This window comes from Erwinia amylovora (assembly GCF_017161565.1).
Taxonomy (GTDB): domain Bacteria; phylum Pseudomonadota; class Gammaproteobacteria; order Enterobacterales; family Enterobacteriaceae; genus Erwinia; species Erwinia amylovora.
In genome coordinates this window covers 515,342-976,714 of record NZ_CP066796.1, presented here as the reverse complement: position 1 = coordinate 976,714, position 461,373 = coordinate 515,342, and the positions used below count along the sequence as shown (strand labels likewise).

The window sequence follows — 461,373 nt, the reverse complement described above, 5'->3', positions numbered from 1 at the left end:
AAGTGACAGCGAGAGGGGATAAACACCAGACGATGATGGCTATTGGCTTACGGTTAATTCGACATGGCTTATCCGCCCATGCGGCAGATAATCCGGGTAGCAGCAAGCCAGCCCGGATCCATTAAGCTTGTCAGGCGGTCAGCTTCACCGGCTGGTCAGCGAAATCCGTTGCCGGTATCAACTCCAGATCCATTTCCGCCAGCAGCGCTTTTAATCGCTCATGGAAGTTACGTAACGTCTCTTCAAGACGGGCATTATTATCCTTACCCTTTACAGCTGTTGGCTTCCAGTTGCCTTCTTTGTCAAACAGGCCAAAGCAGTACTGATAAGTGAAATGATCGGCGTGGGCTTCAAGCTCCATCCACCATCCCCAGAATTCACGCAGCTCCGGTTGCGGTTTCACATTTACGCAAACTGCCAGGCAGTCGAAGAAGAAACGATCGCCTTCGCATTTACTTTCACGGATATAAGGACCTAAAGAGTGAAAGCGCTTAATTATTCGACTCTTAGGATGTCCACTCGGTAACGTCATCGTTTAACCTCCTTGGTTGAGCCTTTAGTTGTAGCAAAAACGTGGGTTTTAGCAACTTATCGCGATAAATTGGCAAACAGCCAGTCACAAATGTCGCGCAAAGCCTTATCAAAATGCGTAACCGCCGGGGACGGGTTGATTTTTAACAGCCGACCGGCGACGGAGGAGTTAACAATCAGCCGCGATTCCTCTTCCGGGCTGAAAGGATCATGCGGCCAGAAAGCTGACAACATCGGAGTGGGTGAGCGACGGCCCAGCAGCCCCTGCATTTTCAGCGAAAAGCGGCACAGTTCCGCGCGCATTGTGCTGTCTGAAGTACCGGACATTCCCAGCCTGCTGGCCAGCATATCCCTGTGCATGTCCGGCACGTTGTGCTGGAGATCCCTGTCTGTCAACAGACGGTGTACCAACGGGCCGATGCAGGCCACCGCACGCAGCCGCTGAGTCTCAAGGCAGCCAAGTCTTACCGCCACATTAGCACCAAAGCGGAAGCCAAAGGCCGCTACGCGGGTATGATCAATCCAGGCGACGTTTTCCAGCTGGCGTAACACCTGCTGGTGCAGGAAGCTGGTATCCTGCGTTAGCTTCCATTTGGCGGAAAAACCCACCGACGGCATATCTAAGGTCAGCAAAGCGATACCGCGTGGCGCAAGGTAGTCATGGAACAGCCGGTAATGATCGCTTTGCAACGAATCGAGACTACCGCACATCAGCACCGTGGGATAAGGAGGCTGTGCGTCAGGGGGCATATGCAGGGATGCGCTCAACGGGCTGCCGTCAGCAATGGCAAACTCCAGCTCTTTTAATTCACCGGGCAAAAGCAGAGCGCTCTGCTGGTAGGCGCGGCTGGCCAGCAATTGTGCCTGCCCGGCCAGCTTATCCTCTTTCAGGTGCGGATAACTCGCCACGCTAAATAGGTTAGCGGCTTGCAGCCAACAGTGGCCAGCCTGCTGGTCATTGCTGCACTGGCTGGCCTTCTGTTGCCATCGGGCAGCCTGTTTTGACCACTCATAAATCCAGTTACCGCCACGGTAACCTATCACCGTATCCAGCAACCGCTCGTCGGTACGCTTGCTGGTACTGACCGCAATACGCGCCAGCACCTCAATAATCTCCTGCGGCGACAGGCCACGCCAGGCCCATAGCAGGCGATCGATCATGCGATACCAGCCGACAGGGATCGCACCGTCCGGCGCAGAATGAATTGTGAACGGATGATGATGCACACGGCGCATCAGCGATGACGTCTCAGGATGTTTGAAACGCGGTTTAAACAACTCTTCGCTGAGATTTTTCGGCGACATAACAGGAAGGCCCTCCGGCGTGCGATCGGACATTGAGTCTATCGTAGCCAACGAATTCACGCGAAGGGTAAAACAGACGCGCCCGGCTTAACCGGGCGCGTTTTGATCGAGATCAATCAGCTTTTAACCAACGGAGGAAGGTAGGCAATACCCATATCCCACGGCTGTTCAATCCAGGTATTTTGTGGAATATCAATGATGTAATCATCTACCAGTGGACGGCCAGCAGGTTTGGCAAAGATGGTGACAAAATGCGCTTTTGGGTACATATCGCGGATGGCCTGCGCGGTTCCGCCGGTATCAACCAAATCGTCGATCACAATAAATCCTTCGCCATCGCCTTCTGCACGTTTAAGCACGCACATTTCGCGTTGATTATCATGGTCGTAGCTGGAAATGCAAACGGTGTCCACATGACGAATGCACAGCTCACGCGCCAGCAGCGCAGCCGGCACCAGGCCACCGCGACTGACGGCGATAATGCCTTTCCACTGTTCAGCAGGCAGCAGGCGCGCGGCCAGTTTACGGGCATGGATTTGCAGCATGTCCCAGGTGACAACGTATTTTTCACTCATAAAAAAAATTCCCGACCAAGAAAATTGGCTCAAAATATGTGCAGTGGCAGCGATTGCGCGAAATTATAGTGATCTGGGCCGTTAAAAACCAGCCCGCTGCACCCCGGGGGGCTTTTTTTCCTCAGGCGACAGGAGCATGCGCCAACAATCAATGATATTCTTTTGCCACTGCGTCAGATTTTCTGGCGTGAATTTTCTAACCGCTATCCATGCACGCCCCTGCCTTTCAGACAGGTTGGTGATGCCGACACAGGAGAGTTAACGTGTCTGAATTGTCTCAGTTATCCCCGCAGCCGCTGTGGGATACTTTTGCCACGATCTGCTCCATTCCCCACCCTTCATACCATGAAGAACAGCTGGCAGCCCATATTACCACCTGGGCTTCGCAGCAGGGCTTATGGAACGAGCGTGACCAGGTGGGCAACATCCTGATCCGCAAACCAGCAACGCCAGGCTATGAAAACCGTAAACCGGTGGCGTTGCAGGCGCATCTGGATATGGTGCCGCAGAAAAACAACGACACGGTGCACGACTTTACTAAAGATCCCATTCAACCCTGGGTTGATGGCGAATGGGTTAAGGCACGCGGCACCACGCTGGGCGCAGATAACGGCATTGGTATGGCTTCGGCACTGGCGGTGCTGGCAGATAACAGCCTGCAACATGGCCCGCTGGAAGTGCTGCTCACCATGACGGAAGAGACCGGTATGACCGGCGCATTCGGTCTACAGCCCGGCTGGCTGCAGGCGGATATTCTGATCAATACCGACTCGGAAGAGGAAGGTGAGATCTATATGGGCTGTGCCGGTGGCGTTGACTTCACCAGCACCCTGGCGCTGACTTATGAAGCGGTTCCGTCTGATTACCAGACGGTTAAAATGACGCTGAAAGGTTTGAAAGGCGGTCACTCAGGCTGTGATATTCATCTTGGTCTGGGCAACGCCAACAAGCTGCTGGCACGTTTTCTGTTTGCCCATGCGCAACAGCTGGATCTGCGTCTGATTGACTTCAACGGCGGTACGCTGCGCAATGCCATCCCGCGTGAAGCTTATGTGGCGCTGGCCGTGTCCACGCAGCACGTTGACAGGCTGAAGTCTCTGGCGACAGGTTATCTGCTGACGCTGCAAAATGAGCTGGGTCTGATTGAGAAAAACATCGCCCTGATAGTGGAAGATGTCGCCCATGCGCCTCAGGCGATGGATGCAACCAGTCGTGATGCATTCATTGCGCTGCTGAACAGCATGCCAAACGGGGTGATACGCAATTCTGACGTAATGAAAGGCGTGGTGGAAACCTCGCTGAACGTGGGCGTGGTGAAGATTGAAGGTAGCGAGGCGAAAATTAACTGCCTGATCCGCTCACTGATCGACAGCGGTAAACATTACGTGGTTGACATGCTCACCGCGCTTGGCCAGCTGGCTGGCGCGCATACTCTCGCCAGGGGCAGCTATCCGGGCTGGCAGCCAGACGGCAGTTCGCCGGTGATGGCGCTGGTGCGTGAGACCTATGAACAGCTGTTCAACAAAACCCCAAGCATCCAGGTGATCCATGCCGGTCTGGAGTGCGGGCTGTTCAGGGAACCTTATCCGCAGATGGATATGGTTTCTATCGGACCGACCATCACCGGAGCACATTCCCCGGATGAGCAGGTACACATCGCCAGCGTGGGCCTGTATTGGCAATTGCTGACCGCGCTGCTGAAGGCGATCCCGGTGAAGTAAACCATCGCGGGTGGACCGGAAAAGCCCGGTTCGCCCTTATAATCCCAGCAACAGCTGCCGTTCCAGCTGCGGATCCAACAAGGTAACGTGCAGCCCCACCAGCCTGACTCCGCGCCCTGCCCGCCGCTCATCCCAGCTTTTGCGTGCCACCGCAATCAAATCCTCTTTATCCAGTTCCGGCCAGACATGTTCCTGAGTGGTTTGCTGAAAATCGGTGAACTTCAGCTTGATGCCCTGGCGAGCAATCAGCCTGTCCGGTTTGATTTTACTCAACCGCCGCTCCAGCTCGTCGTACAACAGGTCAATAATTTCCAGGCAGGCTTCCCAGCTATGAATATCCTGTGACAGCGTGCGTTCGACGCCGAGGGACTTGCGTTCGCGCTCGACGATCACCTCGCGATCGTCAATGCCATTGCAGCGCTCCCACAACACGCGGCCAAACTTGCCAAAGCGCTTTAATAACAGCGCCAGATCGCTCTTCTGTACGTCAGCACAGGTATTCAGCCCAAGTTCCTCAAGCTTACGTGCGGTAACCCTTCCCACGCCGGGAATTTTCGCCAGCGGCAGGCGCTGCAGGAAGTCGGGCACTTGCTCTGGGGTAATGACAAACTGACCGTTGGGTTTATTGATATCCGAAGCAATTTTTGCCAGGAACTTAATCGGTGCCACGCCGGCAGAAGCCGTCAGGTTCAGTTCCTGGCAGATGGTGTCGCGGATCTGACGCGCGATCAGCGTAGCAGAACCCTGGCAATGCGGACTGTCAGTCACGTCGAGATAGGCTTCATCCAGCGACAGCGGCTCAATCAATGCGGTATAGCGGGAGAAGATATCGCGAATTTGCCCACTGGCTTCTTTATAGGCTTCATAGCGGCCACGGATCACCGTCAAATGAGGACAGAGTTTCAGCGCCATCGCCGTCGACATCGCGCTGCGGACGCCATATTCGCGTGCCGGATAGTTGGCGGTACTGATCACCCCGCGCTGCATCTCACTGCCGCCAATGGCGATGGGGATATCGCGCAAGCTGGGATTATCACGCATTTCCACCGCAGCAAAAAAGCAGTCCATATCCACATGAATAATTTTGCGCATATACTCCCCCCAACAATACTGGATAAGTATACAGTCTACTTAACAGAGTTCAACAATGGCGAGAGTAAGCGACATAATCAGATTTTTACGCTTACGATCTTGATAAAAAAACAGACAATGCTAATGTGACGCGGCACCACCAGAACTTTCCGATATTGTCATTTAACAAGCGCTTTCAGGCGCTGATTTCCACCCCTACTTTCAAGAGAAACAGAATGGGCAAAATCGCACTGCTATTTGCGATGATTTTTCTGCCAGCCGTGGTTTTCGCCAGCGTAAACGAAACGATCACCCCTCTGGCACCGGTAAGCAAAGAGTTAAGAAAACAATTGATTGGCATTCCCGTGTATCTGCAAATCTTCAAAGAAGAGCGTACGCTGGAGCTGTACGGCAAAATTGGCAACGAATACCGTTTACTTAACAGTTTCCCCATCTGCAAGTTTTCCGGCGGGCTTGGCCCCAAGCGCGTGCAGGGTGATTTCAAAAGCCCGGAAGGTTTTTACAGCGTAAGTTTGTCCCAGCTTAAGCCGGACAGTCGCTACTATCGGGCGATAAACGTTGGTTTCCCCAATGAGTACGATCGCCAGCAGGGCTATCAGGGTAAATATCTGATGATCCACGGCAACTGTGTATCAATTGGCTGCTACGCCATGACCGATGCCTATATGGACGAGATTTATCGCTATGTGGAAGCCGCGCTGCGCAACGGGCAGCCGCGTATAGAGGTGAGTATTTATCCGTTCCGTATGACCGCGAGCAACATGCAACGCCACCGCTACTCGACCTATATTAACTTCTGGAAGCAGCTTCAGCCGGGCTATGCGCAATTTGAGCAGACTAAGCAACCTCCCGCCGTTGCCGTCAGCGCCGGTAAATATGTTCTGAGCCGCCCGCTAATTAACGGATCGACGGCTCCGGCATCATCTCTCGCGTTCTCCCAGGTAAAATAGCGCCCATTCGCCTGGCGCAATCTTGTGCCAGGTTTCATTTGCCGTCAGCGGCTGAGTGGCCACCACGGTGACCACGTCGTTCGGCGTGGTCTGCTGCTGAAAATCAATTTCCACGTCCTGATCCAGCAGCTTGGCTTTACCGAAGGGCGCTCGCCGGGTTATCCAGAACAGGTTGGTTGCGCAGAAGGCCATTAAATAGCGACCGTCCGACAACAGCATGTTAAACACCCCTTTTTCACGCATTTCCTGCGCCAGTTCGGCAATATAACGGAATACCGCCGGCCAGTTACCCGGCGTACGTGGGTAGCGCGTGGTCAGCTTATGCAGCAGCCAGCAAAATGCCAGCTCGCTGTCGGTTTCCCCCACCGGGCGGTACGGGCCGGTAGCGAGATTTTTATAGCCGCGCAGCTGGCCATTATGCGCGTAGGTCCAGTTGCGGCCCCACAGCTCGCGGGTAAACGGATGGGTATTCTCCAGCGACACTTCACCGCGGTTAGCCTGGCGGATATGAGCCACCACCGAGCGCGATTTAATCGGGTAATCCTGTACCAAGCGGGCAATGGGCGACTGAAAACTGGGTTGTGGATCTTTGAACGTGCGGCAGCCTTTCCCTTCGTAGAAAGTAATACCCCAGCCATCCTTATGCGGACCGGTTCCGCCACCGCGCTGCACCAGCCCGGTAAAGCTAAAACAGATGTCCGTCGGGACATTGGCGCTCATCCCGAGCAGTTCGCACATAGGAATACCTCATAACCAATACGGTAATAGCGTTTGAAAAGGGACTTTTACGGCTGTCATTGCATGACGTAAGGCGGCAACTGCCGATCGTATCCACCAGCTTACCTTAATCAGCGTAACGGTTAACAATAAATTTGCGGAGCAAATTTTAACGCTGTTAGCAGCAGCCGTTCAGCCCACGGATGAGTGGTATCAGGACGCCCATCCGTCGGTAACCATCAGCGATGGTGAGGATTATTTTACCATCTCTTTTTCTATCAGCAGCATCAGGATATGAATCACTTTAATGTGGATTTCCTGAATACGGTCGGCATAGCCGAAGTGTGGCACGCGAATTTCCACGTCCGCCATCCCCTCCATTTTACCGCCGTCTTTACCGGTAAGAGTAATGACCTTCATGCCCTGAGCGCGCGCCGCTTCAACCGCCTTGATGATGTTCGCTGAATTACCGGACGTTGACAGCCCCAGCAGAACATCTCCGGCTTTGCCCACGGCTTCGATATAGCGTGAGAAAACGTATTCATAGCCAAAGTCATTACTGACGCAAGAGAGATGACTGACGTCAGAGATAGCAATCGCCGGGTAGCCGGGACGGTTTTCACGGTAACGTCCGGTCAATTCTTCTGCGAAGTGCATGGCGTCACAGTGAGAACCACCATTGCCACAGGAGAGGACTTTGCCACCCGCTTTGAATGAATCAGCCAGCAACACCGCCGCGCGCTGAATTGCCGCGATATTTGCCTCATCACTGAGAAATTTATTCAGCGTATCTGCCGCTTCATTCAGTTCGCTACGGATAATGTCCTGATACATAGGGGGATGTCCTCTTAGGAAAAATTCTCGCCAGAGTTTATCAAGTTGCCGCAGAAGCGGGAAGCGATAAGCCTGACGGACGCGGGGATCTCATCGCTTTGTGAGCCAGGTTGTAATTATCAGGTAAACAGATTGCAGCCAGCAAGATGGTCATCTAAACCTGTAGCTAACAGGTCCGACCACTTACTACTTACGGAGCACTGGTTATGATGGTTATCAGCATTATGGCGACGATTATCGCGCTCGGCGTCCTGTTTTATCACCGCGTAAACCTTCAGGCTGCCAGCGCAATCCTGCTGGTCTGGAGCGCTGCTCTCGGCTTCGCCGGGCTGTGGACATTATGGCTGCTGCTGCCGCTGGCTGCCGTTCTGCTGGCGCTGAATCTGCCGTCGATACGCCGCCCTCTGCTGGCAAAACCAGCGCTGGCGGCCTTCCGCAAAGTGATGCCGCCGATGTCACGCACCGAAAAAGAAGCCATCGATGCCGGAACCACCTGGTGGGAAGGCGATCTGTTTCGCGGTAAGCCGGACTGGGAAAAGCTGCATAACTATCCCCAGCCGCGTCTGACCGCTGAAGAACAGGCATTTATCGACGGCCCGGTGGAAGAAGCCTGCCGCATGGCGAATGATTTCCAGATAAGCCATGAAATGGCGGATCTGCCGCCAGAACTGTGGGCGTATCTGAAACAGCAGCGCTTTTTCGCGATGATTATCAAGAAACAGTATGGCGGGCTGGATTTCTCCGCCTGTGCCCAGGCGCGGGTGCTGCAAAAACTGGCGGGCGTTTCCGGCATTCTGGCGATCACCGTCGGCGTACCTAACTCCTTAGGCCCGGGGGAACTGTTACAGCACTATGGCACTGAGGAACAGAAGGATCGCTATCTGCCACGCCTGGCGCGCGGTGAAGAGATCCCCTGCTTTGCATTAACCAGCCCGGAAGCCGGTTCTGATGCCGGTGCCATCCCGGATAGCGGCGTGGTATGCATGGGCGAATGGCAGGGCCAGCAGGTACTGGGCATGCGCCTGACCTGGAACAAGCGCTATATCACGCTGGCGCCGATTGCCACGGTGCTCGGCCTGGCATTTAAACTGTCCGATCCGCAACATTTGTTAGGGGAAACGGAAGATCTGGGGATTACCTGTGCGCTGATCCCCACGCAAACCCCCGGCGTGGAGATTGGCAAACGCCACTTCCCGCTCAACGTACCGTTCCAGAACGGTCCGACGCGCGGCAAGGATATATTTGTGCCGATCGACTTTATTATCGGTGGCCCGGCGATGGCCGGCCAGGGCTGGCGCATGCTGGTCGAATGCCTGTCCGTCGGGCGTGGCATCACGCTGCCGTCTAACTCCACCGGCAGTGTGAAAAGTATTGCGCTGGCAACCGGAGCCTATGCCCATATTCGCCGCCAGTTCCGCGTATCAATTGGCAAAATGGAGGGCATTGAGGAACCGCTGGCACGCATTGCCGGCAACGCCTACGTCATGGATGCTGCGGCTTCGCTGATCACCAGCGGCATTATGCTGGGTGAGAAACCCGCCGTGCTGTCGGCCATCGTGAAATACCATTGCACCCATCGCGGCCAGCGGGCAATTATTGATGCGATGGATATCGCCGGAGGGAAAGGCATTATGCTGGGTAACAGCAATTTCCTCGCCCGCGCCTATCAGGGCGCGCCGATTGCCATTACCGTGGAGGGAGCCAATATTCTCACCCGTAGTATGATTATTTTCGGTCAGGGGGCGATCCGCTGCCATCCCTACGTGCTGGAGGAGATGGCGGCCGCGCAGAATAACGACGTGGCAGCGTTCGATAACGCGCTGTTCAGCCATATCGGCCATATCGGCTGCAATAAGGTGCGCAGCCTGTGGCTGGGACTGACCGGCGGGCGCACCAGCGCCGCACCAACCCGCGATGCCACCCGCCGCTATTATCAGCATCTGAACCGCATCAGCGCCAACCTTGCGCTGCTCTCGGATCTGTCGATGACGATTTTAGGCGGCAGCCTGAAGCGGCGTGAGCGCATATCAGCACGGCTGGGGGATGTACTGAGCCAGCTGTATCTGGCATCGGCAACGCTGAAACGCTATGAGGATGAGGGGCGCAACGAAGCGGATCTGCCGCTGCTGCACTGGGGCGTGCAGGACGCCATGCACAAGGCAGAAACGGCTATGGTTGATCTGCTGCGCAACTTTCCCTACCGCCTGCTGGCAGGGTTGATGCGCGTGCTGATTTTCCCCACCGGGCTGCACTGCCCTGCACCGTCCGACCGCCTCGATCACCAGCTGGCGCAGATCCTGCAAGTTCCCTCGGCGACCCGCACCCGTCTGGGGCGCGGCCAGTATCTGACGCCGGACGAACATAATCCGGCAGGGCTGCTGGAAGCGGCGTTAAAGGATGTCATCGCGGCGGAAGCAATCCACGACCGCCTGTGTCAACAGCGGAAAAAAACTCTGCCGTTTACCCGTCTTGATGAGTTAGCCGCAGAAGGGTTGCAGGCGCAGTGGATAACCCGGCAAGAGGCCGACATATTGATTCAGGCAGAGTCCAGCCGTCTGCGTTCCATCAACGTGGATGAATTTGAGCCGGATGCGCTGGCCGCCCGGCCGCAAAAAGCCCCCCCGGCAGCGGCGAAAATTGCCGCAGCATAAAAACCAGTCGGGGGGCCAAATGGCTCCCCGACTGGTTTAGCCGTTCTGGCGAATACGCGCAATCAGCGCTTCGACATCGGCAACGTGGTCAGCCAGCAGGATCAGGCTGCGGCCCAGCGTCATCGCCTGGCGTACGCACTCAACGCGCATCGCTTCATCTTTGATGCTGTTGATATCCGCCACCTGCGACATGCCCACGGTACGACGGATCAGCTCGGTACCACAGTAGCCGATGGTATCGCGCCATATCTTAGCCAGGAAGGTGCTGGCATAGCCTGCTACGGCCAGCGCACGGTCGCGGCTCTTCTCTGCCGCCAGCGCGAGAAAACCTGCTGCAAAACTTTGCCACAGCTGGCGTACATCATTCAGGCGCGTTTCACGCGCGTCGGCCGCCTCACGCGGGGGCAGCAGCCCCGGCGCGGCACAGTAGCTAATCAGCAAATTGCCCAGCGCGCTGCCAATATCAAAACCCATCGGGCCGTAAAAGCCAAACTCGGCATCGATCACCTTCAGCCTGCCCTCTGCAACAAAGATCGATCCGCTGTGCACATCGCCGTGCAGCAGCGCTTCAGCATGGCTGTAAAAACGGTGTTTTAAGCCGGCCACGGCCACGCGCAGCTCGCCGTCTTCACGCAGCGCTTCCGCCAGCGGCTCCAGCGCACGCGGGTAGGCATTACGCGCATGGACTTCATAAGGTTCATTAAAGAACAGCTCTTCGGTAATGTCGCACAGTTCCGGGTTGGTGAAGCGAATAACGTCTGCTTTTTTCTGATGAGGGTGCTGGAAGAAATCGGAGGTATGGAACAGCGTCTGCGCCAGATAGTCCCCCAGCTGCCGTGCCGCCTGTGGCCAGTCGACGCCTTTGACCAGCTCGGTGCGCCAGATGGCATGATCGGAGAGATCCTCCATCACCGTCACCGCCAGCAGCGGGTCATAATGCAGGATTTTTACCGTGTGCTGCGGGCAAAACTTGCCATGCTCAATCAGCACTTCGGCTTCCAGCCGGGCGCGATCGAGGGTCAGTGGCCAGGATTCCCCCACGCAGCGTACCCAGGGCAGCGCCTGCTTGACCACCACCCGACTAACGCCCGTGGTATCGAAAATTCTGAATACCAGATTCAGGTTACCATCGCCCACTTCCAGCGCGTCGACCAGACTGTTGGGATTATCCACGCCGCCAAACTGGCGAGCATACTCCACGGCATCTGCTGCGGTAAACGTACGGTATTGCGACATAACCTGTCCCTCAAAAATAAGCGATAGTTTCGTTATAATAAGCCGTTCAGACGTCTATACATCCGTTGGCCATGTTGGCACAATAACCCGCAGTAAATCAACCGGGATTTGATCAATGCAAACACTCAGCACCACCAGCTTACAGATACGTGATAATCAGCTCTGGATCCTCGATCAGCAGGCGCTGCCCCAGCAGAAAATCTGGTGCCCGACGGCCGATGTCAATGCGCTGGTCGGCCATATCAAGGCGCTGCGCGTGCGCGGTGCGCCATTGATCGGCCTGTCCGCCAGCCTGCTGCTGGCGCTGCTGGCGGAAAACGGCATGGCACAAGCCGCGCTGGCCGAAGCGCTGGACGTGCTGCGCGCCGCGCGCCCAACGGCGGTTAACCTGATGAACAACCTTGACCGCATGAAGCAGGCGCTGGCGCGGAACGACTTTGTCAGCGCGATGGGCGCAGAGGCGCTGCGCCTGATCGACGAAGACAAAGCGCAGTGCGAGCGCATCGCCAGCGCCGGCAGCGCGCTGATCGTCCCCGGCAGCCGCCTGCTGACCCACTGCAATACCGGAGGGCTGGCCACTGCGGGCGTGGGCACGGCCTCAGGCGTGATCGCCCGCGGCTGGCAGCAAGGCAAGGTCGACAGCGTATGGGTGGATGAAACCCGGCCGCTGTTGCAGGGCGGACGCCTGACGGCCTGGGAGCTGGGTGAACTGGGGATCCCCTACCGCCTGATCTGCGACTCGATGGCCGCCAGCCTGATGGCGCGCGGAGAGGTCGACGCGGTATGGGTCGGCGCGGACCGTATCGCGGCGAACGGCGACGTGGCGAATAAAATCGGCACCTACAGCCTGGCGGTGCTGGCTAACTACCACAACATACCATTCTATGTTGCCGCGCCGCATACCACGCTGGATCGCGCCTGCCCGAACGGTGGCGCGATCCCCATTGAGCAGCGGGCAGCCAGCGAAGTGACCGGAGTCAGCGGCAGTTTTGGCAACGTGCAGTGGGCGCCGGAAGACACGGCGGTGTATAACCCGGCGTTTGACGTCACTCCCGCCTCGCTGATTAGCGGCTGGGTGCTGGACAGCGGCGTGGTGACGCCTGAGCAGGTCAAAGCCGGTGAATTTTCTCCGCATCACCAGGGGTAACGAACAGCAGCAACCGTGCATGCGTCACGGTTGCTCCGCCTTTTTTCCGTTAAGGCAGGCGCGGGTAGCCGTCCGCAATCGGATCGCCGGTAAATTTGGCGATCCAGCCTTCCTGATTGTCGAAGATGCGGATGGCGGTGAAATGCGGTGACGATCCCATATCAAACCAGTGCGGCGTCCCGGCCGGAACCGAGATCAGATCGTTTTTTTCGCACAGGATCTGAAAAATATGCCCGTCAAGATGCAGGCAGAACAGCCCCGCCCCTTCGACAAAGAAGCGTACTTCATCTTCACCGTGGGTATGTTCAGAGAGAAACTTGCTGCGCAGCGCCTCCTTTTGCGGGTTATCGGCACGCATGCTGATCACGTCCCAGCTTTGATAGCCTTTCTCCGCCACCAGCCGGTCGATGGCATGCTGATAAGCGCCGATCACCGTTTCGGGATCGGGATTATCTCCGAGGTCACGGTCGGCATGCCAGCGTTCAAAGCGCACGCCTTTACTGCGCAGCTTATCAGCGATCTCAGCCGCATCGATGCTGTACCACACCGGGGTGGTTGCTTCGCTTTCGGTAAAAATAGTCAGTGCACTCATGGGTTCAGCAGCTCCTGGTTAATCTGATCAAAATCAGTGACCTGACGATGGCGGCTTTCATTATCCGCATCGCCGCGTATTAACTGTACGGTATGCCAGCCCGCATCCCGTGCGGCGTCCAGCTCCTGATGGATATCGGATAAAAACATCAGCTGCCGGGCGGGCAGGCCAATCTGGCTGGCGATGTTTTGATAAGCGCCAACTTCACGTTTGGCCCCCACATGGGTATCAAAGTAACCGCTAAACAGCCCGGTAATATCACCGGCATCGCTGTAGCCAAACAGCAATTTCTGCGCCGCTACCGAACCGGACGAATAGACATACAGCCCCAGCCCCTGCTGCTGCCAGCGCTGTAAGGCGGGTAACACATCAGGATAGAGATGGCCGGTAAAGCAGCCGTTGAGATAACCGTCACGCCAGACCATGCCCTGTAACGCTTTCAGCGCGGTGGATTTACGATCCTCATCCATAAAACCAAACAGCACCCCGATAAGCTCCTGCACCGTGGCCTGAGGGCGGTCGATTTCCGCACGCAGCTGGTCTAGCACCAGCGCCACCGCCGGCTGCTGCGGGTTACCGGTGATAAAGGACGGCAGGTTTTGGCGGGCGTAAGGGAACAGGACGTTATGCACAAAGCGAATATCGCTGGTGGTGCCTTCAATGTCGGTGACGATAGCGCGGATCATGGTCTCTCCAGTAAGCGGCGTTGTAATTCACACTGGAACAGAAACTCCAGCCCTTCCAGATGGCGACGCGCTTCATTCACGTCTTTGCCCCAGCAGGTCAGCCCGTGGCCGCGCAGCAGAAAACCGTAGCGCAGCGGCTGCACGGCGGCAAACCGTTCAATACGCTGTGCCAGCGCGTCGATATCCTGATCGTTATCGAACAGGGCTATCGCCACGCAGTCAAGATGCGAATGCTGCCCGGCGAGCGTCTTCTGCATTTCATAACCCTGCAACGCCAGCGCCGCCCCCTGCTCCACCCGTGACAGCACGGTCGAGTTCACCGTGTGCGTATGCAGCACCGCCCCGGCGTCAGGAAACAGACGGTAAATCAGGGTATGCAGGGCGGTTTCCGCCGAGGGTTTACGACCGGACGGCACGCGGTTAGTGGCAATCTCCACCTGAATAAAGTCAGCGGGCGTCAGGCTGCCTTTATCTTTGCCGGAGGCGCTCAGCAGGCAAGTTTGCTCATCCTGGCGCAGCGACATATTGCCGCCGGTCGCCGGAGACCAGCCGCGCGCGCCAATCCAGTGACAGGCGGCAACCAATTGATCTAACTGTGAGCTTTGCGTCATCCCATTCCCTTAAATCAGGCTGAAGAGTTCACGCCGGCAGCGCGAAACCCGGCGAATTTAGACGTCTAAGCGTCTTGATTGCCAAATCCTATCATTCTGTTGTCGTGAAATGAAGGGGGATTTATTGAGCTATAGTGAGAGATAACAGGAGAAAAAAAGCTGGCGCGAATGAATGCTTTGTCCCGGGTGATAACCTGGCTCAGAAAGCAAAAGATCACCGGGTGACGGGTCAGACGTTTTGTAACCTGAATTTTTTTGCCTGCTCTGCCCAGTCTGAAACTTGACCTTTATCTTCAATCAGCGCGTGAGCTGCATCTCGACAGTAGTCAATGATATAGAAGTGATGATCCTTGTCGCGGTCAATAAAGTAGGAATAAACCACGTAGCTGTCGCTGGTTGAAGCCCATTGAACCTTGAGTCCATGTCCATCTTGCCAGCAACAACCTTCCTGCCAGATATGTACATGGTGCAAATCCTCCACTCTGGCAGTCGAGGGGCGCTCCATAAGCTTGTCGCGACCTATGGTGTCAATGTGAGCAGGGTGCTGCAACTGGATATGGATAGGAGGGGCGGGAATGTCATGATAATCAATGCATTCCCGTTTGTACTGCTCAAATTCTTCAATTGGGAGTGCTGTAACAGGGAACTGACTGATAACTTCTGCCAGCGCTTGCGATCTGCTTATTTTGAATCCCATAGTTGCCGCTTCTCTTCCATTTTGGCTGCAAGGATGGCTGAAGCTGTGCTTAGTTGTGCTTTGTGGTCAGCAGTGCGGCGCACTGTCTGGCGAGGCTTTTCACCTGTTCCAGCTTCATGCTTCTGTGTCATACGTTGCTCCCTTATCACACATCGTGGTTCATTTGGTCAGTATATAACCACAGTGATATCCGTTCAACATCATGTTGATATCATCCTGCCCTCTTGACCGTACTCCGCGCCTGCTTAGCAAAAAAATCATCAGCCACGCCGGAAGACTCATACAAAATCCTAACGTACTGTGTTAGTCATACCCGACAAGGTTAAATTCAGTAATATCCTTATACTTCATTTGTTTAAGTCAGTTCACCATCACCATGTTATATTGGCATCAACACCGAATCCCCCTCATTTTACTGCGTTGCAAAAGGGTTATTACAGATGAGCCAGACGTCGTTCACCTCAGAGAGCAAACTGCCCGCGCTGGGAACCACCATTTTCACTCAGATGAGCGCGCTCGCACAGCAGCACAACGCCATTAACCTGTCGCAAGGCTTTCCGGACTTTGACGGCCCGCACTATTTGCAGCAGCGCCTGGCGCATCATGTCAGCCGGGGGGCTAATCAGTACGCACCGATGATCGGCGTGCAAACTCTGCGTGAGGCGATAGCAAAAAAAACCGCCGAACTGTATGGCTACGCGCCCGATGCCGACAGCGAGATCACCGTCACCGCGGGGGCGACGGAAGCCCTGTACGCGGCGATCACTGCGCTGGTGCGTGCAGGCGACGAGGTGATCTGCTTTGACCCGAGCTACGACAGCTACGCGCCAGCCGTGGCGCTGGCAGGCGGCATATTAAAACGCATCGCGTTACAGCCACCGGCGTTCCGCGTTGACTGGTCGGCGTTTAAGGCGCTGCTGTCACCGCGCACCCGGCTGGTTATCCTCAACACGCCGCACAACCCTTCCGCCACCGTCTGGCAGCAGAGTGATTTCAACGCGTTATGGCAGATGATTGCCGACCGGCAGATCTACGTGCTTAGCGACGAAGTGTATGAACATATCTGCTTTGACGCCAACGGCCATGCCAGCGTGCTGGCGCATGAAAAGCTGCGTCAACGTGCGATTGCCGTCTCCTCTTTTGGCAAAACCTTTCATATGACCGGCTGGAAAGTGGGTTACTGCGTGGCGTCTGCCGCCTTAAGCAGTGAAGTGCGTAAGGTGCACCAGTACCTGACCTTTTCGGTGAATACGCCGGCACAGCTGGCGATTGCCGATATGCTGGTACAGCAGCCGGCGCACTACCGCGAGCTGCCGGACTTTTATCGCGCGCGCCGTGACCGCTTTGTGCAGGCGCTGGCGCACAGTCGTTTTAAACTGCTGCCCTGTGAAGGCACCTATTTCCTGCTGGCAGACTACAGCGCCATCTCCGATCTGGACGATGTGGCGTTCTGCCAGTGGCTGACGAAGGAAGTTGGCGTGGCGGCCATTCCGCTGTCGGTATTCTGCGCCGACGCCTTCCCGCATAAACTGATCCGCCTGTGCTTCGCCAAACAGGAAGCCACGCTGGATGCTGCCGCGGAGCGCCTGTGTCAACTTTAAAACTTAGCGTATTACAGCAGCCGCTGGTATGGATGGACGGCGCGGCGAATCTGCGTTTCTTCGACCAGCTGCTGGCGAATATCCCCCGGCGCGATCTGATCGTGCTGCCGGAGATGTTTACCAGCGGATTCGCGATGGAAGCCGCAGAACGTTCGTTGCCACAGGCCGACGTGATTGCCTGGCTGCGGGAAAAGGCGCATGTCGCTGATGCAATGGTGGCGGGCAGCGCGGCGATTCGCACGGAAAAAGGCGCGGTTAACCGGTTCTTTCTGGTGGAGCCGACTGGCGCGGTACATCACTACGATAAGCGCCACCTGTTCCGTATGGCAGACGAACATCAGCACTATCTGGCGGGCAGCCGCCGTGAAATCGTCATATGGCGCGGCTGGCGCATTTTGCCGCAGGTGTGTTACGACCTGCGCTTCCCGGTGTTTTCACGTAACCAGGATGATTACGATTTGGCACTTTATGTTGCCAACTGGCCGGCAGCGCGTGCGCTGCACTGGCAGGTACTGCTCCAGGCGCGGGCGATTGAAAACCAGGCGTATATTGCCGGGTGCAACCGCGTTGGTAGTGACGGCAGCGGGCATCTGTACAGCGGCGACAGCCGCATCATCAGCCCGCAAGGCGAGATACTGGCGGCCGCAGAAGCCCACCAGCCGGCGCGTCTTGACGCCGACCTGTCGCTGGACGCGTTACGTGACTACCGCACGCAGTTTCCGGCATGGCGCGATGCCGACCGCTTCAGCCTTTAGGATCCATCGCTTTTTCTGAGCGCGCATCCTGTACCCGGTTAAATATCAAATTCAGCGTGACCGAAACCAGACAGGCCGCGCTGATGCCGGAGTGGAAGATGGTGCGAACCCAGCCGGGGAACTGATCGTAGAATGATGGCATCACAATCGGGAACATGCCGAAAGCAATCGAGGTGGCGACAATCACCAGGTTCATATTGTCCTGGTAATCAACCTTCGCCAGGATGCGGATGCCGCTGGCCGCCACGGTGCCAAACAGCACCACGCCAGCCCCGCCGAGCACCGGCATCGGAATTGAGGCCACCACGCGCCCGAGGAGCGGTAAAAAGCCGAGCAGCAGCAGGATCACGCCCCCGGCCGCGACGACAAAACGGCTTTTCACCCCGGTCATCGCCACCAGCCCGATATTCTGCGCGAAGGCACTTTGCGGGAAGGAGTTAAACAGCGGCGCCATCGCGCTGGTCAGCATATCGGCGCGTAGCCCCCGACTGATGCGCTTGCCGTCAACCTCACTGCCGATAATATCGCCGATGGCGAGCAGGCCAGCGGTAGTTTCCGCCAGCAGCACCAGCACGATCAACGTCATCGACACAATCGCCGCCACGTCAAACACCGGCCTACCAAAATTGAACATGCCCGGCAGCGCCAGCCATTGTCCCTGAACCACCGCGCTAAAGTCAGCCTGGCCGGTGAGCAGCGCAATCACCGTCCCTGCCACGATTGCCAGCAGCACCGCCAGCCGTTTAATCGCCGCGTTGCCCACCCGGTTCAACAACAGCACCAGCATCAGCGTGGCCGCCGCCAGGCCGATATGGTGGGGCGATCCCCAGCCGGGCATCTGCGGGGTGCCCCCCATCGCCCAGCGCGCCGCCACCGGCATCAGCGACAGACCGATCACCGCGATCACCGTGCCGGTCACCAGCGGCGGGAAGAAGCGGATAATATGGGCAAACAGCGGCGCGATCAGCAGACCGATCAGCGACGAGGCGATCACCGCGCCGAACACTACTGGCAGTCCGCCGCCGCCGTTGACCAGCGTCACCATCGTTGCCACACCGGCAAATGAGACCCCCTGCACCAGCGGCAGGCGCGCACCCAATCCTGGCAACCCCAGCGCCTGTAGCAGCGTGGCGCCGCCGCTGACAAACAGCGCGGCGGTCACCAGCACCCCCAGCTGACTGGCATCCAACCCGGCGGCGGCACCAATAATCAACGGCGGGGCAATAATGCCGCCATACATCGTCAGTACATGTTGCAAACCCCAGGCAAAAGCTCTGCCTGCCGGATAACGCGTATCTTCTGGCCTGACGCTCATCGTTTGCTGCCTTCTGTTGGTTTATCGCCCGATCAGCTGCCGCGGTAGGTTGACCAGGACCAGGGAGAGATCAAGAAAGGTAAGTGGTAGTGGCTACCGGGTGCCGCGATAGCGAAATCAATCTGCGCGCTGATATACAGCGCCTCGCGCCCGGCGGCGGCAAAGTAATCGCCGATAGCTGCCGTCAGACGGTAGCTTCCGGCCGCCAGCGGTTGCGGCGTCAGATCGCCGAAACGACCGTCGGCGTTGGTCACGCCTTGCGCCAGCGGCCGCCAGCCGTCAGCGCTTTGCTGCTCCAGCACAATGACCACCCCGGCGGCCGGTTTTCCCAGCGCGGTATCAAGAATATGCGTACTGATGGTGCTCACCAGAAACTCTCCTTTAGCCGTAGTAAGGTAATTTCGCGCAGCTGGTCGATGGCTTCCCGCTGCTCCTGCTGCTCATCGTTTTGCAGGCGGCGTTGCAGTTCAGCCATTATCTGTGCGCCGCTGCGCCCTTTAGCACGGATCAAAAACACCCGGCCAAATCGCTGTTCGTAGGCGGCATTGCCCGCCGCCAGCGCCTGTGACAGTTCCATGTCCGCCACATTTACCGCTGCCTGTTCCTGGCGTGACAGCCGCGCCTCTTTGCCTGCTCCCGCCGCACTTTCACCAATGCGCGGATGCGCAGACAGCGCCCGGGCAAGGGCAACACCGTCCCATCCGTTGGTCAGTCCGGCAGCGACATTAAGTAGCGCATCCAGCGAGGGATAAGGACGGGCGGCCACCAGCGAGGCGGCCCAGCCCGGCAAAGCCACGCAGTGAGCAACAGCCCGCTGCGCATCGGCGGCGCTGGCCTGATTAAATCCGCTCAGATTCATTTTCCCGCTACCTCGCTCACCACCTGCACCCAGGCCTGTAACGCCTTTGCCACATCGGCCACCGCCACCGACTCTGCCGGATGATGGCTGATTCCGCGATCGCAGCGCACAAACAGCATGCCAACCGGCCAGCGCTCGGCAATGGCAATCGCATCGTGGCCTGCGCCGCTCGGCAGCGACAGGCTGCGCCCCTGCACCGTGGTTACCGCACGCGTCAGGGCATTTTGCAGCGCCTCGTCACAGCGCGTGGCCGCGATCTGGTAGTACTCTTGCGCGCTGAAACTGAGACCGCGCCGCCGGGCAATCGCCTCTCCCTGGCGCAACAGATCGGAGAGCAGTTCAGCCAGCGCCCGATCCTGTGGGCCGCGCACATCAAGAGTCAGGGCAACCTCTGCGGGGATGACGTTGACCGCGCCGGGCTGGCATTGCAGAGTGCCGACGGTCGCCACCAGCTGCGGGCCATGCTGCGCGGTGCGCTGTTCGATAAATACCATCCATTCGGCGGCGGCGGCCAGTGCATCCTTACGATGGCTCATCGGCACCGTACCGGCGTGGCCTGCTTCCCCGACAAAGCGGCAGCTGAGACGCCGGGCGCCGTTAATCGCCGTCACCACGCCCAGCGCCAGCTGCTCCTGCTCCAGCACCGGCCCCTGCTCGATATGCAGTTCGAGGTAGGCAACAAAATCTTCCACGTCACGCGCCGCCTGCCAGATGCGCCCGGCATTCAACCCGCAATTCTTCATCGCCTGCGCCACGGTAATGCTGTTGCCGTCGGGGTGCGTGACCCAGCTCTCCGGCCAGGTGCCGGTCAGACCACGGCTGCCAAGCAGGGTGATGCCAAAGCGCGTGCCCTCTTCGTCGGCAAAGCCGATAACCTCAATGGCCAGCGGCAGCCGTTCACCGCGATCGTGCAGAAACTGCACGGCTTCAATCGCCGCCAGAACCCCGAGCATGCCATCGTAGCGCCCGGCGTTGCGCACGGTATCAAGGTGGGAGCCAAGCAGCAGCGCCTTCGCTTCCGGCCGCTGCCCTTCATAACGGCCACAAATATTGCCGACACCGTCCTGCCACACCTGCATGCCTGCCGCCTGCATCCACTTAGCGACCAGCGCATTGGCGCGCAGATGCTCCGGCGACAGATAAACGCGGGTCAGGTCGTGCGGGGATTCACTGATTTCTGCCAGCGCATCACAGCGGGCCATTACGCGCCCGGCGGCGGCGGCGGCCAGCGTGGCATTCATCAGACGGTCGCTCATCAACAGCTCCCGCGGTAATGGTCCCAGGCCGCCTGAAGCGCAGCTCCCTGAGTGGTACGGAACCCAAGATGGGTAAGTACCGATTCCAGCGCGCTGAGCGTCAGCATCACGCAGTCCTTACGCGCGTTGTAGCCCATGGTGCCAATGCGCCAGACCTTGCCGATCAGCGGACCGAACGAGGTGCCGATCTCAATGGCGAAATCCTCCAGCATCAGCTTACGCACCTGCTCGCCATCAATGCCGGCCGGGATCATCACGCCAAGCACGTTATTCATTTTGTGCTTCAGATCGCCGAAGGTTTCCAGCCCCATGCCCTGGATGCCTTTAAGCAGCGCGTCGCCGTGCAGCTTATGGCGGGCAATGCCGTTATCCAGCCCCTCTTCGAGAATAATTCGGGCGCATTCGCGCGCGCCAAACAGCGCGCTGGTGGCTTCAGTGTGGTGGTTAAGACGCTCCGGGCCCCAGTAATCCATGATCATGCCGAGATCGAAATAGTTGGAGTAGATCATCTCATCCTCACCGTCCTGGTGAGCCGCAGTGCGGATCCCGGCCTCGACGCATTTGCGCTGGCGGATGACGGCTTCCATTGCCGGACTGAGCGTAATGGGAGAGGTGCCGGACGGGCCGCCGAGGCATTTCTGCATCCCGACCGAAACCGCATCCAGCCCCCAGGCATCGGTCTCCAGCACGTTACCGGCCAGCGAGGCGGTAGCATCGGTATAGAACAGCACGCCGTATCGGCGGCAGACAGCGCCCAGCTCTTCCAGCGGTTGCAGCATGGTGGTTGACGTGTCGCCCTGCACCGTCAACAGCAGGCGCGGCTTCACCCGTTTGATGGCGTCTTCGATACGATCCGGGGTGAACACCTCGCCCCACGGCACTTCAATGGTGTGCACCTCGGCGCGACAGCGGCGGGCGATCTCGCACAGCAGGTGGCCAAAACGGCCAAACACCGGTACCAGCACCTTATCGCCAGGTCGGATGGCAGACACCAGGATAGATTCAATCCCGGCGCGTGAGGTGCCGTCAACCAGCAGCGTCCAGCGGTTTTCCGTACGGAATATGGCGCGATACAGCGCCATCACCTCATTCATATACTGCGTCATCGCCGGATCGTACTGGCCTAGCAGCTGGCTCGACATGGCACGCAGCATACGCGGATCGGCATTGATCGGCCCCGGCCCCATCAGCAGGCGCTGCGGCGGATTGATTGGCGAATATTTCGTTAAGTCCATGCGTTCAGTCCTTCTTGTCAGTCACGGCGCGCTTAGTTGAGACCGCGCACTGAGGAGATAAATTGTTTCAGTTCTGTGGTTTGTGGCGCAGCAAACAGCGTCTGGCTGTCGCCCTGCTCCCATACCCGCCCCTGGTGCATAAATACCACGCGGTCGCCGACTTCGCGGGCGAAATTCATTTCGTGGGTCACGAGGATCAGCGTCATCCCTTCCTGCGCCAGCTGTTCCAGCACCTTCAGCACCTCACCAACCAGCTCCGGGTCAAGGGCTGAGGTAATTTCATCACACAGCAGCACCTTAGGCGACATTGCCAGCGCACGGGCAATCGCCACGCGCTGCTGCTGACCGCCCGACAGGCTGGCCGGATAGTAGTCGATGCGCTCGCCGAGGCCGACTTTTTCCAACATGGCGGTGGCCAGCTCGCGACATTCGGCCTCGCGCTTTTTCAGTACCCGACGCGGTGCCAGCATCACGTTTTCCAGCGCGGTCATGTGCGGGAACAGATTGAAGTTCTGGAACACCATTCCTACCGAGCGGCTGATTTCCCGTGCCTGGCTGTCACGGTCGGTGATCGTCATACCGCCAAGCTTGATGCTGCCGTCCTGGTAGCTTTCCAGCCCGTTGATGCAGCGCAGCAGCGTGCTCTTGCCCGAACCGCTGCGGCCGATAATGGAGATCACTTCACCCATGTCGATATCAAGATCCACGCCTTTCAGTACGTGGTTGTCGCCATAGTATTTCTGTAGCTGATTAATGGTGATGAGCGGCATTGAATTTCTTCTCCAGATACTGGCTGTAGCGCGACAGCGGATAACACATCAGGAAGTAGCCGAGGGCAACCAAGCCGAAAACTTTGAACGGCTGATAAGTCACATTGTTGAGGATGGTGCCCGCTTTGGTTAACTCGATAAAGCCAATAATCGAAGCCAGCGCCGTGCCCTTCACCACCTGTACGGCAAAGCCTACGGTCGGGGCAATGCCAATCCGCAGCGCCTGTGGCAGCACCACGCGAAACAGCGTCTGACCGATGCCAAGACCCAGACAGCGACAGGCTTCCCACTGCCCTTTCGGCAACGCCTTGATGCTGCCGTACCAGATATCCAGCAGAAAAGCGCTGGTGTAGCAAGTCAGCGCCAGCGCGGCGGCAGCCCAGGGCGACAGGTCAAGGCCAAACAGCGCCACGCCAAAAAAGGCAAGAAACAGCTGCATCAGCAGCGGGGTGCCCTGGAACAGCTCGGCGTAAGCGCGGATAAGACGGTTCGGCCAGCGATGGCCCGCCAGGCGCAGTCTCACCAGCGGTAATGCCACCAGCGTGCCGCCAATAAATGCCGTTACGGACAGTGCCATCGTCCAGCGCGCCGCCAGCAGCAGGTTGCGCAGAATGTCCCAGTCGGTGAAGGTGTTCATCAGGGCTGATCTCCAAACCATTTACGGCCTGCCGCCAGCAGCAGCTGGCGCATGGCAATCGACAGCGCCAGATACAGCAGCGTGGTCACCAGATAAACTTCGAAACTCAAAAAGGTGCGTGACTGGATCAGGTTGGCGGCAAAGGTCAACTCTTCAAAGGATACCTGAGACACCACCGACGAACCCAACATCACGATAATGCACTGACTGACCAGCGCCGGGTAAATGCGTTTCATCGCCGGTGGCAGCACCACGCGTATAAAGGTTTGTTGGCGCGTCAGCCCGAGCACCCTTGCCGCTTCCCACTGGCCTTTCGGCGTGACCCGGATCCCGGCGCGGATAATTTCGGTGCTGTAAGCGCCAAGGTTAATCAGCATCGCCAGCAGCGCCGCCTCCCCCGCCGTTAGCTTCAGCCCCAGATTGGGCAAACCGAACACAATAAAGAACAGCTGCACAACAAATGGCGTGTTGCGGATCAGCTCGACGTAGACGCCCCAAAGGCGGCTGGCCAACGTGGGTTTGCCGCTGCGCAACGCTGCGCCAACCATCCCCAACGCCACGCCGCCCACCGTTGCCATTACCGTCAGCTGGATGGTGGCCCACAGGCCGGAAATCAGTTGCGGCCAGAAGGGCCACAGCGCCGGAAAATTCAGTTGCCCGATCATTACGTTCGCCCTTACGCGCCGAGATCGGCCGGCAGCGGTGCTTTCAGCCACCGTTCGGCAAGGCGGTTCAGGGTTTTGTCTTTCAGCGCCTGTTCAATCAGCGCATCCACTTTCGCTTTCAACGCCGGTTCGCCTTTCTTCATGCCGATAAAGCACGGCGAGTCTTTTAGCATAAATTGCGCCACCGGCGCTTTATCGGCCTGCTGGCGCGCTATTGCTGCCACCACCAGGTTGCCGGTCGCTACGTACTGCACCTGACCGGAAAGGTAAGCGGAAAGCGTGGTGTTGTTATCTTCGTAACGTTTTACCTGTGCATCTTTCGGCGCCACGCTGGTCAGCACCATATCTTCCACCGCGCCGCGCGTTACCCCGACCGATTTACCGCTCAGTCCGGCGGCGTCCTTCAGCGCCCCCGGCTTTGCGCCGAAGACGCCGAGGAAGAACGGTGCGTAGGCGCGGCTGAAATCAATCACTTTCTCGCGTTCCGGGTTCTTGCCCAGGCTGGAAATCACCAGATCGACCTTACCGGTTTGCAGATAAGGCACGCGGTTAGCGCTGGTCACCGGCACCAGCTGCAATTTAAGTTTCATCTGCTTAGCCAGATACGTCGCCATATCAATGTCATAACCCTGCGGCTGTAAATCGGTGCCGACAGAACCAAACGGCGGGAAGTCCTGCGGCACGGCAACGCGCAGAACGCCACGTTTTTCAACGTCCTGTAGCTGGTCAGCCTGTACCACGCTTATCTGAGAAAACAGCAGCGCAGCGGCCAGTAAAGTCGATAAGCCTTTTTTCATCTTCACTTCCCCGGTTGATAAAGCATGAAACGAAAGATTCCAAAAGAATTAATTTGCAACTAATGTGCCAGAACGATAGGCGCTCCGACATTTTCACCATCCGGTGCGGAATTGTGCAGAGAGTGGCTGATTAACTCATAAAATGGTGAGGTAAAACCGCTGGCATGCGCTCCGACCATACCAGAACACGCGGAATAACAGGGGCAAAGTCATGCCCCGAAATAGGGCAAAGCACCAGACTGGCGCCCCATCAACGTTGTTCCAGTTCGCCAAGCTGACTGTAAAGATCGGCAATACGATGAATGCGCTGACGCCCGCCGCTCAACAGATGATGCAACAGGGCATTGGCAAGCAGATTGATCAGGCTGTTGGCGGCGGCATAACTGTCAAAAGCGGATACGCTGTCAAGCGGCGCGCACAGCTGCCAGCGCGCCAGCTCAATCACCGATCGCGCCTGGGGTTCACACAGCGCCAGCGTGGGGATGCCCTGCTGCTGCAGCTGTTGCAGCAGCGGGCGAATAATGCGCGGACGGCGGCGGAAGGCCATCACTATCACCATATCTTGCGGCGTCAAATCCACCAGCTCTTCGGACAGCGTCTGCCCCGGCTGCGGTAACACCTGCACCTGCTGGCGCGCCTGTAACAGCTGCTGGCGCAGATGCAGTGCCAGCGGATAGGCATTACGCATACCGATAATCAACAGGCGTTTGCTGTCTGCCAGCGCCTGTACCACTTGTGCAAACTGGCCGCTGTCAAGGCCATTCACCCACTGCGTCAGGTTAGCCATCTCCTGTTTGTAGTGACGCGCCAGCAGGGTATTGCCCTGTACCGCATCACGGTTGTCGGTGAGTGGCATGCCGCTCTGGCGCAGAGTGCGTAGCTCGTCGCGCATATCCCTATATTTTTCATAGCCTAAGCGTTTGAACAGGCGACTGACCGTTGCTTTAGAAACCCCGCTCAGGCGCGCCAGCTCGGCGCTGTTATAGCCGATCAAATCATCAAAATGATCGAAGACAAAATCGGCAACGCGCTGTTCCTGCGGTGAAAGCAGTGGGTAATGGCCGCGCAGACGTTCATCAAGCAGCTTCATCAGGTTGTCCTGTCACGTTTGGTTCATCATGCGGATGATATACAAGTTACGTGCCTGTCTGTAGCGGGCGGTGTGGAAATCGGAATTTTGTTCCGCTAAGCCTGTTTTGGGGCTTTACCGCTTTAGCCGAAGCCACAGGGCTAAACAAAGCGGATGCAGGCGAACGGTGACTTTGCCAGATATCATCGGCATTCGCTGAGATCTCTACGACTTTAAGCGCAATATTACACAGCAGTAGCTACCACCGTTTGCCGGCATGGCTGGAAAAGCGGCTGAACCCGACCTTTTATTTGGCGTTTTTTGACAAAAAAAGCCAAATATCCAGTCTAGAATAGGCGTTTTTGACCAGAGGTATCAGGATGACTATAAATCTCAGTATTAAAAACTTCGCTATGGCTCAAATCAGAAAACTTACGGGCGGTAATATTTCAACTGCAGAATTCGATGGACTTCTTGGAAAAATTTCAGATGCAAAAAATTTATCAGCCAATATGCTACGAGCCGTGAATAAGAAAGCTGAAAAGCATCTTATTTTAAAAACAAAGGTCGCAGTTGCCTACTACAGCAAAGCCGTAAAATTATACGGAGACGGAATAGAAGGTCAGGGAAAAATATTAGAAGCACAACAATCTGTTTGCAATGAGTTTGAAAAAAATGAGAGAGCAATTTCAAAAAACATCCTCAAGAATAGCGATCCCTGGTTCAGATTGAAAGTCAGCTCCACATTACAAGATGTAGGCATGGACTTTTTAAGCATTTCCAAAGCATATGGGAAATTATACAACGCCGAGCACGATTTAAATGCAGCAAAGGAATCCCACCACGAATTAACCACGAAAATTCAGAGAGAGATTGAAAAACTCAGAAAACCTGGTAGATATTCAGAACAGGATATCGCATCCAACATTTCAAGGCGATTTGGAGAAAGTGAAAAAAAAGTTCTCAACACAATAGAAAATAAGACAACAGAAGTGGAAAAATGCTGGAATGAATATTTAGAATCCAAAAAAATACAAACTAAAGCCATTATCGATGCAGCTGAAGAAAATCCGCAGCTCTTATCAGAATACATGGAACCCTTTATTCAGAAATACAAAATCCTGGTGAGCGAGTATAATTCAGCACCAAATACAATGGCATGCATAGAAAAAAATATAAAAATACTCAAAATAAAACAAAAGGAAGTTACATCACAAAAAGATGAGCTTAAGAAATTTATTAGGTTAATGACCGCACATGAAGTTTTAAAATATGCAAATACACTGCTGGAAGAAAAGCATAATAAGAATAAAGAACCCAGTGAAGAAATTAGCAATACATTAAAAAAAGAGATCCAAACAGGTAATGAGATAAACCATGCAATAGCAAAAAGCAATAAAGTGATAAAGAACATTCCCGCAGTGAAAGATGCGGTTATTCAATTGCCAGATGCACCCACCCATACACCAACGTTAACCCAACCCATCAGGGAAAAGTATTCACCCGTTGCGGGATAGAAACATTCCGAAGCGAATTTTTTTCATGCCGTAACCTTCAGAGCTGCGCCTGATCAAACTGCCCGATGCCCGCTCCCTGCTGTCATTAAATTTGCGGGCATTCATCACCCTGGCTGCTGGTGGTTGGACAAATATAACCCTGAGAGGGCTTCTTGCAGCGATATCAGGCGCGGCTAACCTCACGACCGGTTTGGCGACCGCTGTCTTTGTCACCATGTTAATTGCCGGCGGTCAGTTTTTGGCAATATGCCACGGCGATGTGCGTCAGGGACGGCGGCACATGCCAAATTCATCGCATCCGCCTGGCATTCATATAAAGGTTGATCTTATTTTCATCCGGCCGGTGATCCTTAAACGCGAAACTTCCTGTTCTCCAGCCTCTCTGTAACGGCTTGTCATTCGACGTGTTTTATCAAAACGACTGCTGACAGACAGATAAATGCCTGTTGTCAGCTCACAGAGCAAGAAACTGGAACAACTCTTGCTTCTATAAGCTCATCCGTTTTCCGATTGACGAGAAAAGCATGAATCAAAGCAATATGGCCCCACTGGGGATGGCCGTCACGCCTCACCACCTCGCCAGCGAAACGGCGCTGGGCGTTTTACGCGAAGGCGGTAATGCCATTGAAGCGATGGTCGCCGCGGCGGCCAGCATCGCCGTGGTCTATCCGCATATGAACGGACTGGGCGGGGATGGCTTCTGGCTGATTTTGCCGCCGGGCGCAGATCCGCTAGCCATTGATGCCAGCGGCGCGGCGGGTTCACTGGCAACCGCCGAATTCTACCAGGGCAGCAAAACCATTCCTCATCGCGGTCCACGGGCGGCGCTGACCGTTCCCGGCACGGTGAGCGGCTGGTCGCTGGCGCTGGAGATCTCGCGTGAGCTAGGCGGACAACAGCGCCCGCTGGCGCGCCTGCTGGCCGACGCGATCCGCTATGCCGCCGACGGCATCCCGGTCACCGCATCGCAGTCTGCCGCCACCGCCAGCAAATATGCCGAGCTGTGCCAGCAACCCGGTTTTGCCGCTACCTTCCTGCCGGATGGCAGCGTCCCGCGCCCTGGCAGCCGCTTCACCCAACCCGAACTGGCTGATACTTTGATGCATCTGGCGGAAGCCGGTCTGGACAGTTTTTATCGCGGCCCCCTTGCAGACCAGCTGGCGAAAGAAATATACCGGCTGGGAATGCCGCTGACGCTGCAAGATCTCAACGCGCAGCGGGCGAAGCGCGTCAGGCCGCTGCGCATTCGCCATCAGCATGGTGACATTTACAATATGACGCCGCCGACCCAGGGCCTGGTGTCGCTGGCGATCCTCGGCATTACCGATCGGCTGAACATGGCTGAAGCCGGTGAGGCGCAAACCGTGCATCGCATCGTCGAAGCCACCAAGCTGGCCTTTGGCCTGCGCGACCGTTACATCACCGATCCACGCCATATGCGCGAAGACATGCAGGATCTGCTCGACGGCGATCGTCTGGCACAATTGGCATCGCGGATTGACCTGAACCAGGCTGCCCCGTGGGGCAGCGGCAAGGGACCGGGGGATACGGTATGGATGGGGGTAATGGACAGCAGCGGCCTGGCGGTTTCCTTTATTCAGAGCATCTATCACGAATTCGGCAGCGGCGTGGTGATCCCCGGCACCGGCATCACCTGGCAGAATCGCGGCGCAGCGTTCAGCCTCGACCCCGCTAGCCTGCTGGCGCTGGCTCCGGGCAAACAGCCCTTCCACACCCTTAATCCGGCGGCGGCGCGCCTCAACGATGGCCGCACGATGGTTTACGGCTCGATGGGCGGTGACGGCCAGCCGCAAACTCAGGCCGCACTGTTTACCCGTCACGTTGTGCAGGGCATGCCGTTGCAGCAGGCGATCAGCGCCCCGCGCTGGCTGCTTGGGCGAACCTGGGGCCAGGCCTCCGACTCGCTGAAGCTGGAGGGGCGGTTTTCACCCCAAACCGTCGCCGCCCTGCACGCGCTGGGACACGAAACGGAGATGCTGCCCGACTTCAGCGAAGCGGTTGGCCATGCCGGGGCCATCGTACGCCATAAAAACGGTATGCTGGAAGGCGCTTTCGATCCGCGCAGCAACGGCAGCGCGGCCGGTTTTTAACGGGAGAAGATTATGAAGCAAACAACGCCCGCCTGGGCAGACTACGTGGCACAGATGGAACATATCCTGGCGCTGGAGCTGGATGAAACGCGCCGCGCCGAACTGCTGATTCAGTTCAGTCGTATCGCCGCGCTGGCCGAACCGCTGATGGCCTTCCCGCTGGACGAGCGGCTGGAAGTGGCAGGAGTGTATAAAGCATGAATCTGGCTTCATTATCGATTAGCGAGCTAAAGCGCGCACTGGCGGCGGGCGAACTGAGCGCACGCGAGGTCGCCAGCCAGACGCTGGCCGCCATTGAACGGGCTAACCCACAGCTTAACGCCTGGACCGCCATCACTGAGGATCGCATGCTGCGCGAGGCCGACAGGCTGGACGGCCTGCAACGGAATGGCCAGCCGCTGCCTGCGCTGGCGGCAGTACCTTACGCGGTGAAAAATCTGTTTGACGTTGCCGGGCATACCACGCTGGCCGGGGCCAGTCTGCTGAGCGATCGTCCGCCGGCATCGCATGATGCCTGGGCGGTAGCTAAGCTGGCCGCCAGCGGTGGCCTGCTGTCCGGCATGCTGAATATGGATGCCTACGCTTACGGTTTTACCACCGAAAACAGCCATTATGGCGCAACCCGCAACCCGCACGATGCGGCGCGTATTGCCGGCGGTTCATCCGGCGGTTCAGCCGCCGCCGTGGCCGCCGGGCTGGTGCACTTCTCACTGGGATCGGATACCAACGGCTCGATTCGCGTTCCGGCCTCGCTGTGCGGTATTTTCGGCCTGAAGCCGACCTTTGGTCGCCTGTCGCGCTCCGGCACGCATCCGTTTGTCGCCAGCCTCGATCATATCGGCCCGTTTGCCCGCCGCGTTGACGACCTTGCTCAGGTCTATGATATTTTGCAGGGGCGCGATGCCAGCGACGGCTTCCAGGCCAACAAGCCGGTGCAGCCGGTAACGCCGCTGCCGGATGCCGGGCTGGAGGGATTACGCTGTGGCGTGCTCGGCGGCTGGTTCCTGCAGTGGTGCGATGACGATGCGCGCGCGGCGGTAGCCAGCGCAGCGCGGGCGCTGGACGCCTGCGAAGAGGTGCTGCTGCCAGAAGCCGGGCTGGCACGCTCCGCCGCCTTTATTATCACCGCGTCAGAAGGGGGCAACCACTATCTGCCGGCGCTGCGCCATATGCCAGAACGCTTTGAACCGCTGTCGCGCGAGCGCCTGCTGGCCGGAGCGATGATCCCCGCCGCCTGGTACGTGCAGGCGCAGCGCTTCCGCCGCCATTTCCAGCAGCAGGTGCTGCCATTGTTTCAGCATGTCGATGTGCTGATTGCCCCGGCAACCCCCACCAGCGCTACGCTGATTGGTCAGGAAACCCTGCACATTAACGGCTGCGACCTGCCGGTTCGCGCCAGCATGGGCATGCTGACGCAGCCGATTTCCTTTCTCGGCCTGCCGGTTACCACCGTTCCTCTGCGCACCGCTGGTGGCATGCCCATCGGCTTACAGCTGATCGCCGCGCCATTTAAAGAACAAGCCTGCCTGCGGGCGGCACGCGTGCTGGAACAGCTGGGCATTGCACAGGCTGCGCCTGCAACAGGAGAGAATAAAGGATGAAAAACGAAGCCATTAATCAGCCGACAATCGTGGCCGAAGTCAGCGTGGCGTTTTATCGCTATGAGCAGGCGCTGGTTAGCAACGATATTGCCGTGCTGGATGAACTGTTCTGGCACGATGAGCGCACCGTGCGCCTGGGAGCCGGAGAAAACCTGTACGGCATTGAGGCGATACGCGCCTTTCGCGCCGCGCGCCCGTCGGTCAGGTTGCATCGCCGGCTACAGAACACGGTTATCACCACCTTCGGCGATGATTTCGCCGTCTGTAGCACCGAGTTCACCCGCAAGGGCAGCGAGAAGATCGGCCGCCAGCAGCAAACCTGGGTCAAACTGCCCGTTGGCTGGCGCATCGTGGCGGCACAGGTGAGTTTGCTGGGTTGAGGTTGCGCCCGGCCAAAACGCCCGTCGGTTGCCCTTTAGCTAAAGGGCAACGTTTATGGGGCTAACAATTATGCGGGTAGATAGGTTCTTTTCAACGGAACCAGCAATTTAGTTTCGATATCAATCTGTTCATAGTTTTCCAGCAGGGCACGCACCAGATCGTCCAGCGTCCACAGCGTTAGCGGGATCGTTGATCGATCGGCTTCATAACGCGCATCTTTGGTAAAACCGCCAGTACTGACATATAACCCACGATCGTCTTTATGTCGGCCGCCTATAAAGCTGCGGATCTGCTGGCTGCCTGTTTGATCACGGCGATGCTTGACTTCAACAATAATACGGGGATTTTCAAAACCGAATCCGTCCGGGGAAGCGATGATGTCCTTGCCACGATCGGCTCCTGCTGGAGAGACCTGGGTTTTGTAGCCCATGCTGCGCAAAACGCCCGCCACCAGGTGCTGCATTTCATCCCAGTCCAGGCGATTAATACGATCCTTAATCCCTTCAAAGGCGACCATCTCCATATCACGTAAAGGATCGGAAAGCGCATCGTCATCTTCAATAACGTCAGGTATCTGCGGTATTGTCACCGCAGTGGCCCGATCTTCATATAACAGTTCATTGACGGCATAGTCAGGGAGCTGAAAGACCGTTAGCGTGGAGCCAAGCGGATTTTTCGTCGCATCACTCAAGTTATCGCGCTTAATCTCTTCAGCGTTCCATTTCACCCGGCGGGCGATGCCCATCCCCTCTTCAAGCCATTCCGGGTGATACTCAAAATCTGAAATGACTCTGCCTAATAAGTAGGTCCGGTTGGCTCGCGAGTAGGTAATAACCCAGTCACCCTGCCGGATCTCATTGACAAAACGCCAGATTTGCGACCTGCCGGAACGCGCCGTGCCCAGTTTTACCTGCGGTTCAAGCTCCAGGTAAATGGCCAGCAGCTGGTCGCGGGAAAGTCCGGGTTTCACCCGCGGCGCCAGCTGTGACCAGCCAATAGCGACAACGTTTTTCTCACGAAAATTATCATAGAGCCTGCCTGCATCACCCCGCACCATCCAAACTTTGCTTTCCATAGAGTCCGTCATCTCATTAATTATAGTGATGTGTTCCTGTGTTTTTTCGTGAGGCGGATTGCCCTTCTCCTTGCCTGCCTGCAATGGGCTAAGCCCGGATAATCAGCAGGCCGCAGCCTGAAAAAAATCAGCTTTTAAGGTATCATGTTAGCCAAGTTTAACCGAAGGACAAAACACCACTATGCCGTTTTTGGATTGGGTCAATAAAAACTAGGCTAAGGCTGTCAGTACAGCCGTGCCTTACCATCTGTTGCAAAAAGAAGCAGAGTTCGGTACGCCGGCAAAAGACAATATGATTATACAAGGGGATAACCTGCTGGCGCTGCGCGCCTTAATGCCGCTTTATGCCGGCCAGGTTAAATGTATTTTTATTGATCCCCCCTACAATACCCAATCCGCTTTTGAGCACTATGACGACAAGCTGGAACACAGCCAGTGGTTATCCATGATGTACCCTCGCCTGGTGCTGCTTCGCGATCTGTTGGCGGAAGACGGGAGTATTTGGGTGACTATTGACGATAATGAAGCTCATTATATGAAAGTTATGATGGATGAAGTGTTTGGTCGAGAAAATTTTATCGCCAACTCTTTATGGCAAAAGGTTTTCGCTACAAAAAATAGTGCTAAACATTTATCAGTTGATCACGATCATATTCTTATCTACGGGAAGCAAGCTAATGGCTGGGTTCCAAATCTTATGCCAAGAACTGCAAAACAGGACTCAATTTATAAAAATCCTGATAATGACCCTCGGGGCATTTGGACATCAGACAATTTAACAGCAAGAAATTCTTATAGTTTAGGGATATATCCTGTAACTAATCCAGCAGGGCGCGTGATTCCCGGACCACCGCCGGGAACGTATTGGAGAGTTTCTAAAGATAAACTCGATGCTCTAGACGCTGATAAAAGAATATGGTGGGGTAAAACAGGTGATGGCGTGCCTCGTTTAAAACGCTTTTTATCAGAAGTACAGCAAGGAATAATCCCTCGTACCTTTTGGCCATATGATGAAGTTGGTCACACTCAAGAAGCAAAAAAAGAAGCTGTCGCATTATTCTCCAGTGATGTATTCAGTACTCCTAAACCAGAACGCCTAATTCAGCGAATTTTACATATTGCATCCAATCCTGGCGACCTCATTCTCGACTCCTTCCTCGGCTCCGGCACCACCGCCGCCGTTGCCCATAAAATGAACCGTCGCTATATCGGGATTGAAATGGGCGAACATGCCAGAACGCACTGCATCCCTCGCCTGCAAAAAGTGATTGCAGGCGAGCAGGGCGGCATCTCGCAGAGTGTTGAATGGCAGGGCGGCGGCGGGTGTAGTTTTTATACCTTAAACCCGGAACCGGTATTCCAGCCAAATGGCAGAATTTGTCCCGATATTAAGTTTGCCCCTCTGGCGGCCTATATCTGGCATCACGAAACCGGCACCGGCGCGCAGCAAACGATGGATAAACCCTGCCTCGGTGTTCATAACGGTACGGCCTGGTATTTACTGTATAACGGCATACTGGGCGATCGTCGCCCAAACGGCGGTAATGTTCTGACGCGCACACTGCTGGCCTGGCTGCTGGACACCTTCCCTCATAACGGCCCTAAAATTATTTACGGCGAAACCAGCCGCATCGGCCCTGAACGTCTGGCACAGGCCAACGTGACATTCAAACAAATTCCTTATGATATTGTCTTGCGCTAACGAGGTGCCCAGTGAGCTTTAATCTTAAACATTATCAGGCCCGTGCGCTTGCTACCCTGGCTCAATTTTTCAGTCAGTTAAGTACCCAGGGCGATCTGCACAGAGTATGGCGTGAGCAACCGTTGCAGCAACAATACAAGGTCAGGGGGGAGCCATTGCTCCCCTATCAGGATACGGCATTTGGTGATGTGCCTTGCGTATGTCTGCGACTGCCAACCGGGGGCGGGAAAACGCTGCTTGCGGCGCATGTGATTGGTGAAATCGACCAGCATTACACCTTTACTGACGCCCCGGTGGCCTTATGGCTGGTTCCCTCTGATGCCATTCGTGAGCAAACGCTAAAAGCGTTGATGAATAAGCGCCATCCTTATCGCCAGTCTCTGGATCAGCGCTTTAACGATAAGGTGCGGATATGTGACCTGGGAAGTTTAGCCACCGTGGGTCCACACGAAGTGGGTACTCATGCGATTGTTATCGTCGCCACAATACAGGCCTTTCGGGTCGCTGATACCACTCAGCGTAACGTATATTCTTTCGATGAATCGCTGGTACATCATTTTAATGGCGTCACCACGGCTCAATTTCCGGCACTGGATGTGGTAAAAGCATCCGACCTGGCGGCACAACCTTTCCTTACGGAAGCGGATCTGGGGAAAATTAAAGCCTCGCTGGCGAACTGGCTACATTTGCACAATCCGATGATCATCGTTGATGAAGCGCATAACAGCCGCACACAAAACAGCTTTGAAACGCTTAAGCGCTTTAATCCTTCGGCTATCGTTGAGCTAACGGCCACGCCGGTGAAAGGCTCCAACGTGCTCTACCACGTCAGTGCGCAAGAGCTAAAAAATGAAGAGATGATCAAGCTGCCGATTATGCTGATGGAGCATATTACCGGGTGGCAAGATGCGGTGCGCGATGCCATTCTGACGCAACAAAAGCTAGAATTACTCGCGCAAAAAGAACCCGATTATTTACGCCCTATGGTGTTGTTCCAGGCGGAACCTAAAGGCAAACAGGTCACCGTTGAAGTGCTGGCCGCGCATCTTGAACACGTGGAAAAAATTCCTAAAGAACAGATTGCGATTGCAACCGGCACGCAAAAAGAGCTGGACGGGGTGAATTTGTTCGATCCGGCGTGTCCGGTGCGCTACGTGGTGACCGTTGAAGCGCTTAAAGAAGGGTGGGATTGCTCTTTTGCTTACGTGTTGTGCAGTATGCAGGAGTCGCGCAGTGCCAAAGATGTAGAACAGTTACTTGGCCGTGTTTTACGCATGCCGTATGCCCGATCCCGTCAGAACCCCGAGTTAAACCAGGCTTATGCCCATATCACCGCCCACAGCTTCGGTGAAGCACTGCACCGTATTCAGGATAATCTGGTCAATAATATGGGCTTTGATCCCCTTGAAGCTGCAATGGTGTTGCAGTCTCGAACGCCAGTTGTCCCCGGACTGTTCAACCAGCAGCAGGCCGGAAGCGCGGCTCCTCGCGCTGATATGCCGACCAGCAGCGTTCCGCTGCCGGCCATGCCGGAAACGCCAGTGCCCGCTTCACTCCAGCAAAAAATAGTCATTCGTCCAACCCAGGCCGGGGCAACCATTTTAGTAAATGGCCTTATCACTCAGGAAGTTGAAGATTTTATCCTGACGGGCGTAGCCAAAAAACACCAGAAATCGGTTAAACAAAAAATCGACCAGGAAAAAGCGCGCGTTGATGCTGAAACCAGTCCAGGTGCGCGAGGTGTCCCGTTTGGCCAGTTACCGCTCTTATGCTGGCGAGAGCATGAAGATACCTGTATTGTCGATACGGCACTGATGGAAGAAATGAGCCAATTCAGCCTGTTAACCGATGCTATCGCGCTGCCCTCTTTTTCAATTAATGAAAAAGCGAGATCGTGGCAACTCGATATGGAAAAAGGAAGGCTGGCATCAGCTTTTGTATCTGCTTCTCAAATGGCGCTGGATGGGGTTGATTCAAAAATAACAGAAGATGATTTGATTGTTTGGTTAGATTCGCAGTTGCGCCTGCCCAATATATTCCAGCGGGAGATGCAGGCATATTTATCTAAAATGCTGGATTATCTGATGCACCATTCAAAGATCTCCCTCACCGCGCTGATTCGGGGTAAGTATCAGCTGGTTGATGCGTTGTATAATGATATTGCTGCGCGCAAAAAACGAGCGGGAGAAACAGGTTTCCAGCAGCTTTTACCTGATATGGTGACAGCGGAATTACAAGACGGCATGGATTATTTCTTCACGTTCAAACCTAATTACTATGCCGGACGCCCTCCCTACTATCAGGGAACCTATCGCTTCCAGAAGCACTATTATGGCAGTGCTCAAATCCATGATTTACGTGAAAAAACGGCCGCGGGTAAACTGACGGAAGAATTTGTTTGCGCAAGAAATATTGATATGCATCCCAAAGTCAAACACTGGGTACGCAATGTAGAAAAAGAGCCTCGTTTGTCTTTCAAACTACCTGTTGCAGGCGGTTACTTCTATCCAGACTTTGTCTGCGAGCTGGAAGATGGCCGGCTGCTTGTGGTGGAGTATAAAGGCCAGCATTTACAAGACAGCGCGGATTCCAGAGAAAAAGCGGCTGTCGGAGCCCAATGGGAGCGAACCAGCAACGGCCGATGCCTGTTCCTGATGGCAACACGTGATGACAATGGCGCTGATGTCTCGGCGCAGATAAACCGCAAAATACAATAATTACACAATGCCTACTGATGAATCAGCAGGCATTGTTGTTGTAACAGATGTCTGCCAGCGTCCGGGTTTTCTGATAACCACCGTCTGGTTACGGAAGCCATTGAGTGCATCCGGCTCTTGCAAAAAACATCACAATTTTCATCTTCAAAACCGCACATCTGAAGAATACTCATCCTCTGTGTCATGGTGCTTGCCTGTCACACTTCAGGCGGATGCGTTTTTATCCAGTGGTCGGCTATTTCCTGACGGGTACAGATCCATACCCGGTCATGCTGCTGGATATGATCAAGGAAACGTTGCAGCGCACGAAAACGCCCTGGGCGGCCCAGCAGGCGGCAGTGCATGCCTATTGACAGCATCTTCGGCGCGCTTTCCCCCTCCTCATACAGCAGGTCAAAACTGTCTTTCAGATAGTTATAGAACTGCCCGGCGGTGCTGAACCCCTGCGCCGTGGCAAAGCGCATATCGTTGGTTTCGAGCGTATAGGGGATGATCAAATGCGGCTTTACCGTACCATCCTGACAGGTGACCCGCGTCCAGAACGGCAGGTCGTCGCCGTAGTAGTCGCTGTCATAGGTTAAGCCGCCCTGCTCCACCACCAGCCTGCGGGTATTGGGGCTGTCGCGCCCGGTGTACCAGCCGGTTGGGGTTTTGCCAAACAGCTCGGTGAGGGTATCCAACGCCAGCTGCATATGCTGACGCTCGGTTTTCGCATCCATGCCCTGATAGCTGATCCAGCGCCAGCCGTGGCTGACCACATCGTAATCCGCTTCTTTGATCGCCGCGACAATCTCCGGGTGACGCGCCAGCGCCATCGCCACGGCAAACACCGTGAGCGGCAGACCGCGCCGCTGGAATTCATGATGAATCCGCCAGAACCCGGCACGCGAGCCGTATTCATACAGCGACTCCATCGACATATGTCGCGCGGGGTAGCTGGCAGCAGCGATAATATCGGAGAGGAACTGCTCGGAACCGGCATCGCCATGCAGCACGTTGTTCTCTGCACCCTCTTCGTAGTTCAGGACAAACTGTACCGCGATTTTCGCTTTAGCAGGCCAGGCCGCGTGCGGTGGTTGACCCGCATAGCCGCGCAGATCGCGCGGGTAGTTATTGTTGAAGCTGTACTCTCTCTTTTCCGGGGGATTACTCATGATATCAGTCCTTAGCGGCGGAAAAACAAACGGGTACGGACTGTCAGTTCAGAGACGCAAACTGGCCCGACAGTTTTTTTCTTAACGGAAAGTCGAGATCGCCATGCTTACTGGTGTCGAGGCCTAACGCCACCAGCGACTCAACCATTTTGACCGCAGCGGTTACGCCATCGATCACCGGCAGGCCCAGTTCACGCGTCAGCTCCTGCGCCAGATCGGCCATGCCGCCACAGCCGAGGACAATCGCTCCGCTGCCATCTTCACGTTTCGCCTGTATACAACGTTGCCGCACTTTTTCCTGCGCCAGCCCGCTGCCATCCTCCAGCGCCAGCACCGGCAGATCGATGGCGTGCAGCGCCGCGCAGTGGTGCTCAAAACCGTACTGGCGCAGTAAATGCCGGGCAACGATCAGCGTGCGCGGCAGCGTGGTAACAATAGAAAATCGCGTTGCGACAAGGGTCGCCATATGCATCGCGGCTTCGGCAATGCCCACCACCGGGCCTTGTGCCAGCTCACGCGCCGCCAGCAGGCCCGGATCGCCGAAACAGGCAATCACATGCCCACAAACCCCCAGCGCACGCCCGGCTTTGACCTGTTCCAGCACGCCGATCGCGGCTATCGCTTCGTCAAAATGCCCTTCGATGGAGGGCACGCCCTGGCTCGGGCATACTGCCAAAATCTCAGTATCTGGCGCAGCCACCGCCCGCGCCGCCGCGCCGATGGTTTCGGTCATCGCCAGACTGGTGTTCGGGTTGATGACCTGGATGACCCGCGTGCTATTCATCATCGTACTCCTTTTGCCGCAAACAGCCGGGCAAAGTCCGGCAGCGTTTCGCCACTGCGTTCAAAGCGCAGACTGGCAATAATTTGTTCGAAATGTTGCCGCAATACGTCAGTCAGTTTAGCCAGGGATTTGTCCCGCAGCAGCGCCACCAGGCGATGGTGATCGTTACAGCGGCAGCCCTGCTGCCAGGGCGCGCCGTAAGCCGCCACTACCAGCGAAGATCGGCGGGTCAGGCGTGTGACGATGTCGGCCAACACCTGATTACCGGCGATCGCCTGTAGCTGAATATGGAAAGCGGCCGACAGACGAATAGCCGCTGCGCCATCATGATGGTCATGCGCCTGCTGTTCCCGTTGGATAAGCGTTTCCAGCGCCGCCAGATGCGGGCGTTGACAGTGAGCCAGCACCTGCGGCAAATTTGCACACTCAATCAGGCTACGCGTGTGGAAAATATCCTGCGCCTCTTCGACCGTCGGCGTGGCGACCTGCGCACCACGTTTGGGCGTCAGGGTCACCATTTGCACCGCCGCAAGGCGCTGCAGTACCTTACGAATGCCGGTACGACTGACGCCAAACACTTCACTTAGCGCCTCTTCCGGCAGTTTGCTGCCTGGAGGAAGCTGGTGCTCAACGATCGCCGTCATCAGTGCCTGATAGATAGGTTCATCCTTGTCACTCAGGTCCGAGGCCGTTTTCAGCCCGCTCTCACTTGTCATTCACTCCCCCACTCAACTTCATTTTCTGCCAGAATCGTACACATAATAAATCGTTATTGTATACATGTAACCTCAATCTGGCCTGGATCCTGCAATGTCTCTGTTAAGCCAGTTATCAATCGCTCAATCAGAGGAGCAGGTTTTATGCCAAACAGTCGACGTTCTTCCACGCCAGCGGCGCCTGGCACCCCTGCAGGCTACAGCCCGCGCTTATGTAATGAGGATCTGGCACCTACCCGTGACCAGAACTGGAGCTGGTACAACATTTTCTCGTTCTGGATGTCTGACGTACACAGCATGGGTGGCTATGTGGTTGCCGCCAGCTTCTTTACGCTCGGCCTTGCCAGCTGGCAGGTGCTGCTGTGCCTGCTGGGCGGTATCTGTATTGTGCAGCTGTGCGCTAACCTGGTGGCTAAGCCCAGTCAGATGGCCGGGGTGCCTTATGCGGTTATCTGCCGTCAGGCATTCGGCGTGTTTGGCGCGAATATCCCGGCGGTGATCCGCGGCCTGATCGCCTTTGCCTGGTACGGTATTCAGACATGGCTGGCGTCTAATGCGCTGATGCTGGTATCCCTGAAGTTCTGGCCGGGGCTGGCCGCACTGACGCATACGTCGTGGATTGGGTTATCAACGCTTGGCTGGATCTGCTTCTCAATGATGTGGCTGTTACAGGCGATAGTGTTCTGGCACGGAATGAACGCGATTAAACGCTTTATTGATGTGGCTGGCCCGGCGGTGTACGTGGTGATGGGGGCGCTGGCTGGCTGGATTGTATACAAAACCGGTTTTGACGGCATTTCATTTACGCTGGCCAGCAAGGGACTGTCCGGTAGCCAGCAGGTATGGCAGATGATTACCGCCACCGCACTGGTGGTTTCATACTTCTCCGGCCCGCTGCTGAACTTTGGTGACTTTTCGCGTTATGCGAAAAACATGGGTGAGATCCGCCGGGGCAACCGCTGGGGGCTGCCATTCAACTTCCTGCTTTTCGCCATCGTGACCGTGGTTATCGTCTCTGGTACGCAATCGCTGTTTGGCCGCATGATCACCGATCCGATTGAAACTGCCAGCATGGTCGGCAACGATCTGGCGGTAGCGCTTGGTCTGCTAACGATGATCACCGCCACCGTCGGCATTAATATCGTCGCCAACTTTGTCTCTCCGGCGTTTGACTTCTCCAACTGTTCGCCACAGAAAATCAGCTTCCGCACCGGCGGCATGATCGCTGCGGTCGGTTCTGTGCTGCTGACGCCGTGGAATTTGTTCCAGTCGCCTGAGCTGATCCATTACACGCTGGATGTGCTGGGAGCCTGCATCGGGCCGCTGTTCGGCATCCTGCTGGCTGACTTCTACCTGGTTAAACGCAGCCAGATTTCCGTCGACGATCTGTTCAACGATACGCCACAGGGCAAGTACTGGTATCGCGGCGGCTTTAATCCAAAAGCTATTGCGGCTCTGCTGCCGTCGGTGGCGCTGGGCCTGCTGATTAGCTTCACTCCCTCACTGCACACGGTGGCTAACTTCAGCTGGTTTATCGGCGTGGCGCTGGGGGGCGGGATTTATCGCTGGGTAGCGCGGGACGAGGTGGTAAGAAGCGCAACTCAGGGTTATGTCCGTCATGTCGCGTTGCAGGAAGAATAAAACGACGAAAGGCCGATTCTTTCGAATCGGCCTTCCTGTATATCTGGCGGAACGGACGGGGCTCGAACCCGCGACCCCCTGCGTGACAGGCAGGTATTCTAACCAACTGAACTACCGCTCCGCGCTGTGTTCCCCGTCGGGAACGAGGCGGATATTACGGGGCTGTATCAACTTCGTCAACGCTTTTTCAGTAGAATAAGCTTAACTGCGTTTTTTTTCAGCGCAACGCGCGGTTCAGCCATCAATTTCTTGTGGACGCCACAGGCAGCTGCCACCTTTTTTCTCAACCAGATCGAGACGTGCTTCGTGCGCCATCAGTTCCTGTTCGCTGGCGCGCACCACGCGCAAGCCAGAAGCGGGCCGCGCTATGCGCTGGATGGTCTCACCGTCCTGCTGCTTTTCACGCTCCCCTTCCATCGAGAATGCCAGCGAGGTCTGCCCGCCGGTCATGGTCAGGAACACCTCCGCCAGAATTTCGGAGTCAAGCAGTGCGCCGTGCAGTGTACGCTTGCTGTTATCTATCTCGTAGCGTGAGCACAGCGCATCAAGGCTGTTGCGCTTGCCGGGGAACAGCTTACGCGCCATCGCCAGACTATCGGTGATTTTGCAGAAGGTTTCCGTTTTCGCTATGCCGCGCTGCAGTTTGGCAAACTCATAATCCATAAAGCCGATGTCGAACGAGGCGTTATGGATCACCAGCTCGGCACCGTTTATGTAGGCCAGGAAGTCGTCAGCGATCTGTGCAAAGGTCGGTTTGTCCAGCAGGAATTCATCGGCAATACCGTGCACGCCGAACGCTTCCGGGTCGATCAACCGATCGGGCTTGAGATAAACATGGAAGTTATTGCCGGTCAGACGGCGGTTGATCACCTCAACAGCACCGATTTCAATAATACGGTGCCCCTCATAGTGGACACCGATCATGTTCATACCGGTGGTTTCGGTATCGAGTACGATCTGACGCGTTGTATTTACTGTGCTCATAGGACCCGTTTATGTCAGACTTGGCGTTTTTTCTACGGGGAGTCTACCAGAGATGCTTAAGCAGGTAGAAATTTTCACCGACGGTTCGTGCCTGGGTAACCCAGGCCCCGGCGGTTACGGCGCCATTATGCGTTACGGTAAACATGAGAAGACCTTTAGCGCCGGTTTCCATCTGACCACCAACAACCGCATGGAAATGATGGCGGCAATTGTGGCACTGGAAGCCTTGACCCAGCCCTGTGCAGTGGTGCTCAGCACCGACAGCCAGTATGTTCGCCAGGGGATCACCAGCTGGATCCATAACTGGAAAAAACGCGGCTGGAAAACTGCCGACAAAAAACCAGTGAAAAATGTCGATCTGTGGAAACGGCTGGACGCGGCGCTCAGCCATCACGACATTCACTGGAAGTGGGTTAAGGGACATGCTGGTCACGTCGAAAACGAACGCTGCGACGAGCTGGCGCGGACCGCAGCAGGAAATCCCACCCTGGACGATGTCGGCTATCAGTCTGAAGCCTGATGTTCAGCGCGAAGGGGCCTTACCATTTTGCGCATCGACTCGCACATCAGCCCCGCTACGCTATTGACTGGTCACGCCCACGGCGTGCAGACGCCGTTTTCCCGCACTTTTTTTCGCCGGATTCTTAGTTAACGGGAAGGTACGTTTGCGGGCTACTATCAGGTTCATACAGCCCAGCGCGGGGAGATGAGTGCTGATCATTTCCCCCCCCTGACAGTTCCACGGCAATACCTGAAAACATGTGCGCCGTATCACTTCGTAGTTCAGCAGGCTCAGCCAGTCAAGCAGACGCATCTGGCTGTACATGCTGCTATTCCAGGGGATGCGGCGGTGGAGGCCTGGTATCAGTTTGCCTATCCCTAACAGGCTGAAAAGATTAAAGCCACTGATGATTATCCAGCCATCATCGATCAGTATGCGATCTACTTCACGCAGAAGGCAATGCGGGTCACTGCTCCACGCCAGGGTATGTGCTAACAGGCAGGCATCCACCGATTTTGACTCAAACGGCAAACTTAGCGGGTCGGCACGTACCTGCATCAGATCCCCGCTGAAACCCACATTAACCTGATGGGTTATTGCACAGCTTTCCGTATCAATTTCAGCACTGAGCCTGCCAATCTTCAGCAGGTGGTAACCAAAAATTTTACCCAGGCTTGGGCGGAGCTGATGCACCAGCGCATCGCGGTAATATTCGCCGCAGGGTATTTGCGACCAGGATTCAGGCACAAGGCGGATTTGACGTGTTTTAGCAGGCTTCATGCTTTACCATCTTCTTTTCCATCGTGCGCATCTAAAGAGGTGAATATGAATCTTACCAGCATTCCTGCCTTGCAGGATAACTACATCTGGACCTTAAATGATGATAGCGGCCGCTGTCTGATTGTCGATCCCGGAGAAGCGGGCCCGGTACTGCGTGCGATAAAGCAAAATCATTGGCAGCCGCAGGCGATTTTGCTTACCCATCATCATTATGATCACGTGGGCGGGGTGGAAGAATTGTTAGTACATCACCCCGATTTGATCGTTTATGGCCCACAAGAAACATGCGATAAAGGCGCCAACAACCTCATCGGCGACGGTGACCATATCGAAGTTTTGGGGTTAGATTTCACGATTATTGCCACGCCGGGTCACACTTTAGGACATATCTCATATTTCAGCAAACCTTATCTTTTTTGCGGGGACACCTTATTTTCAGCAGGCTGCGGCCGGCTTTTCGAAGGGACTGCAAAACAGATGTTTGATTCATTTCAGAAACTTAACGAACTACCGGATGATACGCTGATTTGTTGCGCGCATGAATATACTTTATCAAACCTTACCTTTTCTCATCACATTTACCCGCAAGAGGCAGAAATAACGCGCTATTACCATGAAATTAAAGAGTTACGCGCAAAAAATGGCATAACTTTGCCAACAAAACTGGCTCATGAACGTATAATAAATGTTTTTTTACGCACCAAAGATGTTGAATTACAAAGATTAATAAGCCAAGACACTGCACAACTTACTGAATGTCAAACTTTTGCGATTCTACGCGAGAAGAAAGACAGTTTTTGAGATTTAAGGTTGTGTTGTGGTGATCGACCACGTATTATTGCTCGTCTTTTAAGCGAACTATTGACACATACATGAAGGCTAAAGCGATCATACTCGCCTCAGTCTTGCTGGCCGGGTGCCAGGCATCAGGGCACGATGCCAATATCCCGGAACAGCATGCACAGAGTTTGTCTTCGGCAAGTGAAAATGGACAGTACACAGATAATATGTTGTCGCCGCGCTGGCAGGATGATGGAACGTCCCTTGCGCAAGACAAAGATTTGTGGAATTTCATAAGCGACGAGCTGAAGATGAAGGTTCCGGATAATTACCGGATACGCGAACAAAAACAGAAATACCTGAGTAATAAGAGCTATCTCCACGATGTAACATTACGGGCAGAGCCGTATATGTACTGGATAGTCGAGCAGATTAAGCAACGTAAAATGCCGATGGAACTGGTACTACTACCCATAGTGGAGAGCGCTTTTAACCCGCATGCCACATCATCTGCAAACGCCGCTGGCATTTGGCAGATTGTGCCGCAAACGGGACGAAATTATGGCCTGAAGCAGACTCAGTGGTACGACGGACGACGCGATATCGTCGCCTCTACCAAGGTCGCTCTGGATATGATGCAGCGTCTTAACGACATGTTCGACGGTGACTGGTTACTGACCGTTGCCGCCTATAACAGTGGTGAAGGCCGCGTGCTCAAAGCGATGAAAACCAACAAGGCTAAAGGGCGACCCACGGACTTCTGGTCACTGGCGCTGCCAAGAGAAACGACTGTTTACGTACCGAAAATGCTGGCGCTGGGGCAAATCCTCAAGAACAGCAAGCGCTATGGGGTCAGTCTGCCAACACCGAACAAAACGCGCGCTCTGGCACGCGTTGAAGTCGGTCAACAGATTGAGCTGACACAGGCTGCAGAAATGGCAGGTATGTCGTTAAGCAAGCTGGAAAGCTTTAATACCGGCTATCGGCGTGGCACCACGGCACCTAATGGTCCTCATTACATTATGGTTCCAAAGTCCAACGTGGCTAAACTGCGTGACTCCCTGGCAACCGGCGATATCGCGGCAGTTCAGTCGACGTCTCTGGCTAAGAACAGCGTTCCTCCGGTATCTTATAAGGTACGTAGCGGTGATACCCTTTCCGGCATTGCTAAACGTCTTGGGATCCCGGTAAAACATCTGCAGCGTACTAATAATTTGCTGGGTAGCAGCATCAAACCAGGCCAGACTCTGACCTTGGGTAGCAATATCGGTAAGCAGCAGCTGGCAGATAATGGCGACAGCATCACCTATCAGGTGCGTAAGGGTGATTCTCTGGCTAGTATTGCAAAACGTCATGGCGTTAACATCAAAGATGTTATGCGCTGGAATAGCGGGTCCACAAGTGCCAGAAACATCCGGCCTGGTGATAAACTGACGTTGTTCGTAGCTGACAACGCCACGCCTGACAGCTAGTCATTGCTACCTTGCATGCATTTTCTGTTAAAAAGCCCGGTAAACCGGGCTTTTTTTATGGCTTGATGGCCTCAATGAAAAAGGTATCCGTGCTAAAACTTCCGTCCGGCTGCAAAGCATAATAGCGATGTACGTCATCAGGCGCCGAGCGCTGATAGGCACGAATCGCCTGCACCATGATCTCCGGCGTACGCATCCGTTCTGTCCGACTGCTCTAACGCCAGTCCGAGTTTTTCCTGTGATGCACACTGGTCGCTCAGCCCCGGCTCAGTTATCAGGGTTAACCATTTACCCGGGCTGTAATCCTGTACAGTTGAAGTGTCCCGCAGTGCCTCCACCGTTTGCAACCAGATATCTGACACAGGGTTACCCGGCGTACTTCGCGCAGCGCGCCAGTCACATCATGCCAGCGGTGCGCCGAATAGCGACTTATAACCATATCAAATTCCGCGTCACTAAAAGGCAGATTCTTCGCATACCCTTGTTGGGTAGTAAGATGATGATAGCCATGTGCATCTGCCGTTTCACCAGCGGTCACCGGCATCCTTTCAGACAGATCGTATGCGACGACTTCCTTAACATACTGCGCCGCAACAAAACTGGCGTGGCCTGCCCCACAACCTATATCCAGTACTCGTGCTTGAGGCGTCTCACTCAGCCGGTCTCCCAGCCGTAGCAGATCCGCTCCACTGGCATGCACCGCGCTGGTAAGAGATGCGTTGGCCTGTTCGCCAAATTGCTTATCAATGTTGTCATGATGATTATTGCCATGGCAAAAAACGCTTTAATTCGTACCAGCCGGAGAGTCAAAATTAAACTCAACCAATAGTGGGTTATGATCGGATGCGCGCGTTACCAGTACTGATGCTTCAGTCACGTCCATCCCACGATAGAAAATAAAATCCAATGGCCGACCGAAAGCTTTACGACGATGATCGTCGGTAAAACGTACCTCACGTAGTCCCATTTCCCTGGCAAAGCGATAGAGCGCATTAATCCTCTGACGGCTCCATGCATTGAAATCACCGGCCATAATCACCGGCCCCTGATGGTGAATAATTTGCTCACCGATCGGTCCGAGCTGTTTGCTGTATACATCAATACCCAGACTAAAATTTACCGCATGAATGTTAACTACCATCAGCACCTGGTCGTTTGGCAGAGGATAGGCTGTAACAAGCGCGGATTTAGACAATCGTAATAGCGGTTCGCGCTCGCGCAGAGGGCAGCAGTAGATGGCATGTGCTGATGCCAGCGTCATCACCCCTGAAGGGTGTTGCGGGAGTACAAAGGCAGGGACCTGATCGGCGACCAGGTAATTATTGGTGGCAAAACGCACCAGTTCCGGGGTGGTTTGCGCTTCCTGTAACAGGACGAGATGGGCATTTTTACCAAAATCCTGCAACACTGAAAGCCAGTCGGCACGCTGCTGCTTAAATATATTCCAAACCAGAACTTTAAGACGGGTTCCGTCGGTTAAAGGCACTCCGGGCGGTAATGCCTGCCCAAGATGCAGCATTGCCACGGGAGGAAATATGCGCTCCGCTGGCTGACCTGCTACATATCTCATGGCATATGTTTTTTTCCGCACTTTACCGCCTGCATTGTTGCAACTGAATGGGCTAACTATCCCTCAGTTATAGGGGCTTTATGGTCTGGTTTCAATCGGTGACCGCTGAATGAAATAGGTTAGTGCTTAAGAAGACGCAAAACCTGATTTTAAATACAAAAAAACCCTGACTCATAAGAGTCAGGGTTTCCTGTTTTAGTGGCGGAACGGACGGGGCTCGAACCCGCGACCCCCTGCGTGACAGGCAGGTATTCTAACCAACTGAACTACCGCTCCACCGATTCTGTACTGATATCAGAAAACGTCTGATTTCAGGTGTATCACCTTTACCTTGTCAGGGGTAAAGTCGCGACCAGATGACTGGTCTGTATTTGATGCCTGGCAGTTCCCTACTCTCGCATGGGGAGACCCCACACTACCATCGGCGCTACGGCGTTTCACTTCTGAGTTCGGCATGGGGTCAGGTGGGACCACCGCGCTAAAGCCGCCAGGCAAATTCTTTGTGCACGAAACGGATCTTTTTCACTGGTGCCGCACTGGCCGCGCCTGTAAACTCAGTCACATACCTCAGTATGCGCTTTCCTTCACTGCACCTGCCGCCTTGCTTCAGCACAAAATCTTTCGTTTCCTGCAAATCTGTTTTCCGGTGAACAAGCTGAATATCGTTTTTCGTCTCTCAACACAACCCAGAACGCTTCTGGCGTTGTAAGGTTAAGCCTCACGGGTCATTAGTACCGGTTAGCTCAACGCATCGCTGCGCTTACACACCCGGCCTATCAACGTCGTCGTCTTCAACGTCCCTTCAGGACTCTCAAGGAGTCAGGGAAGATTCATCTCGAGGCAAGTTTCGCGCTTAGATGCTTTCAGCGCTTATCTTTTCCGCACTTAGCTACCGGGCAATGCCATTGGCATGACAACCCGAACACCAGCGGTGCGTTCACTCCGGTCCTCTCGTACTAGGAGCAACCCCTCTCAATCTTCCAGCGCCCACGGCAGATAGGGACCGAACTGTCTCACGACGTTCTAAACCCAGCTCGCGTACCACTTTAAACGGCGAACAGCCGTACCCTTGGGACCTACTTCAGCCCCAGGATGTGATGAGCCGACATCGAGGTGCCAAACACCGCCGTCGATATGAACTCTTGGGCGGTATCAGCCTGTTATCCCCGGAGTACCTTTTATCCGTTGAGCGATGGCCCTTCCATTCAGAACCACCGGATCACTATGACCTGCTTTCGCACCTGCTCGAGCCGTCACTCTCGCAGTCAAGCCAGCTTATGCCATTGCACTAACCTCACGATGTCCGACCGTGATTAGCTGACCTTCGTGCTCCTCCGTTACTCTTTGGGAGGAGACCGCCCCAGTCAAACTACCCACCAGACACTGTCCCCACGCCGGATTACGGCGCCAGGTTAGAACATCAAACGTTAAAGGGTGGTATTTCAAGGTTGGCTCCACGCAGACTGGCGTCCACGCTTCAAAGCCTCCCACCTATCCTACACATCAAGGCTCAATGTTCAGTGTCAAGCTGTAGTAAAGGTTCACGGGGTCTTTCCGTCTTGCCGCGGGTACACTGCATCTTCACAGCGAGTTCAATTTCACTGAGTCTCGGGTGGAGACAGCCTGGCCATCATTACGCCATTCGTGCAGGTCGGAACTTACCCGACAAGGAATTTCGCTACCTTAGGACCGTTATAGTTACGGCCGCCGTTTACCGGGGCTTCGATCAAGAGCTTCTCCTTACGGATAACCCCATCAATTAACCTTCCGGCACCGGGCAGGCGTCACACCGTATACGTCCACTTTCGTGTTTGCACAGTGCTGTGTTTTTAATAAACAGTTGCAGCCAGCTGGTATCTTCGACTGGCTTCAGCTCCACGAGCAAGTCGCTTCACCTACGCGCCAGCGTGCCTTCTCCCGAAGTTACGGCACCATTTTGCCTAGTTCCTTCACCCGAGTTCTCTCAAGCGCCTTGGTATTCTCTACCTGACCACCTGTGTCGGTTTGGGGTACGATTGGATGTTACCTGATGCTTAGAGGCTTTTCCTGGAAGCAGGGCATTTGTTACTTCAGCACCGTGGTGCCTCGTCATCACGCCTCAGCCTTAAAGAGTTCCGGATTTGCCTGGAACTCAAGCCTGCACGCTTAAACCGGGACAACCGTCGCCCGGCTAACATAGCCTTCTCCGTCCCCCCTTCGCAGTAACACCCAGTACGGGAATATTAACCCGTTTCCCATCGACTACGCCTTTCGGCCTCGCCTTAGGGGTCGACTCACCCTGCCCCGATTAACGTTGGACAGGAACCCTTGGTCTTCCGGCGAGCGGGCTTTTCACCCGCTTTATCGTTACTTATGTCAGCATTCGCACTTCTGATACCTCCAGCATGCCTCACAGCACACCTTCGACGGCTTACAGAACGCTCCCCTACCCAACGGACGTATCCCGAAGTCGACTCGACTTTGATGGCGCATTGACGTCGCTGCGCTCCGTCAATCGTTATCCACTTCAGTGAATCTGCTTGGGTGATACGTCCGCTGCCGCAGCTTCGGTGCATGGTTTAGCCCCGTTACATCTTCCGCGCAGGCCGACTCGACCAGTGAGCTATTACGCTTTCTTTAAATGATGGCTGCTTCTAAGCCAACATCCTGGCTGTCTGTGCCTTCCCACATCGTTTCCCACTTAACCATGACTTTGGGACCTTAGCTGGCGGTCTGGGTTGTTTCCCTCTTCACGACGGACGTTAGCACCCGCCGTGTGTCTCCCGTGATAACATTCTCCGGTATTCGCAGTTTGCATCGGGTTGGTAAGCCGGGATGGCCCCTAGCCGAAACAGTGCTCTACCCCCGGAGATGAATTCACGAGGCGCTACCTAAATAGCTTTCGGGGAGAACCAGCTATCTCCCGGTTTGATTGGCCTTTCACCCCCAGCCACAGGTCATCCGCTAATTTTTCAACATTAGTCGGTTCGGTCCTCCAGTTAGTGTTACCCAACCTTCAACCTGCCCATGGCTAGATCACCGGGTTTCGGGTCTATACCCTGCAACTTAACGCCCAGTTAAGACTCGGTTTCCCTGCGGCTCCCCTATACGGTTAACCTTGCTACAGAATATAAGTCGCTGACCCATTATACAAAAGGTACGCAGTCACACCACGAAGGTGCTCCCACTGCTTGTACGTACACGGTTTCAGGTTCTGTTTCACTCCCCTCGCCGGGGTTCTTTTCGCCTTTCCCTCACGGTACTGGTTCACTATCGGTCAGTCAGGAGTATTTAGCCTTGGAGGATGGTCCCCCCATATTCAGACAGGATGTCACGTGTCCCGCCCTACTCATCGAACTCACAGCAAGTGCCTTTTTGTGTACGGGGCTGTCACCCTTTACTGCGCGACTTTCCAGACGCTTCCACTAAGGCACAAACTGATTCAGGTTCTGGGCTGTTCCCCGTTCGCTCGCCGCTACTGGGGGAATCTCGGTTGATTTCTTTTCCTCGGGGTACTTAGATGTTTCAGTTCCCCCGGTTCGCCTCATGCCACTATGTATTCATGACATGATAGTGCAACGGATTGCACTGGGTTTCCCCATTCGGGTATCGTCGGTTGTTGCGGTTCATATCACCTTACCGACGCTTATCGCAGATTAGCACGCCCTTCATCGCCTCTGACTGCCTGGGCATCCACCGTGTACGCTTAGTCGCTTAACCTCACAACCCACAAGCGTCCCTCTCCGGTTCACGTAATGGCTGCGCGTCGTGACGGCGGCGTTATGCAGTGCTCGCAATGCTCATGGACTCAAGTCCACTCCGCGTTGCTGCGCGCTGACGCCTTGCCTTCACTTAGCTCGCTCATTACTCAACCTGAGTAAGAGACCCTTTCGGGTGCAAGTATTTGAGAGACTCGAACATATCGTGGCTTCATTCTGATTACGGAGAATGAACACGACATGTCGTTTCAATTTTCAGCTTGTTCCGGATTGTTAAAGAGCATAATACTTCGCAGCATACTGTTAAACAGTACGCTCTGAAGTATTGAATGAAGAAAAACCATATGGTGGAGCTAAGCGGGATCGAACCGCTGACCTCCTGCGTGCAAGGCAGGCGCTCTCCCAGCTGAGCTATAGCCCCATACGGTCTTACAGAAACCTTTGTCTACCACTCGGAAGGAGTCACATTATTCTTCTTTAAGAAATAATGTAATTTCTTTTCAGGCAAGGCATGCGGGAGGGAAGTTTACTACAGTAAACGACCGAGTGCATATCGCAGCATGAGAAGAAATTTGGTAGGCCTGAGTGGACTTGAACCACCGACCTCACCCTTATCAGGGGTGCGCTCTAACCACCTGAGCTACAAGCCTGTAGAGGTTTTTCTGCTCGTTACTTTTTATCAGACAATCTGTGTGGACACTGCGCCGGAAGGTATCTTCAGGTAAGGAGGTGATCCAACCGCAGGTTCCCCTACGGTTACCTTGTTACGACTTCACCCCAGTCATGAATCACAAAGTGGTAAGCGCCCTCCCGAAGGTTAAGCTACCTACTTCTTTTGCAACCCACTCCCATGGTGTGACGGGCGGTGTGTACAAGGCCCGGGAACGTATTCACCGTAGCATTCTGATCTACGATTACTAGCGATTCCGACTTCACGGAGTCGAGTTGCAGACTCCGATCCGGACTACGACGCACTTTATGAGGTCCGCTTGCTCTCGCGAGGTCGCTTCTCTTTGTATGCGCCATTGTAGCACGTGTGTAGCCCTGGCCGTAAGGGCCATGATGACTTGACGTCATCCCCACCTTCCTCCGGTTTATCACCGGCAGTCTCCTTTGAGTTCCCGACCGAATCGCTGGCAACAAAGGATAAGGGTTGCGCTCGTTGCGGGACTTAACCCAACATTTCACAACACGAGCTGACGACAGCCATGCAGCACCTGTCTCACGGTTCCCGAAGGCACTTCCGCATCTCTGCAGAATTCCGTGGATGTCAAGGCCAGGTAAGGTTCTTCGCGTTGCATCGAATTAAACCACATGCTCCACCGCTTGTGCGGGCCCCCGTCAATTCATTTGAGTTTTAACCTTGCGGCCGTACTCCCCAGGCGGTCGACTTAACGCGTTAGCTCCGGAAGCCACTCCTCAGGGGAACAGCCTCCAAGTCGACATCGTTTACGGCGTGGACTACCAGGGTATCTAATCCTGTTTGCTCCCCACGCTTTCGCACCTGAGCGTCAGTCTTCGTCCAGGGGGCCGCCTTCGCCACCGGTATTCCTCCAGATCTCTACGCATTTCACCGCTACACCTGGAATTCTACCCCCCTCTACGAGACTCTAGCCTGCCAGTTTCGAATGCAGTTCCCAGGTTAAGCCCGGGGATTTCACATCCGACTTGACAGACCGCCTGCGTGCGCTTTACGCCCAGTAATTCCGATTAACGCTTGCACCCTCCGTATTACCGCGGCTGCTGGCACGGAGTTAGCCGGTGCTTCTTCTGCGGGTAACGTCAATGCAGGAGGTTATTAACCTCTCACCCTTCCTCCCCGCTGAAAGTACTTTACAACCCGAAGGCCTTCTTCATACACGCGGCATGGCTGCATCAGGCTTGCGCCCATTGTGCAATATTCCCCACTGCTGCCTCCCGTAGGAGTCTGGACCGTGTCTCAGTTCCAGTGTGGCTGGTCATCCTCTCAGACCAGCTAGGGATCGTCGCCTAGGTGAGCCATTACCTCACCTACCAGCTAATCCCATCTGGGCACATCCGATGGTGTGAGGCCCGAAGGTCCCCCACTTTGGTCCGTAGACGTTATGCGGTATTAGCTACCGTTTCCAGTAGTTATCCCCCTCCATCGGGCAGTTTCCCAGACATTACTCACCCGTCCGCCACTCGTCACCCAAGAGCAAGCTCTCTGTGCTACCGTTCGACTTGCATGTGTTAGGCCTGCCGCCAGCGTTCAATCTGAGCCATGATCAAACTCTTCAATTAAAAGTTCGATTTGCTGAAACCAGTCCAGCGATGCTCAATCGTAAAACGTCATAATGAATTTCATTATGTGTTCACTCTTAAGACTTGATATTTTTTTGACGCCCGGAGGCGTCTGATATCAATCCTGCGAGTGCCCACACAGATTGTCTGATAAATTGTTAAAGAGCGGTGCGCACAGTGCCTTGGCATCCTGTCGCGAGGTGGCGTATATTACGCTTTCCTCCTCCGGAGTCAACCTCTTTTACAGAAGTTTTTCCGGCGGTTCAGAACTTCCTGAACCTCTCCACACGCCGGCCGGTAAGCCGTTGTTCCGTGTCAGTGGAGGCGCATTATAGGGAGTTTCTCACGGCTGACAAGGGCTATTGATAAAAAACTTTTCAACCGTTCAATTTTCAGGCAAAAAGCCGTATTCAGGTGCTTTTTTGCCGGTTTAACAAACAAAAATGGGCATATTGCCCATTTTTGTTACTTGTCGTGATTACTGATGGGCAACGATAACGCCGGCATCAACATCCATCTCGATGGTTTTACCGGGTATCAACGCTCCCGACAGGATCTGCTGAGCCAGCGGGTTTTCAATCTGCTGCTGGATAGCTCGTTTCAAAGGCCTTGCACCATATACCGGGTCATAGCCATTTTCACCCAACTGCTGAAGTGCCGCGTCTGAAACATGCAGCGTAAAGCCACGTTCTTCCAGGCGCTGATAAAGGCGTTGCAGCTGTATACGCGCGATAGAAGCAATGTGCTCTTCACCCAGCGGGTGGAATACCACCAGCTCATCGATACGGTTAATGAACTCCGGCCGGAAATTTTGGCTGACCACCGACATCACCAGCTCTTTCATTTCGCCATAGTTCAACGCACCAAAACGTTCCTGAATCAGATCGGAACCCAGGTTAGAAGTCATGATCACCACCGTATTGCGGAAGTCGACCGTTCTGCCCTGCCCGTCCGTCAGGCGTCCGTCATCCAGTACCTGCAACAGAATGTTGAATACATCGGGGTGTGCCTTCTCAACTTCATCCAACAAAATGACTGAATAAGGACGGCGGCGTACCGCTTCGGTCAGATAGCCCCCCTCTTCATAGCCAACGTATCCGGGAGGCGCCCCGACCAGACGCGATACCGAATGTTTTTCCATAAATTCGGACATATCAATACGCACCATGGCATCGTCGCTGTCGAACATAAAGTTAGCCAGCGCTTTACACAGCTCGGTTTTACCCACCCCAGTGGGGCCGAGAAACAGGAACGAGCCAATCGGGCGGTTCGGATCCGCCAGCCCGGCGCGGCTGCGACGAATAGCGTTCGATACGGCTTCCACCGCTTCTTGCTGTCCAATCACCCGGGTATGCAGTTCCTGCTCCATACGCAGCAGCTTATCGCGTTCACCTTCCATCATGCGCGCCACCGGAATACCGGTCCAGCGCGCCAGTACATCGGCGATCTCAACGTCAGTTACGCGATTTCGCAGCAGGCGCATGGTTTTCCCTTCGGACTGAGTTGCCGCCGCCAGCTGTTTTTCCAGATCGGGAATTTTGCCGTACTGCAGTTCAGACATTTGACCAAGATCGCCCTGACGGCGTGCCTGTTCCATGTTCAGTTTCGCCTGTTCCAGCTCGGCTTTGATATGCTGAGTGCCTGAGAGCGACGCCTTTTCTGCTTTCCACTCTTCTTCCAGCTCAGAGTACTCACTTTCTTTCTGGCCCAGTTCACCTTCAAGCATCTCAAGGCGCTTAATACTGGCGTCGTCAGATTCTTTCTTTAACGCCTGCTGTTCCAGCTTAAGCTGAATAATACGCCGCTCTAGCCGGTCCAGTGATTCTGGCTTTGAGTCGATTTGCATACGAATACTTGATGCGGCTTCATCGATCAGGTCAATGGCTTTATCGGGTAACTGCCTGTCGGCGATATAGCGATGCGACAGCGTAGCCGCAGCGACAATAGCTGGATCGGTAATCTGCACATGGTGATGCAACTCATAGCGTTCTTTGAGTCCGCGCAAAATAGCGATGGTGTCTTCGACACTCGGTTCAGCGACAAAGACTTTCTGGAAACGGCGTTCAAGCGCGGCATCTTTTTCAATATACTGCCGATACTCATCCAGCGTGGTTGCCCCTACGCAGTGGAGTTCACCGCGCGCCAACGCGGGTTTCAACATATTGCCAGCATCCATCGCACCATCAGCTTTACCGGCACCCACCATGGTGTGCAGCTCGTCGATGAACAGAATGACGTTACCTTCCTGCTTTGACAGGTCATTGAGCACGCCTTTCAAGCGTTCTTCAAATTCACCCCGGTATTTTGCCCCGGCCACCAGCGCGCCCATATCCAGCGCCAGCACCCGGCGGCCTTTCAACCCTTCCGGGACTTCACCGTTAATAATCCGCTGGGCAAGGCCTTCAACAATGGCCGTTTTACCAACGCCGGGTTCGCCAATCAGCACAGGATTGTTTTTGGTACGGCGCTGCAACACCTGAATGGTACGGCGGATCTCTTCATCGCGGCCAATCACCGGGTCCAGCTTGCCCTGTTCGGCACGCTCGGTAAGATCTACCGTATATTTTTTCAAGGCCTGCCGTTGATCTTCTGAACCCTGATCGTTCACGTTTTCGCCTCCGCGCATCTGGTCAATGGATTTAGCGAGTTTCTCGCTGGTCGCACCGTGGGATTTTAACAAATCCGCCAGTGAGCCACGCGATTCAAGCGCTGCCAGGATAAAGAGTTCTGATGAGATAAAGTTATCTTTACGCTTCTGCGCCAGTTTGTCGCACAGGTTGAGTACCCTGACCAGGTCGGCAGAGGGCTGGACGTCACCATCAGTTCCTTCCACCTGTGGCAACCGGCTGATGGCCTGTTCGATAGCGCTGCGCAATGAAGGGACATCAATGCCTGCAGAAGTCAGCAGAGGACTAACGGATCCTCCTTCCTGTGTGAGAAGTGCGCTCATCAGGTGCAGAGGTTCAATGAATTGGTTATCGCGGCCCAAAGCCAGGGACTGGGCATCGGCGAGGGCAAGTTGGAATTTGTTAGTAAGACGATCCAGACGCATAATTTCCCCCTATCAGGTCAAATTGCTACTGGAGATTAAATGAGGTCATCCCTCAAATTTTCAAGTTAAATGACCGGATATTTTGGAGAAAAAAACACCATTCCAGACCGTCTTATGGCGCTAGGTTATATCAGCCAGATCAAAGTTGCCATACGTCCGGTAACGCCATCACGTCGGTAGGAGAAAAATTGCTCACTTCGGGTCATGGTACATTGGTGACAGTCCCAGATTTGGCGCACCCCGCTGGCTTGCAAACGCTGTTGGGCGATTAGCCCGAGGTCAGCATAAAACTTTCCCTCTGCCGGACGAAAAGCAGCTGAAGCGGCCTGATTTTTCCTCAGAAATGCCTCGCGCACTTCTGGCCCGACCTCAAATGCCTCCGGACCAATTGCAGGCCCCAACCAGGCACATATTTGCGATGGCGGAGCAGAAAACTCATTGATTGTCGCTTCCAGAATCCCATCACAGAGGCCGCGCCAGCCGGCATGAGCCGCTGCCACTTCGCGACCATCCTGTGAACAGAATAGTACCGGCAAACAGTCTGCCGTCATTACCGCACAGACCACGCCGGGCGTTCGGGTATAAGCCGCATCCGCACGTAGTGAGGACGGGGCCTTCCAGTCCAGCCTTAATACTCCAGTCCCGTGTACCTGCTCAAGCCACTGTGGCATTGAGGGCAGATCGGCCATTTCCAGCAGGCGCTGACGGTTAGTCAGCACATGCTGCAACTCATCGCCAACATGTGTGCCAAGGTTCAGGCTATCCCAGGGAGCCTGACTGACGCCGCCCTGCCGCGTACTGTTCACCGCTCGCACGTTAGCAGGAACTGACCACTGCGGTACGATCAGCGCCATTACCAGTCCAGCTGCTCTTTAAAGGCTTCGGTATCCGCTTTCAGTGCGTCGATCAGTTCGACCATATCCTGCGGTAGCGGTGCATGCCATTCCATTTCAATTCCGGAAATCGGATGATAAAGACGCAGCATGGTTGCGTGAAGCGCCTGACGGTCAAAAGCACGCAGTGTGGCAATAAAGGCTTCTGACGCCCCTTTCGGTGGGCGTGGACGACCGCCGTACAGCGGGTCACCCACCAGCGGATGGCTGATATGTGACATATGAACGCGGATTTGGTGGGTACGACCGGTTTCCAGACGCAAGCGCAGCCGCGTGTGGGCACGAAAGTGTTCCATGATGCGATAGTGCGTGGTGGCTGGTTTACCCATTGGGTGCACTGCCATATGGGTACGCTTGGTAGAGTGACGGCTGATCGGTTCATTAACCGTGCCGCCCGCGGTCATCCGCCCAATCGCCACCGCTTCATACTCACGGGTAATTTCACGGCGCTGCAGGGCATCGACCAGGTGAGTTTGTGAAGGGACGGTTTTGGCTACCACCATTAAACCGGTCGTGTCTTTGTCCAGGCGGTGCACGATCCCCGCGCGCGGAACGTCGGCAATGGCCGGAAAATGATGGAGTAGTGCGTTAAGAACGGTACCATCAGGGTTGCCGGCACCCGGGTGTACCACCAAATCACGCGGTTTATTGATCACCAGAATATCGTCGTCTTCGTAAACGATGTCCAGCGGGATATCCTGGGCTTCCCAGCGGGCTTCTTCTTCAATTTCCGCATCGATGCTAATTTGCTCACCGCCCAGCACCTTTTCTTTCGGTTTGTCGATGGTTGTGCCGTTGACGGTGATGCGCCGGTTGAGGATCCACTCTTTTATGCGAGAACGTGAATAATCAGGGAACAATTCGGCCAGAGCCTGATCTAAGCGTTGTCCGAGTTGCGATTCGGCTACCGTTGCATTGAGTTTTACTTGTTGTGCCATAAATAAGCAGCTTCTTTGTTAACGTTGGGTTTTCACGGCGATGCCGTTTAATGTAATGTGCTATCGTACCTGGTCACTATCGGAAGCTTAACGGACAGCTTCCTGAATAACACTCTGAGGATAAGCAAATCGTCATGACGCGTATGAAATATCTGGTGGCTGCAGCCACGTTGAGCCTGGCACTGGCTGGATGTTCCGGCTCCAGAGATGGGGTTCCTGACAGCCCACCTTCCGAGATCTATGCCACTGCCCAGCAAAAACTGCAGGACGGTAACTTTAAAGGAGCAATAACGCAACTGGAAGCGCTCGATAACCGCTATCCATTCGGCCCATACTCCCAGCAAGTTCAGCTTGACCTGATCTACGCATACTATAAAAATGCCGATTTGCCACTGGCACAGGCCGCTATTGACCGCTTTATGCGCCTGAATCCAACCCATCCGAACATTGATTACGTCATCTATATGCGTGGTTTGACGGATATGGCGCTGGATGACAGTGCACTGCAGGGCTTTTTTGGTATCGACCGTTCAGACCGGGATCCCACCCATGCGCGTGATGCGTTTAAAGACTTCTCACAGCTGCTGCGTGGTTATCCAAACAGTCAGTACGCCACTGATGCGCGCAAACGCCTGGTGTTCCTGAAGGAGCGCCTGGCGAAGCATGAGCTATCCGTGACTGAATTCTACACTAAACGCGGAGCTTATGTTGCAGTGGTTAATCGCGTTGAGCAAATGCTGAAAGATTACCCGGACACCCGGGCAACCCGCAAGGCTCTGCCGCTGATGGAAAATGCTTACCGCCAGCTGCAGCTAAATGCGCAAGCCGAGCGCGTGGCAAAAATTATTGCGGCCAATCAGGCCTGAGCCTGAAGACATCACCCACAGTGCTGGTGACATGACGCGAGTTTGACATCGCCTGTTTCCATCACAATGATGCAAAAGGGTTCATGTTTATCATGAACCCTTTTTTAAGGTTTTTTCACTCGCCCGCCGGAACAGTGGCGACAAAATCAGCTGTTGAATGAATACTCAACCCGCTTAACCTGTCAAACATGCCATTGAAAATGTCCCCCGACAACCCTTGCGGGCACTTTTATTGGCTGACATCACCATTTTCTTCCAACTGACAAAAAGCGACAAAAAAATGTGATTTCAATCACGATTTTTAAGTTTTTTCACGCTATGCTTAAATCACCAAGACGGAAATGACAGAGAGGTAAGTACTATGGTTCTGAACATTACCAGCAAGCAAATGGATATTACTGCGGCTATTCGCCAGCATGTCGAAGACCGTCTGGCCAAGCTTGAAAAGTGGCAAACCCACCTGATTAACCCGCACATTGTTCTGTCAAAAGAGCCGAAAGAATTCGTCGCTGATGCCAATATCAACACGCCTAACGGCCCGCTAGTCGCCAGCGCCAAGCATGAAGATATGTATACGGCCATTAACGATTTGATCAACAAACTTGAGCGCCAGCTGAACAAAGTTCAGCATAAGGGAGAAGCGCGCCGCGCCTCCGCCAGCGTGAAAGATCTCAGCGTGGTCGAAGCTGAAGAAGAGTGAGTTCACATCCGTCGACAACGCGCCTGCGGGCGCGTTTTTTATTGACAAAATGAAATTGCAGCGGTTACTTTAAGGTCATGTTAATGATGAATATCTCAATGAAACGCGTACCGTTTATCTTCGCATTATTTTTTACCTTCCCCTGAACAGGGAGGCAATTCGTCGTGTAAGAAGTCATGCGAAGACGAACAATAAAGCCTCCCACCGGGAGGTTTTTTTTTAGCCACACTGACAGGTAGCAAATATGAATCCCGAAAACCCGTTGCTGGCTCTGCGCGGAAAAATCAGCGCACTGGATGAACAACTGCTGACGCTGCTGGCACAGCGTCGTGCGCTGGCCGTAGACGTTGCCAAAGCCAAAATGGACACCCATCGTCCGGTACGCGATATTGACCGTGAACGCGATCTGCTGGAACATCTGATCGCACTGGGGAAAAGCCACAAGCTGGATGCCCACTATATAACACGCCTGTTCCAACAAATTATTGAAGACTCGGTACTGACTCAGCAGGCGTTACTGCAAAAACACCTGAACAATACCAGCGCCCATTCGGCACGTATCGCATTTCTTGGCCCGAAAGGCTCCTACTCGCATCTGGCTTCACGCCACTATGCGGCCCGTCACTTTGATAGCTTTATTGAGAGTGGCTGCCTGAAATTCCACGATATATTCAACCAGGTAGAAACCGGCCAGGCTGATTACGCTGTATTGCCCATTGAAAATACCACCTCCGGCTCGATTAATGATGTGTATGACCTGCTCCAGCAAACCAGCCTGTCGATCGTTGGGGAGATCACCATTCCTGTCGATCACTGTGTGCTGGTATCGGGCAGTACCGACCTGCAGCAGGTTGAAACGGTCTACAGCCATCCGCAACCCTTCCAACAGTGCAGCCAGTTTGTTAACCGCTACCCACACTGGAACATTGAGTACACCGAAAGTACCGCAGCCGCAATGGAAAAAGTTGCCGCTATGAACTCGCCAAAAGTTGCCGCGCTGGGCAGTGAGGCCGGCGGTGCACTGTACGGCTTGCAGGTACTGGAACGTCATCTTGCTAATCAACGTCAGAACATTACCCGCTTTATCGTGTTGGCGCGTAAGCCGGTTGAGGTGTCACTGCAGGTGCCGGCGAAAACCACGCTGATTATGGCGACCGGACAGCAGGCTGGTGCCCTGGTTGAAGCGCTGTTAGTGCTGCGTAAACATCATCTGACCATGAGTAAACTGGAGTCTCGTCCCATTACCGGCAACCCGTGGCAGGAGATGTTTTACATCGATTTCCAGGGGAATCTGCGTAGCGAAGAAGTTCAGCAGGCGCTGAGTGAACTGACACAGCTCACCCGTTCGCTGAAGGTGCTGGGCTGCTACCCGAGTGAAAATATTGTCGCGGTCGACCCACAGTAATCGCGGATATTGCGCCAGCTGGTTGTGCGGCTGGCGTGTGCTACGCACGCCTGGTAACGAAATTAATCAGCGTCCTGGAGCTGGGCAGCCTGACTGACGTCGATGCCGAAGAGGGGGCGTTTTGCATCCACAGGTGGTCTTTGTAATCCACTACGCACCACCGGAGACGACTCACCCGTCCGGGAAGAACGGTAGTCGCTATTTCGCCACGCGTGAACAGCGGCTCTATCCACGGTGAGCTGTCGAGATGGCGCCGGATAAGTTAAGGATGGCGAAAAAAGTTATCCGGCGAAATTTGTCGATATTGATATGCAGCAGCAGGCCGACAGCCGCTATCGGCGTTTCTATCACGCTGTCGATGAATGAAACCATTGCCAGCGCGAAAGAAACAAAGACCCGGCCACTCAGGGGCCTCACACAGCGGCCAGCTTACGCCCGGCTGTCGTTCGCCTGGCGTAACAGCGTGCGGCTTTCCGCCTGGAAGCGTTGCGCGTAGTCGCCAAACCATTGCTCAACCTGACGGAAACTGGCGATAAACGCCTGCTTGTCGCCATGTTCTAACAGCTTAATCGCCTCGCCAAAACGCTGATAGTACCGCTTAATCAGCGCCAGGTTGTTCTCAGAGGACATAATGATATCCGCATAGAGCTGCGGATCCTGGGCGAACAGCCGCCCAACCATCGCCAGCTCCAGACGGTAAATGGGTGATGAGAGCGCCAGCAGCTGCTCCAGCTGGACATTCTCTTCAGCCAAATGCAGGCCATAAGCAAAGGTGGCAAAGTGTCGCAGCGCCTGAATAAACGCCATGTTCTGGTCGTGTTCCTCCGCGCCAATGCGATGCAGGCGAGCCCCCCAAACCTGGATCTGTTCCAGGAACCACTGCCAGGCTTCTGGCTGGCGACCCTCGCACCATACCACCAGCTGTTTAGCCAGGCTTCCGCTGTCCGGGCCAAACATCGGGTGTAAACCCAATACCGGGCCAGAATGCGCAGCCAGCATCGCCTGTAACGGTTTTTGCTTCACTGAAGCCAGGTCGACCAAAATACAGTCCCGGGCCAGCGGTGGCAGCTCGCTAATCACCTTTTCGGTAAGATGAATAGGCACGCTGACGATCACCATACCGGCGTTGGCCAGCAGGCTTTCAGCATTGACCCAGTCTTCTTTATCCAGAATTTTTACCTGATAGCCAGACAGGGTCAGCATCTTTTCAAACAGCCGCCCCATCTGGCCATTGCCGCCAACGATCACCACCGGACGCAGCTCAGGACATAACGTTTTGTAGCCTTTATCGTTTTCGCTGGTGTACGACTCGCGCATTACCCGGCGCAGCACGTCTTCGATCAGATCCGGCGGCACCCCCAGCATTTCAGCTTCTTTGCGGCGCGAGGCCAACATGGCCGCTTCTCGTTCAGGAACGTAAATCGGCAATCCGTAGCGGCTTTTGACTGCGCCCACTTCCTCAACCAGCGCCATCCTGTTGGCCAGCAGGTCCAGCAGCGCTTTATCCACTGCATCAATTTGATCGCGTAATGCGCTCAGTTCAGCCACCATAACTCGTTATTCCTCTTGCGACAGACGCGCCGCCAGTGCTCCATCCAGATCCTGATACATTTCACGCAGCAAATTTTCGGTCGTTTCCCAGTTGATACAGGCATCCGTCACGGAAACGCCATAGCGCATTTCGCTGCGCGGCTGCTCGGAAGACTGATTGCCTTCGTGAATGTTGCTTTCCAGCATCAGGCCGATAATAGAGCGGTTGCCATCTTTGATCTGCGCGACCGCAGACTCGGCAACGCCCGACTGGCGGCGGAAATCTTTATTAGAATTGCCATGACTGCAATCTATCATCAAGGAAGGACGGAGTCCCGCCTGCAGCATCTCTTTTTCGCACTGAGCAACATCTTGCGGGCCGTAGTTGGGCTGTTTACCGCCGCGCAGAATGACATGCCCGTCCGGGTTGCCCTGAGTTTGTAGCAGGCACACCTGCCCCGCCTGATTGATACCCACAAAACGGTGCGGCTGCGCCGCAGCACGCATGGCATTAATCGCCGTAGCGAGGCTGCCGTCGGTCCCATTTTTGAATCCAACCGGCATCGACAAGCCAGAAGCCATTTCGCGGTGCGTCTGCGACTCGGTAGTACGCGCACCAATGGCAGACCAGCTGAACAGATCGCCCAGATACTGCGGGCTGTTAGGATCCAGCGCTTCGGTTGCCAGAGGCAGGCCGATCTCTACCAGGTTCAGCAGCAGCTTACGGGCAATGTGCAACCCCGCTTCCATATCGAAGGTGTTATCCATGTGCGGATCGTTGATCAATCCTTTCCAGCCTACGGTGGTGCGCGGCTTTTCGAAGTAGACACGCATCACAATGTAAAGCCTGTCGCCAACCCGATCGGCCAGCTTTTTCAGATCGCGTGCGTAGGCCAGCGCAGCTTCAGGATCGTGAATGGAGCACGGGCCGCACACCACCAGTAAACGATGATCTTTACCGCTGATAATGTCAGAGATCACCCGGCGTGAAGCGGTGATCTGGCCTTCCAGCACATTGTCCAGCGGGTACTGCTTTTTCAGCTCTTCCGGGGTTATCAGAACCTGTTCATCAGCGATATGGACATTATTGAGCGCATCTTTTTGCATGATCGTTATCCTGGAAATTCGTTTTAATGGGATCCTTAAAAGGTTAGATGCAACTGTACCATAATGAGTACATAAAACAACGCGTGGTGTACACATTAATTACCAGAGTAAAAAAATTCGGCAGATTAATTAATAAATCCCTTTTTAATCATGAAATTAAATTAAATAACCATTAAATATTTGCGTAAATAAAAGATTACAGCAACCAGTGAAAATCCAAAGCATCGGTGGTTTTTTCAGTATATTCAAACCACTACTTCTAATCTGAGACAGGGGTTTGTAACTGGTGCCCTTCGCCTCTGTGCGCCACTTTTGCAGACCCGTTGAATTTAGCGTTACGCCCTTTTTGAAAAATCGTTAAGCAGCCGGGATGATTACCACCCGTTTCGGCCCGATGGTGTTAGCCTGCAGGTCGGGTAACATCGCTGTTTAACCGCGTATTGAGCGCATCAACATGCTTAATAGGGCACGCTGCTGCCCGGGCTGTTCCCTATTTTCCGCCAACAGCCAGTAGCGCAAGACGTTAATCAGCGCGGGCCATTCACCGTCAATGATTGAGAACCCGTCAGAGTCACGCGGTCGATTTTTGCGTACCATCAGCTAACGGAAGCTACCTTCACAGGTGAAGCCCTTACGCCGCGTTGCGCTATGGGGTATTCAGCGCGTCTCACTTCCACTCACAGCGGCGATAGCCCGGCGCAAAGGTGTTAGCTATCATCACCCACAGGGCTTCGGTGCCGATCACTGTACGCTTTATCAGCGGTGACCAGACTACGCCGCCGATCTCCGGCGCACCGTTAGCCTGGTCAATACGCAAATAAGACAGCAGACCGACCGGGTTATGTCGCTGCGCGCAAACAACGGTAAAGGTCACAAAGCCTTTTACCGCCGCCAGCTGACTGAGCCAGAGGTGCAATGCCGCCAGTGAAGCAGGACGATTTTCCTTCAGATAAGTCCTGTTACTGTTATCGGGCGCGCAGGCAAAAGCCGCATACAGATCGTCCGCGTGCTGCCCACTGTCCAGCGGCTCCAGCCGCCAGTATCGTCCGCTCCTCACTTTGGCTGCTGGCAGGGGAACAGACTGCCAGTGCGGTAATGCCGCTCCGACAGGCTGACCAGATTCGTTAATACGCTGCATCAGGTTCCTCTTCTGGTAAAGGGCATATCACAGGACCTGGACGGCTTGCCAGCTTCGTACACCTGCTTTAGGATGCTTTTTTGACCTGGATGGATTTTGACCTGGATGGAACACGCAAATGCCCTCTGTTCGTTTAGCTCTGGTTGGTGACTACCGTGCCGATGCCGTCGCGCATCAGGCTATCCCGCTGGCAATAACCCTTGCCGCACAATCCCTTCATCTTGACGTCAGTCCACAATGGTTGCCGACTGCCAGCATCACCGATCGTAGCCAGCTACGTGATTATGATGCCATCTGGCTGGTGCCCGGCAGCCCCTATATCAATGATGACGGTGCTTTTCTGGCTATCAGCTATGCGCGCGAAAACAACGTGCCGTTCCTCGGTTCTGCGGCGGGTTCCAGTACGCTATCGTGGAATATGCAAGCCATGTCATGGGCTGGGGCGATGCCGGACATGCCGAAACTGACAGCGGTGGGCGGCTGGTGATTGCGCCATTAAGCTGTTCTCTGGTGGAAAAAAGCGGGGATATATTGATTGAGCCGGGCACGCTGCTGGCACAGGCATATGGCAAGACGGAGAGCACCGAAGGCTATCACTGCAACTTTGGCGTTAATCCTGATTTTGTCGCCGACCTGAAATCATTTCCGCTGCGCCTGAGCGCCCACGATCGCGACGGCGATGTACGGGCGATGGAGCTAGCGGGCTACCGCTTTTACGCTGCCACGCTGTTCCAGTCTGAGCGTGCCGCGCTGCGTAACGCGCTGTCACCGCTGGTGGTAGAACTGCTGCGCGCCGCAAGCGTGGCAATAGCAGCCCGGAATAGCAAACATCCTGTATTGTAATAAATGTAGGTGCCATTGAGTTTAATTGAGGTATGCGACCGGCTGCGGCGGCAAAGGTCAACTCTGCTGGCAGCTTGTACAGTCCGGTTAGCTTACCTGACGAGGGGAACTCACCGGATAATGGCAATGATTTTAGTTTTCAGGCTGACAAAATGCGCTATCAAATCTCATCTACATTTGCCAGCTTGTTAAGAGGGAATGCCTTTGTACTAACCTTAAACGGCAGGTGAATATGCAGGATTTTGTTTTCGCCAGGTGTCCAGGGCGTATATAAGGTAGTTATGCAGTTCTGATCGAGGTACTTTGAATAGGGGATCCCTAACCTCAACGGATGCTTCCCTTAGCACCCACTGCGCCCTATCAATCTGCCCGGTAGCCCCACAAGTTTTCAGTAGCGATTGGCAGACGTCGCTGTCCGGGCCGCATTCAGCTTCCTTAGCTCTTTTCATCGCGCGTTCCGCCCCGGGCCAATCACTCGCCACAATATAAGCTTTTATTAACATCCCGTAGGATTGAACATTAGGTTTTAAGTTGGCACCCTTTATTCTGGCCAAAACCTGCTCTGCCTTTTCAGGCGCTTTGGCTTGGGCACAGACTTTCATCAACCGATTATATGGGGTTATATCATTAATGGCGGGCTTTTCAAATATGGACTTTGCTTCGGCTATATTACCCGTGTAGCCATAACCTTTCAGCATAATGTCGAGGCTTTTTTGATCAGAGGTGAGTCCATACTGGTTTATTTTGAAAAATACCCGTTCCGCCCCTTTGATATCACCTGTTTCGACATGATCGTTCATTTCTTTATGCATCGCAGCAAGCTTAGGTGTGCATTTTAACTGATGCAGTTGTTTTGATACATGCATTTCCCCGGCATGATTACCCGCCTTTCTATATACTTCTAATAGTTTATCCAAAATACCTTCATCCGGTTTAATACCGGCTTTCTGCATTTTGGTCATTACCCACTCTGCCCTTTCTGCGTTAACAGTCCTCGTATAGTACTTAATAAGAGATTTAAACACCCACAAATCAACAGGAAGATTTTTGTCTTCCATAGATTTAAAAACTTGTTCTGCATCACCACATTTATGTTTTGAAAAACACCCTTCCATCAAGGCAGTTAAAACCCACACGTGCGGATCTGACATTGCATTGACTAATTTCTCTGCCTCCCCGATCTTACCCTGTTTGCATAATTTTTTTATTTCTCTTCCAATTTCTGCATTTTTTAAATCATCCTTTTTATTTTCATGATTATATTTTATTGCTTCACCTCCTGTAACTAAACCCGGAGTGTTTACCTGATCATTATTTTTTTCAGAGAATGGCGTTATATTTCCATTATATGTAGACCCTGCATCACTTTTATGATCGCTTTGTCTTTGAGCTGCCAAATTTTCACCAGTGTTAGTGACTTCTTTCATACGGGTTATAACGTTGCCATCATATGCAGTTGCAGTACTACCGGAGGTGTTATTGATGTATATTGGATTTATTTTCGATGATGAAAAAATAGCAGATTGAGGCATTTAGTTTGCTTCCCTGTAATTGCAAAAATTAAGGGTAAAACAAAATAAAAAGCCTTGGTATCAAAAAACAGTGATGTGAGATTAATGTAATACCAGACAACGATGAAATAAATAATAATCAGAGATGTGCCCCTGCTAATTAACATCAACCCTTATTTGACAGTGTGCAGACAGCGTAGAACTCATGCAGATAGTTGCTTATAAGACAAAAAAGGGGCCAACCTCGCGGTCAGCCCCTTGTTTGCTATTAACTAGTCGATGTCGCGTTAGCGATACCTTAGCCCAGACGCTCTTTGATACGCGCAGACTTACCAGTACGCTCACGCAGGTAGTACAGTTTGGCTTTACGCACGGCACCACGACGTTTAACAGTAATGCTGTCGATTACCGGGGAGTGAGTCTGGAAGACACGCTCAACACCTTCGCCGTTGGAAATTTTGCGAACAGTGAATGCAGAGTGCAGACCGCGGTTACGAATAGCGATAACCACGCCCTCGAATGCCTGCAGACGCTTTTTAGCACCTTCAACGACCCATACTTTCACTTCCACGGAATCACCCGGACGGAATGAAGGTACGTCCTGTTTCAGCTGTTCTTGTTCAATCTGCTTAATAATGTTGCTCATAATAAAATCTCTTATCCTGGGTAAACTGATAGTTAAGGCGGATTAATTCAGCCATATCATCGTTTTATTGCCTGGGTGTGTTCCCGTTGGAACTCAACCAGCAACTTTGCTTGCTCTTCAGTCAGAGCCAGGTTTTCCAGAAGTTCAGGTCTTCTAAGCCAGGTACGGCCCAGCGACTGTTTCAGACGCCAGCGGCGAATATCAGCATGGTTGCCCGACAGCAGAACCGGCGGAACCTCCATCCCTTCTAACACTTCAGGGCGGGTATAGTGTGGGCAATCCAGCAAACCGTCAGAAAAAGAGTCTTCCTCGGCCGATGCCTGTTTTCCCAGTACCCCCGGTATAAACCGGGAAACCGAGTCAATCAGCGTCATTGCTGGCAGCTCGCCACCACTGAGTACATAATCGCCAATCGACCACTCTTCGTCGATTTCGGTTTTGATTACGCGCTCATCAATCCCTTCATAGCGACCACAAACCAGAATCAACTTCTGATGGGTCGCCAGTTCGCAAACCCCGTCTTGATCGAGTTTGCGCCCCTGAGGTGAAAGATAAATCACCTTAGCGCCTTCCCCTGCCGCCGCTTTTGCTGCGTGGATGGCGTCCCGTAAGGGTTGCACCATCATTAGCATTCCCGGTCCTCCGCCGTAAGGACGTTCATCTACGGTACGGTGGCGGTCGTGAGTGAAGTCACGCGGACTCCAGCTCTGAATGCTGAGCAGGCCATTTTTTACTGCCCGGCCAGTTACTCCGTAATCGGTAATTGCGCGAAACATTTCAGGAAACAGGCTGATTATGCCAATCCACATACTTTGCGCCGGAGTATTACCGTTTTGTTCGGAGCTCAAAAACCAGGATCCCAATCTACTTTGATGGTGCGGGTAGTGAGATCGACATTCTTGATAACCTGTTCATCGAGGAACGGAATCAACCGCTCCTGTACACCAAATGCATCCTTCAGGTTAGCCTTAACAACGAGAACGTCGTTTGAACCGGTTTCCATCATATCGATGACTTTGCCCAGCTCATAGCCTTCAACGGTAACCACCTGGCAGCCCATCAGGTCTTTCCAGTAATAGTCGCCGTTATCCAGCTGCGGCAGTTGCTCTGAATCTACGACAATTTCGCAATTGGTTAGCAGACCCGCAGCGTCACGATCGTCAATGCCTTTGACCTTGATGATCATGTCCTGATTGTGGCGCTTCCAGCCTTCCAGCTCGACAAGCTGCCATTGACCTGCACGCTGAATAAACCACGGCTGATAGTCAAAAATGCTTTCGGCGTCTTCGGTGGAGGAAAACACTTTGAGCCAACCACGAATACCATAGGCAGAGCCCATCTTCCCCAGAATTAACGGGTTAGCGGGAGGCTGCGCGGTGAGTTGCTTGCTCATGTTGACCACCGTGACAGATTAAGCTGCTTTTTTAGCTTGCTTGATCAGCGCGTTAACGCGATCGGACAGCGTAGCACCCTGGCCAACCCAGTGCTCAATGCGGTCCAGATCCAGACGCAGTGGCTCAGCCTGACCAGAAGCGATCGGGTTGAAGAAGCCAACGCGCTCGATGAAGCGACCGTTGCGAGCATTGCGGCTGTCGGTGACGACGACCTGATAGAACGGACGCTTTTTAGCGCCGTGACGTGCCAAACGAATTGTTACCATAACATCCTCTTTAGTTAATAAAACAACCGGGCCCCATTGAGGGAACGGGGCCCGGGTGCAATATAAAAAGCCCGAAAATTTTACTCATTTTGGCGCAAAAAGCAATCTAATTCGCCAGAGCCATTTTCCGGCCTGCTTAACGGCCTGGGAAACCCGGCGGCATCATACCTTTCATGCCGCGCATCATTTTCGCCATACCGCCTTTTTCATCTTTTTCATCATGCGCTGCATGTCGTCGAACTGCTTCAGCAAGCGGTTAACGTCCTGCACCTGCATACCCGAACCGGCTGCAATGCGGCGCTTGCGCGATCCTTTGATAATCTCCGGCTTTTGGCGCTCTTTACGCGTCATGGAATTGATCATCGCTTCCATGCGCACCAGCACTTTATCGTCCATCTGCGACTTAACGTTATCCGGCAGCTGTCCCATGCCCGGCAGTTTACCCATCAGGCTGGCCATACCGCCCATATTGCGCATCTGCTTAAGCTGGTCGAGGAAGTCATTCAGGTCGAAGCCGTCACCCTTCTTCAGTTTGCTGGCCAGCTTCTCCGCCTGAGCGCGGTCTACCTTACTTTCAATGTCTTCGATCAGCGACAGCATATCGCCCATGCCAAGAATACGCGAGGCAATACGGTCCGGGTAGAACGGTTCCAGCGCCTCGGTTTTCTCACCGACCCCCATAAACTTAATCGGTTTACCGGTAATATGACGAATTGACAGCGCCGCACCGCCCCGGGCATCACCATCCACTTTCGTCAGTACCACCCCAGTCAACGGCAGCGCTTCGTTAAATGCCTTGGCGGTATTGGCCGCATCCTGACCGGTCATGGCATCAACGACAAACAGCGTTTCTACCGGGTTGATCGCGGCATGAACCTGTTTGATCTCGTCCATCATCGCTTCATCAACGTGAAGCCGGCCGGCGGTATCCACCAGCAGCACATCGTAGAATTTCAGCTTCGCCTGCTGTAATGCATTTTTGACGATATCGACCGGCTGCTGAGTCAGATCAGAAGGACAAAAATCTACCCCGACCTGCTCCGCCAGGGTTTCAAGCTGTTTGATTGCCGCCGGGCGATAAACGTCGGCAGAAACCACCAGCACTTTTTTCTTGTGCTTTTCACGCAAGAATTTACCGAGTTTACCAACGCTGGTGGTTTTACCCGCCCCCTGCAGGCCCGCCATCAAAATCACCGCCGGAGGCTGTGCCGCCAGGTTCAGAGTGTTATTCTCCTCACCCATTGCCGCCACCAGTTCGTTTTTCACAATTTTGACGAACTCCTGACCCGGCGTCAGGCTTTTGTTCACTTCCTGACCAACGGCGCGCTCTTTTACACGACCGATAAAGTCACGCACTACCGGCAGCGCAACGTCTGCTTCCAGTAGCGCCATGCGCACTTCGCGCAGCGTGTCTTTAATGTTGTCTTCTGTCAGCCGTCCACGGCCGCTGATATTGCGCAGGGTTTGCGATAGTCTATCGGTTAAATTATCAAACATCGTCTCTCGCTCAACGTAATGAGAGGCCGCCGTGGCGACACAATTGAAGCGATTATAACATGATCCCGCTGGGATCTCAGCCATATGCGATGAGATCGTTTGGAGCCAGCCGTTGCTGACGCTATACTGATTTTTTCCCTATCCGGTCGGTATCTGACGAAAGCTATGTCCGTAATTGCGATTCTGGCGCTATTTGCCTACTCATTCAGCCTTGCCCTGATCATTCCCAGCCTGCTGCGCAAAAACAGCACATGGCGGCGTCTGGCGGTGCTCTCCGCCGTCGTTGCCCTGGTGTGCCATGCCGTGGCGTTGGAACAGCGTATTTTTGTTCTGAATGGCGGACAAAACCTTAGCCTGCTGAATATTGCTTCACTGGTGAGCCTGCTTATCTGTTTTATAATGACCATTGTCGCCTCTCGTAACCGTGGCTGGATCCTGCTGCCAGTAGTGTACAGCTTTGCGCTGATCAACCTGGCGTTCGCCACCTTTGTTCCCAATGCCTTCATTACCCATCTGGAAACCACACCGGGGATGATGGTGCATATTGGCCTGGCGCTGTTTGCTTATGCCACCTTAATTATTGCCGCGCTGTACGCGTTACAGCTCGCCTGGATTGACTGGTTGCTGAAAAATAAGAAGCTGGCATTTAATACCGATATTCCTCCACTGATGACTATCGAACGCAAGATGTTCCACATTACTCAGATTGGCGTTGTGCTGCTTACGCTGGTGCTGTGCACCGGATTATTCTTTATGCACGACCTGTTCAGCCGCGAAAATATTGATAAAGCGGTGCTGTCAATCGCTGCATGGTTCCTTTATATCCTGCTGCTTTGGGGCCACTACCATGAGGGCTGGCGCGGCAGGCGCGTGGTGTGGTTCAACTGCGGCGGCGCATTTTTACTCACTATGTCCTACTTCGGTAGCCGCCTGCTACAGCACCTTTTGACCTCCTGATTTAGCCACAAGGACCCCTCTTGGAACATGTTTCAACCACTGCCCTGATTATTACGTTGGTCGTTATGATTCTGGTATCAGCGTACTTTTCCGGCTCCGAAACCGGCATGATGACGCTTAACCGTTACAAGCTGCGTCATCAGGCTAAGAACGGCAACCGCGCCGCACGCCGCGTTGAGAAACTTCTGCGCCGTCCTGACCGTCTTATCAGCCTGGTATTGATTGGCAATAATCTGGTGAACATTCTGGCTTCGGCGCTGGCGACGATTGTCGGTATGCGCCTGTACGGTGATGCCGGCGTGGCAATTGCTACTGGCGTATTAACTTTTCTGGTGCTGATTTTCTCTGAAGTACTGCCGAAAACCGTTGCGGCGCTGTATCCGGAAAAGGTCGCCTTTCCCAGTAGCATCCTGCTGGGGCCGCTTCAGGTGGTGATGATGCCGCTGGTATGGCTGCTGAATACGATTACACGCCTGCTGATGCGCATGGTGGGGATCAGCAGTGAGGGTGCTATCAGCGGCGCTTTGAGCAAGGAAGAACTGCGCACCATTGTCTATGAATCACGTTCGTTAATGTCGCGCCGCAACCAGGATATGCTGCTGTCGGTACTGGATCTGGAGAAGGTCAATGTCGATGACATCATGGTACCGCGCAATGAGATCGTCGGTATCAATATTAACGATGACTGGAAATCCATTGTGCGCCAGCTGACTCACTCGCCGCATGGCCGCATCGTGCTGTATCGCGACTCGCTCGACGACACCATCAGTATGCTGCGCGTGCGCGAGGCCTATCGCCTGATGACGGAGAAAAAGAGTTCACCAAAGAGGTGATGCTGCGCGCAGCGGATGAGATCTACTACGTGCCGGAGGGCACCCCGCTGAACGTACAACTGGTGAAGTTCCAGCGCAATAAAGAAAAGGTCGGACTGGTAGTCGATGAATATGGCGACGTAAAAGGCCTGGTCACCATTGAAGATATCCTCGAAGAGATTGTGGGTGATTTCACCACTTCGATGTCGCCCACGCTGGCAGAAGAAGTGATGCCGCAAAACGACGGTTCGGTACTTATCGAAGGCAGCGCCAACATTCGCGAACTGAATAAGGTGTTTAACTGGACACTGCCGGAAGCGGATGCCCGCACCATTAACGGTATGATCCTGGAGGAAATTCAGGATATTCCGTTAGCGGGGGTCACCGTTCATATTTCTCATTACGCGGTAGATATTCTTGATGTTCAGGAGAACATGATTAAGCAGGTGCGCATTACGCCACAAAAACCGCTGAAAGAGTCTATCGGTTCATAGCCCGATTTGCCCCGGTAAAAAAGGCGACCACATTATGGCCGCCTTTTCTCTTCTGGCAACTGACTAAATATGCAGTTCTTTCAGCTTCTCTTTTGGCAGTGCCAGCTCATCGTTGCGGTTAACGCGAATATCCTTTTCGATGATATGACGGGCGATATCCTGCGCTTCATCCAGCGAGTGCATTTCATAAGTACCACACTGATACTCATTCAGCTCGGGGATCTGACGCTGGTCGGCAACTTTCAACACATCACCCATCGCCGCCTTCCACGCCTGGGCCACACGCTGCTCGTCCGGCACGCCAATCAGACTCATGTAAAAACCGGTACGGCATCCCATGGGAGAAATATCGATGATTTCCACACCGTTGCCGTTCAGGTGATCGCGCATAAAGCCAGCAAACAGATGTTCCAGCGTGTGAATGCCGCGCTCAGGCAACACTTCTTTGTTGGGACGACAGAAACGCAAGTCGAAAACCGTGATGGTGTCGCCATGAGGAGTCTGCATAGTCTTGGCTACGCGCACGGCAGGAGCAGCCATGATGGTGTGATCGACGGTAAAGCTATCCAGCAATGGCATATGGTTACCTCAAAAAATTGATTTATTTTTGATGCGATGAAACTTTCTCGATCGCCAGACGTCTCAGTATATGAAAGACGCGTATTTGTTATCATCATCTCATCCCTGACAACAGAGATGTTAATTTAGGCCACAGTGACGTGGCCTTTTTCTTTTGGCGCTAGCTTTTGCTTTGTAAAAAGGCTTCGAAGCTAAGCGTATCACTTTCTTCTGTTTCTTGCTGACTGAACCGCGAACGTTGCGCTTCATCGCTAAAGCGCTGCCCGGTCAACACCTCCAGTGGTTCTGCGCACAGCTGGGCGCGGTATTGCCCGGCCAGTGCCAGCCCGGTCGCTTCGATGCCGTTCTCTTTAAGCATTTGCAGAAAACGCGCGGAACAGGTCAAATCCGGGTCATCAAAGGATGCAATCAGACGGTCACACACTTGCTGATAAAGTTGATTGTCGCCCTGGCTATCCAGCGTTTCCGCAATGCGACGCAGATCGTTAAACAGCATTTTCCCCAAATCAACCAGCGCATACTGTGTTTCACTACAGCCCATAACGAGAGTGAGTCCGGGCTTGCGCCCTTCAGTAATAACCAGATCCCAGTTCTTGCGCGTACAGGCAAGCTCGGCGCTGTTCATCTCCGGCGCATCTGCCAGCGTACACCAGATAAGGAACAGGTCGAGGAAACGCACCTGATCGGCGTCCACACCTGTCGGTGAGAACGGATTGATATCCAGTGAACGCACCTCGATATATTCAATGCCACCGCGTTGTAGCGCGTCGGAGGGCGCTTCTCCCGATCGCGTAACTCGCTTAGGACGGACGGGCGCATACAACTCATTTTCTATCTGGAGCACGTTCGTGTTCAGCTGCAGCCAGTCGCCAGCGCTGTTCTTTACCCCCATCGCGGCAAATTCCTCTGACGGGGTTTTAATCGCCGCTTTCAGACCTGCAATATAGTCTGGCAGGTGGTTGAAAGTCATCTCCAGACTGCTTTGCGACTTATTGGTGTAGCCAAGATCGCTGAGGCGCAGCGAGGTTGCAAACGGCAGTGACAGCAGGCCTTTATCGCTGCGCTCGAACGGCAATGTGCTCTCTTTACCCTGCAGGAAGGATGAACAGACAGCCGGAGAAGCACCGAACAGGTAAGGGATCACCCAACCAAAACGATAGTAATTACGTATCAGTTGCAGATAACCCGCGGAGATCGCCTCTTTACCACTTTCCGCATCTTTTACGCCAGCCCACGCCTGCCAGAAAGAGAGCGGTAGGGAGAAGTTGTAGTGCACGCCGGAGATGATCTGCATCAGCGCGCCATAGCGATTCTTCAGCCCCTGGCGATAAAGCGTTTTCATCTGACCGATGTTTGAAGAGCCATATTGCGCCAGTTCTATATCCTGCTCGGGGTCTACCCTGCACGGCATGCTCATTGGCCACATACGCTCTTCGCCAAGCTCACGGGCGACATGACGGTGGATATCACGTAAAAATGCCAGCAGATGATCGATATCCCGATCGACCGGCGTAATGAATTCCAACAACGCTTCCGCGAAGTCTGTGGTTATCCACTTATGCGTTAAGGCCGAACCAAGGGAAGCCGGGTGAGCGGTGGTTGCCAGGAATCCATCGGGACTGACGCGCAGCGTTTCACGCTCGATACCGCGACCGATGCCTTTCAGTGCGTCAGGATGAGCTTCCAACCATAAAAGGGCCTGAGATAAATCCGGGATCAAATTGACCTCCCGCTGTGAGAAAACTTATTATTGTTAAGCATAATCTTAATCGTAGCGCCGCCTGAAAGCGAATCAATGCCACCATTCCATGCCCTGAAGTGTTGCGGCCGCCAGCAAGATGTAGCGTAAGGTCTTACCGATGGCGAGAAAAATCACCATCGGCAGCCAGGGAAAACGTAGCCATCCGGCAACAACGCATAGCAGATCACCTATAACAGGTAACCAACTGAAAAGCAGTGCAGCCGGCCCCAGACGCCTTAGCCATAGCACGGCTGTACCGTGCCATCGCCCCTGATTTTTTTGCGGTATAAAACGGCCAATAACAATGTTGGTTAAACCTCCCAGGGTATTACCCAGTGCAGCAGTTATCACCAGCGCGCTGACAGAAATCTTGTCTGCCAGCATCAGTCCGACCAGCACTGCTTCCGAACTGCCGGGCAATAACGTGGCGCTGAAGAAACTACTGGTCAACATCGAAACATAAGACAACCACTCACTCACAGTTGTCTGACATCCACCGCATCCATTCCTGCAGCGCGTGCCGCCTGTAAGCCAAAGTCTGCATCCTCGAACACCACACAGCGCGCAGCAGGGACGCCAATTAATTCGGCGCAGCGCAGAAATGTATCAGGTTCGGGCTTATGACGTTTAACATCGTCTGCTCCGACGATAGCATCGAAATAATTGTGCAAACTCAGGTGCTGCAACAGCGCAACTGCCATCGCGTTCTCACTACCGGTCCCTACCGCCATTGGTCGACGTCCCTTGTAAGCTTTCACCACTTCAATAAGTGGCAGTGGCTGTACGGTGTCAAACAGCATGGTTTTCAATAGTCGCGTTTTTTCAGCAGCCAGCTGATGAGGATCGAGATCGCTTTGATTATGGATGAGGATCGCCTGTGCGATCCGCCAGGCCGGAGAGCCACTCAGGCCGACAAGAGCCTTTTCTTCAAAGTCCAGCCCGTATTGCACCAGAACCTGACGCCAGGCGAGGAGGTGAGTTGGCTCAGTGTTGAGAATGGTGCCATCCATATCGAAGATCAAGCCATCGTAGTCATCGTACATTCTTGTGTCCATCATGATAGCGGAGTGATTACTTTAGCTTAAAAGCAGCGTGATTGTCGCTTTGTGAGTGCAGCAGCAACATTTTGATAGTCGTGAAGACGTCAAATCCGATCGGTGCTAAAGAAGAAGTCTGGCAGGGGAATTGATACTCATCACGGGGAGTTACGGGCGCTGCCGTAGAAAAACCATCGGTTTACAACAAGTAAGGCCAGGCATCCTGAAGGATTATTTGGCTACGCATTAACCTGCGGGTGGTTGTAAAAGCAGCGTAATGCCGCAAGGGGCGACCGTGGCGACTTCTGCCTCGTGCCAACGCAAGGATGTCTGTAATGTGACAGAATATGGTGCATCCAGGAGGATTCGAACCTCCGACCGCTCGGTTCGTAGCCGAGTACTCTATCCAGCTGAGCTATGGATGCATTTAAATTTATTGTGAGGGGTAAAGCGCAAAACTGAGGGAGAGACCCAAGAATGGTGCATCCAGGAGGATTCGAACCTCCGACCGCTCGGTTCGTAGCCGAGTACTCTATCCAGCTGAGCTATGGATGCATTTTTAATTCTCGTACAACACAGTGTGCTGCTAACTTACTTTGGTGCGGAAAGTTAATTCCGCATTAATACGACTCAAAGCTGAACAAGCTATAATCAGCTTTAGCAATACGGTGCATCCGGGAGGATGATTCGGCTTTGCCTGTCCCTTTAGGGCTGTTGCTAAAGCAACGTTATCCTCCCTGGCGCTGGCCGTGACGACTTCTCAAGCATGCCAACCCAAGGTTGCTTCCGGTACTGCAAAATATGGTGCATCCAGGAGGATTCGAACCTCCGACCGCTCGGTTCGTAGCCGAGTACTCTATCCAGCTGAGCTATGGATGCAAAATGGCGGTGAGGCGGGGATTCGAACCCCGGATGCAGCTTTTGACCGCATACTCCCTTAGCAGGGGAGCGCCTTCAGCCTCTCGGCCACCTCACCACTAGCACTCTTTCGAGTTGTGCTTCTTAGCGTTCTGACTGCTCATCGGCACTGCGTGGCGCACATATTACTTCCTGGGCGTTGTAAGTCAAACAATTTCTCCCGCTTTTTTTGCCAGTGGTGTTTGATTGCACAAATGCCACGCAATGTGACCATTTTGACGACAAAAAGAGTGATTAATCAACAAAGAATGCCGAAGAGCTACCAACGGCGAGGCTGTGCCTAAACCAGCTTAATGGAAAAACCTGACGGAAAAATGGAAGAATGGGCCAGCTGGAAGAGGAAAGCAGGCAGAGGTGGAGAAGATAAAGCCAGGAACGATAGCGCCTCGCTACAAAGAGCGAGGCGCAGGATGCGTTAGTAACTCGTTTGCTGCGTCTTTTCGGCCTGTATACGCTGATAGATCTCTTCGCGATGCACCGAGACTTCTTTAGGGGCATTCACACCAATACGTACCTGGTTACCTTTGACTCCCAGCACAGTTACAGTCACCTCATCACCGATCATGAGGGTTTCACCAACTCGACGAGTTAGAATAAGCATTCTTTGCTCCTTGAAAGATTAAAAGAGTCGGGTTCACTGCGTCCCGGCATTATCCATCATATAACGCTAAACGCTGGATAAGGCAAATACACTCGTCGTGCACCTGGCTACCAATACATTCCGCTAATATTTAGTTTAGCCGAAAACCACGTCATCAACCCGACTTTATGATTACAGGGGCGCATTGTCGGTAATAAGCACCAGAGCTTTTCCCTCGTTACACCTCTTTGCGATACGTGTTTTTACCACATTATTTGACGCTGCAGGCATCCCGACTGCGTTAAACGCCCCATCACAGGGCCTGGCCACTCTGCCCGGGGCCTGAATCTGCTCCGGGCAGGGTTGAGTTAACCTGAAACACAGTAAGCCATAAGTTCATCGGGCTTAACGACTTTGCCATCTTTCTGTAGCTCAAATTGTTGTGAGAAACTAGGACAGTTTCGCCGCAACCCATGACTCAACGCCGGCCAATGCAGCCGGCAAAGCCATTGCATCCGTACCGCCCGCCTGAGCCATATCAGGGCGGCCACCGCCTTTACCGCCTACTTTTTGAGCAAGTTCACCTACCAGCTCACCCGCTTTGATACGGTCGGTCAGATCCTTCGTTACACCGGTAATCAGAGAGACTTTGCCGTCGGCAACGGTTGCCAGTACAATAATCGCCGAACCAAGCTGATTTTTCAGATCGTCTACCATCGTACGCAGCATTTTCGGCTCTACATCACTCAGTTCGCTAACCAGCAGCTTGGTGCCTTTTACCGCAATGGCTTTACTACTAAGGGATGCACTTTCTTGCGCAGCCTGCTGATCTTTCAACTGCTGTAACTGCTTTTCAAGCGCGCGCGCGTGGTCAATCAGCGCACGAACTTTTTCATTCAGATTGCTGTGATTGGCTTTCACCAGCTGAGCAATATCCACCAGCTGTTCATTCTGGCTATACAGTAACGCCAGCGCACCTTCACCTGTTACCGCTTCGATGCGACGCACACCCGCCGCAGTCCCAGATTCAGAGGTGATACGGAACAGGCCAATATCACCGGTACGGCTGGCATGCGTGCCGCCGCACAGCTCAGTCGAAAAGTCGCCCATGCTCAGAACGCGCACATGGTCATCATACTTCTCGCCAAACAGCGCCATGGCACCGTGAGCTTTAGCCGCTTCCAACTCCATAATATTGGTTTCAATCGGCAAGTTACGGCGGATCTGAGCATTGACGATCTCTTCTACCTGACGCATTTCCTGCGGCGTCATGGCTTCGAACTGCGAGAAATCAAAACGCAGATATGTATCATTGACTAACGAACCTTTCTGCGACACATGTTGGCCCAGCACCTGGCGTAAAGCCGCATGCAGCAGATGGGTTGCCGAGTGGTTGAGACGGATCCGCGCACGACGCGCCTCGTCAACCTGTGCCGCCACGCAATCGCCGACACGCAGCTCGCCAATAGCCAGCTTACCGCTATGACCAATCGCCTGTGCGTATTTCTGAGTGTTGCTGACGATAAAGCTGGCGCTGTTGCCTTGTAGCTTACCGGTGTCACCAACCTGGCCACCTGATTCAGCATAGAACGGCGTGGCATCAAGCACGATAACCCCTTCCTGACCGGCGCTAATCGTGTTAGCAGCCTGCCCGTCAACGAAGATGGCACTAATCGCGGCATTAAGTTGCAACTGCTGGTAACCTTTGAATTCTGATGCCTGATCGATGCGGATCACATTGTTGTAATCGGAGCCAAAACCACTGGCATCACGCGCACGCTGACGCTGTTGCTCCATCGCACGCTCGAATCCTGCTTCATCAATTTTCAGGTTACGCTCACGGCAAACATCTGCGGTCAAGTCGACCGGGAAACCGAAGGTGTCATATAAACGGAATACGGTTTCACCATCCAGCATATCGCCCTGCAGGTTTTCAAGCTCTTCATCAAGCAGTGCCAGACCGCGCTCCAGCGTTTTTGCAAATTGCTCTTCTTCAGTTCTAAGCACCTGTTCAACCTGTGATTGCTGGCTTTTCAGGTCATCACCGGCTGCGCCCATAACGGCAATCAGCGGAGCCACCAGTTTGTAGAAGAAGGTTCCTTCCGCGCCCAGCATGTTGCCATGACGCACCGCACGGCGAATAATACGACGCAATACATAGCCGCGGTTTTCATTGGATGGGATCACACCATCCGCAATAAGGAAAGCGCATGAACGGATGTGGTCGGCAATAACGCGCAGTGATTTGTTACTGAGGTCCGTTGCACCGGTTACCTGTGCCACTGATTGAATCAGCTGGGCGAACAGGTCGATTTCATAGTTGGAATTGACATGCTGCAGCACGGCTGTAATGCGCTCAAGGCCCATCCCGGTATCGACAGAAGGCTTGGGCAGCGGCAACATAGTACCGTCAGCCTGACGGTTAAACTGCATAAAGACGATGTTCCAGATCTCAATGTAACGGTCACCGTCTTCTTCCGGGCTGCCTGGCGGGCCGCCCCAGATATGGTCGCCGTGGTCGAAGAAGATCTCAGAGCATGGGCCGCATGGACCGGTATCGCCCATTTGCCAGAAGTTATCAGAAGCGTAAGCGCTGCCTTTATTGTCGCCGATGCGAATGATGCGTTCACGCGGCACGCCGATCTCTTTTTCCCAGATATTAAAGGCTTCGTCATCGGTCTCGTAAACGGTAACCCATAATTTTTCTTTCGGCAGGCCAAACCATTGGGAACTGGTCAGCAGTTCCCAGGCAAAAGCAATGGCTTCATGCTTGAAGTAATCACCAAAGCTGAAGTTGCCAAGCATCTCGAAGAAGGTGTGATGGCGAGCGGTATAACCTACATTTTCCAGATCGTTGTGTTTACCACCTGCGCGTACGCAACGCTGCGAACTGGCAGCGCGTGTATAGTTGCGCTTATCCTGACCAAGGAATACGTCTTTAAACTGGTTCATCCCGGCATTGGTAAACAGCAGCGTCGGGTCATTGTGAGGAACGAGGGAGCTACTGGCTACAACCTGATGTCCCTTGCTCTGGAAAAAGTCGAGAAACGCTTGACGAATCTCCGCAGTGCTCTTGCTCATATTTGTCCTGAATAACGCTAACGAATATTTCGTGGGTCTTACTACGCCGCTGTTGCTTCGCCTGCAACGACACACGAACAATAAGTGAGGGATAAGATAAATTTTCTTCAGGGGGAAGTAAAATCGGATCGATGGTCAATCATCAAAATTCTCGAAAATTGCCCGAATATCTTCCATAAAGAAGCCTTTAGTCATCAAATAGCGTTGCACTTTAGCTCTTTGCTTCCACTCCACTGGAAAGGGGTGCCCGAATTTGCGTTCGGCCAGCGCAAACGCCTGACTCTGCCAGTCAATTTCGGCGTTGAATAATGCTTCATCAATCAAGCTTTTGACAACGCCCTTCTGCCCCAGCTCCAAACGGATGCGCTGCGGCCCGTAGCCCTTGCAACTTCGCCCTGCGACATAGCGTTCAGCGAAACGCGCATCATCCAGCCAGCCATGCTGAAAGCACCAGCCAACAACCCGATCGAGCTGTTCCGCGCCCGGTGGTTCAGGCTGATTTTCACTTTTGTTGAATCGGGCTGCGCGCTCACAGGATTGGACCAACTTACGGCGGAACTCCGCTTCGCTATGATCGCGCATCGCGAGAATACGCATTGCACGTTCCAGCAGTTTCGCATACTGGGTTCGCTCAGTGGTATCTGACATGGCGGCGTCCACAAATTTAATAAATCAAACAGGAAATTAAGGGTAGCGTTTGGTGTCGATGCATGCGAGTAAAATCGCATAAAAAAGGGAAGGATAAGCTGATGTATCGCTTGTTCGGAGCGGTGAGTTCTTAAATGACGGAAGGAGGCAATCCGGCTGCCTCCTTTCAACAAGCATCATCATGTTATGACGGCAGCATTGAGCGCCCAAAAAAGAGAGACGCTCAAAGGCATCAAAGGATTTCGTTAGCTTCGCTTTCTGCGTCCACTTCGTGCGCAGCCGGGACAAAATCAGGCTTGTCGTCCTGGTTACCCAACAGCATTGCGCGTAGTTTAGCATCGATTTCATTGGCAATAGCTGGGTTTTCCTTCAAGAAGTTGCCCGCGTTAGCTTTACCTTGACCAATTTTGTCGCCGTTATAACTGTACCATGCGCCTGCTTTTTCAATCAGCTTGTGCTTAACGCCCAGGTCGACCAGTTCACCGAAGATGTTAATACCCTCACCGTACAGAATCTGGAATTCAGCCTGCTTGAACGGCGCTGCAACCTTGTTTTTCACCACTTTAACGCGAGTTTCGCTGCCCACCACTTCGTCGCCCTCTTTAATGGCGCCGATACGGCGAATATCCAGACGGACAGAGGCGTAAAACTTCAGCGCATTACCGCCGGTGGTGGTTTCCGGGTTACCGAACATCACACCAATTTTCATACGGATCTGGTTGATAAAGATCAGCAGCGTCCCGGAGTTTTTCAGGTTACCGGCCAGCTTACGCATTGCCTGGCTCATCATACGCGCCGCAAGGCCCATGTGAGAGTCGCCGATTTCCCCCTCGATTTCTGCTTTTGGCGTCAACGCCGCAACGGAGTCAACAATGATCACATCAACAGCGCCAGAACGCGCCAGCGCATCACAGATCTCCAGCGCTTGCTCGCCGGTATCTGGCTGAGAGCACAGTAAATTATCGATGTCCACGCCCAGTTTTTTGGCATAAACCGGGTCCAGCGCGTGCTCGGCATCGATAAACGCACAGGTCTTACCTTTACGCTGTGCGGCGGCAATAACCTGCAAAGTCAGGGTGGTTTTACCTGAAGACTCCGGGCCGTAAATTTCAACGATGCGCCCCATCGGCAGGCCACCTGCACCCAGCGCGATATCCAGCGACAAAGAGCCGGTAGAGATGGTCTCCACGTCCATGGTGCGGTCTTCACCCAGGCGCATGATGGAGCCCTTACCAAACTGCTTTTCAATCTGGCCCAGCGCTGCAGCCAGTGCTTTTTGCTTGTTGTCATCGATAGCCATTTCTACTCCTAATCATGCGGGTAAAGCACACGCGAACGTTGCTTTTTCGGTAAAATATGCACTGATTATACTGTATAATCATACAGTATCAAGCTTAATTTTTGAGAAAATGGTCATGCAACGTTTGCAATGCCCAGCCCGTTGCCTGCCGGCGAACCGCTTCACGGTCGCCGTTAAAACAGCGCACCAGCGTTAACACTTCACCACTGGCTGAGGCGAAACCAAACCACACCGTGCCCACCGGTTTTTCTACGCTGCCGCCGTCCGGTCCGGCAATGCCACTGACCGATATGGCATACTGCACACTGGCTTCTCGCAGTGCTCCCCGGGCCATTTCACTGACCACCTGTTCGCTTACGGCACCGAAATGCGCCAGCGACTGTTCCGTCACGCCAGTCATCTGCTGCTTGGCTTCGTTACTGTAAGTAACGAAACCTCGTTGGAACCAGGCAGAGCTTCCGGCAACATCCGTCAGAACTTTGGCAATCCACCCCCCGGTGCAGGATTCCGCGGTGGCCACGCTCGCGCCACGCGCCAGCAATAGCTGGCCAATTCGCAAGCTCAACTGAGTGAGTTCGTTATCCGTCATGCCACTCTCCTCTTCCCGATTCATTCAGAACGAAAGAGTAGCACTTTTTCGCGCAACAAGGCGCTGACACGGGTGTTTTTGCGGCGTGGCTTCAAGACTTCCAGTCAAACTTTTTTACGCCGTATCAATTTAACAATGGTCACAATGCCGCCAGGGCTTAGCGTGAATCACGCACTGCCAGGCCCAGTTGCCATACTGCCATCGCATAGTGGTTGCTGTGGTTATAGCGAGTGATGGCATAGAAGTTCGGCAGGCCGTACCAGTATTGGTAACGAGTACCCATATCAAATTTAAGCAGACTGACCTGTTGATTCTGCTCCAGATGAATATGAGGAGAAAGTCCGGCAGCAGCCAGCGAAGCGACGGTATAGCGAGTTTTGAAGCCGCTTGCAAGGCCGGGCGCCTGGCCATTGGCTTCTACCGCCACGGTGCCGTTAGTGAGCCACCCGTGCGCCTGGAAGTAGTGCGCCACGCTGCCTATGGCATCGACCGGATCCCACAGGTTGATATGTCCGTCACCGTTAAAGTCAACAGCGTACTGCTTAAACGCCGATGGCATAAACTGACCGTAACCCATCGCCCCGGCGAAGGAACCTCGCAGATCAAGCGGGTCGTCATCCTCTTCACGCGCCATCAGCAGGAAGGTTTCCAGCTCGCCGCTGAAATACCGGGCGCGTCGTGGATAGTTAAAGGAGAGCGTGGCCAGCGCGTCGAGGATGCGCGTTTTACCCATTACGCGTCCCCAGCGGGTCTCTACACCGATAATGCCAACGATAATTTCCGGGGGGACACCATATTTCTGCCGGGCGCGTTGTAATGCATCCTGATATTGATTCCAGAATGCCACACCGTTTTGAACGTTTGCCGGAGTGATGAATTTGTTGCGATAGCGGATCCAGGCGCCATTTGGCCCGCCCGGCCCCTTAGCCGTAACAGGTGCCTGACGATCCATCAGGCGAACTACCCAATCGAGATTTTTGGCTTGCGCAAGTACGTTATGCAATTGCTCGCGATCAAAACCGTGCTTACGCACCATCTCATCAACAAATGCATTAGCTGCCTGATTATTAGCAAAGTCCCCGCCCGGTAACGTACCGCTGTGTGAGGGTTTCAGCAAAAAAGTACTATGGCCTTTAAACGGATTGCCTTGCGGTGTGGCCGGTACTCCTTTTGGCTGACTGCTACAGGCAGCCAGTAAAGCAAATACGGGGATTAGCGCTGCCAGATAACGCATAGGATGTCCATTTATCGTTCAGAGAAAATGATGAACAGATGGTAGAACATTGTCGGCGATAAGTTAAAGCGGATTTACGCATAGCGACGCTTAATCTCGCAATATCCAAATAATTGATATTTTATTAGCACATTGGCGCGCATCCAGGCACAACCATGACGCATTTCACTATCTAACATCAGCAGAAAACCAGAAACAATATGCATAACACTGTAAACAGCGAATTGATTACTCCGGGCAACATTGCGATACCCCCTGCCGAGTGGCGCCTTCAGTGCCCCCCGGGATCAGGATGATGTTCAGCCATCAGTGCTTATAATAGATCTCGCCCGATTTGGCCTGGAGGATCTTGCCATCGGCATTGGTGATCATCACGTAAGTTCCCCCCATGTAGGTCCAGTGATCGTCCGCCTCTGGTGCAGGCAAGTGTCTGACATTCCACTGAGTAACCTCATATTTCTTAGTGCGATACAGTTCTGGCACTGCATCGCCAATGGCAAAGCGCTTAAAATCCGCGAAGAAAGTTTGCACATCATAAGGATCTGTCTGATTACCCTTAATCTGCGGGGCTTGCTCACCCGTAGCCTGCGACAGTGAGTTCTGACTTTCAGGAGTTTGCACAGCAGGAGTCTGCAATTCAGGTGCGGGTGCCTCAACGGTCCGATCCCCTTCCGCACAGGCGGTGGAAACTGTGGTTAATGCCGCAGAGAACAGAGCACAACAGAGTATCTCTTTCAAATTACGCATATTTTCTCCAAAATTTAAGCCGTTCGGCATTGTTCAGCCGCGCAATCAACGTAGTAATGACGTTGCCAATCAACAAAACCGGTACCTTCAGCGCCCAACAAACCTTAGTAAGTAAAATGGGATGAGGGTTCCAGCTTAACTGTACAAGATAATATGCGTTATCAGCGAGATAGTCAGGAGTTATTGTCAGGAAAATGTTGGCAGGGGTAACCGGTTTGCCTCACACCGCCGTGGCGCATTGTGAATGCCAGGACAGATGTCAGGCATGAGGCTTCGCATTAATTGTGTGTATTACCTAACGAGTTAAGGTTGTTTCTCTAGTAAAAACCGAATGATACCAGCAAATTCTTTAGCATAATCATCCGCGCTGGTGCTGGTAATGGCGGCATTATTGACCCGGTATTTGCCAGAAACGTAAAAGGATGGCGTGGAAGTGACATTCAACGTTTCGACTGCATCATCCTGTTTCTTAACCAAAGCCTGAACAGGCAGGCTACGACGGGTGTTTTCATATTGACCGGCCTCAACACCAACGGAGCTGAATACCTTCATAATATCAGCAACGCTGTTGACAGAGCGTTCCTGCTGAATTTTTTCAAAAAGCAATTTTTCGACTTTATGTTCGATACCCAGCACCATAGCCACTGACCACGCTTCAGTCAGTTCATGCCCCAACGGCCCCATAAGACCGACATGATATTTGGTTAATCTGGTGCCGGAAGGCAGATTTTCACTAATTACATCAGTCACTTTATAAATATGGGAAAACTGAAAACAGGGTCCGCAGTAGAAAGAAAAGAATTCCACAACATCAGGTACGGTCGTCGCTGATTTTTGCTGGACGAAATATTGATCGTTCTCTTTGTAAGGAGCCGCATTGGCCGGGGAGATAAACACGGCAGAAACACAGAAAAGACACAATGAAAGGTAACGATTTACTTGAGTAAACATAGGGCCTCTAAATAAAAACAGATTGTAAAAGGGGTATTCAACTATCAGGGCACTATGCGGCAGCCAATTTTTTGCCGTGAGTTATCAACCACAGGGCGGAGATTTTACACAATAATTCACCCACCACTCATGTTTTACAGTTCTTTTCTCTCACTTACAATAAATGAAAATACAAACTGAAATGCATCAGCATTCACTCAATACTTAGAAAAATTCTCGACAGGAGTGCCCCAATTATGATTGATTAGTTTTTTAACACAAAGACGAACGCAATTCTAAATATTTATACTTAAATTTCTTATTTTCCTTAGCGCGGTTTTTTATTGTTCATTTTTATTGATAGTTTCCACCTGTTTTTTAATGCGAGAATGACCGGAGACTCATATGTGTGAACCTGTAAAAGTACCCTTTTTAGTTCCATGCATTTTAGGTTCAGCGCGTAATTGCAGCAACCGACATTCTTCTGGCGTACGGTTATTAAGGAACTCATGCGGGCGTTTACAGTGATATTCCCGCAGCTATTTCCCTGTGATTCCCCGCACCTCATTCATTATCCTGAACAGTAAAGTCCACCACGTTGAAAGACTGAAAACATCGTCCCAATTTAAGCGTGATGCGTAAAATCTATAGGCCCATTTCATTGAATGCTTCCGGGACAGTGAGCGAAGCAGGAATACAAGCCTGCAGACACTGCTTCACTTTATGTCTCTCAGGCACAGTTCTCAAAGCTTAAATCCGACAGCATAAGCTTCACGCGGCCAGGATTATGGCCCGGGCGGATATCTTCAATTACATTAAAGCCCTGCACTGTCGGCCCCGGCGGCACAGTATCATCGACGGCGTTAGCGTTAGCCCAGCCGTAGGGGCAAAATATGACTAACTTTGCAAGGACCGTCTGCGCACCGATAAACTTATAGTCTTAAGGAATATAGTTGGCAAAAGCCTGCTGCCGCTGGAGCGTCTGTCGGGCTGTAATGACAGAGGCTATCTTCTGACAAATGTAGTCCTTGGTCTTGATGCCTGAGATTTCGGAATGGTTTTTATACACGAAAGTAAAATCCTTACCATCTTTAGTCAGTGGTTTGGAGATTAACCTATATCCCAATTTTGGTATCGTCTGGATCTTGTTTCTGCCAGAATCACCCAATATTTCTCGTAATGCATGGATGATTTGTGTGATGCATGGCCTCGAAACATAAGAATGTGGCCAAATCTTTGCTGATAAGTCAGTGTATGTTACAGCATCCGGGTATGTAGAACATAGCAAAAACAAAACCTCAGACTCTTTTTTTCTGAGTGTTTTTATATCCTTCTCTAATTTGACACGACGTATATAGGGGTTAAATTCAACCCCGTCGATAATAATATCTTTCTCTAAATCCATATAACACTCTCCCTGAGAACTAAATAGCGGATAAGAAAACATGAACATAACGCTAACTTTTCGAGTCCCCCTGTAAGAGACCCGCTGGTAGATACCCGACGTTCAGATGCCTGCTACAGATCCAGTTAACAGAAAGATACTGTTGGCTGACAAACTTGTTTATATCTGGATAAGTATTTATTTTACACCAAAAAGTTAAATCGTCAAAAAGAACTCTTGCCCATATACTGATAGTTAATACCTATTGATTTCTTGCTCTCCTCAATACAATAAGAATGATGGTCTGCATCAATGCAGGATCAATGTTCTGTTGCGTTAGTTCACTGCATGAAAATGCAGAAACCACTCATCGTAGCAAACACATTGACCCGGATTCCTTTTCTGTCTGCTGCAGGGCAAAACGATCTGTTCTTCGTTATAGCCCGTTGATTCATGCCAGATGAACTCTTGTTTTAAGAAGAGGAGGGGCCAAAATTTTTTGCATTACTGCTAACGGTTTACAGGAATGAGATCGGTTACAGGTGATCGATCAAACTGACAATGACAGGGAGAAGCTCCTTTGAGCATGGCCGTCAGTCCGTTTTTTCATTGCAATGATTGGACAAAGCCCCGGCCTTATCGCCAGGGCTTTGCCTCCAATCCAGGGCACAGGAGTCCTCTTATGCGTATATACAAGAAAGAAAACCCTTGTCAAAATCTGCAAGTGTTGATGATTGAATATGACGAATCACTTCGGTTGCATCGGAGGCACCTGCCTGTACGCGTTCAGTATGGCTTTTAACGCCTGCTCGGCGTTGTTCACGTTATCGCCCACTTTCGTATTCAAATTGCTTACATCTAAGCCTTCCATTGTATCGAAAAAGTTTGGAGACAAACAGGTTAATAGGGTCTTTTCATTATAAGGTGTAACATGATTGGTTTCCTCTTCAATACAGATATCACGGTAGGCGTTAAATACTGAAAATAAAGCCACTGCCTTACGTTCATCTTCGCTCCCGGTCGTGTTTTCGGGATTCAATTTTTCCTTTATATCGTTTTTAATGACATTATATTGATACTGGTCATTACAATTTATTAAATCTCGTGCTTCACCCATGGTATACATACGGCCAGACATAAGTTCTTTACACCAACCTTTCATCATGGCGCCAACTTGGATTAAACTGACATCACCACTACCGATCTCATTAATGAATTTCACCTCATTTCTTGACTTGCTCATTAGCATTCTGTTATTAGACTCTAAAGTTGAAGCACGAAACATGCCAGGTATCGTTTCTTTATTCATCTTATCTATAGTAGCTTTGCAAATACTCTCCACAGTTTCCGCTGAGATTTTATTAATACCTGATGATTTAACTGAACTATTTGACTTAGATGACTTTTCCAAGCCTACATTCTTTTCATTAGAGTGAAAATAACCAGAAATAATTAATTTCATTTTTTCACAAGTATTTGAAATTTTGCAGACTAAAGACAAAAAACTTTTTTTACCCGTCTGCACCAGATCATTCATACCAGCTGATATTTTTTTCCCCGTAGTGTGGCAAATATCTCCGAGTAATTCCATAGTTTTCGCCGATGGCATGTCACAGTTGAATGCTAAACTCATTTTTCGCTCCTGATATAATAAAATTTTCTTTCTTTAAAAGAGCGCCATAGTCGAACCTGAAGCGCTAAGTAATGTTTTAATTTTTTAACATTCCGGCAATTTCACCCACCGTAAGCTCAGCGGATATTTGCGAATCTTTAATTACAATACCGCATTCTTCAAGCCTCACCAGAAAATCAACCAGCTCAACAGAATCCATACCAAGGTCTGTTATCAAACTGTACTGGGGACGGATACAATGCGGAAGCATACCATTGACCTGGAAGACGAGATCATAAACAATTTGCAAAGCGTTTTCATCTATTTCTGAAAAACTCACGCATTACCGCCTGAGTTATTTACAGGGTCTTTTGCAATATTATTTCCGGCATTGTGTGGTTTATCCTTGCTCCCGGCATAAATATCGTGGTTAAACTGTTGCACAAAACTTCTCGAGGGAGAAGAAAGGTTGTTGAAAGGGTCGATTGTGCGCACAGTTGTATGGATACGTGGTGAAAATTTTACGGTAAATTTTTGTTTTATTTTGCTGTTATCCTGATTTTGAGATTGACTTCCTGCAGCATCTTTGACGCCTGCTCCGCTATTATTTACGGAGGCGCTGCCACCAGTGTTAAAACGGATATTTTTACCGTTGGAGTCAGGTTGAATGAACTTTTGTTCAGAATTTTGAGCCATCTTACGAGCGCTCGCTGCTGGCAGTTCGTACACCACTGGGTTAACGCTATTGCTGCCACTTGCATAGGTGCCACTATTATTGCCGCCAGCAATGGAAGGTGAGTTGGCTACATTTTCCCTAATTATATCAGATCGTACTTTGATGACTTCAGGCTTATTAGCCTGTGAAGGCAAAGGTTGCTGAATTTTTTTTACAGATCCCGGCACTTCGGATAGCGCATCTATCACTCCACGCACGGCATCATTTACTCCACGCGCGGCATCATACAAATTCATTGGCTGATGTGCCAAATTATTAATTCCATCACCCGCACGATTGTAATCAGCAGATGAATTGGCTACCTGCAAAGCCTGTGGGGTCTCGACGGATGCTTTATGGATTTTCGTTACTAAGGGTGCAAAGGTTGCGTCTATGGCCTGGCGATTTTCCCCCTTGCGAGCTGCATTGCTTTTTAAATCCAGTCGCTCAGTTTTCAGATTGATGCTTGAATCAATTTCAGTTGGATCACTTATAACTGGATCAGTTCCCGACGTATCTTTTCCCTGCCCGCTATTAATCAGCGGTGTAATTGATATTTCACCCTCAGTTGGAGGATTGTGCGGTGTAGCATAATTCAGTTCTTGTAGATCAGCAACAGCAGTGGCAGCCGGTGGTTTTTGAGTTATTTCTTGCAGATTTTGAAGAAAACCGTCTCCCCTGTTATTTTTTACAGACTCTTTTACTAAGTTAAGAATCGTCTTGAGCATTTCTACTTTATGTTCTTTCAGCTCTGGGGACGAATCACCAAGCAGCTTCATCCCAAGACTTATAAGATCCTGTTCAAGCGTTTTTTGTGTTGGTAATGAATCACCATTCACTACCGTAGTGGCCTTTGATCCTTCTACGTGAATATTTATAGCTCCCTGGCCATGCATTGGGGGGGAAGAGAGCGTGGGGTCTGCCGGTTTTGCGTTATTCGGCTCAGGCATGTGTGTTTTTTCTTCAGAGTCTGGAGTCTCTTGATGTAATAAGGTATGCGTGATCGCACTACATCCATTAGAGAAAAAATTGCCGTATTGAGCTAACGAGTGAATATCTGCTCCAGAGTGCAGTAAGCCCTCTAAAGTTTTTTCAATAACGTTTTCACAAGCCTCAAGACTCTCTGAAAAAATCAAACTATCATTAATAGACTCGCCAGTATCGCTGGAAATTTTATGGTATTCTTTCCACGCATCGCGACACATTTCTTTAAACTCTGCGACATGTCCCTTCAGGGAGTCTTTGCCATATTTAACCAGCAGTTCCTTTAGCCCCGCCTCGATTTTACTCTCTTTTTTTGCATCACCATTAGCTGCAATCAGCTGACTGTAAATTATTTGCAGGGTTTTGTTATCTTTCTTATTATTAATGTTACCTGCCATCATGCCCAGCAGGTTTTTTATGGATTCACGCCCTTCACTCATCTTAGCGTTGGCAACTTCTGACGGCAGATTTTTGTTGTACAACTCTTTAAACAGACGAGCTTTGCTAGAATTCTGAGATGGTGCCTTTATGAATTCATAATACGCCTCGGCGAGTTTAGAAGCAGGAACCATATCCGAATCGGAGCCAGGCGACTGCCTGAGTATTTCAGTGGGGGAATTAGCATTAGTTATATTAATAACGGAATTGGCAGTTTGACTTTTGCTATTTATACTAGCCATGGCATACTGATGCTGCATATCATCAATATGACTTTTGTTAGCTGGTGAGATATTACTAATCATTATATCTACTATCCTCTTTAAAAGATGTTATCTGATCTTAAACAAAAAAAATTCACTCATCCTTGTTTAATTCTGGATTTTAGCGTCGTGTTTCCTGCATCAGGATTAATCAGGTAATTATTTTTGACCAAGGTTACCGTCTGCACGCCAGAAGGAGGTCGGCTTGCGAATCCCCACAACGATCCCGCAGTATTACAGCCAGGTTATTTCGTGAGTTTATATTCACCAGGGAAGTGGCGATAATACCATCAGATACAGGGCTGCCCCGCCTCGACTGAAAAATGTCGGAAAAGGCTTACGCTTTTTGGCGATGATAAAGCGATGGCCCCGTATATTGAGCTGGCTGGTATTCTCATTGTCTCCCTGGGAAAACGAGGATGCGGTAACGGCTGGGGCATCCTGGCGAAGCAATATATTTTCAATACAACGCAGATCCAGCTTCAATCAAGATAGTGCTTTCAGCACGTCTTTTGCGCTTTCTCCCAGCGTGCTTATTACGCTACTTAACACTTTATTGAGATTATCAAACGTGTTGTTTGCCTGAGTATAACGCTGGGCAAATGACTGCATATTACTCTGGAGAGCACTTCCTGCTGCGTTAAACGTGGCGAGCCATGCCTGATAACTGACGGTCGAAACTTCACCTCCACTTCCATCAGGATATACATTATGCGTAGTTTTATATTGTTCAAGGTTAAAAGAAATTGCTCCATGCGTATCGACATTGAAGGCTGGACTGAGGGTAATAACCATACTTTGTTTTTCCTCTTGCGACATTTCGTCCCAATTCTTTACACTGCCTAAATCGATACTTTCAACTTCTTCCTCAAATTTTTTATAGCCTTCCTTCATCTTATGTGCATTGAAATCAACGGTATTAGCCTCAGAACCGACGTGAACAGCATCAGAAGATGCTTTTTGCACATTTTCATTAAAAGACTGATACATATCCGTATATTTTTTCATCAGGTCGGCATAAAAGTCGACATAGTCTTCCTGGATAATTGTTATTGCTGTACTAATTCTTGCCCATAATTCCGCATAACTTGTCCCGGTACTAATTTCTTCCCGATTGCTCGATACGCTAGCGTACGTGGCGAATGTTTTGCTAAGCGAACTTTTAGTATTAAGACAAATATTACTAATTTCATTACGAATATAATCAAAAGCCTTATCGACCTCCTCTTCCAGCCGTTGTTTTTCAGTTATGCTTGGAGAAAATCTTTCATGCGGAATAAGGTTTTTTTCATTCAGAAAAATTTTTGTATTATTAACACAAGATTCTAAATATTGCAAAGACTTGCACATTTTGCTGCTTTCAAAAACAAACGTACTATTATTCTGCTGAAGCTCCATGAAAAGCCTGATGATTTCGGAAGGCGTTTTTTGAGCGGGTGATAATATTTTAACAATGAACGAGTACATAGGTACATCAATTTGTTGAACTATATCACCGCTGGAAGACGGATGGGCATGGGGCTCCGTCAGAGGGTCATGCCACTGAGCTGATTTTTCAATCTGCAAACAGTTAACATTAGTTTGTGGCTGAGCATAAGTAATACCGCACATTATGTTTTCCTGGAAGATCGAAAGGCGGGGATGATCTCCGCCCCTCTTAATTAGTTGATCAGCGCATACGCTCGGCGATGGCAGATGCCGCACTATTATTATTGTTCAAGGTATTTTCAAGCGCCTGATTTAACGCTGCCTTCGTTTCGGCGGATTTTTTAGCCGTTTGCTGGTGGGTACTGGAAAGCTCATTGTTGACATTCTGGTCGGCGCGTGCAAGGTCCGCCTGCTTCGACTCTTTAGACGCTTCAACGTTGAATGTTCCTTCAACGACTCCCTGGCCTGAGCGGTTGACCTGGTTGGCAAACTCTGAAATCGTACGTACTTTCTGGGTGTTGTTCTGGACGACACTGTGATTGTCGCGAAGCTCTGAGGATTTCGCTAAATCAGCACCATGCGATTGTGACATGGCTGCTTTAGCCCCGGGATCCAGCCTTTTGCCATTGCTCACCATGTTGTCTCCACTGCGCGCGATAGAGTTCTCATTGCTGTGCACGTTCGTTTGAAGCTTTGTTGCCACTCTAAGATTGTTATCGATAGATTTAGACTCGTTATGCAAAGCATTCGTTGTTTTCAGCGTAGTTCCCGCCTGAACGGCAGTGCCCAGCACGCCGCCGGTGATTACCCCGTTTAATGTCAACTTCGCTGCTGCAATAGCTTTATCGCCGCTTCGGTTTGCCGCCTCAACGGCATACCTCTGCGCTTTAGCTGCACTTTTGTTAAATTGCGCCTCTGATTTATATAATGAAACAGACAGGCTGTTGTCTGTCTCAAGCATGTCAGTGTTGCCTACCATGTTTACATAATTAGGGCCAAAAGCGCCGACAGCAGTGATATCCGTGCCCCCACCTACGGCCGCCTGAGATCGAGCAGGGTTAGTTGAAGCGCTGGTCTGGATTGCTGATTCTGCGGATGTTTTGTGACTTTCCACGGTTCTGTTGTTGAACTGGGTGTTGCTCAAATCAGATGTCAAGGCCGTCGATGCTGATGCGGCTAACTGTTCCAGCGTATTGGCATCTGGAGCACGCACATTTTCAGCCATTTTTATAACTTCACTCTGTTGTTCCGCGCTAATATTTGCTGCCCCCTCAGACGGTGCGGATAAAGTCGGAACTGTAGTGTGGTCAGCTCTCAGGCTTTGACCACTGAGAATATCTTGCAGAGGAATAGAGCTCGCCAGCCCGACAAATTCTTGTGCCGCGCCCTTACCCCAATCGATGCAGGAAATTTCGCCGCCTGAGGGTGTTTTTGTAGTTCTAGGTTCTGGTTTATTGATATACGCACTCGCCTGGATATTTATTGAAGATGTCATAATGTTTAAAACTCCTGTATTTAAAAAAAATGAAAATATATTCAACCAGCAACGGAGCTCATCTGCCTGGTTATATACTTCCCGGCCTGCGCCTGATTTTCAGCCACAGCCGACATACTTTTAATCATGGAATTCACTGTTTCCATGCGGTGCGTGAAGGTTTCAATGGCCCGGCTCATTATGTCGTTAAGCAGATTTTGCATTACTGCATCGTTCATCATATGGGCTTTTGACTTGGCAGCCTCAACCATCATGTCAGCAGTAATGACACTGCCAACAGTCTGAATAGTTGTGTTGCCCATAGAGGCGGCAGTTGAGGCCATCTGCATGCGTGTGGAAGCTTGTGCCATTTTGATTTCATCCGTACCAAATGTACGGCCAAGCCCCTGGCTAATACGTTTGAAGGCCTGGCCCAAAGTGCTGTTCATTAATTTCTGCATGTTCGTCTGGAGTACTTTCCTGGCAGTTTGTGCGGAAACTTCTTCGGCAACTTCCTTCACGACACCACTCACCACGCTTTGCGTTATGTCTTTTGCAACCTCTTTTTCCACCTGAATTGCCATATTCTTACTGACTTCCTCAGTGACTTCAGCGCCAATTTTCTGCATAACTGAGCCAAAAACTTTACTCATGGCGCTACCCGCAACCATTACTCCGGCAATCATGACCGCAGCAGAAGCAATCGCACCCATAATCTGCCCAATCATCTCTGCACTTTCTTTATCAACACCGAACCCTTGCAGAATCTCGGCAAATATATTGGCCATGAACTCCATCATAGGTTTAACAATGTTATCCATCATTGGTTCCATGGCCTTGGCCATAAAGGAGAAGCCATTGACGGCTTGGTTAATCTCGTCACCAATTGTCAATGCAACGCCAACTGCCGCCAGCGCCAGTGATGCGCCGCCGGTGAATGCTGCCGCGGCAAAGCTGACTGCAGTAATAGCCCAGCCCAAAGCCTTGCCTACACAGCCCATGGTTTTCTGCATCTCTTCGGCTTTGCGAACCTGGTCCTCATATTCCTGGGCTTGTTTCTCGGCGTCTTTTGCTGCCGCTTCAGATAATTTCTGCTTCAGCTCGGCCGCAGCTTTGAGATCCTCACTCGAACTTTGGTTGATCAACTGCGACAGCAGGGCCATCAGGAATGTTAAACTTTTAGCCTGAGGATCTTCCTGCTTAGCTTTAATCTCTATCGCCTTAAATTGTTGAGGCGGAAGAGCATTCACCAAATCCTGAGCTTTCTGTTGCGTGCTGGCCAACGCAGCTTTGGAGTCACTTTCCGCTTTAATCGCCGGATTTAGCGTTGCACTAACATAGTGGTTGTGGGTTGATGTGGCCGTTGTCACATTGGCCTGTGCTGCTACAACCGCTGTTTTTGCCTCATCGATCTGCTTTTGCAGCTGCGGTGATAGCGGATCTTGCTGTGCGGCTGCCGCCTCCAGTCCGGTTAAATGACTCTGCGCGTTGTTCAAGGCATCCTGTGCTGAACTGACATTTTGCTGCAACGCATTAGCCTGTTCCTGAACAGCTTTTAATGCATCAAAATCGCTTGCCCATTGGGTTGCCTCTTTTTCAAGTGCGGCGGACAGCTCAAGATACGTTAATCCCTGACCGTGGAACAGTGCGTTGAAAAAACTGATGTTGGACAGAATATTTAGCTGCGAAGATTGTGAGCACAACTGCATGATTTTACCCAGCAGCTCGGTAGCCCTGGCGGTACCGCTCAGATCGCTCTCAGATTTGTTAACAGAGCCTTTAACGGATGCCTCTGTACTTGCACTGCGTGGTAGCGCCAGCTGAGGCGTGTCCTGCTCAATGGTCGTTGTTCCACCCTTTCCATGCAACGCGCTGCCTGCATGTTGCAATACTTTTAGTAGCTGCTCTGGCTGGATAATCTTAAGTGCACTTCTGATATTACCCAGCTGAGGATGTTCTTTTAAGGCTGAATTACCTAAGCGTTGTGCCTGGTTTCGCTGTTTTTTTAATTCTAAATCGCTTGCTTCATGTCCACCCGTGAGATGTTCTAAAGCACCATAGCTATCTACCTGTATATTCATTATGAATTCCTATTAACACATCTAACAGAATCATCCGATTCACTATTATCAACTTCATCTAGCGCGGACAGATAACTCTGTGATCTTGCAATTAATTGCGTATCGCTGCATTTGCTAACGACAGTTTCAAAACATTTCCTCGCCTGGACAGCACGACGTAGCATTAAGTTGCACTGTCCGGCATAAAACATCGGCCGATAATCATCTTTTGCCAAAGAGTAAGCCAGAGCGTATAAGTCTATCGCTTTGGTATAATTTTTCTTCAGCTGATTCACAGCTGCTAAACCCATCGCATACTCAGGATTGTAAAAATCATAGATGCACAAGAAGCGAAAAAGTGATTCGGCATCTTTCAACTTACCGTTTATATAGAACTCATAAGCCAGCTTATAAACATCATCCATGACTTCATCAGAAACATTATGCACATCTTTTAATGTCGCACCGTTTTGGATCGCATCAAGCAGCGCGCTCGACTGTTCATCCAGTTCGCTGTCGCTTTTCATCGCATCGTCATCATGGAGCAAATCAATTACGCTTTTCATATCTACTCTACCTATTACATCATTAACTAAAAAATGTATTAACGTTGTTTTAAACCAATTGCAGACAGCAGATAAGATGGGTGCATCATACTGTTCAGCCCCGGCACTAAAAACAATAAAACCGTATAAACCGGTTAAAGCGGCTTGTCCTGCATCTCATCGCCGCTCCCTGGTGCATCTTCATCCTTTTTTACCCCTGAGCTGGCGGGCAGCTCCATGCCAGCTGTTTCAACCTGTCGCAGCCAAATAAGGATATCCATGACTTCCATCAGTGAATCATCATGAAGTGAGATGAAGCTGTGCTGACTGTAAGTGTGATATAGCCGACGGGTTAGCGGAATATATCGTACTACGGGAATGCCTATTTTTTCTGCATAAGCAATCGCCGCTTTCGCCTTCATATTAGTACTGCGCAAGGCGATGAAAGGTAATGAAGCGACTTCAGGATTGAAGTAAATGGCTATTGCGATATGGGTCGGGTTTGCCATAACAACTTCAGAGTTTCTTATCGCTGCCATGTCCTCTCCGGAGAGAATTTCATGATGTGCACGACGCCTGGCACCTTTTATTTCAGGATTGCCATCACTCTCTTTATGCTCTTGCTTCACCTCATGCTTATCCATTTTCATATCTTTGAAATGTAAAAAATACTCGACAAAGAAATCAATAATAAGCACAAAAGCTGACCAACCAATAAAGACCATCACCGCTTTAATCGTTAGCGTTATCCAAACGGAAATGAGTTCTTCGATACTGCCATTATATATAGAGACAGCCCGTATTAAGTCGCCATGAATCAAGTTGTAGCAGGTACAGATGAAAACAACGAGGTAGAAAATTGACTTCACTAACTCTTTTATCGTACGCATGCTGAATATTTTCTTTAAACCTTTAACAGGATCCAGTGCCTCAAAATTAAGTTTTATGGCTTCTGTTGCGATTGAAAAACGAGTTTGTAGTAACGTCATTACAGCACCAGCGACGGTACAAACTGCAATAAACGGCAGTGATAAATTCAAGAACACCCGCATTAATTCAGTAAGAAAGTCATTTAAGCTTATTTTATCCCCTTCACGCAAAACTAATGAATAGAATGAGGTAAAACTACGGAAGTCCATAACATACGCCAGATAGCCCCCCCCGTAAGCAATGTCACAGTAGTAATGAGATCTTTACTTTTGAAGGTCTGACCTTTTTTGGCTGAATCCCTACGCCGCTTGTCCGTGGGCTTTTCTGTTTTTTCTGCCATGCCGCCCCCCGGTCAAAGAAAAAATTGCTGAAAAAAAGCAATAGAGAAAAGGTGCAAAGGTTTTTGCGAGATAGCCTGAAAACCGTAAAAAAGGAAAACAGTAAACGCAATGAAACTTTTTATTGCTAAGGAAAGAGAAAAGGGGTTTAACTGCGGACAAAAACGTGCGAAAACACCCAGTAATATTTCCGCCACCATCATGACTATCATTACCGGAGCGGAAAGCATGATGCTCCCCTTAGCAAGCACCATTAATAACCCCCCCACCGCTTGCCAATGGAAATCGACTAAATTACTGCCCCTTGGAAAAACGTGATAGCTCTGTACCAATAATTCTATGAGTGAACTCATGCCGCCACTGGCAAAAAAAATGGCGCCAAAAGCAAAGTTTAGAAAACCAGATAATGTAGAGCTTTGCACCCCATTAACTGGGTCAATACTATCACTAATGGTTGCACCACGTTGGTTATCAAGTATTTCGCCAAGACTAATGACAATCCAAAAAGGAACACATAACGTCATAGCCAGTATTAATCCTATGACGCACTCCTTTAACAGCAAGATAAGCCAGCCCTGCTCCGGATTCAGTGCTTCAGCGTAGCAGGGCCACAAACCGATGATGATCAGTGCAATAATCGTGTTCTTAATAATTAAATTAGACAGCACCCGTTCTCCCAGCACCGGCAGCAAATAAAATACGATTGCCAACCTTGCATAAGCCATCGTAAAGATCAGCACGCCGTGCTGGAAATTCAAGTAAAGCGCAACAGACAGCATAAATTTACCGAGTCACCGAAAGGCCATGTAGAAAGCCTGGATCGCGAAATTCATCATTTCAGCAGAAAACCATTCAATCAGCATAAAGATGCTGGCAAACACTGCCAGCATCTTTAGACCAAATGGTAACGTTTGTTCCTGAATTTGCATTACCGTTTGAAAAAGACCGACAAAAATGCCCACAACTGTGGCCAATGCAATAGGGACTGCCGTTAACTTCAGCACGATAATCAGTGCGGAGTTGCCAATAAATAAAACATTATTCATGACGTCATCAGATCGGTATATTGAGCGATCATTCCTTTAGTGAGTAAGCTCCAGCCATTCATGGCAACAAACAGAATCAATTTAATCGGAATTGAGATCGTCACCGGGCTCATCATCATCATTCCCAACGCCAGTAATATACTGGACACGACCAAATCAATGACCACAAATGGAACGTACAGGTAAAAAGCAATTTTAAAGGCGCTTTGAATTTCGCTAAGCGCATATGCGGGCATCAAGGTCATTAGAGAGAGAGAGCTTAATTGATGCTCCTCAACTTCCGGCGCTGACTCTCCTGCCTGCTGCTGCTGTATTTTGTTGAAATAGCGAATCAATTCATGATCGGAATATCGCACGAGGTAATCCCGATAGCCTCCTAATCCCTGATCCATCAACTGAGTAACAGAGGCGCTATTGTTAAAATCTATATGGTTAGTTTCGACATAGCTGGAGATTTTCTGACATATTGGCATCATCACAAAAGCGGTCATAATGAGTGCAATGCCATTAAGAGTTAACGTCGAAGGGACCTGCTGGATCCCCAAAGCATTGCGTACCATCACCATAACGATGGAAAACTTAATGAAACAGGTTCCACCGGCAATAATAAAAGGCAGTAATGTGAAAAAGGAGAGTAGCGCAATTAAAGAAATATCATTGCTTAGCATCGGAATAACCCGTTTCAACCACTGAACCAGGGGTGACCTGATTGATTTCTACGGCAAATGAACCGTCTTCCATAGCGACCAGTTCACCACAAGCGAACAGTTTTCGGTTGAGGTAAATTTTTATCTTCTTTTCTGCCCCAGGATTAATCGGTAAAGCAACACCGGGCCTGATCTCTTCCAGTTCTGACAAAGTGACGGTATTTTTATCGAGGACAAACTCTATATTGACAGGCAACTTAGTCCAATCGAGCAGCGCTTCTTCCTCTTCAAGATACATCTCATTATTGTTTTCCAACTGATTTTCCACTATAACCTCACTTTCTTCATGGTAATTTAAGCTAAATACTCTGCGTTGGCCGACGGTCAAATGCGGGGCAAAATTCCTGATGCGTAAAAGGTCTCCCACAGCCACATCAACAAGGGAGGAGAGCGGCAGCTGACTCTGCCCCAGCACATAATTTAAGGTAAATGGGAGGTGGGATAACGTCATCCCCGATTGCACGTGGTTTGGAGCACTTTCGGGCCAGTCAAGACATAGCAGCGGGCAAGGCTCGGAAGCAAGCGACAGCCATTTTTCTGGCAGAGCCTTGCCAGGCAAACTAATGCGCTGACTGTGCCAAATAACGTCCTCAACCATGAAGCTGAGCTGCTTGCTGTTCAACCAGCGAACCAGATAGATCAGTGGGACCTGCTGCCATGGAATACCCGGCAGATGATCATCAATTTCTTGTAGCCAGATATCGATATTTATAAATGCTTCTGCTTCTACCCCCTGATTATCACTGAAGAGCACTTGCAGGTAGCGTGCTTCTGGTAATGAATCTACTACCTTACTCCCCGGATGCCGGCTGTGCAGAAAGCCCAGCTCCGTATCATCATGATCTCGCAGGCGTAGGTGGCTGCGTAAGCTCATTCTTGTTCCTCTTCCTGAGTATCACGATGCTGCTTTTGCTGCTCATGCTCCTCCCTGCCGTGCCGGGGCTGAACAATTTCAGGCGTATATCCCGCCAGGTTCTCTGACTGCCTGGTCAGCGCATCCGCTGCTCGTGCATCGGAGGGATGCAGGATGATATTTCCCCCGCGGCTGACTTCAGTACAGACAGAAACTTTTACCGAATGCTCGCCAGGCCAGCTTTTGAACTGGTATTTAAGATCCATTGACCGGCTTGCTGCGTCAGCCTTACTGGCTGAAAGCATTGATGTCCTTTCTGACATGTGCTTTTGCAATGTTTCGCGGGCCATTTGTGCATTTTCTCCACGCGCAGATGTCTCGCTGCGCTGTGAAGTGGCGACATCTACAGGTATCACGTCAGCCTGTTTAGCATCAGCCGAATCGGAATAGGTTTTAACCGGCTGGCGGAGCTGCTGTCCAGATTGCTGCGCGAGTAGCGAATTACCCACCAGGGCGGATTCGCCATCTGCAAGATGCATTTTTGCCTGACTGAAGAGATCAATATCAAGACCGCTGAACTGTTTCTCGAGAGCAGCCTTATTAATCCCAGATAATGCCAGTTTATTAATATCAGATGGCTTATCATTTGCTCTCTTTTCGGCGCCCGCAGGCTGTTTCAGCTCGCGATGCGTGGGTAAGCCGGTACCGGCAGGAGCTAAAATTGATTTCCGGCGCAGCTGTTCGTTGAATACCGCTTGATGAGTGTCAAGATTATGTTGACACTTTTTTAAAACTGAGGCTTTTATGCGTTCATTATCAGTTGTCGCTGTTCCGCCGCCATATATGGAACTGGTGCTAAATTGATGTAGCATATGACGTAAAGATGCTGTTGCACTCTCTATTTCAGATTGATAATCTTCTTCTTTCCTTTTAGATACTCGATCTGAGAAGTCTTCTTTCACTGGTGATATATCAACATCAGCGACAGAATTTACCAACGCTTCAGAAATTTCTTTTACCATAGCCAACTATCTCCTGAATCTCATTTTCGGCATTAATATCTTTACGGCGCGATCGCTCACGACGCAGCTGCTGTAAATAAAATGTGAGTTTGCAATGCCTCTTATCCAGCATATTCTTTGCAAAACGAAAACCCTCCAGCTCCTGCTCATGAGAGAATTGCTCATGCTCAAGCTGGGTTATTTTCTGAATAACCATTTGCAGGTGGGTCAATAAAGCACCCTGCTTTCTTATCCCTCTGTATATATCATCCCTTTTAAGCACTCCAGAGGGAGTCAATAATTTTATTTGTTGATTGATTAAGGCGTTTTCATGTTGAAACTCTATAATTCGCGCTCTGATTTGAGTTAGCTGACTCTCTGTACGGGCAATATTGCCCTGGAGAATATCCTGACTACGCTCAAGCATGCGTACAAACTCATTCCCCTTACGCCAGGCATCCATCCAAACTTTCCAGGCAAGTCTTGATATCAGTTTGTTCAGCCATCCTCTGTTTCAGAAAAGCCTCCATCGCACTCTTCTTGTCGAATGCAGCATCGTTATCCTCGTTTTCACCACGCTTGTACTCACCCAGATCGATAAAGAGCTGCATATCATTTTGTCGAACCAGATAGTCACGAAAGTGTGTAGCCAGCTGCTGGTGCTCCGGTTGTGTGACCTGCTGAAAAACGCGGCTAATACTTTGCAGTACATCTATCGCCGGATAATGCCCTTTAGCAGCGAGTTTTTTGCTCAGATAAATATGGCCATCCAAGATGGAACGGACTTCATCGCCGATAACATCTGATTCTTCCTCATTTTCAATCAATACGGTATAAAAAGCGCTGATCGATCCGGTAAGAAACCGCCCCGGGCGCTCTAAAAGCTTCGGCAAAGCTTCAAAAACCGAAGCGGGATAGCCGCGCCGTGCAGGGAGTTCACCCATACTTAATGCAACGTCACGTAAAGCACGGGCATAACGGGTAACAGAGTCGATAAACAGCAATACATTTTTGCCTTGCTCGCAGAAATACTCGGCAACAGTAGACGCAACTTGAGCCGCATTACATCGCTCAACGCATGACCTGTCTGAAGTTGCGTAAACCAATACGACCTTTGAACGCCGTGAAGAGCGCCTTAGCTCTTCAACAAATTCCGTAACTTCGCGGCCACGCTCACCTATCAGGCCAATGACGTATATATCCGCTTCTGAGTGCTCAATAATCATGCTCATCAGAGATGTTTTACCGCAGCCTGCAGCCGCAAATATGCCCATGCGCTGCCCTTGTCCACAAGTCAATAGCCCATCGATTGCCCGGACCCCGGTCGCCAATGGTACGGCTATGGGTTTGCGCTGGGTGAAGTCACGCGGTACGCCACCCGTTTCAAGATTTTCACCGCCGGTGGGTGCAGCAACAGGGCCGCCGTCCAACCGGCCTTGAATGGTCCCGGTAGCATCAAGGATAGCCCCGAGCGTCCTTTCACTCACAGCAACGCGAAACGGCTTACCGGTTGGTAACAGCACGTTATCGCGTGAAAAACCGTTATTATCATTGAGCAAACTTAATAGAGTATGTTCTTTATTAAAGCCGATGACCTGAGCAAATCCCACCACTTCGGGTTCAAGGAGAGATTTCTCAATTTCACAAATCTCCCCGATGCGCGTTCCGGGCAAGTGAGCCTCAATAACGTTGCCCTGAATGCGCAATGGATGAGCGAGGTGAACAAAACATTGCGCGACCATTTGATGACATCCTTAATTAAGCCAGAACTGTGCGATATTCCTGTAAGATAGTCAGGTAATGATCCAGCACCGTCAAAAAGGCTCCAGATGATTCCAAGTTTCTTTCTCTTATTTGTGCGCGCAACTCAAGATTTCCATCAACAGGATATAAGCAAGGTTGACCAGCGTAGAAGATATCTTCGTTATAATTAAGCATCACGGGAAACAGATTGACGCTACAGTAACTCAATGCTGAGAGATTGTAGTCACAGAGTTTCGCCCATACCCATACCTCATCATTTTCATTTTTGATATGAATAGGAGGGATCTCGTCTTTCATATTCAGAGTAATAGTAGAGTGGTTACTCAAATCCTGTTCCATAACCTCTGAAATTCCAGCATCATTGAGAATACTTGATAATAAATTGACCAAATCATATTTCATTTTACACCTGATTATTTTCTAAAGAGCCTATAACATCCACTTCTACACCGGTAGAAATCTCACCGTAAGAAAGCACTTCCATCTCAGGGTTATTTCCCTCGGTAATTTTCTTAACGAAACGCCTGATATCCATTGACACCATCAAGATGATATCCCGAGCATTAACACCATTGAGTTGAAGAACTTCTTCCAGACATTTATTTACACTTTCAATTTGCGGTGGTGGTAAATTTATAAAAGTACCCGATGAGGTTTGCCTTAGCGCACCGCGAATCATATTTTCCATATCATGTGACATAACCAACGTTCTTATACGTCCACGAAAAGCAAAGCGGTTAGAGATGTACCGGGCCAAAACCCCTCTGACGTGCTCGACTAACATAATCGGATCTTTCTCTTTTGGAGCCCATTGCACCAACGCTTCCAGAATTAGTCGCATATTTCTGATTGAGATACGTTCCTGAAGGAGCCTCTGAAAGACTTCCGTAATACGTTGGACGGTGTTATTACGGTAGCATTCCTTAAGAAGATCGGGATATTTCTTTTCAAGGTCATCAAGCAGCGTTTTGGTCTCCTGAATACCAAAAAATTCTGAGATATTATGAACAAGCAAAGTAGAAACACATGCGTAAAACTCATCTATCGCGTTTCTTGTATGATACCCCAGCTGGATGGCTTTCTCATTCCGTTCCTCAGGTAGCCAATAGACGTTTCCCTGTGGGGATGCAATCGTCTGAACGCTGGCATCAATCACCTGAAGTTCCTCACCCTGCATTAATACCTTACACATGCCCGGAAATATATTGTAAGATGCCACCTGTATTTCATTAATGGCTACCGTCAGAATGCCGCGCGGGGCGCTCTCTTCATAATTCATTAAAACTTCCGGCAGGCGAACACCATATTCTACGAAGAAATTACGTTTAAATAACGATGTAAAATTATGTTCCTGGAAATATTGTTCATATCCTTTCCAGGCGGTGATGATAAGCGGGATAGTTTCTGGAATGTACTCACCATCAATAATAACTGGCTTGCTCTTCAGCACCGGCTGATCATCATCTTGAAGATTTTCTTCTCCCGCTTTAACAATTTTATTCTTCTCATCAAATTTGTGTTTTACGAACATTCCCAAAAGGGGGATTGCCAATAAGATGAATACGGGCAAAGGAAAACCAGGCAGCAGCCCTAGTGCAATAGCGAGAAAAGCTGTGATTAGCAGAATAGACTTGTTAGAAAGCATATCCTGCAGGATTTTTGATCCCAGATTATTGTTATCACTGTTATTCACACGGGTAACAATCAGGCCGCCACTGATTGAGATCAGTAATGCCGGTATCTGAGCTACCAGAGCATCACCGATGGTTAGCAACGTAAAGACCGACATAGCATGAGATACATCCATGCCTTGCTGGAAAACCCCGACTGAGATCCCACCCAGAAAGTTGACGAAGATGATAATTATCCCAGCGATGGCATCACCTTTGATAAACTTCATCGCACCATCCAGCGCACCGTAAAGCTGGCTTTCGGCTTCCAGGTCACTTCGACGCCGCTTCACTTCTTTTTCATTAATCACGCCGGCTTTAAGATCAGCATCAATACTCATCTGCTTACCGGGCATAGCATCCAGAGAGAAACGAGCGGCAACTTCTGCAATACGTTCAGATCCTTTGGTAATCACGATAAACTGAACAACCGTGACGATGAAGAAAATAACGAAGCCCACAACCATATTATCAGCGATAACGAACTCACCAAAGCTGGTAATAATTTCTCCGGCATCGGCATCAGTAAGTACCAGTCTGCTGGTGCTGATAGAAATGGCCAGTCTGAAAATCGTACTAATCAGGAGAATTGACGGAAACGTCGAATAATCAAGAACGCGATTAATATAAAATGAGCCAAGGAAAATCAATAACGCCATGGTCAAATTAAGACCAATCAGAAAATCGACAATATAGGTCGGCAACGGAATAATAAGCATGACTACTATCATGATCATTATCACCAGGATAATTAATTCAGGCCTGGATCGAATTTGTGAAATGAAATTTGTTAGCATTTTATCAACACATTTAAACTAATGAATTCTAATGGCATCATCTGCCGCTATTTATAATATTCTTTCCAGATCCCGGACTTTTTCTCTTTCTCATGAATTGAGAGCAAGGTTGAAGACATAAAATCCAGCACGATATTTCGATAATTAGCATCAGCATATAAGAAGACTGGTGTCTCGTTAAACATATTTCTTAATACCTGAAGCACCTCTGCGCGCTGCCTTATAAGTAAGTTTGACATAAAGTCATCACTAAAAGCCTGCAAAACAGTTTTAAAGTTATCGAAATCAATCAGGGCGGTCATATATAGCTTTATAATACGTTCTTCATCGAGTATCAGTTGTTGCTTTTTCATCTGTTCTTTGAATGAAAATTCGGCAAATTTTTCCAGCAGTGACTGGTCAAGGGTGTTCAGGACGCGCGCATCAGATAACTTGTCACTCAGAGGCCCGAACTCGGCAACATGTATACCTGGCTCATTCGCTTTCATATCCGCAACTAAAGCTGCCATTGTAAATGCCAACAAACGTGTACGATTGTCACAGCCATACTCATCAATCCAGTCCTGATAAATAAAACCTGTAGGAATGTCTTGTTCAAGAAAGCGTAAATAGCTATTACGAAAATTCTTAGCCGAAAGTTTTTTATCACTCTTACTTTGTCTAAATCTCTTTGCAAGGCGTCCAATATTCATCCCCGACTGCATCTTCTGACGATCGGCAAACTTTTCTAAATCGGCGATAGCTTCTTTAATTTTCTTTTTCTGCAACTCAGTAAGCCGACGACCGAGTAATTCTCTTAGTGCAAGCATCAAGTCACTGTCATCGGGAAAGAGACTACGAGCAAAACTCAGTAGATTAGAAAGATCGCGCAGCTTTCCCACCTGCTTGACCAGCGTATTTAATTTCTCATCTGCCTGATCTTCGAGTATAGAAGAAGCAAAGTCATTATCTGCACTGTCATTCTTACGGCCCGTTCTGCTAAATCGACCAAAGGCACTAAGAATATCGGCCATTTCTTCAGCCGCATTACTTAGCTCTTCTTGCAAATCGACATGGTGAATATCTTCAGCGACATCTCCATCCCTGTGAGGGGCACGACTTTCCGTCCTCGCGTAATCAAAGCGACTAACATTAACTGAACCTATTTGACCTGAAGCCATGGCATTCTCTGCTCTTATTGTTTCATCGTTTCACGCAACATATGCACGGTCGATTTCAACGTAACTTCATCACCATCTAAAGTGCGCCCAAGAACCGGGTTGTTATCATTATGACCTGACCACGTTTCTCCATTTACCATTAGTCGGGGCTGAATAAGAAATAACCGAACCATCTTTTTATGACTGACATAACTGTAGTCGAACAATCTCCCCATATAAGGAATATCGCGTAAAAGAGGAATGCCTAAACTGTGTTGCTCATCCTGGTTCCGGCTATAACCACCCACTAACAAGCTATAGCCAACCGGTACTCTTGCTTCAGTACTGATTTGCGTATTACTTACCACCGGTAGACTATCAACAGTTTCTGTCGCGCCGTTTAGATTAAGGGGCAATCCACCATCCTGAATATTCAGGATCATCTCAATCTCATGCTGATACTGGTCGAGACGTGGAAGCACGCTAATCATGGTACCGTAAGTGATCTTTTCCAATGAACTGGTGCGTTCTCCAATCATTTTAGCGTAAAAACTACTATTATTATCGAACAGCGCCGGAACATTTTCTTGCGTAAGAATTTCTGGACGAGAAACGACATGGGCATTACCCTTCTGAGCAAGTGCCGATACATCAGCCAGGAAGTGAATACTATTTGCCTGAGTAAGCGAGCTGGTGTTAAAAGTGATGCCGCCATTGCCAACTTTTGCGCTCCCCTGCCAGCGTACGCCAAGCTCATTAATATCATCTTTAGAAACATCGATTATCCATAACGAGAGTTGAATCTGTTGTTTAGGAATATCGATGGCACTCACCAAATCTTCAACAAAGCTGACCTGACGTGCCGATCCTTGAACCAGCAGGCTATTGGTATCAGTATAGGCTACGATGTTGACAGAATTCTGCTCAATGGCTGCAATATCATTATTACCTCCAGACTCGGCCTGTGAAGTTGCGGCAAAAATGGGTAAAGGGCGAAAATTCCCATCCTGATTAGCTGATGCTGCTTGGAGTGCCTGTTGGGTACTGTTATCAACCGTTATCTGTGCTGCAGTGGTATTCCTGCCAGAATTAGCCTGCTTATTGTTTAATAACTGGTTAAGCACCGTGGCGACACCGGGTATGGTGACAGGAGCATCGCGCTGTAAATAAGTACGATCGTTGACAAAACTGTTTTTTAGTTTAATCACACGGATGGTACTTTCGCCAGTCCCCGGTTTGGCATAAGTTGCATCAATATATTTTGCTGCCGCGCTAATTAATTCTACATATACCGGCGGACCGGAAATATAAAAGGCGCCCGCACTACCATCAGAACGCAGTGGAAAACGCGGATCATAAAGCCCCGAAGACTTTAAATATGCAAGCAGACGGTCAAACGGAGCATAGGAAAGTCTGACCATGCTGCTTTTTATTTCGCTGGCATCATAGATGTAAATTGAACTACCGTCATCGTACCAGATAAGCCCTGTGCGCGTGGCTAACGTCGACAATAACTCTTGTGGTTTACTCAGATCGAAATTACCCGAAACTCGCTTTTTCGCTGCTTCGCCGCTGACGATAACAGGCTTGTTTATTGCCCCGCCGAGAACATAGAAGAGTTGCTGCACACTATTGTTGCTTGCAACGTAGGTATTCTCTGTATCGTCAGCGTTATCAGCACGTTGGTAAGCACCGCCTCGAACAACATTATCGCTGAGCATTGCCGCTGAACTGCTGATACAAAAAAGCGTACCAAGCAGAGCCACCAGGCTGAAACTAATTTTTACCACTACGTGCCTCTTCATCAAGAAAACCTTCTATTTTTTTAAATTCCCGTGGAGTAATACCAAAGAGTGATTTCAGTTCACTTGCAAAATGAGAAGAAGAAGCATAGCCGTTCATATCGGCTACTACTGCAATCGGCTTATCGTTCTCTATTAACTGTAAAGCACTGTGCGCGGCCCGCCACATGCAAAGTTGTTTTTTAGGACCGCGGGAAAATACATGATGGCAAAGCTTCCTGAACTGGGATTCAGACACGCCATATGCCTTGCAAACGTTGTAAACATTAAGATTATTATCTTCAGACCTGCCACTCATAGCCTGAGACAACAGAAAGTACGCTAACCAATAGCTTTCGAGTTTACGGATAAACGGAGCGATGCTTTCAAGATTTTGTTCACGCCGATTTAATACTGCACTGGTAAGAACATTCATGAATCTTTTATGACATCCTTCAGTCAGTGATATATTCAAGAAGTTGTTATCGAATAACGTCAGGGAGTCTTCGTTGACAGACTCCTTCTTGAAGAAATAATCAGCACTTCCGAAGTGATAATCCATAAAAGACAAAAGAGTAGCCACCTTTTGAATAGGTAATATTTCGATATCCCATGGACCGACAACATCTAATTTTAAAATTTTTAGTGATGCGATCAGTACGGATTGTTTTAGAACGGGTAGATCATAAATATTACCGTCAGCTACCTGAAACCTCAGCATGGAATCCTTTGCAAGAGGATTGGCAAATACCAGATTGTGATTAATCTCAAGCATGTCGTCTATAACAACTGTGTCCTTACTTGAAAGACTATCGGCATCAACTTTCAAGCCAGGCCGATAGTGTGCTATACGGCTATCTAACACCCACTTCATAATAAATTAGCACCCGCAGCTCTGAAAAAAAGTTAAGTCGATTATGTAACACTGCAAACTCGTATATTACACCATTAAATATACCAGAAAAATTTTGATGATCAATAGAAACAACAACCTCATTTAATAGAAAAAAAACAATAAAAATATAATAAAAAAATAATAAAAAAATAATAAAAATATAATAAATTTTCGTAGCTTCGCTGACCGAAAAAAAATATAATTTTCTCCACAAAATAAACCCTTTATTATGATGTTATTAATCAAAACAATACCAACCAATGACATGCTTATATATGTAAGTAGGACTGAATGCACTCTTATCCAAGTAGAATTATTTAATATACGCTGTGAGTTTTTTGTGGGATTCGGGTGTTCGCAATGGTCATATACAGTCACCGTATAACTCAATCAACAGTTCCGTTTACTGGTTTACATGCCAATGGTCCTTTTTTATGAACACCAAGCTTGAAGAAATGTCGTCTACTGCTATAACTGATAGCAGGCAGCCAAATTACACATTAAAAATACTGTTTGGTCCAATGTTTGGCTGCGAGCTGCACCTGCCTGCTGACGATTATTTTCTTATCATCAATCCGGCGTATGCACTTCACGATAAAACAGCACCGTTAGAATCTTCTCATGAGCATGCAGCTCATTACACGCGGAACACTCTTTATGTTCCAGGCGATGCGGAATCTCCTAATGTCACCTTATTCCTGTCTGGCTATGCAGATAACGACGGGGTGAGTGGCTTTCGTACTGAGATAAACGACGAGTCAGGAAGTTATGAATCGACGATTTATGAGAATCAAGTGTTCACTCTTGGACCTGTCCGCTTCGCCTTAAAGCGCTGTGCGGACGAATGGTCAGATGAAATAAGGCAATTCAATCAATCTACCGCTTCAAACATTGAACACACTGATAAACAGTTCGCTGGTTCTGACAAGAAAAAGAAGATTCTGACTATTTTTTTAACAACTACTTTGTTGCTAGTACTGTTGGTACTTGCATCGCTGATTGGGTTAAACAAATTTGAGTCAAAGCAACGAGTGTTAACGCTCAGTGAAGCTCTCGCCGGATCACCCTCTCCTCTCTATATTGTCAAAGCCCGGGATAACCAGAATATCTATGTCCTGGCGCATCATTTTCAGGAGATGGAATGGGCGAAAGAAGCACTCTTAAAGCTGAAAGAAAATCCGGATGTCATTCCTCTTTGGCTGAAAGAGCAGAAACTCACTGTTGTGACCCAGTTGCAACATTCAGGTTATCCGGTATTGCAGATTGATTACGGCTCCCCTCAACATCCTGTGCTTGCGGTATACCGTCAGCTAACAACAGCTGAGGTTGCAGGTTTAAAGGCGGCAGCATTACGGCATATCCCGTTTGCACTGGACGTCAGTGTGAAAGTCAGAACTAAGAACCAACTGCTTCAGGAAGCCCGCCAGGGACTCGATCGGCTGCATATTCCATATCGGCAAATTGCCACTTCTACCGGCTATGGACTAATTACTCGGGATGCACTCAACGACAGTGCACTTAGCAACCTGAAATATTTTATTCAAGAATTCAATCATCAATGGGGTAACAGTATCATTAGTTTTTCAATCAACCTCGATGACAACTGGTTACAAGATAAGTCTTATGTAGATTCATCTGACGGCTACCTGTTTATGAATCCACGTCACTGGTATTTTCCAATCAAAAAAGGAAGTTTATAATTATGGCTAACATTGAAAATAAAACCACTGCCTTATCTGATAACGGCTACTTTTTAGACGAAGTTTCACAGAAATTTGAGGCTGGCGCTGCAAATATGATAACAGAGCTAACTAAAGCTGAAGAGGCTCTTGAAAAAGATCCCTCTAACCCGGCAGTGCTGGCTAGCTATCAAGCGAAATTACAAGAATACACGCTGTTTCGAAACGCTCAAACCAGTACGGTTAAAGCCTACAAAGATATTGGTGCTGCTATTATCCAAAACTTCCGCTAACTTTATGGTACGGGACTCCGTACCTTTTAAACCAGGATCAATAATTTATGGGTCATACTATAGAAGCGCTGTCAACCTTCACCAAATTGTCACCTGATGACTCAGGGCCTGATGATAATGCTTCGCTAACCGTACAGGACCAGACTTTTAATAATCTGGTATCCAATACCTTCAATAAAATTAGTGAAACCGATCTTGAATTTAAGAATATGATTAACACATTGAGTCAGTCTCCAGAGTTTACCAGCGACCCGCAGAAATTATTAATGCTACAAAATTATATTGGTGAATACAGTAATTATGTATCCCTTGTCAGTACTCTGGCACGCAAAGGAATCGGTACAATAGAAACTCTGGTTAAATCACAATAATGATAAAATACTCTTTTCGGTCTATTGTTATTCTACTGACTGCCGCCCTGACCTCTGGCTGCAATGATGAAAAATTACTTGATAACCTGACTCAGTCACAAGCTAATCATGTCGTTGCCATCTTGCAGCAGCATAATATTTCCGCACATAAAAATGGCAATCTGAAAGCCGGCTATGTAATAACCGTTGGGCAGTCCGAAAATACAGCTGCACTTTCCATTATCAATCAGTACCAGCTGCCTTGGTCTGCGGATGTTCAAATCGGCGAAGCTTTCCCAAGTGGGTCTTTGGTCGCCTCACCGAATGCGGAACAGGCCAGGGTACTTTCGTTACAGGAACAAAGACTGGAACAATCACTAAGGATCATTGCTCAGGTCGTGAATGCTCGTGTACATTTAAGCTATCCTTCCTTCAACAATGACATCAGCGCAAAAAAATCCGTAGGTCATGTCGGTGTACTTATCTCATATAAGGGAGAAATCGATGAGACCATGTTTATACCTCAGATTAAATCACTCATAAAAAACAGTCTGGATGATGTGCTTTATGAAAATATTTCTGTTGTACTTTTCCCGGCCCCCATTATCCAGTATTCAACCCCGTTGAAGGCTCCCACCAACATTGCCAGTAAATGGTTAATTATGCTTGCGCTAACCTTATTCTTAGCGGTAGCAACGGGAGGATATTTGTTTTATCAGTACATTTCTCGTCCGGTTAAACAAAAATCACCTTCCCCCAAAAAAGAAGAGGGGTTAAATGAAGCATGATGCTGAACATGTAATGCAGATAATGTATTACCCCTCAGACTATACCGATCCCAGCCATTTACCCGACAGTTTAGCGCAGGGTGAAGTGTTTAATGATGTACTGATAAATTACTGGTTACTTTCGCATTTTCAACTTGATAATGAAAATAAATATTGGCAGCCAACTGACATCAACTCTTCGCTGATCGTTGCACATTGGCACCAGTTGCCTCGCATCGCTCATCTGCTTGGTGGTTATTTATTACGTAACCGGTTACCGGGTTATGGGGCAGCACTTATTTGCGACCCACAACTGCTGGCTTTTATTTCCCTACCGCTTATTCATCATGTCACTATCGATGAAGCGGAGCGAAGAGTTGATACTCTGGCCTGGGGAGCCGCCTTTATACTTAGTATGGCGTCTTCTTTGCTCCCCGCTTTGAAGCAACGCATTTTATTAGGCTTCCCTGCCGGAATTGATTTGCCCGAACTCCACGTTAAAGCGACACCTAATCATATTAATTTATTCAAAATGGCAATCACTTATGCGAATAATTACCAGTGACGAATTACCCAGGGATTTTAACAAACAAACCTTGATAAAATCTAACGAACGCAACCGCCATCGTAGTATGGCCACTGCCCTTGAGAAAACGTTGAATCGTTGCAGCGAAATTTATAGTGAATATGAGTTACATACCGTTGAGCTCAGAGAAAACTGCGCAAAAGAAGGCTTTACAACAGGATTTAAACTTTTTTTTTCTCAATTAACGGCGATGCTCGACAACTATGAAAGACTTCAGGAAGCCCGAATCCAGTCGTTTCGTGATAATTTGCATAATGCGCTCAAATCGTCACTGCAGGACACGGTAATCGTCGAGCGAATTATTCACCATCTTCAGGGTGAATGTGGCCACCAGAAACCACTTAAGATCATTATACCCAAATCAGTACAACTGCAAGACAACACGGATACTTCTAATTATCTGTTCTGTGAGGATAACCATATTACCGTACAGAATGACGTAGATTCGATACGCTTTCCCAGTGATTCATTATGTCAACAATGGCTGTCTGCTGCCGAAGATCAAATCGTGTCATCTAATAAGGAAATAGAAAGTTTAATTCCAGATCTACTTAGTGATATCATCATACAGCTAACAGAGTTAAGCGAGAAAAAAGTTAGTATATAAAATACACTTATTAAGGAAACGGTAAATGACCAGTTTTTTGAAAAACCTCTCTGCATACCAATGTGATATCAATAGCCATAATGCAACGAGTGAATTAAGCTTCGACGATCGGGTTCTGCAGTTCATCCGCGATACTAAACCGGAAGGGACACTTGCTGAACTTATCAATAAAATCCAGTCACTCGATACCGATCATAAATATTCATCACAACAGTTAATTAATGCCTTGCTTTACACTGACAGCACACTGCGAGGCGATCCAAACTTTCAGGATTACACGACAGAAACACTCGACAGAAATACCAGTCAAATGCTCGGGGTTAATATGCTGATCAACAACATGATGAATCGTGCTTTTTTATCTCCAGATGATAAAGAAAGTGATTACTCTTGAACCACAGCCCCCTTTATTTATCTCCCGTAAATTCCCTGTCCCGGATGCAAACCGGTAACTACTCTTATGTTCACGAAAATGAATGTTGTTTTTATTTCCATCCTGTTGACCCTGTTCTCTCCATTCGCATCATCTCAGCAGGGAGACTGCATTGATGAGGCAGCGTTATGCTTTCAAATAAATCCCCTGTTGATTAAAGCTATCATCTGGCAAGAATCAAAAATCAACAAAACGCTATCACCAGGAATAAAAACAACACGGTTGACGTTGGTGTTATGCAGGTCAATAGTATCCATTTCAACACTCTGAAAGGGATGGGGATCACCGAGCAGGCGCTACGTGAAAACAGTTGCGCAAATGTTTTTTCAGGAACGTGGATACTCCGCCAGGTTATCGATCGTCATGGCTATACCTGGGATGGTATAGGAAGGTATCACTCAAGCACCCCCGTTTATCATGATAAATACGTCAAAAATATCGTATCTATTATTGCCTACAAGTCTCATAAAATTGAAAAGCTGATAATCGCCCGTCAGAATGGTATTCGTGATAAATTCTCATGCAAATAAAATGAATCATTATTCTGCTGGTAAAAGACGTATTCTTCTTATTCGCTAATCGTACGCCAGTCATCTCACTGCTTTTGGTCTTTTAAAGGGTCACTGCTGGTAAAATTTATTCGTAAAGAATAAAAGAGAAAAATTAAACAGCGGGGGCAGTTTTGTCGCCCGTGCTTAAATATTTCAAGCCCTTTAATCGCTAAAAAACACCATGAACTGATGATCAGAACAGCTGGCTGGATAAGTAAAGATTATTAAACATCACTTTAACGCGTGATGACCTGAGCGTCTTTCGCCTAATCAGCCACATATATATGTATTATGTCACTGTAGTGGCATAGTGAATTTGGCCACCTGAGCAGAAGGTAATCACAGCCAAGACGGTTGAAGCTTCTCTTGTTATGTAATGCTGTTAAAAATCGGCCAAGAGTATCTTTTGGAGAAAGTGGATTTCTAACACCTTTTGCACGATAACTATCCTCAAGCTCTGATCGAGTCCTGAACTTTTTTTGCACTTTTAGGATGTTAAAAGGATTGTAAGACAGAGTAGGTGGCCTTTGTTGGGTTTGAGCATTCCCAGCTTCGATTTCGATTGCATGTTTCACTGCCACATTTATCCATCGAAACGTCTGTTCTGCTGCTGTCCTGGCTCTGCTGGCAATTTCATCGAACTTACGAAGGATTTCATTACCAGTGAGATCCTTTACTCGTAAAGCTTCCCACTCTTTCAGGCGATTTTCTGCTTTGTCCAACACTGACAGTGTGTTTGGTTTGGCTGGTTTAGACCTGCCAAGAAGATGTTGACGATATTGAGCAAACACTTCACTGATAGTGAGTTCAGAAGCCTCTGTTTCTCGTTTAATCCTATTCGGATTTCTTTTGGTGACGATCATGGTCTGAACCAATTGCCTAGCAGCTTCACGAGCTTGATCGATACTCGGAAAATCAGAAACATTCCCTACTTTCACTTTTAAGACCGAACTCGGTTTCTTACCTTCTTTCACACCACGAGTACCAGAAGACACTCTTCTCTGGATTACATAGGTTTTTTTCGTCAAACTTACCTTTACACCAAAACCTACCGGCGAATCACGGTGATCGTCAAAAACGATGTATGGTTTCTGTTGTGGGTTAGGTTCGAAAACAACTTTCCCAGAGCTATTGAGTTCTGGCTTAACATGGATACTTAACTTGTTGATAATGAAAGACTGGCTGAGAGTTGTTTTCAAAGTATCACCACTGTTTGTAGCCCGAGAATGATTAGAAGGTAACCTATTACGTTTTAGGCTACAAGTGAGCTACAAATTTATGGGTTTATGTGCGTTTAAAGGGATTTACCTGGGGCCACATGAGCACTCGAAAGACTTAAAAAACGAGTAAAATCAATATGAATGAGTCTATTGACAAGGATCTATCAGTCCACACACCGATGATGCAGCAGTATCTACGCCTCAAGGCGGAACATCCCGAAATCCTGCTATTTTACCGCATGGGTGACTTCTACGAGCTGTTTTATGATGATGCTAAACGCGCCTCACAGCTGCTGGAAATCTCCTTAACCAGGCGTGGATCATCGGCCGGGGACCCGATTCCGATGGCGGGAGTACCCTATCATGCGGTGGAGAACTACCTGGCAAAGCTGGTGCAGCTCGGTGAATCGGTCGCTATCTGTGAACAGATTGGTGACCCGGCTGCAAGTAAAGGTCCGGTCGAGCGCAAAGTGGTACGTATCGTGACCCCTGGCACCATCAGCGATGAAGCATTACTCAATGAACGTCAGGATAACCTGTTGGCTGCCATCTGGCACAGCCCGCGCGGCTTTGGCTATGCCACGCTGGATATCAGCTCCGGCCGTTTCCGCCTGGCTGAGCCAGCTGACCTGGAAACGATGGCTGCCGAACTGCAGCGCACCAACCCGGCCGAACTGCTGTACCCGGAAGACTTTGCCGCCATGGCGCTGATTGAGAACCGTCGTGGTCTGCGCCGCCGTCCACTGTGGGAATATGAGCTTGATACCGCACGTCAGCAGCTCAACCTTCAGTTCGCCACGCGCGACCTCGGTGGCTTCGGTGTTGAGCAGGCGCATCTTGCCCTGCGTGCCGCCGGCTGCCTGCTACAGTACGTTAAAGATACCCAGCGCACCTCGCTACCGCATATCCGATCGCTGACCATGGAGCGCCAGCAGGACGGCATCATTATGGATGCCGCGACCCGTCGCAATCTTGAGATCACGCAAAACCTCGCCGGAGGAAGCGAAAATACCCTGGCTTCGGTGCTGGACAAAACCGTGACGGCAATGGGCAGCCGTATGCTTAAGCGCTGGCTGAATATGCCGTTACGCAATACGCAGACGATTACCCTGCGCCAGCAAAGCATCCGCGCCCTGCAGGATTTAAGTGATAACCTGTCCCCCCTTTTGCGCCAGGTCGGCGATCTTGAGCGCATCCTGGCACGTCTGGCGTTACGCACTGCGCGTCCGCGCGATCTGGCTCGTATGCGCCATGCCTTCCAGCAGCTTCCGCTGCTGAATAGCGAGCTGCTCAACAGTGATATTGCGCACCTGCAAACTCTGCGTAGTCAGATGGGGGAGTTCACCGAGCTGCGCGAACTGCTGGATCGCGCCATCGTTGAAACGCCGCCGGTGCTGGTTCGTGACGGTGGGGTGATCGCCCCGGGCTATAACCAGGAGCTGGACGAATGGCGGGCGCTGGCCGACGGAGCTACCGACTATCTTGAGCGTCTGGAGATCCGCGAACGGGAAAAGCTGGGGCTGGATACGCTGAAAGTTGGCTTTAACGGGGTACACGGCTATTACATTCAGGTCAGCCGGGCGCAGAGCAATCTGGTGCCGATCCACTACGTGCGCCGCCAGACGCTGAAAAACGCCGAACGCTATATCATCCCTGAGCTAAAAGAATATGAAGACAAGGTACTGACTTCAAAAGGCAAAGCGCTTTCGCTGGAAAAAGCCCTCTATGATCAGCTGTTTGATATGCTGCTACCGCATCTTGAAGCGTTACAGGACAGCGCCTCTGCCCTGGCAGAGCTGGACGTATTGAGTAATCTCGCCGAGCGCGCCTTGACGCTGAATTACCACTGTCCCACGTTGAGCGACACCCCCGGCATTCAGCTTACCGGTGGCCGTCATCCGGTGGTCGAGCAGGTGTTGAAAGAACCCTTTATCGCCAATCCTCTTTCGCTTTCGCCACAGCGCCGTATGCTGGTGGTCACCGGCCCGAATATGGGCGGAAAAAGTACCTATATGCGTCAGGCCGCTCTGATTACCCTGATGGCTTATATTGGTAGCTTCGTCCCCGCAGATCAGGCGGTCATTGGCCCGATCGATCGTATTTTTACCCGCGTAGGCGCAGCGGACGATCTTGCTTCCGGCCGTTCCACTTTTATGGTGGAAATGACCGAAACCGCCAATATCCTGCATAACGCCAGCGAGTACAGCCTGGTGCTGATGGATGAAATTGGTCGAGGTACCTCAACCTATGACGGACTGTCACTGGCGTGGGCCTGCGCCGAAAGCCTTGCCAACCGCATCAAAGCCTTGACGCTGTTTGCCACACACTATTTTGAACTGACCACCCTGCCAGAACAAATCGATGGTGTGGCGAATGTGCATCTGGATGCGGTCGAGCATGGCGATACTATCGCCTTTATGCACAGCGTGCAGGAGGGGGCTGCCAGTAAGAGTTATGGCCTGGCCGTAGCCGCACTGGCCGGGGTTCCCAAAGACGTTATCAAGCGGGCTCGCCAGAAGCTGAAGCAGCTGGAAGCACTGTCCGGTAGTGCTGCCAGTACCAAAGCCAATGGATCTCAACTGCCGCTGCTGGTTGAGGAAACATCACCAGCGTTAGAGGCGTTAGAAGCGCTTGATCCGGACTCTTTGTCACCGCGTCAGGCGCTGGAATGGATTTACCGATTGAAGTCGCTGGTTTAAATCATACGATTCGGTTAAGCAACGGGCGACCGAAAAGGTTGCCTGCTGAACTGCCTGTGATGACAGGCCGGTAGCGGATAAGCGACTTCGCCGTGTCACATCGGGTTATTCCCACTGCGAATGAACACAGTTGGCAAAAAGCACGCTGTCGCTACCGACAAAAGGCAATAAAAAAAGCGGTGACGTTTTGAAGCGTCACCGCCTTAAGCATTACTGAAAATCAGACTGTTATTCTTTCACACTGTTCTTCGCGCTATCATTCACGGAAGAGTGCTTCAATACTCAATCCCTGCCCCTGCAGTATTTCACGCAGACGACGCAGTCCTTCAACCTGAATCTGACGAACACGCTCACGGGTCAAACCAATTTCACGGCCTACATCTTCCAGCGTGGCCGCTTCATAGCCTAACAGGCCAAAACGGCGAGCCAGTACTTCACGCTGCTTGGCGTTGAGTTCAAACAGCCACTTAACGATGCTTTGTTTCATATCATCGTCTTGGGTGGTATCTTCCGGGCCGTTGTCTTTTTCATCGGCCAGAATATCCAGCAACGCTTTTTCAGAATCCCCGCCCAGTGGCGTATCAACTGAGGTAATGCGTTCGTTGAGGCGCAGCATCCGGCTCACGTCATCAACAGGCTTATCTAACTTTTCCGCAATCTCTTCCGCACTTGGCTCATGATCGAGCTTATGTGAGAGTTCTCGCGCGGTGCGCAGATAAACATTCAGTTCTTTCACAATGTGGATCGGCAGACGAATGGTACGGGTTTGATTCATGATTGCCCGTTCAATCGTCTGACGGATCCACCAGGTGGCGTAAGTAGAAAAACGGAACCCTCTTTCCGGATCAAATTTCTCTACCGCACGGATCAGTCCAAGGTTACCTTCTTCAATCAGGTCCAGCAGAGCCAGACCGCGATTGCTGTAACGTCGGGCAATCTTGACCACCAGGCGTAAGTTACTTTCGATCATCCGACGACGTGAAGGCACATCACCACGGAGTGCACGACGGGCAAAAAAGACTTCTTCCTCAGCCGTGAGCAGTGGAGAGTAACCAATCTCTCCCAAGTAGAGCTGGGTTGCATCCAGCACGCGCTGTGTTGCACCCTGAGATAACAAATCTTCTTCAGCTAACTCGTTATCACCAGGTTCATTTCCGACAAGAGCCTTCTCATCAAAAACCTCTGCTCCGTTTTCGTCGAATTCCGCGTCTTCATTTAACTCGTTAACTTTCAGCGTATTCTGGCTCATAAGCGGCTCCTACCCGTGATCCCAAGGCAGAACCGCAAGGTTCTGCCGGATTATCGTTGCGGCAAATAACGCAACGGGTTTACGGATTTCCCCTTGTAACGAATTTCAAAGTGTAATCTAACAGAACTCGTGCCAGTACTACCCATCGTGGCAATCTTTTGACCCGCTTTCACTTCTTGTTGTTCACGGACCAGCATCGTATCATTGTGGGCATAAGCACTCAGATAGTCATCATTATGCTTGATGATAATCAAATTACCGTAACCGCGTAGCGCGTTACCGGCGTATACCACCCGCCCGGAAGCAGTGGAAACAACGGGTTGGCCATGCGATCCTGCGATATCGATACCTTTATTGCCACCTTCGGAAGCAGAGAAGTTATCAATAATCTTACCGTCGGTTGGCCAACGCCAGCTTCCCACTTCAGTGGAGCTGTCCGTTGTACTGCTGACGGTCGGAACGGCAACCGGAACTGTCGTCGTTGCAACAGTTTTACCGGATGAAGGCAGCATTTTGCCCTCACTTGTTGTATCTGAGTCTTCAGAATACGTAATTACAGGTTGGTGTGCAACCGTTGCCGTTTTCATCTGCGTGCCGGCAGGAGACGTTGTTACGCCAGCTGCAGTAGCGTCAGCGGCCGTGACTGCATTGCCACCCGTAATGGGGGTACCCGTACCGTTGGCGACCTGCAACTGCTGTCCCACGTTGAGGCTGTAGGGCGCGGCGACATTATTACGTTGTGCCAGATCGCGAAAATCATTGCCGGTAATCCAGGCAATATAAAATAAAGTATCGCCGCGTTTGACCGTATAAGTGTCACCACCGTAGCTACCTTTCGGAATATTCTCATAACTACGGTTATAAACTATACGACCATTCTCATTGACCATATTTTGCGGCTGGCTGGGCGCGGGAACATTCATTCCGCTGTTCGACACGGGTGGCCGGGCCGGGCGAACAAGATTGCCTGTGCTGCCGCCCCCGGCACTGCTGACGGGAATGGCATCCCCTGCAGAAGCCGGATTGCCCGTAGACGCAGAATTGCCGCTCATCATGCCGGATTCATTTCCGCCAACCGAGCTGATAGGGGCTTGTGTATCGTCGCTGCTGGAACAGCCTGCCAGCCAAAATCCTACCAGTGAAATGGCCGCTATACGGCGCAACTTAAAAACCGGGCTTCCCATGCTCATTGACTCCCCCATTACGGCAATACTTTTATAAATAATGATCAACTTTATTGCAGCGCTAAAACTGTGCAACAGAACCAGATACTAGCAATATCAATGACCGCGTGCCATGAAACAGTTGTGTACAAATATCCTCGCCGTGACGTTCAGGCAAGGTCGCCTTTCACCAGTGGCACAAAACGCACCGGCTCAATGACATCGACAATAAACTCATCGCCTTTGCGGCGAATACGTTTCAGCACCTGGTTTTCTTCCCCGACAGGCAATACCATAACCCCACCATCAACAAGCTGCGACATCAGCGCATGCGGTATTTCCGGCGGGGCAGCCGTCACTATAATCGCGTCAAATGGCCCGCGTGAGGGCCAGCCCAGCCAGCCATCGCCATGTCGGGTAGAAACATTATGCAGATCCAGCTGTTTCAGACGGCGTTTAGCCTGCCACTGCAGTCCTTTGATGCGTTCTACCGAACAAACATGCCCCGCCAGATGCGCAAGGATTGCCGTCTGGTAGCCTGAGCCGGTGCCGATTTCCAACACGCGCGATGCCGGGGTCAGCGCCAGCAACGAAGTCATTTTGGCCACCATGTAAGGCTGGGAAATCGTTTGTCCGCAGCCAATCGGCAACGCGGTATTTTCCCAGGCTTTGTGTTCGAAGGCTTCATCAATGAAGCGCGCACGCGGCACGTCACCGATAGCCAGCAACAGCCGCTCGTCATCAATGCCCTGTAAACGCAACTGCGCCAGCAGGCTTTCTATGCGCCCGCTCACCATTCCCTGGTGACCCCTGCACTTTCCAGCCACGAGGAGACAACCTGCTGCGCCGCATGGGCAGTAAGATCGACATGCAGCGCCGTCACTGACACATAGCCTTCATCAACCGCGGCGAAGTCAGTATCAGGCCCGGCATCAAGCTTTTCACCGGGAGGGCCGATCCAGTACAGCGTATTACCGCGCGGATCCTGCTGTGCGATAGCCTGACTGCTGGGATGACGGCTGCCGCAACGAGTGACGCGGATCCCTTTAATCTGATCCAGCGGCAGATCCGGTACATTAATATTGAGGATGCGGCCGGTACGTAATGGTTCACGTAATAACGCTTTAAGGATTGAGCAGGTTACCAGGGCAGCAGTGTCATAGTGCTGGTAGCCGTTGAGTGAGACCGCCAGCGCCGGCAGGCCAAGATGCCGCCCTTCCATTGCCGCCGCAACGGTTCCGGAATAGATGACATCGTCGCCAAGATTAGGGCCGGCGTTAATGCCAGAGACCACAATATCCGGCTTCGGGCGCATCAGAGTATTGACGCCGAGATAAACACAGTCAGTCGGCGTGCCCATTTGTACCGCAATATCCCCGTTGGGGTAATGAAAGGTGCGCAGAGGCGTCTCCAGCGTCAGTGAGTTTGACGCTCCGCTTCGATTGCGATCAGGGGCGACAAGCTGCACCTCAGCAAATTCACGCAGCGCCTTTGCCAGCGTCTGAATGCCCGGAGCATGGATACCGTCGTCGTTACTCAGCAATATGCGCATCTGATACCTGACTTATTGAATTTAATGAACCACAGCAGGAGCCAGAGTGGATTTTATCCTGAAGCTTTACCTGTTCGCACTATGCTGGCTTCCATCCACACCACTGTGTGAACTGATTGGCGTATTTTAGCCGGATTGCTTCGCTCGATGGTAGGTATAAATATCTGGTAAGTAGTAAGATGCCAGCAATGGCGGCTTATCTTACTATCGAATATGACAGCGGCGCAGGGAGCTGGCTTTTGCTGCGGTGATGCTAACGCGGGTGCTGTCAAACATCGTAGGAAAACAAAGGATCACCGCTAATATCGAGACGGAAATGTCAGCAAAGCCCGCTGCCTGAAACAGGCTTTGCCGGAGAACGGTTACTCGTCTGCTTCGGTGGAACTGCTCTGAGTGACCAACAGTTCTCTTACCAGGCTGGTGGCAAAGCTGCCGGCGGGCAGCCAGAAGTTCATCTCAAGCGTGGCGTCATCTGCCCAGCTCCAGATCAGATCGCGAGGTATCACCAGCATCGCACGGCGCGCTGTGTCGACCCGCTCACGCCCCATCAACGCGATAAGCGCGCCCTGATGCGCCAGGCTGTTTTGCTCAAAGGCCAGCGCTCCGTCACGCGAGCCCCATTCACCGCTGCCCGGCAGCGGCGCGGTGATACGCAGCTCATTGCTGTCCACGCGCTGTTGCAGACTGCCGAGTTCAGCGGCTTCTGCCACAAACCAGCTGCCGCGCCCGGTAAGCTGTAGCGCATCGCCGGCCAGTACCCGACTCAGGGATCCCTGCTGCGCCAGACGGTCACTCACGACCTGATTGAACATCGCGCTACGTGCGGCAGACAGAATAATACTGCGTTTACTGCGCTCGCGTACGCGAATTTCATCCGCCGCCCAGCGCTGTGCCAGCGTCAGATTATTGCCATCATGACCGAAGCGCTGGCTGCCAAAATAGTTTGGCACCCCGTTAGCGGCAATCTGCTGCAGGCGTTGTTCCACCGCCTCGCGGTCGGATATCTGACGCAGAACCAGCGTAAAGGCATTGCCCTGCAAGGCCCCGGTGCGCAGTTTGCGGCGATGTCGCGTGCTTTCCAGCACCTGTACGCCCTCCAGCTGAAAGGTGTTCATGTCCGGCGTGACTTTGCCCGGCAGACGCAGACAGAACCACTGCTCGCTGACGGCATGTCTGTCTTTCATGCCGGCAAAGCTAACCTCCCGCGGATGAATAGCAGCAAATTTCGCCAGCGCCTCGGCAACAAAACGCGTATTGCAGCCTTGTTTACGCACGCGCACCAGCAGCTGTTCGCCATCCCCATCCGGCGCGTAGCCGAGATCTTCAATCACCACGAAATCTTCGGGGCTACTTTTCAGCACGCCGCTGGCAGTGGGTTTGCCGTGCAGCCAGCCCTGACCGGATAAATCCATCAGTTACGCCTTAATCAATAACGCAACGGCTTCACAGGCAATGCCTTCGCCGCGCCCGGTGAAGCCGAGCTTTTCAGTGGTGGTCGCCTTCACGTTAACCTCGTCCATATGAATTCCCAGATCTTCAGCAATATTGATGCGCATCTGTGGCGCATGCGGCAACATTTTCGGTGCCTGGGCAATGATCGTCACATCAACGTTGCCGACGCGGTAGCCTTTCTGCGCGATCTGACGCAGCGCTTCGCGCAGCAGCTCGCGGCTGTCAGCACCTTTGTAAGCCTCATCGGTATCCGGGAACAGTTTGCCAATATCGCCTAACGCCGCCGCGCCAAGCAGCGCGTCAGTCAGTGCGTGCAGCGCCACGTCACCGTCTGAGTGAGCAAGTAAACCTTTCTCATAGGGAATTCGCACGCCACCAATAATCAGCGGGCCTTCGCCGCCGAAAGCATGTACATCAAAACCGTGACCAATACGCATTATGCGCTCCTGATTAACGATGTCTTTGGGTCAGATAAAATTGCGCCAGCGCCAGATCTTCCGGTCGCGTGACTTTCAGGTTATCGCTGCGTCCGGTGACCAGCTCAGGATGATAGCCGCAGTACTCCAGCGCCGAAGCCTCATCGGTAATGTTCGCGCCTTCACCGAGCGCGCGCAGCAGGCAGTCGCGCAACAGCCCGACCGGAAACAGCTGCGGCGTCAGCGCGTGCCACAGCGCTTCACGTTCAACGGTATGATCGATATCGCTGCGGCCGCTGATGGCGCGCTTCATGGTGTCGCGTACCGGCGCTGCCAGAATGCCGCCAACTTTACTGCTGGCAGTAAGAGCCAGCAGACGGCTCAGATCTTCGGGATGCAGGCAGGGGCGAGCGGCATCATGTACCAGCGCCCACTGGGCTGACGAAGCCGCCTGTAAACCTGCCAGCACCGAATCGGCACGCTGAAGGCCGCCCGTCACCGCAGAGACGCGCGCATCCCGGGCGATGGGCAGTTGATGAAAATGGCTATCTTGTGGACTGAGCGCCACTACCACCCGACTGACCGCCGGATGCGCCAGCAGCGCAGCCAGGCTGTGTTCCAGAATGGTTTTGCCGCAGATGGTAAGATACTGCTTCGGGCAGCCGGACAGCATACGGCTACCAATGCCCGCAGCGGGCACCACGGCAACCACGTTTGATAAAGAGATGAGATTATTCATGATGGCGATTACTGGCTGGCTACCCGTGTCTGCTGCGCGTTGCGTCTGTTTTGGTCCGGCACAAGGCGATAGAAAGTCTCGCCGGGTTTGATCATCCCCAGCTCGTTGCGTGCGCGCTCTTCAATGGCTTCCGAACCGCCATTTAAGTCGTCGATTTCAGCAAACAGCCGATCGTTACGCGCTTTAAGCCTGGCATTAGTGCCCTGCTGCGAAGCAACATCGTCATTAACACGCGTGTAGTCATGAATGCCGTTCTTGCCCAGCCAGAGCGAATATTGCAGCCAGCCGAGAAGCACAAGTAACAGCAGCGTAAGTTTTCCCATCCCCGCCCCCTGCGAAACGGCTCAATCATCCCATAACTTTTAGTGCGACTCCACTCTGAAGATTAAATTGAACGTTACTGAGCAAAAACGGCGTGAAAATGCGGTAAAAAGGAGCAGGATTTGGCTCGCGCTTTGAACGGCTGTGCAAAAATTTGTAACGCAGCGATGCGTTAGCACATCGGTGAGGACAGCGTTACCAGCTGGATAACAGACAAAATAACAGCCAGAACAGGGAGAGGGTTAACAGGGGGGTGACCAGCGCCGTCCAGATCACATGACCGCGCAGCAGCGCGCTGATGACAATGCCTGCCAGCACCGAAACCGGTAATAGCGCAAGAAAGAAAGGCCAGGTATAAAGAAAAAACAAGAAAAGAGTGCCTGAGCCGTACATCATTAACGGGATTGCCAACGCTATCCACCAGGCGACAAAGCCGGCCACGCCACCGGGAAGGGACCAGGAAGTTGCTTTTCGCTGGCGCTGGTTTTTACCTGCCTGAATGGAGGTTGCATTGTGCATAGATACCCCGTTGCATCTCAGGCGGGGCAGTTCAGCACTGCCGCGCCTGCTAACCACGCCCGCTGACGGGCAGTAGCCAAAGTTAGCTCAGGGTTTGATGATATCTTGCTGACGCAACAGATCTAATATTTGACGGGTCAAATGTGTTACCAATTGTTCACCATCAAGACGGATATCAGCCTGCAAGGGGGCCTGATATTCCGCATCAATGCCGGTGAAGTTGCGCAGCTCTCCCGCCCGTGCCTTTTTATAAAGCCCCTTCGGGTCGCGTGCTTCACAAATGGCCAGCGGCGTGTCAACGAACACCTCAATAAAGCGCCCATCGCCCAGCATATCGCGCACCATCTGGCGTTCAGCACGATGGGGGGAGATAAATGCGCTCAGTACCACCAGCCCGGCATCCGCCATCAGCCGCGCCACTTCGCCAACCCGGCGGATATTCTCTTTACGATCGTCATCGCTGAAGCCGAGATCCCGGCACAGGCCGTGGCGCACGTTATCGCCGTCAAGCAGATAGCTGCTGACGCCAAGCTGATGCAGTGCCTGCTCCAGCGCCCCGGCAACGGTGGACTTACCGGACCCGGACAGCCCGGTAAACCACAGCACCACGCCCTGATGGCCATGCAGCCGCTCACGCGCTTCCCGGGTGACCGGATGCGGATGCCACACTACGTTCTCATCATGTTGCGCCATACTATCTGCCGCCCAACAGATCGCGTGCATTCCAGTGCGGGAAGTGACGACGTACCAGCGCATTCAGCTCCAGTTCAAAAGCGCTGAAGTTGGTGCTGCCAACGGAGAGCTCTTCTGCCAGCGGCTGCCGGATCATTCCCGCTCCCACGGTGACGTTACTCAGGCGATCGATAAAGATCATGCCGCCGGTGACCGGGTTCTGCTGGTAGCTATCGAGCACCATTGGCTCATCAAAGATGATGTTGACCAGACCAATGGCGTTCAGCGGCAGTTCTGCGCTGGAATGCTGCGTCAGATTATTGATTTCCACCTGATGCGCTATTTTCTCTACGCGCGCGCGCGTTTTCTTGCCGGCGATTTTCACATCAAAACTCTGCCCGGCGAGCAGCGGTTGCTCAGACATCCATACCACATCCACCGCAGCGGCCCGTACCGGCGTCAGTTCTGCTTCGGCATCCACCAGCAGGTCGCCGCGGCTGATATCGATCTCATCTTTCAGCACCAGGGTGATGGCTTGCCCGGCGGCGGCCTGTTGCAGGTCGCCGTCAAAGGTGACAATGCGCGCCACGGCAGATTCAACGCCGGACGGCAGCACTTTCACCCGCTGCCCCACCTGCACGCGACCGGATGACAGCGTTCCCGCATAGCCACGGAAATCGAGGTTTGGGCGGTTGACATACTGCACCGGGAAGCGCATCGGCTGCTGTTCCACCACGCGCCGGACCTCGACGGTTTCCAGCACGTCCAGCAGCGTCGGGCCGCTGTACCAGCTCATCTGTTCGCTCGGCGCGGCCACGTTTTCGCCTTCCAGCGCCGACAGCGGCACAAAACGGATATCAAGATTGTCCGGCAGCTGCGTAGCGAAATTGAGATAATCCTGTTTTATCTGCTCGAAGGTCGCCTGGCTGTAGTTCACCAGATCCATTTTGTTGATCGCCACCACCAGATGTTTAATGCCCAGCAGCGTTGAGATAAAGCTGTGACGGCGGGTTTGATCGAGCACGCCTTTGCGCGCATCGATCAGCAGGATCGCCAGATCGCAGGTTGATGCGCCCGTCGCCATATTGCGCGTGTACTGCTCGTGCCCTGGCGTATCAGCGATAATAAATTTGCGCTTTTCAGTAGAGAAGTAGCGATAGGCCACGTCGATGGTGATGCCCTGTTCGCGCTCGGCCTGCAAACCGTCAACCAGCAGCGCCAGGTCCAGTTTTTCCCCCTGAGTACCGTGACGTTTGCTGTCGTTATGCAGCGATGACAGCTGGTCTTCGTAGATCTGCCGCGTGTCGTGCAGCAGTCGGCCAATCAGGGTACTTTTGCCGTCGTCGACGCTGCCACAGGTCAGAAAACGCAGCAGGCTTTTGTGCTGCTGCGCGTGCAGCCAGGCTTCCACCCCGCCCTGGTCGGCAATCTGTTGTGCAATAATGTGGTTCATGGCGGCTCCTTAGAAATAACCCTGGCGTTTCTTCAGCTCCATCGAGCCGGCCTGATCGCGGTCTATCATCCGCCCCTGGCGCTCGCTGGTGGTGGAGACCAGCATCTCCTCAATGATACCAGGCAGCGTTTGCGCTTCTGACTCCACCGCGCCGGTCAGTGGCCAGCAGCCGAGGGTTCGAAAGCGCACCATGCGCTGCTCAATCACTTCGCCAGGCTGCAGGTCGATGCGGTCGTCATCAATCATCATCAACATGCCGTCACGCTCCAGTACCGGTCGCGGTGCGGCCAGATACAGCGGCACAATTTCAATGTTTTCCAGGAAAATGTATTGCCAGATATCCAGCTCGGTCCAGTTAGACAGCGGGAAGACGCGGATGCTTTCGCCCTTGTTAACCTGGCCGTTGTAGTTGTGCCACAGCTCCGGGCGCTGGTTTTTCGGGTCCCAGCGGTGGAAGCGGTCGCGGAAAGAGTAGATACGCTCTTTGGCGCGCGACTTTTCTTCATCACGACGCGCGCCGCCGAAGGCCGCGTCGAAGCCATACTTGTCCAGCGCCTGCTTCAGCCCTTCGGTTTTCATGATATCGGTGTGTTTGGCGCTGCCGTGCACAAACGGGTTAATCCCCATCGCCACCCCTTCCGGGTTGCGGTGCACCAGCAGTTCGGCACCGATGTTTTTCACCATGCGGTCGCGGAATTCGTACATCTCGCGGAATTTCCAGCCGGTATCAACGTGCAGCAGCGGGAACGGCAGCGTTCCCGGATAGAAGGCTTTGCGCGCCAGGTGCAGCATCACCGATGAATCTTTACCGATGGAGTACATCATCACCGGATTGGCGAACTCTGCCGCCACTTCACGGATAATATGGATACTTTCCGCCTCCAGCTGACGCAGATGAGTGAGTCGTTTTTGATCCATGATTGTTCCTCAAGCCAAATTCACAACGGGGGACTGGCGTCCGTCCTGCTGCGCTGAATGTTGATACCACGCCAGCTGCTGATGCAGATTGACCACTTCACCAATCACTAACAGCGCCGGAGTGGGGGCATTTTGTGCCAGCTCTCCAAGCTGTTGCAGCGTGCCGGTCAGTACCTGTTGATCCTGCCGGGTCCCACGACCGATCACCGCCACGGGCGTTGCCGGATCGCGCCCGTGCGTTATCAACTGGTCGGCAATATCCCCCGCAGCCATCGCCCCCATATAAATCGCCAGCGTCTGTCGTGCGCGCGCCAGCGAAGGCCAGTCGGTGCCGTTACCGTCGGCGCGGCACTGCCCGGTGACAAACAGCACGCTCTGAGCATAATCACGGTGGGTAAGCGGAATACCGGCGTAAGCAGTAGCACCGGCAGCTGCGGTCACGCCGGGCACGACCTGGAAGGGGATGCCCGCCGCCGCCGCCGCCTGTAGCTCTTCACCGCCACGGCCAAAGATAAACGGGTCTCCGCCCTTCAGGCGCACCACGCGCTTGCCCTGCTGTGCCAGCTCCACCAGCATGCGGTTGATCTCTTCCTGTGGCACGCTGTGGGCGTTGGCGCGTTTACCCACGCAGATGCGGTCAGCATCACGCCGCACTAAATCAAGGATTTCATCGCTGACCAGGTAGTCATACAGCACCACATCCGCCAGCTGCATCACCTGCAGTCCGCGCAGGGTCAGTAGCCCACTGTCTCCGGGGCCGGCGCCGACAAGAATGATTTCTCCCTGGGGCGTTTCCGCATCGGTTAGCTGATTGTCAAGCGTGCGTTTAGCGCCATCCACATTGCCCGCGGCCACCTGGCTGGCGAACAGCCCGTTAAAGGCTTTGTCCCAGAAGCGGCGGCGGTCGGACATCATCGTGAAGCGCGCTTTAACCTTGTCGCGCCACTGCCCGGCGATCTGCGCCATCTGGCCGAGATTAGCAGGCAGCAGCGCCTCCAGTTTTTCGCGCAGCAGGCGCGCCAGCACCGGCGCCGTGCCGCTGGAGGAGATAGCCACCACCAGCGGAGAACGATCGACGATGGAAGGGAAGATAAAAGAGCATTTCGGCTGGTCATCAACCACGTTGGCCAGCAGATGGCGAGCGGTGGCATCCTGATAAACCCGACCGTTCAGTTCAGCATTATCGGTGGCGGCGATCGCCAGGAAAACCCGGTCGAGCTGCTCTGGCTGATAGGCGGTTGCCAGCCATTCAATGTGGTGACTTTCGGCAAGAGCGGCGAGTTCTTCGCACAGCCGGCGGGAAACGACCTGTACCCGTGCACCGGCCCGGCGCAGTAGTTCGATTTTGCGTGCAGCCACGTCGCCGCCGCCCACCACCAGCACCGGCTTGTGTCTGATATCAGCAAAAAGAGGGAGATAGTCCACGCGAACCTTCATAATCACATAAGCTTGAAAGGGACTATACGTGTCTGGCTGAAGGGTTATGAAATTACGAATTGGAATGAGTAGTTACCGAATGGAATAACGTAGTGGTAAAGCTGCGAACAAAATGTGCTTAACAGATGATATCGTTAGCATTCGGGCAGCGGACACGCCAGCAAATACCCGACGGATTTATTGCGGTCAGTTTAAAAAAACTGGCTGCTGAATCGCAGCCGGCCGCCGCACCCTTTAACGAACTGCGCAGAATCACTCTCGTTGTTGCGCTGACCGCTGCCGATGGCATTGCTCTCTTTTAACGTCTGGAGTCATTATGTATCTTGTTTTACTGAGCTATACCCGCCCGATGGACGAAGTTGACCGCCTGCAGGAACCGCATATCGAGTGGATTAACCGCTATTTTGCCAGCGGCGAGTTTATCAGCGCCGGGCGCAAAGACCCGCGCACGGGCGGGATGATTATGGTGAAGGAGATGGATCGCGCACGGCTTGATGCCATTCTGGCGGAAGATCCTTTTCAGGCCGTAGCACGATATGAGGTGACCAAAGTCAATATCACCCGCTCTGCCGATGCATTTTCCGCGCTGACGGGGATCTGATCATCAGGAACGGGCTGCGGTTTCAGCCCGTCCGTTTTCCCTTATTCGTGCAGGCCGCATTCGCGCTTCAGGCCAAAGAAGCGGGTCTCTTCTTCTGCCATGCCCGGCTGCCATTTACGCGTGGTATGCGTATCGCCGACTGAAAGGTAGCCCTGCTCCCGCAGCGGGTGGTAGCCAAGGCCGTGCTGTTGCAGGTACTGGTAAACCTGGCGGTTGTCCCAGTCGATGATCGGCAGCAGCTTGAAAACGCCTTTTTTAATCGCCAGCACCGGCAGATGCGCGCGGCTGCCGGACTGATCGCGGCGCAGACCGGCAAACCACGTCCGGGCTTGCAGCGTTTCCAGCGCACGGTTCATCGGTTCCACTTTGTTGATCTGATTGTAGCGCTCAATGCCTTCTATCCCCTGCTCCCACAGCTTACCGTAACGTGCCTCCTGCCATGCCGGGCTTTGCGCGGCGCGGAAAACCTGTAGGTTGAGATCCAGCTTCTCCGTCAGCTGGTCAATAAACTGGTAGGTTTCCGGGAACAGGTAGCCGGTATCGGTGAGGATCACCGGGATATCTGCTTTCTGGCGCGTCACCAGATGCAGGCTCACCGCCGCCTGAATGCCGAAGCTGGAAGTTAATACCGCCTGGCCTGGTAAATTCTCCAGCCCCCAGATCACCCGATCCTCGGCCGAAAGCGTATCCAGCTTATTGTTAATGTCAGCAAGCGCCATCACGCGTTCCACCTTCGGGAGTTGGTTCAGTGCAGTGAGATCGAGAACCGCCATCTTATGCCTCCATCATTGCCAGAAATCGCGGGCCGGATCGCGTACCGGTTGCACCACTCCGGCACGGATGGTGAAATCACCGAAGCCTTCATCGGCTTCGCGCTCCTGCGACCAGCGGCCGATCAGTTCATCAAGGGTTGCCAGAATTTGCTCTTCGTTGATATTTTCGCGATACATGCGCGGGATGCGCGTACCAATGCGGTTACCGCCAAGGTGCAGGTTATAGCGCCCCGGCGCTTTCCCCACCAGGCCGATTTCCGCCAGCAGCGCACGACCACAGCCGTTAGGGCAGCCGGTGACGCGCAGAACAATATGCTCATCGCCCACGCCGTGTGCGGTGAGGATCTCCTCCACGCGGGTGACGAACTGCGGCAGAAAACGCTCTGCTTCCGCCATCGCCAGCGGACAGGTCGGGAATGCCACACAGGCCATCGAGTTTTCACGCTGATGACTGACGTTTTCCATCAGACCGTGCGCGACCGCCAGCCGCTGAATATTGTCTTTTTCTGCCTCCGGCACCCTGGCAACGATCAGGTTTTGATTCGCGGTCAGGCGGAAGTCACCGTGGTGGATTTTGGCAATTTCTGCCAGGCCGGTTTTCAGCGGGCGGCCCGGATAATCCAGCAGACGGCCATTTTCGATAAACAGCGTGAGATGCCACTGGTTGTCAATGCCCTTAACCCAGCCGAAACGATCGCCACGGGTGGTAAATTCATACGGTCGGATCGGCTCAAAGGTGATACCGGCACGGCGCTCGACTTCTGCCTTAAACACATCCGGCCCCACGCGCTCAAGGGTGTACTTGGTTTTGGCATTTTTACGGTCAGTACGGTTGCCCCAGTCACGCTGGGTGGTTACCACTGCTTCGGCCACGTCGAGTATCTTACTCAGCGGCAGATAGCCGAACTCGCTGGCGGTACGGGCATAGGTGGCTTTATTTCCGTGTTCAATAGAAAGACCGCCGCCGACCAGCAGGTTGAAACCGACCAGCCTGCCGTGTTCAGCGATGGCGATAAAGTTCATGTCGTTAGCGTGCAGGTCTACGTCATTGTGCGGCGGAACCACCACGGTGGTTTTGAACTTACGCGGCAGATAGGTTTCACCGAGGATCGGCTCTTCATCGGTGGTGGCGACTTTTTCCTGGTCAAGCCAGATCTCCGCATAGGCACGGGTTCGCGGCAGCAGATGTTCGGAGAGCTTTTTCGCCCATTCGTAGGCTTCCTGATGCAGTTCGGACTCAATCGGGTTCGAGCTGCACAGCACGTTACGGTTGACATCGTTGGCGGTGGCCAGCGCGTCCAGCCCGACTTCGTGCAGCATCTGATGCGCCGGTTTGACGTTGCCTTTCAGGATGCCGTGGAACTGGAACGTTTGACGGTTAGTCAAACGAATACTGCCGTACAGGGTATTGTCGCTGGCGAACTTATCGATGGCCAGCCACTGCTTTGGCGTCATAATGCCGCCCGGCAAACGGCAGCGCAGCATCATCGCATGACGCGCATCCAGCTTTTGTTCGGCGCGTTCGGCGCGAATATCGCGGTCATCCTGCTGGTACATGCCGTGAAAGCGGATCAGCAGAAAGTTATCGCCGTTAAAGCCGCCGGTCAGCCCGTCATGCAGGTCTTCGGCAATGCCACCGCGCAGATAATTGCTCTGTTTCTTCAGCCGTTCGGCGTCGACCAGCTTGCCTTCAACCACCAGCGGCCCAGGGTATTTTTCATCGCTCATTAGTACACATCTCGCTGATAACGGCGCTCAATGCGCAGCTCGCTTAAAAACTCATCTGCCGCTTCGATGTCCATTGCACCGAATTCGGCTACCACTTCCAGTAATGCCTGCTCAACGTCTTTAGCCATGCGGTTGGCATCGCCGCAGACATAAATATGCGCGCCCTGTTCGATCCAGCGCCACAGTTCTGCGCCTTTGGCGCGAATTTTGTCCTGTACGTAAACCTTATGCTGCCCATCGCGCGACCAGGCTAAATCAATGTGGGTCAGCAGGCCATCCTTCATGTAGCGCTGCCACTCGACCTGATAAAGAAAATCTTCGGTAAAGTGCGGGTTACCAAAGAACAGCCAGTTCTTGCCGCCAGCCCCCTCGCTGTCACGCTGCTGCATAAAGGCGCGGAATGGCGCGATCCCGGTGCCGGGGCCAATCATAATCACCGGCGTTTGCGGGTCGGCCGGCAGACGGAAATTGTCATTATGCTCAATGAAAATGCGCACTTGCGCATCCTCGCTCAGTCGGTCAGCCAGATAGCTGGAAGCGCCTCCGGCACGGGCACGCCCTTCGATCTCAAAGCGTACGGCGCCCACGGTAATATGGACTTCGTTCTCGTTCTCTGCCTGCGATGAGGCTATGGAGTACAAGCGCGGCGTGAGCGGGCGCAGCAGCTCCGTCAGCTGTTCCGCGTTCAGCTCGGTCGGGGCATAGCGCGCCATATCAACGATTGGCGTATGCTGCGCATAGTGCTGCAATGCGCTCTTATCGCCAGTCATTGCCAGCAGTGCCTCATTACGTGAAAGCCTGGCATACTGTTCGATAATCTGCGGGGTATTTACCGTCAGTTCGTAATGTTTTTGCAGCGCTTGCGCCAGCGGCATGGAGCGGCCATCGACCGTCACCGGCTCGTCGCCCTTCAGCCAAAGAAGTTCCAGCAGCTCCTTTACCAGCGCCGCATCGTTTTCAAACCAGACTCCCAGCGCATCACCGGGCTGATAGCGCAGCCCGGAATCACCAAGGTCAATTTCGATATGGCGTACATCTTTAACGGAGTGGCGGCCGGTGATTTTCTGATTAACCGCCAGGCTGGCGCTAAGCGGCGCTTCTTTGCTGTACGGGCTGCTGTAGATTTCGTTGACGCTGCCCGCTGCGGCAGCCGTGATCTGAGACAAACCCGCCTGCGGCACACGCGCGGTCAGAATATCGGTTAACCGTTGACGCCAGGACTGCGCCTCGGCAGCGTACTCGACATCGGCATCGACGCGCTCCAGCAGGCGCTCAGCGCCCAGCTCGGCCAGCCTGCCGTCAAAATCTTTACCGGCCTGGCTGAAGTATTCATAAGAAGTATCGCCAAGGCCAAACACCGCAAAGGCGCTGGCGTTCATCTTTGGCGCTTTCTTCGACATCAGGAATTTATGTAATGCCACCGCCTCTTCCGGTGGTTCGCCCTCACCCTGGGTTGAGGTGATCACCACCAACAGTTTTTCCTGGCCGATTTGTTTGAACTTATAGTCACCGGCATTCACCAGGTTGACGTTGAGTTTGGCACCCAGCAGATCGTCACGCAGCTGTTCAGCCAGGCGGCGGGCATTCCCGGTCTGGGAAGCGGAAAGGACGGTGACCGTTGGCACCTCAATGGCTGCCGGTGCACTGGCAGTCTGAGCGCCGGGTGCCTGATTAACCATGCCCCAGAAATAACCGGAAAGCCAGGCCAGCTGGGTGGGAGAAAAATCTCCGGTCGCCGCCTGTAAGCGGGCGAGCTGCTCCGGATTGAGCGGAAGCATGTTTGAAGGTGCCTGAGTCGTCATTAGGTCAAAAGTTCCACAGTCAAAGATCTATAGCAACAGGGTAAAGGTAAGCATAACAACCCTTAAATAAGGGTTGGTGCTAATTCATAACCAAAATGACTAAACGGTTTTTTGGGTAAGCATTAGCGGCAAAACAAATTATACATCGTGTTGATTTTCAATTAATTACCTAAAATCGCATGTCGTTACTTTTCCGCCCATAGCCTTTAGTCCGTAAACGGGTGCGAAAAAAGCGGATTTCGGTTATCCTGCGGCGCTTTGCAAGACCTTCACAGAGACCGGGAACTATGGCCACCACGCTATTTAAAGAATTTCAATTTGAAGCCGCGCACCATCTGCCGCATGTGCCGGCCGGGCACAAATGTGGTCGCCTGCACGGGCACTCCTTTATGGTTCGGCTGGAAATCACTGGCGAAGTAGATGCCCACACCGGCTGGGTTATGGATTTTTCCGAGATCAAAAGCGCCTTTAAGCCCGTTTATGACCGGCTTGATCACTACTATCTTAACGATATTCCCGGGCTGGAAAACCCGACCAGTGAAGTGCTGGCAGAATGGATTTGGCAGCAGATGAAACCTGCCCTGCCCCTGTTAAGCGCGGTAATGGTAAAAGAGACCTGCACCGCCGGATGCGTCTACCGCGGCTGATGGCGGGTTAGTCTGTCGCATAACAATATCGCCAGCCCGGCCTGCACCCGGCAATGACAGGAAGACAAACCCGCTCTGGCCGTTGACCATCACACATGGTGCGTTAAAGGCTGCTTAATCTTTATCAAGAGCACTATTTACTCCTTAAGAAAATGGTTTTATCGCGGTGGACATTATTCATCCACGCGATTTGTCTGAACGGTTCACTGTCAGGCGCAAGAAGTTATTTGCCGTTTCTTCTGTTGATACCATTGCGCTTTATTATCAGGCTTAGCGTAAATGGGATGCAAAAACCTGTACGCCAATGAGAGGTAAGCGATTAGTATCGGACAGGCTTTCTATCACATAAGGCAGCGTGGTTGATTCAACCTGAAACTCACCAAGATTTGGGTCAAATAACAGCGTATTCTTCCCGTCTTTTACAATGGAAAATCCCAGGGCGTGAGCCTGATTATCGCTATAAATTGCCAGCACGCCTTTTCCGCTGCTTATCATTGCGTCACTGACCTGCTTAAGTGCCTTATCATCAACGCTGCGGTAACGGCCCTGTTGCTCGCATGCAATAAGGAAAGGCAGATCGGACAGGGTCTTATCTTCCAGAACGGGTTTAAGACTTAATCCCTTTAGCTCCGCCGCCTGTAACAAACTGCGGGTCCCTGCCATGGCAGCACTGGTTACCCCGGGGTTTTCTCTGGCAAAATTCAACTGAAATTTATGTTCCGATCTGTAAAAGTTCTGAAGCGTTCTGGCATGAACAACCCCTTCAAATGCGCCCAGAAAGCGCATCCGCTCTGCAGATGCATAAGGGGTAGGATGTTCCTGTCCCCCATGGATCATACTGTTCCAACTAAGTGACAGCCCAAAACACATCGCCCGCTTGCTGATACCGTGATTTGCTGTGCATTTGTCCTGGTCAAACCTCGCCAGCGTCGTTGAAGCCAATGGCTCAGGCAGTTTTTTCCAGCGCGTATCGTTTATCTGCCCCGGATCGGGCATTTGATCTTCGTTGGTTGTTAAAGGTCCGGCCTTGACTGCTGCACGAAGTGCTGTGCTGGTCAGGCGAGCAGGTAGATTGTTCACCGACTTTACTCCCCCGTGGTAATAAAAACTGTATGTGACATTTTTTCCTGTACGGTTCCCCGAGCCGCCGGCACTGGCTGCAGGCAATAGGGTTTGTCGCATTAGCGATAGCGTTACAGGCTGGTATTCGCTGAAATACCTGAAGAGCAAGACCAACAGCCCGCTATTAGTCGGTACTGGCCTTATTTGGCAAATGATTCAGGCACGTTATCATCAAAATTATCTATTCAATTTAAGAATAATCTATAACCGCAAGTTATATAGTTCGCCTGCGTTGACATGATAGTCTTTGCTGTCAACACGAATACTCTTAACAAAGCTATTTTAGGGAAGGTGTCAGGTGCCCTCATGGATTAATTTAGCAATCGACTCATTCTGGCCAATGCTGTATGCCGGGCTGACATTCACCATTCCACTCACGCTGATTGCTTTTACACTGGGTTTATCCCTTGGCATTGTTGTCGCCCTTGCCAGACTGTATGGCCCCCGCCCGTTACAGAACCTGGTGCGCTTTTATGTCTGGCTTATTCGCGGCACGCCGCTGCTTGTTCAGCTGTTTCTGATTTTCTACGCTTTGCCCGGGGTCGGTATTACTATCGATGCATTCCCGGCGGCCGTTATCGGCTTTACGCTGAATATCGGGGCTTATACTTCGGAGATCATCCGCGCCACGCTGTTGTCCGTCCCGAAGGGGCAATGGGAAGCGGCGCACTCCATCGGCATGAGTTGGGGGCAGACGCTACGACGCATTATCATGCCCCAGGCGGCAAGGGTTGCGGTGCCGCCGTTATCAAATACCTTTATCGCACTGGTTAAAGACACTTCTCTGGCATCGGTGATCACCGTGCCGGAGCTGTTTCTCGCCGCGCAGCGTATTGCTGCGGTGACCTACCAGCCGTTAATACTGTATACCGAAGCGGCGATTATTTATTTGCTGCTCAGTTCGGTGTTATCTGCTTTGCAGGCACGACTGGAAAAAAAGCTGGCTTACAACGGTGCAATAAAAGGAAGAGATAATGATTAAATTATCCGCCATTGAGAAACGCTTTGACGGTAACCCGGTATTAAAAAACATCAACCTGACCATCAATGAGGGCGCGGTTACCGCTCTGATTGGGCCGTCGGGCAGCGGCAAAAGCACCCTGCTGCGCTGTATCAACCTGCTGGAAATTCCGCAATCTGGTGAATTAACCATTGGTGATCAACAGCTTTCATTCACCGGTAGCGCTCGCGTAAGCAAAAAAGACACCCGCCGCATCTGCCAGCAAACCGGTATGGTGTTTCAAAACTTTCAGCTGTTTCCGCATTTAACGGTAATTGAAAATATCATGGAAGGCTTGATCACCGTCCTGAAGCAAAGCCGGCCACAGGCTAAGGAACGCGCAGAGATGCTGCTGAATAAGGTTGGCATGCTGCATAAACGGGATGCCTGGCCTGCCACGCTGTCCGGTGGCCAGCAGCAGCGCGTGGCCATTGCCAGAGCGCTGGCTCCTTCGCCTAAAGTTTTGCTGTGTGATGAGCCTACTTCGGCGCTGGATCCGGAGCTTTCACAGGAAGTGGTCGCGGTATTAAAGCAGCTCGCCAGCGAGGGCATGACCATGTTGATGGCAACGCACGATCTGCGTCTGGCTGCTAATATTGCCAGCCAGGTGGTGTTTATTGAGGCGGGGGAAATTGTTGAAAGCGACAGCTCGAAAAATATTTTCACCCGGCCAGGTAAGACCAGAACCAAAGCCTTTATCTCGACGTTGACCGAAACCTTACCCGATTGGGAAATTTAACCCGAAGACTACATTACCGAGCGCATTCAGGAGTTATGACATGAAATCTATCGCAACGCTGTTATTGGCTGGCATGGTACAGTTCGGCCTTTCATCACAGGCACTGGCAGAAACCGAGCTGGCTAAGGTTCAGTCAGCGGGTACGCTGAAAATCGGCACTGAAGGCACCTATCCGCCTTTCAGCTACCACGATACCAGCGGAAAACTGATCGGCTTTGATGTTGAAATCGGTCGCGAAGTCGCTAAACGTCTCAATGTTAAGGCGGAATTTGTGGAAGCAAAATGGGATGGCTTGATTGCCGGACTGGATGCACGCCGCTATGACGCAGTAATTAACCAGGTTGCTATTACTGCGCCACGCCAGCAAAAATACGATTTTTCTGTTCCGTATCTCTCTTCCAGAGCGGTACTGATCGTGCGTAACGACAACAGCGAAATGAAGTCGTTTGACGATCTCAAGGGGAAAAAATCAGCTCATACCTTAACCAGTAATTTTGCCCAGCTGGCTGGCCACTACGGCGCGCAAATTGTCGGGACTGACGGTTTTAATCAGTCGGTTGATCTGGTCGCCAGCGGTCGCGCAGACGCCACCATCAACGACAATCTCTCCTACCTCGACTTCAAAAAGCACAGACCCGATGTGAAGGTAAAGATTGCCGCGACGCTACCGGCTGCCGAGGATGAAGGGATCCTGCTGCGCAAGGGCAATCCTGAACTTAAGGCTGCCATTGATAAAGCCATTAGCGATATCAAAACCGACGGAACCTATAAGCGTATTTCACAGCACTATTTCGGCGCAGACTTATCTGAATAACTTTATGCCGCGGGGTGATTAAGCCCCGCGTTTGCAATCTGTTCTGATAATGCGGACGTCAGGTTCGCCAGCGTGCACGTATTCAGGTTATCTCTTCCTTGCCTGTACACTGAATGTGTTCCCCCATCACAGAGCAAATCATTTATGCCGGCAGCGCATTGCTGGCGACTATTCAGACAATTTAATGAGATTTCAGTATTCAGGGGTAAAGGGCCAACCCGTTCAGCCCTTTTATCAACGATGAGTGCGGACTTGACTTGCCGGTGATGTCATCAGGCAATATTGAGATATTTGTGCGTCTGCATCGACAGTCGCCAGTTACGGGCGATGCAGGTGTCAATACAGAGTTGGGTGGCATCGGCCTTTTGGCTGACAGGCTGCAGGGCGATGATACGCGCCTTGTTATCACTGAGCGTTGCCAGCAGGTCGTCAAGCGCATCCACGTCGCGCTGGCGCGCTACCGGGTGCTTAACCTCATCGGCGCGCACTAACGCCTGGTTGAGCACATCGTAGCCGCCGCGCATATTCACCTTTGGCGATACCGTTACCCAGGTTTCCGCCGTGCAATGCACTTCATGGGTGCCACTGGTTTCGATCTGACAGCTGAAGCCACTGCCCTGGAGCGCGGCGGTCAGTGGCGTCAGATCGTGAATGCACGGCTCACCGCCGGTGATCACGATATGCTTTGCCGTCCAGCCGTGTCGGCGGATGGTTTCCAGCAGCGCTGGCGCATCGGCCGCGCCCCAGGCATCGGATTCTACCGTTTTCAGCAAAATATCCCCCAGCGATGTCTCCCGATTGGCCAGCTTATCCCAGGTGTGTTTGGTATCACACCAGCTGCAGCCCACCGGGCATCCTTGCAGGCGGATAAAAATTGCCGGAACGCCGGTATAAACCCCTTCGCCCTGCAACGTCTGAAACATCTCATTTATCGGGTACTGCATCAATTTCTCGACTGGCGGTGAATAAAGGCCGCAGATTATGGCAGATTGCACGGATAAGGCCAAACAAAGCGTGCGGATTAAGTCCGGCCTTATCATTTGAACCGACAGCTCGTCTCCCCATACAGGATGTACGCCGCGCCGCCGCCCTCCGGCAGCGATCACATAAATTTTTTATTATGCATCTGCGCCAATGCCTGTTGCGCAACGTCCTTTGCCCCGCTCAGGGTAAAGTGACCGTAGTCGTTGGAGAAAGGTCGACCGTCAGAGGCTAAACCGCGACAGAAGTTGCCCGGACAGACAATCGACCAGACTGAAATATAGCGTATTCCCTGCCGGGACATGGCTTCCGCCATTTTCCGATCGGTGTCACGGATCTCTGGCTTAATCGACGAGGCGACAAGGTCCTTGCGCCCGTCTGTCTGGTACGCCAGCAGGTTTGGCAGCGCCTCGGTGTATTCGACGGTCGGGCCCATCACCATGATATTGTCCGAACGCGATCTCAGATGGTCGAGCGTAGCACGCAGCGGTGCAATATCTTCCGGCGACCAGCGGGCTGATATAATAATGCCGTCTACTTTATGCTGCGGGAGCCACTCGTCATAGACATAGTCGACCAGTTTTGAACACGGATTACGCAACGCCTGTTGAGAAAGGGGTTTACAGCCCGCTGAAGTTGCCTGGATGACATTGACCCTGTCACCTGCCGCAAGGCTGATAGCACGCCAGAGATGGGCTGCATGACTGTCACCTATCATCACATAGTTCTTCTCTGCCGCGGTGGTCTGCAAGCAGAAAGCGCGATCGAACGGCTTATCTTCCTCATTTTTACCATCCACAAAGCATTGACCCCGGCGGTACTGGTAATTGAATTCCGGCATCTTGTTATATTCTGCGTATTGAGCGAGTGCGAGAGCCTGTGGTGAAAAATGCCCTGAATGGTTGTCGAAATGGCCTTTGTACAGCGTGCCACCTGCCATTACCACCAGCCCGATAACGGAAGCGGTGACCGTTCTGGCTGCGGTCACGTAAGACAGTTTGTAACGAAACGGGATTTCAATCAGGTAGCGTGACGCCACCGCCAGCCCCAGGGTTAAGGCTAGGATCACCGCTTCGCGTACTCCGGGTGCAAAGTTAAAGAACATGCGAGCGTAAACGATAATCGGCCAGTGCCAGAGATACAAACAGTAAGAGATCATACCGATATAAACGACCGGCTTAAGAGCCAGCAGGCGTGATATCACCGACTGTTGCCCGGCAAGAATAATCAGAAAACTCCCCACGCACGGCCACAGCGCATTCCACGCCGGGAATGGCATATCGGTATTCAGCATCAGGAAACCATAGAGGATCAGCGCCAGCCCGGCGAGACTCATTCCGTGTCTGAAAGACTGGCTGAAACGTGCCACTTTCGCCTCCAGTCCGGCGACAGCAATGATCCCGCCCAGCGCAAGTTCCCAGGCCCTGGTGGGTAACATGTAGAAAGTGAAAGTGGGTTTACGCGTCACACCGTAAATACTTAACGCCAGCGAGGCGACAATGATCAGCAGCATGATCTGCGTGGTGCGGCGGCGGAAAATCCGCATGACAAACAGCAGCACAATCGGGAAGATAATATAAAACTGCTCTTCTACGGCCAGTGACCATGTGTGTAGCAGCGGCTTCAGATCGGCCGGCCCGTCAAAGTAACCGGTCGTTTTCCAGAAAAAAAGATTGGAGGCAGAAAACAGCGTCGCCGTTGCGCTGTTGCTCAGGTCGTTAAACTGTGTCGGAAGAAGGTGGTAATAGCCGAAAAGCAACGTCACCAGCAACACCACAAACAGCGGTGGCAGAATACGCAGGCAGCGGCGCTTATAGAAATCGAGATACGAGAATTGGCCAGAAAGAGCACTTTGATAAATGATGCCGCAGATCAAATAGCCCGATATGACAAAGAAGATATCCACCCCGGTAAACCCACCGGGGATGCCACCTATCCCCATATGATACGCAATAACAGGCAGTACGGCGAGTGCACGCAACCCGTCGATATCAGCACGGTATTTCATTTTCTCCGATCCTAATAACAAATAGTTACAGGCAATTTACACAAAAATACGTGCGAAAACGCTGTGCTGACATTAAACAGGATTTTTCTTACCTTGGCGGTTAAAGGTCAATCTCATTGATATTCAAAGAATAAAAAAAAAGCCCCGTCTGATGACGGGGCTTTTCAGATAAACCTCAGCCAATTAATGGCTCAGAATATCAGTAGTTTACTGACCTTTGACTTCTTTCAGGCCGTTGAATGGCGCGCGGTTGCCCAGCGCTTCTTCAATACGGATCAGCTGGTTGTACTTGGCAACGCGGTCAGAACGGCTCATAGAACCGGTTTTGATCTGGCCAGCCGCAGTACCTACCGCCAGATCGGCAATGGTCGCATCTTCAGTTTCACCTGAACGGTGAGAGATGACCGCCGTATAGCCCGCATCTTTCGCCATTTTGATTGCCGCCAGCGTTTCGGTCAGAGAACCGATCTGGTTGAATTTGATCAGAATGGAGTTAGCGATGCCTTTATCGATACCTTCTTTCAGGATCCTGGTGTTGGTCACGAACAGATCATCGCCGACCAGCTGGATCTTGTCGCCCAGCACTTTGGTCTGATAGGCGAAACCATCCCAGTCAGATTCGTCAAGACCATCTTCGATAGAAACGATGGGGTACTGCTTAGTCAGGTCTTCCAGGAAGTGAGTGAACTCTTCGGAAGAGAAAGCTTTGTTGCCTTCGCCAGCCAGCACGTATTTACCGTCTTTGTAGAATTCAGACGCAGCGCAGTCCATCGCCAGCGTCACATCCTTGCCCAGCTCGTAGCCTGCCGCTTTTACCGCTTCAGCGATAACAGCCAGCGCTTCGGCGTTGGAACCCAGGTTAGGTGCGTAGCCGCCTTCGTCACCCACGGCGGTGCTCATGCCTTTCGACTTCAGCACTTTCGCCAGGTTGTGGAAGACTTCAGAACCGATGCGTACCGCTTCTTTCAGGGTTTTTGCGCCAACAGGCTGGATCATGAATTCCTGAATGTCGACGTTGTTGTCGGCATGCTCACCACCGTTGATGATGTTCATCATTGGCAGTGGCATAGAGAATTTGCCCGCAGTCCCGTTCAGTTCAGCGATGTGCTCATACAGCGGCATGCCTTTCGCGGCAGCAGCAGCCTTAGCAGCAGCCAGAGACACCGCCAGAATGGCGTTAGCACCAAACTTGGACTTGTTCTCAGTACCGTCCAGATCGATCATGATCTTGTCGATGTTAGCCTGGTCTTTCGCATCTTTACCGGTTACCGCTTCAGCGATGGGACCGTTAACCGCGCCAACCGCTTTGGTTACGCCTTTACCCAGGAAACGCGATTTGTCACCGTCACGCAGTTCCAGCGCTTCACGCGAACCGGTAGAAGCACCTGATGGCGCTGCTGCCAGGCCGACAAAACCGCCTTCCAGATGAACTTCTGCTTCAACGGTCGGGTTACCACGGGAGTCGATGATTTCGCGACCGATGACTTTAACGATTTTGGACATTAGTTTTTCCTTAGTACAAGTTAACTTAAACTCAGACAAATCTCTCAAAAATATTAATTTTCAAGAGGTTATGAAAACACTTATTTTGCCAAACGCTTCTGGTACTCGCTGGCGGCCTTCACAAAACCGCTAAACAGCGGGTGACCGTCTCGAGGTGTCGAAGTGAATTCCGGGTGGAACTGACATGCAACAAACCATGGGTGATTTGGGATCTCAACGATCTCAACCAGCTGGTCATCCCCGGAGCGGCCTGCCACACGTAATCCGGCCGCTTCAATTTGCTTCAATAGCATATTGTTGACTTCATAACGATGGCGGTGACGTTCGATGATGGTGTCGGAGCCGTACAGCTGGCGCACCAGGCTGTCGTCGGTCAGCTGGCACTGCTGGCTGCCCAGACGCATGGTGCCGCCCAAATCGCTCTGCTCGGTACGCTGCTCAACGTTGCCTTCTTCGTCGCGCCATTCAGTGATCAGCGCCACCACCGGGTATTTACAGTCCGGTACAAACTCCGTGGAGTTAGCCCCTTCCATATGCGCCACGTTGCGAGCGAATTCCATCAGCGCCACCTGCATACCCAGGCAGATGCCCAGATAAGGGATGTTGTTTTCACGGGCGTACTGCGCGGTCATCAGCTTACCTTCAACGCCGCGATAGCCAAATCCGCCAGGGATGAGGATGGCATCTAAATCCTTCAGCAGCTCCACACCACGGGTTTCGACATCCTGTGAGTCGATAAGTTTGATATTCACCGTGACGCGGTTTTTCAATCCGCCGTGCTTCAGGGCTTCAATCACCGACTTATAGGCATCCGGCAGCTCGACATATTTACCCACCATGCCGATATTCACTTCGCCGCCCGGATTGGCTTCCTGATAAATCACCTGCTCCCACTCTTGCAGATTGGCTTCCGGTGCGTTCAGGTTAAAGCGCTTGCAGATATAGTCATCCAGCCCCTGCGATTTCAGCATGCCGGGGATCTTGTAGATGGAGTCAACGTCTTTCAGCGAAATAACCGCTTTTTCCGGCACGTTGCAGAACAGCGCGATTTTTGCGCGCTCGTTAGCCGGCACCGCACGGTCAGAACGGCAGATCAGCACGTCAGGCTGAATACCGATCGACAGCAGCTCTTTCACTGAATGCTGGGTCGGCTTGGTTTTGACTTCGCCCGCTGCCGCCATATAGGGCACCAGCGTCAGGTGCATATACATGGTGTGCTCGCGGCCGACGTCCACCGCCATCTGACGGATGGCTTCAAGGAACGGCAAGGATTCGATATCGCCGACGGTGCCGCCGATTTCCACCAGCACCACATCGTGGCCTTCGCCACCTTCGATGATGCGTTCTTTAATGGCGTTGGTAATGTGCGGGATCACCTGAATGGTCGCGCCCAGATAGTCACCGCGACGCTCTTTGCGCAGCACTTCGGAGTAGATACGGCCAGTGGTGAAGTTGTTACGGCGGCTCATCCGGGTACGAATAAAGCGCTCATAGTGGCCGAGATCCAGATCGGTTTCCGCGCCGTCATCAGTGACAAACACTTCACCGTGCTGGGTCGGGCTCATGGTGCCCGGATCCACGTTGATGTACGGGTCCAGCTTCATGATGGTCACGTTGAGACCACGCGCTTCAAGGATAGCGGCCAGGGAGGCTGCGGCAATGCCTTTACCCAGAGAGGAAACGACCCCGCCGGTCACAAATATATAGTTCGTTGTCATGCTGAACCTGAGAATGTAGGTTTAAAGACGATGGAATGAATAACCAGGACGGGAAAATAGTATACCCGAAACCCCCCGGGGCGACAATTGATCGTTTCAGGTTGTGTGCCTTCCAGCGTATTTACCGCCAGGAGATTACCTGAATGTTCGCCGCAAGAGGTTGATGTGGGTCACACTTTTGTTGAATCGTGTCAGCTACTTATTCCTGTGATTTAACCTTTTGCCATGCGGCTTCCATTTGTTCCAGGCTCGCCTGCTGCATTTCCAGGCCTTGGGCGGCAATGATCTGCTCAACCTGGCGGAAGCGACGTTCAAATTTGGTGTTGGCCTTTTGCAACGCGGTTTCAGCTTTGCTGCCCAAATGACGTGACAGGTTGACCGTGGCAAACAGCAGGTCGCCAATTTCCTCTTCCAGCTTATCGCGATCGATCACCGCCTGCTGCGCTTCGTACATCACTTCCTCGATCTCTTCATGCACTTTACCCAATACCGGCGCCAGCGTGTCCCAGTCAAAACCCACGCTGCTACAGCGTTTCTGGATTTTATGGGCGCGCATCAGGGCCGGTAGCGCCTGCGGAATATCATCCAGCGCCGAATGCTGTGCTTTCTCCGCGCGCTCGGCACGTTTGACCTGCTCCCAGTTACCCTGCACCTCGTCGCTGCCGCTAACCCGGGTATCGGCGAAGATATGCGGATGGCGGCGCTGCAGCTTATCGCTGATGGCCCGGCAAATATCTTCGAAGTTAAAATGTCCCTGCTCTTCGGCCATCTGAGCGTAAAACACCACCTGATAAAGCAGGTCGCCAAGCTCGCCACGCAGATCGTCAAAATCGGCACGCCCGATGGCGTCGATCACTTCATAAGCTTCTTCCAGCGTACAGGGCGCAATGGAGGCAAAGGTTTGCTGGCGATCCCACGGGCAGCCATGTTGCGGATCGCGCAAGGTTTTCATTATGCCCAGCAGGCGATCGAGAGAAGTCATTGTTTTATCCATTCAGGTGGTTTATCCGCTCAGACAGATTAATGCAGACGCTTCGCGTCAATGATATCAGGCACCTGATTAAGGCGCGCCAGCACCCGGCTCAGCACCTGCTGATTATAAATCTCAATATCCATATCAATGGTCGCCAGCTGCCTTTTGGTGTCGCTGTGGCTGGACACGCCAAGCACATTGACTTTTTCGTTGGCCAGAATTGTGGTGATATCGCGCAACAGCCCACTGCGGTCGTTCGCCGTCACGCGTACCACCAGCGAATAGCCGCTGGAATAGGTTTCTCCCCACACGGCATCAACGATGCGCTCAGGCGCGTGAGATATCAGGTCGGCCAGCTGGTCACAGTCGGCGCGGTGAATCGAAATACCGCGCCCTTGGGTGATAAAACCGGTAATGTCATCACCGGGGATAGGCTGGCAGCAGCGTGCAATATGATGCATCAGGTTACCAACGCCCTCAACCACCACGCGGCCGCTCTCTTTGCTGCGCGGCACGCTGTTCGAGGTCTTCTGCGTCAGCTGGCGCAGCGCCTCGCGGTCTTCCTCTTCAGCGCTCGGCTTATGCAACTTCGACTGCAGGAAGTTACTCATCTGATTCAGTCGCACATCGCCGCCGCCAATCGCTGCCAGCAGTTCATCCAGCGAATTGTAGTTATAGCGGGGCAGCAGCACCTTCTCCGCATCCTTAAGACTGATATCCAGATGATCCAGTTCGTTATCGAGGATCTGACGGCCGGCAATGATATTTTTATCGCGATCCTGCTTGCGGAACCAGGCGTGAATTTTCGAACGCCCACGGCTGGTGGTCACATAGCCGAGGTTAGGGTTCAGCCAGTCGCGACTCGGGTTTGGCTGCTTCTGGGTAATGATGTCGATCTGATCGCCCATTTGCAGATGGTAGGTGAACGGGACAATGCGCCCGCCGATTTTCGCCCCGATGCAGCGGTGACCGATATCGCTGTGAATATGATAAGCGAAGTCCAGCGGTGTGGATCCGGCAGGCAGATCCACCACATCCCCTTTCGGCGTAAACACGTAAACCCGATCGTCGAACACCTGACTGCGCACTTCGTCGAGCATTTCGCCGGAGTCCGCCATCTCCTCCTGCCAGGTGATCAGCTTACGCAGCCAGGCAATACGCTCTTCATGGCCGGATGCGCCGCGCGCGCTGCCGCCAACGCCGCCTTCCTTGTACTTCCAGTGCGCAGCAACGCCCAGTTCAGCATCTTCGTGCATCTGACGGGTGCGGATCTGGATCTCCACGGTTTTGCCCTGAGGCCCCAGCACCACGGTGTGGATCGACTGATAACCGTTTGGTTTTGGGTTAGCAACGTAGTCATCAAACTCGTTTGGCAGATGGCGGTAAAGCGTATGAACAATGCCCAGCGCGCCGTAGCAGTCCTGCAAACGTTCGGCAACGATACGTATTGCGCGCACGTCGAACAGCTCATCGAAAGCCAGCGACTTCTTCTGCATCTTGCGCCAGATACTGTAGATATGTTTGGGTCGGCCATAAACTTCGGCCTTCACGCCCTCTTTAACCATTTCAGTCCGCAGCGAATGCACGAAGGTGTCGATATAATCTTCGCGATCGATACGCCGCTCATGCAGCAGTTTGGCGATGCGTTTGTACTCATCCGGGTGCAGATAGCGGAAACAGAAATCTTCCAGTTCCCACTTTAACTGGCCAATACCGAGACGGTTCGCTAATGGCGCATAGATATTGGTACACTCTTTTGCCGCCAGCACGCGCTCATCTTCCGGCGCGTCCTTCACTTCACGCAGATGAGCGATGCGCTCCGCCAGCTTGATGACTACGCAGCGAAAATCTTCCACCATCGCCAGCAGCATACGCCGCACGTTATCAACCTGCTCGGAGGCCATCGAATCATTGTGCGTGGCTTTTAACTGACGAATGGCATCCATATCGCGCACGCCGTGCACCAGCGAGACGATGGCTTTACCAAACTGCTGTTCAAGCACGTGTTCACTGACCACGCCGGCATTTGCCAGCGGAAACAGCAGCGCCGCACTCAGGGTTTCGTTGTCCATGCTAAGCATGGAGAGAATTTCCACCATCTCCACGCCGCGCCACAGCAACAGGGCCGCATCGGGATGATTCTTCGTCGCCGTGTCACAATAGCGCCAGGTATCGGCCAGTCGTTCACATGACTGCGGGTTAGAGATCGCCAAATCAGCAATCCATTGGTCGAGCGCAAACTCGCCAGCCGTATTAAGATGTGCACTTCTTACCGCAACCATATGCCCTCCAGGCATTGTCCCCGTTCAGGGAGCTATTTTCGGCTAAACAGCACCATAGATTCCAGGTGCCCGGTATGGGGAAACATGTCAAGCATAGTAACCCTTTCCAGCTGGTAGCCGGACCCAAGCAGAATCTCACTATCGCGCGCGAGCGTCGTGGGGTTACAGGAAACATAGACCACCCGTTGCGGCGCCAGCCTGGCGATATGCGCCATCACTCCCGCAGCGCCCGCACGCGCAGGATCAAGTAATACTTTATTGAACCCCTGCGCGGCCCACGGCTGACGGCTGACATCTTCTTCAAGGTTATGCTGCCAGAACGTCACATTGTTAAGATTATTTAATTCTGCATTATACCCAGCCTTGGCCACTAATGCTGCTACGCCCTCCACTCCCACAACATTTTTAGCAAATTTTCCGATTGGAAGAGTAAAATTTCCCATTCCACAAAAGAGATCCAGTACCCGATCTTCAGGTTGCAGGTCAAGCCACACCAGCGCGCGCGCCACCATTTTCTGGTTAACCTCATCGTTCACCTGGATAAAGTCACGCGGGCTGAACGTTAGCGTCAGATCATCAGAACGATAGTGCGGCATGCTGCCGCTAACCTGCTCCAGCGAGTCGCTATCGGCTGCCAGATATAATGACACGTTGTACTTATGCGAAAATTGTTCCAGTTTTTGCCGGTCGCCAGTCGTCAACGCATCCAGATGGCGTAAAACCAGCAGCGGCCCGTTGTCCGCCTGCACCAGCTCAACATGTCCGAGACGGCGCACCGCCTGTAAACCGCTTAGCACCGCATGAAGAGGCTGAAGCAATGCATTCAGTTCGGGCTTCAATATCGGGCAATGCGTGATATTGACCAGTTCACGGGTGCTTTTTTCGCGAAACCCCATATGCAATGTCTGCGTTGCGGGCTGGAAGCTAAGGCCGAGGCGCGCACGTCGGCGATAGCCCCATGCCGGGCCGGTGATCACGTCGTCCACCGCCACCGCCGCGCCGCGCTGTTTTGATAACCAATGCCCCAGCGCTTTGGCTTTGCTCTGCTGTTGCAGCGCCGGGGAGGCATGCTGCTGCTGACAGCCACCGCAGCGGCTATAATGAGGGCAGCGTGGCTGGACACGCTCCGGGCTGGCGGTAACGATACGTTTAGCCACCCCGCGGGAAAAGTGGCGTTTATCTTCACTGATGCTCACTTCTGCCACTTCACCAGGCAGTGCTCCCTGCACAAACAGCGCCTTACCATTATGGTGCGCCACCCCCTGACCAAAGCTGTCAAGGTCATGAACGGTTACCGTTATTGTCTGGCGGGTCGTCACGCGCCTTTTTGCAGAGTAGAATTGCGCCATTATTTTCTTCGTTCTCGAAAAGTAGGGATGATGATGGTGAAAAACGGGCGTAGCCTGGCACAACGTTAACCATAATTCGACCTCTTCAGGACACCATGCCAAATGGACGGCACCGCGCACTGTCGCATACAGGGAATATTATGACCAAATACAGCCTGCGGGCACGCATGATGATTTTGATTCTGGCACCGACGCTGATGATCGGCCTGCTGCTTTCCACTTTTTTTGTTGTTAACCGTTACAATGAATTACAGAGTCAGCTGACGGACGCCGGGGTCAATATCATCGAACCGCTGGCGGTTTCCAGTGAATACGGCATGACCTTTCACAGCCGTGAGTCGGTGCGCCAGCTGGTCAGCCTGCTGCATCGCCGCCATTCGGATATTGTGCGGGCAATTTCGGTCTTTGACGACCACAATCAGTTGTTTGTGACTTCGAATTACCATCAGGCGCCGGATCTGCTGCGCCTGCCGGATAACCTGCCGTTAACCTCGCGAACGATGAAACAGCGTCATGGCAACTCCGTTATTCTGCGCACTCCCATTCTTTCGGAAAGCTACTACCCGGATGAATCGCCAGGCCAGGATGCCAAACCCAACGGCAACCCGTTAGGCTACGTGGCCATTGAGCTGGATCTGCAATCGGTGAGACTTCAACAGTACAAAGAAGTGTTTATCTCCACGCTGTTGCTGCTGTTATGCCTGTGTATCGCCATGCTGTTTGCTTATCGTCTGATGCGTGACGTGACCGGCCCTATTCGCAATATGGTCAGTACCGTTGACCGCATTCGCCGTGGACAGCTTGACAGCCGGGTGGAGGGCTACATGCTGGGCGAACTGGACGTGTTGAAAAACGGCATTAACTCGATGGCCATGTCGCTCACCGCCTATCATGAGGAGATGCAGCAGAATATCGATCAGGCGACCTCCGATCTGCGTGAAACCCTGGAACAGATGGAAATTCAGAACGTCGAGCTGGATATGGCGAAGAAACGCGCCCAGGAAGCGGCACGTATTAAGTCGGAATTTCTGGCGAATATGTCGCATGAATTACGTACTCCGCTCAACGGGGTGATCGGTTTTACCCGCCAAACGCTGAAAACCACGCTAAATTCCACCCAGCGTGACTATCTGCACACCATTGAGCGCTCGGCCAATAATTTACTGAGCATTATTAATGACGTGCTGGATTTTTCTAAGCTGGAAGCCGGCAAGCTGGTGCTGGAAACGATCCCGTTTCCGCTGCGCGCTACCCTGGATGAAGTGGTGGTACTGCTGGCTCAGTCTGCGCATGAAAAAGGGCTGGAATTAACGCTGAATATTCAGAGTGATGTCCCGGATAACGCCATCGGAGACCCGCTTCGCATGCAGCAGATTATTGTTAATCTGCTGGGCAATGCCATCAAGTTTACCGAATCGGGCAATATTGATATTCGGGTGGAAAAACGTGCTCTAAGCAATAACCGCATGGAGCTGGAAGTACAGATCCACGATACGGGCATCGGCATTTCGGAGAAACAGCAGTCTCAGCTGTTCCAGGCGTTCCGCCAGGCTGACGCCAGTATTTCACGCCGCCACGGCGGCACCGGGCTGGGGCTGGTGATCACGCAGAAACTGGTTAATGAAATGGGCGGTGAAATCTCCTTCCATAGCCGGCTGCACCGCGGTTCAACCTTCTGGTTCCATATTAATCTGGCTCTTAACCCGAACGCTGCCAGCGATCCGCGCATCATGGATTGTGTTGAAGGTCAGCATCTGGCCTATGTCGAGCCAAACGAGGCGGCAGCGAAAGCGGTAATGGAAATGCTCAATGCCACGCCAATGCGGGTGAGCTACAGTTCATCCCTCGATGAGCTGGCGCAAGATCGCTATGATGTGCTGCTGATGGGCCTGCCCGTGGCTCAGGGACATCGCCTTGAGATCGATGAACAACAGCTAACGCCCATTTTGCAACGCGCCAACAGCGTGATTATGGCTTTGCCTTTCCAGATGCAGATCTATGCGGAGGATTTGAAAGCGCGTGGCGTTACCGCCTGCCTGATTAAGCCACTGTCCATGACGCGCCTGCTGCCCGTTCTTGTCGACCATCATTATCGCCGCGACATGCAGCCACAGGCCGAACGAACGCTGCTGCCGCTCAGGGTAATGGCGGTGGATGATAATCCGGCGAACCTCAAACTTATTGGCGCGCTGCTGGAAGAACAGGTGGCCGATATTGTCCTGTGCGACAGCGGTGAAGCGGCGATTGGACAGGCGCGGCTACAGCATCTGGATATCATTTTAATGGACATTCAGATGCCTGAAATTGATGGTATTCGCGCCAGTGAACTGATCCGCCAACTGCCGCAACATATCAATACCCCGATTGTCGCCGTCACCGCCCATGCGATGGATGGCGAACGCCAGCAGCTGATGAAGGCCGGAATGAACGATTATCTCGCCAAGCCCATCGATGAGCAAAAGCTGAGTCGCCTGCTGGCACGTTACTCGCCGGTTGGGCAGCGCGTATTACCGTCAGTGACGGAGGTTCCGGCCTCTCTCGACTGGGCGATGGCTTTAAGCCAGGCGGCAAACAAGCCCGATCTGGCGCGCGACCTTTTACAGATGCTGGTCGACTTTCTGCCCGAGGTGCAAAAACTGGTGGAGTTGTATAGCGCAGAGAACAACACCAGCGCCTTACGCAATATCATTCATAAACTGCACGGCAGCGCCAGCTATAGCGGCGTTCCCCGAATGAAACAGCTGTGTCTGCAGCTGGAACAAAACCTGCGTCAAAGTGAAGATATAGCGGCGTCAGAACCCGAGCTGCTGGAGCTGCTTGACGAAATGCATAACGTGGCACGACTGGCCAAAGAGCGGCTGAAGCTGTAAGCCCGCGGAGGAATCACTGCGGGCGAACCATGCCATCGCGCCCCACAGCGGGGGCCGCCGGTGCTTAAATTTGCCGCCCGATATGAAGGGTAGCCGCAACATTGCGCGCCGTCATACGCACATTCTCCGCTGCTTCCTGTAACGCCTCATCCAGATTACAGATGCGGTTAATCACGCTGAATACCGCATCCAGCCCGTGCTGGTGTACCACGCCCACATCGCGTGAGAGGCCGCCGGCAATAGCGATCACCGGCTTTTTGTGACGCTTCGCCAGCCGCGCCACGCCCACAGGAACTTTACCTTGAACAGTCTGACTGTCGATGCGCCCTTCTCCGGTTATCACCAGCGTGGCATCCCGCACTAACGCCTCCAGCCCGAGCGCTTCGGTGACAATCTCAATGCCGGGGCGCAGCGTGGCGCGACAAAAAGCATAAAGCCCGGCCCCCATGCCGCCGGCAGCACCGCCTCCGGCAAGAGTGAAAACATCGCAGTGCATATCCCGCTGTATCAGCGCCGCAAAGTGCTTTAACGCACGATCCAGCTGCACAACCTGTGCGGACGAGGCCCCTTTTTGTGGGCCGAACACTACCGATGCGCCCTGCTCGCCGATCAGCGGATTAGTTACGTCGCAGGCCACATCAATCTGGCAATCAGCAATCCGCGGATCGAGGACGCTGAGATCGACAGCGGCAAGCCGTGCCAGTTCAGCACCACCGTGACCGATTCGCTTGCCCTGTTGGTCCAGCAGCCTGACGCCCAGCGCCTGAATCATGCCTGCCCCGGCGTCATTGGTAGCACTGCCGCCGATACCGATAATCATCCGCTTAACCCCCTGATCCAGCGCATGGCGCATCAGCTCCCCGGTGCCCCAGCTGGTGGCGGTCATCACATCACGCTGTGCAGCAGGCACATGCTCCAGCCCGCTGGCGGCAGCCATTTCGATAATCGCGCACTGCCCGTCGCCGGACAGGCCATAAAATGCCTCAACGGGCTTCCCCAGCGGCCCTGTGGCCTGTAACGGGATGATTTTTCCACCGGTCGCGGCGACCATGGCTTCAACCGTCCCTTCGCCGCCGTCGGCAACCGGCAGTTTGATATATTGCGCATCGGGGAAAATGTCGCGAAAACCCAGTTCAATCTGAGTGGCGACCTGTAGTGCCGAGAGACTTTCTTTAAAGGAATCAGGGGCGATAACTATTTTCATCGGTTGTCCATAGCGCGTATGCGGTTAATCAGATGCGCAAGGAGTCACCCTTTTTGCCGAGCGCACGCCAGCAGCGGGCCGGTGCAGGAGGTCCGCTGCTGGCCGGCCTTTAGCTTAGAAGCTTAGCCCACTGTTCGACCCACGGCGAGGTGACCTCTTCCGGCTGCGGATTTTCGCTGGCATCGACCAGCAGTACCTCACCTATGCGGAGTGCACTCTGTTCGGATAACAGCGCGTCAAACTGCTTCCCGCCGCCGCAGAAACGATCGTAGCTGCTGTCACCAAGTGCGATAATGCCGTAGCGCAGGCCAGGCTGATAACCCAGCCTGTCCTTAATTGCCTGGAATAGCGGAACAATGCTGTCCGGCAAATCGCCATGCCCGGTGGTAGAGGTGACCACCAGTACCACTTTATCCGCATAGCCCTGCCAGTCTTCCAGCGTTGGATCGTCAAAAACCGTGACTCTGTGACCGGCCTGCACCAGCAAAGGTTCAGCTTCTTCAGCCACTAACAGCGCGTTTCCATAAACGGTGCCAACAAAAATACCTATTTCAGCCATCATTTTCTCCATCAACTGATACTTAATTTTGTGCGATCTGCTGCGCCAGCTCTGCCCGCATCACGTCAGGCAGTTCCGCCTGCCAGCCAAACTGATTGATTACTTTCTGCCAGACCGCATCCAACCCGGCGCGCAAGATCAGCGGCCCGGCGGTTACCGGATGCGTCAGATTGAGTTCACTGGCGTGCAGCATCAGGCGATTTATGCCAAAGTTTGCCGCTGCAGAACGGTTCTGCTTCAAATCACCGTGGGCGCTGTCGCCGATAATCGGGTGGCGCAGATGGGTCATATGACGGCGCAGCTGATGTTTGCGCCCGGATTCAGGCTGCATCTCCACCAGTGAATAGCGTGAAGTCTCATAGCGCCCGATCGGCACCGCCAGCTCGGCGGTGGCCACGCCACGCCAGTGCGTTACCGCTGGCTGTGGTGCTTTCTCCGGCTGACTGAACTTATCGGCGATTTTATCCCGCTCTTCGGTCAGTGGATAGTCGAGCGTATCGGCTCCTTCCAGCCAGCCACGCACCACCGCATGGTAGGTTTTTTGCAGCTGGTGCCGTTCAAACTGCTGCGACAGAAGATGAGCAACCTCGCTCGACAGGGCCATTAGCAGCACGCCGGAAGTCGGACGATCGAGACGATGCACGGTAAATACATGCTGGCCAATCTGGTCGCGTACCGTCTGCATGGCAAACACCGTTTCATGCCGATCGAGCCAGCTGCGGTGCACCAGCATACCGGACGGCTTATTGACCGCCACCAGCCAGCGATCCTGATAAATGATTTCAAGCATTATGGTGACTCGAACAGTTGGTCAAACTCATTCAGCAGGTGCAGCAGCCGCGCACGTTCAGGAATATCTCCCTCCAGCGCGACTTCATAATAGGGGGCGATGGCCAGCGAAGGCGGCAGCGGTGCGCCCGCGTCCAACAACGCCTGCATTTTAGGCAAAAGGATCCACTGCAACCACTGCAACGGCGTCATGGTATCAATGCAGAAAGGTTCAGTGCTGGTGAAAGCCTCGCTGACAGGGGCGACGTATTGCCATAATCCGGCCTGTTTGAGTAACGATTCTATCGCCAGCAATCGTTCCTGAACCTGCAGTTCACGGCTCATGTGCAACCTCTTAGAGAATTGTGGGTGAAAAGGACGCAAAGCATAGCATTCACGTTGGTTTCAGGGAAAAGTATCAACAAAAAAAGGGGGCACTGTATAAACAGTGCCCCCGGTTCGTTTGCAGCTATCCGGCTACATTTATGCTCCCTGCTCATCCTTGAAAACTGGTCCATGCGCTTTCCTGAGCAGACATCTTCCTGACGTCGATCCTTTGACTTCCATGCCCGCCAATAGTCCTTTACGGCTCACATTCTCCGTCCTGGAGGTGTCCATTACCTCTTCCTGAGATCTCCTTTGCTTCATCCTGAAGCCTGTCCCTGAAATATCATCCTGATAGTGATCCTGTTATCATCCATGACTGCCGAATGTCCCTTACGGCGCGTTTCTCCATCCTGGAGATGTTCCTGACCTCTTCCTGAAGTTTCCTGTACCCCATCCTGGAGCCTGTCCCTGATACATCATCCCGATGATTCAATCCTTCAATGAGCACATCATCCTGATGTTAATCTCATATCATGCTGTTCCTTCGCAACGGGGCCTATTGTGCCTTAATAACATTAGCAAACAAGATGCTTAGAGCGGCTATTTAGGCTATTCCTTCTTCTGTGATGGCCTGAAATCGGCTAACCAGATGATATGAATCATTTTTAATTCTTAAGCATTAGTCATATCTGCATGATTACAAGCGATCTCTTACATAATCTGTAAGAGATCTCGTACAGGGCAGGCGGCTTAATTCGGATAATTAATGATAAGCGGCTGTAAAGAAATAAGAAAGTTCCGGATAGATGGCGCGATAACCTGGCGCTTTTTGGTGCCCAACTGCTCAAGGATGACTTCCCCACTCATATTACATACTGATATGACCTCCAGTTCGGAGTCGGTGGTGGCGATAAATAAAGTGGGCGATTGTTTAAGACGACGCTTCATAAGCAAATGGCCAATCAGGTTTTCCTGCACGCGTAAAAAGTCATCTTCACTCCAGGTCTGCAATAAAGATATCTGCTGTCCGTGCAAGCTTGCCGTCATATCCCCGGCGAACTGAGAAGTATAGAACGCGGTGACCGCTGGCTGCAGGCGAATATCCAGCGCCCGCTCAACGGCATTGAGATTTGGCTCCAGCGTAAACGGCTGTGGTAGCCACCAAACTTCCTCCTCATGTGAGGCAATCACACAGGTTGAAGGGATGCCGTAAAGTTCCTTACTTGCCGGCGCATGACCGCTTTGCTGCTGCCAGATATCGCAATAATGCTGGCTAAAATCGCGTAATGCCCCTGTGGTTTCATCAATCATTTTTTTACTCGTTACTGACTGGGTTACACTAACAACCTGTTGTGGCCTGAAGGCATAACGGGCTGACGGATTTGTGACAACGCCTGCCGCGGCAGGCACCAAATAATAAGGGAATACCATGTCTACCTATGACAATCATCATGCGCTGGAAGGTCTTACCCTGGGGCAACCTACAGAATATCACCACACTTATCAGCCAGCGCTGTTACAGGCTGTGCCACGTAGCCTTAACCGTGACCCGCTCGGCATTCATGGCGACAGCCTGCCGTTCTGCGGGGCAGATATCTGGACATTGTATGAACTCTCCTGGCTCAACAACAAGGGGGTGCCACAGGTTGCGCTGGGCGAAGTCGTCCTGGATGCCAGCAGTGTTAATCTGATCGAGTCCAAAAGCTTTAAACTGTACCTGAACAGTTTTAATCAGACTAAATTTACCGACTGGGGCGAAGTTCGCCAGACGCTGGAGCGCGATCTGAGCGCCTGTGCCGTAGGTAAGGTCGGCGTGGCGCTATTCCGCCTGCATGAAATTGAAGGTCAACCCATTGGTCATTTCGACGGCTCCTGCATCGACGAGCAGGATATTGTCATCAATGACTATGAATTTGATGTCAGTTACCTGCAAAACGCCACCGGTAGTGAAATTGTTGAAGAGCAGTTGGTCAGCCACCTGTTAAAATCCAACTGCCTGATAACGCATCAGCCAGACTGGGGAACGGTGCAAATTAGCTATCGTGGCCCCCGCATTCAGCGTGAAGCGCTGCTGCGTTACCTGGTCTCTTTCCGCCAGCATAATGAGTTCCACGAACAGTGCGTAGAGCGCATTTTTAGCGATATTTTACGCTACTGTAAGCCGGAAAGCTTGAGCGTTTATGCCCGTTATACCCGTCGCGGTGGTCTTGATATCAATCCATGGCGCAGCAACACGCAGTTTGTACCGGGTCGCTCACGGCTGGTACGTCAGTAAAGGCGGCTCTGCCCGGTGTGATTTATCCACGGTAAAGGCTAATCTGAGCACGGGCGGCATACTGACGCAGCCCAAAGAGGTATTATCTCCGTGATGGCGAAATCACGGAGTGATGACACACCCAGGCGGGTGTAACGGAGATCACTTGATTACACACATTAGCCCACTCGGCTCAATGGATCTGCTTTCCCAGCTGGAAGTCGACATGCTAAAACGTACGGCCAGCAGCGATCTTTACCAGCTGTTTCGTAACTGCTCGCTCGCCGTACTTAATTCAGGCAGCCAGACTGACAGTAGCCAGGAATTGCTCTCACGCTTTGAAAGCTTCGACATCAATGTGCTCCGACGCGAGCGCGGCGTTAAGCTCGAATTGATCAACCCACCCGACGAGGCATTTGTCGATGGGCGTCTTATCCGCGCCCTGCAGGCCAACCTGTTTGCCGTGCTGCGCGATATTCTCTTCGTCAACGGCCAGATCGATAACGCCGGGCGCTTCCATTATCAGAATACTGCCGATCCGGTACATATCACTAACCTGGTGTTCTCCATTCTGCGTAATGCGCGTGCGCTGCACATTGGTGAAGAGCCTAATACCGTGGTGTGCTGGGGCGGTCACTCGATCAACGCCGTTGAATACCAGTACTGCCGCAACGTCGGCGCCCAGCTGGGGCTGCGCGAGCTCAATATCTGTACCGGGTGCGGCCCCGGCGTGATGGAGGCGCCGATGAAAGGGGCAGCAGTGGGCCATGCGCAGCAACGCTATAAAGAAGGCCGCTTTATTGGTCTGACTGAGCCGTCAATTATCGCCGCCGAACCGCCTAACCCGCTGGTTAACGAGCTGATCATCATGCCCGATATTGAAAAGCGCCTTGAAGCCTTTGTGCGCATAGCGCACGGGATCATCATCTTCCCCGGCGGCGTGGGCACAGCTGAAGAGTTGCTCTATCTGCTGGGGATCCTGATGAATCCCCACAATCGCCACCAGGTTCTGCCGCTCATCCTCACCGGTCCACAGGAGAGCGCCGACTACTTCCGCATGCTGGACGAATTTATCGTCAGTACGCTGGGTGATGAAGCGCGTGAGCATTACACCATCATTATCGATAATGCAGCCGAAGTGGCGCGCCTGATGAAAAAAGCGATGCCTGAGGTAAAAGAGCACCGTCGTGAAACGGGCGATGCCTACAGCTTCAACTGGGCGCTGCGGATCGCTCCCGACCTGCAGATGCCATTTATGCCCAGCCATGAAAATATGGCGAACCTCAATCTGTCACCCGATCAGCCGGCCGAACAGCTTGCCGCCGCGCTGCGCCGCGCGTTTTCAGGCATTGTCGCCGGCAACGTGAAGGATGTTGGTATCAGGGCTATCAAAGAGAAAGGCCCCTATAAGCTGCATGGTAACCCGGAGATCATGCGTCGTATGGACGATTTACTGCAGGGATTTGTCGCACAACATCGTATGAAGCTGCCGGGCAGCGCATATATTCCCTGCTACGAGATCATTAAATAGAAGGGCGGCCTGCGGGCCGCTCAGGATTATCTGATGGTACATCTGCTGATTATTGATGCGCTGAACCTGATTCGGCGCATTCACGCCGTGCAGGGTTCTCCCTGCCAGGAAGCCTGCCTTAACGCGGTGCAGCAACTGTTGCTGCACACCCGGCCGACTCACGCAGTCGCGGTATTTGACGATGACCGCCGCAGCGTCAGCTGGCGTCATCAACTGCTGCCGGACTATAAAGCCGGACGGTCGCCAATGCCGGACGCGCTGTGCGACGAAATGCCGCTGTTACGCAGTGCCTTTGCCAGCATTGGCGTAACAAGCTGGCATTCCAGAGGCGATGAAGCCGACGATTTAGCGTCAACGCTGGCCAGCAAGGTCGCGGCAGTGGGCCATCAGGCGACGATTGTCTCCACGGATAAGGGCTACTGCCAACTGCTGGCTCCCACGATCCGAATCAGGGATTACTTCCAGAAACGCTGGCTGGACGTGCCGTTTATTACTGACTCATTTGGCGTGGAACCGACGCAGCTCACCGATTACTGGGGGCTGGCGGGTATCAGCAGCAGCAAAATTCCCGGCGTGGCGGGCATCGGCGGCAAAAGTGCCGCACAGCTGTTAAAGCAGTTTGGCAGCATGGCGGCCATTTATCAGAATCTGGACCAGGTGCCGGAGAAGTGGCGGAAAAAGCTGGCTGAACAGCAGCAGACGGCCACAATCTGTAAACGGGTTGCGACATTAAAAACGGATTTGTTGCTGGAAGGAAACTTAAAAGAACTGCGTCTGATTCAAAGCTGATGAATGAGTCAGCCTTGAATCAGACGGCAGCGGGCGAACGGAAACGGGCGTTCGCCCGCGGGATTATCGTTCGTCGCGGCGGCCGGGCGTAGCGCTCCAGATGCGGCGAATATGGACCGTAACCTCTTCACGATCGTGATACAGCTGGCGCGCCTGAATCTGCGCGTTTATGCCATTTTCCATAAGCTTTTCACGGATCATTTGCAGATTCTGCGACACTTCCTCGTAACGTTTCTTCATCGGCAGCTTAAGGTTAAAAATCGCTTCCCGACACCAGCCGTTAACCAGCCAGTCAGCCATCAGATTTGCCACCCGCACCGGCTTTTCGACCATATCGCATACCACCCAGTAGTTATTGCTGCGCGTCGGGCGATATTTAAATCCATCTTCTCGCTGGTGAAATACCTGGCCAGTATCCATCAGGCTCGGTGCCATCGGGCCATTATCCACCGCGTTAACCATCATGCTGCGCTGTACCAGCTGATAGGTCCAGCCGCCAGGGCAGGCGCCCAAATCCACTGCCCACATGCCGCTGGCAAGACGCTCATCCCACTCATCGGCAGGGATAAAAGTGTGGAAGGCCTCTTCCAGCTTGAGGGTAGAGCGGCTGGGCGCATCTGCGGGGAACTTAAGACGAGGAATGCCCATAAACAGTGGCGAATTGTTGCCAGGTAAAGAATAGCCCACGTAGCAGCAGCCTGAAGCGATAAAGAAAACGTGTACCACCGGGCGCTTATTGCTTTCATAGTTCAGCAGAATGCCGTCTTTACGCAAGCTGGCTCGCAGCGGCACGGTGAACTTACGGCAGAACTTCAGCAGCTCCTTGCTGGCATTGGTATCAGGGACTTCCACCCGCAGGTCGCCACCCTTTTCTACCACGCCGTTCAGCATCCCTGACAACGGAGTGATGCGATCGTCAGGCGGCAGATCGCGCAGCAATTCACCCACCACGATCATCTGCCGCGAGAAGATCAGCTCACTAAAGGGGAGTTCAGCCAGCAGCTTTTCCGCCTCACCCTGCTGATAGCATTCAAACAGCACATAGGCAGAATCCTCTTTGACACGCGCAAAGCCGTAGATCTCACGCCCGGCAGCGCTGGCGGTGATCTCTGCCGCACACTCTTTTTCAAAACCCTGACGGCAATACAGTAAAATCTTATTCATGGCGTTCTGCCCTTTTTTTCAGACGCAGTGCGCCAACCAACATCAAACCCCAGCCGATCAGGAAGCAGGTGCCTCCAATCGGCGTTATCCAAACCCATATTTTCAGGTGCGACAGCGCCAGGCAGTAAAGACTGCCGCTAAACAGAACCGTACCCAGCGCCAGAAACGCGCTGCTCCAGTAAAACCAGATATTTGTCCGGCACAGCATCGCTGCTGCCAAACCCAGGATCGCCAGGGTATGAAACGCCTGATAATCCAGTCCGGTTGTCATCCAGGTCATTTCTGCACTTCCCAGCGAATGACTCAAAACATGAGCGCCAAAAGCCCCGAGCATGACGTAGAAAAAGCCACTCAGGGAACAAAAAATTAACATTGCACGACTGGACATGTCGCTATCCTCCGTCAAGGCGCGGGGCCGATCTCCGCAGCCATAGGTAACTGTTCACAGCGGTTTCATCACGCCGGGATAGGCTCATCTTTCGTAGCGAAAGCGAAATTTTTCCTGTTCACTGGCCGCTTTCGCCAGGATCCATTGACGAAAGGCGGCTATTTTACCCAGTTCTGCCTGACTGTCATGACAAACCAGATAAAAAGCATTTTTACTGACTAACACATCGTTAAACGGGCATACCAGCCGCCCTGCTTCGATCTCACTTTGCGCCATCACATTGTTCGCCAGCGCCACGCCCTGCCCGTGGATCGCGGCCTGCAACACCATCGCACTGTGGCTGAAAATAGGCCCGTGCTGCACATTAATGGTGTTCAGGCCCAGCTGCCGGGTATATGACTGCCAGTCACGGCGTGATGCATCATGCAGCAGCGTGTGATGAGCCAGCGCCGTTGGCGAGGTCAGGGGATGTGCGCCCGTTAACAGCTGCGGTGAACACACCGGCAGCAGATATTCCGCGTACAGTTTCTCTGCCCTCAGCCCCGGCCAGTTACCGCGGCCATAAAAAATCGCCACGTCGACATCGTCCGCCAGCTTCTCCTCATCGCGGTCTACCGCCTGGATCCGCACGTCAATGCCCGGATAAGCTGAATTAAAGCTGGTGAGCCTTGGCACCAGCCATTGAATGGCGAAACTCGGCAGCAAACTGACCGTCAATGCCCCTTTTGCACTGCGCGCCTGCAGCTTGCGCGTGGCGTCGTTTAACGCGGTGAAAATCTCTTTAATATCGAGATAATAGCTTTGCCCCTCTTCCGTCAGCAACAGCGAACGATTGCGGCGACGAAACAGCTTAAGGCCGAGAAAGTCCTCCAGGGACTTAATTTGATGACTGACGGCAGCCTGAGTCACGAACAGTTCTTCGGCAGCTTTGGTAAAACTGAGGTGACGTGCGGCAGCATCGAAAACCCGCAGCGCATTCAAAGGTGGCAAACGTTTAGACATGGCAGGTGAGTACTTTTCGTCGCGTCAATAAATGACTCTGTGATCCAGCGTCACACATTAGTTTTTTTTATCCGAGACATTATAAATTGTCCGTTGAGGAACTGCCAGCAAATACCTATAGTTGCGCCACTTCCCGAGCCGGAACGAAAAGCGCAGTGAAACTGAGTGTTAACTCACCGAATTTTGAGGTGCTTTTGGCTTGTGGACGTGATGTTGTGTTTGCAATTGACCTGACGACTTTCGGGTCCGGTAGCTCACGCTGCCTTTTATTCCTGTAGATTTACCCTGTCTGTCCATATTGATTTTTACAGCACCGCAAACTGCGGTGCTTTTTTTTGCCTGAATTTTACTATTGATCCATTTCGACCATCTCTTTCACATCAGAACGGTTGATCTGTTGTTTGATGCCGTTGGCATCTTTATAGCTAATCATCCCGGTGTCACCGTCTACTGCGGGCTTACCACTGGCGACAATGGTACGACCGTCAATGGTATGCATGGCATAGTTGCCTGAACAAGCGGCCAGCATCAACGTTATGGTACAGGCGGTGAAAATTGCAGCTAATTTTTTCATTTTTAGTATCTCCTGATTAAAAGGTAAAGTCCGCGCCGGGCTATCATAGCCGCATGATTTACGCGCTAAACAGCCTGACGGGACGAGGGTTATTTGCGCACAATGGCTAAATACAGACATAATCCAGCATAACGCGCTTTTTACGCTTTGCCAGATAAGCAGACAGATTTCAGCCTACTCTTAGCCTGGTTTAAAGCACGAAGCACCACCCGACAGGAATACACCTTGAGCATGACGTCATTTAACCCAACGCTGTTCCGCCAGCAATTTCCCGCTCTGAGTGATGCAGGGTGCTACCTGGACAGCGCGGCCACTGCGCTGAAACCCCTGGCGGTGATTGAGGCGACGGAACAGTTTTATCGTATGAGTGCCGGCACCGTGCACCGCAGTCAGTTTGCTGCCGCGCAGCGGCTGACCGCACGCTATGAAAATGCTCGCGGCCAGGTTGCGCAGTTACTGAACGCGCCGGGTGCGCAAAACATCGTCTGGACTAAAGGCACCACCGAGGCTATCAATCTTGTGGCGCAAAGCTGGTTGCGCCCGCGCCTGCGACCGGGAGATGAAATTGTGGTGAGCGAGGCGGAACATCATGCCAATCTGGTGCCGTGGCTGATGGTGGCCGCGCAGACCGGGGCCAAAGTGGTCAAGTGGCCGATCGGCAGCGATCGTCTGCCGGATATCAGCCGACTGCCCGCGTTGCTGAACCCGCGCACGCGCCTGCTGGCGCTGGGGCAAATGTCGAACGTCACCGGAGGCTGCCCGGATCTGCCCGCAGCCATTGCCGGGGCGCATGCCTGCGGTGCTAAAGTGATGATCGATGGCGCACAGGGCATTGTCCATTGCCCCCCCGACGTTCAGGCGCTTGACATTGATTTTTATGCTTTTTCCGCTCACAAGCTCTTCGGCCCAACGGGGCTGGGCGCGCTGTATGGTAAAGCGCAACGACTGGCCGAAATGGCGCCGTGGCAAGGGGGCGGGAAAATGCTAACTGCCGTTAACTTCGAGGGGTTCGCGCCACAGGCGGTTCCCTGGTGTTTTGAAGCAGGCACGCCAAACGTCGCCGGGGTGATCGGCCTGAGCGCAGCTTTGCAATGGCTGAACGGCATCGACCTTGTTGCCGCCGAACGTTGGAGCAGCAACCTCGCTGCCGTAGCTGAAGCCCGTCTTGCTGCTGCCCTGCCCGGCTTTGTCAGCTATCGCGCCAGCGGCTCCAGCCTGCTGGCATTTAACGTTGCGGGTGTTCACCACAGTGATGTCGTCACCCTGCTGGCTGAAAGTGGCGTATCCGTTCGGGCAGGTCAGCATTGCGCCCAGCCGCTGCTGGCCGCGTTGGGCGTCAGCGGCACCTTACGAGCCTCGTTTGCGCCTTATAATACCCAGGATGATGTGGACGCACTGGTTGCGGCCATGACGACAGCAATAACCATTTTGGCAGATTAACATGAGCTTATCACTACTCGCCGCTCACCCGTTTGGTGCGCAGATTACTCCCGACTCCCTGTTGGCGCAATTCTCCCCTTTCAGACAGTGGGAAGAGCGCTATCGCCAGCTGATCCTGCTGGGCAAACAGCTGCCGGCCCTGCCTGACGCGCTGAAGAATGAGACGACTGAACTTAACGGCTGTGAAAACCGGGTTTGGCTGGGCCATCAGCTGCTGGAAAATGGCCGGCTACATTTCTACGGCGACAGCGAAGGACGCATCGTGCGCGGGCTGCTGGCAGTCCTGTTGACCACCGTAGAAGGCAAGACCCCACAGGAATTAAGCCAGCTGGATCCGCTATACCTGTTTGCCCAACTGGGCCTGAAAGAGCAGCTTAGCGCCTCACGCAGCGCGGGTTTACAGGCGCTGGCCAACGCGGTTTTACAAGCGGCCAACCCGAACCGGGCTTAGCATCGGGCCGCTTTCGCCATCATCTTTTTTAAGGCATGGGAAACCGCAACAAAGCCAAAGGTGGCGGTCACCATCGTCACCGCACCAAACCCGGAGGCGCAATCCATACGCTTCGGGCCTTCGGCGCTACTGCGGGAGGAGCATACCGACCCATCCGGCTGCGGATACATCAGCGCTTCGGTCGAGAAAACGCAGTCAATCCCCAGCTTGCCTTTGCTGTTTTTCACTATCTTAAAATCGCTTTTCAGCCGCTCACGCAGTTTGGCCGCCAGCGGGTCCTGAATGGTTTTTGCCAGATCGGCGACCTGAATTTGCGTCGGGTCAATCTGTCCGCCCGCGCCGCCGGTGGTCACCAGCGGAATTTTGTGACGGCGGCACCAGGCTAATAGCGCCGCTTTGGGTCGTACGCTATCAATCGCGTCAATAACATAGCTGAAGCCCTGGTCGAGCAGTTCAGCGGTATTCTCTGCGGTAATAAAGTCATCAACACAGGTCACACGACATTCCGGGTTAATATCTCGGATACGGGCAGCCATTACTTCGGTTTTTGCCTGACCGACATGGCTTTTCAGCGCATGGATCTGGCGATTGGTGTTGCTGATACAGATATCATCCATGTCGATCAGGGTAATTGCACCGATCCCGCTACGCGCCAGCGCTTCCGCCGCCCACGATCCCACCCCGCCAATGCCCACTACACAAATATGCGCATCTGCAAACAGTTGCAGCGCTGGCTGGCCGTATAAACGTGCTATGCCGCCAAAGCGTTGCCGCCAGGCGTCAGTAAGAACCGTCATTAAACTATTCCTCGAAAACGGCGGGTCGGAAACACCGACCCGCGACAGGTTTACTGGCTGAGCAGTAAGGATCCCTGAGATGTGCTGTTTTGTGCAGATGAGAACACCGGCGCCCCGGTTCCCGGCGCTGTTTTCAGCACCCAGACGCGGCCATAGTGATTGAACCATCCGGCCATATGGCCGGCCTCCCGGCCGACGCCTTGATAGATATCGAAATGCTGGCCTTTAATTGCTCCGCCAACATCCAGAGAGACCATCATGCGCATCTCATATTTTCCGGTAAATTTACCGTTATTATTTAGCAAGGGGATTTCTGCCAGCAGCGCGGTTCCGGCCGGGATCAGCGCACGGTCGGCCGCTACCGAAGCTTTGGCAATCAGCGGCACCGCACTGGCTCCGCGCACCGGCACAAAGTCCTCCGGCTTGAAGAAGACGAAGGACGGATTCTGTTCCAATAACTCGCGTACTTCTGCCTCGCTGTGCTGTTCTCCCCACTGGCGTATCGCCTGCATCGACATGTCTTCCTGCTTCACTTCTCCACGGTCGATCAACACTTTACCGACGCTGCGATAAGGATGGCCGTTTTTACCGCCGTAACCAAAGAACTTCAGCGGGCGACCATCGCCAAAATCCACGTAGCCGCTGCCCTGAACGTCCATGATAAAATTATCCATCAGCGAGTTGCTGTAACCTGCCACGTAGCCTTCGCCCAGCGCTCCGCTGTAGATTTCCGCCCTGCTCGGCAGCCTGCTGCGCTTCTTATTCGGCATGCGATATAAAGGATACTGGAACTCGCCCTGACGGCTGTAACGCGCCTGAACAACCGGCGTGTAGTAACCGGTAAACTGCACGTTACCGTAGTTATCGGTGCCTTCCATCTGGAAAGCATTCAAACCAAACTGCCGCAGCTGGCGGGTATCTCCCCCGGCCATCAGCCAGCTCTGAACCGCACTGTAGGTGACAGACTGGCGTGAATACAAGCCTGCAGAAGCAAAGCGTATTTGCGCAACCTGGTCGGCAAAATCTTTGCCGTTGACCGGGCGACCTTTTGCGTTTGGCTGGTTGACCAGCGCCAGCGGCTGAATCAACTTTCCGTCTTTATACTGTTGCCCACGATCGGTGGGTTTCGAGCTACAGCCCGCCAGCAGTGCCAGCAACGTGCCGGTCACCAGATATTTCGTCCAACCTGCTTTCATGCGTTGCTTACCTTTATGCGGAAACCCTGCGCGAAGATAGCAAAGGCTCCACCATAAGAAAATGTGCCAGCGGAAAAAAGAACGCCAATATTAGTGCACTATTTCGGCATTTGGTTAAAAAACGCCAGCTTAAGTATGCTTTTAGACACTTAACTGCAAAAAGGGGTTGCAACAAAACGCATCAGGCGTATAGTGCGCTTCCACGGACGCGGGATGGAGCAGCCTGGTAGCTCGTCGGGCTCATAACCCGAAGGTCGTCGGTTCAAATCCGGCTCCCGCAACCAATGACTGAAGCTAATTCAGATTCAGTTCAGCAGTGAACAGAAATTGTCGTGATGGAAGCGACAAACCACGCGGACGCGGGATGGAGCAGCCTGGTAGCTCGTCGGGCTCATAACCCGAAGGTCGTCGGTTCAAATCCGGCTCCCGCAACCAATTTGCCGTCGTGGTGTGCAGTAATATAAGCGTTAACCGGACGCGGGATGGAGCAGCCTGGTAGCTCGTCGGGCTCATAACCCGAAGGTCGTCGGTTCAAATCCGGCTCCCGCAACCAATCAAACACCCTTCAGGGTGTTTTTTTGTATCTGAAGCTTATCAAATCTGCTAGCCGGGCAGGATCCTTTCCGCCCCAAGGGTTATTTTGCTGTTGCCAGCGCGGCGCCGTTAGCGAAATAGGCTTTAATTCCCGCCAGAATCGAATCCGCTACCTGATGCTGAAAACGCGTAGTGCGTAGTTTACGTTCCTCTTCCAGATTACTGATAAACGCCGTTTCCACCAGGATAGAGGGGATATCTGGCGCTTTCAACACCGCAAAACCCGCCTGATCGACGGATCGCTTGTGCAGGTGATTAATTTTCCCCATGCGCGCCAGCACTTCCCCACCAAATCTCAGGCTGTCGTTAATTGTGCGGCTTTGCAACATATCGAACATAGTATGGTCAAGATAGCGATCGCTCCCCATACTGACGCCACCAATCAGATCCGACTCATTCTGAGTCTGTGCCAGAAATCGTGCTGCGGTGCTGGTGGCCCCTTTGGTTGATAACGCAAACACCGACGATCCCCGCGCGGCACGGCGGGTAAACGCATCGGCATGAATCGAGATAAACAGGTCTGCGCGCTGTTTGCGCGCTTTCGCCACCCGCACTTTTAACGGAATAAAAACGTCTTCATTACGCGTCATATAGGCGCGCATACTCGGCTGCTTGTCGATCAGCGATTTCAGGCGGCGGGCAATTTTCAGCACCACGTCTTTTTCACGCGTTTTCTGCTTGCCAACGGCACCGGAATCTTCACCACCGTGACCGGGATCAAGCATAATGACGATTGGCCGATCCTTTCCGGCCTTACCGGGTAACGGGGCGGCCTCAGGCTGGCTACGCCCCAGATCGCCCTGATTGTAATCTTCCAGTAACGCCAGCAGCGGATCGTCATTGTGCTGCGGTCTTTGCACCGGATAGAGATCCAGCACCAGACGATTCTTAATCCCGGCGACCGGGGCAAGAGTAAAGATACGCGGCGCAACATTCTGTTTGATTTCCAGCACCAGGCGCACGGTATTCGGGTCAAACTGACCCACACGCACATTTTTGATATAGGGATCGTCTTCGCGCACCAGCTTCCCGACATCGTTCAACAGGCGATTAAGCTGGATATCGGCGATATCCACCACGACACGGTCGGGACTTCTCAGAGAAAACTGCTTATATTTCAGTGGTGCGTTGGACTCAATGGTCAGACGTGAGTAGGTGGATGCCGGCCAGATGCGGATTGCTACGACATGTCGGCTGGCGGTCATGCCTGTGCGGCTAACGCTCAACAGCCACAGTGCCCCGGCCCCTTGTAATAACCGTCGGCGGTTAAGGGAAGTTGAATCAGTCATGCCACTCCAAATGCTGTGATGTGTCTAATAAAAAGCCAAATAAAAAAATTGGCGAAACTCTAACGAATCCCCCCGGCAGTGTCACTTAGAAAAAACGATTAAATGTAGCGCGCCTGACAGGAGAAAATACTTTTTTCAGCGATGAATAAGGACAAATGCCACTTGCACCCGCGGCCATAAAAGAATAAAAATACACTTTTATCGAATAATAATGCATAGAGGGTTTACCGTGAAGGAACGTAGTACCGAGCTGGTTCAGGGATTTCGCCATACCGTTCCCTATATCAACGCCCATCGTGGTAAAACGTTTGTCATTATGCTGGGCGGTGAAGCCATCGGGCATGAAAACTTCTCAAGCATTGTCAACGATATCGGCCTGCTACATAGCCTCGGCATCCGCCTCGTGGTGGTATACGGCGCGCGCCCGCAGATCGATGCCAGCCTTGCCGGGCACAACCTGGAGCCGGTCTACCATAAACACACCCGCGTAACGGATGCCCCGTCGCTGGAACTGGTCAAGCAGGCTGCCGGTCGTTTGCAGCTGGATATTACTGCCCGCCTGTCGATGAGCCTGAATAACACCCCATTGCAGGGTGCGCATATTAATGTCGTTAGCGGAAACTTTATTATTGCCCAGCCGCTGGGCGTCGATGACGGTGTCGACTACTGCCATAGCGGCCGTATCCGCCGCATCGATGAAGAATCGATACATCGCCAGCTGGACAGCGGAGCCATTGTCCTGATGGGTCCGGTAGCCGTATCGGTCACCGGAGAGAGCTTCAATCTGACCTCTGAAGAGGTTGCCACCCAGCTGTCAATTAAGCTGAAGGCCGAAAAGATGATTGGTTTCTGCTCCGAACAGGGCGTAACGGATGCTGAAGGCCGTATTATCTCCGAGCTGTTCCCGAATGAGGCACAGCTGCGCATCGAAGAGCTGGAAACGCGCGATGATTACCACTCAGGTACGGTACGCTTCCTGCGCGGCGCGGTCAAAGCCTGCCGCAGCGGGGTGCGCCGCAGCCACCTGATCAGCTATCGCGAAGATGGCGCGCTGTTGCAGGAGCTGTTTTCACGCGATGGCATCGGCACCCAGATTGTTATGGAGAGCGCCGAGCAGATCCGCCGTGCCACCATTAACGATATTGGCGGCATTCTCGAACTGATCCGCCCGATGGAACAGCAGGGCATTCTGGTGCGCCGTTCGCGTGAGCAGCTGGAGATGGAGATTGACAAATTCACCATTATCGAGCGCGATAACCTGACCATTGGCTGCGCCGCCCTTTATCCCTTCCCGGAAGAGCAGATTGGTGAAATGGCCTGCGTAGCGGTACATCCTGATTACCGTAGCTCTTCACGCGGGGAAGCATTACTGGAGCGCGTGGCGTTGCAGGCGCGGCAGATGGGGCTAAAAAAGCTGTTTGTGTTGACCACGCGCAGCATTCACTGGTTCCAGGAGCGCGGCTTTGTGCCGGTAGAAATTGAGCGGCTGCCGGAAAGCAAAAAGCAGATGTATAACTACCAGCGGCGATCCAAAGTATTGATGGTCGATCTGCACGAAACCAGTGTTCATACCCGCCAGAGCTGATCGCTTTCTATGCCGGAGCCTGTAGTCCGTATGATGTTATTCGCCGGCAGTCAATACAGGCATTTCACCCGTGTTAATGGGCAGATAAGAACACTGAATTACCTACAGATGGCAACACAGGCAAGACAGGTAAGACAATTACTGACGGCTAACCCCCGTCTTTTTTCGATAAAAGCAAGGAAACTTTGTTATGAGACTAGATAAAATAAATCTGAAAATCATTGCGTGGAGCACCTTCATTGGCGGTTTTATCAGCTCTTTGGTAAAGTCCGGCACCGAAGCAAATATGCCCCCGCGCGTAGCCGGTGAGATATCGCCACCCGCAGCGCATATTGATGCCTGGCTTGGGCCACTGGGCATTAACGCCCATTCAATGGATTATGTTTATCAGGGCATCACGATCCCCGGTGCAGTCATGCTTTATCACTGGCTGTTCAGTTTCGCTTTTGCCTTTGCTTATGTCCTGCTATCCGCTTGCTGGCCCAAAGTCAGGCTGTGGTACGGCGCTGCCTATGGCTTAATCATCACTGTAGTGATGCACGGTTTGCTGATCCCGGCGCTGGGCTTTCGCCACCCGGCTTATTTAGACGGTAAAACCGGCTGGCTGTGGGAACTCAATGGCTATGAGCTATGGAGCGAGATATTGGGCCATATTGTGTGGTCTGTATCGATTGAAGTTAGCCTGATTGCAGTACTGGCTGCTTTCGCAAGGCCCATTAAAGGGCAGTGGTTTAGCAACGTTAAATAACAGTTTATACAGAAAATGCCCTGCCTTGCTGCCGGGCATTCTAACACGCCATGTTCCACACCCCGGCCCTGGCCTGGCTAAGAAGTAGCCCGGTTATTCAACCGTTCCACCAGCCCGCTACGGCGCTGCGTGCGTATCTTCACCGCACTGTTAAACACCGAACCGTCGGCATAAAGGGTTAGCTGCTGTTTGGCGCGGGTGATCGCGGTATAAACCAGTTCACGAGTCAGTACCGGCATCATCTGGTTAGGTAAAACCAGCAGCGTGTGCTCAAACTCCGATCCCTGTGACTTGTGTACCGTCATGGCATAGGCCGTATCATGCGGCGCCAGGCGGCTGGGCTGCACCGCCTTGATCGTGCCATCCGGTAACGGGAAGTACGCCTTCAGCTGCTGATCTTCATCCGGCATCGCGATGCCGATATCACCGTTAAACAGTCCCAGCGCCCGGTCATTACGCGCAATCATTACCGGGCGTCCTGCATACCATTTGCCGTTGAGTGCGATATCGCGGCGGATAAGCCCTGCCAGGCGCAGCGCCTGTTCAATACGCTCATTCAGCCCTGCAACACCGAACGGCCCTTCGCGCAGCGCGCACAGTAGCTGGAAGCGGCCAAATGCGGCCAGTACTTGCCCCGGTGTTGCTCCGGCATGCAGCAATTTCAGGTACTCACGGTAACCTGCAACACAGTCATCCAGCAGCTGCCGATAGTCCTCGCTGCTGCTTAGCGTATGGCGGCGGATGTCGCCGAAACCGCTGCTGAAGACCTGCTCCGCGCGATTAATCTGCCCGGCATTCACCGCCAGCGCCAGCTGGCCAATGCCGGAAGATGACGTGAAGCGGTAGCTTTTGCGCAGCAGGCAGATCGAATCACGCACCTCAGAGGCGCTGGCATCTTCGCGCCCCGCTACCTCGCAACCGGTAAGTCGCGTCAGCTCCACAGCACGCGGCGGGCTGTAGTCATCTTCCGCACAGCGGCAAATATCACCAATCACCGCTCCGGCTTCTACTGAAGCCAGCTGATCGCGGTCACCGAGGAAGATAACTCGTGCATGAGCGGGCAAAGCGGCAATCAGGTTAGCCAGCATCGGGAGATCCAGCATCGAGGCTTCATCGACCACCAGTACGTCAACATGCAGTGGATTTCCGGCGTGATAGCGCATGCGTTGACTGCCCGGCAGCGCCCCCAGCAGGCGATGCAGCGTCGTCGCCTCCAATGGGAAACTTCTCAGGATGCGATCGGCCAGCTGCAGCTGCCGCAGCGTATTACCGAGCGATTCCGTCAGCCGCGCCGCCGCCTTGCCGGTCGGTGCCGCCAGCTCGATACGCGGTGGCGCGGGCGATAATTCAATCAGGCTGGCAAGCAGCTTGGCCACGGTGGTGGTTTTGCCGGTCCCCGGCCCACCGGAGATCACCGCCACCTGGCGCGTCAACGCTACCGCTGCGGCGATTTTTTGCCAGTCATCGGGCTGCTGGCCGAAATAACTATCCAGCGTATCACGCACCCGCTTTTCCTCCAGATCCTGAGGATAATGCTGACGCTGAATAAACTGCGCGATTTTTCCCTCGCTCTGCCACATACGATGCAGGTAAAGCCGCTGTTGATACACCACCAGCGGCGTGGCCTGCTGGCCGTCACTGACCGCAGTTTCTGCCAGCAGCAGCGCCTGCCAGTCCTCCGGTTCGCCGGCAGCCTGCCACAGGGCCTGTGCCAGCTCCGGATAACGCCCGGCAAAAAAAGATTCAGGACGCAGCTGTGCCAACGGCAGACAAACATGACCTTCCCCGGCGTCGCGGCTGACCAGCGCCGCCGCCAGCATCAGCGCGGGCTGCTGTTCAGCCGCCACCATACGGGCAAACTGCACGTCAAGAGGGCGCAATAAGCGCTGGTACTGTGCCAGCTGTAAGGCTTCTGCCAGCGTCATACGTTACTCTCCGGGGGGTTAGCAAACAGTTGGTCGAGAGCGGTAACAAACTCCGGCTGCGGTCGGGTACAGTAAATACCGTTGCTGCCAGCCACGCCGTCCAGACCACGCAGAAACAGGTAGATAACGCCACCAAAATGAAGTTGATAGTCGTAATCAACCAGGCGGTGACGCAGATAGCGGTGCAGCGCCAGCGTATAGAGCTGGTACTGCAAATCATAACGATGCGCCTGCATCGCCTGAGCCATCGCCTCCTGGGTATAGGCGCTGCTGTCTTCGCCCAGCCAGTTAGACTTATAGTCCAGCAGGTAATATTTACCCTGCCAGCAGAACACCAGATCGATAAAACCTTTCAGCATGCCCCGAACCTGGTGAAAGTCGAGCGGCGGGCACGGCTGCGACAGCGGGTCCTGACGTACCACCCGGTCCAGCGCCTCTGACGTCAGCAGACGGGAGATCGGCAAATAGAACTGCAGCTCCGCCTTCCTCGCTGGTGCTGGCAGCTGATAAAGGCTGACGCCCGTCTCATTAAGCGGGGTTTGCAGGATGCGCTCAATCCAGTTGCGCATCACCGGCTGCCACTCCTCGCCCAGCGCCTGAGCGCTGAGTTGCTGCGCCAGCCACTCTTCATCCAGTGGGGCGCTGAACTCCAGCGTTTCAAACAGCCCGTGCAGAAATGTCCCCGGCCCGGCACCGCGCGGAAAAGTATGCGGCGTCAGCTGCGGAACGCGCTCAATGCTGGCTTCACCGGCTGCGTCAACATCGAGGCGCGGCAGCCATTCCATCACGATGGAATGGCCGTGCTGTTGCAGCCCGGAATAACTGGTTACGCGCCAGTTATCACGCAGCGAACGCGGCAGCGTCCGGCTACTCAGAATACCAACCTCTTCTTGCTGCGTCTGCCAGGGGGGGGCATCTGCCTCTGCTGCGATGATTAACGCCGTGGCATCACTGTTAAGCGCCTGCAACGCTGCCAGCAGGCCAGTGGCATCGGCGGGTTCCCCCTGCTGCACCAGATAGCCCAGCGCGCTGCGATGCAGATCGCTGTTGCCCTCTTTTTTACGCGTGCCCTTAATCAGCGGCCCGATGCCAACGCTACAGTGAAATATCGAACGAGTCAGTGCAACGTAGAGCAATCGCAGATCTTCTGCCAGCCGCTCCTGCTCCGCCAGTTCGATACTCTCCTCGCTCTGCTGTAAATCAAGCAGCGCGGTAAAGGTCTGTCGGTCATGGTAGACGCCGTTATCCGCCTCGCGAAAGTTGGCGACAAACGGCAGCCACACCAGCGGATACTGCAAGCCTTTGGATTTGTGGATAGTCACAATCTGTACCAGATGCCGATCGCTCTCCAGACGCAGCTGCTGACTGGCGGACTGGCCATCCGGCTGCTCAATCTGCTGGGCCAGCCAGCGCACCAGCGCATGTTCGCTATCGAGGGTGGCGGAGGCTTCCTGCAACAGTTCGCCCAGGTGCAGCAGATCGGTCAGCCGGCGTTCGCCGTTACCGGAGGCCAGCAGGTTTTCGGCTATCTGACGTTTCATCATCAGCTCACGCAGCATCGGCAGCACGCCACGTTGCAGCCAGCGCTGGCGATAATCAACGAACTCATCCACCAGCGCGTCCCATGCGCGTTCGTCCTGGCTGAGCGCATCCAGCGCCAGCGCATCGGTGCCAAACAGGCTGGTGGCCAGCGCGCTGCGCAGAATGCGCTCCTGCTCCGGGGCTAACACCGCCTGTAACAACCACAGCATTTCACGCGCTTCCGGCGTGGTAAATACGCTGTCACGGTTGGAGAGGTAAACTGACGGAATGGCCAGGGCATTTAACGCTTCACGTATCACCGCGGCTTCACTGCGGCTGCGCACCAGCACGGTAATGTCCGAGGCCTGAACCGCACGCTGCTGCCCGCTTTTACCCATCAGCGCCTCGCCCTTCTGCCCTGCACTGAGCCAGCGGCATATTTCTGCCGCGCACTGACGCGCCATAAACTGTTGGTAATCACTTACACCCACTCCATCACCGGGCTGTAGCCAGAACTGCAGGGCAGGCTGCACTTTACCCTGCACGCTAAAGTTCAGGCCGTGATTAGGCGCAGCCGGATTGACGTTAATAAAGGGTATTTCGCTGAAGAGGAACGGATTTTGCTGGCCTGAAAACAGTTGGTTGACCGCGTTAACCATTGCCGGTGACGAGCGCCAGTTAGTCTCCAACGTATAGTGGGCGCTAACTTCAGATCGCGCCTTCATATAGGTAAAGATATCCGCGCCGCGAAACGCGTAGATCGCCTGTTTTGGGTCGCCGATCAGTAGCAGTGCGCTGTCAGGCTGCCGACGATACAGGGTGCGAAAAATACGATACTGCTGCGGGTCGGTGTCCTGAAATTCGTCGATCAGCGCCACCGGATAGCGCTGGCGAATAGCTGAAGCCAGCGCCTCACCGCCCGGCTGCTGCAACGCAGCATCGAAGCGCCCCAGCAGATCGTCAAATCCTAACTGGGCGTGCAGGCGTTTCTGCTGTTGGGTAACAAAGCGAACCTGCTGCAGCGCGCGGGCAATCACCAGGTCACGTAGCGACAGCGGCTCGGCGAGAAAGGCGTCAATCCGATCGAAGAGAGGATGACGTGGCGGCTCACCTTTTTTAGTTTTCTCCAACAGGAGGCGCTGGCCGAAACGCTCAAGGTCTTTTGGCACCTCGTAGTCTTGCGTTTCCGCCTGCGCCCACAGGGAGATTTTCTCCAGCCAGTTTGGTAAGTGCTTACTATTGTAACTGCGACGGTCAACGCCCGAAGCGTCAATGACCTGCTGTAAATCACCTGCTGCCAGCCACGCCTGCTTCAGCGTGCTGATACGCGCAATGATTTTCTCATGACGCTGCTCAATAGTTTCATCGTTATCCGGTGCCGATTTCAGCATCGGTGCTTCCCCACCCAGCCACGGCGACAGGGTTTTCAGCAACTGCTCCGGCCCGGCCCACAGCTGGCGCACCACGCGTGCCACCGGCAGCGGCAGCGGGTAGCAATAACGACGCCAGAAATCAGCGGCAGCGCGGCGGCGCAGCGGGGTTTCGTCTTCCAGCAACTCCTGCTCAAACAGCATACCGGACTCAAAAGCATTGAGATTCAGCATGCGCTGGCAAAAGCCGTGAATGGTAAAAATACCGGCTTCGTCCATTTGGCGCTCGGCCGCCAGCAGCACCGATGCCGCCTGGGGCAGATCGGCGATCTCCGCCATTAATGCCGCCAGCATCAGATTCGGGCTTTCACCACGAATGCAGGCGATGCGCAGCTCGTGGATATTGGCACGAATACGACCGCGCAGCTCGGCGGTGGCGGCCTCGGTGAAGGTAACGACCAGAATTTCCTCTACCGATAGCGGGCGGCTGAAGGCCGCCTCCCCTCCCAAACCGAGCAGCAGCCGCAGATAGAGCAGCCCGATGGTGAAGGTTTTTCCCGTCCCGGCCGACGCTTCAATCAGCCGCTCGCCGTGCAGGGGAAGACTCAGTGGCTCCAGCGTTTCTGCGGCTCGTTGACTCATGGCGTATCCTGGCTCACCGGCAGCGACTGTTGCAGCGTGGAGAGATCCTTCCAGGTGGTCCAGCCCTTCTCTTGCGCATAATCGGCCTTGCCATCATGGCTGCCTGAGATCTGCGACAGCAGCGCCAGCCCGGATGGGGCTATCACCGCCCGGTGGAAGAAATCAGCCAGCGCTTCCGGCGTTAAACTCTGGATCTGCGCAATCACTTTTTCACGGGTATCAAAACGGTAGTTCCCACGATCAAAATCTTTGCTGAAGCGCCCCGCCTCTTCATCCAGCGTTTGCGGACGCTGCTTAAGCTCATTGATCATCGCCGCCTGGTACTGAGAAAACTCCTGTTTGCCCATTGCACGCAGACGCTTTTCGGCCGTGGGATAGAAAGCCTTGAAACGGCTCAGCAGCCAGGCCGGCTGCTTATCATTACTTTGCAGCAGGAAGCCAATGCCCCACTGGCGGCCGACCGGCATCTGGAAGGCAAACACCGCATAGCCCAGCTGCTCCTGGGTACGCAGCTGATTGTAAAACCACGGCTGGATAATCTGGCTTAGCAGAGAACTGCTGGCCATGCTCTGATGTTCGGAAAATCCAGGCGGGATATACACCGCAGCCAGCGCAGAGTCACTGCTGCTGCCCGGCTTTTGCAAGTTAGCAAGCATTCGCTTATCAATCCTAACCTGCTGGCTGTGCCACCGTTCAGTACCTGTACAGTTCAGGCGCTCTTTTATATTGTTTGCCAGTTTACGCACCGCGTCGGGGGTCATATTACCCACCACCATCAGTTCTGGCGTTGACTGCTCCAGCAGCATTTTGCGGTAGTCCAGCAGCTGTTGCAGCGCGATCCCCGCTACCCGCTTACGCCGCTCGCTGCGTTCGGTATACGGCAACTGAGAAAGCAGCTGTGCAGGCTGAAACGCCAGTTCAAACGCTTTGCCCTTTTCTGCCGCATCCAGCTGCTCCAGATACCAGGACTTAGCCTGTTCAAGCTGCTGCTCGCTCGGGGTAAAACTGGCATAGCCAGCCACTATCTCGCTCATCAGCTTCGGCAGGCGCTGGGTGAAACCGCTGGCGCTGAAGGCCACACCGTCATCTTCGCTGGTGGAGAAGCTGATGCCGCCAACCGACGCCTGCGAATTCAGTTCGTCCAGCGCCACCCCGGCCAGATAATCGTTAAGTGCGAACATCACCTGATTCTGTGCCGTGCTTGTGGCAGCCTTATTGCGCAGCGCCAGGGTGATATTGGCCTTTGGTTCATCGGCGTAATACTGGCTGGGCATATAGAAAACGCGCAGCCCGTTCTGATTGATCAATTCTTCAGGATGAGAATAGGCTTTATCGGCCTTGATCAGACTAAAATCATCCGGGATCAAAGGATTAAGCAGCGGTAACGCCAGTTTGATTTTGGCGCTGGCAGTCTGCCAGTCTTGCAAGCGCTGCGCGCTAATGCGATCGACCTGGTAAGGCGCATCAACAAAGTAAGCGGTTTTATTGTGAGGCTCCTGCGGGCTGATAAACCAGATGCGCGCATTTTGCGGCGTCATACCATCCAGACGTGCTTTAATTGCCTGTGGATCATAGCGGTCAGCGATATACGGCGCCACCAGCGTATCGGCTACCGGCACGCGCAGCATGGTATCGACCAGCCATTCGATGTAGTCCATATCTCGGGTTAGCGACGGATAGCGGAAATCAAGATCGAGAACATGCGACATTTCATCAAAATAGCGCTTATCAATGCCCTGACGGCGCAGCGTGTCGAGGTAGCTGAACACCGCAGCAATTACCTTATCGCGGTTTAACAGGCCTTTGTCGGTCAGCGAAACGGCGATAGTGAACACCCCGGCGTTACGGTCAACCATCGGGTCTGCTCCGGCATTGATCGAGTCAGCCAGCCCCTGATGTTGTAACCAGTCGGAGAGGGTGTTTTTGCTGCGGTTACCGATCAAATAACCAATAAGCGTGTCGGTTTTGCTGCGGAACCTGTCACTGTTGTTCTCAATACGAAATTCCAATTTCAGCTGTTTGCGCGGCTGGGCCGGCACATAGTGAATAATGATGCCTTTCTGCTGGTCGGTTACCACCGGAACGGTGATGTCCGGTACGCTGGCGTGGCGGTTTTCTACGCGACCGAAAGTGGCTGCCGCGATGTTAGCCAGGTCAGGTAGCGGCTGATTACCGTAGATCACCGCCTTCATCAGATTCGCTGAATAATAGCGATGATAAAACGCCTTAAGCGCATCCTGCAGTTTACTGCCTGGCTTATCGCGCAGAGTTTGCAGATTCCCGCCGGAGAAGCGAGAGCTGGGGTGCTGGGGGTTAATCGTTTCTGCATCAACCTGCGCCATGCGCATGCCGTCACGTGAGCGCGCCATGGTCAGTTCAGCGTTCACCGCATTGCGTTCACGATCGGCATTGACCGGGTCCAGCAGCGGTTCAGCAATCGCATCGGCAAGCCGGTCTGCCGCCGGCTGTAGCGCACTGTTTTCCACCTCAAGGTAGTAAGCGGTGCGATAAGACGCGGTACTGGCGTTATGGCTTCCGCCACTTTTTTTCAGGAACTCTGCCAGATTATCCGGCTGCGGGTAGCGCTTTGATCCCATCAATACCATGTGTTCTAAATAATGCGCCAGGCCTGGCTGGTCGGTGGGGTTTTCCAGCGATCCGACCGGCAGCGCCAGCGCCGCCAGCGATTTCGTTGCGTGCACATCTGATACCAGCAGAACCGTCATACCATTATCAAGCTTAACCGACTGGTACTGACGCGGGTCTTTTTCACTTTTGCGAATGGTTTCGGTGAGTGGCTGCCAACCTGCCCGAGCCTGAGTCAGCGGGCTGAACAACGTGACGGAAATAAAACAAGCTAACCAGACTGCATAACGCATTGATACTCCTCAACCAAACGGGTAACCATCTGACATCCTGCCAGATGAATATCGGCTTAAACCTTTCAGCCTGCGCCCGATGACGCACGCTAACGTGATCAATCATTTAATAAAACCACCACAGGATGTCAGGCACCATGCCCTTTGGATCTGACATTTGCCTGCATCCGCAAGGGGGCAGTTTAGTCAGGCTGATGGTGCAGCAGCAGCGGTAACAGCCAGCGAACTGCCTGAGCGCTCATCTCCTGTACGCTGTCATCATCCAGCCGACGCAGCAACCGTTGCAGGTAGGGATCGCTCCCCTCGCCCTCAACCTGATAATTTCCCTGCCAGCACTGCAATAGCTTTCCGCGTGCCTGTCTCTGCGTGGCATCATCATGCTGCAATACGCCAGCCTTTTGATCAAAGCACGCCTTCAGCCAGGCACCGCCGGAAGCGGTGAGCAACAGAGGCGCACGCATCCCCTGGCGGTAACCATCAATATAGTCAACCAGCTGCTGCTGCGCGGCATCGGCAGCCAGCGGCGGGAAGCGCCATACGCTCTCTTTACGCCCCAGCATCAGGCTGCTGCCGCTGCCACCCATGGCGCAGTAAACCAGATGTTCCAGCCATAGCGTTAAGCCATCATGGAAGTTCAGGATCCCCGGACGCCAGCGCAGCAGCCCGTTGTCCTGTACCTGCGTCAGCCAGCCGCTAAGCGTAAACCCGCCAGGCGTTAGCGAAACCTCCCAGCTTTCCGCCGCCGCACGCTGCTCTCGCACCCGCGCGGCCAGCTCGCTCATTTCCGCTTCCTGTTCCTGCCAGAACAGTTCACCAAATGCGCCGTAAGGCAATGCTCCGGCAGCGCGCTGCCGGGCATACAGCTTGCCACCTTCTTTTCCGTCAATCAGGCTGTTAAGCAACAGGCTGTTGACCTGATAACGGCTCAGGCCATCAAGAGAAAACGGTTCCGCATCCGGCAATCCGGTCTCTTCCAGCTGGAAGCTGACGCCGAGCCGTAAGCTGAAAAAAGCCCGAACCGGGTGACGCCAGAAACGAACCAGCCTGTCAAAATCGATGACCGTTTCGCTCTCTTCCGGCAGCGACTGCATAAACGGCGGATGGGCAGTTCCCTGTCCGCTGGCAGCGGGCAGCCATTCGGCAGCAAAGCTGCGAAATTCTGCCTGTGGGTGGAAATTCTCCACCGCAAACGGCATACGACTGTGCAGATGATGCAGGTGTTTCACTACCGCTTCAGCGCTGGCGTCTGCATCTCTGGCGCTGTCTTCGGCCAGGCAGAAGCTCTGGCTGATGTATTCCACCAATTCACTGACCAGCACCGACGGATAACGTTCCGTATTATCCTGTATCGAGCGAGCAATATAGCTGATATACAGCTGCTGCTGCGCCGAGTTGAGTGCTTCAAGGAACAGATAGCGGTCATCGTCGCGACGGCTGCGATCGCCCTTTTGCAATTGCTGACTCATTAAGTCAAAGCCCAGCGGCGGCAAGGTACGCGGATAGACTCCGTCGTTCATACCCAGCAGGCACACCACTTTGAAGGGAATTGAGCGCATCGGCATCAGGGTACAGAAATTGACCGGGCCGGCAAGGAATCGCTGGCTGATCCGTTGCTGGTCAAGGCGCGATGACAGCTCATCGCGCAGCAAGGTGAGCGGCACGGCCTGTTGATATCCGGCCTGCACGCCGTAGTTAATCACCTGCTGCCACTGTTCTTCAATCAGCGCCAGCGCGGCTTCTGTTTCTGCATCGCTGATAAAAAAGTCATCCAGCATCCGGCGACACAGCGGTAACCAGCTATCTAACTCGCGCGGTTCACTTAACCACTGCTGCCAGCGGTTGAGCTGCATCAGCAGTTCGGCCAGGTTTCCCGCCAGTTCGGCAATCAACCCGCTGGACTCGTCAAAGGGCAGGATCCCCTGCCAGTCGCCCGCTTCGCTGTTCATGGCATAGCCCAGCAGCATGCGCGTCAGGCCAAAATGCCAGGTGTGCTGGCCGGTGGCGGGCAGATCGAGATTGCGCACGCCGTCATCGTCCAGCCCCCAGCGCACCCCCGACTCCGCTACCCAGTGGCGCAGCAGGCGCAGTCCCTCCTCGTCTATGGCGAAACGGCTGGCAACGGCGGGTACTTCCAGCAGGGCAAGCACTTCCTCTGCGGTAAAGCGGCTGTCCGGCAGACTGAGCAGCGAAATAAAGGCCTGAAGCGCCGGATGCGCCTGGCTGGCACGGCGGTCAGAAATGGCAAACGGCACGGCACGATCGGCTGGTGCATTGCCAAACACCGCCTGAATAAACGGCGTATAGGCATCGATATCGGCGACCATGACGATGATATCCCGTGCGGTCAGCGTCGTGTCGTCTGCCATCATCGCCAGCAGCCTGTCCTGCAACACTTCAACTTCACGCTGCGGGCTGTGGCACAGGTGAATCACTAGCGAACGGTCATCCGCAGCCAGGATGCGTTTGCTGCGGCTGTTCTCCCACTCGCTTTTTTGCAGGCCGATCACCGCATGATCTTCCAGCTCCAGCAGGTCGCGCTTGAGCGTTTGCAGCAGGTTGGTAGGTTCAATATCAACAAAGGCGAACACTTCGTTTGGTTCCATCTGCGCCAGCAGATAGAGATTATCGCGCCCCAGCTTCCCCCAGGAAGCCAGCAGCGGGTTGCTGGTCTGCTGCTCGCCAGCGTCATTAAACAGCGAGGAAGCGTTTTCGGCATCACGAAACTGCGGGACAGGCCGGCCATCCAGGTAATGTCGACGGTGACGGCTTTGCAGCCTGGCGAGGAAACCGTAGTCCTGAATGTCGCCCCAGTAGTAACGACAAGGGTTGGTAAATAACAGATGAATATCAATATGTTTTCCCAACGCCTGCAGCGCCTGCAGATAGACCGGCGGCAGCGCCGAAATACCGCAGATAAACACCCGATCCGGCAGATTTGCCGGGCGCGAGCTGCTGTTTTCCAGCCGGGAAATAAAGCGTTGATAAAGATTGGCACGGTGCCATTCCGGTTGCCCCAGCCGCCGGGTGTATTCCACCAGCGCGGCCCACAGCGGGGCCTGCCATATCTGAGCCTCCCCCAGCCCTTCTGTCAGCCGGCCCTTTTCCCAACCGTTCAGCCACTGCGGACGATAGACCAGGTACTGGTCAAACAGATCTGCCACGCGCGATGCCAGCTGGAAGAGCTTGCGTTTATCATTATCGTCGCTCAGATAGTGACGCAGCATGGTAAAGGCTTCTCCCGGCAGCATATCGGGAAGGATCGCCATCAGCTTCCAGCTCATACTGGATTTGTTAAACGCGCTCTCCTTAGGAATATCAGGCAGTACGCGCACAAACATGTCCCAGATAAAGCTGGCGGGCAGCGGGAAGTCGATATTGGCAGCTATACCAAACTGTTCGGCCAGCGACATTTGCAGCCACTGCGCCATGCCGGGGCTTTGCACCAGTACCACCTCAGAACACAGCGGATCGCGCAGCGGCTGGTTTTCAATCTGCCAGCAGGCCAGCGTTTTCAGCACGTCCAGCTGATTCGAGTGATAAACGGTAAACATGCAAATCTGCCCCTTAATGATGTCGCGGTGGGTACTGTAACCCGTTCCGCACGGCTTGAAAACGTTGCACGCTATCAGCGTTCATGTTGGCAGTTCAGTTGGGTCAGCGCAGCTTGCCGCCCTGCCGGGCTGGTTACCTGTGCACTGAGCAACCGGCAACCTGCGGGGCCGCTGCGCGAGCTAAGCTGGCTGTGCCAGCCCGTGGTCTCATTAACCGGCAAATTACCCTGCAGGCGTTGAAAAGCCTGACGCCAGGCTTCACGCTGCTGCCAGTGCTGTTGAAACCCCTGCCCCAACACCTGCTGATATTTCATCAGCGCAGTTAAACTGACGCTAAACAACAGCAGGGCAAACAGCGTTTCAACCAGGCTGAACCCGCGCTGGTTATGTGGGCTACTCCACATCGCAACCTCCTTTTTCCGTCAGAGGGCAGAAGTCCAGCCAGCCGTGTGGCCGGGGCCGCAGTCCGCCTGAACGGGACTTATCCATCCAGTGATACAGTGCCAGCGTCTGCGGCCCGCTATCGGCGCGCAGCAGCATGCGCGTAAAGTGCAGACAAGCACGCCAGCGGTACTTCCCCTGCTGCCGGCACTGCCAGCCTTCGGCAGCTGGCCAGGAGAGACGCTGGCCCCAGGCCAGCGCCGACGTTGCTGCGGTAAATTGTTGCAGATAAATCCGTTCGTCGCCGACCAGGCTGTTTGCGTCACTGAGCTGTCGCCGCGTGGCGTTAAGCATCAGCGTACCCATTAGCAGCAGGATGATCACCATGATCAACGTACCACCGCCGCGCTGGGAAGCCAGGTTCACTACAGATTCTCCGCCATCAGCCAGTGCTCGACGGTAAGCGAAACGTCAGGCCAGGCTTTAGCAAATCCGCTGAGCGTCACCTTAATCAGCCGGTGACGCATTTCCAGCCGAAAAGCACTGATAGTGATAAGCCGGGGTTCGTTCAGGCGTTCCCAGCCGCCGCCTTCGCAGCTGTCCACTCCGCGCTGCGTCTCAAGGTTTTTGCCGCGTAGTCGATAGCCGTAAAAATCACTGTCCTTGTGCCCCGTCCCTTCCCACCGACCGTTACTGTTTTCATCCCAGCGCACCAGCAGACAGCTGCCATCAGCGCGGCCGATGTGTAACCCCTTTCCCCGGCATGTACCATTACAGTAACCGGCACGCCGCACGGCTTTTTCCAGGGTCCGCATCATCTGTTGAAGTTCCTCATGCAGCTGTGCCTGCATCATTAAACGCAGATTTTGCGTCTGTATCATCGGCAGCGTGCGCGCAGCGCCGAGTAACAGCAGGCTACCCACCGCCATAGCAATCAAGATTTCCAGCAGCGTGAAGCCCTGTGCTTTCAGCGGCATTGCTCCTCCGACTGCGCGCAGATGCGCACCCGGCCACGGGCAGAGAGGATCACGCGCCGTTCACCAGCGGGACTACTGATCACGATTCTGCCAGCGTGAGCCACGCTGTTTTTGCCATAAAACCCTGTTCCCGCAGTGATTTCCTGCACGCGTATTCCAGGGTGCGGCGCCGGAAGAGCGTGCCGCATTCCGCGGCGACAGCGTGCTGGTACACTTCCTGCCCCCAGACACCAGCGCGCACCGGGTTTAAGCCACAGCAACCGCACTGCGTTATGCCAGTTCGCATCGCTGCGTATGCGTTGCAGCAGGTACCGGATCTGCTGCGCGCAGTCATCCAGCTGCTGCCGCTGCTGCCAGTCGTGCCAGCCTCGCCAACCTCCCAGGCTGAGCAGACAGGCGATGGTGACCGCCACCAGCATTTCCAGCAGCGTAAAACCGGATATATTTCTTGTTTTCATGCCCGGCAGTGTGCGCTTTTCTCCAGCGGTTGCCAGCGTCAACTAATGGTGATGCGAGCTTCCTTCCGGGATAATGGTGATGTTGCATGAGCATTCATACAGGTTAAGATGCGGCTTCCAAAAGGGAGAAATTTTGATGCCTGATACCGATCTGGTCGACATCAGCGTTGCGCTGCCACAGGTGAAAATCGATTTGAAGTACGCCACGGCGGACAACATTACCGGGCGAGCGATCTATCTTGAAAATCGCTGTCTGCTACATCCGAATGCCGTCGCAGCGCTGCTGCAAAGCTCGCGCATTGCACAGCTGGCTGGCTTCACCCTGTTGATTTACGATGCATATCGCCCACAGCAGGCACAGCAAAATCTATGGCTGGCCTGTCCGGATCCGGACTATGTCGTCCCGCCAGGCTTGGGGTCTAACCATTGCCGCGGTACGGCGGTGGATGTAACGCTGGTGGATAATGAAGGCTGGATTGTCGATATGGGAGCCGGCTTCGACGAGATGCATCCGCGTTCTCATGCGTATCATCCTGCTGTGCCAATGCAGGCTCAACGTCATCGTCTGTTGCTGAACGCGATCATGTCTGGTGGGGGGTTTTGTGGCATTGCCACCGAATGGTGGCATTTTGAACTGCCTCAGGCGGCAAGCTACCCGCTGCTGCCTGAGCAGTTTGGCTGCCATCCCTTGAAATCAGGGGGTTAGCTTCAGACAGCCACCGGCGCTTTAATGGCCGGGTGCGGATCGTAACCTTCAATCTCAAAATCATCGAAACGATAGTCAAACAGCGAGGCCGGTTTACGCTTAATCAGCAACTTTGGCAATGCGTGTGGTTCACGCTGCAGCTGTAGACGTGCCTGTTCCAGGTGATTGCTGTACAGGTGGGTGTCACCACCGGTCCAGACAAAATCGCCCACTTCGAGGTCGCACTGCTGCGCGATCATGTGTAACAGCAAAGCATAGCTGGCAATGTTGAACGGCAGGCCGAGGAAAATATCGCAAGAACGCTGATACAGCTGGCAAGAAAGCTTGCCCTGCGCCACGTAGAACTGGAAAAGGGCATGGCACGGCGCCAGCGCCATCTGGTCCAGCTCGCCGACATTCCAGGCAGAGACGATCATGCGTCTTGAGTCAGGATCGCTTTTAAGCTGTTCGATAACCTTGCTTAACTGGTCAATCTGTCTCCCGTCTGCGGTTCCCCAGCTGCGCCACTGCTTGCCGTAGACCGGGCCAAGATCGCCATTTTCATCCGCCCATTCGTCCCAGATTGACACCTTATTTTCTTTCAGATAAGCCGTATTGGTATCGCCGTTCAAAAACCACAAAAGCTCATGAATAATCGAACGCAGATGGCACTTTTTGGTGGTGACCAGCGGAAAGCCCTGTTGCAGATTGAAACGCATCTGGTGACCAAAAATTGACAGCGTACCGGTGCCGGTACGGTCGTCTTTCGGCGCGCCCTGCTCAAGCACATGCTGCATTAATGCCAGATACTGTTTCATTTTGCCTCTCGAATTCGTTGCTGCGGGCGGCGACGATACGCCCAAATCATCATAATCACTCCGGCCAGAATCATCGGCAGCGACAGGATTTGTCCCATGCTGATGCCGCTGAACAGGCCAAGCTGCTGGTCGGGCTGACGGAAAAACTCAACGATGATACGGAACGCGCCGTAACCAACAAGGAAAAGCCCGGATACTGCGCCCATCGGACGCGATTTACGGATAAACAGGTTGAGAATGATGAACAACACCACGCCTTCCAGCACCAGCTCATAAAGCTGCGAAGGGTGACGCGGCAATACGCCCCAGGTTGCCAGCAGCTGCTGCCATTCCGGGTGCGTTGCTACCAGCGCGATATCCTCGCTACGTGAGCCGGGGAAGAGCATTGCCCACGGCAGGTTAGGGTCGACCCGGCCCCACAGTTCACCGTTAATAAAGTTGCCGAGGCGTCCTGCGCCGAGGCCGAATGGGATCAGCGGCGCGATAAAATCAGCGACCTGGAAGAAATGACGTTTGCTGCGGTGAGCAAATACCAGCATCACCACGATGACCCCAAGCAAACCACCGTGGAATGACATGCCACCATCCCAGACTTTGAACAAATACAGCGGATTTTCCAGGAACAGCGACATATTGTAAAACAGCACGTAGCCAATACGCCCGCCGAGAAACACCCCAAGGAAGCCGGCATACAGCAGGTTTTCAACTTCCTCTTTTTTCCAGCCGCTGCCTGGCTTGTTAGCACGGCGCACGGCCAGCCACATGGCGAAGACAAAGCCCACCAGGTACATCAGCCCGTACCAGTGCAGTGAAACCGGTCCGATGGAGAAGATCACCGGATCGAATTGAGGGAAAGCCAGATAGCCGTTATTCATCTTTCACCATTATTAAAGTCCGTCTTGACGGGGAGCCGTGCGCCAAAGGCGATATAAGAAAGCGCGGATCATAGCATAAAGCGAGTTAATCTGGTCCGGGGAGCGGTAAACTTCGTCAGGCGTCATCACCGACCGGCGCTGTTTCAGCGGCCGCCTCTGATTAATCCCCCCAATCCTTGCTGCTCCATAAAGCTGACCACCTGGTGACGCACCTCACTGGCCAGCTGCGCTTGCAGCCCGCTTTCGGCCAAACGCTGTGCTTCTTTCAGTTCGATATGGCGCAGCAAATACTTCACGCGCGCCACGTTGCGACCGTTCATACTAAGGTGGTGATAGCCCAGGCCAACTAACAGCACCACGCACATTGGGTCACCGGCCATTTCACCACACAGGCACAGCTCAATGCCGGCCTGCCGGGTGGCGTCTGCAATCGCTTTCAGCGCGCGCAGCATCGCCGGATGCAGGCTGTCATACAGGTTGGCCACGCGAGTATTGTTGCGATCTACCGCCAGCAGATACTGGGTTAAATCGTTGGTGCCAATAGAGACAAAATCGACCCGCTGCCGGAGCTGGTCGATCATAAAGATCATCGACGGCACTTCAATCATGATGCCGAGGCGAGGCAGCGGGATGGCGTAACCCAGCATCTCTTCAACTTCACGCGCGGCGCGGTCCAGCAGCTTGCGGGCTTCGTCGATCTCCTCAAGGCTGCTGACCATCGGCAGCAAGATGTTAAGGTTGTCGCTGGCAACGTTGGCTCGCAGCATTGCACGTAGCTGGACGAGGAAGATCTCTGGCTGATCGAGCGTCAGACGGATCCCGCGCCAGCCAAGACAGGGGTTTTCCTCGCTGATCGGCATATAGGGCAGCTGTTTGTCCGCACCAACGTCCAGCGTTCGCAGCGTGACTGGCTTATCAAGGAACAGCTGTAACATGCCCTGATACTGCGCCACCTGTTCTTCTTCCGACGGAAAACCGCTTTGTAGCATGAACGGGATCTCGGTACGGTACAGGCCAACCCCATCCACCCGGTTACCCAAAACCTGTTCATGTTCAGCGCTCAGTCCCGCATTGAGCATCACCTTTACCTGCTCACCGCTTTTTAACGTGCCGGGCAGGAAAACGTTATCTTCTGCCAGCTGGCTCAGTTCGTTTTCTTCGCTGATCAGCCGCTGATATTCCTGTACCAGCACCGGTTCAGGGTCGACCAGCAGCTCGCCGCGATAGCCGTCGACGATCAGCAGGCGGCCGTTCATCAGTTCAGGCTGAATATCGGCACCCATTACCGTCGGAATGCCCATCGCCCGCACCATAATGGCCGCATGCGAGTTCGCAGCCCCGTCGCGTACAACCACGCCCACGAGGCGATCGTGCGGCAGTTCAGCCAGCGTGGTGGCGGTCAGCTCATCGGCCACCAGCACAAAACGTTCAGGCCAGGTGTTGGTCCCCTGCATGGTGTCATCAAGGTGGAACAGCAGACGCTGGCCAAGAACGCGCAGATCCCCGGCCCTTTCGCGCAGGTAGCTGTCCTGCAGGCTGGCAAACTGGGCGGCAAACTTCTCTACCACTTTTTTTACCGCCCATTCGGCAACCGAACCGGCATCAATCTCGGTCTGCAAATCCTGCTTAAGACGCGCATCGCTCAACAGGTGAGAATAGAGATCGAAGATGGCCGCGCTCTCTTTGTGCATGCTGGCAGTGAAGCGCTTGCTGTAGCGGCGGAACTCGTTCGAGGCTTCGCTAAGCGCCAGCGCCAGACGCTCACGCTCGCGCACCGTGTCCAGCGTTGAGGCAGAGAAGACGTTCTCCAGCGAGGGCTGACTGGAGTCAACCCAACCTTTGGCAACAGCAACGCCGGGAGCGGCTGCCAGCGCGCGAATGCGGGTTTGTCGGTACTGGCCAAACAGGGCATTTAGCTGCGACTGTGAAAGGATCCCCGCCATCTGAGTGGCCAGCGTGACCAGAAAAGACTCTTCACTTTCGTCAAACTGGCGGTGCTCACGTTGCTGAACCACCAGCACGCCCAATAGCTGGCGCCTGCTGATAATGGGCACGCCAAGAAAAGAACGGAAACGCTCTTCTTTCACGGAGGGAACGTATTTAAAACTGGGGTGTTTTTGGGCGTCAGCGAGGTTGATCGGCTCTGCCAGCCGGCCGACTAACCCGACGATCCCTTCATCAAAAGCCAAAGCAACCGTGCGCCCACGCGGCTTCTTCAGCCCGCGCGTTGCCATCAGGTAATAGCAGCGGCGGTCGTGGTCGGCAAGATAGACCGAGCAGACTTCGGTATCCATCGCCAGACAAATTTCGTTAACCAGGATATCCAGCGCCTCGGTAAGCCGGGGCGCTGCCGCCACTTTTTCAACTATTTCGCGCAGCTGTGTGAGCATAATCTACGTGGCTTAACCTCTCTTTCGTCGATATCCTGGCGTATTTCTCTGTACGACACTCTCCTGCAGGGGCATGACCGCACTGGCGAACTCTTTCATTACACGACGATAAACATCACGTTTAAAAGAGACCACCTGGCGAACCGGGTACCAGTAGCTCACCCAGCGCCAGCCGTCGAATTCTGGCGTGCTACTGGTTTGCATATTGATATCCGCGTCATTGCACATCAGCTGCAGAAGGTACCACTTCTGTTTTTGGCCGATACAAACCGGCTTTGTGTCCCAACGCACCAAACGTTTCGGCAACTTATATCGTAACCAGTTACGGGTCGCAGCAAGGATGCGAACATCTTTGCGGTGCAGGCCGACTTCCTCGAACAGCTCGCGGTACATCGCCTGCTCCGGGGTTTCACCAGGATTAATCCCCCCCTGAGGAAACTGCCAGGAGTGCTGACCAAAACGCCTGGCCCACAAAACCTGTCCCTGCCTGTTACAAATTACGATACCAACATTCGGGCGGTAGCCATCATCATCGATCACCGGACTACCTCAAACTAAAACTGGATGTTCTGATTGTTTCATACTCCTTACAGACGGTAAACCACTGCTTTTAGGCGATCCCGATGAATCAGTCTGGGATAACTGTCGGCAAATCGCAAAGTTATGAACAGAATTGCGGATAAAAGCGCAATCTTATTCACGTTTTCTGTGGATAGCTTTGTGTAGAACTCTGTTAACAGATGGGGAAAACTTTAATTACAGCGCGGTGTGCCAATTTACAATCTAAAATTAAATTCATATTAATCAAAGGATTTTATCATCAATCACCACTTTTACTCTTGTTGTCATACCGCTGTCATATCAGCCTGAACCGCCGCTGGTGAAAGATCGAACGCTTATGACTTTATCCACAGAATATGTCGATTAGTTCGGCTGGATCAGGGTAAAACTTGATAGAAACGTCCGCGTCAAGGCTGTAAATGGAAACAGTATTCGGTTTAACTGTGAGTTATCCCACTTTTCTGTGGATAACTACCCCGGTGATCCTGTTCATTGCCGGTGACAAGCCGGGTAAAACCGCCGCGTAGGGTTAATGATCAGCCGGCTGATGCCATAAAAAAACACCATATATCATGCTATTATTAGCATTAACCCCATTTCCTGTACTGAAAGTGGGGGGGCAGATAAAAAGCGCCTGTTTTTTAAACAAATACGGAAGCGATGATGAACGCTGAGATTGATCGGATCCTGCCACCGCAAGACGAAGATGAGCTGCTGGCTCGCGCCAGCGCTCTGGCGGGCTACACGCTGGGGGAACTGGCGTTGCGTATCGGATTACCTGTTCCGCGTGATTTGAAGCGCGATAAAGGCTGGGTCGGCATGCTGTTGGAACGGTATCTTGGCGCCAGCGCGGGCAGCAAACCCCAGCAGGACTTCGCCGAGATTGGCGTAGAGCTGAAAACCATTCCGGTTGATGCAGCAGGCCGCCCGCTGGAAACCACCTTTGTCTGTGTGGCTCCGCTGACCGGTAACAGCGGAGTCACCTGGCACAACAGCCACGTGCGGCACAAGCTGGCGCGGGTGTTGTGGGTTCCGGTAGAGGGCGAGCGCAGTATTGCGCTGGAGCAGCGGCGCGTGGGTGCTGCAATGCTATGGAGCCCGAATGAAGACGAAGAGCGCCAGCTGCAAAGCGATTGGGAAGAGCTGATGGATATGATCGTACTGGGTAAGGTGGATCAGTTAACCGCCCGTCACGGTGAAGTGCTGCAAATCCGCCCAAAGGCCGCCAACAGCAAAGCGCTGACTGAAGCGATTGGCCGCAACGGGCAGCCTGTCATGACGCTGCCGCGCGGCTTTTACCTGAAGAAAACCTTTACTGCTCCGCTGCTTGCCCGCCATTTTTTGTTGTGACCGCGCTGTCGTAAACCGTACGCTGAAAAGCGTGAAGTAAAATTTCTCATGCCGCAGTCAACCTGCGTATAATCTCCGTTTATATTTTGTTTAAGTTAAAGGTGTAACGAAATAATGTTTGAATGGATTACCGATGCCAATGCATGGTTAGCCCTCGGAACGTTGACCATCCTCGAAATCGTTCTCGGTATCGATAATATTATCTTCCTTTCGCTGGTGGTGGCGAAGTTACCGAAGCATCAGCAACATACCGCCCGCCGTCTGGGTCTGGCCGGTGCAATGCTGATGCGCCTCGGTCTGCTGGCTTCCATTGCCTGGGTTATTCGCCTGACCGACCCGCTGTTTACCCTGATGGATCACGACTTATCCATGCGAGACCTGATACTGCTGGGCGGCGGACTGTTCTTGTTGTGGAAGTCAGGTACGGAGATTTATGAAACGATTGAGGGCGGTTCTGGCGAGCATAAAACCAACGTGCACTCCTTTATGGGTGCCATCGTACAGATTATGCTGCTGGATATTATCTTTAGCCTCGACTCGGTTATCACGGCGGTCGGCCTGTCCGATCATCTGATTATTATGATGGCTGCAGTGGTGATTGCGGTGCTGATGATGATGTTTGCCGCGCGTACTATTGGCGATTTTGTTGAACGCCATCCGTCGGTAAAAATGCTGGCGCTGGCGTTTCTTATTCTCGTGGGCTTTACGTTAATACTGGAGAGCTTCCGCATCCATATACCCAAAGGTTACATCTATTTTGCTATGTTCTTCTCCATGGCGGTAGAAAGTCTCAATCTGTTACGTAACAAAAAACAGCCCCGCTGATCGCGTTCCGCTACCCTGGCCAGTGGCCGGGGTGGTACAGACAAAGCTGACGGGTTTATCATTCATCACTCCTTTTTGGGGATCATACTGTTTACCCAACAAAAAAAGCGTTTATTACTACACTTAGATTTGGCTATAAGAGATGCAGGGAGATGAATATGAATCAGATTTTTGCCGCCGCGGCGCTGGGCCTTGTCGTGATGATTAGCGGCTGTAGTAGCGATTACGTAATGGCGACCAAAGACGGTAAAATGATCATGACCGACGGAAAGCCCCAGATTGACAAAGAGACCGGGCTGGTGAAATATACCGATCAATCCGGTCATGAACTGCAAATCAACGGTGATGAAGTCTCCTCTATGGTTGAACGGTAATTCACGTTTTGTTACCTGGTAACGTACGATGTCAGGTGGCAGCTACCAACCTTCCCGCTTATTCGCTTCTTTCCCACCCGCCTGGCGCGGTTAAATTCGCTCCCGGAGGATCGGCTGCGTGACCCGTCAACGCCTGGTAGTCTTCTCCTGTTGCGGACGTAGCTTAAGTCCCCGACCTTCGCCTAATTAAAAGGAAGCCCGCAATGCATTACCACCGTATTCCCCACAGCACCCTCGAAGTCAGTTCTTTGGGGCTGGGCACCATGACTTTTGGTGAGCAAAACAGCGAAGCTGATGCCCATGCACAGCTGGATCTGGCTCTGAGCCGCGGCATCAACCTGGTCGATACTGCCGAAATGTACCCGGTGCCACCGCGCCCGGAAACACAGGGACTGACAGAACAGTACATTGGCAGCTGGCTGAAGGCACGGGGCCACCGCGACAAGATCGTGCTGGCTTCAAAAGTGATCGGGCCGATACGCGGTACGGATGCCTCAATTCGCCCGAACCAGGCACTGGACCGTAAAAACATTCGCGCCGCGCTGGAAGCCAGTCTGAAACGCCTGAACACCGACTATCTTGATCTCTACCAGCTGCACTGGCCCCAACGCCAGACTAACTACTTCGGTAAGCTAAACTATCAGTACAGTGAAGATACCGCCACGGTTACGCTGCTGGAGACGCTGGAAGCGCTGGCTGAACAGGTGCGTGCCGGTAAAATCCGCTATATCGGCGTGTCAAATGAAACCGCATGGGGGGTGATGCGCTATTTGCAGCTGGCTGAGAAACATGAGCTGCCGCGCATCGTTAGCATTCAGAATCCCTACAGCCTGCTGAACCGCAGCTTTGAAGTGGGGCTGGCGGAAATCGCCCATCATGAAGGCGTTGAGCTGCTGGCTTATTCCAGCCTGGCATTCGGTACTCTGAGCGGCAAATACCTGAACGGCGCTAAACCCGCCGGGGCGCGCAACACGCTGTTCAGCCGCTTTACCCGCTACAGCGGTGAGCAATCTGAACAGGCCATCGCCGAATATGTAGGCCTTGCCCGTCAGCACGGGCTGGATCCCTCGCAAATGGCGCTGGCCTTTGTGCGCCAGCAGCCGTTCGTTGCCAGTACCCTGCTGGGCGCGACTTCGCTGGAACAGTTAAACAGCAATATCGACAGCTACGATGTCACGCTGAATGAAGAGGTTCTTGCCGGGCTGGAGGCGATCCACCGCCGCTATACCTACCCGGCACCGTGATCCTCTGCGCCATTTTATATGCCAGTGCGTTAAGAGCCGGGCCGGGGATGGCCCGGTTTGCAATGCGGCATCACATCTTACGGTTTTGTTTCCATTGCCAGCCCCACAGTAGCGCTATCGCCAGCGCAAACAGCGCGCCAAAACCGACTCCGGTCGCCACCGGGGGCGCACCCAGTTTGATTGCCAACGAGTAAAGCCCCAGCATCAGCAACATCGCGCTGTTTTCACCGAGATTCTGTACCGCAATCGCGTTGCCAGCCCCAACGCTCTCCCTACCCCGCATCTGTAACAGTGCATTAAGCGGCACCACAAAGAAACCGCCCAGCATGCCGATAATGACCAGCAGGAGATAAGCATTTACCGCATGACGTTGCAATGAGAACGCCAGCACTGCCACGCCAATCATTACCCCGGCTGGCATACAGCGCGCCACGGTTTTCAACGTTACCAGCTTCGCAGCAGCCATCGCACCGAACACGATGCCAATCGCCACCATCGCATTCAGCAGCGTTGGCGTTTTGTTATCGACGATCCCTAATGCCGCCGGGACCCAAAGCACCAGCAGGAAACGCAGCGTGACGCCAGCCCCCCAAAACATGCTGGTTCCCACCAGGGAAAAACGCGTTTGTCCGTCTCGCCACAGCACGGCACAGGCCCGGAAGAAGCTGGCAGAGACCCGTGAAGGATGCCAGGAGCGGCCAGCGCGTGCGACGGCAAGCGTTGGGATCAGCAGGTTAGCCGCCACCGCCAGCCCGTACACCACGACACAGGTCAACAGCGCGCCGGTCAGATCCCAGTCGGCAAGAAAACCGCCGGCAACGGAACCGAGCAGGATAGCCGCTATCGTCGATGACTCCATCAGGCCGTTGGCCTTCACCAGCGTGTCGCCGCCGGTCAGTTCACCGAGGATCCCGTACTTCGCCGGAGAGTAAGCCGCTGCGCCAATCCCCACCAGGCAATAACCAAAGAAGGGATCCAGCCCCATACAGATGGTCAGTGCGCCCAGCAGTTTGAGCGAGTTGGCAAACATCATCACCCGCCCTTTAGCGAAACTGTCCGCCAGCTGGCCAACAAACGGGGCCAGAATAATGTAGGTGGCGACAAACACCATCTGCAATACCGGCTGGCTCCAGTCGGGATAGATCAGCTGCTTCAACACCGCCAGGGTAGCGAACAGCAGCGCGTTGTCGCCAAATGCCGAAAAGAACTGGGCGACAATTACCGCCATCATCCCCCTGGACAGCAGCGGTTTACCCTCAATCTGCGGATTATTCACGGCGATCCTCCGGCTGCTCCGCCATCTCGCGCAGAGTGACAAAGTCAGGTTTACCGCTGCCGAGCAGCGGCAGCTGTGATAACAGGCGAATATCCCGCGGCACGGCCAGTTCCGGGCTACCCAGTTCACGGGCGCTGTGCATCAATTGTTCACGCGTCAGCTGCGCATCGGTGGTGAACAGCACCAGCGCCTCGCCGCGATTGCCGTCCGGTTTGAGGGTGGCGGCGTGCTGTTTGTCTCCAGAGGCTTTCAGGGCAATCTGTTCCACGATTTCCAGCGACACCATTTCACCAGCAATTTTGGCAAAGCGCTTCACGCGTCCCTGGATCTGGCAGAAACCGCTGTCGTCAAAGCTGACGATATCACCGGTGTCATACCAGCCCGCTTCCATCTGCCCTTCACCGTTATCAGCCTGTGGTGCCTCCAGCTGGCCCGGATGTTCGACGCGCAAGTAGCCTTTCATAATATTGGGGCCACGCAGCTGCAGCCGGCCGCCCTGCTCAATGCCCGGCACCGACACCAAGCGGGAATCCATGCCCGGCAGGATGCGCCCCACGGTGTGAGATTTGGCGGCCATCGGCACATTGATCGCCACCACCGGTGCACATTCCGTCACGCCATAGCCTTCCAGAATACGAATGCCGTATTTCTCCAGCCATAATTCACGCGTGTGATCCTGCAGTTTCTCCGCCCCGGCGACCACGTAGCGCAGACGGGCGAAATCGTACGGGTTGGCGAAGCGGGCATAGTTGCCGAGGAACGTTGAGGTGCCGAACAGCACGGTACAGTTACGGTCATACACCAGCTCAGGGACAATGCGATAATGCAGCGGGCTGGGATACAGGAACACCTGCGCCCCGGTCATCAGCGGGGTAAACAGGCCCACGGTCAGGCCAAAAGCGTGGAACAGCGGCAACGCCGACATAAAGCGATCGCGCGGGGTAAAGTCCGCCACGGTGCGGATCTGCTCGACGTTCGCCAGCAGGCTCTTATGCGAGTGCACCACCCCTTTTGGGTGACCTTCAGAACCGGAGGTAAACAGCACCATCGCCGCGTCTTCCGGCTGCTGAGCAACCATCGCCTGTTTCGGCAGCAGCAGATGGCCCAGCACCCACAATTTATCCTGCGTGGTCAGGGTATCTTTCAGATCTTCCAGATAGATCCACCGCACCTGTCCGATCCCTTGCGGCAGGTGCCACAGCTTGCCTTTATCAAGGAACTGGCGTGAGGTGAATACGGTGTTGATTTCGCCAGCGGTCAACGCGCTGGTGAGACCTTTAACCCCGGCGGTGTAGTTTAACATGGCCGGAACGCGCCCGCGCATTGAGGCACCCAGGATAGCCGCCGCCGTCACGGTCGCGTTTGGCAGCAGCAGGCCGATATATTCACCGGGCTGGCTGTAACGCTCCAGAATGCGCCCAACGCCAAGCGCCTTTTTCAGCAGTCCGCTATAGCTGTCGGCTTTGAAATTAACGTCTTCAATACAGGGCTTAAACCGGCCGTAACGGGTACGGGCGGCGAGAAATGCCTGGTACAGGGTTTCACGCGGGCGCACCGCCATACGCGCCTCCATCATAATATGGTGGAGATGCTCACCGGCCAGGCGGCGGCGGTCACGCGCGCGCGGTGCTGAAGGCATGGGGATGGTGGTAGCAGGCAAAACGGTCAGCGTGATACGCGGGAACAGGCGGCGCCTGACCACGCCCCCCAGGCGGCCGAAAGGCGTGTATTCGGCCCCTTCGATACGCAACGGCACCACGGTTGCCTGTGATTTTGCCGCAACAAACCCCGCGCCATCGTAGATTTTCATCAGCGAACCGGTGATGGTGATACGCCCCTCAGGGAAAATCACCACCGGTCTCCCCTGGCCAATCTGCTTGACCAGATGCTTAACCGACATCGGTTTGGTGGGGTCGAGCGGCACGAAGTCGATCAGCGAACGCAGCACGCGCATATACCACCGATCGCTGATGGAAGAGTAGACGGCAAACACCGGTTTTACCGGCAGGAACACCGCCAGCAGTACCCCGTCAAGAAATGACATGTGATTCGGGGTTATCAACACTCGCTGTTTGGTTAAGCTGGCGAGATCGCCAGTTAAGCGGGTGCCGAACGCCAAACGCAACAACACACGTAGAAAACGAAACACCATAGTCTGCCTGCTCCATCGCAGCTAATCATGGCTATTAAAGATGCACGATAAAGCACGCAAATTCAATATTTATAATAGAATCATTAAGTTAAATAAGATTTATTTCATTTAACCGGTATTATTATGGTGTAAATTTAATGAAAGTTCTTACTCTGCTGATAACACTTTAAGGTGGCAGGATCTTCCCTGCTTGCAATAATTACTACTTTATCAAACCAGCCTAACGGTAAGCGTTTTCTTATACCAGTTTATCAAAACGTTGTGGAAAACTAAATTCCTCCCAGTAAATCAGAATAAACCACAGCCGCATGGGGAAATAAGATGCCAAATGACATCAAGCCGGAGATCACTCCTCGATTCCACATCCATTACAATTTGACCGATAACACCTCCGCCGGAGCCTCCCGACCCAATGTTATCTGGTTGGCGCTGGACATCAGCCAGTCGTCAGAGCAACTGACACCACAAGAATATCAGCCCGCCAGCTGTTTATCTCCTGACAAGATTCAACCAGCCAATTCCACCGCAGAATGTTTAAGTAGTTTAGCACTGCTGGCAGACACAGCAGCAGAAGCTGTTAAGTACACCAAATCAGAAGTCCGGCAGCGCGTTTTGCCTAAGCCTCTGTTTAGGCCATATCTTCACGCTGAAGATGACTCGTCTGGGAGAAAAAAGCTCCGGGACTATCTCTTAAATAAGACCTTTAAAGATAACTACAGTAATGAAGTTAGCAAAAGCGATAAAGTAATTTCATCTGCCGATACAAACCGGTTAGGCTCAAGACAAAGAGATATAACAGATTTATTGCTACTGAGAGCGACTCATCCTTCTTTTATCAGCAATATTAATAATATCAAATCATTAAAAAATATTGAGTCATTTCAGCAGCGATGGCGTAAAATAATAAACCGGAAACTGCATAATAACCAACTCTCCTCCCAGCCGCTTGATAAGAAAAAAGTGTGGAGGAAAATCATTCATGAACTGATCGTCAGTCACAACAAAATAGCGCCAGAATTAATTCCGGCTGATATTTTTCCAGTTCAGAAAGAAAATGAGGTTATTCAGGACAGAATTTCCAGCCCCGAGGAATCCGTAAAGCAGCGACTGGAGCAGCATTTAGAGCTGGCTTTACAGTTGGAATTAAGGGGGATTACGGTTAATCATGGGTAAAAAATCCTGTCGTATCCGTTTCATTCCCCGCGCTTCCCCTGTCATGATGAACTCCAGCCGCCGCCCAGCGCTACCACCGGCTGTACGCTGGTCACCCACTGCGTGCTTTGCAGCTGAAGCAGACTTTGCTGCTGGCTGAGGCTGGTATTCTCAGTAGTGGCGACATCAGGATAATCGTTCATTCCGGCCTGGTACTGAGTGCGGGTAACATGCGCCGACTTCTGCGCCGCTGCGGTGGCGCGCTGCTGCGCCAGCGTTTCATCCTGCAAGGTATTCAGCTCCGCCCGGTCATTCTCTACCTCCTGGCAGCCGGTCAGTACCCTCTGGCGGTAGCTGGCGACATCGGCATCACAGGCGGCGCGCGCCTGTGCAACCTTTGCCGGGGTGGCACCAGACTCCGGCAGCGTGCCGCTCCGGCCCGGCCCCGGCGACCAGATGCGATTCGGCAGTAAGATCAAATTATGCAGTTACGAACAGGAGAAACCACCGCCGGGCGCTGAGGGTGATCTTTGCCCGCTCGGCGGCGCTGGCGCGGTTCTCCTCAAGCGTACGCCGCAGCTTGCCCCGGATGGCCTGCACATCGTGGCTGTTGCTGATACTGCTCCGGCCGCTGCTGCCGGTGGCGGTCGGGAACAGATCGCTGCGCGATTAGGCGGCCAGCGCCTGGCACTGCGCCACATTTTGGTTAGAGATTTGCACCTGGCACAGCAGGCCATTCAGCGTGGCATCCTGATACACCGCCCGCCACTCCCCCTTACGGATATGGTCCTGCGGCCGCGCTTCACGCCAGCCTTTGGCCTTTTTGCCATGCAAAGACAACGGCGCGCCCGGGCGTGGTTCTTCGGCCAACCCTACAGCCGCCAGGCAGCAGGGCCAGAGCTAAAGGAGTGAGCTTTGTCATTTTCATCCTGTTATTCAGCCTGGCGCAAACGCCGCCACTGACGTTTAGCGGCACGGCTGACGCGGTCAAGATAAAGGTACACAACCGGCGTAGTGAACAGGGTTAGCAGCTGGCTGAGCATCAGGCCACCGGCAATCGCCAGCCCCAGCGGGCTGCGCAGATCGGCATCGCCACCGCTGCCCAGCGCCAGCGGCAATGCGCCGAAGAAGGCCGCCAGGGTGGTCATCATGATCGGACGGAAACGCTGCAGGCAGGCCTGGGTAATCGCCTGCTGCGGCGTCATGCCCTGGGTACGTTCGGCGGCCAGCGCAAAGTCGATCATCATAATGGCGTTCTTTTTCACGATGCCGATCAGCAGCAAAATGCCGATCAGCGCAATCACCGTCAGCTGGGTGTCAGTCAGCAGCAGCAGCAGCAGCGCCCCGACACCGGCGGAAGGCAGCGTGGACAGGATGGTCAGCGGATGTATATAGCTTTCGTACAGCATTCCCAGCACGATATAAACCGCCACCAGCGCCGCAAGGATCAGCCAGGGCATGGAGGCGCTCAGTTCAGTGAACGCCTTCGCCGTGCCCTGAAATCCGGCCTGCACGCTATCCGGCAAACCTATTTTCGCCATCGCGGTTTTCACCGCCGCCTGCGCCTGCTGCAGCGAAACGCCATCCTGCAGGTTAAAGGCCACCGTACTGGTGGCTGACTGGCCCTGATGGTTGACCGCCAGCGGGGCATTCGCGCCGCTGAAGCTGGCAAAGGCAGAGATCGGAATGCGCTCGCCGCGATCGTTGATAACAAACATCTGTGACAATACGGCGGGATCGCGCGTCCAGCGATCGTTGACTGTCATCACTACATGGTACTGATTCAGCGTTTGATACATTGTGGCAATCTGCCGCTGGCTGAAGGCGTTATTCAGCATCTCGTCCAGCATCTGCACATTGACGCCCAGCCGGGTAGCCCGGTCGCGATCGATAGCGATCATCACCTCCTGGCCGCCGGTTTCCGCGTCAGAATCGACGCTGGTCAGCAGCGGGATCTGCTCCAGCGCCGCTTTGACCTTCGGCGTCCAGATGCGCAGCGTTTCCAGATCGTCGGCCTGCAGGCTGTACTGGTAAGTGGCGTTGGCGCTGCGGCCACCGATATGAATATCCTGTGCCGCCCTCAGGAACAGCTGCACGCCGGGAATATGCTGAGTTTTGCCGCTCAGGCGGTTCGCCACCTCGCTGGCGTTGGCCGTGCGCTGCTTAAAGTCTTTCAGGTGGACAAAGAACATCGCGGTGTTGCGCGATCCAAACGCGCCGCTGCCCATGGAGGACAAAACGCCGTCCACCGCCGGATCGGCAGCGATCAGGCTGGCAAACTGCTGCATTTTCGGTTCCATCGCCTGGAATGAGATATTCTGATCGGCGCGCATCATCCCCATCAGCAGCCCGGTGTCCTGATTAGGGAAGAACCCCTTCTGCACCACCGAATAGAGGAAGATATTCAGCAGCACGGTCAGCATCAGGCTGAACAGCGTCAGTCGCTGATGGCGCATCACCCAGTTCAGCGCCGTCGCATAGCGCGCCAGCAGGCGGTTCAGGCCCTGTTCAATCCAGCGGCTGAACGGATGCGGGCGGCGCTCAGGCGGCGATCGGCGTTTTAACAGACGCGAGCAGAGCATTGGCGTCAGGCTAAGTGAAACCAGCAGCGAAATAATCAGCGATACGGTCAGCGTTACGGCAAACTCGCGGAACAGGCGGCCAACAATGCTGCCCATCAACAGGATCGGGATAAACACCGCTACCAGCGACAGGGTCATGGACAACACGGTAAAGCTGACTTCCTTTGCTCCTTTGATCGCCGCGCGCACCGGGCTTAAGCCCGCTTCAATATGGCGGGTGATATTTTCCAGCACCACGATGGCATCATCCACCACAAATCCGGTGGCGATAATCAGCGCCATCAGCGACAGATTATCAAGGCTGTAGTCCAGCAGATACATCACCGCACAGGTGCCGGTTAACGACAGCGGCAGCGCCAGAGCCGGGATCACCACCGCCCTGATATCACGCAGAAAGAGAAATACCACGCCAATCACCAGCAGCGTGGCTACCAGTAACGTCTCTTCGGTATCGTACAGCGAAGCCCGCACGTTCGGCGCGCGGTCAACCACAATAGCCAGCTTCATGTCGGCGGGCAGCTGTTTTTCGAAAAGCGGCATTAGCGCCTTTATGCGGTCAATGGTTTCCAGCATATTCGCCCCGGCAGAGCGGGTCACGCCGATCATCACCGACGGCACGCCATTGTAGTAGCCGACGTTATACTTATCTTCGACGGCATCAGAGACCGTAGCCACATCGCGAAGCCGGATCGCCCGACCATCCCGGTAGCTGACCACCAGGTCGCGAAACTGTTCTGCCCGATCCCGTTGACCATTGCTGTCCACCATCCACGACTGGCGATCGCCTGACAGCATCCCTTTTGGCTTATTCGTGGTGCTGTTGGCAATCGCCTCGCGCAGCGTATCCAGCGATATGCCGTACTGGGACAGCTGCTGCGGTTGCGGATCGATGCGTACCCCCGGCAGCGCGCTGCCGCGCAGCGATACCTGACCCACGCCGTTCACCTGAGAGATGCGCTGCTGGATTTTGCTCTCCGCCAGATCGTACAGTTCTGCACTGGTGCGGGTGGTGCTGGAGAGCGCCAGCATCACGATCGGCGCATCCGAAGGGTTAGCCTTACGGTAAGTCGGCAGCGACGGCATGCTGCCCGGTAGCAGGCTGCGGGCGGCGTTGATCCCCGCCTGCACGTCACGCGCCGCGCCGTTGATATCACGGTCCAGCGAGAATTGCAGAATGAGGGTGCTGGAGCTTTGCGAACTCTGCGAGGTCATTTCGCTGATACCGGCAATCTGCCCCAGCGCACGCTCCAGTGGGGTAGCCACCGTTGCCGCCATGGTTTCCGGGCTGGCTCCGGGCAGGCTGGCGGTGACCAGGATAGTGGGAAAGTCCACCTGTGGCAACGGGGCCACCGGCAGCAGCCGGTAACCCAGCGCCCCCAGCAGCAGCAGGGCCAGCATCAGCAGCAGCGTGGCCACCGGGCGGAAGATAAATAGCCGGGTGATATTCATTCGGCTTCCCGCGCTACGGGCTTGCGGCGCTGGCGATGAAAACGCTGTGCCAGGCGATCGAACCACAGATAGATGACCGGCGTAGAGAACAGCGTCAGCACCTGGCTGAAGATCAGCCCGCCGACGATAACCAGCCCCAGCGGCTGGCGCAGTTCAGCACCGGAGCCGGAGGCCAGCATCAGCGGCAGCGCGCCGAGCAGCGCCGCCATGGTGGTCATCAGGATCGGACGAAAACGCAGCAGACAGGCCTGGTGGATGGCATCACGCGGGCTGAGATGCTGCTTATTTTCCGCCTCCAGGGCGAAGTCGATCATCATAATCGCATTCTTTTTCACAATGCCGATCAGCAGGATCACGCCAATCAGCGCAATCAGGCTGAATTCGGTGTTGCACAGCAGCAGGGTTAACAGCGCGCCGACCGCCGCCGACGGCAGCGTGGAAAGGATGGTCACCGGGTGAATAAAGCTTTCATAGAGAATGCCCAGCACCACATACATGGTGAGGAGCGCCGCCAGGATCAGCCACAGGGTGTTGCCGGTCGCATTCTGGAAAGCTGCCGTCTCCCCCTGCCAGCGCAGCGTAATACCCGACGGCCGGGCCAGCGCGCTGCTGACTTCGCCGATCGCCTGCTGTGCCTGCTCCAGCGAATAGCCATCATTCAGGTTGAAGGAGACGGTGACCGCCGGTAACTGGTTCAGGCGCATATGCACCAGCGAACCGGTACGCAGATGGATGGTGGCAACGGAAGTCAGTTTCACCATGCTGCTGCTGGTGCCGCTGCTGGTGGTACTGCCGGCGCTGCTGCTGGTTGAACTGCCGGTGCTGCTGCTGGTTGAACTGCCGGTGCTGCTGGTGGCGGAGCTGGAGCTGCTATGACTATCGGAACTGCCGGACGCAGTGGCCAGCCAGATATCCCCAAAGGAGGCCGGTGACTGCCGGAACTTCGGCGCGACTTCCAGCACCACGCGATACTGGTTCGCCTGGGTGAAAATGGTCGAGATCAGCCGCTGACCAAAGGCGTTATACAGCGCGGTATCAACGTCAGAGGCGGTGATGCCGTAGCGCGCCGCCGCATCGCGGTTTAACTCAACGTACGCCACCTGCCCCTGATCCTGCAGGTTGCTCACCACCGAGCTGAATTCCGGGCGAACCCGTAACGCCGCCACCAGCTGCGGCGACCACGCCACCAGGTTTTCACTGTCAACGTCGTCCAGCGTGAACTGGTAACGAGCCGGGCTAACCTGGTCATTGACCGTCAGATCCTGCGCCGACTGCAAATAGAGCTGAATGCCAGGCACCGCAGCGGTGGCCTGCTGCAATTCGCTAATCACCGTATCGGCCCGTTCGTCGCGCTGGGCAAAGGGCTTCAGGCTAATCTGCAGGCGGCCGCTGTTCAGGCTGGTATTGCTGCCATCAATCCCCACGGTGGAAGAGAGATTTTCCACCGCCGGATTTTGCAGCACGATCGCCGCCAGCTGCTGTTGCCGCCGCGACATCTCGCTGAAGGAAACATCCTGTGAGGCAACGGTCACCCCCTGAATCAAACCGGTATCCTGGGCCGGGAAGAAGCCTTTCGGCACCATCAGGTAAAGCAGCGCGGTCAGCGCCAGCGTGGCCAGCGCCACCAGTAGCGTGATGCGCTGATGATTCAGAACAATGGTCAGCAGACGGTCATAAGCGGCAATCAGCCGGTCGAAGATCTCGCCGCCGCGACGGTAGAAGCGCGACTGGCGTTCCGGCGGAACAGAGTGCAATAAATACGCGCACAGCATCGGCGTCAGGGTGAGCGATATCAGCATCGATACCAGAATCGACACCGCCAGGGTAATGGCAAATTCACGGAACAGCCGCCCGACCACATCGCCCATAAACAGCAGCGGGATCAGCACTGCAATCAGGGAAAACGTCAGGGAGATAATGGTAAAGCCAATCTGTGCCGATCCCTTCAGCGCCGCTTCCATCGGCGTTTCGCCCTGTTCCAGGCGGCGCGAGATGTTCTCCACCACCACGATCGCATCATCGATAACAAAGCCGGTGGCGATGGTCAGCGCCATCAGCGTCAGGTTATTCAGGCTGAAGCCGGCCAGATACATCACGCCAAAGGTGCCGACCAGCGACAGCGGCACGGCCACGCTTGGGATCAGCGTGGCCGCCACGTTACGCAGAAACAGAAAGGTGACCATCACCACCAGCGCGATCGCCAGCATCAGCTCAAACTGCACGTCGCTGATGGAGGCACGAATGGTCTGCGTGCGGTCAGAGACCACGGTGAGTTTCACCCCGTCCGGTAAAGCCGCCTGTAAGGTGGGCAGCCGGGCCTTAATCGCATCCACCACCGCGATCACATTCGCTCCCGGCTGGCGCTGCACGCTGATGACAATCGCCGGGCTGGTATTGGCCCACGCCGACTGGTAACTGTTTTCCGCCGCCTCGTCGATTTGTGCCACATCATGCAGGCGCAGCGCGGCCCCGTTCTGATACGTCAGGATCAGGTTGCCGTACTGTGCGGCGCTGCGCAGCTGGTCGTTAGCATCAATGGTCACCGAGTGATACTGCCCGTCAAACCCGCCCTTCGAGCCATTGACATTGCTGTTACTGACCAGGGTATTGACGTCTTCCAGCGTCAGTCCGTGCGCGGCCAGCGCATTGGGGTTAATGCGCACGCGGATCGCCGGCTGTTGCCCGCCCGCCAGCGTCACCATCCCCACGCCTGAAATCTGTGACAGCTTGAGCGCAACACGGGTATTGACCAGATCCTGCACTTTAGTTAGCGGCAGCGTATCCGAACTGGCCGCAAGGGCGATCACCGCACTGTCCGCCGGGTTCACTTTCTTGTAGGTCGGCGGATTGGGCAGATCGGTCGGCAGCAGGCTGTTGGCGGCGTTTATCGCCGCCTGCACTTCCTGTTCGGCCACATCCAGCGACAGCTCCAGCGAAAATTGCAGAGTAATCACCGAAGAGCCGCTGGAACTGCTGGAAGTCATCTGACTGAGGCCAGGCATCTGCCCCAGCTGGCGCTCAAGCGGTGCGGTCACCGAGGAGGCCATCACATCCGGGCTGGCACCGGGATAGAGCGTGGTGACCTGTATCGTCGGGTAATCGACCTGCGGCAGCGCCGAGGTGGAGAGCATGCCGTAGGCGAAAATCCCGGAGGCCAGCACCGCCACCATCAGCAGGATAGTGGCGACCGGGCGCAGGATGAAGATGCGTGACGGATTCATTGCGCTTTCTTGCCCGCGGCCGCGCGGGTTTCTTCTGCACTGACCAGCGACACCTTGCTGCCATCGCTCAGGCGGTCGATACCTTCGGTCACCACCTGCTCGCCCGGGCTGACGCCGGACAGAATAGCCTGCTGACTGCTGCCGAATGCCGGGCCGGTGGTGACGGCTTTGCGCGTCACCGTGCGGTCTTTATTGATCACATAAACGAAACTGCCGTCGCTGCTCAACTGTAGCGCCCGGGCCGGGATCACCGTGGCCTGTTTCAGCGTGCCGGTTTGCAGCCGCAGATTGACAAACTGGTTGGCATACAGGGTTTCGTCCTGATTGACGAACAGCGCTTTCAGCGCAACGCTGCCGGTGCTGGTATCAATCTGATTGCTGATAAACTGCACTTCACCCTGAGCCAGCTGGGTGCTGCCTGCCTGATCGAAAGCGGTGGCGGGCAGCGGCTGGCCGTTATGCAGCGCCTTAAGCAGCGTGGGTATATTGCTCTGCGGCACGCTAAAAGTCACCGCCGCCGGTTGCGTTTGGGTTATCACCACAATGCCGGTGGTATCCGAGCTTTGGATCCTGTTACCGGCATCCACCAGCCGCAGTCCGACCCGCCCGGAGATCGGCGCGGTAATGCGGGCGAATTCAATATTCAGCTTAGCGGCAGCGATCTGCGCCTGATCCGCTGTCACCGCGCCGAGGTACTGCCCCACGGTGGCAGTCTGAGTTTCAAGATCCTGACGCGCCAGCAAATCCCGGGCATAAAGTTTCTGATAACGCGCCAGCGTCAGCTGAGCGCTTTTCAGCAGCGCCTGGTTCTGGCTCAGATTGCCCTGATACTGCGCCAGCGTGGCCTGATAGCTGCGCGGATCGATCTGCGCCAGCAGCTGCCCGGCGGCCACCTTTTCCCCTTCCTTAAAATAAACATGGGTCAGCGTGCCGCTCACCTGACTGGTGACGGTGACGGTGGCGTTGGGAATAACCGTTCCCAGCGCGGTCAGATAAACAGGCACATCGGCCAGCCGCACTTCCCCGGCGTGGACCGGAGTGGCCATCCCCGCCATCTGCCCTGGTCCGCCCTGCCCGCGCGGGCCGCCCATATCGCCAGGTCCCCCGGCTGCGCCAGGGCCATACGGCCATAAGCGCCAGAACAGGCCGGCAGCCAGCACCAGCACGATAACGCAGAGAATGATCTTACGCCGTGAGTACGGCTTCTTGCGGGAGATTTCGCTCATAAGGCCCGGTTCATAAAATGCAGTGATAAACAACACCCGACAGGATAATCCCCGGCGCGCAAAAACCCGGCGTAAAGGGCATGGCTTTAGCCCCTTACCCGTCCAAAGGTGGTGGGTAGTTAAGCATATTATCTTAGCTTATCTGCTGGCGTTCCATGCTGGCAGCGTAAGAATTCCGTAAGAAATGCGAGATTTAATATATGTTATCGCCATGAAATAGCGCCAAAAAAACCACGCATACGCGTGGTGATCTGCAGCTGACGGCGCAAAAGACGACGCGGTTTCTTAACCGTGACCGTAGAGCGCGTCCGGGGGAATATTCATATGTTTCAGCACCGGGCCAATAATATTGCCAAACACCGGCGCCGCTACCGAGCCGCCGAAGTGATCGCCCGCCGTCGGGTGGTTGATCATAATCACCAGCGCCACCTGGGGATTACTGGCCGGCGCTACCCCGGCGGTGTAGTTAATATAGCCACCGTCATATTTGCCGCTGTCGCCCATTTTTTCGGCAGTACCGGTTTTAATCGCCAGGCGATAGCCCGGTACCGCAGCACGCACGCCGCTGCCGCCCGGCAGCGCATCACTTTCCATCATATGTACCACCGCCCGCACCGTCTGCTCATCGGCCACGCGTTTACCCAGCACCGGCGGCGTGACTTTGGTGATCGACAGCGGGCGGTAAACGCCAAACGCGCCGAGGGTGGCATATTCGCGTGCTATCTGGAGCGGGGTCACGCGCAGTCCATAGCCAAAAGAGAAGGTGGCGCGTTCAATATCGGCCCAGCGCTGGCGGTGCAGCGGGAAGTAGCCCACACTCTCTCCGGTCAGGCCCAGCCCGGTCGGCTTGCCCAGTCCGAAAGAGTGGTAGGTGTTTACCAGCACTTCGGCCGGCATCGCCAGCGCAATATGCGATACGCCGATATCACTGGATTTCTGCAGGATGCCGGTCATGGTCAAACGCGACCAGTGCCCCACATCACGGATCAGATGGCCGTTAACCCGGTACGGTGTGGTATCCAGTACGGAATCCGGGCGCACCAGCTTGCGCGCCAGGCCTTCCATCACCACCAGCGGCTTTACCGTTGAACCCGGTTCATAGCTGTCGTTGATCGCCGCATTACGCATCTGCGCCGGTGAAACATCAACGAAATGGTTCGGGTTAAATGACGGGTAAGAGGCCATGCCGAGGATCTCCCCGGTATCGATCTTGATCAGCACCGCCGCACCGGAATCCGCTTTGTTCAGCATAACCCCGTCGCGCAGTTTGCTGTACAGGGTGTACTGGTCAAATTTATCAATACTGAGCTGAACCGTTGGCGGTTGCTGCGGTGGCTCATAATTGATCATCGCCACAATATTGCCATTGGCATCCTGACGGTACTTCTTCACGCCCGGCGTACCGCGTAACAGCTTATCAAAGCCCTTCTCCAGGCCGCTAAGACCGCTGTTCTCCGCGCCAACAATGCCGATCAGCGGTGCGGTGGCTTCGCTCATCGGGTAGAAACGACTGTCGTTATATAAGGTGCTGATACCGGCCAGGTGCAGTTTGGCGATATCTTTGGCGATGCCCAGTTCGATTTTATGGCCAAGATAGAGGAAGCGCCGCTCGGGGTTTGCGCCAATCTGTGCGGCAATCTGTTCCGGGCGCTGTTCCAGCGCGTTGGCAAGGTACTGCCATTTCGCGCTGGTAAAATCCGGGTGCGCCTCCAGCACGCGCTGCGGATCGGCGATAATATCACGCGACGGTACGCTAAGTGCTAACGCCTCACCGTTGCGATCCAGCAAAGTACCACGATTGGGGGGGAGAGTGACGGTGCGCAGCGAGCGCTGGTCAGCCTCTTTTTCCAGCATCGGATGATTAATCAGCTGTAAATCCGCCACTCTTAGCAGTAAAAAAACCAGACAGGTCAACACGCCAAGGCAAACAAGCCGGAATCGCAAGAGGTTGAAAGTAGGAGCAGACTGGGATTTGGCCAGCGATTTTCTTAACGGCGGCATGTGTGTTCCGTGGCAGGGTGCAGAATAACTTGAAGAGAGTTATACAAAAAATGACAAAGGGTTAAAAGACAAACTGTGTTTCAGATCGTGTGAGGCCAGCGGACGTTTTAGAGCGGAAGAATTTAACTAACCGGGGTTAGAGAGTTAATTATGATAATTAAACACAAATTAAGAGCAAAAAAAACCTGCGCTTCTGCGCAGGTTGGTGAAATAAAGCGTCAATACTTTTGATGTTCACCCATCAATACCTCTGGGATCTGAACTGTAGCAATGCACCGCATTAAACCGCTACCGCGGAATCGCAACAGATATCCGCAAAATGTAACCAGCTATGAGAACTGTCGCTTTTCCGTGATATTTTTTCCGTTAAGCCGTCAGTCACCTTCCCTTTGATTCGCCAACTCTTTTTATTAAGCCTGCCGCGCTGTATAAAATTCGTACCGAAATTAAGAATTCGCATTATTTTTTTACTTAAATAGATTTTCTAATGTAAATTCATATATTAATTTTGTAAAATTTGTTTTCTGCAATGAAGAAATGGAAGCCATTTCCGACACGCCAAACAGGATAATAATAAATGATGGATATTCAACTACGCCGCCGGATAATAAATATCGTGCGGCAAACACTGCTGATATCCCTTTGGCTTTCCGTTGCTGAAGCACGGGCTGAAACCGCGCCTGTCGCCGCAACGTTGCCCGCTAAGCCTTTACCTGACGCATTAATCGGGCAAGGCGATCAACAATTAATTCATCAGCAAGATCAACAACGGGCTTTACAGAATCGCCTGAAGCCACAAGCACCTGATATTCGGCTGTCAGCGCCGTCGGGCAACGTGGGTCACCTTCGTTTTGCGCAAGAAACCCCGTGTTTCACGCTTACACGCGTGACGTTGAGCGGTACAGACGCCCTGCCCCACTGGCTACCTTTGCAGCGCATCAGCCATCAGGCGGTGGGGAAATGCCTTGGCGGACAGGGGATCAACCTGCTGATGAGCACCCTGCAAAATCGCCTGGTTGACCACGGCTATATTACCAGCCGGGTACTGGCCCCCGCACAGGATCTCAAAAGCGGTGAACTCAGGCTGGTGGTGGTCGCGGGTAAAACCCGACACGTGACGCTGACGCCGGACAGTGGACGTTACATCAGCCTTTATAGCGCATTTCCGGCCCATCAGGGCCAGCTGCTGGATCTGCGTGATATTGAGCAGGGGCTGGAGAACCTGCAGCGCCTGCCGACCGTGCAGGCCGATATGGAGATCCTGCCCGCTGCCGGGCCAGGCGAAAGCGACATTGCGCTGCGCTGGCGTCAGCAGCGCATGTGGCGCGTTGCTGCCTCACTCGATGACTCCGGCACGCGCAGCACCGGCCGCTATCAGGGCGGCCTGACGCTATCGCTGGACAATCCGTTATCGCTTAGCGATATGTTTTATCTTTCTGGCAGCAGCAGCCTGCAAAGCAAAAACGGCAAAGGTTCCAACAACCTGACCGGCCACTACTCGGTGCCGTTTGGCTACTGGCTGCTTAGCCTGACAGCCAACAGCTATGACTACCGGCAAACGGTGGCCGGACTCAACAGCGACTATCACTACAGCGGCAAAAGCCAGAATATGGATTTTCAGGTCAGTCGCATATTGCACCGTAACGGCAATCAGAAAACCACGCTGACTTATGACCTGCTGGCGCGCGGATCCAGAAACTACATAGATGATACCGAGATTGGCATTCAGCGCCGCCGCACTTCGGCGTGGCGAATGGGTTTGCAGCATCGCCACTATATATCGCAGGCCACGCTGGATGTGGCTGCCAGCTATCAGCGCGGCACCCGCTGGTTTGGCGCGATGCAGGCACCCGAGGAAAATATGGGTGATGCCACAGCGTTAAGTAAAATCGTGCAACTTTCCGCCCAGGTTGATATTCCGTTTACCCTGCTGCGGCAACGATTTCACTATAACGTGCAGTATCAACGCCAGCTCAGTCATACCTTACTCACCCCACAAGAGCAGTTCGCCATAGGTAACCGCTGGACGGTACGCGGCTTTGATGGTGAAAGGACGTTGAATGCCGACCGTGGATGGCTGGTGCGTAACGACATCGCATGGGCAACGCCGCTGCCGACTCAGGAACTCTATCTCGGGGTGGATTACGGTGAGGTGGGCGGAAACGGTACGCAATATCTGGCTGGCAACCATTTAGCCGGTGGTGCCATGGGGCTACGTGGCAAAGCATTACAGGTGGGCTATGACCTGTTTGCTTCGGTGCCTTTCTCAAAGCCGGACGGTTTCAGAACCGATCCCGTATCACTGGGCTTTAATCTCAACTGGCAATATTAGAGTAAGGAAACTCCACCGTGAACAAACTCCGCTTTCGCATTATTTTCAACCGGGCGCGCGGCCTGCTGATGGTCGTGGCAGATATTGCCCGCAGCCATACGGGTTGGTCGCGCATGCGCCGGGACAAAATTCCCACGCGCTGCTGCCGGCTTAGCCCGTTAAGCTGCGTCATGCTTGCCGCTTTCGCTTTTGTCACCTCGACCGGTTGTGCTCTGGCCGGCATTGTCGCCGATGGCCAGGCCCCGAATAACCAGCAGCCGAATATCGTATCGAGCGCCAACGGCACGCCGCAAGTCAATATCCAAACGCCAAGTGAGGCCGGCGTTTCGCGCAACACTTACCGCCAGTTCGACGTTGATAATAAAGGCGCCATCCTGAATAACTCACGCCACAATGTCGCCACCCAGTTGGGCGGCATGGTGGCTGGAAACCAGTGGCTGGCGGGCGGAGAAGCAAAAGTGATCCTCAATGAGGTTAACTCGCGCGACCCAAGCCGGCTCAATGGCTACATCGAAGTGGCCGGCCGTCAGGCACAGGTGGTGATCGCTAACCCATCGGGCATTTCCTGTAACGGCTGTGGTTTTATCAATGCTAACCGCGCCACGCTGACGACCGGCCAGGCGCAAATGAGTCAAGGCCAGCTAACCGGGTATGCGGTGGAGCGCGGTGAAATTGTGGTACAGGGTGCCGGCATGGACAGCAGCCGCCAGGATTACACGGATGTCATTGCCCGTTCGGTGAAAATCAATGCAGGCATCGTGGCGAAAGCGTTAAATGTGACGGCCGGTCGTAACCGGGTCGATGCGGCTCATCAACAGATCGATAAACTCGCAGCCGACGGGTCCACCCGGCCGCAGCTGGCGGTCGATGTCGCCCGCCTCGGCGGCATGTATGCCAACAAAATTCGACTAATCGGCACTGAACAGGGCGTCGGCGTGGCTAACGCCGGTAATATAGGCGCACAGGCCGGTTCGCTGGTCATCACGGCAGATGGCCGTATCGAAAACAGCGGCAACCTCAGTAGCAGCGCCGGAATGAACATCGCCTCTGATACGGCCATCAACAATAGCGGTGCCTTACAGGCTGGCGACAATGCCAGCCTGACCAGCGCGGGCGATTTGCATAACAGCGGGTCGGTTGCGGCACGCAATCATCTGCAAACGCAAAGCGCCAGCCTTAACAGTGAACCGGGAAGCTTACTCGCCGCTGGGGTCAATCAGGACGGTAAGCTGGCCGCCAGCGGCGACTTAACGCTGACCACCTCAGGCCAGCTGCGCGCTCAGGGGCAAAATCTGGCCGCCGGCGATTTCACCGCCCGTGGGCAAGGCGTGGATGTACGCCACGGTTCCGGCAGTGCGAACAACATCACGCTGGATGCCGGGCAAAGCGACCTGCTCACCGGCGGTGGTGCGCAGATTACCGCGCAGCGCCAGCTGACCGCCAGCAGCGGAAAAATGCTGAATAACGACGGCGGCAGCCTGTCGGCCGACAAACTGAGCATTAACGCACACGATCTGTCGAACCAACAGGGCGCGATCACTCAGTCGGGCAGCAATTCGCTGCAGCTTAGCCATCAGGGCAACTTCAATAACCATGGCGGTAGCCTCGCCAGTAACGGCAAAGATCTGACGATACAAGCCGCGATCATCAATAATCAGGATGGCAACATTGTCCATACGGCTGACGGCAATCTGTCCCTGAGCAGCGGCCGCCTGAACGGCGCTAAAGGCCAAATCCTGTCTAACGGTCACCTGAACATGACCACCGGCGATGCCCTGCTTGACGGCGGCGTGACCTCGGCGCAGCACATCACGTTAACGGCGAACAATCTGTCCAATCGCGATGGCAAAATTCTGCAAATTGGTAGCGGCCCCCTGTCCCTTACGCTGTTCAACGGCGTGGACAACCAGAACGGTACGCTGGCGGCAGGCGGTGATATCGATCTGCGGGCCGCCAGCCTGAACAACCAGCAAGGTCACATCAGCGCGCAGGATAGCGGCTCATTAAACGTCAACCTGCTCAATCCGCTGAATAATCAGCAGGGCGTGATGCAGGCAGACGGATCCGTGGAGATTGACAGCCAGGGCCAGCAGATTGATAACCGCAACGGGACGATGAGCGCGGGCAAATCGCTTACCCTACTAAGCGGCGAACTGGTCAATCAGGCCGGTCAGTTGCGCAGCGGCGGCGATCTGCAACTCAATAGCCACGGACAAAAGCTGGATAATGCCCGGGGCGGCATAATCAGCTCGTCCGCAAACGCCCGGCTGGACGTTAGCGAACTGGACAACCGTGGCGGTCAGTTACAAACCGCGGGCAATGCGCTACTGAATGCCTTTAAGGGGTTGGTCAATAACACTGCCGGCCTGATCCGCAGCGGCGCCACCACTACCGTTAACGCTGCGCAAATAGTCAACCGTGACAGCAACACGCACAATACCGGGCTGGAAGGCCAGCGTGTTCAGCTGAACAGTGATTCACTCGACAATACGCAAGGTGTGCTGCGCGCTAACGATCTGCTGGATATTACCACCGTGCAGTCGCTCAATAATACGCATGGCTTAGTCTCATCTGCTGATGGTCTTTCGATCAGCGGCGGTGATACGCTGGTGCTAAGTAATAGCGGGGGCACGCTGATCTCCGGTAAGCATCTGCAGCTACGCGCCGCTTCTCTGGGCGGCGACGGGCGCGTGTTATCGCAGGGCGCGATGACGCTCAATCTGCAACAGGGGTTCGTTAACCAGGGCGATGTGATTGCAAACGGCGATCTGAACTTCAATGTTGGCGGTAACCTTGACAACCGGGCGTTGCTAAAAGCCGGCGGAACGCTGAACCTTCATTCAGCCAGCCTGAACAACACCGCGGCGGGTGAAATCAGCGCCGGACAAAACCATATATTGAACGATGGCGAACTGACCAATCGTGGCCTGATCGATGGCAGCCTGACCCATATTCAGTCGGGTACGCTAACCAACACGGGCAGCGGGCGCATTTATGGTGACCATATCGCTCTGCAAATCGGCACGCTGAATAATCTGGCCGAAGGAGGCACGGCGGCGACCATCGCCGCCCGGGAACGTCTGGATATCGCTGCGCAAAACATCAATAACAGCGCTCACGCGCTGATCTACAGTGCCGGGGACGTGGCGATTGGCGGTCAGCTCGACGACAAATGGCAAGCGTCTGGCCAGGCGTTAGTATTCAACAACCACAGCGCCACGCTGGAATCTGTTGGGAATATGACGCTCAACATCGGGCAGATCAATAATTTTAACGACCACCTGGTCACCCAGAATGTGGTTACCGAACGCTCGCAGCATCATGAAGCGGTATTACAGGGCGCAACAACCCGCCACGACTGGGCTAAAGTGGATACCTCGCACTCGAATAAGTACAACGTACACGATGCCATCATGCCTGATGGCAGCGTCAACAATGAGTTTTACGAGTACCAATACCAGCGCACCGTTACCGAAACACAGATCAAAGAGAGCGATCCGGGCCAGATCATTGCCGGAGGCAATTTGACGGTCAACAGCGAGCGGATTAATAACTACGACAGCCGCATTATGGCAGGCGGCACGCTGGGGGTGAATCCTGGCGCGGTACTGAATAACGTCGCCAGCGAAGGCACCAAAGTCACGGTTGATAAAGGTTCGCAAACCCGCTGGTATGCTAAAAAAAGCCGCCACCATGGAAAAACGAAGACGTCCCAGGGCAAGGACACCAACGGCTACAAGCCAGCTGCGATAAAGCAGACCTTTGCTCTGGCCACGATGGTTTATCAGGGTAATACCCAGGTTAACGGCAGCGGCACCACGGTTGCCGGGCGCGATACTTCGGCGCTGGAGCAACAGGCTGGCAACACCGCCGGGGTTGTGGCACCGGTCGGGCATATCGTGGAAATCGCCCTGCCGGGAGCGGCGGCGAACAGCGTTATCCGCGTTACCACCCCAAATACTCGCCTGCCCGACAACAGCCTGTTCCAGCTGCATGGCGAGGTGACCAGCCACTATCTGATCGAAACCGACCCCCGCTTCACCAGTCAAAAGCAGTGGCTAAGCAGTGACTACATGCAGAGTGCGCTTGGCCAGGATCCGAGCCGTCTGGACAAGCGTCTGGGCGATGGTTACTACGAACAGCGATTGATCCGCGATCAAATTGTCAATCTGACCGGGCAACGTTACCTGGCGGGCTACAGCAATGACGGCGAGCAGTACAAAGCGCTGATGGACGCGGGCGTGACTTTCGCTAAGGATTACCACCTGACGCCGGGCGTGGCCCTGACGCCAGAGCAGATGGCGCTGCTGACCAGCGATATGGTGTGGCTGGTCAAACAGGACGTTACCCTGCCGGACGGTTCGCGGCAAAGCGTGCTGGTGCCACAGGTTTATGCGCGAGTGAAAAAAGGCGACCTCGACGGTAGCGGGGCCTTGCTGTCCGGCACCAACGTGGTGCTCAACACCGGCCGCGACCTGACCAACGGGGGAAAAATAGCCGGCCGTGAAGTGACGCAGATCGGTGCTGACACCCTCAACAACAGCGGCTATATTGGCGCTAACCGCGTCAATCTCAAAGCCATGACCGATATCAACAACATCGGCGGCACCCTGCAGGGCGGTGATGCGCTGGTGGCGATAGCAGGTCGCGACATCAACAGCAGCAGCACGCTGGCGGGCGACGACAGCAATCGCTATCTTAACCGGGCGGCGGGCATCTATGTGCAAAATGACAATGGCACGCTGGGCCTGCGGGCTGTGAACAACATCAATCTGACCGCATCGCAAGTGGACAACAGCGGCAAGAACAGTCAGACAGAAATCATTGCCGGCCATGACCTCAACCTGAATACGTTGGCCACTACCCACAGCGAAAAAAGTGACTGGGGCAGCGATAACTACCGTCATCTGACGCAAACCGAGGATATCGGCACGCAGCTTAACGGCGGCGGTAGCGTGGCTCTGGGCGCGGGCCACGATGTCAATGCTCAGGCCGCCGCCATGACGGCAAAAGACAACGTGGCGGTGCAGGCCGGTCATGATATCAACCTGACCGCCGGTGATTCTGCTTATCATCTGACCGAACACAGTAAGCAAACCGTTAAAGGATTATTGTCCGGCAAATCGGTAGAAACGCATGATGAAGTTCAAAACCAGAGCGCGCTGGGCAGTAGCGTCAGCGGCAACAGCGTGATGATGCAGGCAGGACACGATCTGCTGGTGAGCGGCAGCAGCGTGGCGTCCACTCAGGACGTTAGCCTGCTGGCGGGCAATGACCTCAATATCACCGCCGCCGACCAGTCGCGCGAGGAAAATCACCGGCGCGAGGAGAAAAAAACCGGCCTGACCGGCACCGGCGGCATCGGTTTCAGTTACGGTAAAAATGCGCTTAAAACCACCGATAACGGGCAATCGCAAAGCAGCGCGGGTAGCACCGTCGGCAGCAGTCAGGGCAATGTCCAGCTTGCTGCAGGCAGTGCGCTGACGGTAAAAGGCTCGGAGGTGTTGGGCGGCAAGGATCTGGACCTGAGCGGCAAACAGGTCAATATTCTGGCGGCCGACAACCAGAGCGTGCAAACCCATACCATAGAGCAAAAACAGAGCGGACTGACGCTGGCGCTGTCAGGTGCGGTGGGCAGTGCGGTTAACAGCGCGGTGACCAGCGCTAATGAGGCCAGTAACGCCAGCAGCGGGCGGCTGGCAGCGCTTGACGGCCTCAAAACGGCGCTGGGCGGCGTGCAGGCGTATCAGGGCTATCAGCTTGGGTCGGCTCAGGGAGAAGAGGCGAAAAACCTGTTTGGCGTTAACCTGTCTTACGGCAGCCAGTCGTCAAAATCTCAGCAGACGCAAACCTCGAACCAGAGCCAGGGCAGCACGCTCACCGCCGGAAACAACCTCAATATTCGCGCCACCGACGCGGATATCACCGTTCAGGGCAGCCAGCTGCAGGCCGGCAAGGATCTCGGCCTGACTGCCGCCCGTGACGTCAACCTGCTGTCGGCGCAGAACACCTCGGTTCTTGAGGGTAAAAACGAAAGCCACGGCGCTTCCGTTGGCGTTGGCATTAATTTCGGCGGGGATAAAAATGGCCTGACGCTCAACGCCAGCGCCAATATCGGTACTGGCTCGGAGAGCGGCAACGGCGTCAGTCATACTGAAACCACTGTGAGCGCCGGTGACCGTCTGAACATCTCCAGCGGGCGTGACATCACCCTGACCGGCGCACAGGCCAGCGGCAACCGCGTTACCGTGGATGCCGGACGCTACCTGACCTTAACCAGCGAGCAGGACAGCGATAACCACGACTCAAAACAGCTGAACGCCAGCGCGGGCGGCAGCGTTGGCTTTAGTCCTTCCACCGCTTCTGTCAGCCTGAGCCGGGATAAAATGCACAGCAACTACGACTCGGTCCAGGAGCAGACGGGCATCTTTGCCGGCAAGGGCGGCTTTGATATCACCTCCGGTGAACATACCCAGCTCAACGGCGCGGTTATCGGCTCCACCGCCGCCCCGGACAAAAACCGCCTCGATACCGGCTCGCTCGGCTTCGGCGATATTGAAAACAAGGCCAGATACCAGGTCGAACACCTGAGCGAGAGCTTCGGCACCGGCGGCAATACAGGCCTGCAGTTCCTCGGGAATGCGGCCGGCATCCTGATGGTGGGCGTCAACGGTAACGGACACGACAGCTCAACCACCAAAGCGGCGGTATCTGACGGCAGCATCATCATCCGTGACGCCAGCGCCCGGCGCCAGGATGTTGCCGGCCTGAGCCGCGACGTGGAGCATGCCAACCAGACGCTCTCCCCTATTTTCAATAAAGAAAAGGAGCAGCAGCGGCTGCAGGAAGCGCAGAAGATAAGCGAAATAGCCTTGCAGGCGGCAGATATTGCGGCGACGCAGGGCAAAATCAAAGCCACGCGGGCGGCAAATGATAAAATTGCCGGGGCCAGTCAGCACGACCGCGATAAAGCCCTGGCCGGGCTGAAAAAGCAGGACCCGTCGAAGCAGTACAGTGAGGCGGATATAGAAAATCAGGTTTACCAGAATTTCTATCATCAGGCCTTAACGGAAAGCGGGTTCGGCACCGGCGGCAAGGTGCAGCAGGCCATCCAGGCCGCCACGGCGGCGGTACAGGGCCTGGCGGGCGGCAACATCGGTGCGGCGATTGCCGGCGGAGCGGCACCGTATCTGGCGGAGGTTATTCATAAGATGACCGAAGACAAGACCGTGCCCGGCGGCATCAACGTCGAAGCCAACCTGATGGCGCATGCGGTCGTGGGTGCGGTAGTGGCACAGGCAAGCGGTCACTCCGCTTTGGCCGGAGCAGCAGGCGCAACGGCCGGGGAATTTATTGCGCAGCAGCTGTACCCCGGGACAGACAGAAACCAGCTCACCGAAGAGCAAAAGCAGACGGTCAGCACGCTGGGCACGCTGGCGGCAGGCCTCGCGGGCGGCTTGACGGGAGGGAGCGCCGCCGATACAGTGGCGGGTGCCCAGGCCGGGAAGAATGCGGTGGAGAATAACTGGCTGCACGCAGATCAGGCGCTGGCGTTTGATAAAGAGTTGTCGCAATGCCGGAAATCTGGCGGTGACTGCCAGGCAGTCGTTGATAAATGGAAGCAGGTCAGCGATAAGCAGAGTGCGGAAACCGACGAAAAGCTAAAGGACAATCCACTAACAGCACAGGGAATGCATAAGGAGCTGGCGCAGGGCGGTATTGATGCAACAGAACGTCCGGGCTGGCTGAACCATATCGGCGCAGATGTGATGACCAGCGATGAAGCCAAAGCCTACGTGCAGCAGTGGAATGGACAGGATCTGGCGAAGATAGACGTCAACAGCCCAGGCTGGACTAAGTTTGCGGTGTTTATATCCGATCCTGAAAATCAAGTTGCCATTGGTTCTGTGGCTGGACTTAGTAAGAGCATAATTAATCTTGCTAAGGCAACAGTATCTAATATTTCCCAAAGTGGTGTATCAACCAGCATAAAAAGTATGCAGATTGGTCTGAGAAACCCTCAGCAAGTGGATCAGATTAAAAATGACATGTTATCAAGTAATTACCGATTCACGGCACCTGAAGGCCGTATTGCGGGTTATATAGACAGTAAAGGTAATTACTATATATCAGAGGGAAATCATCGTATGGTTGCTGCTCAGGAAATATACAAGAATACAGGAGATGCTTCTTATATAGAAAAACTACTGCAAAATGGTTCCTGGACTCAGGCAAAAAACGCTCCTGCTGGTGCTAAGCCTATGCCGACAAGGAAATGATGGTTATTTACATGAAAAAAAATGAGATATATGTGAAAATGCTGGCTCTTTCCTTGCCTTATATAAGAAACATCCAGTTTCTTGATAAAAAAGAAAAAGGAAGGGATATGTCGTGTTATTTTGAAGCAGAGTTAGTGCATAATCTGACACATACATTACTTAACCCTGATTTTACTGAGCATGATATATGGTTTTTAAACCATCAGGCGAAATATTATTATGATAAATGTAATGATGATATATCACCAAATTACAATCAACATCTGAAATATATCAGGGAGCTTTTTGAACTTGTGCCAGATACGTTGAAAGTAAAATTGTCATGGCATGGACCTTAAATCAATTATCCCGGCCACCGAGCCGGGATTTTACTTTATAACCAGCCAGTTACCCTTCCCCCGCCAGCCGGATAATCAGCTGCCCCGGTTCGGTGATCACCTCGATCTTCTGCCCGGTCTCAAATCCCAGCTCCGCCATCCAGTGGCCCTTAAGGGTAATGGACGGTGACGGCAGGTGCTTAATATGATCGCGGATATAACCCACGGTATAACGTCTTGATGTTATGGGTATACGTGTCCCTGTCTTATGATGCTAATTAAGCAAGGGAGCGGAAAGCGGCAACCGCGTTACCGTGGATGCCGGACGCAACCTGACCTTAACCAGCGAGCAGGACAGCGATAACTACGACTCAAAACAGCTGAACGCCAGCGCGGGCGGCAGCGTTGGCTTTAGTCCTTCCACCGCTTCTGTCAGCCTGAGCCGGGATAAAATGCACAGCAACTACGACCCGGTCCAGGAGCAGACGGGCATCTTTGCCGGCAAGGGCGGCTTTGATATCACCACCGGTGAACATACCCAGCTCAACGGCGCGGTTATCGGCTCCACCGCCGCCCCGGACAAAACCGCCTCGATACCGGCTCGCTCGGCTTCGGCGATATTGAAAACAAGGCCAGATACCAGGTCGAACACCTGAGCGAGAGCTTCGGCACCGGCGGCAATACAGGCCTGCAGTTCCTCGGGAATGCGGCCGGCATCCTGATGGTGGGCGTCAACGGTAACGGACACGACAGCTCAACCACCAAAGCGGCGGTATCTGACGGCAGCATCATCATCCGTGACGCCAGCGCCCGGCGCCAGGATGTTGCCGGCCTGAGCCGCGACGTGGAGCATGCCAATCAGACGCTCTCCCCTATTTTCAATAAAGAAAAGGAGCAGCAGCGGCTGCAGGAAGCGCAGAAGATAAGCGAAATAGCCTTGCAGGCGGCAGATATTGCGGCGACGCAGGGCAAAATCAAAGCCACGCGGGCGGCAAATGATAAAATTGCCGGGGCCAGTCAGCACGACCGCGATAAAGCCCTGGCCGAACTGAAAAAGCAGGACCCGTCGAAGCAGTACAGTGAGGCGGATATAGAAAATCAGGTTTACCAGAATTTCTATCATCAGGCCTTAACGGAAAGCGGGTTCGGCACCGGCGGCAAGGTGCAGCAGGCCATCCAGGCCGCCACGGCGGCGGTACAGGGCCTGGCGGGCGGCAACATCGGTGCGGCGATTGCCGGCGGAGCGGCACCGTATCTGGCGGAGGTTATTCATAAGATGACCGAAGACAAGACCGTGCCCGGCGGCATCAACGTCGAAGCCAACCTGATGGCGCATGCGGTCGTGGGTGCGGTAGTGGCACAGGCAAGCGGTCACTCCGCTTTGGCCGGAGCAGCAGGCGCAACGACCGGGGAATTTATTGCGCAGCAGCTGTACCCCGGGACAGACAGAAACCAGCTCACCGAAGAGCAAAAGCAGACGGTCAGCACGCTGGGCACGCTGGCGGCAAGCCTCGCGGGCGGCTTGACGGGAGGGAGCGCCGCCGATACAGTGGCGGGTGCCCAGGCCGGGAAGAATGCGGTGGAGAATAATGCGCTGGGCCTGCCGTCCGGCTTGCAGAGTTATGGTCAGGCTGTGGCATCGTGGGACCAGTATGCAGAGACAAACGGACTGACGCCGGAGCAGAAACAGGCCGGGCTGAATAAGCTGGCGCAGGGTGATTTACCCGCCGGACAGAATGCAGCCACGGGGCTGATAACGGCTTGGGGCGCGGGAATGTCCGCTGTGGTTGCGCCCGTACTGTTGCCCTCCGGCGCAACGGCAGGAAGTATCCTGGCAGGCGGGGTTATCAGTGGTGCGGCCAATGTAAGTAATCAGATTACAGGCGATGGCCCGGTAAGCATGACCGATGCACTGATAGCAGCGGGTTCAGGGGCCGTTACGCAGGGTAAAGGGTTCTGGTTTACAGAAGGAGTCAGCGTTATCGGAGCTTACGGTGGGGCGACGTTGCAGGGGAAAGATGCAGTTCCTGCTGTGGCAGGGGCAGCCGTTGGTACTGCGGTTGGTGCGGGCGGAGGTAAAGCTTTGGAAATTGGGAATAAATATTTTCCGGTCATCTCTGATAAAACTGCGGGTATTGCTGGAGCTATTGGCGGTTCTGTAGCCAGTGAAGCAACAGGTAGTAAAGTCGAGAATAAGCTAAAAGATGAGGGGGATAAGAAATGAAACCTCGTACTTATGGTTTGAAATCCCTCCTAATTTTACTAGTAACTTTTGTCGTTATTATGACTATTGCTATTTTATCCGGATGCCTATGTGCTGCAATTTTGGTTTATTTGAAAAATGGCTCTTTCATTTTTGGCTGGCAGGAGGATGTTCTTTTTTCAATTAAAAGAGGCATCGCGGCGGGCATCCCTACAGGAGCAGGTATTTGGATCTTATCTAGGATGAAAGACAAAACTCCTCCCCCCAACTCTAGTGGAGAATAATGCGCTGAGTGATATTACGCAGGCGCAGTCTGAAGGCAAGACGCCGGAGCAGAAGGCGGGTGAGTACGTTGAGGCCGAAAACGAGCGCTATAAGAAGGCAAACTGCGGCGGAATGAGCGCCCAGACCTGCTCGGTGAAGATGTACGAAGAGCGGCGTGAAGCGCTGAAAGACACAGTGTCACTGGGCGCTGACTTCGTGCCAGTCGTGGGTGATATCAAAAGCTTTGCGGAAGCGCAGTCGGCGCTGGATTACCTTGCCGCTGCAATCGGTATAGTTCCTGGCGCAGGTGATGCGGCAGGAAAGGTCATCAGGGCGGCAGAAACGGCGCTGAAGAAAGGCGATGTGGCTGAGGCGTCGAAGCTGATAAATCAGGCTAGTAGTGAGGTATCTGCAACCCTTCCTATGGGTAGCCGATACAATCAAATGAATCAACCTAAAAACCCCTCTTACCAGCCTGTAAGGAATCAACCAGCCACGATCAGTAATAGAGAATATTCTGGTCACGCTTTGGATAGAATGCAGGATAGAGGGATAACACCATCCGTGATTGAAAATGTAATTAAAACGGGTAAATCAACGCCTAGTCGAGGGGGACGACAGTACATTTTGATCCTGAAAACAAGGTATCTGTGGTTACAAATGAATCCGGAAGAGTAGTGACGGTTAAATATGGCGACAAGTAAAAAAGACATTATTTGCGAATATGCGTTAAGTACGTTAAATAACATTACCAGTTTTGCAAAGTTCGTCAGTTATGCCGAAGATCTGGTTCAAGTGGATGAGTTGTTTAGAAATGATCAAAGCAGAGATGACTACCACCAAATATGGTTCGAGCTGGAAATTATTAACGCAGTTGCTTTGTCTGAATGGGAAAACGAAGGATGCCCTCGGGACTGGCAAAATCGTTGGGAATCAGATTATAGACAGGAAGCATCTAATCTAATCGATATGTTACTTAACACATTGAATTAATAATTAAATCCCAACCCTGGCGGTTGGGATTTTACTTTATAGTCAGTAAGTTACCCTTCCCCCGCCAGCCGGATAATCAGCTGCCCCGGCTCGGTGATCACCTCGATCTTCTGCCCGGTATCAAATCCCAGCTCCGCCATCCAGTGGCCCTTCAGGGTAATGGACGGTGACGGCAGGTGCTTAATATGATCGCGGATATAACCCACGGTATAACGTCTTGATGTTATGGGTATACGTGTCCCTGTCTTATGATGCTAATTAAGCAAGGGAGCGGAAAGCGGCAACCGCGTTACCGTGGATGCCGGACGCAACCTGACCTTAACCAGCGAGCAGGACAGCGATAACTACGACTCAAAACAGCTGAACGCCAGCGCGGGCGGCAGCGTTGGCTTTAGTCCTTCCACCGCTTCTGTCAGCCTGAGCCGGGATAAAATGCACAGCAACTACGACTCGGTCCAGGAGCAGACGGGCATCTTTGCCGGCAAGGGCGGCTTTGATATCACCTCCGGTGAACATACCCAGCTCAACGGCGCGGTTATCGGCTCCACCGCCGCCCCGGACAAAAACCGCCTCGATACCGGCTCGCTCGGCTTCGGCGATATTGAAAACAAGGCCAGATACCAGGTCGAACACCTGAGCGAGAGCTTCGGCACCGGCGGCAATACAGGCCTGCAGTTCCTCGGGAATGCGGCCGGCATCCTGATGGTGGGCGTCAACGGTAACGGACACGACAGCTCAACCACCAAAGCGGCGGTATCTGACGGCAGCATCATCATCCGTGACGCCAGCGCCCGGCGCCAGGATGTTGCCGGCCTGAGCCGCGACGTGGAGCATGCCAACCAGACGCTCTCCCCTATTTTCAATAAAGAAAAGGAGCAGCAGCGGCTGCAGGAAGCGCAGAAGATAAGCGAAATAGCCTTGCAGGCGGCAGATATTGCGGCGACGCAGGGCAAAATCAAAGCCACGCGGGCGGCAAATGATAAAATTGCCGGGGCCAGTCAGCACGACCGCGATAAAGCCCTGGCCGGACTGAAAAAGCAGGACCCGTCGAAGCAGTACAGTGAGGCGGATATAGAAAATCAGGTTTACCAGAATTTCTATCATCAGGCCTTAACGGAAAGCGGGTTCGGCACCGGCGGCAAGGTGCAGCAGGCCATCCAGGCCGCCACGGCGGCGGTACAGGGCCTGGCGGGCGGCAACATCGGTGCGGCGATTGCGGGCGGAGCGGCACCGTATCTGGCGGAGGTTATTCATAAGATGACCGAAGACAAGACCGTGCCCGGCGGCATCAACGTCGAAGCCAACCTGATGGCGCATGCGGTCGTGGGTGCGGTAGTGGCACAGGCAAGCGGTCACTCCGCTTTGGCCGGAGCAGCAGGCGCAACGACCGGGGAATTTATTGCGCAGCAGCTGTACCCCGGGACAGACAGGAACCAGCTCACCGAAGAGCAAAAGCAGACGGTCAGCACGCTGGGCACGCTGGCGGCAGGCCTCGCGGGCGGCTTGACGGGAGGGAGCGCCGCCGATACAGTGACGGGTGCCCAGGCCGGGAAGAATGCGGTGGAGAATAACTATCTGAGCAGCAAGCAGATAGATGATTTTGCGGCGAAAGCGAAAGGCTGCGATGCCCGTGGTGACTGCAAACAGATCGTGAAGGAAATGGAAGATCTGAGTCTGGCACAGCGTAATGATCTTATCGTAACTTGTGCTTCCGATGCCGCAGCTTGTAAAGAGAAATACGGTGATATCCCCGCCAACAGCCTATTGGTTCACGAAGCAATAGACAGAGCGCTGGGTGAAGATATTCCGTGGAGTATGAAGAATGATTTATCGGTCTTGCTGATGCAGCAGATGGATGAGTCAGGAATAGTAACCAGTACTGACTTTGCTCAGCAGTTACAGACGATTTATGGCTTAGATAGCCAGAAAGCGGAGATACTGGCTGGTGCAGCAATGGCTGCTGTTACGGGTGGGCTTGGGAAGGCTGGTAAGCTTCCAGCAGTTAATCCAAGCGTAAAAATTGCGACAGGGCAGGCTGTCGGTGCTTTCGAGAAAAGTTTAGCTGGTCTTCCTCCCGGTGAGCGAGTAGCTATCATAAAGCAAACAGCCCCGAAAGTTGCAGCAGAACACGGTATGGTCAAGGATAACCAACTAACTAAAAAAAATGGTGGGCGAGATGTGTATCGGGGGCAAGATGGAAATCTTTATGCGCTGGATACGCAGCATGGGCGATTTGAAGTCGTCAGTCCAAAGGGCAAACATTTAGGTGAAGTTGATTTCTCTATGCAAGTAAGAAAGCCTGCGGATACGTCGGGCGGCCATAATTTGAAGGTGAAATAATGAAGCTTATTGATCGTAGAGAAAAGTTTATATCCAGAGGATCTGCTTTTCGATTACCTGCAGTCTGGCCTTATGAAAAGTTGGTTGATTTTATGGTATTTGAAACGCAGGACGATGAACGTCCATATGGTTTAATTATTTCATCCGGTTACAAGGCTGGCCTATGTTTAGTAAAATTTCCAATGGAAAGTATTTCAGACGAAGGAAATGGATTGAGCACAGAATGGGTTATTAACAACTGGGAAAAATGGATCTACCCAGAATGTAATGTTGAAGATGTTCATATTATTGAGCAATATGTAGCAACTGCTATTGAATGATCAGTATCCCGGCCACCGAGCCGGGATTTTACTTTATAGTCAGTAAGTTACCCTTCCCCCGCCAGTCGGATAATCAGCTGTCCCGGCTCGGTGATCACCTCGATCTTCTGCCCGGTATCAAATCCCAGCTCCGCCATCCAGTGGCCCTTCAGGGTAATGGACGGTGACGGCAGGTGCTTAATATGATCGCGGATATAACCCACGGTATAACGTCTTGATGTTATGGGTATACGTGTCCCTGTCTTATGATGCTAATTAAGCAAGGGAGCGGAAAGCGGCAACCGCGTCACCGTGGATGCCGGACGCTACCTGACCTTAACCAGCGAGCAGGACAGCGATAACTACGACTCAAAACAGCTGAACGCCAGCGCGGGCGGCAGCGTTGGCTTTAGTCCTTCCACCGCTTCTGTCAGCCTGAGCCGGGATAAAATGCACAGCAACTACGACTCGGTCCAGGAGCAGACGGGCATCTTTGCCGGCAAGGGCGGCTTTGATATCACCACCGGTGAACATACCCAGCTCAACGGCGCGGTTATCGGCTCCACCGCCGCCCCGGACAAAAACCGCCTCGATACCGGCTCGCTCGGCTTCGGCGATATTGAAAACAAGGCCAGATATCAGTTACGCCCGTCGCTTCTGCGGCCCCGCCATCATCCGGATAAACTCAGTAATCTGCCGCTGCTTGCGGGCGGACGGCTTACCGCACACCTGGCGCAGCGCCTGCATCACCTCCGGCTCCGCGATGGCGGTTTAACCGTCAGTATCAGGCAGTCCGGCAGCACCCGCACGTTAACCGCCGTGCCGGTATCAAACCCCGCCGCCCTTCAGCGCCACGGCGGGCGATGGCGCAAAGGTGCCCGATCGCGGACGTAGCCCACGGCATATGCCTTATTTTGGTTAGGGGTGTAGCCGCTCCTCACTTGATTATATTCGCAGCCGGCAGCAGAGCTGTGATGTCAACCTGCTGCCGGCGCAGATCACCCGGGCACCCGACGGGCAAATGAATGCCGCAGCGCTTCCGCTGGCGTGGGTATTAATGTGGGTGGATGAGGAAAGCGTAATGACGCTCAATACCAGCAGAACAGAAACAAGCCAGTCTGGATGCCAGTCAAGCAATGCATAAGGGCAAGTCAAGGCTGGCGCCGGGATCGGTCTTATGCACAGTCATCGGGAAGCTTTGCAGCAACGCCTTAAGCCATCAAATTCAAGCGAGTAACTTCCTCAACGTGCTGATATCAATCTTTTGCTGCTGCCAGTGCACCTGTCCTCTGCTAAACCATCGCCAAACTGCTGGCTTAGCCTGCCCTGTTTGCAGAGTTCATTAGCCGCTTTATCAATATCCAAAACAGGATCCTCCCGGCTGGCACTCACATCGCGCTTCTGCCACCGCTCAGAGGTATCATCCGGGGTAGCAGAAAGAGTTCAGGGAATTCTGGCCGTCAGTAAGAGAATTAGCTTATACACCGCGAAGAAAATTTCACTTCAAGCAATGACAATATTTCCGCAGTTGATATCGTTGACATTAAGATTTTCGCGTTAATAACGAATAAAAAATTAATAGTGAAATTAATTAATAAAACATAACCTTGTTATTAATTAACAGCCCAACACTTCCTTTACTCTTAATAAATCATTTGATAGATTCGTTTTCGTTCACGCAGCGTAAATTAACCTCATCGCCCCTGCATTTCAGGTATTAGCTAAGTGGCATGGCGCTTTTTGCGTTATTTTATCAAGCTGTGGGTTAGCGAAAAAAACTCCTCTTTCAAGAGGGAACTTCAATATAAGCAATAAGGATATAGCAATGAATGTAAAAATTATGGCAATTGTTTTAGCCTTTAGCGCTCTGCCGGCCAGCTTGTTGGCGCGTGCAGACAGCCATGCTCTGTCAATCGGCTATGCGCAAAGCCGGGTGCAGGATTTTAATAATCTGCGAGGTGTTAACGTCAAGTATCGCTATGAGCCGGAATCTTTGCTCGGCGTCATCACGTCATTCAGCTATATGTCTGCTGGAGGAAACGTGTTTGATTCGTCCAGTTGGGAGGACACGTATTACGACGATAGTGTAAAAGTAAAATACTTTTCGTTGCTTGTTGGTCCGGCTTACCGTATTAACAAACATGTTTCACTTTATGCCGTTGGTGGTATAAGTAACGGTAAATCCGCTCTGACACAGAACTACCGCCATAGTAATTATACATATACTGAAAATTCGACTGATAACACGACTTCATTAGCTTATGGTGCTGGTGTTCAGATTAACCCTCTGGAAAACATTGTCCTCGATATTAGCTATGAAGGAAGTAAACTGCAGCAAACAAAAATCAACGGCTTTAGTATGGGTATTGGCTATCATTTCTGAATCTACTATCTGTCATCTCTCGGTCAGAGGAAACTAAAATTGAAATGGCCACAGGATGCTTATGTTAAACTGAGCATCCTGTCCATACCATCCTGTTACGCCTGTACATTTCATAGAAATATCAAAAAAATCAATCCGCTTTAGGGTCTGCTGAACATATCTTAACTTGTCATCACCTGCGATTTCCGCGACACAATATCTTATATCGCTGCTTACCAATAAAGGTGGTTAAGCAATGGCGGCAATAAATGAGGTCGCCAGATGCAATCAGTCCATATCAGATGTCGCCTTCCTGATTTCTACCAGGCAGCTCATGGCGTTGGGGCCTTGTGTCAGTGATGAGGTGCCGATATCCAGCGTCAGTACATTCGGATTACCGGCGCGATCGTAATTCCGCCACGCTTTGCCAAATCCCGGGTCAAACCACGCCCCGGTGGCGATCAGCACCACCCGCGGACTGACGCCGTCGGTAATACGCACACCGGCCTGCATATGTCCGCGATCGTTAAAGACATCAATCACGTCACCGTCACTGATGCCGCGTAGCGCTGCATCCTGCGGGTGCATTGACAGGGTTTCACGCCCACGGATTTTGTTGGCCTGTACGCCGGGCGTGGCATCCATCTGGCTATGCAGACGGTCATGGGGCTGAATCGAAATCATATGCAGCGGGAAGCGCTGACCGATTTCCGCTCCCAGCCACTCCTGCGGCGGCTGCCATTCCGGGTGTGGAGCGAAATCGGTCAGCTGATATCCGGCGATGGTTTCACTAAATAGCTCAATTTTACCGCTGGCAGTATCAATCGGATGCCTGAACGGGTCCTGGCGGAAGTCAGCCATAAATACCCACGGCTTATCCGGCTGCGGGATCTCAACGTGGCCCTGCTGCCAGAAGGTTTCGAACGCCGGGAAAACGATACCTTTGCCAGCGTGAGCCAGCGCACACTGCTGGTAAAGATATTCTATCCACGCCATTTCATCGCGTTTTTCGGTATAGCTGTCGCGGTACCCCAGACGCTCCGCCAGATCGGCAAAGATATCAAAATCGTTGCGCGCCTGATGCCGGGGTGCTATCGCCTGATGCATCGCCAGCACAAAGCGGTCCTTCGACGATCCGCCAATATCATTGCGCTCCAGTGAGGTGGTCACCGGCAGAACGATATCTGCCATCTGCGCGGCAGGCGTCCAGACGATATCCTGCACCACCACCGTATCGGGGCGCTGCCAGCCAGCAACCAGCCGGTTTAGCTGTTGATGATGATGGAAAGGGTTGCCCCCGGCCCAGTGGATCAGATGGATATCCGGGTAGGTATGGCTCTGCCCCTGGAAGCTATATTCCGCGCCGGGATTAAGCAACATATCGCTGATGCGCGCCACCGGGATAGCCTGGCTGGCAATCGGATTTACTCCGGTCGACATCAACGGAGAAGGTCCCTCCGTACGTGGGTTGCCCACGCTGTTCATTGAGCCGTGACCAAAAGAGAAGCCCGCCCCCGGCAAACCCGGCTGGCCAAGCATGGATGAGAGCGCAATCATCATCCAGTACGGCTGTTCGCCACGGTGGGCGCGCTGTACTGAATAAGAGCAGGTGATAAAGCTACGTTTGCCGCACAGCTGCCGCGCCAGCAGGGCGATACGTGCTGCCGGGATGGCGGTGATGCGACTTGCCCACTGCGGGGTTTTAGGCTGACCGTCACTTTCGCCCAGCAGATAGGCGCGCAGCTGCGGGTACCCACACAGTGCGATTGCAGGAAAGCCCTATCAACCGCAGCCAGGCGTTCGATTTCGTAGCCGAGTGACAACATCAGCGCCACGTCGGTATTCGGACGAATGGGGATCCACTCGGCGTTAACAAATTGCGGGCAATTGTCGCGCATCGGGCTGATATTGATTACCGGGGTGCCTTTTGCCGCCAGCTGCAGCAGCGCGGGCTTCAGACTGTGCTCCCCCGCTCCACCGGATGCCACCTGGCCGTTCTTCAGCGCCAGCCCGCCAAAGGCGATAAACAGCTCACAGTGTTCCACCACGCTGGGCCAGTCGGTGACGCGCCCGGTCAGCGGCAAATAAGTACCGATCACATAAGGCAGAAAGAACTGTGCCGCTCCCCAGCTGTAATTACCCTGCTGATCAATGCCACCACCGCCAAGGTTGTAAAAGCGCCTGACCAGCGTGCGGGCGTGGTTAACGCGCCCGGCAGAAGACCAGCCGTAGGAACCGCTAAAGATGCCGCTGGCACCATAGCGCTCACGCACTCGCCGGTTCTCATCCGCCACCAGATCCAGCGCGGTTTCCCAGTCTACCGCGACAAAATCCTCGCGACCACGCAGGGTACGGTCGCTTTTTTCGCGCGATTTAAGCCACGAGCGGCGCACCATCGGCTGACGGATGCGTTTATCCGAATAGACCAGCTCGGGGATGGAGTTCAACATGGGCGACGGGTCGCGATCGGCAAAAAAAGGCTCACAGCGTAGCAGTTTCCCCTTTGCAACGACGGCGCTGAAAGCTCCCCAGTGGGCAAGATGTGGCACTTTTTTGATCGTCATAGCAGGTTCCATTGGGCAGTTTTTTTGCCGACTCAGAGTAGCATTTTTCCCGAAGCCACATCACGCACCGTTTATCTTCAGAATTGGCACCGGGGCGATCCTGGCAGGCTTGCAGTCACCGACGCTTTCCGCAACACTAAGTGAAATGTAAACGCTTACCCAGGAAGGTTTTTCTTCGATGGCTACGATAAAGGATGTTGCCAGGCTCGCCGGCGTTTCGGTAGCCACCGTCTCCCGCGTGATTAATCACTCGCCTAAAGCCAGTGAAAGTTCCCGCCTGGCCGTCACCAGCGCGATGGCGTCTTTACAGTATCACCCCAACGCCAACGCCCGTGCGCTTGCCCAGCAGTCCACCGAGACGATCGGGCTGGCGGTTGGTGATGTGTCCGATCCCTTTTTCGGCGCAATGGTGAAGTCGGTGGACGAAGTGGCCTGGCAGACCGGTAACTTCCTACTGATTGGTAATGGCTATCACGATGAGCAAAAAGAGCGTCAGGCGATAGAGCAACTGATCCGCCATCGCTGCGCTGCGCTGGTGGTCCATGCCAAAAAGATCCCTGATGACGAACTGCAATCGCTGATGAGGCAGATCCCCGGCATGGTGCTGCTGAACCGCGTACTCCCGGGCTTTGAAACACGCTGCATCGCGCTGAATGACCGCTACGGCTGCTGGCTGGCAACGCGTTATCTTATCCGTCAGGGGCACCAGAATATTGCCTTTATCTGTTCGAATCACGCCATTTCCGATGCCACCGACCGCCTGCAGGGCTACCACGATGCGCTCAGGCAACACCACCTGCCGTGTAGCGATCGGCTGGTCGCCTTTGGTGAACCGGACGAAGTCGGTGGCGAGCAGGCAATGACCGAACTGCTCGGCCAGGGCAAAACCTTCAGCGCGGTCGCCTGTTACAACGATTCCATGGCGGCCGGGGCGCTGGCGGTATTGAACGATAATGGCGTACGGGTCCCGGAAGAGATGTCTTTGACAGGCTTTGATGATGTGCTGGTTGCGCGCTATGTCCGCCCGCGCCTGACGACTATCCGCTATCCTGTTGTGCAGATGGCTAAGCAGGCGGCCCTGTTGGCATTAGCACTGGCCCACGGCCAGCCGCTGCCGGAAGTGACAAATCTGTTCAGCCCAACCCTGGTACGCCGCCATTCGGTGGCTGCGCCGTCGGGCTGATAGCGCCCGGCTTTAGCGGGAAGCGGCCGCCAGCTAATCTTGGTGCCGCTTCCCCGGCCGCGCAGTCAGCTCACAGGCCGTTAAAACTCCAGCGCCAGCAGTTCGGCCACGGTTTGGGCGCGGCGGATCTGACGCGGCTGGCCGTTTTCAAATAACACTTCCGCCAGCAGCGGGCGGCTGTTGTAGTTGGACGACATCGAAGCGCCATAAGCGCCGGTATCATGGAATACCAGATAATCCCCCACCTGCACCGTCGGTAGCGCACGGGTTTCCACCTTGCCGCCTTCCAGCTGGGTAAATACGTCACCGGATTCGCACAGCGGTCCTGCCACCACGCTTTCCACGGTATTCACCTCATCCAGCGCCCGGCCATCGCCAGCTATCGCAGAGATATGATGGTAGCTGCCATACATCGACGGGCGCATCAGATCGTTAAACCCGGCATCGGCTAACACAAAGTGACGGCTGCCCATATTTTTGACCGCCCGTACCTGGCTTATCAGCACGCCGGATTCCGCCACCAAAAAACGACCCGGTTCTATTTCCAGCTTCACCGGGTGGCCAAGATGGCGTTCCACGCGCTGACGCGCCGCATCCCACAGGCCGAAATAGTGTTGGGTATCAATGGTCTCTTCACCAAAACGATACGGGACAGACAGCCCGCCGCCCGCCGAGATCGCCTGCAAATCCTGACCAAAGCTGATGATGTGATTTACCATCGCATCACAGACTTGCTCCAGATGCGCGTAGTCCACGCCGGATCCGATATGCATATGGATCCCCACCAGCTGCAGCTGATATGTCTCAATGGCTTCCAGCGCCAGCGCCATATCGCCATACCAGATGCCGTGCTTGCTGTTCTCGCCGCCGGTATTGGTTTTTTGACTGTGACCGTGACCAAAACCCGGGTTGACGCGCAGCCAGACGGGGTGTCCGGCAGAAACCTGACCCAACTGATGCAGCATATCGACAGAACCGGCATTGACCGGTATTTTCAGCTCGGCAACCCTTGCCAGCGTAGGCTTATCAAGCAGATCGGCGGTAAATACAATCTCATCGCCCCCTGTCAGGTACCCGGCGGCCAGCGCACGTTCGATTTCGCCCAGCGATACCGAGTCTACCTTCACGCCCGCCGCCCGCATCAGGCGCAGAATATGAATGTTTGAACAGGCTTTCTGCGCGAAACGCACCACGTCGAACTGCTGCAACTGGCTGATGCGTTCGCCAATGATACTGGCGTCATATGCCCAGAAAGGGCCGCCATATTGGCGTGCCAGCGGCAGCAAATTTTCAACGGTCAAAGCGGTAGTGGTATCGGTAAGCAGGCGCGGCATAAAACGGTCTCCGTTAGTTGATGGCGCTATTAAGCCACAGCGGAAACCGGGAGAAAAATATCTGTTTTATCTCACTCTATTCATCCATGATATGGCATAACCCCCTTTGTTGAGCGAGAGTCAGTGATGGCCGGCGTTTCACTGCGTCATATCGAGATTTTTCATGCGGTGGTTACCACCGGTAATTTAACCGAGGCGGCTGCGCTGCTGCACACCTCGCAGCCTACCGTGAGCCGTGAGCTGGCCCGCTTCGAAAAGCTGATCGGCCTGCAGCTATTTGAACGGGTGCGCGGACGCCTGCAGCCAACGGTGCAGGGCTTGAGCCTGTTTGAGGAAGTGCAACGATCCTGGTACGGGCTGGACCGCATTCTCAGTGCGGCAGAAGGACTGCGGCAATTTCGCCAGGGCGAGCTGTCGCTTGCCTGTCTGCCGGTCTTCGCCCAGTCGCTGCTGCCGCTGCTGTGCCAGCCGTTTATGCAGCGTTATCCCGATCTGAGCCTGAATATTATTCCGCAAGAATCGCCGCTGCTGGAAGAGTGGCTGTCGGCCCAGCGCTATGACCTGGGGCTGACCGAAACCACGCATACTCCGGCAGGTACCGAGCGCTGCGCCCTGTTCACCGGTGATGAAGTCTGCGTACTGCCACAGGGCCATCCGTTGGCCGGGCGCAACTGTCTGACACCACAGGACTTTGCCAGCCAAAACTATATCAGCCTGTCACGCAGCGACAGCTACCGGCAGCTGCTGGACGCGATGTTTAATGAACAGGGAGTACAGCGGCGCATGGTGATGGAAACGCACAGCGCGGCTTCAGTCTGTTGTATGGTCAGGGCGGGGGTCGGCGTGTCGATTGTCAATCCGCTGACGGCGCTTGATTACGCCGACAGCGGAGTGGTGATTCGGCGTTTCAGCGTCGCGGTGCCGTTCACCGTCAGTTTAATCCGACCACGCCACCGGCCGGCATCCGCACTGGTTGAGGCTTTCAGCCAGCATCTGCATCAGCAGATTGGGCTGTTCAGCCAACGCCTGCAGCAGCATCTCAATTAAACCTTTATGGCCAGCGGCCGCGTGCGTATGCCATGGAAGGTATACAGGCAGACCAGCAGGCCGATGGCCGCCATTATCGCTGCCGCCAGCGGTACCGCCGTCAGGCCGTAACCGCCACCGATTGCCGCGCCGCCAACCCAGGCACCAAGAGCATTACCAAGGTTGAATGCGGTGATGTTGAGCGTCGACACCAGGTGCGGTGCGTCCTTACCGTGGCGCACCACGTTTATCTGCAGTGCCGGCATCATCGAGAAAATGGCCATTGCCCAGAAGAACAGGGTGATTTCCGCTGGCCAAAAAGAGTGGCTGGTCCAGCTAAACAGCAGTGAAAACACGGCAATCAGCGTAAAACTGAGGATCAGGCTAAATGATATCTTCCAGTCTGCCAGCTTGCCGCCCAACAGATTACCGATGGTCAGACCAATCCCCATCAGAAACAGCGTCCAGCTGACGCCGCGCTGACTGATGCCGGTAACCTGTAACAGTAAAGGAGCAACATAGCTGAACAGCGAGAACATCGAAGCGGCAAAGCACATCGACATCAGTAGCGACAACCATAATTTGCCATTCTTCAGCGCGCTAAATTCCGAGGCGAGATGCACCGTTTTTTCATCACGCTGAGCCGGCAGGCTGGCAATCAGTCCAGCAAACGCCAGCACGCCGGTCACCGCCACGCACAGGAAGGTCGTGCGCCAGCCGAACGTTTGCCCCACCCAGGTTCCCAGCGGTACGCCAAGGACATTGGCCAACGTCAGGCCGGTGAACATCAGCGCCACCGCTGATGCCTGCCTGCCCGGAGCCACCAGTCTGGCCGCTACCACCGCGCCAATGCCGAAGAACGCACCGTGACACAGTGCCGTGACCACGCGGGCCAGCATGAGCAGGTTGTAATTCCATGCCAGTGAACCGATCGTGTTGCCGACTATAAAGATCGCCATCAGCAGCATCAGCGCGTGTTTACGCGGGAGCCTGGCAGTAAGCAGCGTCATGATCGGCGCACCGATGGCCACGCCGAGTGCATAACCACTAATTAGCCAGCCCGCAGACGGTATAGAGATTTGCAGGTCACTCACTACTTCCGGCAACAGCCCAATCATGACAAATTCGGTGGTGCCAATCGCGAAGGCACACAGCGCCAGCGCCAGTAATGAAACAGGCATCTCATACACTCCAAAAAATAGAAAATCGCCTGCTGCGCGCAGAGGACGATAAAAGTTAAAAAAAACAGTTCATGCCGTGCCGCAACGTAGTTAAGAGCAATAGTTTGATCTACGTCACATCAAGACATTAAAGCATAGCTGAATGAGGGCTGACAGCCTGCGATTGGCAAGAGTTTATTGCCTGAGAGGCAAGAATGGCTCATCTGATGAATAAGCTCATGTTCTGAATCTGACAGATCAGTGCCCGCAACTATTTTCGCGGGTATCCTCGTTACAGCCCTGTTTTATCAATTTCATCCCTTTTTCTTAAGGGAAATTTCATCTTTCCCCGATATCATCACATCATCAGGTTCAATTAATGTCTCTGTGTTTTAGCTGTTAACCTTGCAATTTCATTAAAGTTATAAGGCAAATTTCCGATAGCAATAGATATGAGTATGGATATCCATGCACCACCCGATAAATATGACCAAGGAATCATCATGCGTTATCCCCTGTGCCTGCTGGCCCTCTTACTGGGGGGATGTTCAGTTGGCGATTATCACTACAGCAGTGAAGCCCATGATCGCGTCGATATGACGATGACCGGCATCCCAACAGTGCTGGGTTTAGGCACACTGGGAACCACTATTCCTTTGACGGCAGAATACAGCCTGACCGCAGCCCATGTGGCGAAATATTCCCTGTACCGCGTCAAGGCATACCACCCTGATTGCGACCTGGCCGTGGTTTACCACAAAAATTCGCCAAACCCGCAGCCAAAATTCCGTAACGGCATGATTGGCGACAAGATCAATATGTATGGCTACAGTTTTCTCTCGGCGATGCCGGTGGCCTCCAGTGGGACTAATCTGATCAATACCGGTCTGACAGATAGCTGGAACAAAGCCAGCTGTGTGGTCGTCGCGACCAATGCAGGCGTGGTTCAGGGAATGTCCGGGGGCGCGGTGTATAACGCTTCTGACGATTCCATCGCCGGGGTGATTGTCGGCTACGCCAGCAGCATTAAAGATAAGAAAACCGGAAAAAACCTGTATAAGGACGTTTCATTGTATGTTCCCTATACACGGTTTAAAGACTGGCTCGACAACGCGACAAAATCCTGAGCCAGCCAGTATGGATTTCAGCGAGCATCAACGCCGCAGCGGCAGCCGCATGGATTGCGGCGGTGTTAAATACTGAAACCGGGCAGTCCTCCGCATGCGGTAGCTGCCCAATGCCGCTGTCGCCAGAGATCACACCATCAGCGCGGCAATAACCTGCTGAAAACGGGCATTTGATGCGTCGCTAAATTGCCGCTGGCAGCGTCCTTTAATGATAACCGGTTCATCCCCGGGCGCTTACCTGCCCGTAGAAGCTGCGTTTCAACACCGTGCTGTGCCGCCAACGGCCCACGATAAAACCCCGTTTCACGCAGCCATATTTTGCGGCTGTGACCGGGCGCTCACTACGGACAACGCTTAAGCCAAGGGCAAAAAAAAGGCCAGCTGAACGCTGGCCGGATAATGCGGACAGCGCTACTTGCTGCCCGGGCGCAGCGCCGGGAACAGGATCACATCGCGGATAGTATGGCTGTTGGTAAACAGCATCACCATACGGTCGATGCCGATGCCTAAACCGGCGGTTGGCGGCAGGCCATGCTCCAGCGCGGTCACGTAATCTTCGTCGTAGAACATCGCTTCATCGTCACCCGCGTCTTTGGCATTCACCTGCTGCAGGAAACGTTCCGCCTGGTCCTGTGCATCGTTAAGCTCTGAGAAACCGTTACCAATTTCACGGCCACCGATAAAGAACTCAAAGCGGTCAGTGATTTCAGGATCGACATCGTTACGACGCGCCAGCGGAGAGACTTCAGCCGGATATTCGGTAATAAAGGTTGGCTGGATCAGATGTTCTTCCGCGGTTTCTTCGAAGATCTCGGTCACCACGCGGCCCAGCCCCCAGCTCTTCTCAACGTTAATCCCCAGCGACTGGGCGATGGCGACTGATTTATCGAAGTCGGCCAGATCGGCCAGATCGGTCTGCGGACGATATTTCAGTATCGCTTCTTTCATCGTCAGTTTTGCGAAGGGCTGACCAAAGTCAAACTGCTGGTCGCCATAAGGCACTAAGGTACTGCCCAGCACGTTCTGCGCCAGCGTACGAAACAGGCTTTCGGTCAGTTCGATCAAATCTTCGTAGTCAGCATACGCCATGTAGAGTTCCATCATGGTGAACTCCGGGTTATGCCGCGGCGAAATACCTTCGTTACGGAAGTTACGGTTGATTTCGAACACGCGGTCGAAACCGCCCACCACCAGACGCTTCAGATACAGCTCCGGGGCAATACGCAAGTACATATCAAGATCCAGCGCATTGTGATGAGTGATAAACGGCCGGGCAGACGCGCCGCCCGGGATCGCCTGCATCATCGGGGTTTCCACTTCCATAAAGTCGCGGCCCACCATAAAGTTGCGGATACCGGCCATAATCTGCGAGCGAACTTTAAACGTGTTGCGTGAATCGTCATTAGCAATCAGGTCGAGATAACGCTGACGGTAGCGGGTTTCCTGATCCGCCAGGCCGTGGAACTTATCCGGCAGCGGACGCAGCGCTTTGGTCAGCAGACGCAGTTCGCTACAGTGGATCGACAGCTCGCCGGTTTTGGTCTTGAACAACTTACCGCGTGCGCCGAGGATATCGCCGAGATCCCACTTTTTGAACTGCTCGTTATAGATGCCTTCCGCCAGATCGTCACGGGACACGTACAGCTGAATGCGGCCGCCTACATCCTGTAAGGTGACGAAAGAGGCTTTGCCCATAATACGACGCGTCATCATACGGCCCGCAACGCTGACTTCTATACCCAGCTCTACCAGCTCTTCGTTCTCCTTGCCGTCAAATGCGGCGTGCAGCTGGTCAGAGGTGCGATCGCGACGGAAATCGTTGGGGAACGCCACGCCGGCTGCGCGCAGAGCCACCAGCTTTTCGCGCCGCGCTTTCAATTCGTTGTTCAGCTCAAGTGCGGCGTCCGGGGCCTGCGGTTGTTGTTCAGACATGTGAGTTCCTTATAAACCTGCTTTCAAACTTGCTTCAATGAAACGATCCAGATCGCCATCCAGAACCGCCTGAGTATTACGCGTCTCTACGCTGGTACGCAGATCCTTGATGCGGGAGTCGTCCAGCACGTAAGAGCGGATCTGGCTGCCCCAGCCAATGTCAGACTTGTTGTCTTCCGCCGTCTGCTTATCCGCATTTTTCTTCTGCATCTCGTATTCGTACAGCTTGGCACGCAGCTGCTTAAATGCCTGATCTTTGTTTTTATGCTGAGAACGGTCGTTCTGACACTGCACCACAATGTTGGTCGGTAAGTGGGTAATACGCACCGCCGATTCGGTTTTGTTAACGTGCTGGCCACCGGCACCGGAGGCGCGGTAAACGTCGATACGCAAATCGGCCGGATTGATTTCGATATCAATATTGTCGTCCACTTCCGGATAGATAAACACCGAGCTGAACGAGGTATGACGACGGCCACCGGAGTCGAACGGGCTTTTGCGCACCAGGCGATGCACGCCGGTTTCAGTACGCAGCCAGCCGAACGCGTAGTCACCGATGATCTTGATGGTAGCGGATTTAGTCCCGGCAACTTCACCATCTGACTCTTCAATAATTTCGGTTTTAAAGCCTTTGGCCTCTGCCCAGCGCAGATACATACGCAGCAGCATGCTGGCCCAGTCTTGCGCTTCGGTGCCGCCGGAACCGGCCTGGATATCCATATAGCAGTCGGCGCTGTCATATTCGCCAGAAAACATGCGGCGGAATTCCAGCTCGCCAAGCTTCTTGTCCAGCCCGTCAAGTTCGGCGACCGCCTCATTGAAGGTATCTTCGTCTTCTGCTTCCACCGCCAGCTCCAGCAGGCCGGAAACATCTTCCAGCCCCTGAGTCATCTGGTCGAGCGTTTCGACCACCGCTTCTAATGCGGAGCGTTCTTTACCCAGCGCCTGTGCGCGATCGGGTTCATTCCAGACGTCAGGCTGTTCTAATTCAGCGTTAACTTCCTGCAAGCGTTCTTTCTTAGCATCGTAGTCAAAGATACCCCCTGAGCACGGTACTGCGCTCGGTGAGATCCTGAATACGGTTTTTTACCGGATTAATTTCAAACATGATTTTGAGATCTTATTAGGTGATCGAAAAGGACTTAAATATAACCACGCAGTTTAACTGAAATAGCGCACGGTTTGTAGTATTGAACACGCTGCCTGGCCGCGCTGCCATGAAATGAAGGACCCGTATGTCGGTCACCGATGCCCTGCTGGCCTTTACCTTTGCTGCTGCTCTGCCACCAGTTATCGGGCAAGGGGAAAAAACGGTTGTGCCGCCAGGCTGGCGCTAAGCCGCCGACCGGGGCGATCCCGGACGGCTAAACTACAGCGCCCGGTTAAACTACAGCGCCCAGAGATGGTCAATAATCAGCTGCACATTGCGGTTACCACGATACTCATTAACGTCGAGCTTGTAGGCCAGTTCGACCTGCTTCACGGCTGGATCCGGCCACAGCGCGGTATCAACGTTAAAAGCGATACCGTCCAGCAGCGGGCCGCCGCCAAGCGGCTCAACCATCACCTTGAGGTGGCGTTCCCCCACCAACCGCTGCTGTAGCAGCTTAAACTTGCCGTCGAAGGTCGGTTCCGGGAATGCCTGCCCCCATGGCCCGGCGTCACGTAGCAGTTCCGCCGTGGGCAGCGTTAACTCTTGCGCCATCAGCTCACCATCGGACCACACCACGCCCTGTAGCGATTCCGCATCCAGCCAGTCGCCAACCAGATCCGCAAAACGCTGACGAAACTCGTCAAATTTTGCCTCTTGCAGTGACAAACCCGCCGCCATCGCATGCCCGCCGAATTTGACGATCAGCCCCGGATGCAGCGTATCCAGCCGCTCAAGAACGTCACGCATATGCAGCCCGGCAATCGAACGCCCGGAGCCTTTCAGCATGCCGTCCCCAGCCGGCGCGAAAGCGATCACCGGACGGTGAAAACGCTCTTTCAGCCGGGAGGCAAGAATACCAACCACGCCCTGATGCCATTCAGGATGATACATGGCAATGCCCAGCGGCAGCGCTTCGCTGGCGCTCTCCAGACGGTTGCACAGCGTCAGCGCTTCCGACTGCATCCCTTGCTCTATCTCTTTACGCGTTTGGTTGAGCGCATCCAGTTCGCTGGCCAGCATGCGTGCCTGTGCGAGATCCTCACTGAGCAGCAGCGCCACCCCAACCGACATATCGTCCAGCCGACCGGCTGCGTTCAGCCGTGGCCCGAGGGCAAAGCCTAAATCGCTGGCGGCCAGCTGCCGCGCATCGCGATTGGCGATCTCCAACAGGGCGCGTATGCCGGGACGGCACTTGCCGGCGCGAATGCGGCTCAACCCCTGCCATACCAGGATGCGGTTGTTGGCATCCAGCGGCACCACATCAGCAACGGTGCCGAGCGCCACTAAATCCAGCAGTTCCGCCAGGTTCGGCAAGGTGTTTACGCCGTCGTCACGCAGCCGGGCGCGCAGCGCCAGCATCAGATAAAACGCCACGCCTACCCCCGCCAGCGCCCGCGAAGGGAAGGCGCAGTCACTGAGATTGGGGTTCACAATGGCGTCCGCATCCGGCAGGATCTCGCCCGGTAAATGGTGATCGGTGACAATCACCGCAATACCTTTTTGATGGGCCAGCGCTACGCCGGCAAGCGATGAAATACCGTTATCGACGGTAACGATCAGCTGCGCCCCGCGTACCGCCGCCTGTTCCACCACTTCAGGGCTAAGACCGTAGCCGTCATCAAAGCGGTTTGGCACCAGATATTTGACGTTCTGAGCGCCCATACCGCGCAGTGACAGCACGGTTAGCGCCGTACTGGTCGCGCCGTCGGCATCGAAATCACCCACGATCATAATGCACAGGTTGTCGAGCAACGCTTTTTGCAGGATGGTTACGGCTTGATCAATACCACTAAGAGATTGAAAAGGGTGAAGATTTTTCGCACCCCGTTCCAGTTCACAGGCACGGGAGACGCCGCGATGGGCGTAAAGACGGCGTAATAACGTGTGCAGATCGGCGGGGAGTGCGGCAACGTCCGCCGCCTCACGGCGACGGAGTTCAGTTTTACTGTTCACAAAAATCAGCCACCATTTTTCTGGCCGTCAAGGAATTTCTTCAGTTCCTGCGCTCCCTGATAGCCAGGCACCAGCGTGCCGTCCTGCAACAGCATAGCCGGAGTACCCTGAATACCGTACTGGGCGCCCAGTGTATAATGCTGTGACAGGTCAATCTTACAGTCAGCCGCTTTCACCTCATCACCTTTCATCGCCGCATCAAGCGCCTTGTTACGGTCGGCGGCACACCAGATGGATTTCATCTTTTTCGCCACCGGGCCTTCCATCCCTTCACGCGGGAAGGCCAGATAGCGCACGGTGATCCCCAGAGCATTGTAGTCCGCCATCTGCTGATGCAGTTTATGACAGTAGCCACAGGTGATATCGGTAAACACCGTGACCACGTACTGCTCTTTCGGCGCTTTGTAGACGATCATCTCTTTGCTTAGCGCTTCCACTTTCTTTTCCAGCAGCTTGTTGGTGACGTTAACCGGATGGCTGCCGCTGACATCATAGAGCGGCCCCTGAATAAAATGTTTGCCGTCGTCGGTGACGTACAGTACACCGCTTTCGCTTAGCACGGTTTTAAATCCCGCCAGTGGCGAAGGTTGGATCTCAGTCTGTTGTAAGCCCAGTTTGCTTAACGACTGCCGGATAGATGCATCATCAGCGTTTGCCAGTCCACTGACTGCGGCTAATAATACTGAAAGTAACAGGTAATGCTTTTTCATAACTATGTCCTTATCGCCTCTTATACAGGCTTTTTTGCGCTCATTCAGGCGCGTGGATGGTGTTGCTGATGCAGCTGCCGCAGGCGCTCTGTCGCTACATGTGTATAAATCTGTGTCGTTGATAAATCGCTGTGACCTAATAACATCTGTACGACACGCAAATCTGCCCCGTGGTTCAGCAAATGGGTTGCAAAAGCATGACGCAGAACGTGGGGTGACAGTTTTTCGCTGTCAATGCCTGCCAGTGTGGCGTAATGCTTGATGCGATGCCAGAAGGTTTGACGCGTCATTTGTTTCGCACGATTACTGGGGAACAACACGTCAATCGTCTGTCCATTGAGCAGCCACGGGCGGCCGTACTCAATAAACTGCTCGATCCAGTGCACCGCCTCTTCCCCCATCGGTACCAGACGTTCCTTATTTCCTTTACCCATCACCCGTACCACCCCCTGACGAAGGCTGATATCGCTCAGGGTCAAACCGACCAGTTCAGTCACGCGCAGACCGGTGGCGTACAGCAGTTCCAGCATCGCCTTATCGCGCAGTTCAATCGGCAGATCGAGGCAAGGTGCCTGTAACAGCCTTTCTACCTGGGCTTCCGACAGATCCTTCGGCAGGCGCTGCGGCAGCTTGGGTGAGGAGAGCAGCGCGCTGGGGTCGTCATCACGCAGCTTTTCCCGATACAGATATTGAAACAGACGGCGCATGGCGCTAAGCAGGCGCGCAGAACTGCTGGCTTTATAACCCCCCTCCAGGCGCTGCGCAAGAAACTCCTGCAGATTGGCTACCTCCACATTCAACAGCGACAGCTGCTGGTGCGCCAGCCAGTCACCCAGTGAGCGCAGATCGAGGCGATAAGAATCCACGGTATTTTGCGCCAGGTTGCGCTCGATCCACAGGGCATCAAGGAATTGCTCAATCAGATCGTTATCCTGCACCGCTCTCCCCTTTTCAGCAACTTATCCGCCATATGAGACGTTGTTTGCGTTCATAAACCCGCTTTATAGTAGAGATATCAAGGTATTGATACTAATAAGTGCGTCATAACTAAGCCTATTATGCCTTATTTTTGTCCTGTTCTGATATCGTTGCTGCCCGCATTTAAGAAGAATAAGGTCGGGAATATCGGGGTGAAGCGAAATGAGAACCTACCCTGGCGGAACCCGATAGAAATCATTACCACTCAGGTATGAACCCTTCCCTGGTGACGACAGCTAAGGGGAAAAGACGATGCAATCAGGCCGACAAGACCGACGGTCAATTCTGCATTGCGAGATGTACGTGAGAAAGGCAGGGCGCAACCCGGCACACTTTGAGGATTTAATGTGATTATACAGAATCGAGTAAGCGGGTCACCTGCTGCTTATCTGCCTCCTGTCACAACGCAGCCCATGCAGGGAGCTTCTGCCGGGGCTTCAGCGACATCAGCGGCGTCCGGCAATTCCTTTATCAGTTATGCGCCACCCCATGCCGTGTCGAAACTTTCTGCCGCTCATGAGAGAGGACCGTTAAGTTTTTCCCTCAAGCCGGGTGAACAGGCGGGAAATGCCAACGGGACTTCGTTACAGGCCACGCTAACGAAAATAGCGCAGCTGTTACGTGATATTTTTCAACGCCTCTTATCCCCTCTTCAACATGCTCAGTCAGGCGCAGCAATACAGGGCGGACAGCAGGCATACGGAAAACCGGTTTCATCGCCGCAACCACATGCCGTCCTTCACCACCTTAGCCAGTCAGAGAGGGGGCAAAATAAAGCAACAGATAATCACCTTGCCGACGACCGTTCTGCGGGGAATAATCCGGTTATTTATGCGCCTGCAGCCCGCTCCACCAGCGGCGAGGCGTCGCAGCCGAAGGCGATGCCACAGCCTGAGATAAATACAACGCATAAGCTGCCTTCGCTTACGGCAAAATATGACATAACGCCCAGCCCTGTACCGCAGCCCACGAAAGACGTATCACCACATGTGGCGGTTAAAGAAGGGGCTGATAAGGTGCTGGCAGCCAACGCCACGACGAAAAGCCCTGTGCCACAGCCAACGCAACCTGCTTCTCCGCGAGCGGCGGCGAAGGGGAGCAATGGGGATGGCCTTGCCGGGATAACCGGTTATGCTAAAGCAGCAAATACCACGGGTGGGTCCGGTGGCAAAGTGGTGACGGTTTCCACCGTTGACGAACTGGAAAAAAACCTGACGGGAGATGAACCCACCACCATCAAGCTGGCAAAAAGCCTGTCCGCCAGCGATAAGACGGTAATTAAATTCGGCGCAAACAAGACCCTGGAAGGTACCTCGCAGGGAATGGGGCTGAATAATATCTATCTTGCCAGCGATAAAACGGCAGGCAATGACGTTTTCCGTAACCTCGATTTCACCCACGATGCACGCTATCGAGCCAACGGGGATATTCCCCTGTTTATCAGTAACGGTCAGGGCTACTGGATCGATCACAATACTTTCAGCGGCACCAAGTCAAAAGACGCAACGGGCCTTGATAAGTTACTGTACGTAGGGGGAACGGCTGATAACGTCACGCTGTCCAATTCTGAATTCAAAGATAATGAGTATGGTGTGATCCTGGGACAGCCGGATGATTCCGACGCCTCCTCGCAAAAATATGGCGGATATCCACGGATGACCATTGCGAATAACATCTTTAACAACATTGACGTGCGTTCTCCCGGCCTGATGCGCGAGGGGAAATTCGACGTTTATAATAATTTAATCGATAACTACAACCTGGGCTTTAGCCTGGCAAAAAACGCGACGGTTTTCTCACAGTCGAACTATTTTGAAAATGGTTATGATTTGAACAATCGTGCTAACAGCAGCGGCAGTCTGAATGATTATGGCAACGCATCGGGCTTCAGGGATGTTGGCAGTAACGTGAGCTTCTTACAAACCTCTAAAGGATCGGCGTCGGCACCGGTTGAATACAGTCGCTCGGTGATGACGGCGGAAGCGGCGAGAAATTACGACCTGGCAAATGCCGGAGCCGGGAAATAAGTGCCCGGGTTTCACCGCTGGAAGATTTGCAATGTTCTGTGCGCTAAGAAAACCGATTTCGAACATTCCAATCAGACGGAGCCATCTGCCTTTCAGTTAAGCCTTTTTATGCACAGAAATTGATTTTGGTGCCTGGCCGGATAACTCAGGCCAGGCTTGCCGCGCCATTTTTCTTCATCGATTGGAGAAACTGGGTTCTGCCCTCGCTTGTGTACACGCCCATCTCCCGACTCTCTTTTCACTCCCTGTGGCTTATCACTCCTCAGTCAAAGCGAGAGCTTTTGAGCTTATTGCGTAACGATAAGTATTGATCTGGCAAATGCGAACAGGCCGATTCAACCCGACGAAATCAGCAGGCACAGCAAGCCGACATCGCTGACTGGTGGTATTGCATCAAATCATCAAACGCCATGCAGCCATAGAATGAATATCTACGCTCAACGTCTTACACTGATCTAAAGAAAAGTCATAGCCCTGGATAATCACTTTCTTCAGTTGATGGAGTCACTATGTTTATTGGCATTCTGTTCGCGCTGGCGGCTGGCATGATGTGGGGGCTGATTTTCGTCGGGCCGGTTCTTGTTGCGGATTACCCGGCAGCGCTGCAGTCGACTGCTCGTTATCTGGCGTTTGGGCTGGTTGCTTTACCGCTGGCCTGGTTCGACCGCCGCCGCTTGCGGCGTTTAACCAACGCAGACTGGCTGGAGGCTTTGCAGCTGACGGTGATTGGCAACCTGCTGTATTACTTCTGCCTGGCCAGCGCTATTCAGCGTACAGGGGCACCGGTTTCAACCATGATAATCGGCACATTACCCGTGGTCATTTCCGTGGCGGCCAACCTGTTTTACGGCCACGAGGAAGGGCAGCTGTCCTGGCGTAGGTTAACTCCGCCGCTGTTGGTCATTGCACTGGGGCTGGCGCTGGTCAATATTGCCGAGCTAAAGGCGAACGTAGCCCCGGTTGATCCGTGGCGTTATGGCGGCGGGTTGGTGCTGGCTGTGATCGCTGTGGCATGCTGGACGTGGTTTCCTTTACGTAACGCTCGCTGGCTGCGCAAAAATCCAGCAACACGGCCTTCCTCCTGGGCCACGGCACAGGGGGTGGTAACGTTCCCGCTGGCGCTGCTCGGCTATATTGCCGTTTGTGGACAACTGAGCGTCACTGATACCGTGTTTGCCTTGCCGTTTGGCCCACGGCCTGACGTGTTTATTCCGCTGATGCTCGCCATTGGTGTGCTGTGTTCGTGGATTGGCGCACTGTGCTGGAACGAGGCCAGCCAGCGATTGCCAACGGTTCTGCTTGGGCCATTGATTGTCTTCGAAATCCTTGCCGGGTTGGCTTATACTTTCTTGCTGCGCCAGGCGTGGCCTCCGTTACTGACCTTAGCCGGTATTGCCTGCCTGGTTGCCGGGGTTATCGGTGCCATGCGCGTCAAACCGGCGGCGCTGGAAGCCCGGACTTAACGGCATCAAGCCATTGAGCTCAGGGTCACGAAAATGATTGCTTGCGTGACAAACAATAAACGCCAGGTTTCGTCATCGATTGTTGTCATATGGCGCTGGCGGTTTGGTGAAAGTCCCTGAAGGGGTTTCCCGCTTAACGAATTTGTTGCGCGGGTTTTGATGCGGCATCAGTATTATTTGGGCTTCACCAGGCCTGCCAACTACAACCTGTTAATTTTAAAGAACTAATATGAAAATCGGTCTGTTTTACGGCTCCAGTACCTGCTACACCGAGATGGCCGCAGAGAAAATTCGCGACTTTATCGGCGAAGATCTGGTCACGCTGCACAACCTGAAAGATGACTCTCCCACACTGATGGAACAGTATGATTTGCTGATCCTTGGTATTCCCACCTGGGATTTTGGCGAGTTGCAGGAGGACTGGGAGGCAGTCTGGACCGATCTGCCCAAGCTAAGTCTGCAGGGCAAAATCGTGGCGCTGTATGGCATGGGCGACCAGGGCGAATACAGCGAGTGGTTCCTTGATGCGCTGGGCATGCTCCACGAGGTGCTGACACCTTGCGGCGTGCAGTTCATCGGCTACTGGCCGCTGGCTGGCTATGAGTTCGCCAGTCAGAAACCGCTTACCGACGACGGTAAGAAGTTTGTTGGCCTGGCGCTGGATGATATAAACCAGTTTGAGCAAACGGATGAGCGTATCGCCCGGTGGTGTGAGCAGATCCTGACCGAGATGGCGCAACTGTTGTAGCCCGGCTGCTCCGGCCGCGTCGCGCCAGACGCTTTGCTCATTCGCCGGACGAGGCGTAAAGCGCTCACTGTCAGTTATGCCTGGCCGGAAAACCGGCCGGGCAGAATCAACCTGAGGTTAGCACCAGCCATTCCCCTGTACTTTACTGTTCAGCAATTGCAGGCGCAGCTGACGCCAGTTACGTTTTTCCATGCCGTCGGCGAACAGCCATAGTCGCTCGCGCTGTCCATGAGTATCCTGTAGTAACAGCAGGATTGCCTGCCCGGTCAGCCACGGACGGGAAATAATGCACCACTCGCGTTGACGCCAGCGTAGCTCATGCCCTTCCAACAGAGCGATATCCCCCTGGCGACGACCAATGCGCCGCCGACTGCGTATGCACTCCAACAGTACCAAAACCAGCAACAGCATCCGCACCAGGCCAGAGCTGGCGGGCCATGTCGGCAATAGCAGCGCCAGCATCACTGCCCCATGCAGCAGCAGCGAAAACCGCTGTGCCAGCCTTGATGGCCGCAGTTCACATTGCCACAGGACCACGTTGTTTATTTCTTTGTTGGATTAGCGCCACCATCCTTTTCAGCTCCACGTCTGCCGGCTCGCCGTGGTTCATCAGCCAGTTGAACAGGTCCGGGTCATCGCTCTCCAGCAGGCGAACGAACAGCCGTTTATCGCTGTCGTTCAGCGAGTCAAATTCATACTGGAAAAAGGGCATGATCGAGATATCCAGCTCGCGCATGCCGCGACGGCATGCCCAGTGAATACGTGATTTATTTGTAATATCCATCTCACTCAACAACGGTTAACCAAACATGGCACGTAGTGTAGCGCTTTTTTGTTGCGCTGTTGATGCGCTCTTTATCAGCGTGCGAGATGCCACGCAAACCGCAGTAGCGGTTATCGGATTATCAGGCGATTTGTGCCGCAGCGCCCGGAAACAGGTTGCAAAGCGGGGCTGCTCTTTTAACATGAGTAGCAGAACTCACTACATTGATTAACTCAGGACTGAATCATGCCGAGTATTTCCTTTCCGCCTCGTCAACCGGTGGCATCAACTCGTCTGCCACTGACGCTGATTTCACTGGAAGAGTGGGCGCTGGTGAATGCCAGCGGTGCGGACCATATCAGCTATCTGCAAGGCCAGGTGACGCTGGATGTCGCCGCCCTGCCCCACAGCCAGCACCGCCCAGCTGCACACTGCGATGCTAAAGGCAAGATGTGGAGCAATCTGCGTCTGTTCCACCGCGCCGGCGGAATGGCCTACATTGAACGCCGCAGCCTGCTTGATAAGCAACTGAACGAGCTGAAAAAGTACGCGGTGTTTGCCAAAATTTCCCTTACCGCTGACGAGGGATCCGTGCTGCTTGGCGTCGCGGGTTTCCAGGCCCGTGCCGCGCTGGCAAACCTGTTCAGCACGCTGCCGGATGCTGAGTCACCGGTAATACAACAGGGTGACAGCACGTTACTGTGGTTCGACCTGCCTGCCGAGCGTTATTTACTGGTAACGACCACAGCAAAAGCCGCAGAGATCGCTGAAAAGCTGGCGGGTGAGGCGCAGCTTAACGACAGCGCGCAGTGGCTGGCGCTCGATATTGAAGCCGGCTGGCCGATTATCGACGCGGCTACCAGCGCCCAGTTTATCCCGCAAGCCGCTAACCTGCAGGCGCTGGAGGCAATCAGCTTTAAAAAAGGCTGTTACACCGGGCAAGAGATGGTAGCACGGGCCAAATTCCGTGGTGCCAATAAACGCGCGCTCTATTGGCTGGCCGGTAAAGCAGGCGTCGTGCCGCTGGCGAACGAGGCGCTGGAGATGAAAATGGGGGAAAACTGGCGGCGCACCGGCACCATTCTTGCCGCCTGCCAGCTCGACAATGGCGATGTCTGGGTACAGGCGGTGCTGAATAACGATCTGGCAGCCGATACCGTGCTGCGCGTGCAGGGGGATGAAGGCGGACAGCTGGCGATCCAGCCGCTGCCCTACGAGATCACCGCTGGATGATCACTGCGGCGTGAGATACAAATAGATAGCGAAAAAATGGCACAGCGAGCCACCGAGTACAAAACCATGCCAGATTGCATGGTTGAAAGGGATGCGCTTAGCCACGTAGAAAATCACCCCGAGAGAATAAATCATCCCGCCGGCGGCCAGCAGCCAGACGCTGCCTGCCGGCAAGCGCATCACCATCTGATACAGCACAATCACCGACAGCCAGCCCATCAGGATATAGGTGACCAGGGAAAGCACGGCAAAACGATGGGCGAACGCCAGCTTAAAGATAACCCCAATCAGCGCCAGGCCCCAGATTATCGCCATCAGCCAGTATGCCAGCGGCGATTTCAGCCCAACCAGCAGAAAGGGGGTATAGGTTCCGGCAATCAACAGGTAGATGGCAGAATGATCGAGTTTTTTTAGCCAAAATTTAGCCCGTTTACCTGGAATGGCGTGATACAGCGTGGAAGCCAGAAACAGCAGGATGATCGTGCCGCCATACAGGCTGTAGCTGGCAATGGCCAGTGCATCTGCCCCGGCATCGAGCGCCTGTCTCAACATGAATACCAAACCAATGATACCCAGCAGGCAGCCGACCGCATGGCTGATACTGTTGGCAACTTCTTCCGCCAGCGAATAACCCGTGGTCACTGCTTTCTCTCGTACCATAATTTTCAACATCCTTACCTGACAGGCTTCATCACCGCAGCATGCCGTCGCGGAAAATGTATGACGTTTATCCTGACTGAGAATATTTTCAGAGTACACTTGTAAGCTAAAGTATAACATTTCACGTTTCTGTACAAATTCTCGCGAGAAATACGCAATCGTTTACCCTACAATATTGACCACTGTTTCCAGAACATAAGTGAGATCGGTAAATGTCTGACAGGGCAAAACCCCTAGATTTTGGCGCAATGACAGAGGTTGTGCAGTTCCTGATGGAGCTGGATAAGCTGAAAGTCGTGGAGCGCCGCACCCGCGTGCTCGGCAACGCGCGTCAGGAAAACTCCGCCGAGCATAGTTGGCACCTGGCCATGGCTGCGATGAGCCTCGCCCCCTTTGCCCCTCAAACCGTGGATCTCCAGCATGTGATACAGATGGCGCTGCTGCACGACGTAGTGGAAATTGATGCCGGCGATGTAATGGTTTACGACATCGCCGCGCGCGAGGCGATTCAGCTGCAAGAAGTGGCGGCCGCAGAGCGCATTTTCGGCCTGCTGCCCGATGCGTTGAAGCAGCGTTTTCGCGCGTTGTGGAATGAGTATGAAGCGGGAGAAAGCGTAGATGCCCGCTTTGCCAATATGCTCGACCGTGCGCTGCCGATTATGCTCAATCTGCATAATGAAGGTAAAAGCTGGCGCGAAAATGGCATCCGTCTTGAACAGGTTGAGGCGCGAAATGTGCAGCTGGCCAGCCAGTGGCCGCAACTGTGGGCCTACCTGAAAAAACATCTTGATGACGCACAGGCTAAAGGCTGGTTGCTGTAACCTGTCCCTTATCTGACAGGGCGCTGGCACGATGCCAGCGCTTTATCTGCTGGCATCGTGCATGGTGAACAGCGAAGCCGGGTGCTGCTGGCAACTCCTGCTTTTCATCGTCCTCCTGCTGCATCAATGATCGAGCCGGTAATATACGGGGCGTCATCACCGGGCAGCCAGCCAATGGCGCTGGCGATCTCTGACGGCTGACCACCGCGCTGCATCGGAATGGCAGCCGCAACGCGATCCACCCGCCGCGGCTCGCCGCCGTCTGCATGCATCTCGGTGTAAATAAATCCCGGCCGCACGCCATTAACCCGGATGCCCTGCGCCGCGACCTCTAACGCTAACCCTTTGGTCAGGGTATCCATCGCGCCCTTCGAGGCGGCGTAGTCAACGTACTCATCCGGCGATCCCAGTCTCGCGGCAGCCGAAGACACGTTAACAATCGCCCCCCCGCAGCCGCCGTGATGGTACGCCATGCGTTTCACCGCCTCGCGGCAACAGATAAAGCACCCGGTGACGTTGGTGGCAAAAACCTGGTTGATACGTGCTGCGGTTAACTGCTCCAGACTGGCCTGCTGAAACAGTATTCCGGCATTATTCGCCAGTGTGGCAAGCCGTCCCGGCTGGCGGTCAATGCAGGCAAACATCGCCACCACCTCGTCTTCATTTGAGATATCAGCCTGAATGGCAAACGCACTGCCGCCCTGTCGTTTAATCTCCTGTACCGCCTCGTGAGCCGCATCAGCGCGTCTGGCAAAATTGACCGCAACGCGCCAGCAGCAACGCGGTCGCCCGGCCAATGCCGCGACTGGCTCCGGTGACCAAAGCAATGTTTATCGTATGGCCTCAATAAGAAAAGGGTTGAGCGTGAAATTCAGCTCAACCCTTATACAGCAGTGTGTATCAACAAGGGTTACTGGTATTCGCTGAGCGGTAGGCAGGAGCAGAGCAGATTGCGGTCACCGTAAACATCATCCAGACGCTTCACCGTTGGCCAGTATTTATTTGCACTTCCGGCCGGGAACACCGCCAGTTCACGCGTATAGGGGTGGCTCCACTCGCCGACAATATCCATCTGGGTATGCGGGGCATTCACCAGCGGGTTATCGGCAGCGGGCCATTCGCCGTTCGCCACGCGATCGATTTCACTACGGATCGCCAGCATCGCATCAATAAAGCGATCCAGTTCAACTTTGCTTTCGGATTCGGTCGGCTCCACCATCAGGGTGCCCGCTACCGGGAATGACATGGTTGGCGCATGAAAACCGTAGTCGATCAGGCGCTTGGCAATATCCAGCTCGCTGATACCGGTCTGCTCCTTCAGCGGACGGATATCGAGAATACATTCGTGCGCCACGCGGCCATCGCGCCCGGCATACAGAACCGGATAGGCCGACTGCAGACGTCGGGCAATATAGTTGGCGTTAAGGATCGCCACCGAACTGGCCTGCTTCAATCCTTCCGCGCCCATCATGCGGATATACATCCAGCTGATGGGCAGTATTGAGGCGCTGCCGAACGGCGCGGCGGAAACCGCGCCCTGGGCGGTCAGAACGCCTTCCAGCTGCACCACGCTGTGGCCCGGCACAAACGGTGCCAGATGCGCTTTGACGCCGATGGGCCCCATGCCGGGACCGCCGCCGCCGTGCGGAATGCAGAAGGTCTTATGCAGGTTGAGATGCGATACATCCGCGCCGATGTAACCCGGCGTGGTGATGCCTACCTGGGCGTTCATGTTGGCACCGTCAAGATAAACCTGGCCGCCGAACTGGTGGACGATCTGACAGACTTCACGAATGGTTTCTTCGTACACGCCGTGCGTGGACGGGTAGGTGACCATGATGCAGGAGAGCGCATCCCCCGCCTGTCCGGCCTTATTGCGCAAGTCGTGCAGGTCAATGTTGCCCTGCTTATCACAGGCGACGACCACTACCGTCATGCCCGCCATCTGCGCCGAAGCCGGGTTAGTGCCATGTGCCGAAGCGGGGATCAGACAGATATGGCGGGCCGACTGGTTACGGCTTTGGTGATAACGCCGGATGGCCAGCAGCCCGGCATATTCGCCCTGTGCACCGGAGTTGGGCTGCATACACAGCGCATCGTAGCCGGTCAGCTGTATCAGCCACTGAGAAAGCTGCCCGATCATGTGCAGATATCCCGCCGCCTGATCTGCCGGGCAGAACGGGTGCAGCTCGGCGAACTCCGGCCAGGTGATTGGGATCATCTCTGCCGCCGCGTTCAGCTTCATGGTGCAGGATCCCAGCGGGATCATCGCCTGATTCAGCGCCAGGTCCTTGCGTTCCAGGCTGTGCATATAACGCATCATCTCAGTTTCACTGTGATAACGGTTAAATACCGGATGGGTGAGGATAGCGTCCTGACGCAGCATGGCCGGTGGGATAGAGTGCGCATCGGCATCCAGCGCCTCAATGCTTAAGCCGTGCTGCGCGCCAAGCAAAATGGAGAACAGCGCCATCACGTCCTCACCGGTGGTGGTTTCATCCAGCGTGATGCCAACCGCGTTGAGAAAATCGCTGCGCAGATTGACGCCAAAACTGAGTGCGCGGTCGAGCACCGCCGCTTTATCCGCCACTTCTACCGTCAGGGTATCAAACCAGCTGGTATGGCGCAGTTTCAGCCCACCCTGCTGTAAGCCGGCGGCGAGGATATCGGTCAGGCGGTGAATACGGCTGGCGATGCGTTGCAACCCGGCCGGGCCGTGGAACACGGCGTACAGGCTGGCGATATTGGCCAGCAGCACCTGTGAGGTACAGATATTGGAGTTGGCTTTCTCACGGCGGATATGCTGTTCACGCGTCTGCATCGCCATGCGCAGTGCGCTGTTGCCCGCCGCATCGCGCGAAACGCCGATAATACGCCCCGGCATCGAACGTTTATGCTCATCGCGCGCGGCAAAAAAGGCCGCATGTGGACCGCCGTAGCCCATCGGTACGCCGAAGCGCTGCGCGGAGCCGAAAACGATATCAGCTCCCTGCTGGCCCGGTGACTGCAGCAGCACCAGCGCCATCATATCGGCGGCCACGCTGACCACCACTTTGCGGCTTTTCAGCGCGGCAATCAGCGCGCCGTAGTCATGCACTTCGCCACCGCTTCCCACCTGCTGCAACAGCACGCCGAAAACATCTTCCAGCTGCAGTGCTTTCTCTGCTTTATCCACCAGCACGTCAAAACCGAAGGTTTGCGCACGGGTGCGCACCACGTCCAGCGTCTGCGGGTGCACATCATCGGCGACGAAGAAGCGGTTGGCGTTTTTCAGCTTGCTGACCCGCTTCGCCATCGCCATCGCTTCAGCGGCGGCGGTGGCTTCGTCCAGCAGTGAAGCGGAGGCGATATCCAGCCCGGTCAAATCCAGGGTTAACTGCTGGAAATTAAGCAGCGCCTCAAGCCGCCCCTGCGAAACTTCAGGTTGATAAGGCGTATAGGCGGTGTACCAGCCGGGATTTTCCAGCATATTGCGCAAGATCACCGGCGGCGTCAGCACCGGGGTGTAACCCATGCCAATGTAAGATTTATAGCGCTGATTCTGTGCCGCAATCGCCTTTAACTCGGCCAGCGCCAGATGCTCGGTCAGTGCTTCGCCAATCGGCGGCGGGCCAGGAAGCTGGATGTCGGCAGGGACAATCGCACCGATCAGATCGTTCAAAGAGGCAGCGCCAATGGCGTGCAGCATGGCTGTCTGCTGCTGCTGCGACGGCCCGATATGGCGCTCGATAAAGGATCCGTGATGTTCAAGCTGGCTGAGTTTCTGGGTCATGGGCGGTCAATCCTGCATGGGACGGGGAAAACGAAGCGCGGGGCCTGGCCCGCGCCGGTGGTGACAAAAGCTATTCAGCGATCGCTGCCTGGTAAGCCGCAGCGTCCAGCAGGGTTGCCAGCTCGCTCTCATCGCTGGCCTTAATGCGGAACAGCCAGCCGTCACCGTACGGGGCGCTGTTAACCCGCTCCGGCTCTGATGCCAGCGCGCTGTTAACCTCGATGATTTCGCCACTGAGCGGGGCATAGATATCCGAAGCGGCTTTTACCGATTCCGCCACGGCACAGTCGTCGCCCTGGCTGTAGTGATTACCCACTTCTGGCAAATCGACAAACACCATGTCGCCAAGCAGCTCCTGTGCATGCCCGGTGATCCCCACGCGGTAGCTGCCATCGGCTTCTTTGCGCACCCATTCATGGCTGTCGCGGTATTTCAGTTCATTCGGTACGTTGCTCATTGCAATATCTCCGGGAGACAAGATTAATTCGTTACCGGTTTACCGGCGCGGACAAAAACAGGTTTGGTCACGGTGACCGGCATGGCGCGGTTGCGGATTTGCACCACCGCCTGTTCGCCAATACCGGCCGGAACGCGGGCCAGGGCAATGCTGTACCCCAGAGTGGGAGAGAACGAACCGCTGGTGATAACGCCTTCAAGCATGTTGCCGTCGGCATCGCTGAAGTGCACGGGAAGCGCGTTACGCAGTACCCCTTTTTCAGTCATCACCAGGCCAACCAGCCGTTCCGTGCCTTTAGCGCGTTGCAGCTCAAGCATTTCGCGCCCGATAAACGGGCGGTCAGACGGCTCCCAGCCGATGGTCCAGCCCATATTGGCGGCCAGCGGAGAAACCGTCTCGTCCATCTCCTGACCGTACAGATTCATACCGGCTTCAAGGCGCAGCGTATCGCGTGCGCCAAGCCCGGCAGGCTTGACGCCGGCGGCCAGCAGCCGCTGCCAGAGTTCAGCCGCCTGCTGATTCGGCAGGGCGATTTCATACCCCGGCTCGCCGGTATAACCGGTGGTAGCGATAAACAGCTCCCCCGCCTGCACGCCAAAGAAGGGTTTCATCCCACTGACGGCGTCACGCTGGGCATCATCAAATACGCTTTGCGCTTTTTGCTGCGCGTTCGGCCCCTGCACCGCAATCAGCGACAGATCGTCTCGTTCAGTCAACTCAACGCCATACGCCGCCGCATGCTGTGCAATCCACGCCAGATCCTTCTCACGCGTTGCCGAGTTCACTACCAGGCGGAAAAATTCTTCGCTGATAAAGTAAACGATCAGATCGTCGATCACCCCGGCAGAGGCATTCAGCATCGCCGTATACAGGGCTTTGCCCGGCCGGGTCAGTTTGGCAACGTCATTTGCCAGCAGATAGCGCAGAAATTCGCGCGTGCGCACGCCATGCAGATCGACAATGGTCATATGAGACACGTCGAACATGCCGGCATCACGGCGTACCGCATGGTGCTCATCCATTTGCGAACCGTAATGCAGCGGCATCATCCATCCGTGAAAATCCACCATCCTTGCGCCACTGGCCTGGTGCTGTGCGAATAACGGGGTTTGCTGAATCATATTTTTGTCCCTGATGTCCGGTTACTGACGAGCGCCGGTTACCGCCACCGGCGGCCAGACGCAAACGTTACCCTGCTGCCGAACTTATCACCGAATTTGCCAATTAACCATAAGGTAAACGGGGTTGAACCCGGGCTAAGTCAAAATAGGCCGGCGTTGCACCCTCAGTTTTTTTCACTGGCAAAACGCTAATTTACTGCACATAAATGATAAATAACCGTCTTAAATGCAGTTTAAAAATAGAGGACAGGCACGAATTGAATAAAAAATGACTGGACAGATGCGCCTAAGGCATTATTTAAACTAATGCGAATAAATGCGTGAGATTAGAATATTTCAAACGATGTGCAAAAATGGGGCGCTGGTTGCACCCTGTGCATGAAAGCGGGCATGAGGTGGTAAAAAAGGGGCCGAAGCCCCCTTTTATACACTGAACGTTAACGCAGCCAGTCAGGCAGATCGTGCAGGCCCCTCGCCTGTTTCAACAGCGCCGGCTTAACCCCTGGCAGGTTATCAGCCAGCGCCAGGCCAATATCACGCAGCATTTTTTTCGCCGGATTGTTGCCGTCAAACAGTTCGCGGAACCCCTGCATACTGGCGAGCATCACTGCGGCGCTGTGTTTGCGGCTGCGTTCGTAGCGGCGCAGATAAAGGTGCTGCCCCATATCTTTGCCCTGCTGGTGCAGGCGGCGCACTTCGCCAATCAGTGCCGCCGCATCCATAAAGCCAAGGTTAACCCCCTGCCCGGCCAGCGGATGAATGGTGTGGGCGGCATCGCCGACCAGCGCCAGACGATGGCCAGCAAAGCTGCGCGCGTAACGCCCCATCAACGGGAAAGTTTCGCGCTCGCTGGCCAGCTCGCACAGGCCAAGGCGCAGATCGAAGGCTACCGACAGCTGCTGATTGAATAGCGCTTCCGGCATCTCCTTCAGCCGCGAAGCCTCCTGTGGCGACAACGACCAGACGATGGAGCTAAGGTGCGGATCGCTAAGCGGCAGAAAGGCCAGAATGCCGTCACCGTGAAACACCTGACGCGCCACCGATTGATGGGGCTTTTCCGTGCGGATATTGGCTACCAGCGCATGATGCTGATAGTCCCAGAAGGCAAGGGGAATATCGGCTTTATTGCGCAACCAGGAGTTAGCCCCGTCTGCCGCCACCAGCAGGCGGGCGGTCATCATGCTGCCATCCTGCAGGGTAACGAAAGCTTCGTTATCGCCAAAGGCAACCTGTTGCAGCGCGCCCGGGGCAATCAGCGTGATATCGCTCAGACTTTGTGCTCGTTGCCACAGCGCCTGGTGGATCACCCTGTTTTCAACAATATGGCCGAGATGCGCCAGGCCCTGTTGCTCATCGTTAAAGGCAATATGACCGAAACTGTCGCGGTCCCAGACTTCCATACCGTGATAAGCGCTGGCGCGCATGCTCAGTACCTGGCTCCAGACGCCAAGATGCTGGAGTAAGCGTTCACTGGCGGCATTTATCGCAGATACACGCAGTGCGGGCGGCGCATCGCTGGCGGGCGCAGCCGGTTGTTCACGCTCAAGCACCGCCACGCGCATTCCGCTGCCCTGTAAACCACAGGCCACCGCCAGCCCGACCATACCGCCACCGGCGACGATCACATCATAGCTTTGCATTACTGCTTTCTCCTTAACGCTTGACCCAGCCCAGCGTTCGCTCGGCGAGCAAATTTCGTAACGGCGGCAGAGAATCCATCGCCATCAGTCCCAGGTTGCGCCCGATCACCAGCGGCGCATAGTGGTTGGCAAAAATTCTTACCAGCCCATCGGTCATACCAATGGTGGCCTGGGCGTCCGGCTGACGGCGCTGCTGGTAATGTTGCAGCGTGGCATAGTCGCCCACGCCCTGGCCGCTGCGCCAGGACGTCGCCAGCGTTTCCGCCAGCGACATGACGTCTCGCATCCCCAGGTTAAACCCCTGACCGGCAATAGGATGCAGAGTCTGGGCGGCATTACCAACCAACGCCAGACGATGAGAAACATGCCGGGTGGCGGTCTGCAACTGCAGCGGATAACTGTGCCGTTGCCCCACCCGGGTCATCCGCCCCAGCCGCCAGCCAAAGGCGCGCTGAAGACGCGCAAGAAATTCTTCATCGCTCCAGCTATCCACCACCGTTTTCTCTGCCAGCGGATGGCACCATACCAGCGAACTGCGGCCGTCCGACATCGGCAGTAGCGCCAGCGGGCCGTGCCGGGTAAAGCGCTCAAAAGCTCGTCCCTGATGGGCCACCCCGGTGGAGACGTTGGCAATCACCGCCACCTGCTGGTAATTCGCGCTTTGCCACTGTATGCCGCAGGCTGCTGCCACCTGAGAACGTGATCCGTCCGCCGCTACCAGTAATTCGCCATCCAGTCGTTCGCCACTGGCCAGTACCACGCTGACGCCATTCTGTGCGCGTTCAACCCGGGCGACTTTATCCGGACAACGCAGCGTAATACCCGGTGCCTGCTTAAGACGCTCAAACAGCCGTTGCCCGGCCTCATGCAGTTCCACGACCTGGCCCAACGCCGCTACGCCATAGTCAGCAGCGTTGAGCGAGACAAAGCTGGCATGGCCGCGATCGCTGACGTGAACATGGGTAATGGCGGTGGCAACGGGGGCCAGTAACGGCCACAGGTCAATCGCAGCCAGCTGCTGACAGGTGCCTTCAGCCAGCGCGATTGCGCGTCCGTCGTAGCCCGGATGGGCGCGACTGGCAGGCTCGCTAGCTTCAACCAGCGTTACCGCCAGCTCTCCCTGGGTTAGATGAGAAATAGCCAGCGCCAGCGTGGCTCCGGCCATCCCTCCCCCTACAATAATGATGCTCATGGCTGTTTCGCTGCCGCCATCAGTGCTTCAATTTCATCGGCATCTTTTACCACCGTGGCCGTCAGGTTCTCATTACCGTCGGCGGTAATAATGATGTCATCCTCAATACGAATACCGATACCGCGATACTCTGCCGGCACATCAGCGTCCGGGGCGATATATAAACCGGGTTCAATGGTCAGCACCATTCCCGGTTGCAGAATGCGGTCACGGTCAACTCCGTAATGCCCAACGTCATGCACGTCCAGCCCGAGCCAGTGGCTCAGGCCGTGCATAAAGAACTGACGATGGGCATTTTCAGCCATCAGCGTATCAACGTCGCCCTGCATGATCCCCAGTTTAACCAGCCCGCTGACCATGATTTTCACCACTTCCGCCGTCACTTCACGGATACTGGTGCCGGGACGATACAGTTCCAACGCGCGGTTGAGGGAAGCCAGCACGATGTCGTAGATGGCGCGCTGCGGGCGGCTGAACTTGCCGCCTACCGGGAAAGTACGCGTGATATCCCCGGCATAACCTTTGAGTTCACAGCCGGCATCAATCAGCACCAGCTGGCCATCTTGCATCTGGCTTTCATTTTCGGTGTAGTGCAGGATGCAGGCATTGTCACCCGCGCCAACAATGGTGTTGTACGAAGGGAAACGTGCGCCGTGGCGGCTAAACTCATGATGTATTTCTCCCTCCAGCTGATACTCGTACATACCCGGGCGCGACTGCTGCATGGCTCGCGTATGGGCCAACGCGCTGATGCGCCCGGCCTCACGCAATACGGCCTGCTCTTCAGCAGATTTAATTAAACGCAGTTCATGTACCCACGGACGCCAGTCGGTGAGCGTGGCGGGGGCGGAGAGATTCTGCCGCGCCCCCGCGCGCAGTTTCTCCAGCGCGCTGAAAACGATGCTGTCTGCAAAGGCGAACTGCCCCTGGGCGTGATAGATGATGTCCAGCCCATTCAGCAACAGGTGAATCTGATTAGCCATATCATCCCAGGGCAACGCGCGGTCCACCGCCAGCCTTGCGGGTGCGGCCTCCTGCCCGAGGCGGCGTCCAAACCAGATTTCCGCCGTGAGATCACGCTGGCGATTAAACAACACGCTGTGATGGTGATTGTCAGCGCTTTTTATCAGCAACAGCAATGCTTCTGGTTCATTAAAACCGGTGAAGTACCAGAAGTCACTGTTCTGCCGGTAAGGGTATTCACTGTCGTTGCTGCGTGTCGCTTCCGGGGCGGCAAAAATCAACGCCGCGCTGGCCGGAGCCATTTTCGCTAACAGCGCCTGGCGGCGGCGCAAAAACTCTTGCTGGGTCATTCAACCTCCTGAATGCAAATCCGTTAAATCACCACTGACGGCGGTTTTACCTCAATGCAGCGTCGGCTTTTTGACTACCGCATGAGTTGGCGCTACCGCACGGGTAAAGGTGTCGTGGCAAAGTAATGCCGCCACGCGAACATACTCAATGACCTCTTCCAGGGACTGCTCCAGCTCTTCCTGGTCTTCATCTTCATCATAACCGAGCTGAGCAATAGTCCGTAGATCGTCGATCGCTTCGCCAGTTTCGCCCTTGACCTTGTCGAGCTTCGACTCCGTCACCCCCAGGCCCAACAGGAAGTGATTCACCCAGCCAGCCAGCGCATCAGCACGGTCAAATACGCTGATGTCATCGTCTTCCGGCAGGAAAAGCTGAAAAAGGAAACCATCATCGTCCAACGAATCACCTGTAGCATCGTGCAACTGCTGCAAAGGCTGAGCCAGCGCCTGTGGCCAGGCCATACCCTCATTGGTCAGATCGTGCGCCAGAATTTGCCAGCGCCCGCCGCTGCCGCCGCAGATTAAGCCGCTGATCAGGCCATGCATTTCGGCAGGAGTCATGCCGACTCCCTGCTGTGTGAGTACTGCGGCCAGAGCGTTGTAGCCCGGCATGGTAGTGGTTAGTGACATACGTTTTGGCCGTCGTTGGCTGGATAAGTTCGTGTTATGCTACCACCAGGTGCCTCGATGATTCCAGAAAGGGGTTGTTTCTTATATTTGGGGTAGTTATAGTGACGCCCGTTCCAAACCCTTGAGCGGTAAGGATGATTGCGGGTACAGTAATCAGTCAGGAAGGTGGCATGTCTGCACAACCGGTAGATCTTCAAATTTTTGGCCGTTCATTACGAGTAAATTGTCCGCCGGAACAGCAAGATGCGCTGAACCTGGCTGCTGAAGACCTCAATCAACGGTTGCAAGACTTAAAAGTTCGCACTAGAGTCACAAATACCGAGCAGTTAGTTTTTATTGCTGCACTGAATATCTGCCATGAGCTGGCACAGGAAAAAGTCAAAACCCGTGACTATGCGTCAAACATGGAGCAGCGTATTCGCATGCTGCAACAGACCATTGAACAGGCGTTGCTTGAACAGGGTCGCATTACTGAACGTACCGGAACGAACTTCGAATAACACTTTAGCGTTAGCTGTGATAGAGTGACGTGGAAGAACAAAATTTCTCTGAGGTGTTTGCAAGCGGGCCAGTCCCCTGAGCCGATATTTCATACCAAACAGAGTGTGGCGCTCTGTAACCTGTGTGTATGCTCGGTCCGTCCGAGAAACCTGATGGTTGCGACGGCATGCTCACCTTGAACCAAGGGTTCAAGGGTTACAGCCTGCGGCGGCATCTCGGAGATTCCATTTTATTGCTGTTTTACCCAGTTATTGACACTTTCCGTACTACCTGGCAATCTGCCCTCCCTGCAAAATAATTCGCGTCTTGCCTGTACAGCACACCGGCTCCGGCACCAACGTGGACAGTCCCCTACCGGGAGATGCCATCTCTATATGAAACCCAACATGCGCGACCGTCAGGTTATCCGTCATCACATCCGCCACCTGCGCCGCCAGCTTAGCGATGAACAGCAACAGCTCGCCGCCATACAGGCTGCCGAAAAGGCATTAAATTTCGCTCCATTACAGCAGGCAAAAAATATTGCGCTGTTTCTCTCCGTTGATGGTGAACTCAATACACGCCCGCTAATAGCCCGGCTCTGGCAACGTCAGCAAAATGTTTATTTGCCGGTGCTGCATCCATTCTCGTCGGGTAACCTGCTGTTTATGCACTATGACCGTTATACCGACCTGAAACTTAACCGTCTGCACATCCCGGAGCCGCCGCTGGATATTCGTCACCTGTTGCCGCTGAGTGAGCTGGACGTGATGATGGTGCCGCTGGTGGCGTTTGACAGCGCTGGACAGCGCTTAGGTATGGGCGGAGGGTTTTACGACAGAACGTTGCAAAACTGGCAGCAGCACGGATTTTTACCGGTGGGGCTGGCGCATGACTGTCAGCAGGTGGCGGAACTGCCGGCGGCGAAATGGGATGTTCCCCTGCCTGCATTGATCACGCCGTCGAAAATTTGGCAATGGTAACTCTCAACATGCCTGGCTTTCAGTACCGTCGAGATTAAACCCCGGCCTTTACCTGGAGGTAAGGGCCGGGGATTCAGCCTTTCTGCCCTGCAATTTAGTACAGCAGGCGGGCGCGAACGGTTCCCGGGATCGCCTTCATTAACTGCAGCGCTTTATCGGCAGTCTCCTGCGGTGCTTCGACGTCAATCACCACATATCCCATCTGCGGTGTGGTTTGCAGATACTGAGCGGAGATATTGATGCCCTGCTCGGCAAAAATCTGGTTGATCGCCGTCAGTATGCCGGGACGGTTTTCGTGAATGTGCATCAGACGACTGGCGTTAGCACCGTGCATCGGCAGAGAGGCTTCAGGGAAATTCACCGCTGACAGCGTAGAGCCGTTATCCGAATACTTTGCCAGCTTACCCGCAACTTCAATACCGATATTTTCCTGCGCTTCCTGAGTAGAGCCGCCGATATGCGGTGTCAGAATTACGTTGTCAAACTCGCACAGCGGTGAATTGAACGGATCGCTGTTGGTGGCCGGTTCCACCGGGAACACGTCAATGGCCGCGCCTGCCAGGTGCTTATCCGCCAGAGCAGTGCACAAAGCAGGGATATCCACCACCGTACCGCGTGAGGCGTTGATCAGCAGCGCGCCCGGCTTCATCTGCGCCAGCTGTTCCGCGCCCATCATATTCTGGGTGGACGGGGTTTCCGGTACGTGCAGGCTCACTACGTCGCTCATATTCAGCAGGTCAGACAGCTGTTGGACCTGAGTGGCATTACCCAGCGGCAGCTTGCTTTCGATATCATAGAAAAATACGTGCATACCGAGGCTTTCGGCCAGAACCCCCAGCTGCATACCAATATGGCCATAGCCAATGATGCCCAGCTTTTTGCCACGTGCTTCATAGGATCCCACCGCCAGTTTGTGCCACTGCCCACGGTGCGCTTTGGCATTTGCAGCAGGCACGCCGCGCAGCATCAGCAACAGCTCGCCGATAACCAGTTCAGCGACGGATCGGGTGTTGGAGAAAGGCGCGTTAAACACCGGAATACCACGCTTCGCCGCTGCATCAAGATCCACCTGGTTAGTCCCGATGCAGAAGCAGCCAACGGCCACCAGTTTTTCCGCCGCAGCGAAGATCTCTTCAGTGAGATGAGTACGCGAGCGCAGTCCGACAAAGTGCGCATCGCGAATGGATTCTTTCAGTGCATCGCTATTCAGCGCGCCCTTATGAAATTCGATATTGGTGTAGCCCGCTGAGCGCAGATTATCAATTGCACTCTGATGCACGCCTTCCACCAGCAGGAATTTAATCTTGTCTTTCTCCAGTGATACTTTTGCCATTTCCCGTTCCCGACCTTATTTAGCAGACTTCAGATGTGGCTGAATACCTTTCATCTTTCCTGATACAGTTGCGCTGACCGCCCCGCGCACTTAAATGATTCGGGAAAAGTGCTGACTTGCCGCCTTGCTGCACCAGGAAATCAGGTGAGGATATAAGATAGCCTTCTGCCAAAATAACAAAATTTTCGCCAGCAGCAATAAAAACGATTGCCTGACCTTCAGCACGGCTAGCCTGTGCGCCAGCACAAAGCGGCAGATAATCATGGCGCAGCGCCTTGTATCAGGAGGATTGCGCAGCGGGCGGGCATAATGTGATATAAGTCACTAAATTTCCGTCACAGAATAAATTGTTCGTTTTGTAGTAAAACTGCAGGTGCCAATGCAGCACCTGACAGATCATTTTTTGATGGTCCGTACACCCTTAGCCGTGCCAATCAACGCCACATCGGCACCACGGGCAGCAAACAGCCCAACAGTGACCACGCCGGTCAGCGCATTGATCGCCGTTTCTAACCGAATCGGGTCAATAATATTGAGGTTATGCACATCGAGAATAATATTGCCGTTATCAGTCACCACATCCTGGCGGTAGATCGGCAGGCCGCCGAGCTTCACCAGTTCGCGCGCAACGTAGGAGCGCGCCATCGGGATCACCTCCACCGGCAGCGGAAAATGCCCGAGCACATCAACCTGTTTGGACTCATCAGCAATGCAAATGAAGCGATCGGCTACCGCAGCGATGATCTTCTCGCGCGTCAGTGCCGCGCCGCCGCCTTTGATCATTTGCATCTGGCCGTTAATCTCATCGGCACCGTCAACATAGAGTGAAAGAACGTCAATTTCATTAAGGTCAAAGACGGGAATGCCACAGGCTTTTAGCCTGGCGGTGGACAGCTCCGAGCTGGAAACCGTTCCTTCGATTTGATGTTTGATCGACGCCAGCGCATCGATAAAATGTGCGGCCGTCGAGCCGGTGCCAACGCCAACAATAGTACCCGGCGTGACGTAATCAAGCGCGGCCCAGCCTACGGCCTTTTTCAGTTCATCCTGCGTCATGATATGTTTAAAACCTGTGCTGCAACTTGGTGCGCGTAGTATAAAGCAAGCCCGGCAAAAAAAACCGTTCAGTCCACTCTTTGGTTGGCAGTAATGGAACCTGTCCCACAAAGTGGTTGATTCGTGAAGTCGCATTCGCACAGCGCAAATGGCAGAAAATATGGCATAGTGCCCCACCACACCTGAAAGAGAGTACAAAGATCAATGAAACGCCCGGATTACCGAACGCTTCAGGCGCTGGATGCAGTAATACGTGAACGCGGCTTTGAGCGTGCGGCGCAAAAACTGTGTATTACCCAGTCTGCGGTTTCACAGCGTATTAAACAGCTGGAGAATATGTTTGGCCAGCCGCTGCTGGTGCGTACGGTACCGCCACGCCCGACGGAGCAGGGGCAAAAGTTGCTGGCACTGTTACATCAGGTTGAACTGCTGGAAGAGGAGTGGTTGGGAGAGGATAACGGCGGCACCACGCCACTGCTGCTGTCGCTGGCGGTCAACGCCGACAGTCTTGCCACCTGGCTGCTGCCAGCACTGAAAAGGGTGCTGAACGATTCGCCGGTACGTCTGAATATTCAGGTGGAGGATGAAACCCGCACTCAGGAACGCTTGCGCCGTGGTGAAGTGGTTGGCGCGGTCAGTATCCAGCCGCAGCCGCTGCCCAGCTGTCTGGTAGATCGGCTGGGGGCGCTTGATTATCTGTTTGTCGGCTCGAAAGAGTTTGCTGACCGCTATTTCCCGAATGGCGTGACGCGCTCCGCATTGCTGAAAGCACCCGCAGTCGCCTTTGACCATCTGGATGATATGCATCAGGCCTTTTTACAGCAGAATTTTGATTTATCGCCGGGTAGCGTACCTTGCCATATCGTTAACTCGTCGGAAGCTTTCGTGCAGCTTGCCCGACAGGGAACAACCTGCTGTATGATCCCGCATTTGCAGATTGAACGCGAGCTGGCCGAGGGGGAATTGATTGATTTAACGCCGGGGCTGTTGCAGCGCCGCATGCTCTACTGGCACCGTTTCTCGCCGGAAAGCCGCCTGATGCGTAAGGTCACCGATGCCCTGCTGGCACACGGTCACCGCGTGCTACGCCAGGATATGGCTTAACGCGCTGACGCGGGGCGACCGACTCAGATACGGCCGCCCCCTGAATTACCGGTCAGGGATTGCGCTGCAGTTCAAACACTACGTCAACCTGATCGTCAAAATGAATACTTTGCTGCTCGTACGTTTGCGCGGCAGAGGTCATGACAGCGGCATCAGCCGTTTTGTACATCCGCGCCATCGGCATCGGCTGATAGTTGGCAACATGATAGCGAATGCTATAGATCTGCCCCAGCTTTGTGCCAAAGCCCTGCGCCAGCTCACCGGCCTGTTTGGTCGCATCCTCAATGGCCGCTTTACGCGCCTGATTGCGGTACTGTTCCGGGTTAGCTACGCCCAGTTCAACCCCGCTGATTTCATTCAGACCGGCTTTCAGCGCCCCGTCCAGCAGCTCGTTCAGTTTCTCAAGATGGCGCAGCGTGACCTGCACCTGGCGCACCGCACGATAGCCCTTCAGCACTGACTTACCGTCCTTCTGATAATCATATTCAGGCTGAGTACGCAGATTGGCGGCGTTGACATCTTTCTTATCAATCCCGCTTTTGTTAAGGAAATCAAAATATTGCTGTACACGGCTATCGGCCTGCTTTTTGGCTTCTCCGGCATCTTTCGCGGAAACGTTAACTTCAATCGCCAGGGTGGCGATATCCGGCGTGGCATCCACGCTGGACTTACCGGAGGTAACGATATGCGGTGCGTTTGGTAGTTCATCCGCCTGCCCTGCCAGTGGCAAAGAGCCTAATCCCAATACGGCGGCCAGGGCCAGTTTAGTCAGCTTCACTGCGTTCTCCATGCGTTCTGTCATCAGTTTCAGTCAAAGGGCTGGCGGACAAAGTTATGATGCCGGCAGCTTGTCTGGGTGTGCAAGTGCACGTCAGATTAAGACCACGGCTTCGCCAGCGAGTTCCCGCCATCAGAAGGAGATGGCTTGCCAAGCCAGTTCGATGGCCCTTGCCCACATGACCAGCCACCAGCAGATTGATAACACGCTGAGCGCGGGTAGTAATGAGTCAAGGAGCCAACCAGGCTGCCCGTATTGCCAGGCCGAAAAACCACAGCAGTAAGGTGCTGGGCAGATGCAAGGGCAAACCCGCGGCGCCCCTCTGGCGGCAGCTGTCCGCCCAAGCTGCCGGGCACAACAAACGTACCAACACAGACGGGTGGATCCAGCAAGGTCACCGCCATCATAGTCGCAATAATGCGCCAGCGGCTGTGCTGTAACGCCGCCGCTGATGCCAGCTGAAGATGGGGGCAGTTTGGATATCGGAAATTATTGTACGTTCAGGCTGTATTGTTTTGTTGGGCCCGAACTGGCAATAAGAAGTAAAACCATCCGGTGATTAAATCCATCATAATTGCCAATCAGAATAATACCTCTTGCTCAATTCAAAAGCACTCAGTGACGGTGTCGGTTTCCCACCAAACTGACGCCAACACGTTTTGTCACAGGTCGCTTGCCAGATCGTATGATCATCTTTGCAGCATCCAGCGGGCCATGATTTTTATTTATCAATTAATACCAAGTCATTTTACGGTGGTAATAAATTAAAACATGACACAAATCACTAAAAATATGATGCGGTCGTGACTGGTTTCACCATTCTGTAGGATTGATGTGAGATATTCTCATGGTATGACTTGCTTTTCACGCACATCAAACGGAGGTATTTATGGAAAAACTTGATGATATCAGCGTTTTAAATGAAAGGGCTTTCAGCGTATTAACGGAAAATGAACTACAGGTGCGATTTAAGGATATTTACCGCAGAATTAATGATGAACATGAATATGATGAGTCCGGACATATAGCATTTCTGCCTCTTTCCCGATTGAACTCACGTCTGGAGCGACAGGAATGCCGGGACATCATTTCAAGCGTCATTGAAAGCGGATGTTTTACCAGCGGGCCTTATAATGCGAAAGTAGAAGAAACATTAAGCACGTATTATGGTGCGCATGCTTGTATTGCAACCAGTAGTGGAACAGATGCATTGATAATCGCACTTAAATCACTCGGCGTGAGTCGCGGAGATGAAGTCATTGTCCCTTTGAACTCCTTTGCCGCAACAGAGAATGCGGTAATGGCTGTCGGAGCCATTCCTGTGTTCGCCAATATTGATGCGTCTTTCAATATGCTTGCGGATGAAGTGGTGCGCCTCAGGACATCCAGAACAAAAGCGGTATTACCAGTTTGTCTTTATGGCTCGTGCCGTTATATTGATGTCATTTATCGCATAGCCCGCGAGGCCAATATCCAGGTTATTGTGGATGCGGCTCAGTGCTTCGGGATTTGGTCACTGATGAATTACTGTGATCTGCTGACGCTAAGCTTTAATCCGTTCAAGAATATCGGTTCCTATGGTAAATCCGGTGCGGTACTGACCCAATCTCCTGAGCACGCTCGCATGGCAAGGCAATATTCATACCATGGATTTGCACAAGATAAAAAGAATATAAAAGCCCAGGATTGGGGATTAAACAGCCGGATGGATAACATGCAGGCCGCCACGCTCAGTGTCAAACTCAGGCACTTTGAAAATAATGCTAAAAAACGCTGTCTGCTTGCAGCCCGCTACTATCTTCTGCTGGAAGTTCTGTCGCATAAAATAACGCTTCCGCCTGAGAAATATCAGAATACCTGGCACCTGTTCCCTGTGCTTATCCGTCAGGGGGAGCGTGATTCTTTGTTCGCCTTTGCGCGTGAAAAAGGGGTTGAGTTAGATATTTACTACCCAGTCCTTTCTCATTGTGGAGAACACCCACTGGCAACAGGTTATTCCTGTCCTGAGCAGTTCAACTCCTCTGAAATTATTCATTCTGCATTATTTCATCTTCCGTTGCATAACCATATGTCGCTCCAGGAGCAGAACAGCATTGTCGGGGTACTGCATGACTATTTCAAATGAAAAATGGCCCGTTGAATTCCCTTTGCCGACAGTGATTCGTACTATTGTGTGTTGCGATCTTGATGAAACGTATATCCCATCAGCCAGTGATAAAAAGGTACTGGGGGGAGTTGACCTGCTGGAAGCTTATATTGAGTCCAGCGCAGAAGAAAAAGGAATACTCGCAGGCTGGGTCACGGGAACAAACTTGGTTTCGGCCAGGCGAAAGTCAACAGGCTATATTTCACGGAGTCCCCATTTTATCTGTTGCAGTCTGGGTAGCGAATTTTACTGGGTCAGAAATGGCACGCTTTGTCCATCGAACACCTGGGCTGAACGGATACGCCGTTCAGGTTATAGCCGCGATAACGTCGAAGGCATCGTCAGTATTCTGCTGAAAAAAGGGTTGCCCCTGCAGAAACAGCCGGAGGATTACCAGGGCCCTTATAAAATGAGTTATTACTACTCTGAAGGTCCTGCAATGGCCCGTGATTTTGCCTGCATTCAGGCGCTGGCTGACGAGCGACGGGTTCGCGTCGTTTTTACCCGATGCAACCCGGCTGCCGGTGATCCAGCTGACTGTTATGATGTTGAATTTATCCCTCTTTGCTGTGGCAAAGATCAGGCGGTGTCTTTTCTCATGGCAGAAACCACTCTGCCAAAAGAAGCCGTGATTGCATTTGGTGACAGCGCGAATGATTTCGCCATGTTTGCTCAGGCCGGGAAAGGCTATTTGGTGGGTAATGCAGACCCGTTCGCGATTAAGCAGTACGGCAACAGCCTGGAGGGGGCTTATTGCCACGGGATACTCAAAGTGCTAAAGGAGTTACAGGGATGATTATTGGAATTGTTGGTTGTGGTGGTATTGCACGTGCCCATGTCTGCGCACTTTCCCTCAATAAGCTGGTAACCGGGCTGGCCCTGTATGATGTCAATGAAAAGAGCGTGCGACAGCTCAACGAAATCAGCACCCTGCCGGTGATGCGTTGCCAGAACCTGAAGCAGCTAGCGGAGATGAGTCAGGGTTTCGTCATCTGCACACCAAATCATCTCCATGTCACTGTGGCGGAGGAAGTTCTCCGCTATAAACAGATCCCGTTTGTCTGCGAAAAACCGCTCTCAACGGATCTCATCTCTGCCCGGTATCTTCAATCAATCGCGCCGGAGGGCTGTATCGTGTCCTTTAACTACCGGTATAACCGAGTTATCGGCACGATGATGCGACTGATAAAAGACCGTGAATTAGGGGAGCTGCATTTCTTCTCTGCAGAGTTTAATAAAAACTCGGCATTAACCCGCCATCACCTGACCTGGCGTGACGCCGCCCGGCAGAGCAAGAGCAATGGTGCGCTGGGCGATCTCTCCTGCCATCTCCTGGATCTGTTTTGTTTTATCGGCGAAAGCCCGGTTATTCTCAACAGGATCAGGACGGTAAAGGGAACACGCGTCAGCGAAAAATCGGATGGCCTGGTTGAAGTGGATGATAACGGATATGTGATGGGCTGTTCAGAGAAAGGTGCCTATTTCAGAATTCATGCCAGTAAATCGGAAACAGGGCAGAATCTGGGCCTGCACATGCAAATCGTGTTAGAGAAGGGGGAGATCAGATATTCCACGCATCAGGAAAACAGTCTGCTCCTGAGCCTGTTCAATGACACAGGTACTGAAACTATTGCTTTCAACGGGGAGAAGCGTTTACCTGATCCTCCACGGGAGCTTCCGTTCTGGTCCGATTCGTTTATTCATCTTCACGACGACTGGTGTGGCCTGATTAAACATGGCACATCAACCCCGATGCTGGCGGATCTCTCGTCAGGTCTTCATATACAGGAAATTATTGAGGCATTCTGAAAAAAATGGACACGACTCTTTTTACCGGGCTGTTTGCCGCATTTTTTACAACGTTTGCATTTGCCCCCCAAAGTATTAAAACGCTTCGGACGCGCAATACCGAAGGTATTTCCGTTGCTATGTATTGCATGTTCCTCATCGGGGTTATTACATGGATTTTTTATGGCATCCAGCGCTCTGATTTTGCTGTGCTGGCCGCAAATATTGTCACGTTGTTTCTGGCATCGCCGGTGCTGATAATGACACTTCTCAACCGCAGGAAAAAGCACGTATGATTATTGCAGTCATCGGTGCGGGTCCTGCCGGATTGATATCAGCCCACAACGCGATTCGGGCGGGTCATTCCATTGTTTTGTATGAAAAATGCCCTTACAGGGGGAATTTGGAACCCCTGGAGCGGTGGCGCTTATCGTAACGTCCGTATGCAAAACTCTCGGTATGCGTTTCATTTTACGGACTTCCCTCCGGGATCTACCGATGCATTTCCCGGTGTGGAGGAGGTATTCGAATATCTTTCGTCGATGGCCGGCACCAATGATATTCGTGAGGCTACCCGGCTGAATACTGAAGTGATTTCACTCCTGAAAACATCAGATAGCTGGTTGATCCGCAGCGTCTGTGCAGGACGATTCAGGGAAGATATTTTTGACAGGGTCATCATTGCAACAGGTGAACTCTGGCAACCACGTCCGCTTGCCTTGCCCGGAGCTGAACACTTCTCCGGAACTATGATGTCATCACGGGAATACCAGGAGCCGGAAAAATTCAAAGGAAAGAATATTCTCGTTATAGGTGGCGGTGTCAGTGGCGCTGATACTGCTTCAGACCTTGTTCCCTGTGCAAAAACAGTGAGTATTTCGCTAAAAAAGCCAGGCCTGTACCTCCCAAGACAATTTCCATCAGGTCCGAATGATATGATGCACTCATATCTGGGCAGATATATGTTGAGCCGCATGAGTTATTCAGAATATATCGGTTATCTCGTTAGCATTATGCCTGACTATATGCAGACTTATCGTGCATCAGGCTTGTTGCCTGACCTTGCGAACAATAATGCGCTGCACGTTAATGAGAAAATCATACCTAATGTGGCGGCTGGCTTGATAAAGGTTAAACCTCAGGTAAAGCGATTCACGGATAAAGGCTATATCGAATTCGTTGACGCAACTCAGGAAAAATATGATGTCTTCATTACCTGTGTCGGCTTTAAGATGCCTGATTATTCGTTCGTTTCGGGATTTGACAGAAAACAACTGTACGAACATTTTTTCTGGACGGAAGAACCTACTCTCGCTGTCATCAATCCTCCTGTAGATACTGCGGGTTTCGGTGCTGCGTTTCCCTATTTTGATATTATCAGCCAGTGGGTAATCAACGTTTTCTCCGGGAATTCAGCACTGCCGGAGAAAGCTGTTATGCGGGAGTGGTGCGCTGAACACATGGCTTCACTGCATGTTAAACGCTTTTATGACAGCTGGCTGGAAACCATCCGGACAGGCTTGCAGGCGGGCCTCCTCCCTGATCCTTGCAGGAACTTTTCCCCTTACTGGAACATCATTACCAGTGTGGTCAAACCCGCTTATCTGGCTAAGCCACCGGCCATTCCGGAGCCGGGTATAATAGACAAAATGCTTGATGTCAGTACTGCCAAAATACAGATACTGTCAGGGCTGGGAAAAGATGCTCTCGGTCATTTTCTTAGAAAAGGTGATATCACTGACGCGCAATACAGGGCAGCAGTGAATACAGATCCCCGGGGATCCATTTCTGCATACTTGCCGTATTCAACAATATATCTCTGATAAAGAGCATTAAAGCCCCTTTTCTTTCTCATAATGGCCGGATTAATCTTGCCGGATCCCCTGCATAAATTCCTTTTATCTGAATCGGTTAAACCACAACGCAACCCGCACCAATGACGGAACCACTGCATATACAGGGTGACAGAATGGTGGCTCCGCTGCCCACAGAGACTGAATCTCCAAGGGAAATGGTGATCCAGTTATTCGGAGACGGGTCCGGCGAACCGGAATGAAACAGATCGTTAGCGAACGTCACGTTATGGCCAATGAAGCAGTTTTGACCTAATGTTACGTTTTCGCAGATAAATGTGTGTGACTGGATCCGACTGCCACTTCCGATCACGCACCCTTTCTGTATTTCAACCAAAGGGCCAATGAATACATGATCCCTGAGTTCACATTGATAAATATTGGCAGGCCTGATGATGGTGACGTTTTTCCCTGAAATCACGTCGCGAACTTCACTTTCTATCAATTTCATAAACGTTTCCAAAATAAGGGCTAATTTAGATAACAGCATTATTGTAGGTTAAAACGACTTTTCTCAGGCTCGCCTGTATATAAAACCGGTATCCGGCAAACCAGTTAAGCACTGTAACCAGTTGCAACTGCCGTTTCAGGGATACCGGGCTTTTTTACCTGCCAGGGGCCAACGCCATGGCCACGCATGGTGAACTAGCCGATGTAGTAATATCTGACAAGGACGCACGTCTCCCTGCTTAATAACAGGGTTGCGGTGCAGGTTTCACCGCTTGCGTACAAATGCACATCATGGCCTGCCCCCTGGATCCGCCAGCCCGTTCCCGCCATCAGAAGGAGACGGCTTGCCATGCCAGTTTGATGGCGATCGCCCACATCACCAGCCCCACCAGCAGATTGATAATACGCTGAGCGCGGGTGGTACTGAGTAAAGGAGCCAACCAGGCGGCCAGTAACGCCAGGCCAAAAAACCACAGCAGCGAGGCGCTGGCAGAACCAAGTGCAAACCAGCGACGCCCCTCTGGCGGCAGCTGTCCACCGAGGCTACCGAGCACGACAAACGTATCAAGATAAACGTGCGGATTCAGCCAGGTCACCGCCAGCATAGTGGCAACAATGCGCCAGCGGCTGTGCTTTAACGCCGCCGCTGAGGCCAGCTGGATATCGCCGCTGCAGGCGGTACGCAGCGCACCCGCGCCATACCACAGCAGAAAAGCCACGCCGCTCCAGGTTATCAGGCTAAGCAGCAGCACCGACTGACTCAACAAAGCGCTACCGCCAAAGATCCCGGCGCAAATCAGCAAGATATCACTCAGGGTACAGAGCGCAGCGGTCATCAGATGGTACTGTCGGCGTACCCCCTGATTCATAACGAATGCATTCTGCGGCCCCAGCGGCAGGATCAGGGCCAGGCCTAAGGCAACCCCTTGAAAGTAGGTCAATAACACAGGAAAACCTCGCCAGCTTATCGTTTCGGCAAGTGTATAGCGGCGGGATTATCAGGAGAAATGCTAAAATTTAATAGCCAATAAGGAAGGCTAATAACTGCAGTGAATGAGCCGGGAGTGACCGTAAAGGCCCGCCCCGGCTAAAAATCAGTCGCCATTGCGCTGAACAGCCAGCGACTTCAACATCAGGTTATTCCGGCTGTACGGTTTTTTCCGTGGCTTCAGCGGATTTGTTCTGATGAAAATGCACATCCATCTGCGGATAAGGAATACCGATTTTGTGCTCATCCAGAGCCAGTTTGAAGTTTTTCATCAGGTCCCAGTAGACGCTTTGCAAATCATCTAACTTGCTCCAGCAGCGCACCACGACGTTGACGGAAGAACCGGCAAGTTCATTAACGCCGATCTGAACCCCACGCTCCTGTACCACACGCGGATCGGCATCCACCACCTTGCGCAGTACCTCGAATACCTGATCGATATTCGCATCGTAGGCAACGCCAATAATAAATTCGTTGCGGCGCTCCGGCTCGCGTGAGTAGTTAACGATATTTCCGCTGATGATTTTACCGTTCGGCACCACCACAATTTTTCCATCGGCGCTTCTTAGCGTGGTAGAGAAGATATGCACCTGCAGCACCGTACCGCTCACACCACCAAGATCGACGAACTCACCCGCGCGGAACGGGCGAAAGGTCACCAGCAGTACGCCAGCCGCCAGGTTAGACAGCGAGCCTTGCAGGGCCAGCGCAAAGGCAAAACCAGCGGCAGCCAGCGCCGCAATCACCGATGCGGTTTGTACCCCCACGCGCCCTAAGGCCGCAATCAGGGTAAAAGCAATAACACCATAACGTACAAGACCGGAAAGAAAGTCCGCTACGGTTGGGTCGATATGTCGCGCTATCAGCAGCTTGTTAACCGTTTTGGCAATAAAACGCGCTGCCATCATACCTACGATGACGATAACAATTGCTGCAACAATATTCACCACATAGCCAAGCAGTAACGCCTGGTTGCGCACCAGCCAGCCGCCGGCGTTGTTGATGCCGTCTACTACATTCAAATTGTCCATTTCCCTATCCTTTTATTAGCCCAAAACGGGCGTTCAAATTCTTGCCGCGATCGCGACAAATGCTGGAGTAAGGGTAAAGCAATAACGTGTGAAGTGCCAAGTAAGTGGCGAGATGGATTGTATTTTCTGCTTAAAGGCGAAAAAAAAAGGCCCGGCGGGCCTTTTTACAGCATAAATTAATTACAGCACATCGATAGCATTCAGTTCTTTGAATGCCTGCTCCAGACGAACGATCATTGAAGCCTGGGATGCACGCAACCAGACGCGCGGGTCGTAAAACTTCTTGTTTGGCTTATCTGCGCCTTCCGGGTTGCCCAGCTGCGCCTGAAGATAGCCTTCGTTCTTTTTGTAGTACTGCAGGATGCCGTCCCAGGTTGCCCATTGGGTATCGGTATCGATATTCATTTTTATCACGCCGTAGCTGATCGATTCCTGAATCTCGGCAGCGGATGAACCTGAACCCCCGTGGAACACAAAGTCCAGCGCATTGTGCGCCAGGTTGTGTTTTTTACTGACGAATTCCTGAGAATCGCGCAGAATGGTCGGGGTCAGTTTCACGTTGCCTGGCTTGTATACGCCGTGTACGTTGCCGAAAGACGCTGCAATGGTGAAACGCGGGCTGATTTTGCTCAGTTCGGTGTAAGCGTAGTCTACGTCTTCTGGCTGGGTGTACAGTGCGGAAGCGTCCATGTGGCTGTTGTCGACGCCATCTTCTTCGCCGCCGGTGCAGCCCAGTTCAATTTCCAGGGTCATGTCGATTTTTGCCATGCGCGCCAGGTATTTGCTGGAAATTTCGATGTTTTCTTCCAGAGACTCTTCAGACAGGTCGATCATGTGAGAAGAGAACAGTGGCTTACCGGTTTTAGCAAAGTGCGCTTCGCCCGCTTCCAGCAATCCGTCGATCCACGGCAGCAGTTTCTTCGCGCAGTGGTCAGTATGCAGGATTACCGGCACACCGTAATGCTCGGCCATCAGATGTACGTGATGCGCGCCAGAGATGGCGCCAAAAATAGCAGCAGCCTGCGGCTGGTCTGATTTCAGACCTTTACCGGCAATAAAGCCGGCGCCACCATTAGAGAACTGGATGATGACCGGCGCTCTTACTTTCGCGGCGGTTTCCAGCACGGCATTGATGGAGTCAGTACCCACGCAGTTAACCGCTGGCAGGGCGAATTTGTTTTCTTTCGCCACTTTAAAGATCTTCTGTACGTCGTCACCGGTGACAACGCCTGGTTTTACGAAATCGAAAATTTTAGACATGTTAGCTTGTCCTGTTTTTTGTCGGCCGTTTAAATGGAATCGGTTGGATCATTCAGGCGGGGAACTTCGCCCCGCCGCAGAGTTTACTGCTTTGCACGCTCTTCCAGCATGGCAACCGCCGGCAGAACTTTACCTTCTACGAATTCGAGGAAAGCTCCGCCGCCGGTGGAGATATAAGAGATTTTATCTTCGATGCCAAACAGGTCTATGGCTGCCAGCGTATCACCGCCACCGGCAATGGAAAATGCATCGCTGTCTGCGATCGCATTGGCAACGATTTCAGTCCCTTTACGGAAGTTAGGGAATTCGAACACGCCTACCGGGCCGTTCCACAAGATAGTTTTGGCATTTTTCAGCAGGTTAGCCATTGCCAGTGCGGTTTCGTCGCCGAAGTCCATGATCTCTTCGTTATCCTTAACCTCAGAGACTTTCTTCACGGTGGATGGCGCAGTTTCAGAGAATTCCGTGCCCACGCGTGAATCAACCGGAACCGGGATGCCGTACTCGTCACGCAGTTTTTTTGCCGCATCAACGAAATCTGGCTCGTACAGGGATTTACCCACGTTGTTCTCAATAGCCACGAAGGTATTGGCAATGCCGCCGCCGACGATCACGGTGTCGGCGATTTTGACCAGTGAGTTGAGCACGTCAAACTTGGTAGAAACTTTAGATCCACCCACCACGGCCACCATCGGGCGTGCCGGGCTTTTCAACGCTTTGCCCAAGGCTTCAAGTTCAGCCGACAGCAGCGGGCCTGCGCAAGCGACCGGGGCAAACTTACCCACGCCGTGGGTAGAAGCCTGCGCGCGGTGTGCGGTGCCGAAAGCATCCATCACAAAGATGTCGCACAGCGCGGCATATTTCTTAGAGAGGATTTCGTCGTCTTTCTTTTCGCCTTTGTTAAAGCGCACGTTCTCCAGCACCACCAGCTTGCCAGCAGCCAGCTCAACGCCGTTGAGATAGTCTTTCGCCAGAGAAACGTTATCTGCACCCAGCTTTTCTTTCAGGTAGTTGACCACCGGCAGTAGAGAGAACTCTTCGTTGTATTCGCCTTCGGTTGGGCGACCCAGATGGGAGGTAACCATCACTTTAGCGCCCTGCTTCAGCGCCGCTTCGATGGTCGGCAGAGAAGCGCGAATACGTGCATCAGACGTCACTTTCCCTTCTTTTACCGGCACGTTCAGATCGGCACGGATCAGAACGCGTTTACCCGCAAGATCCAGATCGGTCATCTTAATTACAGACATGGTGAACCCTCTCGTTGATTCTCAAAGTTTTATTGACGCAGCCGCGTCCTGGCTGAAACCGCTGGAAGCCATTGCTAATGTGGTATCGATCATGCGGTTAGCAAAGCCCCATTCGTTGTCACACCAGACTAAAGTTTTAATCAGGTGCTGACCGCTGACCCGGGTCTGGGTGCCATCTACAATGGCACTGTGCGGATCGTGATTAAAATCAATAGAGACTAACGGTAATTCCGTGTAGTCAACTATACCATTAAATGCCCCCACCGACGCACTGTGCAGCAGGGCATTGACCTCGCACGCTTTCACCGCATCACGTACGCTGACGCTGAGATCGATCGCCGTCACGTTGATCGTCGGTACGCGCACCGCGATCGCTTCGAAGCGATCGTTAAATTTTGGAAATATGCGCGTTATTCCGGCGGCCAGCCGCGTGTCGACCGGGATAATCGACTGGCTGGCGGCGCGGGTACGGCGCAAATCCGGGTGATAAGCATCAATCACCTGCTGGTCGTGCATCGCCGAGTGAATGGTGGTGACCGTACCCGATTCAATACCCCAGGCATCATCCAGCAGCTTGATAATCGGGATAATGCAGTTGGTGGTGCAGGAAGCGTTCGACACCAGCAGATGCTCGGGCAGCAGCTCTTTTTCATTAACGCCATACACCACCGTGGCATCCAGATCGTGGCCGCCCGGATGCGAAAACAACACTTTCCTGGCACCGGCCTTCAGGTGAGCTTCTCCATCGGCACGACTGCCGTACACCCCGGTGCAATCCAGCACGATATCGACATTCAGTTCACGCCAGGGCAGAGTGTGAATCTCCGGAATATGCAGCAGGCGAATGGCATCATCACCGACCGTCAGCAGGTCGCGCTCCTGACGAACGTCCCAGGCAAAACGCCCGTGGCTGGTATCGTATTTCAGCAGATGCGCCATCCCGGCCGCATCTGCCAATTCGTTAATCGCCACCACCGTAATTTCAGCCCGTCGTCCGGTTTCATACAGCGCCCGTAAAACGTTGCGGCCAATGCGACCAAAACCATTAATGGCAATGCGAACGGTCATAGCACTCCAAATCTGAAATCATCTTGAAATTGGATGTTTAGCCTGAGCCAGCCGTCGGAATTTGTACAGAAAATTATTGCCGTAAGACAGCTTAATGACCCGCGTACAAACGCAAACTGAAACGCTTCAGCCAGAGTAATAGAACTAAGGAATAATGGGAATGACTGGGATCAATTGCGGCGCGTAACTTTCGATCTGCGTCACAAAACGGGCAATGACAGCGGGGAAAAGGGCGGATCGTCGATCCGCCCGCTAATACAGCGTTACAGCAGTTCTTTCGCTTTGGCGACCACGTTATCGACGGTGAAACCGAACAGCTCGAACAGTTTCTCTGCCGGGGCCGACTCACCGAAGCTGGTCATCGCCACAATTGCGCCGTTCAGGCCGGTATATTTGAACCAGTAATCAGCGATGCCCGCCTCAATCGCCACTCGGGCGCTGACAGCTTTCGGCAGCACCGACTCACGGTAAGCGGCATCCTGCTTATCGAAAGCATCGGTAGACGGCATAGAAACCACGCGCGCTTTACGCCCTTCAGCCGTCAGTTTGTCATAGGCGCCAACCGCCAGTTCCACTTCAGAACCGGTGGCGATGAAGATCACTTCCGGGGTCCCGGTGCAGTCTTTCAGCACGTAAGCACCACGGGCAACGTTAGCCAGCTGTTCAGCGGTACGCTCCTGCTGCGCCAGGTTTTGGCGCGAAAGGATCAGTGCCGTTGGGCCGTCGTGACGTTCAATGGCGTATTTCCATGCAATCGCAGATTCAACCTGATCGCACGGACGCCAGGTACTCATATTCGGCGTCACACGCAGGCTAGCCAGCTGTTCAACCGGCTGGTGAGTCGGACCGTCTTCACCTAATCCGATGGAGTCATGGGTATACACCATGATCTGACGGATCTTCATCAGTGCAGCCATACGCACCGCGTTTCGCGCGTATTCAACGAACATCAGGAAGGTCGCCGTATACGGCAGGAACCCCCCGTGCAGGGTGATACCGTTAGCGATAGCGGTCATACCAAATTCGCGCACGCCGTAGTGGATATAGTTACCCGCTGCGTCTTCGTTAATCGGTTTAGAGCCGGACCACATGGTCAGGTTGCTTGGGGCAAGGTCAGCAGAGCCGCCAAGGTATTCCGGCAGCAGTTTACCAAAGGCTTCAATGGCGTTCTGCGAGGCCTTGCGGCTGGCGATTTTCGCCGGATTAGCCTGCAGTTGTTCAACGAATTTCTGCGATTCAGCTGCCCAGTTAGCCGGCAACTCATTTTTGATACGGCGCCTGAACTCTGCTGCCAGCTCCGGGAAGGCTTGAGCATAGGCAGCAAATTTATCGTTCCATGCCGCTTCTTTAGCCTGTCCGGCTTCTCTTGCATCCCACTGTGCGTAGATATTTTGTGGGATCTCAAACGGCGCGTGGTTCCACCCCAGCTGCTTACGGGTCAGGGCGATTTCTTCATCTCCCAGCGGCGCACCGTGGGAATCATGCGTACCGGCTTTGTTCGGTGAGCCGAAACCGATAACGGTTTTACACATCAGTAGCGAAGGCTTGTCGCTGACCGCTTTGGCTTCTTCCACTGCTTTTTTTATCGCGTCCGCATCATGGCCGTCCACGCCGCGCACAACGTGCCAGTCGTAAGACTCAAAACGCTGCGCCGTATCGTCGGTGAACCAGCCGTCAATATGACCATCAATCGAGATGCCGTTGTCGTCATAGAAAGCCACCAGCTTGCCCAGCTTCAGCGTTCCCGCCAGCGAGCAGACTTCATGAGAGATGCCTTCCATCATGCAGCCGTCCCCCATAAACACATAAGTGTTATGGTCTACCACCTCATGACCCGGGCGGTTAAACTGCGCCGCCAGCGTACGCTCCGCAATCGCCATGCCCACCGCGTTGGCGATGCCCTGGCCCAGAGGCCCGGTAGTGGTTTCAACGCCCACGGTATAACCGTACTCCGGGTGCCCCGGGGTTTTGGAATGCAGCTGACGGAAGTTGGCCAGTTCGCTAATCGGCAGATCGTAACCGCTGAGATGCAACAGACTGTAGATCAACATTGAGCCATGCCCATTAGACAGCACGAAGCGATCGCGGTCGGCCCACAGCGGGTTGGTTGGATTGTGGTTGAGGAATTCACGCCACAGTACTTCGGCGATATCAGCCATGCCCATTGGCGCGCCCGGGTGGCCGGATTTGGCTTTTTGCACCGCATCCATACTTAATGCGCGAATGGCGTTGGCAAGCTCTTTGCGAGAAGACATTTTCTACTCCAGGTCGGATTTAACGCTTCGCCGTCCTTAACCTATTGTAATGAATGAGTTATAAGGCAAAGCCAAAGGAAAGTCGACCATCAATGTACATGAAACACGGGTAACATGTACATGGCGCAGGGGCTAAAAAAATTACATAACTTGCAGTTTGGGTGCAGGCCGACTATGCAATTCTGGCAACTCGCGTTATAACTTCCCTGTGCTGGCGGCTTATGCCGCCGGCGAAAGGTTTCAACACTCTGTTTTTACTCATTTTTACCTGAATGGATCACTGGAATGAATAAACGTATCTCTTGCATCGCGCTGGCGCTGGCTGGCCTGCTTTCCGGCTGTCAGAATTTTGACAGTAATGCCCTGATGCAGTCTGGCACCCAGGCCTGGCAGGCCGCGACCCTGAGTGATGTGCAGGTTAAGGAGCTGAGCGACAAGTCTTGCCAGCAGATGGATGGCGAAGCACAAATTGCGCCTGACAGCAGCCCCTATGCTCAACGCCTGAAAAAAATCGCCGCTGCGCTGGGAGATAATATCAACGGCACCCCGGCCAACTACAAAGTTTATCTGACCAAAGACGTCAACGCCTGGGCGATGGCGAACGGCTGCATTCGCGTATATAGCGGCCTGATGGATTTGATGAGCGATAACGAAGTCGAAGGCGTGCTCGGCCACGAAATGGGCCACGTTGCGCTGGGTCACTCGCGTAAAGCCATGCAGCTGGCCTGGGCTACCACCGCCGCGCGTAGCGCTGCCGCTTCCGTCGGTGGGGTTACCGCTTCGCTATCGCAGTCCGAGCTGGGCGATCTGGGCGAAAAACTGGTCAACGCACAGTTCTCGCAGAGCCAGGAATCTCAGGCTGATGACTACTCTTTCGATCTGCTGAAAAAACGCAACATCAATCAGCAGGGGCTGGTGACCAGCTTTGAAAAACTGGCGAAAATGGAAGGTAGCCATGCCAGCAGCCTGTTTGATTCGCACCCGGCCTCACAGGCGCGTGCTGACCATATCAGGCAGCGCATCGCCGCAGAAAAATAAGGCCGTCGAGGGGGCAGGTCAAACCTGCCCGGATTGTCCGGAGATACTGCTTTGAATTGCATGTAAATTAAACTATCCACTCTGCTGGCCGTCTTACCTGATCGCATCAATTAAACTCTCTCCGCCTGACGTCGATAATGCTTTTGCTGGTTTTTCTCTTCTCAACAACACCAAGGTTAAACATGTTCAAGCGCATAAAGTTGGTCAACGGCATGGTAGGCGTCATCGTGTTATTCGTCACTCTGCAATTATTTACAGGCAGTATGTTTCTTAGGACCGCCCAAAATGATAAGGATAATTTCGCGTTTAATCAGCACATCCGCGAGCAGCAACAGCCAATGGACGGCGCCTGGGATTCGCTGGATCAGGCGCGTGATGCTTTGAATCAGGCCGTCATACTCTTTCTGATTGAAACGCAAGGCCAGCCACATACTAAAAGCGACTATAAAAACAAGTTAACGCTGGCAAAAAATCATTTGATCAACGCAGAAGCTTCACTGGTCGCATTTCATGGACTTTTATCCGATAAGCAAAAAGTAGAGAAGCCGATCGTTGCATTACAAGAAAGCAATCAGGGATATAAAGCGGCGCTATTGGGGCAAATAACAAAACTCGAAACAGGAAGCTTTAACCCCGATTTCATCTCCGATATCAAAAGCCAGCGGGAGGTGCTGCTGAAATCCTATGTCGCCTGGCAGGATGCGAATAATCAGCTGATAGCACGTGGCGTGCTCGCCAGCAATGATGCTTACCGTTATACCCTCTGGACCCTGTCAGGCGTGCTGGTGGCCAGTATTGCGACTATCGCACTGGTGTGGAGCGGCATTAGCCGGGGCCTGCTTCGCCCTCTTAAAGCTCACGTTGCTCATATTCAACATATTGCTAACGGCGACCTGACACACGCTATTGCGGTGGAAGGGCGTAACGAGATGACCCAGCTGGCGGCCAGCCTGCAAGAGATGCAGCAAGCACTGGTACTTACGGTTAGCAAGGTGAGAGAGGGTTCTGATGCCATCCACAGCGGAGCGAGCGAGATTTCCTCTGGCAATAACGATCTGTCGTCACGTACCGAAGAACAGGCTGCTGCGCTTGAACAAACGGCCGCCAGCATGGAACAACTCACCGCAACGGTGAAGCAGAACGCTGAGAACGCACGTCAGGCTTCTCAACTGGCGTTAGATGCTTCGCAAACTGCCGAAAAGGGCGGCAGCGTGGTGACGAACGTCGTCAGCACCATGAACGAGATAGCCGGCAGCTCAAAGAAAATCGCTGACATTATCAGCGTGATTGATGGCATTGCTTTCCAGACCAATATCCTCGCACTGAACGCGGCGGTAGAGGCGGCGCGTGCCGGTGAGCAGGGCCGCGGCTTTGCCGTCGTAGCCGGTGAAGTGCGTAACCTTGCGCAGCGCAGTGCTCAGGCGGCGAAAGAGATCAAATCACTGATTGAGGACTCCGTCGGGCGCGTTAATACCGGATCAACGCTGGTAGCGAGCGCGGGAGAAACCATGAATGATATTGTTAATGCCGTCAAGCGCGTGACCGACATCATGGGTGAGATCGCCTCGGCGTCCGACGAGCAGAGCCGCGGCATTGACCAGATAGGGCATGCGATCACGGAGATGGACCGGGTGACACAGCAGAATTCTTCACTGGTCGAAGAGTCTGCCGCCGCTGCGGCTTCTTTGGAAGAGCAATCTGAACGACTGAGTACGGCGGTGGCTTTATTCCGCATCAACGCAACACCGCACAACCGGTTAGCGATCATCAGCGCGCCCAGGGCACAAACAGGGGTACAACGGGTATTAGTAAAGCCAGCGGCCAGCGACAGTGACTGGGAAACGTTTTAAAAGGGTTTAAAACGCGGCACCCTGATGAGCGTTCTTCATCACCGGCTAGTTGAGCGCGTAGCACTTTGATGTGGCTACATTCTGATCGGCAGCGGTTCCGGCCCCACGCAAGAGACAAACAAGGTAGCGATTTTTGTCATGCAACGTTACCACCGGGCCATTCTGGCCAATTGAGGATGAAATAACGGTTGCTCCCCGATTCAACATTTTTTCCAGCGAAGTATCGACAGCCGCAAGCTTCGTCGGGTACTCCAGCGCGTTGCCCGGCACCTTGCTACCGGTCTCAGGCGGCCATGCAGCCTGCAATGAAGAAGAAAAGCCAACCATCAGTAATACAGAGAGAAATACCTTTTTCACTATTAGCCTCATTTTTGTTTGATGCCGTGCCAGGCGATTAAAAAATTCAAATAACGAACTTTTTCAAAACAATATGTTATGGTGCGCCGCGATGTAACGTTAATCCACAGAATATGTTTTGCACAAAAAAATTGACGGATGAAAAGATAACTTTCAATCCTGAGTCTTTTCTATAGAAAGATCGATTATATCATAAAACGCTTCTTTTCCGCCACGATATCATAAATCAGATCCGCATCACCGAAGTAGTTACCCAATTTGTACATAAATCGACATTCAACCTGCCAGTTCGGCAGCCATGCAAATACTGTCATGGGGGATGGTTATCATTATAAAATTTAAATTTATTTACACCTTCGTGGTTCTCTACGCTGGCATTTTGTCATCGGGTCATGCCGAAAAGACTTTTTCTGAAATGAAAGTGGAGACACCAAAATCCATTCTAAAGATAGAGGATTTCTTTCCTGCCAGGCACAAATGGGCAGTTAGTACTGGTACGAATATTATCAATAACGGCGATAAAGGAACGTCATCTGCCTGGTATATTAATGAAATATCACCGGGTAATTTCATAATTGATCGTACACTACTCTCCTGGAATAAGGAAAATAATGGAATGTCGGCCTACGCCAGCGTGAAGTACGGGCTAACGAATCAGTTATCTCTTTCTACCACCTCAGCGGTCAGTGGATGAATACACGTTATACGACAGAAAAAAGGAATAGCGTAACAAAAAACAGATATAATTCTAATGGTGTTGGTTTGGGAGGAAGCTATCAATTTTATCGACTATCAGACTATAGCGTCTTTTATGGCGGGCTGAATGTTAAAAATGACGATATCAATAGTTATGTTTTTGGCTCATCATTCAACTGGATTTATGATCCCCTCGTGTTAAATCTTTCTCTTGGCTATCTCGATGGTATCTCTAAAGAAAAATTCTCTACGGGATACAGCGCCTACACTGCCTCAGGAAATATCACTTTTCGGTAAACCCTGAAGTAAATATCAATTGGGGGTATCAAAAGATTTAATTTTCGCTAAGGATACTTATACGAATAAAAATGAATGGACTTCAAATATGTCACTTCTTATGGGGACATCCATTAATTTGGTACAAGACCTCGTTGGAAATGTAAGCATCAATGGGGGGGGTGGGTAATAACAAAATAACGATCCTTTCTCTCAGCTTAAACTATAAAGTGTAAATATATAGAAGACTTTATGATTAGCAATCAATGTTTATTATTTATCATTTCAGCAATATTACTTTTCTCCTCACCCTCTGTTTATATGGATAGTCATGCTGAGATGGAAGAAAGAAAAAATGATAGTTGAACTCTACACTATAACGAATTTAAGTCATTGAATGTTGAGGAGCTGGAGGAAACAAAAGGGAAAATGGGTCCACTTATCACTGGCGCAATAGGTGCAGCCGGTAGCGGTACGATGTCAATTGCGTCCGATGTCATAGCAGATCAACCGATAAACTGGACCAACGCTGGTATTAATGCGGGTGCAGGGTTTGTGACGGGTGCCACTGGAGGCCTTTTAGGTGGCATATCCGAAGCAATGGCAAGGGCAGCACTTGGTGTCAGCGCTTACGGGGGATTGAATGCCGCTTTCGCGGGCAGTGGCGGCGGATGCACTGCCAGCTGTCACTAAGTAGAAAAAACTCTGCCTTTAGTCGCTCAGCTAAGGGTATTTGTCAAACAATGTGGGGCCTGATATGTGGCTGGCTGCCAATTTACTTATTCTGATCGCCTGGTTTGCTATTTTTGCATTCAATAAAAACATTGATAAATATAACAAGTTATTTCATCTTATCATGACGGCCGTACTGGGTTATGCTCAAGGTTTCTACGGCTACGCCGAGCCACATTTCATTATTATTTGTGTTTTTGTGGTGTTCGGCGTCATCATTAGCCACCTGAAAAATGTAGAAAAAATAACAAAAGACCAATATACCAGCTTATATATGATCTATATCACTTTATCAAGTATATTCTCGATGCGTATGGTTCTCTTGTGGGCTGGTGTTATTGAATGATGATAAAAAGCAGAAGAAACATAATAATATCACTCATATTATTAACAACTCCCTTACAAGCAAGTAGCTCGTATCTGGAGCAGAAATTCCAGGGCATTGATAAACAAAAATTTGATAGTACATGTGGTATAGCTTCCATGGCTAATATTCTTAGAAAAAACTATTTTGTGGATAAAAGTGAAATTGAGTTATTATCAATGATAGAAATAAAACCCGCTTACTCGTTCGTTGATTTATCGCTGATAGCCAAAAAATTCAATATAACCACATCGGGAGTCAAGATAACCCCTCAACAGCTGCAACAAATCCACTCACCCACTATATTGTATATCAACCGGCTGGGACATGGCCATTTTGTCATACTGAAAGGGGTCGATAATACGTGGGTACAAATTGAAGACCCGGCTTTTGGCTGGCTAAATTATACCTTATCTCAATTTAATAAATACCGGTTACATAAAGATGGCTTAGGACGTGCGCTAATATTTCTAAATCATGAGAATATACTTATAAACAGAGAAAAAATTTTTCTCAAAAAACTGTCAATTCAATAAAATAATCAAGTGATATCGAGTATTTTATACGTCATAGTATCTCTATCGGTCTGTGTAAAACTGGTGCGGGCGGGTCTCCCCGCCCTTCTCACTTATTTGATCTTGTTGGCAGCCTGCACGTACAGCATATCCAACGCCAGGCTGGCAGCCGCCAGCGCGGTAATATCAGACTGGTCGTAGCCTGGGGCCACTTCAACCAGATCCATCCCTACGATATTCATGCCCTGCAGACCACGGATTAACTTGCTGGCTTTATCGCTGGTCAGGCCACCGATCACCGGCGTGCCGGTACCCGGTGCGTGGGCAGGGTCGAGGCAGTCAATATCAAAGGTCAGATAGACGGGCAGGTCACCGACAATCTGTTTCACCTGCGCCAGGATATCGTCCACGCTGCGATCGTTAACCTGCGCCGCATCCAACACGTTAAAGCCCAGAGACGGGTTGAATTCGGTGCGAATACCAATCTGCACCGAGTGCTCAGGAGAGATCAAACCTTCTTTCGGCGCGGTATAAAACATGGTGCCGTGATCGAAGGTTGGGCCATTTGAGTAGGTATCTGTATGCGCGTCAAAATGCACCAGCGCCATCTTACCGAAGGTTTTCGCGTGCGCGCGCAGCAGCGGCAAACTGATGTAGTGGTCGCCGCCAAAGGTCAGCATGCGTTTCCCCTTCGCCAGCAGCTTTTCAGCGTGCGCCTGCAATTTGTCGCTGAAATCTTGTGCGTCTCCAAAGGCATAAACCAGATCCCCACAATCAATCACCTTCAGCTGCTGGCGCAAATCGAACGACCACGGCCAGCGGCAGCCTTCCCACGCCAGATTGGTGGAAATCTGCCGAATAGCGCCGGGGCCAAGACGGCTGCCGGGGCGGCCAGAGGTCGCTGCATCAAAAGGCACGCCGGTGATCACCCACTCGGCATCGCTGTCGTACGGCCGGAAGTTAAGCGGGAAACGCATAAAGCCAAAAGCGTTTGATACCAGGGAGTTGTCGTACTCGTGGTTTAGGGTGTTGTTCATCGTAAATCCTCGTTAAACGGCGGCACCCGAACGTGGCCAGCCCGTTTATACGGTACAGAAAAACCCCTTCTGCCTCGTACCCGGTGCAGAAGGGATAGCAAATTAACCTATCGTAAAGGGGCTACTTTTTAGCAAAAATACCGTCAACGAACTTACCTAAATCGTTACCGTCGGCATTGTTCAGACTTTGTTCCGCTTCCGGTTTCAGCTGGCCGTCTGGCGAAGCATGATCGATAAACTGCGGTAGGATCTGTTGCAACTTGCTGACGGCATCTTCCGGAGTGGTTCCCAGTTGGTCAGCCAGCGACTGCAGTGCACCGTGACCAAAGGCAGACTGTAACTGGCTGACGGCAACCGGCTGGTTTACACCGTTGCCAAGCCAGCTTTCAGCCAGGCCGCCCACACCGCCCTGCTGCAACCTGGCCAGCACCGCCTGGAAGCCGCCCTGCGATTGTACCCATTGCAGGATCGCCATCACCGCCAGGCTGCCTGATTTCCCGCCCACGCCCGACTCGTTGCCGGCATGTTGCTCTTTATCACCGCCGCCAAGCGCATTATTAATCATGTCGTCTAACAACCCCATGTATCACTCCTTTATCTTCCATTTCAGGGATAATTACTGGCAAAATGTCGCCAACAGGACTCAACGTCACTCATCTTCCAGATAAGTATAGCCGTACAGTCCCGCTTCGAACTCTTCAAGGAACTGCGCGCGCAGCTCTTCGTCCAGATCGCTTTGTTTGATCTGATTGCGGAAATGCGTTAGCAGTTCTGCCGGATTAAGCTGCACGTACTCCAGCATATCCGCCACCGTATCGCCTTCATCCGACAGCTGGACTTCAACGCTGCCGTCGGAAAAGGCAAATACGTCCACCGCTTCGGTATCACCGAACAGGTTGTGCATGTTGCCGAGGATCTCCTGATAAGCACCGACCATAAAGAAGCCGAGCATCGGGGGGTTATCCACATCGTACTGCGGCATCGGCATGGTGGTGGCAATACCATCGCCGTCAATGTAGTGATCGATGGTGCCGTCTGAGTCACAGGTGATATCGAGCAAGACCGCCCGGCGCTCCGGCACTTTGTTCAGCCCTTCCAGCGGCAGTACCGGAAACAGCTGATCGATACCCCAGGCATCCGGCATCGACTGGAACAGCGAGAAGTTGACGTAGATTTTATCCGCCATACGCTCCTGCAGCTCGTCAATAATCGGTCGGTGCGCGCGGTTGCTGGGATCCAGATGCTGCTGAATATAGTGGCAGATGCTCAAATAAAGCTGTTCGGCCCAGGCGCGTTGCGTCAGATCGTAGATCCCCTGTGAGTAACCGGTGTGAATATCAAACAGGTCCATTTGGCTGTCATGCAGCCACTCACGCAGCGAGCGACGATTATTCGGCTCGTGCATCTCCTGCCAGGTGTCCCACATGCTGACGATAGGACGCGGTGCATCTTCAACCGGCGGCTGCGGTTCGCTGAATTCGTTACGCTCCACGCCAATGATGTTGGAAACCAGCACCGTGTGGTGCGCAGTCACAGCACGCCCGGACTCGGTGATCACCGTCGGGTGCGGCAGATCGTGCTCATCACAGGCCGCGCCAATTGCCCAGATAACATTGTTGGCATACTCATTCAGGCCGTAGTTTACCGAGCAGTCACTTTGTGAACGTGTGCCTTCGTAGTCCACGCCTAAACCGCCGCCAACGTCAAAACATTGAATGTTAACGCCAAGCTTCGCCAGTTCGACGTAGAAACGCGCCGACTCACGCACGCCGGTGGCAATATCACGAATGTTCGCCATCTGCGAACCCAGGTGGAAGTGCAGCAGCTGCAGGCTTTCCATCCGGCCCGCATCACGCATAATGTCTACCAGCTGCAGTACCTGAGTAGCAGACAGGCCAAACTTGGATTTTTCACCGCCGCTGGACTGCCATTTACCGGACCCCTGTGAGGCAAGGCGCGCACGGATGCCAAGGCGCGGTACCACGTTCAGACGTTCGGCCTCTTCCAGCACCAGTTTCACTTCCGTCATTTTTTCCAGCACCAGATAGACCTTGTGGCCCATCTTCTCGCCAATCAGCGCGAGGCGGATATATTCACGGTCTTTATAGCCATTACAGACAATCACCGAACGCGTCATACCGGCATGCGCCAGTACGGCCATTAGCTCAGCTTTAGAACCGGCTTCCAGCCCCAGCGGTTCGCCGGAATTGATCAACGATTCAATCACGCGCTTATGCTGATTAACCTTAATCGGGTAAACCAGGAAGTAGTCACCGTTATAGCCGTAGGATCCACGCGCACGTTTAAAGGCGGCATTAATCGAGCGCAGACGGTGCTGCAAAATTTGTGGGAAGCAGAACAGGGCTGGCAGACGCTGGCCTTCCGCCTCGCGCTCTTTTACCAGTTTTGCCAGATCGACGCGGGCTTCAGGCACATCCGGGTCCGGGCAGACGCTGATATGACCCAGTTCGTTAACGTCATAGTAGTTATTGCCCCACCAGGCGATGTTATAGGTACGCAGCATTCTGCTGGCGTCCCGGTCACTGATGGCGACTTCCTGCATGGAGCGTAACCCACCCTGTTCGCCTGCTGACGAACCCATCATTTTCTTCATGTCGTCAGACATCGCAAACCTCAAGTTGTAATGAAGCAAAACAGCTGGCAGCTGCAGGGGCATCCTGCGGCAAGAATTTACCGATTACCGGCCCGACAGGCCACGCGGACTTAAGCCGCGCTAAAATCGGTTTTTGCAGTATAACATGGTAAGACAAGTCGCAGACTCCACGTAACGGGTCAGAGAACTATGAGGAAAACACTCAGGATAATCTGATAGGACCTCAGTTAATTTATCCTTTTTCTCATGCAAATTATAGCCAGGCGAAGAGAGAATGATGGCGCATCGCACGGTTCGGGAGATCACCACGGCGATCGACTGCCGTTATCACCTCAGTTATTGATGTATGACAGGGAATACGTCAGTCGGCGTTGTTACCTATTGGCGAATAGCTTCGGCTTGAGTGAACGGCCAGCGGTTGGCAAGCGTGATGGCTGCGCGCGCCAGAATGGTGTCGTTGAACGAAAAGAGCGACCTGATGGTTATGGGGTGTCATCGCCCCGACACCTGACTTCTCGACGTCGGGAAGGACCTGAAAACGAGGGGGCAAGCCAGCATCTGACTATCGAGGCTGAAAGAAACTTCAGCAACGTTTGATACCGTCCTGAAAGCTAAATGGCAAAATCTCAATGTGTTAAACAGGCGTCCTGTCAGGATAATTTATTCCTCTTCGCCCTGAATGAAATTTATCCGGCAAATAATGCTGGCAATCCGTTTAGCGAGTAACCTAAAATAGACGTCCAGATGTTAATCCGTCTATACTGGTTAACTTCTAAGCGTCTTACTACTGCTCATGGCTTTGCCTGTGGGGGCGCTAAGTCTGAGTTTACGGCCAGTTGGCCAGTCTTTGCGCTATGCAGTTGATTTTTAACCCGTTAGATTCAAGGTAAAGAATAAAATGGCTAAACACCTTTTTACATCCGAGTCCGTATCAGAAGGACATCCCGATAAAATCGCCGATCAGATTTCTGATGCCGTGCTAGATGCTATCCTCGAGCAGGATCCCAAAGCCCGTGTGGCCTGCGAAACCTATGTGAAAACCGGCATGGTTCTGGTTGGCGGTGAAATCACCACCAGCGCATGGGTTGATATCGAAGAGATCACTCGCCAAACCGTGCGTGACATCGGCTATGTCCATTCCGATATGGGCTTTGATGCCAATTCCTGTGCGGTACTGAGCGCCATCGGTAAGCAGTCACCGGATATCAACCAGGGCGTGGACCGCACCGACCCGCTGGAACAGGGCGCGGGCGACCAGGGTCTGATGTTCGGCTACGCCACTAACGAAACTGACGTGCTGATGCCAGCGCCGGTCACTTACGCGCACCGTTTGGTGCAGCGCCAGTCTGAAGTGCGTAAAAGCGGAACTTTGCCGTGGCTGCGTCCGGATGCGAAAAGTCAAATCACCTTCCAGTATGATGAAGGCAAGATTGTGGGTATTGATGCGGTAGTGCTGTCTACTCAACACGCCGAGGACATCTCGCAAAAAGATCTGCAGGAAGCGGTGATGGAAGAGATCATCAAACCGGTACTGCCCACTGAGTGGATTAACGCCAATACCAAATACCACATCAATCCAACCGGACGTTTCGTCATTGGTGGCCCAATGGGCGACTGCGGCCTGACCGGGCGTAAAATCATCGTTGATACCTACGGCGGTATGGCTCGTCACGGCGGGGGCGCATTCTCAGGTAAAGACCCGTCGAAAGTTGACCGTTCTGCGGCCTATGCAGCGCGTTATGTGGCAAAGAATATTGTCGCTGCCGGGCTGGCCGATCGCTGTGAAATTCAGGTTTCCTACGCTATCGGCGTGGCAGAACCGACCTCCATTATGGTTGAGACTTTCGGCACTGAGAAAATCTCTACTGAAACCCTGACCCTGCTGGTGCGCGAATTCTTCGACCTGCGCCCTTACGGTTTGATCCAGATGCTGGACCTGCTGCACCCAATTTACCGCGAAACCGCCGCCTATGGTCACTTTGGTCGTGAACATTTTCCGTGGGAAAAAACCGACAAAGCGGCACAGCTGCGTGAAGCCGCCGGCCTGAAATAATTTCACTATAAGAGCTTCAGGGGCATCCGAACGCGGGTGCCCTTTTTTTATCTCTTTATTGTTAATGACATTATCTATAAACAGTTGAATTTCTGCTTGATTACCGACACAGCACGCTAGAAACTGTCGCAGAATGAGCTATTTTCAGCACTGTCTGATATTGTTCAGGCTATAAGATAATACACACTACCATTTGCTATGGCTTACAGGTTAATGCACCCGATAACGGGGGGGCATGGCATACTTTTTTAGCGAAATGCTGTTGTAACCGGTTACATTCATGTGATCTGTCGCACAGTCTTGCGTGGTTGAGTTTTCTACCATCTGACACCTGAATAATTCGTGTTGCAGCAAAGCGGCCAACGCGCCTGTTACCTGAAGCGTGACGGTTATATAACAACAATATGCAGTACTACTAAACGGAGGCGTTATGCCTGATAAGAAAAAAAGAAGCAGGACTTCAAATAAGGCCATGACCCTGTTCGTCTGTTTCCTTGCCGCACTGGCTGGCCTGCTGTTCGGGCTGGATATCGGTGTGATTGCAGGAGCACTTCCCTTTATTGCCAAGGATTTTAGCGTTACTCCTCATCAACAAGAGTGGATCGTCAGCTCAATGATGTTTGGTGCCGCCATTGGGGCCGTCGGCAGCGGCTGGCTGTCTTCTTCCCTCGGGCGTAAAAAGAGCCTGATGATCGGCGCCGTGCTGTTTGTTATCGGCTCCCTGTGGTCAGCGCTCTCAACTAACCCGGAAATGCTGATTGTCGCCCGTGTTTTGCTGGGCCTTGCTGTTGGCGTGGCGTCTTACACTGCTCCGCTGTATCTGTCTGAGATAGCGCCGGAAAAAATTCGCGGCAGCATGATTTCGCTCTATCAGTTGATGATTACCATCGGTATTCTTGGCGCTTACCTTTCCGACACGGCTTTCAGCTATACCGGCGAATGGCGCTGGATGCTGGGCATCATCACTATTCCGGCCCTGCTATTGCTGGTTGGCGTCTTCTTTCTGCCCAACAGCCCGCGCTGGCTGGCAGCAAAAGGCGATTTCCGCAGTGCTCAACGGGTTCTGGATCGCTTGCGCGATACCAGCGAACAGGCCAAACGCGAGCTGGATGAGATCCGCGAAAGTCTGAAGATTAAACAATCCGGCTGGTCGCTGTTCAAAGACAACAGTCACTTCCGTCGTGCGGTTTATCTTGGTGTGCTGTTGCAGGTCATGCAGCAATTCACCGGCATGAACGTGATCATGTATTACGCACCGAAAATTTTCGAAATCGCCGGTTTTGCTAATACCACCCAGCAAATGTGGGGCACGGTGATTGTCGGTCTGATTAACGTGCTGGCCACCTTTATTGCTATTGGTCTGGTTGACCGTTGGGGGCGTAAGCCAACGCTGATCCTCGGCTTTATGGTGATGGCGCTGGGTATGGGCGTTCTGGGCACCCTGCTCCATGTCGGCATTCATTCCGTCGGCGCGCAATACTTCGCGATTGCCATGCTGCTGATGTTTATTGTCGGATTCGCTATGAGTGCCGGGCCGCTGATTTGGGTACTTTGTTCAGAGATCCAGCCGCTGAAAGGGCGTGATTTCGGCATCACCGTTTCTACTGCCACTAACTGGATTGCGAACATGATTGTCGGGGCGACTTTCCTGACCATGCTGAACCATCTCGGCAATGCGAACACCTTCTGGGTCTACGCGGCGCTCAACCTGTTCTTTATTGTTCTGACCCTGTGGCTTATTCCAGAAACCAAAAACGTTTCGCTGGAGCACATTGAACGTAACCTGTTGAGTGGTAAGAAACTGCGCGAAATTGGTCAGCGTGACTGACCCGCTGATGCGTTGACGGAGTCATCACAACAGGCCGGCATGATACCGGCCTGTTGTTTTTTGTGCCGTCTGCTGCGCCCCCCCGCCGACGCCTTAAACGCGCTGTTACCCGGCGGACATATCATCTGTCCCCATTTTCTGGCCGCGCGATCCCGGCTATTCACCTCTTTTAAGGCAGCGGCGAACGGCTTGAATTGCCCTGTAGCACGCCGTATTCTTGCGCTTATGAAACCTGAGAGAATCCCTATTACCCTGCAGCAGGCCGTTATGCAAAGGCTGCGTGATAAACTTCAGCAGGCTAATCTGCGGCTGGAGCGCAACTATCCGCAACCCGCACTGCACTACAAACAGCGTGGTACGGCGGCGGGAACGGCCTGGCTGCAAAGTTGGGAAATTCGCCTGAATCCGGTACTGCTGTTGGAAAACCAGCAGGCGTTCATTGATGAAGTGGTGCCGCACGAGCTGGCGCACCTGCTGGTTTGGAAACATTTTGGCCGCGTTGCACCGCACGGTAAAGAGTGGAAATGGATGATGGAGAGCGTACTGGGGGTTCCCGCGCGCCGTACCCATCAGTTTGCGATAGCCTCGGTGTGCAGCCGCGCTTTCCCGTACCGCTGCCGCTGCCAGCAGCATCAGTTAAGCGTGCGCCGCCATAACCGGGTGGTAAGGGGCGAGAGCCAATATCGCTGCCTGTACTGTGGTGACCCTCTCCAGCCCGGCAACTTCCAGGAATCTTAAAAATGCTCGCTGCTGATTAAAAATAAGACGATATAAGGCTTATATTTTAAGCCGTTATTCGTTATTAACGGCACATCTGTTACTCTCCACGACCGTTTCATGGAATACAGATTTACTGGAATATGTCTCGCAAAATTTTTAGCTCAATAGCCCTTTCCCTGCTGTTCCCCCCCCTTTTTTGCCATGCTCTCAGTCAGGGCAACTACCAGCAGAATAACTTCAGCCAGGCAAAGGCCTGGGCGGCGCAAATTCACCACGATGCACCCGGCACGTTTTATTGCGGCTGCAAAATTGACTGGCAGGGTAAAAAAGGCGTGCCCGATCTCACCTCCTGCGGTTATCAGGTACGCAAAAATAGCGAACGCGCCAGCCGCATCGAATGGGAGCATGTTGTCCCGGCGTGGAGCTTTGGCCACCAGCGCCAGTGCTGGCAAGACGGCGGGCGAAAAAACTGCGTCAAAGACCCCGTCTATCGTCGAATGGAAAGCGACCTGCATAACCTGCAACCGGCTATCGGAGAGGTGAACGGCGATCGCGGTAACTTCATGTACGGTCAGTGGAGCGGCGGCGAGCAGCAGTATGGCCAGTGCGCCATGAAAGTCGATTTCAAAAATAAACTGGCCGAACCGCCAGCGCGCGCGCGCGGCGCCATCGCCCGTACATGGTTCTATATGCGTGACCAGTATCAACTGAGTATGTCAAAACAGCAGACGCAGTTAATGACCGCCTGGAGCAAGCTCTATCCGGTCACGCCGTGGGAATGCGAGCGCGATCGGCGCATTGCCCGCGTTCAGGGCAATCATAACCCTTATGTACAGCAGGCTTGCCAGCGGTAAAATCGCTGGCCTAAACTGCACAACATTATTGTGTTAACTTTTACAGGATTTCCATGCGTATACCTCGCATTTATCAGCCCCGGCCGTTACAGATCGGCAACGAAATAGCCCTGAGTGAAGAGGCGGCTAACCACGTTGGCCGCGTACTGCGCATGAGTGCAGGCCAGATGCTGGAATTGTTCGATGGCACCAGTCTGGTTTTTGCGGCGGAAATTATTCAGGCTGATAAAAAAAATGTTTGTGTCAGAATCAACGCCAGTCGCGAGGACAGCCGCGAATCGCCGCTTCATCTGCACCTGGGCCAGGTCATGTCGCGCGGCGAAAAAATGGAATTTACTGTTCAAAAAGCCGTCGAACTGGGAGTAAATGTGATTACCCCCTTGTTTTCTGAGCGCTGTGGCGTGAAGCTGGATGCAGAACGGTTGGCGAAAAAAATGCAGCAGTGGCAAAAGATCGCCATTGCCGCCTGTGAACAGTGTGGACGCAACTGCATTCCCGAGGTGCGTAACGCGATGGCGCTGGATGCCTGGTGCGCCGAACCGGAGCCGGGGCTAAAGCTCAACCTGCATCCGCGTGCCAAACACAGCATTAACACCCTGCCGCTTCCGATTGAACGTGTTCGTCTGCTGATTGGCCCGGAGGGTGGGCTATCTGCCGATGAGATTGCCATGACGGCGCAACATGGGTTTACTGATATTTTGCTAGGCCCACGCGTGCTGCGCACCGAAACAACCGCATTGACGGCAATCACTGCACTGCAGGTGCGGTTTGGCGATTTGGGCTGAAAACAGCACATTTAGCATCAGTCATAGCGTTGCAGCCGCGCCAGCTCGCTCGGCGTACCTGATATGTTTCACTTTATTCTCTGATCGGATCATCGGATGAGTGCTAAGGTAATGAATAACTTATCTGAACACTGCGTGAATTTAGAATGTCTTAACAATTTACCCTTGATAGTTCGGGTGGCAGACAGGCGGCAAACCCATGGATCCCGGCCACTTCCTTAGAGATCTCATCGGGTGAATGACAAATCTGTCGTGAGCAGATTTAAACGCCGCTGATGACGTCCGCGTCAGTGGCGAGGATCGGGTCATGCAGCCATAGCCCCTGCAACTTGAATTATGACGGGTTTAGCTCAAAGCGGAGAGAAGAATGATTAAGCTTGGCATAGTGATGGACCCGATAACTTCCATCAATATCAAAAAAGATTCCAGCTTTGCGATGTTGCTGGAAGCACAAAAACGCGGTTATGAAATTCACTATATGGAGATGAACGATCTCTATCTGCGCGCTGGTGAAGGGCGGGCGCGTACCCGCCTGCTAAGCGTTGAGCAAAACGTTAATCAATGGTTTGCGTTCGGTGATGAGCAGGATATTGCACTGTCCGACCTGAACGTGGTGCTGATGCGAAAAGATCCCCCATTTGATACCGAGTTTATCTACGCCACCTATATTCTTGAGCGTGCAGAGGAAAAAGGCACGTTGATAGTTAACAAGCCGCAGAGCCTGCGCGATTGTAACGAGAAGCTGTTCACCGCATGGTTTGCCGATTTGACCCCGGATACGCTGGTTACCCGCAATGCCAGCCAGATCCGTAAATTCTGGCAGCAGCATAATGACATCATACTTAAACCGCTGGACGGCATGGGCGGCGCGTCGATTTTCCGCATCAGGCAGGAAGACCCGAATCTGTCGGTCATCGTTGAAACCCTGACCGGACATGGCAGCTTCTACTGCATGGCACAAAACTATCTGCCGGCGATTAAAGACGGCGACAAACGCGTGCTGGTGGTAGACGGTGAGCCGGTGCCGTATTGTCTGGCGCGCATCCCAAAATCAGGTGAAACGCGCGGCAACCTCGCTGCCGGCGGCCGTGGTGAAGCGCGACCTTTGACTGATAGTGACTGGGAAATTGCCCGTCGCGTCGCCCCGGTCCTGAAGCAGAAAGGTCTGATTTTTGTCGGCCTGGATATCATTGGCGATAAGCTGACAGAAATTAATGTGACCAGCCCAACCTGCATCCGTGAGATTGAAGCCGCGTTTCCGATCTCTGTTACCGCGATGCTAATGGATGCGATTGAGAAACGCCTCGCCTGATTGTTACTGCGGGGGCCAATTGCCCCACGGCTAACCCTTAACGCCCGCCGGTTTAGCGTGGGCGTTAACCAGACTACAGAACATTAAGTATGAATTTACAGCATCATTTTTTGATTGCCATGCCAACGCTGCAGGACCCGCTGTTCAAGCGTTCGGTGGTGTATATTTGTGAGCACAGCGCTGACGGTGCAATGGGGTTGATCGTCAACAAACCCATGGAAAACCTGACGGTTGAAGGCATTCTGAAAAAACTCAAGATTTCGCCCGATGCGCGCGATCCAGCACTAAGACTGGACAAGCCGGTATTTGCAGGTGGCCCGCTGGCAGAGGATCGCGGTTTTATTCTGCATTCGGCTCAGACGTTGTTTACTTCCAGCATTCGCGTGTCAGACAACACGGTGATCACCACTTCACGCGACGTGCTGGAAACCCTCGGTACCCCCGAACAGCCCGATAATGTGCTGGTTGCGCTGGGCTATTGCGCCTGGGAAAAAGGCCAGCTGGAACAGGAACTGCTTGAAAATGCCTGGTTAACCACCGCGGCGGACAGCAATATTCTGTTTCATACGCCAATAGCTGAACGCTGGCGCGAGGCAGCAAAAAGTATCGGCGTTGATATTCATAACATTGCCAGTGAAGCCGGGCATGCATGATGCGTAATCAAACCTGCCTGGCCTTTGATTTCGGCACTAAAAGCATCGGCGTTGCTATCGGCCAACAGTTGACCGGCACAGCCCGTCCACTTATCGCGCTGAAAGCACAGGACGGCATTCCGGACTGGAACAGGCTCGAAGCCCTGCTGAAAGAGTGGCAGCCAGATCGGGTTGTTGTCGGACTTCCCCTCAATATGGATGGTAGCGAGCAGCCGCTGACGGTACGGGCGCGTAAATTTGCCAACCGCCTGCACGGGCGCTTCGGCGTACAGGTTGACCTGCACGATGAACGCTTAAGCACCGTAGAAGCACGGGCAGAGCTGTTTGAACGCGGCGGTTTTCGTGCGCTTAGCAAAGGCAACGTCGACTCGCTTTCCGCGGTAATCATATTGGAAAGCTGGTTTGAGAATCACTATGAGTAAGGATGGCTGGGCGGCGGCGAGCAGCCTGGGTTGAAGTACAAAAATATTTTCTCCTGAGCGCAACTTTTGCTACGGCATCAGCGAAACTAAGGTTAAGTTTATCAGGCGCTAATGCCTGGCCCACACTGGAGAAATCGTCATGCATATGAAAAGCACCCTGGGCGCGCTGGCTGCCGCAGCCATTCTTAGCCTTACTCTGCCCGTCACATCTGCGCTTGCCGCCCTGCAGGTGGGTGACAAAGCCCCTGATTTTCAGTTGAAGTCTGCACTGGCAGGCAAACCAACAACGTTCGCGCTAAAGCAGGCATTACAGAAAGGGCCAGTGGTACTCTACTTCTTCCCGGCAGCATTCAGTGCAGGCTGCACGCTGGAAGCGCACGCTTTCGCCGAAGCGACCGATGAGTTCAAAAAGCAGGGGGCGACCGTTATCGGCGTGACCGCTGGCAATGTAGACCAAATCGCCAAATTTTCCCAGCTGGAGTGCCGTGACAAATTTACGGTAGCCGCCGATCCGGGCGCTAAAGTGGCCGGAGAATATCACAGCACGATGCAGTTCAATGGTAAAACGCTGTCTGACCGTACCTCGTACGTGATTGCGCCTGACGGTAAAATCCTGCTCGGCTATAGCGATAAAAATCCTGAAGCGCATATTCAAAAAGCGATGGATGCAGTCAAAAAATACCGTCAGGCCAACCCGGCTTAACTTCCCTGCCTGAGTAGGTTTAATATGCTGACTGCCATCGCTGCCGCCCTGCTGGGCGGCATCATTCTCAATCTGATGCCGTGCGTATTCCCGGTTATTTCGCTTAAGGCGCTGAGCCTGATCCGCCACCATGGTAAGCCCGCTCAGGTCAGATCTGAAGGGCTGGCCTTTTTGTCTGGCGTGGTGCTGACCATGCTTGCGCTGGCAGGCGCACTGCTGCTGGCCCGTTCCGGCGGTTCGGCAGTTGGCTGGGGGTTTCAGTTACAGTCACCGCTGGTGATTGCCCTTCTGGCGCTGGTAATGCTGGCGTCAGCGCTCAACCTCTTCGGGCTGTTTGAGGTCGGCCTTTCGGTACAGCGCGTAGGTGAAATGGGGGGGACACGCGGCGGTCTGACGGGTTCTGCCCTGACCGGGGCTTTAGCCATTATCGTCGCCACCCCCTGCAGTGCGCCGTTTATGGCCAGCGCCATCGGCTATGCGCTGACTCAGCCGCCGTTATTCAGCCTGGTTATCTTTATTGCGCTGGCGTTTGGCTTCGCCGCGCCGTTTACACTTATCTCCTTTTTCCCGCTGCTGGCGCGCGTCTTACCCGCGCCAGGCGGCTGGATGTTAACGCTGAAACAGGGTCTTGCGTTTCCCATGCTGGCGACGGTGGCCTGGCTTATATGGGTGCTGGAGCGCCAGGCTGGCTCCCTGGCACTGGCGGCGATTTTGGTTTGCTGCATAGTGCTAAGTTTTGCCGCCTGGCTGTACGGCAAGGCACAGCAACGCCTTATGATGGGAAAACGCCACTGGCCAATGCATATTGCCAGCGCAGTGTTCATTTTGCTGATTGTGCCGCCGCTGGCTAATATTGACGCGTTTTCACGTCCGTCTAACCTTACTGATACCGCCGAAGCCGCAGCCACGGTCGTCTGGTCGCCACAAAAAGTAGACGCGGTAAAAGGCCAGGGTCAGCCTGTTCTGGTCAATTTTACCGCATCATGGTGCATCACCTGTCAGGTCAACGAGCGTTCCTCGCTGTCGACTCCGGCGGTAAAGGCGGCAATGGCGCGCACGGGCACCATTTATATGGTCGCCGACTCAACAAAATATAACCCCGATGTCGAACAGGCGCTCAGTGATTTTGGCCGCGGCGGACTGCCGCTGTACGTTGTTTATCCGGCCGATGGGAGTAAACCGGTGGTGCTGCCACAGGTGCTGACGCCACGGATTGTTGTCTCCGCGCTCGCTCGCGCCGCTGCCAGCGGAAAGAAAGCGTGAGCCGGTGGGCCGGGCACCATCGCCATGTGCCACAGCCTTAACTTATGCACCCGCTGCCGCCTCAGACTTTACAGGGCTGGCAATGGCAGAGGCTGAAAACCAGCTGCAGGCGTGGCCAACGCTGATGGCCCGCGCACAGGCTGGCGACAGAAAAGCCTACAACAGCCTGCTGAAAGCGATGGTTCCCGCCATCCGGGCCATTGTGCGTAAGAAAATTCGCAATGAGGCGCTGGTTGAAGACGTGGTTCAGGAGACATTGCTGGCGATCCACCGCGTGCGCCATACCTACGATCCACAGCGCCCCATACTGCCATGGGTGGCGGCCATCTCTTCGGCGCGGGCGATTGATGCACTGCGCCAGACTGGTCGCCGTCAGGAGGTTCAGGACGATGATGCGCTGCTCAATCAGCTCGCTGATGCTGACGATTTTGAGTCGGCGGAGAGGGAAAAAAGTGAAGCGTTAAGCGGATGTCTGGATAGCCTGCCGCTGCGTCAGCGCGAGATGGTGGAAATGGTGCATCTGCGCCAACAAAGTCTGGTGCAGGCGGCGGCACAATGTAATCTGTCCGTCTCTGCGGTTAAAGCGTTGTTGCATCGCGCAATGCGAAATCTTCGTCAGTACGGCAAGGGTAACCATGAGAAATCATGATCGGCTGATCGACCAGCTTAGCAACAGGGCAAGCCCGGTAAAACGCACCTGGGCAACGGGCTGGCGCGTTGCCGCCTGGATTATGGCAGTGCTACCTTGCGGCATGCTAAGCAGCTGGACATTTCACAGCAAATTTACCGACTGGTCGCAGCAGGAAACTCTGCCCGCGTTACTCTCGCTGCTGTTTTCATTTATCATCGGCGCCAGCGCCATTGCCGGAGCGTTTAATCTTAGCATCGCCGGTCGCCGGTCGCTTAATCCCAGGAGAGTTGCCCTGCTTGCCTTGCTCTGGCTGGCGGCCAATCTGCTGAACGCTTCTTCAACCAACGATTCGGCAGCGGCGGGAAGGTTCGGCGAGGGGATACACTGCTATCTGTTTATGCTAAGTGCCAGCCTGCCAATGATGGTGATTTCTATTGTGTTCCTTTATCGTACCCGTTCGCTCTGCCCCGTCCAAAGCCTGGCGCTGGCTGGCTGCGGCGCAGCATTTATGTCATCCGTGCTGCTGTCTTTATGTCACGGAGTTCACCTGTATCGGTTCGATTTCGCCATGCACCTTGCGGCAGGCATCACCATTATTGCCCTCACCGTGCTGACCGGGCGCAAATGGATTCGCCTGGGTTAGTAGCGCGGCTGGCCATGCCGACGGCGAGGCAGTCACCATCCCCCTCTTTTGCCGTCCGGCCAGGCTTTGTTCAAAGGTCTGCATTCCCTGCTGGCTGCCGGTCTGCATCAGGCCGGGCAACTGGTAAGTTTTCCCTTCGCGGATTAAATTGGCCACCGCCGGGCCGTTCACCAGCACTTCAAACAGCGCTACTCTGCCCTGAACGCCTGCCACCAGACGCTGGGCAATCACCGCCTTTAAACTCCCTGCCAGCTGGCTGCGCACCACATTTTTTTCATCGCCCGGAAAAACATCCACCAGCCGGTCCACCGCCTGCGGGGCACCACGGGTATGCAGCGTTGCCAGTACCAGATGCCCGGTCTCGGCGGCCGTCAACGCCAGCCGGATGGTTTCCGCATCGCGCAGCTCCCCCAGCAGGATCACATCGGGATCTTCGCGCAACGCCGCACGCAATCCGGCGTCAAAGCGGGTAAAATGCTGGCCTTTCTCACGCTGCTGGATCAGCGACTGCGCGCTGTGATGAAGAAATTCAACCGGATCTTCCAGCGTCAGAATATGCCGCCGCTGCCGATGGTTGATCTCGTCGATCAGCGCGGCCAGCGTGGTTGACTTGCCACTGCCGGTCGCACCGGTAATCAGAATTAGCCCTTCTTCCACCTGTAACAGAGATTGGGTGACCTGCGGTAGATGCAGTGATGCAAGCGGCGGGCACTGGCTGGCAATCAGGCGCAGCGCCAGCGACAACCCGTGACGCTGGCGAAAAAGATTGGCGCGCAGACGCACGCCATCGCCCAGTGTCAGGGCAAGATCCACCTGACCGTTCAGCGTCAGTTCCTGATGTTGAGCAGAGCTAAGCCAGCGTGCAGCAACGTTTTCCAGCCATTTATTCTGCACTACGGGCTGGTCAGCGATCACCTCAAGGCGACCGTCACAACGCCAGAATGGCGAATGTCCACTGCAGAGGTGCAGATCCCCCGCATTTTGCTTTACACTAAGGGCCACTATGTCCTCGATATCCATATTTTTTCCCTGACTATGACTTCGATTAAGCACAACTTACAGCAAGTACGGCAGCGGATCTCAACAGCAGCAGCTAAGTGCGGCCGCGATCCACAAGAGATTACGCTGCTTGCAGTGAGCAAAACCAAACCTGCGAGCGCGGTCGAAGAAGCGGTCGCCGCCGGACAATGCTGCTTCGGTGAAAACTACGTGCAGGAAGGGGTAGATAAAATCCAGCTGCTGGCGAACCCTGCCCTTGCCTGGCACTTTATCGGGCCGCTGCAATCTAATAAGAGTCGTCTGGTGGCGGAAAACTTTGACTGGTGTCATACCGTCGACCGCCTGCGCATTGCCAGCCGTCTTAGCCAGCAACGACCAGATAATCTGGCTCCGCTCAATATTCTGATTCAGATAAATATCAGTGCAGAGCCGAGCAAATCAGGCATTATGCTGGCAGAGCTGCCAGCGCTGGCGCAGCAGATAGCTGCGCTGCCGCGTCTCAAGCTGCGCGGGTTGATGGCAATCCCGGCACCGCAAGACAGCTATGATAGTCAGCTGGCGGTGTGTCAGCAGATGACGACGGCATTTAAACAGCTGCAACAGGATTATCCCGGTGTGGACACTCTCTCACTGGGAATGAGCGACGACATGGACGCCGCAATTGCGGCAGGCAGTACCATGGTGCGTATTGGCACCGCAATTTTCGGCGCGCGCGACTACGTTAGCGCCACTGCTACACACAACAACTGAGGAACCTCATGCTAGCGTTGATCTTTCTGGTAACAACGGTGATGGCGATTTATATCAAGGTGCTGTTACTGCGCATCTGGATGCAGTGGGCACGCTGCGACTTCTATAACCCGTTTTCGCAGTTCGTGGTGAAAATCACCCAGCCCATCGTCAAACCGTTGCGGCGTATCATCCCCTCCATTGGGCCGCTTGATACTGCTTCTCTGCTGATCGCTTTTATCGTCAGCGTGCTTTCAGTCCCGGTCATGCTGCGTCTGTTCATCCCGGACCCGATTTTCCTCTATCTGGGCCTGGTGCTGCTGGTTAAGGCGGCTGGCGTACTGGTATTCTGGGTCATCATCGTCCGCTCGTTGATGAGCTGGATAAGCCAGGGACGTAACCCGGTTGATTATGTGCTGTTACAGCTGACAGAACCGTTAATGGCACCAATCCGCCGTTTTATCCCGGCGATGGGCGGCATCGACTTCTCGGCGATGGCGGTGATCCTCGTCCTGTATATGCTCAATTTCCTGGGGCTGGAATATATTCCAGGCTGGGCGCAATTCTAAAACCCCCCTTATCCCTGTCACTGCAGCGCCCCGGTCACTGACTTTTACCAGCCAGCGGGGCTGATTTATTTTCCGCCCTGCTGCAGCTGCAATGATGTTGGCGGTCGATCACATGAAAAACATTCTGGATTTACTATGCAAAAAGTTGTACTCGCCACCGGCAACCCCGGTAAGGTGCATGAGCTGGCCGAACTGCTGGCGGCCTCAGGTCTTGATATCGTGGCGCAGACGGATCTGGGCGTGGAGTCAGCCGAAGAGACCGGGTTGACCTTTATTGAGAACGCCATCCTGAAAGCGCGCCACGCCTCGGCGATGACCGGGCTACCGGCGATTGCCGATGATTCTGGCCTGGCGGTAGATATACTCGGCGGCGCACCGGGTATTTATTCGGCCCGCTATGCGGGTGAAAATGCCTCTGACCAGCAGAATCTGGACAAACTTCTGGCAGCACTGGATGCCGTAGCAGACGGCGAGCGTCAGGCGCATTTCCACTGCGTGCTGGTCTATCTGCGCCATGCCGCTGACCCAACGCCGCTGGTGTTCCACGGCAGCTGGACGGGTGAGATTGCTCGCACCCCTTCTGGCGTTGGCGGTTTCGGCTATGATCCGATCTTCTTTGTCCCGGAGCTGGGTAAAACGGCGGCCGAACTGAGCAAGAGTGAGAAGCTGGCCGTGTCCCATCGCGGGAAAGCGCTGAACCTGCTGCTGAGCGCGATGAGACATGGTTAATCTGCCCGCATTAAGCCTGTATATCCATATCCCCTGGTGTGTACAAAAATGCCCGTATTGTGATTTCAATTCGCACGCTTTGAAAGGCGAGGTGCCTCACAAAGAGTACGTGCAGCACCTGCTGAACGACCTGGATATTGACCTGCCCCTGACTTCAGGCCGCGAGGTTAGCACCCTCTTTATCGGTGGGGGTACTCCCAGCCTGCTAAGCAGTGAGGCGATGCAGATGCTGCTGGATGGCGTGCGGGCACGGTTACCGCTGGCGCCGGACGCCGAAATCACAATGGAAGCCAACCCCGGCGCGGTCGAGGCCGATCGCTTTAGCGGCTACCAGCGCGCCGGCATTAACCGCATCTCCATTGGTGTACAGAGCTTTAGCCCGGCCAAACTGCAACGCCTCGGGCGTATTCACGGCCCGGACGAAGCCAGGCGTGCGGCGGAGCTTGCCGCCGGCCTTGGTCTGCGCAGTTTTAACCTTGACCTGATGCATGGCCTGCCGGATCAGTCGCTGGAAGAAGCGCTGGACGATTTACGTCAGGCGATTGCCCTTAACCCGCCGCATCTGTCGTGGTATCAGCTGACCATCGAGCCGAATACGCTGTTTGCATCAAGGCCGCCGCGACTGCCGGATGAAGATGACCTGTGGGATATTTTCGAGCAGGGCCATCAGTTGCTGTGCGCCGCCGGTTATCAACAGTACGAGACGTCCGCCTATGCCAAACCCGGATATCGCTGCGAGCACAACCTGAATTACTGGCGTTTCGGTGATTACCTCGGTATTGGCTGCGGCGCGCACGGTAAGTTGACCCAGCCAGACGGGGCGATAATCCGCACCAGCAAAACCCGTCATCCGCGTGGTTTTATGGCCGGTAACTATCTGGATAAGCGTTATGAGGTGGCCGATGCCGGGAAGCCGTTCGAGTTCTTTATGAACCGCTTTCGCCTGCTGGAAGCCGCGCCGCGCGCCGAATATACGCGTTATACCGGGCTGCCAGAACACAGCGTGCGCGCGCAGATCGACACGGCGCTGGCCAAAGGCTATCTGACGGAAACCGTTGAACACTGGCAGGTGACAGAGAAAGGCAAACTGTTCCTGAACTCGCTGCTGGAGCTGTTCCTGACAGAATAGAGGGGGAACCTGCCCGGCAAGACTGACTAAAATCCTTGCCGGAGGGTAAACAACCTTAGCCACATGGCGTCACTTTAAACATGCTCCAGGCAATGACGGCAACCAGGGCATTACGTGGCTGCGTGCACGCTCAGATCTCCTTTGCCTGCAGAGCGCAGCTCTCTTGCAGGCGAGGCAAAGCTCAGGCTATCATTTCAATCCGGCAATCAGTGCCTTGCGCTGGTCTTCCAGGTTAATCACGCGGTTACAGACTTGATGCCCGAAATTCTGGAAATCCTGCTGCTGGTTATTCCATTCATTCTGAATCGACTGCTGCAAGCCCCCCAGGTTGCCCATAATCGCCTGCAGCGGATTATCACCATTGCCGACCGATTTAGTGCCCATCTCATTCAGGCTATCCTGTACCACGCCACCCAGAGCGCTTTGCACCAGCTGCTCGCCGTCCTGGCGCACCTCTGCCACTGCCTGATGATGAAAGGTCAGACCGTCGTTACGATGCTCGATAATACGGTTCATCTGCTGCTTCAGCTGGCCGTCCAGCGTGGTGAGGCGCTTACGCACATTGCTGTTCTGGCCAAGCTTGTCGACGATCACCCGGTCCAGCGCCACACGGCCTTTTTCCAGCCGCTGTTTCGCGCCGTTGTCAATCCACGGTAAATCACGCCGCAGCGCGTTCTGATAGTCTATCGCCTTTTGCCGGGTTGCCGGGTCAGTACTCACCGGGTTGCCGTTACGCAGCACGTCACCTGCAGGTGAAATCGACAGGTTGCCGCTGGCCCCCACCACTTTTACCTGCTGTGGGCTGATAACGATGTCGTCCTGAGGATTAACGCGACACTGGTAGTCTGCCTGAGCCTGGCCTGCAGCGAGAATGAGCAATGCTCCACTGAAAAGCATTTTGCGCATGGTTCTACTCCTTGATAGAAAAAGGGGGCGACCGACAAAAACGGTCACCCCCGGTCAAACGATGTCGAATACCCCAAAAACGGACACAGCTTCAGGTTCCGCCGGAGTTTTCATCTGCATCTGTGATACTCAGTCCCACCAGACGTCAAACAGTTCGGTTACCTTCACTGCACTTAGCTTGCGCGCTTCCAGCCAGTTTTTTACCAGCTCACGGTGTTCGTCAGTGCATTTGCCGGTTTTCTGCAGGCATACCAAACCTTCCCATTGCAGATAGCCGCTTCCGTCGAACGCCAGTCCGTTAGGAGCAATCACTTCATTGATCAGCGCATCAACGGTACCGTCGATGGTTTGTTCGTCGCTACCTTCCGGGAAGGTGAAACCGACGGCGAATCCCAATTCCTGGAACTCATCAATGTGCATTTTCTTGCGAAGACGACGACTGCGTTGTGTAGCCATTATTTAACCCTCTCAAACATCAGATCCCATACACCGTGGCCAAGACGCTGCCCACGCTGCTCAAATTTTGTAAGCGGCCGGGATTCCGGGCGCGGAACCCAGTCGCCGCTTTGTGACTGGTTTTTATAGCCGTCGATGCTGTTCATCACCTCCAGCATATGTTGCGCATAGGCTTCCCAGTCGGTTGCCATATGGAACACGCCGCCCAGCTTCAGCTTACGCATGACCAGCTCGGCGAACGGCACCTGCACAATGCGGCGTTTGTTATGACGTGCCTTGTGCCACGGGTCCGGGAAAAACAGCTGCACCATGCGCAGCGAGTTATCCGGGATCATGGCGTTCAGCACTTCTACCGCGTCATGACACATTACACGCAGATTATTCACCCCGGCCTCTTGCGCCGTTGCCAGGCAGGCACCCACGCCCGGTGAATGAACTTCAATACCAAGGAAATTCTGCTGTGGATTGCTGGCAGCCATGGTGACCAGCGAAGCGCCCATGCCAAAGCCAATTTCTAACACCAGCGGTGCTTCGCGGCCAAACAGAGCGGTTAAATCGACCGATTGCGGCTGATACTCGACGCCCATGACTGGCCACAGCTGATCCAGCGCCTGCTGCTGACCCTTGGTCAAACGGCCCTGGCGACGTACAAAGCTGCGGATGCGGCGCAGAGCGCGACCGTTTTCGTCAAATTCCGGTGAGATAACATCGTTTTTCATGATTCTGCCTGCAACTGTGCGCTGTAGAAAGCGGGCATTATGCCCTCAGGGAGTGAAAACATAAAGGCCACCCTGTCTGGCCAAAAATTCGTTTTGCTCGCTGGCAGTATAGCCGCTGTGGAAGCTGAAGTGCTTTTACGTCAGCACCATTCATAAAATGCAGTGAATATCCGGTTTACACTGGTTATTGTCTGTGCTGGAATCCCTGCCTGATTTATCTGAATGACAGACGGAAACAGACATTATGCAGGCATCGCAGTTTTCACAGCAGGTATTGGACTGGTATCAGCGCTATGGTCGCAAAACTCTGCCGTGGCAGCTGGAAAAAACGCCTTATAAGGTCTGGTTATCTGAGGTAATGCTGCAGCAGACACAGGTCGCCACGGTTATTCCCTACTTCGAGCGTTTCATGGCCCGCTTCCCCAACGTTAGCGACCTGGCCGCCGCCCCGCTTGATGAAGTGCTGCATCTGTGGACCGGCCTCGGCTATTATGCGCGGGCCCGCAACCTGCACAAAGCGGCGCAAACCGTAGTCGACAAGCACGGCGGAGTTTTCCCGCAAACCTTCGCAGAGGTAGCAGATCTGCCCGGCGTTGGCCGCTCCACTGCCGGGGCCATCCTGTCACTGGCGCTGGGTAAACACTTCCCTATTCTTGATGGCAACGTGAAGCGCGTGCTGGCTCGCTGTTATGCCGTAGCGGGCTGGCCAGCCAGAAAAGAGGTGGAGAAGCGCCTGTGGCACATCAGTGAAGAGGTGACTCCCGCCAACGGCGTCAGCCAGTTTAATCAGGCGATGATGGATCTCGGTGCGATGGTTTGTACCCGCTCGAAGCCAAAATGTGAAATCTGCCCGCTGAAGACCGGCTGCATTGCCCGGGCACACGACAGCTGGGCGCAGTATCCGGGTAAAAAACCTAAACAAACTATCCCGCAACGTACCGGCTGGCTGCTGCTGCTGCAGCAGGGCCAGGATGTGTGGCTGGAACAGCGCCCGCCGGTTGGGCTGTGGGGCGGGCTGTTTTGCTTCCCGCAGTATGCCACCGAGTGCGAGCTGCGCCTGGCGCTACGCGCGCGCGGGGTTGATGACAGCAAGCTGCAACAGATGAATGCGTTCCGCCATACTTTCAGTCATTTCCATCTGGATATAGTCCCCATGTGGCTGGATCTGCCTTCTGCCCGCGCAGCAATGGATGACGGCGCGGGTCTCTGGTATAACTTAGCGCAGCCGCCCTCCGTGGGGCTGGCCGCACCGGTGGATCGCCTGCTACAGCAGCTGCGCCAGCCACAACAATTGGCGCTGAGCGCTGGCGCAACAGAATAAGGAAGAGCAATGACCCGAACTATTTTTTGTACTTTTCTGCAACGTGATGCCGAAGGGCAGGACTTTCAGCTATATCCCGGTGAAGTGGGTAAGCGTATCTTTAATGAGATTTCGAAAGAGGCCTGGTCAAAATGGATGGCAAAACAGACCATGCTGATCAACGAGAAGAAACTTAGCATGATGAATCCTGATGACCGCAAACTGCTGGAACAGGAGATGATTAAGTTCTTGTTCGAAGGCCATGAGGTTCATATCGAAGGTTATACCCCGCCGGAAGAATAAGCGCTGGCCTCAATGATGAGGCCTTCTAAATTGTGGGCAATGTACAAAAAAATGAATAAGAAACTGATTCCATTACTAATTATTGCACCGTTATTGATCTCCTGCTCAAGCAAGAAACACAACGTCTTCCATGAGGAGTGGGTTAAAGACACTAACGCTTTCGATATTTTGATGGGACAGTTTGCCCATAACATCGAAAATATCTGGGGGATCAATGAGGTGCTGATCGCCGGTCCGAAAGACTATGTGAAGTACAGCGATGGCTATTACACCCGCAGCCATATCAACTTCGACGCCGGTAGCATCACCATTGAAACCATCGCCGGAACTGACCCGACAGCCAGCCTGCGCCAGGCGATCGTCACCACTCTGCTGATCGGTGAAGATCCCGGCAACGTTGACCTCTATTCCGACGCCAACGATATCCAGATCGGCCAGGAGCCACTGCTGTACGGCCAGGTGCTGGATAATACCGGACAAGCTATTCGCTGGCAGGGACGTGCCGCCAGTTTTGCTGACTACCTGATTCAGAATAAACTGCAGCGCCGCAATTCCGGCCTGCATGTCATCTGGTCGGTTACCATCCCGATGATCCCGAATCATCTCGATAAACGCGCACATAAATATCTGCCTATGGTACGCAAAGCCGCCGAGCGTTACGGCGTGGACCAATCGCTGATCCTGGCGATCATGCAGATTGAATCAAGCTTTAATCCGTATGCGGTCAGCCATGCTGATGCGCTGGGCCTGATGCAGGTTGTGCAGCACACTGCCGGTCTTGACGTCTTCCGTATGAAGGGGAAATGGGGCAAACCCAGTCGCAGTTACCTGCTGGATCCGGAGAACAATATCGATGCCGGAGCGGCCTACCTGTCCCTGCTACAGGGCAGTTATCTTGCCGGTATCAGTAACCCAACCTCACGTCGCTATGCGGTGATCACCGCTTACAACGGTGGCGCGGGCAGCGTACTGCGGGTGTTCTCCAGCGATAAGGATCATGCTTTCAACGCAATCAACGACTTGTCCCCTTCTGAGGTCTATCAAACGCTAACCAACAAGCATCCGTCAGCCGAATCGCGTCGTTACCTGTACAAGGTAAACAATGCACAGAAGGGCTACCACCGCTACTAGGTAAAACCCACCTCTTTTCTTGTGGCGGATCGGTACTTCAGGTTCGCCAACATCCGTTTCGCATCAGCCCAACCTCTCCTGACCGAGCGATATACTTATCTGCCGATGAATTCTGTATGCCGGCGTTGCGGGAAACGGCTACCCGCACGGAAATCAACGACCCGCCCGACAGAGTATTGTGGATAGATGCACCGCCAGGCTGGTGCTAAGCATAATCATTGGCACCACCGGGGATCGACGCACAATAACAGTGATTCACAGAAAGCCGCTATTTTAGTTGAGTATCTGTTGTAGGATTAGCCTGAATAAATCCTGTATCATCGTGATCCGCGCTTTACCCTCCCACCAGATAATATAATAAAACATTGAAAGAAAAGGATTAAAAAAAAACAACAATGATAACGTGAAGAAATTATTAGACCAACCTCACGTTTCCGTAAGAAATTAAGATAAATATTTTAAATGTAATGTGAGTATGGCAATGATCTTTACTACTTATACCATTCCGGGTAGCAGGCACCGCCATGCCACCAACCACCGCCGTTAGTGATGTGGCACTGACTACCGTTCTTAGGACAGACTGACTTAAATGGAAAATGAGGTTAACGTGGAACAGAGGGATTCTGCCAGCATTCTGGTATTAACGAGAACTCGCGCCAGAACACGCCACTTGCTGATTGACACCGCGATAAGGCTTTTTGACAGCGGTGCCTTTCCGTCGATAACGGAAGTCGCGCATGAAGCACAGCTGTCACGCGCTACCGCCTATCGTTACTTCCCCACGCAAAGTGCGCTGGTTTCCGCCATTGTAGCTGCAACATTAAGCCCGATGGCAGACTGGCAGCCCACGCACCAGGATGTCATTGCCCGCATAAACGAATTATTAAGCTTCGCATTTCCACATATGCTAAAGCATGAAGGAACGCTGCGTGCCGCACTGCATTTGTCGTTAACGCAGTGGGCGCAGTCGCAGTCCGCCGATGCTTCTCCACTGAAGGAGAAACTGGTGCGTGGTAATCGCGAAGAGATTCTTAAGTTGGTAACGCAGCCGCTTAGCGGCGAGCTAACACCGCCGCTTATTGACCGCGTGGTGCGTGCACTATCACTGATATATGGCTCTGAAATTTTCCTGGTGATGAAAGACGTTTGGGGCTGTGATAACGATGAGCTGCAGGATATAGGTAAGTGGGTTGCCAGAGCTATCGTGCGCCAGGCCAGGGAGGATGTGCTGGCAACAGGATAAATAAGCCGGAAATTTTTACATTTTCATCAAGGGGCGACATCTTTAGTCGCCCCACATGAACCTATTCAACGATCACATAACCCTGCAGGTGCTTAATGCCCTTTTCATCGGCTACCGCATAGACGCCCTGCAACTCCGGTGAGAAGCCCGGCAGCAGATTTAGCCCCTCTTCCAACGCCAAAAAGTAACGCTGAACCGCCCCGCCCCATATCTCGCCAGGTACCACACACAGCACGCCCGGTGGATAAGGCAGTGCGCCTTCTGCCGCAACACGCCCCGCAGCCTGTGAAATGGGTACCAGTTCGACGTTGCCGCGGATAAATTCGATATTGGCGTCCTGCGGGTTCATGGCAATTTGGGGCAGACTTTGTTGGCGGAACATCGCCTTTTGCAGGTCTTTTACCTTGTGGCTGACATACAGGTCGTGCATCTCCTGGCACAGACGGCGCAAGGTGTAACCTTCATAACGCGCCGCATTTTTACGATAGATGGTCGGCAGCACATCGCGTAGCAACGCATCCTCTTTGATGTGCTGCTCAAACTGCGCCAGCTTCGCCACCAGCCGGGCCATCTTCTCTGCGCTCTCCGCCGGGGTTAGCAGGAACAGAATGGAGTTCAGATCGCACTTCTCCGGTACCACGCCATTCTCGCGCAGATAGTTGGCCAGAATAGTGGCCGGAATACCAAACGACGCGTATTCACCGCTGGCGGCGTTAATGCCCGGCGTGGTTAGCAGCAGCTTACAGGGATCGACCATGTACTGATCCTTTTCATAGCCAGCAAAACCATGCCACTGCGCGCCTGGGGCAAAGCTAAAATAGCGCGCATCGCTGGCGATTATCGCGCCAGGCGCGTTTTGCCAAGGCTGCCCGTCAACTTCGTCAGGTATAAACGGCTTAATCATTGCGCAGTGCTCAAGAATGGCTTTACGCGTATCAATACCCAGCATCACACATTCATGCCACAAGCGCCGGCCAGCCTCACCCTGATGTATTTTGGCGTTAATATCCAGCGCGGCAAACAGCGGATAGAAAGGGCTGGTAGAGGCATGCAGCATAAAGGCGTTATTCAGGCGCTTATGGCTGCAAAAACGTCGCTGCCCGCGTATATGATTATCTTTTTTATGGATCTGAGAGGTCTGTGAGAACCCGGCCTGCTGCTTGTGCACCGATTGCGTGACGAAAATACCGGGATCGGCGGGTTGCAGGTCGAGCAGCAACGGGGAACAGGCTTCCATCACCGGAATAAACTGCTCATAACCGACCCATGCCGAGTCAAACAGAATGTAGTCGCACAGGTGGCCAATGCTGTCGATCACCTTACGTGCGTTATATACCGTACCGTCATAGGTGCCAAGCTGGATCACCGCCAGGCGGAACGGGCGTGCATCATCGGCACGATCCGCTGCTACCCGGGCAATTTGCTGACGGATCCAGGTTTCATCAAAGCAGTGCGCATCGATACCACCGATAAAACCGAACGGATTGCGTGCGGTTTCAAGATAAACAGGTGTGGCTCCCGCCTGGATTAGCGCACCATGATGGTTGGATTTGTGGTTGTTGCGGTCAAACAATACCAGATCGCCACGCGTCAGCAGCGCATTGGTCACCACTTTGTTAGCGCTGGAAGTCCCGTTCAGCACAAAGTAGGTCTTATCGGCATTAAATACCCGTGCGGCAAACTTCTGCGCATGTTTAGCCGAACCTTCGTGGATCAGTAAATCACCCAGTTTCACATCGGCGTTGCACATATCGGCACGAAAAACATTTTCACCGAAGAAGTCGAAAAACTGGCGTCCCGCCGGATGCTTTTTGAAAAAGGCACCGCCCTGGTGGCCCGGGCAGGCAAACGTGCTGTTCTCCATCGCGACATATTTAGTCAGCGTCTGAAAAAACGGTGGCAGCAGCTTTGACTGGTACTCCGCAGCCGCGGATTCCAGCAGCGCAGCATCATTAGCATCACCGTCCAGCACGCCATCAACCTGCGGTAAGTCCACCGCCTGCGAGATATCGTCCAACGCAATAAATACCGGCAGCTTAAAACCGGTATGGCGCAACAGCGCCAACATGCCGGATCGAGAGTCACTGACGGAAAGCACCACTGCCGCCACGTCGGTAAAATCAGTGTTATCCAGCGTAACAACTTCACGCCCGGTGCGAAGGTGAATAGCCACGGTAGTACTGGCTGCAATTTTTAAAGGAGTCATAGCACAAATCCCAAGCGGTCAAGGATGAGTGGGTGCCTGAGGCACAGCAATAGGAACAAGAGCAAGCGCACGTATTCCCGGCGAAGGTTGTCAACCTGGAGTTCAGCAGAGTACTTTTCCGCTTAGCCCGGTAGACATCAGTAAAATCAGATCGCTTCTGTTTTTACTCATGGCCAACAGCCAAGCAATGGGAGGCTCACCGCATGGTAAGGCGGTTTATAAGCAAGGCATCACGATGAGATAACAGGCGGAACGGCATCGTATGATGTCGTTTAACGATGCTGGTCAGCAGCAATGAACCTGCCATAACGGCTACCTCAATATACGGATGGAATGGGGCGTCAAAATTTGCGCAATCATGGCATTTTTTGACGGCGTGTTCAACCTGTCCGCATGGATTTACCTCCCCCTAAAAAAACATAACGTATTAATAATCATAATCAAATTGCTTGAGAATGGTGTATACCAGTCGGATAATTCCAGCCCATAGCAAGGAATTTGTCTGCAACAGCGCAGCGGCGGACGAGAGCTGTTCTCTTTTAATCACAGGTTGAAGGAAGTAATGGCACGGTTGTCCAGGCGAGGGTTGGTGAAAAAGGGTGCAACTAAGCTGTTTTTTATCATAAAGCCGTTGACGATTGAGATAGCATAAGGTTTAATGCGCCCCGTTGCCCGGATAGCTCAGTCGGTAGAGCAGGGGATTGAAAATCCCCGTGTCCTTGGTTCGATTCCGAGTCCGGGCACCATCTTCAGAGCCTGTTCGTTAAGAAGTGTATTCCTAACGGGCATGACAGTAACCCGGATCGTTATCGTGCAGGATGAGGTACATTCGTTCTGCATCTGATGATTTGGGGATTAAGAACCCGAATGATGCTCCAACATCATTCGGGTTTCCTTCGTCCCAACACTTTCAGTTACAGGTATTTACCTTTTAAGCGTTGCTGTGTCAACCGCCTGTAAAGGAAATCACCCTGATTTTACGCCTTTCCTTATCAATTTCGCAAAATTCGGCCTCGAAGCTCCCTCAGATGGCAAAGGCTGCATCAAGATTTCGTCGCAGGTTATCGATATTGGCTTCAACGTACTCCAGCGTCACCGCCAGACTTGAATGACCGGGCAGCATCTGGACGTCATTGAGACTTCTCTCTGGTCTTTTCATCAGGTCTGTGGCGATGGTATGCCGGAACCGGTGGGGGCTGATAACGCAACCACACTCTTTTGACAGCCGGCGGAAAAAGGCCCTCATAGGCGGGTGATCCATATTGTTGCTCAGCACGCTTTTCTTAAAGCTGAAACGGTTGATGTTGAACAGCTGGTCCTCAGGTTTTGCCCCCTTATCTGCGGCGACAAAGTACAGGTGTTCCAGTCGCGCCCGCAGCCTGTCGGTAACAGGAACCCGGTGCTCGCGGTGATTTTTGGAGCCTTCCGGACGCAGATTAATCACCCCCTCTTTCAGGTCGACATCACACAGGCGTATATGCAGTAGCTGGTTCTGCCGCATACCGGAATACCTGAGCGTATCAATGACCGTCATCCAGAACCAAGCCGGTTTCAGTGCATTCGGTCTTGAATCTTCAATGCCCAGCTTCTCCTCCATGATTTCCCTTTCCATCACCAGATAGACTTTCTTTATCTGCTCATCAGTCAGGGTCTTCTTACGCTTGATATCCGGTTTTACGACGACCAGCCGAAAGGGGTTATCACCGTTGCAATAAGTTGATACTTGATCGCGTGATTAAATATGGCGCGCATATGGGCAACTTTATTATTCCAGGTCCTTTTGCATGACCCCTGCTCAGTGAGCACATGACGACGCCATTTAAGCACGTCGAGACGGGTAACATGTCCCGGCAAGGTGTCATATCCGCTGAATTCAATAAACGTATTTACAACCTTCCTGTAGCTCCATTCGGTTGCAGGACGCAGAACTTTACTGAAAAAAATAATCAGTCAGAACATCATCAAACGTCATCACATCAGCCATAAATCCCTCGTTTTTTCACTAATGCTGCACGCATTAACTTCTTGGTGAAAGCCATATACTGTCCGAAGGACAACTCCCTTTCCTGAAAATAAGATTAGTCTCAATCATGTAACCCGACACTTTTATAAAACCACCGCTTTTATCCGGCGCATCATATTTATGGTAATGATAAAGCCCCTTACCATTTCGTGAATGGTGGACAGAGAGCGCTTCAAAACTTTTCTGCAGCTGCTTTTTATCCTGAACGGCGTCACCTGCGGATGACGTGTACTTATAAAAAACGTCCGGTGAGGCGACAAAAACAAACCGGGCCAGAATATGCAGCACGCTGTCACTTTCGTTAACGGACAGCATGCCGTCGGTGACGGACTGCCTGAGCCACTGCAAAAACACCTCGCCGTCTGCCGTTTCCGTCTTACCCCTCTCCGGCCGGCTGACTGCGCTGATGCACTCTTCCCCTGCCGGCACCGACCCCGGCAGCACAGATGACTCATCAGGTGACGGCAGGGGCTGCCCTTCTGCCATCAGATCCAGCATGGACAGCAGGTTTCCGCCGGGCACCTGCTGCTGAAGATCATCACTTTCGTCATCTGACGGTATGCTCTCTTCGCTGCCCAGCGCTGAAACCAGCGCCGTATCGGGAGCATGACTGCCGGGCGTTACGGAACGCGGTCCGTTCTCCGGACGGACCGCCGTGGCAATATGATTTTCAGGGGTTAAGGCACCGCCGACGCCGGACAAGGGTGCGGCTTCGTTTTCATACGGTTGCGGAGGAATATGGCCTGTTTCCGGAACGGCCATGACCGGGCTGACTACAGCCGGAGGCGGTACATCGGTAACCGTGCCTCCTGCAAAGCCGCAGCTGTTGCGTGCGTCGCTGACGATACTGTTCAGCAGGCCAGCTCCCGCCCTGCGTCCGGCAAGGAAGCCGAGCAGGCTGTCAGAGATAGCGGGCCACCTCTGCAACCAAATCAGCCCCTCTGCGGGCAGCAGGCGGATGGCCATATACATGGCGCTCGCCCCCCCGGCCGCAGACGCTTTCGGGCGCACCCGCCATTCGCCTGCGGGCACGTTCAGCCCCGGATACCAGAGTCGTCCGCTTTTCGTTGCCCCTTCCACCTGCGTGAGCCATTCAAGGTGATGAAACAGCCAGGCCACATACTCCGTGGCAAGAATAAACAGCACCGCCAGCAGCTCGGTACGCGGCAGGCGCTGACGGATCTGCGGCCAGCGCCGCACCATCTGCGGCCGCACCTTCAGCAACCAGACGAGCGCCAGGCCAACATAGAGGGTGACGCGCCAGCCAAACAGCCCCCAGCGATTCTGATGCAGCCAGCTGCGGGTCAGATGGCCATCCGGATCGTAAGCCATAAACAGCGAGGCCACCGCGAACATCGCCACCGTCATCAGCAGCACAAGGAGCAGAACGATAACAACGCGGCCGGTGCGGCCGCTGAACAGGGTCAGTTTCATATCAGTTCGCTCCCGTTGGCTGCGTCTGCCCCATCCTGCCGAACCCCTGATCCTCACTGCCGGACGTCTGCTGCAGGCGGTTGTCCTGATTGCGCGCCCCCTGACGCTCCAGCGTGGTCAGCAGGCTGTTACTGCTGATGGATTTACGCAGCTCCATCTCGTTACGCAGGGCGGCGATTTCGCGATCGAGCGCATCGATGCGGCGGTCGCCTTCGGCAATGGCTTCCGTCTGCCCGGCGGCGTTAGGTTCTGATTGACCGGTGGTGAGCATACGGCGCATGGTCAGCGCGGTCTCCACGGTGTCGGCCATCGCCAGTTCACCGGCAAGACGCTGAACCAGCGCGGCCTTATCCCGATCGTCGCGCAGCGCCTGTATCACCCCGCGCGTGACCACCAGACTGCCGGTTCTGATCCCGGCCAGGTTATCGGCGGTCGGCGGCAGCTGGCCGTTAACCAGCTTACCCAGCTGCTCAAGGTTCTCTTTGGTGGCATCTTCCAGCAGCGGTGAGAAACCGCTACCGGCAATGGTGCTGCCCGGCTGGTTTTCGCTCCCGCCGCTGGCACACTCGCTGGTTTCCCGGCAGGTACGGATGGAGCGGTCGCCCAGCACTTTTACCACCGCCGCCGACGCCTCGTCAGAGGTTTTGTAACGCTGGCAGGCGCTGCCGTTGCAGCTGGCAGCAGCAACGCTGTTGTTACTGGTGACCGGCAGGCCGTTCATCATGTTGTAGCCCGCTTTGGCGAGGTCACGGGTTGGCTGGATGGCGCGCTGCCCCTTGCCTCCGCGCTTCTCGCCCCCTACCCAGGTGACGCCCTCCTCGCCGGTGGCCTTCTGCAGTTTCTGGTCGCTGGAGACGACATCACCGCCGCTGCCAGCGACGATATCCTTATACTCCTCCGACACCGCTGCCTGCTGCCATTTGCTGCCCATGGTGTAATCGGCCAGCTTCTTCGACATGTTCTGGCAGTTGAGCTGCCCCTTGTCGAAGTTAAGGCCCGCCTGCAGCACGCCGTTAGTCAGCATTTCATACAGTCCCGGATTCGCACGCTGGATGGCCATCGCCGGCATGCTCATCACCGCCCCCGTCGCGCCCTGGATAACGTTGCCCATCAGATCCTTGAAGCCGCTGGTAATACCGTTGAGCTGGTTACCCACGGTGGTTTTCAGGTCGAAGTTGCCGCACATCAGGTCGCTGCTCCAGCCGCCGTTGAGCCCCAGGCGCGACATATTGCTGCGGCCGGGCGGCGGGGAGGTCACCGATCCACCGCCGATGGAATAAAACAGGCCGTCGCTGACCGCCCCGCTTACCGAACCGCCTGAAGAAGAGAGTGACGCGTCCACGGCCGCTGCCGGCAGCGAGGATACTGCCAGCCAAATGCCGGTCATCAGAAGATATCTGTTCATGCTTACACCCTTTATGAGAAATCCGTGCTGTAGAGGAAGGTCTGACCGCGACGTTTGCAGCAGCTGTACGGCTGCCAGAGCGCTCAGGCGTAGTTGCCGTTCTGCGCAATCTGGCCGCCGACGTCGGGAAACACCGCACAGCTCTGCGAGAGCTGGGGTGAAAGGCGCTGCCACTTATGGTTTTTCGAGCCGCTGTTTTCGCTGACCGCTTCCGGTGGCCAGTAGCCCGCTGAGCGCTGCCCGACCAGCGGGTTGTAGACGTGAAGCTGCCCCTGACGGGTGATGATGTCGGCCACGCGCTGCACCACCACCGCAGCTGATTTGTAGCCGTCGGTCTGCGTGACAAAGCCGCTGCGCGGGTAGACGTTGCCCCACATAGTGCCGGACGGCGTGCTGCCCACTTCGCGCTGGCCGGGTATCAGCGCCTCCGGATACACCGACTCCGGCACGCCGGTGCGCCAGGCCAGCGCATCGAGCGCGCTGACGGAATAGGGAATAAACGGCGTGGCGGCGCTGTTGCAGGAATAGCCGGCAACCCTACCGCCGATAATCTTTGCTGCCGGATGGCCATACGCACCGGCGTAATAGAAATGGAGATTCTGACTGCGCATGCCGGGGGCTTTCATCTCCTGACGACCACCGCCGGTAGCCACGCCTGCCGCGCCGCCCGGCAGGACGCTTTCTGCGCCGTCTGCCGTGGCGCTGAGCGCAGACATCTCCGTCCATGGATTTTCTCCCGGACTGAGCCAGGCGGAGACAACGGCCTGTGGGATAAAGTGCGTCACCTTGACGGAGGTTTTGACCGAGCAGCCTGACGGCGTACACATCAGCCAGTAGCAGATACCACTGACGCGCCAGCTGATGCAGTCCGGGCTGGCGGCGCTGGCGAGCAGGCCTGCCGTATTCACGCTGGCCACGGTGCCGCTACAGGCCATGATCGTGGCCAGCGCCACCCGGCGCGGACGGGAGAAAGTGATGTTCACTCGGCTTTCTCCTTCCAGGCATTCAGCTGCCGCGTGGCCACGGTGACGTCGGCGGTGCCGTACACCACCCACTTATCGTCAAACACCACGGCGGGATATTTTTCCAACCCCAGCGACCAGGCACGGGTCACGCCGGCATACTTCCCGGCCAGCTGCTGCTGGCGCTGCTGAAAGAGGGGCGAGGCTATTACCGCACGTGCCTGGCGCTCTGCCTGCACAGGGTCAGTGGGCAGTTCGCCAAACAGCTGCGCCTGCAAACGGTCGGGGGCATCAAGCTCGACAACGGTAACGTCCGCAGCGAGGCCATCGGCGACGGGATGCGCATTGTCGGTATAAATAACGGTGCCGGCCAGGGTACCGGAGGAAAGGAACAGTGCTGCCAGACAGCAGACGGGTATTTTCATCAGAACACTCCCAGAGTGAGTAACCCACTCAGAGTGCGTGCAGCGGCGCGTCAGGTCAGTAATTAACTCTTAGCGCGATGGTGATAATTAATGGGGAGCAGGTCAGGGGGAGTGGCCTGATTCTTAGTGTTGGCGTAACTGCTGCAATCACCGATCAGGTGACCTGACCTCAAATGAGATTTTCTCATAACTTGCAGCCTGATATCTGTTCGGATCTCACTCTAAACCTAGATGATTTGAAAAGCAGAGGGTGACCGGATCTGATGGGCTGTTATGAGCGAGGAACGGACATTGCTAACAGCATTCTGTATGAATTAACAGGGAGCAGGTCATGTTAATCAACAACGATATATTTTCTCCACATGCACGTTCAAGTTCATTGCGCCACTACACTATATAATCGCTAACGATGATAAGTATAATTATATAAGTCTTTGCCCTTAGCTCTTGGATAAATTTGTTGAAGTTTCACGAAAATAATGATAAACAAATAAGTAGCAATAATAATGGATTTAATTATGGAATGGAGATTTTTAGGTTCTATATCAGAGGCCAGGAAATCTGGCTGTAGCGGAGTTTATCTTATTGTCCATAAAGGACTTTTCAATCGTGTGGTTTACGTTGGGGTAAGTTGTAATGTAGGTAGAAGGATAAACGAACATTACGACGGTTACCTGAGAGGAAACCGAACAATTTACGACGCGGGTCACGATGACGATGTGTATCGCTTCATGTCAGCTTATAAAATTCATAACCATACAAAATACTATCAAGCCTTGGCGAAGGATTATAAGATATGGGCATCTACAACATTGTATTCTGATTTGCCGAAAAACATGCTAGCAAAAAGCCAAACCTTTGATACTGACTGGCAGAGCATTGCATTAGAAAAATATATCCCTCAACTGGTAGTATGGGCCCTTCCAATGGCAAGTTACTGTTATTCAAATGCAAGCAGGATTGAAAGTGTAATCCAATCAAAGCTCATTAAATCTTTTGACTTGAGAGGTTTTTTTAATATAAAACAACTAAGCATATTGGGTAAAGTCGAATATCCCTATATGGAAAAGGTCAAGGTTTTCATTATTGATACGCCTGATTTAGATCCGGCATCCCAGCTTATTTTTAGCAATCTGTATAACAAAAAAACTGATGACAATTTCTGTAAAGAGTTCCGTTCACAGTTTAAAATCGAGATTTTTCATAGGGAAAGTGAAACTCAGAGAAAGCGAGCTATCAGGGAGCATAAGGTCCCTCTTTATGAAAATTATGGCAAGCCTTGGACTTTAAAGGAAATGGAAAAACTTAGAGTCATGCTTGTCGATTTTGATTTGTCCCCGACAGAAATATCTGAGTATTTAGGAAGAGAGCCTCGCTCTATCTCTAAAAAAATAAGCGAATATGATAAAGTTACTAATTATAAATGGCGAGAGAGCGTCGGCTGGTTGTGACGTTACGTTTTGATTGAAATAACCCCATTTTGCAAGGTCCGCTCTTGGCACGGAGCGGACAGAAATTAAGGTCACAAGGTCCGCTGCGAGCGATCTGCGGGCATCCTGTGGACCAAGTTTTTAGCCCGATTGCGCTAACCGGCAGCTCCGGTATGCTCCTTTCGGCCTTTGGGGCTGTCGGCAGGGACCTGATGGCTTAGTGGCCTACATGTGAGACTAAAGATGTAGGGATGCCAACTAATGAATTATGAAAATATCAGGGCAAAACGGAAGCAATGGTTTGCGAACCGTCTGCTACTCAATCTATGGTTAGGTGATTTTTTTACGTGATAAGGCGTTTTATGACTCGCGGAAACTTTGATTTTATAAACTCTAACGTGGCCTACTCAGAATCCGATAAGTCATGGTGGATAGATCTCATAAACACTGATTGCATCTGGTATGATATGATGATTAATCCTCCCGATGATATCAGAACAAATAAGATAATAAAAAACTATCTCAGCGCCCTTTAATTTGTGAAAAGAAGTGCCGTAATCTCCTAGGGGTATCCAGCTTAAACTCTGTCAATCTATCGCGGAGTTCCTCAACGACCGTATTCAAATCGGAGTCAGTGGCCTGCAGGAAGATAATTTTTTATAGGTAACACCATCATAATTAGCACCGATTGCATCCAAAAACATCACCGGATGCTTAGCCACCAAAGATCATGGCAGATGAACCTGATTGAACAGCTCTGCCATGAGTGGTCTTATCACCGATTAAAATAATTCCTTGCATAGTTCTATCCTTTAGCTAAGTTTGCCAAATTATTTTACGCTGCTTACTTCATGCAATCGCCTGTTATTTCTTTTAAATATTTAATTCGCTCATTTGTCTTATTTAACAAACATTGTTTTTATATGCTAGAAAATGCAACTCCTGTTTTAGACCCATAAGCTTTGTAGTCACAACTGGTATATCTCATTTTTACCCATGTCTGATGAGCTTTTTAAAATAAACAATTCAACTTTCACTTCCCCCATAAAAATAAGAACTTTACATTTTGTACTCTTGCATTTCCTGCTTATGCATTGAGTTTAAATCTGCATCAGCCTTTAAATACTCAGCCTTGATCTTTAAATGATTTCTTGTTCGCTTAGTTATTCTGCATTAACCGTAAGGGGAAACCCCAACACAGGCAGTGCTATTGCAGGAAGGCTAAACAACATCGACAGCGTCATTTTCATCATTGGGATACTCCTTTTTACCAAAAAAATCCTGCACGATCATGCCGCAATTGCCCTCTGTGACTTTTTCTTGACAATCATTAGTTAAACAAATTCAAATCCGAACAAGGAATATAACTATCAAGGATTTCATTCCTTTCATTGATATATCTTATTAAACACTTATTATTATCGCTCACTGTTAATAAAGTAACCTTATCGCCTTTAACCAAGTATGATTTTAATTTCATACCGGTTGCAGATTGTAAATTCGCCTTTGAAGATTTAACTTCAAATGGTTCATTGAGGCTGCTTTTTATCGTAGTAGAAGCTGGAATTGCCCTATCGAAAGAGGAATACTTATCTGATTTATTTAATATCGAAAAATTAACTAATGGATAAGGTGAGTTTGTAACCACTACCCATGTATTGTTGTCATACACATCACAAGCACTGCTATCGTTTTCACATGATATTATTTCGTACTGACCGATTTCTAAATCGCCTTTATTTTTGTAAACCTGATATACATATTTTTCTTTATTTTGAAATATCATTATTGGGAGGTATTTAACTTCCCCATTAATAAAATATGATGTTTTTATTTTGTTGTTGGCGTCGATTATATTGTTTGTTACTGTGTCGCCTTCCTCTCCGGTAAGTGTCGTTTTATTCGTAAATTTCAAACCTAGTCCACAACGCCCGTCTTTTGCCATTATCCCATTACTACTACTCTTAAGGTCAGCATAAAAGCAGTCAGCCCCAAATCTACCCTGTGTTTTTTCTATCACTAAATACGTTGAGTATGAATCCAGAGAATCATTATCATGTACAATGGATGGATAACCACCAAAATAATCAAAAAAATAAGATGTATTACCCTCATCTCTTTCTCTAAAAACAAGAAATAAATCTTTATTATTGGCTTTTATTTTTTGGTCAATTTTGCTATAAAACAACTTAGGTGAAAGATCGGTAGTAGCACATGCAATGCCTGATGAAATAATAAGAGCATTTAAAAACCAGGAAGTTCACTATTTTCATATCAGAATCCTTGCGGTGATGTTGAAGTTTTTTCTAAAATCGCCTCAAATCGCTTAGCATATGATGAAATCAAAGGTGCCTGGTCTTGTCCATTAATAACATAACGAGCACCTGTATAATTAATGCCACTGCTGCTAATATAGCTTTTTAATTTTTTACCACTAAACATGCCCTCTTCCATCCCCCAAACCATAATGGGAACAGCATATTCAAAATTTCCAGCTAGATCAGGGATAGAGACAAAGTTTACACCAAATTTGTCTTGAGCTTTTGATAATTATTTTCCACGTAGATGTACACACCCTCGACCTCTATATTTGAAACCATCGCCTTGCACGGCGTTTCCATTTTGTACAGCTCGATCTTTTCTTTTTTTAGTTTCTGCTAACACAGGATCATATTTATTGAAATAGCTTACCCCACCGATTTCAGGTTTCTCACTAAAGAACTCTGCTGTAATGTAATGGTAAGTTTCATGCCTTGTAGTTGCGAGCATGTAAGCTAACTTATATAAGTTAGGTTTATATTCCACAGAAGTTGAGTAGAAATCATTCATACATATTAATAACTTACGTAATTTTGATTTTGATGCAGCAGATAAGGCAGCTGTCCCTGGAGCAAAGGAAGTATGTTCATACTCATACAATGGAATGAAAGCATCGACATTTATCAGCTTCTTAGGGCCACCTAAAGCATCCGAAAACATCACCGGATGCATATGCCACACCGCTTTACCCGACGTAAAGGGCTCAACCCGGCTCATCCATTCCATATCGTCCAGCCACTTTTTCGCAATATCGATACGCAGGGTGTCACAGTCCTGGAAAAACGCCGTCCATTTCTGATGGCCGCTGCCGCCGAACCATTCGCTTTCGTGCTTCACTACCATCCGCGAGACGATATCGCGTACGCCCATCTCAGGATGGTGCAGTGCGCTGAAAAGCTCCCTTTCCGAAAGCTGCCCGCCCTTATCAGTATCCATCTTATCCATCATGCCCTTGTAAAAGCGGGACATCTGCTGTTCCTGAATACCGCGTTCCGGCCTGACCTGCCCGGCAAGCCACTGGTATGCCGATTTCATCCATCCTTCTTTTAGCGAAGCGGCCATATCCGGCGTACTTTCTTCAACCAGCGCCGTGAACCCCAGCTCCTTCAGGTAGTACTGCTCCTTCACATCCACATTGTCCTCACACAACCAGTAATTCTGGCCTGCCTGGTAATATGTTTTTTCACTGACTGTTTTCGGGTTGCATTTATCCACGGGCAGAATGATATGCATATCCTTACTCACTGAGGATGATGTTCTGGTGAACGTGTTACCGCTGTGGATATAAAGCACTGCGTCAGGGTGAACGCGTATGTATTTCCGGCCAGCTTTTACGCCACCGGGATTATCGAGGAATGCCGGCATCCGGCTGTCAACACAAAGAACCTCAATATGAGCAAACGCGCTGTCGCTGATTTGTGCTTTGCCCGCTGGGGCGATATCTTCTCCCAGGAAACCGATGGCATCACCGGCGTTAATTTTCAGTGGTGCATCTGGCTTTCCAACCGCATCACAGGTGCCTTTCGCCTCCGCCTGCTGCATCCAGACAGGCAAATGGGCGTAGTGTTCACCATTCTCTTCCATATGTTCCGGCAGCAGGGTGACCCAGAACTTTTCATCCTTTAACTTGCCGTTTTCATCGAATTCCTGTGCCAGCCCAAAGGGCTGCGCCTCAGTCGCCCCTGATCCTGCCTGGGGAGATACAGGTTTATTCAGCAACGTCGCCTCTTTCAGGATAAGGATCCGCCTTCCTTGCTCAAGGCGGCCAGTAACCTGGGGTGCATGAGCAGGGTTTCCGGCACTCTGGCTGCCCTCATCGTTTCCCGCCCTTCGTTTTCTAACTTTTGTCTTCGCAACCATGCATTTGCGTTTCTCAAAAGCCGACAGCGGTGCCAGGCCCATATACAGCGAATAAAACTCAAGCCAGGTTTGCTCGTTGTTCGGGTCTGGCTGACAGACAGACTTCACCAGCACAAAGGTTGTTGTGTACTGAATGGAGTGACCCAGGAAAGTACTCTTCTGATAATCCTGGTTCAGGCGCCAGGCCACCACTTCACCGTCCGCCCTACACTGCAGCGGAACCGCGCTCCCCATCGTTTCCGCTGTAAGCACTGACCCCGGGGCTGATTTCTGCGTGATATGAATACCGCCATGCCACATCTTGTTGGTGCCTGCCAGCCAGGAGCCATGAGGCTCCTGGCCAATAAGCCCCATCATTTCATCCAGCGTGGCGTAGTTCTCTCCGTTTTGCTTGCGGGCGGGAAAACAAATTTTCCCGCCAGATGCTGCCGGGACTCCCCTGCTTTCTGATGGCCTCGCAGTGACATCTTTGTGCCGATAAAAGACAAATGAGGGTTTTGCCCTGCGGTAATCTCCGCCTGGATAATAGCCATTATTTTGCTGGCAATCAGATACCCACTGCTGGCCATTGAACATGGCCATATGCCCATGAGGATGATCCTTTTTTATTTCACCCACTGGAAAATCTGATTTTTTGATCTCTTGAATGATAACAACATCCCCGGCAACGAAGCTTCCAGGCGCAGTGATTACCTCAAAACCTCTTTCAACAAGTGCTGGACCATCCGTTACGGACTGATTGAAGTACGCACTGGCGTGGCGAGCCTTGACGGTTCTGTTGGCAGCATCCTGACCCACGCTCAGATATTTGTATCCAGCCCGACGCGCCGTGAACATCGCCCCCCAGATAAGTACCGGGAGCACCAAAGCAAACAGCCAGAATCCGGGACCTGAGCGCTCACCTTGCCAGAACAGGAACGTCAGCCCTATACCAGAGATTAAGACGGCAGCGCCAAAAATTAGCCAACGGCTGGTCACCGGTCGCGGCGGCCTGGCTTTCTTTTCCGGGATCCTTTCCAGAACAACAGACATGATCAACCCTCCAGCGCGTCGGGTAGAGAACTGAGCAGCGTGCAGCCGCAGGCGCATTTATGACCGTGAAACGCCACCGGGATCCCATTATCCAGGTAGTCCGGATGACCTTCTGTGATAGTGGTTGGCCCATGCCCTTGTTGTGGGCAGGACACTTTGTCGCCTTTACGGGCAACACCAATGCCACCAAAGATCATGGCAGATGAACCTGATTGGACTGCACCACCGTGGGTGGTTTTATCGCCGATTCGAATAATTCCTTGCATGGTTTAGTACTTTAAAATCATAGCTGAATTAATTATTGCAAATTGATTAAATTTAGTTCGTTTGATGTTAAATGGATCCTATTTTAAATCAAAGTCATCAGATTTCATCCAATACAACATATCTTTGCCTGTTGAGGATTTATAAACAATTTGATAAAAAGCCCCATCATCTGACATGTCTGCCAATGTGAATACATCGCCTTCAATTAAATATGCTTTGGTTTTTTTCTGATCATCTGGTTGGGAATACAAGAAGGCCTTTTTAGTTGAAATAACACCACTCAATATCTTCCTCGATGAAAAATCATCACCTGCTGATAACAACTCGTTGCGAACTTCAATACCGTTTATGAAATATGTTCTTTTTACTTGCTGACAATCAGTACAAGAATCTGTAAAAAGCAACACCCAAGGTTTCCCGGATTCAACTTTATATACATCATTATACCACACTCCTTGATCTCGTCTTAAACTCACCACACCGTCTTTTGCTTCTGATAAATTACACAACTTCCCATTTTGCCCCATAAAAGGTTCACTTTCAATTTTACCCCTTTTAATTTTGAATATTACAGAACACTTGTTAACACCATTTTCACTGCTTAAAAATAGATATTTACTATTTTTAATGAAGTTAATGTTAACTTTTGAATATCCGTTTGAAATGAACTGTCGTGCTGAAGCAGGCAATGGCAAACCTCCGCATGATTTTTGCCCACACGATTCAGCGTAGCTATTCGAACATAAAAAAATCAAACCTGGCGCAATCAAGAACAGTGATACTCTAATCGCCATTATTTCAATCCCCATGTTTTTTTAATCGCATTAAAATATGACTGTCTTTCAGAAAGTCCGTTCTGCCCACCATTAACAGCAAGCGTAACTAGCTCAACATTATTTTTCTCATTGTCAATGAGAATGTTAATATCCCCCTTAGCATTATGTTTTTTGTGAACGCCACCATTGTTTCGCCAAAACCAACACGAAGCCTTTATTGCATTGCTCATTACAGAGGCCACGAGTTCAGTGTTATTAACACAGTCAACACCTGAGTACTCAGAAAATTTCTGATAACTCTTTTTCCATGTCAATTGAATCAACCCTCTACCTTTATAACGAGGGCCATCACCCAGGACTGTGTTCCCATTTGGAATAGCATCCCTATGCTGACCAGGATCATAATTATGCCCCGTTCCAAACTCTAGAGTCGTATCAAAATGAGCGGATTCATGCAGACATTGAGAAAGGAAATGCGCTTTGTGATAAGCACCAGTGATGCCATATGCGATTAACTGCTCATCAAATTGGCTAACAAAACTCTGTTTATCAAATTCAAAAACACCTGGATAATTATTTTTAAAGTGGGTGGCGAAAGCCTTACCCCCCCTTTTCCCGGTAAACCATGAATTTGTATGCCCTAAAATTTTTTCGACTAGTTCAACAGTGATATCACAGCCCGACGCCCCATTTATAGCTGAACAAAACATCACCGGATGCATATGCCACACCGCTTTACCTGACGTAAAGGGCTCAACCCGGCTCATCCATTCCATATCGTCCAGCCACTTCTTCGCAATATCGATACGCAGGGTGTCACAGTCCTGGAAAAACGCCGTCCATTTCTGATGGCCGCTGCCGCCAAACCATTCACTTTCGTGCTTCACTACCATCCGCGAGACGATATCGCGTACGCCCATCTCAGGATGGTGCAGTGCGCTGAAAAGCTCCCTTTCCGAAAGCTGCCCGTCCTTATCAGAATCCATCTTATCCATCATGCCCTTATAAAAGCGGGACATCTGCTGTTCCTGAATACCGCGTTCCGGCCTGACCTGCCCGGCAAGCCACTGGTATGCCGATTTCATCCATCCTTCTTTTAGTGAAGCGGCCATATCCGGCGTACTTTCTTCAACCAGCGCCGTGAACCCCAGCTCCTTCAGGTAGTACTGCTCCTTCACATCCACATTGTCCTCACACAACCAGTAATTCTGGCCTGCCTGGTAATATGTCTTACCCCCACTTTTTTTCGGGTTGCATTTATCCACGGGCAGAATGATATGCATATCCTTACTCACTGAGGATGATGTTCTGGTGAACGTGTTACCGCTGTGGATATAAAGCACTGCGTCAGGGTGAACGCGTATGTATTTCCGGCCAGCTTTTACGCCACCGGGATTATCGAGGAATGCCGGCATCCGGCTGTCAACACAAAGAACCTCAATATGAGCAAACGCGCTGTCGCTGATTTGTGCTTTGCCCGCAGGAGCGACATCTTCTCCCAGGAAACCGATGGCATCACCGGCGTTAATTTTCAGTGGTGCATCTGGCTTTCCAACCGCATCACAGGTGCCTTTCGCCACCGCCTGCTGCATCCAGACAGGCAAATGGGCGTAGTGTTCACCATTCTCTTCCATATGTTCCGGCAGCAGGGTGACCCAGAACTTTTCATCCTTTAACTTGCCGTTTTCATCGAATTCCTGTGCCAGCCCAAAGGGCTGCGCCTCAGTCGCCCCTGATCCTGCCTGGGGAGATACAGGTTTATTCAGCAACGTCGCCTCTTTCAGGATAAGGATCCGCCTTCCTTGCTCAAGGCGGCCAGTAACCTGGGGTGCATGAGCAGGGTTTCCGGCACTCTGGCTGGCCTCACCGTTTCCCGCCCTTCGTTTTCTAACTTTTGTCTTCGCAACCATGCACTTGCGTTTCTCAAAAGCCGACAGCGGTGCCAGGCCCATATACAGCGAATAAAACTCAAGCCAGGTTTGCTCGTTGTTCGGGTCTGGCTGACAGACAGACTTCACCAGCACAAAGGTTGTTGTGTACTGAATGGAATGACCCAGGAAAGTACTCTTCTGATAATCCTTATTCAGGCGCCAGGCCACCACTTCACCGTCCGCCATACACTGCAGCGGAACCGCGCTCTCCATCGTTTCCGCTGTAAGCACTGAACCCGGGGCTGATTTCTGCGTGATATGAATACCGCCATGCCACATCTTGTTGGTGCCTGCCAGCCAGGAGCCATGAGGCTCCTGACCAATAAGCCCCATCATTTCATCCAGCGTGGCGTAGTTCTCTCCGTTTTGCTTGCGGGCGGGAAAACAAATTTTCCCGCCAGATGCTGCCGGGACTCCCCTGCTTTCTGATGGCCTCGCAGTGACATCTTTGTGCCGATAAAAGACAAATGAGGGTTTTGCCCTGCGGTAATCTCCGCCTGGATAATAGCCATTATTTTGCTTACAATCAGATACCCACTGCTGGCCATTGAACATGGCCATATGCCCATGAGGATGATCCTTTTTTATTTCACCCACTGGAAAATCTGATTTTTTGATCCCTTGAATGATAACAACATCCCCGGCAACGAAGCTTCCAGGCGCAGTGATTACCTCAAAACCTCTTTCAACAAGTGCTGGACCATAGTCTTTTGCCGATACTATCGGAGGCCAACTGCTTATGTCTCCTCCTGCGTTGATTGCATTCTTAACATAACGGGCACAATATCCTGTGGATGATGATTCTGCATGTTCATTCACATACTGAACTGCTTTTTGTGCATCCCACATAAATTCATCCTTAATTTATATTGTTTAACTATCACTCAGAGGCAACGTGATTCATTTTCCAGCACCCATGATTATCATCCAGTGATATATCATAGGTTTTCTTAATTTCACCAGCACCTAATTGCAATTTCACCTCTGCTTTATGTTCAGTTTGTTCAACCTGATGAGTTGATATGTTATTCACCCAATCATCAAATATATCCTGCGCATCCGTGAAATACTCTGCATCCAGATCATTTTCCGAAAGTAATCCCCCGAGTTTGTTAAGCAGCTCAGGAGACACCCATTTCTTCAGGCGGTCCTTATCGTTAGCTGCAGATGAAGTCAGCGGATATTTATTCTGATTAAGTTCCTGCAAATACCAGTGATAAAAGTCCGAGGTTGTTTTTTCTGGAGAAGCACAGTTCACATCAGCCGCATTTACGCTTCCCAACGATGTAATAAAAAGAAAAGCTGTAAGCAAAGAGATTATTTTCATTAAGTAGCTCCTTAGCGTGACATGATCCCATCAGTCTCAGATGGCTGAAGATCTGGTGTGGTTTTATCGAAAACAGGCGGCTCACTCTGCATATTTGCCGCAGACATCGGCACCGGATAACGCGCCGCTTTGGTAATGAAGTCCCCGTTGGTACCCTGTTCAATACCGCTTTCGCTGAGCTTCAGCCAGGAGCCGCCGCCGTTCAGCGTCAGGGTTTTCGGCGTGCTGATAATCACTTCATCCTTACTGCCGGAGACCGTAACCTGCTGATCGGCGCTCATTTATAGCGTGCCGGGCTGGGCACGCACTCCGACATCCCCCCAGGTTGGCGATAACTTTTGCCCCGGCTTTCTGTGCAAACAGCCCCAGCGACTGCTGCATCAATGTTGTCCTTTGCCAGGGCAATGACAGGATCACTCATCGCTTTTATCTTCTGACAGGCTCTGTCGCCGGTTCATCAAATGCAAGGACAATGTCATCATCCTCATTCAGTCAAGCCGAAGGATCTGCGGTTTCTGCTTCGCCGCCATGTGAGTAAGCAACTGCTGACTCAGCACCGGCAATATTTGCTGGTTGAGCAGGCTGTCGACGTTACGCGCGCCGGTGTCCGGCAGCAGGCAGGCGGCGGTCAGGGCGTCCAACCAGCTCTCGCCGATATGGGTTTTCAGGCCATAGTGGCGATGCAGACGTTTGCTCACCTGGGCCAGTTTCATCTGCACGATAGTGCGCATGGCGGTTTCCGCCAGTGGGCGATAAACCACCGTCTGAAAACGGGCCAGCAGCGCGGGCTGGAAGTGGTCACTCAGGATCGGTCGCAGCAGTTCGTGCAGGTCGCCCTCGGTAGCTTCCGGTTGTTTATCCAGCAGTTGCATAATGTGGTCGCTGCCAGGCTTGGCCGTCATCAGAACAACCGTGTTGCGAAAATCGATTTCACGCCCTTCGCCGTCGCGCATAAAGCCGCGGTCGCACACCTGACAGAACAGGTTCATCACGTTAAGATGCGCTTTTTCCACTTCATCGAGCAACACCACGCTGTACGGGCGCTTGCGTACCGCTTCGGTAATGACAGGGATTGCCAGGCGTGCGCGTGCGGCACGGGCAATAAAAGATTTGGCATACATCATGTTGTTCCTTACCACCAGACGGCACCCTGTCAGCCGTCCCGGCATAGGCAGACTGACAGGGTGCGAATGGCAGAGTGATGCAGGTCGGTGAGTTGAGTTGCGGGCATCGCGGTAACTGACTAAGGGTGGATCACATACGGAACTGTGCAACACCCTGCTGCATCCAGGTTCCACTTCGCTTTTGAACCAGCGGGAGCCGCTTCCCGGCTTAATGGGTCTCGGGAATTGCCCCTCGCTAATGAGCTTGTAGAACCACTTGTCGGTCATCCCGGTAAACGTGATAATGAAGATCATGCCGATAAGCGGGTTTTATGCAGAAAACAGTATGGTGGAACCTGAGATATTCGTGTTCAGGTTTGTTCTCTCCCGCTGAGTGGTCATTGGTGGGAGAAGTCCGGCGACGCTGAGTCACGTTGTTCGCCGGTACTCCTTCAGAGAATAGGGTTCTGCCGTAAAAAATACCTGACTCGCTTCGTCAGGCTGACAGAAGATGAATAACGATGCTTAGCCCTGGCTGCAGCTAAAGTTACGCTCGCCGTCACCGGTGATTTTGGTTTCGAGCCTGGCAAGATGCGCTGCCTGTGAAAGTGCCTGTTGCAGCTGAGCATCATCCCCTTATTTGCTCCTGCAGAAGTGATTCGCATCAAATAACGCCCCGGCCCGCCTCAAACCAAAATAGACCAACGTTCAACCAGGAAGTTGCCTGAATAAGCCTATTTACCTTCCACGAACATGTTTTTACAATGACAGCAAGCACCCATTGCCCTCAAGTCATATATAAATTCACAGCGCCGCCCAAAAATAATATATAACCTAATCAGGTAATATAAACATTCATTTTCAATAAAAAAATTCACTAATAAAGAAGCAAGCAATAGAATAAATAGCCAATCATTTTTCCACAAGACAACCACGCCCGTAATTTCATTTCTGGATCTGAACAGAAATGATATAAACTCACTTGCTTACCTGACAGGTTACGAAGGTTTTAATCTATTTATTAAAGCGTAGGTAAAATGGAATCATGGCAATAACTCCTTAAGCTTAGCAGTAAAGCAATTATGTCTTTTATCCTTTTTTAATGTGTTGACATAAATAAACAGAGGGCAGTGAGAAATAACAGGAAGAGACTGGTAATCTTTTACCATATTATTCTTTGGGGGAAGGCGAAACAGCAGTCCTTCGCCACTTTTAAAAGTGGACTGAAGATGGGATGGATTATCAACCTGCCTCAGTACACCGCTTCCCCCTCGTGCATGAAGTTCAGCGAGCGATCGCTGAAAGTATTTTAGCTTCTTGGTCTCACTTTCAGCTAAAATTGGCATATGTAACCACTTATCCCCCACATCTTTAGAACAGCAAAGTTCCAGAACAAGGTCCATTCTTATCGGTTCAAAATGCATCGGACATTCAACAGGCTGCAGACTGATATATATATCGTCATCGGGATGGATGCACTCTGCATATTTTATCGATGAGCATTTCGGCAGTGCACTTTCACTTATGGTCAACAAATCTGATAATATTGACGTTGATATATAGGGAGAAGCAATCAAAAACTCTTGCTGCTCCGGATGTTTTCTTGTCATATTTTTCAGCGCCATGTAAAGCGGTAAAAGCTGCTGATAGATACAATCCGCTGCCGGGGTCGGAGTTATATTATTTCGTTCAATAATGAAGAGTTGCTCACCCACCCAACCTTCAGTGAGTTTTAACATTCGTGAGACGGGAGGTACCGTCAAACATAGCTTATCAGCCGCAGTTTTCAGACTTTTTTCCTGATACAGAGTGATAAAAACCTGCATCGATTTAGATATAAACATACAAACATCCCTTTACTGTAAATACAGGTAGTTATACATATCATTAGGAATAATCCCATAATCTTTTTTATTATGAATAATAAAAAAAAGGTTTTACCCTAAAATCAGAAAAAAGAGATGAAAAGTGACTTAAAAATAGGCTAAAAAGGCAGGGAAAACCAACAAACGTGCGCGATCCGTCTTGAGTTTTTTCTAACCGTGGCTTTTTTTTAAAGAATATATTAATTAATATTCTTTATTTACCTGTAGAAGAATCATTTTTTGATAGTATTTTATCAGGAAATAATATTGTGATGTGAGCCACCCCGCCTTGACATGCTGCACTGGTGGTCTGAATCATCTGCGGCAAAGGGCCTGCCGTATTTTTATCACCGCGCGGTGGCTTGAACCCTATTTCCCCCGGCTACACGCATCAGATGTTTATCTGCACGAGCGCATCCCGTAGGTTCGAAACGACAGAGTCATGGCCATTAAGGGCAATACGGTTGCAGAGGGGCATCCCGATTTTATCATGTTGTTCAACAAGTACTAAAGAACGTCAATATCATTAAAAAGGAGGCAAGTTAGTCGTTCCTTTTCATTGTTTGTCGATGACAAAGGAAAAGGGCGGAGAAATTAATTGCGCATAAAAGAGCCGGATTCAGAAAATCAGATTTCATGCTATTCAGCGCTGCCAAAAAATGTTCACTGGCACCTGATTGCCGGGCCTGCCAATATATTGCGGCTGAACAAGCGTTCAGCCGCAATAGATTATGCCGCGCTACTCTCGTCTAATTGCGCTATATACTCACGCACTTCTGCCGCATGTTCGATGAAGCCGCTAACGATATCGCTAAAACTTGCTTCATCCAGATGCTCCAGCGACTGCTGAAAACATAAACGCACGTTGTGCAGTTCATCCAGCGCCAGCCAACAGCCGCGCATGGCCGCCATTTCAAAATTCAGCTGTAATAGCATCGAATACAGGGTTATTGAAGTTTGTGGGTCAGCCTCAATGATTCGGCAGTGTAGTAACAGGCTGTCGCTGTGTTGCGGTACTTCCAGCACCGCCGCCTCCTCATCTTGTTCGTTATACAGGGCGCACACCCCGTCTTTCAGATGTATGGGCGTTTTACACCCGGCGGAGAAATACTGTAAAAACCTTTCAACCCGCTGCTGTGACGATGTCATCAATCTCGCTCCTTATTGCGTAATTATCTCGTCGGTTGTGTGAAGGGCAACAACATGCTCATTAGCTCTTCATTTCCAGCCCTTCCTTCTTCAAATCAGTAAGCGCAGATGCGACCTGCGGATTAGCCTGAGCTATTCCACCCTCCAGGGTAAATCGCCGTGGGGTGTTCTGATCCTGGCCGTATTTAAAATTAATGGTTCCGATGTTGCGCTCCATGCTCATAGCAGCGCTGTTGCTCGTCCCCAGTAACAGCGCTGGGGTATTGAAGCCTTCGCTTTTGCTGACGGACTGACTGACGCTGACCGATTTAACACGCAAGTTGTTACGATCCTGGAAAAGTACTCCCACTTCTTCACGACCGACCTTACCGTCCAGTATTGCTTTTTCCGTCTGCTCACGCAGACCATCTTTCAGCTCCATCGACACGCTGGCGCTGCTGAACGGCGTACTTTGCAGCTGCTTAATAATATCTTTCAGTGCCGGATCGTTATTCATCATTTCACCAAGACGTTTGGCACTGCTTGCTGGTAATGCCGCATCGAAATGTTTGTGTAGCAGCTCGACAATGCCGTCATTATTTATTCTCGACAGATTATTGTAGGTCGTGCTGTGACTGGCAGATCCTAATTCCATGCTGTGGCTGTCCGCAGCCTGTTGACGTATCACCAGTTTTTTCAGGTTGCGCACCGCCTCGTAGCGTTCATCACCGACGACATCTTTTGCACTGAAATGCTGCTGTAAAATATGCAGTTGTTCAGCGGGCTTAGCGTCATCTAACTCTTTGAGAGCGGCAAGCATCTTCGTTGTGGCGCTATCCTTAAAGTGTTTTCCCAGCGTGGAGGTCAACTCGCTGATATCGTTGCTGGTCACCGGCTCCGCGCGCTTCAATTCCAGGCTGATACTCTGTGAGGTACGGTTATCCAGCGCCAGCGCTGCCGAAACATTGGTCGAGGTAAATGCCGGGAAGATCCCGACCGGTTTCCCTTCATGCGTAGATGAATGGGCAACCCCTAAAGCAGCCGTCAGGTTAGCACCCGCGCCGACCCCGTTGAGGAAGGTTGGGCGGTTATTGCTGGCCGAAGTCGTGCTGCCAAACTGGCCAGAGGTGGTGCTGCGTTCACGCGAGCCGGCGGCCAGGTTTGCCGATGCACTTAGCCCGGCAGAAACACGGGCAGTGACACCATTTGGTTTACTGCCGTCTTCGTTCAGATTGATACCGGCACGCAGATCCAGATTTGCCGAGGTATCGACGCTAAACGTCAGTTTGCTGCCCTGCTTCATCTGATGTTCGATCCCCTTTTGCAACAGTTCTGCCGGGGTCAACGTGCCATGCGTCAAGCCATGGATAAAGCCAGGCAGCTCATCCTCTGTCAGCTTAAACTTCAGGCTGTTTTGTAGCGTTCCTTGCAGGGTGCCACTCACAGCAGCGCCGATACGCAAGTCCGGGCTGATTTTATGTTTTGCGCTCAACCAGTCACTGGCGTTACCTGCACTGGTTTTCTTACCGGTCATATAGGGCATCACATCATGGCCGGTAGCGACCATGATGTTACCACTCACCCCGCCGTCGCGGCCAAAACTGACGTTCAATCCGCCGCTGGTACGACTGAAGCTCAGGTTATAGGCGCGATCCAGCGTGATGCCGGCTCCGGGGATCACCGGAACTGGCACCTTCTTGCTAAGGGTAGGCACAAAGACAGTGCTGACGCCCCCGCCATATGACCGGCTGAAGCTCATACTTTCACCACTGTCCAGGGACAACAGCGTATTCTTGAGCTTCTTCGCCAGCTCCGCACTGCCCTGTGATTCCAGTACGGTACGCGTGGTCAGATTGACGCCGTGGTGCTCTTTCTTAAAGGCATTGATAAAGGCTTTGACCGCATCATAGTTTGCTTCCAGCGCCTTATTATGGGTGAAGCCCATATCGGTGTAATGCTTCACCGGATTGCTCTCATACCGCTTTTCACGCAGCGTATCGAACTGCTGGCGCAGCTGTTTTATCTGATCGGCATCGGGTTTATGGTCAGATACCAGTTTCGCCTTATCGGCCAGTTCATGCAGTTCACCGATGGTCACGGTATCTAAAATTAAACGCGATTTGGTCAGTGCGGTTTTATCATTCGGATCGCGCTGGCGGCCCAGCGGGATCTCGCCCTTCTGATGACTCATATCCACCCCGGCACTGACAAAGTGCCCCAGCATGGATTGCAGTTTACTCTCTGCGGATGGCGGCGTGGCATGTACTGCCTGTTGCAGTGACTTGCTTAGATCCTGACCAGAGCGATTGACGTTAAAGCTCTGGACCAACGCCTTGCCGGGCGATGGCTTAAATTCGCTATTGATTTCACCGTTGCTTTTTAGCACTCCCTGATGTTGACCTAAAACGGTCACCGAACGGGTTGCACTCTGCTCCAGTTCGTCGCGGAAGCGCTTCATGTCGTTAAGCAATTCTGCGCCATGTTCGCCTAAATCCAGAGTTTCCAGTTTGCTCTGCAAATCTGGCTGTGGCGCGTTATGACGAACGTTATGCGCATCCAGTTGTTTAATCAGCGCTCCCTGCATCTCGTACAACGGCTTCAACCCCTCACGCCCCTGCCAGCCGTGCTGTGTGGCATAAGCAGCATTTTTAATCGGTCGCGGCGTGGACATTGTTGGGTTGAACGCATAGGCGCGGATCCTTTCGGAAAATTTACTGCTGACCTTGCGCCCTTCGGCGCCGGTCATTCCCCCCGTCTGAGCCGAGAGCTTAACCGTCAACCCGCTGCCTGGGATCACCTTGCCTTTCACCCCCTGCATTAGTCGGTTAAAGACGGTTTGTGAACCGCTGGTACCCACCGCCAGCGGCCCGCGTTCAGGTGCCGCATAGGCGTGCCAGCCGCCAGCCTTCAGCTGATGCTGGCTACCGTCTTCAAAGGTGGCAATCGGTTTGTGCTCATGGCTCATGTCCAGACTTTTTAGCTTACTTTCACTCTGTGGCAACGCCAGTTTGTGCCAGCTGCTGCTTTCGGCACCATTCTGCCAGGCTTCACGCGGCTGATGAAACACCTCTCCCTCGTGGGTCAAGGCATACAGGTTCTGCTTGTGGTCGACATGAATGTCTTTCAGTTCGCCGCTGATACCTTCGCGGCTGAGAGTTTGTGCCGGCCGCTCCAACTGCTGGGTGCCGGGTTTTATCTGGAAGGAGCGAATGTCCCCTTTTTCCGTCAGCGCCAGGTATTTATTTACCCCAATCACCGCCATGGCCTGGGCCTTATCGTCTTTATTCAGCCCTTGCAGGGCATCTCCCGGCTCCGGTTTATTGCGCACATGCGGCAGCGAAAAAACGTTTTCCGTTCCGTGCTTGATAGAGGAGGTGCTCTGATTAATATTCAGGCGTTTCACTTCACCGTCTTTCAGTAGATAAGCTGCTCCATCCAGGCCTTTTTTCAGCTGCTTACAATCTGACTCCGCGCCAGTCCACCCTTTGGTCAGCTGGTCAAAATAGTGAAGCTTGCCCTCCTGTAACGCCAGGCTGCCTAAATGCCCCATATCAAGAATCTCATGCGGTTCAGGATTGGTATGATGCAGCCCCAGCTGATTGTCGATAACCAGCGCATCAGTCAGGTTCCAGCCGGGGTGAAACTGATGATCGTTACCCAACGGGCAGGCATGCTGCTGCCTGAAGTTATTTTTCACCAGCGCATTAAGCTGGCCGTGGTCGTCATGGAAAAATCCAGAAATCTGGTGGTCATGACCAAAATGTTCATCGAGCGCATGCTGAGGCATGGCTTTCATTTTCAGTTCGTTTCCATCCCCTTGCTTCGGAATGGCGGCGCTAAACAGCTTGCCTTCGCTATCGGCCACAACCAGTCGCCCATGGCTGATCGCGACAGATTGTGCCTCAAGCTCCGACTTCCCGTGCAATAACCCCTGGTGGGCATCGGCAAAATGCAGGCTGAGGGAAATATGGCTCTCCGGGGAAGCATCCAGCGAGGGCATAATACTCATCTTATGGCGGCCGGGAGTATCCGTCAGGATCGCCACCTGCCCCCGCTGATCAACGGAATACGATTTGATTTTATCGACCAGCTTTTCTGAGGATTTATTATCGGAGAGGTTTTGCAGGGTACGGTTGTCTTTCAGCGCATAGAGCTTACCGTCTGCCTGGCGAGACAGCTGGCTGTGGGTATCTTTATCCGCAGATTGCCATACGCCCAGCTCCGGATGCAGGATATGAATTTTGTCGTCATGCAGGCGGATTGACTCGCCCTGCGGCCGCGCTGCGCCAGCAGGATGCTGCCAAATGCCGGTTAATAAGGAACGGTGCGCTTCCCCCGGTTGGCTTAGCATTGTTTTGTTGTGACTTTGCGTACCGCTCCCCAGCGAGATCTTGCCGCTTTTACCGTCTACGCTGACGGAGCCAGTACCCGCCTGCGCCAGCTTGCCCTTTATCTCACCGGGGTGGCTGTTGTGCAGCACGCTATAGCTGGTGGCGGTGCTTTTGATATCAAACAGGTGGCCTTTGTTGTCCAGCAGCAGATGCTGGCTACCGTCGCTGCTGGCATGGTGCGCCAGATAGTGCTGGGTGTCTTTACCCAATGTCTGCTTCAACAACGTATTGAGCGCGGGTGGATTATCCGGTGCCAGCTGCAACTTGCCTTTATCCAGCGTTACCGCCAGCGGCGTTACCCCGGCTCCACTTCCTTTCAGCATTGATTGCGGCTTAAGGGGTGACTGCGTGGTATCTGTCCCCTCAAGGACGCTTTCCGCAACCGCAGTCAGTTTGGGCTGAAACCTGGCGCTAATCGGTGTGGCAACGCCGAGTTTGGGCGGCTGCGGTGGATTTTCCCGTTCGCGCGCCAGCCGCTGTTGATGCAGTTGCTGGAATTCGCTGTCGTCATCTTCCTGAGCGATTTCCACTCTGTCTGCGTGGGCCGTTGTTGCCTTGCTGGTGGAGCCAACCGGTTCTTCCTTGATTTCGTGGTGGCTACCCGGGATGTGCGGCGGTGAATGCTGCAGGCGATCGCCGGCGTTGGCTGAAGCCGGGTGAGCCATTTTGCTCAACATCGTTTGGCGCATCTGGCCAAAATTGTTCAGCTGATGCCGTTTTTGCTGCGTTGGTACCTTATCTTCGCCGCTGCCACCTTTCACCATTGGCCGCCCGGCCATGTCGTCCATATTGCGGCGTTTGACGCCGCCCGAACGGGTCAAACGCGCCGCATCTGGCGCGGCCGCCTCATGCTGCGTTTCGCCGTCGTCCCGCGCCAGCAGATCGCGCAATGTTGCCCCTTTGCTGTGGGTGGTACCTGGCTGGCCCTGCGGTGCCGATCTGGAAAATTTTTTCGTCCCCAAACAGCCCCTGAGACTGAAGGATTTCTTTTGCTGGTGAGCAGCGCTGATACCATCAGCCGCAGTAGATGGCTGGTGAATTCTCGGCATTTTCCCACGATTTTTGCCTTCTGCCGCCAATGATGCAGCGGCATTTTGCGGGCTGCTGCTGCTGCTGCCCTGCTGTAAGGCAACACCATGCCCCACAGGGTTGTGCGCCGCTGTGTGTACTGCCGCCTTGTGTTCAGTTCCCAGTGATTTTAATTCCATGACCCGTTGCCCCCACCCTCTGCCGTAAACATTAGATATTTTTATGTTGCAATTCTCTGCAACCGGTTCCCACCAGGTTAAAAAAAAGTCTGCCCCCCCTCACTGTGCGCGGAACCCTGTCAACGCCAAACCCACTCAATTCAGGCAGCAAATGCTGCACGCTTAGGGCTGGTTAACGTCGCAAAAGGGGAATATCCATGTCAATTCTTACGCTTAACAACAATACCTCGTCCTCGCCGGGTCTGTTCCAGTCCGGGGGGGACAACGGGCTTGGTGGTCATAATGCAAATTCTGCGTTGGGGCAACAACCCATCGATCGGCAAACCATTGAGCAAATGGCTCAATTATTGGCGGAACTGTTAAAGTCACTGCTATCGCCACAATCAGGTAATGCGGCAACCGGAGCCGGTGGCAATGACCAGACTACAGGAGTTGGTAACGCTGGCGGCCTGAACGGACGAAAAGGCACAGCAGGAACCACTCCGCAGTCTGACAGTCAGAACATGCTGAGTGAGATGGGCAACAACGGGCTGGATCAGGCCATCACGCCCGATGGCCAGGGCGGCGGGCAGATCGGCGATAATCCTTTACTGAAAGCCATGCTGAAGCTTATTGCACGCATGATGGACGGCCAAAGCGATCAGTTTGGCCAACCTGGTACGGGCAACAACAGTGCCTCTTCCGGTACTTCTTCATCTGGCGGTTCCCCTTTTAACGATCTATCAGGGGGGAAGGCCCCTTCCGGCAACTCCCCTTCCGGCAACTACTCTCCCGTCAGTACCTTCTCACCCCCATCCACGCCAACGTCCCCTACCTCACCGCTTGATTTCCCTTCTTCTCCCACCAAAGCAGCCGGGGGCAGCACGCCGGTAACCGATCATCCTGACCCTGTTGGTAGCGCGGGCATCGGGGCCGGAAATTCGGTGGCCTTCACCAGCGCCGGCGCTAATCAGACGGTGCTGCATGACACCATTACCGTGAAAGCGGGTCAGGTGTTTGATGGCAAAGGACAAACCTTCACCGCCGGTTCAGAATTAGGCGATGGCGGCCAGTCTGAAAACCAGAAACCGCTGTTTATACTGGAAGACGGTGCCAGCCTGAAAAACGTCACCATGGGCGACGACGGGGCGGATGGTATTCATCTTTACGGTGATGCCAAAATAGACAATCTGCACGTCACCAACGTGGGTGAGGACGCGATTACCGTTAAGCCAAACAGCGCGGGCAAAAAATCCCACGTTGAAATCACTAACAGTTCCTTCGAGCACGCCTCTGACAAGATCCTGCAGCTGAATGCCGATACTAACCTGAGCGTTGACAACGTGAAGGCCAAAGACTTTGGTACTTTTGTACGCACTAACGGCGGTCAACAGGGTAACTGGGATCTGAATCTGAGCCATATCAGCGCAGAAGACGGTAAGTTCTCGTTCGTTAAAAGCGATAGCGAGGGGCTAAACGTCAATACCAGTGATATCTCACTGGGTGATGTTGAAAACCACTACAAAGTGCCGATGTCCGCCAACCTGAAGGTGGCTGAATGATGATGAAATCCGCAGAGATACCTCCGGCAGAAAGCTGGGTTGATGTGGTTAACAGCCAGCAACACCTGTCACCGGCGCAGTATCAGGCTTTTCAAAAGGCCATTGATCAGGTGCAGCAGCGGCTGCATCAGGTACTTAGCCGCCCTATGCCACAACGCCAGGGTAAGTTTGAGCTGGATAGCTTTGTCGACAGTCTGCATGCCGACTTTCTTATCGGCGACAGCGACAGGTCAGACAGTAACGTCGGGCAAACGGCGTGGTGGATCACCCGTTATCTGGCGGATCGCCTGTTGGAACTCCAGCAGTTACAGCAACAACGCGGGTTATAGCCCTTATCGGCGTGGATTTGCTGCCCTTTGCAGCCACGCTGCTTCAGCCGACCGACAGCGAAGATGCCAATAAAAAAACGCAGCGGTAACTCACGATGCGTTTTTTTACTGCCTCTGAGCAAGGCTACTTTCTTTGTTTTCTTGCGGCCAGAAATTCACCTGCCCGCTGTATTTCCTGCAGGCGGAAACCTTCAATCGAGGTACTGTAAGAGTGGTTAGTCCTGTCAGCACGATAGGCCAGATTTCTGTGCAGCAATGTTTCTGCATGCAGCCCGCCTTTATCTTTAGAGACAATAGCGTCCTTATGCGGGTGCCCCTCAATCAGGGTTTTCGAATGCGCATGTTTGAAAAATTCGGCGGGGATGGGAACCTGTTTTTCACCGCTATGCAGCCGCGCAGTGTACTCATCTTGATGCTTAAAGGACTTCAGGGCATTATTCAAGGCAAACATGGAGCAGCCTCTTACGGAGTTTTGAATCGTATTTGCCACCACCTGCACCTTAGCCCCGCGCAATCCATGCTCAAGTCCGTATTTCAAATGCTCAGCCAAATTGCCCGGCGCGGACTCATAACCCACAACCGAAGGGCGATGACCCGGTCGGAACTGGATGTCCAACGCAACGCGATGGTCACTCATGCCCCTCATGGGCGGATAAATCGCGCGCATAGACATTGGCTGTCTGGACTCCTGTACTTTTTTATTTTGCGCCTTTATCGCCTGATAGCACTCATCGGTTTTGTGAAAAGTGCGCAGATTCAGCCCCGGGTTACGTGCGTTTTCCGCATCGGCCAGTAGCGGCAATAGCTTTCTATCCATTGCAGTAAGATCGCCGTCGGGTCCCGCTCCTTCTTTTATGAGTTCGGTCGCCATTTTGGCGTATTCGTACAGGCTTTTATCCAGTTTCTTTAACTGTGGCAAATTGATGGCGTCTGCCTTTTGCTGCAGGCGATCCGGGACTTTCTCCGGCTTTTCCGGCGCGGGGTTGGCGCGCAACGTTTTGGGAGATTGCTGCAGCGCATCATGAAAACGGGCAAGCGCTGGGCTCTCACGGTTACCGAACTGACGAGATAGTGCCATAGATGGGCCAGCGTGCTCAGAAGCAGGCGCCGCAGAAGAGCTGGCCTCCGATGCATTTCGGGTGGCTACGCGCGCGCGATCCGGCGTACCCGGTACCTGTATGGCATGATAGCGGATGTTGGTGGGCAGCGCGTCCTGCCGCTGTAAGCGCCTTCCCGCCGGTGGAGGTGAGGGGCGTGTTGAAGAGGAGGAAGCTTGATCCGTTTGCTGGGCCGGGCTTTTTTGCCCGCTACTCAGTCCAGATAATTTCATGTGATTTTCCCGGCGAGATTCAACGTTAATCCCTGCTGCGCCAGCATGCGCGGCGCCACAGATGGTACCGCGCGGCCGTGCAGTAACTTGCCCTGCCAGATTTTCGCCACTTCGATCATTTGCACACAGGCACTGACGAAGCTGGCCTCATCCACTGATGGCAGCTGGAAACGTTGAAATAATAACAGTTCGTTTTTCTCTTTATCCAGGCCGAATGCGGCACCGTCGCTCGCGCCATAATGAAACAGATTGGCAGCGAGGATATCGGCCAATAGCGCGCCGTGCTGTTCGCCAGCGAGCGTGCCAATGTTCAGGTATACAAACAGCATATTCTGCTGTTCCAGCCACTCCAGCGTCATCTCAAGGCCGTTAACCTGCAGGCAGCACAGTTGACTGGCATCCAGTGACAGCGGTCCGGCTTCCAGCCGTCTGGCTAATCCACCCAGTAAATCTTGTATGATCATCACAGTCTCCCGCAGGTAACCTTGATGTATTGCGTGGAAGCAGATAGGGATTTTCCACGCATTAATCAGCCAACACCATGGCGGACAAGCCACGCCTGCCCGCCATGCTAAAGCTTAAGCCGCGCCCAGCTTGCCAAGTGCCATATTGTTAATGGCATCACCGGCCATCATGGCATCAATACCCAGCGAAGAACCACCGGCACCGCGTGCCTGCAGGTTGCCGTTGCCGGTATCACCCGCCATGGCGCTTTTGATCATGCCCTTGGCTTTGTTGAACTGCTCCATACTGGCTGGTGTCATTCCGTCGTCATCTGGCTTGCTCAGTGCTTTTGCCCATGATTTGTCATCGGTTTTCACCTCCTGACCCGGGCCTTTCTGGTACTGCGGCTTGCCAAACACCTCAGGATACTGGTCCATGAACTGACCGATTTCCTTCGCCATCGCCCGATCGCCTTTATTGACGAAAGAACGGGTTGAACTGTCGCTGTGCGTACCGATATCATTCAGCGCCTGAATGCCCGCTTTCATACCGATACCGGTACCCACGGCGTTACCTAACTGCTGGTAGTCCACCGGCCCGCTCAGGTTTTGCAGCCCTTTGCCGCCCAGCGACGAACCGTCAAGACCCGTGCCAGCATTACCGCCCTGACCACCTCCCAGTCCCCCGTTGCCAAGGAGCTGGCTCAGACCATTACCCATCAGGCCCGACAGCGCATCAGTGACTCCTTTTTTATAGGCGTTCTGCTCGCCTTCGGTCGGCTGCTTGCCCCCAGAGGAACTGCCCTGGGTGCCATCTTGCCCATCACCAAACAGGCTTTGCATTATCTCGCTGAACATCTTCAGCAGCTGCTGCATCGGGTCGCTGGAGTCTGAGGTGGAATCTGTGCCGGAGGTGGAATCGTCGTTTTGGGACGTTGAGTTAATACCCAGCGCCTGGTCCAGCGGGGAATTTGTTGTTGAAGTGGTATTGTTGCCGCCTTTCGAGCCCAGCGTGTTCAGCGAACCGCCTAACATATCGTTCAGCGCGTTCGACAGTCCTTCGCCCAGGCCACCTGAGCCACCCAAGCCATTACCTAAGCCACCGCCTAAGCCACCGCCCATCAGCCCACCACCGCCCATCATGCTCATCATCATCATCATGCCGGTGAGTAAGCCAGCCAGCTGATTGACGGTATCATTTTGATTACCGCCGCCCAGCCCCAGTGCAGAATTGCCACCCAACCCAGCATTCTGGCGACTGGTACCCAGCAACCCGTTATTTCCGCCCGCACCGCCGATAGAAATTTGCATCGTTGACGCTCCCAGCCCACTTGTATTCAGACTCATAACGTATTCCTCTTATGAATAATTCAAACGTACCCTGCCGACCAGGCACGTCAAACGTGCCATGCCGAAGCTTATATTGAGTGCTGGTTATTCCGCTCTGGTTCCGGCGAAGTGAGAAAAAATAACCAGAAACGTAAAGAAAGGACGCAGGCCGGGATCAATCAGCCAGGTGAATGCCCGCCAGACTGAACAATTGAGCGATATGCTGTTTATCGCTCATGGCTGATTCAGGCAGCTGGCGCCAGCAGGATAATACCCGGTCGTGGTTGAGACACAGGTAGCATCCGTCATAGATCTCCAGCTGTTGCGCACGGCGACTGAGCAAGCGCTGATAAAGTCCGGAAGGCTGGAATGCCGGCTGCAGGTTCAGCATCAGCTCACGCCCGCGCTCGCCGCACAGGGCCAGCAATTCCACGCCTTGTTGCACCGGCCAGCGACAGCTCTGGCGCAGTTGCAACAGACTGAGTAATGCCGACAGCGAGGTCACCTGTGGGCAAGGATTATTCATTAACCGATACCCGGGTATAATCTGCCGGGCCATTACGTAAACCGGGCTGCCACCAGATGACTAACTGATGCGCCTGGGACTGCGGGCGGCAGTCGACCGAGGTGCATTCCAGGCCGTTATCATGACGTCCGGCGCAGGCGGTGAGCAACAGCGTGGACGCCAGCAGTAAACAGGAAGCGCTTTTCATAGTTTCCCTTTTCTCAACGATTCAATAAGGATTCGCGTGACGCGTGCAGCACGCGGCTTGGATCCATGGCCAGATAAACTTCCGCCGATTCGCCCGGTGCCAGCGCGCTATGCGGCCACACCGCCACTGCCAGCGTGCGTTTACTGGCGCAGTTGGCTTCATCAAAGCGCAGAGGTTTGCTGCTGGTATTGCGTACCACTCCCACACTGAGCTGCACACCGTTAGTGCTACTGCTGTACCACTGGCCGCGAGTACTTTCGAACAGCAGTGCGGGCGTACTGCGGCAAACTTCACTCAAGCGCGTACCGGAGGTTTGCGGCTGGAAACCTGCCGGAGACTGCCCTTCAGCCAGATCGCGCAGTGCGTTTTCCACCACATCATGCTGATTCACACTGCTGTGCCGCCGCTCTACGCGCCCCATCGCATCGCTCAGCTGCTGGCGGTTATCTGCTGTGACATAACGCGTGGGATCGGTTTGATCGCCGATCAGGCGCGGGGTAAGAATAAACAGGCGCTGACGCTGTGAGATTTCATGGCGCTTTGAGCTGAACAGTTGACCAAGCCAGGGAATATCGCCCAGTAACGGAATGCGCCGATCGCGATCGGCACTCTCTTCCACATGGAAGCCGCCCAGCACCAGCGCCCGGTTCTCACTGATCAGCGCCTGAGTGCTGACCGTGCCGCGTTTCACGCCGGTAGCCTGGCCGTCACCGTTGGTTTGTACGTGGCCGTCTTCGATATCAATCATCAGCTGAATGCTGGAATGGCCTTCGTTACCCACCGCGCGCGGCGTCACCTGCAGGCTGGTGCCTGCCGTCACCGGCTGGATGTCCGCTACGCGTTCGCCGGTGGCGGTGATATAGGCCGTCTGGCTGAAGTCGATCACTGCCGGCTGATTTTCCAACGTCAGAACCGAAGGATTGGCGACGATCGAGGCGGTGCCCTCTCCTTCCAGCGCCTGGATATCGGCAAAGAAGCGTTTAAAATCGCTGACAAACAGCGTACCGCTGCCGGACATCAGTGAGCTGCCGCCGGTTACACCGCCTAATGTGGCCTGCCAGTTCGCTTCCAGCCGGTTTAATGCCGTGCGGTCGATGTCCAGAATAACCGCGTCTATCTCAACCAGATTCTGCGGCACATCAATTTTGGCAATCAGCTGGCTGTATTCATCGTGACGTTTATCATCATCGCGGATCAGCAGCGCATTGTTGCGCACATCGGCAGAGATGCGTCCGCTCACATCTTCAATCTCGTTATCCCTGCCGCCCGCCCTGTTGGAGGTTTTATTACGGCTTGATAAACGCGACAGTAACGTTTGGGTATTCTGCATCATGCTGTTGGTATCCGGGCCTCCCGGCGTACTGTCAATGCCGCTGGCGCTGGCTGGCGCCGCGCGTTTACCGTTCATCAGCTCATTCAGCATGGTGGCAACGCCGGGGATCACCACCGTCTGGTCACGGTAATGAATGGTGCGGTCGGCCACCGACGCATAGCGCAGCGGGAAGGTCATGACTTTACGCCGATCCTCTTTCTTCTCGCGTTGCTCACTGAAGCGCTTAACCAGCTCCAGATATTGCGGCGGCCCGGTCACCAGCACCACGCCATCATCCGGCAGTTCTCCCCAGCCAAAACGCGGGTCCAGCAGGCCAATTCCGCTTAGCGCCTGCTTAATATCCGGTGCGGCGTCCGGGGAGATCTCCAGACGTTCCGAGCTTTGCTCGTCCTGAGGGCTGACGTACAGCGTATTGTTGTAAACGAACCACTGGAAATGGTGCTCCAGCGCCAGGCGGTCGAGGAACGCACTGGCGTTTTCAGCGCGGATCTTCGCGGTAACCTCTGTGTCTTCCACATTGCCAAGGTGAAGATCAACACTGTGCCCGTCAGCAAAATCTTGCAGCACCGTGGATAACGGCGTGCGATCGGCAGAATAGGCGTATGACTGTTCTTTCCAGTCGGCCGGGGTCTGCGCCCCGGCCGGGAGTGTTGCGCACAGCATTAATAGCGCGCCCAACAACCGGCAGCGCAACTCTCGTTTCTCAACCATGGTTTCCCCTTGGTAAAAATGCCAGGCTGTGCAAAGGCACCGCGCCATGGGTTGCCGCTTTTCTTCGCGGTTGTTGTAGCATTGTCTGCCAGACATCACGTTGATTAAGCAGTGATTCCAGCTGTTGACAGACGGCGTTAACCTCCAGTTGACGGATAGCTAACGCTAATATCAGGCTGTTGCCTTGTTGCGCCAGTGCGGCGGCATCGCGGCCAAAATAACGTAGGGTCGGGGCCGAAAGCTGTAGCGCCCGCCCCAGCAGCTCATCGTCCAGCGAAGCATTGATCGTCAGCTCTGCCAACGCAAAAAACCGATCCGCCCGACGCTGCAACCAGACGACGCCGTCATCCACCGTCAGCTGTTGGTCTGTGCCAACATCGTCGAGCCAGCGCTGCGCCCACTGCTGCAATTCAGTTGATCTCATTGATGATGGCTTTGGCAAGCCCGTGTTTAACCGTCAGCTCCTGGCTCGCAGCCCAGCTGGCGTTGGAAAGTCCCATACTGGCTTCAAAGAAGGCAAAACTGTCCTCCTGGCTGTAGCCTTCACTGGCATCCAAGGTGGCATCGTCCAGTTGGGTTTGTGCTTTATCAAACTGACTGTCCAGGCGGCGCTGGAGCGCGCTGATTGATGACATAATTAAACTCTCTCATTGAGTGGGTCCTGTCTTTGAGTGGGGTTCGGGCGTGGCGGAGTTCCGTGGTGAAGTGAAGTTTTTTGTAGCGGTTTAGCTGGCTGTTTGAGGAGGGAGTAACTGGCGCACTGCCTGCTGCCAGTCAAGGGACAATTCGCCATTAGCGGTGACCAGTTTCAGGCTATCTTGCGCCAGCGACTCATCCGGCTGTAGCTGCCAGGCCAGGTGGTCATGACTGCGCAACCAGTCGGCGATCTCAAGATGCTGTGCCGGATGACAATAAAGGCTGCCCTGTTCAGTCAGGGTTTTTGCCCGTAGCAGTTGACGTAATATCGCCGCCAGCCGCTGTGTTTGCGGAACGTCAGTCAACAACTGGTCAAGCGCCTGCGTCAATACGCTGTCCATCACTTCAAGTACCTGCGCTTCCAGCTGCTGATATTGCTGCTGCCAGCTTTGCAGCAGCGTATCCGCCTGCTGCCAGAAAGCCTGCTCGGCGCGCTGCTGCGCATTCAACATCTCGACTTCTGCCTGCCGCTCCGCTTCTTCCAGCATCGCCTGTGCCTGTTGCCGGGCCTGCTCAAGGATATCCTGCCCCTGCTGCTGGATGCACAGCTGTGCCTGACTGACTACGGGTGCCAAATCGGCCTCCGCGTTGAGCAGGGTAATTCTTCTACGCGTCAACATAGTGGCTCCTGTGAGGCATACCAGAAAACCGCCTGCCACAGCGGCAGCAGACGTGCAGGAAATTCGGCTATCGGTGCCAGCTGCTCTACCGCCTTTACCGCTTCTTGCGGGAAGGATAACCGCAACCTTGGCCAGCATTGCGGCCCGGCGCGCATTTTCAGCAGCCACAACCCATTGATATCGCCCTCATCGCTGGGTAACCCGTTTAGCGTGGGCAGCCACATTCCGGGGCGCATCCCCTGGGCAATGCGCCGACACCAGCGCTGCTGTTCCGGCAGCAGCGTGGCCTGGGTACTGCCGCGCCAGCACACTTCCGCCGCCAGCCTTAAGGCCAGCTGGCGTTGCGATGCCGTTAGCTTCAGCCATGCCAACAGATCGCCATCGACGGGGATAAGCGGCGTTGCCAGCTGAAGCTGCTGGCAAATCATCGCATGATGGGTGTGGGCCAGCGCCGACAGAAGGGCATCTTCAAGCTGGTAAAAACTGGCCTGCCGCCACTGCGCATCGGCCGTCAGCCAGCAGTCAATGCACCACCAGCGCAGCCAGCGCAGCGCTGCATCGTCAGCAGCGGGCATTTCACTCATTATTCTGTCCGGGCGGCGGCGGTTGCTGCCGTTGACGGTAGCGCTGCCAGTGCGGCCAACCCAGCACGCCCGCTACCACCATCAGGATCAGCACGCCAATCATGCCGCTCAACCAGCTTAACTGTGCCGATCGCTCTGGCGTGACCAAAAACGGGCCAAAGGAAACCTGCGGCGGTTTATCCTGATAGCTCTCGGCGGGGACAAAGACAATCGCCAAATCTTTGTCTGACCGACCGGCCAGGCCCGGCAGGCTGCTGGCAACCATGCGCCGGATGCGCGGTTCGATAACATCGGGGTCGAGATCGGGGCGATATTTGATAAACACCGCTGCGCTGGCGGGCTGCACCGGCTCACCCGGCGCAATGCGCTCCGGTAGCACCACATGTACCCGGGCGACGATCACCCCGTCAATCTGACTCAGGGTCGATTCAACTTCCTGGGATAAGGCATAGATATAGCGCGCCCGTTCTTCCAGCGGCGTGGAGATCACTCCGTTCTTTTGGAATACTTCGCCAAGGTTGGTGCGCGCCGGTCGCGGCAAACCCGCCGCATCAAGAATGTGTACCGCCCGATTTAACTCTGCGGCATCTACCAGCACGGTAATACCTTCTTTATTGGTGAGTTTTTCCGCCTGGATATGATAACGCCCCAGCTCCGCCGCCACTTCGTTGGCGTCGTTTTCTGTCAGACCGTGATTGAGTTCGACCTGGTCATTGCAGCCGACCAACAGCAATACCGGCAGCAAGAGCAGCATCTTAAGAGATAATTTAGCCATAGGGGGTTACTGCAAGTTGGTCAGTTTTTCCAGACTCTGTACGCCTTTACCCACCAGCTTTGCGTTGAGCAGGCTCTCCAGATAATAGGAGGATAAGGTGCGGTTAGCGGCCATCACGCTTTGCGAATCAAGACTGCGCGAGACCTTAGCCAGCGCCCTGTCTGCCTGGTTGGCATGGCCACTGGCAGTTTCAGACAGGCTGGTGACTTTGTTTATCCAGGATTGATTGTCACTACTTGCCGGTTTAGCAGGTGATTGCAGCGCCGCGCTGAACCAGGAAGCATCCGCCGTGTTGCTGGCGGCAGAACTGACCTCATTATTCCCCGCGCTGACGGAGAGAGACTGGGCGTTTCCGGCATTGATTTTCATAGCTCATCCTCATCGGCAGCGACAAAAAAATCCGGGCGGAGGTTAATCACCTGGCGCCCGGTTACTCATCAGAACTGAATAGCTTTAGCCGCGTTGTGGCCAGAGTTTATGGACTTAGAAGCGGAGTCCATTTTGCCATCCAGGATCGAGTTCTGCGTATCCATCTTCATTTTAGACGCCTGAGCATTGGCAGACTCGGTCAGTGACTGACCCATTGCTGATTCCAGCGTCTTGGATGCTGAAGTGCTTGCGCTTGTAAGTGAACTGCCTGCCATACCTGTAATAATGCCGCTCATATTAATCTCTCCAATTATTGAGGTTGTGTTCCAGGAACATCACACAATGTTCGTTAATTAAGTGGCGGGCAGTTTCGATCGGTTCCCACGCGGCGCGTTTTTTTTCTTACATCAGCGAACGTAGCTTGACCCCGCATTCGGGCGCTACGCTGCTCTTTATCGATGCATGCATCCGCCTGTCGCGACTGTTTATGAGCGGGGTAAATAACAACACAAGAATGTCCCCCTTGCGCCGGGTAGCAGGGCTAACTGATAACGCAAGATAAGGGGCGTGGAGCCGCATCGAACCGGGGCCTGCACAACCGCGGCGTTCCTACGGGGTCAACCATCCCCTTCAATAAGCAAATTTGCCATTTCATCCAGTCTGACTTTGATGGTTCGCCATTGCGGCATCACCTGCGCCATCAGCCGGTAGAACCGCTCACTGTGGTTATGTTCCGCCAGATGGCACAGCTCGTGCAAAATCACATAGTCGATGCATCCCGGTGCGCCTTCACCAGGTTGGGGTTGAGCGTGAGTCTGCCAGCGGGAGAACAGCTCCCCCACTGAGTTTGCATGGTGAGAATATGCAGCGGCGGGGGAACATCCACCCACAGGGCCTGCTCCAGCATGGCCTCCAGCCTTCTGCGGAAAACGTCTCTGGCACGCGATCTGTACCAGTCAGAGAGTAGCTGCCTGACGTTTTCAGGCTCTTTTTGTCGGACGGTCACATCCAGCCTGCCGCGCAGCATTTTTACCCGCTGGATTTGCCCGGGTTCTGCCAGCACTTTAAGCAAATATTGTTTGCCCAGATAGTAGTGGCTTTCGCCGCTGATATACTGGCGCGGGGTGATATATTCACGCTGATTACGGAACTCCCGTAGCTGCTGCCAGATCCAGCGCCCGCGCTTTTTCACCGCGCCCAGCACGCTCTGGTCATCAGCCTCTTCAGGAGCAAAGACAACTACCCGGCAATCAGGATGGACTTTAATCAACACGCGGTTTGTTGCCCCGCTACGAGGCTGACGATCAAAGCTGATGCGCTCATCTCCATAGATAAAATACCCGGGGCGGGATCGCAGTAGGCATGGCATAGATTAAACTCCGTTTAATCCAACGCGGGTAATTTGTACCATCGTCTCGACGATCCTCTTCGCCTGCTCCATCCCACCACCGATGGCTTTGCACTTTTTGAACATCATCGGCAGCAGTTTTTTTCTGATATCGGCTTCCATATTCTGGGGATTAACCGAAGGCTTGCCGTAGCTGCCCGTACGCCTTTTAATTTGAATGCGCTCGTCTGTAAGATATTGTTTTTAATTAAAAAGGCAGAAACGCGGCGCCCTGCCGGATCCCGGCATAACCTTTGTACAGGTTTCTACCGCTCGCAGCACCGCTCACCACAGTGCATTCGGGAACGGCTTAAAAGCAGGCGATATGATGGATGATGATGACGGCGCAGAGTCACTTGACCGGGTGATAACCGGCGACAGCACATTCAGGCTGTCGCCGCTATGAATACAGACTGAGCGCCAATCCCTGGTTGTTACCCCGTTAAATCTACTGAGCAATAACCCGACCGGTGTTCACGTTCAATAATTTGATGCGGTGATATAGCGTACGCAAAGGAATACCCAACTCCTGCGCCGCATCATCAATGCTGTGACCGTGACGCACCAGGCAATCATAGATCACGTTCTTCTCAATGCGTCGCATCAACTCTTTCAGTTGTGGCCGCTCCTGTCCGCAATGACAGGGAAGGTCGAGTGGCGGTAGGCCCAGTACGAAACGTTCAGCGGCGGCTTTCAGCTCGCGGATATTCCCCGGCCAGCTATAGCTCAACAGACATTCATAGTGTTCCTGAGTGATTTCGCGTGGTGCGCATTGCAGCGTGCTTGCCGCCTTCTGAATAAAAGAACGAAACATCGGGATGATCACCTCAATGCGCGCCCGTAAAGGTTGCAGTTGAATACTGACCGTATTTAGGCGGAAATAGAGATCGCGCCGGAAACTGCCGCGCTCCACCAGGGTTAACAATGGCGTTTGCGTTGCGACAATGACACGCATATTGACCGGGGTAAAGCGGGTTCCGCCAAGACGTTCAACGCCCCTGTTTTCCAGCACGCGTAGCATTTTGGCCTGCAGTGAAAGTGGCATGCTGTCAATCTCGTCCAAAAACAAAATGCCGTTATCCGCTGCTTCGACATAGCCGGCGCGCGCCTGCCCGGCACCGGTATAAGCACCATTATTAATGCCAAACAGTTCGCTTTCCGCCAGCGTTTCGGGGATCGCCGCGCAGTTAACCGCGACCAATTTTCCCCGGCAGCCGGAAAGTTGGTGAATTTTTCGTGCCAGCGTGTCTTTTCCGGTTCCGGTCTCCCCCTCCAGTACCAAATCAATTTTCAAAGGTGCAACTGTTTTGATCATCTCAGCCAATGTGTCGTGGATATCGATGGGTTGTTCTTCTGTCAAAGAGATGTGCTCTCTCCGTCCCGGCCATGGCCGGGACGAGTGTTCACTATTCCTGATGTTCATAAAAAATTACCCCTGCCCTATCCATTATTTTTTTTAACATTGCTTCACTTGCACAGTCATGTTACAGCCGTTATACAAGACACAACTATTTACAATTATGCCTGTAATATTTACTCTGAGTTTACGCTGCCACTAAGAAATACCCATACTAACGTCCAGAAACCATCGTCTTATGCTGAACATTAAGTAAGGAATCTTCAGGGGGCAATGTAGGGATTACCCTACATTCGGGGGATAAAATGGAAGCGGTTACACTCCACAACCATTTTATCCAATTGTTTTTAATGGTGTTTTTAAATCTGGCGTGATAATAAATATCTGCTCAAGGAGGGAAGGGCGAGAGACAAATATAAGAGCATTCCTAAGTTATCAGGCAATGACTAATGGCGTATTTCACGATGTCCGCATTGGTGGTGAACATCATTTTTTCCATTAAGCGTGCTTTATGGGTACTGACAGTTTTATTACTGATAGCCAGCGCTTCAGCAATGTGATTAACCCCTCTGCCACGCGCTAACATCAGCATAATTTGCATTTCCCGCGCCGTCAGGCGTTCATGCATCGCTTCCCCTGCCTGCGTGTACTCGGCAAAGACAATCTGTTCAGCCAGTACGTGGTCGATAAAGCGTTGACCACGCGCCACGCGGTGGATCGCAGCCAGCAACGTCTCCGGGTCGTTGTCTTTAGTGATGTAGCCCAGCGCACCACATTTCAGCACGCGCCGCGCAATCTGCGGCTCGCTGTACATAGTGAGTATCAGTATTGGTAGCTTGGGGTATTGTAAATGGATGCGGGTCACCAGATCCTCGCCACAAACTCCCGGCATGCTCATATCCAGCAACAATAAATCAACCGGCTCAACGCGCAGCCCTTCCATCACCTGGGTGCCATTCCCGGCCTCGGCCACCACCACCAAACGTTCATCCAGCGAAAATATCTGCTTCAGTCCCTCACGCATGATGACATGGTCGTCCGCTACCATCAGGCGAATATTTTTATCCATTTATTATTCCATAATCTGCTTATTTTCATAAGCTTGTACAATAGGAATGGTTAACGATATGCGTGTACCAATGCTCAGTTTACTCTCAATTTCTACATTACCCCCCAGCATACGCCCACGCTCTCTCATGCTCATCAGGCCAAAAGCGTTGTCTTTACTGCTCTGGCAGTCAAAACCTTTGCCATTGTCGCGCACGGTAAGGACCACCGAATTAGCGTGGCGAACGAGTAAAATAATCACTTCGGAGGCCTGAGCATGGCGCGAGATATTGGTGAGTGATTCCTGTGCCACGCGGAAAGCCGCCGTAGCCTGTTCATCATTCAGCCTGACTTCATGCTCGGGGGTAATTAAGCGACAGCAACAGCCAATATGGCGGCTGATAAATTCATCCCGCAACCATTCCAGCGCGGGCGTCAACCCCATATCTAATACGTTAGGGCGCAGCCGGGTAGCCACATTACGCACCACCTGAATGGTTTTGTCCGTCAGGCCCATCAGATGCACAACGCGTTCATGTAGCAGCGGATTATCCTTGCTGAACTGGATACGCAGCATTGAAATACCCATTCTTAGCGAGGTTAAATGCTGCCCCAGCTCATCGTGGATCTCCCGCGCGATACGCTTACGCTCTTCTTCCCGCGAAACCTCACGCTGCCGCGCCAGCAGCCTCAGGCGCATATGTGAGTCTTCCAGCTTCCTTTCCGCATAATGGATGGCGGTAATATCGCGCCCAACCAACATCACGGAAATCAGGGTGCCATGCCGATCAAATTCGGGTACGCAGCGAATATGGTTAATGACCGTCCCGGCTGCTGTCTTGTTGTCAGACTCCACCAGTTCACCTTCGGCCTCCAGTTGGCTGTGCACCACCTCGCTCACCAGACGGTCGATATGCTTAACGCACGTCAGATCGCCCAGCAGTTCGCGGATCCGTCTCCCTCTGAGCTGTTCGGCCGATACGCACAGGTGGCGTAATGCGGCGGGGTTGGCATACTGGCAATTCAGACTGGTATCAAAACGCACCACCATATCCGGTGAGTTCTCGACTAATACCTGGAATTCCTGTTCTCTCGCATAAGACATCTGTTCCAGATGCTTACGTTCTCGCATATCCCTTACTACGCACATACTGTATTTGCCCTCTTCATAGACGAAAGGATTTGAACTGACCTCGACAGGTATCAGCATGCCCTGTTTGGTTTTGTGATGGGTTTCGAGGGTAAACATCTTATTGTTGCCGCCCTCACCTATCCGCTCCCACATGGCATAAATATCCTCTTTACTCCATGCAGGGTCGATGTCCGACACGCACATGTTCAACAACTCATCATTGCGATAGCCCAACATGCGGCACGACTCGTTATTGACGTAAAAAAAACGGGTTTGGCTGTCAACCAGATAGACGGCGTCTTTCACCGTATTCAACGCAAACTCGAGCAATTTGAGCGGCTCACTGCTCGCGCTCACCTGTCGCTCGGAAAATTGCATCTCATCTCCTTTCTGTAAACATTGTTTACCTGATTAGGCTGCACATCTGCAATTTTGCAAAGTCGCATTGAGGCAGTGTCCAGACGGCAAGACAGGACACTGTGCACATCACTTTACGATTAAGCGCATTATCCGTCTATCCAACTTAAGAAAATACTGACTGTTTCAGCGTGACGCGCGCACGCGACAGACGTGAACGCACGGTGCCAATCGGGATATTCAAATGTGCTGCAATAGCCTGATAACTGCCGTCTTTCTCGACCAGCATGTTCAACAGACGGCGCGTATCTTCCGGCAAGTTGGCAATGGAATTAAGCGTCGAATTAAGCAGACGCTGATATTCGGTGATATGGCTGGGATCGTCGCCCTGAGTCAGGATGATATCGTCTTCCAGTTCATCACAACGCGGTCGTCCGGACTGCAGGCGAAAATGGTTGCGCACTAAATTTAAGGCAATGCCAAACACCCAGGTTTCTGGCCGTGACGCGCCAGCGAATTTGTCACGGTTGCGCAAAACCTCCAGCCAGGTCATTTGCTCCAGATCTTCGGCATCCTCGCGATGGGATACGCGCTTGCGAATAAAATGATGCACGCGTCGCCCATGCTCACGGAATATGCCTTCCCAATCAATATTAAGCGGTAGCCCATCGTTGACCGATGTTGATTCAGTTGTTTGCAGGTGAATTTCTGTCATGGCTTGCTCCGTTACTAAATCAGGTGATGCCTTAGCGGCAACATCTGTTTAGCAAGGCTTGTGCCAAACAAAAATAATCACATAACACACTGATAACAGTGTGTTATTAATTTAAATTGTCGCAATTTCTGGCAACTTGTTGCCAGGATAAACCGCCAAAATTTGCAATAAGTTGCATATGTCGCTGGCGACTTTATTTAACAGCGGCATGGCCAGGGAACCGATGCGTCAATCGCACCACACAATGACAACTGCTCTCATCATTGAAGGTTCGCCAGGATGAAAATTGCTCCCGTTTTACCCGGCATTCAACCGCCACATCCCGTCGCGATAAATGCGGCTGATGAAGCCCCTGCCCCAACCAGCGTGGCACCATCAGCAGCAGCCAGTGCGTCGGCGCGCATGCCTGTATCACCGCTGGAGGACTCAATGGAGGAAGTCTCCATGACCTTTGCCGAACATGTGGAGCGTAAAAGTAAAGCGCTGAATCAGCGGCGGGTAGTTGCACAGCCGGGCGGCCGAGCGCAGCAACATATTGAGCGCATTGAAAAATTAGACGAATTGCTTAAGCTGTTAGAACATCCGCAGCATGCGCGTTTAGAAACGCAAAACCAGAAAATGCAAACCCTGCTGCAACATTCCGCATCACCGGGGATGGATGAGCTACTGCATGCGGCTGGCGGCGACCCGGCGCGCTGTGACGTGCTGCTGCGCCATACGCTGTTACAGGCGCAACGCACGCAAAACAGCGAACTGGCCACTAAGGCGGCGCAAAGTCTTGAACTGCTGCACAAGGAAAAAGGGGCTGAAGTCAGCGCCGGACTGAATACCGCCAGCGCCATTGCCAGTTTCAGTACCGATCCCACGCAAAAACAGGTTATGCGTCAGCTTTATTACCAGACGATTGTTCACCTGCAATCGGGCAATGCAATGCTTGACGCCCTGTTGAACAGCTTCGGTAGTGCGCATTTCAATCAGGGTTTACGCACCCTGCAGCGTGCGCTGGCGGATGATATTGCGTCACGCAGCTCTTCCATCCCCAGGCGTGCGCTGCAAAAAATCCTCAGCAGCCTGCAGGATGCCAGTAACATCAGCCAGACGCTGACCGCCAGTAAAACCCTGCTCACGCGCCTGGCGGGCAAGCTGCCCACGATTAATTTCACCTCGTTAGAGCTAACCCGCCGTCTGCTAAACCTGAGCGGCAACGGGGCGTACCTGCGCGATTTGCAAAACCTCTCGCGTGACGTGGCCGGCCAGCATCCGCACCATCAGGTGCTGTTCCTCAGTGGCCTGGTCCCGCTGGTTTATCACTTGCCGCTGGGGTTATGGCGCGATGATAAAAGTAAAAACCGTCAAATGGCGCTGAATCTGCTGCGCAAGGTGATCAGTGATTACGCCGGGCAGGAACCGCGCGCCAGCCTGACACAACCCAGGACGGCGCTGTAAATGAGTTCTCTGTTTGTCTGGCTAAATCGCCTCGCCATCAGTGCGATGCAGCGCTCGGAAGTGGTGGGCGCTGCGATTGTCATGTCGATCGTTTTCATGATGATCATTCCGCTGCCCACCGGCCTGATCGACGTGCTGATTGCGCTCAATATCTGCATTTCATCACTGCTGATCGTGCTGGCGATGTATTTGCCAAAGCCGCTGGCCTTCTCGACGTTTCCCTCAGTCCTGCTGTTGACCACCATGTTCAGGCTGGCGCTTTCGATCTCCACGACCCGCCAGATCCTGCTGCAACAGGATGCCGGGCACATCGTTGAAGCCTTCGGTAACTTCGTCGTCGGCGGTAATCTGGCGGTCGGCCTGGTGATCTTCCTGATCCTGACGGTGGTGAACTTCCTGGTGATCACCAAAGGCTCTGAACGCGTGGCTGAAGTCGCTGCGCGCTTTACCCTTGACGCCATGCCGGGCAAGCAGATGTCGATAGACAGCGACCTGCGTGCGGGGCTGATTGAAGCGCATCAGGCGCGCCAGCGCCGCGAAAACCTGGCGAAAGAGAGCCAGCTGTTCGGCGCAATGGATGGCGCAATGAAGTTTGTTAAAGGCGACGCGATTGCCGGACTGGTGATTGTCTTTATCAATATGATTGGCGGTTTTGCTATCGGCGTACTGCAAAACGGCATGGAGGCCGGTGCCGCAATGCATATCTATTCGGTGCTGACCATCGGTGACGGCCTGATCGCCCAGATCCCCGCGCTGCTGATCTCACTGACCGCCGGGATGATCATCACCCGCGTCTCCGCCGACGGTCAGCAGGTTGATGCGAATATCGGCCGCGAAATCGCCGAACAGCTCACCAGCCAGCCCAAGGCCTGGATCATGTCGGCAGCGGGAATGCTGGGCTTCGCGCTGCTGCCCGGCATGCCAACGGCGGTATTTGTCATTATCAGCGCCATCGCGCTTGGCAGTGGGCTGTTCCAGCTGTGGCGCATCAAACAGCAGGATAGCCAGCAGCAGGCCGACGAGCTGCACGCGCAGCAGCTGGCGCCAGAAGATAACGGCTATCAGGATCTGCGCCGCTTCAACCCGACGCGCGCCTATCTGCTGCAATTCAGCCAGGAACATCTCAATAGCGAAGCCGCTGAATCACTGATTCAGCACATCCGCCGACTGCGCAACCGGCTGGTTTATCACTTTGGATTTACCCTGCCCAGTTTTGATATCGAATTCTCACCGGCGTTGGCCGCTGACGAATTCCGCTTCTGCGTATATGAAATTCCCCTGGTGACCGCCACCTTCGCCGTCGAGCAGCTGGCGGTCAGAACAAGCAGCATTGAAATACATCTTGCCGATGGCGAAAGTGACGGCCAGATCCAGCCCGGCCAGGCCGAACGCGATGAACATCACTGGTGCTGGCTTCCCCCGCAGCATCCGTTGCTGCAACAGGAAGATCGGCGCTGCTGGAACGCACAACAGCTGATCATGCTACGGATGGAACAGGCTATCCACCAAAGCGGTGCGCAGTTTATCGGTTTGCAGGAGAGTAAATCGATCCTCAACTGGCTGGAGAGCGAACAGCCAGAGCTGGCGCAAGAGCTTCAGCGCATCATGCCGCTTTCCCGTTTTGCTGCGGTACTGCAACGTCTGGCCTCGGAACGTATTCCGCTGCGCTCGGTACGTACCATTGCCGAAACGCTGATTGAGCACGGCCAGCATGAGCGCGACAGCGCTGCCCTGACCGACTTTGTGCGTATCGCGCTGAAAGAACATATCTGCCACCAGTATCAGCAGCCCAACGGGCTGAATGTCTGGCTGCTGACGCCGGAAACCGAAGAACTGCTGCGCGATTCGCTGCGTCAGGCCCAGAGCGAAACCTTCTTCTCGCTGGCCCAGGAATACGGCATCAACCTGCTGAATCAAATGCGCAGCGCCTTCCCGCCTTATGACAACCACCACGCGCTGATCCTCGTGGCCCAGGATTTACGCAGCCCGCTGCGCGCCCTGTTGAAAGACGAGTTTCATGCTGTACCGGTGCTGTCCTTTGCTGAATTAACCAGTAACGTCGCCATCAATGTGCTGGGACGGCTCGATTTACAGCAGTCACCGCCAGAACTTCAGGAAAATGACCCATGCATGAATTACGCGTACTGACCGGGTTACATCGCGGCGCGGCGCTGCCGCTGAGTGGCCAGCAGTGGTGGATTGGTGCCGCACAGGATGCCGATCTGGCACTTTTCGATCCCGGTATCAAAGACCGCCACTGCCGGTTGAGCAAAACCGACCTCGGCTGGGAAGTCACGGCGCTGGAAGGACCGCTGAACGACAACGAAGGGCAGCGCTGTGAGCAACTGACTGACCTGCAACCCGGCACCGCATTTGCACTGGGGCATATCTGGCTCAGTATTGTCAGCGCCTCGATGCCCTGGCCGGAAGAAAACGATGAACCGATGCAGGAAGAAGAGATACCGCTTGCTGGCGCTGCGGCGGTCGCGGTTGCCACGGATGATAAACCGGCTGCGGTGGCGGCGACGCTGGAAAAACGCCCGCTGCCGCTTTGGGCAAAAGCGGTCTATCTGTTACTGAGCCTGCTGCTGGTGATGATGCTCGGCGGCTGGCTGTTGCAGGACAGCATTGCCTCCCCTTCTGCTCCGCCCGCGCCGGGTAAACCGCTGTTATCGAGCGTGGAGCGTACCCGCCAGGTGGTCACCAGCATGCTGCTCGACCGGGGGCTGGACAGAAGCGTGACGCTGTCATCTGACAGCAACAGCCTGACGCTGTCGGGCAGTATCAACAGCGAGGACAATCAACGACTGGAGCGTATGCTGGCCAACCTGTATCAGCATTTTGACGTCAAGCTGCCGATTCATAACCGGGCAACCACGGTCAGCATGCGTCTGCCGTTTACTATTGTGCAAATCAGCAGCGGCCCGCATGCGAATATCGTCACCGCAGACGGACAGCGCATATTTATCGGCGACGAAATCGATCGGCTGCGGCTGGTGGCGATTAACGCCGACAGCCTTGAGTTTGCCGGGCGGGAAAACATCAGGGTGAAATGGTGATGAGCGCGCTACAGCAGCGTCTGACGCAGTGGGCGCAGCAGCATCAGCGCCGCCTGGAGCGCTACGCGCCCGTTAGCCGTTACGGCCGTGTGACGGGTATCAGCGGCATTCTGATCGAATGCATCCTGCCGGGCGCGCGCATCGGCGATTTATGCCGTATCCAACGCAGTGACGGCGGCAGCGTGCTGTCAGAGATCGTGGGCTTCAGCCCGGAGAAAATCCTGCTGTCGGCGCTGGGCGCGCTGGACGGTATTTCACAGGGAGCCACTATCGTCCCGCTTTATCTGCCGCACAGTATTTGCGTCAGTGAGCAACTGCTGGGCAGCGTGCTGGATGGTTTCGGCCGCGCGCTGGAGCCTGGCGGGCACAGCGCTTTCGCCGAACCGGGCACCCAGGTACGCGCCGTACCGGTGCTGAACGATGCGCCGCCCCCGACCGAGCGCCCGCGTATCACGACCCCGCTGCCCACCGGACTGCGGGCGATTGACGGCCTGCTGACCATCGGTAACGGCCAGCGCGTGGGTATCTTTGCCGGAGCAGGCTGCGGCAAAACTACGCTGCTGGCGGAGCTGGCGCGCAACACCCCGTGCGATGCCATCGTCTTTGGCCTGATCGGCGAGCGTGGTCGTGAACTGCGCGAGTTTCTTGACCACGAGCTGGATGATGAATTACGCAGCCGCACGGTGCTGCTGTGCGCCACTTCGGACCGCAGCAGTATGGAGCGCGCCCGCGCCGCATTTACCGCCACCGCCATCGCCGAGGCGTTTCGCGCCGAGGGCAAAAGCGTGCTGCTGATCGTCGATTCACTCACCCGCTTTGCCCGCGCACAGCGTGAGATTGGCCTGGCGCTTGGCGAACCGCCCGGTCGTGGCGGGCTGCCACCATCGGTTTACACCCTGCTGCCAAGACTGGTTGAACGGGCCGGACAAACCCAACAGGGGGCGATTACCGCCCTGTATTCAGTGCTGATCGAGCAGGATTCGATGAACGATCCGGTGGCCGATGAAGTGCGTTCCCTGATCGACGGTCACATCGTACTAAGCCGCCGCCTGGCCGAACGCAACCACTATCCAGCCATCGATGTTTTAGCCAGCCTGAGCCGTACCATGAGCAACGTGGTCGAACCCGGCCACATGATGCAGGCCGGGCGGCTGCGCAGCCTGATGGCAGCGTATCAGCAGGTTGAAATGCTGATCCGCCTGGGTGAATACCAACCCGGAAATGACAGCCTGACCGATGCCGCCGTCAACGCCAATGACATTATCAACCGGTTCCTGCGCCAGTCGATGCGCGCCCCCGATCCTTTTGAACAAACCCAGTATCAACTTGCGGAGGTCAGCGCCCATGCCCCTGATTGACCATGAACTTGACCACCAGCCGGATGTTCAGCGCCAAAACCTGCAACAGGCGTTAAACGTGCTGATGCCGATCCGTCGTCAGCGTATGAATCGCGCCCAGCGCCAGCTGCGTCAGCAGCAGATGCAGGTGGAGCAGGCGCGGCAGCATCAGCTGGCACAGCAACAGCAGCTGACGCAGTATCAACAGGACTATCAGCAACAGCGTGACCAATTCCAGCAGCGCCAGCCATCACGGGAAAAACTGACGCAGCGGCTGGCCAGTGAACAGCAAGCGCTACAGGCGGTGGGGCTGCAGCAGCAGCAATGCCAGCAGGCGCAGCAGGCCTGCGAGGAAGCCGCATCAGAGCTGGAGCAGGCCGCGCAGCGCGCGCGCCAACAGCAGAAGGCGGTGGAAAAACTGGAATATTTGTCTGAACACCTGGAGGAGGCGTGATGAATACATCGGGTTATTCTGACCGGCTGCCGCCCTCCCCGCGCCAAACCCAGGCGGATGAGCGCTGCCGCGAACGCCTGCCGCCGTCCAGACAGCGTCAGCATGATGGCAAAGAGGCCGGCCCGACTGCGCCAGGCTCGATGTTTTTTGCCTGCGTCAGTGAATTCATGCCTGAAAACGACCCCCTCCAGGAAGAAGCGCCGTCGCCCGACTGGCAGATGCTGCACCATGAACTGCGTGAGCGCATCGGCGGGGGCGCCGCATCAGATTGTGCCTTTACCCTGTTGCTACCTGAGGCGGGCGAAGTCGATGTCACCCTTGCCGCGCGCCAGCCCGTCGGCTGGGAGATAGCCCTGCGTTTTCCGCCACAGGTCTGGCGTCACTGGCAGCGCCGGGAAATCCAGTGCCGCCGCCTGTTGAGCCAGTCGCTCAACGGCCCGGTACGGTTGTCGATAGAGCAAGGAGAAGCGCCATGAGCGAGGCAACTCCGCTAAATTTGCCGCGCTTAACCCGCGCCGGGGTGCGCTCGCAAAACCGCCTTGCTGGCGCTCACCATTACCCGTTTACCCTCGGCGATGAGTCGGGCGCGCTTTATATACTGCCCGGCACACCGCAGCAGTCTGTTGAACTGAGCCACTGGCGCTGCGCGCTGGGGGCTTTTTCTCTCGCCAATGCTGCGCCGTTGCTCAACCTGCTGTCGCAGTGTCCTTTGCCAGCACCGGGCGCGAACCCGCCGGACAGCGACTGGCAATGGGCGCTGTTCAACCAGTATTTAAGCCCGGAGCTGGCCCTGCTGCTTGGCGAACTTCAGCCGGATGAGCCAGCGCAAGACGGCGAGGTAAACGCCAGACTGCACGTCAGGCTGGGCGACCGTCACGCTGAATGCCCGCTACGGTTCGGCCACGCGCAGCTGGCGCACTGGCTGAGCCAGCCGGGTTGGCAATCCAGCCGGACAAAGCTTGCAGGCGCAATCACCTACAGCCAGCCGCTGGTGCTAGGGCGCATCACGCTGTGCACGGAACAGCTGCAAGCGTTAACCGCCGGCGACCTGCTGATCCCCCCCGTCAGCTATTTTACCCCGGACGGCCAGGGCAGCCTGACCGTTGCCGGACAGCGGTTATACGGTGAATTGCAGTTGCCCCACCATTTTTTGCTTAACCATTTGGAGAGTACCGCCTTGAACAGCGCCGACGACGATGCACTAACCGAAGGTTCACTGCCTGAATACACCGGCTGCGAAGATAACCCGCAGCTGGCATCTCTGCCGCTGTCGCTGGAAGTACGCTGTGGCCGTACCGCACTGACGCTGGGCGAACTGCAACGGTTGCAGGCGGGCAGCGTGGTGACGCTGGACAACGTCACGCCGGGGGAAGCCGGTTTGTACCACGGCGACACCCTGATTGCGCGCGGTGAACTGGTGGATGTGGAAGGACATCTGGGATTACAGCTAACCCAGCTGCTGCTGACATCCTGCCAGGAGGTTGGATGAACACCGAGCAATTCGATCCGATGACTTTCGCCCTGTTCCTTGGGGCGCTGTCCTTGATCCCGATGTTAATGATCGTCTGTACCTGTTTTTTGAAAATCTCCATGGTGCTGTTGATCACACGCAATGCCATCGGGGTGCAGCAGGTGCCGCCCAATATGGCGCTGTACGGCATAGCCCTGGCGGCCACGCTGTTCGTCATGGCCCCGGTATTCAACCAGATGCAGCAGCAGTTTAGCCAGGTTCCCGCCGATTTATCCAGCATGGACAACCTGAAAACCAGCGTCACTAATGGGGTTGCACCATTACAAAAATTCATGACCCACAATACCGATCCCGACATCCTGATCCACCTGCAGGAAAACAGCGTACGCATGTGGCCAAAGGAGATGTCGGACAGCGTCAATAAAGACAACCTGCTGCTGGTGATCCCCGCCTTTGTGCTGTCCGAATTGCAGGCCGGTTTTAAGATCGGTTTTTTGATTTATATCCCGTTTATCGTTATCGATTTAATTGTCTCAAACGTGCTGCTGGCGCTGGGCATGCAGATGGTGGCCCCAATGACCCTGTCATTGCCGCTGAAAATGCTGCTGTTTGTGCTAATCAATGGCTGGACCCGCCTGCTCGACGGCCTGTTTTACAGCTACCTGTGAGGTAAGAATGGACATACTGAATCTGTTCAAGCAGGCGATGCTGCTGGTGGTCTTGCTTTCCGCACCGCCGCTGCTGGTGGCGGTGATCGTCGGCGTACTGGTTTCGCTGCTCCAGGCGGTGATGCAGTTGCAGGATCAAACCCTGCCGTTCGCCATTAAGCTGGTGGCGGTGGGCATTGCGCTGGCGCTTAGCGGCCGTTGGATCGGCGTGGAGCTGCTTGAGCTGGCGCAGCAGGCCTTTACCATGATCCCGCAGACCAGGGCATAGTATGAGCAGCGATGCCATCCATACGGTGTATCAATTTCTCTTCGCGCTGACGCTGGGGGCCGCACGTATTTACCCTTGCCTGATCCTGATGCCGGTCTTTTCCTTCAATATCCTCAAAGGCATGGTACGTACCGGCGTGGTGCTGGCATTGTCGCTGATGCCCGCCATCGGCCTGCAGGCGCAGCTGGCGGTACAGATGCCCGACTGGCCGCAGCTGATTGGCCTGATACTGAAAGAAGTGACCATCGGCATCCTGCTGGGATTGCTGCTCGGCATGCCGTTTTGGCTGTTTCAGTCAGCAGGAGCGCTGTTTGATAACCAGCGTGGCGCGCTGATCGGCGGCCAGCTTAACCCGGCGCTGGGCAGTGACGTCACCCCGCTTGGCCTGTTGCTGCAACAGACGCTGATCCTGCTACTGATACTCGGCATCGGGTTAAGCGGCATCACGCAGATTATCTGGGACAGTTACCGCATCTGGCCGGTGCTGCAATGGCTGCCGTTGCCGCATGAAGAGGGATTTAAACAGTATCTTGCGCTGCTGGCGGATACCTTCACGCATATCATTATTTATGCCGGTCCGCTGGTTGCCCTGCTGCTGCTGCTGGATTTCAGCATTGCCATCCTCAGTCTTTACAGCCCGCAGCTGCAGGTTTTTGTACTGTCCGTACCGGCCAAGTGCCTGGTCGGCCTGCTGTTCTTTGTGCTTTACATTCCCACGCTGAACGCGCTGGGCGAAGACCGCATACTGCAACTGCGCGATCTCAGTAAGCTGTTGCCGTTAATACTCGGGGGACACTAGCTTGGCAGAAAAAACGGAAAAACCCACGGCGAAAAAGCTACAGGATGCGCGCCGCAAAGGTCAGGTCCCGCAAAGCCAGGATGTGCCGAAGCTGCTGATTTGCGCCGGGGTGGTGGAAACCGTGCTGGCGCTGGACGATGTCGGTATGCAAAAGCTTCAGGCGCTGATGATGCTGCCGCTGGCGCGGATTGGTCAGCCCTTTGAACTGGCGTTAAGCGAGGTGGTGAGCAGCGCCATAATACTGGTGGCGACTTTCTGCGGCCTGACGGTGGCGATAGCGGCGCTGCTGCGCATCATCGGTGGCTGGATCCAGTACGGCCCGCTGTTTGCCCCGGAGGCGCTGCAGCCGGATTTCAACCGCCTGAACCCGATCAATCAGTTCAAGCAAATGTTTTCCGTAAAAAAACTCAGTGAAATGCTTAACAGCATCGTGAAGGCCGTGGCCATCTGCACCATTTTTTATCTGGTGCTGACGCCGGACCTCGAATCACTGTCCCGTCTGGCTTATGGCGATCTCGACAGCTTCTGGCCCGCCGTAGAAACGCTGTTGATCCACGTTTCTCGCCAGACGCTGCTGACATTGCTGGTACTGACGCTGCTGGACTTCGGCCTGCAAAAATACTTTTTCATCAAACAGCAGCGCATGAGCCATCAGGACATTCGCGATGAACACAAACAGTCCGAAGGCGATCCGCATATGAAAGGCCACCGTCATGCGCTGGCGCATGAGCTGCTTAATCAGCCGGCGACGGCGGTCAAGAGCAAGCCGGTAGAAGAAGCCGACCTGCTGCTGGTCAATCCCACGCACTATGCGGTTGCGCTCTATTATCGCCCGGAGCTGACCCCGCTGCCGCGTATTATTTGTAAGGGGGAGGATCAGCAGGCTAAAGAGCTGATTGCCCGCGCGCAGCAGGCCAATATCCCGGTTATCCGCTTTATCTGGCTGGCGCGCACGCTTTACCGCTCCCAGGAGGGGCAGCTGATCCCACGCCATACGTTGCAGGCGGTAGCCCAGGTTTACCGCGTGCTGCGTCAGCTGGAAGACCAGATAACCGATGAGGTGATCGAACTGGAAGCCGAATAAACGGAACTATTACCTGCCGTTCGCCACCTATTCCCGGAATAATGCGCGAGGAAACCGGCCGATGAATATGTTAGTGACTGCCACGCCACATCATGACGATGTTAACCATATCCGCCAGAAGCTGATGGCGTTTAACGCACAGTACGTCGATGTCAACCAGGTCAGAGACCTTGCCGTCTTTATCGATGATGACAGCGGCAACAAAATAGCCGGGCTGCTCGCCACCACCTGGGGAAACTGGATGCATATTCATTTTTTATGGGTGGAAGAGGCGCTACGCGGCAGCGGCCACGGAGCCAGGTTGCTACAGGCAGCAGAGCTTGAAGCCACCGTACGCGGCTGTCAGCGCGCGTGCGTGGACACCTTCAGCTTCCAGGCGCGGGAGTTTTATGAAAAGCAGGGCTACCGGCTGCAAATGACGCTGGAACAGATGCCGGTTCATCATCGTCAGCATTATCTGATTAAGCAGCTTAGCGGTTAGACGCGATGCCTTACTCTTGTTAACCTGTTCTGAATGAAGCAATTAAGGAACAAACATGTTTTGCAAACACTATGACGTTGACCCGAACCATGTCGATTTCCAGGGCGTGGTCGATGGCCTTTACTATCCGTTTTATTTTGAATGGGCGCGTCATGCTTACATGGCAGAAGCGCTGGGGCTGGATCTCGAAGAGGAGTTTAAGCAGGGACGTATTCATATGCTGCTGGAATATACCCTCAAATTTAAGAAAAGCCTGAAAGCCGGGGATAAGGTAGAGGTCACCTGCCAGCCGCTGAAGAATGAAAAACGTAGCCGGGTGAATTTTTGCTCAACAAATCCTGGTCAACAACGTGGTTTACGCGGAGGCGTTATTTACCGCCACCTGTTTGATCAACGGCCGCCCCGGTGTGCCCGCCAGCCTGGCTGAAATCATTGAATAAGCCAGATCTGCACTGACTGACGGCATCCCCGGCCGCTGCATCGCGCGCCGGGGAACGGTAAACCTGACATTTATTAGCGCGGCTCGGCGTAAACCCGGTACTCCTCCACTATCCGTTTCAGATCTCGCGCCACTCCGCTTCGGTCACCGCTGAAGACAAAAACGCCCATACTGTCCTTGTGGCAGTAGAATTCACCGGAGGCGATATCGCCGCGATGCAGGGTTTTGTGCATCTTCAAGGTTGGCACGCGGTCGATGCCCGGCAGCGCAACCTCGGTCACATAAAGCGTCTCTTCGGCGCAATGTCTTTTAGGAAACATCATATAGCCATAAGCTTGCGCCTGGCGCCCAAAATGAAGATCGCCGACCAGCCCCAGCTGTGCCGCCAGGTGTACCAGGCCCAGATCCAGGTTAAGCCCCCAGGCAAATTGTACCATCTCAATGGTTGAGCCACTGCCGGGCCGAAAAGCAATCTCAAGTAGCTCGGCGCCTTCGCCCGCATCGCCAAAAGCTTCTATATGGTAAACGCCATCGGGGCCATCGAAAGCCGACAATACCCGCTCGGTAAAAGGACGCCAGATGCACTGGAGATCGTCATCGGTTACGGAGAGAAACCCCAGCGGGCATTCGTTAAGGTAGTCGATGGGTTTTCCGATATATTCTCCTACCGACAGAAACGCCAGGCGTCCTTGCAGCACGATGGCATCTATCTGATAGATGGGCTGCGGATTGTAACTTTCAATAAAGTATTGCTGCTCATCCATGTCGCGATATTCATCAACGTCAGCGATAGTGACTGCGGCCAGCTGGCTGGCATCGCTGATGATCCTCACCCCGACCGAACCCGCCAGAGAACGCGGTTTCAGAATAAGCGGAAACGTCGCCTTTCCCTGGTGGATCTCATCCATGCTGATTTCTCGCGCCGTAGCAATGCCCGCCCGTTGAGCAATCTGCTTCATACGTTTTTTGTCACGAAAACGGGTCGCCACATCGAACGTCAGCCCCGGCAGCTGCCAGCGCTCGTTAGCCCATGCAGCGATGTAAACCGCAAACTCGTCATTGGGAATGACCGCCGTGACGCTATACGCCTGTGCAATTTGGTTGAAAGCCTCTTCGACTTCGCTGTGCACGGCGAAGTCTTTGATGACAAAGGTTCCCTCGCGCTGCAGATCTTCTCCGGCCTGACCCTGCAGATCCTCCAGCAGCCAGATAAACTGCCAGTTGGCGATCGGGTAACGCTGTTGGATCCTGCTCACCGCCTGAGCCACATCCAGTTCGGAAGAGACGATCAAAATGGTATGTGATTGTTTTGTGTCCATGTCCTGTCACCGTTTCCTGATGCAAAATGAATGACAGCCCTTAACAGGCGGTCGGTTTTTCCGCCGCAACCTGTACCTCATAATGGGCCTTGATGTATGTCACATCCTGCGCCACCCGATCGCGGTCACCACAAAACATAAAACCCCCCAGCGAATCCGTGTAGCAGTGAAATTCCCCTGATGCGACATCGCCGATGGCGGGTACCTGATGGATCCTCAGGGTGGGCATGTTTTCGAGCGGGGGCAGAGCAACCCCGGTGACATACAGCGCCTCAGTCGCCAGGTGCTTTTTAGGGAAGGTCATAAAACCAAATGCCTCTTCTTTACGCTGGACGGCGATCGCATCAATCAGCCCCAGCTGCGCAGCAAGATGGATAAACCTCAGATCCAGCCCAAATACCATGTCGATCATTTCGACGAGGCCTGCACCTCCCGGACGCCAGGCGATTTCCAGCAGCTCCGGGCCTGAACCCGAATCAGCGAAGGCTTCTATATGAAAAACCCCATCGGGCGCATCGAAGGCGGTTAACACGCTTTCAGTGAAGGCCCGCCAGGTTTCTTCAATAGCCCTATCGCCTGTCGATAGTAAACCAACCGGTTTTTCATGCAGGAAGCCAAGCGGCGTGCCCCAATATTCGCCGACGGAAATAAACGCCAGCTCACCGTTGAGGACCACGCAGTCAATATGGTAAATGGCACCGGGGTTGTACTCTTCAATAAAGCACTGTTTTTCATCCATATCGCGGTACTCGGCCAGCCAGTTGACGTCCATCGCATAAAGCTGCTCCGCTTCAGTGATGATCCTGATGCCAATTGAGCCAGCCATAGAACGCGGTTTGACAACAACCGGGTACTGCACACGGCCGTTTTCAATGTCGTCTAAGGTGATTTCCCGCGCCGTCTTAATACCGGCCTGCTGAGCAATCTCTTTCATGCGCTTCTTATCACGAAACTTGCGCGCTACCTCACGGGTCAGGCCAGGCAGCGCCCAGAGATCGTTGGCTAAAGCGGCGGGATATACGGAGAATTCATCGCAGGGAATAACCATTGAGACCGCATGCTGGCGGGCGATATTATCCAGCGTCGCCTCAATATCCGACGCCGCGGAAAAATCGCGCACGATGAAATTTTCAGGGCACTTTAATTCATCCCGGGCCACGCCCAGATAATCTTCTGTCAGATAGATAAAATGCCACCCCTCCAGGCCGTATGCTGCTTTGACGGTGTCAACCGTATGCGCAGCATTCAGTTCGGAAGAGACGATTAGTACTGTTTTAGTGGGTTGCATTTCGAGGCCTTTGGTGCGTATCAGATGGCGATAAAAGCTTTCATCCGGCAGGGCCGCACGGCCCTGCCGGATACCCCATGCGCTTTACCGTCAGCCCGGGGCTGACGGAGATGCCGCATCAACGTCTCAGATATAGCTTTTCAGGCTTCCGCTACGTTTGACATCCAGCGTGGCGCAGTGGAATGACCCGCCGAAGGTCTGAAAATGTTTGAACGGGCAGAGGATGGTTTTGAAACCCCACTGACGGAAAGCGGAAATCAACGCTTCTTCATCTTCCTCGACGATGACGGTCTTCTCATCCAGCATCAATACATTGGTGTGGATCCAGTTGGACGACATGTATAAGGGGTGATCGTCCGGCAGATTAGAGGCTGGCGGATTCAGGATTTCCCAGTCTTTGAAAATATCCGGGATCTGCGGCACCCAGCCTTTGTTGATCAATACGCGCCCCGGTGCCAGCGGCAGGATCGTCGTATCGATGTGCATCGGAGCCGGCTCATCAAACTCGTAGATATGGATGTGATAATCCGGCCCCAGGGTTCTGCGCAACCATTCAATCCCCTTCTTGTTGGTCGCGTGGCTACGCTGCCCGATAATATCCCGGCCCATCTTCATAAAGTCGGCCGCGTCGAAAAGCGGCTCAACTTCGGTGATGATCGAACGGAACGGAAATTCTTGTTCGAAATCAAAATCCTTCTCCCACACATCGTCCGACAGCATCGGCTTGGGAGCAGCGATCCACTCGGCGCCACGCGTGAAATAGTCGTTCAGTATGTCGCGAAAGGCGAAGGTCTCGAAATAGCGGCTGCGCCATGACATCGGGACTTCAATGATTTTCTTGCCGATGGCAAAAAGACAGTCCCTTGGCATGGCTGAATAAAAAGTGCCCCCGGTGGTGAAATGCGGCGTCATGATCGGCTGGTGGTGATTTGACTCATTAGGCCTTTTTACCCGGATGCCTTCGGCTTGCAGGATTTGAGCCAGGGTCTCAACTTCTTGCCGGGCTTTGATCAGCAGTTCTTCCGGGAAGCGTTTACCGGAGTAGGTCTGAAAAAAATCATGGTTCTCTTCAGGAATGATGGCTTTTAAGCTTTTGTCCCAGTCAGGTACGCGAATATCATCCATGATCCCGACGATGACTTCTTCCAGCGGGTCCCATTCTGTATAGACTTCAACAGGGCTTGGACTATGTGAAAAATAAGATGGCTCTTCTTTTTGATAATGCATTTTCTACCTTGAATTTATTGATTTATTCGAACTTATCACCGAATAACCCGGCAATCTGGCGTTGTGGAATTTAAGCAAACGGGCTGTTAAGCCTCATCTGTGTGTGCTTAAACGAAGTCGGGTTCCGAAGTGAGTTTTTTTTAGGAAATATCCAGACAGCAGAGATAATCGCCAGCCTTGCCATACGGATGCCCTTCCCTGGGCTGTCGGCGCGTCAGTGCGCGCGGGGGATGCCGAACCGATCCAGTGTCGGATCGACATTATGGTCAAAACGCTTCTGCTCTTTATGCTTATTCACCGCACCGACGATGGAACTGATGCCGAAACCCAGCGCCAGCGCGCCGTCGACAACCCAGCCCAGCGGCCCTGCTGCCGCCCCGATGGCGCTGGCCGCCGCCATGCCGCTGGCTTCTCCGGCTACCATCCCCACCGCTCGTCCCGCCGCCATGCCTGCCATGCGCCCGAAGCTGGCAGTGACGCCCCTTCCGGCGCTTTTCAATGCGGTATCTACCCCCAGTTTGGCCAGCTCTCCGCTGCCGCGCACGCCGTCGTAAATTGCTTTAGCCGCACCGGCCTTGTCGCCGTCCGCTAACATCCCCGCCACCGAAAACAGTCCGGCAACGCCTGCGGCGCTGCCCATTCCGGTTTTCATCAGCCCCTTCATCCCGGTGAGCGGCGTATCGGTTTTATTCAGGGCATCAAGGAACTCTTTACCGCTCATTTTCTTCACATTCCCGGAGAGCAACCCTGCATCCTTCAAGGTTTTCAGCATACCCATCCCCTTCTTGCCGACCTTCAGCGCGTCGAGCACCGCTTCGGTATAGCCGTCCTCCTTCAGAGAGGTGACCCGCTGTGGCAATACCGCCTCATAAGCGCTCTTTTTTACATCGCACTGCGCCAGCAGCTGCAGCGGATCGGCATGCTTGTCTTTAATGTGATCCTTGACCCAGCCCCCCTGGGCTATTTGTTGCTGCCAGGCATCCGTCAACTGCTGACCCAGCGCTGGCTGTCTGGCGACAATCTCTTTCGCCGTGGGAACGCTATCCCCACGCAGCGCCTGCTGTAAGCTCAGTTCATCATCCAGCCGCAGCAGCGCATCACTGTAATCCGCCGGCGTCTTTTTGTCTTTCTGCCCGGCCTGCAGGCGCTGCATATCGTCGCTCAGCGTCTTACCCGAGACGATCTGAGCATAACGTTTGTCGAGCGCCCGGTGCAGGCCCGGGTCGCCGTTCACCAACGCCCGGCTCTGCGCCGCTACGGCCTTTTCCAGCCAGTCGTTCACGGCCGGATCGTTTTGCAATTGGGCAATTTTCTCGTTCAGTGCCTGTTCGGTTTTTTGCGTATTATGCAGCCCGCGCCCGGCCTGTACCGTTGCCAGGGTATGTTGCAGCTTCACCATGACCGCCGCTTTTTGCGCAGCGCTGTAGTTTTCCGCATGGGTGAAGATATCCTTATCCAGAGATTTGATATCCACCCCGGCGGTGGCATTGACCAGCGATACCTGGTTTATCAGCCCGGCAAAGGCGGCACCGTTGGTCGGGGCCTGTTTCTTGATCCAGTTATCGATATTTTTCGCGTTGAAGCGGTTATCTGGCCCGTGCCGGGCCAGCTTTTTACCGCTGACGCCTCCCTGGTCAAGCTGCGCTGACAGGCCAGGTGAGGCGAAACTGCGCGCCGCCTGACGCAGTGAACCGGCCAGGCCGGGATTTTGACCGACAAGATTTTGCAGATCGTTCCCGCTCATATCCCTGCCCGCCTTGCCGTTTTCCAGCGCGGCGACCCGCACCAGCGGCTCGTTGGCGCGTAGGGTTGCCGCCTCCATCACCATCTGCCGCGAGCCTTCATCGGCATCCGGGTGTTTTTTCAGGAAATCATTGATGTCGCGATCTGCCGCATCACGCGCCTTGCTCATCCGCCTGATAAAGCCCTGGTAATCGGCGCGCGTCACTTTTCCGTCCGGATTATCGCCGTGCTGACCTGCATCAATGGCATTTTTCAGCGCCGGATTGGCGTCAATATAGGCCCGGGCGCGTTGAGCATCTGGCCCGCCGTCCAGCACCATCTGCGCCGCAGCCAGCGGGCGGTTAAGTTCTTTTTCCGCCTGCAGGCGCTGCCCGGGCGCGAGGTTAGCCACCATCGGCTGCCATTTGACCAATTTGTCAGGCGATGACAGGGATGAATTATCAAGAAAATCGGCCGAATTTTCTGCGCTGGCCGACGGGCCGGATGATGTTGCCACCGCCGGGCTGTTTGCCTGTGGCGGCGCTTTTACGCCAGCGGAGGGCTTCGCGGCCTCCCCCCGTTGGGCGCTGGCCGCTTGCAGGATGGCTTTGATCAACCCGGTTAAGGTCGCGGTCACCACCGCATCCTGTTGTTGACCGGGCGCGGCACCAAACTGGATATTCTGCCCCGAAGGGTTTTTTGCCGCAGCCTGCGGCGCTGCTATCTCCGGCGGTATTGCTGTGCTGTGGCGGTAAAAAGACGATGGAGACGAAATGCGCATACTGGTTTCCCCAAAAAAGGCCATCTGGCCTGTCACGACGACAATTTTTTTTCCGGATATTATGTCGTGTGAAGGAGTTTTGAGTTCCAGGAGTTTTGAGATGATGACCAGCACACCGTATCAGCATGCAACATGCAAACCATCGACTGCCAGCAAGGGGCTGGCAGTCAAACAATGGGGCTTATGGCGCGGTGTAAAATTGCGCGCCGCTGCCGATTTTGCAGTTCCAGCTGACGGGGGAAAAGACCTTTTCCTGCTGCTCGCCGGGGAATGAGGCCGTGGCTGGATATCTTTTGGTGTCGATAAGCAGATGGTTATCCGGCATAATTTTGTAACGGGTAAATTCCACTTGCGGTGCGCCTTCTTTATCGCTCAGCCGCTGATGATAGTCAGAAAAGACGATGTATTTATCATCAGGAATAAGGAAGCTGGCGATCTGTAGCCCGCCAATCATTTTAAGGCTGCGCGGTTTGCCATCGCGCTGGCCTTCACAACGGTCAAATGTCGTCACCAGCGTGACCGTTTTGCCAGTGCTCAGGGCTGATTTGACCGCCTGATAGTCATTAAGCGGGGTGGGTAATGCGGCGAGAGCCGTACTGCATGTACCCGCGAACATAGCGGCAAGAAGTGTTTTTTTGATCATAAAATATAAGCTCCAGTAAAGTGAATAGCATCTTCAGTAACCCATGCGATCCTAAAACTAGCCTGAAACAGGTATCGATGCAATATCCCCATTTGATGGGGTAAACCTTCGATAAATAATCAAAAAATGTGCCCACGCCAGCATCAGGTCATCCAATTTTTCGCGTCAGGCGCCGTTTTATATCGGGTTTAATTTTATTTATGGCATTAGCCTTTCTTTGTGGAACTTTTCTCTGCCTGTCACCACTCAATATGCCCGAGGCGAAGAAAATGCTGTTGCATTGATCGCCGCCCGGCGACATAAAAAACCTGCTACCTTAGACTGGATGTCAATCAATCCACTGCAAGGAGCTTCGGTGATGAAAAAGACACTTATTGCACTATTCCTTTCTGTCTCAACGCTGTCCGCTTACGCACAAAGCGACCTTACGGTCAGCGATCTGGCAACCCATAACGATACAAAAGCCGCGTTCAAAAAGATGGTTGGAAAACATCCGTTGCCCGGGTGGGTAACAGAGGGCGGCACCAGCTCGCCGAACCGGCAGGTTGATATTGACGGTAAGCATTTCCTGGTGTTGAACGCCTGCAAGCCGCATGACTGCGCGGCGCAGAATATTGCCGTGCTTTACTCTGCTGAAGCAAAAAAAATGGCCGGCGTGTTTTCTACCCGCGATGAGAAAGAATTCAGCCAAACGCTGCTTTGGCTGAATATTGATGACGACCTGTCCATTGATGGCAAGACGGTGCTCTTTGCTGCTTTGACGGGGAGTCTTGAAAACCACCCGGACCAGTTCAACTTTAAATGATCCTTTAATGCGGGTGACAGAATGCCGTTTTGTCACCCGCGTCTTCCTGCTTCGACTCGTCCAGCGCCTGCAGGATCTGCCAGGCGGCTGCTACGCGTTGTGGATTAGGGTAATTCTTGTTAGCCAGCATCACAATGCCCAACTGCTTCTCGGGAATAAAAGCGATATAGGCCCCAAAGCCGTTAGTACTACCGGTTTTATGTACCCAGGAGGAAGCAACGGCAGATTGAGGGGCTTTCAACGCGGTAGCAGGCCAGGCGTGCAGGGCGATATCATTTCCGCTGCCGGCAATCACCTCGTCAGGCGAGATCGGCCAGTTAACCATTTCCCATCCCAGCCCCTGGTACATGTTGCCGACGCGGTAATAACGCGTTTGTGCGCTGACAATCGCCTTTGCTAATTCCTTGTTGTCAGAGGATAAGCTCGCCGGATTGATGTTTGCCTGCATATATTTCACCAGATCCCCGGTGCTGGATTTCACCCCATAGGCTTCAGCTGCCAACATCCCCGGCGTGACGCGCACCGGCTGCCCGTCCTTATAGCCCCACGCGTAGTCGGCCTGCGCCGATGGCGGAACTGTGATAAAAGTCCGGGTTAACTTTAGCGGCTGAAACACCGATGTATTCAGGTAGTCAGCAAAGCTTAATCCGCTGTTCTTCACCGCCAGTGCGCCAAACAGGCCAATACTGGCATTGGAATAATTACGCATGGTGCCTGCCGGCCACTGCGGCTGCCACTGCTGAAAATAGTGTTGCAGAGAGGCTGTATCGGTAACCTCATCCGGCAGCTGCAGCGGCAGGCCGCCTGCGGTGTAAGTCGCCAGATTAAGCAGGGTTATCTTCTGCCACTGCGCGCCATTAAGTTCAGGACAGTGCAGCGCCACCCTGTCATTGAGATTAATCAGTCCGGTTTGTATGGCAACGCCGGCCGCCACCCCGGTGAAGGTTTTGCTCACCGAACCCAGTTCAAACAGGGTATGTTGCGTTACCGCCCGCTGATGCTCAGTTTCCGCCACGCCGTAGTTAAAAAACTGCGGCTGCCCCTGATACAACACCGCCACCGCCATGCCGGGAATGTGCTGCTTTTCCAGCAGGGGTTTGATGGTGTCATCCACCAGCCTGGTTACCTGCTGCTGCGTCATTGGGGCAGCAACGGCGCTAAACCAGGGGGTTACGGCAAGCGCGGTGCACAGCAGAAGCGTAGTGCGCGTTTTTTTCTTCATCGGGTGATCTTCCATTGGGTAAGAGTAAGGAGGTTCCTTTTTTCCGCGAAGTGTGAACGGGTTGACCCACAGTGACAAACGATTATATTTAGCATCAGGTAATAGAAAAACTTACATGTGTGGTCATAATGCGTTCATATATCCCGCTAAATTCGCTGCGAGCCTTTGAAGCAGCTGCCAGATTATTAAGTTTTACTAAGGCTTCCAGAGAATTGAACGTGACACATGCCGCCATCAGTCAGCAGGTTAAGGCGCTGGAACAACACCTGAAATGTCAGCTGTTTATTCGTATCTCGCGCGGCCTGATGCTGACCGCTGAAGGAGAAAGCCTGCTGCCGATCCTTAACGAATCCTTCGATCGCATTGCCAATACGCTGGATCGTTTTGCCGACGGTCAGATGCGGGAAAAGATGAAAATTGGCGTGGTCGGCACGTTCGCCATTGGCTGGCTGCTGGCGCATCTGCAGGATTTTCGCCGCCTGCATCCGCATATCGACCTGCTGCTGTCAACGCACAATAACCACGTTGATAGCCTGGCCGAAGGCCTGGATTACGCCATTCGCTATGGTAATGGTGCCTGGCACGGTACCGAATCGCACTTTCTGTGCGATGCGCCGCTCTCCCCACTGTGCTGCCCGGCGCTGGGCGCACAGCTGCACGCTCCGGGCAATCTGCATAGCTTTACCCTGCTGCGATCTTACCGCCGCGATGAGTGGTCAACCTGGTTTTCTGCAGCCGGTGAACGTCTCCCCTCCCCCTCTCAACACATCATGATGTTCGACTCGTCGCTGACCATGCTGGAGGCGGCACAGGCGGGTGCGGGGATTGCGCTGGCACCGCCGACAATGTTCAGCCACCTGCTGAACAGCGGGCGCATCGTGCAGCCCTTCAGCCTGAGCATCAGCCTGGGCGGGTACTGGCTAACCCGCCTGCAATCGCGCACAGAAACCGCCGCCATGCGTGATTTTCGTGCGTGGCTGCTGGCAATCCTGAATGCTGAAGCGGCGCGACTGCCGGGCTGACAGACGTCAGTTTACCATCCGATTTCTGCCTGAGCGCCCAGCGTGAGTTGGCCGCCTGAACCATCAGGCAGGGTGGCCGTTATTTGGCGTAATGAATCTCTGTTCAGGCGTGAGATCTTCATCACAACTTTCAGGTGAAAAACCCGCGGGCAGAGCCGCCCAGCCCGATTTTTAACCGCTTATCGTGGTATTTCACCGCTTAATCAATTATTCCCCCCGCTGGCTAATGATGTTTGCCAACATATGCCTGCTATCAGCATGCATTGCTCGCTTGACTTTTTCCTGCATAAAACCGGGTTCACTATGCATAAAAATAAAATTCTTAAACATATTCCCTGGATGATCGTCGGGATCATCGCTGCCTGCTGCCTGGCCGTGGTTGCCCTGCGGCGTGGTGAGCATATCAGTGCGCTGTGGATCGTTGTGGCATCCGTCTCGGTCTATCTGGTGGCATATCGCTACTACAGCCTGTTTATCGCGCAAAGGGTCATGAAACTGGATGCGAGCCGTGCCACGCCTGCCGTGGTCAACAACGACGGGCTGAACTACGTACCCACGCACCGCAACGTATTGTTTGGTCACCACTTTGCGGCGATTGCCGGGGCGGGGCCGCTGGTTGGCCCGGTACTGGCGGCACAGATGGGTTACCTGCCCGGCGTACTGTGGCTGCTGGCTGGCGTGGTGCTGGCCGGGGCAGTACAGGATTTTATGGTGCTGTTTATCTCTTCTCGCCGCAATGGCGCATCGCTCGGCGAGATAATCAAAAATGAGATGGGCGCCATACCCGGTAGTGTCGCGCTGTTCGGCTGCTTCCTGATCATGATTATTATCCTCGCGGTGCTGGCGCTGATTGTCGTGAAGGCGTTGGCGGAAAGTCCGTGGGGCGTATTTACCGTGTGCTCAACGCTGCCGATAGCCCTGTTTATGGGCATTTATATGCGCTTTATCCGCCCCGGACGCGTGGGCGAAATTGCACTGATTGGCGTGTTACTGCTGATCGCCAGCATCTGGTTTGGCGGCGTGATTGCGCAAGATGCTTACTGGGGACCGGCGCTGACCTTTAAAGACACCACGATTACCTTCACCCTGATCGGCTACGCGTTTGTTTCTGCACTGCTGCCGGTGTGGTTAATCCTCGCCCCGCGTGACTATCTGGCGACTTTCCTGAAAATTGGCGTTATCGTCGGCCTGGCGGTCGGCATCATCATCCTGAATCCGCAGCTGAAGATGCCAGCGCTGACTCCTTTTATCGATGGGTCAGGGCCGCTATGGAAAGGCGCGCTGTTCCCGTTCCTGTTTATCACTATCGCCTGCGGCGCGGTCTCCGGTTTCCACGCCCTGATTGCCTCCGGCACCACGCCGAAGCTGCTGGCTTGTGAAAGCGATGCGCGCTTTATCGGCTACGGTGCCATGCTGATGGAATCCTTCGTCGCGGTAATGGCGCTGGTGGCCGCTTCGATTATCGAGCCAGGGCTTTACTTTGCCATGAACACGCCTCCCGCCGGGTTGGGAATTACCATGCCGAACCTGCACCAGTTGGGTGGGGCTGGTGCACCGCTGATTATGGCGCAGCTCCAGCAGGTCACCGCCCAGGCTGCGGCGACCGTCAGTTCCTGGGGCTTTGTCATCAGTCCTGAACAGATCATGCAAACCGCTAAAGACATCGGGGAGCCTTCGGTGCTTAACCGTGCCGGGGGAGCACCAACGCTGGCGGTCGGCATTGCTTACGTTTTTGACAAAATGATGCCGATCGCCGATATGGGGTTCTGGTATCACTTCGGCATTTTGTTTGAAGCCCTGTTTATCCTTACCGCGCTGGATGCCGGTACGCGCTCCGGCCGCTTTATGCTGCAGGATCTGCTGGGTCATTTTCTGCCGTTCCTGAAAAAAACCGACTCGCTGCTGGCGGGCGTCGTCAGCACGGCTGGCTGCGTGGGGCTTTGGGGTTACCTGTTGTATCAGGGCGTGGTCGATCCGCTGGGCGGTGTGAAAAGCCTGTGGCCACTGTTCGGCATTTCGAACCAGATGCTGGCCGCCGTGGCGCTGGTGCTGGCTACCGTCGTGCTGATTAAAATGAAGCGCATGCGTTACATTTGGGTAACCGTGATCCCTGCCGTCTGGCTACTTATCTGCACCACCTGGGCGCTGGGGCTGAAGCTGTTCAGCCAGAATCCACAGATGGAAGGCTTCTTCTACATGGCGGGCGAGTACCGGGCAAAAGTGGCCGCTGGCGGCGCAAATCATAGCGCCCGCGAGATTGCCGATATGCATCATATCGTGGTTAACAACTACACCAATGCCGGGCTGAGTATTCTGTTTCTGGTCGTGGTGTACAGCATTCTCTTTTACGGCATCAAAGCCTGGCTGCGCGCACGCCAGATTGACCAGCGGACAGATACTGAAACAGCCTGTGTCGCGGTGCCCGAAGAAGGGGTAGAACTCTCTTCTGGCCACTGAAAACCGCTCAACCACCCCGCCACGGCGGGGCTACAGGAAAACATCATGTTTGATCATCCAGGGGCAGCGAAAAAATATTTTGGCCAGATGGCGAGGATGCTGGTCGGCATCCCCGATTATGATACTTATGTGCTTCATATGCAGACTCATCACCCTGACCAGGCAGTCATGACCTATCAGGAGTTCTTCCGCGACCGCCAGCAGGCGCGCTATGGCGGGGATGGCAAAGGTGGGATGCGCTGTTGTTAACAGCATACGCCGATCCGCCAGGCGTTTAACGCTGACATCGTTCTGGCGCTACCCTTTGCTGGCGGTGTTTTGCTACGGTAAGAGCCTGGGGTGGCGGCCGGCCCGGCTGCGCTGGCCTTTGCCGGATCCAGCCGCATGAGGAACAAATCCGCGTAGCATGCGCGCGCCATGAGGGCGCGTAACGCCCGCAATTATAGCCCGATGGCCTCCTTCAGGCTTTTCAGGTAGCGACGGCTCACCGGCACGGTGTGGCCGCCGCGCAGTAACAGCGCCCTCTGACCGCTCTCATCCAGACGTATCTCCCGCACATGCGCCATATTCACCAGAAACTGACGATGGCAGCGCAGCAGCGACGTGCGGCTTTCCAGGGTACGTAAGGTCAGTTCGGTGAAGCGCTCTGTACCATCCAGGCTGGTGGCGTAAACCCCGCTCAAACGGCTGCTGACAAACGCCACCTCCTCAAGGGATAACAGGATGATGCGGCGGTGGCCGCTACAGGGTATTAACCGCAGCGGCCGCTGGCTGTCCGGCAGCACCGGAACATTCTGCCCATGCCGGTCTGCGCGCAAACGAGCCAGCGTTTTTGCCAGCCGTGACGGCTCCACCGGCTTAAGCAGATAGTCAAATGCGTGCTCTTCAAAGGCCTGCACGGCAAATTCATCGAACGCGGTGAGAAACACAATCCACGGCCGATGTGCCGGGTCCAGCATGCTGACCATCTCCAGACCGCTGATGCGCGGCATCTGGATATCAAGGAAGAGCACGTCAGGGCGCAGCCGATGTACCGCGCCTGTCGCCTCAATGGCATTGGCGCACTCGCCAACAATCCTGATGTCGCTTTGATCCTGCAACAGGATCCGCAGATTGTCGCGGGCCAGCGGCTCGTCATCGACAATCAATACGCTGAACATACTGGCTCCAGCGGCAGACGCAGAGTAATGCGGGTAAAATGATTGGGTTCACAGGCAACGTGAATGCCATAATCATCGCCAAAACGCACGCGCAGTCGTTTATCGACCAGGCTTATACCCAGCCCACCGCCATGCTGTTCCGGCAGATAAAGGCCGGCATTATCCTCGATGTCCAGCAGCAGATACTGACCTTCACGGCTGGCCTGCAGCGTGATTTCACCGCAGCCGATCAGCTGTGAGGTGCCGTGCTTAATGGCATTTTCTATAATAGGTTGCAGGATAAAAGCGGGCATCTGATAGTGGCCCAGCTCCGACGGCACCCGCAGCTGAACCCGCAGGCGTGACTGAAAGCGCGCCTGTTCGATTTGCAGATAGGCATTCACATGTTCAATCTCATTAGCCAGCGTGACGATTTCCGACGGACGCTTGAGATTATTACGTAAAAAGGTGGACAGGTATTGCACCAGCTGACCTGCCTTATCGCTATCCTGACGGATCACCGCCAACAGAGTATTAAGCGCATTAAACAAAAAGTGCGGGTTGACCTGTGCATGCAGCAGCTTGATCTCTGACTGCGCCAGCAGTGCTTTCTGCCGCTCATACTGCCCGGTAAGGATCTGTGCTGACAGCAGCTGTGCAATCCCCTCCCCCAACGTACGGTTAATCGAGCTGAACAGCCGATTGCGCGGCTCATACAGTTTAATGGTGCCTATCACGCGTTGATTTTCTCCACGCAGTGGGATAACTAAAGTGGAACCCAGCTTGCAGCCAGCCAGTAGTGAACAGCGACAGGGGACTGCGTTCCCGTCGGCGTAAACCACTTCTCCAGTATCGATTGCTTTCCGTGTCAGGGATGAAGAGATCGGCTTTCCCGGCAAATGATGGTCATCGCCGATGCCGGTAAATGCCAGCAGTTTGTCGCAATCGGTGATCGCCACCGCGCCGATATCCAGCTCCTGGTAAAGCACCTGTGCCACCTTCATGCTGTTCTGCGAGTTAAACCCCTGGCGCAAAATGCCTTCGGTACAGCCCGCTAATTTCAGAGCGGTGGCGGAAAACGCCGTGGTATGTTTCTCGAACATTGCGCGTTTATCCAGCAGAATACGCATAAACATCGCCGCGCCAAAGGTGTTAGCGATCAACATTGGCGCAGCCGTGTTTTGCACCAGGTGCACGGCATCATTGAACGGGCGGGAAATGAGCATAATCATCACCATTTGCAGCAGTTCGGCAATAAAGGTGATCGCGCCGGCCGTCAGCGGACTGAAGACCTTATCGCTGCGCCCGCGTTTAATCAGTATGGCATGTACAAGCCCAGCCAGCAGTCCTTCGACGATGGTTGAGATCGTACAGCTGAACGCGGTCATACCGCCAAGCGAGTAACGATGCAGCCCGCCGGTCAGGCCAACCAGCCCACCAACCAGCGGCCCACCGAGCAGCCCCCCCATTACCGCACCCATCGCCCGCGTGTTTGCGACGGGATCCTCAATATGCAGGCCAAAACAGGTGCCCATAACGCAAAAAATTGAGAAAGTGATATAGCACATCAGCTTATGCGGCAGCCGCACCGTCACCTGCATCAATGGGATAAACAGGCCTGTTTTGCTCATCAGCCAGGCGATAACCAGAAACACACACATCTGCTGTAACAGCAGTAAAATTGAGTTCAATTCGTACATTGTCTGCGACTCTTATTCCCTGAAGCAGGCAACATACCCTGACAGCGGCGATCCTGCTTTCCAATAGTCAACGAAATGCGAGCTGGTACGATAACTTATCAACCAAACCGCCTGACTGCATCGCTATCCGGCGTTCATTCGAGGCCATGACGGAGCGCAGCCAGGGCAGAACTTTGCGGTTTAATAGATAAAAAAAATCATTATAAAGAATAATTAACTATAAAAAGCCAAAAACACCGGGTAAAGAATTGAAAAAGATTTCTGCGCCATCGCTTTACATGGTACAAGAGCGGGGTGTTTAACTATCGAGGACAATTTCCTTTCCGCACCGATGAGAAGCAACAATGCGGATAAGTTGTAAAAATTATGGACAATAAGAGCAAGACCTGGCAAAAACGTTCCCTCTCTCTGTTCTCTTTCGCATTTAATCCTTCCGCTGAACAACACTGGCGCAACGCGCTTTAGTCACGCTTCCGGCTGTTACTTAATGTTACTCAGGCTGCCTGCTGGTCTTTTCCTGGCACGGCGCGTTATTACGTTATCTCGCGGAAGATAAATTATGATTTACTGGTTGTTACTGGCAGTGGCGATTGCGCTTGAAATCACCGGCACCCTGTTTATGAAGTGGTCAAGCATTAGCGGTGATCCGCTGGGATATGCGGTTATGTCGTTGGCGATCGCACTGTCCTATTTAGCCCTTTCGGTGGCGATTAAAAAAATTGCCATGGGCGTTGCCTATGCCATGTGGGAAGGGGTGGGGCTGCTGTTTATTACGCTGTTCAGCGTAATGCTGTTTGAAGAATCATTTTCGCTGGTCAAAATGGCCGGTCTGGTCACGCTGGTAGCGGGGATAGCCCTGATCAAATCCGGGACGCACTGCAGAGGGAAACATGTCAGCGTTTGAATGGATCCACGGTGCATGGCTGGGGGCGGCGGTGGTGCTGGAAATTGTCGCCAATATCTTTCTTAAATTCTCTGACGGCTTTCAGCGCAAGGTTTACGGCATGTTGTCATTGCTGGCGGTGCTTGCCGCCTTTAGTGCGCTGTCGCAGGCGGTGGAAGGTATCGATCTTTCCGTCGCCTACGCGCTGTGGGGCGGTTTCGGCATTGTTGCCACCATCGGCGCGGGCTGGATGCTGTTCGGCCAGCGGCTGAACCGTAAAGGCTGGGCTGGCGTACTGCTACTGCTGATCGGTATGGCGATGGTTAAAATCGCCTGAAGCCGCGTCATTTGCTCTGGCAGCGACAGTTTATTCAGGTGCACCACGTTTAGCTAACCTGTAAAGTCGTGGCAGGGACAAATCACCACTGCCGGGACGCCAGCCATGAGACAAAAAAACGCCACGCTAATCGGGCTAATCGCCATTCTGTTATGGAGCGCTATTGTAGGGCTGATTCGCAGCGTTAGCGAAGGATTAGGAGCCACAGGCGGGGCAGCGATGATTTATACGCTTAGCGCCCTGTTATTGGTGCTAACGGTCGGCTTCCCCAGGATCAAAACCTTCCCACGCTGCTATCTGTTCGTCGGCAGCCTGCTGTTCGTCAGCTATGAACTCTGTCTGTCGCTGTCGCTCGGCTATGCCCGCAGCGACAACCAGGCCATCGAAGTCGGCATGGTGAATTATCTCTGGCCCAGCCTGACCGCGCTGCTCAGCGTGCTCATCACCCGGCAAAAATTCAGCCTGCTGATCATTCCGGGAATACTCATCTCACTGACCGGCATCTGCCTGGTGCTGGCAGGCGATCGCACCCTGTCGCTGGCTGAAATCGCTAATAACGTTGCCTCTGAGCCGCTCAGTTACGGGCTGGCGTTGGCCGGTGCGCTTATCTGGGCGGTGTACTGCGTACTGACGCAAAAAATAGCCCGGGGCAGTAACGGAATCACGCTGTTTTTTATATTGACCGCGCTGGTGCTGTGGATGAAATACTGCTGCGCACCGCAGCCGGAAATGGCTTTCAGCGTGCCGGTACTGGTCAAACTCAGCCTGGCCGCAATGGCGATGGCCTTCGGCTACGCCGCGTGGAACACCGGTATCCTGCACGGCAACGTCACCGTACTGGCGACTGCGTCCTACTTTATTCCGGTGATTTCAGCGCTGCTGGCGGCTTTTTTACTCAACTCCAGCCTGTCGGTTAACTTCTGGCAGGGTGCTGGCATGATCAGTATTGGATCGCTACTGTGCTGGTGGTCTACTCGCGGTAAAACACAGGCAGCAGCTTAAACGCCTTCGCATGGGATGGGCTACGCCAGCAGGATCCTGCTGGTAACATTCCCCCCTTCTCCCCCTCGATTCACAACCTGTTGGCACAATGCGGGTGGACAGCTTTAACATTCATCACAATCACGCTTGAGGGCTGAAAATTCAGGCAATAATGACCTGTGTACCTGACAGGAAAAGGTTAACCGTATAGCTTGATAAATATGCAGAAAAAGGCAGAATTAACCGCAAAATCACCAATTTAAAGAAGATACCTTTCATTATGACCTTAAGCCTGCCAGAAATGAAGATTCTTGCTCTGTTGCAAAAAGATGCGCGTATCACTAATCAGACGCTGGCCGACGAGATTGGTATGTCAGCATCACCGTGCTGGCGCAAAGTGCGCAAACTGGAAGACGATAAGGTCATTCAGGGGTATCGCGCTGTACTGAATCGTAAGAAAATTGGCCTCGGTGTTATGGTGTTTGTGCGTGTAGCGATCGATAGCCATAGCGAAGCGCAGGCGCGCAAATTCGAGCAGGAGGTCATGGCGCTGGAGTCGGTGATAGCCTGTTACAGCATCGGCGGTGATGCCGACTTTTTGTTACAGGTGGTAGCCGGGGATCTTGATGCCTATGCCGATTTTTCTATGACGGTACTACGCCGCCTGACAGGGATCAAAGCGATGCAGAGCATGTTTGTTATGACGGAAATTAAGCCGCTTACCAGCTACCCGATTAAAGCAACGATTTGCAATGCAATCCCCTAGCATGAGGGTTTGTGCCGTAAAGCGCATCATTGACACTTTATCCTGTCGGATTATTCGTATAATGCCCTTCCTGTTATCGCGCACGGATAAACCGAGATGAAAAAGCACTTCCTGCTGTTAATCCTTGCCGTTACCGTCCTGTTACTGGGGTGGTTCACGTTGCGTACGCCAGCGCATGATGCACATTACGATGCCGCCACCTGTGCGGCAGTAGTGGTTCTTGGCCCCCCGACCAGCCCGCAGGATTTTACCGATAAACTGCGTACGGTGATCGTCAGCGAAAACAACTCATGGTCGCTAAAACAGGTGGCCTGGGACGATCGGCTGGGCCAGCGATCGATAGCGCGATATCAAACTCTCAGTGACGGGCAGAAAGAGAAGTCGGCTAAAAACATTGACAGCTGTATAAGCGCGATGCAGGCACAATAGCGTTACTCCGGCTAAGCGGAACAGCACAAATTACCGGTTATTCATCTCCGCTACCTCCCGTACCAGCAGTGACCAACCCGTCATCCGGCTGGCATGCAGCACTTTGCCAGCAACCCCACGCGCGTAAAAGCTTCTGCAAATCAGCCTGCTCCTCATCCTTACCAGCAAAACGATGAAATGATTGCGGTCATTCACCGAATGACCGATTTCTTATTGCAAGGGAGAAAGTTTTTTCAGGCGGCAGATGTAAGCAAACCTTCATGTTACGTCGTTAAACTTATCTTTTGACTGGCAGCGAGTCCACTCCCGGCCAGTCGCTGCTGCGACAATGAAAAAGGGGCCGCACAATCTGCGGCCCTTATCGTAAAACGATAAATTTTTGTTATTAAATGATGCAAGATCTTATCTGACAAACCTTCCCTGGTGAGGCTTGATTCTGTTTTGTGGCAGACGGCGAGGACGGCATGGTATCAGCATAGTGCTAAATTGGCATCGTCCCTGTCCACACCATAGGGATTTTTATCCGTTGGGGAAAGGGGGAGAAAACACTCTTGATATTCATGAAGGAAAGATGATAATTACATCCGGTACTATATAAATCATCCTGTTCAATTTACGGCTAAAAATGAGAGTGCCCTATCAATGAACATCACCGTAAGTGATAGCCATGCTTCTGCCGACGAGACATTCGTTGCCGATAGCCCGTGGTGGCTTAAGGCAAAAAGCACACCGGTCGATATCCATCCGCTAACACGACCACTGAGTGATGAACATAATTACATTTCCGCCGGTCTGGTCGCAAAGGCCTGGCAGGGCGCTCTGGATATTCAGTATCTATGGGTAGGCGAAAGCAGGTCTGGTCAAGGCATGGCGCGAGACCTGATGCAAATGGCCTGACAGGAAACGAAGCAGCGCGATTGCCATATAGCCTGTGTCGGTACAGTTGACTGTCAGTACCAAAAATTCTACTAAAAGTCAGGTTTTTCACCTGTGGCGAGCCTGGCAGGTATGCCTTTCAGCATAACTGTCACTACCTGGCGAAAACGTTATGACAGAAATAGTCCACGGAGGGAATATGGAAATAGCGCAACATGCCAACTTCAGCGCCCTGATTAACATGATGGAGCATTTGTCCGAGCCCTGGGGCATCAAAGACGCGGGATCACGTCATCTTTATATGAATAAGGCGGCATATCTCTACACCAATACGCCGCAAAATTTTCAAATAGAGGGTCGGTTCGACGGTGAATTCCCGGCAGCCTGGGCCGAGTACGAAGCTGAAATGATCGAGCACGACCGCCGTACCCAGGCACACAATGGTCGTGTGGCCGTCATTGAAACCCATTACTGGTTCGGGCAGAAAACCTTGTCGCCCTACATCAGTGAGAAACTGCCGCTGTATGACAAAAATGGCACTTTTATTGGCGTCGCGTGGAATGCCAGACTGCTCGACACCATGTCGCCGCTGAAATATATCGCTCAACAAAAACCCGGCGTACTGACCACCGAAGCCAACAGCGATCTGTTTACCCGCGCCGAACTTGATACGTTATTTTTACTACTGCAACGCTTAACAGCTAAAGAAATAGCCCGACTTTGTAAACTCAGCCAACGCACGGTAGAAAACCGTATTTATACTCTTTATCAAAAGGCCGGGGTACATACGCTGTGCCAGTTTGAAGAGTTTTGCCACCAGGCCGGGCTGGATCACTTTATTCCGGATAGTCTGATCAAAAAGGGCATCCAGTTTATTTAATCGTACACAAGGAAACTCAGAGTGATCCGTATTGAAGATTATCCACTCAGTCGCGTGCCTGAAAATAAGCGCGTCTCTTTTTTAAGCGTTGCGGTTGTCCATATGGGAATGCTAACCGCGCTGGATCAATTTATGCTCGCCGCCATCCTGGGTGATTCGATGAGTTTAGGCTCGGCGTTCCTGGCTATTTTAGCCGGTAGCGTGATTTTTGGCATCGTCACCTTTGGTCTTGGCTACGCCGGAATGCAAGAAGGCATCGCCGGTAGCCTGCTGGCACGCTGGTGCGGTTTTGGTCGTTTTGGATCGGTGTTAATCGGCCTGGTTGTGGCAGTCAGCCTGCTGGGCTGGTTTGGCATTCAAAATGCCATATTTGCCAAATCGCTGAATTTCGCCCTCGGTGACGCGCTGGGCTTTCCGCTGGCGGCCAGCCTGACTGGCTTGCTGCTGACCATTGTGGTTACTTTTGGCTTTAAGGCGCTGCGGTTCACGGCACGCATTGCGGTGCCGCTGTTTATCTGCCTGGTTGGTTTTATCTCATTCCGTACTCTGTCCGGGCACAGCCTGCAGCAGATCAGTGAGTTGACCCCCAGCGGTAGCCCGCTTACCCTTAGCGCCGCCATCACTATGGTGGTCGGCGGGGCAACCGTTGCCAGCCTGATGACGCCGGACCTGACACGCTATTCCCGTTCGGCAAAACAGGTGGCGGCGATAACGCTGACGACGATTATTGCCGGCGAATTTATCGTAAACGGACTGGCAATTATGATCGCGCGCACCCTGCAAACTGCCGATGTGGTGAGCATAATGTCACAAGCAGCGGGCGGGACAGGACTGCTGGTGGTTATCCTTTCTACTCTGCGCGTTAACGATTTGAACCTTTATTCCTCTTCACTTGGGGTGATCAACGCCGTAGAAGGAATATTTGGCAAAAAGCTGCAATACCAATATACCACGCTGGCGATCGGTCTGGCAGGCACTCTGCTGTCGGTGCTTGGAATTCTTGACCACTTCGTAGATTTCCTGACTTTTCTCGGCGTCGTGTTTCCACCGATTCTCGGTATTATGCTGGTCGACTATCTGTTGTTACGCACTCATCGCGCAGCGCTGGATAGCAGCCGCACGCAAGGCAAGCTGCCCGACGATGACCAAACGCCGGGGATTGGCTGGGTGGCTATTATCGCCACCCTCATCGGCAGTGCGGTGGGGATAATCATCGACTGGGGTGTTCCAACGCTAAACTCGCTGCTGGTCTCATGCATCATCTATTATCTGCTGACGTTGGCGTTGCGCAACCGGGTAGTTGCCGCCGTCGTTTGATCACCGGCCGTGCGCGCCGGGCAAAAGTCGGGAAGAAATGCTTCACAACCCTCCCAGCGAGAAGAAAAATTATTCACGGTCCCGCCAGGGGCCGGGGGCCACAGAATCGCGAATCATAAGGCGGCCTTCGATGGCTGACAGCGGTTCGCTGGACTGCCCGTCCAGCATCAGAACCAGCTTATCCAGGGTATGCTGGATCATCTCACCGACCGGTACATGCACCGTGGTGAGCGGTGGCTCAAAGAACGACGCCATCGGGATATCATCAAAGCTGAGCAGCGAGACATCCTGTGGGATGCGCTTTCCGGCACGGTGCAGCGCACGCGCAGCGCCGATCGCCATATCGTCGTTGCTCGCAACCAGGGCGGTAAATTGCGCGCCGCGCGCCAGCAGCTCCTGCGCCGCTGCATAGCCGCTTTGCAGTGTCCATTCCCCCTTTGTTACCCGCTGCTCATCCGGGACAATGTGATGCGCCCGTAATGCCTTAAGATAACCGTTAAAGCGGCTAAGCCCGGTTGGCGAGCCGGATGCACCACGGATAAAAGCGATGTCACGGTGCCCCTGAGCCACCAGGTGATTAACCGCCTCAAAACTGTTTTTCTCATGAGCGGCGATGACGCAGTGCGCGGGATGTTTTTCCAGCTGCCGATTGACCACAATGATCGGCTTGCTGGTTCGCGCAATAATGTCATCCAGCTCGGCAGTATTGAGGAAGCGTGGATAAATAATAATCGCGTCGCAGCGCAAATCGAGAAGAAACTCGATAGCCTGCCGCTCCTGACGTGCATCATGCTTGCCATCGGCAAGGAGCAGCTGGCGACCGTGCTGTTCGGTCATGGTCGCAGCCTGGAATAACAATTCACTAAAGTAGGGGCCGTTATACAGGGTATTGGTCACTACCAACCCAATATTTTGTGATTTGCTGGTTGCCAAATTACGCGCCAGTAAATTAGGCCGATATCCGGTCTCTTTAATCGCTTTAAATACCCGTTCCTGAGTGGTTTTACTGACATAATTATTTCCTGCTAATACCCTGGAAACGGTCGCTTTAGAAACGCCTGCTTTTTTTGCAACGTCCAGCATAGTAATCATCATCTCATCCTTAAAGCTAAATCATGGCTGCCATAATAGCCTGTTTCGCTTTACCGCCCAACTTAATAAAATAAGACATTGAAATAAATAACATTATTTTCGTCCAGACGCATGACGATGCGCAAAAAATCGACAAGTTTACCGTCGGTTTATATATTTAATTCATCCCGGGGTTATATAATTAACATCAAATTTGATATAGCGATGGAGCGTAAAGTTTAACCTTTTCCCGTGGAGGATCCCGATCAATTGAGATCGCGATCACAGAACAAATCAAATAATATGAAACCGGTTGCAGAAACGGAGCTTCTTCGGCTATTTATATATAAAACAGACTGGAGACCCGCCATGAATAAAATATTACTCTGTTGTGCCGCAGGTATGTCCACCAGCATGGTAGTACAACGCATGGAAAAAGCGGCAAAGGAAAAAAACATCGCGGTCGACATTAACGCGGTGGGTCTTGACGAATTTAACGAGCAGATTAGCGGGTGCGACTGCTGTCTGCTTGGCCCACAGATCAAATATAAACTGGCAGACTTTGCCCCGCTGGCCGGGGAGCTGAATAAACCCATCGCTGTTATCAACACCATGGATTACGGCACCATGAACGGCGAGAAGATTCTGGCTGAAGCACTGTCGATGATTGAAAATGCCAGGGTTGCCCAATGAGCAGCCTCAGCGAGAGCCTGTTTGCCGTTATTGAAAACCGCATCGGCCCTGTTGCTGCACGTTTATCCAGTCAGCGCCACGTTATGGCCATCAAAGACGGCTTTATCTCCTCGATGCCATTCCTGATTGTTGGCTCATTTATGCTGCTATTTGCTCACCCGCCGTTCGCTGCTGATAGTCAGTGGGCGTTTGCCCAATGGTGGCTGGGGCTGGTGGATCGTCATATCGCGCAAATCATGATGCCCTACAACATGACGATGGGCATTATGGCGGTGTATATCGCTGCCGCTATCGCCTACAACCTCGCCATCAGCTACAAGATGAACGGCTTTATGGCCGCGTGCCTGGCGTTAATGTCATTCCTGGTGGTGGCCGCACCGCAGAGCAACAGCGCTTTGCCGGTCGGCTCACTGGGAGGAGAAGGTATTTTTACTGCGATTCTGGTCAGCCTTTATTCCACCGAGCTAATGCACTTACTGCAAAAACACCATATTGGCATCAGGTTGCCGGAACAGGTGCCGCCCAAAATACGTCAGTCCTTTGACTTGCTCATCCCGATCCTCGCCATTTTCCTGACGCTGTTTCCGCTCAACCTACTGATTCAGGATCAGTTCGGCATGCTGCTGCCACAGGCGATTATGGCCGTGTTCAAACCGGTCATCTCTGCGTCTGACTCCCTGCCAGCGGTGCTGATTGCCGTGCTGCTTTGCCACCTGCTTTGGTTTGCAGGCATCCACGGGGCGGTGATCGTCGGCGGTATTTTGCAGGCATTCTGGCTCACCAACCTTGGGATTAACCAGCAGGCATTGAACAGCGCAGAACCCATCAGTCAGATCTTCATCGAGCCGTTCTGGCAATTCTTTATCGTCATTGGCGGTTCCGGTTCGACCATGGGCCTGGTGTTCCTTTACCTGCGTAGCCGTTCGGCGCATTTGCGCTCTATTGCCAAACTGGGCCTGGTTCCGGGCATGTTCAATATCAATGAGCCGATTATCTTCGGCTCTCCAATAGTGATGAACCCACTGCTGTTTATTCCCTTTATCACCGCTCCTGTGGTGAATGCGATTATCGCCTGGATCGCCACCCGCACCGATATGGTGAATCATGTCGTATCACTTGCTCCCTGGACCACGCCCGGCCCTGTCGGTGCCGCGTGGTCCACCGGCTGGGACTATCGCGCCGTGATTCTGATCGGCGTGCTGATTGTGATTTCGACACTGATCTATTATCCGTTCTTCAAAATGTATGAACGCCAGTTGTTACAACAGGAACAGCCCGCTGCGGCTGAAGACAAACTGAGCGCGGTGGAGAACTGAGCATGGATATGGAAACAACGGTGATGGAGCTGATTATTCAGGCTGGTGAAGCACGCTCCTGTGCGATGCAGGCATTGCGTGCTGCACGCAGTTATGACTGGCAAGAGGCGGATCGCCAGCTGGCGGCCGCAACCACCGCCGCCAGGGCCGCGCACAAGATCCAAACCGCGCTAATCGGGGCAGACGAAGGGGTCGGCAAGGTGCCGGTCAACCTGATCCTGGTGCATGCCCAGGATCACCTGATGAGCGCCATGCTGTGTCGCGAACTGGCAGAAGAGATCATTATTCTTCACCGCGAAGTGCAGTTATTGAAACAGTCCAGGCAGTAGCCTGGTCGGTCACTGAAACTGTGCCGCAACAGATAACAAGGAGTTAAGGATGCAATACCCTGGTTTAACACCCTTCCCTGACGATTTTTTATGGGGAGCATCCACTTCGGCCTATCAGGTTGAGGGCGCGGCAGATCGGGATGGCAAAGGGCCATCGGTGATCGATAAGGCACAGTTTGACCCGCGCCTCAGTGACTTCAGCGTTACCAGCGATCACTACCACCGCTTTGCCGAGGATGTGGCATTGTTCGCTGAACTGGGGCTGAAAACCTACCGTTTTTCCATTTCGTGGAGCCGCCTGTTTCCTCAGGGCATTGGCGAGCGGAATGCGCAAGGCGTGGACTTCTACCAGCGGCTGATCGATGCCCTGACTGAACATGGCATTGAGCCACTGGTCACGCTGTACCATTTCGATCTTCCCTGGGCGCTACAGGAAAAAGGCGGTTGGTCTGACCCGGCCACCATCGACGCATTTGAGCATTTTGCCCGCACCTGCTTCGGGCTTTACGGCGATCGGGTGAAATACTGGCTGACCATTAATGAGCAGAACATGATGATCCTCAAAGGGGATATTATCGGTACACTGCCCGCCGGAACGCCAAACCCGCATAAAACGCTGTATCAGCAAAACCATCATATGATGCTGGCACAGGCGCGGGTGATGATTGCCTGCCACCAGATGCTGCCGGCGGCTAAGATTGGCCCGGCACCGAATATCTCCTGCGTGTACCCGGCCACCAGTAAACCGCAAGACGTGCTGGCAGCGAATAATTTCACCGCGATCCGTAACTGGCTGTATCTCGATCTCGCCTGCCATGGCCGATACAACACGGTCGCCTGGCGCTTCCTGGAGGAAAAGGGCTGGCTGCCTGACATTCGCGCAACTGATATGAGCCTGCTGAAGCAGGCGAAGCCTGACTTTATTGCCTTTAATTACTATGCCTCCGCCACCGTTGCCGCGGAAACAAGCGAGCAAAAGGCAGCAGAACACAGAGTCGATCAGCAAATGGCCGGTACCGACCGCTGCGTGTATGTCGGCACCAATAACCCGCATCTGCCGAAGACCCCGTTTAACTGGTACGTCGATCCAGTCGGTTTTCGTATTACCGCCCGCGAAATCTACGATCGCTACCGGCTGCCGCTGCTGGTCACGGAAAACGGCCTTGGAGCCTGTGATCGGCTGGCGGAGGGTAACAAGATTTACGACGATTACCGTATTGAGTATCTCAGCGAGCATCTGGCACAGCTGCAGCTTGCCATCAGCGATGGTGTGCGGATCTTCGGTTACTGCCCGTGGTCAGCGATCGATCTGGTCAGTACTCATCAGGGGATCAGCAAGCGTTACGGCTTTATCTATGTCAACCGCGACGAACAGGATCTGAAAGATCTGGCGCGCTATCGTAAGAAGAGTTTTCACTGGTATCAGCGCGTTATCAGCAGCAACGGCGCGCAACTGAGCCAGCAGGTTGATTATTAATTTTCTCTCCGTGCCGGTGCGGCACGGCTTATCAAGACGCAGTTAATCTCACCAGAAAGGAAAGATTATGTCATTACCAAACGATTTTTTATGGGGCGGTGCGGTTGCGGCGCATCAGGTTGAAGGCGGCTGGGACCAGGGCGGTAAAGGTCCCAGCATTGTCGACGTTCTGTCTGGCGGCGCGCACGGTGTGGATCGCGTGATTACCGACGGTGTTGATGCAGCGCATCACTATCCTAACCATCAGGCGGTGGATTTCTATCATCGTTACAAAGAAGACATCGCGCTGTTTGCCGAAATGGGCTTTAAGTGTTTCCGCACCTCGATTGCCTGGACGCGCATCTTCCCGCAGGGCGACGAGCTGGAGCCGAACGAAGCCGGTTTACAATTCTACGATGACCTGTTCGACGAATTGCTGAAGTACAATATCGAACCGGTGATCACCCTTTCCCACTTCGAGATGCCACAGCATCTGGTGAAAGAGTACGGTGGCTGGCTGAACCGCAACGTGGTTGATTTCTTTGTGCGCTACAGCGAAGTGGTGCTGAAACGCTATCAGCACAAAGTGAAATACTGGATGACCTTTAACGAGATCAATAACCAGCGCAACTGGCGTTATCCGCTGTTCGGCTACTGCAACTCCGGGGTGATTTTCACCGATCATGAGAAGCCGGAGCAGGCGATGTACCAGGTTCTGCATCATCAGTTTGTCGCCAGCGCCCGGGTGGTGAAACTGGGTCACCAGATCAACCCCGATCTAAAAATCGGCTGTATGCTGGCGATTGTGCCGCTCTATCCCTGGTCATGCCACCCGGACGATGTCATGTTCGCCCAGCAAGCAATGCGCGAGCGCCATCTGTTTGGCGATGTGCATCTGCGCGGCTACTATCCGTCTTACATCGTCAAAGAGTGGCAGCGCAAAGGTTATCAGATCGAGATGCAGCCCGGTGACGAGCAGGCGCTGCGCGAGGGCTGCGCCGACTATCTGGGCTTTAGCTATTATATGAGTAACGCGGTGCAGTTCTCGGCCAGGGACAGCGACGATGGCCGCCATATTGAAGGCTTCCCCGGCAGCCGCCCGAATCCACATGTGAAAGCATCCGACTGGGGCTGGCAGATCGATCCGGTCGGCCTGCGCTACACGTTGAATGCCTTCTGGGAACGCTATCAGAAACCGATGTTTATAGTGGAAAACGGCTTTGGCGCCTACGACAAGATGGAAGCCGATGGTCAGATCAACGACGACTACCGCATTGCCTATTTGCAGGCGCATATCGAGCAGATGAAAATCGCGGTGCTGGAAGACGGCGTGGAGCTGATGGGCTACACCCCCTGGGGCTGCATTGACTGCGTATCCTTCACCACCGGCCAGTACGACAAGCGCTACGGATTTATCCACGTCAATAAAAACGACGACGGCAGCGGCGACCTGGCGCGCTCAAAGAAAAAGAGCTTTAACTGGTACAAGCAGGTCATTGCCAGCAACGGCGAGGATTTGTAATTCGTTGTGATAAACGTGCAATTGACTAAATTGTCCCCGCCAGATGCGGTGACATTTATGCGGTAGTCGCTGCGGTGATTGATAGTGCAAAAAGCATGAAGTGGCCGATAACCACTTCATGCTCCTTAACGATCTGTGTAACAACGGGCAGCCTTACTGCCCGTCTTGCAAGATCAAGCAGGTTTTAAAAGCCCACTGCCGCACCGGCTGGTCGACGCATGTCATTTGCTCCATACAGATAACCGGGCCTCAACTGGCCAGATACGGCAGAATCATTGCCTGAGTCGGCCGCTTTTTCATTCACATTCAGCGTGGGGGCAACCATAATCAGTTCAGTTGCTCCCCACGGCGTCTGCTCGGTCATTTTATAGCCGCGCTGGCGCAGCAGTTTCAAGGTATCAAACGAAAGTCCACCCTGTTCATAATAGACTTCATCCGGTAGCCACTGATGATGGATCCTTGGCGCATCGACCGCTTCCTGCGGCAGCATGCCGTAATCAATAATATTCAGCGCAGCCTGTAGCGAAGCGGTAATAATACGCGAGCCGCCAGGGGACCCGAGAACTAAAAACACGCGGTTGTTACGCGTAACAATTGTAGGCGACATTGAAGACAGCGGACGTTTTCCAGGTGCGATGGCATTGCTGGCACCCTGCACCAGGCCAAACATATTTTTTTCACCGATTTTGGTGGTGAAGTCGTCCATTTCGTCATTGAGGAAAAAACCGGTGTCGGGCGCCATGACCACGGCACCGAATCGGCCATTGACCGTGTAGGTGGTCGAAACCGCATTACCTTGTCCATCGACTACGGAATAGTGGGTCGTCTCCGGGCGTTCGCCTGTGACCTGTTTATTTTCAGGCTGCTGAGACGGTGTGGCATCCGTTTGATGAATAGTACGCCGCGCCCGATCGGCATAGCTTGTGCTCAACAGTTTATCCAGCGGATTGTTGATAAATGCCGGATCGCCCAGCGAATTATTGCGGTCGAAGTAGGCGATACGCATCGCTTCCGTCATCACGTGGACAGAGTCGGCAGAATTGAAACCCAGGGCGCGCATATCATAACCGGCCAGGATATTGATCATTTCACACAGCGCTACGCCGCCTGAACTGGGGGGCGGGGATGAGATAAATTCGTAGCCTCTGTACTGACAGCGTAACGGCGCGCTTTCGGTGACGCGGTAATCAGCGAAGTCCTTCGCGGTGATAATGCCGCCACCTTTAGCCGCGGCAGCCTCAACACGCTGGGGAATGGGCGACTGATAGAAATAATCCGTACCTGACTGAGAAATATGGCTTAAGGTCACCGCAAGTTCAGGTTGTTTCAGGCGATCGCCGGGCTGGAGCGGCGAGCCATCGGGGCGCAAAAACCAGCGCGCAGCCTGTGCATCCAGTCGAAAGCGGCTGACGGTGGTATCGAGAATATCGCTATCCGCACGCGTTAATATAAAACCCTTCTGCGCCAGTTTTATTGCCGGGGCCATGACCTGTTGGCGGCTTAGCTTGCCGTAATGCGTCTGTGCATAATCCAGCCCCATCACCGTGCCGGGAACGGCCACGGCGGAGTAGCCATGCAGGCTGGCGTCAGAACGGACATTTTTATTAGCATCCAGATACATATCTGCCCGGGCAGCGGCAGGCGCTGTTTCACGGAAATTGATAAAAGTCTCTTTGCCACCGGCAAGGTGGATAAGCATAAATCCTCCGCCGCCAATGTTGCCGCAGCAGGGATTAACCACTGCCTGAGCATAGCCGACGGCAACGGCTGCATCGATGGCATTGCCGCCTTGCTTGAGAATATCTACCCCAACCTGTGAGGCAATTGCCTGTGAGCTAACAACCATCCCGTGGCGAGCCTCAACGGCAGGAGCGGAAGCTGCCTGAGCGTTAAAGGTGGAAATGGCACCGTACGCCAGTAAAAAACGTAAAACAAACTTGCATGACATGAAATGATATCTCTTTACTTTGCACAATGAGGTTAGCGATGATGCGATAACCTCATGATAAATAATATTTTTACAGTTTTTCAGACTCTTCAACCGTCAGATACCCACGATACTGTGAGCCATCAAGCGTATGCATTCCTTTGAATAGCGTTTGGCTGTCGACCCACACCCAGGGATGTTGCGTGTTCGATACGTCCATCATCAGGAATGAATCTGATTTAGCGTCATAAGCCCCTAAAGGCGAAAAGTGCCCGTCGCCTTTTGTCCGATGGCGCTACGCAAAAAGTTCACGATGACAAAAGAATCTGGCTGCTTAAGCGCGGCAATGATCTCATTCTTCATCTTATCCTGTTGCGCGATATCATCGACAGTCACCGCATTAACCTTGAGTCCGGCATTAGTCAGCAGCCGGCGTTCATCTTCAAGATGCAGGCCGTAATCAGACTGCGCACCGGCAGCCTCTGGTTTGCCGAAAATTTCTATACGCGGTTTGCTGCTGTAAGCAACCACGCTGTTCTGGGTATAGCGATTCCAGAACGGAAGCCAGCCGTTCTTTTTCGGGAACCAGGCACGGTCCTCGGTGGCTATAGAGCTGGTGTCAGGTTGAATTGGCTTATTTTCATGCAGGCGTAACGCATTCAGTACGATAGTTGCCGATGCAACCCCGCAATAGACTTTATTACTTTGACCTTCAAATTGCGGAGCCAGCGCAAAGAAATCCTGCTTAACGGCGGCCTGCGATAACCGCTGAACTCCCTCGGAACTTTCCCAGTCAACAATCTGACTGAAACCACTGGTGGGCATCACAAAACTTGCCAGCAGAGCGGCAAAAAAAATTTTTTTCATTATTAATTTTCTCAAATTACTTATTAAGCAGGCCGTAACTCCCGGCCTGATGGATATTTACAACAGGTTGTACCCGTGACAAACTATTTCAGTAACTGATAATAAGTTGGGTTATCATCACACTGACCGCCGCCACATTGCAGCACTGTTGACAACAGATTGGCCACCACAATCAAGGCATAAATAATCATAAGAATTTTCTGCGTTATAGATTTATTAACGACAGAAGGTGTAGCGGCATCCGGGGTGATCATTAAAGTCACTGCCACGCCAAAGATTAACGCCACGGCCAGAATTAAACTCCATGTATACAAATGTATGCCAAGGAACGGCAATCCATAGCCTGTATCACCGGGCATGATATGCAGGAAAACATGTCGGGTGGCGACGGTGGCCAGTGCTAAGGCACCGAAAATGACCATGCCATAATGCAGCTTTCTGTTGCCAAAATAGAGGTTAAAAAGCAGGCCCGCTCCTGTCAGCAGTAAAGCCGCACGTTGCAGCAGACAAAGCGGGCATGGCAGATCGTAATACCTCAGCTGAAAATAAAATGCGCAAAGTAAAGCGACAATAACCGGAATAAGCATGATCATATTCAGCGGGCGGGATAAATCTTTTTTAACAGACGATTGCATAGTGACCTCTAGAACGAAAGGAGAAGCGCAGTGGTGGCATGAACTTTCAACCACGCGAGGATAATAATCAGTTCTGCGAACCAAAACAGATAAGACAGCTTTCGTTTTCCCGCAAGCATACTAAAAACAATGCCTGCGCCTAGTAAAAAGGGTAAATACATATACATGTATGACTCCATTAGTGAGAATAGTAATCCAGATACAGTGCCATCTTCCCCTGATAGAATGCCGGGTAATACCAGTTACCCCACCCAAATCTTATCAATTGACACACTGAACCAGAGGAATGGCGGTGAGTGGCTGAAAGTACCATGTGGTTCCTCGCGAGGGGACAATAGATTGGGTGTAACGAAAAATTCAGAATTACCCTATTATGCTGATATGGTCAGCGAGGTGGCTCAGGGCACCGCCACCCGCGCGAGGAGAGCAATGCTCACCAGCGTGCCGCGACGACGACATAGCGCAACGGTTTGAAAACTCATCCCCCGCCCCTCGTCTCGCCGGCGCAGCGGCATAAAGAAGGGCGCGCCGATCAACGGGTGAACTGGCGTCTGTAGCTCAACGTTCAACACGCTTTTCATTCACTTCGTACGCCCGTTTTTCGCCTCGCTGACAATGCCTGCCTGTCGCCCCTGTTTGAGAAACACCAGCTTATCGGCATAGTTCAGCGCGGAGCTCAGATCGTGCAGCACCACCATGACCGTGCGACCGTGCCGTTGCGGCAGTTCACTCCGCAGCTCAAATGCGTTTACCGCTTATCAGATAAATTGCAGCAGACGCTACCCTTACAGATTAATATCTAGAACCCGATCGACAAGACGCATTACATCTTGTCAATCGCCGCCAACAGCCTGTCCAATCAGACTGGCGATGCGCGTGAGGTGTGGTTGACCCAAAGATGAATTTCTAACCGCCCGGGCCAGGTTGATGCTGGCTTATCTGAAATGACGCGTTAAAACAGCACGGCCAACCCGATATCTCGCTGATATATAGCCCTATCAGTCCAAGTCACCTTTTTCTTTAACCACAGCCGGTACCGGTTTAACTTGCCGGCAGACTGAAATAGCCAAACGCTCTGCCTTTAATGCCAGCAGGGGGATAATTTAACCTTCAGAGGTAACGGCATGATTAAAATAATATTATAACCAAAGAGGTAGTTGATATTTCAAGTGCGATGCCTGCAAGTCGTTGGAAATAAGAGAAAGCATTTAATCATGCGTTTTGGCATTTGCTTCACTACAATTATTCATGTCAGGCCGCCTCCTTCTTTGCTGCGTGCCAGCCGCCAGTAAGGCAACAGCGTTCCACAGGACAGGGAAAGCCAGCGCTGCGGCCGGTGTGGCCGCAGAATATGGATAGCTGAAGTCGCCCTGATGAAATATAATTCTGGCTGAAAATACAGTTAAAGCGCATTGATTCTCATTTCGTCCTTTGCCGCCTCACCCTGAATAAGAATGGTTATCAAACTTATTTAAAAACGTGAATCAGAGAGTTTTAATGATGGAATGATTATCAATTACCACACATAGCCATGACGTGAATATTAAATTAGCCATAGCTATAATTAAGCGTTTTTATTTAAGCTGAACAGGTGCATAATGCAATGAAATCGCCTGTTTAATCTCGCCCAATATGGGTAAAGGAGTCATCATGCTGACTTACGAAATGACCGCTCAGCTGAACGATCAGCTGAATCTGGAGTTCTATTCTGCCAACCTGTACCTGCAGATGAGTGCGTGGTGCAATGACAAAGGTTTTGAAGGCGCTGCCGCTTTTCTGCGCGAGCACTCGGCAGAAGAGATGCAGCATATGCAGCGTCTGTTTAACTACCTGAGCGATACCGGCGCGATGCCGGTGCTGGGCACCATTGATGCCCCCCCGGTTACCTTTAATTCTTTGAACGAAGTGCTGGAGCAGGCATATCAGCATGAACAGCTGATTACTCTCAAAATCAATGAGCTGGCGCATTCCGCTATGACCACTCAGGATTACTCAACGTTTAACTTCCTGCAGTGGTATGTCGCCGAGCAGCATGAAGAGGAGAAGCTGTTTAAATCTGTGCTGGATAAACTGGCGCTGGTGGGTAACAGCGGTCAGGCGCTATTCTTCGTTGATAAAGATTTGAAGAAAATGAGCGAACCCGGCGCACATTCTCACCAGGCATAACCCTTCAGGTTCAGTCAGCCTGTCACCCGTAAACCTGAAAAAGGGCGGTCGCTGTTTCAGCGGCCGCCCTTTAATATGCAGTCAGCTTTACCCCGCCGTCGGCGACAGCGTCACCCAATAGCCTGGCTGATAGTCAATCGGCAGAAAACGCTGGTAAAACTCGCGGAAGGTCGCATCCGGATCGATATCTTTAAACAGCTCCGGATGCAGCCATTTCGCCAACGCCTGAATAGCGACGAACTGATACGGGCTGTCGTAGAACTGATGCCAGATGGCATGCGCATTACCATTGGTAGCAACCGGCAGAGTACGGAACGCCGGGCGCTTCATTAGCGCGCTTAACCGCTGGCGGGCTACTGTTAAATCCGCCCCCGGCCCGACGCCAACCCAGCCGCCTGCGGTATTGTAGTTTTTCCAGTTAGCGCCGGTGACCACCACCACATCCGGGCGCGCGGCAATAATTTGTTCCGGGTTAAGCATACCGAAAGTGCCGGGAATCAGCCCTTTGGCGATGTTAATACCTCCGGCGACTGCCACCATACGGCCAAAGTTCTCATCACCAAATGACATGCAGCACTCTTCCGTATAGCCGCCCGCGCGATCCAGAATCACTTTCGGCCGCTGGCCCTGGAAATTTTTCAACCGGTCGGTGACGATGTCGATCTGCCGTTGACGGAAAGCGATGATCTCTTCAGCACGCGCTGATTTGCCCACCAGTTGCCCCATGATGCGAATACTCTTTTCAGCGTTTTCAAAGGGTTTTTCACGGAAGTCGATAAACACCACCGGAATGCCCAATTTGCTCAGTTTTTCGGTCAGTCCGGACTCATCGGTGGCGGCTTTAGATTCAAGATTCATCAGCACCAGGTCGGGCTTCAGCGTCAGTGCCTGTTCGACGTTAAATGTGCCATCCTTCGCTCCGCCAAAGGTCGGCAGGGCGGCAACAGACGGGTATTTCTTGGCATAAATCTGATAGCTGTCAAAATCGGCCTTTGGCAAATCGTCACGCCAGCCGACCACGCGCTTGAACGGCGCATCGGTATCAAACGCAGCCAGCAGGTAGATCTGCCGTCCTTCACCAAGCAGCACCCGCTGCACCGCAGATTTAATCTCGACTTTACGTCCGCTGACATCTTCCACCACAAACGGTGCTGCCAGCAAAGGGGCTGACGTCAGCAAACCGCCAGCCAGAATCAATACTTTACCCCAGAACGTCATCGTTAACCCCGCAAAAGAAAATGATTATTATTATCAGTTTCACGCTTGAACGGGGATGCTACGACGAATAAAAAGCAATGACAATATGTGTCAGAAAATTTCTTAAAGTATCCATCGGCGGGAAGTGCCGGGTTGCAGAGAGAGTGACGCCGCCGGATCATGACAGCGTGCGCCCTTAAGGATGAACGGCTACTGTGCTGCGGCCACCGCATCGTGCAGGTTAAGACGCTGCCAGAAGCTCTGTTCAGCATTACCCGACAGCGGGTAGCCGCCCGCCAGCGCCGTCTTCACCATCAGCTGACGGCGCTGCGCCGCGCTCAAATGGGGTAACGGGGCTTCCAGCAGCACTTCAGCCCCTTGCGGCACCAGCACGGGTGAAGGCTGTACCCGATTGCCCGGCAGATGGTAGGTCAGCGTAAAACGGTAGAAGGTCTGCATGGGTGCTGCCGCGTAGGGATCATCCTTTTGCGGTGCCTGCGCGCAGACGGACAGCGACGTGCCGCACTCTTTCTCCAACGCCGTACGTAGCTGCTGCTTCGCCGCTTCGAACAGGGCGCGGTACTGCGGGTCATTGAGGTAATACGCCACATTACGCTGCGCCATCATGCGTGAACCCATGACATCCAGCGGGTAGTGTACGCCGAGCACGATGCGCGAGTAGCCGTAGCGTGCTGCGCGATCCACCAACGGCACAAAGCGTTCTGGCACCATCACGGCAATCAGCAGAGCATCGGTATAGCCGGTATTGGTGTGACCGCTGGGGAACGAGCCACCGTTGGCGCTGTACGGATGGTTATCTTTCACTACCGCACTGTCCGGCACCAGATGGATGGTGTTAGCAGGGATCAGGAACGGTCGCGTGTAGCCGAAGTGCTGTTTCGCGTAGCGGGTGCTGACTTCACTCGCCTTGATCAGCGCTGCGGCTTTGTTTAACTTACCTTGACTATAAGCGCGGATAAATGCCTGACCAAGGCGTGGCCCGAGCGCATCGGCGAGGAAAAAGAGATAATTCTCCCCTTCGGCATCCACCAGCGCCTGTTGACGTAGCCCACTGGTTGCATTGAGATTGATAGCCTCCACCGTTGCGAGGTTCTGCTGTAAAGTCGTTGCCGGCAGACGGCTAAAAGCAGCCAGCAGGTCGACATCCGCCTGCTGCTGCTGCTGCTGGTTTCTGCCAAAGTCGTAACCGGAGGCGGTTAACCACACCTTATCCGCCAGCGCCTGGCCCTGCTTCGCCTTCTCCAGCTGGCTGCGAGTCAGCGTGCCACTTGTTCCTTTTAAGGTATCGATCAGCGAGCCTTGCACCTTTTTTTCCAGCTCTGCAACAGCCGTGCTGTTACCAGCCGCCGTGGTTTCATTAGCTATCGCCGCGATCTGCGCCAGTTCAGCGACGTTTTTGGCCTGGGTGAGCGGGCTGACCAGCAGCACGGCTGTCAGGAGTGGTATAAGGAAGCGCATCAATCATCCTTTTTATCATCATTTAAGGGAGCCTTGCCGATAGCCAGGCTAAGCGCGGAAGATGACGTAATGATGGCAATTCATATGCGGCAACAGATCCGTTTGGTATGCTTTCAAGATTAAGCACGGGCTATCCGCAGAAAGATTATCGCCAGGCCAGTCCGTCAAATTGAAGGTATGCATTCAGGCCATAATTTAGCAGTAAGAAATTATCAGTCGGGATCGCAATTCACACGGCTAACGACGGTGAGGGTTTGACATGGCTGCCCGGCCAATCGTGACAACATCATCAGGCCGGGAGCCGCTAACTACCTGAGAGCAGGCAGCGGTTTGCAACACCGTTAAATACACTGTGCCATTATTTGCTAACCCGTCATCCTTTTATCTGGCGTAGATCACATAAATCATTCGCTTTAAAGCTGTTAGCTTAAACAGAAAACATTATAACTCTAATTAATTATCAGATTTTTTAATGGTAACTGTTTATAATTAGCGTGCGCGCAGCGCAGATAATGCCGACTGTTACTGGCAAATCTGCTACTAAGTTAAAACAGATGTCTGCTCTGATGAGATATCGTTGTTGCCATTATAACGCATCAGGATAACCCCTTGAAAAACTCACTAAATCAGATGATATACGGCGACTATGACTGTAGATTGTATTATTAATCACTGGAGCGTTGATTTCGCTTCCGGTACTTTGCTCCATCAAAGCAGCGGCGAACAACGTCGTTTAGGTGAGTACCAGCTTAAGTTGCTACGAGTGCTGGCAGAAAATGCCGGGAAAATAGTCTCGCGCGAAGAGTTAAATCATCTGGTCTGGGAGCGGCGTGTTATTGGTAATAACAGCCTGCCCAACGCGATCCATGCGCTGCGTATTGCGCTTGAGGATGATGGTAAGCAGCAAAAAATTATCCGAACCATGCCTAAGAAGGGTTATATTCTTGAAGCTGAATTTTGCGAATTTGTCCCCCCTCTGCAGGCAGAAACAGATTTAGCAGAAGCCGATTCACCGAAGGAGCCGTTCAGGGATGCAGAGCCTGAGCCTGTGGCGCTGGCTCCACACAATCCTGCTGCCGCTCCTCCAGCTGAACATCGCCAGCGGCGATCCGTTCACCCGCTGTGGTACTGGCTGGTTCCCCTACAAGTCTCTGTTTTAATTGCCCTGCTTATCTGGATAATGCTACCCGACGATCTCTTCTTCCGCACGCACATCCGCGAGCAGGATACCGGGGTATACAGCAACATTCGCCTGCTTGAATTACATCGTCGCAACGAGAAGACGTCCGCCGCCACTGAATTGAGTAAACAGCTGGAACCCGCTTTTTATTCTCTCAACCAGAAGCTTAAAAAGCAGCAGGTGCACATGGAGGTGTTCTTTTTTTCCTCCGGGGTTTCGCTCAATTATACTCTGACGCTTAAAAGCCAGTGCGACAGTAAGCAGCTGGCCATGAATATCGTTAACTGGCGTATGAACGGTTCTCTGCTAAGTGCTCTGATCTTCCGGGAAAGTGAGAGAAAGCTGAATGAAATGGCAAACTGTGTCAATTAGTTTACTGCTGGCAACCCTGGTGACATTGCTGGTGGCAGCCCTGATAAAACAGCTGCCTGGTCAGCAGGAAGCTCTGATAACCCCGCAATTTGCCGGGGAGGATCTGCAATTGGGTTATTACGACCTGCTGTCACGCCAGCGAGAAGTGTATGACACCAGTATTGACTCAAACGGTAAAACCTCGATTATGACCCTGACCAGCCCGAATGATAGCCGCTTTGTGCTCAAAATTTATTTGCAGCAGCATAATTCGGCTTTCAGAGGCGTTACTTTTGATTATCAACTGGTTTATTTTGCAGAAAGTCACCAGGCGCGCATGATCAAAAGTATTCTCGGTGATTCGGGGCGTAACGGCATCGCTTTTGTCACCGTGCGTTCTAAAGACAAACGCCTGCTCGTTACGCCCTCAGGGCAAATATATAGCTACTATTAATGTGCAATTACCGATCGGTAAACCTCGCCTGCCAGTTGGCGAGGGTTTTAGGCAGCGTTTTTTTGTCGCTTTCGCTTGTCGCATAGTGCAGCTTTACCCCCTTGCCTTTCTGCGCTGGCTCCAGGCGTAGCGCCCAGATTTTTCCCGCTGGGGTGATCATGATCATCGCGGCTTTACGATTTGCCAGACCTTTAACCCACAGGACCATCACGGTTGCTCCAAGATTGTCGAGGTCCTTTCCTCTGGCGAAATCCGTGGCGGTATCGACATATTGCTGATAGTCCGCACCTACCAGCTGGCGGAATTTGTCGTCAGTCGCCCGATCGGGAAAAATGCCAATACTTAGCAACGTTGCAGGCGGTCGCGGGTCGGACTGACTCTTGACATAAATGCCATCGATCGCCATCTCGCCCGGTAATAGCAGGCTGCAGCTGCCGGCGCTATCACTGCTCACTTTCAACCTGCCATCCGCCAATGGCACCAGCACGATGGCGCAGTCTCCACCCCAGATGATTTTATCGGTAAAACCAACGCCGGCATAACGCCGGACTTCACCAGCAAATACCGCGCGGTTGACACCGCCCCTTACGCTGGCATCCATATGAAATAGCTGCCCGTTATCGCCGTTAATCAGGATGTTACCGCTGTTACCGGAGGGAGCGGTGGTATTCCACCATGTCCCTTCCCAGTCAAAGGGACGATCGGCACCGTATAACTGACCGATCTGCTTCAGATAAGCGTCGCGAAGGCAGCGAGTATTCGTACACCAGGGCGATCCCTGACGGGGTGCCACGAACCTGGCAGCATGCTGTGGGTCCCCGGCGACCCGTTGATGGAAAACATCATTATATAGTCTGTCCAGCCAGAGCAACTGTGGGTTGTTACAAACGGTATATTCCGCCACGCTTAAGTTCAGGCCACAGTCAACAGCCAGGGCCGGATTAACCGCGGCTGTCAGCCAGGAGAGGAGTAATAATGGCAAGATTTTGTTCAACGTCATTCATTCACCCACTGTTGCTTATGCGCACAGCTCCGGCATAAAGCGATGAGTCTACACACTGAGAGGTAGCCTGACTACTGCCGCACCGGCGCATATTGTCACTGTTATAGCTTAATACTCGTAAACTGTGTCTGCTGTTATGACTGAAACCAGGGTCTAATAGCACTCTGCCCGACATGTCTACCGGAGATATACAATGGAAGAAGTGAAACAGATACTGCTGCGCGAGATCGATACGTTAAATCGTGAGGAGCAGCGCGACAACAAACCACGTTTCAGCTTTAAGTTCCTTAAAACCCATCCCGGTCTCTGGGCCTCGATGTATGGCTGCTACGCGTTAACCGTTGCGCTGATTTTCACCACCGACTTTCTTGGCTGGCCTGCATTCTGGGGCGCGACCCTATTCGTTCTGCTGATGAGTGGACTGATGCTGATGGATATCAATCCCAAATATCGCTTCGAGGATATCGATACCCTTGACCTGCGCGTTTGCTACAATGGCGAATGGTATTACGTACGTACCCTGTCTCAACAGGCCGTATCCGATATTCTTGCCAGTGACAATGTGCCGGACAACGTTAAGCAAGGCATTAATAAACTGTTGTCACTAAAGGGCGAAGTGGATTTCTACGACGTGTTTCATCTGACCTGGGGCCAGAAACGCGCAGCCACGGTCTGAGGCGTTGCTTTATCATGCCGGGCGGCCAAATAAAGCAAAGGCCGTCGCTAACCGTCAACCCTGGTGCCACTCTGCGATCAACCTGCCCAGCGTGGCAACCGCCGTTTCCTGCGACTCACTCCACCATGCGGTGTTAAAACGGAAATAGTTGGCGTACTGCTCGCTGGAGGAGAACATTTTCCCCGGTGCGATGCTGATATTATGGCGCAGCGCACTGTAGCAAAGCGCCGTTGTATTAATCTGCTTTGGCAGTTCAATCCACAAAAAGTAGCCACCGTGCGAATCATTCATTCGCGCCCCGGCTGGCAGATATTTTTTCAGCGCCTGACGCGCCAGATTCTTTCGCTGTTCCAGTACCCGACGCAAACGCCGCAGATGTCGGTCGTAGCTCCCCGTACTCAGATAGGTTGCCAGCGCCTGCTGCAGCGGCGCACTGGTTGACAGCGTGCTCATCAATTGCAACCGCTGAATACGCTGGGCATGTTTACCCGCCGCTACCCATCCGACACGGAATCCCGCCACCAGATTTTTTGAAAATGAAGAGCAATGCAGAACGGTATCACCTGAGTCAAACGCTTTTGCCGGCAACGGCTTCTCACTGCCGAAATAGAGTTCACTGTAAACATCATCTTCAATCAGCGAGACGCCACGCTGCGCCAGCAGCTCTACCAGCCGTTGCTTCTTCTCTCTGCTTAGCGTACAGCCCACCGGGTTCTGCTGATTGGTCATCATCCATAGCGCTTTGATCGGCCAGCGCTCCAGCGCGCGCTCCAGCTCATCAAGATCGATACCGGTTTGCGGATCGGTGGCAATCGCCACGGACTTCAGTTTAAGCCGTTCAATCGCCTGCAGCGCGCCGTAAAACGAGGGATTTTCAATCGCCACCCAGTCTCCCGGCTCGGTTAGCGCCTGCAAAGAGAGGTTAAGCGCCTCCAGCGCGCCATTGGTGATAACGATATCATCCGGCGCGACCTGAACGCCCTGCAAGGCATATCGCTGTGCCAGCGTTTTGCGTAAAACGTCGTTACCTGGCGGCAAATTAAGCAGAGCATCAACGGCTTTCATACTGTGGGAAACGGTGGTCAGCGCACGCATCATCTGACGCTGGGGAAACAGCTCCGGGTCGGGAAACGCAGAGCCAAACGGCACGATGCGCGGATCGCGACAGGCCTGCAACACGTCGAAAATGAAAGCGTTGATATCCACTGATTCTGCCAGCTGTACCTTCTGATGACTGAGCGGCTGGCTGAGGAATTCGGCATGAGGCGCAACTACATAGCCCGACTGCGGGCGCGACTGGATCAATCCCTGGCTTTCCAGCACCTGATAAGCATGCATTACCGTCATCATGCTCATACCACTCAACCTGACCTGTTCACGCAGCGAGGGCAACTTTTCCCCCGGCAACCATATTTCGCTTTCAATTTGCTGACGAATTTGCCCGACCAGCTGTTCATATTTTGCCACTACTGTGTAACTCGCTGCTATAAAGAGAGATGGAGAGTATATACTCTTGCTCTTCAAGTTACAGGTGGTCCTGAAGTCAGAATATAAATAGTAAAAACCGCCGCCATTCAATATGACAAAGCGTTATAATTAATAAACGTAGCTAACTAAATAAAACTGTCCTGACAACTTCAAACAGATCTTGAGTACTTTTTTATGACGTATCAGAAAATGATATAAAATGAGTAAAACCTCCAAAACAACAGGTTAACTTTTTTATCCATAGCGATAATCTTATAGCTTGAGATTTGCCCAAAATTCACTTCACACAAATCATTTCTTAGCCCTATATTTGTTTCAGATAACGCCGAATTAGTTAACAGGGGTTACAGAGATTTCTTCACCATACGTTTTGGCCAGTCCTATTGTCGCCCTTATCACCGGCTCTGCTGCGCATTGCAGAGACAGGTTTTCATCAGGAAAAAATACTCTCTCACTCTGATTGGTAAGGAATGATTATGAAAATAAAGCTTTTCCTGTTGGGCTGTGGACTTGGACTCGGCGTTATGTCGTCAGGTTATGCTGATACCGCCACGGGCACTATCAACGCAACCCTTAATTTGACTAACAGCTGCCTGGTCAACGGACAGGTCGGGACGACCGGTATTAACTTTGGTAGCCTGAACTTCGGTACCAGCCCGTCAACGTTCACCACCCTGAGCGCCTCGGTGTCCGGGTCGGCGGGCAGTGGTATCTACGTTAACTGCAGTGCAGGTGACACCTACAACGTGCAGATTACCGGCAGTAACACCGCGCCTGCTACGGTATACGGTACCGTTACCGCCAGCCCGCGCTATCTGATCAGCACCACCAGCTCCACAACGGCTATTGCCTATACCCTTTACCCCTCATCCTCCTCAAGCACGCCGATTGCCAACAATACCAATTTGACGGCAAACGGGACTTCTGACCCGGTACTGGGATCGAACTACCAGATTTTCGGTCAAATCACCGGTGGCGGTAACAATGCCGCGATTCCGGAAGGCACATATACGGATGTGATTAACGTTGCCGTGAACTACTGATTACTGTCCCGGGGAACTGATTGTGCCACATCGGGCTAATCCGTTTGCGGGCGTTATATGCCCGCTAATTCCACTGCTGCTGCTGTTCAGCAGTAACGGATGGACGTTACCGACCCAATCCTTTGCGGTTAACGCCGCTATCGTCAACGGTTGCGTGGTATCCGGCACCAATACCGGGGTATATGGCACGCTGGATTTTGGCTCTCTGCCTGCCATTGGTACCTACAGCGCCAATGCCAGTTTGGTTCAGAACGCCACCATAACGCTGGCCTGCACCCCAGGCACCGCGCTGAGTATGAGTATTAACGGTGGCAGTCACTACGCCAGCGGCAGCCGTAATCTGCAACGGACTGGCGGGACTAATCGGGTGGCATACAGCCTGTATAGCAACGCCGGTCTGACGACCGCTATTCCGGTTAACCAAAGCGTGGCGCTTAGCTACAGCAATGCGAACAATATTATTTTACCTGTCTACGGTCATCTTCAGGTGACCGGGGTCAATACTGCCGGTAGTTATACTGATACCTTGACGGTGACGCTAAGCTGGTGATTTTGCTACAAGGAGCAATAAAGGATGATGGCATTACTGCGTATTCCCGGGCTGTTATTGGTTGCGCTGAGCATGCTGCTCTCACAGGTTACACGGGCAGCAAATTCGGTGATGATTTGGCCTATCGATCCCAGGATCAACAGCGATGAAAAAGCCGCCGAGCTGTGGCTGGAAAATCGCGGTACCAGCACAACGTTGATGCAGGTTCGGGTCTTTCAGTGGCAGCAAAACCAGGGTCAGGAACAGTTCCAGACCCAGCAACAGGTGATGGCCAGCCCGCCGATGGTACGCATTGAGCCAGGTAAGCGACAGATGATACGCCTAATCAAGCAGATCCCTCCCACTGCCGGACAAGAGGCCGCCTATCGGGTGCTGCTGGATGAAATCCCCACTCCGCAGCCACAGGAAGAGAATAATGTCGGGTTGAATCTACAGATGCGTTACTCGGTACCGCTGTTTGTTTATGGCCCCGGGCTGCGTGCTAAAGACATTCAGCCAAAACTGAGCTGGCGACTGGTGAATCAGGGGAACCAGCAGGCGATCGAAATTACCAATCGTGGCAATGGGCATGCACGCCTGAGCAATGTGGCTTTAGGCGGTCGCAGCATCACCGACAGCCTGATGGGCTATGTGTTGGCCAACGCCAGCCGCACCTTCCCATTGCCGTTTAAGGCACCGGCCAGCGCGGAACTGAGCGCACAGCTGGGCACTAAAATCACCTGGCGCAGCAGCGCAGTGCAGTAACCCATGCAGAGACGCCGCGCTGCCACATTACACCGCCGTACTCTGGCTATAACAGGGCTACTGAGCTGGCTGGCGTCATCAGGTGTCTGCGCTGAAACCTTCAACGGGCTTCCGCCCCCGCCCCCTGCTGCTGCGTCGACAAGAGAGAAGCAAACCTGGACGCTGGCACTGACGATAAACGGCCGCGATACTGGCGAACTGATCCCGGTACAGTTTAACAACAACCATTATCTGATCCGCGCCAGCGATCTGCTGCGTGTCGGCTTCCCTGGTTCACGCATCACTTCCACCATTACAGATGTTTCCGCTATGGAGCAGGTGAAAGCGAATTACGACAGCCAGGGACAGCGTATCGTGCTGACCGTACCGCCCGACTGGTTACCTGAGCAGACATTCAGCGGTGCGGCACACAATGGCGAGCACTACGCCGCGCGCAGCAGTAACGGAGCGTTGCTGAATTATGATTTCTATACCAGTCAGAACCGTGGCGGTGGTTCCCATCTGTCCGCCTGGAACGAGCTGCGTCTTTTTGGCAGCAGCGGTCAGTTTGCCAGCAACGGTATCTGGCAGCAGCAGCTCTCCGGTTCATCCGCCTATCAACAGGATGGCTATACGCGCTATGACACCTGGTGGGCAGCCGAAAATGAAGAAAATGCCCAGACTCTGCGCGTCGGGGATCTGGTCACGGACTCACTGGCATGGAGCAGCAGCGTACGTCTCGGCGGGATTCAGCTTGGACGCGATTTCTCGGTGCGGCCGGATTTAATCACTTATCCCCTGCCCTCGTTCGCCGGCCAGGCTGCGGTGCCTTCGACCGTCGATCTGTTTGTTAATGGTTATAAAAACAGCAGCAACAGCGTTCAGCCGGGACCGTTTTCCTTGACCAATATGCCGTTCGTTAACGGTGCAGGTGAGGCGGTGGTGGTCACCACCGATGCGCTGGGGCGACGCATCAGTACCACCCTGCCGTTTTATGTGGCCAGCGCGCTGCTGAAAAAAGGCCTCTCTGACTATTCGATTGCCGGCGGTGCGCTGCGTGAAAACTACGGATTAAACAGCTTTGATTATGGCCAGGCGGCCAGTAGCGGATCTTACCGCTATGGCGTAAACGACTGGTTGACGCTGGAAAGCCATGCAGAAGCAGCGAAATCGCTGGCTCTGGGCGGCGGCGGGGTGCAGATGGGGATCGGATCTTTCGGGGTAGTCAACGGTGCTGTCAGCCAAAGCCAGATGCAGGGGCAGAGAGGCAACCAGTACAACTGGGGCTATCAGTACAGCGCCAGCCGTTACAGTGTGGGTTTTCAACAAACCGTCCGTTCCGCCGGGTTCGCTAACCTTGCCCTGTATGGCGAGCAGCAGGCGTCAAATACCCTTAATTTCGCCACGCTCAGTCGCCGCAGCGCGCAATACAGTGCCAGCCTGGCGCTGGACAGGTTCGGCAACCTCGGCGCCGCGTTAATAGATATTACCCCCGCTACCGGCGACCGCACCCGACTGTTGAACCTGTCGTGGAGTAAAACCTTATGGGGAAACAGCAGCCTGTATCTCTCCGCCACTCGCGACCAACAGGCGGGCAACTGGTCAGGCGCGCTTTCGCTGGTCATACCGTTCAGCAACCTGAGCAACGCCAGCATGACGATGCAGCGCGATGCGCAGGGGAATAACTCACAGCGCGTCGAGGTTTCACGAGCAATGCCATCTGATGGTGGCCTGGCCTACGATGCCGCATGGGCCAACCAAAGCATCAATGGCCATTACCGTCAAGCCTCGGTGCAATGGCGCAACAACCAGCTGGACGCATCGGCCGGTTTCTATGGCGATGACAGCTACAACACGCGCTGGGCGGATCTGAGCGGCTCGGTGATCCTGATGGACAACAGCCTGTTCGCCGCAAACCAGGTGAACGACGCCTTTGTGCTGGTCAAAACCGATTACCCGGATATCAAAGTCAGTTATGAAAATCAGCTGATGGGTGAAACCAACAGTCAAGGTTATTTGCTGGTGCCGCGCGTCAGCGCCTGGTATCCGGCAAAATACGAAATTAATACGCTCGACCTGCCTGCCGATATGACCAGTAGCAGCGTGGAGCAACGCTTTGCGGTCAAACGGCAAAGTGGCTATCTGCTGCACTTCCCGATAACACCGCTGCGCGCCGCCAGTGTCATTCTGTACGACCAGCACGGCGACCCGCTGCCGGTATCCACCACCCTCACCCGGGACGGACAGCAGAATGAGTATGTCGGATACGACGGCATTGTCTGGATGGAAAACCTGGCTGTTCATAACGCCATTCATGCTGAAACCCCGGACGGACGCCTCTGTAACGCCGAACTAACGGTGGCGGATACTAAGCCGAAATCACTGATGACCTACGGCCCTCTGGTCTGTGCACTATCACCGTTACCTACGGAAACTACCCCATGAAAAAACTGCTGTTGCTGTGGACCTTATTGCTGCTGATGGGATATTCGCTGGCAGGGCGGGCGGCATGTAGCATCAGCCCTACCAGCGTCAATGTTAATCTCGGTACGGTAACGTCATTTGCCCTTAACACCACTCCGCAAACGGCCAGTACCACTATCACCGTTAACTGTGGCAGTGGTTTGGTGGTGTTGCTGAGCAGTGACTTTATTTCCGTACGGCTGACGAGCGCCACGCCTAATGCCGGTGGCCGCGGTGAGCTGGCGCAGAGTACGAATTACATCCCGATCCAACTCTGTTCCACCTCTAACTGCAGCACCGAGCTGACAATAGGCGGCGCTGCGACGAACTACAGCCAAAGTCAGCTGATAAACCTCGCCAATTTACTGGGAGGCTTCATCTTTCCCATCCCGTTTTATATTCGTACATTACCCAACGCGGTGGTGCCGGCGGGCACCTATACAGGCCAGCTTTCGGTATTGTTCACGTACCGTATTTGTACCGGCATCGGCCTGTTTGGAGTCTGCTTACTGGGACAGCAACAAACCGGGACTTTCACCGTTCCTTTTACCGTCACCATTACCATTACCAATGACTGCACCACCATTACCGCCCCGGCTATCAACTTTGGCAGCGCACCGCTGGTAGGCAGTTTTCTGCCGGTCAGCCAATCCATTAACGTGATTTGTACCAAAGGCAGTACTTACACCGTGGGATTAAACAATGGGTTACACGCCACAGGTAACCAGCGTTATATGGCCAGCGGCAGTAACCTGCTGGCCTACCAGATTTATCAGGGCAGCGGCAGCACCTACTGGGGCGATACCGGCACCGCTCGCGTATCCAGTTCGGCATCCAACTCAATCAGCAGCGATCAGCTGACGCGCACCTTTAACTATAACGCGCTGATCCTGACCAGCCAGAACACGCCGGTGGCGGGGTCCTATAGCGATACGGTGACCGTCGATTTGTCTTTCTGACTGACTGGCGGGGAGGGCTGGCACTGCTGTCGTTGCCCCGCTTAACGCAGGTTAAGTGAACTTCTGACGCGGCAAATTAATTAGCGCCTTTGGATTAATCTTCATATTTTGTAATGCCGGGACACTTTTTAACTTACTCTTTTTCTGCCTTAACATCATTAAGATAGAATGAAAAATCGCTATTTACTGGACGAATTACCTCAGTCTGCCAGGCTGAAAATATTAAATAAATTGTTCATCAACAGCTGGAGGAATTATGACCGACCAATATAAAATGCAGAATCCCCTTACTCAGTATCCAGCAACTGACTTTCCCAAACAGCACCAACCTGCACCCGGCGTTCAGGCTGAAATGCGTCCGGTGCCGGATTGCGGTGAAAAAACATGGCGCGGAAGCGGACGCTTGCAGGATCGTAAAGCGCTGGTAACCGGAGCTGATTCGGGTATCGGCCGGGCGGCGGCGATTGCCTATGCGCGTGAAGGCGCAGATGTTGCCCTTTCATACCTGCCAGATGAGCAGCAGGATGCAGAAGAAGTGGCAAAACTGGTGGAGCAGGCAGGGCGTAAAGCGGTCCTGCTGCCGGGTGATATCAGTAATGAAGCCTTCAGTAAAAAACTGGTGGCGGATGCCCACAAAGCCCTCGGCGGGCTGGATATTCTGGCACTGGTTGCCGGGAAACAGGTAGCGGTGGAAAATATTGCCGATCTGAGCAGCGAACAGTTCCGCAAAACCTACGAAACTAACGTTTTTGCTCTGCACTGGATCACCCAGGCGGCGATCCCCCTTCTTCCTGCCGGTGCCAGCATCATTACCACCTCTTCTATACAAGCTTACCAGCCCAGCCCTAACCTGCTGGATTATGCCTCCACCAAGGCAGCTATCCTTGCCTACACTCGGGCGCTGGCAAAACAGGTTGCAGAGAAAGGCATCCGCGCAAACTGCGTGGCACCGGGGCCTGTCTGGACGCCGTTGCAGATATGCGGTGGGCAGCCTGAAGACGTCATTCCGACATTCGGTCAGCAGACGCCTCTTAAGCGCGCAGGACAACCGGCAGAACTGGCTGGCGTGTATGTTTACCTGGCTTCTCAGGAGTCCAGCTATGTCACCGCTGAAGTTCATGGCGTGACGGGCGGTAATCACCTCGGTTAATAAGCCCCCTTCACTTCATTGTCTTACTCCTGAGCAGGCGGTACTGACCGTACGGCCAGTACCGGTTAATAAGGATGAAACAGCCGGTTTACATGCTCGTCAGCGGTTGGCGCCCGCTCTTCGCTGACATCCTCTGGCCAGCGGCATAAAGCCAGCTGGCCTTATCATCAGGACGACCCGTCAAGGTTAACAATCACTCACTGCACCCGTCGTCGCATCTGTTTTCCTGTGCGGCTCATCCCTGAAGCCCGATGAAAATACGTCAAATTGTTATCAATTTGTTACAAATATGTATATCTTACTGCGAAAAAAAAGACCTTTATCACATTAAAAACCCCGCTGGCAGGCTAAAACGGTGAAAAACCTAAGGAAACGTTAATGACCTCACATGTAACCCAGCCAGTCTCACGCCAAAGCGGAGCCAGACGTATCTTCAACGTTACCAGCGGTAACTTCCTCGAAATGTATGATTTTATGGTATTTGGCTATTACGCTACGGCCATTGCCAAAACATTTTTCCCCGGTGATGATCCCTTCGCCTCATTGATGCTGACGCTAATGACCTTTGGTGCCGGCTTCCTGATGCGTCCGCTCGGTGCCATTATCCTTGGCTCTTACATCGACAGGCACGGACGGCGCAAAGGTTTGTTGCTTACCCTTGGATTAATGGCGCTGGGTACGCTGTCCATTGCCATCACACCCGGTTACAGCACGCTGGGCATGGCGGCACCGATTATGATCTTGCTGGGTCGCCTGTTACAGGGTTTCTCGGCCGGGGTAGAGCTGGGTGGCGTGTCGGTTTATCTGTCAGAGATTGCGCCAAAGGGGAGAAAAGGATTCTACGTTAGCTGGCAGTCCGCCAGTCAGCAGATTGCGGTTATCTTTGCCGCACTGCTCGGTTTGATGTTGAACCACCTGCTGGATAAAGGTGAAGTGACCGACTGGGGCTGGCGCGTCCCGTTCCTGATTGGCTGCCTGATCGTGCCATTTCTGTTCTGGATCCGCCGCATGCTGGAAGAGACGGAAGCGTTCAGCCAGCGCAAACACCATCCGTCCATGCGCCAGATTGTTCACTCGGTAGGACGCAACTGGGCGCTGGTACTGGCCGGCATGCTGATGGTCGTCACCACCACGGTGATGTTTTATATGATCACCGCCTACACGCCGACCTTCGGCAAAACCGTGCTGATGATCAGCGATAAACAGAGTTTCCTGGTGACCTTGTGTGTGGGGATCTCTAACCTGTTCTGGCTACCGGTTATGGGTTCGCTGTCTGACCGCATTGGCCGCCGCCCGCTACTGCTGCTGTTTACCGTGCTGATGATCGCCACCGCATGGCCAGTGCTGAACTGGCTGGTCGGCTCGCCGAGCTTAACGCATTTATTGCTGGCCGAACTGTGGCTGTCTTTCCTGTACGGCAGTTACAACGGGGCGATGGTGGTTTACCTGGCAGAGGTGATGCCGGCAGAAGTGCGCGCGACCGGGTTTTCGCTGGCTTACAGTCTGGCGACCGCGCTGTTTGGCGGCTTTACCCCGGCAGTGTGCAGCTATCTGATCCATGTCACGGGAGATAAAGCGATGCCGGGAGTATGGCTCTCTTTCGCCGCCGTATGCGGCCTGCTGGGTACGCTGATCATTAAGCGCCTGGTGAAGCAGTATCAGGCGCGTCGTCTGATGGAGCCGGCAATCCAGCTACCATAATTAAGGGCGAACCACGGGTTCGCCCTTAATCAGTGCAGCACCCGCCGTCAGCTTATTTGCCGGCGGTTTCCATGCCCATCAGGCCAATCTTCAAATATCCGGCCTGGCGCAGTTTATCCATTACGCTCATCAGGGTTTCATACTCCACCGACTTATCAGCCTGGAAGAAAATGGTGGTGTCTTTCTTGCCTTCGGTACGTTGTATCAGGGTATCGATCAGCGTCTCTTCGCTGACCGCATCATTACCGATAAACAGCTGCTTATCCGCTTTAATTGACAGGTAAACCGGTTTTTCCGGGCGCGGCTGCGGCGCACTGGTAGAAGCAGGCAGATCGACACGCACGTCAACGGTAGCCAGCGGTGCGGCAACCATAAAGATGATCAGCAGCACCAGCATCACGTCGATAAACGGCGTCACGTTAATTTCGTGCATCTCACCGTTGCTATCAAGATCTTCGTTTAAACGCATTGCCATAATGCTTAACCTACTCGCAGCTTCTGAGCTGGCTGAACGCGATGGGCGCCTTCGCTGGCAGCGAGATCCAGATCGCGGCTCTGTAACAGCAGAACCTGAGCGGCAACATCGCCCAGTGAGGCTTTGTAGCTAGCGATGGTGCGGGCAAATACGTTGTAGATAACCACTGCAGGAATGGCAGCAACCAGCCCAATTGCGGTAGCCAGCAGCGCTTCAGCAATCCCCGGAGCGACAACGGCCAGATTGGTAGTCTGGGTTTGGGCAATGCCGATAAAGCTGTTCATAATGCCCCATACGGTGCCGAACAGGCCAACGAACGGCGCTATCGAACCGATGGTGGCGAGAAAACCGTTACCGCGCCCCGCGTGACGACCAATGGCTGCCACCTGGCGCTCAAGGCGAAAGGCGGTACGCTCTTTAATACCGTTGTTATCGTCAGAATTGGCGGAAAGCTCCAGCTCGTTTTCCGCTTCTTTAACCAACAAGGTGCTCAGGCTCTGGCGCTGGAAACCCCCACCGATCTGCAATGCTTCTTCCAGCGAACGCGCCGCAGCCAGCGATAGCTGCTCGCGCTTCAGACGCTTGCGCGCGCTGCGTAATTCGATACTCTTGCTGAAGAAAATCGCCCAGGTGGCAACCGATGCCAACAGAAGCCCGATCATCACCGCTTTTACCACGATGTCTGCATGCTGGTACATGCCCCAGACGGAGAGATCCATCTGCATCAAATCATTTGTCACGCTGCGTCTCCAAGGTCTTATTGCTGACCCAAAAAAATCCAGTGCGGATCATATCAAAACAGTCGGGAATTGATAGTGTGTCTCATTACTATTTACCTTAAACAGGACGTTTTTTACACTTTTTTGCCCTCGCTATCGCGCCAGCAGGCAGGGTGAATTTTTATCACTTACCCCACGGCTTAATTTCGTCGTGGCGTCTGGCGTGTTAACGTTGCATCAGGGCAGAAAACGAAACAGGACTTCCATGACCAGCAAAAAGAAAATTGAAACAGCACTCATCGGTGCCGGGCGCGGTAAACGTTATACCCGGGGATCGGTAAATCCGGTTATCCAACGGGCTTCCTCACTGGTATTTGACAGCCTGGCCGACAAGAAACGTGCGACTGCCGGGCGGGCAGACGGCGAACTGTTCTACGGCCGCCGCGGTACTCTGACCCACTTTTCGTTGCAGGAAGCGATGACTGAACTGGAAGGCGGGGCGGGCTGCGCGCTCTACCCCTGCGGGGCCGCAGCGGTGGCCAATGCCATTCTCGCCTTTGTATCAGCCGGAGATAACGTGCTGATGAGCGGCGGCGTGTATGAACCTACCCAGGACTTCTGCACCAAAATCCTCAGTAAGATGAATGTGACCACCACCTGGTTTGATAGCGGCTCAGGCCGCGAGATTGCCGAAAAAGTGCAGCCGAACACGCGCGTGGTTTTCCTTGAGTCTCCGTCTTCGATCACCATGGAAGTGCAGGATGTGCCTGCCATCGTCGCGGCCGTACGCAGCAAAGCGCCGGAAGCGATCATTATGATCGACAATACCTGGGGGGCCGGCATTCTGTTCCGTGCACTGGATTTCGGTATCGATATTTCGATTCAGGCCGGGACAAAGTATCTGATCGGCCACTCCGATGCGATGATTGGCACCGCGGTAGCCAGCCCACGCTGCTGGCCGCAGCTGCGGGAAAACTCCTATCTGATGGGCCAAATGGTCGATGCCGATACCGCTTATATGACCAGCCGCGGCCTGCGTACCCTGGCGGTACGTCTGCGCCAACATGAGCAGAGCGCCATCCGCGTGGCGCAGTGGCTGGCAGAGCGCCCCGAAGTGGCCATGGTCAACCATCCGGCCTTACCGCAGTGCAAAGGCCACGCGTTCTGGCAGCGTGACTTTACCGGCAGCAGCGGCCTGTTCTCGTTTGTCTTAACGGAAAAACTCAGTGATATGCAGCTGGCGCACTATCTCGATCATTTCAGCCATTTCAGCATGGCTTACTCCTGGGGAGGATATGAGTCGCTGATCCTTGCCAGTCAGCCAGAAGAACTGGCGGCAATTCGCCCCGGCAGCGTGATTGACTTTAGCGGAACGCTGGTACGTTTGCATATCGGACTGGAAAACGTTGAGGACTTGATTGACGATTTACGCGCGGGTTTCGAACGTCTGCGCCAATAATGCACTAACATCTAATCAAAACGTTAAAACCTTCGCCTTACCCGGCCTTTGATCAAAGCTTCTGCGCGCGATGACGTTAGAATAGGCAAACTTAGCGTCGTTCCGGCTGGCGACCGGTCTGCGGGCGGTGCTGCCGCAAGAACCGGGATCACAGTGACTGGATAAACGGGATAAAGAATGGATGTACTGTACGAAATCGTCAAGGCGCTGTGGCATCAGGACTTTGCCGCGTTGGCCAACCCGGATGTGATTTGGGTTGTTTACGGGGTGATGTTCCTGACGTTGCTGTTGGAAAATGGTCTGCTTCCGGCGGCCTTTTTACCGGGTGATAGCCTGCTGTTGTTAGCCGGGGCAATGGTCGCCAAAGGGGTAATGGAGTTTATCCCCACCATGGTAATCCTGACTGCGGCGGCCAGTCTGGGCTGTTGGCTGGGCTATTTGCAGGGGCGCTGGTTGGGCACCACCAGGCTGTTAAAAAGCTGGCTTAGCCATCTGCCCGAACTGTACCACCAGCGCGCCCGGCACCTGTTTCATCGTCACGGACTGGTGGCGCTATTGCTTGGGCGCTTTTTAGCCTTCGTGCGTACCATTTTGCCTACGCTTGCCGGGGTTTCCGGCCTGAAAAATGGGCGTTTTCAGCTGTTCAACTGGTTGAGCGGGGTGTTATGGGTGGCCATTTTGATGGGCCTGGGCTATGCCATTAGCCAGGTGCCGTTTATCAAACGCCATGAAGATCAGCTGATGGCCTGTTTAATGGTGCTGCCGCTGGTGATGCTGTCCATCGGACTGATCGGCAGTATCGCGGTGGTCATTCGCCGTAAAAAGGCCCGGTAAACACACCGGGCCCCGGGCTACAGCAAAATCATTCAGGTTGCAGGAAGGCGGTATCTGCTTTTGCAGATCACCGTATAAGGAGCCGGGCCATTAGCCCGGCCTGGTGATATCAGGCACCCTGTAATTGTTCTGCCGTGCGCTCAACCAGCGCCAGCAGCAGTCTGATATCCTGCAGGCTGACCGTCGGGTTAAGCAACGTCATCTTCAGGCAGGTTACGCCAGCGAATTCAGTTACGCCAACGTTGGCACGGCCAGACTCCAGCAGTGCATCGCCAATCCGTTGATTGAGCAGCGCAATGGCAGTATCACTGCCGTCAGCCAGCTGCGGCGGGCGGTAGCGGAACAGCACGCTGGCCAGCTGCGGCTGCATCACCAGCTCCAGCGACGCCTGCTCATCAACATACTGCGCAACCTGCTGTGCCAGCGTCACGCCGTGGTCGATGATCTCTGCGTACTGTTTCTCGCCCAGCGCTTCCAGGCTCATCCACAGTTTCAGCGCGTCGAAACGGCGGGTGGTCTGCAACGATTTGGACACCAGATTCGGTACGCCCTGAGCTTCGTCGAACTCAGAGTTGAGATAGGCCGCCTGATAGCGCATCAGCTCATAATGGCGGGCTTCTTTTAACAGGAAGGCGCCGCAGCTGATGGTCTGGAAGAACTGTTTATGGAAGTCCAGCGTAACCGAATCCACCAGTTCAATACCGTCCAGATAGTGACGATACTGCCCGGACATCAGCAGCGCACCGCCCCAGGCCGCATCGACGTGCACCCAGATCTGGTGTTCTGCCGCCAGTTGCGCAATGGCTGGCAGCGGATCGATAGCCCCGGCATCCGTGGTGCCGGCGGTAGCGACAATCGCGAGGATCTGTTCGCCGTTGGCCTGTGCCTGCGCCACTTTTTCCGCCAGATCGTTGATGTCCATGCGCGCGAAGCGGTCAGTTTTCACCAACGTCACCGACTGGTAGCCCAGCCCCATCAGCGCCATATTCTTCTGCACCGAGAAGTGCGCATTTTCAGAGCACAGGACTTTGATCTTACGCAGATCGCCCACCAGCCCGTCCTGCTGAATGGAATGGCCCTGACGGGCAAAGAAGGCATCACGTGCCAGCATCAGGCCCATCAGGTTACTTTGGGTGCCGCCGCTGGTGAATACCCCTGCATCGCCAGGCTGATAGCCAACGCGGTTACGCAGCCATTCAATCAGTTTCATCTCAATGATGGTCGCTGACGGGCTTTGATCCCAGGAATCCATGCTTTGATTGGTGGCGTTGATCAATACCTCGGCAGCCTGGCTCACCACCAGGCTTGGGCAGTGAAGATGCGCCACGCACTGCGGATGATGCACCGCAAGGCTGTCTTTTAAGAAGAATTCAACCGCGCGCTCAATGGCGGCCTGGTTGCCCAGGCCCTGCGGATTGAAATCCAGCGCAATGCGTTCACGCAGTTCGGCAACGGTTTTACCCTGGTACATTTCTGGCTGTTGCAGCCACTGCACCACGGCTTCGCTGCTCTGCGCCATGGCCTGCTGGTACGCCTCACTGCTTTGCGCGCTGGCGGCGAGAATAGGATTCAACCTGGACATCTGTTTACCCCACACAAACTGGCTTAACGCCAGCGGCTAACAGCGCCTGTTCAAATTTATCCAGGAAAATGCCCAGCTCATCATTGGAGATCAGCAGGGAGGGCAACAGACGCAGAACGCAACCGTGACGCCCGCCGCGCTCCAGGATCAGCCCATTTTCGAAGCATTTTTTTTGCAGCACAGCAGATAACTGCCCGTCTGCCGGGTAGCAGCCCATCTGATCCTGCGTTTCATCAGGTTTAACGATCTCAATACCGAGCATCAGACCGAGACCACGCACATGACCAATCACCGGATAGCGTTTTTGTAACTCAGCCAGCTGCGCTTTCAGCCATTCGCCCTGGGCTGCGACCTTATCGGCGACCTGATTTTCCTTCAGATACTGCAGGGTGGTCAGGCCGGTGGCCATCGCCAACTGGTTGCCACGGAAAGTCCCGGTATGATGGCCCGGTTCCCAGGCGTCAAACTGCTTCTTAATGCCCAGCACCGCCAGCGGCAAACCACCACCGACCGCTTTCGACATCACAATGATGTCCGGCTCGATGCCAGCATGTTCAAAGGCGAACAGTTTACCGGTGCGTGCGAAGCCAGCCTGAACTTCGTCGATAATCAGCAGAATACCGTGCTCCTGCGTGACTTGACGGATGCGTTGCAGCCACTCTGCCGGAGCCGGATTGACCCCACCTTCGCCCTGTACCGCTTCCAGGATCACGGCCGCTGGCTTGCGCACGCCGCTCTCGACGTCGTTAATCAGGTTTTCAAAGTAATAGGTTAATGCCTGTACACCCGCTTCGCCGCCGATGCCCAGCGGGCAACGGTACTGATGTGGATAAGGCATAAACTGCACTTCAGGGATCATGCCGTTAACCGCTTCTTTCGGCGACAGGTTGCCGGTTACCGCCAGCGCACCGTGCGTCATGCCATGATAGCCGCCGGAGAAGCTGATCACCCCGGTGCGGCCGGTATACTTCTTCGCCAGCTTCAGCGCTGCTTCAACCGCATCGGCACCGGAAGGTCCGGTAAACTGCAGGCAGTACTCTTTGCCCTGGCCCGGCAGCAGAGAAAGCAGGTACTCTGAGAAGCGGTCTTTTAACGGCGTAGTCAGATCCAGTGTATGTAACGGCAAGCCGCTGGTAATGACATTTTGGATGCTTTGCAATATATCAGGATGGTTGTGTCCAAGCGCCAGCGTACCTGCACCGGCCAGGCAGTCGAGATATTGATTATTTTCAACATCGGAAATCCACACGCCTTCAGCCTTAGCAATGGCTAACGGCAATTTGCGCGGATAACTCCTGACATTCGATTCAAATTCAGCTTGTCGCGCCAAATAGGTTTCATTGTTACCATCAAATGAAGTCGCACCTAAATTATCAATACGGACTTTATCCGTCATCATATCACTCCTACAACTGAAGGTATCAGTCACGCAACAGTTGAATAATTGAATTAAAGGAAACTACTACTATGAAAAAACGCGGCCAATATATGGCTTTTTAAGGATCTTCTCAATCACTTATTTTGTTAAGATTTTCTTGAATTATATCAATGCATTGCATCTAATTTAAATGAATAGCCTCTGCTATAATTCACCCTGAGCGTCATCATGGATGGCGCAGACGCGTCATTTCTTCCCCCGGCGTAACGCCAAAATACCGTTTGAATTCCCGTGAAAACTGCGACGGGCTTTCATAGCCCACCTTCAGCGCTGCCACGCTGGCTTTCATCCCTTCCTGCATCATCATCAGCCGCGCCTGATGCAGGCGATAGCTTTTGATGTACTGCAAAGGGGAAGTGCTGGTGACGGCCTTAAAGTTATGATGAAAGGCCGAAACGCTCATGTTGGCTTCTGCGGCCAGCTGGTCAACGCTCAGGCTATCGGTGAAATGGTGCTCAATGCGCCGCAGCGCGCGGGCAATCTGGCTGAACTGCGTCTGACGGCTTACTAAAGCCAGCAGCGCCCCACCGCACGGGCCTTGCAGCGCATGGTAGAGAATTTCTCGCACGATATTCGGCCCAAGCACGCGCGCATCACGCGGATGCGCCATCGCATCCAGCAATCGCTCGGTGGCGCACAGCATCTCCTCCGTCAGCTGCGCGGAGTGTATGCCATGATTAAGTGGCTGCGGATGGAAACCGTCATCTTCGCCGATATCGATCAGCAGATCCTGTAGCTGAAGCGCATCCACCCGCAGCGACAGCCCGGCCAGCGGCCGTTCGGCGGTGGCAAAGGTTTCACATTCAAACGGCAGTGGTAACGTCAGCATCAGATATTTGCTGGCATCGTAATGGAATACGCTTTGCCCGAGGTAACCGGTTTTCTCGCCCTGCAGCACAATCACAATCGCTGGCTTATACATTACCGGCTGACGTACCGAGCCGTTCTTGGCATAAAACAGGGTGATACCCGGCACCGGCGTCATGTTGCCCTGCTTAACCAGGCCGGTGACCTGTTGCGCCAGCCGGGCGCAGACGATTTTTCGATCCATGGTGGTTTGCCGCTCGCTGAATGAATAACGCACTTATCATCCCCTGCTGCTCTTTTTTTCTCCAGCCTTTTGGAGGATCGGGCAAGATTCAGGGAGAAATGTGCACTAAACGCCATGCGGCTGGGGCTGTCGCGTCTGCGCCAGCCTTAGCGGAAAGTGGTTTAGCCTACGGCTTGCTCACCTGTCTACTACGCTTAACGTTATCAACCGGTGCCAGCGCACCGTTTAATCCGCTGAACAGGAGATATCATGGCAAATCAACCGATCATCAAACTACACGACGGTAATATGATGCCGCAGCTTGGGCTGGGCGTCTGGCAAGCCAGTATTGATGAAGCACGCAGCGCAGCAGTGAAAGCACTCTCCGTGGGTTATCGCTCCATTGACACTGCCGCCATTTATAAAAATGAGGAAGGTATTGGCCAGGCGCTACAGGAAACCGATGTCGCTCGTGACGAGATCTTCATCACCACCAAATTATGGAATGACGACCAGCTCAATGCGCAGCAGGCGCTGGAAGCCAGCCTGCAAAAACTGCAGCTGGAAAGCGTCGACCTGTATCTGATGCACTGGCCTTGTCCGCAGAAAAACAATTACGTGGCCGCCTGGCAGCAGATGATTGAACTGCAACAGCAGGGGCTAACCAAAAGCATCGGCGTCTGCAATTTTAATGAAGCACATTTGAAACGCCTGATCGATGAAACCGGCATCACTCCGGTCATTAACCAGGTGGAACTGCATCCGCTACTGCAACAGCGCACCCTGCATGCCTGGAACGCCATGCACCAGATTCAGACCGAATCATGGAGCCCGCTGGCACAGGGCGGGCAAGGGGTATTCGACCAGCAGGCGATCAAGAAGCTGGCGAAGAAATACGGCAAATCCCCGGCACAGATTGTGATCCGTTGGCATCTGGACAATGGCCTGGTGGTGATCCCCAAATCGATTACGCCGGCGCGTATTGAAGAGAACGTCAGGGTGTTCGATTTCCGCCTTGAAAAAGCGGAAATCAGCGAACTTGCCGCGCTGGACCAGGGCAAACGGCTCGGCCCTGACCCGGACGAACTGAATTAACTCACGAACGCCGGGCGAGCCAGGCGTTCGCCCGCTGCCAGTCAGCCCGCTTGCAGAGCAGGATTAACCACCAGCTGCCCCGCCACACCGCGATCCGCCATCTCCAGCGTCTGGCTGTAGTAAACAAACGGGAAGTGCTCAGACGATGGCTGAGTAAAGGAGACGAACAGCTCCACTTCGCCATCAACCCATACGGTATCCTTCCAGCCACGATCTTCTGCCATCGGCTGCGCCCCGTTGACGTTTTTGATCAGGAACATCACCCCCTGGATATGGAACGACTGCGGCGTATCGGCGTGGATGACCCAGCGCTCGTAGCTACCCTGCTGCGCCTGCACGTCAATGCGCATCATATCCCACAGCGCACCGTTAATGCCCGGCATCGTGCCCTCCAGGCGGAACTCACGCGTGCGGCTCACCGCGCCTTCAATAAGCTGGTCCGGCAGCAGGCGCATCGGTAAGTTATCCGTAACCAGCGGTAACAGGCCGGTCGGACGCAGAGTCAGCACCAGTGTTGAAGTCAAAATGGAAGATGGCTCAAAGAAGCCGCGCAGACGGTCAACAATGCCGGCCGCTTCGCCGGCGGTGACGGAGACCTCATCACCTTGTGACATATCCACCAGCACTTCGCGCCTTTCGCCCGGGGCCAGCGAAAGCTGTTCCACCGCCACCGGTGCCGGCAGGAACCCCTGATCGCTGGCGATAACATTAAACGGCCGACCGTCGCTCATACGCAGCTGATAGCAGCGCGCATTAGAGGCATTCAGCAGACGCAGCCTTACCCATCCACGCGACACCTCGACATACGGGTTCTGTACGCCGTTGACCAGCAGAATATCGCCAACAAACCCGCCTTTTGCCGACGGCACATATACCGGAGTGGCAAAGTTGTCCAGCCGCTTGTCCTGAATAATCAGCGGGAAATCATCAACGCCGTAGTGATTAGGTATGGGTAAAGACTTACTAACTTCATCTTCCACCAGCCACATGCCAGCCAGCCCGTTATAAACATGCGGCGCCATACGGTTCGGCGTATTGGCGTGATACCAGCAGGTGGCCGCCGCCTGGCGGATGGGCATCACCGGCGCCCAGTCCACGCCCGGTGACATCAGACGCGCGGCACCACCGATCAACGCCCCCGGTACCTGCAGGCCGCTGACCGTCATCGCTACCGGTTCAGTCAGACGATTGCTGTAAATCAGCTTCACATCGTCGCCGTTCCACACGCGCACCGTTGGCCCAAGATAGAGGCCGTTAATTCCCCAGATCGCCGCTTTATTACTGCCGTTGAATGACCAGTGGCTGCGTTGCAGCGTCAGAAACAGCGGCTGGCCACGCCGTGATTCAATCAGTGGAGGAACCGGTAGCGCGTTGATCGCACCGGCGGCACGAGCGCTAAAAGGCAAAGAGGAAGCACAGAGGGCAATGCCAGAGGCTTGAAGAAATTGACGACGACTGAAGGACATACCCACTCCGTAAGCCAAAAATGGGCCACCGTAGTGGCCCTGTTGCTTTTTATCATGCTGCGCGAACGTGCTGCCGCGTGGTAATGCCGTTGACTTTATAACTTGCCTGACGCTTCGCGGGCGGCGACTTCGGCGTTCAGCTCATCCAGCTTCGCCGACATGATTTCGCGACAGTGCGTGGCCAGCTTACGCACCGACTGGTCGGCAAAAGACTGGATTTCGACAGGCGGCAACATTTCAACAATTGCCAGGCCATTATTTAGCCGGTTCAACTTAATTTTACCATGAGTATTGGATACCACTACCGGGATAATCGGCACGCCAGCCGCAACGGCGGCATGGAATGCCCCGGTTTTGAACGGCAGCAGGCCGCGACCACGGCTGCGCGTCCCTTCCGGGAACATCCAGAAAGAGATTTTCTTCTTTCTGAACTGTTCGACCAGCTCACCGATGGTGCCATGCGCTTTGGTACGGTTTCCCCTGTCGATAAGCAGATTGCCGGTCAGCCAGTAGAGCAGCCCAAAGAACGGCACCCAAAGCAGGCTGGTTTTGCCGACGGTCACGGTGGTTGGCTGCACAATGGCAGCGGCGGTGACCATGTCATAATTATTCTGGTGGTTGCAGATATAAATCGCATTCGGGTAGTTTTCAGCCCCTGCAGGCTTGCGCAGTTCAACCTTAAGGCCAAATACCGGAGCAAGACGACCAAACAGGTGTCCAAAAGTCGCTACATGGCGTGGATTGCGCGGACTGAACAGACAGTAAATACAACCCAGGACACACACCAGTATCGAGTAAACCACTACCACTATGGAACGTAACAGAGCAAGCATCACAACCTCGTTATCTCTTATCTTCGTCATCGTTCAGGCAGCACGGGCATCAGCGGATTACGCTCTTCAAATTACTGACGCCCGGCCCCAACGATACAGCGACCCACTTTCTTAAAAAGAAGAAATCATTTCATTCCGTCAGCTGACTGAGTGACTCGTCAGATAAAACTCAGGATCACTCCCCGCTACCCTCCGTGACGGCTGCACGCGGCGTACCTTCGACATCAACCCGGTCAATACGCTGTAAGCCACGCGGCAACAGGGTGCCACGGCGGCCGCGATCGGCACGGAATTTTTGCAAATCAGCGGCTTTGAGCGTTAGCTTACGTTTGCCCACATACAGGGTGATCGCGTTTTCCGGCGTCAGCAGCAGCAGCCAGGCCAGTTTATCTTCACCTGAAGCCGCCTCCGCAGAGGGGATAGAGATAATCTTGTTACCCTTGCCTTTCGACAGCTGCGGCAGATCGCCGACCGGGAACATCAGCATACGGCCAGCGGCGGTGATCGCCAGCAGCAAATCGTCGTTGCGGTGAATAGCTAAAGGTGCCATCACCCTGGCATTTGACGGCAGTGTTAACAGCGCTTTGCCAGCGCGATTACGTGACACCAGATCGCTAAAGGTGCAGACGAAACCATAACCGGCATCAGATGCCATCAGCAGTTTCTGCGTGTCATCCGCCATCAGCACCTGTTCCACCACCGCCCCCGGCGGCGGGGTCAGTTTGCCGGTAAGCGGCTCACCCTGGCCGCGCGCTGACGGTAGCGTCACCGGGTCAAGCGCGTAGCTGCGGCCGGTAGAATCAATAAAGACGACCGGCTGATTGCTCTTGCCGCGCGCCGCACCGAGGAAACTGTCTCCGGCTTTGTAACTGAGGCCGGCCGGATCAATATCATGGCCTTTGGCGCTGCGTACCCAGCCGCTCTGCGACAGTACGATGGTCACCGGTTCTGACGGCATCAGCTCATGCTCACCGATCGCTTTTGCTTCCTCACGCTCACGCAGCGGTGAGCGGCGCTCATCGCCGTAAGCATCGCTGTCGGCCTGTAATTCTTTCTTCAGCAGGGTATTCAACTTGCGTTCGGAACCCAGAAGCCCCTCCAGATGCGCGCGCTCTTTTTCCAGTTCGTCCTGTTCGCCACGGATCTTCATCTCTTCCAGCTTGGCAAGATGGCGCAGTTTCAGCTCAAGGATAGCTTCTGCCTGGATTTCTGAGATATCAAAGCGCGACATCAGCACCGGCTTAGGTTCATCCTCGGCGCGGATAATCTCAATCACTTCGTCAATATTGAGGAAGGCCACCAGCAAACCGGCGAGGATATGCAGGCGCTTGAGCACTTTTTCCAGACGATGATTCAGACGGCGCCGCACGGTATCGCGACGGAATACCAACCACTCGGTGAGGATCTCCAGCAGGTTTTTTACCGCCGGACGGTTGTTCAGCCCGATCATATTCAGGTTAATACGGTAGCTGCGCTCCAGGTCGGTGGTGGCAAACAGGTGGTTCATTACCTGCTCCATATCCACGCGCTGAGATCGCGGAACAATCACCAGCCGCGTCGGGTTCTCATGATTGGACTCATCACGCAGATCTTCGACCATTGGCAGCTTTTTATTGCGCATCTGTGCGGCAATCTGTTCCAGCACGCGTGCGCCGGAAACCTGGTGCGGCAGCGCGGTGATCACCACGTCGCCCTCTTCCTTCTTCCACACCGCACGCATACGCACCGAACCGCGCCCGTTCTGATAGATTTTGCGGATTTCATTACGCGGCGTGATGATCTCCGCTTCGGTCGGATAATCCGGCCCCTGCACGATATCCAGCAGTTCATCCAGGGACGTTGTCGGGCTGTCGATCAGCGTGATGGCGGCTTTAGCCACTTCTCTGAGGTTGTGCGGTGGAATGTCGGTGGCCATGCCAACGGCAATACCGGTGGTGCCGTTCAGCAAGATGTTAGGCAGGCGCGCCGGCAGCATCGACGGCTCCTGCATGGTGCCGTCAAAGTTCGGCACGTAGTCAACGGTGCCCTGGCCCAGCTCGCCCAGCAATACTTCGGCATATTTTGACAGGCGCGACTCGGTGTAACGCATCGCCGCAAAGGATTTGGGATCGTCCGGCGCCCCCCAGTTCCCCTGGCCATCGACCAGCGGATAACGGTAGGAAAACGGCTGCGCCATTAATACCATCGCTTCATAACAGGCGCTGTCGCCGTGCGGATGATATTTACCCAACACATCACCAACGGTACGCGCCGATTTTTTAAACTTAGCGGTGTTGCTTAGCCCCAGTTCCGACATCGCATAAACGATGCGTCGTTGTACCGGTTTCAGTCCATCGCCAATATAAGGCAGCGCACGATCCATGATGACGTACATGGAGTAGTTAAGGTAAGCATTTTCAGTAAATTTATGCAGGGCGAGACGCTCTGCACCATCCTGCGTCAGGTCACTCATTCTCTTCTTTTCCTCATATCGCGGCGCGTTCAGGGCCAGCACCGCCACAGCGGTAAGTTTGGCGAGGATAGTACCTTATCTGGTGAGGGTCTGTCACAGAGATCGGTGGCTAAGCGGAGCTGCCTGCAACGAATTGTATCATGCAGCGTTAAACGGGATTTACCTGAGCAGTAATTAACTGAATAACTCAAAAACGGGGGGAGCATCATTGCCTGAAGGTGTCATTAGCGACGGCCCGGCATTGCGCTCCGGGCTTTACGTTTATCCCTTTGTCGCTAACCACTGCCCCACTATCTGCTGGTATTCACCGTTGGCTTGACCCAGATGTAGCCACTGATCAACGTACATCTTCCAGCTGATATCATCCCTCGGCAACATCCACGCCTTCTCGCCGTACTGCAACGGTTTTTCCGCATTGATGGCGCACAGCTGCGGGTAGCGTTTCTGCTGATAAAGCGCTTCAGAGGCGTCGGTTATCATCACATCCGCCTTTTTGTCCACCAATTGCTGGAAGATAGTCACGTTATCGTGGAACAGCGTCAGCTTAGCCTGCGGCAGAAAAGCATGGGCAAAAGCCTCATTGGTGCCGCCCGCCGGTTCGATCAGCCGCACCGCCGGCTTATTCAGCTGTTTAATGGTGCGGTACTTATTTTTGTCCGCACAGCGCACCAGCGGAATTTTGCCATCGCTATCCAGAGGGCTGGCAAACCATGCGGTCTGCTGGCGCTTCAGGGTGACCGATACCCCTCCCAGCGCGATATCGCACTGTTTACCTGTAAAGTCCGCAGTCAGCGTTTTCCATGTGGTTGCCACCCATTTCACCTCCGCTCCCAGCGTTTTCGCCAGCGACTGCGCCAGTGAAATATCAATACCTTCATAGCCGCCATCCGGGCGCAGATAAGTATAGGGTTTATAGTCCCCGGTGGTGCAAACGGTCAGGGTTTTACTCTGCATCACCCGATCGAGATGCGATTGCGCACTGGCGCTACCGGCCAGCAGCAGCAGGGCCACAGCCCCAGGTTTTATCATCATTTTTATTCTCTCGTTACTCATGGCATCGCCACGGATTGGTGCCCGAAACGCCATACTACTTTGATTGTAGGGTCATTTCATTCCCGGAGCGGCCCGCCAGACTCGCATTTATTGCCCATAGTTGCGAGAAATTCACCAAACGGATTTTTATCATTGATGGCGGTAAAGCTTTTGCCCATTCTGAAGGCGAGCTGAACTATACCATGACAAACGTTGCCGCCAGTTTTCAACGTGACTCCTGTCAACGTGGTTGATAACGCTACCAGCCAGGTGATGAAGTTGGGTATTGCCTCGCCGTCGATTCCCTTATTTATCAGATGGCTGGCTGATAATGGGAGAACACTGGACGCTGAAAAAAATGTATCGATAAAGCCTTTAGCGCAGCCCATGGCAAACTCTACGTCAGCAAAGGCCATAGCCGCGCCGATGCAGCAAAAAATATGGCTCCGGCGAAAGTTAAAGGGTAAAGCCTCTGTGACGTCACTAACCCGGAAAGCACCTTCACACGCTTTCACCGACCGACAACAGTTCTTTGCAGGCGTGGGAGTCGATGGCGACCCCCTGCATGTTCATAAAGCCCATCGGTTCCGTGGCATGAGCGGCTTGCCTGTTTTCATCGATAACGGTGGGTTCAACCTGCAAGATGTTGCCAGTGATATTGCACGCTACCGGACGCATCTGAGCGATATCTTTGCTAAATTGTCTGACTGGCCCACAGGCTAAATTGTCTGACTGGCCCACAGAAAGAAGAACACCGTATGCTGACCGTTATCGCTGAAATTTGCCTTAAGCCAGGCCGCCGTTACGCCGTTTTGCAGGTGATGGAGAGCTAATCCTTGTCGTGCTGGCGGAAGAAGGTTGCGGGAGCTACCGGACATCGATCATAAGGCACAGATCCCCCAGGAAAGAACACTCCCCGGATCCTGTCTTTAAGGTGGAACAATGGGATTCTCTGCGTCACCTTGAACAACATTAGCAGGCACAACACATGGAAAATCAACGTATTGCGATCAAGAATGATGTGGCTGACATGAAGCTATTTGTGCCGGGATCCGCAACGCAACAGCACCGGGCGTCAGTATGAAGGGCGGTACGCATCGCGGAACGGCTTTTTTACAGATGAAACCCGTGTATCTCGCCTGATAACAACCTTTCGATTTACCTTTTGTGAAGCGTGAGCGGTGCTTCTGCCAAAGCATTTCCAGGATGAAATGGGGAGCTGATTAGAATATTCGGATAAATTTTGGCTAAGCCGCTGCCTGATATCACCCGATAAACATCACTGAATAATACCTTCGCGCATATTAAATTCATTCCTCAATCTTGCTAAAAAAAATAACGCAAACCCTTCAATGAGCGTTATTTAAACTAACCTTTGTCAGATACTCGTCACCATGCCAGTAAAAGTACGCTTTTTTCACCGTGATTTTTTAACCGCAATTGGGGATATTACTCTGTCTCAACCCTGTAGATTTATTTGAGGAATTTTGTTAATGATATTAAAAATACTTTCCAGTAATACTTAATTACGAAATGACGTTCTTTCGCTTCCGCTAAAATCCAGTTTTCTCGTTAAGACAGGTGATTACCCTTGCTCTACAGGAGAAAGTGACATCGCGTTGCTGTTAATCTTAGCATTCACCGAAAAGGAGTTAATCAATAATCAGGCGATTAGTGATGCAGGCACCTGGCAGCACTCAGTCATTTTGCCATGGATTATCGAAGTGTGATCGGGCGTTATCACCGGCTGATGGGTGTCAGATATTACCCATCATAATGATAATGGCGTTTGTCAGGCATCGCTGATTCGACACAGCCCCGCAGCAAAAGCGCATCTGGCATCGCCTGGGAGCACTGGCAAATCTATACCCAGACGCACTGAGATAACGTTCATAATCACCGGTAAACCCTGATAAACTCAAAACCCAAACAGCTTCCCAGAAAAAAGTGGGAAGTTTACTTTCGCTTGCCGGGACCGTCAGGTCATCTCACCCTGAATTGAGCTAAAGCACAGGTGATTTGCTTTTATGACAGAAAAGAATCTGGCAGTCATAAGTGGCCGGACTGAAAACGGCAGGCGAGAGTCCTGACAATTTTTATTATTGTGACACAGCCCCTGATAATGATGAAAAAATCGCCACGCATACTTTACAAAATTTAACGTATAAATAAATAATGAATAGTTCTTCTGCACTTTATTATTTTTTGCACTGGCATCTTGTTAGAAAATTCTGATCGAGGAAATTGCATAAATATGGACATGGTAAAACACAGATGGCTGGTGCTTGCTGTTGTTTCAATCGCACTTCTGCTGGTAGCGATCGATATGACCGTTTTGTATATCACCCTGCCAACTCTCACACACGAACTGAAAGCGTCCACCAATGAAAAGTTGTGGATCGTCAATATGTATCCGCTGATTGTGGCTGGCCTGTTGTTAGGAGCGGGTACGCTGGGGGACAAAATAGGTCATCAGCGTCTGTTTATCAGCGGATTACTTATTTTTGGTACGGCGTCATTGTTAGCGGCATTTTCTCCCACGGCCGCTGTTCTTATTTTTGCTCGTGGCCTGCTTGGAATCGGAGCGGCGGCGATGATGCCCGCAACGTTAGCCATCATCAGCTTATCGTTTAAAGATGAGAAAGAACGCTCTATTGCCATCGGCATATGGGCTGCGGTGGCTTCAGGAGGCGCTGCGGCGGGTCCCCTGCTTGGTGGTGCATTACTGGAATATTTTTGGTGGGGATCGGTATTTCTGATTAACGTTCCAATCGTCCTGGTGGCGTGTCTTTTATCGAAATGGCTAATCAAGAATGTGCCCAATGATTCTGCCCAGCCCTGGGATTTCGTTGCATCGCTGCAAATTATGGTGGTGCTGATCAGTTTTGCTTACATGATCAAAGAGTTCGCCAAGCCGCAACCCTCCTATCTGGCTGCCGCAATGGCCCTGGTTATATGTATCTGCTTTTCAATGCTATTTTCCCGAAGGCAGCGTGCCAGTGCCTATCCGCTGATTGATATGCAAGTCTTTCGCACCCCGGCCTTTTTTTCAGCCGTGCTGTCGGGGATCGTGGTAGCAGGATGTCTGATGGGCATCAACCTGGTTCTGAGCCAGAGACTTCAGCTGGTTCTGGGGTTCACTCCATTGCAAACCGGACTGTACTTCCTGCCGTTGTCATTGGGCGCTGTCGTCGGTAGCCCGCTGAGTGGCTGGATTTTGCCACGTTTTCGCAGCGGTCAGTTTCTGGCGGCAACACTGACATTATATGCCATCGGTATCGCTTTCTTTATGTTCAGCTTCTCTTTCTCACTCTATTTCCAGCTACCGTGCTTATTTTTACTTGGGGCTTGCGTAGGTGCAGGCATGACAGCGGCCTCAAATACCATCATGGCGGCGGCACCGCCAGAGCGCGCCGGCATGGCTGCCTCAATCGAAGAAATTTCATACGAATTGGGCGGTGGTTTGGGTATTGCAATAATGGGCAGCCTGATGACGGTCATTTACAGCCGAACGCTGGTCGTCCCTGCAGAAACAACGCGTCCCGCGCTGGCAAAGGACGGCATCGACAGCGCTATTTTGCTCGCAGAACAGATGCACGGATCGGCAAGTCAGGCCTTGATAACCAATGCACGGCTGGCTTTTGAAAACTCAGTTTTCTCGGTAATGATCGCAGCCATCGTCCTCCTGTTACTGACGGCGCTACTTGTACGCTTCAACTGTCGTAGTCACGATCCTGACGTAGAGCTTTGATGCATCCTTTGCCCGACAGGTACGGGATGCACGCTATGCCCTGCTTCAGTCTTTGTGTTTTAGAGGCTTAGCGGTCAGCAGCGGGGAATTAACCAGCGGTCTTGCTTTGTAGCTGTGATTGTAAAAGAAATAGTGGCTTATAAAGAGGGAATCTTATGCGCCTGTTTTTGGGACAGTTATACGACATCAGCACGACCAGGCAACCTGACAAGCTTTGTGTTGGTGACGTGCTGGTACCCAGTGTTCGGCTGAATGCAGACGCGCTGGATTGCGCCGTAAATTTTCTTCTGCATAAGTTTTCAATCTTGCGCGCTTCATTCCTTTATCAGAATGACGAACTGAGCATGCATTTCTGCCACCCTCAAGAACTGCCAGCAGGTCGCGTCTTTCAAGTGTACCCGGCAGCGCAAGGCGCGTTGCCCCTGCGCCAGCAGTTAATCTCCTGCATCGATAAAGTACGAGCGTCAATGTCTTTGGATAGCGCGCCGCTTTTGCGTTATTGCCTGTTCGATGCCGAATGCGCACATGCACAACGGCTGCTTATCCTATTCAACCATTTGGTCTGTGATGGTATTTCCAGCCGCATTCTTTGGCGTGAACTTTCTGCTGCCTATCAATCGCTGTTGGCTGGAGATCCTCTGCTATTCAGGCCCTGTACAACCTACATGGATTTTGCTCAGGAGCTTATCGGCAGGCGCGATCGGTTAGACGACCGGTTATCTTCTGCCATCCCTGTTGCACCCGGTTGTGACTTATTGGACCAGCTCACCCACGGCCAGGCCTGCACCGCTACATTAGCTGAAGTGGTTCACAGAGAGATCTCGATTGGCGGAGCTGACCTGTCAGCCTTACGCGCCCGTGCCGCAGCAGCGGGGGTGGCCTTATCCGTTTTTTTGCTGGCGTGCTGGATAAATACCCTGTCCAGGGTTCAGAGCACTGGAACAGTCACTCTGCTGATGTGGGTCAGTCCTCACTTTATCGGTGACTGGTCGACGCCAGTTAGCGATTTGGTTGGCTCGGTATCCTTTCCGTTACCCGTTGTGTTTTCCCTGAACGAACGCCGCACCTTGACAGACACTGTTAAGACGGTCAGCGAAGAGTTGCAGAGGGGGCTGTTAAACGCGGAAGACTTCGCCGCACGCTATTTCGCCGGCAGGACGCAGTCAGGCTTACCTGTATTGCCCTCCATCGGTTTCAATTTCGTCTCCGATCAACGCCTGAGCCCTTTATTGATTGGTTACGAACTGGCACCTGAAGGGATCCGCATTGAACGCTTGCCTCAGGAGCTATTCGACCTGGCACTGGGGATGGAGATCGAACTCTGCGGGCAGCAGATGCACGTTTCATTGAGTGCCACGCCTTTTATTGCCGGGCAGTTATCCCTCGATGAGCTGCTGCAAAACCTGCTGGCTCGGTTTGAGTAAACGTTCTGCGAACTTGAAATTTGCCTGAGCAAATGGGCTACCCGGTGCATGAAGCATCACACGTTGCAAAAAAGGAATGGAGCATGAATGTGCAAAGGGAATATGCAGGTGTTTTGGCACTGATTCTTGAACAACTGGCTGTGGTCTCGGGTGTGCCGGAGGTTGATGAAGATGAGCGCCTGGGAAATATAGCGTTAGACTCGGTCAAGATAATTCATCTGGTGGCGAGCCTTGGCTTACATTTAGGGGTCGAGCTGGATCCCACATTATTCTGGACCTGTCCCACCCCCGCTGAACTGGCGCGGCATATAGCGGGAAACACAGCGGAGCAACCGGTCGAGATGCAGGAGCCTGAAGGAAAGGGCATCACGGCAGAACCGCTGGCAATCACCGGGTTGGCTTGCCGTTTCCCCGGCGCCAGGGATGCTAATGCCTACTGGGATCTTTTGATCGGCGGTAAAGGTGCTGTCGCCACCGCGGATGCCGCGCACTTTCAAGAAATTCCCGACAGCCCATGGCACATCGACCCGAACGAGATCGCCGGGTTCCTTGACGAGGTATCCGCATTTGATTTTGAGCAATTCGGTATCAGTGCCCATGAAGCTTCCTGTATGGATCCGCAGCAAAGGGTGCTGCTGGAGCTGAGTTGGGCGGCTATCGAGCAGGCAGGTATCAGCCCCAAAAAAATCAAAGGGCAACGAGTCGGCGTCTATGTCGGAGCAATGTGGTGTGACTTCGCCCATCATGTTGTGCCGGACAAGATGACTGCGCAGAGCGCCACCGGCATGGATACCAGCATTTTGTCGGCTCGGCTCTCCTTCGTACTGGGCTTAACTGGGCCCAGTCTTACCGTCAACACCGCGTGTTCATCCTCTCTGGTTGCGCTGCATCTGGCTTGCCAGGCCATCAGAAATAACGACTGTGATTTCGCCATCGTCGCTGGCGTCAATCTGCTGCTGGCTGCTCAGAGTTTTGCCGCCATGCGACGTTTTGGCGGGCTGTCGGAAACGGGTCTCTGCCGTACCTTCGACGCCGCTGCCGACGGTTACATCAGAGCCGAAGGCTGCGGTGTCGTGGTGGTACGTCCCCTGTCCCGGGTGCTACAAGATGCGGGGCCAGTCTGGGGGATCATCAGATCCTCGGTCGTCAATAACAACGGCTATCACGCCAGCCTGACCGCGCCTTCGGTCATAGCCCAGCAGCAGCTACTGCGCGCAGCCTTAGTTCAGGCCAAACTACAGCCCTCTGACATCCAGTATGTGGAAGCCCACGGCACAGGAACGGCAATGGGGGACCCGATTGAGGTCTCGGCAATTTCAGCAGCTTACTGCCAGGGCGCAGCGCGCAGCCAGCCCCTGTTAATTGGTTCGGTGAAAACCCATATTGGGCATAGCGAAGCGGCAGCCGGCATGGCAGGTTTGATCAAAGTGTTACTTGCCATGCGTTACCGTATCATTCCTGCTCACCTGAATTATCAAACGCCAAACCCGTCTATTAACTGGCAAAAGCTCGGGCTGCAACTGGTTACCGGGGCGTTGCCCTGGGAAACCGCTAATCCTGTAGCCGGGGTAAGCTCCTTCGGGTTCGGCGGCACCAACGCCCATATCATCGTTAGCGAGACCTGGCATTGCAGGTCTTTCAAGGGCGTCAACAGCGCAGCCAGCAAGCTGATGGCTGATAAATCGGATTTTGCTTCGTTAGCGCACAGCGAGGACGGCCGGGCGCTGCTGATATTTTCCGGACAAGGTGCACACTGGCAAGGCATGGGCAGAAGTTACGCGCGTTTACACCCACAGTTTCGGAAAACCGTCGCGCAATGCGATCGCTGCATCCAACAGCTCAGGGGATGGTCACTGGCTGAGCGGCTGTATGACGAGCGGGAAACCTTCGCCGATGTACGCGTTGCCTGGCCCTGCCACCTGGTGATGCAGTTAGCCATCAGTGATGTCTGGTTGGCCAACGGCCTGCAACCGGGCGGTGTGATCGGCCATAGCATCGGGGAAATCGCGGCGGCGCATGTTGCCGGTTTGATCAGTCGGGAAGACGCTTTGCACATTATTCTGGCGCAGGCTGAATGGGCTCACCGGCATCCTGGCTCCATGGCGCTGGTGAAGCTTGACTGGGCTGCAGCGCAGACGCTGCTGGAACAACAGCAAAGCAGCGCCTGCTGTGCCATACAGCATGACGAGAATGCGACCGTTATAACAGGCAGTGTACAGGCTCTGCGCGACATTGAGTCACATTGCCAGCGCAAGGATATTTCTTTTAAGTGGGTGAACACCGCCGTGAGTGTGCACAGGCAGATCGGCGATGACGATCGTCAGCAGTTGATTGCATTGTTAGGCGATTTGCCGGGTTCAGCCGCGCTCCTGCCCTTTTATTCAGGCATATATGGTGGTGAATTGCTGGGGCGTTTGCCCGCGGATTACTGGAGTGACACCATCGGTCGTCCCCTGTATTGGTTTGACGCGTTGCGACAGGCCGTAAGCGACAGTGACGGCCCTCTGGTCGAAGTGGCTCCGCATTCCGTTCTTAGCAGTAGCATAAATAATCTGCTGATAAAGCTGGGGAGCCGGCGTGAGGTGCTGTTCAATGGCCACAGAAGCCAGCCCGAAGGGTCATCCCTGCCTCGCGCATTACAGCGCTATCCCCACGACGATCCATGGCATGGTCTGCATTTGCTGTTGTTATCAGGCCACTCGGTTGAGGCATTAAGCAGCCGCTGTGTGAGCATTGCCCGGTGGCTGGATGGCAAAAACGCCCCCGGTTTGCGTGATTGCGCCAGGGCACTGGTTCACTGCACCGATGATTACCGCTATCGCGTTGCGCTGATCGTCAGCAGCCACAAAGAGGCTGTGGCGCAACTGCTGGATATTGCCCATCGGGCAGGATCCGTCGCCAGTAACGCCGATAACATCATTCCGTCTTCATTGGTTATTACCGACCAGGCTCCGTTCGATGAACAGATGTGTAGCTGGCTCAGGCGCTTCAAGACGTTCTGCATTAGCTATTCTTGCGTGATGCTGGCCGGGCAGGATCGACAGATCGCATCGCCAATGCTTGAGGCCGCAGCTCAACAGTTGGGCTGCGTTGCCCTGTTGGCTGAATGGGGGGTGAGCTTCGACCATTATGACGCGACAGACCATGCCTGCTGTATTGCCGAACTGATCGAGCGCCGGGTGACTCGCAACGAATTTATCAGCGCCGTTGCGTCATCGAACAGGGTTCACGCGCGTCCTGTAGTCGCTGGCGACAGGCATAGTGTTCATATATCACTGCCCTCGCCAGGCCAACATGCCTCTTGTGCAGATCAAACTCCGCTTCCGGCGCGTGCTTTTCTTGAACTCGTCAGCCGTTGTTACCTCGCGGGTAAATCTGTTGACCACATTCCGGGAGGGGCTCATCCGCCGCTGACGCTACCGGCAATGTTCTACCGGAGTGCCGGGTTGCCGCCATCCGCTGAGACCCACGCGATAACTGCGCAAAAGCCGGTGATGGCCTATCGGCTTGTCTGGCAGAAAAAAAGTGCTTTCAGCACGTCTCACTCTGCACAACAACTGTTGGTGTTCGCGCAACCCGGCGTACAGGCACAGCTACAAGCGCGGCACCCTTTTTCCAACGCGGCCTGGTGCAGTCTGAGCGGCGGCCCGTTAGAGGATAACGCAGCCGTTAGCGAGGCTGCACACCGGGACGCAGCGGATTTCGCCGCGTTGTTCGCCGGGCGCTCAATAGAAACCGTTGTCTTTATCTGGGGGGATAGCCACCCGCTCGTCGGCGAGGACCCGAGCCTGAACAGCGCCCTGATGCTTTTGCAGTATATCCAGTCGATGCCCGGCGGGCGTCCGACATTGCTGTTCGTTACGCTTGGCGCGCAAGCCGTGACGGACAGCAAAGTATACAGCCCCAACGCGGCGATGGCCTGGGGGCTGATCCGCACGGCACAGCGGGAGTTGGCCGATGTTCAATGCTTATTAGTTGACATCGATCCGCCGGGCGCGGCAGGTGCACTGAGTGAATATGCCATTGATGCGTTATGTATGAGCCTGGGTGCGAAACGGGATCAAAGCGCCTGGCGCGCAGGGCAGCTGTTCTCGCCAGGGCTGGTTGAGTTGACCGATGTCACACCCGCGTCTCCACTTGCTGGCCCCCCCCCACCAGGCTTTCATTTGATCACCGGTGGATTGGGTGCGTTGGGGCTGGAGCTATTGCAGGCACTGTTCAACCGCGGTGAGCGGCGGTTCGTTCTGCTGGGACGCACGCTGCCAGAGCATACTGACCGCGTTATCGTTGATCTGCGCGAAGCGGGAGCGGACATTCTGCTGCACAGCTGTGACGTCACCTGTCTCGAAAGCTTGCATACCCTCGTGCGGCAAAGTGCCCACCTTCTGGGGCCACTGACAGCAATCACCCATGCGGCTGGCGTTTTACAAGCCGACTCTCTGGCGACCGTTTCCCAGGTGGATTTTGCCGCCGGCCTGGCAGCCAAAAAAATTGGCGCGCTGAATTTGCATATTATCAGCGCCGAGTGGCCGCTGAAGCGTTTTGTGCTGGTGTCTTCAGTGTCGTCGCTATTCGGATTTCCACAGTTTGCTTCTTATGCGGTGGCAAACGCCTACCTTGACGGCCTTATTGGCTACCGTCAGACGCATGGGCTGCCAGCCTTAGGCGTGTGTTATGGCCCGTTCCTCGGCAAGGGGTTACTGGAAAAACAGCATCCGGCGATGGATTTCCCACGGCTGGCAAAAATAAGCATCTCTGAAGGGCTGGAGGCGTTAAGCGCTTGCTCCAGTGTCCAGGGCGTATTGGCGATCATGCGCTACAGCGGACCGCTGGCACTGGGCAGGAGCGTTTGTACACCAGCAGCTGAACGGCCGCAATACGCGTTACAGGAGCGTCACGCCCGGCTGTGTGCGGTCATCCGGCGGGGTGTTGCCACGCTGTTGCAGCAGCCCGGGCAGCAGATACCGCTGGATACCCCACTTAGCGAACTGGGGGTCAGTTCGTTACTCGGGGTAGAGGTTCGCAACCGGCTACAGAGTGAATTATCAGTGAGAATGCCAGCCACCGTGCTGTGGAATTACCCCACCGTTTCTTCTCTTGCCAGTTATCTGGAAACTCTGCTGTGGCCTGAGTGCGCCACGCCTTACCCCACTGCCCATCCTGTGCAAACCAATCCGCTGGTGGGTGCAATCGACGATAGCGAAGAGGCATTGATGGCACAGTTGCTGGATGAACTGGCCATTATCAAAAGCACATATATCTAAATTGGGAGAGTACTGATGGATCAGAAATCTCATGAGGCTTCGGCTGTTAAGCAGGCTTTGGTTGCCGTACGTGAACTCAGGCAAGCTCTCGATCGGCAGACCAGAGAACCCATCGCCATTATCGGTACAGGTTGCCGTGTCCCCGGTGCCAGTTCACCGCAAGCTTTCTGGACGCTGTTGCTGGAGAAGCGGGATGCCATTGTGCCAATACCCGCGTCACGCTGGAGTAGTGATGATATCTACGATGCCGACCCGCTTGTTGAGGGCAAAGTCGCCACGCGCTGGGCCGGGATTATTGATGCGCAGTCATTCGATGCCGGATTTTTCGGAATCGGTGCCGAAGAGGCGCTTCACATGGATCCGCAGCAGCGGGTCTTCCTTGAGGTGGCCTGGGAGGCGCTGGAGCAGGCGGGCGTAACCCGGGAACAACTTCGCGGAAGTCGTACCGGCGTATTTGCCGGCGTTGTCAACTACAACGACGGTTATGCGCGACAGCTGTTTAAGGATCTTAAACGTGTCAATGCATTTAGTGGACCGGGTGTGTCTAACAGCGTGCTGGCCGGGCGCCTGGCCTACCTCTTCGACCTCAGGGGTCCCTGCCTTGCCATCGACACCGCCTGCTCGTCATCCCTGGTGGCTGTTCATCAGGCTTGTCAAAGCCTGCGCCTCAGGGAGTGTGATCAAGCTATTGCCGGTGGCGTCAATATCATTCTGGGTCCGCAGTTTTCCGTAGCCACCTCAAGGATGCATTTGATGGCGCCAGATGGTCGCTGCAAGCCGTTCGACGATCGCGCCGATGGCATTGTGCGGAGCGATGGTTGTGGCGTTGTCATTCTGAAACGGCTCAGTGATGCACTGCGCGATCATGATCCCGTTCAGGCACTGATTCACGGGTCAGCCGTCAACCAGGACGGTAAAACCAACGGGATGGCAGCCCCCAATGGCCATGCTCAGGAGGCGCTTATGCGGCAAGCGTTGGCTCAGGCCAGGCTGGGCGTGGACGACCTTGGCTATGTGGAGGCGCATGGTACGGGCACCCGGCTAGGCGACCCGATAGAAGTGGCCGCTCTGGACCGTGTGCTGGCGACCCGACTCAGTACGTACACCTGTCAGGTTGGTTCAGTCAAAGCGAACATCGGGCACTGCGAAGCTGCCGCTGGCATCATTTCATTGATCAAAGTGGTTCTGTGTCTGCAACACCGTTACATTCCCGGCCAGTTGCATCTGGATAATCTAAACCAGCATATGGAGTTTGATGAGAAACGCATCGCTTTCCCGCGTGATGCCATCCCCTGGCCGGACAGCGAAGAAGGCGGTCGGTATGCGGCCGTCAGCGCTTTCGGCTGGTCAGGAACCAATGCACAGGTGATCGTTGGCTCTGCTCCGATAAGCGCGCACTGCCTGAGTTCCGCGGATTTGTCGAAGATCGTACCCGTGTCGGGGGCGACAGCCGCAGAGTTGCATGATGCCGTCGGGCAGTTGGAAATGAGCCTGGCTCAAATGCCTGCTGACCAGGCTTTACAGTTGGATATCTCAAGCCTGGTGGAGCGCGCAAAATCGAGCCGCTGGCGTAAGGCCTTTGTCGCCGACAGTGCCGGGCAGCTGCTTGAGTCGTTAAGGCGATGGAAAGCAGAGGACGAACCCGCCTCTAACGTCAGACGTAGCCTGGCGGTGGTGTTTTCCGGGCAGGGAGCGCAGTGGCCGGGCATGGTGGATGAGCTGTTGCAGCAGGAACCCGCGTTCAGTGCCAGTATGCAACGCTGTGAGGATATCATCCGGCAGGTTGCAGGCTGGTCACTGATTGACACCATCGCCCGGCAAACCGCTGCGGATCTCAGTCGTACCGAGCTGGCCCAACCTTGTATCGTGGCAATTCAGGTTTCGCTGTTCGAGATGCTCAAAGCATGGGGTGTACAGCCCACGGCGGTAATGGGGCATAGCGTGGGAGAGTTTTCCGCTGCCTGCTGCGCGGGAATAATTGATCTGAGAGCAACGCTGACGGCCGTGATCCATCGCGGCCGTTGTATGGAGGCGCTGCGCGATCGAGGGTGTATGTACGCAGTCCTGGCCTCGGAACAGCAGGTACGTGACCTGTTGGGCGAGCGTCAGGACGCCACGATATCAGCGATCAACAGCCCTGCCACCGTCATCATTTCCGTCACCGCTGAGGGAGCCGACGCGTTACTCGCGGCGTTCGCGGCGGCAGAGCTGGAGCTGATCTCTGTCAACGCCCATTACCCTTTCCATTGCCCGTTGATGCAAGATCTGGCATCTGAGCTTAAAGAGGGGTTCACCCCTCTGCAACATCGGCCTGCCACCCTGACCTTTGTTTCTTCCAGTACCGGCCTGCCGGTGTATCAGGATGTGCCAGATGCCGATTACTGGGTACAAAACGCCGTGCAGCCCGTGCGGTTTGAACAGGCGGTCGTCAGCCTGGCTGACCTGGGGGTTGATGCCTTTGTCGAGGTCGGGCCTCATAGCTCACTCATACAGCATATCAAGGGGTCGCTTACCCGACATACGCCGCCTGTACGGGCGATGGCAACGCTTAACAAAACTTGCCCCCTCGCCCGGAGCCTGGAACAGCTGAAGGTCGGACTGTATGAAGTGGGTCAGAATTTGCTACCCGCAGCTTTCGGCCAGCAAGTTAAGCGCCTGTGGCAGCACCAGAACTTCAGCTTGCCGCCGTTTGTGCTGCCAGCACAGGAAGGCCATGGCCATTTAATGGGCAGGTTGGCTAAAGGCATGTCTCGTCTCGCCTTGCGTGCAGAGTGGGGAGTCGGTTCCAGTCCGTTACTGGGCGATCACTGCATGTTCGACAGTGTGGTGGTGCCGGGAGCCGTTCACCTGTGCGTACTCCTGAGCCACGGGATCAAAGACATCGGCATGCGTTCACCGCAGTTAAATGATGTCTCGTTTATACGGCCACTTCTGATGGCCCATGAAGATTCCACGGCAATCAATATTGAGCTAGACCATCAGATGCCGCTGAAAAGCGCCTACGACTTCTCTGTCAGCATCGAGCCGGGTGAATCCCAAGATCTGCTGTCAACGGGTTCGTTGGTTGAAGCTTCCGCCCCCCCGATCGACATCGACCTGACACATATGCACCGCGAAATAGCACAAGCCGCCGAACTTGATGTGCCGGCTTTTTACGCCAGAGCGCGATCGGCGGGTCTGCAGCTGGGGGCCAGGTTCCGCAAAATCCGTCAGATGTGGCTGGCGCGAAATCAACGACGACTGTTTCTGCTGCTTGAAGCGGCCTGTGCCTCGCAGACAGATGGCCTGGTGTTCGCGCCGGGCGTACTGGACTCCTGCTTTCAGGCGCTGTTCGCCGGCTACTGGCAGCAGTTACCTGAAACCGATCTGTTTATTCCCTTATCGATCGACCAGCTGACGCTGGTACGTCCCCCGAGGGCAGGATCTGGGGGGTGATTGACTTAACCCGTTCAGGGTTCGATCTCAATACGGAAGTGCTCTCCGGCAACCTGATACTGGCCGACGAGCAGGGGCACCGCGTGGCTGAGCTGAAAAACGTCATGATGAAACGCGCGCGCAGAACGGCATTGCTGGGCACCCGCGATCAGGGGCAGGAGCCTTTGTACCAACCAGGCTGGAAGACGATAAACGAATGGCCGGAACCCGCCCCCGCCAGCCAGGCTTTTGCCATTATCGGCAGTGGCGAGATCGCCGACCAATTGGTCACCGCGTTAAAACAACGCGGTCATCAGGTCGTGAGTCGGGAAAGGGCGCAAGATCTGTCAGATCCTGTCGGACGGATACTCTATCTGGCCGGCAATGGTGGCCATGGCAGCGACGCATTCAGCGAGAACATCGTCACCGACGTTGAGCAACTGCGGTTACTGGCTGAGCGACAGGCTCAATACAGTGCGGGTACAGGCATTTTCGTACTCACCCAGGGCGTTTACGGTCCGGCAGCCGAAGAGATGAGTCGCGGCCTGACGGGAAGTGCATCTGCCGCAGTCACCCGGGTGATCGCCAGAGAGTATCCGGCTATGCGGTGTACCACCATCGATCTGCCGGTGAACATGGCAGAGCACATCAGCCTGGCGTTGATCGCCCGCATTGTTTCCAGTGACAGCCGGGAGCCAGCCTTACGTATTATGGAAGGTGCCGTCCAGCGGTTTGAGGTGCAAAGGATCGACGATCATGAGCAGGCCACATTAGTCATTGATGCCGAAAGCCAGTACCTGATCACCGGGGGGTTCAGCGAAACAGGGCAGTTGCTGATGGATCACCTGATAAACGCCGGGGCGCGTCATCTGATCCTTATGGGCCGCAGCCGACCCTCTGATGCCTTGTCAGCACAAGTCAGTCACCTCAGGGAAAAGGGCATAAACATCAGGTTTTTCCAGGGGGATGTGGCGATCGTTGAGGATGTGGCGTCGCTGATGCGTTCAGTGCAGCGAAGCAAACGATCCCTGAAAGGTATCTATCACCTGGCAGCCGTTCTCCAGGACGGCGTACTGGCCCGACTCAATGCGGACAGCCTGCGAGCCGTGCTAAAGCCCAAAGTGACGGGTACGTGGAACCTGCATCAGGCAACTCAGGGAGTGGCGCTGGACTGGTTTATCGCGTTTTCCTCTTTGTCAGCCAGTATCGGTATCACCGGACAAAGTGCCTATGTGGCAGCCAACGCATTTATTGAAGCGCTGATGCGCTATCGCCACAGCCTCGGCTTACCCGGCACGGCCATCGGCTGGGGCCCCTGGTCAGGGGGAATGACTGCCCGGCTGGCGGCTGTCCGGCGCGATCGGTTTCGCCTCATGGGTCTTAAACTTTTCACAGCTGACCAGGTCGCGGCTATTGCGCTACGCGCCGATGTTGCCTGCCGCCCAATGCTGCTGGCGGCTGATATTTCCCTGCCAGCACTGCGTACCCTTACAGGTTCTGGCGTCGATATCCAGTCCGATACGGTGGCCATATCCCCTGGGGCAGAAAATGAGCGTTGCGTTATTAGCGATCCCGCGAGAAGACATACGATGACTCAGATTTTGATCGAAGAACTCGCACCGATAGTCAGCCACGGTGAGCTGACACTCGATACTGAACTGGCCGGACTGGATATTGACTCTCTCACCGCGGTCGCGGTCGTGCAACGTATACGCCAGCGCACCGGTAAAACTCTGCCCATATCGGCATTTTTTGACAGTCCAAGGTTGCGTGATGCGGTGGAAAAACTGCTCAGGCATTGCTGAAAAAACCTGATGATCAACAGGGTAAAGGAGCATCATTTTTATGGATATCGAGAGTTTAAAAAGAGAAAGGTTAACCGATCAGCAACTTGCACTTTGGTTCCTGGCGCACAGTTCACCGCGGGATGTGCGCTATAACATCGGTTTGGCCATGCGGATCCTGGGTGAGTTGAATGTGGAGGCTTTCCAGCTGGCGATGCGTCGCCTTGTCGTCCATGCCCCTGTGTTACGCAATACCTTTCCCGGGGTTGGCGGGATACCTGAGGTGGTATTTAACCCGCTGCTGACCCCAGCCTTAATGCACTTTGATGCGCATGGCTGGGATGAGCAATATCTGGCGCGCCAGATCCAGGAGTGGCATTACCGGCCGTTCGATCTGTCCAGCGACTGCTGCCTGCGATTCGCTCTTTTTGAGTGCGCTGCCAACGAGTGGGTTCTGGTGATTTGCGCCCACCATATTATTGCTGACTTTACCTGCCTTGGCATTATTCTCGACCAGCTGGAGTGCCTGTATCTGGATGAGATCGACAGCGATCTTCAGTGCTGGTTCTCGCCAACCCAACCCTTCAGCGCGTATGTTGCGCTTGAGCAGTCATCTCTTCTTGAACCGTCCGCTGGCCAGACTGACGCCTACTGGCTGGAATATCTCCGGCATCCTCCCTCGGCATTAAACTGGGACCCTCGCTGGCGCCACGGAGATAATAGCGTTTCCAGCCACTTTTTCTCGATTGGTTCATCCCGCTGCCGTGCTATCAGCGATTTCGCGCTTGCCAGCGGCGTTTCTGTCTTCTCCGTTATGCTGTCAGCCTGGGCTGTGGCTGTCGCCCGCGCCAGCGACCATCATGATGTGGTGGTGGGTGTGCCAACCTCGATGCGCGAGAGCCAGTTCCGGAACACCATCGGCAGCCTGTTCACCGTGCTGCCTGTGCGCCTGAACACCGGCGCTTCGTTCAACCAGCTGGTTCGACAAGCGCGCTCGGATTTTTTCTCTGCGCTGGATCATCGTCGGTTCCGTTTGAGTCAGGCGCTGGATGCCTTGCAGGTTGCACGGATACCTGAGCGCAATCCCTTGTTTCAAACCACGGTCAATATGTTGGGCAAGACAGGAAAGTCACGCTGGATCGATCTGATGATGGCGCCCCCAACCGTGAAGATCTGCTGGGCAGGCCTGGCGTTATCTCACTACCCGCTTCATCAACAGGAAGGTCAGGTGGATATCGCTCTGGAGTTTGTTGATGCCGGAGAAGATCTTCGTTGTGTGATTAAGGCTGACCCACGGCACTTTTCTCTGGCAGGGATCGCGACATTTACTCAACACTTCACGCAACTGATCGATCGCTTACTGACATCACCTGGCCTTGAATCAGGTGCGCTCACGCAGCCCCCTCAGGTCGATTTTAATGTGATCCCCGGGCCTCTCAATGCCTGTCCGCGTGGTGCAACCGGGGCTGTCTCACTGGTTGAATGGATTGACCGCCTGGTGCAGATCCACCCTGACCGGATAGCGCTGCGCGAACAGGGCCAAACGCTCAGTTACCAGTTGTTGCAACGACGCAGTTTGCGACTGGCCAGGCGCCTGACACAGGCTTCGCATCAGCATGGGCAGCGCATCGGCATCAGCCTGCCTCCCGGTATTGATGCTGTGGTGGCGATGCTGGCAATTCTGCGCACGGGCGCGGGCTACGTCCCGCTCGATCCGGCTCTGCCCAACGAACGGCTGCATGGCATTATTGAACAGTCGCAGATCACTACGGTCATCGGCGATGCGCAAACTTTGCGGCAAAAGGCATGGCCCGTGGCGACTTTGGATGTGCACACAGGCAGCGAGGATAGCGATGATGCGATCCCCGCGTTATTCGACTTCAGCACCGTCAGTGGCCTGGCTTACAGCGTGTTCACCTCCGGATCTACCGGCACGCCCAAGGGGATCGACGTGGAACACCATAGTATCGTGGCTCTGCTGGAAGCCGCGTTCCGGGCACTGGATTTGCAGAACGCGCTTGTCTGGAGCTGGACATCAGCCGCCAGCTTTGACCTGTCAGTCTGGGAGATATGGGGCGCGCTATGCTCGGGCGGAACCCTGCTGGTTGTTCCCTCTCACATCCGTAATCAGCCGGATCGACTGCTGTCGTTACTGGATAGCGCTGGGGTCAATGTGGTCACTCAGACGCCATCCGGCTTAAAAAACATGCTGACTGAGTTCGCACGAAGGCCCTCTCTGGCATCCCTGCAGCACTGGTGTATCTGCGGTGAAGCGCTGCCGGGTGAAACAGCAAGATGCTATCTGAGCGAACGCTGGGATCTGTGGAGTTTCTACGGGCCTGCTGAAACCACGGTATTTGCCAGCATTGAAAAGGTCACTGAGGAGCTGGTGCGCTATGCCGTTGTCCCCCTGGGCCGGCCGCTGGACTGCGCAACCTTGTATATCATGCAGCAGCAGCAGGCGTGCGCCCCCGGGCAACATGGGGAGATTATCGTTGGGGGATCGGGCGTGTCGCGCGGTTATGTTGGCCTGAAAGCCCTGACCGCAGAGCGTTTCATCGACGATCCTTATATGCCCGGCAAGCATGCGTACCGCAGCGGAGATTCAGGCTATTGGGACGGCGAGCGTGTGCATTTCTGTGGGCGTCTGGACGACCAGGTTAAAGTGCATGGTCATCGTGTTGAGCTGGGTGAGATCGAGCGCTGTCTGGAAACCCATGCTCAGGTGCGGCAGGCAGCGGTTTTTCTTGAGACGGTTGCGGGTCTTGAACGGCTGGCGGCGGTGACAAAACCTGTTGAAAATGGCGCCCAGCCTACCGAGCTGAACCTGCGTGAGCATCTGCGCAAGTGGCTCCCTTCTTATATGCACCCCACTCGCTTCGTATCGACGCCAGCGATCCCGGTCAATCGCCATGGAAAGCTGGACAGAGAGGCAGTCAGGCGACAATGGGCAGTCGCTCAACCTACCAGCGCTGATGTCCCCCCCAGGACTGTCACTCCCGGCCGCGGCGATTGCTGGCGCGTACGCCTGGCATCGATATGGCGCGATGTGCTGGGCAAAAACGACATTTGCCCGGACGATGCGTTCTTTGAGATAGGCGGCACTTCTGTCGCGTTGATGCAGATACACGCCCGGCTTCAGCAGTGGCCTGAGGGGCGACAGTTACTGGCGTCAGATCTGTTTCGCTTCCCTACCATTCGCGCCCTCGGCGCCTTTTTGCAGGGAGATACCGTCAGTCCACTTGAAGGATCGGTATCATACTGTGACAACCGGCGACGGCACACACTTAACCAGAGACGCCGCAAGCCGGACGCCAGCGGCAGCCAGGGAGGCCAGGATGAGTGATCAGGCGATAGCAATCGTCGGCGTCAGCTGCCGTTTGCCCCAGGCGCGGGATTTGCCGACGCTTTGGCAAAATCTGCTTTCCGGGCGAGTATGCTCCACGCGCTACGCCACCGAACGCCTCAGGGAGTTGGGGGTAAGTGAGGCGCTGTTAAACTCACCGAACTATGTACCGGTCGACTCTTGTCTGGATTATGCCGACCAGTTCGATCCCGATCTGTTTGCTATCAGTCAGCGCGAAGCTGAGCGGCTGGATCCCCAGCACCGGTTACTTCTTGAGTGCGCCTGGGAACTGGCGCAGCAAACAGGGCTGGGAAACCCGTTGCATCGCCCACGCATCGGAGTATTTGCCGGTAGCTCGATGAACAGCTATTTGATGAACGTGATTGGCGGAGAATGCGATCTGGTTTCTCCTCATGGCACCGAACTGATGCTGACCAACGACAAAGACTATCTGTGTGCGCGTATTTCTTACAAACTCGGCTTTACCGGACCCAGCGTGACCGTGCAGACAGGCTGTTCGACATCCCTGACGGCGGTGCATACGGCTATGCAAAGCCTTCTGCTGGGGGAGTGTGAGATTGCTTTCGCGGGCGGCGTCTCAGTACATGCCTGTCCGCGCCCTGGCTACAGCTATCACCCGGACTTGATGTTCTCGCGCGATGGCGCATGTCGCCCCTTCGACAAGGACGCTTCGGGAACGTTCTTTGGCGACGGTGCGGGTCTGGTGGCAATGCGTCCACTCGACGACGCATTACGTCATGGCGACAGTATTCAGGCCATCATTCTTGGCTCGGCCGTCAGTAACGATGGTGCAGGTCGGGCAGGGTTCACCGCCCCCGGTGTAGAAGGGCAGCGACAGCTGATTCTGGACGCCTTATCTGTTGCCGGTGTGCATGCGGAATCGATAGGCATGATAGAGGCTCACGGTACGGGGACGCGTCTGGGAGATCCCGTTGAATTCAATGCGCTTTGCCAGGCCTTTGCATTGCATACCCATCGTCGTGCGTTTTGTGCGCTGGGGTCCGTCAAAGCCAATCTGGGTCACCTTGCCGCCGCTGCGGGGTTCGCGGGGTTGGCCAAGACCATTGCGGCGCTGCAAAGCGGCCGCATCGCACCTCATCCGGGTTTCAGCCAAATCAATCCTGCCATGCGCCTGGATAACAGCCCGTTTATTATCAACACTCAGTCAATGGAATGGCCTGTCACCGGCGTCAGACGAGCCGGGTTAAGCTCTTTGGGTGCCGGTGGCAGCAACGTCCACATGGTCCTGCAGCAAGCGCCGGAGCGCCCACCGCGCGTGGCAGTGAGTGGCTGGCATACCATACTGCTTAGCGCCCGCGATGCTCAGGGGGTGGAGCAAATGGCGCATGATTTGTCCGCCCAGTTGCATGCTGCGCCCGACACACCGCTTGACGAAGTCGCCCGTGGTTTTGCCGAAGGCCGGGCAGAATATCCCTGGCGGCTGGCGGTGCAAGCCCGCAACAGCGCCGACCTGGTTGCCACCATCCAGTCTCGCCGCTATGAGATCGTGAAAGCCGCCGGTGAAGCAAACCGGCTGCTGGTGGATGTTGGCTCCCATCTGTTGCAAGCCATAGTGCATGACGCGGCTTACCGCCAGGAGATGGAGTCACTGATCGCACAGCTGCCAGGCGCAGACGATGCCCCCTGTAAAGGGCAAATACGCAAGGCGTTGATACAAACGCCCACCGCTGCGGCGACGCTAAACCTGGCAACGCTTATCGCGTTTCGCTGTCTGCGGCGCTGGATACTCACTCCCCTGACCTTTCTGGTCACGCCACAGGTTCGTGGTGCCATCGACTGTCAGGAGGGGCGTCTGAATGTAGCCCAGCTGCTGATAGCGATAAACGACAACGCTTTATCTGCACCCGATGCATGGGGGGACAGGTACTGCTTACGTGATGAAGTTCAGCGGCTGCCTGGAGAACAGGTAGTCAGTATCGAGCCAGACATGCAGGGCGCGTTCGCAGCGATCTGTTCGCAAACCTTACAGCTGGCTGCGCATCAGGGATTGCGTGCTGTGCTGGCTGAACTATGGCGGACAGGCGTGCCAATTGACTGGTCGGCTGTGCGGGCGGGTCAGTCAGTGCCGCATCGACAGCTGCCAATTGCGCCAATGCGTTACCGACGTTGCTGGTATCAGCCTCCGGCAACGCCGGTCGCTTCAGCAGAGGATCCCCCCACGGGCTGGTGTATGTGGAGCAATGGGAACGTGGTCAGCGCCTGAGCAGCGTATTGCAACCCGGCAGGCGCCTCTTTTGTCTGCTGGGCAGCCAGCAACAGGATCTGCTGGCGCTGGCGGATGCACTCGTTGCCTGCGGCCATAGCACTGTGTCCGAAGAAGAGAGTGGCACAGGAACGCCGGAGCATCTCGTGTGGTGCCTGGACGATGGCGGTGGTGATGACGATAGCCCGGCGTTTGCCTGGCAGTTGTGCGAACGAGTCAAACAGTGGTCGTCTCGCCACCCTTCTCCGCTTGGCCTCACGCTGGTCGGCAATGGTTTTGTTGACCCGTTCGGAGGCGAAACCATCAGACCCGGCCGGGCAGCGGCACTGGCGTGTATCGCCGCGATCAATCAGGAGCTTCCGGGGATGCTGGTCAACGTACTGGATACCCGCCGGGGAGCCTTTCGCACTGCCTCCGGGATCGGCGATATTGCAAGAGCGCTGATCCTGAACGCACCTCCGGCAGTGCTTGCCTTGCGTCATGGCATCAGCTGGAACCTTAAGCATCGTCCTTTGCCCCCGTCTCCCCGCAGCGCAGACACCTGCCATCGCGTGTGCCTGATTACCGGAGGTCTTGGTGCGGTGGGCTTTGCCACCGCTCACTATCTGGCGCGCCGATCCCATGCAGATTTAATTCTGGTTCGGCGGCCGCGCGAGGTTGCCGCCAGCACTGAAGAACGTTACCAGCAGCGGTTAGCGACCTTGCGTGAGTCAGGCGTTCGGGTTGAAGTCATCATGGCCGACGTCGGAGATCGCGACTCTTTATACCTTCAGCTGGCTTTACTGGACGAGCAAGGGCTGGTGCCCAACTGCTTCGTCCATGCTGCCGGGCCTTCCGGTGACAGCACTGTGCAATGGTTGCATAAAACCACGCGTGCGCAGTGGCAGGTGCTGATGGCAGCAAAATGGGACGGTGCGCGACATTTGCATCAATGGTTCGCAACGCGTCCCTTGCTGTTCGGATGTTTTGTCTCATCCCTTGCCGTCCTCGCCGGGGGGCTGGGTCTTGCTCCCTATGCGGCAGCAAATGAAGCCAGTGCCACCTGGCGCTCTCTTGCCAGCGAAGAATACCCTTATTTTTCAATCGATTGGGACGGATGGGAAGGATGGGATCATGCGCAAAGTTTTAAATACGGTAAACACAGAGCTCCTCCTCTGACCCTGGAGGACGTGGACAAGGCACTGGATGGGATCTTCGCGGCATACCTGGATCACACCCGTTTTGCGGTATCAACGGTGCTGCTGGATAAACGTTTGGCTTGGAGCAGCGATGAGTCCAGGGCTATTGCGCCTGATGCGCACTGCATCTCCCGACAACCCGTTGAAGTTCAAATGAAGTCTCTGTGGAAAGAGGTGTTACACCGTGCTGTCGGCAGCCAGGACAACTTTTTTGATCTCGGAGGAGACTCATTAGTGGGGGCTGGTTTGATTCGGATTATCAATGCCCGCTTTGGGGTAAAGCTATCCATGGTGGATCTTTTCGAGTCGGCGAACGTTGCCGCCTTGTCGCGTCAAGTCGAACAATGGCAGAAAGCCCATCAGAGTTAAAGGGAGTCAGCGCATGGACAGATCAACTTCGTCTTCACCGATGAATATAGCGATAATCAGTGTTGCAGGACGGTTTCCCCGGGCGGCATCTTGCGATGAACTATGGCAAGCCATTGTTGAGGGACGTGAATTAGTATCGAGCTACGACGACGTCCCCCCCAACCGGATGCAGGGTGCCGTTTATGTGCCGCGCGGTGCATTTCTCGAACTGCCTGAAACCTTTGATTATGGCTACTTTCGTTACACGCCGCGCGAGGCTTCGCGCATGGATCCTCAACAGCGCCAATGCCTTGAAATCTGCCATCACGCCCTGCAGCAGGCAGGCTACGGTCGGGGCAGTGATGCGGGGCGTTGCGGCGTATTCGTCGGAACCCGACCCGATACCTGGCACCAGCAGCACGTCAGACGCCCTGACGAAAGCAGCGCCGATGCGTTGCTGACGCTGGCAGGTGGGTCCAGTGATGCTTTGGCCACGCGTGTGGCTTACAAACTGGACTGTACCGGGCCGGCTTTAAACGTTGCAAACTTCTGCTCAGGCTCTTTGGTAGCCGTTCATCTGGCCTGCAGAAGCCTGATGGCGGATGAATGTGACATGGCGCTGGCGGGTGGAGTCTGCGTGCGCTATCCAGCGCACTGTGGTTACTGGCACTACGAAGGCGGCATTATGTCGCGTCAGGGACAGGTGCGCGCCTTTGACGCAGCGGCCGACGGGACATTGTTTGCAGATGCGGTGGGTTTTGTCGCGCTGCGTCGTCTGCGGGATGCCGAACGTGACGGCAATACCATTCTGGCGGTCATCAGGGGTTCAGCGATCAACAACGATGGTGTCGATAAGGCTGGCTACAGCGCTCCGGGCGTATCAGGCCAGGAGGCGGCCATCCGCAGTGCATTATCCAGTGCCGGCATGCAGGCGCAGCAAATAGGAATGATTGAAGCACATGGCACCGGTACGCCCGTCGGTGACGCGGTTGAACTGCGGGCGCTGTCGCGGGTATTTGACAATGTGGCTGCGCGCACCTGTGGCATCGGTTCGGTAAAGTCTACCTTAGGCCATGCCGATTGTGCCTCCGGCATCAGCGGCCTGATCAAGACCATCTATGCCGTGCGTCTGGGGATTATCCCTCCTGCGACCCACTGCGACCAACCATGCCAGGCACTGAGTGATGTGCGGTCCCCTTTTATGGTCGCCAGTCAAGCGCGTCGCTGGTGCGAAAGCCATGAGATCAGAGCAGCCGGCGTCAGCTCTTTCGGCATAGGTGGCACCAACGTGCATATGATCGTGGTCCAGCCCCCTCCCATCAGTCATATTCCGACACGCGAGCCGCTGCATCTGATCCCGCTTAGCGCAACCAACGCC

386 protein-coding genes, 12 tRNA genes, 3 rRNA genes, 1 other RNA gene, 20 pseudogenes and 1 other annotated feature (1 of these 423 running past the window's edge) are annotated in these 461,373 nt (G+C 53.7%); of the genes and pseudogenes, 169 read left to right on the top strand and 253 right to left on the bottom strand.

The genetic code is table 11. The features are described 5' to 3' along the window. Positions 1 to 130 precede the first annotated feature (130 nt). The 3 genes from crl to gpt form a co-directional block, all read right to left on the bottom strand. A complete protein-coding gene (gene crl, locus JGC47_RS04460) occupies positions 131 to 532 on the bottom strand; it encodes a sigma factor-binding protein Crl (protein ID WP_004156109.1) in 402 nt (133 codons plus the stop codon). A gap of 56 nt (positions 533 to 588) precedes the next feature. Then, entirely contained in the window at positions 589 to 1,836 is a 1,248-nt protein-coding gene (frsA, locus tag JGC47_RS04455) for an esterase FrsA (RefSeq protein ID WP_004156108.1), read from the bottom strand. A gap of 116 nt (positions 1,837 to 1,952) precedes the next feature. Beyond that, entirely contained in the window at positions 1,953 to 2,411 is a 459-nt protein-coding gene (gene gpt, locus JGC47_RS04450; protein ID WP_004156107.1) for a xanthine phosphoribosyltransferase, read from the bottom strand. Positions 2,412 to 2,674: 263 nt separating this feature from the next. Between gpt and pepD the strand changes: the two genes are divergently transcribed. Continuing rightward, positions 2,675 to 4,132, top strand: coding sequence for a beta-Ala-His dipeptidase (gene pepD, locus JGC47_RS04445; RefSeq protein WP_004156106.1), 1,458 nt, complete (start codon positions 2,675 to 2,677; stop codon positions 4,130 to 4,132). A 36-nt stretch (positions 4,133 to 4,168) separates the two neighbouring features. Here pepD and dinB read toward each other — a convergent pair whose 3' ends face one another. Then, entirely contained in the window at positions 4,169 to 5,224 is a 1,056-nt protein-coding gene (gene dinB, locus JGC47_RS04440; RefSeq protein ID WP_004156105.1) for a DNA polymerase IV, read from the bottom strand. Between the two features lie 215 nt (positions 5,225 to 5,439). Here dinB and dpaA point away from each other — a divergent pair, with 215 nt between their 5' ends. Then, complete coding sequence (gene dpaA / locus JGC47_RS04435; protein WP_004156101.1) at positions 5,440 to 6,174, top strand: peptidoglycan meso-diaminopimelic acid protein amidase; 735 nt, start codon at positions 5,440 to 5,442, stop codon at positions 6,172 to 6,174. Here dpaA and JGC47_RS04430 read toward each other — a convergent pair. Both JGC47_RS04430 and lpcA read right to left on the bottom strand, forming a co-directional pair. Next, positions 6,145 to 6,912: a class II glutamine amidotransferase gene (locus JGC47_RS04430; RefSeq protein ID WP_004156100.1), complete on the bottom strand. Its 768-nt coding sequence runs from the start codon at positions 6,910 to 6,912 to the stop codon at positions 6,145 to 6,147. The genes dpaA and JGC47_RS04430 overlap by 30 nt on opposite strands. A 234-nt stretch (positions 6,913 to 7,146) precedes the next feature. Continuing rightward, positions 7,147 to 7,725: a D-sedoheptulose 7-phosphate isomerase gene (lpcA, locus tag JGC47_RS04425; protein ID WP_004156099.1), complete on the bottom strand. Its 579-nt coding sequence runs from the start codon at positions 7,723 to 7,725 to the stop codon at positions 7,147 to 7,149. 206 nt (positions 7,726 to 7,931) lie between these two features. Here lpcA and fadE point away from each other — a divergent pair, with 206 nt between their 5' ends. Next, positions 7,932 to 10,376: an acyl-CoA dehydrogenase FadE gene (gene fadE, locus JGC47_RS04420; RefSeq protein ID WP_004156098.1), complete on the top strand. Its 2,445-nt coding sequence runs from the start codon at positions 7,932 to 7,934 to the stop codon at positions 10,374 to 10,376. A 36-nt stretch (positions 10,377 to 10,412) separates the two neighbouring features. Here fadE and mtnK read toward each other — a convergent pair whose 3' ends face one another. Continuing rightward, entirely contained in the window at positions 10,413 to 11,612 is a 1,200-nt protein-coding gene (gene mtnK / locus JGC47_RS04415) for an S-methyl-5-thioribose kinase (protein ID WP_004156097.1), read from the bottom strand. Between the two features lie 115 nt (positions 11,613 to 11,727). On the opposite strand from mtnK, the gene mtnA reads away from it, so the two are divergent. Beyond that, positions 11,728 to 12,759, top strand: a complete 1,032-nt coding sequence (gene mtnA / locus JGC47_RS04410; protein WP_004156096.1) for an S-methyl-5-thioribose-1-phosphate isomerase — start codon at positions 11,728 to 11,730, stop codon at positions 12,757 to 12,759. Positions 12,760 to 12,808: 49 nt separating this feature from the next. Here the strand turns inward: mtnA and JGC47_RS04405 are convergent, their stop codons facing one another. The 5 genes from JGC47_RS04405 to JGC47_RS04385 form a co-directional block, all read right to left on the bottom strand. Beyond that, positions 12,809 to 13,351 carry a 1,2-dihydroxy-3-keto-5-methylthiopentene dioxygenase gene (locus tag JGC47_RS04405; protein ID WP_004156095.1) on the bottom strand — a complete coding sequence of 181 codons (543 nt, stop codon included), beginning with the start codon at positions 13,349 to 13,351 and terminating at the stop codon, positions 12,809 to 12,811. Further along, positions 13,348 to 14,037, bottom strand: coding sequence for an acireductone synthase (mtnC, locus tag JGC47_RS04400; RefSeq protein ID WP_004156093.1), 690 nt, complete (start codon positions 14,035 to 14,037; stop codon positions 13,348 to 13,350). The genes JGC47_RS04405 and mtnC overlap by 4 nt, the downstream gene beginning before the upstream one ends. Beyond that, a complete protein-coding gene (locus JGC47_RS04395) occupies positions 14,034 to 14,648 on the bottom strand; it encodes a methylthioribulose 1-phosphate dehydratase (protein WP_004156092.1) in 615 nt (204 codons plus the stop codon). The genes mtnC and JGC47_RS04395 overlap by 4 nt, the downstream gene beginning before the upstream one ends. Positions 14,649 to 14,877: 229 nt before the next feature. After that, positions 14,878 to 15,345 (bottom strand): type II toxin-antitoxin system YafO family toxin, encoded by a 468-nt coding sequence (locus JGC47_RS04390; RefSeq protein ID WP_004156091.1) that lies wholly within the window; start codon positions 15,343 to 15,345, stop codon positions 14,878 to 14,880. Next, on the bottom strand, positions 15,330 to 15,476 hold the full coding sequence (locus JGC47_RS04385; protein WP_164877357.1) for a hypothetical protein: 147 nt from the start codon (positions 15,474 to 15,476) through the stop codon (positions 15,330 to 15,332). Before JGC47_RS04385 ends, JGC47_RS04390 begins: the two co-directional genes overlap by 16 nt. Before the next feature lie 309 nt (positions 15,477 to 15,785). Between JGC47_RS04385 and JGC47_RS04380 the strand changes: the two genes are divergently transcribed. Continuing rightward, complete coding sequence (locus tag JGC47_RS04380) at positions 15,786 to 16,946, top strand: pyridoxal phosphate-dependent aminotransferase (protein WP_004156090.1); 1,161 nt, start codon at positions 15,786 to 15,788, stop codon at positions 16,944 to 16,946. Beyond that, positions 16,934 to 17,701, top strand: a complete 768-nt coding sequence (locus JGC47_RS04375) for an amidohydrolase (protein WP_004156088.1) — start codon at positions 16,934 to 16,936, stop codon at positions 17,699 to 17,701. Before JGC47_RS04380 ends, JGC47_RS04375 begins: the two co-directional genes overlap by 13 nt. On the opposite strand, the gene JGC47_RS04370 is transcribed toward JGC47_RS04375, so the two are convergent. The 10 genes from JGC47_RS04370 to hpxU all read right to left on the bottom strand — a co-directional run bounded on the left by JGC47_RS04370 (position 17,691) and on the right by hpxU (position 26,325). Beyond that, on the bottom strand, positions 17,691 to 19,016 hold the full coding sequence (locus JGC47_RS04370) for a nucleobase:cation symporter-2 family protein (RefSeq protein ID WP_004156086.1): 1,326 nt from the start codon (positions 19,014 to 19,016) through the stop codon (positions 17,691 to 17,693). The two genes, JGC47_RS04375 and JGC47_RS04370, sit on opposite strands and share 11 nt — an antisense overlap. Positions 19,017 to 19,048: 32 nt before the next feature. Beyond that, positions 19,049 to 19,384, bottom strand: coding sequence for a hydroxyisourate hydrolase (gene uraH / locus JGC47_RS04365; RefSeq protein ID WP_004156079.1), 336 nt, complete (start codon positions 19,382 to 19,384; stop codon positions 19,049 to 19,051). Beyond that, the gene (uraD, locus tag JGC47_RS04360) at positions 19,381 to 19,875 is read right to left on the bottom strand and encodes a 2-oxo-4-hydroxy-4-carboxy-5-ureidoimidazoline decarboxylase (protein WP_004156078.1); all 495 of its coding nucleotides are present in this window, start codon (positions 19,873 to 19,875) and stop codon (positions 19,381 to 19,383) included. The genes uraH and uraD overlap by 4 nt, the downstream gene beginning before the upstream one ends. After that, positions 19,872 to 21,131: an allantoate amidohydrolase gene (hpxK, locus tag JGC47_RS04355; protein ID WP_004156077.1), complete on the bottom strand. Its 1,260-nt coding sequence runs from the start codon at positions 21,129 to 21,131 to the stop codon at positions 19,872 to 19,874. The genes uraD and hpxK overlap by 4 nt, the downstream gene beginning before the upstream one ends. Further along, a complete protein-coding gene (locus JGC47_RS04350; protein ID WP_004156076.1) occupies positions 21,131 to 22,366 on the bottom strand; it encodes a pyridoxal-phosphate-dependent aminotransferase family protein in 1,236 nt (411 codons plus the stop codon). The genes hpxK and JGC47_RS04350 overlap by 1 nt, the downstream gene beginning before the upstream one ends. A gap of 32 nt (positions 22,367 to 22,398) precedes the next feature. Further along, entirely contained in the window at positions 22,399 to 23,136 is a 738-nt protein-coding gene (locus JGC47_RS04345; protein WP_004156075.1) for an amino acid ABC transporter ATP-binding protein, read from the bottom strand. Then, on the bottom strand, positions 23,117 to 23,773 hold the full coding sequence (locus JGC47_RS04340) for an amino acid ABC transporter permease (protein ID WP_004156071.1): 657 nt from the start codon (positions 23,771 to 23,773) through the stop codon (positions 23,117 to 23,119). Before JGC47_RS04340 ends, JGC47_RS04345 begins: the two co-directional genes overlap by 20 nt. Continuing rightward, a complete protein-coding gene (locus JGC47_RS04335) occupies positions 23,773 to 24,438 on the bottom strand; it encodes an amino acid ABC transporter permease (protein WP_004156070.1) in 666 nt (221 codons plus the stop codon). Before JGC47_RS04335 ends, JGC47_RS04340 begins: the two co-directional genes overlap by 1 nt. 11 nt (positions 24,439 to 24,449) lie before the next feature. After that, complete coding sequence (locus JGC47_RS04330) at positions 24,450 to 25,235, bottom strand: transporter substrate-binding domain-containing protein (protein ID WP_004156069.1); 786 nt, start codon at positions 25,233 to 25,235, stop codon at positions 24,450 to 24,452. Between the two features lie 250 nt (positions 25,236 to 25,485). Further along, entirely contained in the window at positions 25,486 to 26,325 is an 840-nt protein-coding gene (gene hpxU, locus JGC47_RS04325) for a MurR/RpiR family transcriptional regulator HpxU (RefSeq protein ID WP_004156067.1), read from the bottom strand. Between the two features lie 359 nt (positions 26,326 to 26,684). On the opposite strand from hpxU, the gene JGC47_RS04320 reads away from it, so the two are divergent. From JGC47_RS04320 to hpxZ, 5 genes are all read left to right on the top strand, one after another. Further along, positions 26,685 to 27,821 carry a hypothetical protein gene (locus JGC47_RS04320; RefSeq protein WP_004156066.1) on the top strand — a complete coding sequence of 379 codons (1,137 nt, stop codon included), beginning with the start codon at positions 26,685 to 26,687 and terminating at the stop codon, positions 27,819 to 27,821. A gap of 524 nt (positions 27,822 to 28,345) precedes the next feature. Beyond that, positions 28,346 to 29,932 carry a gamma-glutamyltransferase family protein gene (locus JGC47_RS04315; RefSeq protein WP_004156065.1) on the top strand — a complete coding sequence of 529 codons (1,587 nt, stop codon included), beginning with the start codon at positions 28,346 to 28,348 and terminating at the stop codon, positions 29,930 to 29,932. Positions 29,933 to 29,944: 12 nt separating this feature from the next. After that, on the top strand, positions 29,945 to 30,133 hold the full coding sequence (gene hpxX / locus JGC47_RS04310) for an oxalurate catabolism protein HpxX (RefSeq protein WP_004156064.1): 189 nt from the start codon (positions 29,945 to 29,947) through the stop codon (positions 30,131 to 30,133). Next, positions 30,130 to 31,533, top strand: coding sequence for an AtzE family amidohydrolase (locus JGC47_RS04305; RefSeq protein WP_004156063.1), 1,404 nt, complete (start codon positions 30,130 to 30,132; stop codon positions 31,531 to 31,533). The genes hpxX and JGC47_RS04305 overlap by 4 nt, the downstream gene beginning before the upstream one ends. Next, positions 31,530 to 31,913, top strand: coding sequence for an oxalurate catabolism protein HpxZ (gene hpxZ, locus JGC47_RS04300; protein WP_004156061.1), 384 nt, complete (start codon positions 31,530 to 31,532; stop codon positions 31,911 to 31,913). The genes JGC47_RS04305 and hpxZ overlap by 4 nt, the downstream gene beginning before the upstream one ends. Before the next feature lie 68 nt (positions 31,914 to 31,981). Here the strand turns inward: hpxZ and JGC47_RS04295 are convergent, their stop codons facing one another. Next, positions 31,982 to 33,001 carry a restriction endonuclease gene (locus JGC47_RS04295; protein ID WP_004156060.1) on the bottom strand — a complete coding sequence of 340 codons (1,020 nt, stop codon included), beginning with the start codon at positions 32,999 to 33,001 and terminating at the stop codon, positions 31,982 to 31,984. Positions 33,002 to 33,224: 223 nt separating this feature from the next. Between JGC47_RS04295 and JGC47_RS04290 the strand changes: the two genes are divergently transcribed. Together JGC47_RS04290 and JGC47_RS04285 are read left to right on the top strand one after the other, a co-directional pair. Further along, positions 33,225 to 34,691: a site-specific DNA-methyltransferase gene (locus tag JGC47_RS04290; RefSeq protein WP_004164002.1), complete on the top strand. Its 1,467-nt coding sequence runs from the start codon at positions 33,225 to 33,227 to the stop codon at positions 34,689 to 34,691. 11 nt (positions 34,692 to 34,702) lie between these two features. Further along, complete coding sequence (locus JGC47_RS04285; RefSeq protein WP_004156058.1) at positions 34,703 to 37,408, top strand: DEAD/DEAH box helicase; 2,706 nt, start codon at positions 34,703 to 34,705, stop codon at positions 37,406 to 37,408. Positions 37,409 to 37,605: 197 nt separating this feature from the next. Here JGC47_RS04285 and puuE read toward each other — a convergent pair whose 3' ends face one another. Genes puuE through JGC47_RS04270 form a run of 3 tightly spaced genes read right to left on the bottom strand, consistent with a single transcriptional unit; the run spans position 37,606 to position 40,062 of the window. Beyond that, positions 37,606 to 38,562, bottom strand: a complete 957-nt coding sequence (gene puuE, locus JGC47_RS04280; protein WP_004156054.1) for an allantoinase PuuE — start codon at positions 38,560 to 38,562, stop codon at positions 37,606 to 37,608. A 43-nt stretch (positions 38,563 to 38,605) separates the two neighbouring features. After that, positions 38,606 to 39,346 (bottom strand): allantoin racemase, encoded by a 741-nt coding sequence (gene hpxA / locus JGC47_RS04275; RefSeq protein ID WP_013035894.1) that lies wholly within the window; start codon positions 39,344 to 39,346, stop codon positions 38,606 to 38,608. Beyond that, positions 39,346 to 40,062 (bottom strand): GntR family transcriptional regulator, encoded by a 717-nt coding sequence (locus JGC47_RS04270; RefSeq protein WP_004156052.1) that lies wholly within the window; start codon positions 40,060 to 40,062, stop codon positions 39,346 to 39,348. Before JGC47_RS04270 ends, hpxA begins: the two co-directional genes overlap by 1 nt. Positions 40,063 to 40,206: 144 nt before the next feature. Here JGC47_RS04270 and JGC47_RS04265 point away from each other — a divergent pair, with 144 nt between their 5' ends. Beyond that, complete coding sequence (locus tag JGC47_RS04265) at positions 40,207 to 41,703, top strand: NCS1 family nucleobase:cation symporter-1 (protein ID WP_004156047.1); 1,497 nt, start codon at positions 40,207 to 40,209, stop codon at positions 41,701 to 41,703. A 44-nt stretch (positions 41,704 to 41,747) separates the two neighbouring features. Here JGC47_RS04265 and JGC47_RS04260 read toward each other — a convergent pair. Together JGC47_RS04260 and dnaQ are read right to left on the bottom strand one after the other, a co-directional pair. Further along, positions 41,748 to 41,824, bottom strand: a tRNA-Asp gene (locus JGC47_RS04260). A gap of 113 nt (positions 41,825 to 41,937) precedes the next feature. Beyond that, positions 41,938 to 42,687: a DNA polymerase III subunit epsilon gene (dnaQ, locus tag JGC47_RS04255; protein ID WP_004156044.1), complete on the bottom strand. Its 750-nt coding sequence runs from the start codon at positions 42,685 to 42,687 to the stop codon at positions 41,938 to 41,940. Here dnaQ and rnhA point away from each other — a divergent pair. Continuing rightward, positions 42,680 to 43,207 carry a ribonuclease HI gene (gene rnhA / locus JGC47_RS04250; RefSeq protein WP_306475112.1) on the top strand — a complete coding sequence of 176 codons (528 nt, stop codon included), beginning with the start codon at positions 42,680 to 42,682 and terminating at the stop codon, positions 43,205 to 43,207. The two genes, dnaQ and rnhA, sit on opposite strands and share 8 nt — an antisense overlap. A 60-nt stretch (positions 43,208 to 43,267) precedes the next feature. Here rnhA and JGC47_RS04245 read toward each other — a convergent pair whose 3' ends face one another. Next, a complete protein-coding gene (locus JGC47_RS04245; protein ID WP_004156042.1) occupies positions 43,268 to 43,969 on the bottom strand; it encodes a methyltransferase domain-containing protein in 702 nt (233 codons plus the stop codon). 45 nt (positions 43,970 to 44,014) lie between these two features. On the opposite strand from JGC47_RS04245, the gene gloB reads away from it, so the two are divergent. Together gloB and mltD are read left to right on the top strand one after the other, a co-directional pair. Beyond that, on the top strand, positions 44,015 to 44,770 hold the full coding sequence (gene gloB, locus JGC47_RS04240; RefSeq protein ID WP_004164000.1) for a hydroxyacylglutathione hydrolase: 756 nt from the start codon (positions 44,015 to 44,017) through the stop codon (positions 44,768 to 44,770). Positions 44,771 to 44,841: 71 nt separating this feature from the next. Beyond that, positions 44,842 to 46,221, top strand: a complete 1,380-nt coding sequence (gene mltD / locus JGC47_RS04235) for a murein transglycosylase D (protein ID WP_004156037.1) — start codon at positions 44,842 to 44,844, stop codon at positions 46,219 to 46,221. A 55-nt stretch (positions 46,222 to 46,276) separates the two neighbouring features. Here the strand turns inward: mltD and JGC47_RS04230 are convergent. The 11 genes and pseudogenes from JGC47_RS04230 to rluD all read right to left on the bottom strand — a co-directional run bounded on the left by JGC47_RS04230 (position 46,277) and on the right by rluD (position 58,634). Further along, positions 46,277 to 46,969, bottom strand: a pseudogene (locus JGC47_RS04230) (class I SAM-dependent methyltransferase). A gap of 36 nt (positions 46,970 to 47,005) precedes the next feature. Beyond that, a complete protein-coding gene (locus JGC47_RS04225) occupies positions 47,006 to 47,812 on the bottom strand; it encodes an endonuclease/exonuclease/phosphatase family protein (protein ID WP_004156030.1) in 807 nt (268 codons plus the stop codon). 178 nt (positions 47,813 to 47,990) lie between these two features. Beyond that, a tRNA-Asp gene (locus JGC47_RS04220) sits at positions 47,991 to 48,067 on the bottom strand. 100 nt (positions 48,068 to 48,167) lie between these two features. Further along, positions 48,168 to 48,283, bottom strand: a 5S ribosomal RNA gene (rrf, locus tag JGC47_RS04215). Positions 48,284 to 48,498: 215 nt separating this feature from the next. After that, positions 48,499 to 51,490: ribosomal RNA gene (locus JGC47_RS04210) — 23S ribosomal RNA — on the bottom strand. A 344-nt stretch (positions 51,491 to 51,834) separates the two neighbouring features. Further along, positions 51,835 to 51,910: transfer RNA gene (locus tag JGC47_RS04205), tRNA-Ala, on the bottom strand. A gap of 152 nt (positions 51,911 to 52,062) precedes the next feature. Continuing rightward, positions 52,063 to 52,139, bottom strand: a tRNA-Ile gene (locus tag JGC47_RS04200). Positions 52,140 to 52,211: 72 nt separating this feature from the next. After that, positions 52,212 to 53,751, bottom strand: a 16S ribosomal RNA gene (locus tag JGC47_RS04195). The 16S, 23S and 5S rRNA genes sit together here with 3 tRNA genes alongside, the layout of an rRNA operon. 478 nt (positions 53,752 to 54,229) lie before the next feature. After that, the gene (gene clpB / locus JGC47_RS04190) at positions 54,230 to 56,803 is read right to left on the bottom strand and encodes an ATP-dependent chaperone ClpB (protein ID WP_013034846.1); all 2,574 of its coding nucleotides are present in this window, start codon (positions 56,801 to 56,803) and stop codon (positions 54,230 to 54,232) included. Between the two features lie 125 nt (positions 56,804 to 56,928). Further along, positions 56,929 to 57,657, bottom strand: a complete 729-nt coding sequence (gene yfiH / locus JGC47_RS04185) for a purine nucleoside phosphorylase YfiH (protein ID WP_004155963.1) — start codon at positions 57,655 to 57,657, stop codon at positions 56,929 to 56,931. Continuing rightward, positions 57,657 to 58,634: a 23S rRNA pseudouridine(1911/1915/1917) synthase RluD gene (gene rluD, locus JGC47_RS04180; RefSeq protein WP_004155962.1), complete on the bottom strand. Its 978-nt coding sequence runs from the start codon at positions 58,632 to 58,634 to the stop codon at positions 57,657 to 57,659. The genes yfiH and rluD overlap by 1 nt, the downstream gene beginning before the upstream one ends. Before the next feature lie 134 nt (positions 58,635 to 58,768). Between rluD and bamD the strand changes: the two genes are divergently transcribed. From bamD to pheA, 4 genes are all read left to right on the top strand, one after another. Beyond that, complete coding sequence (bamD, locus tag JGC47_RS04175; RefSeq protein WP_004155961.1) at positions 58,769 to 59,500, top strand: outer membrane protein assembly factor BamD; 732 nt, start codon at positions 58,769 to 58,771, stop codon at positions 59,498 to 59,500. Positions 59,501 to 59,861: 361 nt separating this feature from the next. Beyond that, positions 59,862 to 60,200 carry a ribosome-associated translation inhibitor RaiA gene (gene raiA / locus JGC47_RS04170; protein WP_004155959.1) on the top strand — a complete coding sequence of 113 codons (339 nt, stop codon included), beginning with the start codon at positions 59,862 to 59,864 and terminating at the stop codon, positions 60,198 to 60,200. A 77-nt stretch (positions 60,201 to 60,277) separates the two neighbouring features. Beyond that, the gene (gene pheL / locus JGC47_RS17965; RefSeq protein ID WP_190275344.1) at positions 60,278 to 60,346 is read left to right on the top strand and encodes a pheA operon leader peptide PheL; all 69 of its coding nucleotides are present in this window, start codon (positions 60,278 to 60,280) and stop codon (positions 60,344 to 60,346) included. Further along, positions 60,298 to 60,422 (top strand) — a sequence feature (Phe leader region). It overlaps the preceding gene by 49 nt. Positions 60,423 to 60,444: 22 nt before the next feature. Continuing rightward, positions 60,445 to 61,605, top strand: coding sequence for a bifunctional chorismate mutase/prephenate dehydratase (gene pheA, locus JGC47_RS04160; protein WP_004155958.1), 1,161 nt, complete (start codon positions 60,445 to 60,447; stop codon positions 61,603 to 61,605). Between the two features lie 429 nt (positions 61,606 to 62,034). Here pheA and tyrA read toward each other — a convergent pair whose 3' ends face one another. From tyrA to JGC47_RS04145, 3 genes are all read right to left on the bottom strand, one after another. Beyond that, a complete protein-coding gene (gene tyrA / locus JGC47_RS04155; protein WP_004155956.1) occupies positions 62,035 to 63,156 on the bottom strand; it encodes a bifunctional chorismate mutase/prephenate dehydrogenase in 1,122 nt (373 codons plus the stop codon). 6 nt (positions 63,157 to 63,162) lie between these two features. After that, positions 63,163 to 64,242, bottom strand: coding sequence for a 3-deoxy-7-phosphoheptulonate synthase (locus JGC47_RS04150; RefSeq protein ID WP_004155954.1), 1,080 nt, complete (start codon positions 64,240 to 64,242; stop codon positions 63,163 to 63,165). A 667-nt stretch (positions 64,243 to 64,909) separates the two neighbouring features. Next, the gene (locus tag JGC47_RS04145) at positions 64,910 to 65,380 is read right to left on the bottom strand and encodes a GNAT family N-acetyltransferase (RefSeq protein WP_004155948.1); all 471 of its coding nucleotides are present in this window, start codon (positions 65,378 to 65,380) and stop codon (positions 64,910 to 64,912) included. Between the two features lie 118 nt (positions 65,381 to 65,498). Between JGC47_RS04145 and JGC47_RS04140 the strand changes: the two are divergent. Continuing rightward, positions 65,499 to 66,223, top strand: a pseudogene (locus JGC47_RS04140) (CTP synthase C-terminal region-related (seleno)protein). Between the two features lie 215 nt (positions 66,224 to 66,438). On the opposite strand, the gene JGC47_RS04135 reads toward JGC47_RS04140, so the two are convergent. From JGC47_RS04135 to ffh, 6 genes and pseudogenes are all read right to left on the bottom strand, one after another. After that, on the bottom strand, positions 66,439 to 67,755 hold the full coding sequence (locus tag JGC47_RS04135; RefSeq protein WP_004155939.1) for a pentatricopeptide repeat-containing protein: 1,317 nt from the start codon (positions 67,753 to 67,755) through the stop codon (positions 66,439 to 66,441). 277 nt (positions 67,756 to 68,032) lie between these two features. Then, a complete protein-coding gene (gene rplS, locus JGC47_RS04130; RefSeq protein ID WP_004155938.1) occupies positions 68,033 to 68,380 on the bottom strand; it encodes a 50S ribosomal protein L19 in 348 nt (115 codons plus the stop codon). Positions 68,381 to 68,436: 56 nt separating this feature from the next. Continuing rightward, on the bottom strand, positions 68,437 to 69,189 hold the full coding sequence (trmD, locus tag JGC47_RS04125) for a tRNA (guanosine(37)-N1)-methyltransferase TrmD (RefSeq protein ID WP_004155937.1): 753 nt from the start codon (positions 69,187 to 69,189) through the stop codon (positions 68,437 to 68,439). A 35-nt stretch (positions 69,190 to 69,224) separates the two neighbouring features. Then, complete coding sequence (gene rimM, locus JGC47_RS04120; protein ID WP_004155936.1) at positions 69,225 to 69,773, bottom strand: ribosome maturation factor RimM; 549 nt, start codon at positions 69,771 to 69,773, stop codon at positions 69,225 to 69,227. Between the two features lie 18 nt (positions 69,774 to 69,791). Then, positions 69,792 to 70,040 carry a 30S ribosomal protein S16 gene (rpsP, locus tag JGC47_RS04115; protein ID WP_004155935.1) on the bottom strand — a complete coding sequence of 83 codons (249 nt, stop codon included), beginning with the start codon at positions 70,038 to 70,040 and terminating at the stop codon, positions 69,792 to 69,794. A 136-nt stretch (positions 70,041 to 70,176) separates the two neighbouring features. Then, positions 70,177 to 71,537, bottom strand: a pseudogene (gene ffh / locus JGC47_RS04110) (signal recognition particle protein). Between the two features lie 165 nt (positions 71,538 to 71,702). Between ffh and JGC47_RS04105 the strand changes: the two are divergent. Both JGC47_RS04105 and JGC47_RS04100 read left to right on the top strand, forming a co-directional pair. Beyond that, the gene (locus tag JGC47_RS04105) at positions 71,703 to 72,494 is read left to right on the top strand and encodes a cytochrome C assembly family protein (RefSeq protein ID WP_004155930.1); all 792 of its coding nucleotides are present in this window, start codon (positions 71,703 to 71,705) and stop codon (positions 72,492 to 72,494) included. 20 nt (positions 72,495 to 72,514) lie between these two features. After that, a pseudogene (locus JGC47_RS04100) lies at positions 72,515 to 73,800 on the top strand (HlyC/CorC family transporter). Positions 73,801 to 73,863: 63 nt separating this feature from the next. On the opposite strand, the gene luxS reads toward JGC47_RS04100, so the two are convergent. The 37 genes and pseudogenes from luxS to JGC47_RS03915 all read right to left on the bottom strand — a co-directional run bounded on the left by luxS (position 73,864) and on the right by JGC47_RS03915 (position 110,987). Then, the gene (gene luxS / locus JGC47_RS04095) at positions 73,864 to 74,379 is read right to left on the bottom strand and encodes an S-ribosylhomocysteine lyase (RefSeq protein ID WP_004155926.1); all 516 of its coding nucleotides are present in this window, start codon (positions 74,377 to 74,379) and stop codon (positions 73,864 to 73,866) included. Positions 74,380 to 74,539: 160 nt separating this feature from the next. Further along, complete coding sequence (gshA, locus tag JGC47_RS04090; protein WP_004155920.1) at positions 74,540 to 76,099, bottom strand: glutamate--cysteine ligase; 1,560 nt, start codon at positions 76,097 to 76,099, stop codon at positions 74,540 to 74,542. Positions 76,100 to 76,171: 72 nt separating this feature from the next. Continuing rightward, positions 76,172 to 76,573, bottom strand: a complete 402-nt coding sequence (locus tag JGC47_RS04085) for a YqaA family protein (protein ID WP_004155918.1) — start codon at positions 76,571 to 76,573, stop codon at positions 76,172 to 76,174. Positions 76,574 to 76,596: 23 nt separating this feature from the next. Then, a complete protein-coding gene (gene yqaB / locus JGC47_RS04080; RefSeq protein ID WP_013036187.1) occupies positions 76,597 to 77,163 on the bottom strand; it encodes a fructose-1-phosphate/6-phosphogluconate phosphatase in 567 nt (188 codons plus the stop codon). 342 nt (positions 77,164 to 77,505) lie between these two features. Beyond that, positions 77,506 to 77,582, bottom strand: a tRNA-Arg gene (locus JGC47_RS04075). A gap of 53 nt (positions 77,583 to 77,635) precedes the next feature. After that, positions 77,636 to 77,712, bottom strand: a tRNA-Arg gene (locus JGC47_RS04070). Positions 77,713 to 77,959: 247 nt separating this feature from the next. Beyond that, positions 77,960 to 78,036 (bottom strand) — tRNA-Arg (locus JGC47_RS04065). 4 nt (positions 78,037 to 78,040) lie between these two features. Next, positions 78,041 to 78,133, bottom strand: a tRNA-Ser gene (locus tag JGC47_RS04060). A gap of 357 nt (positions 78,134 to 78,490) precedes the next feature. Further along, positions 78,491 to 78,676 carry a carbon storage regulator CsrA gene (gene csrA, locus JGC47_RS04055; RefSeq protein ID WP_004155916.1) on the bottom strand — a complete coding sequence of 62 codons (186 nt, stop codon included), beginning with the start codon at positions 78,674 to 78,676 and terminating at the stop codon, positions 78,491 to 78,493. A 429-nt stretch (positions 78,677 to 79,105) separates the two neighbouring features. Then, entirely contained in the window at positions 79,106 to 81,736 is a 2,631-nt protein-coding gene (gene alaS / locus JGC47_RS04050; protein ID WP_004155915.1) for an alanine--tRNA ligase, read from the bottom strand. 135 nt (positions 81,737 to 81,871) lie between these two features. Beyond that, positions 81,872 to 82,384: a regulatory protein RecX gene (locus JGC47_RS04045; protein ID WP_004155914.1), complete on the bottom strand. Its 513-nt coding sequence runs from the start codon at positions 82,382 to 82,384 to the stop codon at positions 81,872 to 81,874. A 232-nt stretch (positions 82,385 to 82,616) separates the two neighbouring features. Further along, on the bottom strand, positions 82,617 to 83,684 hold the full coding sequence (gene recA / locus JGC47_RS04040) for a recombinase RecA (protein WP_004155913.1): 1,068 nt from the start codon (positions 83,682 to 83,684) through the stop codon (positions 82,617 to 82,619). Between the two features lie 94 nt (positions 83,685 to 83,778). Beyond that, a complete protein-coding gene (gene pncC, locus JGC47_RS04035; RefSeq protein ID WP_004155912.1) occupies positions 83,779 to 84,273 on the bottom strand; it encodes a nicotinamide-nucleotide amidase in 495 nt (164 codons plus the stop codon). Positions 84,274 to 84,430: 157 nt separating this feature from the next. Further along, positions 84,431 to 85,507: a lytic murein transglycosylase B gene (mltB, locus tag JGC47_RS04030; protein ID WP_004155911.1), complete on the bottom strand. Its 1,077-nt coding sequence runs from the start codon at positions 85,505 to 85,507 to the stop codon at positions 84,431 to 84,433. 306 nt (positions 85,508 to 85,813) lie between these two features. Next, on the bottom strand, positions 85,814 to 86,254 hold the full coding sequence (locus JGC47_RS04025; protein WP_004155908.1) for an RcnB family protein: 441 nt from the start codon (positions 86,252 to 86,254) through the stop codon (positions 85,814 to 85,816). 303 nt (positions 86,255 to 86,557) lie between these two features. After that, positions 86,558 to 87,205 carry a protein disulfide oxidoreductase DsbA gene (locus JGC47_RS04020; protein WP_004155907.1) on the bottom strand — a complete coding sequence of 216 codons (648 nt, stop codon included), beginning with the start codon at positions 87,203 to 87,205 and terminating at the stop codon, positions 86,558 to 86,560. Positions 87,206 to 88,124: 919 nt separating this feature from the next. Further along, positions 88,125 to 88,589, bottom strand: a complete 465-nt coding sequence (locus JGC47_RS04015; protein WP_004155905.1) for a winged helix-turn-helix domain-containing protein — start codon at positions 88,587 to 88,589, stop codon at positions 88,125 to 88,127. A gap of 727 nt (positions 88,590 to 89,316) precedes the next feature. After that, on the bottom strand, positions 89,317 to 90,201 hold the full coding sequence (locus JGC47_RS04010) for a hypothetical protein (protein ID WP_004155904.1): 885 nt from the start codon (positions 90,199 to 90,201) through the stop codon (positions 89,317 to 89,319). 76 nt (positions 90,202 to 90,277) lie between these two features. Next, complete coding sequence (locus tag JGC47_RS04005) at positions 90,278 to 90,520, bottom strand: acyl carrier protein (RefSeq protein ID WP_013034844.1); 243 nt, start codon at positions 90,518 to 90,520, stop codon at positions 90,278 to 90,280. Then, positions 90,517 to 92,622 carry a hypothetical protein gene (locus JGC47_RS04000; RefSeq protein ID WP_004155902.1) on the bottom strand — a complete coding sequence of 702 codons (2,106 nt, stop codon included), beginning with the start codon at positions 92,620 to 92,622 and terminating at the stop codon, positions 90,517 to 90,519. Before JGC47_RS04000 ends, JGC47_RS04005 begins: the two co-directional genes overlap by 4 nt. 444 nt (positions 92,623 to 93,066) lie before the next feature. Then, a complete protein-coding gene (locus JGC47_RS03995; RefSeq protein WP_004155899.1) occupies positions 93,067 to 94,191 on the bottom strand; it encodes an IpaD/SipD/SspD family type III secretion system needle tip protein in 1,125 nt (374 codons plus the stop codon). 58 nt (positions 94,192 to 94,249) lie between these two features. Then, entirely contained in the window at positions 94,250 to 95,548 is a 1,299-nt protein-coding gene (locus JGC47_RS03990) for an IpaC/SipC family type III secretion system effector (RefSeq protein WP_241097894.1), read from the bottom strand. Next, entirely contained in the window at positions 95,545 to 97,563 is a 2,019-nt protein-coding gene (sctE, locus tag JGC47_RS03985; protein WP_004155897.1) for a type III secretion system translocon subunit SseC family protein, read from the bottom strand. Before sctE ends, JGC47_RS03990 begins: the two co-directional genes overlap by 4 nt. Further along, the gene (sicA, locus tag JGC47_RS03980; protein ID WP_004155896.1) at positions 97,563 to 98,108 is read right to left on the bottom strand and encodes a type III secretion system translocator chaperone SicA; all 546 of its coding nucleotides are present in this window, start codon (positions 98,106 to 98,108) and stop codon (positions 97,563 to 97,565) included. The genes sctE and sicA overlap by 1 nt, the downstream gene beginning before the upstream one ends. 134 nt (positions 98,109 to 98,242) lie before the next feature. Beyond that, positions 98,243 to 99,357 (bottom strand): annotated as a pseudogene (locus JGC47_RS03975) (EscU/YscU/HrcU family type III secretion system export apparatus switch protein). Between the two features lie 12 nt (positions 99,358 to 99,369). After that, a complete protein-coding gene (gene sctT / locus JGC47_RS03970; protein ID WP_004155887.1) occupies positions 99,370 to 100,134 on the bottom strand; it encodes a type III secretion system export apparatus subunit SctT in 765 nt (254 codons plus the stop codon). Positions 100,135 to 100,146: 12 nt separating this feature from the next. Beyond that, positions 100,147 to 100,401: a type III secretion system export apparatus subunit SctS gene (gene sctS / locus JGC47_RS03965; protein WP_004155885.1), complete on the bottom strand. Its 255-nt coding sequence runs from the start codon at positions 100,399 to 100,401 to the stop codon at positions 100,147 to 100,149. Beyond that, on the bottom strand, positions 100,398 to 101,069 hold the full coding sequence (locus JGC47_RS03960; protein WP_004155882.1) for an EscR/YscR/HrcR family type III secretion system export apparatus protein: 672 nt from the start codon (positions 101,067 to 101,069) through the stop codon (positions 100,398 to 100,400). The genes sctS (JGC47_RS03965) and JGC47_RS03960 overlap by 4 nt, the downstream gene beginning before the upstream one ends. Further along, complete coding sequence (locus tag JGC47_RS03955) at positions 101,056 to 101,982, bottom strand: FliM/FliN family flagellar motor switch protein (protein WP_004155880.1); 927 nt, start codon at positions 101,980 to 101,982, stop codon at positions 101,056 to 101,058. The genes JGC47_RS03960 and JGC47_RS03955 overlap by 14 nt, the downstream gene beginning before the upstream one ends. Then, the gene (locus tag JGC47_RS03950) at positions 101,979 to 102,983 is read right to left on the bottom strand and encodes a SpaN/EivJ family type III secretion system needle length determinant (protein ID WP_004155879.1); all 1,005 of its coding nucleotides are present in this window, start codon (positions 102,981 to 102,983) and stop codon (positions 101,979 to 101,981) included. Before JGC47_RS03950 ends, JGC47_RS03955 begins: the two co-directional genes overlap by 4 nt. Then, positions 102,964 to 103,425, bottom strand: a complete 462-nt coding sequence (locus tag JGC47_RS03945; RefSeq protein ID WP_004155878.1) for a hypothetical protein — start codon at positions 103,423 to 103,425, stop codon at positions 102,964 to 102,966. The genes JGC47_RS03950 and JGC47_RS03945 overlap by 20 nt, the downstream gene beginning before the upstream one ends. Then, on the bottom strand, positions 103,409 to 104,704 hold the full coding sequence (gene sctN / locus JGC47_RS03940) for a type III secretion system ATPase SctN (RefSeq protein WP_004155876.1): 1,296 nt from the start codon (positions 104,702 to 104,704) through the stop codon (positions 103,409 to 103,411). Before sctN (JGC47_RS03940) ends, JGC47_RS03945 begins: the two co-directional genes overlap by 17 nt. A gap of 16 nt (positions 104,705 to 104,720) precedes the next feature. Further along, positions 104,721 to 105,128 (bottom strand): InvB/SpaK family type III secretion system chaperone, encoded by a 408-nt coding sequence (locus JGC47_RS03935; RefSeq protein WP_004155875.1) that lies wholly within the window; start codon positions 105,126 to 105,128, stop codon positions 104,721 to 104,723. Position 105,129: 1 nt separating this feature from the next. Then, positions 105,130 to 107,193 carry an EscV/YscV/HrcV family type III secretion system export apparatus protein gene (locus JGC47_RS03930; RefSeq protein ID WP_004155873.1) on the bottom strand — a complete coding sequence of 688 codons (2,064 nt, stop codon included), beginning with the start codon at positions 107,191 to 107,193 and terminating at the stop codon, positions 105,130 to 105,132. Positions 107,194 to 107,240: 47 nt separating this feature from the next. Next, the gene (gene sctW, locus JGC47_RS03925) at positions 107,241 to 108,353 is read right to left on the bottom strand and encodes a type III secretion system gatekeeper subunit SctW (RefSeq protein WP_004155871.1); all 1,113 of its coding nucleotides are present in this window, start codon (positions 108,351 to 108,353) and stop codon (positions 107,241 to 107,243) included. A 14-nt stretch (positions 108,354 to 108,367) separates the two neighbouring features. Beyond that, complete coding sequence (gene sctC / locus JGC47_RS03920) at positions 108,368 to 110,137, bottom strand: type III secretion system outer membrane ring subunit SctC (RefSeq protein WP_004155864.1); 1,770 nt, start codon at positions 110,135 to 110,137, stop codon at positions 108,368 to 108,370. Continuing rightward, a complete protein-coding gene (locus JGC47_RS03915) occupies positions 110,109 to 110,987 on the bottom strand; it encodes a helix-turn-helix domain-containing protein (protein WP_004155861.1) in 879 nt (292 codons plus the stop codon). The genes sctC (JGC47_RS03920) and JGC47_RS03915 overlap by 29 nt, the downstream gene beginning before the upstream one ends. A 455-nt stretch (positions 110,988 to 111,442) precedes the next feature. Here JGC47_RS03915 and JGC47_RS03910 point away from each other — a divergent pair, with 455 nt between their 5' ends. The 8 genes from JGC47_RS03910 to JGC47_RS17535 all read left to right on the top strand — a co-directional run bounded on the left by JGC47_RS03910 (position 111,443) and on the right by JGC47_RS17535 (position 116,253). Next, positions 111,443 to 112,708: a PrgH/EprH family type III secretion apparatus protein gene (locus JGC47_RS03910; RefSeq protein ID WP_004155859.1), complete on the top strand. Its 1,266-nt coding sequence runs from the start codon at positions 111,443 to 111,445 to the stop codon at positions 112,706 to 112,708. Between the two features lie 2 nt (positions 112,709 to 112,710). Continuing rightward, positions 112,711 to 112,980, top strand: a complete 270-nt coding sequence (locus JGC47_RS03905) for a type III secretion system needle complex protein (protein ID WP_004155857.1) — start codon at positions 112,711 to 112,713, stop codon at positions 112,978 to 112,980. A gap of 47 nt (positions 112,981 to 113,027) precedes the next feature. Continuing rightward, positions 113,028 to 113,351, top strand: coding sequence for a type III secretion system inner rod subunit SctI (gene sctI / locus JGC47_RS03900; RefSeq protein ID WP_004155856.1), 324 nt, complete (start codon positions 113,028 to 113,030; stop codon positions 113,349 to 113,351). After that, positions 113,351 to 114,118 carry a type III secretion system inner membrane ring lipoprotein SctJ gene (gene sctJ, locus JGC47_RS03895; RefSeq protein ID WP_004155855.1) on the top strand — a complete coding sequence of 256 codons (768 nt, stop codon included), beginning with the start codon at positions 113,351 to 113,353 and terminating at the stop codon, positions 114,116 to 114,118. Before sctI ends, sctJ (JGC47_RS03895) begins: the two co-directional genes overlap by 1 nt. Continuing rightward, a complete protein-coding gene (locus JGC47_RS03890) occupies positions 114,108 to 114,662 on the top strand; it encodes a type III secretion system protein (protein ID WP_004155852.1) in 555 nt (184 codons plus the stop codon). Before sctJ (JGC47_RS03895) ends, JGC47_RS03890 begins: the two co-directional genes overlap by 11 nt. Continuing rightward, on the top strand, positions 114,643 to 115,290 hold the full coding sequence (locus JGC47_RS03885) for a hypothetical protein (protein ID WP_013036193.1): 648 nt from the start codon (positions 114,643 to 114,645) through the stop codon (positions 115,288 to 115,290). Before JGC47_RS03890 ends, JGC47_RS03885 begins: the two co-directional genes overlap by 20 nt. Before the next feature lie 25 nt (positions 115,291 to 115,315). After that, positions 115,316 to 115,684 carry a hypothetical protein gene (locus tag JGC47_RS03880; RefSeq protein ID WP_004155851.1) on the top strand — a complete coding sequence of 123 codons (369 nt, stop codon included), beginning with the start codon at positions 115,316 to 115,318 and terminating at the stop codon, positions 115,682 to 115,684. Between the two features lie 275 nt (positions 115,685 to 115,959). Continuing rightward, on the top strand, positions 115,960 to 116,253 hold the full coding sequence (locus tag JGC47_RS17535; protein ID WP_241097893.1) for a lytic transglycosylase domain-containing protein: 294 nt from the start codon (positions 115,960 to 115,962) through the stop codon (positions 116,251 to 116,253). A 347-nt stretch (positions 116,254 to 116,600) separates the two neighbouring features. Here JGC47_RS17535 and JGC47_RS03870 read toward each other — a convergent pair. Beyond that, positions 116,601 to 117,473, bottom strand: a pseudogene (locus tag JGC47_RS03870) (integrase); the annotation flags it as partial. A 158-nt stretch (positions 117,474 to 117,631) separates the two neighbouring features. On the opposite strand from JGC47_RS03870, the gene mutS reads away from it, so the two are divergent. Next, a complete protein-coding gene (mutS, locus tag JGC47_RS03865; RefSeq protein WP_004155848.1) occupies positions 117,632 to 120,193 on the top strand; it encodes a DNA mismatch repair protein MutS in 2,562 nt (853 codons plus the stop codon). A 256-nt stretch (positions 120,194 to 120,449) separates the two neighbouring features. Here the strand turns inward: mutS and rpoS are convergent, their stop codons facing one another. The 13 genes from rpoS to cysG form a co-directional block, all read right to left on the bottom strand. Beyond that, a complete protein-coding gene (gene rpoS / locus JGC47_RS03860; RefSeq protein WP_004155838.1) occupies positions 120,450 to 121,442 on the bottom strand; it encodes an RNA polymerase sigma factor RpoS in 993 nt (330 codons plus the stop codon). A gap of 50 nt (positions 121,443 to 121,492) precedes the next feature. Then, complete coding sequence (gene nlpD / locus JGC47_RS03855; protein ID WP_004155837.1) at positions 121,493 to 122,626, bottom strand: murein hydrolase activator NlpD; 1,134 nt, start codon at positions 122,624 to 122,626, stop codon at positions 121,493 to 121,495. A 149-nt stretch (positions 122,627 to 122,775) separates the two neighbouring features. Then, positions 122,776 to 123,402 (bottom strand): protein-L-isoaspartate(D-aspartate) O-methyltransferase, encoded by a 627-nt coding sequence (locus JGC47_RS03850; protein WP_004155836.1) that lies wholly within the window; start codon positions 123,400 to 123,402, stop codon positions 122,776 to 122,778. After that, a complete protein-coding gene (gene surE / locus JGC47_RS03845; RefSeq protein WP_004155835.1) occupies positions 123,396 to 124,157 on the bottom strand; it encodes a 5'/3'-nucleotidase SurE in 762 nt (253 codons plus the stop codon). The genes JGC47_RS03850 and surE overlap by 7 nt, the downstream gene beginning before the upstream one ends. A 362-nt stretch (positions 124,158 to 124,519) precedes the next feature. Continuing rightward, a complete protein-coding gene (gene truD, locus JGC47_RS03840; protein WP_004155834.1) occupies positions 124,520 to 125,569 on the bottom strand; it encodes a tRNA pseudouridine(13) synthase TruD in 1,050 nt (349 codons plus the stop codon). Between the two features lie 3 nt (positions 125,570 to 125,572). Continuing rightward, positions 125,573 to 126,046 carry a 2-C-methyl-D-erythritol 2,4-cyclodiphosphate synthase gene (ispF, locus tag JGC47_RS03835; protein ID WP_004155832.1) on the bottom strand — a complete coding sequence of 158 codons (474 nt, stop codon included), beginning with the start codon at positions 126,044 to 126,046 and terminating at the stop codon, positions 125,573 to 125,575. Positions 126,047 to 126,059: 13 nt separating this feature from the next. Further along, complete coding sequence (gene ispD / locus JGC47_RS03830) at positions 126,060 to 126,764, bottom strand: 2-C-methyl-D-erythritol 4-phosphate cytidylyltransferase (protein ID WP_004155828.1); 705 nt, start codon at positions 126,762 to 126,764, stop codon at positions 126,060 to 126,062. A gap of 8 nt (positions 126,765 to 126,772) precedes the next feature. Then, positions 126,773 to 127,087 carry a cell division protein FtsB gene (gene ftsB / locus JGC47_RS03825; protein ID WP_004155825.1) on the bottom strand — a complete coding sequence of 105 codons (315 nt, stop codon included), beginning with the start codon at positions 127,085 to 127,087 and terminating at the stop codon, positions 126,773 to 126,775. A gap of 193 nt (positions 127,088 to 127,280) precedes the next feature. Next, on the bottom strand, positions 127,281 to 127,604 hold the full coding sequence (locus tag JGC47_RS03820; protein WP_004155824.1) for a DUF3561 family protein: 324 nt from the start codon (positions 127,602 to 127,604) through the stop codon (positions 127,281 to 127,283). Positions 127,605 to 127,691: 87 nt separating this feature from the next. Continuing rightward, a complete protein-coding gene (gene cysC, locus JGC47_RS03815) occupies positions 127,692 to 128,297 on the bottom strand; it encodes an adenylyl-sulfate kinase (RefSeq protein ID WP_013036196.1) in 606 nt (201 codons plus the stop codon). A gap of 1 nt (position 128,298) precedes the next feature. Then, positions 128,299 to 129,729, bottom strand: a complete 1,431-nt coding sequence (gene cysN / locus JGC47_RS03810; RefSeq protein WP_004155821.1) for a sulfate adenylyltransferase subunit CysN — start codon at positions 129,727 to 129,729, stop codon at positions 128,299 to 128,301. A gap of 9 nt (positions 129,730 to 129,738) precedes the next feature. Then, positions 129,739 to 130,647: a sulfate adenylyltransferase subunit CysD gene (cysD, locus tag JGC47_RS03805; protein ID WP_004155818.1), complete on the bottom strand. Its 909-nt coding sequence runs from the start codon at positions 130,645 to 130,647 to the stop codon at positions 129,739 to 129,741. Between the two features lie 9 nt (positions 130,648 to 130,656). Next, positions 130,657 to 132,072 carry a siroheme synthase CysG gene (cysG, locus tag JGC47_RS03800; protein ID WP_024015180.1) on the bottom strand — a complete coding sequence of 472 codons (1,416 nt, stop codon included), beginning with the start codon at positions 132,070 to 132,072 and terminating at the stop codon, positions 130,657 to 130,659. A gap of 328 nt (positions 132,073 to 132,400) precedes the next feature. On the opposite strand from cysG, the gene JGC47_RS03795 reads away from it, so the two are divergent. Beyond that, positions 132,401 to 132,685 (top strand): YciI family protein, encoded by a 285-nt coding sequence (locus JGC47_RS03795; protein ID WP_004155808.1) that lies wholly within the window; start codon positions 132,401 to 132,403, stop codon positions 132,683 to 132,685. Between the two features lie 41 nt (positions 132,686 to 132,726). Here JGC47_RS03795 and JGC47_RS03790 read toward each other — a convergent pair whose 3' ends face one another. Genes JGC47_RS03790 through cysJ form a run of 3 tightly spaced genes read right to left on the bottom strand, consistent with a single transcriptional unit; the run spans position 132,727 to position 136,988 of the window. Continuing rightward, the gene (locus JGC47_RS03790; protein WP_004155806.1) at positions 132,727 to 133,458 is read right to left on the bottom strand and encodes a phosphoadenylyl-sulfate reductase; all 732 of its coding nucleotides are present in this window, start codon (positions 133,456 to 133,458) and stop codon (positions 132,727 to 132,729) included. Positions 133,459 to 133,470: 12 nt separating this feature from the next. Next, positions 133,471 to 135,186, bottom strand: a complete 1,716-nt coding sequence (cysI, locus tag JGC47_RS03785; RefSeq protein WP_004155804.1) for an assimilatory sulfite reductase (NADPH) hemoprotein subunit — start codon at positions 135,184 to 135,186, stop codon at positions 133,471 to 133,473. Continuing rightward, entirely contained in the window at positions 135,186 to 136,988 is a 1,803-nt protein-coding gene (gene cysJ / locus JGC47_RS03780) for an NADPH-dependent assimilatory sulfite reductase flavoprotein subunit (protein ID WP_004155801.1), read from the bottom strand. Before cysJ ends, cysI begins: the two co-directional genes overlap by 1 nt. 287 nt (positions 136,989 to 137,275) lie before the next feature. Here cysJ and queD point away from each other — a divergent pair, with 287 nt between their 5' ends. After that, entirely contained in the window at positions 137,276 to 137,635 is a 360-nt protein-coding gene (gene queD, locus JGC47_RS03775; protein WP_004155800.1) for a 6-carboxytetrahydropterin synthase QueD, read from the top strand. A gap of 270 nt (positions 137,636 to 137,905) precedes the next feature. Here queD and JGC47_RS03770 read toward each other — a convergent pair whose 3' ends face one another. After that, a complete protein-coding gene (locus JGC47_RS03770; RefSeq protein WP_004155795.1) occupies positions 137,906 to 138,715 on the bottom strand; it encodes a YopT-type cysteine protease domain-containing protein in 810 nt (269 codons plus the stop codon). A gap of 340 nt (positions 138,716 to 139,055) precedes the next feature. Here JGC47_RS03770 and JGC47_RS03765 point away from each other — a divergent pair, with 340 nt between their 5' ends. From JGC47_RS03765 to JGC47_RS03755, 3 genes are read left to right on the top strand one after another with little or no spacing between them, the layout of a single operon-like run. Then, positions 139,056 to 139,739 carry an amino acid ABC transporter permease gene (locus JGC47_RS03765; protein ID WP_004155793.1) on the top strand — a complete coding sequence of 228 codons (684 nt, stop codon included), beginning with the start codon at positions 139,056 to 139,058 and terminating at the stop codon, positions 139,737 to 139,739. Beyond that, positions 139,732 to 140,496 carry an amino acid ABC transporter ATP-binding protein gene (locus tag JGC47_RS03760; protein ID WP_004155792.1) on the top strand — a complete coding sequence of 255 codons (765 nt, stop codon included), beginning with the start codon at positions 139,732 to 139,734 and terminating at the stop codon, positions 140,494 to 140,496. Before JGC47_RS03765 ends, JGC47_RS03760 begins: the two co-directional genes overlap by 8 nt. A gap of 40 nt (positions 140,497 to 140,536) precedes the next feature. Further along, positions 140,537 to 141,310 carry an amino acid ABC transporter substrate-binding protein gene (locus JGC47_RS03755; RefSeq protein WP_004155786.1) on the top strand — a complete coding sequence of 258 codons (774 nt, stop codon included), beginning with the start codon at positions 140,537 to 140,539 and terminating at the stop codon, positions 141,308 to 141,310. A 272-nt stretch (positions 141,311 to 141,582) separates the two neighbouring features. On the opposite strand, the gene queE is transcribed toward JGC47_RS03755, so the two are convergent. The 7 genes from queE to rlmD all read right to left on the bottom strand — a co-directional run bounded on the left by queE (position 141,583) and on the right by rlmD (position 152,124). Further along, entirely contained in the window at positions 141,583 to 142,254 is a 672-nt protein-coding gene (gene queE / locus JGC47_RS03750) for a 7-carboxy-7-deazaguanine synthase QueE (protein WP_004155774.1), read from the bottom strand. 158 nt (positions 142,255 to 142,412) lie between these two features. Further along, positions 142,413 to 144,299: an acyltransferase family protein gene (locus tag JGC47_RS03745; protein ID WP_004155771.1), complete on the bottom strand. Its 1,887-nt coding sequence runs from the start codon at positions 144,297 to 144,299 to the stop codon at positions 142,413 to 142,415. Positions 144,300 to 144,506: 207 nt separating this feature from the next. Continuing rightward, entirely contained in the window at positions 144,507 to 145,802 is a 1,296-nt protein-coding gene (gene eno, locus JGC47_RS03740) for a phosphopyruvate hydratase (RefSeq protein ID WP_004155767.1), read from the bottom strand. An 80-nt stretch (positions 145,803 to 145,882) separates the two neighbouring features. Then, a complete protein-coding gene (gene pyrG / locus JGC47_RS03735; RefSeq protein WP_004155766.1) occupies positions 145,883 to 147,520 on the bottom strand; it encodes a glutamine hydrolyzing CTP synthase in 1,638 nt (545 codons plus the stop codon). A gap of 199 nt (positions 147,521 to 147,719) precedes the next feature. Continuing rightward, the gene (gene mazG / locus JGC47_RS03730) at positions 147,720 to 148,502 is read right to left on the bottom strand and encodes a nucleoside triphosphate pyrophosphohydrolase (RefSeq protein ID WP_024015179.1); all 783 of its coding nucleotides are present in this window, start codon (positions 148,500 to 148,502) and stop codon (positions 147,720 to 147,722) included. 38 nt (positions 148,503 to 148,540) lie between these two features. Then, on the bottom strand, positions 148,541 to 150,775 hold the full coding sequence (relA, locus tag JGC47_RS03725; RefSeq protein WP_004155764.1) for a GTP diphosphokinase: 2,235 nt from the start codon (positions 150,773 to 150,775) through the stop codon (positions 148,541 to 148,543). 32 nt (positions 150,776 to 150,807) lie between these two features. Further along, complete coding sequence (gene rlmD / locus JGC47_RS03720; RefSeq protein WP_004155763.1) at positions 150,808 to 152,124, bottom strand: 23S rRNA (uracil(1939)-C(5))-methyltransferase RlmD; 1,317 nt, start codon at positions 152,122 to 152,124, stop codon at positions 150,808 to 150,810. A gap of 140 nt (positions 152,125 to 152,264) precedes the next feature. Here rlmD and barA point away from each other — a divergent pair, with 140 nt between their 5' ends. Then, positions 152,265 to 154,994 (top strand): two-component sensor histidine kinase BarA, encoded by a 2,730-nt coding sequence (gene barA / locus JGC47_RS03715; RefSeq protein ID WP_004155762.1) that lies wholly within the window; start codon positions 152,265 to 152,267, stop codon positions 154,992 to 154,994. A 64-nt stretch (positions 154,995 to 155,058) separates the two neighbouring features. On the opposite strand, the gene JGC47_RS03710 is transcribed toward barA, so the two are convergent. From JGC47_RS03710 to syd, 5 genes are all read right to left on the bottom strand, one after another. Beyond that, complete coding sequence (locus JGC47_RS03710; RefSeq protein WP_004155761.1) at positions 155,059 to 156,198, bottom strand: glycerate kinase; 1,140 nt, start codon at positions 156,196 to 156,198, stop codon at positions 155,059 to 155,061. Positions 156,199 to 156,307: 109 nt separating this feature from the next. Continuing rightward, the gene (locus tag JGC47_RS03705; RefSeq protein ID WP_004155759.1) at positions 156,308 to 156,757 is read right to left on the bottom strand and encodes a flavodoxin; all 450 of its coding nucleotides are present in this window, start codon (positions 156,755 to 156,757) and stop codon (positions 156,308 to 156,310) included. A 22-nt stretch (positions 156,758 to 156,779) separates the two neighbouring features. Next, positions 156,780 to 157,547, bottom strand: a complete 768-nt coding sequence (gene truC / locus JGC47_RS03700) for a tRNA pseudouridine(65) synthase TruC (RefSeq protein WP_004155758.1) — start codon at positions 157,545 to 157,547, stop codon at positions 156,780 to 156,782. Beyond that, the gene (locus JGC47_RS03695; RefSeq protein ID WP_004155755.1) at positions 157,547 to 157,870 is read right to left on the bottom strand and encodes a YqcC family protein; all 324 of its coding nucleotides are present in this window, start codon (positions 157,868 to 157,870) and stop codon (positions 157,547 to 157,549) included. The genes truC and JGC47_RS03695 overlap by 1 nt, the downstream gene beginning before the upstream one ends. Before the next feature lie 732 nt (positions 157,871 to 158,602). Further along, positions 158,603 to 159,283, bottom strand: coding sequence for a SecY-interacting protein (gene syd, locus JGC47_RS03690; protein ID WP_004155753.1), 681 nt, complete (start codon positions 159,281 to 159,283; stop codon positions 158,603 to 158,605). On the opposite strand from syd, the gene queF reads away from it, so the two are divergent. The 3 genes from queF to xni all read left to right on the top strand — a co-directional run bounded on the left by queF (position 159,282) and on the right by xni (position 162,426). Then, on the top strand, positions 159,282 to 160,127 hold the full coding sequence (gene queF, locus JGC47_RS03685; RefSeq protein ID WP_004155752.1) for an NADPH-dependent 7-cyano-7-deazaguanine reductase QueF: 846 nt from the start codon (positions 159,282 to 159,284) through the stop codon (positions 160,125 to 160,127). The genes syd and queF overlap by 2 nt on opposite strands. Before the next feature lie 145 nt (positions 160,128 to 160,272). After that, on the top strand, positions 160,273 to 161,637 hold the full coding sequence (ppnN, locus tag JGC47_RS03680) for a nucleotide 5'-monophosphate nucleosidase PpnN (protein WP_024015176.1): 1,365 nt from the start codon (positions 160,273 to 160,275) through the stop codon (positions 161,635 to 161,637). A 33-nt stretch (positions 161,638 to 161,670) separates the two neighbouring features. Continuing rightward, positions 161,671 to 162,426 (top strand): flap endonuclease Xni, encoded by a 756-nt coding sequence (xni, locus tag JGC47_RS03675; protein WP_004155750.1) that lies wholly within the window; start codon positions 161,671 to 161,673, stop codon positions 162,424 to 162,426. Between the two features lie 63 nt (positions 162,427 to 162,489). Here the strand turns inward: xni and rlmM are convergent, their stop codons facing one another. The 4 genes from rlmM to JGC47_RS03655 form a co-directional block, all read right to left on the bottom strand. Further along, positions 162,490 to 163,590: a 23S rRNA (cytidine(2498)-2'-O)-methyltransferase RlmM gene (gene rlmM / locus JGC47_RS03670; protein WP_004155747.1), complete on the bottom strand. Its 1,101-nt coding sequence runs from the start codon at positions 163,588 to 163,590 to the stop codon at positions 162,490 to 162,492. Further along, positions 163,583 to 163,978 carry a DUF423 domain-containing protein gene (locus tag JGC47_RS03665; RefSeq protein ID WP_004155745.1) on the bottom strand — a complete coding sequence of 132 codons (396 nt, stop codon included), beginning with the start codon at positions 163,976 to 163,978 and terminating at the stop codon, positions 163,583 to 163,585. Before JGC47_RS03665 ends, rlmM begins: the two co-directional genes overlap by 8 nt. Before the next feature lie 84 nt (positions 163,979 to 164,062). Beyond that, a complete protein-coding gene (locus tag JGC47_RS03660; RefSeq protein ID WP_004155744.1) occupies positions 164,063 to 164,980 on the bottom strand; it encodes a transcriptional regulator GcvA in 918 nt (305 codons plus the stop codon). Between the two features lie 349 nt (positions 164,981 to 165,329). After that, the gene (locus JGC47_RS03655) at positions 165,330 to 165,554 is read right to left on the bottom strand and encodes a YgdI/YgdR family lipoprotein (protein WP_004155743.1); all 225 of its coding nucleotides are present in this window, start codon (positions 165,552 to 165,554) and stop codon (positions 165,330 to 165,332) included. A 231-nt stretch (positions 165,555 to 165,785) separates the two neighbouring features. Between JGC47_RS03655 and csdA the strand changes: the two genes are divergently transcribed. Then, positions 165,786 to 166,994: a cysteine desulfurase CsdA gene (csdA, locus tag JGC47_RS03650; RefSeq protein WP_004155742.1), complete on the top strand. Its 1,209-nt coding sequence runs from the start codon at positions 165,786 to 165,788 to the stop codon at positions 166,992 to 166,994. 1 nt (position 166,995) lies between these two features. Continuing rightward, the gene (gene csdE / locus JGC47_RS03645; protein ID WP_004155741.1) at positions 166,996 to 167,445 is read left to right on the top strand and encodes a cysteine desulfurase sulfur acceptor subunit CsdE; all 450 of its coding nucleotides are present in this window, start codon (positions 166,996 to 166,998) and stop codon (positions 167,443 to 167,445) included. Here csdE and tcdA read toward each other — a convergent pair. Together tcdA and mltA are read right to left on the bottom strand one after the other, a co-directional pair. Then, a complete protein-coding gene (gene tcdA, locus JGC47_RS03640) occupies positions 167,442 to 168,242 on the bottom strand; it encodes a tRNA cyclic N6-threonylcarbamoyladenosine(37) synthase TcdA (protein WP_004155739.1) in 801 nt (266 codons plus the stop codon). The genes csdE and tcdA overlap by 4 nt on opposite strands. A gap of 50 nt (positions 168,243 to 168,292) precedes the next feature. Further along, positions 168,293 to 169,438 carry a murein transglycosylase A gene (gene mltA, locus JGC47_RS03635; protein ID WP_004155737.1) on the bottom strand — a complete coding sequence of 382 codons (1,146 nt, stop codon included), beginning with the start codon at positions 169,436 to 169,438 and terminating at the stop codon, positions 168,293 to 168,295. A 207-nt stretch (positions 169,439 to 169,645) separates the two neighbouring features. On the opposite strand from mltA, the gene JGC47_RS03630 reads away from it, so the two are divergent. The 3 genes from JGC47_RS03630 to JGC47_RS03620 all read left to right on the top strand — a co-directional run bounded on the left by JGC47_RS03630 (position 169,646) and on the right by JGC47_RS03620 (position 169,991). Next, a tRNA-Met gene (locus tag JGC47_RS03630) sits at positions 169,646 to 169,722 on the top strand. Between the two features lie 74 nt (positions 169,723 to 169,796). After that, positions 169,797 to 169,873, top strand: a tRNA-Met gene (locus tag JGC47_RS03625). A 41-nt stretch (positions 169,874 to 169,914) separates the two neighbouring features. After that, positions 169,915 to 169,991, top strand: a tRNA-Met gene (locus JGC47_RS03620). Between the two features lie 82 nt (positions 169,992 to 170,073). On the opposite strand, the gene amiC is transcribed toward JGC47_RS03620, so the two are convergent. Further along, a complete protein-coding gene (gene amiC / locus JGC47_RS03615) occupies positions 170,074 to 171,321 on the bottom strand; it encodes an N-acetylmuramoyl-L-alanine amidase AmiC (protein ID WP_004155735.1) in 1,248 nt (415 codons plus the stop codon). A gap of 211 nt (positions 171,322 to 171,532) precedes the next feature. On the opposite strand from amiC, the gene argA reads away from it, so the two are divergent. Next, positions 171,533 to 172,906: an amino-acid N-acetyltransferase gene (gene argA / locus JGC47_RS03610; protein ID WP_168382843.1), complete on the top strand. Its 1,374-nt coding sequence runs from the start codon at positions 171,533 to 171,535 to the stop codon at positions 172,904 to 172,906. Positions 172,907 to 173,096: 190 nt separating this feature from the next. Beyond that, positions 173,097 to 173,654, top strand: coding sequence for a YagU family protein (locus JGC47_RS03605; RefSeq protein WP_004155733.1), 558 nt, complete (start codon positions 173,097 to 173,099; stop codon positions 173,652 to 173,654). A gap of 77 nt (positions 173,655 to 173,731) precedes the next feature. On the opposite strand, the gene recD is transcribed toward JGC47_RS03605, so the two are convergent. The 8 genes from recD to JGC47_RS03565 form a co-directional block, all read right to left on the bottom strand. Continuing rightward, positions 173,732 to 175,579, bottom strand: coding sequence for an exodeoxyribonuclease V subunit alpha (gene recD, locus JGC47_RS03600; protein ID WP_004155732.1), 1,848 nt, complete (start codon positions 175,577 to 175,579; stop codon positions 173,732 to 173,734). Continuing rightward, positions 175,576 to 179,112, bottom strand: coding sequence for an exodeoxyribonuclease V subunit beta (gene recB, locus JGC47_RS03595; RefSeq protein ID WP_004163982.1), 3,537 nt, complete (start codon positions 179,110 to 179,112; stop codon positions 175,576 to 175,578). Before recB ends, recD begins: the two co-directional genes overlap by 4 nt. After that, positions 179,109 to 181,991 (bottom strand): pitrilysin, encoded by a 2,883-nt coding sequence (gene ptrA / locus JGC47_RS03590; RefSeq protein WP_004155729.1) that lies wholly within the window; start codon positions 181,989 to 181,991, stop codon positions 179,109 to 179,111. Before ptrA ends, recB begins: the two co-directional genes overlap by 4 nt. A 182-nt stretch (positions 181,992 to 182,173) precedes the next feature. Continuing rightward, positions 182,174 to 185,542 (bottom strand): exodeoxyribonuclease V subunit gamma, encoded by a 3,369-nt coding sequence (gene recC, locus JGC47_RS03585; RefSeq protein WP_004155726.1) that lies wholly within the window; start codon positions 185,540 to 185,542, stop codon positions 182,174 to 182,176. Between the two features lie 74 nt (positions 185,543 to 185,616). Beyond that, positions 185,617 to 185,946 (bottom strand): prepilin-type N-terminal cleavage/methylation domain-containing protein, encoded by a 330-nt coding sequence (locus JGC47_RS03580; protein WP_004155724.1) that lies wholly within the window; start codon positions 185,944 to 185,946, stop codon positions 185,617 to 185,619. Then, a complete protein-coding gene (locus JGC47_RS03575; protein ID WP_004155723.1) occupies positions 185,936 to 186,349 on the bottom strand; it encodes a DUF2509 family protein in 414 nt (137 codons plus the stop codon). Before JGC47_RS03575 ends, JGC47_RS03580 begins: the two co-directional genes overlap by 11 nt. Further along, positions 186,349 to 186,900, bottom strand: coding sequence for a prepilin peptidase-dependent protein (locus JGC47_RS03570; protein WP_004155722.1), 552 nt, complete (start codon positions 186,898 to 186,900; stop codon positions 186,349 to 186,351). The genes JGC47_RS03575 and JGC47_RS03570 overlap by 1 nt, the downstream gene beginning before the upstream one ends. Further along, positions 186,891 to 187,358 carry a prepilin-type N-terminal cleavage/methylation domain-containing protein gene (locus JGC47_RS03565; protein WP_004155720.1) on the bottom strand — a complete coding sequence of 156 codons (468 nt, stop codon included), beginning with the start codon at positions 187,356 to 187,358 and terminating at the stop codon, positions 186,891 to 186,893. Before JGC47_RS03565 ends, JGC47_RS03570 begins: the two co-directional genes overlap by 10 nt. A 136-nt stretch (positions 187,359 to 187,494) precedes the next feature. Here JGC47_RS03565 and ddpX point away from each other — a divergent pair, with 136 nt between their 5' ends. Next, a complete protein-coding gene (gene ddpX / locus JGC47_RS03560) occupies positions 187,495 to 188,064 on the top strand; it encodes a D-alanyl-D-alanine dipeptidase (protein WP_013036200.1) in 570 nt (189 codons plus the stop codon). A 2-nt stretch (positions 188,065 to 188,066) separates the two neighbouring features. On the opposite strand, the gene thyA is transcribed toward ddpX, so the two are convergent. From thyA to rppH, 4 genes are all read right to left on the bottom strand, one after another. Further along, on the bottom strand, positions 188,067 to 188,861 hold the full coding sequence (thyA, locus tag JGC47_RS03555; RefSeq protein WP_004155702.1) for a thymidylate synthase: 795 nt from the start codon (positions 188,859 to 188,861) through the stop codon (positions 188,067 to 188,069). After that, on the bottom strand, positions 188,858 to 189,736 hold the full coding sequence (gene lgt, locus JGC47_RS03550) for a prolipoprotein diacylglyceryl transferase (RefSeq protein ID WP_004155700.1): 879 nt from the start codon (positions 189,734 to 189,736) through the stop codon (positions 188,858 to 188,860). Before lgt ends, thyA begins: the two co-directional genes overlap by 4 nt. A 143-nt stretch (positions 189,737 to 189,879) precedes the next feature. Further along, positions 189,880 to 192,126 carry a phosphoenolpyruvate--protein phosphotransferase gene (gene ptsP / locus JGC47_RS03545; RefSeq protein WP_004161826.1) on the bottom strand — a complete coding sequence of 749 codons (2,247 nt, stop codon included), beginning with the start codon at positions 192,124 to 192,126 and terminating at the stop codon, positions 189,880 to 189,882. 12 nt (positions 192,127 to 192,138) lie between these two features. After that, the gene (rppH, locus tag JGC47_RS03540; protein ID WP_004155696.1) at positions 192,139 to 192,666 is read right to left on the bottom strand and encodes an RNA pyrophosphohydrolase; all 528 of its coding nucleotides are present in this window, start codon (positions 192,664 to 192,666) and stop codon (positions 192,139 to 192,141) included. Positions 192,667 to 193,347: 681 nt separating this feature from the next. Between rppH and mutH the strand changes: the two genes are divergently transcribed. From mutH to JGC47_RS03520, 4 genes are all read left to right on the top strand, one after another. Continuing rightward, positions 193,348 to 194,037 (top strand): DNA mismatch repair endonuclease MutH, encoded by a 690-nt coding sequence (gene mutH / locus JGC47_RS03535; protein ID WP_004155693.1) that lies wholly within the window; start codon positions 193,348 to 193,350, stop codon positions 194,035 to 194,037. 114 nt (positions 194,038 to 194,151) lie between these two features. After that, positions 194,152 to 194,862 carry a TerC family protein gene (locus tag JGC47_RS03530; RefSeq protein WP_004155692.1) on the top strand — a complete coding sequence of 237 codons (711 nt, stop codon included), beginning with the start codon at positions 194,152 to 194,154 and terminating at the stop codon, positions 194,860 to 194,862. A gap of 158 nt (positions 194,863 to 195,020) precedes the next feature. Continuing rightward, positions 195,021 to 195,236, top strand: a complete 216-nt coding sequence (locus JGC47_RS03525) for a YgdI/YgdR family lipoprotein (protein WP_004155688.1) — start codon at positions 195,021 to 195,023, stop codon at positions 195,234 to 195,236. A 203-nt stretch (positions 195,237 to 195,439) separates the two neighbouring features. Continuing rightward, on the top strand, positions 195,440 to 196,480 hold the full coding sequence (locus JGC47_RS03520; RefSeq protein ID WP_004155686.1) for an NADP(H)-dependent aldo-keto reductase: 1,041 nt from the start codon (positions 195,440 to 195,442) through the stop codon (positions 196,478 to 196,480). 70 nt (positions 196,481 to 196,550) lie between these two features. Here JGC47_RS03520 and lplT read toward each other — a convergent pair whose 3' ends face one another. Then, on the bottom strand, positions 196,551 to 197,756 hold the full coding sequence (lplT, locus tag JGC47_RS03515) for a lysophospholipid transporter LplT (RefSeq protein WP_004155683.1): 1,206 nt from the start codon (positions 197,754 to 197,756) through the stop codon (positions 196,551 to 196,553). Continuing rightward, positions 197,749 to 199,908, bottom strand: coding sequence for a bifunctional acyl-ACP--phospholipid O-acyltransferase/long-chain-fatty-acid--ACP ligase (gene aas, locus JGC47_RS03510; RefSeq protein WP_004155682.1), 2,160 nt, complete (start codon positions 199,906 to 199,908; stop codon positions 197,749 to 197,751). Before aas ends, lplT begins: the two co-directional genes overlap by 8 nt. Before the next feature lie 321 nt (positions 199,909 to 200,229). Between aas and JGC47_RS03505 the strand changes: the two genes are divergently transcribed. Beyond that, positions 200,230 to 201,081, top strand: a complete 852-nt coding sequence (locus tag JGC47_RS03505; protein ID WP_004155681.1) for a hypothetical protein — start codon at positions 200,230 to 200,232, stop codon at positions 201,079 to 201,081. Positions 201,082 to 201,122: 41 nt separating this feature from the next. On the opposite strand, the gene JGC47_RS17960 is transcribed toward JGC47_RS03505, so the two are convergent. The 6 genes from JGC47_RS17960 to JGC47_RS03475 all read right to left on the bottom strand — a co-directional run bounded on the left by JGC47_RS17960 (position 201,123) and on the right by JGC47_RS03475 (position 211,539). Continuing rightward, positions 201,123 to 201,539, bottom strand: a complete 417-nt coding sequence (locus JGC47_RS17960; protein WP_004155678.1) for a TolC family protein — start codon at positions 201,537 to 201,539, stop codon at positions 201,123 to 201,125. A 190-nt stretch (positions 201,540 to 201,729) separates the two neighbouring features. Next, on the bottom strand, positions 201,730 to 201,930 hold the full coding sequence (locus JGC47_RS17955) for a hypothetical protein (RefSeq protein WP_004155675.1): 201 nt from the start codon (positions 201,928 to 201,930) through the stop codon (positions 201,730 to 201,732). A gap of 62 nt (positions 201,931 to 201,992) precedes the next feature. Continuing rightward, positions 201,993 to 205,091, bottom strand: coding sequence for an efflux RND transporter permease subunit (locus JGC47_RS03490; protein WP_004155673.1), 3,099 nt, complete (start codon positions 205,089 to 205,091; stop codon positions 201,993 to 201,995). Next, complete coding sequence (locus tag JGC47_RS03485) at positions 205,088 to 208,312, bottom strand: efflux RND transporter permease subunit (protein ID WP_004155671.1); 3,225 nt, start codon at positions 208,310 to 208,312, stop codon at positions 205,088 to 205,090. The genes JGC47_RS03490 and JGC47_RS03485 overlap by 4 nt, the downstream gene beginning before the upstream one ends. Then, positions 208,309 to 209,538: an MdtA/MuxA family multidrug efflux RND transporter periplasmic adaptor subunit gene (locus JGC47_RS03480; RefSeq protein WP_013036203.1), complete on the bottom strand. Its 1,230-nt coding sequence runs from the start codon at positions 209,536 to 209,538 to the stop codon at positions 208,309 to 208,311. The genes JGC47_RS03485 and JGC47_RS03480 overlap by 4 nt, the downstream gene beginning before the upstream one ends. A gap of 285 nt (positions 209,539 to 209,823) precedes the next feature. After that, positions 209,824 to 211,539 (bottom strand): penicillin-binding transpeptidase domain-containing protein, encoded by a 1,716-nt coding sequence (locus JGC47_RS03475; RefSeq protein ID WP_004155668.1) that lies wholly within the window; start codon positions 211,537 to 211,539, stop codon positions 209,824 to 209,826. A 577-nt stretch (positions 211,540 to 212,116) separates the two neighbouring features. Between JGC47_RS03475 and JGC47_RS03470 the strand changes: the two genes are divergently transcribed. From JGC47_RS03470 to JGC47_RS03460, 3 genes are read left to right on the top strand one after another with little or no spacing between them, the layout of a single operon-like run. Next, complete coding sequence (locus JGC47_RS03470; RefSeq protein WP_004155666.1) at positions 212,117 to 213,871, top strand: ShlB/FhaC/HecB family hemolysin secretion/activation protein; 1,755 nt, start codon at positions 212,117 to 212,119, stop codon at positions 213,869 to 213,871. A gap of 17 nt (positions 213,872 to 213,888) precedes the next feature. After that, on the top strand, positions 213,889 to 222,150 hold the full coding sequence (locus JGC47_RS03465; protein ID WP_206215644.1) for a two-partner secretion domain-containing protein: 8,262 nt from the start codon (positions 213,889 to 213,891) through the stop codon (positions 222,148 to 222,150). Then, positions 222,147 to 222,488 carry a hypothetical protein gene (locus tag JGC47_RS03460; protein ID WP_004155662.1) on the top strand — a complete coding sequence of 114 codons (342 nt, stop codon included), beginning with the start codon at positions 222,147 to 222,149 and terminating at the stop codon, positions 222,486 to 222,488. The genes JGC47_RS03465 and JGC47_RS03460 overlap by 4 nt, the downstream gene beginning before the upstream one ends. A 49-nt stretch (positions 222,489 to 222,537) precedes the next feature. On the opposite strand, the gene JGC47_RS03455 is transcribed toward JGC47_RS03460, so the two are convergent. Next, complete coding sequence (locus JGC47_RS03455; protein WP_004161815.1) at positions 222,538 to 222,693, bottom strand: SymE family type I addiction module toxin; 156 nt, start codon at positions 222,691 to 222,693, stop codon at positions 222,538 to 222,540. A gap of 67 nt (positions 222,694 to 222,760) precedes the next feature. Between JGC47_RS03455 and JGC47_RS03445 the strand changes: the two are divergent. The 4 genes and pseudogenes from JGC47_RS03445 to JGC47_RS03430 form a co-directional block, all read left to right on the top strand. Then, a pseudogene (locus JGC47_RS03445) lies at positions 222,761 to 224,691 on the top strand (VENN motif pre-toxin domain-containing protein); the annotation flags it as partial. Continuing rightward, positions 224,688 to 224,954: a hypothetical protein gene (locus JGC47_RS03440; RefSeq protein WP_013036209.1), complete on the top strand. Its 267-nt coding sequence runs from the start codon at positions 224,688 to 224,690 to the stop codon at positions 224,952 to 224,954. The pseudogene JGC47_RS03445 and the gene JGC47_RS03440, both read left to right, overlap by 4 nt. Then, positions 224,944 to 225,612: a DUF4258 domain-containing protein gene (locus JGC47_RS03435; RefSeq protein ID WP_004155657.1), complete on the top strand. Its 669-nt coding sequence runs from the start codon at positions 224,944 to 224,946 to the stop codon at positions 225,610 to 225,612. Before JGC47_RS03440 ends, JGC47_RS03435 begins: the two co-directional genes overlap by 11 nt. 12 nt (positions 225,613 to 225,624) lie before the next feature. Continuing rightward, positions 225,625 to 225,927 (top strand): hypothetical protein, encoded by a 303-nt coding sequence (locus JGC47_RS03430; protein ID WP_013036210.1) that lies wholly within the window; start codon positions 225,625 to 225,627, stop codon positions 225,925 to 225,927. 50 nt (positions 225,928 to 225,977) lie between these two features. On the opposite strand, the gene JGC47_RS03425 is transcribed toward JGC47_RS03430, so the two are convergent. Continuing rightward, positions 225,978 to 226,133 (bottom strand): SymE family type I addiction module toxin, encoded by a 156-nt coding sequence (locus JGC47_RS03425; protein ID WP_004155650.1) that lies wholly within the window; start codon positions 226,131 to 226,133, stop codon positions 225,978 to 225,980. A gap of 67 nt (positions 226,134 to 226,200) precedes the next feature. On the opposite strand from JGC47_RS03425, the pseudogene JGC47_RS17525 reads away from it, so the two are divergent. Together JGC47_RS17525 and imm45 are read left to right on the top strand one after the other, a co-directional pair. After that, positions 226,201 to 228,267, top strand: a pseudogene (locus JGC47_RS17525) (VENN motif pre-toxin domain-containing protein); the annotation flags it as partial. Further along, positions 228,267 to 228,587: an Imm45 family immunity protein gene (imm45, locus tag JGC47_RS03415; RefSeq protein ID WP_004155654.1), complete on the top strand. Its 321-nt coding sequence runs from the start codon at positions 228,267 to 228,269 to the stop codon at positions 228,585 to 228,587. The pseudogene JGC47_RS17525 and the gene imm45, both read left to right, overlap by 1 nt. Before the next feature lie 47 nt (positions 228,588 to 228,634). On the opposite strand, the gene JGC47_RS03410 is transcribed toward imm45, so the two are convergent. Next, positions 228,635 to 228,790: a SymE family type I addiction module toxin gene (locus tag JGC47_RS03410; RefSeq protein WP_004155650.1), complete on the bottom strand. Its 156-nt coding sequence runs from the start codon at positions 228,788 to 228,790 to the stop codon at positions 228,635 to 228,637. A gap of 82 nt (positions 228,791 to 228,872) precedes the next feature. On the opposite strand from JGC47_RS03410, the pseudogene JGC47_RS17950 reads away from it, so the two are divergent. Continuing rightward, a pseudogene (locus tag JGC47_RS17950) lies at positions 228,873 to 229,211 on the top strand (hemagglutinin repeat-containing protein); the annotation flags it as partial. A gap of 1,180 nt (positions 229,212 to 230,391) precedes the next feature. Beyond that, complete coding sequence (locus JGC47_RS03400; protein ID WP_004155636.1) at positions 230,392 to 230,949, top strand: Ail/Lom family outer membrane beta-barrel protein; 558 nt, start codon at positions 230,392 to 230,394, stop codon at positions 230,947 to 230,949. Positions 230,950 to 231,216: 267 nt separating this feature from the next. Here JGC47_RS03400 and JGC47_RS17785 read toward each other — a convergent pair. Next, positions 231,217 to 233,492 (bottom strand): annotated as a pseudogene (locus JGC47_RS17785) (molybdopterin guanine dinucleotide-containing S/N-oxide reductase). 178 nt (positions 233,493 to 233,670) lie between these two features. On the opposite strand from JGC47_RS17785, the gene galR reads away from it, so the two are divergent. Further along, positions 233,671 to 234,675: an HTH-type transcriptional regulator GalR gene (galR, locus tag JGC47_RS03390; protein WP_004155630.1), complete on the top strand. Its 1,005-nt coding sequence runs from the start codon at positions 233,671 to 233,673 to the stop codon at positions 234,673 to 234,675. 80 nt (positions 234,676 to 234,755) lie between these two features. On the opposite strand, the gene lysA is transcribed toward galR, so the two are convergent. Continuing rightward, on the bottom strand, positions 234,756 to 236,009 hold the full coding sequence (gene lysA, locus JGC47_RS03385; protein WP_004155629.1) for a diaminopimelate decarboxylase: 1,254 nt from the start codon (positions 236,007 to 236,009) through the stop codon (positions 234,756 to 234,758). A gap of 126 nt (positions 236,010 to 236,135) precedes the next feature. On the opposite strand from lysA, the gene JGC47_RS03380 reads away from it, so the two are divergent. Next, positions 236,136 to 237,056, top strand: coding sequence for a LysR family transcriptional regulator (locus tag JGC47_RS03380; RefSeq protein ID WP_004155623.1), 921 nt, complete (start codon positions 236,136 to 236,138; stop codon positions 237,054 to 237,056). Here the strand turns inward: JGC47_RS03380 and JGC47_RS03375 are convergent. Continuing rightward, the gene (locus JGC47_RS03375; protein WP_004155622.1) at positions 237,053 to 238,216 is read right to left on the bottom strand and encodes an MFS transporter; all 1,164 of its coding nucleotides are present in this window, start codon (positions 238,214 to 238,216) and stop codon (positions 237,053 to 237,055) included. The two genes, JGC47_RS03380 and JGC47_RS03375, sit on opposite strands and share 4 nt — an antisense overlap. Before the next feature lie 482 nt (positions 238,217 to 238,698). Here JGC47_RS03375 and JGC47_RS03370 point away from each other — a divergent pair, with 482 nt between their 5' ends. Beyond that, positions 238,699 to 239,322 (top strand): trypsin-like peptidase domain-containing protein, encoded by a 624-nt coding sequence (locus JGC47_RS03370; RefSeq protein ID WP_004155617.1) that lies wholly within the window; start codon positions 238,699 to 238,701, stop codon positions 239,320 to 239,322. A gap of 411 nt (positions 239,323 to 239,733) precedes the next feature. Here the strand turns inward: JGC47_RS03370 and lysS are convergent, their stop codons facing one another. From lysS to xerD, 5 genes are all read right to left on the bottom strand, one after another. Further along, positions 239,734 to 241,254 carry a lysine--tRNA ligase gene (gene lysS / locus JGC47_RS03365; RefSeq protein WP_004155615.1) on the bottom strand — a complete coding sequence of 507 codons (1,521 nt, stop codon included), beginning with the start codon at positions 241,252 to 241,254 and terminating at the stop codon, positions 239,734 to 239,736. Between the two features lie 9 nt (positions 241,255 to 241,263). Then, a protein-coding gene (gene prfB / locus JGC47_RS03360) for a peptide chain release factor 2 (RefSeq protein ID WP_013036217.1) occupies positions 241,264 to 242,362 on the bottom strand; the annotation gives its coding sequence in 2 pieces (ribosomal slippage) (positions 241,264 to 242,286 and positions 242,288 to 242,362; 1,098 coding nt in all). Positions 242,363 to 242,641: 279 nt separating this feature from the next. Next, complete coding sequence (recJ, locus tag JGC47_RS03355; RefSeq protein ID WP_004155604.1) at positions 242,642 to 244,360, bottom strand: single-stranded-DNA-specific exonuclease RecJ; 1,719 nt, start codon at positions 244,358 to 244,360, stop codon at positions 242,642 to 242,644. Between the two features lie 5 nt (positions 244,361 to 244,365). Then, positions 244,366 to 245,070, bottom strand: coding sequence for a bifunctional protein-disulfide isomerase/oxidoreductase DsbC (gene dsbC / locus JGC47_RS03350; RefSeq protein ID WP_004155602.1), 705 nt, complete (start codon positions 245,068 to 245,070; stop codon positions 244,366 to 244,368). A 44-nt stretch (positions 245,071 to 245,114) separates the two neighbouring features. Then, positions 245,115 to 246,008, bottom strand: coding sequence for a site-specific tyrosine recombinase XerD (xerD, locus tag JGC47_RS03345; RefSeq protein ID WP_004155600.1), 894 nt, complete (start codon positions 246,006 to 246,008; stop codon positions 245,115 to 245,117). A gap of 387 nt (positions 246,009 to 246,395) precedes the next feature. On the opposite strand from xerD, the gene JGC47_RS03340 reads away from it, so the two are divergent. The 3 genes from JGC47_RS03340 (at position 246,396) to fldB (ending at position 250,286) form a co-directional block, all read left to right on the top strand. Beyond that, the gene (locus JGC47_RS03340) at positions 246,396 to 248,075 is read left to right on the top strand and encodes a pectate lyase family protein (protein WP_004155599.1); all 1,680 of its coding nucleotides are present in this window, start codon (positions 246,396 to 246,398) and stop codon (positions 248,073 to 248,075) included. A 509-nt stretch (positions 248,076 to 248,584) separates the two neighbouring features. Next, positions 248,585 to 249,538: a DMT family transporter gene (locus JGC47_RS03335; protein ID WP_004155597.1), complete on the top strand. Its 954-nt coding sequence runs from the start codon at positions 248,585 to 248,587 to the stop codon at positions 249,536 to 249,538. A gap of 229 nt (positions 249,539 to 249,767) precedes the next feature. Continuing rightward, complete coding sequence (fldB, locus tag JGC47_RS03330) at positions 249,768 to 250,286, top strand: flavodoxin FldB (RefSeq protein ID WP_004155596.1); 519 nt, start codon at positions 249,768 to 249,770, stop codon at positions 250,284 to 250,286. A 117-nt stretch (positions 250,287 to 250,403) separates the two neighbouring features. On the opposite strand, the gene JGC47_RS03325 is transcribed toward fldB, so the two are convergent. Next, positions 250,404 to 250,823, bottom strand: a complete 420-nt coding sequence (locus JGC47_RS03325; RefSeq protein WP_004161808.1) for a protein YgfX — start codon at positions 250,821 to 250,823, stop codon at positions 250,404 to 250,406. Next, positions 250,804 to 251,070 (bottom strand): FAD assembly factor SdhE, encoded by a 267-nt coding sequence (gene sdhE, locus JGC47_RS03320; protein WP_004155593.1) that lies wholly within the window; start codon positions 251,068 to 251,070, stop codon positions 250,804 to 250,806. Before sdhE ends, JGC47_RS03325 begins: the two co-directional genes overlap by 20 nt. 225 nt (positions 251,071 to 251,295) lie before the next feature. Here sdhE and ygfZ point away from each other — a divergent pair, with 225 nt between their 5' ends. Beyond that, positions 251,296 to 252,282 (top strand): tRNA-modifying protein YgfZ, encoded by a 987-nt coding sequence (ygfZ, locus tag JGC47_RS03315; protein WP_004155590.1) that lies wholly within the window; start codon positions 251,296 to 251,298, stop codon positions 252,280 to 252,282. On the opposite strand, the gene trhA is transcribed toward ygfZ, so the two are convergent. Further along, the gene (gene trhA / locus JGC47_RS03310) at positions 252,283 to 252,942 is read right to left on the bottom strand and encodes a PAQR family membrane homeostasis protein TrhA (RefSeq protein ID WP_004155588.1); all 660 of its coding nucleotides are present in this window, start codon (positions 252,940 to 252,942) and stop codon (positions 252,283 to 252,285) included. Positions 252,943 to 253,154: 212 nt separating this feature from the next. On the opposite strand from trhA, the gene JGC47_RS03305 reads away from it, so the two are divergent. Further along, positions 253,155 to 253,763 (top strand): HD domain-containing protein, encoded by a 609-nt coding sequence (locus JGC47_RS03305; RefSeq protein WP_004155587.1) that lies wholly within the window; start codon positions 253,155 to 253,157, stop codon positions 253,761 to 253,763. A gap of 104 nt (positions 253,764 to 253,867) precedes the next feature. On the opposite strand, the pseudogene JGC47_RS03300 reads toward JGC47_RS03305, so the two are convergent. The 8 genes and pseudogenes from JGC47_RS03300 to JGC47_RS03265 form a co-directional block, all read right to left on the bottom strand. Continuing rightward, positions 253,868 to 254,597: pseudogene (locus JGC47_RS03300) on the bottom strand (SDR family oxidoreductase). A gap of 76 nt (positions 254,598 to 254,673) precedes the next feature. Continuing rightward, positions 254,674 to 257,535, bottom strand: a complete 2,862-nt coding sequence (gene gcvP, locus JGC47_RS03295) for an aminomethyl-transferring glycine dehydrogenase (RefSeq protein ID WP_004155577.1) — start codon at positions 257,533 to 257,535, stop codon at positions 254,674 to 254,676. Positions 257,536 to 257,605: 70 nt separating this feature from the next. After that, positions 257,606 to 257,992: a glycine cleavage system protein GcvH gene (gene gcvH, locus JGC47_RS03290; protein ID WP_004155575.1), complete on the bottom strand. Its 387-nt coding sequence runs from the start codon at positions 257,990 to 257,992 to the stop codon at positions 257,606 to 257,608. A 23-nt stretch (positions 257,993 to 258,015) separates the two neighbouring features. Beyond that, complete coding sequence (gene gcvT, locus JGC47_RS03285) at positions 258,016 to 259,113, bottom strand: glycine cleavage system aminomethyltransferase GcvT (RefSeq protein WP_004155573.1); 1,098 nt, start codon at positions 259,111 to 259,113, stop codon at positions 258,016 to 258,018. Between the two features lie 437 nt (positions 259,114 to 259,550). Continuing rightward, on the bottom strand, positions 259,551 to 260,753 hold the full coding sequence (ubiI, locus tag JGC47_RS03280) for an FAD-dependent 2-octaprenylphenol hydroxylase (RefSeq protein ID WP_004155571.1): 1,203 nt from the start codon (positions 260,751 to 260,753) through the stop codon (positions 259,551 to 259,553). A gap of 13 nt (positions 260,754 to 260,766) precedes the next feature. Continuing rightward, positions 260,767 to 261,945: a 2-octaprenyl-6-methoxyphenyl hydroxylase gene (gene ubiH / locus JGC47_RS03275; RefSeq protein WP_004155569.1), complete on the bottom strand. Its 1,179-nt coding sequence runs from the start codon at positions 261,943 to 261,945 to the stop codon at positions 260,767 to 260,769. Beyond that, on the bottom strand, positions 261,942 to 263,258 hold the full coding sequence (pepP, locus tag JGC47_RS03270) for a Xaa-Pro aminopeptidase (RefSeq protein ID WP_004155561.1): 1,317 nt from the start codon (positions 263,256 to 263,258) through the stop codon (positions 261,942 to 261,944). The genes ubiH and pepP overlap by 4 nt, the downstream gene beginning before the upstream one ends. Positions 263,259 to 263,309: 51 nt before the next feature. Then, on the bottom strand, positions 263,310 to 263,888 hold the full coding sequence (locus tag JGC47_RS03265) for a YecA/YgfB family protein (RefSeq protein ID WP_004155554.1): 579 nt from the start codon (positions 263,886 to 263,888) through the stop codon (positions 263,310 to 263,312). 170 nt (positions 263,889 to 264,058) lie between these two features. Here JGC47_RS03265 and zapA point away from each other — a divergent pair, with 170 nt between their 5' ends. The 3 genes from zapA to JGC47_RS03250 all read left to right on the top strand — a co-directional run bounded on the left by zapA (position 264,059) and on the right by JGC47_RS03250 (position 265,351). Further along, positions 264,059 to 264,388, top strand: a complete 330-nt coding sequence (gene zapA / locus JGC47_RS03260; RefSeq protein ID WP_004155553.1) for a cell division protein ZapA — start codon at positions 264,059 to 264,061, stop codon at positions 264,386 to 264,388. A 42-nt stretch (positions 264,389 to 264,430) separates the two neighbouring features. After that, positions 264,431 to 264,615: non-coding RNA, 6S RNA (gene ssrS / locus JGC47_RS03255), on the top strand. A 148-nt stretch (positions 264,616 to 264,763) separates the two neighbouring features. Then, a complete protein-coding gene (locus tag JGC47_RS03250; protein WP_004155551.1) occupies positions 264,764 to 265,351 on the top strand; it encodes a 5-formyltetrahydrofolate cyclo-ligase in 588 nt (195 codons plus the stop codon). Between the two features lie 94 nt (positions 265,352 to 265,445). On the opposite strand, the gene serA is transcribed toward JGC47_RS03250, so the two are convergent. The 3 genes from serA to rpiA all read right to left on the bottom strand — a co-directional run bounded on the left by serA (position 265,446) and on the right by rpiA (position 267,740). Then, positions 265,446 to 266,684, bottom strand: coding sequence for a phosphoglycerate dehydrogenase (gene serA, locus JGC47_RS03245; protein WP_004155549.1), 1,239 nt, complete (start codon positions 266,682 to 266,684; stop codon positions 265,446 to 265,448). Between the two features lie 90 nt (positions 266,685 to 266,774). Continuing rightward, a complete protein-coding gene (locus JGC47_RS03240; protein ID WP_024015169.1) occupies positions 266,775 to 266,948 on the bottom strand; it encodes a hypothetical protein in 174 nt (57 codons plus the stop codon). A gap of 132 nt (positions 266,949 to 267,080) precedes the next feature. Beyond that, complete coding sequence (gene rpiA / locus JGC47_RS03235; RefSeq protein WP_004155543.1) at positions 267,081 to 267,740, bottom strand: ribose-5-phosphate isomerase RpiA; 660 nt, start codon at positions 267,738 to 267,740, stop codon at positions 267,081 to 267,083. A 204-nt stretch (positions 267,741 to 267,944) separates the two neighbouring features. Between rpiA and JGC47_RS03230 the strand changes: the two genes are divergently transcribed. After that, a complete protein-coding gene (locus tag JGC47_RS03230) occupies positions 267,945 to 268,844 on the top strand; it encodes a LysR family transcriptional regulator ArgP (protein ID WP_004155541.1) in 900 nt (299 codons plus the stop codon). A 52-nt stretch (positions 268,845 to 268,896) separates the two neighbouring features. Here the strand turns inward: JGC47_RS03230 and JGC47_RS03225 are convergent, their stop codons facing one another. Both JGC47_RS03225 and JGC47_RS17855 read right to left on the bottom strand, forming a co-directional pair. After that, positions 268,897 to 269,634 carry an oxidative stress defense protein gene (locus JGC47_RS03225; RefSeq protein WP_033477537.1) on the bottom strand — a complete coding sequence of 246 codons (738 nt, stop codon included), beginning with the start codon at positions 269,632 to 269,634 and terminating at the stop codon, positions 268,897 to 268,899. A 120-nt stretch (positions 269,635 to 269,754) separates the two neighbouring features. Continuing rightward, a pseudogene (locus tag JGC47_RS17855) lies at positions 269,755 to 270,086 on the bottom strand (LysE family transporter); the annotation flags it as partial. 425 nt (positions 270,087 to 270,511) lie between these two features. Between JGC47_RS17855 and JGC47_RS03220 the strand changes: the two are divergent. Genes JGC47_RS03220 through JGC47_RS03195 form a run of 6 tightly spaced genes read left to right on the top strand, consistent with a single transcriptional unit; the run spans position 270,512 to position 275,379 of the window. Continuing rightward, complete coding sequence (locus tag JGC47_RS03220) at positions 270,512 to 271,747, top strand: DegT/DnrJ/EryC1/StrS family aminotransferase (RefSeq protein ID WP_004155538.1); 1,236 nt, start codon at positions 270,512 to 270,514, stop codon at positions 271,745 to 271,747. After that, positions 271,731 to 272,564: an HAD-IIB family hydrolase gene (locus tag JGC47_RS03215; protein WP_004155536.1), complete on the top strand. Its 834-nt coding sequence runs from the start codon at positions 271,731 to 271,733 to the stop codon at positions 272,562 to 272,564. Before JGC47_RS03220 ends, JGC47_RS03215 begins: the two co-directional genes overlap by 17 nt. Then, positions 272,561 to 273,577 carry a Gfo/Idh/MocA family protein gene (locus JGC47_RS03210; RefSeq protein WP_004155535.1) on the top strand — a complete coding sequence of 339 codons (1,017 nt, stop codon included), beginning with the start codon at positions 272,561 to 272,563 and terminating at the stop codon, positions 273,575 to 273,577. The genes JGC47_RS03215 and JGC47_RS03210 overlap by 4 nt, the downstream gene beginning before the upstream one ends. Positions 273,578 to 273,582: 5 nt before the next feature. Then, positions 273,583 to 273,852, top strand: coding sequence for a SemiSWEET family sugar transporter (locus JGC47_RS03205; protein ID WP_004155533.1), 270 nt, complete (start codon positions 273,583 to 273,585; stop codon positions 273,850 to 273,852). Next, positions 273,849 to 273,992, top strand: a complete 144-nt coding sequence (locus JGC47_RS03200; protein WP_024015166.1) for an FAD-dependent oxidoreductase — start codon at positions 273,849 to 273,851, stop codon at positions 273,990 to 273,992. The genes JGC47_RS03205 and JGC47_RS03200 overlap by 4 nt, the downstream gene beginning before the upstream one ends. Continuing rightward, on the top strand, positions 273,934 to 275,379 hold the full coding sequence (locus JGC47_RS03195) for an NAD(P)-binding domain-containing protein (protein WP_004155528.1): 1,446 nt from the start codon (positions 273,934 to 273,936) through the stop codon (positions 275,377 to 275,379). The genes JGC47_RS03200 and JGC47_RS03195 overlap by 59 nt, the downstream gene beginning before the upstream one ends. Before the next feature lie 88 nt (positions 275,380 to 275,467). Here the strand turns inward: JGC47_RS03195 and JGC47_RS03190 are convergent, their stop codons facing one another. The 7 genes from JGC47_RS03190 to tkt all read right to left on the bottom strand — a co-directional run bounded on the left by JGC47_RS03190 (position 275,468) and on the right by tkt (position 283,708). Further along, positions 275,468 to 275,860 carry an LbetaH domain-containing protein gene (locus JGC47_RS03190; protein WP_013036222.1) on the bottom strand — a complete coding sequence of 131 codons (393 nt, stop codon included), beginning with the start codon at positions 275,858 to 275,860 and terminating at the stop codon, positions 275,468 to 275,470. 328 nt (positions 275,861 to 276,188) lie between these two features. Continuing rightward, positions 276,189 to 276,806, bottom strand: a complete 618-nt coding sequence (argO, locus tag JGC47_RS03185; RefSeq protein ID WP_004155524.1) for an arginine exporter ArgO — start codon at positions 276,804 to 276,806, stop codon at positions 276,189 to 276,191. 190 nt (positions 276,807 to 276,996) lie between these two features. Continuing rightward, positions 276,997 to 277,878, bottom strand: a complete 882-nt coding sequence (gene mscS / locus JGC47_RS03180; RefSeq protein ID WP_004155518.1) for a small-conductance mechanosensitive channel MscS — start codon at positions 277,876 to 277,878, stop codon at positions 276,997 to 276,999. A gap of 180 nt (positions 277,879 to 278,058) precedes the next feature. Further along, on the bottom strand, positions 278,059 to 279,138 hold the full coding sequence (gene fbaA / locus JGC47_RS03175) for a class II fructose-bisphosphate aldolase (RefSeq protein WP_004155517.1): 1,080 nt from the start codon (positions 279,136 to 279,138) through the stop codon (positions 278,059 to 278,061). A gap of 83 nt (positions 279,139 to 279,221) precedes the next feature. Then, on the bottom strand, positions 279,222 to 280,385 hold the full coding sequence (gene pgk / locus JGC47_RS03170) for a phosphoglycerate kinase (RefSeq protein ID WP_004155514.1): 1,164 nt from the start codon (positions 280,383 to 280,385) through the stop codon (positions 279,222 to 279,224). Between the two features lie 21 nt (positions 280,386 to 280,406). Continuing rightward, positions 280,407 to 281,453 (bottom strand): erythrose-4-phosphate dehydrogenase, encoded by a 1,047-nt coding sequence (epd, locus tag JGC47_RS03165; protein WP_004155511.1) that lies wholly within the window; start codon positions 281,451 to 281,453, stop codon positions 280,407 to 280,409. A 263-nt stretch (positions 281,454 to 281,716) separates the two neighbouring features. Further along, positions 281,717 to 283,708: a transketolase gene (gene tkt / locus JGC47_RS03160; RefSeq protein ID WP_004155508.1), complete on the bottom strand. Its 1,992-nt coding sequence runs from the start codon at positions 283,706 to 283,708 to the stop codon at positions 281,717 to 281,719. A 285-nt stretch (positions 283,709 to 283,993) separates the two neighbouring features. Between tkt and loiP the strand changes: the two genes are divergently transcribed. Next, entirely contained in the window at positions 283,994 to 284,746 is a 753-nt protein-coding gene (gene loiP, locus JGC47_RS03155; RefSeq protein ID WP_004155499.1) for a metalloprotease LoiP, read from the top strand. A 182-nt stretch (positions 284,747 to 284,928) separates the two neighbouring features. Beyond that, the gene (locus JGC47_RS03150; protein ID WP_004155497.1) at positions 284,929 to 286,596 is read left to right on the top strand and encodes a methyl-accepting chemotaxis protein; all 1,668 of its coding nucleotides are present in this window, start codon (positions 284,929 to 284,931) and stop codon (positions 286,594 to 286,596) included. A 45-nt stretch (positions 286,597 to 286,641) separates the two neighbouring features. Here the strand turns inward: JGC47_RS03150 and JGC47_RS03145 are convergent, their stop codons facing one another. Together JGC47_RS03145 and JGC47_RS17780 are read right to left on the bottom strand one after the other, a co-directional pair. Further along, entirely contained in the window at positions 286,642 to 286,953 is a 312-nt protein-coding gene (locus JGC47_RS03145; RefSeq protein ID WP_004168554.1) for a hypothetical protein, read from the bottom strand. Between the two features lie 185 nt (positions 286,954 to 287,138). Continuing rightward, positions 287,139 to 287,267, bottom strand: coding sequence for a hypothetical protein (locus JGC47_RS17780; RefSeq protein ID WP_004155492.1), 129 nt, complete (start codon positions 287,265 to 287,267; stop codon positions 287,139 to 287,141). Positions 287,268 to 287,272: 5 nt separating this feature from the next. Here JGC47_RS17780 and JGC47_RS17505 point away from each other — a divergent pair, with 5 nt between their 5' ends. The 4 genes from JGC47_RS17505 to JGC47_RS03130 all read left to right on the top strand — a co-directional run bounded on the left by JGC47_RS17505 (position 287,273) and on the right by JGC47_RS03130 (position 289,557). Next, entirely contained in the window at positions 287,273 to 287,647 is a 375-nt protein-coding gene (locus JGC47_RS17505; protein WP_013036223.1) for a hypothetical protein, read from the top strand. Next, on the top strand, positions 287,644 to 287,946 hold the full coding sequence (locus JGC47_RS17500) for a hypothetical protein (protein WP_013036224.1): 303 nt from the start codon (positions 287,644 to 287,646) through the stop codon (positions 287,944 to 287,946). Before JGC47_RS17505 ends, JGC47_RS17500 begins: the two co-directional genes overlap by 4 nt. Before the next feature lie 736 nt (positions 287,947 to 288,682). Further along, positions 288,683 to 289,003 (top strand): hypothetical protein, encoded by a 321-nt coding sequence (locus JGC47_RS03135; RefSeq protein ID WP_004155491.1) that lies wholly within the window; start codon positions 288,683 to 288,685, stop codon positions 289,001 to 289,003. Next, complete coding sequence (locus JGC47_RS03130; protein WP_004155489.1) at positions 289,000 to 289,557, top strand: C39 family peptidase; 558 nt, start codon at positions 289,000 to 289,002, stop codon at positions 289,555 to 289,557. The genes JGC47_RS03135 and JGC47_RS03130 overlap by 4 nt, the downstream gene beginning before the upstream one ends. A gap of 92 nt (positions 289,558 to 289,649) precedes the next feature. Here the strand turns inward: JGC47_RS03130 and speB are convergent, their stop codons facing one another. The 3 genes from speB to speA form a co-directional block, all read right to left on the bottom strand. Beyond that, positions 289,650 to 290,573: an agmatinase gene (gene speB, locus JGC47_RS03125; protein WP_004155484.1), complete on the bottom strand. Its 924-nt coding sequence runs from the start codon at positions 290,571 to 290,573 to the stop codon at positions 289,650 to 289,652. 121 nt (positions 290,574 to 290,694) lie between these two features. Next, on the bottom strand, positions 290,695 to 291,156 hold the full coding sequence (locus JGC47_RS03120) for a YidB family protein (RefSeq protein ID WP_004155483.1): 462 nt from the start codon (positions 291,154 to 291,156) through the stop codon (positions 290,695 to 290,697). 66 nt (positions 291,157 to 291,222) lie between these two features. Next, positions 291,223 to 293,199 carry a biosynthetic arginine decarboxylase gene (gene speA / locus JGC47_RS03115; RefSeq protein ID WP_004155478.1) on the bottom strand — a complete coding sequence of 659 codons (1,977 nt, stop codon included), beginning with the start codon at positions 293,197 to 293,199 and terminating at the stop codon, positions 291,223 to 291,225. Positions 293,200 to 294,085: 886 nt separating this feature from the next. Here speA and metK point away from each other — a divergent pair. The 12 genes from metK (at position 294,086) to JGC47_RS03055 (ending at position 305,054) form a co-directional block, all read left to right on the top strand. Next, positions 294,086 to 295,240 carry a methionine adenosyltransferase gene (gene metK, locus JGC47_RS03110; RefSeq protein ID WP_004155472.1) on the top strand — a complete coding sequence of 385 codons (1,155 nt, stop codon included), beginning with the start codon at positions 294,086 to 294,088 and terminating at the stop codon, positions 295,238 to 295,240. Positions 295,241 to 295,670: 430 nt separating this feature from the next. Then, positions 295,671 to 297,068, top strand: a complete 1,398-nt coding sequence (locus JGC47_RS03105) for a sugar porter family MFS transporter (RefSeq protein ID WP_004155470.1) — start codon at positions 295,671 to 295,673, stop codon at positions 297,066 to 297,068. Between the two features lie 225 nt (positions 297,069 to 297,293). Continuing rightward, entirely contained in the window at positions 297,294 to 297,806 is a 513-nt protein-coding gene (locus JGC47_RS03100) for a SprT family zinc-dependent metalloprotease (RefSeq protein WP_013036226.1), read from the top strand. Between the two features lie 122 nt (positions 297,807 to 297,928). Further along, positions 297,929 to 298,642, top strand: coding sequence for a deoxyribonuclease I (gene endA / locus JGC47_RS03095; RefSeq protein WP_004155466.1), 714 nt, complete (start codon positions 297,929 to 297,931; stop codon positions 298,640 to 298,642). Positions 298,643 to 298,695: 53 nt separating this feature from the next. Continuing rightward, the gene (gene rsmE / locus JGC47_RS03090) at positions 298,696 to 299,427 is read left to right on the top strand and encodes a 16S rRNA (uracil(1498)-N(3))-methyltransferase (protein WP_004155465.1); all 732 of its coding nucleotides are present in this window, start codon (positions 298,696 to 298,698) and stop codon (positions 299,425 to 299,427) included. Between the two features lie 367 nt (positions 299,428 to 299,794). Then, on the top strand, positions 299,795 to 300,739 hold the full coding sequence (gene gshB, locus JGC47_RS03085) for a glutathione synthase (protein WP_004155464.1): 945 nt from the start codon (positions 299,795 to 299,797) through the stop codon (positions 300,737 to 300,739). A gap of 89 nt (positions 300,740 to 300,828) precedes the next feature. After that, positions 300,829 to 301,392 (top strand): YqgE/AlgH family protein, encoded by a 564-nt coding sequence (locus JGC47_RS03080; protein ID WP_004155463.1) that lies wholly within the window; start codon positions 300,829 to 300,831, stop codon positions 301,390 to 301,392. Continuing rightward, the gene (gene ruvX, locus JGC47_RS03075; protein ID WP_004155461.1) at positions 301,389 to 301,814 is read left to right on the top strand and encodes a Holliday junction resolvase RuvX; all 426 of its coding nucleotides are present in this window, start codon (positions 301,389 to 301,391) and stop codon (positions 301,812 to 301,814) included. Before JGC47_RS03080 ends, ruvX begins: the two co-directional genes overlap by 4 nt. 139 nt (positions 301,815 to 301,953) lie before the next feature. Then, the gene (locus JGC47_RS03070) at positions 301,954 to 302,517 is read left to right on the top strand and encodes a peroxiredoxin (RefSeq protein WP_004155460.1); all 564 of its coding nucleotides are present in this window, start codon (positions 301,954 to 301,956) and stop codon (positions 302,515 to 302,517) included. 24 nt (positions 302,518 to 302,541) lie between these two features. Further along, entirely contained in the window at positions 302,542 to 303,780 is a 1,239-nt protein-coding gene (locus JGC47_RS03065; RefSeq protein WP_004155459.1) for a protein-disulfide reductase DsbD family protein, read from the top strand. Positions 303,781 to 303,862: 82 nt separating this feature from the next. Then, entirely contained in the window at positions 303,863 to 304,429 is a 567-nt protein-coding gene (locus JGC47_RS03060; RefSeq protein WP_004155458.1) for a sigma-70 family RNA polymerase sigma factor, read from the top strand. Further along, entirely contained in the window at positions 304,416 to 305,054 is a 639-nt protein-coding gene (locus JGC47_RS03055) for an NrsF family protein (RefSeq protein WP_024015164.1), read from the top strand. Before JGC47_RS03060 ends, JGC47_RS03055 begins: the two co-directional genes overlap by 14 nt. Here the strand turns inward: JGC47_RS03055 and JGC47_RS03050 are convergent. Further along, positions 304,941 to 306,074: a type IV pilus twitching motility protein PilT gene (locus JGC47_RS03050; RefSeq protein WP_004155457.1), complete on the bottom strand. Its 1,134-nt coding sequence runs from the start codon at positions 306,072 to 306,074 to the stop codon at positions 304,941 to 304,943. The two genes, JGC47_RS03055 and JGC47_RS03050, sit on opposite strands and share 114 nt — an antisense overlap. Positions 306,075 to 306,089: 15 nt before the next feature. Here JGC47_RS03050 and JGC47_RS03045 point away from each other — a divergent pair, with 15 nt between their 5' ends. The 4 genes from JGC47_RS03045 (at position 306,090) to hemW (ending at position 309,209) form a co-directional block, all read left to right on the top strand. Beyond that, positions 306,090 to 306,803, top strand: coding sequence for a YggS family pyridoxal phosphate-dependent enzyme (locus JGC47_RS03045; RefSeq protein WP_004155456.1), 714 nt, complete (start codon positions 306,090 to 306,092; stop codon positions 306,801 to 306,803). An 8-nt stretch (positions 306,804 to 306,811) separates the two neighbouring features. Further along, positions 306,812 to 307,351, top strand: coding sequence for a YggT family protein (locus JGC47_RS03040; RefSeq protein WP_004155455.1), 540 nt, complete (start codon positions 306,812 to 306,814; stop codon positions 307,349 to 307,351). A 135-nt stretch (positions 307,352 to 307,486) separates the two neighbouring features. After that, positions 307,487 to 308,080, top strand: coding sequence for an RdgB/HAM1 family non-canonical purine NTP pyrophosphatase (gene rdgB, locus JGC47_RS03035; protein ID WP_004155454.1), 594 nt, complete (start codon positions 307,487 to 307,489; stop codon positions 308,078 to 308,080). Then, a complete protein-coding gene (gene hemW, locus JGC47_RS03030; protein WP_004155451.1) occupies positions 308,073 to 309,209 on the top strand; it encodes a radical SAM family heme chaperone HemW in 1,137 nt (378 codons plus the stop codon). The genes rdgB and hemW overlap by 8 nt, the downstream gene beginning before the upstream one ends. 189 nt (positions 309,210 to 309,398) lie before the next feature. Here the strand turns inward: hemW and JGC47_RS03025 are convergent, their stop codons facing one another. The 3 genes from JGC47_RS03025 to trmB all read right to left on the bottom strand — a co-directional run bounded on the left by JGC47_RS03025 (position 309,399) and on the right by trmB (position 311,290). Continuing rightward, positions 309,399 to 310,115 carry a YggN family protein gene (locus JGC47_RS03025; RefSeq protein ID WP_004155449.1) on the bottom strand — a complete coding sequence of 239 codons (717 nt, stop codon included), beginning with the start codon at positions 310,113 to 310,115 and terminating at the stop codon, positions 309,399 to 309,401. Positions 310,116 to 310,244: 129 nt separating this feature from the next. Then, positions 310,245 to 310,571, bottom strand: coding sequence for a YggL family protein (locus JGC47_RS03020; RefSeq protein ID WP_004155447.1), 327 nt, complete (start codon positions 310,569 to 310,571; stop codon positions 310,245 to 310,247). Beyond that, positions 310,571 to 311,290, bottom strand: coding sequence for a tRNA (guanosine(46)-N7)-methyltransferase TrmB (gene trmB / locus JGC47_RS03015; RefSeq protein ID WP_004155445.1), 720 nt, complete (start codon positions 311,288 to 311,290; stop codon positions 310,571 to 310,573). Before trmB ends, JGC47_RS03020 begins: the two co-directional genes overlap by 1 nt. Positions 311,291 to 311,534: 244 nt before the next feature. Here trmB and mutY point away from each other — a divergent pair, with 244 nt between their 5' ends. The 4 genes from mutY (at position 311,535) to JGC47_RS02995 (ending at position 315,267) form a co-directional block, all read left to right on the top strand. Continuing rightward, on the top strand, positions 311,535 to 312,611 hold the full coding sequence (gene mutY / locus JGC47_RS03010) for an A/G-specific adenine glycosylase (protein WP_004155443.1): 1,077 nt from the start codon (positions 311,535 to 311,537) through the stop codon (positions 312,609 to 312,611). A 9-nt stretch (positions 312,612 to 312,620) separates the two neighbouring features. Continuing rightward, positions 312,621 to 312,893: an oxidative damage protection protein gene (locus JGC47_RS03005; RefSeq protein WP_004155441.1), complete on the top strand. Its 273-nt coding sequence runs from the start codon at positions 312,621 to 312,623 to the stop codon at positions 312,891 to 312,893. Between the two features lie 51 nt (positions 312,894 to 312,944). Then, a complete protein-coding gene (mltC, locus tag JGC47_RS03000; RefSeq protein WP_013036229.1) occupies positions 312,945 to 314,024 on the top strand; it encodes a membrane-bound lytic murein transglycosylase MltC in 1,080 nt (359 codons plus the stop codon). 589 nt (positions 314,025 to 314,613) lie between these two features. Beyond that, a complete protein-coding gene (locus JGC47_RS02995; RefSeq protein ID WP_004155425.1) occupies positions 314,614 to 315,267 on the top strand; it encodes a TetR/AcrR family transcriptional regulator in 654 nt (217 codons plus the stop codon). 61 nt (positions 315,268 to 315,328) lie between these two features. Here the strand turns inward: JGC47_RS02995 and JGC47_RS02990 are convergent, their stop codons facing one another. Beyond that, positions 315,329 to 317,473: an ornithine decarboxylase gene (locus JGC47_RS02990; RefSeq protein ID WP_004155423.1), complete on the bottom strand. Its 2,145-nt coding sequence runs from the start codon at positions 317,471 to 317,473 to the stop codon at positions 315,329 to 315,331. Between the two features lie 670 nt (positions 317,474 to 318,143). Here JGC47_RS02990 and JGC47_RS02985 point away from each other — a divergent pair. Beyond that, positions 318,144 to 318,219: transfer RNA gene (locus JGC47_RS02985), tRNA-Phe, on the top strand. 278 nt (positions 318,220 to 318,497) lie between these two features. Here the strand turns inward: JGC47_RS02985 and JGC47_RS02980 are convergent. The 5 genes and pseudogenes from JGC47_RS02980 to JGC47_RS02960 all read right to left on the bottom strand — a co-directional run bounded on the left by JGC47_RS02980 (position 318,498) and on the right by JGC47_RS02960 (position 323,722). Next, positions 318,498 to 319,457, bottom strand: a pseudogene (locus JGC47_RS02980) (tyrosine-type recombinase/integrase). Positions 319,458 to 319,490: 33 nt separating this feature from the next. Then, a complete protein-coding gene (locus JGC47_RS02975; protein WP_004155414.1) occupies positions 319,491 to 320,930 on the bottom strand; it encodes a conjugal transfer nickase/helicase domain-containing protein in 1,440 nt (479 codons plus the stop codon). A gap of 1 nt (position 320,931) precedes the next feature. Next, entirely contained in the window at positions 320,932 to 322,335 is a 1,404-nt protein-coding gene (locus JGC47_RS02970) for an integrating conjugative element protein (protein ID WP_004155410.1), read from the bottom strand. A gap of 11 nt (positions 322,336 to 322,346) precedes the next feature. Then, positions 322,347 to 323,318: pseudogene (locus JGC47_RS02965) on the bottom strand (TIGR03756 family integrating conjugative element protein). Further along, entirely contained in the window at positions 323,315 to 323,722 is a 408-nt protein-coding gene (locus JGC47_RS02960; RefSeq protein WP_004155406.1) for a TIGR03757 family integrating conjugative element protein, read from the bottom strand. Before JGC47_RS02960 ends, JGC47_RS02965 begins: the two are co-directional and overlap by 4 nt. A gap of 506 nt (positions 323,723 to 324,228) precedes the next feature. Here JGC47_RS02960 and JGC47_RS17495 point away from each other — a divergent pair. Further along, entirely contained in the window at positions 324,229 to 325,173 is a 945-nt protein-coding gene (locus JGC47_RS17495) for a GIY-YIG nuclease family protein (protein WP_013034836.1), read from the top strand. Positions 325,174 to 326,482: 1,309 nt separating this feature from the next. Here JGC47_RS17495 and JGC47_RS02950 read toward each other — a convergent pair. The 12 genes and pseudogenes from JGC47_RS02950 to JGC47_RS02895 all read right to left on the bottom strand — a co-directional run bounded on the left by JGC47_RS02950 (position 326,483) and on the right by JGC47_RS02895 (position 344,359). After that, positions 326,483 to 327,340, bottom strand: coding sequence for a hypothetical protein (locus JGC47_RS02950; RefSeq protein ID WP_004155397.1), 858 nt, complete (start codon positions 327,338 to 327,340; stop codon positions 326,483 to 326,485). Between the two features lie 86 nt (positions 327,341 to 327,426). Continuing rightward, positions 327,427 to 327,594 carry a hypothetical protein gene (locus JGC47_RS02945; protein WP_168385415.1) on the bottom strand — a complete coding sequence of 56 codons (168 nt, stop codon included), beginning with the start codon at positions 327,592 to 327,594 and terminating at the stop codon, positions 327,427 to 327,429. 108 nt (positions 327,595 to 327,702) lie between these two features. Next, positions 327,703 to 330,363, bottom strand: coding sequence for a hypothetical protein (locus JGC47_RS02940; protein WP_004161800.1), 2,661 nt, complete (start codon positions 330,361 to 330,363; stop codon positions 327,703 to 327,705). Positions 330,364 to 330,365: 2 nt separating this feature from the next. Next, a complete protein-coding gene (locus JGC47_RS02935) occupies positions 330,366 to 330,629 on the bottom strand; it encodes a PAAR domain-containing protein (protein WP_004155387.1) in 264 nt (87 codons plus the stop codon). Positions 330,630 to 330,707: 78 nt separating this feature from the next. Then, positions 330,708 to 331,424, bottom strand: coding sequence for a hypothetical protein (locus tag JGC47_RS02930; RefSeq protein ID WP_013036234.1), 717 nt, complete (start codon positions 331,422 to 331,424; stop codon positions 330,708 to 330,710). Beyond that, complete coding sequence (locus JGC47_RS02925; protein ID WP_004161798.1) at positions 331,424 to 334,186, bottom strand: glycoside hydrolase family 19 protein; 2,763 nt, start codon at positions 334,184 to 334,186, stop codon at positions 331,424 to 331,426. The genes JGC47_RS02930 and JGC47_RS02925 overlap by 1 nt, the downstream gene beginning before the upstream one ends. A gap of 31 nt (positions 334,187 to 334,217) precedes the next feature. Then, complete coding sequence (locus JGC47_RS02920) at positions 334,218 to 334,664, bottom strand: DUF3828 domain-containing protein (RefSeq protein WP_004155381.1); 447 nt, start codon at positions 334,662 to 334,664, stop codon at positions 334,218 to 334,220. Positions 334,665 to 334,675: 11 nt separating this feature from the next. Further along, positions 334,676 to 334,945, bottom strand: a complete 270-nt coding sequence (locus tag JGC47_RS02915) for a DUF2345 domain-containing protein (RefSeq protein ID WP_004155380.1) — start codon at positions 334,943 to 334,945, stop codon at positions 334,676 to 334,678. 145 nt (positions 334,946 to 335,090) lie between these two features. Then, positions 335,091 to 335,731 (bottom strand): annotated as a pseudogene (locus JGC47_RS02910) (AAA family ATPase); the annotation flags it as partial. A gap of 1,079 nt (positions 335,732 to 336,810) precedes the next feature. Further along, positions 336,811 to 337,611 carry a helix-turn-helix domain-containing protein gene (locus tag JGC47_RS02905; protein WP_004155378.1) on the bottom strand — a complete coding sequence of 267 codons (801 nt, stop codon included), beginning with the start codon at positions 337,609 to 337,611 and terminating at the stop codon, positions 336,811 to 336,813. A 750-nt stretch (positions 337,612 to 338,361) separates the two neighbouring features. Further along, positions 338,362 to 338,781, bottom strand: a complete 420-nt coding sequence (locus JGC47_RS02900; protein ID WP_004155376.1) for a type III secretion system chaperone — start codon at positions 338,779 to 338,781, stop codon at positions 338,362 to 338,364. Between the two features lie 61 nt (positions 338,782 to 338,842). Continuing rightward, on the bottom strand, positions 338,843 to 344,359 hold the full coding sequence (locus JGC47_RS02895; RefSeq protein WP_004155375.1) for an AvrE-family type 3 secretion system effector: 5,517 nt from the start codon (positions 344,357 to 344,359) through the stop codon (positions 338,843 to 338,845). Between the two features lie 197 nt (positions 344,360 to 344,556). Between JGC47_RS02895 and JGC47_RS02890 the strand changes: the two genes are divergently transcribed. The 3 genes from JGC47_RS02890 (at position 344,557) to JGC47_RS17945 (ending at position 346,438) form a co-directional block, all read left to right on the top strand. Continuing rightward, positions 344,557 to 345,900, top strand: a complete 1,344-nt coding sequence (locus JGC47_RS02890) for a pectate lyase (protein ID WP_004155373.1) — start codon at positions 344,557 to 344,559, stop codon at positions 345,898 to 345,900. Further along, positions 345,897 to 346,229: an HrpW-specific chaperone gene (locus tag JGC47_RS02885; RefSeq protein WP_004155372.1), complete on the top strand. Its 333-nt coding sequence runs from the start codon at positions 345,897 to 345,899 to the stop codon at positions 346,227 to 346,229. Before JGC47_RS02890 ends, JGC47_RS02885 begins: the two co-directional genes overlap by 4 nt. A 95-nt stretch (positions 346,230 to 346,324) precedes the next feature. Next, positions 346,325 to 346,438: a zinc-ribbon domain containing protein gene (locus tag JGC47_RS17945; RefSeq protein WP_371410419.1), complete on the top strand. Its 114-nt coding sequence runs from the start codon at positions 346,325 to 346,327 to the stop codon at positions 346,436 to 346,438. Positions 346,439 to 346,452: 14 nt separating this feature from the next. On the opposite strand, the pseudogene JGC47_RS17940 reads toward JGC47_RS17945, so the two are convergent. The 19 genes and pseudogenes from JGC47_RS17940 to JGC47_RS02790 form a co-directional block, all read right to left on the bottom strand. Continuing rightward, a pseudogene (locus tag JGC47_RS17940) lies at positions 346,453 to 347,100 on the bottom strand (YopJ family acetyltransferase); the annotation flags it as partial. 455 nt (positions 347,101 to 347,555) lie between these two features. Then, positions 347,556 to 348,023 carry a type III secretion system chaperone gene (locus JGC47_RS02875; RefSeq protein WP_004155370.1) on the bottom strand — a complete coding sequence of 156 codons (468 nt, stop codon included), beginning with the start codon at positions 348,021 to 348,023 and terminating at the stop codon, positions 347,556 to 347,558. A 114-nt stretch (positions 348,024 to 348,137) separates the two neighbouring features. Next, positions 348,138 to 349,349, bottom strand: a complete 1,212-nt coding sequence (hrpN, locus tag JGC47_RS02870) for a type III secretion system harpin HrpN (protein WP_004155369.1) — start codon at positions 349,347 to 349,349, stop codon at positions 348,138 to 348,140. 157 nt (positions 349,350 to 349,506) lie between these two features. Next, entirely contained in the window at positions 349,507 to 349,857 is a 351-nt protein-coding gene (gene hrpV, locus JGC47_RS02865; protein WP_004155368.1) for an HrpV family type III secretion system protein, read from the bottom strand. After that, positions 349,850 to 350,044 (bottom strand): HrpT family type III secretion system protein, encoded by a 195-nt coding sequence (gene hrpT, locus JGC47_RS02860; protein WP_004155367.1) that lies wholly within the window; start codon positions 350,042 to 350,044, stop codon positions 349,850 to 349,852. Before hrpT ends, hrpV begins: the two co-directional genes overlap by 8 nt. 13 nt (positions 350,045 to 350,057) lie before the next feature. Then, a complete protein-coding gene (gene sctC, locus JGC47_RS02855) occupies positions 350,058 to 352,088 on the bottom strand; it encodes a type III secretion system outer membrane ring subunit SctC (RefSeq protein ID WP_004155366.1) in 2,031 nt (676 codons plus the stop codon). Beyond that, positions 352,081 to 352,512, bottom strand: a complete 432-nt coding sequence (hrpG, locus tag JGC47_RS02850; protein WP_004155365.1) for a type III secretion system chaperone HrpG — start codon at positions 352,510 to 352,512, stop codon at positions 352,081 to 352,083. Before hrpG ends, sctC (JGC47_RS02855) begins: the two co-directional genes overlap by 8 nt. Continuing rightward, positions 352,499 to 352,723, bottom strand: a complete 225-nt coding sequence (locus tag JGC47_RS02845; RefSeq protein WP_004155364.1) for an HPr kinase — start codon at positions 352,721 to 352,723, stop codon at positions 352,499 to 352,501. The genes hrpG and JGC47_RS02845 overlap by 14 nt, the downstream gene beginning before the upstream one ends. Positions 352,724 to 352,813: 90 nt before the next feature. After that, positions 352,814 to 353,404, bottom strand: coding sequence for a type III secretion system stator protein SctL (gene sctL, locus JGC47_RS02840; RefSeq protein ID WP_004155363.1), 591 nt, complete (start codon positions 353,402 to 353,404; stop codon positions 352,814 to 352,816). Continuing rightward, on the bottom strand, positions 353,398 to 353,988 hold the full coding sequence (locus JGC47_RS02835) for a hypothetical protein (protein ID WP_004155362.1): 591 nt from the start codon (positions 353,986 to 353,988) through the stop codon (positions 353,398 to 353,400). Before JGC47_RS02835 ends, sctL begins: the two co-directional genes overlap by 7 nt. After that, entirely contained in the window at positions 353,981 to 354,763 is a 783-nt protein-coding gene (gene sctJ / locus JGC47_RS02830; RefSeq protein WP_004155361.1) for a type III secretion system inner membrane ring lipoprotein SctJ, read from the bottom strand. Before sctJ (JGC47_RS02830) ends, JGC47_RS02835 begins: the two co-directional genes overlap by 8 nt. Before the next feature lie 6 nt (positions 354,764 to 354,769). Further along, positions 354,770 to 355,132 carry an EscI/YscI/HrpB family type III secretion system inner rod protein gene (locus JGC47_RS02825; protein WP_004155360.1) on the bottom strand — a complete coding sequence of 121 codons (363 nt, stop codon included), beginning with the start codon at positions 355,130 to 355,132 and terminating at the stop codon, positions 354,770 to 354,772. A gap of 68 nt (positions 355,133 to 355,200) precedes the next feature. Further along, complete coding sequence (locus JGC47_RS02820; protein WP_004155359.1) at positions 355,201 to 355,428, bottom strand: type III secretion system major pilin HrpA; 228 nt, start codon at positions 355,426 to 355,428, stop codon at positions 355,201 to 355,203. A 321-nt stretch (positions 355,429 to 355,749) separates the two neighbouring features. Then, positions 355,750 to 356,501: pseudogene (locus JGC47_RS02815) on the bottom strand (M48 family metallopeptidase). Positions 356,502 to 356,504: 3 nt separating this feature from the next. Next, the gene (locus tag JGC47_RS02810; protein WP_004155356.1) at positions 356,505 to 356,642 is read right to left on the bottom strand and encodes a hypothetical protein; all 138 of its coding nucleotides are present in this window, start codon (positions 356,640 to 356,642) and stop codon (positions 356,505 to 356,507) included. Positions 356,643 to 356,967: 325 nt separating this feature from the next. Then, positions 356,968 to 357,942 carry a sigma 54-interacting transcriptional regulator gene (locus JGC47_RS02805; RefSeq protein WP_004155355.1) on the bottom strand — a complete coding sequence of 325 codons (975 nt, stop codon included), beginning with the start codon at positions 357,940 to 357,942 and terminating at the stop codon, positions 356,968 to 356,970. A 361-nt stretch (positions 357,943 to 358,303) separates the two neighbouring features. Continuing rightward, a complete protein-coding gene (locus JGC47_RS02800; protein ID WP_004155354.1) occupies positions 358,304 to 358,945 on the bottom strand; it encodes a response regulator in 642 nt (213 codons plus the stop codon). A 3-nt stretch (positions 358,946 to 358,948) separates the two neighbouring features. Next, on the bottom strand, positions 358,949 to 360,433 hold the full coding sequence (locus tag JGC47_RS02795; RefSeq protein ID WP_004155353.1) for a PAS domain-containing sensor histidine kinase: 1,485 nt from the start codon (positions 360,431 to 360,433) through the stop codon (positions 358,949 to 358,951). A 145-nt stretch (positions 360,434 to 360,578) separates the two neighbouring features. Next, entirely contained in the window at positions 360,579 to 361,127 is a 549-nt protein-coding gene (locus JGC47_RS02790) for an RNA polymerase sigma factor (RefSeq protein WP_004155352.1), read from the bottom strand. Between the two features lie 279 nt (positions 361,128 to 361,406). On the opposite strand from JGC47_RS02790, the gene sctW (JGC47_RS02785) reads away from it, so the two are divergent. The 13 genes and pseudogenes from sctW (JGC47_RS02785) (at position 361,407) to JGC47_RS02725 (ending at position 372,634) form a co-directional block, all read left to right on the top strand. Then, entirely contained in the window at positions 361,407 to 362,573 is a 1,167-nt protein-coding gene (gene sctW, locus JGC47_RS02785) for a type III secretion system gatekeeper subunit SctW (protein WP_004155350.1), read from the top strand. Next, positions 362,574 to 364,721 (top strand): type III secretion system export apparatus subunit SctV, encoded by a 2,148-nt coding sequence (sctV, locus tag JGC47_RS02780; protein WP_004155349.1) that lies wholly within the window; start codon positions 362,574 to 362,576, stop codon positions 364,719 to 364,721. Continuing rightward, a complete protein-coding gene (gene sctD, locus JGC47_RS02775; RefSeq protein ID WP_004155348.1) occupies positions 364,700 to 365,632 on the top strand; it encodes a type III secretion system inner membrane ring subunit SctD in 933 nt (310 codons plus the stop codon). Before sctV ends, sctD begins: the two co-directional genes overlap by 22 nt. Further along, positions 365,626 to 366,990: a type III secretion system ATPase SctN gene (sctN, locus tag JGC47_RS02770; RefSeq protein WP_004155347.1), complete on the top strand. Its 1,365-nt coding sequence runs from the start codon at positions 365,626 to 365,628 to the stop codon at positions 366,988 to 366,990. The genes sctD and sctN (JGC47_RS02770) overlap by 7 nt, the downstream gene beginning before the upstream one ends. Beyond that, entirely contained in the window at positions 366,977 to 367,423 is a 447-nt protein-coding gene (locus JGC47_RS02765; protein ID WP_004155346.1) for a hypothetical protein, read from the top strand. Before sctN (JGC47_RS02770) ends, JGC47_RS02765 begins: the two co-directional genes overlap by 14 nt. Continuing rightward, positions 367,423 to 367,899 (top strand): type III secretion system HrpP C-terminal domain-containing protein, encoded by a 477-nt coding sequence (locus JGC47_RS02760; RefSeq protein WP_004155345.1) that lies wholly within the window; start codon positions 367,423 to 367,425, stop codon positions 367,897 to 367,899. The genes JGC47_RS02765 and JGC47_RS02760 overlap by 1 nt, the downstream gene beginning before the upstream one ends. Continuing rightward, complete coding sequence (locus tag JGC47_RS02755) at positions 367,896 to 368,912, top strand: FliM/FliN family flagellar motor switch protein (protein ID WP_004155343.1); 1,017 nt, start codon at positions 367,896 to 367,898, stop codon at positions 368,910 to 368,912. The genes JGC47_RS02760 and JGC47_RS02755 overlap by 4 nt, the downstream gene beginning before the upstream one ends. Continuing rightward, complete coding sequence (sctR, locus tag JGC47_RS02750) at positions 368,909 to 369,562, top strand: type III secretion system export apparatus subunit SctR (protein WP_004155342.1); 654 nt, start codon at positions 368,909 to 368,911, stop codon at positions 369,560 to 369,562. Before JGC47_RS02755 ends, sctR begins: the two co-directional genes overlap by 4 nt. Positions 369,563 to 369,569: 7 nt before the next feature. Continuing rightward, complete coding sequence (sctS, locus tag JGC47_RS02745) at positions 369,570 to 369,830, top strand: type III secretion system export apparatus subunit SctS (protein WP_004155341.1); 261 nt, start codon at positions 369,570 to 369,572, stop codon at positions 369,828 to 369,830. 1 nt (position 369,831) lies between these two features. After that, positions 369,832 to 370,629, top strand: coding sequence for a type III secretion system export apparatus subunit SctT (sctT, locus tag JGC47_RS02740; protein ID WP_004155340.1), 798 nt, complete (start codon positions 369,832 to 369,834; stop codon positions 370,627 to 370,629). A 1-nt stretch (position 370,630) separates the two neighbouring features. Beyond that, entirely contained in the window at positions 370,631 to 371,713 is a 1,083-nt protein-coding gene (sctU, locus tag JGC47_RS02735) for a type III secretion system export apparatus subunit SctU (protein ID WP_004155339.1), read from the top strand. Positions 371,714 to 371,774: 61 nt separating this feature from the next. Next, the gene (locus JGC47_RS02730) at positions 371,775 to 372,194 is read left to right on the top strand and encodes a GNAT family N-acetyltransferase (protein ID WP_004155338.1); all 420 of its coding nucleotides are present in this window, start codon (positions 371,775 to 371,777) and stop codon (positions 372,192 to 372,194) included. Between the two features lie 55 nt (positions 372,195 to 372,249). Then, positions 372,250 to 372,634, top strand: a pseudogene (locus JGC47_RS02725) (acyl-CoA thioesterase). A 73-nt stretch (positions 372,635 to 372,707) separates the two neighbouring features. Here JGC47_RS02725 and JGC47_RS02720 read toward each other — a convergent pair. From JGC47_RS02720 to JGC47_RS02700, 5 genes are all read right to left on the bottom strand, one after another. Continuing rightward, positions 372,708 to 373,952 carry an ATP-grasp domain-containing protein gene (locus tag JGC47_RS02720; RefSeq protein WP_004155336.1) on the bottom strand — a complete coding sequence of 415 codons (1,245 nt, stop codon included), beginning with the start codon at positions 373,950 to 373,952 and terminating at the stop codon, positions 372,708 to 372,710. 40 nt (positions 373,953 to 373,992) lie between these two features. After that, entirely contained in the window at positions 373,993 to 375,240 is a 1,248-nt protein-coding gene (locus JGC47_RS02715) for an ATP-grasp domain-containing protein (protein ID WP_004155335.1), read from the bottom strand. Between the two features lie 126 nt (positions 375,241 to 375,366). Then, positions 375,367 to 376,467: a hypothetical protein gene (locus JGC47_RS02710; RefSeq protein ID WP_004155334.1), complete on the bottom strand. Its 1,101-nt coding sequence runs from the start codon at positions 376,465 to 376,467 to the stop codon at positions 375,367 to 375,369. Between the two features lie 214 nt (positions 376,468 to 376,681). Further along, complete coding sequence (locus JGC47_RS02705) at positions 376,682 to 378,970, bottom strand: type III effector HrpK domain-containing protein (protein ID WP_004155333.1); 2,289 nt, start codon at positions 378,968 to 378,970, stop codon at positions 376,682 to 376,684. A 181-nt stretch (positions 378,971 to 379,151) separates the two neighbouring features. Next, the gene (locus tag JGC47_RS02700) at positions 379,152 to 379,613 is read right to left on the bottom strand and encodes a VirK family protein (protein ID WP_004155332.1); all 462 of its coding nucleotides are present in this window, start codon (positions 379,611 to 379,613) and stop codon (positions 379,152 to 379,154) included. A gap of 358 nt (positions 379,614 to 379,971) precedes the next feature. On the opposite strand from JGC47_RS02700, the gene ivy reads away from it, so the two are divergent. Next, positions 379,972 to 380,418 carry an Ivy family C-type lysozyme inhibitor gene (gene ivy, locus JGC47_RS02695; protein ID WP_004155331.1) on the top strand — a complete coding sequence of 149 codons (447 nt, stop codon included), beginning with the start codon at positions 379,972 to 379,974 and terminating at the stop codon, positions 380,416 to 380,418. Positions 380,419 to 380,422: 4 nt separating this feature from the next. Here ivy and ampC read toward each other — a convergent pair whose 3' ends face one another. Beyond that, positions 380,423 to 381,640, bottom strand: a complete 1,218-nt coding sequence (gene ampC, locus JGC47_RS02690) for a class C beta-lactamase (RefSeq protein ID WP_013036241.1) — start codon at positions 381,638 to 381,640, stop codon at positions 380,423 to 380,425. Between the two features lie 125 nt (positions 381,641 to 381,765). Between ampC and ampR the strand changes: the two genes are divergently transcribed. The 3 genes from ampR (at position 381,766) to JGC47_RS02675 (ending at position 385,368) form a co-directional block, all read left to right on the top strand. Further along, entirely contained in the window at positions 381,766 to 382,662 is an 897-nt protein-coding gene (gene ampR / locus JGC47_RS02685; protein ID WP_099258394.1) for a LysR family transcriptional regulator AmpR, read from the top strand. 303 nt (positions 382,663 to 382,965) lie between these two features. Then, on the top strand, positions 382,966 to 385,119 hold the full coding sequence (locus JGC47_RS02680) for a carbon starvation CstA family protein (protein WP_004155326.1): 2,154 nt from the start codon (positions 382,966 to 382,968) through the stop codon (positions 385,117 to 385,119). Positions 385,120 to 385,164: 45 nt separating this feature from the next. Further along, positions 385,165 to 385,368, top strand: coding sequence for a YbdD/YjiX family protein (locus JGC47_RS02675; protein WP_004155323.1), 204 nt, complete (start codon positions 385,165 to 385,167; stop codon positions 385,366 to 385,368). Between the two features lie 191 nt (positions 385,369 to 385,559). Here JGC47_RS02675 and btsR read toward each other — a convergent pair whose 3' ends face one another. Both btsR and JGC47_RS02665 read right to left on the bottom strand, forming a co-directional pair. Then, entirely contained in the window at positions 385,560 to 386,279 is a 720-nt protein-coding gene (gene btsR / locus JGC47_RS02670; protein WP_004155322.1) for a two-component system response regulator BtsR, read from the bottom strand. Continuing rightward, positions 386,264 to 387,958 (bottom strand): sensor histidine kinase, encoded by a 1,695-nt coding sequence (locus JGC47_RS02665; protein WP_004155321.1) that lies wholly within the window; start codon positions 387,956 to 387,958, stop codon positions 386,264 to 386,266. The genes btsR and JGC47_RS02665 overlap by 16 nt, the downstream gene beginning before the upstream one ends. A gap of 366 nt (positions 387,959 to 388,324) precedes the next feature. Between JGC47_RS02665 and JGC47_RS18080 the strand changes: the two genes are divergently transcribed. The 9 genes from JGC47_RS18080 (at position 388,325) to JGC47_RS02625 (ending at position 394,427) form a co-directional block, all read left to right on the top strand. Further along, a complete protein-coding gene (locus tag JGC47_RS18080; protein WP_004155319.1) occupies positions 388,325 to 388,423 on the top strand; it encodes a protein YdgV in 99 nt (32 codons plus the stop codon). Between the two features lie 94 nt (positions 388,424 to 388,517). Further along, positions 388,518 to 388,862: a multidrug/spermidine efflux SMR transporter subunit MdtJ gene (gene mdtJ, locus JGC47_RS02660; protein ID WP_004155317.1), complete on the top strand. Its 345-nt coding sequence runs from the start codon at positions 388,518 to 388,520 to the stop codon at positions 388,860 to 388,862. Beyond that, positions 388,849 to 389,178 carry a multidrug/spermidine efflux SMR transporter subunit MdtI gene (gene mdtI, locus JGC47_RS02655; protein WP_004155316.1) on the top strand — a complete coding sequence of 110 codons (330 nt, stop codon included), beginning with the start codon at positions 388,849 to 388,851 and terminating at the stop codon, positions 389,176 to 389,178. Before mdtJ ends, mdtI begins: the two co-directional genes overlap by 14 nt. Positions 389,179 to 389,283: 105 nt before the next feature. Further along, positions 389,284 to 390,180 (top strand): aromatic amino acid DMT transporter YddG, encoded by an 897-nt coding sequence (gene yddG, locus JGC47_RS02650; protein ID WP_004155314.1) that lies wholly within the window; start codon positions 389,284 to 389,286, stop codon positions 390,178 to 390,180. Between the two features lie 259 nt (positions 390,181 to 390,439). Then, positions 390,440 to 390,925: an Lrp/AsnC family transcriptional regulator gene (locus JGC47_RS02645; protein ID WP_004155313.1), complete on the top strand. Its 486-nt coding sequence runs from the start codon at positions 390,440 to 390,442 to the stop codon at positions 390,923 to 390,925. Positions 390,926 to 391,021: 96 nt separating this feature from the next. Beyond that, a complete protein-coding gene (locus JGC47_RS02640) occupies positions 391,022 to 391,354 on the top strand; it encodes a hypothetical protein (protein ID WP_004155312.1) in 333 nt (110 codons plus the stop codon). Between the two features lie 642 nt (positions 391,355 to 391,996). Next, entirely contained in the window at positions 391,997 to 392,251 is a 255-nt protein-coding gene (locus JGC47_RS02635) for a hypothetical protein (RefSeq protein ID WP_004155308.1), read from the top strand. Positions 392,252 to 392,429: 178 nt separating this feature from the next. After that, entirely contained in the window at positions 392,430 to 393,110 is a 681-nt protein-coding gene (locus JGC47_RS02630) for a helix-turn-helix transcriptional regulator (protein WP_004155307.1), read from the top strand. A 21-nt stretch (positions 393,111 to 393,131) separates the two neighbouring features. Then, positions 393,132 to 394,427 carry a cytosine permease gene (locus JGC47_RS02625; RefSeq protein ID WP_004155306.1) on the top strand — a complete coding sequence of 432 codons (1,296 nt, stop codon included), beginning with the start codon at positions 393,132 to 393,134 and terminating at the stop codon, positions 394,425 to 394,427. Between the two features lie 69 nt (positions 394,428 to 394,496). On the opposite strand, the gene JGC47_RS02620 is transcribed toward JGC47_RS02625, so the two are convergent. Next, positions 394,497 to 395,522, bottom strand: coding sequence for a LacI family DNA-binding transcriptional regulator (locus JGC47_RS02620; RefSeq protein ID WP_004155305.1), 1,026 nt, complete (start codon positions 395,520 to 395,522; stop codon positions 394,497 to 394,499). 345 nt (positions 395,523 to 395,867) lie between these two features. On the opposite strand from JGC47_RS02620, the gene JGC47_RS02615 reads away from it, so the two are divergent. The 5 genes from JGC47_RS02615 (at position 395,868) to JGC47_RS02595 (ending at position 400,814) form a co-directional block, all read left to right on the top strand. After that, the gene (locus JGC47_RS02615; RefSeq protein ID WP_004155304.1) at positions 395,868 to 396,191 is read left to right on the top strand and encodes a PTS sugar transporter subunit IIB; all 324 of its coding nucleotides are present in this window, start codon (positions 395,868 to 395,870) and stop codon (positions 396,189 to 396,191) included. Further along, the gene (locus tag JGC47_RS02610; protein WP_004155303.1) at positions 396,188 to 397,507 is read left to right on the top strand and encodes a PTS sugar transporter subunit IIC; all 1,320 of its coding nucleotides are present in this window, start codon (positions 396,188 to 396,190) and stop codon (positions 397,505 to 397,507) included. The genes JGC47_RS02615 and JGC47_RS02610 overlap by 4 nt, the downstream gene beginning before the upstream one ends. A gap of 2 nt (positions 397,508 to 397,509) precedes the next feature. Next, positions 397,510 to 397,836, top strand: coding sequence for a PTS lactose/cellobiose transporter subunit IIA (locus tag JGC47_RS02605; RefSeq protein WP_004155301.1), 327 nt, complete (start codon positions 397,510 to 397,512; stop codon positions 397,834 to 397,836). 49 nt (positions 397,837 to 397,885) lie between these two features. After that, the gene (locus tag JGC47_RS02600) at positions 397,886 to 399,313 is read left to right on the top strand and encodes a glycoside hydrolase family 1 protein (protein ID WP_004155300.1); all 1,428 of its coding nucleotides are present in this window, start codon (positions 397,886 to 397,888) and stop codon (positions 399,311 to 399,313) included. Between the two features lie 67 nt (positions 399,314 to 399,380). Beyond that, positions 399,381 to 400,814 (top strand): 6-phospho-beta-glucosidase, encoded by a 1,434-nt coding sequence (locus tag JGC47_RS02595; protein WP_004155299.1) that lies wholly within the window; start codon positions 399,381 to 399,383, stop codon positions 400,812 to 400,814. A gap of 184 nt (positions 400,815 to 400,998) precedes the next feature. Here the strand turns inward: JGC47_RS02595 and ggt are convergent, their stop codons facing one another. The 6 genes and pseudogenes from ggt to JGC47_RS17935 form a co-directional block, all read right to left on the bottom strand. Further along, a complete protein-coding gene (gene ggt, locus JGC47_RS02590) occupies positions 400,999 to 402,762 on the bottom strand; it encodes a gamma-glutamyltransferase (protein WP_004155298.1) in 1,764 nt (587 codons plus the stop codon). A 70-nt stretch (positions 402,763 to 402,832) separates the two neighbouring features. After that, positions 402,833 to 403,608: pseudogene (locus tag JGC47_RS02585) on the bottom strand (phytochelatin synthase family protein). 83 nt (positions 403,609 to 403,691) lie between these two features. After that, positions 403,692 to 404,243, bottom strand: coding sequence for a disulfide bond formation protein B (locus JGC47_RS02580; protein WP_004155295.1), 552 nt, complete (start codon positions 404,241 to 404,243; stop codon positions 403,692 to 403,694). Between the two features lie 8 nt (positions 404,244 to 404,251). Continuing rightward, a complete protein-coding gene (locus JGC47_RS17490; protein ID WP_229023897.1) occupies positions 404,252 to 404,362 on the bottom strand; it encodes a DUF5993 family protein in 111 nt (36 codons plus the stop codon). Positions 404,363 to 404,641: 279 nt separating this feature from the next. Then, positions 404,642 to 404,824 carry a hypothetical protein gene (locus tag JGC47_RS02575; RefSeq protein ID WP_004155294.1) on the bottom strand — a complete coding sequence of 61 codons (183 nt, stop codon included), beginning with the start codon at positions 404,822 to 404,824 and terminating at the stop codon, positions 404,642 to 404,644. Between the two features lie 26 nt (positions 404,825 to 404,850). Further along, positions 404,851 to 404,962: pseudogene (locus tag JGC47_RS17935) on the bottom strand (cobalamin/Fe(3+)-siderophore ABC transporter ATP-binding protein); the annotation flags it as partial. 931 nt (positions 404,963 to 405,893) lie between these two features. On the opposite strand from JGC47_RS17935, the gene ftnA reads away from it, so the two are divergent. After that, positions 405,894 to 406,409 (top strand): non-heme ferritin, encoded by a 516-nt coding sequence (gene ftnA, locus JGC47_RS02570; RefSeq protein ID WP_004155291.1) that lies wholly within the window; start codon positions 405,894 to 405,896, stop codon positions 406,407 to 406,409. A gap of 87 nt (positions 406,410 to 406,496) precedes the next feature. Here ftnA and JGC47_RS02565 read toward each other — a convergent pair whose 3' ends face one another. Beyond that, the gene (locus JGC47_RS02565) at positions 406,497 to 407,627 is read right to left on the bottom strand and encodes an ABC transporter substrate-binding protein (protein ID WP_004155290.1); all 1,131 of its coding nucleotides are present in this window, start codon (positions 407,625 to 407,627) and stop codon (positions 406,497 to 406,499) included. A gap of 189 nt (positions 407,628 to 407,816) precedes the next feature. Next, positions 407,817 to 409,085 (bottom strand): acid phosphatase, encoded by a 1,269-nt coding sequence (locus JGC47_RS02560; protein WP_004155289.1) that lies wholly within the window; start codon positions 409,083 to 409,085, stop codon positions 407,817 to 407,819. Positions 409,086 to 409,731: 646 nt separating this feature from the next. Here JGC47_RS02560 and JGC47_RS02555 point away from each other — a divergent pair. Together JGC47_RS02555 and JGC47_RS02550 are read left to right on the top strand one after the other, a co-directional pair. Next, positions 409,732 to 410,637, top strand: a complete 906-nt coding sequence (locus tag JGC47_RS02555; protein WP_004155288.1) for a transcriptional regulator — start codon at positions 409,732 to 409,734, stop codon at positions 410,635 to 410,637. Beyond that, positions 410,612 to 411,070, top strand: a complete 459-nt coding sequence (locus JGC47_RS02550) for a hypothetical protein (protein ID WP_004155287.1) — start codon at positions 410,612 to 410,614, stop codon at positions 411,068 to 411,070. The genes JGC47_RS02555 and JGC47_RS02550 overlap by 26 nt, the downstream gene beginning before the upstream one ends. 7 nt (positions 411,071 to 411,077) lie before the next feature. On the opposite strand, the gene JGC47_RS02545 is transcribed toward JGC47_RS02550, so the two are convergent. Beyond that, positions 411,078 to 412,070, bottom strand: coding sequence for a lysozyme inhibitor LprI family protein (locus tag JGC47_RS02545; RefSeq protein WP_004155286.1), 993 nt, complete (start codon positions 412,068 to 412,070; stop codon positions 411,078 to 411,080). Between the two features lie 196 nt (positions 412,071 to 412,266). On the opposite strand from JGC47_RS02545, the gene JGC47_RS02540 reads away from it, so the two are divergent. Continuing rightward, positions 412,267 to 412,749, top strand: a complete 483-nt coding sequence (locus JGC47_RS02540) for a YlaC family protein (protein WP_004155284.1) — start codon at positions 412,267 to 412,269, stop codon at positions 412,747 to 412,749. Between the two features lie 54 nt (positions 412,750 to 412,803). Here JGC47_RS02540 and JGC47_RS02535 read toward each other — a convergent pair whose 3' ends face one another. Beyond that, on the bottom strand, positions 412,804 to 414,216 hold the full coding sequence (locus tag JGC47_RS02535) for an aminotransferase-like domain-containing protein (protein ID WP_013036246.1): 1,413 nt from the start codon (positions 414,214 to 414,216) through the stop codon (positions 412,804 to 412,806). A 497-nt stretch (positions 414,217 to 414,713) separates the two neighbouring features. Between JGC47_RS02535 and JGC47_RS02530 the strand changes: the two genes are divergently transcribed. The 7 genes from JGC47_RS02530 to tcuC all read left to right on the top strand — a co-directional run bounded on the left by JGC47_RS02530 (position 414,714) and on the right by tcuC (position 422,826). Then, positions 414,714 to 415,280: a spore coat protein U domain-containing protein gene (locus JGC47_RS02530; RefSeq protein ID WP_004155280.1), complete on the top strand. Its 567-nt coding sequence runs from the start codon at positions 414,714 to 414,716 to the stop codon at positions 415,278 to 415,280. Between the two features lie 22 nt (positions 415,281 to 415,302). Continuing rightward, on the top strand, positions 415,303 to 415,830 hold the full coding sequence (locus tag JGC47_RS02525) for a Csu type fimbrial protein (protein WP_004155279.1): 528 nt from the start codon (positions 415,303 to 415,305) through the stop codon (positions 415,828 to 415,830). A 24-nt stretch (positions 415,831 to 415,854) separates the two neighbouring features. Continuing rightward, positions 415,855 to 416,574 (top strand): fimbrial biogenesis chaperone, encoded by a 720-nt coding sequence (locus JGC47_RS02520; RefSeq protein ID WP_004155278.1) that lies wholly within the window; start codon positions 415,855 to 415,857, stop codon positions 416,572 to 416,574. A 3-nt stretch (positions 416,575 to 416,577) separates the two neighbouring features. Continuing rightward, positions 416,578 to 418,998 (top strand): fimbria/pilus outer membrane usher protein, encoded by a 2,421-nt coding sequence (locus JGC47_RS02515; RefSeq protein ID WP_004163947.1) that lies wholly within the window; start codon positions 416,578 to 416,580, stop codon positions 418,996 to 418,998. After that, the gene (locus tag JGC47_RS02510) at positions 418,995 to 419,975 is read left to right on the top strand and encodes a Csu type fimbrial protein (RefSeq protein ID WP_004155276.1); all 981 of its coding nucleotides are present in this window, start codon (positions 418,995 to 418,997) and stop codon (positions 419,973 to 419,975) included. The genes JGC47_RS02515 and JGC47_RS02510 overlap by 4 nt, the downstream gene beginning before the upstream one ends. A gap of 256 nt (positions 419,976 to 420,231) precedes the next feature. Beyond that, positions 420,232 to 421,125, top strand: coding sequence for an SDR family oxidoreductase (locus JGC47_RS02505; RefSeq protein WP_004155273.1), 894 nt, complete (start codon positions 420,232 to 420,234; stop codon positions 421,123 to 421,125). Positions 421,126 to 421,503: 378 nt separating this feature from the next. After that, positions 421,504 to 422,826: an MFS transporter gene (tcuC, locus tag JGC47_RS02500; protein ID WP_004155272.1), complete on the top strand. Its 1,323-nt coding sequence runs from the start codon at positions 421,504 to 421,506 to the stop codon at positions 422,824 to 422,826. A gap of 52 nt (positions 422,827 to 422,878) precedes the next feature. Here the strand turns inward: tcuC and exbD are convergent, their stop codons facing one another. Beyond that, on the bottom strand, positions 422,879 to 423,301 hold the full coding sequence (exbD, locus tag JGC47_RS02495; protein ID WP_004155271.1) for a TonB system transport protein ExbD: 423 nt from the start codon (positions 423,299 to 423,301) through the stop codon (positions 422,879 to 422,881). A gap of 5 nt (positions 423,302 to 423,306) precedes the next feature. Next, complete coding sequence (gene exbB, locus JGC47_RS02490) at positions 423,307 to 424,041, bottom strand: tol-pal system-associated acyl-CoA thioesterase (RefSeq protein ID WP_013036248.1); 735 nt, start codon at positions 424,039 to 424,041, stop codon at positions 423,307 to 423,309. A 244-nt stretch (positions 424,042 to 424,285) separates the two neighbouring features. Between exbB and metC the strand changes: the two genes are divergently transcribed. Further along, on the top strand, positions 424,286 to 425,479 hold the full coding sequence (gene metC / locus JGC47_RS02485; RefSeq protein WP_004155269.1) for a cystathionine beta-lyase: 1,194 nt from the start codon (positions 424,286 to 424,288) through the stop codon (positions 425,477 to 425,479). A gap of 177 nt (positions 425,480 to 425,656) precedes the next feature. Then, positions 425,657 to 426,313, top strand: a complete 657-nt coding sequence (locus JGC47_RS02480; protein WP_004155268.1) for a DedA family protein — start codon at positions 425,657 to 425,659, stop codon at positions 426,311 to 426,313. 109 nt (positions 426,314 to 426,422) lie between these two features. On the opposite strand, the gene JGC47_RS02475 is transcribed toward JGC47_RS02480, so the two are convergent. The 3 genes from JGC47_RS02475 to JGC47_RS02465 all read right to left on the bottom strand — a co-directional run bounded on the left by JGC47_RS02475 (position 426,423) and on the right by JGC47_RS02465 (position 430,384). After that, positions 426,423 to 427,895 (bottom strand): pyridoxal phosphate-dependent decarboxylase family protein, encoded by a 1,473-nt coding sequence (locus tag JGC47_RS02475; RefSeq protein WP_004155267.1) that lies wholly within the window; start codon positions 427,893 to 427,895, stop codon positions 426,423 to 426,425. A gap of 4 nt (positions 427,896 to 427,899) precedes the next feature. Beyond that, positions 427,900 to 429,291: a diaminobutyrate--2-oxoglutarate transaminase gene (locus tag JGC47_RS02470; protein WP_024015152.1), complete on the bottom strand. Its 1,392-nt coding sequence runs from the start codon at positions 429,289 to 429,291 to the stop codon at positions 427,900 to 427,902. Between the two features lie 208 nt (positions 429,292 to 429,499). Then, entirely contained in the window at positions 429,500 to 430,384 is an 885-nt protein-coding gene (locus JGC47_RS02465) for an AraC family transcriptional regulator (RefSeq protein ID WP_024015151.1), read from the bottom strand. 249 nt (positions 430,385 to 430,633) lie between these two features. Between JGC47_RS02465 and dkgA the strand changes: the two genes are divergently transcribed. After that, positions 430,634 to 431,458, top strand: a complete 825-nt coding sequence (gene dkgA / locus JGC47_RS02460; protein ID WP_004155264.1) for a 2,5-didehydrogluconate reductase DkgA — start codon at positions 430,634 to 430,636, stop codon at positions 431,456 to 431,458. A 41-nt stretch (positions 431,459 to 431,499) separates the two neighbouring features. On the opposite strand, the gene ftsP is transcribed toward dkgA, so the two are convergent. From ftsP to JGC47_RS17845, 6 genes are all read right to left on the bottom strand, one after another. Next, positions 431,500 to 432,924 (bottom strand): cell division protein FtsP, encoded by a 1,425-nt coding sequence (gene ftsP / locus JGC47_RS02455; RefSeq protein ID WP_004155263.1) that lies wholly within the window; start codon positions 432,922 to 432,924, stop codon positions 431,500 to 431,502. A 95-nt stretch (positions 432,925 to 433,019) separates the two neighbouring features. Beyond that, a complete protein-coding gene (locus JGC47_RS02450) occupies positions 433,020 to 433,757 on the bottom strand; it encodes a 1-acylglycerol-3-phosphate O-acyltransferase (RefSeq protein ID WP_004155261.1) in 738 nt (245 codons plus the stop codon). Between the two features lie 175 nt (positions 433,758 to 433,932). Then, positions 433,933 to 436,209 (bottom strand): DNA topoisomerase IV subunit A, encoded by a 2,277-nt coding sequence (gene parC, locus JGC47_RS02445; protein ID WP_004155260.1) that lies wholly within the window; start codon positions 436,207 to 436,209, stop codon positions 433,933 to 433,935. A 261-nt stretch (positions 436,210 to 436,470) separates the two neighbouring features. Continuing rightward, the gene (locus tag JGC47_RS02440) at positions 436,471 to 437,295 is read right to left on the bottom strand and encodes a transporter substrate-binding domain-containing protein (RefSeq protein ID WP_004155259.1); all 825 of its coding nucleotides are present in this window, start codon (positions 437,293 to 437,295) and stop codon (positions 436,471 to 436,473) included. A gap of 23 nt (positions 437,296 to 437,318) precedes the next feature. Next, complete coding sequence (locus JGC47_RS17850) at positions 437,319 to 437,657, bottom strand: hypothetical protein (RefSeq protein WP_004155257.1); 339 nt, start codon at positions 437,655 to 437,657, stop codon at positions 437,319 to 437,321. Positions 437,658 to 437,742: 85 nt separating this feature from the next. Next, a complete protein-coding gene (locus tag JGC47_RS17845; RefSeq protein ID WP_169799821.1) occupies positions 437,743 to 437,919 on the bottom strand; it encodes a hypothetical protein in 177 nt (58 codons plus the stop codon). Positions 437,920 to 439,495: 1,576 nt separating this feature from the next. On the opposite strand from JGC47_RS17845, the gene JGC47_RS02425 reads away from it, so the two are divergent. The 9 genes from JGC47_RS02425 to JGC47_RS02395 form a co-directional block, all read left to right on the top strand. After that, positions 439,496 to 440,992 carry an MFS transporter gene (locus JGC47_RS02425; RefSeq protein ID WP_004155250.1) on the top strand — a complete coding sequence of 499 codons (1,497 nt, stop codon included), beginning with the start codon at positions 439,496 to 439,498 and terminating at the stop codon, positions 440,990 to 440,992. A 155-nt stretch (positions 440,993 to 441,147) separates the two neighbouring features. Beyond that, positions 441,148 to 442,416: a condensation domain-containing protein gene (locus JGC47_RS02420; protein ID WP_004155249.1), complete on the top strand. Its 1,269-nt coding sequence runs from the start codon at positions 441,148 to 441,150 to the stop codon at positions 442,414 to 442,416. A gap of 83 nt (positions 442,417 to 442,499) precedes the next feature. Further along, complete coding sequence (locus tag JGC47_RS02415; RefSeq protein ID WP_004155248.1) at positions 442,500 to 447,680, top strand: type I polyketide synthase; 5,181 nt, start codon at positions 442,500 to 442,502, stop codon at positions 447,678 to 447,680. A 15-nt stretch (positions 447,681 to 447,695) separates the two neighbouring features. Then, positions 447,696 to 451,115: a type I polyketide synthase gene (locus tag JGC47_RS02410; protein ID WP_241097892.1), complete on the top strand. Its 3,420-nt coding sequence runs from the start codon at positions 447,696 to 447,698 to the stop codon at positions 451,113 to 451,115. Beyond that, positions 451,112 to 452,899 carry a beta-ketoacyl reductase gene (locus JGC47_RS17480; protein ID WP_241097891.1) on the top strand — a complete coding sequence of 596 codons (1,788 nt, stop codon included), beginning with the start codon at positions 451,112 to 451,114 and terminating at the stop codon, positions 452,897 to 452,899. Before JGC47_RS02410 ends, JGC47_RS17480 begins: the two co-directional genes overlap by 4 nt. Positions 452,900 to 452,939: 40 nt before the next feature. Then, positions 452,940 to 456,224, top strand: a complete 3,285-nt coding sequence (locus JGC47_RS02405; RefSeq protein WP_004155245.1) for a non-ribosomal peptide synthetase — start codon at positions 452,940 to 452,942, stop codon at positions 456,222 to 456,224. After that, complete coding sequence (locus JGC47_RS17475; protein ID WP_241097890.1) at positions 456,217 to 458,469, top strand: polyketide synthase; 2,253 nt, start codon at positions 456,217 to 456,219, stop codon at positions 458,467 to 458,469. Before JGC47_RS02405 ends, JGC47_RS17475 begins: the two co-directional genes overlap by 8 nt. Then, complete coding sequence (locus JGC47_RS17470) at positions 458,439 to 460,016, top strand: beta-ketoacyl reductase (RefSeq protein WP_241097889.1); 1,578 nt, start codon at positions 458,439 to 458,441, stop codon at positions 460,014 to 460,016. Before JGC47_RS17475 ends, JGC47_RS17470 begins: the two co-directional genes overlap by 31 nt. Before the next feature lie 13 nt (positions 460,017 to 460,029). Beyond that, positions 460,030 to 461,373: the 5' portion of a beta-ketoacyl synthase N-terminal-like domain-containing protein gene (locus tag JGC47_RS02395; RefSeq protein WP_004155243.1), read on the top strand. Its footprint extends 330 nt past the window's final position; only the first 1,344 of its 1,674 coding nucleotides appear in the window; its start codon is at positions 460,030 to 460,032; its stop codon lies beyond the right edge, outside the window.

What these genes read in the sequence shown, in the direction of transcription:
- JGC47_RS02640 (WP_004155312.1), top strand. Translation starts at nt 391,022, where the DNA reads ATGAAAAAGCACTTCCTGCTGTTAATCCTTGCCGTTACCGTCCTGTTA.
- rdgB (WP_004155454.1), top strand. Translation starts at nt 307,487, where the DNA reads ATGCAAAAAGTTGTACTCGCCACCGGCAACCCCGGTAAGGTGCATGAG.
- ptsP (WP_004161826.1), bottom strand. Translation starts at nt 192,126, where the DNA reads ATGCTCACACAGCTGCGCGAAATAGTTGAAAAAGTGGCGGCAGCGCCC.
- JGC47_RS04335 (WP_004156070.1), bottom strand. Translation starts at nt 24,438, where the DNA reads ATGATCGGGCAACTGAATTTTCCGGCGCTGTGGCCCTTCTGGCCGCAA.
- JGC47_RS17845 (WP_169799821.1), bottom strand. Translation starts at nt 437,919, where the DNA reads ATGCGTCCGGTAGCGTGCAATATCACTGGCAACATCTTGCAGGTTGAA.
- sctR (WP_004155342.1), top strand. Translation starts at nt 368,909, where the DNA reads ATGAACACCGAGCAATTCGATCCGATGACTTTCGCCCTGTTCCTTGGG.
- JGC47_RS02940 (WP_004161800.1), bottom strand. Translation starts at nt 330,363, where the DNA reads ATGTCTGTTGTTCTGGAAAGGATCCCGGAAAAGAAAGCCAGGCCGCCG.
- queD (WP_004155800.1), top strand. Translation starts at nt 137,276, where the DNA reads ATGGCCACCACGCTATTTAAAGAATTTCAATTTGAAGCCGCGCACCAT.
- JGC47_RS03660 (WP_004155744.1), bottom strand. Translation starts at nt 164,980, where the DNA reads ATGTCTAAACGTTTGCCACCTTTGAATGCGCTGCGGGTTTTCGATGCT.
- JGC47_RS04295 (WP_004156060.1), bottom strand. Translation starts at nt 33,001, where the DNA reads ATGACGGACTCTATGGAAAGCAAAGTTTGGATGGTGCGGGGTGATGCA.
- JGC47_RS03755 (WP_004155786.1), top strand. Translation starts at nt 140,537, where the DNA reads ATGAAATCTATCGCAACGCTGTTATTGGCTGGCATGGTACAGTTCGGC.
- lysS (WP_004155615.1), bottom strand. Translation starts at nt 241,254, where the DNA reads ATGTCTGAACAACAACCGCAGGCCCCGGACGCCGCACTTGAGCTGAAC.
- sdhE (WP_004155593.1), bottom strand. Translation starts at nt 251,070, where the DNA reads ATGGATATTACAAATAAATCACGTATTCACTGGGCATGCCGTCGCGGC.
- truC (WP_004155758.1), bottom strand. Translation starts at nt 157,547, where the DNA reads ATGCTTGAAATCATTTATCAGGATCGCTGGCTGGTGGCGGTCAATAAG.
- frsA (WP_004156108.1), bottom strand. Translation starts at nt 1,836, where the DNA reads ATGTCGCCGAAAAATCTCAGCGAAGAGTTGTTTAAACCGCGTTTCAAA.
- JGC47_RS02595 (WP_004155299.1), top strand. Translation starts at nt 399,381, where the DNA reads ATGTCATTACCAAACGATTTTTTATGGGGCGGTGCGGTTGCGGCGCAT.
- JGC47_RS03820 (WP_004155824.1), bottom strand. Translation starts at nt 127,604, where the DNA reads ATGCACAATGCAACCTCCATTCAGGCAGGTAAAAACCAGCGCCAGCGA.
- JGC47_RS02550 (WP_004155287.1), top strand. Translation starts at nt 410,612, where the DNA reads ATGAAATGGCAAACTGTGTCAATTAGTTTACTGCTGGCAACCCTGGTG.
- JGC47_RS03605 (WP_004155733.1), top strand. Translation starts at nt 173,097, where the DNA reads ATGAGACTAGATAAAATAAATCTGAAAATCATTGCGTGGAGCACCTTC.
- ftnA (WP_004155291.1), top strand. Translation starts at nt 405,894, where the DNA reads ATGCTGACTTACGAAATGACCGCTCAGCTGAACGATCAGCTGAATCTG.
- JGC47_RS04380 (WP_004156090.1), top strand. Translation starts at nt 15,786, where the DNA reads ATGAGCCAGACGTCGTTCACCTCAGAGAGCAAACTGCCCGCGCTGGGA.
- zapA (WP_004155553.1), top strand. Translation starts at nt 264,059, where the DNA reads ATGTCTGCACAACCGGTAGATCTTCAAATTTTTGGCCGTTCATTACGA.
- rluD (WP_004155962.1), bottom strand. Translation starts at nt 58,634, where the DNA reads ATGGCACAACAAGTAAAACTCAATGCAACGGTAGCCGAATCGCAACTC.
- JGC47_RS03665 (WP_004155745.1), bottom strand. Translation starts at nt 163,978, where the DNA reads ATGTCCAGTCGTGCAATGTTAATTTTTTGTTCCCTGAGTGGCTTTTTC.
- JGC47_RS02645 (WP_004155313.1), top strand. Translation starts at nt 390,440, where the DNA reads ATGACCTTAAGCCTGCCAGAAATGAAGATTCTTGCTCTGTTGCAAAAA.
- csrA (WP_004155916.1), bottom strand. Translation starts at nt 78,676, where the DNA reads ATGCTTATTCTAACTCGTCGAGTTGGTGAAACCCTCATGATCGGTGAT.
- JGC47_RS03400 (WP_004155636.1), top strand. Translation starts at nt 230,392, where the DNA reads ATGAATGTAAAAATTATGGCAATTGTTTTAGCCTTTAGCGCTCTGCCG.
- JGC47_RS02480 (WP_004155268.1), top strand. Translation starts at nt 425,657, where the DNA reads ATGGATGTACTGTACGAAATCGTCAAGGCGCTGTGGCATCAGGACTTT.
- JGC47_RS02630 (WP_004155307.1), top strand. Translation starts at nt 392,430, where the DNA reads ATGGAAATAGCGCAACATGCCAACTTCAGCGCCCTGATTAACATGATG.
- JGC47_RS02510 (WP_004155276.1), top strand. Translation starts at nt 418,995, where the DNA reads ATGAAAAAACTGCTGTTGCTGTGGACCTTATTGCTGCTGATGGGATAT.
- rpoS (WP_004155838.1), bottom strand. Translation starts at nt 121,442, where the DNA reads ATGAGCCAGAATACGCTGAAAGTTAACGAGTTAAATGAAGACGCGGAA.
- JGC47_RS04270 (WP_004156052.1), bottom strand. Translation starts at nt 40,062, where the DNA reads ATGACAAGTGAGAGCGGGCTGAAAACGGCCTCGGACCTGAGTGACAAG.
- hpxA (WP_013035894.1), bottom strand. Translation starts at nt 39,346, where the DNA reads ATGAATAGCACGCGGGTCATCCAGGTCATCAACCCGAACACCAGTCTG.
- JGC47_RS04150 (WP_004155954.1), bottom strand. Translation starts at nt 64,242, where the DNA reads ATGCAAAAAGATGCGCTCAATAATGTCCATATCGCTGATGAACAGGTT.
- yqaB (WP_013036187.1), bottom strand. Translation starts at nt 77,163, where the DNA reads ATGTACGATGACTACGATGGCTTGATCTTCGATATGGATGGCACCATT.
- rlmM (WP_004155747.1), bottom strand. Translation starts at nt 163,590, where the DNA reads ATGAATAAGATTTTACTGTATTGCCGTCAGGGTTTTGAAAAAGAGTGT.
- pncC (WP_004155912.1), bottom strand. Translation starts at nt 84,273, where the DNA reads ATGACGGATAACGAACTCACTCAGTTGAGCTTGCGAATTGGCCAGCTA.
- JGC47_RS02995 (WP_004155425.1), top strand. Translation starts at nt 314,614, where the DNA reads ATGGAAAATGAGGTTAACGTGGAACAGAGGGATTCTGCCAGCATTCTG.
- uraD (WP_004156078.1), bottom strand. Translation starts at nt 19,875, where the DNA reads ATGAATCTGAGCGGATTTAATCAGGCCAGCGCCGCCGATGCGCAGCGG.
- JGC47_RS02890 (WP_004155373.1), top strand. Translation starts at nt 344,557, where the DNA reads ATGTCAATTCTTACGCTTAACAACAATACCTCGTCCTCGCCGGGTCTG.
- JGC47_RS02820 (WP_004155359.1), bottom strand. Translation starts at nt 355,428, where the DNA reads ATGAGCGGCATTATTACAGGTATGGCAGGCAGTTCACTTACAAGCGCA.
- gpt (WP_004156107.1), bottom strand. Translation starts at nt 2,411, where the DNA reads ATGAGTGAAAAATACGTTGTCACCTGGGACATGCTGCAAATCCATGCC.
- JGC47_RS04385 (WP_164877357.1), bottom strand. Translation starts at nt 15,476, where the DNA reads ATGACACAGAAGCATGAAGCTGGAACAGGTGAAAAGCCTCGCCAGACA.
- JGC47_RS02470 (WP_024015152.1), bottom strand. Translation starts at nt 429,291, where the DNA reads ATGACGGATAAAGTCCGTATTGATAATTTAGGTGCGACTTCATTTGAT.
- JGC47_RS04345 (WP_004156075.1), bottom strand. Translation starts at nt 23,136, where the DNA reads ATGCCGCTCATCACCATTAATCAGCTACAGAAATACTATGGCGACAAC.
- JGC47_RS02790 (WP_004155352.1), bottom strand. Translation starts at nt 361,127, where the DNA reads ATGACAGAAATTCACCTGCAAACAACTGAATCAACATCGGTCAACGAT.
- JGC47_RS03050 (WP_004155457.1), bottom strand. Translation starts at nt 306,074, where the DNA reads ATGGATATCGAGGACATAGTGGCCCTTAGTGTAAAGCAAAATGCGGGG.
- gcvT (WP_004155573.1), bottom strand. Translation starts at nt 259,113, where the DNA reads ATGATTCAGCAAACCCCGTTATTCGCACAGCACCAGGCCAGTGGCGCA.
- JGC47_RS03200 (WP_024015166.1), top strand. Translation starts at nt 273,849, where the DNA reads ATGATTATTGCAGTCATCGGTGCGGGTCCTGCCGGATTGATATCAGCC.
- JGC47_RS02730 (WP_004155338.1), top strand. Translation starts at nt 371,775, where the DNA reads ATGAATATGTTAGTGACTGCCACGCCACATCATGACGATGTTAACCAT.
- hpxX (WP_004156064.1), top strand. Translation starts at nt 29,945, where the DNA reads ATGAAGCAAACAACGCCCGCCTGGGCAGACTACGTGGCACAGATGGAA.
- JGC47_RS04045 (WP_004155914.1), bottom strand. Translation starts at nt 82,384, where the DNA reads ATGTCAGATACCACTGAGCGAACCCAGTATGCGAAACTGCTGGAACGT.
- hrpT (WP_004155367.1), bottom strand. Translation starts at nt 350,044, where the DNA reads ATGAAAAGCGCTTCCTGTTTACTGCTGGCGTCCACGCTGTTGCTCACC.
- JGC47_RS03190 (WP_013036222.1), bottom strand. Translation starts at nt 275,860, where the DNA reads ATGAAATTGATAGAAAGTGAAGTTCGCGACGTGATTTCAGGGAAAAAC.
- JGC47_RS03220 (WP_004155538.1), top strand. Translation starts at nt 270,512, where the DNA reads ATGGAAAAACTTGATGATATCAGCGTTTTAAATGAAAGGGCTTTCAGC.
- dnaQ (WP_004156044.1), bottom strand. Translation starts at nt 42,687, where the DNA reads ATGAGCACAGTAAATACAACGCGTCAGATCGTACTCGATACCGAAACC.
- JGC47_RS03915 (WP_004155861.1), bottom strand. Translation starts at nt 110,987, where the DNA reads ATGAAGTGGGTGTTAGATAGCCGTATAGCACACTATCGGCCTGGCTTG.
- JGC47_RS17535 (WP_241097893.1), top strand. Translation starts at nt 115,960, where the DNA reads ATGCAGGTCAATAGTATCCATTTCAACACTCTGAAAGGGATGGGGATC.
- JGC47_RS03580 (WP_004155724.1), bottom strand. Translation starts at nt 185,946, where the DNA reads ATGTGGAGTAGCCCACATAACCAGCGCGGGTTCAGCCTGGTTGAAACG.
- mscS (WP_004155518.1), bottom strand. Translation starts at nt 277,878, where the DNA reads ATGGACAATTTGAATGTAGTAGACGGCATCAACAACGCCGGCGGCTGG.
- JGC47_RS03135 (WP_004155491.1), top strand. Translation starts at nt 288,683, where the DNA reads ATGTGGCTGGCTGCCAATTTACTTATTCTGATCGCCTGGTTTGCTATT.
- JGC47_RS04315 (WP_004156065.1), top strand. Translation starts at nt 28,346, where the DNA reads ATGAATCAAAGCAATATGGCCCCACTGGGGATGGCCGTCACGCCTCAC.
- lpcA (WP_004156099.1), bottom strand. Translation starts at nt 7,725, where the DNA reads ATGTATCAGGACATTATCCGTAGCGAACTGAATGAAGCGGCAGATACG.
- JGC47_RS03490 (WP_004155673.1), bottom strand. Translation starts at nt 205,091, where the DNA reads ATGAATATCACCCGGCTATTTATCTTCCGCCCGGTGGCCACGCTGCTG.
- dinB (WP_004156105.1), bottom strand. Translation starts at nt 5,224, where the DNA reads ATGCGCAAAATTATTCATGTGGATATGGACTGCTTTTTTGCTGCGGTG.
- queF (WP_004155752.1), top strand. Translation starts at nt 159,282, where the DNA reads ATGTCTACCTATGACAATCATCATGCGCTGGAAGGTCTTACCCTGGGG.
- JGC47_RS03040 (WP_004155455.1), top strand. Translation starts at nt 306,812, where the DNA reads ATGCTAGCGTTGATCTTTCTGGTAACAACGGTGATGGCGATTTATATC.
- JGC47_RS02545 (WP_004155286.1), bottom strand. Translation starts at nt 412,070, where the DNA reads ATGACGTTGAACAAAATCTTGCCATTATTACTCCTCTCCTGGCTGACA.
- tyrA (WP_004155956.1), bottom strand. Translation starts at nt 63,156, where the DNA reads ATGGTGGCTGAACTGAGCGCATTACGCGATCAAATTGATGCAGTGGAT.
- JGC47_RS04085 (WP_004155918.1), bottom strand. Translation starts at nt 76,573, where the DNA reads ATGTTGACCAGTAGTTTCTTCAGCGCCACGTTATTGCCCGGCAGTTCG.
- syd (WP_004155753.1), bottom strand. Translation starts at nt 159,283, where the DNA reads ATGGTATTCCCTTATTATTTGGTGCCTGCCGCGGCAGGCGTTGTCACA.
- JGC47_RS02475 (WP_004155267.1), bottom strand. Translation starts at nt 427,895, where the DNA reads ATGTCCAGGTTGAATCCTATTCTCGCCGCCAGCGCGCAAAGCAGTGAG.
- sicA (WP_004155896.1), bottom strand. Translation starts at nt 98,108, where the DNA reads ATGAAAAGCGTAATTGATTTGCTCCATGATGACGATGCGATGAAAAGC.
- sctJ (WP_004155855.1), top strand. Translation starts at nt 113,351, where the DNA reads ATGATAAAATACTCTTTTCGGTCTATTGTTATTCTACTGACTGCCGCC.
- JGC47_RS03150 (WP_004155497.1), top strand. Translation starts at nt 284,929, where the DNA reads ATGTTCAAGCGCATAAAGTTGGTCAACGGCATGGTAGGCGTCATCGTG.
- crl (WP_004156109.1), bottom strand. Translation starts at nt 532, where the DNA reads ATGACGTTACCGAGTGGACATCCTAAGAGTCGAATAATTAAGCGCTTT.
- JGC47_RS02835 (WP_004155362.1), bottom strand. Translation starts at nt 353,988, where the DNA reads ATGAGTGAAATGCCCGCTGCTGACGATGCAGCGCTGCGCTGGCTGCGC.
- JGC47_RS03850 (WP_004155836.1), bottom strand. Translation starts at nt 123,402, where the DNA reads ATGGTGAGCGGGCGCATAGAAAGCCTGCTGGCGCAGTTGCGTTTACAG.
- hpxK (WP_004156077.1), bottom strand. Translation starts at nt 21,131, where the DNA reads ATGAGCGACCGTCTGATGAATGCCACGCTGGCCGCCGCCGCCGCCGGG.
- csdA (WP_004155742.1), top strand. Translation starts at nt 165,786, where the DNA reads ATGACGTCATTTAACCCAACGCTGTTCCGCCAGCAATTTCCCGCTCTG.
- argA (WP_168382843.1), top strand. Translation starts at nt 171,533, where the DNA reads ATGCATAGAGGGTTTACCGTGAAGGAACGTAGTACCGAGCTGGTTCAG.
- ddpX (WP_013036200.1), top strand. Translation starts at nt 187,495, where the DNA reads ATGCCTGATACCGATCTGGTCGACATCAGCGTTGCGCTGCCACAGGTG.
- JGC47_RS02665 (WP_004155321.1), bottom strand. Translation starts at nt 387,958, where the DNA reads ATGTACGAATTGAACTCAATTTTACTGCTGTTACAGCAGATGTGTGTG.
- JGC47_RS02615 (WP_004155304.1), top strand. Translation starts at nt 395,868, where the DNA reads ATGAATAAAATATTACTCTGTTGTGCCGCAGGTATGTCCACCAGCATG.
- JGC47_RS03305 (WP_004155587.1), top strand. Translation starts at nt 253,155, where the DNA reads ATGTCTGACAGGGCAAAACCCCTAGATTTTGGCGCAATGACAGAGGTT.
- sctL (WP_004155363.1), bottom strand. Translation starts at nt 353,404, where the DNA reads ATGTTGACGCGTAGAAGAATTACCCTGCTCAACGCGGAGGCCGATTTG.
- sctT (WP_004155887.1), bottom strand. Translation starts at nt 100,134, where the DNA reads ATGCTGTCTGTTGCGCTTTACTTGAATTTCCAGCACGGCGTGCTGATC.
- serA (WP_004155549.1), bottom strand. Translation starts at nt 266,684, where the DNA reads ATGGCAAAAGTATCACTGGAGAAAGACAAGATTAAATTCCTGCTGGTG.
- JGC47_RS03475 (WP_004155668.1), bottom strand. Translation starts at nt 211,539, where the DNA reads ATGCCGCCGTTAAGAAAATCGCTGGCCAAATCCCAGTCTGCTCCTACT.
- parC (WP_004155260.1), bottom strand. Translation starts at nt 436,209, where the DNA reads ATGAGTGACCTGACGCAGGATGGTGCAGAGCGTCTCGCCCTGCATAAA.
- ygfZ (WP_004155590.1), top strand. Translation starts at nt 251,296, where the DNA reads ATGCCGAGTATTTCCTTTCCGCCTCGTCAACCGGTGGCATCAACTCGT.
- JGC47_RS02575 (WP_004155294.1), bottom strand. Translation starts at nt 404,824, where the DNA reads ATGAAAAGCGTGTTGAACGTTGAGCTACAGACGCCAGTTCACCCGTTG.
- imm45 (WP_004155654.1), top strand. Translation starts at nt 228,267, where the DNA reads ATGAAGCTTATTGATCGTAGAGAAAAGTTTATATCCAGAGGATCTGCT.
- JGC47_RS03440 (WP_013036209.1), top strand. Translation starts at nt 224,688, where the DNA reads ATGAAACCTCGTACTTATGGTTTGAAATCCCTCCTAATTTTACTAGTA.
- ptrA (WP_004155729.1), bottom strand. Translation starts at nt 181,991, where the DNA reads ATGCGTTATGCAGTCTGGTTAGCTTGTTTTATTTCCGTCACGTTGTTC.
- mdtI (WP_004155316.1), top strand. Translation starts at nt 388,849, where the DNA reads ATGTCAGCGTTTGAATGGATCCACGGTGCATGGCTGGGGGCGGCGGTG.
- JGC47_RS17505 (WP_013036223.1), top strand. Translation starts at nt 287,273, where the DNA reads ATGGTTATCATTATAAAATTTAAATTTATTTACACCTTCGTGGTTCTC.
- JGC47_RS03100 (WP_013036226.1), top strand. Translation starts at nt 297,294, where the DNA reads ATGAAACCTGAGAGAATCCCTATTACCCTGCAGCAGGCCGTTATGCAA.
- sctW (WP_004155350.1), top strand. Translation starts at nt 361,407, where the DNA reads ATGAAAATTGCTCCCGTTTTACCCGGCATTCAACCGCCACATCCCGTC.
- epd (WP_004155511.1), bottom strand. Translation starts at nt 281,453, where the DNA reads ATGACCGTTCGCATTGCCATTAATGGTTTTGGTCGCATTGGCCGCAAC.
- JGC47_RS03335 (WP_004155597.1), top strand. Translation starts at nt 248,585, where the DNA reads ATGTTTATTGGCATTCTGTTCGCGCTGGCGGCTGGCATGATGTGGGGG.
- recC (WP_004155726.1), bottom strand. Translation starts at nt 185,542, where the DNA reads ATGTTTACCGTTTATCACTCGAATCAGCTGGACGTGCTGAAAACGCTG.
- JGC47_RS02450 (WP_004155261.1), bottom strand. Translation starts at nt 433,757, where the DNA reads ATGCTTGCTCTGTTACGTTCCATAGTGGTAGTGGTTTACTCGATACTG.
- JGC47_RS02895 (WP_004155375.1), bottom strand. Translation starts at nt 344,359, where the DNA reads ATGGAATTAAAATCACTGGGAACTGAACACAAGGCGGCAGTACACACA.
- mutY (WP_004155443.1), top strand. Translation starts at nt 311,535, where the DNA reads ATGCAGGCATCGCAGTTTTCACAGCAGGTATTGGACTGGTATCAGCGC.
- sctC (WP_004155864.1), bottom strand. Translation starts at nt 110,137, where the DNA reads ATGAAGAGGCACGTAGTGGTAAAAATTAGTTTCAGCCTGGTGGCTCTG.
- ispF (WP_004155832.1), bottom strand. Translation starts at nt 126,046, where the DNA reads ATGCGTATTGGTCACGGTTTTGATGTACATGCTTTCGGCGGCGAAGGC.
- pgk (WP_004155514.1), bottom strand. Translation starts at nt 280,385, where the DNA reads ATGTCTGTAATTAAGATGACCGATCTGGATCTTGCGGGTAAACGCGTT.
- lysA (WP_004155629.1), bottom strand. Translation starts at nt 236,009, where the DNA reads ATGCCGCGCCTGCTTACCGATACCACTACCGCTTTGACCGTTGAAAAT.
- JGC47_RS04340 (WP_004156071.1), bottom strand. Translation starts at nt 23,773, where the DNA reads ATGAACACCTTCACCGACTGGGACATTCTGCGCAACCTGCTGCTGGCG.
- JGC47_RS02610 (WP_004155303.1), top strand. Translation starts at nt 396,188, where the DNA reads ATGAGCAGCCTCAGCGAGAGCCTGTTTGCCGTTATTGAAAACCGCATC.
- gloB (WP_004164000.1), top strand. Translation starts at nt 44,015, where the DNA reads ATGAATCTTACCAGCATTCCTGCCTTGCAGGATAACTACATCTGGACC.
- JGC47_RS03655 (WP_004155743.1), bottom strand. Translation starts at nt 165,554, where the DNA reads ATGAAAAAATTAGCTGCAATTTTCACCGCCTGTACCATAACGTTGATG.
- JGC47_RS02410 (WP_241097892.1), top strand. Translation starts at nt 447,696, where the DNA reads ATGGATCAGAAATCTCATGAGGCTTCGGCTGTTAAGCAGGCTTTGGTT.
- trhA (WP_004155588.1), bottom strand. Translation starts at nt 252,942, where the DNA reads ATGGTACGAGAGAAAGCAGTGACCACGGGTTATTCGCTGGCGGAAGAA.
- mtnK (WP_004156097.1), bottom strand. Translation starts at nt 11,612, where the DNA reads ATGTCGCAATACCGTACGTTTACCGCAGCAGATGCCGTGGAGTATGCT.
- JGC47_RS02905 (WP_004155378.1), bottom strand. Translation starts at nt 337,611, where the DNA reads ATGTTTATATCTAAATCGATGCAGGTTTTTATCACTCTGTATCAGGAA.
- cysD (WP_004155818.1), bottom strand. Translation starts at nt 130,647, where the DNA reads ATGGATCAAAAACGACTCACTCATCTGCGTCAGCTGGAGGCGGAAAGT.
- tkt (WP_004155508.1), bottom strand. Translation starts at nt 283,708, where the DNA reads ATGTCTTCTCGCAAAGAGCTTGCCAACGCCATTCGCGCATTAAGTATG.
- tcdA (WP_004155739.1), bottom strand. Translation starts at nt 168,242, where the DNA reads ATGACGGTTCTTACTGACGCCTGGCGGCAACGCTTTGGCGGCATAGCA.
- JGC47_RS03055 (WP_024015164.1), top strand. Translation starts at nt 304,416, where the DNA reads ATGAGAAATCATGATCGGCTGATCGACCAGCTTAGCAACAGGGCAAGC.
- metC (WP_004155269.1), top strand. Translation starts at nt 424,286, where the DNA reads ATGACCAGCAAAAAGAAAATTGAAACAGCACTCATCGGTGCCGGGCGC.
- JGC47_RS03950 (WP_004155879.1), bottom strand. Translation starts at nt 102,983, where the DNA reads ATGGTAAAAGAAATTTCTGAAGCGTTGGTAAATTCTGTCGCTGATGTT.
- JGC47_RS03250 (WP_004155551.1), top strand. Translation starts at nt 264,764, where the DNA reads ATGAAACCCAACATGCGCGACCGTCAGGTTATCCGTCATCACATCCGC.
- JGC47_RS02715 (WP_004155335.1), bottom strand. Translation starts at nt 375,240, where the DNA reads ATGCAACCCACTAAAACAGTACTAATCGTCTCTTCCGAACTGAATGCT.
- mtnC (WP_004156093.1), bottom strand. Translation starts at nt 14,037, where the DNA reads ATGATCCGCGCTATCGTCACCGACATTGAAGGCACCACCAGCGATATT.
- ggt (WP_004155298.1), bottom strand. Translation starts at nt 402,762, where the DNA reads ATGTCATGCAAGTTTGTTTTACGTTTTTTACTGGCGTACGGTGCCATT.
- recD (WP_004155732.1), bottom strand. Translation starts at nt 175,579, where the DNA reads ATGACGCTGGCAGAAGCCTTACAGCTGGCACAGTACCAGCGCTTATTG.
- mutH (WP_004155693.1), top strand. Translation starts at nt 193,348, where the DNA reads ATGATGAACGCTGAGATTGATCGGATCCTGCCACCGCAAGACGAAGAT.
- JGC47_RS02935 (WP_004155387.1), bottom strand. Translation starts at nt 330,629, where the DNA reads ATGCAAGGAATTATTCGAATCGGCGATAAAACCACCCACGGTGGTGCA.
- puuE (WP_004156054.1), bottom strand. Translation starts at nt 38,562, where the DNA reads ATGAGTAATCCCCCGGAAAAGAGAGAGTACAGCTTCAACAATAACTAC.
- hpxU (WP_004156067.1), bottom strand. Translation starts at nt 26,325, where the DNA reads ATGAAGCTGCTTGATGAACGTCTGCGCGGCCATTACCCACTGCTTTCA.
- JGC47_RS03795 (WP_004155808.1), top strand. Translation starts at nt 132,401, where the DNA reads ATGTATCTTGTTTTACTGAGCTATACCCGCCCGATGGACGAAGTTGAC.
- JGC47_RS02930 (WP_013036234.1), bottom strand. Translation starts at nt 331,424, where the DNA reads ATGGCGATTAGAGTATCACTGTTCTTGATTGCGCCAGGTTTGATTTTT.
- rplS (WP_004155938.1), bottom strand. Translation starts at nt 68,380, where the DNA reads ATGAGCAACATTATTAAGCAGATTGAACAAGAACAGCTGAAACAGGAC.
- JGC47_RS03195 (WP_004155528.1), top strand. Translation starts at nt 273,934, where the DNA reads ATGAAAAATGCCCTTACAGGGGGAATTTGGAACCCCTGGAGCGGTGGC.
- rimM (WP_004155936.1), bottom strand. Translation starts at nt 69,773, where the DNA reads ATGAGCAAGCAACTCACCGCGCAGCCTCCCGCTAACCCGTTAATTCTG.
- mltC (WP_013036229.1), top strand. Translation starts at nt 312,945, where the DNA reads ATGAATAAGAAACTGATTCCATTACTAATTATTGCACCGTTATTGATC.
- JGC47_RS02705 (WP_004155333.1), bottom strand. Translation starts at nt 378,970, where the DNA reads ATGCGCATTTCGTCTCCATCGTCTTTTTACCGCCACAGCACAGCAATA.
- queE (WP_004155774.1), bottom strand. Translation starts at nt 142,254, where the DNA reads ATGCAGTACCCGATAAATGAGATGTTTCAGACGTTGCAGGGCGAAGGG.
- JGC47_RS03520 (WP_004155686.1), top strand. Translation starts at nt 195,440, where the DNA reads ATGCATTACCACCGTATTCCCCACAGCACCCTCGAAGTCAGTTCTTTG.
- sctT (WP_004155340.1), top strand. Translation starts at nt 369,832, where the DNA reads ATGAGCAGCGATGCCATCCATACGGTGTATCAATTTCTCTTCGCGCTG.
- JGC47_RS17850 (WP_004155257.1), bottom strand. Translation starts at nt 437,657, where the DNA reads ATGGCCTTTGCTGACGTAGAGTTTGCCATGGGCTGCGCTAAAGGCTTT.
- JGC47_RS03370 (WP_004155617.1), top strand. Translation starts at nt 238,699, where the DNA reads ATGCGTTATCCCCTGTGCCTGCTGGCCCTCTTACTGGGGGGATGTTCA.
- rsmE (WP_004155465.1), top strand. Translation starts at nt 298,696, where the DNA reads ATGCGTATACCTCGCATTTATCAGCCCCGGCCGTTACAGATCGGCAAC.
- ispD (WP_004155828.1), bottom strand. Translation starts at nt 126,764, where the DNA reads ATGAATAATCTCATCTCTTTATCAAACGTGGTTGCCGTGGTGCCCGCT.
- sctV (WP_004155349.1), top strand. Translation starts at nt 362,574, where the DNA reads ATGAGTTCTCTGTTTGTCTGGCTAAATCGCCTCGCCATCAGTGCGATG.
- btsR (WP_004155322.1), bottom strand. Translation starts at nt 386,279, where the DNA reads ATGTTCAGCGTATTGATTGTCGATGACGAGCCGCTGGCCCGCGACAAT.
- csdE (WP_004155741.1), top strand. Translation starts at nt 166,996, where the DNA reads ATGAGCTTATCACTACTCGCCGCTCACCCGTTTGGTGCGCAGATTACT.
- JGC47_RS03215 (WP_004155536.1), top strand. Translation starts at nt 271,731, where the DNA reads ATGACTATTTCAAATGAAAAATGGCCCGTTGAATTCCCTTTGCCGACA.
- aas (WP_004155682.1), bottom strand. Translation starts at nt 199,908, where the DNA reads ATGGTGTTTCGTTTTCTACGTGTGTTGTTGCGTTTGGCGTTCGGCACC.
- JGC47_RS03045 (WP_004155456.1), top strand. Translation starts at nt 306,090, where the DNA reads ATGACTTCGATTAAGCACAACTTACAGCAAGTACGGCAGCGGATCTCA.
- JGC47_RS04025 (WP_004155908.1), bottom strand. Translation starts at nt 86,254, where the DNA reads ATGCGTAATTTGAAAGAGATACTCTGTTGTGCTCTGTTCTCTGCGGCA.
- mdtJ (WP_004155317.1), top strand. Translation starts at nt 388,518, where the DNA reads ATGATTTACTGGTTGTTACTGGCAGTGGCGATTGCGCTTGAAATCACC.
- JGC47_RS02845 (WP_004155364.1), bottom strand. Translation starts at nt 352,723, where the DNA reads ATGTCATCAATCAGCGCGCTCCAGCGCCGCCTGGACAGTCAGTTTGAT.
- JGC47_RS02885 (WP_004155372.1), top strand. Translation starts at nt 345,897, where the DNA reads ATGATGATGAAATCCGCAGAGATACCTCCGGCAGAAAGCTGGGTTGAT.
- eno (WP_004155767.1), bottom strand. Translation starts at nt 145,802, where the DNA reads ATGTCCAAAATCGTTAAAGTCATCGGTCGCGAAATCATCGACTCCCGT.
- sctC (WP_004155366.1), bottom strand. Translation starts at nt 352,088, where the DNA reads ATGGTTGAGAAACGAGAGTTGCGCTGCCGGTTGTTGGGCGCGCTATTA.
- JGC47_RS03225 (WP_033477537.1), bottom strand. Translation starts at nt 269,634, where the DNA reads ATGGAGAACGCAGTGAAGCTGACTAAACTGGCCCTGGCCGCCGTATTG.
- JGC47_RS02530 (WP_004155280.1), top strand. Translation starts at nt 414,714, where the DNA reads ATGAAAATAAAGCTTTTCCTGTTGGGCTGTGGACTTGGACTCGGCGTT.
- pepP (WP_004155561.1), bottom strand. Translation starts at nt 263,258, where the DNA reads ATGACCCAGCAAGAGTTTTTGCGCCGCCGCCAGGCGCTGTTAGCGAAA.
- JGC47_RS03745 (WP_004155771.1), bottom strand. Translation starts at nt 144,299, where the DNA reads ATGAAATACCGTGCTGATATCGACGGGTTGCGTGCACTCGCCGTACTG.
- JGC47_RS03960 (WP_004155882.1), bottom strand. Translation starts at nt 101,069, where the DNA reads ATGCTAAGCAATGATATTTCTTTAATTGCGCTACTCTCCTTTTTCACA.
- speB (WP_004155484.1), bottom strand. Translation starts at nt 290,573, where the DNA reads ATGAACAACACCCTAAACCACGAGTACGACAACTCCCTGGTATCAAAC.
- raiA (WP_004155959.1), top strand. Translation starts at nt 59,862, where the DNA reads ATGGTTCTGAACATTACCAGCAAGCAAATGGATATTACTGCGGCTATT.
- JGC47_RS02565 (WP_004155290.1), bottom strand. Translation starts at nt 407,627, where the DNA reads ATGACGTTCTGGGGTAAAGTATTGATTCTGGCTGGCGGTTTGCTGACG.
- JGC47_RS02760 (WP_004155345.1), top strand. Translation starts at nt 367,423, where the DNA reads ATGAATACATCGGGTTATTCTGACCGGCTGCCGCCCTCCCCGCGCCAA.
- JGC47_RS03930 (WP_004155873.1), bottom strand. Translation starts at nt 107,193, where the DNA reads ATGCTAACAAATTTCATTTCACAAATTCGATCCAGGCCTGAATTAATT.
- JGC47_RS02825 (WP_004155360.1), bottom strand. Translation starts at nt 355,132, where the DNA reads ATGAAAATCAATGCCGGAAACGCCCAGTCTCTCTCCGTCAGCGCGGGG.
- ubiI (WP_004155571.1), bottom strand. Translation starts at nt 260,753, where the DNA reads ATGCAAAGCTATGATGTGATCGTCGCCGGTGGCGGTATGGTCGGGCTG.
- JGC47_RS02675 (WP_004155323.1), top strand. Translation starts at nt 385,165, where the DNA reads ATGTTTGATCATCCAGGGGCAGCGAAAAAATATTTTGGCCAGATGGCG.
- JGC47_RS03935 (WP_004155875.1), bottom strand. Translation starts at nt 105,128, where the DNA reads ATGAAATATGATTTGGTCAATTTATTATCAAGTATTCTCAATGATGCT.
- JGC47_RS04370 (WP_004156086.1), bottom strand. Translation starts at nt 19,016, where the DNA reads ATGAGCGTCAGGCCAGAAGATACGCGTTATCCGGCAGGCAGAGCTTTT.
- relA (WP_004155764.1), bottom strand. Translation starts at nt 150,775, where the DNA reads ATGGTTGCGGTAAGAAGTGCACATCTTAATACGGCTGGCGAGTTTGCG.
- JGC47_RS03945 (WP_004155878.1), bottom strand. Translation starts at nt 103,425, where the DNA reads ATGGATGCCTGGCGTAAGGGGAATGAGTTTGTACGCATGCTTGAGCGT.
- JGC47_RS03460 (WP_004155662.1), top strand. Translation starts at nt 222,147, where the DNA reads ATGATGGTTATTTACATGAAAAAAAATGAGATATATGTGAAAATGCTG.
- JGC47_RS03525 (WP_004155688.1), top strand. Translation starts at nt 195,021, where the DNA reads ATGAATCAGATTTTTGCCGCCGCGGCGCTGGGCCTTGTCGTGATGATT.
- JGC47_RS02415 (WP_004155248.1), top strand. Translation starts at nt 442,500, where the DNA reads ATGAATGTGCAAAGGGAATATGCAGGTGTTTTGGCACTGATTCTTGAA.
- gshB (WP_004155464.1), top strand. Translation starts at nt 299,795, where the DNA reads ATGATTAAGCTTGGCATAGTGATGGACCCGATAACTTCCATCAATATC.
- JGC47_RS02540 (WP_004155284.1), top strand. Translation starts at nt 412,267, where the DNA reads ATGGAAGAAGTGAAACAGATACTGCTGCGCGAGATCGATACGTTAAAT.
- JGC47_RS04390 (WP_004156091.1), bottom strand. Translation starts at nt 15,345, where the DNA reads ATGGGATTCAAAATAAGCAGATCGCAAGCGCTGGCAGAAGTTATCAGT.
- JGC47_RS02520 (WP_004155278.1), top strand. Translation starts at nt 415,855, where the DNA reads ATGATGGCATTACTGCGTATTCCCGGGCTGTTATTGGTTGCGCTGAGC.
- JGC47_RS03120 (WP_004155483.1), bottom strand. Translation starts at nt 291,156, where the DNA reads ATGGGGTTGTTAGACGACATGATTAATAATGCGCTTGGCGGCGGTGAT.
- JGC47_RS03070 (WP_004155460.1), top strand. Translation starts at nt 301,954, where the DNA reads ATGCATATGAAAAGCACCCTGGGCGCGCTGGCTGCCGCAGCCATTCTT.
- JGC47_RS02515 (WP_004163947.1), top strand. Translation starts at nt 416,578, where the DNA reads ATGCAGAGACGCCGCGCTGCCACATTACACCGCCGTACTCTGGCTATA.
- JGC47_RS02680 (WP_004155326.1), top strand. Translation starts at nt 382,966, where the DNA reads ATGCATAAAAATAAAATTCTTAAACATATTCCCTGGATGATCGTCGGG.
- JGC47_RS04430 (WP_004156100.1), bottom strand. Translation starts at nt 6,912, where the DNA reads ATGTGCGAACTGCTCGGGATGAGCGCCAATGTCCCGACGGACATCTGT.
- JGC47_RS04015 (WP_004155905.1), bottom strand. Translation starts at nt 88,589, where the DNA reads ATGGATTTAGAGAAAGATATTATTATCGACGGGGTTGAATTTAACCCC.
- fbaA (WP_004155517.1), bottom strand. Translation starts at nt 279,138, where the DNA reads ATGTCTAAAATTTTCGATTTCGTAAAACCAGGCGTTGTCACCGGTGAC.
- JGC47_RS17495 (WP_013034836.1), top strand. Translation starts at nt 324,229, where the DNA reads ATGGATTTAATTATGGAATGGAGATTTTTAGGTTCTATATCAGAGGCC.
- JGC47_RS02805 (WP_004155355.1), bottom strand. Translation starts at nt 357,942, where the DNA reads ATGAACATCAGGAATAGTGAACACTCGTCCCGGCCATGGCCGGGACGG.
- mltB (WP_004155911.1), bottom strand. Translation starts at nt 85,507, where the DNA reads ATGCGTTATCTGGCAGCGCTAATCCCCGTATTTGCTTTACTGGCTGCC.
- JGC47_RS04145 (WP_004155948.1), bottom strand. Translation starts at nt 65,380, where the DNA reads ATGCAGCGTATTAACGAATCTGGTCAGCCTGTCGGAGCGGCATTACCG.
- JGC47_RS03025 (WP_004155449.1), bottom strand. Translation starts at nt 310,115, where the DNA reads ATGCGCAAAATGCTTTTCAGTGGAGCATTGCTCATTCTCGCTGCAGGC.
- JGC47_RS03205 (WP_004155533.1), top strand. Translation starts at nt 273,583, where the DNA reads ATGGACACGACTCTTTTTACCGGGCTGTTTGCCGCATTTTTTACAACG.
- JGC47_RS03995 (WP_004155899.1), bottom strand. Translation starts at nt 94,191, where the DNA reads ATGTGCGGTATTACTTATGCTCAGCCACAAACTAATGTTAACTGTTTG.
- surE (WP_004155835.1), bottom strand. Translation starts at nt 124,157, where the DNA reads ATGCGCATATTGCTGAGTAACGACGACGGTATCCATGCTCCGGGCATT.
- cysI (WP_004155804.1), bottom strand. Translation starts at nt 135,186, where the DNA reads ATGAGCGATGAAAAATACCCTGGGCCGCTGGTGGTTGAAGGCAAGCTG.
- JGC47_RS03470 (WP_004155666.1), top strand. Translation starts at nt 212,117, where the DNA reads ATGATGGATATTCAACTACGCCGCCGGATAATAAATATCGTGCGGCAA.
- JGC47_RS03565 (WP_004155720.1), bottom strand. Translation starts at nt 187,358, where the DNA reads ATGAAAACAAGAAATATATCCGGTTTTACGCTGCTGGAAATGCTGGTG.
- JGC47_RS02925 (WP_004161798.1), bottom strand. Translation starts at nt 334,186, where the DNA reads ATGTGGGATGCACAAAAAGCAGTTCAGTATGTGAATGAACATGCAGAA.
- JGC47_RS03380 (WP_004155623.1), top strand. Translation starts at nt 236,136, where the DNA reads ATGGCCGGCGTTTCACTGCGTCATATCGAGATTTTTCATGCGGTGGTT.
- amiC (WP_004155735.1), bottom strand. Translation starts at nt 171,321, where the DNA reads ATGACTGATTCAACTTCCCTTAACCGCCGACGGTTATTACAAGGGGCC.
- galR (WP_004155630.1), top strand. Translation starts at nt 233,671, where the DNA reads ATGGCTACGATAAAGGATGTTGCCAGGCTCGCCGGCGTTTCGGTAGCC.
- barA (WP_004155762.1), top strand. Translation starts at nt 152,265, where the DNA reads ATGACCAAATACAGCCTGCGGGCACGCATGATGATTTTGATTCTGGCA.
- yfiH (WP_004155963.1), bottom strand. Translation starts at nt 57,657, where the DNA reads ATGGCGCTGATCGTACCGCAGTGGTCAGTTCCTGCTAACGTGCGAGCG.
- JGC47_RS03060 (WP_004155458.1), top strand. Translation starts at nt 303,863, where the DNA reads ATGGCAGAGGCTGAAAACCAGCTGCAGGCGTGGCCAACGCTGATGGCC.
- rpiA (WP_004155543.1), bottom strand. Translation starts at nt 267,740, where the DNA reads ATGACGCAGGATGAACTGAAAAAGGCCGTAGGCTGGGCCGCGCTTGAT.
- JGC47_RS02875 (WP_004155370.1), bottom strand. Translation starts at nt 348,023, where the DNA reads ATGATCATACAAGATTTACTGGGTGGATTAGCCAGACGGCTGGAAGCC.
- sctJ (WP_004155361.1), bottom strand. Translation starts at nt 354,763, where the DNA reads ATGGCTAAATTATCTCTTAAGATGCTGCTCTTGCTGCCGGTATTGCTG.
- luxS (WP_004155926.1), bottom strand. Translation starts at nt 74,379, where the DNA reads ATGCCATTGCTGGATAGCTTTACCGTCGATCACACCATCATGGCTGCT.
- JGC47_RS03910 (WP_004155859.1), top strand. Translation starts at nt 111,443, where the DNA reads ATGAACACCAAGCTTGAAGAAATGTCGTCTACTGCTATAACTGATAGC.
- nlpD (WP_004155837.1), bottom strand. Translation starts at nt 122,626, where the DNA reads ATGGGAAGCCCGGTTTTTAAGTTGCGCCGTATAGCGGCCATTTCACTG.
- JGC47_RS02710 (WP_004155334.1), bottom strand. Translation starts at nt 376,467, where the DNA reads ATGCATTATCAAAAAGAAGAGCCATCTTATTTTTCACATAGTCCAAGC.
- JGC47_RS04020 (WP_004155907.1), bottom strand. Translation starts at nt 87,205, where the DNA reads ATGTTTACTCAAGTAAATCGTTACCTTTCATTGTGTCTTTTCTGTGTT.
- JGC47_RS17475 (WP_241097890.1), top strand. Translation starts at nt 456,217, where the DNA reads ATGAGTGATCAGGCGATAGCAATCGTCGGCGTCAGCTGCCGTTTGCCC.
- clpB (WP_013034846.1), bottom strand. Translation starts at nt 56,803, where the DNA reads ATGCGTCTGGATCGTCTTACTAACAAATTCCAACTTGCCCTCGCCGAT.
- sctD (WP_004155348.1), top strand. Translation starts at nt 364,700, where the DNA reads ATGCATGAATTACGCGTACTGACCGGGTTACATCGCGGCGCGGCGCTG.
- JGC47_RS03430 (WP_013036210.1), top strand. Translation starts at nt 225,625, where the DNA reads ATGGCGACAAGTAAAAAAGACATTATTTGCGAATATGCGTTAAGTACG.
- cysC (WP_013036196.1), bottom strand. Translation starts at nt 128,297, where the DNA reads ATGGCGCAACATGATGAGAACGTAGTGTGGCATCCGCATCCGGTCACC.
- JGC47_RS02810 (WP_004155356.1), bottom strand. Translation starts at nt 356,642, where the DNA reads ATGGAAGCCGATATCAGAAAAAAACTGCTGCCGATGATGTTCAAAAAG.
- JGC47_RS03905 (WP_004155857.1), top strand. Translation starts at nt 112,711, where the DNA reads ATGGCTAACATTGAAAATAAAACCACTGCCTTATCTGATAACGGCTAC.
- JGC47_RS02620 (WP_004155305.1), bottom strand. Translation starts at nt 395,522, where the DNA reads ATGATGATTACTATGCTGGACGTTGCAAAAAAAGCAGGCGTTTCTAAA.
- sctI (WP_004155856.1), top strand. Translation starts at nt 113,028, where the DNA reads ATGGGTCATACTATAGAAGCGCTGTCAACCTTCACCAAATTGTCACCT.
- JGC47_RS17490 (WP_229023897.1), bottom strand. Translation starts at nt 404,362, where the DNA reads ATGCTTGCGGGAAAACGAAAGCTGTCTTATCTGTTTTGGTTCGCAGAA.
- metK (WP_004155472.1), top strand. Translation starts at nt 294,086, where the DNA reads ATGGCTAAACACCTTTTTACATCCGAGTCCGTATCAGAAGGACATCCC.
- gcvH (WP_004155575.1), bottom strand. Translation starts at nt 257,992, where the DNA reads ATGAGCAACGTACCGAATGAACTGAAATACCGCGACAGCCATGAATGG.
- sctS (WP_004155885.1), bottom strand. Translation starts at nt 100,401, where the DNA reads ATGAATAATGTTTTATTTATTGGCAACTCCGCACTGATTATCGTGCTG.
- JGC47_RS04405 (WP_004156095.1), bottom strand. Translation starts at nt 13,351, where the DNA reads ATGAGTGCACTGACTATTTTTACCGAAAGCGAAGCAACCACCCCGGTG.
- JGC47_RS02990 (WP_004155423.1), bottom strand. Translation starts at nt 317,473, where the DNA reads ATGACTCCTTTAAAAATTGCAGCCAGTACTACCGTGGCTATTCACCTT.
- JGC47_RS03760 (WP_004155792.1), top strand. Translation starts at nt 139,732, where the DNA reads ATGATTAAATTATCCGCCATTGAGAAACGCTTTGACGGTAACCCGGTA.
- JGC47_RS02405 (WP_004155245.1), top strand. Translation starts at nt 452,940, where the DNA reads ATGGATATCGAGAGTTTAAAAAGAGAAAGGTTAACCGATCAGCAACTT.
- JGC47_RS03375 (WP_004155622.1), bottom strand. Translation starts at nt 238,216, where the DNA reads ATGCCTGTTTCATTACTGGCGCTGGCGCTGTGTGCCTTCGCGATTGGC.
- JGC47_RS02580 (WP_004155295.1), bottom strand. Translation starts at nt 404,243, where the DNA reads ATGCAATCGTCTGTTAAAAAAGATTTATCCCGCCCGCTGAATATGATC.
- JGC47_RS18080 (WP_004155319.1), top strand. Translation starts at nt 388,325, where the DNA reads ATGGACAATAAGAGCAAGACCTGGCAAAAACGTTCCCTCTCTCTGTTC.
- rpsP (WP_004155935.1), bottom strand. Translation starts at nt 70,040, where the DNA reads ATGGTAACAATTCGTTTGGCACGTCACGGCGCTAAAAAGCGTCCGTTC.
- JGC47_RS02720 (WP_004155336.1), bottom strand. Translation starts at nt 373,952, where the DNA reads ATGGACACAAAACAATCACATACCATTTTGATCGTCTCTTCCGAACTG.
- ivy (WP_004155331.1), top strand. Translation starts at nt 379,972, where the DNA reads ATGAAAAAGACACTTATTGCACTATTCCTTTCTGTCTCAACGCTGTCC.
- JGC47_RS02765 (WP_004155346.1), top strand. Translation starts at nt 366,977, where the DNA reads ATGCCCCTGATTGACCATGAACTTGACCACCAGCCGGATGTTCAGCGC.
- JGC47_RS02560 (WP_004155289.1), bottom strand. Translation starts at nt 409,085, where the DNA reads ATGCGCTTCCTTATACCACTCCTGACAGCCGTGCTGCTGGTCAGCCCG.
- JGC47_RS03230 (WP_004155541.1), top strand. Translation starts at nt 267,945, where the DNA reads ATGAAACGCCCGGATTACCGAACGCTTCAGGCGCTGGATGCAGTAATA.
- JGC47_RS03080 (WP_004155463.1), top strand. Translation starts at nt 300,829, where the DNA reads ATGAATTTACAGCATCATTTTTTGATTGCCATGCCAACGCTGCAGGAC.
- sctS (WP_004155341.1), top strand. Translation starts at nt 369,570, where the DNA reads ATGGACATACTGAATCTGTTCAAGCAGGCGATGCTGCTGGTGGTCTTG.
- hrpG (WP_004155365.1), bottom strand. Translation starts at nt 352,512, where the DNA reads ATGAGATCAACTGAATTGCAGCAGTGGGCGCAGCGCTGGCTCGACGAT.
- JGC47_RS04105 (WP_004155930.1), top strand. Translation starts at nt 71,703, where the DNA reads ATGTCCGTAATTGCGATTCTGGCGCTATTTGCCTACTCATTCAGCCTT.
- fadE (WP_004156098.1), top strand. Translation starts at nt 7,932, where the DNA reads ATGATGGTTATCAGCATTATGGCGACGATTATCGCGCTCGGCGTCCTG.
- JGC47_RS02755 (WP_004155343.1), top strand. Translation starts at nt 367,896, where the DNA reads ATGAGCGAGGCAACTCCGCTAAATTTGCCGCGCTTAACCCGCGCCGGG.
- JGC47_RS02700 (WP_004155332.1), bottom strand. Translation starts at nt 379,613, where the DNA reads ATGATCAAAAAAACACTTCTTGCCGCTATGTTCGCGGGTACATGCAGT.
- JGC47_RS02465 (WP_024015151.1), bottom strand. Translation starts at nt 430,384, where the DNA reads ATGGATCGAAAAATCGTCTGCGCCCGGCTGGCGCAACAGGTCACCGGC.
- trmB (WP_004155445.1), bottom strand. Translation starts at nt 311,290, where the DNA reads ATGAAAAACGATGTTATCTCACCGGAATTTGACGAAAACGGTCGCGCT.
- thyA (WP_004155702.1), bottom strand. Translation starts at nt 188,861, where the DNA reads ATGAAACAGTATCTGGCATTAATGCAGCATGTGCTTGAGCAGGGCGCG.
- JGC47_RS03790 (WP_004155806.1), bottom strand. Translation starts at nt 133,458, where the DNA reads ATGGCGGTTCTCGATCTCACTGCACTGAACCAACTCCCGAAGGTGGAA.
- JGC47_RS04305 (WP_004156063.1), top strand. Translation starts at nt 30,130, where the DNA reads ATGAATCTGGCTTCATTATCGATTAGCGAGCTAAAGCGCGCACTGGCG.
- JGC47_RS02800 (WP_004155354.1), bottom strand. Translation starts at nt 358,945, where the DNA reads ATGGATAAAAATATTCGCCTGATGGTAGCGGACGACCATGTCATCATG.
- ftsP (WP_004155263.1), bottom strand. Translation starts at nt 432,924, where the DNA reads ATGTCCTTCAGTCGTCGTCAATTTCTTCAAGCCTCTGGCATTGCCCTC.
- yddG (WP_004155314.1), top strand. Translation starts at nt 389,284, where the DNA reads ATGAGACAAAAAAACGCCACGCTAATCGGGCTAATCGCCATTCTGTTA.
- mltA (WP_004155737.1), bottom strand. Translation starts at nt 169,438, where the DNA reads ATGAAAGCAGGTTGGACGAAATATCTGGTGACCGGCACGTTGCTGGCA.
- JGC47_RS04350 (WP_004156076.1), bottom strand. Translation starts at nt 22,366, where the DNA reads ATGGACTTAACGAAATATTCGCCAATCAATCCGCCGCAGCGCCTGCTG.
- JGC47_RS03065 (WP_004155459.1), top strand. Translation starts at nt 302,542, where the DNA reads ATGCTGACTGCCATCGCTGCCGCCCTGCTGGGCGGCATCATTCTCAAT.
- JGC47_RS02970 (WP_004155410.1), bottom strand. Translation starts at nt 322,335, where the DNA reads ATGAACAGATATCTTCTGATGACCGGCATTTGGCTGGCAGTATCCTCG.
- mtnA (WP_004156096.1), top strand. Translation starts at nt 11,728, where the DNA reads ATGCAAACACTCAGCACCACCAGCTTACAGATACGTGATAATCAGCTC.
- JGC47_RS03020 (WP_004155447.1), bottom strand. Translation starts at nt 310,571, where the DNA reads ATGGCTACACAACGCAGTCGTCGTCTTCGCAAGAAAATGCACATTGAT.
- lgt (WP_004155700.1), bottom strand. Translation starts at nt 189,736, where the DNA reads ATGAATAACGGCTATCTGGCTTTCCCTCAATTCGATCCGGTGATCTTC.
- JGC47_RS02975 (WP_004155414.1), bottom strand. Translation starts at nt 320,930, where the DNA reads ATGAAACTGACCCTGTTCAGCGGCCGCACCGGCCGCGTTGTTATCGTT.
- JGC47_RS04245 (WP_004156042.1), bottom strand. Translation starts at nt 43,969, where the DNA reads ATGAAGCCTGCTAAAACACGTCAAATCCGCCTTGTGCCTGAATCCTGG.
- JGC47_RS17945 (WP_371410419.1), top strand. Translation starts at nt 346,325, where the DNA reads ATGCGTTTTTTTACTGCCTCTGAGCAAGGCTACTTTCTTTGTTTTCTT.
- mltD (WP_004156037.1), top strand. Translation starts at nt 44,842, where the DNA reads ATGAAGGCTAAAGCGATCATACTCGCCTCAGTCTTGCTGGCCGGGTGC.
- mutS (WP_004155848.1), top strand. Translation starts at nt 117,632, where the DNA reads ATGAATGAGTCTATTGACAAGGATCTATCAGTCCACACACCGATGATG.
- sctE (WP_004155897.1), bottom strand. Translation starts at nt 97,563, where the DNA reads ATGAATATACAGGTAGATAGCTATGGTGCTTTAGAACATCTCACGGGT.
- JGC47_RS03705 (WP_004155759.1), bottom strand. Translation starts at nt 156,757, where the DNA reads ATGGCTGAAATAGGTATTTTTGTTGGCACCGTTTATGGAAACGCGCTG.
- exbD (WP_004155271.1), bottom strand. Translation starts at nt 423,301, where the DNA reads ATGGCAATGCGTTTAAACGAAGATCTTGATAGCAACGGTGAGATGCAC.
- JGC47_RS03880 (WP_004155851.1), top strand. Translation starts at nt 115,316, where the DNA reads ATGACCAGTTTTTTGAAAAACCTCTCTGCATACCAATGTGATATCAAT.
- JGC47_RS03485 (WP_004155671.1), bottom strand. Translation starts at nt 208,312, where the DNA reads ATGAATCCGTCACGCATCTTCATCCTGCGCCCGGTCGCCACTATCCTG.
- loiP (WP_004155499.1), top strand. Translation starts at nt 283,994, where the DNA reads ATGAATAAACGTATCTCTTGCATCGCGCTGGCGCTGGCTGGCCTGCTT.
- JGC47_RS02600 (WP_004155300.1), top strand. Translation starts at nt 397,886, where the DNA reads ATGCAATACCCTGGTTTAACACCCTTCCCTGACGATTTTTTATGGGGA.
- bamD (WP_004155961.1), top strand. Translation starts at nt 58,769, where the DNA reads ATGACGCGTATGAAATATCTGGTGGCTGCAGCCACGTTGAGCCTGGCA.
- JGC47_RS03105 (WP_004155470.1), top strand. Translation starts at nt 295,671, where the DNA reads ATGCCTGATAAGAAAAAAAGAAGCAGGACTTCAAATAAGGCCATGACC.
- dkgA (WP_004155264.1), top strand. Translation starts at nt 430,634, where the DNA reads ATGGCAAATCAACCGATCATCAAACTACACGACGGTAATATGATGCCG.
- hrpV (WP_004155368.1), bottom strand. Translation starts at nt 349,857, where the DNA reads ATGAATAATCCTTGCCCACAGGTGACCTCGCTGTCGGCATTACTCAGT.
- JGC47_RS03210 (WP_004155535.1), top strand. Translation starts at nt 272,561, where the DNA reads ATGATTATTGGAATTGTTGGTTGTGGTGGTATTGCACGTGCCCATGTC.
- tcuC (WP_004155272.1), top strand. Translation starts at nt 421,504, where the DNA reads ATGACCTCACATGTAACCCAGCCAGTCTCACGCCAAAGCGGAGCCAGA.
- sctN (WP_004155347.1), top strand. Translation starts at nt 365,626, where the DNA reads ATGGTGATGAGCGCGCTACAGCAGCGTCTGACGCAGTGGGCGCAGCAG.
- JGC47_RS03005 (WP_004155441.1), top strand. Translation starts at nt 312,621, where the DNA reads ATGACCCGAACTATTTTTTGTACTTTTCTGCAACGTGATGCCGAAGGG.
- JGC47_RS17780 (WP_004155492.1), bottom strand. Translation starts at nt 287,267, where the DNA reads ATGACAGTATTTGCATGGCTGCCGAACTGGCAGGTTGAATGTCGATTT.
- JGC47_RS02420 (WP_004155249.1), top strand. Translation starts at nt 441,148, where the DNA reads ATGCGCCTGTTTTTGGGACAGTTATACGACATCAGCACGACCAGGCAA.
- JGC47_RS02960 (WP_004155406.1), bottom strand. Translation starts at nt 323,722, where the DNA reads ATGAAAATACCCGTCTGCTGTCTGGCAGCACTGTTCCTTTCCTCCGGT.
- hpxZ (WP_004156061.1), top strand. Translation starts at nt 31,530, where the DNA reads ATGAAAAACGAAGCCATTAATCAGCCGACAATCGTGGCCGAAGTCAGC.
- recB (WP_004163982.1), bottom strand. Translation starts at nt 179,112, where the DNA reads ATGAGTCAACGAGCCGCAGAAACGCTGGAGCCACTGAGTCTTCCCCTG.
- hemW (WP_004155451.1), top strand. Translation starts at nt 308,073, where the DNA reads ATGGTTAATCTGCCCGCATTAAGCCTGTATATCCATATCCCCTGGTGT.
- JGC47_RS03480 (WP_013036203.1), bottom strand. Translation starts at nt 209,538, where the DNA reads ATGAGCGAAATCTCCCGCAAGAAGCCGTACTCACGGCGTAAGATCATT.
- JGC47_RS03695 (WP_004155755.1), bottom strand. Translation starts at nt 157,870, where the DNA reads ATGAGCCGTGAACTGCAGGTTCAGGAACGATTGCTGGCGATAGAATCG.
- sctN (WP_004155876.1), bottom strand. Translation starts at nt 104,704, where the DNA reads ATGGTCGCGCAATGTTTTGTTCACCTCGCTCATCCATTGCGCATTCAG.
- JGC47_RS02605 (WP_004155301.1), top strand. Translation starts at nt 397,510, where the DNA reads ATGGATATGGAAACAACGGTGATGGAGCTGATTATTCAGGCTGGTGAA.
- JGC47_RS17500 (WP_013036224.1), top strand. Translation starts at nt 287,644, where the DNA reads ATGAATACACGTTATACGACAGAAAAAAGGAATAGCGTAACAAAAAAC.
- fldB (WP_004155596.1), top strand. Translation starts at nt 249,768, where the DNA reads ATGAAAATCGGTCTGTTTTACGGCTCCAGTACCTGCTACACCGAGATG.
- truD (WP_004155834.1), bottom strand. Translation starts at nt 125,569, where the DNA reads ATGGATTTATCCGGTCAGGGCTGGCTGCACGGCAAACCCACTGCCAGC.
- JGC47_RS04330 (WP_004156069.1), bottom strand. Translation starts at nt 25,235, where the DNA reads ATGAAAAAAGGCTTATCGACTTTACTGGCCGCTGCGCTGCTGTTTTCT.
- dsbC (WP_004155602.1), bottom strand. Translation starts at nt 245,070, where the DNA reads ATGAAAAAGCATTACCTGTTACTTTCAGTATTATTAGCCGCAGTCAGT.
- JGC47_RS03890 (WP_004155852.1), top strand. Translation starts at nt 114,108, where the DNA reads ATGAAGCATGATGCTGAACATGTAATGCAGATAATGTATTACCCCTCA.
- rlmD (WP_004155763.1), bottom strand. Translation starts at nt 152,124, where the DNA reads ATGGCGCAATTCTACTCTGCAAAAAGGCGCGTGACGACCCGCCAGACA.
- alaS (WP_004155915.1), bottom strand. Translation starts at nt 81,736, where the DNA reads ATGAGCAAGAGCACTGCGGAGATTCGTCAAGCGTTTCTCGACTTTTTC.
- JGC47_RS03530 (WP_004155692.1), top strand. Translation starts at nt 194,152, where the DNA reads ATGTTTGAATGGATTACCGATGCCAATGCATGGTTAGCCCTCGGAACG.
- xni (WP_004155750.1), top strand. Translation starts at nt 161,671, where the DNA reads ATGGTACATCTGCTGATTATTGATGCGCTGAACCTGATTCGGCGCATT.
- JGC47_RS03130 (WP_004155489.1), top strand. Translation starts at nt 289,000, where the DNA reads ATGATGATAAAAAGCAGAAGAAACATAATAATATCACTCATATTATTA.
- JGC47_RS03570 (WP_004155722.1), bottom strand. Translation starts at nt 186,900, where the DNA reads ATGCCGCTGAAAGCACAGGGCTTCACGCTGCTGGAAATCTTGATTGCT.
- ampC (WP_013036241.1), bottom strand. Translation starts at nt 381,640, where the DNA reads ATGAAGAAAAAAACGCGCACTACGCTTCTGCTGTGCACCGCGCTTGCC.
- cysJ (WP_004155801.1), bottom strand. Translation starts at nt 136,988, where the DNA reads ATGACGACTCAGGCACCTTCAAACATGCTTCCGCTCAATCCGGAGCAG.
- JGC47_RS03710 (WP_004155761.1), bottom strand. Translation starts at nt 156,198, where the DNA reads ATGAAAATAGTTATCGCCCCTGATTCCTTTAAAGAAAGTCTCTCGGCA.
- JGC47_RS02555 (WP_004155288.1), top strand. Translation starts at nt 409,732, where the DNA reads ATGACTGTAGATTGTATTATTAATCACTGGAGCGTTGATTTCGCTTCC.
- hrpN (WP_004155369.1), bottom strand. Translation starts at nt 349,349, where the DNA reads ATGAGTCTGAATACAAGTGGGCTGGGAGCGTCAACGATGCAAATTTCT.
- dpaA (WP_004156101.1), top strand. Translation starts at nt 5,440, where the DNA reads ATGGGCAAAATCGCACTGCTATTTGCGATGATTTTTCTGCCAGCCGTG.
- speA (WP_004155478.1), bottom strand. Translation starts at nt 293,199, where the DNA reads ATGTCTGACGACATGAAGAAAATGATGGGTTCGTCAGCAGGCGAACAG.
- JGC47_RS02920 (WP_004155381.1), bottom strand. Translation starts at nt 334,664, where the DNA reads ATGAAAATAATCTCTTTGCTTACAGCTTTTCTTTTTATTACATCGTTG.
- JGC47_RS04265 (WP_004156047.1), top strand. Translation starts at nt 40,207, where the DNA reads ATGCCAAACAGTCGACGTTCTTCCACGCCAGCGGCGCCTGGCACCCCT.
- JGC47_RS04395 (WP_004156092.1), bottom strand. Translation starts at nt 14,648, where the DNA reads ATGACGCAAAGCTCACAGTTAGATCAATTGGTTGCCGCCTGTCACTGG.
- JGC47_RS04010 (WP_004155904.1), bottom strand. Translation starts at nt 90,201, where the DNA reads ATGAGTTTAGCATTCAACTGTGACATGCCATCGGCGAAAACTATGGAA.
- JGC47_RS04135 (WP_004155939.1), bottom strand. Translation starts at nt 67,755, where the DNA reads ATGCCTCAATCTGCTATTTTTTCATCATCGAAAATAAATCCAATATAC.
- JGC47_RS02795 (WP_004155353.1), bottom strand. Translation starts at nt 360,433, where the DNA reads ATGCAATTTTCCGAGCGACAGGTGAGCGCGAGCAGTGAGCCGCTCAAA.
- JGC47_RS03505 (WP_004155681.1), top strand. Translation starts at nt 200,230, where the DNA reads ATGCCAAATGACATCAAGCCGGAGATCACTCCTCGATTCCACATCCAT.
- JGC47_RS02900 (WP_004155376.1), bottom strand. Translation starts at nt 338,781, where the DNA reads ATGACATCGTCACAGCAGCGGGTTGAAAGGTTTTTACAGTATTTCTCC.
- recA (WP_004155913.1), bottom strand. Translation starts at nt 83,684, where the DNA reads ATGGCTATCGATGACAACAAGCAAAAAGCACTGGCTGCAGCGCTGGGC.
- JGC47_RS04320 (WP_004156066.1), top strand. Translation starts at nt 26,685, where the DNA reads ATGACTATAAATCTCAGTATTAAAAACTTCGCTATGGCTCAAATCAGA.
- endA (WP_004155466.1), top strand. Translation starts at nt 297,929, where the DNA reads ATGTCTCGCAAAATTTTTAGCTCAATAGCCCTTTCCCTGCTGTTCCCC.
- pheA (WP_004155958.1), top strand. Translation starts at nt 60,445, where the DNA reads ATGAATCCCGAAAACCCGTTGCTGGCTCTGCGCGGAAAAATCAGCGCA.
- JGC47_RS02915 (WP_004155380.1), bottom strand. Translation starts at nt 334,945, where the DNA reads ATGAGCGCCGATCAGCAGGTTACGGTCTCCGGCAGTAAGGATGAAGTG.
- JGC47_RS03265 (WP_004155554.1), bottom strand. Translation starts at nt 263,888, where the DNA reads ATGTCACTAACCACTACCATGCCGGGCTACAACGCTCTGGCCGCAGTA.
- JGC47_RS03885 (WP_013036193.1), top strand. Translation starts at nt 114,643, where the DNA reads ATGCGAATAATTACCAGTGACGAATTACCCAGGGATTTTAACAAACAA.
- trmD (WP_004155937.1), bottom strand. Translation starts at nt 69,189, where the DNA reads ATGTGGATTGGCATAATCAGCCTGTTTCCTGAAATGTTTCGCGCAATT.
- JGC47_RS02440 (WP_004155259.1), bottom strand. Translation starts at nt 437,295, where the DNA reads ATGGCGTTTCGGGCACCAATCCGTGGCGATGCCATGAGTAACGAGAGA.
- JGC47_RS04000 (WP_004155902.1), bottom strand. Translation starts at nt 92,622, where the DNA reads ATGATTAGTAATATCTCACCAGCTAACAAAAGTCATATTGATGATATG.
- JGC47_RS02945 (WP_168385415.1), bottom strand. Translation starts at nt 327,594, where the DNA reads ATGTTTAGTGGTAAAAAATTAAAAAGCTATATTAGCAGCAGTGGCATT.
- ruvX (WP_004155461.1), top strand. Translation starts at nt 301,389, where the DNA reads ATGATGCGTAATCAAACCTGCCTGGCCTTTGATTTCGGCACTAAAAGC.
- JGC47_RS03955 (WP_004155880.1), bottom strand. Translation starts at nt 101,982, where the DNA reads ATGAGCTTACGCAGCCACCTACGCCTGCGAGATCATGATGATACGGAG.
- JGC47_RS02425 (WP_004155250.1), top strand. Translation starts at nt 439,496, where the DNA reads ATGGACATGGTAAAACACAGATGGCTGGTGCTTGCTGTTGTTTCAATC.
- pyrG (WP_004155766.1), bottom strand. Translation starts at nt 147,520, where the DNA reads ATGACAACGAACTATATATTTGTGACCGGCGGGGTCGTTTCCTCTCTG.
- mazG (WP_024015179.1), bottom strand. Translation starts at nt 148,502, where the DNA reads ATGACTTCTCTCGATCGCCTGCTGGGCATAATGAAAACCTTGCGCGAT.
- JGC47_RS03240 (WP_024015169.1), bottom strand. Translation starts at nt 266,948, where the DNA reads ATGATTATCTGCCGCTTTGTGCTGGCGCACAGGCTAGCCGTGCTGAAG.
- JGC47_RS02505 (WP_004155273.1), top strand. Translation starts at nt 420,232, where the DNA reads ATGACCGACCAATATAAAATGCAGAATCCCCTTACTCAGTATCCAGCA.
- ftsB (WP_004155825.1), bottom strand. Translation starts at nt 127,087, where the DNA reads ATGGGAAAACTTACGCTGCTGTTACTTGTGCTTCTCGGCTGGCTGCAA.
- gcvP (WP_004155577.1), bottom strand. Translation starts at nt 257,535, where the DNA reads ATGACCCAGAAACTCAGCCAGCTTGAACATCACGGATCCTTTATCGAG.
- ubiH (WP_004155569.1), bottom strand. Translation starts at nt 261,945, where the DNA reads ATGAGCATCATTATTGTAGGGGGAGGGATGGCCGGAGCCACGCTGGCG.
- sctW (WP_004155871.1), bottom strand. Translation starts at nt 108,353, where the DNA reads ATGGCTTCAGGTCAAATAGGTTCAGTTAATGTTAGTCGCTTTGATTAC.
- JGC47_RS02635 (WP_004155308.1), top strand. Translation starts at nt 391,997, where the DNA reads ATGAACATCACCGTAAGTGATAGCCATGCTTCTGCCGACGAGACATTC.
- cysN (WP_004155821.1), bottom strand. Translation starts at nt 129,729, where the DNA reads ATGAACCACATTATTGCACAACAGATTGCCGACCAGGGCGGGGTGGAA.